Consider the following 461,373-nt stretch of genomic DNA (forward strand, 5'->3'; position numbering starts at 1 on the left):
GCGGGACGCGGTGGTGCTGATGATCGCAGCATTCATCTCCACCGCCGCCATCGCCGTTGCCGTCTACGCTGGAACATTCCGGTTTCTGGGGGCTTAATGGACCACCTGCACACCATTGCCCATGCCTGCGCCGATGCCCGCACAGTACTTATCGACGGCCGCTCCGGCTCTGGCAAAACCACGTTTGCTGCGGCACTTGCCAGGCTCACCGGCCATGAGGTTATCCATCTTGATGATTTCTATCCCGGTTGGTGGGGCTTGAACGATGCCATGAGTATGGTCGCCCACGATGTTCTTCATCCCACGCATCCCGGTTATCAGCGCTGGAACTGGGGGACCAACACACCTGGTGAGTGGGTATACCTGGATCCTGAGCGGCCGAGGATTGTAGAAGGGGTGGGTGCGGTCAGCGAGGCGTCGATACGCGCGGCGCAGAAACGCGGCAAGGTAGTGAGCATTCGGCTTCACCTGGATGCTCAGACGCGTAAACAACGTGCCTTGACGCGGGACCCAGCTTTCGCCGACTGGTGGGACGTGTGGGCGGCGCAGGAGGATGCACGTGGTGAGCAGCTGCCCGTGGACTATGAACTAGGGTGAAATACCATGACTGTCATACGGATAGCTGCGGTGGTTATTGAAAACCCACATGGGAAAATTCTGAGCGTTCGAAAATGTGGGACCACTGCATTGATGCTGCCCGGGGGTAAAATTGAGCCAGGGGAGGAGCCTATCCAGACAGCCGCGCGGGAGATTTTCGAGGAAATTGGGCTTGACCTGCCGCTGAGTGAACTCACGTATCTGGATACACTGACAGCGCCAGCAGCGAACGAACCAGGTGCCACCGTGTGTTGTGATGTGTTTATCTGGAGCGGGACTCTTGATCATTTGCCCAGTGTGCAGGCGGAAATTGATGAAGCATGCTGGTGTGATATCTCGTCAACAAGTCCAAAGTTAGCACCACTGAGTAGAGACGTCGTGTTTCCCCGATTGCGTGGGAAACGGGGTTAGTGTGGCGATTTCGATATAACGCACGTTTTAGCAGTTCACGGGACTGGTAGGGGGGAGCGGTGAACATATTTTTGTAACATGTATCAACCCTGTTTCTTTTTTTGATGTTCCTCACAGTTAAGATATCCAATAACGAAACCGGGTTGGCTCCTCGCTGCCCGCCTTGTCGTTCGCAGACACTGGAGGTCTTCATGACGCTTAAGAAAACAATCGCTGTACTCACAGCGGCAGCGCTCGCAGTCGGAATGGCTGCCTGCTCCTCTGGCTCGGGAGGCAGCGGCGGTGACGGGAACTATATCGTTGTCAACGGCAGCGAACCCCAGCATCCCCTTCTTCCGGGTGATACCAATGAAAACGGTGGTGGCCGCATCATCGAAATGATCAACTCCGGTCTGATGTACTACGATGCAGAGGGTAAAGCCAAGAACGACCTTGCCGAATCCGTCGAGCTTGAGGGCGAAAAAACCTACCGCATCACCCTCAAAGATGACATGTCCTTCTCCGACGGCACCCCCATCAAAGCTGATAACTTTGTCAAGGCATGGAACTATGTCGTGGAACATGATCAGCTTGGATCTTCCTACTTCGAATCCATTCAGGGATATGAATCCGGAAAGCCCATAGAAGGTTTGAAGGTTGTTGACGACAAAACATTTACCGTGGAGCTGAACCAGCCGGAAGCTGACTTCCCGAATCGCCTTGGTTACCAAGCCTTCTTCCCGCTTCCCGATTCCGCTTTCGATGACATGGACGCCTACGGCGAAAAGCCCGTGAGCAGCGGACCCTACAAGCTGCAAGAGTGGTCCCACAACGAAAGCGCCACCATCGTTCCCAATGACAGCTACAAGGGCGACCGCAAGGCCCAAAACGAGGGCGTGAAGTTCGTCTTCTATCCCCAGCTCGACCCCGCCTACGCCGACCTCCTCGCGGGCCAGCTCGACGTGCTGGATACGGTTCCGGACTCCGCCATGACGAGCTTCCAACAGGAACTGGGCGACCGTGCCGTCAACAAGTCCGTCGCCTATTTCCAAAGCTTCACCATTCCACAGAAGCTGGAGCACTTCAGCGGTGAGGAAGGAAAACTCCGCCGCCAGGCGATCTCGCTGGCCATCAACCGCGAGGAAGTGACCGAGAAGATCTTTAACAAAACTCGTGTTCCAGCAAAAGACTTCACCGCTCCTGTCGCGGAAGGCTACTCCGCCGACATCGCAGGCAACGATGTTCTTGCCTACAACCCCGAGAAGGCCAAAGAATTGTGGGCCAAGGCCGACGAAATGTCCCCCTTCACCGGTGAATTCAGCATCGCCTACAACGCCGACGGTGGACACCAGGGCTGGGTTGATGCTGTGACAAACTCCATCAAAAACACCCTGGGCATTGAGGCCGTGGGTTACCCCTACCCGGACTTCAAGTCCTTGCGTGACGACATCACCAACCGCACCATCAGCGGTGCCTTCCGGTCCGGATGGCAGGGTGACTACCCCGGTTTGGGTAACTTCCTCGCCCCGCTCTACGGCACAGGCGGCAGCAGCAACGATGGTGACTACTCCAACCCCGATTTCGATGCCAAGCTGAAGGAAGCCGCAAGCGCAAAAACTTCTGAGGAATCCAATGCCCTCTACAACCAGTCCCAGGAGACGCTGTTTAAGGATCTTCCGGCTGTTCCACTGTGGTACTCCAACGTAACTGGTGGATACTCCGAGAACGTGAGCAACGTGGAGTTCGGCTGGAATACCACCCCGCTCTACTACAAGATCACAAGGAAGTAACAGGATGTAACCCGTCCTTCGGCATGCCCCGAGGCCGCATGTGAGCGGACTCGGGGCGTTGCCACTTCACCAAAACTCGTGAAGGAAACCAACCATGTTGCGTTATGTTGGGCGCCGTTTGCTCCAGATGATTCCGGTCTTTTTCGGAGCGACCCTACTGATTTACGCCCTCGTCTTTCTTATGCCTGGTGATCCAGTCCAGGCACTCGGCGGTGACCGTGGCCTTTCAGCAGCAGCGGAAGCTCGCGTCCGAGCTGAATACAATCTGGATAAGCCATTTATCGTTCAGTACTTGCTGTACCTCAAAGGTGTGTTCTCCCTTGACTTTGGTACAACCTTCTCTGGACGGCCCGTCACTGAAGTGATGGCGCACGCGTTCCCTGTGACCATCAAACTCGCTGTGATGGCACTGGTTTTTGAGACCATCTTCGGTGTGGCCTTCGGCGTCATTGCTGGTATCCGCCGCGGCGGTATCTTTGACTCCACTGTTCTGGTCATGTCGCTGTTTGTCATTGCCGTTCCCTCGTTCGTGATCGGCTTTGTGCTGCAGTTTGTGGTGGGTGTGAAGTGGAAACTTCTGCCCGTAACAGTGGGTGCGAATGATAGCTTCCAAGCCTTACTCATGCCCGCGATTGTGCTGGGTGCGTTGTCGTTTGCCTATATTCTTCGGTTGACAAGACAATCCGTCAGTGAAAATCTCACCGCCGATTATGTTCGCACCGCGCGGGCGAAAGGCTTGAGCAACGGCGCTGTGATGGGGCGGCATGTGTTGCGTAATTCCCTGATCCCCGTGGTCACCTACATTGGCGCAGACCTTGGCGCACTCATGGCTGGTGCCATTGTCACGGAAGGCATCTTCGGTATCAACGGTGTTGGTGGAACCATGTACCAAGCGATCCTGAAAGGTGAGCCCACCACTGTTGTGTCTTTCACCATGGTGCTCATCATTGTCTATATTTTCGCCAATCTCCTCGTGGATTTGCTCTACGCCCTTCTCGACCCAAGGATTCGCTATGTCTAACTCAGTTACACCGCGCCGTGGTCAAGAGCGCTTCATTGCGGACACCGACGAAACCGGGCTAGGCGCTGTTGATGCCGTGGCTGACGAGTCGGCCCCCACCTCAGTGTGGAGTGAGGCATGGCGTTACCTGCGTCGCCGCCCCCTGTTCTGGATCGCCGCCACCCTGATCCTCATTGCGCTGCTCCTCGCACTTGTACCTCAGTGGTTTACCTCAGTGAAACCTGATGCGTGCGTGCTACAAGAGTCGCTGAGAGGCCCTCGCCCCGGCCACCCCTTTGGATTTAACCGTCAAGGCTGTGACATTTACTCGCGCACCGTCTATGGTGCTCGCGCCTCCGTGGCCGTTGGCGTGCTCACCACCTTGTTGGTGGTGATTATTGGTACGCTGATCGGTTCCCTCGCAGGCTACATTGGCGGTTTCCTTGATTCGGTGCTGTCCCGCATTACTGACATTTTCTTTGCCATTCCGCTTGTGCTGGCCGCCATCGTCGTGATGCAGATGTTCAAAGAACAACGCACCATCGTGACTGTGGTGCTTGTGCTGGGCATCTTCGGCTGGACCTCCATTGCCCGCATCACCCGCGGTGCCGTGATGAGCGTGAAAAACGATGAGTATGTGATTGCGGCGAAGGCTCTCGGGGCGTCGAAAAGCAGGATTTTGCTGCAACACATCCTGCCGAACGCTGCCGCGCCGATCATCGTGTACGCAACAGTGGCTTTGGGCACCTTCATCGTGGCGGAAGCAACGCTGTCCTTCCTGGGTATCGGCCTGCCGCCGACAATTGTGTCGTGGGGTGGGGATATTTCCAACGCACAGGCATCGCTCCGTACGCAGCCCATGGTGCTGTTCTACCCGGCCATGGCGCTAGCGCTGACGGTGCTCAGCTTCATCATGATGGGTGATGTTGTGCGTGACGCCCTTGACCCGAAGTCCCGGAAACGATGAGTGAGAAAGCGATGACTGACAACAACGACCAACCATTGCTTGAACTGAAGGATCTGAAAATCTCCTTCACCTCCTCCACGGGTGTGGTGGATGCTGTTCGCGGCGTCAACCTCACCATCTACCCGGGCCAGTCCGTGGCCATTGTGGGGGAGTCCGGTTCAGGCAAGTCCACCACGGCGATGGCGGTGATCGGGTTGCTTCCCGGTACGGGCAAAGTCACTGGCGGCACGATTTTGTTCAATGGTGAGGACATTACGGGGCTGAGCGACAAGGAGATGCAGCACTACCGCGGCTCCGACATCGGCCTGGTGCCGCAAGACCCGATGAGTAACCTCAACCCGGTATGGAGCATCGGCACCCAGGTGAAAGAATCCCTGCGCGCGAACAACGTGGTGGAAGGATCCGAAGCCAACAAACGCGTGGTGGAGCTGCTGCAAGAGGCAGGGCTTGACGACGCCGAGCGCCGCGCCAAGCAGTACCCTCACGAGTTTTCCGGTGGTATGCGCCAGCGTGCGCTCATTGGCATCGGACTGGCCGCACGCCCGAAGCTACTCATCGCCGACGAACCCACCTCCGCCCTTGATGTGACGGTGCAGCGTCGTATTCTGGATCATCTGGAAGGGCTGACGCATGAACTAGGCACGGCGGTGCTGTTTATTACCCACGATCTGGGCCTGGCAGCCGAACGCGCCTCGCACCTTGTTGTTATGCACCGTGGCCGCGTCGTGGAATCTGGCCCGAGTCTGGACATTCTGCGCGACCCGCAGCACCCCTACACGCAGCGCCTAGTCAAGGCAGCTCCCTCGCTGGCGTCCGCGCGTATCCAATCTGCGCAGGAACAGGGCATCGAATCCTCCGAGTTGCTGGCTGGGAAGGCAGAGGCCTCGGATGAGGAAGTCATTCGGGTGGAAAACCTGACCAAGGAGTTTGATATTCGCGGCGAAAAAGGCGCGAAGAAGAAACTGCTGGCGGTGGATGATGTGTCCTTTAGCCTCCGCAAAGGCAGCACCCTGGCGCTGGTGGGGGAGTCCGGGTCGGGCAAATCCACCGTGGCCAATATGGTGTTGAATCTGCTGGATCCAACCAGCGGAAAGGTGTTCTATAAGGGAACGGACCTTTCCACGCTGGGATCCCACGAATTGTTTGAGATGCGCAGGAAGCTGCAGGTGGTGTTCCAAAACCCCTACGGTTCCTTGGATCCCATGTATTCCATCTACCGGTGTATTGAAGAACCTTTGGTGGTGCACAAGACCGGAAACCGGAAGGAACGCGAGGCCCGCGTGGCCGAACTCCTAGACATGGTGGCCATGCCACGTTCAACCATGCGTCGCTACCCAAACGAGCTGTCGGGCGGTCAGCGCCAGCGCATCGCGGTGGCCCGAGCACTGGCGTTGAACCCAGAGGTGATTGTGCTGGATGAGGCCGTGTCCGCGCTGGACGTGTTGGTGCAGAACCAGATTCTGCAGTTGTTGGCCGGGCTGCAGGAAGAGCTGGACCTCAGCTACTTGTTCATCACCCATGACTTGGCGGTGGTCCGCCAGACCGCTGATGACGTGGCGGTTATGCGTCAAGGTAAACTCGTCGAGTCCGGCACGGTCGATGAGATTTTTGCCAATCCGACGGAATCCTACACGCGCGACCTCATTGATTCAGTGCCCGGTTTGGGGATTGAACTGGGGGTTGGCCAGTAGAAATACTGAAACCCCCTCTGCATGGGCTGGTTTGTCAGCTGATGCAGAGGGGGTTAGTGCCTTATGCTTCCGCTAGGGGCGCTACTGCTATGAGTGCGTAATCCTGAATGGCAGGGTGCTCAGCCAGGAATCAACGGCGGAGCTTCCTACAGCAGGCGCGAGGGAACGCGGTTGCACGGCAGGTGCCTGCAGAATGTCGGCACGGGGCGTAGGTTGACCAGCGGCTGCCGTCGCGGCCACTCCAGTCTGGCGGGTAATCCACTCGGTATGCTCAGCAACGGGGACGTACCAGCCAATGCTGCCGTTGACGTGGGGCAGCGCATTCTCGTTGGACATGCTGGCTACGCCCGCGATGGTATCGCCAATAAGCAGAGGACCGCCGGAATCGCCGGGCGTCAGGTGTCCACCGGTCACCCACACCTCAAGCAGGTCGGCCTCGCGGTTGTCGGGATCAATGTTGAACACACGCCGCTGCACCTCAAGGTCGCCTTGCTGCACCATCGGGAAGTAGTTCTGGGTGCCTCCGCCCCAGCCCACGGCGCGTGCATGAGTCCCGGGGGTCAGATGCTGGCCAGAAAGCTTTGCGACGGGCCCGTTACTCGGCTGGTCCAGTTTGATCACTGCAAGATCGGCCGTGGGGTGCATGACCACCTCCGCAGCGTGGCGCTGTTCGCCCTGGCGGTTTCCACCTAGGGAGACTAGAGAACGGTTGCCCTGGCCGACACAGTGCTTAGCGGTGATCAGCCACTCAGGGGAGATGCGGGTGGCACTGCAATCAGTATTGCCAAGGATGACGCGGGCAGACGCAGTGGCTGCCACGTCGCCATCAGCGTTGCGGCCGCCGCTGATCGCAGAAGCCGGGCTGATGGTGCCGAGCATGGCAGCTGCGGTGAGGGTTGCTGTGGCGAGTGCGAGGCTGGTGCGTCGTATAGCGTGATTCGGCATTACTTAATCCTAAAGAATTGTGGCGATAAGGTCAGTTGGTCGTGCGAGAATGGCCCCTTTTGGGGTGACAACTAAAGGACGTTCGATCAGTTCAGGGTGGGTAACCATAGCTGTGATGAGGTCGGCATCGGGGGTTTCGGTGCTTAATCCCAGGTGTGCGTAGGCGGTCTCGCCGGTACGGATAATATCGTGTGCCTTCAACCCAGCGGTGGCGAGAACAGCGGTCAGTTCCTCGACCGTGGGAGTGTCCGTCAAGTAGTGAATGATCGTAGGCGTGATGCCGCGTTGTTCGAGGTAGGCGAGTGCAGCGCGGGATTTTGAGCACTGCGGATTGTGGTACACGGTGGCTTCGGTGACACCAGTGGTTGGTTCTCCGAGAATCCCAGGATTGTCTGCTGTGGTCATGACGTTTAAGTTTAACGTAGTTCTAGGTGCTCATAGGTGAGGTGAGGGTCACATTATCTGCCCATGTGAGCGGATAACCTTGGGCGGCCAGCCATTCCAGGATATTGTCGCCGTGCCGCGTAATGCCATCCACGGCAGTCAATGTTGCCTCGATGGCACGTTCTGCCTCATCGGCGGTGATGATGCCCGCAGAGGTGGATGCCGCAAGCTCGTCAATATCTAGCACATCCACGGGTTCGCCCATAACGCAGCTGAGGTCTACGTAGAGATCACGGGTGTGCCATGTACTGGTGTCATTGGCGGTGTCTACGGCAATATCCACAATGTCCACGTAGTAGTCTGAACGTGTGGTGCCGGACGTTGAGCTGTCGGACTTGTCCTTGTCGCGGAAGTGGAAAATGCTCACCCGCAGGTTGAGTTCAGGTAGCAGCCAGCTTTCCAGGTAGCCAAAATCGGGGTGATCTGCGCCCCGCGCCATGTAGAGGCCAAAGTCAGTTTCCGTATAAGTATCAACGGCGCGTTTGAAGCCTTTGGGATCGATATTGATCCGCTCAGGCACCAAAAACGTCTCGCTTTTCACGGGGTGCAGATCAACCATGGTAGGGCTACCTTAATTTGTAATAATTCCGGCGGTGGGGGTGAAAGTGCAGTTGGCCACGGTCTCAGCACCTTCGGCGTTCTTTTCTTTGGTGTTGATAGTGCCGCTGAGCCACGCCACGATTGTTCCGCGGCCGGTTTCAGCGGTACCAGAGACGGTTGCGGGGCCTGAAGGATTGATTCCGTTGTATTTCAGCGGTGCCACTCCATGCTTCAGGGTGTTCATGTTGACCCACTGCACCGTCATCTCACCACGTTGTTGCTCCGCCAAAGCGCCAGTGCCCAGCGCGGTGAACACAAAGGCAGTGTGGTTTTCCGGCACCCCGGGCACGGGAAGCTTTGCCGGGCCGGATACCGCAAAGGCGGTGCCGGTGGCGTTTTGTGACCCACCAATGCACTCTCCGGCAAAAGCTGGCCAGCCGAACTGCGTGATAGCCGGGGCGTCGGACAGGGCGGGCATGTTCACTCCAGGTTCGCCTTCACCTTCGTAGTAGCTGACGGCGGAGCGGATCAGGTCGGCAATTTTCTTGTCCATGCCCGGCTGATCGGCCAAGGCGCGCATGCTGTTGAGGATTTCTGGCTTGGGCCGGCCAAGTTCATCAAGGGGTGACATGTCCTTCACAATGGCGTTGGCTGCGTCAACAGGGTTGTTGATTGGGCCTTTCGGGGCAGGGGAGGCGATAGGACGTGCCTTGTTCTTGTCGGCTTTATCCTTATCCGACTTATCTTTGTCAGCCTTGTCCTTGTCCGATGCCGCAGCAACGGGAACCACTGCGCTGGGGGCCATGGGAACAGTTCCGGCTGTGAACAATACGCCAGCCGTCATGACGGTGGCGATGGCGCGCCGGGTTGCCGCGGTGGTCCACCAGCCCGGTGTGGACAAAACCACTGCTGAGAGGAACTTTGTGGAAAAACGCACTGTAACCTGTGTCCTTTACTATATGGTCGCTCGCAATTTAGTCACAATATTAACTTCTTTCACAATAGTCACATTGGCCCCTCCTGTGAAGTCTTCCTGATTGAACAGGGTGGAGCTGGGGGTGTGAAGTGGGGGCCGTGTCCGACGGGTGTATGCCTGGCGGGTGCGAGGACTCATCAAACGCATAGATAAAGGACTACCTTAAAAGTCGAAGCTAATGTTCAGCTAACAAACAGAACACAACGTTACACCTAAGTTTTCGTTGAAAGTAATGAGAACGTTACACAGCAAAAGCAGAAGCGCACGTGCTATATCTTTCCTTGCTGCACCATCCCTTACGATCCTCTGTGGGTGCAAAACCAGGCCCACATTATGCCCATGCCCATCTCACACAAGCCCTCAAGGTGCGTTCATGCTGCTGCCGGAGTACTCTTATGCACCGATCGACAAACTTGAACGGCAGGAGAAAGCCAGCAGTGACCGCCCCAGTGACCAATACAGAGTTCCGAAACGTTGCCATCGTCGCGCACGTTGACCACGGAAAAACCACCCTTGTCGACGCCATGCTGCGCCAATCCGGTGCCTTTGATGCCCACGCTGAACTCGTCGACCGCGTCATGGACTCTGGTGACCTCGAGAAAGAAAAAGGCATCACCATTCTGGCAAAAAACACTGCTATCCGCCGCAAGGGGGTTGGCAAGGACGGTCAGGACCTGATCATCAACGTCATTGATACCCCCGGCCACGCAGACTTCGGTGGGGAAGTGGAACGTGCACTGTCCATGGTGGACGGTGTGGTGTTGCTTATCGACGCCTCGGAAGGCCCCCTGCCTCAGACTCGTTTCGTACTCGGTAAAGCACTGGCGGCCAAGATGCCTGTGATCATCGTGGTGAATAAAACCGACCGCCCCGATGCCCGCATCGACGAGGTGGTGGAAGAAGCGCATGATCTTCTGCTGGAGCTTGCTTCTACGCTGGAAGACCCAGAGGCTCAAGAAGCCGCCGAGACCCTTCTTGATCTTCCTGTCTTGTATGCATCCGGAAGGGAAGGCAAAGCCTCCACAACCAACCCTGGGAACGGCAATGTCCCTGATGCGGACAACCTTCAGGAACTGTTTGACGTGCTATACGACGTCCTGCCTGAACCGTCTGCCGACATTGACGGTGCCCTGCAAGCCCACGTGACCAATCTGGACTCCTCCTCGTTCCTGGGCCGCATTGGCCTGGTCCGTGTGCACGCGGGCATTCTACGCAAAGGCCAGCAAGTTGCTTGGATTCACTACGACTCGGACGGCAATCAGCACACCAAAACCGCCAAAATCTCGGAACTGCTGCGCACTGAGGGTGTGAATCGCGTGCCCGCCACCGAGGTCATTGCTGGGGACATTGCGGCGGTGTCTGGCATTGAGGAAATCATGATCGGTGATACTCTCGCGGACGTCGAGAATCCGGTGGCACTGCCGCGCATCACCGTTGATGAACCCGCCATTTCCATGACCATCGGCGTGAACACCTCCCCGCTGGCAGGCCGTGGCGGCGGGGATAAACTCACCGCACGTATGGTCAAGGCCCGCCTCGATCAGGAGCTGATCGGTAACGTTTCCATCCGCGTGCTTCCCACCGAACGCCCAGACGCATGGGAGGTGCAGGGTCGTGGTGAGATGGCGCTCTCAGTGCTGGTGGAGACCATGCGCCGCGAGGGTTTTGAACTCACCGTGGGTAAGCCTCAGGTGGTGCCCAAGACCATTGACGGTGTCCTGCACGAGCCGTATGAGCACATGGTGATTGATGTTCCTGCCGAACATCAGGGTGCGGTCACACAGCTGATGGCCGCACGTAAAGGCCAGATGGTGTCCATGGATAATACCGGGACGGACTGGGTGCGCATGGAGTTTAAGGTCCCTGCCCGTGGATTGATCGGATTCCGCACTACCTTCCTCACGGAAACGCGTGGTACAGGCATTGCCAACCACTATTCCGATGGCTACGAACCGTGGGCTGGCGAGATTAAAGACCGCGCTCAGGGGTCCCTCGTAGCGGATCGTTCTGGCCAGATCACTGCCTACGCGCTCCAACAGCTAGCCGACCGTGGTTCCTTCTTTGTGGAACCCGGCACGGAAGCCTACGAGGGCATGGTTGTGGGTTCCAATAACCGCGAGGAGGATATGGACATCAATATCACCCGCGAGAAAAAGCTTACGAACATGCGCTCCGCTACCTCGGAAGCGACGGTAACGCTGGCAAAGGCCCGCAACCTGTCTCTTGACGAGGCCATGGAGTTCTGTGGCCAGGACGAATGCGTGGAAGTTACCCCAGAAACGATTCGTGTTCGTAAGGTCATTTTGAACGCCACTGACCGTGCACGCGCTCGGTCTCGGGAAAAGCAGCGCAACAAGTAAACCGCAGAAGTAGCGCAGCCATACCTGGTAAAAATATAGGCGTGAAAAATCTGCCGTTTTTTGCGCCCCTCGTCGTGGCGTGTTGTTGTGTTGCCGCATGTTCGGCGAATCCGGGGCCACCGCCCGTGGAGGACCCACAGGAGCAGACCAGCACCACGTCCGCGCCACCGGCAGATAGTGCCAAGAACAAGGCGGATGTGATCGGCATTGGCATCGATCCGCTTACCCGCGGGCTGAACCCTCACCTCAGCGCCGACGATCATGCTTTTGTTCAGGCACTTGCGGCGCTGGTGTTGCCCAGCGCTTTTGTTCAGGGGGAAATGAATACAGATGTGCTGATCAGCGCCGAGGAGGTCGAGGCGTCGGAAAGTGGGGCGGTGCAGACGCTGCGTTACCAGATTCGTCAGGAGGCGCAGTGGAGTGATGGAACGCCCATCACCGGTGCCGATTTCCGGTATTTGTGGGCGGGCATGGTGAGCACTCCCGGTGCGATTGACCCGGCACCGTACCGCGCGATCAAACAGATCCGGGTGAGCAACGGGGGGAAAACAGTCGAGGTGGATTTGTCGGAACGCGTGGCGCAGTGGCAGGTGCTGTTTAATAATTTGCTGCCCAGTCACATGTTTAACACCGGAACTACCTTCGAGCAGGCGCTTGCTACCTCCATTCCGGCATCAGCTGGACGCTACATGGTTCGCTCGATTGACCGCCCCCGGGGAGTGGTCACGCTGGCCCGTAACGACCGTTTCTGGGGCGCGCATCCAGCCGCGACAGAGACCCTGCAATTCCGCGAGGTGCGGACCCCCACGCACGGGGCGGAAATGCTTCGCAGTGGGCAGATCAGCTTTGCAGACTTGACGCCCACGGAGACCTCACTGGAGTCGCTGGATTTGCTGCCTTACACGCAGGTCCGTACCCGCGACCGCGATTCCCGGCTGGAACTCACCATGTCCGTCAACTCCCGCATCCTCTCCGACCCGGAACTCCGGCACGCACTGACGCTGCTTATCGACGTCCCCCGGGTTGCGCGCCTCGCCGCCGGTCGCTCAACTAACCTGGCTACAGCGGATCCCCTGGAGCAACCCAGCGAGGAGGAACGAGCCGCCGCCCGAGACACCGTGGTGCAGGCAGTGAAAGCCAAAGGCCCGCTACGGTTGGCGGTGGACGCCACCGACCAGACCGCCTCAGCCGCAGCGATTACCATAGCTGACCTGCTGCGCGCTGAAGGAATTGATGTGGAGACCGTAATGGGCGATATGAAAGAGATCGCTGGGACGCAACTCCCGCGAGGTGATGCAGATGCTGTGATCAGCTGGAACAGAGTGGGGTCTACGCCGCAAGTCATGGCCAGCCGCTACGCCTGCCCCGTAGTTCCCACCACCGTGACAGCATCAGGCACCATTCAAGCCCCCAATAGCACAGGCGATGCCAACAACGCGGGCACTTTGATGTTTTCTGGAAACCTCTCCGGTCTGTGCCTGCCCGATGTGCAACGCAAAGTTACGGAAGCCATGGCAGGGACTGCCGCAGAAAGCGACTACACGCCCTTTTTCGAGGACATTGAGCATCGCGAACGCCTTCGGATTCCCCTCATGGCGGACCGTCGCCTTGACGTATTAGGCAAAAACATTATTGGACCGTCGGAGGATCTTGCGCAGTGGCCAACTGGTGGTCAGGCCGGTGCGTTTGTCACCGCACCTACATGGAAGTCCACCGGATCGATTAAAGCTGAGGATGAGTAAAGCATGATGCCATCACGTGATCTGGTGGGGGCGCGCATTGTCGCGGTCCATGCCCACCCCGACGATGAAGCAATCTGGACCGGCGGCCTACTCGCTGATGCCGCCGAGCGCGGTGCCGACGTAACCGTGGTGACCTGCACGCTTGGCGAACAAGGCGAAGTCATCGGAGAAACCTACCAGGGGCTTGTGGCGGACGCTGCGGATCAACTTGGGGGATTACGCATTGCGGAACTACGCGAATCCTTACGCTACCTGGGTGTTCGTGGCGAGTTTCTCGGCGGTGTTGGCCGATGGCGGGATTCCGGCATGGTGGGAGACCCCGCCAACAACCATCCCCGTGCCTTCATCAACTCGGGTGATACCGCCGTGGAGCAGCTTGTGCACGTTCTGAAGCGTCTTCGCCCGCACGTGGTGGTCACCTACGGTCCCGATGGCGGATATGGGCACCCTGACCATATCCGTGCCCACGAGATCACCCACGCGGCGATCCCTCGCCTCCCAGAGGAAGAACAACCTCAGCGGATTGTGTGGGCCGTTACGAGCCGTGAGGATGTGGATCACGGGCTTGCCGCCATCGCGACCATTCCCGAAGGATGGCGGTGGCCAGGGGAGGGGGATATCGCAGCTGTAGAGCACTCCGACTTTGTATTGCCCCTTAATGAGGTCGCCTATTCAGCTAAGCTTCGCGCGATGAAAGCTCACGCTACCCAGTTGTGGATCGCCGATGGGGAGGTCTCTCACACCAACCCGCATGCAGCCCGAGCAACTGTCACTGACACGACGGCTGCCCCCACTGTGTTCGCCTTGAGTAACTTGATCGCCCAGCCGCTACCAGCCAGAGAACACTACCAACTGGGATACGGGCTACCCTGTGGCGCGTCCGATACCAGCATCATGGCAGGATTGTCATGGTGAGCGAAACAACCAGTGAGGACACAACCAGCACTACACCCTACGTGTACACCGGTTTTTCCAAGTTAGAAGCAGCTTTTGGGCTGTTCTGGTTGTCGCTCGGGGCCATTGTGTCTCTGGTGCTGGAAGTCATCTACCTCACTGCGTGGTTGTCGCTGCCTGGCGGCGGGGCGGTTGTGTTCCCCCTTTCCATCCTCATCGCGTTCTTGTTCAACCAGGTGCTGTCCAAGACAGCGCTATTGTGGACAAAGAATAAAATTGTGGCAGCCATCCCCATCATGGTCTGGCTCGCAGGGTTCCTCGCGTTTGCCGTGAATGACGGTGTAAAAGGGGATATCCTAGTCGGGGCGGACGTGCGTGGACTTTTGCTCCTTGTCGCCGGGTTGGCTGGTGGCAGTTGGCCCCTTACCCTGAAAAAATGACAGAATAATATTCATTCACCTACTTGAGACTCTCTTCCTGGAGACTAAAAACTGAAATGACTTACGTAATCGCACAGCCCTGCGTTGACGTTATGGACCGAGCCTGCGTTGAAGAATGCCCCGTGGACTGCATCTACGAAGGCAAACGCTCCCTCTACATTCACCCTGATGAGTGTGTGGACTGTGGAGCCTGCGAGCCGGTGTGCCCAACCGAAGCCATCTTCTATGAAGACGACGTGCCGGACGAATGGGTTGATTACCTTGACGCCAACGCTGCCTTCTTTGACGACCTCGGCTCACCTGGTGGTGCCGCAAAAACCGGCCCCCAAGATTTCGACCCGCCGCTCGTTGCAGAGCTGCCCCCACAAGTGGAGGACTAATGACACCCCCGGCACGCACGCCGCTTGGCGCCCACCTTCCAGACTTTCCCTGGGATACTCTCGCTGAGGCCAAAGCCACCGCCGAACAACACCCCGACGGCATCGTCAACCTTTCGGTTGGCACCCCTGTCGACGAGGTGGCCCCGAGTATCCAACAGGCGCTCGCCGACGCGGCGGCGGAGCCGGGCTATCCCCAAACTGTGGGAACCCCTGAGCTTCGACGTGCCATCGTGGAATGGCTGGAGCGTCGATACGCGGTGACCGGGCTGGACGAGAGCAATGTGCTTCCCGTTATTGGCACCAAAGAAGCCATCGCACTCATGCCTACCCACCTCGGCGTGGGGCCAGGGCACACTGTGGTCATCCCCGAAGTTGCCTACCCTACGTACGAAGTTGCGGCATTGGTGTCAGGTGCGCGCCCGCAGCGTGCCGACTCTCTGATGCAACTCGGACCCGCGTCGCCGACCTTCATGTTCATCAACACCCCCTCCAACCCCACGGGAAAAATCCTGGGGCTCGGGCACCTGCGTAAAGTTGTTGACTGGGCGCACCAACGCGGCACCATCGTCGCCTCCGACGAATGCTACATCGGCCTGGGCTGGGAAGGGGAACCCCTCTCCATCCTCAACCCCGACGTAAACGACGGAAACATCACCGGTCTGCTGGCCATCCACTCTCTTTCCAAATCCTCCAACCTGGCGTCTTACCGCGCCGGTTTCATCGCAGGTGATGCCGCACTCATCGCCGAACTTCTTGAAGTCCGCAGGCACAACGGACTCATGGTGCCCCGACCCATCCAAGCAGCGATGATCGCCGCGCTTAACGACGACACACAGGAAGCCATCCAACGCACCCGCTATGCCGCACGACGCGCCAAACTCAAAGCGGCACTTGAAAGCGCTGGATTTACCATCGACAACTCCGAAGCCGGGCTGTACCTGTGGGCAACCCTCGGCGAACCTGCCCGCGACACCGTGGACCGTCTGGCGCGGCTCGGTATTCTTGTCGCACCTGGTGATTTTTATGGTCCACGTGGAAGTTCGCACATACGCATGGCACTGACAGGAACTGACGAGCGTATTGACGCCGCCGTGACCCGGCTGGCCACATTCGATCATTCCCGCAGCTAGCACGTGTGCGTATCAGTGTGAGATGTCATGCAGATGACCTGATACGAGACGCGTGAGGGTAAGATTAAGTTTTCTATTAATTGTTCATGATGGACCATCGGTAGTGGAAAGCCTGGGAGTGACGCGTGGAAAAATACCGCAATAGCATCAGACAATTCCTCAAATTTGGGATTGTCGGTGGCTCAGGCACCATCGTGAACCTCGTGATCACTGTCCTGGCCAAGAAAATTAGCTGGTGGACTGCTCAGATCAGCGAGCATGACGTGGCCATGAACCTGTTTGGTTCCCAGTTCAACATCCGGTGGTTCAATATTTTCGCCATCATTGCATTCCTGGTGGCCAACCTCTGGAACTTTCAGATCAACCGTATGTGGACGTTCAAAGCCCACGGTGGTGGCAGCTGGTTCAAGGAGTTTTTCTCATTTCTCCTCGCCGGAATCGGTGCACTATGCGTGACCCAGATTATGCTCGTTTTGCTGATGAACCCCACTTCGCCGTTGGCGCTTCCCTCCGGTATTTTTGATGATTCGACAGGGTTCCGCACTAAGTTTTACTGGGCTAGCGCGTTGTCCATCATCGTCGCCATGCCTGTGAATTTTATTATCAACAAGCTATGGACGTTCCGTGGCCATAAGGTCGTGGCCACGGAAGACCCCTCCTAATGGATGCCCTTTAGTTTGCGTGCAAGTCCGCGTTCAATTCCACGGCCTCAGACTTCCACGGCACCGCTTCCACCGTCCCGGTGAGAGAGTTCCTGCGGAACAACACATTGGAGGCACCAGACAGATCTAGCGCTTTCACTGCAGCACCGTCATCCACTCCAAGTGCTGCGGCAACAGAACCGACGGCTGTCACTTTGGTCCCTGCGGTGACGTACAGCCCTGCCTCAACAACACAGTCGTTTCCTAGGGAGATGCCCAGACCAGCGTTCGCACCAAGAAGGCAGCGTTCCCCAATAGAGATAACCTGCTTTCCACCGCCCGATAGGGTGCCCATGATGGACGCACCACCGCCAATATCGGAACCTTCGCCCACCACGACGCCGCCGGAAATACGGCCCTCCACCATGGAATGGCCCAGGGTGCCAGCGTTGAAGTTCACAAAACCCTCATGCATCACGGTTGTGCCTTCGGCAAGGTGGGCGCCCAGACGCACGCGGTCCGCATCACCAATGCGGACACCTGACGGCACTACATAGTCCACCATGCGTGGGAATTTGTCGATCGAATAGACAGTCACTGGTCCGCGCCTGGACAGCCGTGCCCTCGTGTGCTCGAAGTTCTGCACAGGGCAGGGGCCGAAGTTCGTCCATACCACGTTGGCGAGCAGCCCGAATACCCCATCCAGGTTCAACCCATGTGGCTGAACCGCACGGTGGGAGAGGAGGTGAAGCCGCAGGTAAGCATCGTGGGCGTCAATCGGGGCGTCGTCAAGTGAGGAAATCTCGGTGCGGATTGACTTTCGGGTGGTGCCGCGGTCCTCGTCTTCGCCGATGAGGGCGATAAGTTCGCCAGGAGTGTCATAGAGCGTGAGGTGGGTGGTGCCGGCGGTGGCATTATCAACAAATCTGAAGGAGGGGAACCAGCAATCTAGGACGGTTCCGTTCGCGTCATAAGTGGCCAGGCCAGTGGCAAGTACAGCAGTCATGGATTCTAAGCTACCTTACGTGGAATGAAGGAAAGGGCAACGAGGAAGGCGAAGACAATCGCAACGGAGGTCACCTGGCTGCGGGAACCCGCGTCGGACAGCATGAGCGCAATAAGCGCCAGAATGCTGATGATGGTCAGCCACGGCAACCACGGGTAGCCCCACATGCGAACCGACACGTTTCCTTCTTGCTCCAGTTCAGGGTGCAGTTTCAGGTAACTGAAACAGATCATCAACCACACCACCACCAAGCAGCCGCCCACCGCGTTGAGGAGGAAGTTCAGCAATCCCGGCGGGTTCCAGTACTGCAACCCCACAGAGACAAACGCAAAGAACATGGACAACAGCACGGCGTTGATCGGCACGCCCTGGGAGTTCGTGGTGGCAAACAGTCGTGGAGCATCCCCTCGTTGCGACAATGAGCGGCACAGTCGGGAAGTCGCGTAAATCTGCGCGTTAAATGCAGAGAGCAACGCCAGCACAATCACCGCTTCCATGAACCCCACAATTGCGGGCACATCCGCCATGCGCAAGATAATGGTGAATGGTGATTCTGCAGCAGACTCGGCACCATTGATCTGGTCGTAGGGAAGCAGGAAGCAAATCACAAGCACTGATCCCAAATAGAACAGCGAAATCCGCCAAATTACCGAGCGTACAGCAACGGCAATGGATGATGTTGGATTTTCAGATTCCGCGGCAGCAATAGTGATAATCTCGATTCCGCCAAAGGCGAATGCCACTGCTAGCAAACCAGCGGCAACACCAGGAATGCCATTGGGCATGAAGCCAGACTTGCCGATGAAATTATCAAGCCCTACGGCTGAATGCCCAGGAAGCAGTCCAAAAATAAGTAATACGCCCACAACCAGGAAAAATATAATCACGGCGACTTTGACAAAAGCGAACCAGAATTCAAACTCTCCGAAGCCGCCAACCTGAGCCAGATTGATCACTGCGAAAAGTACCACGCACACCAATGCCGGGATCCATGCCGGTATCCCAAACCAATGACCCATCAGTTCCGCAGCGCCGGTCATTTCCGCCCCCATCACCATGACCAGCAAAAACCAATACAACCATCCAGTGGAAAAACCAGCCCATCGACCGAACGCCATCTCACCATAGGTGGAGAATGACCCCGATGCCGGACGTGCTGCAGCCATTTCACCCAGCATTCGCATCACGCATACAACAATCGCCCCAGCGATTATGTAGGCCAGCAATACAGCCGGGCCTGCTGCTTTAATGCCAACACCAGTGCCCAGGAACAGGCCCGCGCCAATGGCCGACCCCAATCCCATCATGGTGAGATGCCGGGTTTTCAGGCCGGAACCTAACTGATTGTCGCCTGACTTTTCGGATGAATTCACGGAACTCATGCAAGCAGTCTATAGCCCATGCCACAAGAACACAGCAAAAAGGCCCAGAAACTGTAAGAGCGTTCTGGGCCGGTATACATACACGCCAGCAATCAGTATGCAGGCTAGCGCCTGGTGCGTTTTGTGGTCTTTCTTGCGCGTGTTTTCTTTGTACGGGGTTCCTTGGCTTCTGTGGTTGTAGGCTCAGCCTTCGCGCGGCGGCTACTGCGGCTGCCCTGGTTGCTTTGTCCGCTGCTACCTGTGCTGGTGGTATCGGCAACTTTGCGCGCTACCGGTTCCACGTTTCCTGGCTCATGGACGATGGACCAACCATCTTCACCAGCGATGGTGCTGGCGGGGGCGAGGCGGTCGTCGTCAGCAAAATACAGTGTTGTGTCGGGTTCGATGAGTAGATTCGGTCCGAGAAGGCAGTTGTCTCCGAGGGACAATTCCATGAGCGTTGAATTTACCCCCAAAACGGTGGACGCACCCACGTGTAGTGCTGGGCGGTCGCCGTTGGACAGTGCATTGGACACTACGGATGAGTCGTGCTGCAAAACGGCGCCTTCCCCGACCGTGACGCCCGAGTACAAGCATCCTTCCACGGTCGCGGGCCCCAGCGTGCCCGCGTTGAAGGAGACAAAACCTTCCCGCAGCACCTCTGTCCCCGAAGCAAGATAGGCTCCCAAGCGCACACGCTCAGCCTCCGCGATGCGAACACCCGTGGGAACCACATAATCCACCATGCGCGGCAGGTGGTCGATGCTATACACGTGTATCAGACCCCGAGACCGCAGCGAAGTGCGCACAAACTCAAAATTATCTGGCAGGCATGGCCCTTTGTTGGTCCACACCACGGTGGTGAGCTTCTGATACACCCCCTCCATGTTCAGCTCGTGCGGGCGTACCAGCCTGTGCGAAAGCAAGTGAAGCCGTAGATAAACATCATGCGCGTCAATGGGGGGCTGGGATAAATCGGCAATGGTGGTGCGTACGGCAACCTGCTCAACCATGCGGTCCTCATCAAGCCGCACCAAGGACAGCATGCGAGGAGATAAGTCGTGTGCTCCTAGCCGAACTGTGCCTGGTTCCCCGATGTCCCGCCACTGGTGCGCATCGTCTGTGGATAGTTCTGGATGTGGATACCAAGTATCAAGGACAGTCCCATCCATCGCGATGTTGGCGATACCAATTGCGCTGACTCCCGTGGTGTTCATGTCTCCCATGTTAGTTCCGCAAGGTGCTAAAAAATAAGTTCGGGTGTGCACATAAAAAGGTCTCCCCAGTAGTGTAGAGGTGGTGAACGACACTCATCTGGACCTAACCGGAGACCCTGTTTCCTTAACTGCAGCTCTTGTGGATATTCCGAGCCCTTCCCATCATGAGCGTGCCATTGCTGATGTGATTGAACAGGCGCTCACTGACCAAGCTGCCAGTGCAAGAGCAGGGGGTCCAGCTGCGGTTGAGGTTTTACGATTCCGCAACAATGTTTTGGCGCGAACCCGCCGGAATCTGCCGAGTCGCGTCATCCTCGCGGGTCATATTGACACCGTGCCGATCGCTGATAACGTGCCGGGGCACCGGGGCGTCGATACGCACGGTAAGGACACTCTGTTTGGGTGCGGGACGGTGGACATGAAGGGTGGCGACGCCGTGTTCCTTCATGCCTTCGCCGAGCTTGCGGCCTCACCGGACCTCACACGCGATATGACACTCATTTGCTATGAGGGTGAGGAAGTGGCCAGTGAGTTCAACGGCCTAGGCCATATCCACGCGGAACACCCCGACTGGTTGCGCGGCGACGTCGCTATCCTCGGCGAGCCGTCTGGTGCCGTCATTGAGGCCGGGTGCCAGGGAAGCATTCGCTTGCGCGTCACCGCCGCCGGGGTGCGGGCTCACAGCGCGCGTTCTTGGATGGGTGTCAACGCGATGCATCTGCTCGCTCCGGTGATCACGCGGATCGCTGACTATCAGCCCCGAACCGTGGACATTGATGGGTGTGAGTACCGCGAGGGACTCAACATTGTGCACTGCGAAGCCGGGGTAGCCACCAACACTATTCCCGACGAGGCATGGATGTTCGTGAACTTCCGCTTTGCACCCGACCGCAGCGTTGACGATGCTCTCACGTACATGCTGGATGTTCTTGCACTCCCGCAGGGTGTCACGTACACGGTTGACGACGCCGTGCCGGGAGCGCTTCCCGGTTTGTCCCAGCCAGCTGCATCGGAACTGGTGGCTGCCACTGGTGGGAATTTCCGCGCAAAATACGGCTGGACTGATGTGGCCAGGTTCTCCGAATTGGGCATACCAGCGGTCAATTTCGGCCCCGGCGACCCGGCGTATGCCCATAAGCGGGACGAACAGTGCCCTGTAGAGATGATTAGGTCCGTCTCTGAGACTGTAAAGAAATACTTGACTAGCTAACTAATAAAGGACTGCAGCGATGCCTCCCAGCAAAACCCCCTCCGAATTGAAGCAACGTCTGATGCGCGGCCCTGTGCTTGTGAGAAACAAAAACGACGAGGCGGGAACGACCTCGGATCAACGGCTGCTTGACCACAGTAATAACCTCGAATGGCTGCATACAGATCCGTGGCGGGTGTTACGTATCCAAAGTGAATTTGTCGACGGATTTGGTGCTTTGGCGGAGATGCCCTCGGCAGTAACTGTGTTTGGTTCCGCGCGCATAAAGCCTGACCATCGTTACTATGAAATGGGGTTGGAACTGGGCCGACAACTAGTAGAAGCGGGCTATGCAGTGATCACCGGCGGTGGTCCAGGGTTGATGGAGGCCCCGAACCGTGGTGCCTACGATGCTGACGGCTTGTCGGTTGGGTTGGGGATTGAACTTCCACATGAACAGCACCTGAATGATTGGGTGGACTTGGGCATGAACTTCCGATATTTCTTCGTGCGGAAAACAATGTTTTTGAAATACTCGCAGGCATTTGTGTGTCTACCCGGTGGTTTCGGGACATTAGATGAACTATTTGAAGCCCTTTGTATGGTGCAAACCGGAAAAATAACCAACTATCCTATTGTGTTGATTGGTACACAATTCTGGTCGGGTCTTGTTGATTGGATCAAAGAAAAACTCGTTGCGGAATCGATGGTGGCAGCATCGGATGTGGACCTTTTTATGGTGACCGACAGCGTTGACGAAGCTGTTGCACACATTGTGGCTGCACACGCCAACATGGGGTAGATGATGTTTACCTGGATCTTCTACGTCCTTGTCCTGAGCGCGCTAATTGTGCTGTTCAGCGTCATGTTCGGACACTTTTTCGGTGGCGATAATCTCATTCCGGCGGAAGCCGATGCTGGAATGGAGTCCGCCGCACGCATTGATGCTAACGCTGCGGCGGTGAGCGACAATCGTTTCGACAACATTTCTTTTGATGTTGTGCTTCGTGGGTATCGCCAGGATCAAGTTGATGCCGTTATTGAGAACATGCGACAACGAATTATTGCCCTGGAAAACCTTACAGGAACGAAAGAAAAGGGCTAGGCTGGATGGTGAAATCCCCCACGTCTAAGGAGCAGGGACAAGTGGCAGCAATGAAGCCCCGGACTGGCAGCGGTCCGATGGAAGCAGTGGAAGAAAGTCGAAAGATCGTGATGCGCATTCCCAGCGACGGCGGCGGTCGCCTGGTTATTGAACTCAACAAGGAAGAGGCGGCTGAGCTGGGGGCACTACTCACCAACGTGTCGGGGTAAGCGCGGGGCGTTCTACCCCTCGCGGTAATATGAATACCCTGCCAGTACGCAGGGCAGCAATGCAGCGATATCGAGGAGAACACACCTGTTGTGCTCAAAGACATTATTGACCTTTTAGCAGACCCTGTTGACGGAACCGACCTCCACGGTGCCGATGAGTTTACTCGTCTGGTTTCTGACTCGGGGCATAGTTACGACGTTGCTCGTCAGGGCTACGTCACCCTAGCCGGAGGTGCTGGTCTGCGCTACAGCGGTGACGATGCGACAATGATCAAGGATCGCGAGACCTTTCTGTCTCGCGGGCATTACGCGCCCTTTGTGGAGTCGGTGACGCACAACGTGGACCTCGCGCTTGATGATGCCGGGGTGGATGACGATGCCGCTGTGTCCATCTGCGAAATTGGCGCTGGCACCGGCTACTACTTGTCCCACACCCTTGACGCTATTCAGGGTGCCAGGGGCGTGGGGATTGACGTGTCAGTTCACGCCGCAAAGCATTTGGCTAAATGCCATCCCCGGGTTGGTGCGGTGGTGGCTGATGCCTGGGCACGGTTGCCGTTGCGTGACGACTCCATTGATGCCATCACCGTGATTTTTGCGCCCCGTAATGCTGCGGAGTTCGCGCGAGTGCTTAAAGCTGGTGGTCAGGTGATTGTGTTGACCGCTGATACTGGGCACCTCGCGGAGCTTCGGGAGCCCCTGGGCATCATTGATGTAGAAAAGGGCAAGGTGGAGCGCATGATCGAGCAGGCATCGGGGCATCTTCGCCCCGTGACTGAGCCTCAACTTGTGGAGTTTTCCATGACACTTGATCAGCCGTCCATTGCCGCGCAGATTGGCATGAGTCCGTCTGCTCGGCATATCCACCCGGATCTTTTGGCGCAACGCATTGCCGCGTTACCCATGCATATGACCGTGACGGCGCGAGCAAAGGTCACACGCCTCGCCCGGATTGAGGATTAGACGTCCTCACCGGCGACTTCAAAATACCTGAGTATCGACGCCCCGCCTTCCGCAGTGACATCGAACCCGCCGCAGATTCCCTCGAAATACACGCGGGAGGCCATGGCAATCACACCGCCGTCGGCAAATACTTCGACGGTGGATCCGTCAACAATGATGGTAAGGGAGTCGGTGTCGGCGGAAATGAGGTAGGCTTCTGCCGGGGAATCCCCCGCATGCAGGGGATTCATGGACCGGTCTAGTTGCAGGTGATGCCCGCTGTGGGTGATGGTTGCGGCGATACGTCCTGTGGCATTATCCAGAAGTGTGACGGTGACGCTGCCCTCCTGGGCGTCGATAAGTCCGCTCCACATGCGTGCATGTGCTGTGTGTGGGATTGCAGAAGTAAGCCCGGGGGTGGGGGTTTGAAATAGCAGGCCACCTTGGAGCGTGGTGAGACGGGGGAGCGACAGGCAGTTTGCCCAGCCCTCGGCGCGTAGGCTTTCGTGCGTGGCCGGGTTGTCAAGTCTGCCGACGCCGTTCATTAACCCGAAAATCAAGGCGGCATCATAGCGTTCGTTATTGCCGTAGGTCACGCCGCGTACCGTGTTGGTGTTGCGCGGGCGGGTGAAGTCATGGCCAAAGTCCATTTGCGTGAAGGGGGTTTTCACCCAAAAGTCACAACCACGGAGGGTGCCTACCAGGTAGCCGGAAAGATCTACACCATCTGCTTCAACAGTGACGATGAGGACGTCGTAGACGTGGCTGTCCACTTCGTCGCGGAGTCGGATAATCCTGGGGCTGACGAGGATCGGGTGATGCGCCAGACCGGAATCACCATGAAAAGCCAGGGGCCCGTCTAGCGTCCAGGATTGTTGGTCGTGCGATGACAACATCACCAATTCCGGGGCGGACATCGGCCCTGCGACGGCTAGCATGAGCCATCCACCGTGCCCCTCAGAACGGTCATCCTCATCGGCCCAACCTGGTACGACACAGGGAGAGCGAAAATCCTGGAGTTTATCGATCCCCAGCACAGGGGCGTCGACGACGCTTCCTTCGCGACGCACGTCTGATTGGGGCCCGGAAAGGTTGGTCAGGAGGGCGCGGTGAATACTCGGTCCCTCGTCCGTGACAGAGGTGAAAAACAATTCGGCCTCGTCGCCGCATCGTGGGGCGACAACAGACCCTGCCCGCACCTGAACCTCTGGGGCTTCGGCACTGAGTACGTCGTCGCGGTGCACCCAGTTGAACGGAGTGTCAGCTGACACCACATGGCCCCAGTTGTTTTTCTTCACGTCGGGCTGGGACCTGTACTGGTGAAACACATGCCACTGCTCGCCGGTAAATAATGCTCCTGCCGGGGCTTCGAGAACGCCGTGCTGTGCCGTGATATGCAGTTCGGGTCTGTGTGACGACATAAGTGTGGGCCTCAAGTTCAGTGCGCGTTAAAACGATGGACGTGGGGATAAAACCGAGGATAGCTACGTTCAGTGCGCCCCGCATTTGATGTACAGTAGCACCCCGCCGCGAGAAGCTACGACGGGGTGCTGACGTGATGGGGCTCAAGGATTGCTACGCTTTCGCGGAGACAATCGCGGCGTCGTCACCTGCGGTAATGCTGTGTGGTGCGGAGATGCTGTCAGTCAGCCGTACGCCGCCGAGTTTTTTGAAGTTCGCTACAACAACCGGTGTGGTCGTGTCGTAACCTGCGGCTTTGATAGCGTCAATGTCGAACTCACCGAGCACGTCGCCGCGCTTGACGGTGTCACCCTTGCTGACCTTCGGTGTGAAGCCTTCGCCCTTCATGTTGACCGTATCAAAGCCAACATGCATGAGGATTTCCACACCTTCCGCCGTGGTTATAGCGAATGCATGTCCAGTGGGGAATGCCACCTTGATGGTGCCGTCGGCTGGGGCGCGGAGTACACCCTCGCTGGGGACCACAGCAAAACCAGGACCCAGCTTTCCCTGGGCAAACATCTGATCGGACACTGTGCTCAGCTCCACCAGTTCACCAGTGAGCGGGGAAGCGAAGGTGAGCAGGTCAGCGCCAACAGCGGTGGCCACTGCGGTTGCCGTTCCTGCGCTAGCAGTCGCTGCCGGAGTTGCATCATTGGCTGCGGCAGCCGCCTGAGTGCCCACGGCCTTTTCCATTTCTGCTTCACCCGCGACCTGGCGACGCAGGTACATAGCGTAGGCATAGGAGCATGCGAAGGAAATAATGAACGCGGTGACTAGGCTGACAAAGAACATCGGCCAGTCGGTTGTCCTGATGGAGACAAAGCCGATAAAACCAGCGGCACCAAGAGACACGGCCTTCACGTTGAACAGGGCGATCATGGCGCCACCAATGGCTGCGGTGCCCATGCCGATGTAGAACGGCCAGCGTAGGCGTAGGTTCACACCGAAGATGGCCGGTTCGGTGATGCCGAAGCAGGCGGATACACCGGAGGCAGAAGCCAGAGCCCGAAGCTTCTCGTCACGAGTAGTGATTGCCACAGCCAAGGTGGCGGCACCCTGTGCGACGTTGGCTACGGATGCCGTGGCAAAGATGAAGGAGCCGCCAGTGGCAAAGAGCTGCAGCTCAACCGGCGGGAAGGACTGGTGAAGGCCAGTGATCACGATGGGGGAGTAGACCAAGCCGAAGAGGAAACCGCCAACGGGACCAGCGAAGTCGTAGATGTTCTGCAGGCCGCTCGCAATGGCATCGCCCAGCCAGCGCATGGCGGGACCCACGGCGATGAAGGTGAGGAAACCAGTGATCAGCAGTGTCAGCACAGGGGTGACTAGGAAGTCTACGGTGCCTTTGAGGTGCTTGTGGAAGAATTTTTCCACCATGCTCAAAATCCACGCGACCAGCAGGATCGGCAGCACGGTGCCCTGGTAACCAGCCTGGGCGACGTCGAAGCCGAACAGATCCCAGTAGGTCATGCCGCCTTTTTGGATGGTCTCTGCAACTTTGTAGCCATTGACTAGGTCTGGCATGACCATCGCCATGGCGATGCCGGCACCGAGGTATTCGTTACCGCCGAATCGCTTTGTCGCGGTAAAGCCCACCAGAATGGGCAAGAAAGCAAAGGGCGCAGAGGCCAGCAGATTGATCATCTGGGCCATGCCCTCAATTGCCGGGAATTGTACGACCAGCGAACGTGTGCCCTCACCAAAGAGGTTTTTCGAGGTCAACACGTTATTGAGCGCCATAAGCAAACCGCCGCCCACCAGGATGGGGATCAGCGGTACGAAAATATCGGCCAGTACCTTAATAGCACGGGTCAGGGCGTTGCCCTGCGCCTCGGCGGCTACCGACTTGAGCTCTTCGGTGGACACTTGGCGGTCGCCGGTGATTTTAGTGAACTCGTCGTAGACAATATCGACGTCACCAGGGCCGACGATGATTTGGAACATCCCGCCGGCCTCAAATGTTCCCTTGAGATCGGGGTCGTCATCAAGGGCTTGCTGGTTGATTTTCTCTTTGTCGTTGAGAACAAGCCGCATTCTTGTCGCACAGTGCGCGGCTGCCTTGATATTAGATTCCCCACCTAGTGCTTCGAGCATTCGGCGGGCTACTGCGGCATGATCCACAGCGACCTCCTTGAGGTATACCGGTTTGATACTAATCGGAAGTCCTCAAGCCCAACCAACATAAACGGGCACAAAGACAACACTGAGAGTGAGTCTAATAGATGTGATTTATGTCTGGTTAGTTTTGTTTATGTGAGGACGCGCACTATACACTCGTTAGGTTCGTGACGTGGAAAAATTCGACTTGCGAAACTTATCCTGCCCTCGTCAATAAATATCTCAATGCACGACGCATCAACCAGTACTCGCACATCAACTGCAGAGGTGACGCCCCGCAGATATGCGCGCCGAACATCGCCGCCCGCGTGGTACTGCTGATCCTGCCTATCGAGCTCAACCACGTTGCCATTGACACTCAACCGCGCCACGGCATCCCCCGCAGTATCAACCAGCACCAGCTCGGACCCAGGTGGCATCTCACCACTCCACTCGAACGATGCGCCAACCTCCAGGTCGCTATCCGCATTGTTGCTGCTTATCGACGCCCGTGGTACTTGGCGCAGCACACCATCGCTGAGGTGCAATTCGCGCGCCACGGTCAAGGTGTGTACCCACCCATCCTGTCGTGTCGGTTGATCGTCAAGGTCAGGCAGACCCATCCACCCCAGCATCAACGGAGGTTGGGAACCATGCACTACCTGCGGTGCATAAAACTCGTGCCCGTAATCGAGTTCTGTGAAACCACGGCTCACCGTGAATGTTGTGCCCTGAAGGTGACCGACCACATAGCCGCACTGGTGATTGTTCGCGTAATGATCGCCAACTTGCTCCAAGCCTTGCGGAAGGACAATCAACACGTCCATGTCTTCGCCGGTCACATCATCGCGAAGTGTCACCAGATTCGGACATTCCCACATGTAGCCTCCAGGGATCATGTCGGGAGCGCTACCAGGTACGGCGGAACTGGTGTCGAACTGGATTTCACCAGCATAATCCCATGCGCGGCGGTCCTCAGAGGTGTAGAGCACCACCGAGCCAGTTTCGTCATCGCGTTGTGCACCTAACACCATCAGCCAGTGGTCCTCACGCCACAGCACATGTGGATCGCGGTAGTGGTTGGTAAAGCCGGGTGCGGGGCCGTCGATAAGCGGGTTGCGATCGCTGCGGAGATACGTTCCACCATCAGCGCGGCGGCGACCTCCAACGTGCACAAGGTTTTGGGTAGCCCGCCTATGTCCGCCAGGCTTGGCATTGCCGGTGTAAAACAGCTCAAGCTCGCCGTTTACCAGCACCGCCGACCCCGAGTAGCACCCCTTGTCATCGTAATCGACTGCGGGGTAGAGGGCGTCGGGATGATGTGTCCACAGCTCGGGTTTATCAGAGAGAAGCGGCGTGGACGCGTGCCCCCAGCCGGTGCGCTTTTCAGCAGTGGGCCACTGTGGATCATGCTGGTAGTAGGCGTGAAGGACACCATCTTCAACATAGAGTCCGTTGGGGTCATTCAGTCGGCCACTCGGCGGTGCAAGGTGGAAACGTGGGCGGAAATACACGGACACAGGCGACCTACATTAAGGATTTGTAGACATCAATGGTCTGCTGAGCGATGGTTGCCCACGAGAAATCCTCAACAGCGCGCTTCCGACCTGCTTCGCCGTAGGCTTTAGCGCGTTCCTCGTCGGCTACCAGGGCGTTCACAGCATCGGCGATGCCCCGCTCAAAGCCTTCGGGGTCGTTTTCGTCGTAGTGGACCAAGGTACCCGTCGTACCGTCGACCACAACCTCGGGGATGCCGCCGACATCGGAAGCGACAACAGCTGTTCCACAAGCCATGGCCTCCAGATTCACAATGCCCAAAGGCTCATAGATGGACGGGCAGGCGAATACGTCAGCGGCCGTCAAAATTTCCTGCACCTTATCCTTAGGCAGCATCTCCTGAACCCAGAAGATGCCATCGCGCTGGGCTTGGAGCTTCTCAACCAGTGCTGTGGTTTCCTCGGCGATTTCCGGGGTATCAGGAGCACCTGCGCACAGAACCAACTGAACATCGGGGGAGAAGTATTGTGCGGCCTTGACTAAATGACCTACGCCTTTTTGGCGAGTAATACGACCAACAAATGCCACGATGGGGCGGTTGGGGTCAACGCCGAGTTCCGTAAGGATGGAGTTTTCTGCAGCATCGAAAATCGGGCGCGGCTGCCACAGTTGCGTATCAATGCCATTGAGTACCACGTGAACGCGGTCGGGTTCGATGCGAGGATATGCGTCCAGGATCGCGTCCTTCATGCGTGCTGACACGGCAATCACAGCATCCGCGTATTCCATAGCGTTCTTTTCAGACCAGCTGGACACCTCATAACCGCCGCCCAATTGTTCACGTTTCCACGGACGGTGAGGCTCCAGTGAGTGCGCAGTGACCACGTGCGGAATGCCGTACAACCGGCCCGCCAAGTGTCCACCAAGGCCTGCGTACCACGTGTGAGAATGGGCAACGTCCACATTGTTGGCCGCCGTTGCGATACGTAGGCCAGTAGACAGTGTTTTAATTGCCGGGTTGGCATCGTCCAATGCGGGGTCAACTCCATGGACAAATACGCCAGCCTCATCGCGAGGCGCGCCCATGCAATGGACATCTACCTCAACAAGTTCACGCATGTACCGGGTCAGTTCAGTGACGTGCACACCGGCACCGCCATAGATCTCTGGTGGGTACTCTCTGGTCATCATTGCTACTCGCATAACCACGACACTAGCCTGAAAAACCATGCTGCGCAGCACACACGCATAGTGATAAATGCCGCACGCGTCAGACAATGTGCTGCGGAAATGCTGCCCAAAAACGTTGAATGACTCACTTTGGAGGCGAAGATGCGAGTTAGGCTATAAGTTGGTCAGTGTGAGAATTCAACCACATGTACTAGCTATTGTCCTTGCCGGTGGTGAAGGAAAACGCCTGTTCCCGCTCACTGCGGACCGTGCGAAACCCGCCGTGCCCTTTGGGGGCACCTACCGGCTCATTGACTTCGTCTTGTCGAACCTGGTGAATGCCGGGTACATGCAGATTTGCGTGCTTACTCAGTACAAGTCCCATTCGCTTGACCGTCACATTTCGCAATCGTGGCAGCTTTCCGGTCTTGCAGGGCAGTACATCACCCCGGTTCCTGCTCAGCAACGGCTGGGTAAGCGGTGGTTTACTGGTTCTGCAGATGCCATTTTGCAGTCCCTTAACCTCATTTACGATGAAGACCCTGAGTACGTCATTGTTTTTGGCGCGGACCATGTCTACCGCATGGACCCCCAGCAGATGGTGGAAGAACATATTGCCTCTGGAAAAGCCGTCTCTGTTGCGGGCATTAGGATTCCACGTTCTGAGGCATCGGCCTTTGGCTGTATTGAGTCTGACGAAGACGGTAACATTACCAACTTTGTCGAAAAGCCAGCCGATCCGCCTGGAACCCCTGATGACCCTGAGATGACCTTTGCATCCATGGGTAACTACGTATTCACCGCCAAAGACCTGATTAAGGCGCTCAAGGATGACGAGGAAAACCCCGATTCCTCGCACGATATGGGCGGTGACATTATTCCGTACTTTGTGGAGAAGAATCAGGCACACGTCTATGATTTCTCCGGCAATAGCGTGCCTGGTGCTACCGAACGCGACGCAGGTTACTGGCGTGACGTCGGTACGATTGATGCGTTCTATGAGGCCCACATGGATCTCATTTCGGTTCACCCGATTTTTAACCTCTATAACAAGCAGTGGCCTATTCACAACACCGATGACGGCAATCTGCCTCCTGCGAAGTTTGTGCAGGGTGGTATTGCACAGTCCTCAATGGTCGCATCGGGGTCCATTATTTCCGCAGGCACGGTCCGTAACTCGGTGCTGTCCAACAACGTCATAGTTGAAGAGGGCGCAACGGTCGAGGGTTCAGTGTTGATGCCGGGTGTCCGCATTGGCAAGGGCGCTGTGGTGCGTCACGCTATTTTGGACAAAAACGTCGTGGTCAGTGAGGGCGAGTTCATTGGTGTGGATCACGATCGCGACGCAGCCCGATTCACTATCAGCCCAGGCGGCGTGGTGTGTGTGGGTAAAAACGAAGTGGTGTGACGATTTATTAGCACACATGCTCAGAAGGGCGCGGAGAAGTTACCTCTGCGCCCTTTTTGTTGCTATTCAGACTCTGAATCATCGTCTTTTTTGGTAATGAGTGTTAGCCCAGACCCGAGAGGAAGGCGACACACCACAGCCTGATCCATGCTGCGCACATATTCATCGGCTTCCCGCGCGCAGATGGTGTCCCGGTCTTTCCGGGTAGTGTCAGATAGCGTACCGTCAAGCAGCGAATTGGCCAGGATGAGTATGCCACCGCTACGCAGAAGTGGCCACGCGGCGTCTATAAACGCCCGGTAGTCAGACGGGCGAATATCACCGTAAACCACGTGGTAGGAATCAGCGGCGAGCCTGCTCATCACCTCAAGGGGGCGGGAGGGCAGGAACCTAAACTGGTTGGGTTTGTAGCCTGCTGCCATAAAATTGGTACGTGCTTGACGCTGGTGCTCAGTCTCCGGGTCAATGCACGTGAGCGTGCCCGTCAGCCCCAAGCCCCGGAGAAGATAAAGGCCCACTACGCCAGCAGCAGGGGTCACTGCGATGGCTCCGACGCCTGCCTCATCAATATACGACGCCGCTAATGCACTGAGCAGCGAACCTGCTGCGGCGTCGGGGGCGGCAAGACCGAATTCCTCGGCGTCTTGCTGAGCTGCGGCAAGGGCATTGTCAATCACCGTAGTATCAGTGATGTAAGAACGTAACGCGTCGAAAGCAGTGTCATTCACACTAGATAGTTTAGGTGGACGCGCTCCGAAATAACATCAGAACTAGCCTATTGATGATTGTTGGGTGCCACACTGTCCGGCCAGCGCGGGGATGAGGGACAACTTCCAGGCTGTAGCCTCACACGTCCAGGCTGTTGACAGGCTTTTTAATAGAAGTTCACAGTTTGTCGTCCCAGATGCATAAAATATTCAGTGACCTCTCAGCTAAAATAGCTGGTGTATGCTAAAGGGACAATGCACAATAATACTATGACTTCCACTCATCAGGCCGAGTTTACCGACCCGACGATTAATGCTGGGAGCGATGACACTGTCCCATTCGCCACGTTGAGTGGCACTGCGGCGTTTGACGCCGGACAGGGGGACATGCCCACATGGGCGGAATTGGTTGAGGAACACGCAGACAGTGTGTACCGCTTGGCGTACAGACTGTCTGGTAACCAATACGATGCGGAGGATCTAACGCAGGAGACATTCATGCGCGTGTTCCGTTCGCTGAAGAATTACCAGCCTGGCACGTTTGAAGGCTGGTTGCACCGCATTACCACCAACTTGTTCCTTGACATGGTGCGTCGACGCGCAAAGATCAGGATGGAAGCATTGCCAGAGGACTATGACCGGGTTCCTGGCAACGACCTCACCCCCGAGCAGGCGTTTACGGTGTCGAATCTTGACCCGGCCCTGCAAAAGGCACTCGATGAACTCAGCCCTGATTTCAGGGTTGCGGTGGTGCTCTGTGACGTCGTGGGAATGTCCTACGACGAGATTGCCGACACCCTCGGCGTGAAGATGGGAACGGTTCGTAGTCGTATCCACCGTGGCCGGAGCCAGCTTCGTGCCAGTTTGGAAGCTGCTGCGGAGTCGAGCGAGTCGGCCCAACTTTTGCTTCCTATGCGCTACTAAAAGCGTATCCTCGGTAACAAGACAGCATCATCACCATTGTTGAAGGAGGTCAGTGGTCCTATGGTTCGTGAATCCTTGCGTGGGAACACGGGGCATACGCGGCGTCGAAAAGCGCGAAAACCCCGCGAATTTGCCTCTGTTGAGCATCTCAGCCTTGAAGCTGTCGCTGCTTTTGTGGATGGTGAGTTGACACCACTGGCTATGCATCGCGCGCGCGTCCACCTTGTGCACTGTGAGGAATGCCGTGCTGAGGTTGCACAACAGCGCCGGGCCTCTGAATGCTTGAAAAACTGCGTAGACACTGAAACGATCCGTGTGTCCACTGAGCTGAAGGCGCGCCTGACCAGTATCGCGTTTTCCTGCCCTGCGGGTCCCGATGCGGAGGAAGCTACCACGAAGCACCCGGAAACGTTCCTGGGCAAGGTTGATTTGATCTATCGTGCAGTACGCCGCTCTGCTGGAAAATAAAGTAAAATAAGTTGAGTGTTCAGCGATGTTGGTTGGGGAGAGATATTCCTCCTCTTTGTTGTGGGCTTAGTGGTTATTGGACCGGAGCGGCTGCCCCGCGTTGTTCGGGATGTTAAAGCTGCGTTGACTGCGGCTCGTACCGCCATTGACAATGCTAAACAGGGGTTAGGCGATGAACTGGGGGCTGATTTTGAAGAAATCAGTAAGCCACTCAGCGAACTTGCCGCTTTGCAACGCTTGGGTCCACGCGCAGCGCTCACCAAAACATTGTTGGATGGGGATGGCAGTTTCCTCGATGCGCTTGATCCGAAGAAGATCATGGAGCATGAGCAGCCAAAACCCGCAAGCAGCGCCGCTGCATCCACACAACCTAAGCAGTCGCAGCCAGACTCCAAGCAATCAGTGGAAAAAGAGCAACAGACCCCCGGCAAGGAACCTGACGATGCTGCACGGGGGGATTTCTCCTGGGCGGATATTACATAGAAGGATCTAGGTGGGGTGCCCTAGCTCAGGGGCGGTGGGCACTTCCTATAATGCGGGTTTAATGAGGCACTACGCCCAGTCCAAGTGGACGACCCGCGAGGGATTCGCGCCGCATGGCCAATTTGTCGGCAATGGCGTTCAGGGCAGCGCCTGTGTGCGAGTCGGGGGCGGTGATGGCGATGGGATTGCCGTCGTCGGCACCAATCCGCAGCGCGGGATCAAGCGGAACTGAACCAAGCAGTTCTACCTTCGTCCCGGTCAGGGTACTCAGGCGATCTGCGACCATCTGACCACCGCCTGAGCCAAAAACATCTACAACTGATCCGTCAGGCATGACCATGGCGGACATGTTTTCAATCACCCCAGCGACCTTCTGGCGGGTTTGCTGGCTCATAGCACCGGCGCGCTCGGCAACCTCAGCAGCGGCGGCCTGCGGGGTGGTCACAATGAGAAGTTCAGCGCTCGGCACTAACTGTGCCACCGACAAGGCAATATCGCCGGTTCCTGGTGGCAGGTCAAGGAGCAAAATGTCCAGGTCACTCCAAAACACTTCGGAGAGGAATTGCTGGATGGCGCGGTGCAGCATTGGCCCACGCCAAATAACGGGGGTGTTTCCTTCGACGAAATGCCCGATGGAGATGATTTTTACCCCATGTGCAATGGGCGGCATGATCATGTCATCGACCTGGTGTGGACGGGCGTCAGAACCTAACATGTGGGGGATGGAATGTCCGTAAATATCGGCGTCCAGGATTCCGACGTTGAGCCCCCGCGCCGCCAAAGCTGTTGCAAGGTTAACGGTCATGGAGGATTTGCCGACGCCGCCCTTACCTGAGGCAACTGCAAAAACGCGGGTGGTTGAATTTGGCTGTGCGAAGGGGATGACCGGTTCTGAGTCTGTGCCGCGAAGTGCCTGGCGGAGGGTGCGGCGCTGCTCATCGCTCATCACGTCTGTGGTGACGGTGACAGTCCCCACGCCGTCAAGTTCCTCCACAGCCGCCTGGGTGTTGCGGATCAAGGTGTTTTTGAGCGGGCACCCGGCGATGGTGAGGTAAATTTCCACAGCAACATTATTGCCGTCAAGGGTCACCGATTTAACCATGCCAAGCTCGGTAATTGGCTTGCCAATTTCCGGGTCATCAACGCGGGATAGCGCAGTACGTACAGCGGATTCCGAAAGTGTAGACATCACCCGCCAAGTCTAGCGCGCATAGTGGGGTAGGGCTAAGCCAAGTCGCCCTGAGTAGGTTCGGCAAGCTCATGGGTTTCGCCATCGCCTCGGGCGATGCGAGCTGCTGCCTCGTCGTCAATTTTCGCCTCGATGCGTTCTAGGACGCTACGCAGGTCCTCCAGTTCATGCCGTAGGTAGTCGCGGGTAACCGTGTCACCGATAGCAATGCGCACGCCAGCGAGCTCCCGAGCCAAAAACTCAGTGTCGGCTTTTGTCTGCTCAGAGCGCCGACGGTCTTCGTTTAAGGCAATGCGGTCCCGATCTTCTTGGCGGTTTTGCGCCAGCAAAATCAGCGGTGCCGCGTAGGCAGCCTGAGTGGAAAAAGCCAGGTTGAGTAGGATAAATGGATAGGCATCCCAGTTCCACCAGTATCCGCCGACATTAAACGCAACCCAAATCAAAACAAAAATGGTTTGCCAAAACAGGTATTCGCCTGTGCCGAAGAAACGGGCGACTTTCTCGGCGAACGCACCGACAGAATCGCCGTCAAAGTTGAAAAACTTTCGGCGGTTTCCTGCGACTGGGGTGTCAAGGTCACTGCGATTAAAATCAGCCATGATCACTCTCCTTTACGCATGTGTCGTTGCTGGCCTGAGGCCAGTTTCGCGCCAGTCTTCAGGAAGCATGTGGTCAAGAAGGTCATCCACAGCGACGGCACCAAGGAGGTGATTGTCGCTGTCAAGCACTGGTCCACACACAAGGTTGTAGGTGGCGAAGTAACGGGCCGCTGTTTCCTGTGAATCATCAGCATAAAGCGGCGGAAGGTCAGGATCCAAAATACCGCCGATCAAGGAACTGGGGGGTTCACGCAGCAGCTTCTGCAAGTGTACGCACCCCAGATATTTGCCGGTGGGGGTTGCTGTCGGTGGGCGGACAACAAAAATGAGGGACGATAGCGATGTCGTTAAGTCAGGGTTGCGGGCCATTGCTAGGGCCTCAGCCACTGTCGTTTGCGGGGCGAGAATCAGCGGCTCAGGAGTCATGAGCGCGCCCACCGTGTCGGGGGAGAAGTCCATCAACCGTCGCACGGGTGCTGATTCCTCTGGATCCATGAGTTCCAGCAGCACGTCGGCTTTGTCGTCGGGGAGTTCGCCCAGCAAGTCGGCGGCATCGTCAGGGTCCATCTCTTCCAGCACCACGGCTGCGCGTTCAATGGCTAGGGCTTCAATGAGCTCGGCCTGCCGGTCATCGGGCAGCTCCTGGAGAATGTCAGCGAGGCGCTCGTCGTCAAGCTGTTCAGCTACGGTCTGGCGCTCTGCCGCCGGCATGGCACGCAGCAAGGACGCGATGTCGGCGGGGCGCATGTTATCAAACCGCGCGATAAGCTCAGCCACCTTATCTGACTGCCCTGCACCCGCCGCTGTAATACCGTGCACGTGGGACCACGGAACCACGTGCAGGCTTCCACGTCGACCGAATTTAGGCTTCTCTCCGAACACAGCCACGCGTGAGACAATCCAGTCTCTGGTACGGGTGCGTTCCAGCTCAATGTCTGCAATTTCAACAGGCCGACCATGGAGATTTTCCAGTTCCGGGTCGTCCACCTGCACCTTGGAGCCCACAAGGTCACCCACGATGGTCAACTCGCCGGTTCGGGGTTTGAATGCACGCAAGCTCACCGATCCAGATACCAACATGATTTCCTGCGGTTCAATCGATGCCACTCGAAGCATTGGCAGGAAAATACGGCGGTTATTGACTACCTCAACTACAAGCCCCAACGCTCGAGTGACGTGGCCGTTGGGCCGTACAATGACAACAACATCGCGGACTCGGCCGATCACCTCCGTGTCCGGTCCACGAACCACCATACCTGCGAGACGGCCTGCGTAGACTTTTGTAATTGGGCTCATAGTGACTAAGTGTACTAACACACCAGTGGGAACATGCAGCAGCTGCACAACGTTATTCCGGTGACACAACAATAACGATGAAGAGTCTTAAGGAATCAACCCCATGAGCACCCCACACGCTGGTAATGCTGGTAGCCGGGATCTTTCATTACGCCCCCGACCCGAAGGGTGGCCTGTGGGCAGTTTTGACAGTTACGCCGATGCCCAGGCCGCCGTGGATATGCTGAGTGACAAGTCTGATTTTCCCGTCGCTGAACTCACCATTGTTGGTGTTGACCTCATGGAAGTGGAACACGTTGTTGGGCGCCTGACCTGGGGTCGGGTCATCGCCGGCGGAGCCGCCTCCGGTGCGTGGATGGGTTTGTTCTTTGGCATGCTGCTGGGGATTTTCAGTGAGAACTTCATCTCCCCGATCTTCCTCGGCATAGTCATGGGTGTGGTGTTTGGCATTGTCGCATCTGCAGTACCGTACGCAGCAAGCCGGGGACGGCGAGACTTTACCACCCGTACCCAGATCGTCGCCGGGCGTTACGACGTCCTGTGCACACCTGCCCACGCCGCTGAGGCCAGGGACGCCATCGCCAGGTTTAGTTTTAGCAGCTCACACCGCAACGATAATTAATTGTGGTGAATCGAGGAGTTATTGAGGCATGTTGTATCACCTGTGGTGACCACGCCCGCGTACACTAAGGAGAAATATGCGGGAACGTAACATCCTAGGAGAACAACCACTCATGCAGCGTCGTAGGGTTTCCATGCGTCAGGGTTTAGGCTGCCGATCGGTCTTGGCCACCATGAGCGCAGGTGTCGGATTAGCCACCACCCTGACGGCATGTGCCCCAGAGCCTCAGGGGGTTCGGCATGAGTCGGCGTACCTCCCGGTTCAAGTCTCGGTTGACTCATCCTCAATGGAACAGCGTGTGTTGGGCGAACTGTATGTGCAGGCGTTCAACAACAGGGGGCGCATGGCATACATCAACCTTGATGTGGACAGCGATGAACAACGCCGTGTCCAACGCCTCAACGAACGCACCGCTGACGTGGTGGTGGGATGCACGGGCGAACTGCTGCAACAAATGAACCCGGCGCGTGCGAAGGAATTGTCGGAAAAATACGTGGCTGACAAGGAATCCGGGGATGTTGACCCGAACTCGGGGGAGTGGCGGGACCGTGTGTATAAAGAAATGGTGAAGTCCCTACCTGGCTCGATGATGGCCACTGACCCCTCAAATGCGACGGGTTGTGAGCAATATTCTGGACCGGAGTTGCCACAGAATATTGTCCCGATTTATCGCAAACCCATTTTGAATAGGAATGACCGGCAGGTGCTCAACAATGTTGATGGGTTGCTGACTACCTCTGACCTGTCGGAACTCAGTGCAGAAGCGGAGAAACAATCCTCCGTGTCTGCGGTGGTGATTCCCTTTATTGAGAAAAACGACTTATAGCCAGCCATATAAGCAACAGGAAAAGCTCCCCTGGCGGAATAACCAGGGGAGCTTGAGCGTGCGTGGGCTTAGTCGGCGAACGCAGCGTCGATAAGCTGGTCCTGCTCGAATTGGTGGACCTTAGCCACACCTGTCGAGGTGGAGGACTGTGCGCGGCGGGAGACGCGCTTCATGGGCAGCAACCCAGGGATTAACTCTGGAAGGTGCAGCCCCAGGAACGGCCAGGGGCCTTGGTTTGCGGGCTCGTCTTGGCAGAAGCGAATTTCCTCCGCGTTGGGGTAGAAGTCAAAGGCTTCCTTGAGACGGTTGAAGGGGATGGGGTGCAGCATTTCGATGCGCACGATGGCAATGTCGTCTCGATTGTCCTTGGCCCGGCGCTTTTCCAGCTCGTAGTAGAGCTTTCCGGAGACGAGGAGGATCTTCTTTACCTTGTTTACGTCCCCGATGACGTTGTTGTCGCGGTCTACAAGGCGGGGGTCGTTGATCACGGAGCGGAATTTCTTCACGTCGGTGAATTCGTCAACCGATGAGGATGCGGCTTTGAGGCGCAGCATCGACTTTGGTGTGAACACCACGAGCGGGCGCTTCAAGTTACCCAGTGCGTGGCGGCGCAGGAGGTGGAAGTAGTTCGCTGGCGTGGATGGTTGCGCAACGGTCATGGAACCTTCGGCACAAAGCTGCAGGTAGCGCTCAATGCGCGCGGAGGAGTGGTCAGGCCCCATGCCTTCGTAGCCGTGCGGCAGTAGGAGGATCACGTCGGAGGTTTGGCCCCACTTGGCTTCGCCAGAACTCACGTACTCATCAATGATGGTTTGGGCACCATTGGCAAAGTCGCCAAACTGTGCCTCCCAGGCCACCACGGCATCCGGGTTGCCCACAGAGTAGCCGTATTCAAATCCCATGCCGGCGTATTCGGTGAGTGCAGAGTTGTACACCAGGAACTTGCCAGGGCCTTGGGAGCGGGCCAGCACGTCAAGGGGGTTGTATTCCTCGGCGTTGCTGGGATTAATGAGCACGGCGTGACGCTGGGTGAAGGTGCCTCGACGGGAATCTTCACCCGCCAAGCGCACTACCTTGCCTTCCAACGCCAGAGAACCGAAGGCGATCAGTTCGCCCCAACCCCAATCGATGCCGCCGTCGCGGGCAGATTCGGCGCGCTTTTCTGCCACTGTGGCCACGCGCGGGTGAATAGTGAACCCTTCGGGCAGGTCCGCGTAGGACTGGCCGATTGCCGCGAGTTCTTCCCGCGTGATGGAGGTATCCAATCCGTGTGGTAGTGCCTGGGACATGGCGATGCCTTCTTGCGCTGTGGCTTTCGGCTTACCTGCCAGCCGCACTTCATTGAAGACTGTTTCCATCTGGTCGTGGAAGTCCCGGGCGACGGCCTCGGCGTCGCTTGCAGAGAGATCACCACGGCCGAGGAGGTCTTCGGTGTACTGTGCGCGGGTGCCTTCTTTGTCGTCGATGACGTGGTACATCTGCGGTTGAGTCATCGACGGGTCGTCGGCTTCGTTGTGGCCGCGGCGGCGGTAGCACACGAGGTCAATGAAGACGTCTTTGCCAAAGCGGCGTCGATACTCGGTGGCCAGTTTGCCCACCCAGACCACGGCTTCGGGGTCGTCGCCGTTGACGTGGAAGACGGGGCAGCCGTATGCCTTGGCAAGGTCGGTGGCGTAGTGGCTGGACCGGCCGGAATCAGGGGTGGTGGTGAAGCCGATCTGGTTGTTCACCACAATGTGGATCGTGCCGCCGACGGTGTAGCCGCGCAGCTGCGCCAAGTTGATGGTTTCCGGCACGATTCCCAGTCCTGCGAACGCGGCATCGCCGTGCAGCAGCAGCGGAACAACGGTGTAGCCGTCGTGGCCTTTGTCCAGCATGTCCTGCTTGGCGCGAACGATACCCTCCATGACGGGGTTAACGGCCTCCAAGTGAGAGGGGTTGGCCGTGAGCGAAATTTTGATTTCGCCGTCGCCGAACATCTGGATGTGCTGGCCTTCCGCACCCAGGTGGTATTTCACATCGCCGGAACCGCCGGCCTGTGCCGGGTCCATGTTGCCTTCAAACTCGTTGAACAGGACGTGGAGAGGCTTGCCCACAATGTTTGCCAGCACGTTCAGGCGGCCACGGTGCGGCATACCAATGACTACCTCATCAAGGCCCTGGCCTGCAGCAGTATCAATCACCGAGTCCATGAGCGGGATGAGGGATTCCGCGCCTTCGAGGGAGAAACGCTTTTGACCCACGTACTTGGTTTGCAGGAAGTTCTCAAAAGCCTCGGCGGCGTTAAGCTTCTGCAGAATGTATTTCTGCTGCGCTGGGGTGGGTTTATCCATGCCTGCTTCGAGGTGATCCTGCAGCCAGGTGCGCTCGTCGCGGTCGAGGATGTGGGTGTATTCGGAACCGACTTTCAGAGTGTAGGCACGGCGCAACGTGGAGAGTACATCGCGCAGCGTCATTGTTTCGCGGTTTGCGAAGCCACCGACATGGAATGTGCGGTCAAGGTCCCAGATGCTCAGGCCGTGGGTGGAAATATCCAGGTCACGGTGGTCTGGCACTGGCATTCCGCTCTGATGGTAGTGCAGCGGGTTAATGTCAGCGATGAGGTGACCACGGGAGCGGTATGCCTCGATGAGCTGCATGACACGGGTGTTTTTGTCGACACCGGTGTTGGGTAGGTCTTGTGCCCAACGCATGGGGGTGTAGGGCACGTTCATGCATTCGAAGATATGGTCCCAGAAGGCATCGTCCACGAGCAGTCGGCTCATGGTGCGCAGGAATTCACCGGATTCAGCACCTTGAATGATGCGGTGATCGTAGGTTGAGGTGATGGTCACCAGCTTGCCGACGCCCAGTTCCGCCAGGCGGTCTTCAGAAGCACCAGCAAATTCCGCTGGGTAATCCATGGATCCCACGCCGATGATCGCACCCTGGCCCTTGGTGAGGCGCGGCACGGAGTGGCGGGTACCGATACCACCAGGGTTGGTCAGCGTAATGGTCACGCCGCTGAAGTCTTTGCCGGTGAGTTTTCCTTGGCGGCCACGGTTGACAATATCTTCGTAGGCTTCGACAAATTCAGAGAAGGAAAGCGTCTCGCATTCGCGGATCGCGGCCACCACGAGGGCACGGGAACCGTCTTTCTGCGGCAGGTCAATGGCCAGACCTAGGTTAATGTGCTCCGGTACAACCAGTGTGGGTTTGCCGTCCACCACCTGGTACATGTTGTTCATGTCCGGGTGGGCCATGACGGCTTTCACCATGGCGTAGCCGATGATGTGAGTGAAGGAAATCTTGCCGCCGCGGGTGCGCTTGAGCTGCTCGTTCACCATACTGCGGTTTTCGAACATCAGCTTGGCGGGCATGTCGCGCACCGAGGTTGCGGTGGGCATTTCGAGGGAAATGTCCATGTTCTTGGCGATTGCCTTGGCAATGCCTTTCATCTCGGTGCTGCCCGCCGGGGGCATTTCCTTGGAATTGGCGTGTGTGAAAGGCGACGCAGCTTTTTTGCGCTCAGCAGCGGCTTTCTTTTCCGCAGCAAGCGAATCCGGGCCCGTGCTTTTTGCCCTGCGTTCGGCGCGCGCCTTTGGCGTCTCGGCTGCTGCCCGCGGAGCGGGGGGCTGTGTAGCTGCTGTCGCAGTGGAAGCTGCTGCTGCAGGGGTACTAGCAGGGGGAAGGGTGGGCGTAGGTTTCGCTGGTGCTGCGGGTGGGGTGGCGCCGTTGGGAGCGCCTTGGGTTTCGAACAGTTCACGCCATTCTGGATCTACTGACTGTGGATCCTCCTGGAACTGCTGGAACATCTCGTCTACCAGCCATTGGTTCTGGCCGAAAGTACTAGCGCTGCTCACGGCAGGTGCTCGCCTCATTTCCTTATTTTTGGGGGTAAGTTCTGTAACTCTCGTTATCCTTTACAGGCTAACGTGTCTTCACCCCAGATGTCGCATTTGCCTTTGCAAAAAGTTACATTTCGGGGGGTCTCAGTGGGCAGACCACAAGGCCGCATACCTGCCACCAGCAGCAATGAGCTGATCGTGGGTTCCGTCTTCGACGATGTTGCCGTGATGCATCACAAGAATGCGGTCTGCCTGCGCGGCGGTGGACAGGCGATGCGCGATCAAGATGGATGTACGTCCCCGCATCATGCTTGTCGACGCCTCCACGACTGCGGCCTCCGTCTCCAGGTCCAGGGTTGCTGTTGCCTCATCAAGTAACAACACGTGGGGGTCCACCAGTTCCGCGCGTGCTAGCGCCACCAGTTGGCGCTGGCCAGAGGATAAAGCACGCCCCCGTTCACCAACCTCCTGGTTGAAACCATGCGCTAGGCCCTCAATCACGGGCAGTGCACCCACCGCCCGTGCCGCCTCGACAATCTCCTCTGCCCGTGCCGACGGCCGCCCGTACCCGATGTTGTACGCTACGGTCCCTGTGAACAGGTGTGCCTCCTGGGGGACGTACCCAAGTGTGCCGCGCCATTGCGCGAGGGGGAATTCTCGAATATCAGTCCCATTGGCCGTCACGAGGCCGGAAAGTGGATCATAAAAGCGGGCAATAAGCTTTATCAGCGTTGACTTTCCGGCTCCTGTTGCTCCCACGATCGCTACTGTTGACCCTGGTTCGATGCGGAGGTTCAGCTGGCTGAGTATGTCTGCGTTCTCGGTGGATTGGTCAGTACGGTAGGTAAACGAGGTGTCAACAAGCGCAAGGGGTCCTTCGGCTGCCCCAGGTGCACCTGTTCGCGTGCCGGTATCAGGCACAGTAGGTTGCGTGGCCAGCAGATCCGCGATGCGGCGAAGTCCGATCGCAGCCTGCTGGTACGCATCGAATAGTTGGGAGAGGTCTTGCAGTGGGCCAAATAGCAGGCCGAGGTACATCAGGAACGCGATGAGAACACCGGGGGAGAGTTCACCACGCATCACCTGGTGCGCGCCGACTCCCAACACCGCCGCGTGCGTCAGCTCAGACACCGCGCTGATTCCGGGGAAATAGATAGCAACCCCGGTCTGAGCTTTGATCCGGGTACGCCGATACTGCTCCGCCATGTCTTGAAACTGCCGAAGCATGAACGATTCCGCGCGGTAAAGCTGCGTGGTGCGCAGCCCAGAGAATGCCTCATGAAACTGCGAGTTCACCGTACTGATCTCCTCGCGGGCACGTTGGTAGAGTCTGCGGGAAATACGCCGGAATATCAGTGTCGCCACAATGATCACTGGCACAGCGGCCAGTGCGGTCAGCGCAAGGGAAAAATCAGTGACCACAAGCATGATGGTGATGCCAACTAGAGTTCCACAGGCCACGATCACCTGTGCTACACCGGTCTGTAGAAATGAGCTCAGAGCGTCAATATCGGTGGTCATGCGCGTGATGATGCGTCCTGCCGTGGTGGATTCAAAATAGCTCATGCTGAGTCGTTGGAGGTGCGCGAAACTGCGTACCCGCAGGATCAAGAGCAAGCGTTCACCCACCCGTGCAGTCAGCAGTGTACGGGCCGCCGCAGCAGCCCCTGAGACCACAACAATCACTGCGCCGACGGCGGTGGCCAGCTGCAAGGTACCAACGTTATGTGTGAGCACACCCTGATCAACGGCCAGGCGCACAAGGCTGGGGAACGCCAAGTCTGCCAGCACCCCCACCATGAGTAAGGCCACGACCAGCATGATGTGCGTTTTTGCATGACCAAGCAAGCGGCGCAGGGAAAACGGATCCTGCTGTTCGGTCACTGCTGTGAAATGGTCAGATGGGGGATGTGGCTGAGGGGATACGTCGGGCCACAATGCATGAGTGTCGCGTTCATCCTCCGACTTGAATGGCGCATTTGGAAACTCCACAATGTGGTCAGCCACTCTCATCGTGGATGGGCGGTGCGCGATCGCGATAACCGTCACCTCGGGGTAGTTATCCCGCAGGGCATCGTAGATTGCTGCTTCGGTGATGGCATCAATGGCTGAGGTAGCGTCATCAAGCACCAGGATTTTCCGGCCCGCAAGTAGAGCCCGTGCCAGTGCCAGGCGTTGACGTTGGCCGCCGGACAAGGTTAATCCGCGCTCGCCAATGGTCTCCTGATAACCATGTGGCAGGGCAGAGATGAACTCATGAGCTTGAGCGGTTGTGGTGGCGGTAAGGATTTCCTCCTCCGAAAACTCACGGCCCATCGTCAGGTTGTCCATGATGGTGGAGGAATACAAGAAGGTGTCGTCCAGCACGCTTGTTAGCTGGGAGCGCACAGTATCAGGGTCGAGGTCCGCGTAGTCGGTGCGGTTACCTGCAGCATCGATCAATGCGAGCGACCCCGAGTCCGGCTGGTAAAAGCCACTCAGTAGCTGCACCATCATGCTTTTCCCAGACCCTGGAGGCCCAACAATACATAGTGTTTCACCAGGTTGGGCAGTGAAACTGATGCTGTCTAGTACACCGGCGACGGTGACCTTCTGGGCGTCGATACCCAGTGCGGTGGAGGTGTCGGGAAGTGATGTGGATGCCGTGGGGGCGTGCGGAGGCGCAAGATCCAGTATTTCGGTGATGCGGGCGAGTGAGCTAATGCCTGTTTGTACGCGAATGACCATGCCAGACAGCATTTTTGTCACCTGGCTGAGCGTAGTTACATACGTTGCAAATGCCACAAATGTGCCGATGCTGATGGTTCCCTGCAGCGCCAACCAACCACCAGCCAGGATGTTGGCCACCAGCGCGGCCAGCGGAAGCTGCTCCATCACTGGCTGAAACAACGCCGTGACCCGAGCAACTTGCAGCCTGCGCCGATACAACTCCTGGCTTTCTGTGTGAAGGCGTGCCACTTCTCGCTGCTGCTGCGAAAACGCCTTGACCACGCGGATACCTGTGACCGTCTCCTCAACCACGCCAGTGACAGTGGCGGCCTGATCCTGTGCTGCGCGAGTCGCCTCAAACAAGGGCGTTCGGGATCGGTATCCCAGCAGGTAAACCAGCGGCAATGTAGCGAACGCCAACAACGACAGCACAGGGGAAAGCCACACAATCACCCCGGCCGTGAGTACTAATTTGGTGGCATTGCCCACCGTCAACGGCAACACGGCACACAAACCCTGCACCGTGGAAATATCCGAGATGGAACGGCTCACCGCTTGACCTGTGTGCAGGGAATCCTGAGCAGGTCCACCCAGTTTCAGCACCGTATCCAGCATGGATACCCGCAGGCGGTGCTGCACATTAATGGACAAAATACCTGCGCTGAAACGCCTGGAAAATTGCAGGGCATACCGCGCGACCGTCGCAATGACCAGACACACCACAATGGCCCATAGCGGGGAAAGGCTCGGGAAGAGCGTGGTGGCGGTCGAAGATTCCCCAGCCCCAGCCTGCCCGGTTGCCACATCTACGGCATCCCGGGTGAGTAGAGGCAACAGCACCTCCACCACGGTCACGCCGATCGAGGTAGAGAACGCGCCGATGCTCGCGGCACGGTGCTGTCGAAGCACCCGAATAAGGGGAGCCAGGGGAGTGGACATCACGTCGTTGACGGTTAGTTGACCAGCGGGCCCAGTGATTCCTGGGCATTCGCGATCACACTTTTAGCCAGCTTGCGGTTTGCCACCGTGCCTATCACGGCACCAATACCCAGCGGCATTAACTTGCCCAACCAGGCGTTACGCACGCTCTTGCCCAGGCGCTTCGTAGCCAGAGACAACAGCCTGCCATTTAGCTCCTTCACCCGCGCCATGCCGAAACGCGAAAGGGCGGTTGCTGCCGTGGTTTTTTGCTGGGCTTGCGCGTACTGTTTGCCCAGATCGCCAATAGCTGCATCCACCAACGCCGTACCAGCGGAACCAATCAACGTGACCAGGATTAATGCGCGGCGGCGCTCGCTATCCCGAATATCGACGCCCCGAAGATGCGCCGATGCGATGGTATAGAACGCTGCAGCGTCTACAAACACCATCGACTCAGTACTCACGGCTGCAAGACCGGTCATCAAACCGATGCCAGGAAGCGCAGAGGTTAGGCCGACACTCGCGCCGGTACCAGTAGCCAGGTACATGAAATGGTTATCCAGCATGTGCTGAAGATCAGCGGTGCTGGCGTTGGGGTTCTTCTCGCGCAAATGGTCGATGTACTTTTCCACCACGGACGTTTGCATGGCCACTGCTTTATCCAATGCTGTGATGAGCATTCGACCGGTGGTGCCTGCCTGGTCATGTAGTGCTTTCGGGTCGGAACTGATGGCATCAAGCACGATGCGGTTATTCTTCATAATCCTGCCTTGAGAATCCTACCTGGAATAGTTGGTGAACCTTGTTGACTAGCCTTGTTGACTGTAACGCTCGGCGGCCTCAATAAGCTCATCGCTTGGTCGAACACCGGTGTACAGTTCAAACTGCTGTGCTGCCTGAAGTGCCACAATCTCACCACCGTTAATGGTGGGGATGCCGCGCTGCTGAGCGGCCTGAATCAACGGAGTGGAAACGGGAAACGCCACCACATCACATATGACGTCGGCTCGCCCTATTTCCTCATCACTAAACGACTGCACATTCTCATCAGTTCCGGCCATGCCTAACGGAGTCACGTTTACCAGCATCTTAGCGTCAGTGGGAACCTCGGGGCTATACGCCCAACCATACTGTTCCGCCAGTTCACTGCCTGTTTCAGCGTTCCGGGCAACCACTGTTCCGCCCATACCATAGTCGGTGATCGCAGCCACCACAGCCTTGGCCATGCCCCCGGAACCTCGCACAGCAACCCGCAGGTCAGTGTCCACAGCATGTGACGCTAATAACTCGGAAACCGCGCTGTAGTCAGTGTTATACCCAGTGAGCACCCCGCCATCATTGACGATGGTGTTCACTGCCTGAATGCGGGCCGCAGAGGGATCAACATGATCAATGAGCGGAATCACCGCAGCCTTATACGGCATGGACACACCAGCGCCACGAATATCCAGGCCACGTATCCCTGCCACAGCCTGCTCAATATCCGTTGGGGCGATAGCTTTGTAGAGAAAATTCAACCCCAATTCCGCATAGAGCCAATTGTGAAACCGGACACCATGGTTTGATGGACGTGCAGCAAGCGACACACAGAGGGTGGTATTTCTATCGACGTGGTTAACCATACTCACTACCGTAGATGACCATGGAGATAGTTGTACGGACCTCCCAAGGGTTGGTAGCCGGGCTGGTGGACAACGGGGTGAGAACATGGCGCGGTGTGCCCTTCGGTGCCGACACCAGCGGCAAACATCGCTGGCGTGCTCCACGAGCGGCTCACCAGTGGCGTGGGGTTCGTGACTGTACAGCCTACGGCCCCATCGCGCCGCAACCCATCTATTCCTGGACCGACCAAGTGCAGGGAAGCGAAGACTGTCTCAACCTCGATATCGTCCGGCCCGACTCCGACGACGAACTACCTGTAGTCGTCTATCTCCACGGCGGATCCTTTATTGTTGGTGCCTCACACCAAAGCGTCCTCCAGGGCCACACCTTCGTCAAAAATCTCGACGTGGTGTACGTCAGCATCAACTTCCGCCTCGGGGCGCTTGGTTACCTCAACATGCACAGCGTCGGTGAGGGTGACTGCGTCGCCAACCCCGCGATCCGGGACCAACTCCTTGCGCTCCAATGGGTGCACGAGAATATTGCTGCGTTCGGCGGTGACCCCACCAACGTCACACTCATGGGAGAATCCGCAGGTGGGGCAGCCGTGACAACCCTCATGTGCGTGCCCTCAGCACGTGGTCTTTTCCACCGTGCCATTGCACAATCTGCCCCCATTGCCGCAGTCCACTCCGCTGCGCAATCGGAATTCTGGGCCCGCGAACTCGCCTATCACATGGCCATGCCACGGCACTCCAGCATTACGGACCTCCGGCTCGAATCCGCCGACGATGTTGTTCGCGCCGGGCAGTCCATGATGTGGCGATCACGAGAGTTTCTTCAGCTCAATCCGTGTTATTGTCCCACGGTTGACGGTAGTTTTGTTCTGCAGCACCCAGTTGAGGCATTCAATCAAGGAAATCAGGTGCGGGTTCCGCTGCTCATTGGAACTAACCGCGATGAGACCTCTTTTTCCAAGTTGTTTTATCTGCGGCAATCAGCTCGGGGTAAAGCCGCGCAGCGGATGCTCAATGCCTTCGACCCCAGTAACACTGAACGAGTGCTCAGCGCGTATTGGGGTGCGGTGGAGCGGCAACATTTTTCCGAATTGCTGTGCGACGCCCTGTTTTGGGCCCCCTCGCTCAAAGTTGCCCAAGCGCATTCTCGAGTGGCACCCACCTGGATGTATCGCTTCGATTTTGCGCCGAAAGCCCTTAAAATGCTGGGCATCGGGGCCATGCACTCCCTGGAACTCCTCGCCGTGTTTGGCGACGCCGATGCCTCCCGCACCCGCAGCCTCGCCCGCTGGGGTGGTGATGGGGAACTAGAGGAAGTGACAGAATTCATCCAATACCTGTGGGGGAACTTCATCCATGTGGGTAGTCCAGGCTGGGAATGGCCGCGTTACCAGATGCCCACAGACACCCGTCCGGGTCGGGCAACCATGATTTTTAACACCGAAAGCGAACTGGTCTTTGACCCACGTGCGGGACGTCGTAAAGCCTGGTCGGGTTTCAACATGCTCGAATGGGACGGTGTAAGCCCACGGTAAAATTGGGGGTATGAAGCCCAACACTCCGGTGTGGAACCACATTGTTGCAGAACACCCGCGTTTTTCTACGGCCGTGTTCCCTGCGGAGAACAGTCGACGCATCAGTGTGGAGGAACTTGCATCCGTTGAGGTTCTCGACCGTGCCATTGCTGCCAGCGATGAGCTTTTCCCCATGGGAGTGCCTAAACATCAGGCCCAAGTATGGTGGTTTTCCCTGAATAACACGCTGCTTGGGCCAGCGCTCACAGCCATGGTGGAATGCCACGTCACACCATCCCTTGATGTGGCGCGTGGTGTGATGTTCATTCAGAATCCCGGCACGGAACACGGGCAGGGGTATTGGATGAGTTTTTTCACCGACGTTTTCACCGACGACTCCGAAGCCGCGTGGCGCGCGGCCGGTGCTGATTACGCACGGTCGATTGCGCCGGTTATTCAGGCGCTCGCTGAGGTCGCCGGGGCGTCGACACGCGCGTTGTGGGCCGTGAGTGTAGATGCTGTAGCAGGGGCAGCGGTGGGTGCTGGTAATGATGCCTTCGAACCGTATCGAGGAGTGCGGATTGCACAGGCGTTGCTCGCGGGCATGGCTGAGGGGGTTCCCGAAGGCGTGAGGTTACCGCAGCCGCATTTCAGAGACTTCTGTGACGGGCAATTTCAACCAACGGATGTTGCGGCGGCCCTGGCGGGGGAAGAGCGCGATGTGCACACTGTTCCCCAGCGGGTGTCCTGTTGCATGATTTATCGGTCGCCAGCAGCGGGAATGTGTTTATCGTGCCCGAAACAGACCCCGGAGGAACGTGACCGCCAGCTTATTGATTCTTTTACGTTCGATTTTTAACAAAGTTGCTGCGGGTGGCTACGGGCGCGGCTAGGCTGGTGTAGCGAGCTGCACTGGCCGGATTGAAAGGATTCGTTCGCCATGAGTTTTTTTGAAGATATCGCTGCTGCCCTGGATGTGGATGGCATTGAATCGCGGGTTCATGATGACACGATGTTTGTGCCCATCACCCCAGAGCTAGAAATCCAATTCGTGGAGATCGATCCGATCCTCCCGGCCGCTAACGTGTACATCGCCGCAGCAGACGTTGATGAAGACGACGATGATTTTGAAGCGGTGCTCGTGTCCGTGGTGTTCTCTGTGGATGATGCTTTGGATGCGGTAGCCCGGCATGTTGCCACTGACCAGGTGGTTACTGTTCTGCGCGATCTTCTGGAAGGCACTGACGAGCGCATCTCTGACCTGGAATTTTTCCAGGATCTCAATGACGCTAATCTTGTCCGCGCTGAGGTGGGACAGAACTCGGAGCTGCACGTGGTGGTTGAATCAGCGGGCGGAACCCCTACCGCAACGGTGATGTTTGTGGCTCTAGGCGAAAGCTACGATGAGCTGGTCAACCAGGCGATGGCTGAAATGTGGACCCCAGACTCTGACGAGCAGCCCTCGGAAGAAGAACGCTTGCGTGTGTTGTCTGAGCTTTCTTCCGATATTTCTCTGGTCACTGATGAGGTGCTTGACCTGGGGACTTTCACCGATTTCGACCGGCTTTTCGACGTCCTGTCGCTCGCCGCTGACCAGGCCGAAAACTGGGAGGAGCAACTGCTGCCCATTGATGAGGAAATGAACTATTCATAGCCAATTGGACAGCGGGGTTACGCTAACTAGGTGACCAACCCCAACGCTGCACGCGACGTAACTGAGACCGCACCTCCGCCAAAGATTCCTCGGGAAATTTGGGTGCTTGTTGCGGCCGCATTCATTATTGCCGCAGGGTTTGGGCTGGTATCGCCCATTATTCCGCAGTTTGCCAGGAGCTTTGATGTCTCCACCACGGCAGCCAGCGCCGTGGTATCTGTGTTCGCGGCTAGCCGATTATTATTTGCTCCTGCTTCGGGCAAGCTCATTGACCTGATTGGGTCCCGAAAGGTCTACATCACCGGACTATTGACCGTCGCGGTGACCACCGGAGCCGTCGCCTTCGCACAAGAATACTGGCATATCCTGGCTTTCCGCGCCATTGGCGGCATCGGTTCAACTATGTTCACTGTCTCCGCTGCGGGGTTGATTGTGCGAATTGCGCCGCCCAGTATTCGCGGACGTGCCTCGTCAACGTACGCTACCGCGTTTCTTCTGGGTAGCGTGATTGGCCCGGTGGCTGGTTCCGGCCTCGCCGTGTTGGGTATGCGCCCGCCGTTTTTGATCTACGGTGTGTCTCTGATTCTCGCGTCGGCGGTGGTGTGGAAGCTGCTGCGGCCCGAGGTAATTCACGATCTTGAATCTCACGACGAATCAACGCCAATGCTTGCGAGCGAGGCCGTGAAAAACCCAGCCTATCGAAGTGCTTTGATATCGGGATTTGCTAACGGCTGGGTGAACTTCGGAGTGCGGGTATCCACCGTTCCCTTGTTCGCAGCCATGCTGTTTCCTAAAGGTACCGCTGTGGCGGGCATGGTTCTGGCCGCCTTTGCGGTGGGTAATGCTGGGTGTTTGCAGTTTTCGGGCAGACTTGCAGATTCACTGGGAAGAAAGCCGCTGATCATCGCGGGATTAATCGTTAATGCAACGTTCACGGGTGTTCTTGGCTGGATGGATAATCTGTGGCTCATACTGCTGGTGTCGGTGATTGCTGGCATCGGCGGCGGTTTGCTCAACCCTGCGCAGCAGGCCACCGTTGCAGATGTCATCGGAAACAAACGCTCCGGCGGCAAGGTACTTGCGACCTTCCAGATGGCACAGGATTTCGGAGCAATCCTCGGCCCCATTGCGATCGGCATGCTTGTCGACGCCCAGGGTTACCATGTCGCTTTTACTGCCTGCGGTGCTATCGGGCTTGTTGCAGCTGGAGTGTGGCTGGTGCACGGAAAAGAAACCAGACCTCAGCCGACTGCTTGACGAACCGCTGCCAGCGCCTCCGCCCACATCGTCTGCATAGCAGAAGTGTGAAGGCAACGGATCAGGGTTCCGTGATAGGTGCCTTTCATGGTGTAGAACCTGGTGGGGACCCCAGCTTGTGTGAGGCGATGGGCGTAGGCGGCGTCCTCGTTGTAGAACAAATCAAGGTCTCCAACAGCGATGAACGCGGGCGGCAGGCCACGCAGATCAGCCCGGCGCGCAGGTACGGCGTAGTCGAGGGGTTCGGTGGCATCGCGAAGATAGGCGCGCCATCCTAGTATGTTGGTGATCATGCCCCAGCAAAGGACACCACGACCTGGTGACCGGGTGGTGGTGTTGTCCAGCATGGGTTCGAATAGCAGCTGGAAGGCGATGGGACCAGTGTGCGTATCGTGTGCCTTGTGGACTAGGCTGGCGGCGATTCCAGCACCCGCGCTTTGCCCGGAAACAACTAGGAGAGCGGGGTAGTCGGGGGAGTCGAGGGCAGCAGGGTAGGGGGCGATGCTGGAAAGCCGATAGTCGGGGTTGACCACCACGGCGTTGAGTTCGCGTGCCAGGAAGGCGCACACAATGTCGTCGTATTCGGGAACTCCGCTGACATAGCCTCCGCCGTGAATCCATAGGAGCGTCAGCGCGGGTGTAGTTGTGTCGCTGCGTTGGTAGGTGCGTACCCGTACCCCTGCCGCGTCGTGTTCGGACACATCAACATTTGCCAACCCACCAGAACTGTCGCGGGGCTGCGGATGCGTGGCCAGCCAACCGGGGCGGCTGAACCGCCAGACTTCCGGCAGGTTTTTCAGGTAATGCCTGCGCCACACCCCCTCACGTAGCTCTGGGTGCACGCGGCGGAGGTGCAGTTCATAGCTGCTCAGCAGGCCCACTGTGCCTGCGATGCAGGCCAGTAGGCCCAGGTTAGGGCGACGGGGCATGTAACGAACTTTCGGGCGGAAGCCAGGGCGTCGATACGCGGCAGGAATTATTCGATGCTGCGGGTGGTGGAGCCCCGACCCGTGAAAAAGTAGATAGCTGTCATGATAACAGTGAACCCGATCCCGGCGATGAGTGCTTCATGGTAGCTGGCTTGCCACACCATGATCCCGAACGTAAACAGGATGAATGCGATGGCGAAGTACTGTCCGTATGGCCAGAAGGGCACAGGGAATTTTAGTTCTTGAACCTGACTTGGGGACATCCTGCGGCGTGATGCTACGTGTGCGAGGAGGATCATGAGCCATACGAAGATCGTTGCGAATGTGGCGAGAGCTGCGATGATGGCAAAGACCTCCTCGGGGATGATGTAGTTAAGCCACACGCCAAGGGACAAGACGGCAATAAGAGCAGCGACGGTGACAACGGGTACGCCGTTGTATAGTTTGGCGCACACTCTGGGGGCGAGTTTCTCCTGCGCCATGCCCGTAATGATGCGTCCGGCACCGAAGATGTCCGAGTTGATGGCTGACAGTGCAGCAGTGATGAGCACAAAGTTCAGGACGCCGGCCACTCCAGTGGACCAGTCATGGTTTAAAGAAGAGAAGATCTGTGTGAAGGGTGATTCGTCGCCATTGACTGTGCGCCACGGATTAATGCAGAGGATGACAAAGATCGCCAGCACATAGAAGAGCAGGATGCGAACCGGCACCGTGTTGACGGCCTTGGGGATGGACTGTTCAGGATGATCAGCTTCCGCAGCTGTGACGCCGATAATTTCCGTGCCGCCAAAGGCAAAGAGAACCAGAATGAACGCTGAAATCATGCCGGTCGGGCCGTTGGGCATGAATCCGCCATCGTTCCACAGATTAGACACACCAACAGCGTGAGGTTGCTCACCAAAACCGAAGATGAGAATAGCGGCTCCGCCCACGATCATGGCGATCACGGCGGCGACCTTGATGAGGGTGAACCAGAACTCCAGCTCGCCAAACAGACGCACGCTTGTCAGGTTGACGGCCCCCACGATCAGCAGCGCTAGGGCGACCCATATCCAGCGGGGTACGCCGTCGTACCAGAAGTCCATGTAGATACCTACAGCAGTGAGGTCGGCGATGCACACAATGACCATTTCGAAGGCGTACATCCAGCCAGTGATAAAGCCTGCCCAGCCGCCGAGGTGAGTGCGTGCATACTCCGAAAAAGAACCCACGACCGGCATAGATACTGCCATTTCCCCCAGTGCTCGGAGCATGAAGTACACGACAATTCCGCCCAGAAGATACACCAGAAGTACCGACGGTCCTGCCGCTTGGATGGCCTTTGCTGAGCCGTAGAAAAGCCCCGTGCCGATGGCTGATCCCAGCGCGATGAAGTGAATATGGCGAGCTTTCAATCCTTGCCCAATCATATGGCTATCGCCTCCTCGTGTGCAGTGTTTAGTGCTATCAGTTGTGGAATCAATTATGCGCACAAGAGACTGTGATTCGCTACGGTTTTATGAACTAATTGTTTGGCAGGACACATGTAGCAGGTGCATGATTTTATTTTGCCAGGTGACATGTATTGTTTTCGCTGTGTGCTCGGTTCGCTTTGTGCGCTCTGATGACGTAACGTAGTGGGGCAATGAGCATTACCGATAGCGCCACCGGCGGCGTTGAAGAGCCGGATAGCGTCATTTCGTCGGATTCTCAGGAAACTTCGCAAGGTGTCGTAGCCGAACAGGCTGAAGCTGTGCATGCGTCAGAAGATGCGCCCGCAGCGGAAGCTGACAAAGCTGCGGAACAGGACACCAGGGATGCGGATACTTCTGAGGCGACCGACCCTATTGAAGGTTTCGAAAACCTTGGTCTTCCCTCGGAAGTACTGAAGGCAATCACCAAGGTTGGTTTTGAAACACCGTCCCCCATCCAAGCGCACACCATTCCTGTTTTAATGGACGGCCACGATGTTGTTGGCCTCGCGCAAACCGGCACCGGCAAAACAGCCGCATTTGCCCTCCCGATCCTGTCGCGCATCGACCCCTCGGTGCGTGCCCCCCAAGCACTGGTACTGGCTCCCACACGTGAGCTGGCACTCCAGGTTGCTGACTCTTTCCAAGCCTTCGCTGACCACCTGGGCAGCCTGAACGTGCTGCCCATTTACGGAGGTCAGGCTTACGGCATTCAGCTGTCTGGGCTTCGCCGCGGTGCACACATTGTTGTTGGTACCCCAGGTCGAGTGATTGACCACCTTGAAAAGGGGTCGCTGGACATTTCTGGTCTGCGTTTCCTTGTGTTGGATGAGGCAGATGAGATGCTCAACATGGGGTTCCAGGAAGATGTGGAACGAATCCTGGAAGACACCCCGGACGACAAGCAAGTGGCGTTGTTCTCCGCGACCATGCCATCTGCGATTCGCCGCATGTCCAAGCAGTACTTGAAGGATCCACGAGAGATCACCGTCAAGTCTGAAACCCGTACCAACACAAACATCACGCAGAAATTCCTCAACGTTGCGCACCGCAACAAGCTGGACGCGTTGACCCGCATTCTTGAGGTCACCGAATTTGCTGCGATGATCATGTTCGTGCGTACCAAGCACGAAACCGAGGAACTGGCGGAAAAGCTTCGTGCCCGCGGTTTCTCTGCTGCTGCCATCAACGGCGACATCGCACAGGCACAACGTGAACGCACGGTTGACCAGCTGAAAGATGGCCGCTTGGATATTTTGGTGGCAACCGACGTTGCTGCCCGTGGACTCGACGTGGAACGTATCAGCCACGTGTTGAACTACGACATCCCCCATGACACTGAGTCTTACGTGCACCGCATTGGACGCACCGGTCGCGCCGGGCGCAGCGGTGAGGCGATCCTTTTTGTGACGCCGCGCGAACGCCGCATGCTCCGCTCCATTGAGCGCGCCACCAACGCGACTCTGGTGGAGATGGAACTGCCGACCGTTGACGAGGTTAACGAATCCCGTAAGGAAAAGTTTGCAGACTCCATCACCGAGTCACTGGAAGACAACCAGATCAGCGTCTTCCGTAACCTCGTGAAGGCATATTCGGAGGAACACGACGTCCCGTTGGAGGACATCGCTGCAGCTCTGGCCACGCAGGCGCAAGCTGGTGACGAGTTCCTGATGAAGGAACCCCCGCCGGAGCGACGCCGTGACCGCTTCGAAAGGGGCGGGCGTGACCGTGGCGATCGCCGTGACCGCTTTGACCGGGGTGACCGCGACCGTGGTGGACGTGATCGTTACGATCGCGGGGATCGCAACATGGCCTTGTACCGCCTTGACGTGGGCAAACGTCACAACGTGCGCCCAGGTGCCGTGGTTGGTGCACTGGCCAATGAAGGCGGCCTGAACTCCAAGGACTTTGGGCGCATCCACATTGGCTTCGACCATACGCTGGTTGAACTGCCCAAGGATCTGCCACAAGAGGTTTTTGACAACCTCGCTGACACCCGCATATCTGGCCAGCCGATTCGGTTTGAACGCGACCCGGGTGCGCCAGGGCGTTCCTCCAACCGCCGTGACCGGGACCGTGGGGACTACCGTGACCGACGCGATAACGGTCGCAATTTCCGACGTCGCGATGACCGCGGTTACCGCGGAAACCGCCGTGACCGCGACCGCGGATTCCGTGGTGACCGGTAATAGTTGCTACTAAAAGCCGCAACGCGGCCCAGCTGGTCTTTATGCCAGCTGGGCCGCGTTTTTTGTTGCGGTGTCCCAGGTGGGATTACTCCCGAATCTAATATGATTTAGATCACCATAAGTACGGCGACGATGACCCACAGTGCAGAGAAGATGCCGCCAAACATTGAGAGCTGTGACACCGCCTTGTCCCAGTTTTCAATCGTTGCTGCGCCAGCGTGCTTCTCGCTAGGCACGTCATCGTCATCATCGGACAACCCCAACGCCGCCATCATCTTCTTCTGACGTGGGACGATCAGAAAAAACAGGATTCCCCACGCGATAACGCTGAGCAAAATCGATGCATGGAAGCGGCCTTCTCGCAGGTAGGACATGTTGCTTAAAAGCAGGCCCATACCCAGTAGTGGAACAATCAAGGAAATCAGGCCATAGGTGTTCGTAATTGTGAACAGCGTCCGTACAGAACCCCGTGCCAGATCGTTGCCATTGTGCGCCTCGCGTGCACGAACGTGGAAGGTAGACACAGCCACCGTCACCGGACCAAGAAGCAGCAGTGCGGCCACCACATGGAGAATCAGCATCAACGTAGTCACAGTAAGTGCAGTACCTTTCAGATAGGGGATGAATCAGATCCCACTAACCCTAAGCTATCCACGCAACAGATCGCGAACCCAACACTGTCGACGCATCACCGCCACATCCGCCGTGGTCAATGGCAACCCGTATGCCGAAGCAACATGCGCTAATCGACGCACGTACCAACACCGCGCCCCGATACCACTCGGTAACCATTCGCTAGGCAGGGAATCCGACTTGTCCTGATTCTCCTTTTTCGAGGTGGCCACAAGATTCATGGGGTCATTAGCAAAGGCTAGCCGCTTGGAGGCATCCCACGAATGCGCCCCCATATCCCATGCGGCGCGGAGGGGATACACATGGTCAATCTCAATGGGAGTCTCCCCAACCCGCAACTGCGACCCCGTATATGGGTCAGGGCCGACACCGGAGGTAGGTGTGCAGCGTGAGGAAAAAGCGACGTCGGCAAGCGACATAGCAATGATGGCATCCCTGGTGGTGCAGGAACCGCCGAGTTGCGGGGCGGCGGCCCAGCCTTGGCCGAAGTTGGTGCGCTCGTATCCGAGTACACTTGTGCGCTGCGCAACCGTCGATATGCGAGCAAGCGTGACTGAAAGCCGGGGTGGGTGGTCGGCAGCGTAGCCGGGATGCAGAGCCAGGCGGAGGTAGAACCCCAGAAAGACCAGTGTTAACAGGGTTAATACCGAAAAAACCCGGCGCGTCTGAGAACAAGGGGACATACCTTGTCAGACCGCCGGGATGTTGCGCAGGTTCCGTGACCTAGGCCACCAACTCGTCGGTGCGGGCCATGTGGGCAGCCCTGTCGAACTCGTCAAGAATCTCCTGTGCTGGCGGTTTAGTCAGCAGCGACACCGCCACCATGGCTAGGGTGCCGCACAGGAATCCCGGAACCATCTCATAAAGGCTGTCACCCAGGGAAGACATACCCCAGCCGAAGGAGACAACCGCTCCAACAATGATCCCAGCAAGCGCCCCGGGCGTATTCAAACGGCGCCAGTACAGGGAGGCCACCACCAGCGGGCCAAATGCGCTACCAAAACCAGCCCACGCGAACGCCACCAATCCGAGAATCGAATTTGACGGCTTAATTGACAGTAAAGCCGCAATGATGGCAACCCCCACCACAGCGGTACGGGACAGGTTAATAAGTAACTGGTCAGAAAGCTTGCGTTTAGTCACGATCATGTACAAGTCCTCAATCAATGCACTCGACGTGACCAGCAACTGCGACGAAATCGTCGACATGATGGCTGCCAACACCGCAGTAAGCACCAACCCAGCAACGAGCGGGTGGAACAAAATCCGCCCCATGTCCAGGAAGACCGTCTCATAATCTTTCTGGTCAGTGACCGTGTACTCTGCGTTCTGGCCGAAAAACGCCGTGCCAATCAGTGCTACCGCAACCGCGCCAAGAATGCAGATGAGCATCCACGACACCCCAATGCGGCGGCCCTGCTTAGCTTCCGACGGCTTACGCAGAGCCATAAACCGCACGATGATGTGTGGTTGTCCAAAATAGCCCAAGCCCCACGACAAATATCCCACAATGGCCGCGAACGACACTCCACTAATCAAGGAGAAATAGTGCGGATTCCCGCCGTTCGTGTAAGGACCGTAGTTATTGCTCGTAGCAAACGTCCAGATGCTCGACATGTCGTCCAGAGAAAATAAGGCCACCGCTGGAACCAGCACTAATGCTGCGAACATGATCATCCCCTGCACAGCATCCGTGTACGACACGGCCAAGAACCCACCAATAAACGTGTACGCCACCGTCACCGAAGCAACAATCAGCATGCCATCCACATATGAACCACCAAACGTGGATTCAAAATACTTGCCGCCGGACACCATGCCTGAGGACACATAAAACGTAAAGAACACCACGATAACCAGCGATGACACGATCCTTAGTACGTGCGAACTATCTCGCAGGCGATTTTCCAAAAACGACGGCAACGTCAACGAATCCCGCGATGCTTCCGTATAAGCGCGAAGGCGCGGTGCCACCCAATACCAGTTCGCCCAACAACCGACGAGCAGGCCAATGGCTATCCATAGCCCGGAAAAGCCGCTGACAAACAACGCGCCGGGCAAACCCATGAGCAGCCACCCCGACATGTCCGATGCTCCGGCGGATAGTGCCGCTACCATGGGGTTAAGGCCGCGGCCAGCCAGCATGTAGTCGTCGTATTGGCTTGTCTGGCGGTAACTCCAATAGCCGATAGCCAGCATGGCCAGCATGTACATAACAATGGCAACAATGAACCAAGTGTGCTCGCTCACATGTCCTCCAAAAGTAGTGTGGGCAGTTCTTATCCCAGGAGTGTGTGGTGCTGAGTAATGATGCTATGAATAGCAACTCTGTAAGCGTAGCCTGAATCACATGCAATGGGAAGAACTTTAGCATCATGTTGTTGAATAAGGGGGCACAACAGGGCATGAACACGCGTTCGCATGATTCGGGGATAAATGACAAGGATGTTGCAGGCAACTGGTAGAACGGTAATCATGACGACACACCTGCTCCATGGCCTATGGACTCCTGACCATGGGCTTGCGCTTTGGGTGGAGCAACTAGAGGGACACAAAATCGTCCTCCCTGAACAGGTCCCCGCAGGCACATTCCCTCCGATCATCGAGGCGGAACTCGCTGCAAAATCCTTCCGGCACCGCCTTCACGCCACCCTGCAAACCCCTCGCGGACGCATGGTGGAACTACCCATCCCCGTCGGAGTATTTACACCAGAACAGGCTGTGTCCTTCTTCGCCCGCGTCGCGTTTCTCGACGGCGCGTCACCCGCCGCCACCGAACAACAACGCACCGCCCTCGCACCGGACTTTATGTGGCTCCTGCGCATGTATCGCGGCTTGGAGCAATTCGTTCGTGCCGGGCGTGTGCTCTTGCGTTGCGCTTGGCGGGATAATGAGTGGTGGCCGCAGTGGCAGCTGGCTACTGGAATGGGGGAGAACGCGTGGGTAGCGGAGATGGTCGTGGCAACTCCTGGCGTTGTCAGTGCAAATGGAGGTTCACGCACCGCAGAATTGATGGCGGAGGAACTGCCGCATTGGATTGCTTCTTCGCTGCTTGAGGGTCTGCGCGATGCGCCCAGGCCAAGCCCATGGCATGAATTCAGTTCAAGCCTGTTGCATTCCCGTCCGCTGCGTCGCGGTGGTCCAGGCTTGGTGTCCAAATTGAACGATTGGAAGAATTCCGCCAGCACGATGGGCCTAGAGCTTGTGGTTATTGTTGAAGAACCGTTTGAACATTTGCCGCTCCACAATGTTTCCCCTGATTTGATAGAGGCAAGTGGCGGATTCGAGGTTCCTGGTGTTACCACCTGGGATGAGCCCGTCTGGCCTGTGCGTATCCGCGTGCGTCGCGGTGTGGATGCACCGTATCCCGTGCGCCTCGCGCAGTGGGATGAGGCCGCGCAAGAACAACTACGCAAAATACATGCGGCGCTGTTCAAACGCAGCCCGGTGATGCAGTCCAATGTGGGTGCGGTGCCCATTGTGATTGCCAATTATGATGACAACCTCGGTGACTGGGATCTTTTCTTCAGCACTGAGGAGATAGTGCAGTTTGTGTCTAAAGACGTGACGACGTTGAAGACCGCTGGATTCCAGGTCATGCTGCCCAAATCCTGGGGTTCCTACGAGCCCCACCTCACGGTAAACACGACTGAGAGTGGCGAGGTCAGCGCGGCAGGGTCGAAGCTTGGCTTAGAGCAACTTGTTGAGTACAACTGGCAGCTGAGCCTTGGCGATATCGAGCTGAGTGCCTCCGAAATGCAGGAACTGGTCAATTCCAAGGCTGGGCTGGTGAAACTGCGTGGGGAATGGATGATGGCCGATGCTGCGGCGCTGCGCCACATTTCTGACTACATGGCTGAGATTGCCAAGGCATCCGGAAGCCGTCTGCGCGCCGAGCTGGACAGCGCAAAACAACGCGCCGATCACGCCAAAGCACAGCAAGAACCCGGGTGGGAGGAACTTGTTCAGCAGGCGCAGAAGCTGCAGGAAGAGTTTGATAACCGCCACGTTGGTGTGGGACAGGTGACTCTGGCCGAGCTGCGTCAGATTGCCCTGGAAGCCCCGGCAAAAACTCCCGTGGAGTTCACTGGAAGCCAGTGGCATACCAGCCTGCTGGGAGGTGACATAGCTCCTGCGCCGGAACGCATTGATATTCCTGAGACGGTGCATGCGCAGCTTCGGGAGTATCAGCGCCGTGGTGTGGACTGGCTGTATTGGATGTCCCGTAACAATCTTGGCGCCGTGCTTGCGGATGACATGGGCTTGGGGAAGACCCTGCAACTGTTGGCGCTGGTTGCGGTGGAACGCGCCGCACGTGAGGATGCTGCAGAGGAGTCGGCAAAACCGACCCTGGTGGTGTGCCCGACGTCAGTGGTGGGTAACTGGGCTGCGGAGGCGAAGAAATTCGTGCCGTCCTTCAACGTTCTGGTTCAGTACGGTAGCCAACGCAAACACGATGAAGAGTTTGCTGCCGCGGCGAAAGAGGCGGATCTGGTGATCACGTCGTATGGTGTGGTTACCAGGGATTATGAGGCGTTTGGTTCCGTGGACTGGGAGCGTGTGGTGCTGGACGAGGCACAACAGATCAAAAACTCCACAACGCGAGCGTCGAAAGCCGTGCGCAGCATTCCTTCCCGGCATCGACTGGCCTTGACGGGTACGCCAGTGGAAAATCGTCTGGCGGAGCTGCGGTCTATCTTGGATTTCTGCAACCCAGGAATGCTGGGAAGCGCGTCGTTTTTTAGGAATCACTTTGCCACGGCGATTGAACGCCACCAGGATGAGGAGGTTGCGGAGAAGCTTCGTTCCCTAACTGCGCCGTTTATCCTGCGGCGGGTGAAAACCGACCCCTATATTATTGACGACCTCCCCGACAAGAACGAAGACATCGTCACCGTTCACATGACCACAGAGCAGGCGGCGCTGTACAAGGCACTGGTGGATGACATTCAGCAGCAGCTAGAAAATGCCGAGGGTATGGCCAAAAGGGGATTGGTGCTGGCGACCATCACAAAAATTAAACAGATCTGCAACCACCCAGCTCATTTTCTGGGGGACGGTTCCTCGATCACTCTCCAAGGCAAGCACCGATCCGGCAAGATGGAGGCGTTGGTTGGCATTGTCGATGGTGCCATTGAACGGCGGGAACGGGTGTTGGTGTTCACCCAGTACAAGGCGTTCGGTGATCTCATTCAGCCCTACTTGAGTGAACGTTACGGCGTGGATATTCCCTTCTTGCATGGAGGTATTTCTAAAACCGGACGGGATGCTATGGTGCAGAAGTTCCAGGCTGAGGACGGTCCGCCGACAATGATCTTGTCTCTCAAGGCGGGAGGTACGGGCCTGAATCTGACCGCGGCGTCGATAGTTGTGCACATGGATCGCTGGTGGAACCCTGCGGTGGAGAATCAGGCAACCGATCGTGCCTATCGCATTGGTCAGCGTAAGAACGTGCATGTGTACAAAATGGTGACGGAAGGAACAATGGAGGAGTCCATCCAGGACATTATCGACGGGAAACTTCAACTTGCCGGTGCCGTCATAGGCCAGGGTGAGGGCTGGATCACCGAACTTTCGCCGGAGCAGCTGGCGCAACTGATGAGCTATCGGGGAAAGGAGTAGGCCGTGGCGGATTCTGAGCGTTCCCGTCGTACGCACCCGAGCGTCGGCAATGTTATTTACGCCAATTTCGGCAACACCACGAAGGTCAGCACGCCGAAGCCAGCGGTTCAGAAGGAAACCCGCACCTGCCTCGCGTCTATGCTGCTTATCGACGCTGCGACGACCGCCACCGACTCCGAGCGCGTCAAGCGTGGTCGGGCCTATGCACGAAACGGAAACGTCGTGAACCTGGAGTTCACCAACGGACGCATCATTGCCGCCGTGGCCGGATCTCAAAATCAGCCCTTCAACGTCGATGTGGTGCTTCCACCGCGCAATGCGGACCAGCTGAACACCGTCACGCAGCTTCTACTTGAGCCGGGGAGTTTAGCTGAGGCGAAGAGGGGAAAGCTTAGCCAGCAGTTGGCAGAAACCCTGATATGTGCTTCGGATGAACAGGTGCGTTTCCTATGTGACTGCCCTGACTTCGCGGTGGTCTGCAAACACAGCATTGCAACCGTCTTTCGAGCCACCGAACGTATCGACGCTGACGCGCAGTTAGCGTTCGCTCTGCGTGGTCTTGACATGGATACCATAGAGAAATCCCTGCAGCGTGAGGCCCATGCCAAGGCTGATTCCGCAGCGCAGACCAACGACGGAAACTTCTGGGGCGATAAGACCGCCTTGCCGCAGCTACCGAACCCGAAAATAGCCTCTGCGCTGGACGATTCCGACCTTGACGCGCTCCATAAAGCCATGCGCTCAATTTCCTACACCGCCATCGATGAGCTGCGAGCCGTCGCCGACATTGAAGAGATGTACGATTTTCTTACCCAGAATCACTAGCGTCCAGGGATTTTATCTATGACATCAGATACGACTGTTCGTTTCCTGCACACGTCCGACTGGCAGCTCGGCATACGACGCTGGTTCCTGCACACCCACGACAATGCCGATGCGCAGGCGCGTTTCGATGCCGCCCGCCTCGCCGCCGTTCGCGCCCTCGGGCAGCTGGCCATCGCCCAGGATTGCTCTTTCATCGTGGTTGCTGGAGACGTGTTTGAACACAACAGCCTCGAACGACACACTATCGGGCGGGCACTGGAAGTGCTGAAACACCTGCCAGTTCCAGTTTTTCTTCTTCCTGGAAATCATGACCCCTTGACCGCTGACAGCATTTTTTATCGGACGCAGGATATCGACAACGTGACCGTGTTGACCAACACCGAACCCGTTGCTGTAGATACCCCGGCGGGCGTGGTGGAGATAGTTGGCGCACCGTGGCTGACAAAACACGCAACCCGCGACCTCGTCTCCGATGCCATCGCGCCGCTGGAACCTACAGATCGGGTGCGTATTGTTGTGGGCCATGGGCAAGTAGAAAACCGTAGTGGAGAGTTTGCCCCAGAACTCATTGACCTATCGGCTCTGGAACGCGCCGTGGCTGATCGCACTATTGACTATGTGGCGCTCGGTGATACGCATTCCGCTATGGCACTCGATTCCGCTGGCGCAGTGTGGTTCAGCGGAACCCCGGAGACCACAGACTTTCATGAGCGCGGGCTGCGGGGGCAGGATTCCCGAGGCGAAAATAACTCGGGTGTTGCGCTAACTGTCGCAGTGACCAAGCAGCCACACAGCCCAGAACCCAGCCGAGTTGAGGTGCACGAGCACCAAGTAGGGACGTGGACGTTCGACGCCGTGGAGTGGGACGTCAACGATGCCTCAGACGTAGAAGCATTCCTCGCCTTCCTTTCGGCGTACCCCAACAAAGCGGAAACCGTGGTCAAATACGCCTTGCAGGGAAGCGTGGATATGAGCACGATGCAGCAGCTAGACGCTGGACTTGCCGACCTTGCCCCAGTTTTTGGGGCGCTTTACGAACGACAGCGGCTCATGGATCTGAGCCTGGCACCCAGCGATGAGGACCTCGCGCAGTGTGAACTCGGCGGATATGCGGGTCACGCGCTGGCGGAATTATCCGAGCTAGCGGCGCAGCCTCCCGGTACATCTCGTACGCCTGAGCGGGATACGGCCCATGATGCCTTGCGTTTGCTCTTCCGTTTGGCTCAGAAGAGGTAGGACAGCCAGATGAAAATTCACCGAATTGCCCTGAGCAATGTGCGTGGTATCGAACACCTCGATCTTGATGAGATTCCAGATACTGGATTCATCCTCATCACCGGCCCCAATGAGCAGGGAAAATCGACCGTGATGGACGCTGTGTACACTGCGTTGTTCCACAAACACACGGCGAACAATCGTGACGTGAAAGCCCTACAACCTATAGGAAAAGATGTTGGTTCAACAATCATCGTGGATGCCACCATCGGCCCTTATACGCTGAGCGTGACCAAGACCTTTAACAAACAGCGGAGTGCGCATCTGGCTATTACGCGACCGAAAGTGGACAATTACACAGGTGCTGATGCAGAGCGAGTCCTCGCAGAGATTCTTGAACAACACCTTGACCGTTCCTTGTTCACGGCGCTTTTTGTCCGCCAGGGTGAGCTTTCGCATAGCCTGAAGGCAGCGGGAATACCTACCTTGAGCAGCGTCTTGAGCGGCACAGATGTCGCTGATTCTGCTGCACAGCCCACCGATAACACAGCACTTCTTGACCGCGTGGATGAGGAATACCGCCGGTACTACACGCTGGGTAAGGGGGCGGCGACGGGAGAGCTCAAAGCCGCGATGGACGATGTCGAGCAACTCACAGCCGAGATGCACACCGCTGAACAGCGGGTCCAAGATCTCGCCATTTATGTCGATAGGGTAGCCGCACTGGCTGAGCAAAAAGCTGCCGCCGAACAGCGCATACCCCAGATCAAAGACGAAATCGCCCAGCGTGAACTCGCCTTTACCGCAGCAGAAGCGGCACAGAACCGTGTGAAGCAGGCCTTGCAAGCCGCTGAGCTGGCCTCTGCCGCAGCGGAGAATGCTACACGCGACTGGGAACGCCGCCAAGACCGTATTACTGAAGTTACGCAGATATCCGCCGAGGTCACCGACCTCACAAAGCAGCTGGCGGACAAGCATTCCGAGCGTACTCACCGGGACAAGCAGCTTGCTCACCTGAAGGAGCGCGTTGAACTGGCCAAACAACAAGCTGCTACTGATGCCGCCAATCTCACGGCTGTCAATGAACAACTACACATCATTGTTGGCACGCAACGCCTGCAGGAACTTCGTCGGCTTATCGACGCCGTGACAAATCTCGATGCTGAAATCCACAAGCGCCGCCACAGTAACGCACACATTCCCGCCATCACCACAGACATGATTGATGCTGCCGCGCAAGCTGAGCATGCCGTCCTGCTTGCAACAGCCAAGCGCGACGCACACAGCGCCCAGCTTGAGCTTTCCGCTGCTGAAACACAGTCGGTGATGATCAATGGAGAAGAAGAGACCATTGGTGCACAGCCCCGTACCTATGAGATTGTGGACACTCTAGACATCAATGTTTCCGGCGTGCGGATTCGTGCACTCCCAGGACAAAGCCAGATTGATGCGCAGCAGGCAGTGGTGGATAGCAAAGAAGTCCTAGCGGAGATCCTTGATGGCACGCATTGTGCTGACGTGGCCGAACTGCGGTCGCGGTATGCCGAGCAACAATCAGCACAAGAAGCAGTAGCGGCCCTAGAGCGGGAGCGAAAAGCTACTCTCCAAGGGCGTGACCTTGATTCGTTGCAGTCCGAGGAAGCAACACTAGTCGAACAACTAGGGGAGGACCTTGGAGATCCCGAACAGCTCAGCGTGCTACGTGAACAACAGACTGAGCTCTCCGAACGGTACGACGTTTCGTTTGCTGCCGTTGATGCTGCTAAAGCCGAGCTGGACGCTGCTCGTGACCACACCATTGACGTAGATATTCGGGTTGTGGAGGCACAACTGAAGGCGGCCAGTCAGCGAGGTGACGCCGCTGGTGCACGCCTTGCAGACGAACGTTCTCACGATGCTGATAGTGAGATCGAACGCCGCGTACAGGTAACAAATGCGGCACTGATGGAGGCGCGACAGGCTGTTGACTATGCGCGCGAAACTGCAGAACAGCATGACTATCATGCCGCCTCGCGCCTGTTGGACGGGGCGCATAATGAACTTGCGGACGCGGAGCAGCAGGTCGTCGATACGCAGACGCATATTGCCGAAAATCGCGGAAGAATTGAACAGTCTGCTGGTGCCGAGGAACACCGTGACACCCTCAACGCGAGGCTATCCAGTGCGCACAGTGTGCTGGCGGCAACTCAGCGACGTGCGGCAGCAGTGAAACTTCTTCGAGAGACACTACACCGGCATAGGGATGCGGCACAGCGTCGCTATGCCGGTCCCTTTGCGGAAAAGTTAGGCCAGCTTGCGCGCCTTCTTTTTGGTGCCGGCGTCGGCTTCGAGCTCAATGAAGAGTTGCAAGTAACACGGCGGTCTGCGGGGAGTGAGGTCATGGACGTTTCCTGGTTGTCCGGCGGGGCACAGGAGCAACTTGCCATGTTGGTGCGACTGGCCATCGCGGAGCTGGTGGCTGAGGACGGCGACATGGAAGGGGTTCCGGTGTTTGTTGACGATGTCCTGGGGAACACCGATGACGAGCGGTTGAAGGCGATGGCAGCCGTGTTGAGCGAGGTCAGCGCAGACAAGCAGGTCTTCATGCTAAGTTGCCAGCCGCAGCGTTACACTCGAGTCGATATAAAAAGGAAATATGAAATAAATTTAATGAAAGGTATGCGGTAGATTGAATCGCCCGCCCTGGCCTGGGGGTATGAAACAATCATCACAGATTGGTCTCTGAATCGCTCAAAGTTCTCTGAATTGTAGATGCTTCAATTTCATTGAACTAATGGTTTAGTCTGGGGTAGCAAAATTGCTTTACGGGGGTAATTTCGGGTCCGCGCTGGGGGTGAAAATGGGGAATGTGGGGGTGGTGGGAGGTTGTTAAAGGATCGGTGAGATGTCCCCAAAATCCCACCTACCTTTACCTTAAGCGTTGTGATGGGGTTACCGTGTGTAGTCATCAGATGACCTGTGAGAAAGCTGTCCTTGGCATTATCAAGCGTAAAATAAAATATGCAGATAGGTATAAAGCTAGTATATTTAGCGGCAAAAAATGTAGGCACTTACAGATAGCTGCTATGCGAACAGGAGCCGTTGCGGCGGGGAAGAATTTTGAATGCAAATAAACCATTGCCCATGTGATGAAAAAAGAGTTATATGTGTTGCATTATTGATGTCGCAGATTTGTTATCTCATGTGCAGTGTCGCAGCTATGTGATATGCCTGTGGTCCTGCCCCCGCGGGGCAAGAGGATTGATTGATGAGAGTGTAGTCGATGCAGGATAGCGCCAGTCCTTAGTGAAAGTGACTGACAATCGGGGGTATGAATAAAATTCGGTGATGGCTGCTGATGCAATATATTTGCATGAGAATCGTGACGTGCGCAGAACATCGGGTGGGGGTGCAAAAGATGTAAATACCGTCCCGGTTTTATTTACTGGGCTTATTTGATTATTGTTGTGGTATGAATGAACCGCGCTGGCTTAGTGATGAAGAACAAGCGCTATGGCGCTTGTGTTTGGCGTCTGTGCGTAAAGCAAGTCGCTGCATAGATGAGACTTTGCAAAGAGGATATGAACTATCGACCCCAGAGTTTGCGGTTTTGGTTAGTTTGTCTGAAAGTCCACACCATGAAATTAGGCTTCGTGACCTGTGTAGCGACCTCAACTGGGATCGCAGCCGCACGTCACATCAAATCACCAGGATGGAGCGCAGGGGGCTTGTGCGCAAGCAAAAATGCGCCGGTGATGCCCGAGGTGTGGTTGTGGAACTGACGGATGAAGGGCAACGCAGATTAGAAAAAGCAGCTCCGGCTCATGTTGAGTCAGTACGACAGTTGCTCTTTGACCACCTCACTGAGGAAGAAGCACGAGCGCTCAAGGGCTTCATGGAGAAGGTGATCAACGTGAAGGGCATCCCTGGTGCGGAAACCTAAGCCGGATACCCTTAAATCAGGGAGAAATCAGGGAGAACCCTGATGCGATAGGTCCGTATCTCCAGGCACACTAAATGGTGAATCAGATTTTAACTACCCACCCGTGAAGGAGACTGATCACCATGTCGAACCTCCCGAAGCTGTCACGCAGGCTACACCGCAGCCGGACCAACCGTATGATTGCGGGTGTGCTGGGTGGCATCGCTGAAACCTATGGCTGGGACGCTAACGTACTGCGTCTGCTTTTTGTCTTGTCGTGGCTGCTTCCTGGCCCCCAGTTCATCCTGTACTTCGTTGCCTGGGTCCTGATGCCGGACGATAACTCTTTGGGCTTTTAGGGCTTGTAACAACGGCTAATCCCAGCCATCCCCTATGTGGGAGGCTGGGATTAGTGCTGTGGTGCCCCCGACACGATTCGAACGTGCGACCGCTGGTACCGGAAACCAGTGCTCTATCCCCTGAGCTACGGAGGCGAAACAACGTTGCTGATCTTAGCACCGTTGCAGGAAAAACATTAAACCCGCAGGATAGGTGTTCACTGCGGGTTTATGTCGGTGTCGTGCTTACGAGACGATAACCACGATGAGCGTACGGGGGCCGTGCACACCCTCCACGCGGTTGAGCTCAATATCCGACGTTGCGGATGGTCCAGAGATCATCGTGATGGGAAGCTTACGGTCGAGCCGCTCTACCATTTCCGGCACACCATAGACGATAGACGGTTGCCGCACGATACAAATGTGGCAGTCGGGAACCAGCGTCAGAGCACGGCGGCCATTGGTGGGATTACTCTCCAGGCAAATGGTGCCCGTTTGTGCGCTTGTGACGTGAGAATCAGTGACCACAACATCCACGGCATCAAGAAGACGGGGATCGGAGGAGCGGTCGTCAGGCGTGGCGCTGCCGCTGAATCCAGCGAACAGCTTGGGATCGAGTCCTTCGGCGAAGCGCACATCCTTCGCGCCACGTTCCTCCAGCAGTCCCACAATGGTGTCGCTCAGCTTAGCCTCGCTGGATTCCTTCACAATCGCCTTGTAGTCCAGAAGGCGATCAATCAGGATCTCACGAAGTTCGTCGTCGGAAAAGTCATACTCGCGGTGGTAGTTACGTACCACCGGGTAGGGTCCCTCGGGGGTGTGAGCGAGCCGATGCGCGTTGTGGATGCGCTTGAGAATTTCTTTCTTCGCTGCCTCATTGCGGGAAGCGCGAGCTTTGCTGACGCTGTCAGTGCTCTTAGAAGTGATGGTCATCTACTGTGCCTCCTCTTGACTCTCAGTCTTAGGGGTGGTGTGGGGAATCCCCTCAGCCCTAGATTTAGCTAGTAGATCCTTAGCCTCATCCGAGTTAAACCACTTACGGAAGGACTTCTTCGGCGGCACAGCAGTGTCGCGGATATCCGTCCAGCCGGCGAGGAAGCTGGGGAGATGAGTGATCTTGCCGTTGAATCCGCCGAGGACACGTCCCAGTGCAACCATCTTGGTGACGTTGCTCCAGATCATCTGGTTGCCAAAGGTCAGGCCCATGGCGCCCATGATGACGCCTTCAATCTTGGGCTTGTGGCTTTCGATCTTCTGGTGGCGTAGCTCCAGCAGTGCTGACGGAATATCAATCCGGACCGGGCACACTTCAAAGCATGCGCCACACAGCGAGGACGCGTACGGCAGTGACGCGTTCGGGTCATGTGCGGAGTCAATACCGGTCAGTTGCGGCGTGAGAATAGCGCCAATCGGACCTGGGTAGGTGGAGCCGTAGGCGTGACCACCAGCGCGTTCGTAAACTGGGCAGACGTTCAAGCACGCGGAACAACGGATGCACTTCAGTGCTTCGCGTCCGATTTCGTTGGATAGTGCTGCGGTACGTCCGTTATCCACGAGGACGATGTGGAAGTTCTTCGGGCCGTCGCCTTCCGTCACACCCGACCACAATGAGGTGTAGGGGTTCATGCGCTCACCAGTGGAGGAGCGGGGGAGGAGCTGTAGGAATACCTCAAAATCCTCGTACGTGGGGAGCAACTTCTCGATGCCCATCACTGAAATGAGGGTTTCAGGCAAGGTGAGGCACATACGGCCGTTACCCTCTGATTCGACGATGGCAACGGTCCCTGTCTCAGCAACACCAAAGTTTGCACCAGAGATAGCGACCTTTGCTTCCATGAACTGCTTACGCAGGAACAGGCGTGACGCTTCAGCTAGTTCGGCCGGTTCGGTCGATAGTGAGTCATCGGTATGCGGCATCTCCTTGATGAAGATGTCGCGAATCTCGGCGCGGTTTCGGTGAATGGCAGGAACCAGAATGTGGGAGGGACGGTCATGGCCCAGCTGCACAATCAGTTCCGCGAGGTCGGTTTCGCGGGCTGAGATGCCAGCGTCACGCAACTGGTCATTCAGGCCAATTTCCATCGTGGCCATTGACTTGATCTTGACTACATTGGTTTCGCCGGTTTCCTTCACCAGCTCGGTGACAATCTCGCCTGCTTCTTTGGCGTCACGCGCCCAGTGCACGTGACCGCCGCGGGCAGTGACGGCTGCCTCAAACTGCTCCAGTAGCTCAGGCATGCGGGCCATCACGTCTCGCTTAATGCCGGACCCTGCTTCGCGTAGATCCTCCCAGTCATCGATTTCTGAGATGACATTAGCGCGCTTTGCGCGAATGGTGTGGGTAGCTTTATGCAAGTTGCGGCGCTGCGTGGCGTTATAGAGGTCCACGTGTGCTGCTTTTTGGAAGGATCGATCACCTCGGAGGTGTCCAACGTCTTTAGGCGCGCGTGGCGGCATGGACGGGGTGCCAAGTAGGATGCTCATAGCATTGCCTCCTTTGAGTACACAGCGGAGGTGGGGGACCAGGGGTGTTCTTTGGTGGAGGCGAGGATCTCAGCCATGTGCACAGCACGTACACCACCGTGCTGGCGAGAAAGGGCACCACCGATGTTCATCAAGCAGGAAGCGTCACCGGCAGTGACATATTCGGCTTGTGTTGAACGGATATTGCGGGTTTTGTCGGTGACCATAGCCGCGGATGTTTCAGCGTTCTTCACAGAGAAGGTGCCGCCGAAGCCGCAGCATTCATCGGCATGGGGGAGTTCCACCAGGTCGATTCCCTCAACGTTGCGCAGTAGACGCAGCGGACGATCCCCGACTTTCAGGAAGCGCAGAGAGTGGCAGGTGGAGTGGTAGGTCACCCGGTGCGGGAAGAATGCACCGAGATTATCGACGCCCGCGACGTCGATAAGAAATTCGGACAGGTCAAGGGTTTTTGCGGCCGTGGTACGAGCGCCGTCGACAAGCGCGGCATCGCCGTAGCGCTTTGCTACGAACTCGTGTTGTTCGCGGACCGCTCCGGTGCAGGAGCCGGAGGGGGCGACCACGTAATCAATGGAGGGGTCAGAGAAAGCATCAACGTAGTTGCGGATCTGGGGGATCGCTTCACGTTGGTAGCCGGTGTTGACGTGCATCTGTCCACAGCAGGATTGTTCTGGCGGGAAAACCACGTCATAGCCGAGCCGTGACAAAATCACTGCAGTGGCTTTGACCACGTCGGGGAACATGGCATCACCAATACAGGTGGAGAAGAGAGCGACACGCACGGGTGCTCCTCACTTATCTGATCGGGCGGTTGGTTAGGGAGTAGCTATGCGGAAACATGCATGGGTGACAGCAGTGTTATCGCAGAGTGCTACTGACCTAGCTGGACATAACCTATCCTAGCTTTCCTTTGTGCTAACTTCCTCCCGATAAGGTAGCCCTAACCTGCGGTTTTTCTGAAACATTAATGTTTTGAAAATATGCTCATCCCAAGGTGGTTATGTCCTTGTTCGGGGTTGGTAACATTTACGGTGGGGCTAAAATGTGACACAAATCATAATGCTACCGTGACCTTGGGATAGCTCCCACTGGGTCGAAAGATTGAGGATGGTTCACGTCGTATCTGAACCATTTTGCTATTGATTTACGTCCCAATGGCTCACAATGAGGAAAAAGGGTGTTTGCTGCCTCTTGGGGAGCGTCACCCAAGGGCACTTTTATGTTGTGCCAAAATTTCATACTTCCTAGTGCCGTACCGCCACTCACTTTGCCAAAGTGAGACCCCTTCGATCCCACAAAGGAGCTTACGGTGGATTTTCTCCTCGCCGCTGCCCCACCGACGTTGGTGAACACTGCGCAGCATACACTTGCTGCGTCTGACACTTTTACATCAAACACCAAAGCAGTCGCGGATAGCTCAGCGCTCAGTGCCCTCGTCGGAATTGTGCCTTTGGCCACGTTCTTCGTGTTGTTGATGGTTGTGAAGCTTAAGGCTCACTGGTCAGCAATCGGCGCGATGGTCATGGCACTCATTGTCGCTATTGTGTTGTTTGCCATGCCCGCCAATCTTGCGGTTCTCACCATGACAGAGGGCATCGCGTTCGGTTTGTTCCCCATCGTATTCATCATCTGGATGGCGGTGTGGGTGTACGACCTCACGGTTAAGTCCAATCGTTTTGAAGATCTCCGACTGATCTTCTCCAAGATTGGCCGTGGGGATATGCGCGTACAGGCCCTACTTATTGGTTTTTCGTTTGGCGGCTTGTTGGAGGCCCTGGCCGGTTTCGGTGCGCCTGTGGCCATTGTGGCTGCCATGCTGCTGGCTATTGGCATGAAGCCTATGAAAGCCGTGTTGGTCACGCTGGTGGCCAACACCGCTCCCGTGGCATTCGGCGCAATGGCCATTCCTTTGACCACCGCTGGTGGACTCACTGGTATTAAGCCAGAAATCGTAGCCGCTATGGCTGGTCGTCAAGTCAGTGTTCTGGCTGTGATTGTGCCGTTTATCCTGTGCTTCATCATGGACGGTGTCCGCGGATTTAGGCAGGTATGGCCCATGGCGTTGGTGCTGGGTGTGGCGTTCGGTAGTGGACAGTTCCTCGCGTCCAACTACTTCCTCTATGACCTCACCGACGTGGTTGCCTGCCTGCTCTCCCTGACCGTCGGCGTCTTGTTCCTTATGGTGTGGGCTCCAAAAACCCCTGAGGAACAGGCTAGTCAGACCAGTGCAAGCAGCGGAAACGAACTCAACGTTCAGCGCACCAGCCTCGCGCTGTTCCCGTACCTACTGGTTATCGTGGTCTTTGCCGTGGCAAAGCTGTGGACCGTGGGCGTCAATATCCCGAAGGCCCTGACCTCCACTGATATTAAATTCCCATGGCCTGGCCTGGATGGTCATCTGGTTGACAGCACTGGTAAACCGTTGACCGCCACTGTGTTTAACTTCAACTGGCTGTCCAACCCGGGCACCCTACTCTTCCTGTCTGGCCTGATTACCGTCATTGTCTACATGCTCAACACCGAAGGTGGAAAGTACCCCATGTCCTTTAAACTGGGATTCGGGGAATTGTTCGGCGGTGCCTATCGCATGCGTTTGGCTGCGTTGACCATTGCAGCGGTTATGGGCTTGGCGTATGTGATGAACTTCTCTGGTCAAACTGGTGCTATTGGTGCGTTCTTGGCTGGTTCTGGTTCCTTCTTCCCATTCATTTCGCCGATCCTTGGGTGGGTTGGTACTGCAGTGACTGGTTCTGCAACTTCCGCCAACGCACTGTTCTCCAAGATGCAGGCCACCGCTGCCACTTCAGTGGGGGCGGAACCCGCTCTCATGGTGGGCGCAAATACCACTGGTGCTGTGATCGGCAAGATGCTGTCTCCACAGACCTTGACCATCGCGAGCGCTGCGGTCCAGATGGAAAACGGCGAAGCCAAGATTATGAAGAACATCATTGGCTTCTCCATCGGCTTGATATTGTTCGTCTGTGTGCTGGTGTTCCTGCAGTCCACCCCGATTCTCGGGTGGATGGTTGTGTCCTAGCACAAGTTAAGAGTTCAGGAGGTTAAACCAAGTTCGGGAAACACGTTGTGGTGCGATAGAATCGCTTTTCGTGACTCCTGCAGATTTAGCCTCACTGATTAAAACCACCGCAACCACCGTTCTCAGTGATAGGGAGCTAGATGCTAGCGTTCTTCCTGAGACGATGGTTGTTGAACGTCCACGTAACCCCGAACACGGGGATTATGCAACAAATGTGGCTTTGCAGGCGGCCAAGAAAGTGGGCGTGAGTCCCCGAGAGTTAGCAGCGTGGTTGGTAGATTCACTGGCTACCAATCCGGCAATTGAGTCTGCCGAGGTGGCTGGTCCCGGGTTTATCAACATTCGACTCGCTGCCGATGCCCAAGGGCAGATTGTGGCAGAGATCCTGCGCGCAGGGGAGAATTACGGGCATTCCGATGGGTATGCGGGTACTGTCGTCAACCTTGAGTTCGTTTCCGCGAATCCCACAGGCCCCATCCACCTTGGAGGCACGCGCTGGGCTGCAGTGGGAGATTCACTTGGGCGTATTTTGAGTGCCACAGGCGCGAACGTTACTCGCGAATACTATTTCAATGACCACGGAACCCAGATTGATAGGTTTGCGCGTTCGTTAGTTGCTGCCGCGAAAGGTGAGCCAACTCCGGAAGACGGCTACGGTGGGCAGTATATTGCGGACATTGCTCGGATGGTCGTCGATAAGCATCCTGGGGTGCTGGAGCAAAGTCCAGAGAACATGCAGGAGACGTTCCGTTCTGCGGGCGTGGAGCTGATGTTTAATCACATCAAGGAGTCGCTGCACGAGTTTGGCACCGACTTTGATGTGTATTTCCACGAAAATTCACTGTTCGAGTCGGGCGCGGTGGATCGCGCGATTGCTGTGTTGAAGGACAACGGCAACCTGTATGAGGCGGATGGTGCGTGGTGGCTGCGCAGCTCAGCGTTTGGCGATGACAAAGATCGTGTGGTGATCAAATCCGACGGTAATGCCGCGTATATTGCTGGTGACATTGCCTACGTGGCCGACAAGATTGGCCGCGGACACAACCTGTGCATTTACATGCTAGGCGCGGACCACCACGGCTATATCGCCAGGCTGAAGGCAGCTGCGGCTGCGCTGGGATACGATCCGGCGCAGGTGGAAGTGCTGATTGGACAGATGGTGAACCTGGTGAAAGACGGTGAGGCCATCCGTATGTCTAAACGCGCGGGGACGGTGATTACCCTCGATGACTTGGTGGAACTGATCGGTATCGACGCCGCGCGTTACGCCCTTATCCGTTCCTCGGTAGACTCTACGCTGGACATTGACATGGACCTGTGGGCATCGCAATCCTCAGACAATCCGGTCTACTACGTGCAGTACGGGCATGCGCGCTTGTGCTCCATCGCCCGGAAAGCCGCCGATGTTGGGTTGGAGCTTGCTGACACCGATAACGTGGATTACTCGTTGCTCACCCATGAACGCGAAGGCGACCTCATCCGTACGCTTGGTGAGTTTCCCGCTGTGGTCACGGCAGCCGCTGAACTCCGCGAACCCCACCGTATCGCGCGCTACGCAGAAGAACTTGCAGGTACGTTCCACAGGTTTTACGACAACTGCCAAATCCTGCCGAAAGCAGGTGAGGATGTACAGCCAATTCATAAGGCGAGGTTTGCGCTGGCCATGGCGACTCGCCAAGCCCTGGCGAACGCCTTGGGTCTTGTCGGTGTGACCGCCCCCGAGCGAATGTAGGAGTGCACTATGTCTGCTGATCACAACGCCAACAACCTTAGCCATAGTGACGAAGCCACTGGTTTTAACGGCTTACCCGCGCACGTGTGGCCCCTGAATGCACGCCGTCAAGAAGACGGCGTGGTGACCGTCGCGGGTGTGCCGCTCGGAGAGATTGCCGAGGAATATGGCACGCCTGTCATGGTGGTAGACGAGGCCGATTTCCGCTCTCGGTGTCGCGATATGGCTGCAGCCTTCGGTGGTGGTGACCGTGTGCATTATGCGTCAAAAGCCTTTCTCACCACGGCTATTGTGCGGTGGGTCGATGAGGAAGGGCTGTGCCTTGATGTGGCCTCGCTCGGGGAACTTACGGTGGCTTTGGCTGCGGGATTCCCGCCGTCGCGCATCGCGGCGCACGGCAACAACAAGTCATCCGATTTCCTGCGTGCTTGTGTAAAAAACGGCGTGGGCATTGTTGTTATTGATGCCAGCCAGGAGCTGGAGCTGCTGGACCTCATCGCTGCCAATGAAAACTGCACACAAAACGTGCTGGTGCGGGTGAAACCTGGTATCGAGGCCCACACACATGAATTCATCGCCACCAGCCACGAAGACCAAAAGTTCGGCTTTTCCCTGGCTTCCGGCTCGGCTTTCGACGCCGCCTGTGCTGCCGTTCGTGCCGAAAACCTGCGGTTGGTTGGTTTGCATTGCCACGTCGGCTCGCAGGTTTTTGACGCGGAAGGCTTCTCCCTAGCCGCTGAACGTGTGTTGGGGCTGGTGGATCAGCTTTTTGACGCCCTCGGCGAGGAGATTTCACACGACTTCAGCGTGCTGGACCTCGGCGGAGGATACGGCATCGCCTATGTGGAGGAACAGAAGGGCCTTGACGTTGCTGCTGTTGCCGCTGATCTGATCGGTCGTGTGAATCGGCACAGCAAGGAACTGGGGCTTCCAGAACTCATCGTGAAAGTAGAGCCTGGGCGCGCGATTGCAGGGCCGTCGACAGTGACTGTGTACGAAGTTGGAGTGATCAAAGACGTCCACGTTGCCTCGGATAGGGTTCGGCGTTACCTCGCGGTGAACGGTGGCATGAGCGACAATATTCGACCCAGCCTCTACCAGGCGGAATACGACGCCCGTGTGGTCAACCGCTTTGTTGATGGTGAGGAAGTAGATTCCCGCATTGTGGGTAGCCACTGTGAGGCTGGAGATATCCTGGTCTCTGATGCCACGTACCCCAACGATATTGCGACCGGCGACTACATCGCTTTGGCGGGGACCGGCGCATACTGCTATCCCATGAGCAGCCGCTACAACATGTTCACTCGGCCAGCTGTGGTGAGCGTGAAGGGCGGGAATACAACATTGATGGTCCGCCGCGAAACCATTGACGATATTTTGGCGCTTGAGGTGATGTAAGAACAAGTAGCACGCTGAACGGCAAAAAGGTCTATCCCTGAACTCAGAAAACAGTGATTTTTCCTGTTCAGGGATAGATCTTTTTGGTGCAACTCCCGGCTAAGTGCTAGCGGATGATGGGAGCGATGATGCGGTTCTGGACCAGGAAGTTGTACACGGCAACTGCGACAGCTACGTTGATGCCCACACCGATTACGGTGTTAACCGCGCTTGAACCAAGACCAGTGGAGGTTGCTAGGGCGGTATGAGAAAGTCTCTGCGCTTGCGCGGGGCGACGGCTAAAGACGTTGCCAGGCTCGCGGCGACCATGCTGGTGGCGATACGACGAGGCATTTTCATAATATTATCCTTAAGAAATAGGCGACAAGCACCATGAAATGCAGTGGTATTGCTACGTAAAAAATTTTCACAACAGCATTTCTTTGAAAAAATATAGCAGAAAATAATATTTTATTAATTTAAAATGAGGATAAGAATATATTTAGTACATTGGAGATATCTTTTCATCTAAGGTTGTGGCGTGTGGTGCGAGTGCGCCAAGGAGTATTTCAAGGATGGGGGTAGAGGGGCGCTGAAAGACAGCTTGGTCTACAATAACTGGGAATGCCCACGCTGGATAACTTTAGGGAGAACTGGGAGAACGATGTCTACAACCTCATCCACCTTCAACCCCGGTAAAGGTACTGGCGAGCCGGTTGGTATCGCCATTTTGGGCCACGGCACCGTGGGGAGTGAAGTGCTTCGGCTTCTGAACAAATACGAAGATGATTTAGTGCACCGCATCGGTGGCGCCTTTGAGCTCAAAGGCGTGGCAGTGGGGGACCTTGCCAAAGTCCGCCCCGGCGTGCCTAAGGAACTATTTACCGATGACGCTATGGAACTGATCAACCGCGATGATGTGGACATTGTGGTTGAGGTTATCGGCGGTATCGACTATCCCCGTGAGGTCGTGCTTGCCGCGCTCCGTGCCGGAAAATCAGTGGTTACGGCGAATAAAGCCCTCGTAGCTGCGCACTCGGCAGAGTTGGCAGAAGCGGCTGATGAAGCGGGCGTCGATTTGTACTTTGAAGCAGCTGTCGCCGCAGCAATCCCGGTGCTTGGCCCGCTACGCCGGTCTCTCGCTGGTGACCGCGTTCTGTCAGTCAAGGGCATTGTTAACGGCACCACCAACTTCATCCTGGACGCCATGGACTCTACTGGGGCCTCCTACGACGACATGTTCGCCGAAGCACAGCGTCTGGGGTATGTCGAAGCCGATCCCTCCGCCGACATTGATGGCCATGATGCGGCATCCAAGGCCGCCATCCTCGCATCTTTGGCGTTCCACACGCGCGTGACCTCCGATGATGTATATTGCGAAGGCATCTCCAACATTTCGGCAACTGACATCAAAGCTGCGCAGTCAGCTGGCTACACCATCAAACTTCTCGCCATTTGCGAACGACTCATTGATGACAACGGGCAGGAAACCGTTTCCGCTCGAGTACATCCCACCCTCGTCCCGCGCAGCCACCCCTTGGCCAGCGTGGATAAATCCTTCAACGCCATTTTTATTGAAGCAGAAGCAGCTGGTCGTCTCATGTTTTATGGAAACGGCGCCGGCGGAGCACCGACCGCATCTGCGGTTCTTGGCGACATTGTCGGCGCAGCACGCAATAAAGTCCATGGAGGCCGTGCGCCAGGTGAATCCACCTACGCCAGTCTGCCTATCGCCGACTTCGGCGATGTAGAAACCCGCTACCACATCGACATGGAGGTCGATGACCGCATCGGAGTCCTGGCCGAAACCGCTGCGGTGTTTAGCGACCGCGGAATTTCCCTGCGGACCGTACGCCAAGAGGAAGGCGGTGAGGATCATGCACGTCTTGTCATCGTCACACATAAGGCCAAGGAATCCGATCTCGCCGCCACGATTGAGTCGCTCAACAACCTGCCAGCAGTGAAGGCCGTCAACAGCGTGATTCGGTTGGAGGGCGAATAATCACATGGCAATTGAAGTGCCTGCTGGACAGAAAGTTACTGTCAAAGTACCTGCCTCATCGGCAAACCTCGGTCCAGGCTTTGACACCCTCGGGCTCGCGCTGGGGTTGTACGACACGGTGGATGTAGAGGTCATTCCCCAGGGGCTAGAGGTGGAGATTTTCGGCGAAGGCGAAGACGATCTTCCTCGAGACGGTTCGCACCTGGTGGTCAAGGCTATTCGCGCAGGACTAAAAGCCGCCGACGTGGATGTTCCTGGTTTGCGAGTGGTCTGCCACAACAATATTCCCCAATCTCGGGGGCTGGGATCCTCTGCCGCTGCCGCTGTTGCTGGTGTTGCTGCGGCGAATGGGCTTGCGGGTTTTCCTCTTGACGACGCCCAGGTGGTCCAGCTGTCCTCTGCCTTTGAGGGGCATCCTGACAACGCTGCTGCCTCTGTGCTCGGCAATGCGGTGGTGAGTTGGACGGAAATTCCTGTTGACGGACGTACTCACCCTCAATACAAAGCGGTGAGCATTCCCGTGCATCCCTCCATTCGTGCTTTTGCGCTGGTTCCGGCGTTCCACGCCTCCACAGAGGCGGTGCGTCGCGTACTGCCGTCGGATGTCACGCACGTTGACGCACGTTTCAACGTGTCGCGCTGTGCGGTGATGACCGTCGCATTGCAGCATCACCCAGAACTGCTGTGGGAAGGCACGAGGGATCGCCTACATCAGCCCTATCGTGCGGATGTACTGCCAGTGACAGCTGAATGGGTGAATCGCTTGCGCAATAAGGGTTACGCCGCCTATCTTTCCGGGGCTGGGCCCACGTGCATGGTATTGACTACAGGAGATGGTGTGGACGAGAAATCTCTTCAGGATGCCCGCGATGCTGGTCTCCGCGTCATGGAGTTGCCGGTTGCGGGACCGGTTGAGGTGACCGTGCACTAAGTGCATTTACTTTTCGCCAGGGCCACGCAACTTGATCACTTCAAAGTCACCGTCGGCGAGGTGTTTGCGCAGGTCCTTCTTGTCGAACTTGTCCACCGATGTCTTATCGATGCTGTCCACAAACGTCCAGTATTCAGGCAGCATCCAGCTGGGAAGCTTTTCTCGAAGGCCGTCGCGGAGGATTTCGGCGGTGTCGCGGTTCGGTTCAACATGAGCATGCAGCACTGTGACGGCAAGGGGACGTTCGCCCCATTTCTCGTCGCTGTAACCGATCACCGCAGCCTCGACCACCCTGCTCGATTCCATGATCAGGTTCTCCAACTGCACTGAGTAAATCCACTCTCCGCCGGAGCGGATCACATCGCGGGCGCGGTCCTCAATGGTGAGGAAGCCGTCTTTGGTCACGGATCCTACGTCGCCGGTGCGTAACCAACCGTCCGGCGTGAACTTTTCTAGGGCATCGTCAATGTTGTCTCCTCGGAAAGTGTGGGCGAGTCCGCCTTCCACGTCTGCTGGGGAGTGGTAGTACGATGCGGTGACCCAATTTCCGCGCACCTGAATTTCCCCCTGGTTGCGGTCGGTGCTGGCAACAACCTCGCCATCGTTCACCACGCGGTATTCCATGCTTGCAGGGAATCGCCCCTGGCTGATGCGGTAATTCCAGCGCGCTTCGCCGGACACGCCTGATGGCGGGCGGGCGACCGTGCCGATGGGGGAGGTTTCGGTCATTCCCCAGATGTGAATGACGTCTACACCGTAGCGTTCCTCCCATAGCTTGATCAGGATCGGCGGGACGGGGGAGCCGCCGGCGAAAATCTCGGTGAGGCTCATGCGCTCCGGTGGATTGTTGATGTAGTGCACCATGAGGGAAATCCACAGGGTGGGAACACCGGTGGCCACGCGCGGATGTGTGGTGGCGATGATGGCTGCGAGTGCCGGGGCGGATACATCGGATCCTGGAAAGACCAGCGGGGCACCGCACATAAACGCGGCAATGGGAATACCCCAGCTGAGCACGTGATAGATGGGAACGCAGCAGAGGAACGGAACACCGTGGGTGACTGCGAATGAATCCGTGGTGCATAGGTTCATGGAATGCAGATAGATGGAGCGGTGCGAATAAACAACACCTTTGGGGGCGCCGGTGGTTCCCGTTGAGTAACACAAGACGGCGGCTGTTTTTTCTGGCAGTACAGGCCATGAAAACGTTGAGGGGTGGCCGTCGATAAGCGCCTCATAGGAGTACCCAGCCACACCGTCTGGAAGGGTAGCGATGGCGGCATCCAAGGAACCGACGCCGATGAAGACGACGGCGCGCACCCTGGGGCAGTGCTCCAGGATCGCCGAAAGCTTATGCGCCAAGCGCGGATCAGCGATGATGACCTGGTCCTCAGCATGATTGATGATGTGCTGCAATTGGTCATCCATCAGCTGCTTGTTGAGCGGGTTGAACACCGCACCCATGCACGTGACGGCAAAGAAGGACTCCAGATGCTCGGCACAGTTGTACATGAATGTGCCTACGCGTTGATCGTCAGTCACATTAAGTTCAGAGCGCAACGCATGTGCTAACGCGGCGGCACGTGCTCCGATCTCAGCGAAGGTTGTGGTCTCTTTGCTTCCATTATCGCAGCTGGTCACGGTGGTATTTCCGTGAATTTGTGACCCGTAAGTGAGTATTCGTGCGATCGACAACGGAATGTCATGCATGGTGCTGAGCATGGACACTACTCTAGTAAATGACACAATTTCGTGTGAGTGCGCTACACTGTTGGTGAACCGGCGAATAGTCACTGATGAGCAACCCGTTTCAGCTGGTGCTCCACTGTAAAAGTCGGCTTAATCAAAATTCTTTGGAAACGCTTTTGCGTTGCTCAAAGATAATGCATTTGAGGCACTTCATCACCCACAGGTCCGTAAGGGCCACGGCTCATTGTGATGGGAACGTGAGTCTGCGGTGCTCAGAAGTGTAAATTCACAGCCGCTTTCCGGTCTCGCTCAGTATGCGGTGACCTGGTAAGCCATTGAAAGGAAATCTGTGACAGATACGGATATCACCGCCACCGATTCAACGAGCGGTGCACAGCAGCAGAACCTCAGCGCACTGCGGCTCCCAGAATTACGCCAAATCGCACAGCGCATGGGTATTCGGGGTACCTCTACGTTGCGTAAAGGAGCCCTCATTGAGGCGATTCAATCCAATGGGGCATCGTTAGCAAAGCCTGCGCGTGAGACTGCATCAGAGGCGGCAGAGGCCGTGGAGGCCGCCGGAACTACTGAGCCTACTAAGGCACCCACTCGACGCCGCGCCACCAAACGAGTCGCTGCGGCGAGTGACGACGCCGCGTCATCCTCCTCTGCGTCCGATGCAGCTGCCGCTGCCGATGAGGCTTCAACAAACGCACCCGCAGAGTCCAGCAACACAGGTGACGGCGAAGAGGTTCGCTACGAATCCCGGTCTGCGGCACGTCGTGCACGTCGCAATCGTGCCCGCATGAATCAGCGCGAACAGCGGGATAAGGAGCGCGGACAGCAGCGCAATGCCTCTGGCGCGCGTGATTCCCGCGATACTGATGACGCCGCGCCTGCGGCCGATACATCTGCTGACTCGGCTGGCAATACTGCAAACACGAGCGACGACAATGCTCGCCAAGACGGCAACCGCGACAATCAACAGGACCGCCGCCAGCAGCGCAATTACCGCGATGATGACGGGGATGATCGTCGTGGGCGCCGCAACAACCGCCGTGAACGGCCACGCCGTGGCCGGGACAACCGTAATGACGATGAGGTGCGGGAGGACGATGTTCTGCAGAACGTTGCCGGCATCCTGGACATTGTGGACAACAATGTCGCTTTCCTACGTACCTCTGGGTACCAGTCCGGCCCCGCCGATGTGTTTGTGACCCAGCAAATGATCCGCCGCCTGGGGCTGCGTCGTGGTGACGCCATCATTGGTCAGGTTAAGGCTCCGCGTGAGGGGCAGAACAACTACCAGGGTGGACGCAACCGTCAGAAGTACAACCCGTTAGTGCGGGTGGACACCATCAATGGCATGACCGTTGAGGAAGCGCGCCAGCGTCCTGAGTTTTCCAAGCTCACCCCGTTGTATCCGAATCAGCGCCTGCGCCTGGAGACGGACCCGAAGATCCTGACCACGCGCGTGATCGACTTGATCATGCCGATTGGCAAGGGGCAGCGCGCGTTGATTGTTTCCCCGCCAAAGGCCGGTAAGACCACCATTCTGCAGAACGTTGCCAACGCTATTGCCAAAAACAACCCTGAGTGTTACCTCATGGTTGTGTTGGTCGATGAGCGGCCCGAAGAGGTCACTGACATGCAGCGCAGTGTTCACGGCGAGGTGATCGCTTCCACCTTCGACCGTCCGCCAAGTGAGCACACCACTGTGGCGGAACTTGCCATTGAGCGCGCGAAGCGCCTTGTTGAGCAGGGGCAAGACGTGGTGGTTCTCCTGGATTCCATCACGCGTCTGGGTCGGGCATACAACAACAGCTCTCCGGCATCGGGGCGTATCCTCTCTGGTGGTGTGGATTCCAACGCCTTGTACCCGCCCAAGCGGTTCCTGGGTGCTGCCCGCAACATTGAAAACGGCGGTTCGTTGACGATTATTGCCACCGCTATGGTGGAGACTGGTTCTGCCGGTGACACCGTGATCTTCGAGGAGTTCAAGGGCACTGGCAATGCTGAGTTGAAGTTGGATCGTCGTATCTCCGAGCGGCGCGTATTCCCCGCCGTGGATGTGAACCCGTCCGGTACTCGCAAGGATGAGTTGCTGCTGGCCCCCGAAGAGGCCCGCATTATGCACAAGCTTCGCCGCATTCTGTCCAACTTGGATAATCAGCAAGCGATTGACCTGCTGATTAAGCAGTTGAAGAAGACGAAGTCCAACGGTGAATTCCTCATGCAGATCGCGTCGAGCGCACCTATGGCTGGTGATGTTGAGGAGGACTTCTCCTAAGATGGCCAACCAAGTTTCGGCTGTTGATGACATCCTCGCCGAGTACCAAGGCTTGGAAGCCCAGCTCAGTGACCCCGAGTTGCACAATGATCCTGTTCAGGCCCGCAAGGTAGGCAAACGCTATTCAGAGTTGCAGCCCATTATCAAGGTTCACGCCGAGCTCTCGCAGGTTCGGGAGGATTTAGAGGCTGCGCAGGAAATGGCCTACGAGGACGCCGAGTTCGCGGCGGAGGCAGAGCGCCTTGCCGAGGAATCCGTGCAGTTGGAAGAAAAGCTTGCTGATCTGCTGGCACCGCGCGACCCCCACGACAGTGATGACATTGTCATGGAGATCAAGTCGGGTGCTGGCGGGGAAGAGGCGGCACTGTTTGCCAGCGAACTTGCCCGCATGTATCAGCGGTATGCGGAAAAGCATGGCTTTGCCACGGAAATCCTTGGACTGTCTGAATCTGATTTGGGTGGAGTCAAGGATATGACCTTGTCTATCCGTTCCAAGCAGCCCTCACGTGATGGTGCTTGGAGTGTGTTCAAGTTCGAGGGTGGAGTGCATCGCGTGCAGCGTGTGCCCGTCACGGAATCTCAGGGTCGTATCCAAACCTCTGCGGCCGGTGTGCTGGTCTATCCAGAGCCGGACGAGGTGGAGGCCGTGGAAATTGACGATAAAGACATCCGCGTGGACGTCTACCGTTCCTCTGGTAAAGGCGGACAGGGCGTGAACACCACCGACTCCGCAGTGCGCATCACGCACCTGCCCACGGGCATTGTGGTGACGTGCCAAAAAGAGCGGTCGCAGATTCAGAACAAGGCCCGCGCCATGCAGGTGCTCGCCGCAAGGCTGCAGCAGATGGCGGAGGAAGCCGCTGATGCCGAAGCAGCCGAGGGGCGCGCCGCGCAGATCCGCACCATGGATCGCTCTGAACGCATCCGCACCTATAACTGGCCGGAAAACCGCATCAGCGATCATCGTATTGGTTATAAAGCCAACAACCTTGACACAGTGTTGAATGGCGAACTGGACGACCTGTTCACTGCCCTTCAAACCGCCGAGCGCGCCGCGCGTCTTGAGGCCGAGTGATCTCCCAGGACATCACTGCTGCTGCCGTCATCCTCGCAGATGCGGGGGTGGCGTCGCCGCTTTACGACGCCCAGCTCATTGCTGCTCACCTGCTGGGTTGCTCGCGCACTGACCTTTTCCTGCGTAGCGACGACTCAACTCCCGCAGGTTTTCACGATGCGGTTGCCCGCCGCGCACGCAGGGAACCACTTCAGCACATTCTGGGTGTCGCACCTATGGGGCCACTTGAACTGCGTGTAGGTCCAGGCGTTTTTATTCCGAGACCCGAGACGGAGCTGCTGGCAGAGTGGGGTGTTTCGGTAGTCGCGGGCGTCGATAAGCCCACAGTGGTGGACCTATGCACTGGATCGGGTGCGATTGCGGCATATGTGGCGACGGTGGTACCCGCAGCGCGTGTGACTGCTGTGGAGATTGACTCGGCGGCGGCTGAATGGGCGCAGGCAAACTTTGATGCGTTCGCTCCGCAGGTCGAGTTGGTGATGGGTGATGCTACGTATGACCAGGTATTGCCGCAGCTGCGTGGTGCGTGTGACCTGGTGTTATCGAACCCACCTTATGTTCCAGAAGCGGCTGAAGTGGAAACGGAAGTGCATTATGATCCGCCACAGGCTGTATTTGGCGGGGTTAGCGGTATGGACGTGATCACCCCCATGATTGATGTGATGCTTGATCTGCTGAAACCTAGGGGATACCTGGGCATTGAACACGACGATACGACCTCCGCAGAGGTCAAGGCCGTACTGGCTGCGACGGGACGCTGTGATGAGATTGTTGCGCGACGGGACCTCGCTGGTCGCGAGCGGTTTGTCACAGCGCGTAAGCTATAACCTTGGTAAGAAAACCCTTGTACTAGGAGAGACGACGTTGAGCAGAATCTATGACTGTGCCGACAGCGAAAGCCGCGAACTGGGGCTGAGGGCTGCGTTCAATGCGGTAAAAGGTGGACGGCTCGTGGTTCTGCCCACTGACACCCTGTACGGACTTGGCTGCGACGCGTTTGATAACGACGCAGTGAACAGGCTGCTGGCTGCGAAAAATCGCGGACCCAATATGCCTGTTCCTGTTCTCGTGGGCAGCTGGGACACCATTCAGGGGCTTGTCGCCGAATATAGCCCGCAAGCACGTGCTCTCGTTGAGGCATTATGGCCTGGCGGCTTGTCCATCGTGATTCGTCAGGCGCCTAGCCTTCCCTGGAACCTGGGGGACACCCGCGGCACTGTCATGCTACGCATGCCCTTGCACCCCGTAGCTATAGAGTTGTTGCGTGAGACCGGGCCTATGGCCGTATCCAGTGCAAACATCTCCGGTCAGCCACCAGCAACCACTGCTGAGGATGCGAAGAACCAACTGGGTTCCGCCGTCAATGTCTACCTGGACGGTGGAGAATGTGCTGTCGGCACGGCCAGTACCATCATTGACCTGTCCCACCGCGAGCCTAAGCTGTTACGTGAAGGTGCGGTGCCCGCCGAGAAAATCGCCGAAATTCTAGGCGTGGACGTGGAAAGCCTTCGCTAATGGGGTCGGGTGGAGCAGGCATTCCGCTGCGCGAGCTCGGTCTCGTCTTTCTTGTGGCATGCACAGTCACCTATCTTTGCACGGGTATCATCCGCTCGATTATGGTGCGTAGCGGCCGCATCGCCGCGATTCGCGACCGTGACGTACACACTCAGCCCAAGCCGCGACTTGGTGGTGCTGCCATGTTCACCGGATTCTTGGCTGCCGTGTTCATTGCACAACAACTTCCGGCTTTGACCAGGGGTTTCAAGCCCATCACGCCTGAAATGGGGGCTGTGGTGATGGCTGGCTTTGTCATTGTGATTGTGGGCATCATTGACGATATTTTTGAAATTGATGCCATCACCAAACTTATTGGCCAGATCCTTGGCGCGATGGTGATGAGTCTGATGGGACTATCGTGGACGCTGTTGTACCTGCCTTTCGGGGATGGGACGACCGTCCTGATAGATCAGTTTCAATCCACTGTTGTTACCGCATTATTCACTGTCACCCTCATTAACGCCATCAATTTTGTGGATGGTCTTGACGGTTTGGCTGCCGGGCTAGGCATGATCTCTGGGTGTGCGATTTTGGTGTTTGCTCTGACGATTCTTCATGACCAAGGCGGTACCGTTTCTGCTTACCCACCTGCTATTATTGCCGCTGCGCTGGTGGGCATATGCCTGGGATTTTTGCCCCATAATTTTGAACCTTCCCGCATTTTCATGGGGGACTCTGGTTCTATGCTGATCGGCTTGCTGCTCGCAGCGGCCGCAACCTCTGCCTCCGGCAAAATCAACATGAGCCTGTATGGTGCAGTGGACATGGTGGCGTTAATTTCCCCTTTCATCGTGGTCGTTGCCGCCGTGTTCGTCCCCCTGCTGGACCTAGTAATGGCGGTGGTCCGGCGCGTGTCAAAGGGACGTTCACCCTTCAGTGCAGACAAAATGCACCTGCATCACCGTCTCTTGGGCCTGGGGCATAGCCACCGTAGTGTTGTTCTTCTGTTGTACATGTGGGTGAGTGTGGTGGCTTTCGGCGCAGTGGCCTTTAGTGCTATCCCTGCGCCTTACGCGCTGGCGGGAATCCTGATATCGCTGGCAATGGCACTGGTGTACACATTTAGTCCTGTGTTCCGATCTGCGCGTACTGGCGAGGGGAATACGGGGGCACCGGAAGGGCATCGACAAGCGTCACTTCGAACCGCCACCGATGCAAGGTAAGATGCACCCTCGTGACTACTCAACCCACCTCCAATGTTTCTGAGTTTGACGACCACCGTCGGCCACTGCAGCGCGCCATTCGATTTGGATCGTTGGCACTGTTGACAGTGAGTGTCGTGTCTCTGTCTATCTGGGGCTGGGCAGCTGGGATCGCTGGAATCTGGGGAGTACTGATGGGAGCGGCAATCGGTGGGGGATTTGTGCTGCTCACAGCGATCAGCGTGCTTGTTACTGCCAATACCACTCCGTCAACCACAGGAGCGGTGGTGCTAGGGAGTTGGCTGCTGAAAATTGTGGTATTGCTGGGGGTTCTCATGGTCATTCGTGGAATGACGTTTTACGACCGCTGGGCCTTCGTCGTCACCACAACCCTTGTACTCATAGCTGTGCTTAGCGTGGAAGTGTGGAGTGTGATTACCTCGCGGGTGACCTATGTACAACCTTCCACTGAGTCCAGTGCGCGGTCCAGTGCGCGCACTAACGGTGATACTGATTCTTAAAAATTCACCTCATGCGCACAGCGTTTGTAGGAGGTGAGGGGTAAAACGGGGGGCGTTCTGGGGTGTGTAATTGGTGAAATGCCAGCGAGGATTGCCGCTTTGGTCGGACCAATAACAGACTATGGTGCAAGAAACTACCCCCGACAAGGGCGGGTTTTAGCAAGTGTGACTGACCTTACATGTGATGAAAACCGCCGCTTAGGCGGCATTTATTTCAGTGAACTGTGGGGGAGTTCAAATACCCCCCATCGTACTTCGTCGAAACGCAGAAACACCTGATAATCTATGCACCGGGTTTCCAACAAACTACTTGAGATGCGTTTGTGCGAGTCAAGATGTTTGCCGGTTTCCCCATGATCGCTGCGATGATGTGCGACGGAGTCCGCAGCGGTCAAGGAAGATTTCAGACGTCCATCGCACCGTGCGGTTTTATGCCCGTGCGGCCCGAACACGGGAGAGAACGCTGAGCGTTACAACACTGTCCATGAAGGGTGAATTCCATGCGCCCTCTCTGGAACACGAATTTTTCCCGGGAATCCTGTGGTTCGAACACGTAGCGAACGGCTGGTTTGCCATCGACCGTCTGATGTTCGTCCGCTTGCTTATGGCAGCGGTCGTTGCAGTGTTTTTTGTTATCGCCATGCGCAGCCCCAAGTTGGTTCCGTCTGGCGTGCAAAACGTGGCAGAAATTGCACTCGACTTTGTGCGGGTAAACATCGCTGAAGAAATTCTGGGTAAGAAAGAGGGGCGGCGCTTCTTGCCAGTGCTGGCCACCATGTTCTTCCTGATCTTTGCGATGAACCTTCCTTCGGTTATTCCGGGCCTTAACATCTCGCCCAATGCCCGTGTGGGTATGCCCCTTGTGCTCGCCATTGTTGGATACTTTGTTTTCATCTATGCAGGTGCAAAGCGGTACGGCTTTTTCAAATACGTCAAGTCCTCGATTGTTATCCCGAATTTGCCACCAGCGCTTCACATACTAGTGGTGCCGCTGGAATTCCTCTCCACGTTTATCCTGCGCCCGGCCACGTTGACTCTCCGTCTCATGGCCAACATGCTCGCAGGCCACATCATTTTGGTTCTGATGTTCTCTGCCACCAACTTCTTCTTCTTCCAGATGAATGGTTGGACAACAGTGTCTTTTGGAACCATCATTGCTGCGATTGCGTTCACACTCTTTGAGCTACTGGTGATTTTCCTGCAGGCTTATATTTTCAGCCTGCTGTCCGCCGTGTATATCGAATTGGCGTTGCACGCAGACGAGCACTGACCCGTTGGCCTGTACGCAGGTCGCGGACCACAGTCACACCGACACACATAAAGATATATTTCGCCCGGTGAAAGTCCGGGCAGCTAGAAAGGGAACGACACACTCATGAACGACGTCATCCTCGCACAGGCCGCTGAATCTGGCATCACGGGCAACATCGCCACCATCGGCTACGGCATTGCCACCATCGGCCCGGGCATTGGCATCGGCATCCTCGTTGGTAAAGCACTTGAGGGCATGGCACGTCAGCCCGAGATGGCTGGTCAGCTGCGCACCACCATGTTCCTGGGTATCGCCTTCGTTGAGGCTCTCGCCCTGATCGGCCTGGTTGCCGGCTTCATCTTCACCTAATCCGAACAGACAACGAAAGCCGACAGACACATGACGAACGTCATTTACTACTTGGCCGCATCAGAAGGCGGTGAGGGGCTTCCTCTAGAGAAGTCCGTTAACCCGCTTCTGCCTGCGTCATACGATGTCGTCTGGTCCGCAGTTTCGCTCATCGTCGTCCTGTTCCTCTTTTGGAAGTTTGTTCTTCCAAAGTTCCAGGAGGTCCTAACTGAGCGTGAGGACCGGATTAAGGGTGGCATCCAGCGTGCCGAAGCTGCACAGGCGGAAGCCAAGGCAGCCCTTGAAAAGTACAACGCACAGCTTGCTGAGGCTCGTGCCGAAGCTGCACAGATCCGCGAAGAAGCCCGCGAAAAGGGCAAGCAAATTGTCGCGGATATGAAGGCCCAGGCCACCGAAGAAAGCAACCGCATCATTGAGTCCGGTGAAAAGCAGCTCCAGGCCCAGCGTGAGCAGGTCGTCACAGAGCTGCGCCGTGAGATGGGACAGAACTCGATCAACCTGGCCGAACGCCTCCTCGGGGAGCAACTCTCCGACGATGTCAAACGCTCGGGAACGATCGATGCTTTCCTGTCCGATCTTGACACTGTGGCCCCAGCAGGAAAGTGAGCGACATGCACGCAGCGAGCCGCGAAGCACTTGCGAATGCAACTTTGAACCTAGACAACACCCTGTCTGGCATTGACAATGCAGTCGTAGTTGCCGCACAGACCGGTACCGAAATTTTCGACGTCGTTGATGTCCTCGACGGCGACCGCGGCCTGCGCGTCGCAGTGGCTGAGGCATCAGCTCCTGCGGAGCAGCGCTCTGGTCTGGTGAAGGAAGTTTTTGGTGGCAATGTGTCCGCAGTGACCCTTGCACTCCTCACCGATGCTGCGGCCCAGGTGTGGTCCACCCCGCGCGAAATGCGACAGGGTTTGGTTGCGTTGGGCCGCCGCGCTCTTCTCCGGTCCGCGGAACAGCAGGGGCAACTGGCCCAGGTGGAGGATGAACTCTTCCGCCTCAGCCGAATCCTGGAGGGCCAGACGCAGCTCACCCAGCTGCTGAGCGACAAGACAACAACTGTCGCTGCTAAACGTCAACTGCTTGCATCTGTGCTGTACGGAAAAGTCAGCGCCGTCACTGAGGCCCTGGCGCTGCAAGTGGTGGGACGCCCAGACAGCAATCTCATTGACGATATTGCGAATTTGTCCGCCCTCGCAGCTGAACTGCAGGGAAAGACTGTCGCACACGTCATCGCAGCTGTTGCGTTGAGCACACCACAAGAGCAAGCACTGGCCGCAAAACTGGGCCGAATTTATGGTCGTGAGATGAGCATCCACTCTGAGGTCGATACCAGCCTCCTCGGTGGAGTGGTCATCCGAGTCGGAGACGAAGTTATCGATGGCAGTACCGCAGGTAAACTCGAACGTCTGCGCGCAGGCATCGTCTAAGACACGACTAATTACTAGACAACAATGCTGGAAGAAACAACCGAGAGCAGGAAGAACATGGCGGAGCTGACGATCTCCTCCGATGAGATCCGTAGCGCGATTGCGAACTACACCTCGAGCTACTCCCCGGAGGCCTCCCGTGAGGAGGTCGGTGTGGTCATTTCGGCAGCTGACGGTATCGCCCAGGTTTCGGGCCTCCCGTCAGTCATGGCGAATGAGCTGCTTGAGTTCCCGCGCGGCGTCATTGGCGTCGCACAGAACCTTGACACTGACCGCATCGGTGTCGTGGTGCTGGGTAACTACGAGACTCTTAAAGAGGGCGACGAAGTAAAGCGGACCGGCGAGGTCCTTTCCATACCGGTCGGAGATGCATTCCTCGGCCGCGTCATTAACCCCCTGGGCCAGCCCATTGACGGCCTGGGTGCAATTGAAAAAGAAGAAGACCGTGTGCTGGAGTTGCAGGCACCGTCTGTGCTGCAGCGCCAACCCGTGGGTGAACCACTGCAGACCGGTATTAAGGCTATCGACGCCATGACCCCCATCGGTCGCGGTCAGCGTCAGCTGGTCATTGGCGACCGCAAGACTGGTAAGACTGCTGTCTGCTTGGACACCATTCTTAACCAGAAAGCCAACTGGGAATCTGGTGATCCCACCAAGCAGGTGCGGTGCATCTACGTAGCCATCGGCCAGAAAGGCTCGACCATCGCGGCGATTCGTCGTACCCTGGAAGAGCATGGCGCGCTGGAATACACCACTATCGTCGCAGCTCCGGCATCTGATTCCGCTGGCTTCAAATGGCTCGCACCTTTCGCTGGTGCTGCTCTCGGCCAGCACTGGATGTACCAGGGCAAGCATGTCTTGGTGATCTACGATGATCTGACCAAGCAGGCAGAAGCTTACCGTGCCATTTCACTGTTGCTGCGTCGTCCGCCGGGACGTGAAGCATATCCAGGTGACGTGTTCTACTTGCACTCCCGCTTGCTGGAACGTGCCGCTAAGTTGTCCGACGACATGGGCGCAGGCTCCATGACCGCTCTACCGATCATTGAGACTAAAGCTAACGACGTCTCCGCCTTCATTCCGACCAACGTGATTTCTATCACCGACGGACAGGTGTTCCTTGAGTCTGATCTGTTCAACCAGGGTGTTCGTCCCGCCATTAACGTTGGTGTGTCGGTGTCTCGTGTGGGTGGTGCAGCTCAGACCAAGGGTATGAAGAAAGTGTCTGGCTCTCTGCGTCTTGATCTTGCGGCCTACCGCGACTTGGAAGCATTCGCCGCATTCGCATCCGACCTTGATCCGGCTTCTAAAGCACAGCTTCAGCGTGGTCAGCGGCTGGTTGAACTGCTCAAGCAGTCTGAAAACAACCCCATGGCTGTGGAAGACCAGATGGTGTCCATCTGGTTGGCTGGCGAAGGCCACTTTGACACCGTTCCCGTCGAAGATGTCCGCCGCTTTGAAGTAGAACTGCACGAGTACCTGCACGCTAACATCCCGGCAGTGTACGAGCAGATCAAGGGCGGTGCTGCTTTCTCTGAAGAGTCTCTGACCGCGCTTGTTGAGGCTACTGATCAGTTCAAACGCACCTTCCAAACCACTGATGGCACTCCCGTGATTCACGACCCTGACGTTGATCCTTTGGCTGAAGGCGAACTGCAGAAGAACCAGATCACGGTGTCCCGTAAGACGGCTAAAAAGTAGGGCTGGTAGTAGAGCACTATGACCGTCCAAGGAAAAGAAGGGAGGCGATAATCCATGGCAAATCTTCGCGAATTACGTAACCGAATCAAGTCGGTGAACTCGACCAAGAAGATCACCAAAGCCCAGGAACTGATCGCCACCTCGCGAATCACCAAGGCCCAGGCACGGGTTGAGGCTTCGCTTCCGTACGCCAGAGAGATCCGCAATGTGGTGGAACGTCTGGCGTCCGCAAGTTCCCTCGATCACCCCATGCTCCGTGAGCGTGAGAACGGCAAGCGTGCCGCAATCTTGGTGGTCACGAGTGACCGTGGCATGGCAGGTGGCTACAACTACAACGTCTTCAAAAAAACTGCGGAACTGCGTGGACTTCTTGAAGATAAGGGCTACGAGGTTGTCTTGTATGTCGCTGGTAACAAAGGCATTGGCTACTACAAGTTCCGTGGCGAAGATATTGCAGGTGCATGGTCTGGTTTTTCCCAAGATCCGAAATACCAGGATACTCATGACCTGCGTCGTCACCTCGTAGATGCGTTTGTTGCCGGGTCTGTGGGCACTGCCAAGTGGCGTGAGGGCGTCAATGGCGAGGAAGGTACTCCTGTCCAAGGCTTTGATCAGCTTCACGTGGTGTATACCGAGTTTGAATCTATGTTGACTCAGACTGCACGCGCCCACCAACTGCTTCCCATGGAGCCTGTCATTGAAATTGACGAGGTTGACCTCGGTGATGATGGCATTTTGGGCAGTGGCGAGGATAAAGCCACCTCAGACTACGAGTTCGAACCTGATGCGGACACTCTTTTGGAGGCGTTGCTTCCGCAGTACGTCTCACGTGGTCTGTACGCCATGCTTTTGGAAGCTGCAGCATCGGAGTCGGCATCTCGCCGTAACGCCATGAAGTCTGCCACCGACAACGCCACAGCGTTGGTTAAAGATCTGTCCCGTGTGGCTAACCAAGCCCGCCAGGCACAGATTACCCAGGAAATCACAGAGATCGTCGGTGGCGCTGGTGCGCTCGCCGAAAGCGGAGAAAGTGACTAGATTATGACTACAGCTCTCAACGAGCAGAACGCACAGCAGGCGGCTACCGTCGGCCGTGTCGTGCGTGTCATTGGTCCGGTCGTCGACGTGGAATTCCCGCGCGGCGAGCTACCGGCCCTGTTTAACGCACTGACTGTCGAGGTCACCCTCGAAGCAGTCGCCAAAACCATTACCCTTGAGGTGGCACAGCACCTCGGCGATAACCTGGTTCGTGCTATTTCCATGGCACCAACCGACGGTCTTGTCCGTGGTGCCGAGGTTGTTGACAGCGGCAAACCTATTTCCGTCCCGGTTGGGGACGTTGTGAAGGGGCACGTGTTCAACGCACTGGGTGACTGCCTTGACGAGCCTGGTCTCGGCCGTGACGGTGAGCAGTGGGGCATCCACCGCGACCCGCCACCTTTTGACCAGCTTGAAGGTAAGACCGAGATTCTGGAAACCGGTATTAAGGTCATTGACCTGCTCACCCCGTACGTGAAGGGCGGAAAGATCGGCCTGTTCGGTGGCGCTGGTGTGGGCAAGACGGTGTTGATCCAGGAAATGATCACCCGTATCGCTCGCGAATTCTCCGGTACCTCGGTGTTTGCCGGTGTGGGCGAACGTACCCGTGAGGGTACGGACTTGTTCCTTGAGATGGAAGAAATGGGTGTTCTTCAGGACACCGCACTGGTCTTTGGTCAGATGGATGAGCCTCCAGGAGTCCGTATGCGTGTGGCTCTGTCGGGCTTGACCATGGCGGAGTACTTCCGCGATGTTCAGCACCAGGACGTGCTGTTGTTCATTGACAACATCTTCCGTTTCACGCAGGCAGGTTCCGAGGTGTCCACCCTGCTCGGCCGTATGCCGTCCGCTGTGGGTTACCAGCCCACCCTGGCTGATGAGATGGGTATCCTGCAGGAGCGAATCACCTCCACCAAGGGTAAGTCGATTACGTCACTGCAGGCCGTGTACGTGCCCGCCGACGACTACACCGACCCGGCCCCGGCCACGACCTTCGCTCACCTGGATGCCACCACCGAGCTTGACCGTGGCATTGCCTCGAAGGGTATCTACCCGGCTGTGAACCCGCTGACCTCCACGTCTCGTATTTTGGAGCCTGGCATTGTGGGCGAGCGCCACTACGCAGTGGCTCAGCGCGTGATCAATATCCTGCAGAAGAACAAAGAACTTCAGGACATCATCGCCATTCTTGGTATGGATGAGCTGTCTGAAGAAGACAAGATCACGGTTCAGCGTGCCCGCCGTCTGGAGCGTTTCCTTGGCCAGAACTTCTTCGTCGCAGAGAAGTTCACCGGTATCCCCGGCTCTTATGTGCCGCTAGAGGAGACGATCGAGGCATTCGAGCGTATCTGCAATGGTGACTTTGACCACTACCCAGAGCAGGCTTTCAATGGTTTGGGTGGATTGGAAGACGTCGAGGCCGCATACAAGAAGCTGACCGGAGAGTAGAGGGGCGTGTCACATGGCTGAAATCGCCGTTGAACTGGTTGCTGTTGAACGTATGCTGTGGTCCGGTCAGGCCAGCATCGTCACTGCGCAGACCACTGAGGGTGAGATTGGCGTGTTGCCCGGCCATGAACCTATGCTTGGCCAGCTGGTTGACAATGGTGTTGTGGTCATCCGTCCTGTAGATGGTGACAAGCTTGTCGCCGCTGTACAGGGTGGTTTTCTGTCGATCTCCGAGGACAAGGTAACTATCCTTGCTGAATTCGCCGTGTGGGTGGACGAGATTGATGTTGCTGAGGCTGAAGCTGCGGCGGCATCGGACGATGAGGAGACCAAGGCTCTTGGTGAAGCTAAACTGCGTGCGGTTCGGCGAAATCAGGAGTCATAACGACGGCCTAGAGCACACGCTCGTCGTGAGTGCGCGGTGTTGAGAAGCGTACTGCGCATGGTGACCTAAGGACCCTTCCCATCATGGGGGAGGGTCCTTTTTTGCGTTGACGGCATGTGACATGGTGATATGAAGGGAAGCGGCTTACACGTAGCCGTAGACATCTAAAACCGCAGTTCGACGGGGCTGGGTGCACTAAGCAACGCCCCAGTTTTTAATAAAACTCTAATAAAGTGTACTATGAGCTGTTAACAGCTTAAACGCCATCTAGGTTCACACACCTGGAGCAACTTTCAAGAGGGACACCGCTATGGAATATGTGTGGTTTGCGCTGATTCTGGCCGTCATTGTGATTACTCTGCTGGCCACATGGCGCTTTATCACGCTGCGTTCCAAGGGCACACCGGTGTTACTGCGTAAGATGCCAGCGCCGGGAGATCACGGTTGGAGGCACGGTGCGATCCGCTACGTAGGTGAAAAGATTGAGTATTACAAGCTTCGATCACTGTCACCACGAGCGGATCTTTTTGTTATGCGAGGGGATTTGAAGGTGCTGGCTCGCCGCGAGCCAACCTCGAACGAGGTGCTGTACATGCACCCGAACACTCGTATTTTGTTGATCGAGATTGCGGGCACGGAATATGAGTTGGCGTTTGAAAACCGTGGGGATACGGCGTTTATTGCCTGGTTGGAGTCAGCGCCAACGCGTCAGGTGATTCGGGTGAATCCGCGCCAGGCTATGCGTCATTTTGCAATACAGCAGGCCCGGGAATTGGGTGGCCGCTAGCACACACCGGATTGACCGGATTTTTGTTGGGTGTGGGATAAGGTAGGGGAATGCGTCTTGTCATTGCCCGTTGCTCCGTGGATTATGTTGGCCGGTTGGAAGCGCACCTTCCGATGGCGGATCGTTTGTTGATGGTCAAGGCCGATGGGTCTGTGTCCATTCACGCTGATGACCGTGCATATAAGCCATTGAACTGGATGACACCGCCATGCACCCTGGAGGAGCAGGAGATTACCGATGTAGACGGGCAGGATGTGGGCGTGCGCATGTGGATCGTGGAGAACAAGAAGGGGGAGCAGCTGCGCATCACGTTGGAGGCGGTGCATTCGGATTACTACTACGACCTCGGCGAGGATCCCGGGCTGGTTAAGGATGGGGTGGAGACGCATCTTCAGGAGCTGTTAGCCGATCACATCACCACATTGGGGGATGGGTATACGCTGATCCGCCGTGAATACCCGACGGCGATTGGCCCGGTGGATATTTTGTGCCGGGATAGCGACGGCGCAACGGTTGCTGTGGAGATTAAACGTCGCGGTGGTATTGATGGTGTAGAGCAGCTGTCACGGTATTTGGAGCTGCTGAACAGGGATGAGCTGTTGAAGCCGGTGCAGGGGGTCTTTGCGGCGCAGGAGATTAAGCCACAGGCTCGGACGCTGGCGGAGGATCGCGGAATCCGATGCGTGACGTTGGACTATCAGGCGTTGCGCGGCATTGAATCTGATGAGCTTCGGCTCTTCTAGAGGATCAGTGAGGAAAGCGGTGCAGCATGCCACGAAAAAATAGGCGGTTGAATACGACTCCGTCTCGTCAGCTGCCTCAGGATGGCGCTGCGTATTTTGGCACCCAGACGCAGGATGCGTTTGGGGAAATATATCTGGTGCGGCACATGGGATCGGCTGCGGCGAAGAAATACTACGTGTGCCCAGGATGCAATCAAAATATCCCGCCCGGCGTGGCACACATTGTTGCGTGGCCACGGGATTACGGGCGGGGTGCGGACGACCGTAGGCATTGGCACAAGCCGTGCTGGGAACGGCGTCGATAAGCGGTTGGTTAGGAGGCTGGTTCGGTGATTTCGAGAAGAACGCCGTTAGCGTCTTTCGGGTGAACGAAGTTGATGCGTGCTCCGCCGGTGCCGATTTTGGGTTCGGGGTACAGCAGGCGGGTTCCCTGTGCGCGCAGGTGCTCGCTCAGTGCGTCAATGTTGTTGGTGCGCACGCACATCTGCTGCAGGCCAGGGCCTTTTTTATCGATGAATTTGGCGATGGTGGAGTCCTCGTTCAGCGGAGCGAGGAGCTGCACCATGCCATCGGTGGCACCAAGGTTCTTCGGGCCGATCATGGCCTCCACGACACCCTGCTCCTCATTGGTTTCCTGGTGGTGGTTCACCCAGCCGAAGTTGGAGCGGTAGAACTCAACGGCGGCGTCAAGATCCGGCACGGCGATGCCTACGTGATCGAGGCAGATGACGTACTCGTGGGGAATATCAATGGAAGAAATATCATGAGTCATGCCTACAAGTGTAGTCCGATCGCTGACACAATGCGCCAAAAGTCACAATGAACCTCATCATGTGACTACCCTGTAACTCATGATTATTGCTTTCTCCGTCGCCCCCACCGAAACCCCCAATAACCAGGCCGAAATGTCAGAGGCGGTGTCCGCTGCCATCAAGATCGTCCGAGAATCCGGGCTGCCCAATGAGACAAACGCCATGTTCACCTTGGTGGAAGGGGAGTGGGATGAGGTCATGTCTGTGATCAAACGCGCCACCGACGCTGTGTTGGAGGTATCGCCACGCGTGTCGCTGGTGCTGAAGGCCGATATCCGGCCCGGGTACACGAATCAAATTACGGCTAAAGTTGAGTCGGTGGAACGCCACCTATCGCAATAAAGAAAGGACAAAAGAATGACGACGCCTGACCGTTTTGTTGCCGGAGCCATCGACCTTGGTGAGGTCAAAGCCCGCGCGGAGGCACGTGCCCAGGCTAGCCGCCAGCCTGCCGGTAGTGTGGCACCGACGTTAACCATTACGCAAGAGAATTTTGAGCATGATGTGGTGCGTCGCTCCTTACAGGTTCCAGTGATTGTGCTGGTAGGAACGTCCCGGAGTGAGCAATCCGAACAGCTTCGCGCTGACTTTACCACGCTAGCAACACAGGCCAACCTCGCCTGGATTTTCGCCTACCTTGATGCAGATGCCACGCCGGAATTAGCCCAGATGCTCGGCGTTACCGGGCTTCCCACTGTTATTGCGCTTGCCGACGGCCGCCCACTCGCTGATTTCCAGGGCGGTCAACCGTTGGAGGCACTTCAGCAGTGGACTACTGCCGTGGTCTCGGCCGTTGAGGGCAAGCTCGTCGGGTTGAGTGACGCAGCTGCTGAGGGATCGGATGATGAGGGTGCGCAGGGTGCTCCAGCGCAGAGCACCCCCGAGGATCCGCGCTTTGAGCCCGCTACAGAGGCACTGAATAACGGCGATTTTGATGCTGCAATTGCCGTCTATGATTCCATCCTCGCTCAAGAACCGGCCAATGCTGAGGCTAAAGCTGCCCGCGATAATGCCCGATTCCTTGCCCGTATTTCGGCCGCCATGGCTGATGGCGAGGCTGATCCCATTGCGTGTGCCGACGCCGCGCCGGGCGATGTCGATCTTGCTCTGACTGCCGCTGATGCCGAGATAGCCGCAGGTAAGGTGGAACAGGCATTTGATCGCCTGTTGGCAGTAATTATGAAAGATAAGGAGCGGGTGCGTACTCGCATGGTGGAGTTGTTTGCTCTGTTTGATGCGGGCGACCCGCGCGTGGCTGATGCTCGTGCGCGGATGGCGAATGCTCTTTTCTGAACCCGCGCACTGTGTGGCAGTGAAACAGCGTCTAGAAGCACCATGATGGATCTTCTAGACGCTGCGCGTTATGTCCGGAGGAAATTAATTACTTCTCTGGTTCCCAGCAGTACCACTGGCCGCTCATGGCGGGCACGTGAAGTTGCACGGAGAAGTCGTATCCATCCCAGGGGAAGGACACGGCCTCAACCTCAGTAGGAAGGTCGTTGTCGGCACCTTCGTAGATTCCGTCATCCGTGTTGAGGATGCGCACCCACTGGCCGCCTTCCGGCACGCCGAGTGTGTACCCCAGATGGGATGCTCCACCAAAGTTGAACACGCAGAGTAGCTTGGAGCCGTCAGTGCCGTGTCGGTGGAACGCCAGAACGTTGTGGCTTGCGTCGTCGGACTTGGCCCAACTGAACCCTTCATAGTTGTGGTCCTGCGAATACAGTGCGGGCAGTTCCTTGTACAGGCTGTTCAGGGTGCGGACCAAGGCATTGATGCCGCAGTGATATTCGCCTTCCCAGCCTTCCATGTCATACCAGTCAATAGAGCGGGCCTCGGACCATTCCTCTATCTGACCAAACTCCTGGCCTTGGAAAAGCAGGTTCTTGCCGGGGTGCGCCCACATATAGGCGAATAGGCTGCGGAGACCTGCTGCTTTGTTCCAGGCATCGCCGGGCATGCGGTTCCACAAGGAGCCTTTCCCGTGGACGACCTCATCGTGGGAGAACGGCAGGATGAACTTCTCCGAGTAGGCGTACACCATGGAGAAAGTGATCTCATTGTGGTGGTATTCGCGGTGCACGGGGTCCTTGGAGAAGTACTCCAGGGTGTCGTTCATCCAGCCCATGTTCCACTTCAAGGAGAAGCCAAGACCACCCTCTTCGGTGGGGGCGGTCACGCCAGGCCAAGAGGTTGATTCTTCGGCAACGGTGAGAACCCCAGGGAAGGCGCGGTGGACGGTGGCGTTGACTTCCTGCAGGAGTTGCACGGCGTCAAGATTTTCGCGGCCGCCGTATTGGTTGGGCAGCCATTCGCCGTCTTTGCGGGAATAATCGAGGTAGAGCATGGAGGCCACGGCGTCAACACGCAGGCCATCAATGTGGAACTCGTCGAGCCAGTAGAGGGCATTGGCCACTAGGAAGTTGCGGACCTCGGTGCGGCCGAAATCAAAAACGTAGGTGCCCCATTCTTTCTGCTCGCCGCGCCGCCAGTCAGGGTGCTCGTAGAGGGCTTCACCGTCGAAGCGGGCGAGGGCGAAATCGTCCTTGGGGAAGTGCCCCGGCACCCAGTCCACCAGCACACCGATGCCGTGTTGGTGGAAGGCATCAACAAGGGCACGGAATTCATCAGGGGTGCCCCAGCGGGAACTGGGTGCGAAGTAGCCGGACACCTGATATCCCCAGGAACCACCGAAGGGGTGTTCCGCGACGGGTAAGAACTCGACGTGGGTAAAGCCTTGCTCGACTACGTAATCCACCAGTTCTGTGGCGAGGTCGCTGTAGCTCAGTCCCTGCTTCCAGGACCCAAGGTGCACCTCATACACGCTGATGGGTGCGTCGATGTTGTTGATCGCTTCTCGACGCTCCATCCACTCACTGTCCTGCCATGTGTACTGGGAGGTAGTGACCACCGAACCCGTGCGCGGTGGGGTCTCCGAGAGCTTAGCCAATGGGTCGGCCTTGTCACGGCGGTGACCTTCACGTGTCTGGATGGCGTACTTGTACACGTCGCCGTCACCGACGTTCGGAATGAACAGTTCCCAGATCCCGGAACTTCCGAGGGAGCGCATGGGGTATTGGGATGAGTTCCATCCGCAAAAGTCGCCCACCACGGCAACACCGATGGCGTTGGGTGCCCAAACAGCGAAGGACGTGCCGTGGACCTCACCCATGACGGTGGTGTAGCTGCGCACAGTGGAACCAAGAACCTCCCAGAGACGTTCGTGACGGCCTTCGGAAATGAGGTAGATGTCCGTTTCGCCAAGTGTGGGTAGGAAATAGTAAGGATCGGCGGTGGTGATGGGATCCTGGTTGGGCCAGGTGATGCGCAGGCGATAGTCCTGCGGCTGGGCGTCGTCAAGCCAGATGGCGAAGATGTCGTCGCCAATGGGGTCCATGTCAACAGGACTGCGGCCGTTGATAAGCAGCTCAACGCGCTCCGCTCCTAGTTGGCGGGTGCGCACCACCGCACCTCCGTCAACGGCGTGCCAACCGTAGAAACCATGAGGATCGTGGTGTTGGCAGTGACGTAGGCGGTGCAGGTCTTCTTCGAAAATGAAGCGGGGATCGTGCTCAGGTGCGGGGGTCAATGGTAGTTCCTATCTTCAGAAGGGACATAGGGGGCGGGTTTTAGCCGCGATATTCGTCTACATGCAACCATGCCAGTTTTTCGCGCCTGTTGGCAGGAATCTCTGGAAGGACGAACACATGGGCGACGTTGTTCCACGGTTCCAGACGCACGAAATTGTGCGTTCCCCAGTGGTAGGTGGCACCGGTAATCTCGTCGTAGACCTCGAACGTGGAATCCATATCCAGGCCCAGTTCCGGTAGGTTCAGGTGGATGGTGCCTTCCTGGGCGTTATAGGGGTCCAAGTTCACAATCACCAGAATGCAGTTGCCTGTCAGCGCATCAACCTTGGAGTACGCAATCAGGTTGTCGTTATCAATCTGGTGGAAGTAGATGTTACGTAGCTGCTGCAACGCCGGGTTGTCCTTGCGGATGCGGTTCAGGGCGGTGATGAACGGCTCCAGCGAATCGTTGTTCTCCAACGCCGCGTCGAAATCGCGGGGGCGAAGCTCATATTTTTCGCTGTTCATGTATTCTTCGCTGCCAGGCTTCACCGCCTGGTTTTCATAGAGTTCGTAGCCCGAATAGACACCCCACAGTGGAGACAAGGTGGCAGCGAGAGCGGCGCGAATGGCGAACATTCCCCGACCGCCGTGCTGCAACGATGCGTGCAGAATATCCGGGGTGTTCACAAACAGATTCGGACGGCTGATGTCAGCCATACGGGAGATTTCCTCGCCAAACTGTGTGAGTTCGTATTTGTTGGTCTGCCAGGTGAAATACGTGTAGTTCTGGGAGAACCCAACCTTGGCCAAGCCATAGAGGCGTGGGCGGCGGGTGAACGCCTCGGCCAGGAAAATCACTTCAGGGTGGGTTTCATGCACAGTGGAAATCAACCATTCCCAGAAGTTTGCTGGCTTGGTGTGGGGGTTATCTACGCGGAATGTGCGCACACCATGTTTGATCCAGTACTGCACCACGCGGAGAATTTCCTTGTAGATGCCCTTTTGATCGTTGTCGAAGTTCAGGGGGTAAATGTCCTGGTATTTCTTCGGTGGGTTTTCTGCATAGGCAATCGTGCCGTCCGGCAACACGGTGAACCATTCGGGGTGCTCTGCGGCCCAGGGGTGATCAGGCGCGCACTGCAACGCCAAGTCCAGGGCCACCTCAAGACCCAGCTTCTTGGCCTTGGCCATCAGGGCGTCGAAATCCTTAATGGTGCCCAGTTGCGGGTGTACCGCATCGTGGCCACCGGCTTCTGAACCGATAGCCCACGGGGAGCCTACATCGTGTGGTTCGGGGTCAAGAGTGTTGTTGCGACCCTTGCGGTTGACCTCGCCGATCGGGTGGATCGGCGGGAAGTACACAGTGTCAAAGCCCATCCGTGCCACACGGTCCAGTTCTTCGGCGGCGGTGGCGAAGGTGCCGTGCACCGGGTTGCCGTTCTCGTCCCAGCCGCCCGTGGAGCGGGGGAAGAATTCGTACCAAGAGCTCACCAAGGCTTTACGACGCTCTACATTAACCTTGTGACCTTTGCCGCGCGTGAGTAGTTCACGCAGTGGATGAAGCTCAAGAATGTTTAAAGTTTCGCGGGACAATCCGGGTGCGACGCGAGCACGTAGGTCGCCATTGCCACGCAGCGATTGCGCCACGTCCTGAAGGTGCGGACGTTGCGCTTTGGGGACAGCTTTCGCGGCTTTTTCAAACAACCGGGCGCCATGCTCAAGATCATTGGCAAGTTCTTCAGCGGACTGTCCGGCCTCAATCTTTGCGGTCACAGCGTGCCGCCATGTGGCGAGCGGATCGGACCATACATCCACGCGGAAAGTCCAACGACCGGGTACATCGGGAACGAAAATGGCATTGACTTGGTCTGGGTCATCATCGCTGCGCTGCATGGGTATCCGCTTGGTGCGCGGGGCCACAGATGAATCATCGGGGCCTTTCACGTTGAGGGTCGCGGAGAGCGCGTCATGGCCTTCACGCCATACAAAAGCAAAAACAGGGATAAGTTCCCCCACAACAGCTTTAGATGGATAGGCTCCGCCTGACACAACGGGGCGGACGTCGTCTATTCCAAGTCGTCCGGTCACAGTTTATTACCTTCCGATTGCAGGGACCCAACGCTGATGCGCGGGTGATGGATGTGGTGTATTCGCATTCTTGAGGTCTGCTACAGGTAGTGCGGCGAGAAACTGCGTTACGTAAACGTTACGAAAACCTGGATGTCTGCCCGTGCGCACTGCCTGAGACCGACTCCCTAAAAGTCTAGATCAACAAAAGTAGCGGGACACGGCTGAAAATAGTGATTTTTCCTGCACTTTCCACCATGATGGAGAAGGTGAACGATTTTAATCCAGATTTGCTTATCGATTTTGACGACGTTTCTTTCATCCGAGGTGGCAGAAACCTTGTTGGTCCGCTGACGTGGAAAGTTGAATTAGATGAACGCTGGGTGGTTCTTGGGCCTAATGGTGCAGGCAAAACCACTCTTATGCGTTTGGCTGGGGCTGAGGAATTTCCGTCCAGCGGCATTGCGCACATCATGGGTGAACAACTGGGCAAGACAGATATGCGTGACCTGCGCACCATGATTGGTATGTCGTCTTCCGCTCTGGCTAACCGCATCCCGACGGAAGAGCAAGTCAGTGACCTGGTGGTTTCCGCAGGCTACGCCATTCTTGGGCGGTGGCGCGAGGAATACAATGACATGGATTTCGGCCACGCAGACGCTGTATTGGAGCAGGTAGGTGCTTCGCACTTGAAGGACCGCATGTGGGGAACGCTCAGCGAGGGGGAGAAAAAGCGCGTACTTATTGCCCGTGCGTTGATGACCAACCCAGAGCTGCTGTTGCTGGATGAACCCGGCGCGGGTTTGGACCTGGGTGGCCGTGAGGATTTGGTTGGCTACCTGGGGGAATTGGCCGTGGATCCGGACGCCCCGGCGATGGTGATGATCACCCACCATGTGGAGGAAATTCCTGCTGGATTCACCCATGCTATGTTGCTGGATTCGGGTGAGGTGGTTGCTCAGGGCTTGATTGATCAGGTGCTGACCAGCGACAATTTGTCTAAGACGTTCCACCAGCCGATTCAGATTGATAGGATCGACGGACGTTTCTTCGCCCGTAGGGTATGAGTTACACCCGGGACGAAGTCCGGTTTCTGATTGCGCATCAGGGGGATATTTCTGATGCGGAGCAGGGGCTGCAGATGAATAAAAACACCCTCATTGCGGACATGGGTGTGTTGCGTGGTCGTTTCGGTGACCACGCCCGCGCCGTTGGCGAACTGCTTCATGCCCGTCGCGCGGCTTCGGAAAAATTGCGTGACGACGCCCGCGCACGCTGGCTTTTCTGCTACGAATCGGCGCAGCAGGCCACACCGTCTGCGGTAGCGGATGTGCGTGCGGAAAAAATTCGTGACATTGCGGGGGAAGGCGCGCTTGTCGCTGATGTGACCTGTTCAGTGGGAACGGAGGGATTGGCGGTCTCCAGGGCTGGACTGCGATACGCAGGTTCCGATGTGGACCTGGCCCGACTTGACATGGCGCGCCACAATCTCGTGGGTACCAGCTCCTTGATCTACGCGGCAGATGCGCTTGTTCCCGCGATTCAGCTCAACGATGTGGGTTGTGTTATTGCTGATCCAGCACGCCGTGACGGTGGACGTCGCATCAGTGACCCTGCGCACCTTATTCCACCCCTGCCGGAGTTGATCGCGGCATGGCCTGATGTGCCGCTAGCCGTGAAGTGCGCGCCGGGCATCGATTACAGCCAGTGGTCCGGATTAGTCAGTGTAGTGAGTGTGGACGGCAAGGTGAAGGAAACCTGCTTGTACAGCCAGCATTTTGGGCGGGGCAGGGAAGCTGTGGTGTTGCGCGGCGGTGAGAACGGGGGCGTCGATAAGCAATCGGCGGATGTGTTGAACTCTGATATGAACGATCGCCCTGGTGAGGACCTGGCGGGCGCGCCGGGGCGTTTTATTATCGACCCGGATGGAGCGATTGTGCGGGCGGGGCTGGTGCGCCAGATGGCGGTGCGGGAGGGGCTGTGGATGCTGGATGAACGGATCGCATACCTCACAGGGGATCGAATACCGGCGGGCCACACGGGTGCTGAGTTTGTGGCGCAGCTGCCGCTGAAGAAAATGAAAGACGTGAAACGCCTGCTGCGGGAGCTGGATTGTGGGAGCCTGGAAATCCTGGTGCGTGGCGTGGATGTGAACCCGGATAAGCTGCGCAAACAGCTGAAACTGGGTGGAAAGCGCCCGCTGACCCTGGTGTGTACGCGCATCAGGGCTGCTGGTGTGGCCTTGGTGTGTGGTCCGCGAGTGGGGCCCGGCGCGGATAATCCGTCATCAAGTTAGTATGACCTGAGTTGTCTATGCATACCTAGACTGGTCAGACTAAACTAGCTGCGAGTTACATAATTGAGACATGACAATACGGAAAGGCGACTGCACTATGCCCACGATTGTGGTTCTGGTGAAAAACGTTCCTGATTCCTGGTCGGAGCATTCCTTAAACCCCGACTACACGCTAGACCGCGAGAGCGTTACCGAAGTTATTGATGAAATCAACGAGTACGCTGTGGAAAAAGCACTAGCGCTGCGGGACTCCAACGAGGGTTTCCGGGTTGTGACGCTCAGCGCCGGGCCGGAACGCGCTGAAGATGCGCTGCGCAAAGCACTCGCCATGGGTGCTGATGAAGCGGTGTTACTTGTCGACGATGCGCTGAAAGGCTCCGACGCCCTCGGTACCGCTTGGGCACTTCACAACGCCATCAACGCTATTGATGACGTCCAGTTAATTGTCACCGGAGTTGCCTCTTCCGACGGTGCGACGGGCGCGCTGCCAGGTATTATCGCCGAATATCGTCAGATTCCAGCGCTCACCAGCTTGCGCTCCTGTGACCTTGTTGACGGAAAACTCACCGGTATCCGCGAGGTCATGGAAGGTGAATACACCTTGGAGGCACCTTTGCCTGCGCTGGTGTCTGTAACGGAAAAATCCGACAAGCCGCGCTTTGCCAACTTCCAGGGCATCCGTGCTGCCAAAGCCGCCACTATCCGGCACCTCAGCCTTGCCGATATTGGGGTAGCCCCCGAACACGTTGGTTTGGCACATGCTGCAACAACGGTTCATAGTGCTGAAACTCGCCCAGAGCGCAGCCAAGGCCAGATTGTGGTGGACCACGGCGATGCCGCCACCGTCATTGCGGACTTCCTCGCCGCTGAAAAGTTCATCTGAGTGCCGTTCGTCTGATTTGGAGAAAACCCCATGTCCTTTGCCTACATTCTGGTCGAGCACTCTAACGGTGAACTTGACCCAGTAACCGCCGAACTCATCACCGCCGGACGCGCCTTTGGCGTGGTCAGCGCTGTTGTAGTGGGAACCCCCGGAACCGCCGCAGCCTTCACCCCACAACTTGCCGAATGGGGTGCCGCACAGATCGTTGCCGCCGAGACCCCCTCCGCAGACTCCCGCGTGGTCATCCCGGCTACCGACGCCCTGTCTATACTCGCCGGTGCCAACCCAGCGCCGCTGCTCATCGCTGCGGGCGTTACTGGGAATGAAATCGCAGGTCGCCTCGCCGCTCGTCTCGCCTCGGGTGCGCTCTACGACGTGGTTGGTGTGAACGCCGACGGCACTGCTGCCATGTCTATCTTTGGAGACACTGTTGCCGTCACCGCAGCCGCCAGCGGCAACAGTCCCATCTACACCCTGCGCCGCGGGGTGGTTGATGCTGCCCCCGAAGCTGCCGCAGGTGAACTCGTTGCGCTGGAACTTCCAGGGGCCAACGCCACAGAACCCGTGGTCACCGGATTTACGCCCGCCGAACGCGGTAACCGCCCCGACCTTGCCCAAGCCAAAGTGGTCGTCGCTGGCGGCCGCGGCGTCGGATCCGCTGAAGGTTTCACGGACATCGTGGAACCGCTTGCCGACGCCCTCGGCGGTGCCGTGGGTGTCACCCGCGACGTTGTGGACTCCGGCTACTACCCCGGACAATTCCAGATCGGGCAAACCGGCGTGACCGTCTCGCCTGACCTGTACATCGGCCTCGGTGTGTCTGGTGCCATCCAGCACAAATCCGGCATGCAGACTGCGAAGAAGATCATTGTGATCAACAACGATGAGGATGCGCCCCTGTTTGAGATCGCCGACCTCGGTGTTGTGGGCGACCTATTTGACATCACACCGAAGCTCATCGAAGAAATAAAGAAGCGGGGATAACAGGGACAATGCCGCCCGTCTACCTCGACCACGCAGCAACCACACCCATGCGCGACTGTGCGCGGGAAGCATGGTTGGAGGCATCAACGCTACTCAACCCGGGTGGGCAATACGCAACAGGGCGCCGCGCACGCGCCGCCCTGGAACAGGCACGGGAAGATATTGCCTTACTGCTGGACTGTGAACCCATCGAAGTTATCTTCACGGCATCAGGAACCGAAGCCGACAACATCGCCATCCAAGGGCTGTACCGGGCGAGTGATTCCCACCGCATCGTCAGCTCGCCCATTGAGCATCCAGCAGCATTAGAGACCGTACGCGGGCTTGCCGCAGGTGCTGAGGTCGAGGTGAGCTGGCTACCGGTCTCGCCTTCAGGGGTGGTTGGCGTCGGGGACACGTTGGACACCCCTGCTGCGTTGGCCAGCTGCATGTGGGCCAACAACGAAACTGGTGCCATCCAGCCCATCAGTGACGTTGTGTCGGCCGCCGCCACGCAGGCTACCCCGGTGCATATCGACGCCGTGCAAGCCGTAGGCCACATCCCCGTATCCTTCGCGCAATCCGGCGCTACAACCCTGGCCGCCAGCGCCCACAAATTCGGTGGCCCCCGGGGGACAGGACTGCTGCTTGCAGCGCGGTCCCCAGCCCCAACAGGAGTACTTTTCGGAGGCGGGCAGGAACGCGGCATTCGCCCAGGCACCGCCGATGTGGCGGGGGCAGTGGGTACTGCTGCGGCTTTGAAAGAAGCAATCAACGAGATGGATGCGGAGATGCAGCGGGTTGCCGCACTGCGGGATCAGCTGCGCGCCGGGATCCTTTCGCAGGTTGATGACGTTATTGTGCACACTCCAGCAGAGGCGTTGCCCGGTCACCTGCACCTTTCCTTCCCGGGTGCGGAGGGGGACAGCTTGATTATGCTGCTCGACTCCCTCGGCTTCGAGTGCTCCACAGGATCAGCCTGCTCCAGCGGAGTCAACCGCGCCAGCGAAGTGCTGTTGGCCATGGGGGTGTCTGAACATGATGCGCGCGGTGCGATCCGCTTTACGCTGGGGCGCACCACCACATCAGATGATGTAACGGCGTTGCTGGGGGTCATCGCGGACGTGGTGGCTAGAGCACGCATCGCAGGCATGGCGGGATGATCCGCGAAGCAGGGCGTCGATAAGCGAGCTGATCAGGCAGCGTAATGCGCGGGCCACGGTGGATAGTTACGAGGACATTCTGGTGGGGGCGGCGTTGGCAGTGCGTCAGGGGGTGGTTGAGGCGCGGCTGCCCGCGCTGGGGTTTCTGCATCTGAACACCAACGGGGGAGTGACAACGCCAGTGTTAGAGGGGCGCATTACCTACGTCGCTGGGGATGACGTGTAGGAAATGTAGGCGTATGCCGTCGGAATCGGTACATCCCGTACGTGTGTTGAGTAACACTTGTAATACAAGTATTACCGTCGTAGGGTTGGGGTTGGAAAGCAATCATGCGATGCAACCGAGGAGTTGTGATGAGTGCAATCGTGTGTCGCGATGTAACCCGGCGTTTCGGCGAACTTACTGCCGTGGATGGGGTGAGCTTCACTGTCGAAGATAACGAGATTTTTGGAATCATCGGACCAAATGGGGCGGGAAAGACTACGCTCCTCAGCTGTATTGAAGGGTTAGACGCCCCAGCATCCGGGACTATTGACGTCCTGGGAATGCACCCTATAAAAGACATGCATCAGCTGGTGCAACGAACCGGGATTCAGCTGCAACAAGCCGCGTTGTTGCCCAGGCTCAAAGTTGGCGAAGCGCTGCAACTATTTTCTTCTTTCTATGACAATCCTGTTCCGTGGCGGCCGTTGCTGGATCTGCTTGGTATTGGCGTGAAAGAGCGCTCTTTTGTTACTAAGTTGTCTGGCGGTGAACGCCAACGAGTATTTATCGCCCTTGCCCTTATCCATGATCCCGAGCTGCTTTTCCTCGATGAGCTGACTACTGCTCTTGATCCGCAGGCGCGACTTGCCATGTGGGACGTTGTGCGTGGCATCCGTGACCGTGGCAAAACTGTCGTTCTGACCACGCATTATATGGAAGAAGCTGAAGCACTCTGTGATCGCGTGGCCATCATAGACAGCGGAAAGCTCGTCGCGCTGGACACCGTGGCGGGGCTCATCCAGCGCTACGGTGGGGACTCCACGCTGCGGCTCAATCTCAACTCGCCCGCCCTCAATACCCCTGCGCTAGCGGAGCTGGCATCGGTACAAGGGGTGACTGGCGTGAACGGCGACGGTGACGCGGTCGTCGTTAAGGGGCGGGGAGCGTTTGCTCAAAATGTGTTGGCTTACCTCACCCAGGCCGGACTTGCTGTGCATGATATGAACACGACGACGCCGGGTCTGGAGGACGTTTTTCTTAATCTCACTGGACGCACACTGCGGAAGGAACACTGATGCGCGCGTACCGAACCCTGGTGATAACCCTTGCCAGATCCATGCTGCGTGAACCTGTCGGACTGTTTTTCACCCTCATTTTTCCACCGCTCTTGGTGGTGATACTTGGCACAATCTTTGGTAACGATCCAACACCACAGTTTGACGGTAAGGGCTTTGTGGACGCCACGCTTCCGGCGATGTCGTCGCTGATAGTGGCGATTATGGGAATCCTAATGCTGCCCGCAACGCAGCTGCAACTGCGTGAAAGCGGTGCCCTTGCGCGTCTTCGCGCCACACCGTTGAAGTCGTGGACGTACGTGGCGGCGGACGTGACCGTTCATTTCCTTGTGGGGATGACCGGTGTGGTTCTGGCCCTGATTGTTGGAATGCTGATGTTTGGCGTCCGGGCGCAGGGGAGTGTTCTGCTCGTGCTAGTCGCGGGGGCGTGTGGGCTTATTGCGTTCCTGGCGCTGGGATACACGCTGGCTGCGGTGTATCCGTCAGCGGCGGCGGCAACCGGTATTGGTAACGGCGTGATGATTGTATTGATGATCACGTCCGGCGCTTTCATTCCGATGGAGGCGTTGCCGAGCGGGGTGCGGCATGCCACGCAGTTTTCCCCACTGCGGCACCTGGTGGAATTGATGCAAGGGCTGTGGGCGGGTCACGCGTGGTCCGACTATGGCGTTGCGACGGCCGTGTTGCTCGGTATGATCGTTATCTTCGGCGCTCTCGGGGCACGGCTGTTTAAGTGGGGCTGAAACTGAGGAAATGACACTGCGAAGGTATGATCTTAGCAGTAGTGCTTATCCGGCGATGTGGTCCATAGTGTGTCGTAGATGTCGTGATATATAGTCGCTGGGTAGCACAGGTATTGATGTGATTTTGCGTTGTCGTGTCACTCTCTTGATGTGGCATAAATCTCAAAATATCGTCCGTTTTATAAGAATATTCTTAAAAAATGATAAAAGTTTATCAAAGTAGTAGCGGATGTGCTTAGAATTCTTTCTAATAGAAAACATGAGATTCACAACCCTATTAGGAACACGCATGCCTCACACTGGTCCGGGACGCATGCGTGTTGGCGTTGCCGCATTAACAACAGCGTGCACTCTCATTGGGATGCACGCCCCACTCGCTAGCAGCGCTGAGCCATCGTCTGAACACCCAGACACCGCGCTGATTATCGACGCCTCCGGCTCCATGTGGGCACCTGATGGCTCCGGTGAACTACGCACCAACACTGCCAACCGTGTGGCACACACCCTCCTCGGCGAACTGCCGGGTGACCAGCAACTTGCTCTGCTGACCTACGGTACTGGCACCGGAAACAGCGACGAAGAAAAAGAAGCTGGTTGTAAAGACGTCCAAACCCTGGTGCCTCTCGGCGGTTCGCGCGACGAAATTGCTGCCCAGATCGACGGCCTGGTTGCCAGCGGATACACCCCGATCGGCCCGGCACTCCTCGCGGCCGAAAAGACCCTGGACACAAAGAAGACAGAAAATAACAAGCGCCACATCGTGCTAGTTTCTGACGGCATTGACACCTGTGCACCGCCAGAGATGGCTGAGGTTGCCCGCGACATTCACAAGCGCAACAGCAATGTCACCATTGATGTTGTTGGCCTCAACGCCGACGAAACCGTCCGCGAACAGCTGAAAGAACTCGCAGCAGCAGGCGGCGGCACCTACGCTGATGCCACCGACGAAGCATCCGTCAGCACACTCGTCACCGCATTGTCTGCTCAAGGCGCAGCTGCAGCAAACGATGCAGGTAAAGGTGATAAGAAGGACGCGGATAAGAAAGACGCTGACAAGAAAGACAGCGGCGATCATGACGGGCACAAGCATGACGGTGATAAGGGTGGCAAGAAGGACACCCACAAGCACGATGGGCATAAGCATGACGGCGACAAGAGCGAGGACAAGTCTGTAGACAAGTCGGCCGAAAAGTCCGCTGAGAAGTCTTCCGAATCGAAGGCGAACGGCGAGCCAAGCAAGGCTGAAACGTCGAAGTCTGACGAAAAGTCTGCCGAAAAATCTGAGGAGCCCAAGGCGGAGGAATCCAAGGCAGAGACTCCCAGGTCTGACGAAAAGTCCGAGACGAAGACCGAAGACAAGAAGTCAACCGAAAATTCCACCACGGCTAAGGCCTCTGAAAGCTCTGAGGCTGCCTCTGCAACCCAGACCGCAGCTAAGGACATGAAGGGCACAAACAAGGCTGACGGTGCCCCCACGCTTGCTGTGGGTACGACCCGTGACGGGCGTATTCACCAGCAGCTGTTCACTGACTCACTTCCGGCTGTAAGTGGCGATTCGAAAGACCAGGAACGCCACTGGTCTGTGACGCTGAAGGAAGGTCAGCAACTCAACGTTGGATTCTTGATTCCGACTCCTGAGGGTAATGTGAGCGCCAAGGGCAAGGAGCTAACTGTCACCCCTGAACTCCTCAACCCCAAGGGGAAGGCCTGCGTCGCCACCTCAGAAAAAGTCAAGGTAGACGGCAACTTCACGGGTGCACAATCCGCCTCGCTACTTTCGAAAGAAATCAAGAAGGGTACCGACTGCCCGCCCGGTAAGTACGACCTCGTGCTTAAGCGCACAGGCGAACTCGCCGCTGACAAGGATCTGCCCATCCGTATTTCCACCTGGGCTGTTCCGCAGGTTGATGACGCCAAATTGCCTCAATCCTCCAGCAAACCAAAGATTGCTGACCTTCCGCTTGGCGACGTCGCTGGTGAACTTCCGACCAACACCAACGTTGCGGCCGCACCCAGCGTCAAGGCGGGAACGTACACCGCTGCTCTCAAACCGGGCGAAACTCAGTGGTTCAGGGTTCCCGTCAAAGACGGACAGCGCTTGCAGATGCACCTTGAGGCACAAGCTGCAGGCAAAAACGATCACAGCATCAGCTGGCAGGCTTTCAGCCCGCTGTACAATCACCTGTCCGCCACGACCGACGGCGGCGCAGACGGGACTGACCGCAGCGAAGGCAACGTGGTTTTGAACGCTGATGAGGCTACCTCGGCAACGTTTGCTACCGAGCCGATTCGGTGGGCCAACATGAAGAAGGCTGGCGCTGTTAACACCTCCTTCCTGGCGGGTGAGCAGCTTGTAGCTGTCCGCCACAATGCACCTGCCGATGCGGGTAGTGAACCCGTGAATGTCACACTCGCTGTCGCATCCACTGGTGAAGGCGAACATGGCCCCGATCTGGCCAAATACAGCGCAAGCAGCAACGGCAACGAACACTCATCTCAGTGGACAGGCGTCTGGTGGCTGTTCCTCCTGCTCTTTGTCATCGGAATCCTGGCAACCTGGCTGTCCCCACGCAGCAAGAAAGCAAAGGAAACCAGCGAAGAATAGACCGTAGGTCGTGCTGCCGCTAGAGCAGTAACCGAACACACAAGGCCGACAAGCTTGAATGTGAGCTTGTCGGCCTTTTATTCAATGAAATTAAAAGATTTCTGATGCCCGAGTTGGTGATACGATGAACTTCATGTTTATTGTATCGCTCACTTACGTCAAAAGACTATCTGATGTAGAAGCCCATCTTCCTGATCATGTGGCGTACCTTGAACGCTATTATGAGCAGGGAATATTTTTGATGTCTGGCCGTAAGGAACCTCGGGTTGGGGGCGTGATAGTGATGCAGGCAGACAGTAGGAAACAGGTTGAAGGAATAATCTCTGAAGATCCGTTTAATCAGGCAGGAATTGCTGATTATGAAATTATCGAGTTTATCCCAACTAAAACTGCTCCCGCGTTAGAGGGGTATCGTGAGAATATTTGATATTGTCACAGCTATGTGCTGCGGTATGTCAAATCTGATTGTCATATAGATTTTAATTACTGCCACTTACTCTAAGAGTGGGGCAACGGTAAAAGATGCTAGGTAATATTCAGTAACTATCTCCCCTCACGGTTCCTGTTTTCCAGTTCCTGCATCTTGAATGCTGCTTGTTCGAGGCGCTGGGCACGTTGTTTCTGCGCTAGTTCCTGGTATTTGTCGTAGGCGTCTTCCTCTGATTCATCGAAGCGCAAAAGTAGGCGTGCACCTGCGCCAATGGCGGGAACTGCTAGGAAGACAAGCCACGCGTAGGAGACGTTGAATACAAACATCAGCAGGAAGAATGCGGCCAGAGAGACAGTGCCGTTCAACCCATCAATGAGGTTGATGATCTTGCCTTTTTTCTTGAGTTTTTCCAGTTCTTTGGCCTCGGGATCTACATCTGCGACAAGTGAGTGGCTTTCGGCCTGTTCATAGGGGACAAGTGCGCCTGTGGTGTCGGCCGTGAATGGGAATCCTCCTGGGAGGTCAGCGAATTGTTCCCGCAGTTCGCCTTGGGTGGTTGCGGTGGTGATGATGTCGGAGCGGCGGTTGAACTCGGCGTCGTCAAGCCTGCCGTCGGCGTAGTGGCGGCTGAGGGCGTCAAGTGCGTGGATGCGCTCGGTATCACCGATCCGCAGATGATCATTGTTCTGAGTCATGCGTGCTTCCCAATGCGAAATGAGGTTAGTTCAGAACCTCAATCATACTGGGCGGAACGCGGTCGGCGAGCCATGTTTGATCATTGCCACAGTAGAACAGCACCCCCGGTTCTGCCTGTGTGTTTATTGCCAGGATCACAATGTCCTGCGCTTTTCGACGCCCCACTTTCGTTGCTGTTTCTACGTCCTCCGACATGTGCACATATTGGCGTGACATGGGAAGAATGCCCTGTTGGAGAATATTATCCAGATTCCGCCTGGCGGTACCGTGATAGAGCAACGTGGGAGGGGTGGTTGGTTCTTTAACGATCTTCATGGGGATGGAATGGCCGTAGAGCGCGCGGATGTGACCATCGCTGATTTCGAAACGCTTCTTATCTGAAACGCTCATGACCGTGTGGAAGTCCTCTTCGGTGATGCCCTCCCAGCGCTTATGTTTGCGCAGGGCATCGAGAAGTTTATCCACGTCCACCCAGCCTCCTTCGTCTAGTTCGATTCCGAAAGAATCGGGGTCATGCCGTAGTGCGACGGACATTGTTTTGCTGAGTCGCACGTAGCGATTGTTGTTACTCATTTTCTATCCTTTGATGCACAGTAGTGTGTCGAGTTTGGTCACAATTTCCACCAGGTCTACCTCGTGTGAGAGAACCTGGCTCAAGTCTTTGTAGGCACCGGGGATTTCATCAAGAACCCCGTAGTCTTTTCTGCATTCCACGCCACGGGTTTGCTCGATCAGGTCGTCAAGCGTGAATGCCTGCCTTGCTGCTCCACGACTCATTGTTCGGCCAGCACCGTGAGAGGCGGAACAATACGATGCTGTATTTCCCAGCCCGCGCACAATGTATGAGCCGGTTCCCATCGAACCCGGAATGATGCCCAATTCACCTGTTTGCGCGCTGATTGCCCCTTTACGGGTGATTACCAAGTCAAGACCGTCGTAGGTTTCCTCAGAGACGTAGTTGTGGTGACAGTTGATTTCCTGGGTAAAGGCAACCTGCGGAAGGATGTTCTGTAAGGCGGCTTTGATGGAGCCCATCATGATGCGTCGGTTGAGCAGGGCGTATTCCTGTGCCCAGTAGATGTCATGAAGGTAGTCGGCCCATTCCTTGTATTCTGTGCCGTCCTGGTCGCGGTGCAAGAATACAGCGAGGTTGCGGTCTGGAATATCGCTGTTCCATTCCAGGTGTTTCGCGCGATAGATGTGCCGCTCGGCGATTTCCTTACCGATATTGCGTGACCCGGAATGCAACATCAGCCACAGAATGCCGTGGTCGTCGCTGCACAACTCGATGAAGTGGTTGCCGCTGCCGAGCGTTCCGCATTGCCGGACCGCGTTGTTTTCCTTTGCGGAGACATCAACGCGGAGATTAGTGAAACGTGAGAAAAGCTTCTTGACATCGCGGCGCATAAAACCGTCTCGCCCCAGCAGTGCGGCATGGGTTTTATGCTTGGCAAAACCAACGGGAACAACGTTTTCCCAGGCGGCGCGGATGCCGGCTAGGTTATCGGGCAGATCGGAAAGTGTGGCGGTTGTTTTTACCGCCATCATTCCGCAACCAATATCCACGCCGACAGCGGCCGGTGAAACGGCACCGTGCATGGCGATGACGCTTCCAACAGTCACGCCAGCGCCTGCGTGAACATCGGGCATGACGGCGACGCCGTGAACCCACGGAAGGAGAGATGCGTTGCGGATTTGCTGTTGAGTGGTGTGGTCGACGTCGTAAAGCGGTGACCACATGCGAACTGGGGCTTTTGAGCCGGGAATAGTGATGGGGAACCCGTACGGGTTGGTAGACATGGTGACTCCACATGCAAAAAGGGAAAAGATGGCAACGATGAAATCCCGCTGGGTGCTTGTGCTCTTAAAGCAGTGGTCAGCGGTGCGGGAGGGGACGTTGCTATTACATGTGGAGAACTCCTTTTTAATCCGAACGCAACGTTAGCAGATAAGTGAATATGCTACAAGCTGTTCCGGCTGCGCAGAGCGCCACGGTGAGCCACCACAGGACAACGGATATCTGGCTTGTCCAGGCGATACCGCCGCCGTTGGCGATGAAGAACACTATGGCACAGTTGACACCGCAATCTAGTAGCGCGATCCCAGGGCGGCGTCGTCGGCGAAGTGAACGAGCTGCAATGAAGAGTATGAGGACGGTCAAAATCGTGCTGACAATGGCTGGATTCATCGTGGCAGTTCCATTCCGAGCTCATCAATAGCTACGTTGCTGTCATTGGCTACGAAACTGGCGTTGTGGTTCCGTGGGTCAATCACCAGCATGGATGCGAAGCCGCCGGTCATGCCGTTGTGCCAGGCCACGTCCTGCTCGCGTACCCAGGTGTAATTGGGGAGTCCTTGGGCTAGCAGATGCTTCATAAAGCGAGTCATGTCAGTGGCGTTTGACCGAATTCCGCCGGCCGGCCCGTACCCTTCGTCGTCCCATACGGCGGTGGGGTGTCCAGTAATGTCCAGCCCACGCGGTGCGTTTGCGGGTGTTGTTTCGGGAGTCATGACGTAGGTGTTGCTCATGCCAAGGGGAGTGAAGATGCGTTCTTGAGCAAGCTGCGCGTAGGTTGTACCTGCCCGTCGCGCCAGCAGATGCCCGAGCAGCGCCATTCCAAAATTGGAGTAGTTGTACGTGCCGCGGTCTGCGAGAGTTGCGGTGCGGGCTTCCTCCAGAATTCTCTGAGTGGTAAAGCCATCATATGGGTTCTGTTTTCGCTGCATACTGATCGCCACTGCGAAGGCCGATATACCAAGAATCCGCGGCAGCCCTGATGTGTGGGTGGCGAGTTCCTTCAGTGTGATGTCTGACGTGGACATATCGGCATCGTCCAGAATCTCGCCAACGGTGGTGTCTAAGGTGACCTCTCCACGCTCTACCGCCTGCCGAAGAAGCTCAGCCGTGAAGGTTTTACTCACAGACCCAATTTCAAACTCTGTATTCTCGTCCGCACCAAGCCCAGCGAACTTCACAGCACCATCACTATCGACGACCGCCGCGGCAAGGTTGTGCGCACCCTTCGGCGCGTGCTGCGCGAGGTGACCAGCGAGCTCGGGGTCGCCCGTTGCCGTCTGCGCTACTGTGATGTGTTTGGGGCCAAAAGTCAAGCCTGCTACAAGGATTGTAATGGCAATAAGGCTTGCGACTGTCCCGGCAGTCAGGTGTCGCGGCTTGATTTTCACGCGGTTACGCCTTTCTTGTTAGTGGTCTTCGCAGCACGCGAGGATGGTGAGCAAGGGGACGATCCTGCTGACTCGAATACTGAAGTCCCCGGTGGGTTTTTTGCTGATCCAACCAGCGGCCATGAGGGCGTTGAGGTGGTGATACGCCGTTCCGGTAGAGGTGACCACATTTTTTTCGGCAAGTTGTGCTGCGGTAGCCGGGGCGTCGAGAAGCGTGCGGAGGATGGTTCCCCGCACCGGATGTGCCAGCGCGGTAAGGCGTGTCATGGGATCGTCCCAGCTGCTGGTGAGGAAGAAGTCGGTGGGGCGAGTCCACTGGTACATGGCTTCTTGCTCGCTGGTGGTGACGTGACCTGCGAACATGACGGCACCGGTGTTGTCGGCAGTGTTGTTTCGCGATGACAGTTCGGTGAGTGCCCAGTAGGTATCGGCATCGTTGTCTACCTGCTTGGTTCCGGTTGGTGTGGTCGCCGTTTCTTTAGGTACGTGTTCTTCCAACGCGGCAAGCCGCGCCTCAATCGTGGTGAGCCTGCGGTCTAGTTCTTGCTCGCGTTGCGAGGGCAGTTGCGAAGGCGGCTGTTCGCTGGTCGGAGGTTTCATCGAGTCCATAGTTTTAAAATACTAAAATAATGGAATAGTGCAAGCAGGTGGTCGCGCAATGGCTACCGGCAGCCTGCTTTCAACTTGCCTTTTCCCACGTAACGGGCTTATTCTGTTAGGCCCATATGGCTCCAATGGGTAGGACCACAAGGCAATTCAGAAAGGATCACAGGTAGTGCGAGTTTTGGCGGCGATGAGCGGCGGCGTGGATTCCGCAGTGGCGGCGGCGCGCGCGGTGAAAGCCGGTCATGAGGTGGTGGGGGTGCATTTGGCGTTGTCGCGGGATCCGCAGGCCGTGCGTGAATCCTCGCGCGGATGCTGCTCGCTGGAAGATTCCGCCGATGCTCGCCGCGTGTGCGACAAACTGGGCATTCCCTTTTATGTCTGGGACTTTTCGGACCGGTTCAAGGAGGATGTGATTGATGATTTCATTGATTCCTATGCCATCGGCGAAACCCCCAACCCTTGCCTGCGCTGCAACGAGAAAATCAAGTTTCGAGCCTTGCTAGAACGGGGTGTGGCGCTGGGTTTCGACGCCGTGGCTACCGGGCACTACGCGCGGCTCACCCAACCCGTTGACGGTGGCGATGGGTACCTCCGCCGCGCCATTGATCCAGATAAAGACCAGTCCTACGTGCTCGGGGTGCTGGGCGCGGAGGAGATCAAGCGGTGCATGTTCCCAGTGGGCGACACCAAGAAGCCTCAGATCCGTGAAGAAGCCGCTGAGATGGGCTTTTCCGTGGCCAAGAAGCCGGATTCCTACGATATTTGCTTCATTCCCGATGGCAACACCCAGGCGTTTTTGGGTAAGCACATTGGCGTGCGTCCGGGACTGATCGTGGATCAGGAAGGAACACCCCTCCGGGAACATCAAGGCGTGCATGAGTTCACTATCGGCCAGCGAAAAGGGCTTGACCTGCGCAATCCCGCGGACGATGGGCGTCCCCGCTACGTCACCGATATCAACGCGCAGACGGGAGTGGTGACCGTTGGTCCGCGCGAAAACCTGGCCGTCACAACAATTCATGCTGATCGCCTCAAGTTCCTGCACCCGGCCATGGAGGGAGAGGTGGAATGCGAGGTGCAGGTCCGTGCCCATGGTAGCGTCGTTCCGTGTCACGCCCGCATCGACAAGGACAACGACCGCATGGAACTGTCCCTGCACACTCCGCTTCAGGGTGTGGCGCGTGGTCAAGCAGCTGTCCTGTATTTGCCCGATCCTGATGGAGATATTGTGCTGGGTTCCGGCACGATCTGCGGGACGGCCCACTCATGACCGTCAACTTTTACGGACTGGGCGAGCTGCCCGGGGCGTCGATAATCGCCGCCGCCGACATAGTTGCGGGTGAAACCGGTGACCTGCGGCAACTACCCATTCTTCCCGCTCGCGGGGTGGACGTGGTGGGGCTCACCACCGGGATACTGCCCGGAATTAACGTGGATGCGGGGCCGCGAAGTTGGGTGCTCAGCACTCGCCCGCAGCTGCGCACTCGCCGCATATGGGATCGGGTAGAGGCAGATCTAGACCAGTGCGAACAGGCATGGGGTACGCGTATCGACGCCGTGAAAGTCCAGGTCGCAGGCCCGTGGACGCTGTCAGCATCCATCGAACTGAGCAACGGACATCGCGCACTCACCGACACCGGTGCCCTGCGTGACCTCACGGAATCTCTGATCGCCGGAATCCAGGAGTACAGCGCCGATGTGCGAGCGCGCTTTGACACCGAGGTGTATGTGCAGCTAGACGAACCACTACTTGCGCAGGTTCGTGATGGTTCCCTGCCCGGAACATCTCAATTTGATGAGATTCCTTCCATCAACGATGCCGACCTGGGAGAACGGTTGGCTGGTGTCATCGAGCGTGCAGAGGTGCGCTACCTCAACCAAACCGGGTATCCGCCGCTGTGGAAAGTCGCGCAGGTCGCAGGCGTGGAGACCTGCCAGGTAACTCTGGACACAGTACGTGGCAGTGAACAGTACGACGGCATGGGGCACGCACTCGCCGCAGGCATGCGCGTTGGCCTGGGCATGACCCGCGCCGGGGACGATCATGACCCGCGCCACCTTGCGGTTGATGTCGCGCGCATGTGGGACGAACTGGGACTTGACCGCACGCTGCTCACCCATGCCGTTGATGTGCACCCCCGCGGTGGTTTGACCGACTGCACGCTTCTCGATGCTGCGGCAGCCCTCCGCACTGCCCGAACGGTCGCGGACATGCTGGACAAAGACGCTGGCGATTTGTGACTGTGGCGTGTGTGACTTTGCCGAGGAATTCGGTAGCGTTAGTACGCGTATGTTGTGTGCCAAAATAAGTGCACCGATCCAGCGAAAGGACAGCCATGGCTGAAACTCATCACCCCACCCTAGAGGAACAACAGGCCGCGATTGATGCGTTCTGGTCATGGTGGCGCGACGAAGGTGCCGAATTGCTCGACCGAGTTTTTACCGGACAGGAGCAAGTGGATGTCATGGGGCTGGTGCACCCGAAAATCGTTGCGATCGCCGAGCAGTTGCAGTGGGAATTCACCCCGGGTTTCGACGGCGCGCGACACGCCCTCACAGTGACTGCCGCTGGCGCTGAGTTGCGCGGCGTAGCGCGCCGCTGGTTCGAGGCTGCCCCCGATGCTGACGACGTGTGGGCGTTTTCCGAATTTCGCCGACCAGCACAGGACCTCGATGTAAAGATCAATTATGAAGGCGTTTACGTACAGTTGAGCGAGACGACTGTGCTGTACCAGCGGCGTAACTCGCTGGTGGACATTGCCGTGTACAACCCCGCGTTTAATGAGTTTGACGATGATTCCATCGTGACAAGGCTTGGATTCCTTCTGCTCGATAAAACCCTGGGCGAGTTGAATGTGGAAATGTGGATCGGGGCCATTGAGTTTGTGCGCGAAAACCCCGATGATGCCGTACCCATCTCCGAATTCACTGATGTGCTGCATGATTTAACATCCGAATTCCCGTTGATTGGTAACCGTAATTGGCAGGTCGCTGAGGCGATGGTGGACGACCACCCAATCATTATCCGCGTGCTTCCACCGCTGGTCACACTGGCCGCGCCACTGTTTGAAACCCATGTTGCAGTCGCGTTCGCCTATGATGCGCACGAAACTGGCTTGCCTCGTGATGAGGAAACAATGCAGGCGCTCGGTTCCATTGAAGACGCCCTGGATTCCGCCGTGGCCAACGATGGCCGGTGCGTGGCCATCGAAACCGGGCAAGGCCAGCGCCTCATGCACTTCTATGTCGACAGCAGCAGCGAAGTCATCCAGCGTATGGAGGAAGTCCTAGCACTGTGGGACCGTGGCAACGTTAACTTGGTACCGTCGTTCGACCCAGGCTGGGAGGAAGTCTCCCACCTGCGGTTCTAACGCTTCTCGGCAGCGGCGTACTAGCCGCGCATCGGCCAGGACGTGCTCACATCACTGGTGTCTCGTCCTTGGCCTTCTAAGTATTTGCGGAAGCTTGTCTGGCGCTCGTAGTACCACACCGCTTGCGCTTCCATGAGGCTATCCAAATCCATGGTTCCCAGGTCAGGCCACAGTTTCAGCTGCTTCCACGCGATGCGGGCGGCCGCCAGAGCGTCGGCCGTGGCCTCGTGGGCGTTATCCAAACGCACACCATAAAACTGGCTGAGGTCGCTGAGCGTTCGGGGGCCTTTGCGGTAAGGATCCTTGGCTCGGTCAACAACAAAAGGATCGTATACAGCGCCGGTGACTGTGAAATCACCCGTGAGTTGGCGCAAAACGGTGAGATCGTAAGGCGCGTTAAACACAATGAGCGTCAAACCATCGGCCCAGCCTTGACGAATACGCTCTACGGTTTCCGCCAACACTTTCTCATGCGGCTGACCGTGTTCACGCGCATGCTCGGTGGTGATGCCGTGGACCTTGCTGGCAGCCTCTGGGATTTCCACACCAGGATCCGCAAGCAGCTCAAGGGGTTCCACATCTTTGTTGTGGATACGGACCATGGCAGACGTAACGATCCGCGCCTCCAACGGGTTCGCCGAGGTTGTTTCGAGGTCGAAGGAGAGCATTGCGTTTACGTCAAAGTGCGTCATGGAACCTAGCGTAGACAAGGGGGTAAACATGGGGGCAAAAAGGGTATAACATCGCTGGTAAGGCTTGGTTTCTTATCATTGTGGCGGCGATGTGTGAACCGCGTTTATGTACCAGAGATGCTATGCGTGTCTGCCCCTTGTGCCATGATTGCGATGGTCAGAAAAACCAATGGACCCGACGACAAGGAGAGTGATGTCAACGATGTTTGATCCCAGTGATTTCTGGATCACCTCAGACCTGCATCTAGGGCATCCATTGGTGACCCACAACCGTGGATTCACCGAGACCTATCATCATGACAGCACTGTCATGGCCGCGTTGTCTGAACTCCCTGATAACGCAACATTGGTATGCCTTGGCGATATCTCTGTCCGCAAAGACCAGTATGCGCTGGATAAGCTTGCGGAACTGAAGTTTGCTAAAGACCTTAGTCTGATCCTTACCCCAGGTAATCACGACAAATGCCATCCCATGTTCGGCGTGGAATCCCAGCTGACGTGGTTGCCGCAGTATCAGGCTGTGTTCGACATTGTTGTTGAAAATTTCCAGCTCAATCACGACGGTCTTGATGTGCTGTTTACGCATATTCCCAGGACAGACGACCCATACCGCAAAGGTGCGCTTAACCGCTGGATCGCACGTGACGGTTTCGACTGTGTCGTGCATGGGCACACCCATTCTGACCAGCTGCTCGCTCCACATCATGTGAATGTGAGTTTGGAGGCGACAGATTTTCACCCTATTCATTCTTCGGAGCTGTGGGGCTATGTGAAGCAGGCTGTGAAGCCAACCCGCCGTGTCCGCCCGAAACGTTAGACTGGTGCACCGTGACCGATTTTGCTGATCTCCGCCGCGAATGGAACGACCTTGCGCAGGAGGTTCGTCAACACCGCGACCTCTACTACAACAAGCAACCCATCATTTCCGACGCCGAGTTCGATGAGCTTTTTGCAAAGCTACAGAAACTAGAGGCTGAGCACCCTGAGCTGGCTGTTCCTGATAGCCCAACCATGGAGGTGGGAGCACCTGTCGCGGTGTCGTCAAGCTTTGCCAACGTTGAGCACTTGGAACCCATGCGCAGCTTGGATAATGTGTTCGACCTGGACGAGTTGAGGAAATGGTTGGAACGTACGCCGTCGGAAAGCTACCTCACCGAGTTGAAAATCGACGGGCTGTCCATCAACCTCACCTATCGTGACGGTGAACTCGTGCAGGCGGCGACGCGTGGCGACGGCCGCGTGGGTGAAGATGTCACCGCAAATGCGCGGGTGATCAGCGATATTCCGCACGTGCTTAACGGCAGTGATGAATACCCTGTTCCTGCGGTGCTGGAAGTGCGCGGGGAAGTCTATATTTCCATCGATGATTTTCCAGAGGTCAACGCGCAACGCATCGCGGAAGGCGGAAAACCCTTCGCCAACCCTAGGAATGCGGCGGCTGGTTCCCTGCGGCAAAAAAATGTGGAAGACGTGCGCAAACGTAAGCTACGCATGATCTGCCACGGCATTGGCTACAGCGAAGGTTTCACACCCGCCACCTTGGACGAGGCATACCGCGCGTTGGAGGCGTGGGGGCTGCCAGTGTCTTCAAAAACCATGCTGGTGCACACAACCAAAGAGATTATTGAACGCGTTGACTACTGGGCGGATCCCGCAAACCGCGAGGACCTGCTTCATGAAATTGATGGTTTGGTGATTAAAGTCGATTCCATCGCTGAGCAGCGTGCGCTCGGATCCACCAGCCGTGCGCCGCGCTGGGCGATTGCTTACAAGTACCCGCCGGAGGAAGTTACGACAACCCTGTTGGATATTCAAGTGGGGGTGGGGCGAACCGGTCGTGTCACGCCCTTCGCCATTATGGAACCGGTATTTGTGGCCGGAACGACGGTATCCAAAGCGACCCTGCACAACCAGACCGAAATTAAGCGAAAAGGCGTGTTGCTCGGAGACACTGTGGTGATCCGCAAAGCAGGCGAGATCATTCCCGAAGTGTTAGGGCCGGTGGTGGAAAAACGTGACGGCACCGAACGGGAATATATTTTCCCCACATTCTGCCCGGCCTGCGGAACCAGGCTTGCGCCTGCCAAGGAAGAAGACGCAGACTGGCGGTGTCCGAACACGAGGAATTGCCCCAACCAGCTCGCCGAGCGACTGACCTACCTTGCTGGCCGCAAAGCTTTTGACATTGAGGTGCTGGGGGAGAAAGGCGCGTTTGACCTGATCCGAAGCGGCATTCTTACCGATGAGGCTGACCTTTTTGACCTTGATCGTGAGAAGCTATCAGCCTCTAAGGTGTACACGGCAAAAAGTGGCAAGATCAACAGCAACGGCGAAAAACTCCTGAACAACATTGCCGCCGCTAAAGAGGCACCTTTGTCGCGCGTGCTTGTTGGGCTGTCTATCCGCCATGTCGGCTCCACCGCGTCCCGGGCACTGGCTGCGCGCTACCGCTCCATGGATGCACTTCGAGCCGCAACGGTGGAGGATATTGCCGAAACTGAGGGCATCGGCAGCACCATCGCTCAGTCGTTCAAAGACTGGTTCGAGGTGGACTGGCACCGCAACATTGTGGATAAATGGGCAGCTGCCGGCGTGAATATGGAGGAGAACACCACCGAACAGTTACCGCAAACACTGGAAGGCATGACCGTGGTGGTCACTGGTTCGCTGGAAGGGTTCTCCCGCGACTCGGCGAAGGAAGCCATCGTCTCCCGTGGTGGTAAAGCCTCCGGGTCTGTATCCAAGAAAACCACCTACGTGGTGGTGGGGGAAAAGGCGGGTTCTAAAGAAACCAAAGCCCGCGACCTTGGACTCACCATTCTGGATGAAGAGCAGTTTGTTCGGCTGTTAGAAACCGGTTCGCCAGAGTAGTCCCTGGGGCATGCCCTAGGGGAATGGCACGGTTGGTGGTCACACCCCCAATGACCACCAATAGTGATCAGAACCCGTCAAGGATGTTTTCGCGCACCTCGAACCATTTCAAGGTGTCAGCGATGCCGTCTTTGATGTCGTGCTTAGGCACCCATCCCAGCAGCTCTTTGGCGCGAGAACTACGGGTATATGCACCGGCGGCATCGCCGGGGCGGGCGGGACCGGTGGTTGTGGCGAGTTTTTCGCCGGTGACGGCATCGAAGGCGTCGACAAGCTCAAACACGGTGGTGCCGGTGCCGGTGCCCAGGTTGATGGCTAGGTAGTCGTTGTCGCCTACCACGGAGTCGAACTTTTCAATAGCTGCGACGTGTGCTGCAGCGAGGTCCCAGACATGGATGTAGTCGCGGATGCCAGAGCCGTCGCGGGTGGGCCAGTCCACACCAGTGATGGTGAAGGGGGTTCCCGTGTTGCGTGCCTCAATGAGTTTGCCCAGCGCGTGTGATGGGAATTCGAGCTGCAGGCCGGTGCGCATGCTCGGGTCGGCACCGATGGGGTTGAAGTAGCGGAGGGAGATGATGTTGATGGGGGTGGCTGCGGCGATGTCGGCGAACACGCCCTCAAGCACGGCTTTTGTCCGAGCATAGGGACTCATGGGGGCGAAGGGGGAGTTTTCGTCCACGGTGAAGTCGTCGGTGACTGCGTAGATGGATGCCGAACCACTGAACAGGAAGCGGGTGCAGCCGTGGCTTTGCAGGAAGTCCAGCAACTCGATGGTCTTGGAGACGTTATTGCGGTAGTAGCCGATGGGGTTGGACACCGAGTCGGGCACCACGATCAGGGCTGCGCAGTGCATGACCGCATCAATATCTGGGTGATCGTTCCAGATTTGTTCGAGAAGTGCGCGGTCGGCGAAGTCGCCTTCGTAGAAGGTTCGTCCTTCGGCGAATTCGCGGCGTCCTGTGCTGAAATCGTCGAGGATGACGGCTTCGTGTCCATCATCAAGGAGTCGGGAGATAACTGTGGATCCAATGAATCCTGCTCCACCAGTGACTAGAACCTTCATGAAATGACCTTTCTTGTGTTGTCCTATGAAAGTGATCCTATACTTTGAGGATTGATCCGATAATGATGCCCATGTTGCCGAGGTGCTCGACTTCACTGGCCAAGAAGTCGGGGCCGCCGGGTCGGCCGACGATGAGGATCATGCCAGTGTCGCCGATGGGGGCGACGGCCAGGGCTGAGTCCAGCAGGGACCAGCTGCTGGGTATCCAATCTTCATGTTCCACGTCAAGTACGCGTGCTGATGTCACGGGGGGTACAGAGGGGGTGGTCGCGTCGTCTTCGGGGGCGGCCGGGTTAGCGGCGATGCGTCGGCTTGGCCCGGTGGTATCAAGAACTAGACACCACCCAGAGGTAATGGAGCGGGGAAGGACGTCGACGAGTTCTTCCATTGCGCGCGTCGTATTGTTTTTATGCTCGGCGATGGAGGCTAGCATGCGAATTTGCCCACGTCGGTCGATGGTTCCAGAGAAGGGGCGGATGGAATCTACCTCCACGCCATCTAATGCTTGGGCAGCGGTGATCAATGTGTCAGGTAGGGCGGTTTTGGGAAGAGATACCACGATGTCATCCATGGCTGTGCCGTCGGGAAATACTTGGACGACGTCTACGGATTGAATATTGGCATCTACCATTCCGAACGCGTCGGCGAGTTGCCCGAGACTGCCTGGAGTATCAGGAAGCAGGACGCGGATCAAGTAGGACATGGCAGGTGCCTTTCACAGGGGCTTTTATTGTGACGTGGACGTGGGTTCTACGAAGGAAACGAAAACTGATGGAGTTCGGTTCCCTCAAACAGTTATCCAACCTACCAATTTCTCAGTGGATGTTAAGTAGCTTGCGAGTAAATATTTTTCGTGTCAGCGATGGTAGAGAACTCTTGGACGCTGTATAACTTTCCTGGTATGGCCGTTATGGCCGGTCAGGGGGCCCGCATTGATTCTGCTAACGTATGGGTTGGAGTTAACTCACATGCATAGGCTTTTCGACGCCGCGGCACACCCTATACTGCGTTACTTCCGCATCACCCCTGCATATATTTGAGGAAGGGGCGGAAGTCGGGACGTCGATACGCGGGTGCAGTGGCAGCGGTAACCAGTCGGTAGCGTCTAAAATGAGTGCGTTAAGCTGATTGAATTGTAAAAACCCTGGGAGATAAGAAGGGGACACGCAACCGTGCCTGAAATTTCGCGCGACGAGGTCGCTCACCTCGCACGACTGGCCCGCCTCGCCCTAACTGAGGAAGAACTCGACCAATACGCAGGTCAGATTGATGACATTGTTGCCAATGTCAGTGCCGTTGGCCTGGTGGCTGCGGAAGGTGTAGAGCCGATGAGCCACCCGCATTCCATCCACACAACCATGCGTGAAGATGTCGTAGAAAAGACCCTCACCGCCGAGCAGGCCCTTGACCAGGCGCCGGCGGTGGAGGAGCAGCGTTTCGTCGTACCGCAGATTCTGGGGGAGTAAACCATGAGCGAAAACAAGTACTTGGTCGGCGCTGAAGGTGCGTCGGAACTCACCGCTATGACTGCGGCAGAGCTGGCGGAGAAGATTCACAGCCGCGAAGTGTCGTCTGTGGAGGTGACCCAGGCTCACCTCGATCGCATTGCCGACGTTGATGGTGATATTCACGCCTTCCTACACGTGGGTGCCGAGGAAGCGCTGGACGCCGCACGTGCAGTCGATGAGTCACTGGCTGCAGGAGAAGCTCCGGCCTCAGCGTTAGCTGGCGTGCCGTTGGCGCTGAAAGACGTGTTCACCACCACGGATGCGCCCACAACCTGCGGTTCGAAGATGCTCGAAGGCTACATGGCACCCTACGATGCCACCGTGACGCGTCGCATTCGCGAGGCCGGTATCCCGATTTTGGGTAAGACCAACATGGACGAGTTCGCCATGGGGTCATCTACCGAGAACTCCGCATACGGTCCCACCCACAACCCCTGGGACGTCACCCGCACCGCAGGTGGTTCGGGCGGTGGTTCCTCAGCAGCGCTTGCCGCTGGTGAAGCGCCACTGGCTATTGGCACGGATACGGGCGGTTCTATTCGCCAGCCCGCCGCGCTGACCAACACTGTGGGCGTTAAGCCTACCTACGGTACCGTGTCCCGATACGGCCTGGTTGCGTGTGCATCCTCCCTGGACCAAGGCGGACCCACGGCGCGCACTGTACTGGACACGGCGCTTCTTCATGAGGTTATCGCTGGCTCAGACCATTTCGACGCTACATCAGTGGATCGTCCCGTGGCCCCCGTTGTAGAGGCTGCCCGTGCTGGAATGACCGGTGACCTTTCCGGCGTGCGCATCGGAGTGGTCAAACAATTCGACCGGGACGGTTATCAGCAGGGCGTTCTGGAGCAATTCCATAAGGCTGTGTCCCAGCTTGAATCCCAAGGTGCCACGGTTGTTGAGGTGGATTGCCCGCACTTTGATTCCGCACTTGCGGCCTACTATCTGATTCTCCCGTGCGAAGTGTCGTCCAACCTGGCGCGTTTCGACGGTATGCGTTACGGCCTCCGCGTCGGTGACGACGGCACCCATTCTGCAGAAGAAGTGATGGCTATGACTCGCGCGGCAGGCTTTGGTCCCGAGGTGAAGCGTCGCATCATCCTGGGCACTTACGCCCTATCCGTGGGTTACTATGACGCTTACTATCTGCAGGCTCAACGCGTGCGCACCCTCATTGCCCAGGATTTTGCTGCGGCCTTTGAGACCTGTGACGTGCTGGTTTCTCCCACCACCCCCACCACCGCGTTCAAGCTGGGGGAGAAGGTCTCCGACCCGATGGCCATGTACAACTTCGACTTGTGCACTCTGCCGCTGAACCTCGCGGGCCTGTCTGGCATGTCAGTCCCCGCAGGACTGGCCAGCGACACCGGGCTTCCGGTCGGCCTGCAGATCATGGCTCCCGCGTTTGCCGACGACCGCCTATACAAGGTTGGCGCTGCCTTTGAGGCGGGCCAACACTAATTATGTTACGGGGTCAAGAACCTGACCGCGTTGAAAAATGCCTGGTTGGCCACCAGTAGTGAGTCGTAGCTCAGTACAGAGGGTGCGCTGCTCAGAAGGTGGTTGGCGCCGAACTGGATGGTGGCGGGATTTCCAAGCATCTGGATCCCGCGCATCGCCCAGTCGGCGGCCGAGTAGGGCCGACTTGAGTTCATTGGGTCCGCAGATGCCGGGGAAATGCCGCCAACAACCAATGCGGTTGCCGTTCCAGCTGCGACGATCTTCCTGGTAACATTCCGATTTTTCATGTTGCGTCTTCCTTTCCAGTTGTGCTGTCTGTGTGGGACGTCGTCCTCATGCATAACAATAGAACGATCTGCTCGGATATGTTTGGCTGCAAGAGTACAGCGGCATGCTGCGGGGTGGCATACGGTAAGCTGGTGCTTCTCATGCTTCTTTTATGTCGCAGTATTTTTGTTCATGGTGTATTTTTATAAATTACCTTATTTTCAAAAATGGAAATAATGCCCATTAAGCGGTATGGGTATTATGCACGTATGCTTGTTTGTCATGACCTTTACTGTCAAAGCACTTCAGAAATTCGGACCTGATAAACCTTTTGTGGTTACCAATCTTGAACGCCGCGACCCCGGCCCCAAAGATGTGGTCATTGACATCAAGGCCGCTGGCATTTGTCACAGCGACATTCACACCATCCGCAACGAGTGGGGAGAAGCCCACTTCCCGCTTGCAGTTGGGCATGAAATCGCTGGTGTGGTCTCTGCAGTGGGGTCTGAGGTGACCCGCTGGAAAATTGGCGATCGCGTGGGAGTGGGCTGCCTGGTCAATTCCTGCGGTGAATGTGAAGAATGCAAAGCCGACCAGGAGCAAAACTGCCGCAATGGCCTCGTGGGTACCTACAATTCCACTGACGTTGATGGCACCATTACTCAAGGTGGCTACAGCGAAAAGATCGTGGTGAATGAGCACTTTGTGTGTCGCATTCCCGACGGCTTAGATTTTGACGTCGCCGCACCACTTCTTTGCGCAGGAATTACCACCTATTCCCCAATTGTGAACTGGGATATTAAGCCCGGTGATAAAGTAGCCGTTCTGGGGCTTGGTGGTCTTGGTCACATGGGTGTGCAGATCGCTGCGGCGAAGGGTGCCGATGTCACCGTTCTCAGCCGGAGCCTGAAGAAAGCCGAGACCGCGAAGTCCCTCGGCGCCTCACGCACCCTGGCCACCTCTGAGGAGGGTTTCTTTGATAACCACAGGGGTGAGTTTGACTTCATTCTGAACACCATCAGCGCCGACATTGATGTTGATTCCTACATGCGGTTGCTGAAGCCCCGTGGTGTCATGGCTGTTGTCGGCTTGCCGCCGGAAGGACAGAATGTTCATTTCGCCTCCCTGATCATGGGTGGGAAGGTGCTCACTGGTTCCAACATCGGCGGACTGAAAGCAACCCAGGAGATGCTGGACTTCTGTGCCGAGCATGGTTTGGGTGCGCGCATCGAGAAGATTGGTGTCCAGGACGTAGATGCCGCCTACGACCGCGTTGTTGCTGGTGATGTGAAGTTCCGTTTTGTCATCGACACTTCTACGTTTGATGAGGTAGCGGCGGAAGTCACGAGCTAACTCGCTACAATATTCGCACGGTATGTACGTAAGGCCCGCGCTGAACACTACTAAGCGCGGGCCGTATCTATTAGCCCAACACGTTAGTGCCGGTGAAGTAGATGAAGAGCAGAACCAGGGACACCACGGTGTTGTTGGCAATGTGTAGGGCCACACTGGCCCAGAGGGATTGGTGCCACCGAATGAGTGCCGCTGCGCAGGTCCCTAAAAAGAAGGCAGTGATTATGGCCATGGGCACGCCATGCATCAGGGCAAACAGTACCGACGATATGAGCGTCGAGCAGATGATGGCGGTGCGTGCCTGCATCCGTGGGAGTAGTTTCTGCTCCAGGTAGCCCATAATGAAACGCCGGTAATAGATTTCCTCCATAATCGGGGCAACGATGGATATTGCAAAAATAGACAGGCTAAGGCCGATTGGCCCGAGCTTGAACGTATTAGCTATATCCTCTCGCCCGCCTGTGTTTGCCAGGGGAGTCATGAGCATGAGGGCTAGTAGAGTAAAGTTAGCAGCTACGATCGCTGGAACTTGCCAGAATAGGTACTTCCGGGTGTGTTGTATTGGGTGAAATCCCAGGTCCGATAACGTCCATTTTTGAAGCTTCAGTGTGGCTAACAAGGTCAGAGCAAACCCAGCTATACTAGCTGGAACGGCGGCATTGAAGCGTTCGTTATCAAGATTGTCCGTGATAAAGGCAGTGGCTATGTTCGTGGCTATGTTAGTGATAACTGCCAAAAACAATCCCCCAGATATGGGTAACACGATGAGGGCAAACAGTTCAATCCCCGTCACCGCTCGGCGCGAGGGTACAACATAGGACATGATGGGCCGTCGTTGCGTGGACTGTGGTGCAGGAGGGGTCGGCTGTGGTGGTGTAAAAGACATAGTAGGAAAAGAGGGGTTCCTTTCTGCCAGAGAGTAGGTATGTTGCACCGATGGTCGGTGCAGGTTTCGACACGTGTTAGTTCAACATGCCATTGAGATAAATGGATAGCCCGGCCAAACATACCATCGTGTTGTTGGCAATGTGTAGGGCCGCGCCGGCCCACAGTGATTGGTGCCATCGAATGAGTGCGGCTGCGCCGATTCCCAGGAAGAATGTGTAGATCATGATGGTGGGCACGCCGTGTGCCAGGGCAAAGAACAGCGATGACGCTAGTGTTGAGCAGATGATGGCGGTGCGTGCCTGCATCCGTGGGAGTAGTTTCTGATCCAGGTAGCCCATGATGAAGCGTCGGAAGCAGATTTCCTCAATGATCGGGCCGATAATAGATATGGCCAGAATCGACAACACCACAGCAACAAGTCCAAACTTGAACGTGTCAGCCATTTCTTGCGAGTCCGAGGTCTCTGGAGGCGTGACCAACACGGTCGCAGCTAGTGAAATCATGCCGCACACCGTAATAATCGCTGGAACTTGCCAGAGTAAGTGTGCCCACGTGCGTTTTATCGGGTGAAACCCCAGGTCTGACAATGACCACCGTTGTACCCGCAATGTGGTGAACAAGGTTATGCCGTACCCGGCGAGCGCCGCTGGGATGACGTAGACCTGTATGGTCTTAAGATCATCGAAAATGAGCATCATGGCGATGGTGCTGATAAGAATCGCAACCAAAGATGCTACGACGGGTAGCGCAAGTATCGCCAATAATTCGAGCCCCGTCACTGCCCGGCGCGACGGCACAACATAGGACATGATGGGGCGCTGCTGCGTCGGTTGCGGTACTGATGGGTACTGTGCGGTTGGGTACTGCGTGTTTGAGCGCTGCCCCGCCGGAGCGGGCGGGTAGTGCGATGATGGTTGCGGCTGCTGCGGCGGCGTAAAAGACATGGCGAAGAAAAGAGGGGTTTACTTTCTGTCAGAGAGTAGATGTGCCGCCCCGCTGGTCAGCGCAGTGACGGTGAGCACGGATGGCCAGGCACCGATTTTCTTGGCCAGTGGGTGGGATGCTCCAAAAGCGCCAATGTAGAGTGCGCTGAGTCCAGCAGTGACGAGTGGCCCGCCGTTTGCTAGCCAGCTCCTTCCTGCGTAAAGTCCAGCCGCGCCGAGGAATGCGCCGCCGATGGGGCGGATGCCGGTTTCGCGCGCTGTGAGCCAGCCGCCGATCAGGCCGGTGGCCACGACAGCTGCTGTGTTGACGTCTTCTGCGTTTTTAAATCCCATGGCAGCCCAGTGTAGCGTTTTGCCTCGCCAAGGGTTTGTAGCAGCAGGTTAGATGACATCTCGCCCCCAAGGATTCGCGTTTCGACGTCCCGAAATCAGCATTCCCGATATCCAGAGCTTGCGGGCTACAACGCTGTGTCCTCGAAACGCGCAGAGAAAACCACTGTCACGGTACCTGGAACAGAAACAACGTCCGGTTCCGTGCTGATCTCCAGGCTGGGTTCGGGCAGGGAGGACTTGCCTAGGGATGCAAATTCAGGAGCCCCGCGGCCACGCCTGACAGTTTGTGTGGAGGTCACCTGGGTAGGCGTGGAATCCACTTGCACAACTCCACTGATGGTCCCACCCAGTTCCGCGACAAGCATTTCTGCCTTCGCTTTCGCATTTTTGATAGCCAGAGCCTGCGCTGTAGCATTCAGTTCTGCCTGTTTGTCTGCAGATAAGGACCAGTTCGGACCGTCGATCACACAGTTTTCCAGGTTCGCCAGCCGCGCAATCACATCTCGTAGCTGGGCCTGCACCTCGGGGTTGTCCACGTCGACGGCAACAATCGTGCAGCGCCACGTGGAGTCGATGCGGTTTTTGTAGTCCGAGTATTCAGCGAGGTGCTCGCCCTGTCGCTGCAGAAGAGTCGCCTGGGCGAGCACCTGCTGCGCTTTACGCACCCCAATGTCGCGCCGGGTGAAGGTGGTTTTTTGATCCTTGTTGTTGCTGGTTACCTTGACTGTGACGGTGGCTTTGTCAGCGAGCGCCTCAACGGTGACGCTGTCAGTTACGGTGATGGTGGGGATGTGCTCGTCAGGCACAATGCGGATCTCATTGGTTGTCATGGCTTCCCATTGTAGGAGCGGCGCTGTAGAGTCTGACGTTTTCTTCGCCAACCTCCCGTATGCGTTCACGCAGTTCAACCGGTTCAAGCACTTCTGCAGCGCAGCCAAAGCCAGACAGTACGCCAACGGCGGGGGAGAGCGCTTTGGTGTTTCCGTGGATAAGGACGTCGCTGCTTCCCTCGATGGGTTCTTCGGTGGGTTCGGAGCCCAGGAGGCGGAGGCAAAACGCGACGTCGTTACGCACGGGGCTAGTTGCGCGGACGGTGATGGGGATACTGCCACCTTTTTTGTAGGTGCGGCGCGCGGATCGCCACAGGTCAGCGACGGATTCGCTGGGGTCGCGGGTGAAGCGCTGGTTGGTGCGGGTCACGGAGCTCATGCGGTCGGCGCGGTAGGTGCGGATCTCGCCGTCGGGAACCTTTCGAACCAGCACATACCAGTGTGTACCAGCGAAAATGAGGCCCAATGGCTCGCAGCGTCGCACCGCCGCGCGACCTTTACCGGGACTGTAGTCCACGTCAACGATGTAGTCGGCGGCGATGGCCAATAACAACTCCCGCAGCACCGGTGGGGTGTCCAGGGGCTCTCTCCACCCCGTGGGGACAATAAGCAGTCGATCCTGAAGTAAGCCCACCTTGCGGCTTTGGGTGGGGTTGAGGCGAGCGTCAATTTTGTGCTGTGCGCGGCGAAAATGCTGGGCCAGGCCCAGTTCCTGCGCTACGTACTCACCACCCGGCATCATGAACGCGAGCAGTTCGCTGTCGGTCAGCTGCTCCATCGGCGGCAACCAGCCCGGCAGGATGGATACCCCGCCATTTGCGCCGCATTCGGTCCTGATGGGCACGCCACGGCGCTGCAGCTCCTGCAAGTCCCGAAGAATGGTGCGACGCGACACCTGCAGGCGGTCCGCGAGTATCGATGCCGTGACCTGTGCATTTCCACGCAGCATGCGGACGATTTCAGCTAAACGGTGCTCCTTCACATCCCCATCTCCTCATATAACTGTGACAGGTCCTGACACCGTTGACGCATAGCCTTCAGGGTACGTGCAATCAACCACGAAGGAGAAGAGAAGATATGCGCGACCTACGGCAAGAACTTTTCGGTGCCCAGGACTGGGTGGCTGAGCTGATCAGCAACACAAAGCCCGAGCAGTACTCCCTGCCCACACCCTGCTCTGAGTTCACTGTGAAAGATCTGTTGGACCACTACATGTGTGTCTGCGACAAGATTGAAAGCTTCCCTGTGGATAGAACCCCCGCCGAGACGCGGACAGTGGATGACTACCTTCAAGAATGGAACGCCTCGTCACAACGCGCCCGCGCCGTGTGGACTGACGAAGCCATGCACAGGGACTACACCATGTCCTGGGGTGCAGTGCACAGTGGTCCTGAGACCGTTGGCCTATACCTGTTCGAAATGGTCTGTCACGGCTACGACCTTGCCTACGCTACGGGCCAGCCCCTCGAAGGCCCAGAGGCTGTGGCGCAAGCCGCACTCGAAGCAGCCATCGAAATCGTCTCAAACTATCCCCGTGAGGAGACACCTTATGACCCAGAAACTCGTGCCCCCGAAAATGCGGGTCCCACTGTTGCATTAGCTGCATTTCTGGGAAGAGACGTTTCTTAACCTACAAATGCTGCTAACGTAGTGAATATGCTAAGCGTATTGCTGTTGGATAGCGTTGACTGGTCTCGGCAAATCCATATGTATGGAAAGGCAACGGACACGCCAACGCATCTGCGGGCGCTTTTAGGAAACGACACCGAAGCAATACACAAAGCACTACAGCACCTCGATAGCGCACCGCTGCATCAAGGAACCGTCGCGCCTGCGGCGGTGACCTGCGCACAGTTCATTGTCACCGCGCTCAATGAAAAGGCGATATCACAGCAATGTGCTATCAATGGGGTGCTGGAATGGTTGGGGGAGCTGGGATCATCTATAGACTATGACGTCCCTGAAGAAAAGCCACGGGTGGATAACACGCTGCTTGAAGAACTTTTTCAGATGAACGATGACGAGATGGAAGAGTTTTTCGACTTTCTTGACGATAACGGCATGGAACTCATGGACAGCCTTTATGTTCAATCTCTTCAAGAACTTCATGCCTACGCGCCCAATGTCGTGGATACTTTGACCCGATTTGGTGCCACTCAGGAGGCGCGCGCCGGATGGGAAAAATACGCGCATTAACGGTCAGCAGTCGCAGTTGTGGCGTGGTAGGTATTTTACCTGTTGCTGTCTGCTAGGTTACACTCTAGCTAATAGGACAGTGAGTCGGCCAAGGGAATCTGGTGTGAATCCAGAACTGGCGCGCAGCGGTCAGGAGAGTACCGCCCGCAGGTAGAGATTAAGACCACTGGCGTGGATCGCGCTGGGAAGGTTTCTGTGGGATGGAATGATCCTCCGAGTCCGAAAACCTGTCGACTCAGCGGTTATCCTCCCGCGCTTCGCGTCCAAGCAGCGGGACTGGCAAGAAGTGCGTACATGGTAAAGAAGTTAGCTGCGCCCACATTGTGTGTGGTGCTGATGGCGCTGACAGCTGTGAGCTTTGTGGCGTCACTTACCTTCGGCTCGGTGGACTACAACAATGCTCAAGTGTGGGAGGTCGTTCAGGCTCACCTTCAAAGTGGCAAGGGGCCTAACCAGGCCGTGGATTCGATTGTGTGGGAGCTGCGTGCCCCGCGTGGTGTGTTGGCGTTGATTGTCGGTGCGGGCCTGTCGCTGGCGGGCGTCGCTATGCAAACCCTGGTACGGAACCCGCTGGCTGATCCGTATTTGCTAGGGGTGTCGTCCGGTGCGAGCGTGGGAGCCACCGCCGTCTTGACGTTTGGCCTTTTCAGCAGCCTTGGATTGTATGCCCTTTCGGGTGGTGCGCTTATCGGCGCGCTGGTCGCCACTGCCACCGTATACGCCATCACCATGGCGCAGGGTGGGCTGACCCCGTTGCGCCTGATCCTGTCGGGTGTGGTGCTGTCCTCGGCGTTTTCGGCGATGGCGAGTTTTTTGGTGTTCAAAGGTCCAGATGCGCGTGCGGCCCAGGGCGTGATGTTTTGGATGCTGGGTTCCGTGGCTGGCGGGCAGTGGAATAAGCTGCTGCTCCCAGCCGTCGTGGTAGCCATTGCTCTTGTAGTTCTTGTTGCGCTGAGTCGCCCGATGGATGCGCTGGCTGCGGGGCCGGATACTGCCGCTGCGCTGGGTGTTCGCGTGGGGTTGCTACGGCAGGTGCTGTTTTTCATTCAGGCGCTGCTGGTGGGGGCGATGGTGGCCATTGCGGGTGGTATTGGTTTTGTGGGCTTGGTGATTCCGCATCTTGCGCGAATGATGGTGGGGTCACTACACCTGCGACTACTGCCGATCGCCGCTGTGCTCGGCGCATTGTTTGTGCTGTGGGTGGACGTGATCGCGCGTATTTCGGCACCGCCGCAAGAAATTCCACTGGGTGTGGTCACAGGTGTGCTGGGTGCGCCGCTGTTTCTGCTGCTCATGGGGCGTAACCGCTACCGGTTTGGGGGTCAGAATTAATGTTTGTTGTTGATTCCGTAGCTGCGGGCATCGGCAAAAAGACGCTGCTCCGTGGAGTTTCCTTCACCGTCAAGCGCGGCACCATGACCGCCATCGTGGGTATCAACGGCGTGGGAAAATCAACTCTCCTGCGCGCCCTCGGGGGCATCGCGAAACCCCATGCTGGCCAGGTGCTTATCGACGCCGCGAATGTCCACACCATCAAGCCACGGCACCGCGCCACCCTGATGACGCTGGTGGGGCAGGAGGAAAGCCCGCCCGGCGACCTCACCGTCGCGGAAATGGTGGCGTTAGGGCGCCTGCCCTACCTGAAATCCTGGCAGCTGGGCAGCTCGAAGGAAAAGGACATTATTGCCCGTTCACTAGCTACCGTGGGTATTTCCGGCCTCGCCGACCGTCCATGCGACCAGCTCTCTGGTGGTCAGCGCCGCCGCGCATTGCTAGCCCGTGGCTTTGCCCAGGAAACAGACCTGGTGCTTCTGGATGAACCAACCAACCATTTGGATGTGCATCACCAGTTGCACCTATTGGGTGTGCTGCGGGATTCGGGCCGCACCATCATTGCCACCATTCATGACCTTGACCTGGCCATGTCCTATTTCGACCAGGTTGTTGTGCTGCACCAGGGCGGCATGTTGTGTGCCGGACATCCACAGGACGTGTTGATACCCGACAACCTGCGGAAAGTGTTTGATGTTCAGGCGCTTATCGCGCAACTTCCAGAGGCAACCAACCCCCACCTCATCATTGATTCACTGTAAGTGACAAGGAGACCAGCCATGAAAAAGTACATTGCGATACTCTGTGGTATCGGTATTCTCGCCGCAGGCTGCGGTACCACAGGAAACAACGAGGCATCGACAAGCGCGAACGGGGGAGTGACCCTAAAGAACTGCGGTGAAGAGGTGACCTACCAGCATCATGACAAGCTGTGGGTGCACGACGGAAGCATCATTTCCATTGCCCTCGGTGCTGGCGCAGGCGACAAGATTAACTGGGTCAGCTCGATGCAAAAAGACAAAGATATTCTCCGTGCGAAATATGGCGATATAGTCGATCGCCTCGACGAGGCGGCAGAGAAAACCCCGTCGCTGGAAGAAGTGGTGAGCAAAAAGCCGGACATTATGGTCGCGGGTTGGAATTACGGGTTCTCCGAATCCAATGACCTAAACCCAGAAAGGCTGAAATCCCAGGGGATTGACAGCTACATACTTACAGAATCCTGCCGCCAAGGGTCGACTGGTAAGCGTGGTGTGGTCGAACCCTGGCAAGCTGTGCGCGATGACGTGGGTAATCTCGGCAAAATTGCTGGTAGTGAGGCTACAGCAACTCAGGTTATTGACGATATGGATACCCGTCTTGACAACCTGAAGGCAGCCCCGCAGGCAGAGAAGAAACCCACCGTTTTCGTGTTTGATTCTGTGAAAGACGGCGGGATTTTTACCTCCGGCAAGTTCGGTGGGCCACAGGCCATCATCGAAGCCGCAGGTGGGAACAATGCTACCGCTGACATTGACGATACGTGGACGAATGTCGGTTGGGAGAAAATCGCTTCTTCCACGCCAGATGTGTTTGTGATGGTGGATTATCCAAACCAAAGCTTTGAGGACAAGGTGGAGGCATTGAGGAGCAATCCCGTCACTAAGGACTTGCCCGCAGTGAAAGAAAACCGTTTTATCAACCTGCCATACGCCATGTGGTGCTCTGGACCTTTGAACATTGATGCCGCCGAGCACGTGCGAAAAGGCATGGAGAAATTCAACGTTGTTCCGCAGACTGACATCCAACCCCAGTTGACCCTTCCAGCTTCTGTTCCAGGCCAGGAATACGTTCAATAAAGGAGACGAACCAGCCATGAAAAAGTACCTTGCAGTCCTTTGTGGCGTTGGCATTCTCGCCGCAGGCTGCGGCACCACAGGAAACAACGAGGCGTCGACAAGCGCAAACGGGGGAGTGACCCTGACAAACTGTGGTGAGGAGGTAACCTACAGCAAGACGGATTCGTTGTTTGTCAACGACGGCAATATCATCGCGACAGTGCTGTCTGCGGGTGGGAAAGACAAGATCAAAAATGTCAGCTCCCTGCAGCGTGACGTGGATATTCTGAAAGCCAAGTACGGTGCCGAGACAATCGACGGCCTAGACGCGGTGTCCAAAGAATACCCCTCGCTGGAAGAAGTGGTGAGCAAACAGCCGAACGTGTACGTCGCGGGCTGGGGCTATGGTCTGTCCGAATCGAAGAACATGACGCCGGAGACGCTGAAAGAGCAGGGGATTGGCACGTATGCCATCACCGAATCGTGCAAGCAGCAGGGCACCGATAAGCGCGGTACCATCGATCCGTGGACGGCAGTGAGCGAGGACCTGAAGAACATCGGCACCCTCGCTGGTGACGCTGACACCGCGCGCGAGGTTGTGGCTGATCAGGACGCACGCCTGACGACGCTGCGCTCCGCCGAACAACCAGAGAAAAAGCCCACCGCGTTTGTCTTCGACTCGGCCACTGACACCATTTTCACCTCCGGGAAGTTCGGGGCACCGCAGGCAATTATCGACGCCGCGGGTGCCCGCAACGCCAACGAAGACGTCGACGACACCTGGACCCAGGTGGGTTGGGAAAAGATCAGCGCTTCCGCGCCGGACGTGTTTGTGTTTGTTGACTATCCTGGCCAGGATTTTCAGCAGAAAGTAGACATTCTGAAGAGCAACCCCGCCACCAAGGATCTTCCCGCAGTGCAGGAAAATCGCTTTATCAACCTGCCATATGCCATGTGGTGTTCTGGACCTTTGAACATTGATGCCGCCGAGCACGTGCGTAAGGGAATGGAGAAGTTCAATCTTGTTCCCGCTTCAGACATTACGCCGAGCTTGACGCTGCCGGACAGTGTTGCTGGTCAAGAGTATTTCCACTGATAAATGGGGGAGAGGGACTAGCCAAGCATCAGAGGATGCAGAGTTAGCCCCTCTTATCCTTTATTGTGGGAAGATATGCATTCGCAGTTGACACTGTGTGATAGGGGTGGCTTGTGGGGGTGGACACATGTCCACGACCAGGTCGCTTCCATCACAATGAATGGATTTTTATCCGATTTTTGTTGACGAAATAATTTTGCGAATGGAAATAATGTAACTGGTAGCAGACAATATGACACCTGCCCATTAAGGAACGATAAAACACATGAGGACTGCGCATGAAAGCAACGGACGCTGAACCGCCAATGATGCCGGATCGGCAAGCTAGTGAGACGACGGGAACCGCTGGCTCAGCCAAACGATCAAGCGTGGCGTGGCTGTACCTAACATCCGCAGGCTTATCGCTGTTGGGCAATGGGGTCGCTACTGTTGTATGGCCGTGGCTGGTTTTGGAACGTACAGGAAACCCCGCCGCCGCTGGCTTGGTAGCCACGGCCATTGCTATTCCATCGCTGTTGTTTGCGATCTTGGGTGGACAGCTGATTGATACAGTTGGCCGCAAACCCATGAGTATTATCTCCGACATTGTCAGTGGGCTTTCCGTTATCGCCGTCATTGCGGTAGACGCATGGCTGGGGTTGAACCTCACCTGGTTCATCGTCATCGGCATTCTCGGTGCGGTGGGTGATATCCCAGGAATGGCAGCTCGTGCTGCGCTCGGTGGCGATGTCTCCTACACCTCCGGCAAGTCCATGGATTTTATTTCCGGCGTTGTGCAGTCTCTCGGTGGATTGGCGTTTCTTGTTGGCCCAGCGGCTGCGGGCATGCTCATGGCCACGCTGCCGATCCAAGAAGTTCTGTGGATCACCGCCATCTGCTCGTTGCTCGCTGCGGCGTTTACGGCACTCTTGCGGCTGCAGGTTAACCCCGACCAGGAAATCGAAGAGAACATCAAAGGTTGGCGCAGCTGGGGCAGGGCCTGGATGGTTGTGCTCCAGTCTCCTGTTGTTCAGCTTCTTGCATTTGTGGCCTTGGTGTCATCTACTCTCATTGCGCCCTACTTGATGCTTATCCTGCCTACGCACTTCCAAAATAGCCACAACCCGTCCATGCTCGGTTTTGCGTTGTCTGCATATGCGGTCGGCATGATCGCAGGCGGCGGCGTGATTGCGGCTGTTGGTTCCAACAAGCGGCGGCTCATCTGGGTGACCAGCATGGTGTTCTTCACCATTGGATTTGCGTGCATCGCGATGATGGCCCACTCCTGGATTCTGCTTGCCGGTATGTTCGTGGCCGGTATTGGTGGCGGCATCAGTACCCCGTTGCAAATGGTGTTGATTACTGAACAAATCCCAGAAAACCTACGCGGTCGGGCGTTCTCCGTGTTCAATGCCATTGGACAGTTTGCCGCCCCCATCGGCCTTAGTGTGGCCACAGTGTCTCTGACCCGTGTGTCCATTTATACGGTGGCCATTGCGGTGGCCGTCATCTGGACCGCTGCGGCAGTGTATTCCTCTCTTCGTGGCATCATGATCCTTCCCGATGCTGCCCAGTATGATAAGGAGAATGAGTCAGACGCCTCCGCATCCGCAGCACACAGCTGAGCTGCCCCTTTCCGACGCATGGCGCGCCCTCAGTGCGTTGTGTGTCGGGTTTTTTATGATCCTTCTGGATCAAACAATTGTTGCGGTGGCAACACCACACTTCCACAAAGATCTCGATGCCTCCCTGAACGACGTCATCTGGGTCACCTCTGTCTACCTCCTCACTTTTGCGGTACCGCTGCTGGTGACCGGGCGGCTGGGGGACCGCTTTGGTCAACGCACCATATACCTCATCGGCATGGTGGTGTTTACCCTCAGCTCGCTGGCCTGCGGATTAGCCTCCACGATTGAGCTGCTGATCATCGCCCGCGCCCTTCAAGGTTTTGGTGCATCGCTGATCGCACCCCAGACAATGAGCGTGATCAACCGCATCTTCCCGCGTGACAAACGCGGCGCTGCCATGGGAATGTGGGGTGCCGTGGCGGGATTCGCTTCCCTGATGGGCCCACTACTTGGCGGTGTCATAGTGGCCTACGTGGGGTGGCAGTGGATTTTCTTTATCAACGTGCCCATTGGCGTGGTGTCGCTGGTGCTGGTGGCGCGGTGGGTTCCAGTGCTTCCCAGGGCGTCGAGAAGCATTGATGCTCTCAGCGTTGTTGCCTCAGTAATCTCCGTGTTCGCTTTTGTGTTCACCCTACAAGAGGGGCCGCACCTGGGGTGGCCCCTGTGGCTGTGGGGTCTACTTGCTGCCGGTGTTGGTGCGTTCGCCTGGTTCGTGTGGCTACAATACACCGCTGCGCGCCGGGGTACTGAGCCTCTGGTTCCGTTGGTGATGTTCCGTAACCGCAACTTCGCGCTGGGGTCGTTTTCTATCTCCGCCATGGGTTTTGTGGTGGGTGGAACTATGGTCCCCATCATGCTATTTCTGCAGGATGTTCAGGGTATGAACGCTCAACAGGCAGCCTTCATGCTCATTCCTATGGCCGTGATTTCCGGTACACTCGCGCCGTTTGTAGGCAGGCTTGCGGACCGCATTCATCCCCGTGTCCTCTCCATGATTGGCTTTGGTTTTATGACAGCTGCCGCGCTTGCGTTGGCCGCCATCATGCGCGACGGTGTCGGGCGGTGGTGGATGCTGTTGCCTGCTGTGCTTCTGGGGTTTGGCAACGGATTTGTGTGGTCCCCAAACTCGGCGACGTCCATGCGTGATCTGCCAATTCAGTCCTTAGGTGCGGCATCTGGCGTGTACAACACCACACGGCAAATCGGATCGGTGTTGGGTTCAGCGGCGATTGGTGGCGTGATGCAGATGGGAGTGGCGAATAGTGGATACGCTAACTCAATGGGTAATTCGATGGTTCTGTGCGTAATCGTTTTAATTTTCGGATTGATAGCTGTATCACGCTTTACCGAACGCACGGACACTGCCGCAGCAGACTAGGATGGGCTGTATGCGAATTGCGACACTAACTTCTGGTGGTGACTGTCCCGGCCTCAACGCGGTTATCCGAGGAGTCGTCCGCACCGCCAGCACCGAATACGGTTCCACAGTTGTTGGTTACGAAGACGGATGGGTCGGTCTTATGGAAGACCGCAGAATTCAGCTCTATGATGACGAACACATTGACCGAATCTTGCTGCGCGGCGGAACGATCCTGGGTACCGGGCGTTTGCATCCCGACAAATTTAAAAATGGAATTGAAAAAATTAAAGAAAACCTCGCTGACGCGGAAATTGACGCGCTGATTCCCATCGGTGGTGAGGGAACGCTGAAAGGCGCGAAATGGCTCGCCGATAACGGGATTCCGGTTGTGGGGGTGCCCAAGACCATTGATAACGATGTGAACGGCACCGATTTTACCTTCGGTTTTGACACCGCAGTATCCGTGGCAACCGATGCCATTGACCGGTTGCACACTACTGCTGAATCCCACAACCGTGTGATGATCGTGGAGGTCATGGGTCGGCATGTTGGCTGGATTGCCCTGAACTCCGGCATGGCCGGTGGTGCCCATTACATTGTTGTCCCCGAAGCCCCATTTGATATTGCCGATATTTGTAAAGCCATGGAACGTCGCTTCCAGATGGGCGAGAAATACGGCATTATTGTGGTCGCCGAGGGGTCATTGCCCAAGGAAGGCACCATGGAATTCGCCGAGGGCGGTGTGGACCAGTTCGGCCACCGCACATTCAACGGCATTGGCCAGGTCATTGGTGATGAGATTCAGAAGCGCCTCGGTCACGATGTGCGCACCACTGTGCTGGGCCACATCCAGCGTGGTGGAACACCCACAGCGTTCGACCGTGTGCTGGCCACTCGTTTTGGCGTGCATGCCGCCCGCGCCTGCCACACTGGTTCCTTTGGCAAGTGCGTTGCCCTGCGCGGCGAGCACATTGACCTGATCGAACTGGAAGAAGCCGTGGGTACGCTGAAAACTGTTCCTCTTGGACGCTACCGCACCGCCCAAGCGCTGTTCGGTTAGCTCCAGGTTGACACTCTGTTTCCAATCAAAGCACTTAACGCCGTATATTCCTGAAGCCACTGGTCGCGCTGTTCGACCGTGGCTTCTTCCCACTTGTCGGCGCGGCGGTGAACCTCTTCGAGAAAATCACTAATGGAGCCTTCCCAGTCGGTGACTTTGGATTCCACTGTTTTGTTCACCGTCCACTCGCTGATTTTCACCACATGCCCACCGTCCGCAGTGCGAAAAGCAGTGATGTGAATGTTGTTGGGGCCGAGGGAAGAAAACGTCATCACATGCCCCGGCTCAAAGATTTCAGCCGTGCCGGAGACAATAGAATAGTTGGTCAGCTCGGCGTTGCCGGCAACAACAGCGCGACCGCTGACCTGGGATTCGCCACGGATGATGGCATCGCCATAGACACGAGCGCGATCATGAAGTTCAGCGCTGTCGCCGATCACGGCATTATCCCCAACAACCACTTTCCCCTGGATCACAGCGTTGCCGCTGATTTCCGCTTTCCCAGAGACCTGCGCCTGCCCAAACAGTTTGGTGTTGCCGTAGAGCCAGGCCCGGCCGTGGACAATGGCCTGGTCAAAGACCCAGGCATCCCCAAAAACTTGGGTTTGCCCCAGGATCTGTGAGAGCCCAGATACCCGAGCGTTGCCGTGGACGGTGGCGTTTTCCGCCACGATGGCATTGTCAAACACCCGAGCATGTCCGTGGACTTTCCCCTGGTCGAAGACCCAGCCGCTATCGTCAAGGTTGGATTCATGCTCGATCCACCCGCCAAGATCGCCCTTTTCCACTCCGATATTGTCAAGGTTGCGGGTTGCGCGGATGCGGTGGAGGGTCACACGGTTAAGGCGCTGAGTTTCCCCGGTGAATTCGAAATGCTTGCTCATCAGTGTGTCCCCGCCAGCACACCGGCCCACGCCTGGATGCGCGCGTGGATGAGATGGTCGAGCTCCTGATACTCATCAAGCCATTGTCGGCGCTGTGCATCGGAGCACTCCCAGCGGCGTGATTGCCTGTGGATTTCCTGCGTAAAGTCGTCCGCGTCGCCCTGCCAGGTGGTCGCCTTGCTGCTCCCAAGGGTGATTACGTGCCCGCCGCCCGCAGTTCGTAGAACGCTGACCAGAGAATTTGTGGGGCCGAATCCGGAAGCCACCATGATGTGGTGGGCGCCATGAAGCTCCACATGGTCGGCAATGTCCATGGAATCTCGAATATAGGTGTTGCCTTCAACGGAGGCATCACCGTGGACTTTGGCATTGCCGTACACCCAACTGCGCCCTGAAATGTGCGCGTTCCCGTAAACTTCAGCGGAGTCAAACACCCAGGAATGGTCGCTGACGTGCGCTTTCCCGTAGACTTCCGCACTGGCGAACACCTGCGCGTGCCCATAGATGCGGGCATGGTCAAACACTTCCGCCTCGCCGTAGATTTCGGCATTGCCGGAGATGCGTGCGTTGCCGTACACCCAGGCGTTGGCGGACAGCACCGCGCGCCCGAATACTCGGCCGTTGTCGCTGACTTCGGCCGACCCAGACACGTTGGCTTGGTCCCCAACTTGGGCGTTACCGCGAACGCGGGCGTCGTCAAGCACTCGGGCACTTCCGTACACTTTGGCCTGGTCATGCACCCATGCGTTGCCGCCGAGGTTATATTCCGACTCGATCCAACCGCCAAGTTCGCCCGCACGAACCCCATGCTTGTCGACGTCCCGCGTGGCCTGGATGCGTCGTAGGGTTACGCCCTCAAATCTCAGCGTTTCCCCGGTGAAGGCGAAATGCTTGTCGGCGTGGTGTTTGTTGATAGACACGCATCCTAGTTTAGGAACCCTGTTTTAGAGCGTGATCTGATTAACCAAAGAGGTTCCTAGGAAGGTGCTTTAGCGTCGCACACCAAATACTATGCTGACAACATAATCAAAGGCGCGATCGGGGAGGATTCGACGCAGAATTACCAGCGGTTTTCCCCCGAACCCGACCACGTAGCGGGTGCGTGGCTTGCGGGCTGTGACGATTTTTTTCACGGTGTCAGCGATGACACTGGGCGGGGACAGGCGCTTGGCGGTTGATTCGGAGCGCATCCAACCAGCCACGGCCTCGACCTGAGCAGCGTAGGCGCTGCCCTCGGCGGTTCCTTCCAGGTGATCTGCAGTAATCCCGGGCCATTCAGTGCGGATACCACCGGGTTGAATGACAACAACATCGATGCCGAAAGGCGCGGTTTCCATGCGGAGTGCGTCACTCAACGCCTCAACGGCGTGTTTGCTGGCGTGATACCAGCCACCCAGCGGATTGGTGAGTCGACCACCCACGGAGGAGATGTTGATGATGGTGCCGGATCGTTGGGCGCGCATGTAGGGGAGAACAAGTTGAATCAGGCGTGCTAGGCCAAAAACATTGACCTCGAACTGGTGACGAGCCTCGTCCATAGGTATGTCTTCGATGGCTCCGTAGGATCCGTAGCCGGCGTTGTTGATCAGGACGTCGATATGGCCCGTTTCGGTGATGATTTTCTCGATGCCGCTGGTTATGGATTCATCGTCGGTGACATCCATGGTTAAGGCATGGATTCCTGTAGTGGCGAGCTGTTCTAGTCGGTCGGTGCGGCGTGCGGCGGCGTAGACGGTGTAGCCGAGCTTGTGGAGTGTACGTGCGATCTCTTCGCCCATGCCGGACGATGCACCTGTGACGAGTGCTGTTTTTGGCATGATGGTATCTCCTCAATGATATATAATGTGAACAATGATTCATTTTATATTGTGAACCGTCATTCACTTTATTGCAACCTCTTTGTTCAGAGCAGATATAATGCACACAGAAGGGTCGGCCATGACACCGCCACGACAACATCGCGCTGACGCGGCGCGCAACCGCATCACCATCATGAACGTTGCGCGCCAACAAATCACCGAATACGGCCCTGATGTCAGTATGAGTCAGATAGCCGCAGCGGCGGGAGTGGCAGTAGGAACCCTTTACCGGCACTTTCCTACCAAAGCCGACCTCGTGGCTATGGTTGTTGCTGACAGCGTTGACGAACTTGCCCGCGCGGCCGATGCCGCATGGCAACGCGTACATACTGGGACAACGGAACCCGCAGACGAGCTGCTTGAGTTTATAAGTCACTTTCTTGACGTCACTGCTCACAACAAAGCGATCAAAGCCGCAGCCCGCGCCTTAGGTGCCACCCCTGACTACTCTGACGCGGAACGACAGGCAGTCGCCGCTTTGTCAAGCATTATCGATGCAGGAAAAAAGGCAAAAACCCTTCGCGCAGACCTCACTGTGAGAGATATTTACCTTCTTACATTCCATCTTCCCGCAGACATGTCAGCAGAGGACCGTCGCCGCTGGCTCGAACTTATACGGCCTGGGTTGCTCCGGGAGGAATAAGGCGGTAACCATGACGCGGCGTCGATAAGCGGCAGTCGAAGCGCACCCAGCGCCACCCAAACCCGACTGCACCCAGGGCAGACGGTATAGTGTGACGGTATGACTGCAGCCGTTTACGACCTCATGGATTACGACGACGTTCTGGAGAAATACGACCCCGTCATGGGCATGGAAGTGCACGTTGAGCTGGCGACAGAAACGAAAATGTTTTCCGCAAGCTCCGCGCACTTCGGGGCGGAACCCAACTCCAACGTCGATCCCGTGAGCCTCGGCCTCCCGGGGGCGCTACCCGTGGTCAACGCCAAAGGCGTCGAATGGGCCATTAAAATCGGGCTGGCTTTGAACTGCTCTATTGCGGAATCCTCACGCTTTGCCAGGAAGAACTACTTCTACCCGGACCAGCCGAAAAACTACCAAATCTCCCAGTACGACGAACCCATCGCCTACGACGGCTACCTTGACGTCGTGCTCGACGACGGCACGGAATGGCGCGTGGAAATTGAACGCGCCCACATGGAGGAAGACACCGGCAAGCTCACCCACCTCGGCGGTGCCGACGGACGCATCCACGGCGCAACAAGCTCGCTTGTGGACTGCAACCGCGCCGGTGTGCCCCTCATTGAGATTGTGACCAAACCCATCGAAGGCGCAGGGGAGCGCGCCCCTGAGGTTGCCCGCGCCTACGTCTCTGCGCTGCGTGACCTGGTGAAAGCCCTGGACGTGTCCGATGCGCGCATGGATCAGGGGTCTATGCGCGTGGATTCCAACGTCTCGCTCCGCCCGAAAGGCACCACTGAGTTTGGTACCCGCACGGAAACCAAAAATATCAACTCGCTGCGGTCTGTTGAACAGGCCGTGCGTTTTGAGATGCAGCGTCAGGCCCAGGTGCTGGAAGACGGTGGCGAGATCATCCAGGAAACCCGCCACTACCAGGAGACAGACGGTTCCACCAGCCCTGGACGGTTGAAGGAAACCGCCGAGGACTACCGTTACTTCAACGACCCCGACCTGCCCCCGGTCATTGCCCCGCGTGAATGGGTGGAAGAAATTCGTGCCACTCTGCCCGAGCTGCCGTGGGTACGTAAGGCCCGCATCCAGAAGGAATGGGGGCTTTCCGACGCCGAGATGCGTGACCTGATCAACGCTGGTGCGCTTGACCTGATCATTGACACCGTTGAGGCCGGTGCCACCTCTGGGGAGGCACGTTCCTGGTGGGTGTCTTACCTCGCCCAGAAAGCCAACGCCGCTGGTGTAGAGCTTGCGGATCTGGCCATCACCCCCGCCCAGGTCGCTGAGGTCGTGGGTTTGGTTAAGGAAGGCAAGCTCACCAACAAGCTCGCCCGCGCCGCCGTTGATGGTGTGCTCGATGGGGAAGGGACCGTCGCCGAGGTCATCAAGGCACGTGGGCTTGAGGTGGTGCGTGACGACGCCGCGATTGAAAAGGCCGTGGACGAAGCACTGGCCGCCAACCCTGACATTGTGGAAAAGATCCGTGGCGGGAACGCCAAGGCCGGCGGTGCCATTGTCGGCGCGGTGATGAAAGCCACACGTGGCAAGGCCGACCCCGCGCTGGTGAACAAACTCATCGCGGAGAAGACGAAGTAAGTAGAACAATAGAAAAATCGGGCCGTTCCTTATCAAGGGGAGGCCCGATTTTTCTGCGGGTTTACTTGTCCCGCTTGGCTGCCTGCTCTAGTAGGGCCTCAGCCGACATGATGCCCAGCTGGTTGGAGGCCAGGGGGCTGTCGCCGGTCAGCAGGTTGCGGTCGCGGTGGACAGCACCAGTCATATCCTGGTTGAGGATGGTGATGCCCTGCTTCTCCAGGGATTCACCCAAGTACCATTTCAATTCACCGGGGATGTATCCGATGTCGCGGTTGGCACCACGGTCAAGTACATCGGGGAAGACGCAGATGCTGTAGCCGTCGAAGCGTGAGGCGTCACGATTCAGGCCGGACGCCGCGAGGGCGGCGGGGCCGTGGCAGAGGGTGATGATGAGGCGGTCGTCGTCAAGCGCCCAATCCAGCACCTTCTGCATGACGGGGCTGTGCGGCAGGTCGTTCATCGCGCCGTGGCCACCAGGGATGAAAACTGCCAGGTAGTCGGAATCCTCTCCGAGGTTGGCGGCGATGTCCTGCAGGCTCAGGGGGTTCTTGAGCTTGGGCTTGAACTTTTCGTAGGTTTCAGCAATGGTCGGGTCGTCGCTGGGGAAGGCCCAGAGTTCCAGCTTGACGGGGTTGCCGCCCAGGGTAGCGATGTCCACGTCGAAACCTGCGGCGTGCATGTGGTGCAGTGGCAGCAGCATCTCTACCGGGTGGTTGCCGGTGGAGAAGAAGGTGCCGTTGCGCATCATCATGTAGCGTTCTTCTGTGCCGATCATCAGGATCTTCCAGCGTCCACCGGTGTACTCACCGGCGTGGCGAACGCCATCGAAGTCGGTGCGCGCGGGCACGTACTGCGAAAGGGAATATGGGGACGGGAAGAACGCGTTGTCCTCCGCCGGATCGGGTGTGGGCGTGCGGTCGTTTGTTGCGCCATTTGCAGTGGACATATAGAAAAACTCCCTCAATGGTGTTGGGATTGTTAGCTTTCACTGAATAGTGAATGCAGCCACGTTAACGTATAACCACTGAGGTAGCCAAGTTTGTATCAGTTAGTGCATGAGCAGCCGGAAAGCAATACCGATCATGACAAAGCCAATGACCACGTTGAGGCCCTGCCACACGCGGTGATTGGATAGTGGCTTGGATAGCTTTGCGGCACCGTAACCAATGAGGGGGAACCACACGGTACTTGCTGCTAACACACCAGCGGTGAAGTGCCAGCGCCCCGGGTCACCATACTGGTTGGCGATGCCACCGAGCATCACCAGCGTATCCACATAGGCGGCCGGGTTCAGCCAGGTAAACACTAGCGCTGCAATGACTGGCTTTACCCAATCTGGCTGAGTCTTCGCTGGTGCCGTGGTCCGCTGGGCGACCGCCACCCCACCTGCGCCATTATCGGTGCCGGAGGTGGAAACGAGTGTTTCGCCGTTGTCCGGTGTGCTGGGGGTGGACTCATCCACCGTCAGCGAGTGCGATTTCAGGGCGTCGCGGAAGCAAGTGTAGGCAAAGTAGAGAAGGTAGAAAAAGCCCAGCCATTTCAGTGCTACAAGGACAATCGGGGCTTTCTCCACAATCACGCCAACTCCGAGCGTGCCGCCGACAATAAGGAAAACATCACTGATCAGGCATACTGCAATGACATGGGTGACGGCCACGCGTTTGAGACCCTGGCGAAGCAGGAGTGCGTTTTGTGGGCCGATGGCAATGATCAGGGAGAGTCCCGTGATAAACCCGTTCAGTGCGATGCTCATGGCGTCCAGTAAACCAACGCTATGCTTTTAAGTAAAATTAATCTTATTTAAGTTGATTAAGGATTGCTTACGTGAACTCGAAACACATGGCCACGCTGCTGGCCGTCCTTGACCAAGGCAGCTTTGAGGCCGCCGCTGACCACCTAGGCATCACGCCTTCCGCAGTGAGTCAACGCATCAAGGCTCTGGAAAAAGAGGCGGGTCGAGTGTTGGTTCGGCGGTCCACGCCCGCCACCGCAACAGAGGCAGGGGAGGTGCTTGCGCAAACAGCCCGGCGTATGGCGCTGCTGCAGGCGGAAACCGACGCCATGATGCACGGTCGACTTGCCCGGGTGCCGCTGAGCGTGGCCATTAACGCCGACTCGCTAGCCACCTGGTTCCGCCCGGTGTTGGCTGAAGTGGCGCGATGGGACTCCGCCTCACTGCGTTTGCGGGTTGAGGACGAATCACAATCGTTGCATTTGCTCCGCAGCGGCGACTGCCTCGGCGCAGTGACTCGCGAATCAAAGGCCGTGTCAGGTTGTGAGGTGCATCCGCTGGGGGAGATGCACTACTTTTCCGTTGCTAGCCCCGAGTTCCGTGACCGCTTTATCCACGACGGCACGCTCGACTGGGCCGCGATGCCCGCACTGCGCTACGGTCCCAACGACAAGCTCCAAGACGAAGACTTGATCGGCCGGGTCGAGGAATTTCCGCGACATCGGCGCATCTCCCAAATTCCGTCGTCGGAGGGGTTTCTAGAGGCAGCACGCGTGGGCCTGGGTTGGGCTTTGGTCTCGCATCTGCAAGCCCGGCCCGCACTTGATTCCGGTGACCTGGTGCTTCTCGACGACCGCGTCTCCCGTGTTCCGCTCTATTGGCAGCACTGGCGGCTCGAATCACCGCTGCTCCAGCGCCTCAGCCAAGCGGTGATCAGTGCTGCGCGTGAGGCGCTAGTGTCCTCGCCTGCTTAGCTGCTCGCGATGATGCGGGGAGGCGAACTGGCTGGTGTCCGGGCCTTTCGGAACAATTCCGGTGGGGTTGATATCCCGGTGAACAATGTAATAGTGCTCTTTGATCTGCTGAAAATCCGTGGTGTCACCGAACCCGGGTGTTTGGTAGAGGTCGCGGAGGTAGCCCCAGAGATGAGGCATGTCGCTGATGCGGTTGCGGTTGCACTTGAAATGGTTGTGGTACACGGCGTCGAAACGCACCAGGGTGGGGAACAGGCGAACATCAGCCTCGGTGATGCGATCGCCCATGAGGTAACGGTTATCGGCCAAGCGCTCCTCAAGGGTGTCTAGTGCCCCAAACAGCTGGTCAAAAGCGTTGTTGTAGGCGTCCTGGGAGCCGGAGAAACCACAGCGGTACACGCCGTTATTGATGGTGGTGAACATCACGGCATTGAGTTCGTCAATCTCGGGGCGCAGGTCCTCGGGATACAGATCTGGGGCATCTGGCTTGTGGTACTGGTGCCACTCGGTAGAAAAATCTAGGGTCATAGAAGCGTAATCGTTGGTGACTACTGTTCCTGTGGGGACATCCACGATGGCGGGCACTGTGATGCCGCGGGGATAGTTAGGGAAGCGCTTGAAGTAGGCGTCCTGCAAACGCGAAATCCCCAGTACCGGGTCTACACCATCTGGGTCGAGGTCAAAGTTCCAAGACCGCACGTCATGGGTCGGGGCTGCGAGCCCCAGTGAGATGACCTTGTCCAGCCCCAGCAAGCTGCGCACAATCACCGTGCGGTGCGCCCACGGGCAGGCGCGGGCGGCGATCAGGCGATATCGGTTCGGTTCTACAGGCCAGTGGAACGTGCCGTCCAACTGAGCGGTTGGGATTCCGGGGTGTGCGCTGGCGACAATTCGGTCCGATATGTAGGTGGTATCGCGAATGAATTCGCCGCCTGTTGCCACATATTTTCCCTGGTCCTGTGAAATTAAAGTCATCACTCTTCTTTGGTTTTTTACTTGCTACTAGCAAACGTCGTATCTTAAGTGAGTCAAAGAATACGGCAAATAATTGCTTTTGTCGAAGCGTCAACAGCAGCACCCGCCCTGACTCACCTACCCTGGGAACCATGAGTGATAAGAACCAGAACTTTGACGATTTCGATGGCGCGGATGTGCCCACCTACCACGGTGACAAGAATTCGCCGCTGGCGTCCGATGCACCCACGACAATTTTCAGGCCGGCCGCGTCCAGTGGGGTCTCCGACTATGACCCCAGCGCCATGCCTGCCCACCCCTCGGCGCATACCCCGCGAGGCTACGCAGATCCTCCGCCCTATGAGGAGCAACCTACCGTTGCGTTAAGTTTCAGCCAGTCTGACCGCGCCGCTGCTGCGGCTGGCACAGATCCCAACGCCTACGCCCCGACCGAAGTCGCTCCGCCGGTAGAGCCCACAGCGCCTGTGGATTTATCTGGTGATCCCTATGCGGCTCCAGCGGATTCGTATCCCGCTCAGGTATATCCGCCAGCCGACGTTGCAGATGGCAGCCAAGTACCGCAGCAGGATATGCCAGCGGAACCGGTGGGAGATGCCCGCCGCGGAACCATGGATTTTGGTATTTTCCTGATCCGCGCGGTCGCCTCCCTATATCTCATCCTTGATTCGGTGAGTGTGTTCTTCCAACTTGGCGGAAACTCTGGTGTCCCTGGGTTGGAGCACAGTTACAGTGGGTACGCGTATCCCGGCATCCTTTCCATTGCCATTCCCTCGGCAGAACTCGCGGCGGGTGTGTTCTTGTTCCTGGGCTTGATCACGCCTGTATCTGCTGCGGTGGGCACCATTGTTGCGGCATTTACCTTCTTGCACACTATGCATGTGAGCACATCAGGGCTCAGTATCTTCGGGGCCGATAGCACCCTGAGACTCAGCGCCCTGATGCTTGTTGTGTTGGTTGGCTTGCAGTTCACCGGTCCCGGCAAAATCTCCTTTGACATGGGTCGAGGCTGGACGCAGCGTCCGCTAGCTAGCTCCTGGATCTTCGTTGTCTTGGGTCTTGGCGGCGCGGCCGCGTTGTGGTGGTTCGGGGCAGGGGTTAATCCACTGAGCTGAGTGCGGTCTTGTTGTGAAGAAATAAGGTGGATGCCCGGTTCGGGTACACCCACCATATTTATGTGCACAAAAATAAAGAACTCTATATGTTGGCATTAAGGATCATGACGACCGTGAAAAGTCTGTGTAATAAATTGTTATACGATCGCCAGCTAACAGCAATAGAGACGAACGCTATGCGCATAGCGTTCGTCTCTATTACTTTCCTTGTTTAAGCCTATTTCTGGAGCGTATTAGTCAAGTGCTTCTTCTGCAAGTGGGCCTAGGCAACCAGCCCCTGCGGCTTTCGCTGTTGGTACCCATCCTTCTGGACTTGTGGCGATACCAGCAATGGCGCCGAAGGCACACTTTCCGATAGTCTTTGATTGCTTAACTTGTTTTTCAGTCGGACCAGGATCAACTCCATCAGGGACGTTACTTGGGCCCCAGCTGTTGTTGAAATTAGGCTCGCTCCCGTGTTGTGTTGAGTCTCCATCATTAGTGTTGTATGTCTGCGCGACGGCCGAAGTCGGGGCCAGTGCGATTGCAGAACAGCCAATGACAGTTGCCGTAAGTGCTGTTATGGCACGATGCTTTAGGTTTCTCATGGGGTCCACGCTAAACATTGTGAGTATCTACTATCAATCATGTAGCGCATGTTATGTATTCTGCGTGGGGTGGCAAACTCTTTGTATATTACAGTTGTGAAATTACACTGCTGCAACTATTTATGCTGCGCACAAAAATAATAACGCTTCAATTTGGTAGGATATACCAGGGTTGTGCTTTAGTGATGTATGCAATAACTTTTGACTTAACTCACAAATTTTAGCGCAATCTTGACCACCCCCGTTTTGGGTGTGATAAGTGTTGTACGGGAAGGGCCCAGACGCGCAACATAGCACCACCAACCCTATGGCGTTCTTTGCCGCCTAGGATGAGCACGTTGCCCCAGCTCAACAACATAAGCTCAATCCGCTGAGTTAGCCCCTTCATCAGCGCTGCTAGGAACAGGGGTACGTCGCGCAGCCCACCACACCACACCGATGAAGAACATGGCGTACCAGGTGAAGTCCATGACCAGGAATTTTTTCCATACGGCGAAGGTGTATTCCACACCGAAGTAGTCGCCGAACCACCAGTGCGGGGGAGTGTACAAGGTGAGGGCTGCCAGAACCGCAGCGCCAACCAACAGAACAACAGGTCGGTCATTGGTGTGCCACCAGCGCCACACCAGCACCAGCGCCCAGAGGGGCATCCACACCCAGTGGTGGGACCAGGAGATGGGGGAAATCAGTAACATGAGCGCGGCGTTGACCATCACGGCGTCGACAAGCAAACCGTGTTGAAGTAAAGCGCGAATGGCCACATAAGCGGCGGCAATGGCAACCAGTGAGCACGCCAACCACAGAATGTTGATGAGCGTGCCGGCCTCTAGAGCGGCTTGTTTGCTCGGCCAGAAGCGGGTGATAGCGCCTTTAAAGGAGCCGTTGGTGGCGTAGCCAACGTCGCCGATGCGGTTGACGTCGTACAGCACGGAGGTGAAGTAAGCCCACGTGTCTTTCGGTCGGATCAGTGCCGCGAATGCTGTGGCACCCACTGCCGACACCGCCGCTGTGATGATGCTGCGCCAATCTTTGCGCACGAGGAACACCAGCAGCATGACGGCCGGGGTGAGTTTGATGGCGGCGGCGATGCCGATCAACCAGCCTTGGGGGATGCGCCGCTTGCGGGGCAGTAGGTCCAGCAGAATCAGCGTCATGATCAGCACGTTCACCTGCGTGTATACCGCATTTTTCCACAATGGTTCAGTGAGCATGGCCAGTGGCCAGATCGCGGTGGCGAGGGTGAAACCTAGAGCATTCGGGGCGTCGATAAGCGTGCCGAGGAGAGTTCGGGCGACCAGGAAAAGGCACAGAAGCATCAGCAATGATGAGAAGTAAATCATTGCCACTGAGGAGTCTTGGGAGTCCATGAAGTCAAACATGGACAGGGGAGTGAGGATCAGTGCGCCAAACGGTGGGTAAGTGAAGGGCAGCTGAATGTTTCCGGCTTGAAACCAGTGGTCGTACAGGGGGGTGTTATCCAGAATGGCTCGCCCGCCTGCGCGGTAGACTTCCATGTCAATGTGAAAATCCTTCATCGCGGCCTGAAACCTGGTGACAATCCACCCGGCGGCGAAACCAAGCAGCGACAAAATTGCTAGCACCGATGCTGGAATCTGCGCGGCAAACGACTTTTTCACAGGGCTCTCCTCATTTGTACCTACCGCAGATTCTCCCACATCCTGAGTGAGGGGGAGCGGCGTGCGCGCTTAGTGAGGGTGCGCGTCGTGGACACGTGCCTGCCGGAAGCGCAGCGCCACGAAAACAAACACGAACAATAGGTACGCGGCGATAGTGTAGTCGTTGACCACGATCTTCTTCCATACTTCCAGCTCCCACACGTTCACGCCGTCGCCAAACCACCATTTTGGCGGTTCAAACAGCACCAGCGCGCTGAGCGCCAGTGATGCTACAGCGAAGGCTCTCCGCGCGTACGCCGTCGTTGCGGTGCGCCAATGCCACAGCAACACAGCGATCCAGAGGGGAATCCACACCCAGTGATGCGACCACGACACCGGTGAGACCAGCAGCATGAGCGCCGAATTCAGCATCACCGCCTCCACGTTGTATCCGCGACGCACAAGTGCACGCATGAGGAAAAAAACAATAGCAATGGTGATCAGGCTGAGCGCCAGCCACCACAGGGTAATCGTGTGCTGGTGAGCCAGCATCCTGTCTTTAGAAGACCACCACCGTTCTAGAAACGCGTGGATGGAGCTATTGGAGGTGTATGACGAATTAACGCCGAAGTCCCCACCCGACCCCATCTGAAACAGCACCCGGGTGTAAAACTCCTGGGTACGGCTCCACGAAAACGCCGCACCAATGGCCGTCATGACCACCGCAGATGCGCCTGCTGAGGCGATGCCGCGCCACTCCTTACGCACCACGAAATACAGCAACATCACCAGGGGAGTTAGCTTGATCGCCGCCGCAACACCAATCAGCCAGCCCTGGGGAATACGACGCTGGCGCGGCATCAGATCCAACACCACCAGCGTCATCACGACCACGTTGATTTGCGCGAACTGCGAATTCAGCCAGACCGGCTCACTCAGCAGCGCCAGCGGCCACAACACCGCCGCAATTGTAAACGGCACCAACCGGTCACTGTTCATGCTTATCGACGTCCCGTTGGTCGCTGCTTCCTTCAACGCCGAGGCATCATGATTCAGCAGCGCCGATGCTACGAGGTACAAGCACAGCAACACCCCCAATGATGACAACATCACCACAAACGCTGCGGCGTCTTCATCCGTGATCCATTCAGGTTTGGCCAGTGGACCTAAAATCAATGCGCCAAAGGGCGGGTAAATAAACGGCAGCCCCAAATCGCCTGCTGAAAATGCCTGAAAGTATAAGGGGCGGTTCTCTAAAAACGCCTGTGCTCCGGCGCGGTAGATAATCATGTCCACATGAAAATCCGTTGCGCGGATCTGGATCTTCGTCATAATCAGCCCGGCGGCCGTGCCCACGAAAGCAATGAGTCGGAGGACGTCTTGGACGCCAAATGTGATGGTAGAGCTAGTGCTATTGGGGGAGTTCACGCGAGAAGTATATGCACACGTAATCAAAAAAGAAACCATAGATGCACTGGTTGCTTATGGGGCACCAGCTCTTTTGCGGCGATGGGACACCGAATATGGTGGGGTTTGCTACCCCCACCGAACGCTATTTCTAGTCCACCTGGCGCACAGCACCCTTATCGGCAGAGGTGGCCATTTTTGCGTAGGCTCGCAGCGCCTTGGTCACGTGGCGATCACGCCCGACAGGCTGCCAGGGTTTATCTGATGCTTCCATGCGGGTACGGCGCTCTGCCAACACATGATCAGGAACATCCACCGACAATTCGCGGGCATGCACATCAATGGTGATGATGTCGCCATCCTCCACTAGGCCAATCACCCCACCGTGGGCGGCCTCAGGGGAGACGTGTCCCACCGACAACCCGGACGAACCACCAGAGAAGCGGCCGTCGGTCACCAGCGCGCATTTTTTACCTAGGCCAGCACCCTTCAGAAACGCCGTAGGATGCAGCATCTCCTGCATACCGGGACCACCAGACGGGCCTTCGTAGCGCACCACCAGCACCTCACCCGGCTGTATCGTGCGGTTCAAAATCACCGACACGGCTTCCTCTTGGCTTTCCACCACCCGGGCGGGACCGCTGAAATGCCACAAGGATTCGTCCACGCCGGCGGCTTTGATGATCGCGCCGTCAACCGCGAGATTACCGCGCAGCACCGCGAGTCCACCGTCAGAGGTGTAGGCGTGCTCTACGTCGTGGATGCAACCATGCTCCGCGTCCGTGTCCAACGTGTCCCACCGGTTATCAGTGGAAAAAGGCTCAGTAGTGCGCACGCCACCCGGTGCGGCGTGGAAAAGCTCAATGGCCTCGTCGCTGGCTTTGCCGCTGCGAATATCCCATTCATCAATCCAGCTAGCCAAGCTATCTGAGTGAATGGAATGGACATCTGTGTGCAGAAGACCACCGCGGAAAAGCTCGCCTAGGATCGCGGGGATGCCACCAGCGCGGTGCACATCCTCCATGTGGTAGTCCGAGTTTGGAGCAACTTTAGAGAGGCAACCGACTCGCCGGGAAAGCGCATCAATATCATCAAGGTTAAAATCCACCTCGCCTTCCTGCGCAGCGGCAAGGATGTGAAGGACTGTGTTGGTGGAGCCGCCCATTGCCATGTCCAGTGCCATGGCGTTGTCAAAGGCATGCTGTGTGGCAATGCTGCGCGGCAATACTGATTCATCTTCTTCGCCGTAGTAGCGGCGGCACAGTTCCACGATGATTTCGCCAGCGCGGGTAAACAATGCCTTTCGGGCTTTATGCGTGGCCAGGGTTGAGCCGTTGCCGGGCAGGGACAAACCAAGGGCTTCAGTGAGGCAGTTCATGGAGTTGGCGGTGAACATGCCCGAGCAGGATCCACAGGTGGGGCAGGCGGAGCGCTCAACGGAGCTGAGTCCTTCGTCGCTCACGTCGTCGGACGCGGAGGCGGAGATGGCGGTAACCAGGTCAGTGGGGGCGTGTGCTACGCCGTCGACAACCACGGCTTTACCAGCTTCCATGGGGCCGCCGGAAACAAAAACCACAGGGATGTTGAGCCTCATAGCGGCGTTGAGCATGCCGGGCGTGATTTTATCGCAGTTGGAGATGCATACGAGGGCGTCGGCGGTATGGGCGTTGACCATGTACTCCACGGAGTCGGCAATAATTTCGCGGCTCGGTAGGGAGTACAGCATGCCGCCGTGCCCCATGGCGATGCCATCATCCACGGCGATGGTGTTGAATTCCTTGGCAACGCCGCCAGCGGCACGAACTGCGTCGGCGACGATCTCTCCGACGTCTTTCAGGTGGACATGCCCAGGGACGAACTGCGTGTAGGAGTTCGCGATGGCGACGATGGGTTTGCCGAAGTCGTTGTCTTTCATGCCAGTGGCACGCCACAGGGCACGGGCGCCTGCAGCGTTACGGCCAACGGTGGTGACTTTTGAGCGTAAGGGGATCATGGGGAGTCAGTTGTCCTCAACAAGATGGAAGGATCAGAGTGAGTAAGGAGCTGGGTGGAAAGCGCTAGCTAGCCTCATCGGTGTCATCAGCAACATCGGATTTGTCTGTGAGCACCTGGCGGCCATCCTGGTGAATGACCACAACTTTCTCGTCAGCGGCATGGTGGCCTGCTGTGAGTGCATCGGGAATTCGGCCTTGTGAAGCCTCAGTGAGTTCGGGCAAGGAGTTGAATGTTACTCCAGGCAAAGGGAATTTGTTATCGTCAGTGCCGCATGCGAATGCTCGGCTGGATCCAAAGAGAATTCCGTTGAAATTATCCCACGTCATCTTTTTGGGCCGGGAAAAAGCGTAACGTGCCTCAATGCCGTCCTCGGTAATGATGGTGCGTGCTGTGAGCACCCAATACGCAAAGACGGCCGGTAGGAGCGGAATCCAGAAGAGAAAAATGGGCGCCATGCCCACTGCAAGCAGGGACATCAAGCCCATCACACCAGCACCAATGAGGTGGGCGCGGTCCGGGCGAAAAACACCGGTTGCTGATTCCGCTTCTGAACTCATGGGGGCTATTGTATGCCAGCCCCGGTTTTTCGCACCCATCCCCTCATAGTTTGTGGTGTCTACTCCTGTCCAGTGGTGCCGCCACCCGTGTTTCCACTGTTTGAGTTGTCAGAATTACCGCTCTGTTGATCAGCATTGGATGTCTGGTCAGACTGTTGCTGCTGTTGCTGCTGCTGACGTTGGGGGCTGTAGCCACTGTTATCTTGTTGCTGCTGCTGATACTGGCTTTGGTTTTGATTCTGATTCTGGTTCTGCTGGTTGGTGCTTTGGCGTTCTGGGGTTGCCGGTTCGCTGGTCGGTGCTGCGCTTTCCGGAGTGCTGGTCTCAGCGGGAGACGAGCTTTCTGACGCATTGGTACTGGTTGGTGCAGTTGAATCGGAGGTAGTGCTGGGTTGGCGGGAGGATTCCGTTGATGGCGCAGGTGCCGGCGCCTGGGTTTCCTGTTCCATTTGCTGGGAGTTTTGGATCGCGTTGGCGTTGGTGGCCTCCGCGCCCACAGTCCAGGTCTTGGCAAACAAGAGAAGGAACAACAGCGTAAACAGCAGGGTTGTGGAGGGGCGTACACGGCCGCCCAAGGAGGCCATGCGTAGCCATATGTTGTCGTAGGTGGCTTGCCGGAAAATTTGGGTTGGCTCGTCGTCCTCAGTGGGGTCGTCCTCCATATCCACTGGGTTTTCTATGGAAAGGTCACTGCGGGAATGTTCGGAATCCTGCCGGGCAACATCGCGCGTGACTGCCGGTTGGGGTGCGGTGGGGGTGTTTTCCCGCGAGGCGGTGTCAGCCTGAGCGCTCTGGGCGTGCGTTGTGCCACCAGCGGTGCTGCGGGTTGCGGCATCGGGAAGGGCGACGTCGATAAGCGGCTGGGAGCTGAATGTGCGGTTGGCGATGGTGGGCTCGGCCTCTAGGGATTCGCGTACGGCACCGGAGACGGTGGTTGCGGAACCGTATTCGTCCCAGAATTCCTCAAGCACGGCGGTGCGGATTGCGCGCTCGACTGCCCACTGCCGAGCCGGGTTGACCTGCACCACAAAACGCATGTCCACCAACCATGGCATGCCCACCGTGGTGGGGGGCTGGATGTCCACAGCGGGGTGTACATCTAGATCGCCCGTGATGTCTCCACGCAGTTCGGGTGCGGCTAGGGAACGCCGGGTTGCCTTTTCGGACCGAGCGACCGCCTCGTGGATGGATTGGGAACCCAACAGCGGAATCGGGATGACCACCACGGCGCGCGCCCAGAAGTTTGAGTGGTTGACGCACACGCGCGCGGTGCTATTGGGTACGATCACGGTTTCGCCGCTGAGGGTGCGGATAGTGGTGGCGCGCATGGTGATCTGGATGACGTCACCTTGAAGATCCATATTTGAGCCGATGAACTGCACCCAGTCGCCCACACCGAACTGCTTTTCCGAGATGATGAAAAAGCCGGCAAGAAAGTCAGCGATGATGCTTTGTGCGCCCAAACCGAGGGCGGCGGAGATCACTGTTGCGGGAATAGCGGCGCTTGTGGGGGAGAACCCGAACTCCTGCAAGGCCAACACAACAAGGATGAAGTAGGCCACCATTTGGGCGATGTATACGCCTGCGCCAATGAGGGCTAGGCGGCTTTTATTGCTCTGGTCGTCGATGTTCTCTAGCCGCCGACTCAACACCCGCTTGGTAAAGCGCCCCACGCGGGGGACTAGAACGGCAATCACAAACAAAAGAGCCAGTGTAACGCCGTGATGAAGTATCCAGTTTTGTGCAGAATCAAGGAGGTATCCGACAGGCATGCCATCTAGGCTAGCGTGAGTTGCGGTGGGTGGTGGGTGGCTGTGATAGTGGTGTTCGCGCTCTACATCGTGGCGTTTAGATTATGCTCAGATTTTGCTTATCGCATGTGCGAATATCGGCGTTGTGTTGTGTGTGACTGTCTGAGTCAGACAAGGGTAGATCCTAGAGAAAAGGCCAATAATGGCGCGGTCACCCTGTGTTGCAAGTTCCATAATGTGAGATGTTTCTCCCAAACGGGGGGATTGTGAGTTTGGTCAGTGGCAATTTTCTTAAGTGTGTGTAGAATTTGCTCCCATGACCATTATTCGACTTGTACTCGTAAGCCCTCGGCGCTTGCCGTAACGGTTATACAAGTCGTTTCGTCAGCGCCCTCGGAAGCACCACACCACACGGTGCCTCGGGGGCTTTGATTTTTGTTGCTGCTCGTTGTTTACCCGCAATGGACACGGAAACCCCGTGGGCAGGAGGGTGGGAGGACGGTCAGTCGCCTTAGTATTTGTCAGTTGTGTATTCATAAGGAGCCAGACGTAGTGAACGTGGCAGCTCAACATCAGCCCACACCCGCCACCGTGGCACACCGCAACGCAGCACGCGCGGCGTCTAACGGTCGTGCGGCTGCACAGGACTCTACAACAAAAGAAACCGTAGCCTCTGAGCGGATGACCGGTGCCCAAGCCATTGTGCGATCTCTCGAAGAGCTCGGTGCGGACGTTGTGTTCGGCCTTCCCGGTGGGGCAGTGCTTCCCCTCTACGACCCCATTTATTCCTCCACGAAAATGCGCCACGTGCTTGTGCGTCACGAACAGGGCGCGGGGCATGCTGCTACCGGGTACGCCCAAGTCTCCGGCAAAGTCGGTGTGTGCATTGCTACCTCAGGACCCGGCGCGACCAACTTGGTCACACCCATTGCTGACGCCAATCTTGACTCCGTACCCATGGTGGCCATCACTGGCCAGGTGGGGCACACGCTGCTGGGAACCGACGCGTTCCAGGAGGCGGACATCCGCGGCATCACCCTGCCGGTGACCAAACACAATTTCATGGTCACTGACCCAAACGATATTCCTGCCGCTTTGGCAGAGGCATTTTACGTGGCATCGACGGGACGTCCAGGTGCTGTGTTGGTGGATGTGCCCAAGGATATTCAAAACGCGGAGATGGATTTTGTGTGGCCGCCAAAGATCAACCTGCCTGGCTACCGTCCGGTGACCACCCCACACACCCGCCAGATTGAGGAGGCCGTGCGGCTCATTTCCCAGGCCAAGCAGCCCGTGTTTTATATCGGCGGCGGTGTGATCAAGGCCAATGCTCACAAAGAGCTGAAGGAGTTTGCCGAGTACACAGGCATTCCCGTGGTGACCACTCTCATGGCGTTGGGATCATTCCCGGATTCCCACGAGCTGCACATGGGCATGCCCGGCATGCACGGCACGGTCCCGGCTGTTGCCGCTATGCAGCGCAGTGACCTGCTGATCACCATCGGGGCGCGTTTCGACGACCGCGTGACCGGTGATGTCGCGACGTTTGCCCCAGATGCAAAGGTAATTCACGCCGATATTGACCCGGCGGAGATCGGCAAGATTCGTGCCGTGGACGTCCCCATTGTGGGCGATGCTCGTGAGGTGCTGTCGGGGCTGTTGTCGGTGTACCAAAACAGCGGCCTTGCCGCGCCGTCGCTGAGCAACTGGCGCGACTACCTCAACGATTTGAAACAGCGTTTCCCCCGCGGCTGGGAGGACCAGAGTGACGGTTCGCTGTCCCCGCAGTTTGTGATCCAAGCGCTGTCGCAGGAGGCGGGACCGGACGCCATCTACTGCGCGGGTGTGGGGCAGCACCAAATGTGGGCAGCGCAGTTTGTTGACTACGAAAAGCCGCGCACTTGGCTGAACTCGGGCGGTTTGGGCACCATGGGGTATGCCATTCCCGCGGCCATGGGGGCTAAAGCCGCTCGTCCTGATGCAGAAGTGTGGGCCATTGACGGCGATGGTTGTTTCCAAATGACCAACCAGGAGCTGGTGACCTGTGCCATGGAAGGGTTCCCCATCAAGGTTGCGTTGATCAACAACGGCAACCTCGGCATGGTGCGCCAGTGGCAGGCATTGTTCTACGGCGAACGTTACTCCAACACGAGACTGCGGGAACAAGGCAACTACATGCCTGACTTTGTGAAACTATCGGAATCCATGGGATGCGTGGCCATCCGAGTGACCAAAGAAGAAGAAGTGCTTCCCGCCATCCGCAAGGCCCGAGAAATCAACGACCGGCCCGTGGTCATCGACTTTATTGTCGGCGAGGACGCCCAGGTGTGGCCGATGGTGTCCGCAGGATCGTCTAACTCGGACATCCAATACGCGCTTGGTCTGCGTCCACTGTTCGACGAAGATTCCGCCGCTGAAAGTCCCGCCCACATTGATGAGGTTGTGGATGCTAATGCCACCGCCGCTTCACACAAGGTCACCAAGGAGGACAACAACTGATGGCCGCCACCGACATCTCCCGCCACACCCTGAGCGTCCTCGTTGAAGATATTGACGGCATCATTTCCCGTGTCGCCGCCATGTTCACTCGCCGCGCGTTCACCATGGTGTCCATCACCTCGGCGACAACGGAAACTCCCGGTGTTAACCGCATCACCATTGTGGTGGACACCGATGAGGAAAAGATCGAGCAGATCACCAAGCAACTGAACAAGCTGGTGCCCGTACTGAAGGTGGTGCGCCTAGCCGAGGACCAGATGATTGCCCGTGCACTGCTCATGGTCAAAGTATCCGCCGATAACTCCAACCGCCCGCAGGTTGTCGACGCCGCGAAACTCTTCCGCGCCCGAGTTGTCGACGTCGCACAAGAATCGGTGGTCATTGAGGCCACTGGTAGTCATGACAAGCTGCGTGCATTGTTGGACGTGCTGGAGCCTTTTGGCATCCGCGAGTTGCTTGAATGTGGGCAGATCGCATTGAACCGCGGTCCGAAGATCATGATACCCAACAAACTATAAATCCCACTATATGAGATTACGTGCGTGGTGTGGCACGCGCAAACGCATGGAATTCCCATTCTGTGGTACAACTGATGATGTGCGTGTCGCCGCCAATCACATGGCGCGGCAGCAAAGAATAAAGACAAAGGAAAGGCGAGTTTATCTCCCATGGCTATTGAAGTGCTCTACGACGCCGACGCTGACCTATCCCTGATCCAGGGCCGCAAAGTGGCCATCATTGGCTACGGTTCCCAAGGCCACGCGCACGCACAGTGCCTGCGCGACTCAGGCGTTGAGGTTGTGATCGGACTGCGAGAAGGCTCCAAATCTGCCGAAAAGGCCAAAGAAGCAGGCTTCACCGTCAAGAGCAACGCCGAAGCCGCCGAATGGGCCGACCTGATCATGCTGCTGGCCCCCGACACCTCCCAGGCCAACATCTTTACCACAGACATCGAACCGCACCTCAAAGACGGCGATGCCATCTTCTTCGGCCACGGCCTGAACATCCACTTCGAACTGATCAAACCCGCTGCCAACATCACTGTTGGCATGGTCGCCCCCAAAGGCCCCGGCCACCTGGTTCGCCGCCAGTTCGTTGACGGCAAAGGCGTGCCCTGCCTTATCGCCGTCGCCCAGGACCCCACCAGCAACGGCAAAGAACTCGCACTGTCCTACGCCGCAGCCATCGGTGGTGCCCGCGCAGGCGTCATCCCCACCACCTTCCGTGAGGAGACCGAAACCGACCTCTTCGGCGAGCAAGCAGTGCTCTGTGGTGGTCTGGAATACCTGATGATGACCGGCTTTGAAGTACTCACCGAAGCCGGGTACTCCCCGGAAATGGCCTACTTTGAGGTCCTGCACGAAATGAAGCTGATCGTCGACCTCATCTGGGAAGGCGGCATCGGCAACATGAACTACTCCATCTCCGACACCGCTGAATTCGGTGGCTATATCGCAGGTCCCCAGATCATCGACGCGGGCACCAAAGAACGCATGAAGAAGGTCCTGGCCGACATCCAAGACGGCAGCTTCGTTAAGAAGCTCATTGCCAACGTCGAGGGCGGTAACAAGGAACTCGAAGCCATGCGCGCAAAGATTGGCGAGCACCCCATCGAAAAGACCGGTGAAAAACTGCGTGACCTCATGAGCTGGGTGAAAAACCCGCTCAACGAGACCGCCTAAAGTCTAAGGGGCGATTGTCCAGTCAAGGACGTCGCCACGCACACCATTGACCTGCACCACACACCCCTGAGTACCAGGGTAAAGGGTGCCGGTCGTTGTGTTTTTCACCGCGTGACGCTTGGTCAGCATCACCTGCGACTGTGGTTCAATCGTGGTGGTTTTGAGCTTAAATACTTTCGAGCGCATCGCCCCGTTCTTGCCGCGGAACTGCATGATGTAATCCACCACAACCTTGGCTGGGGTATCGCCGCTGTTGGTGAGCGCGACGTCGATAGTCAGCGTGTCGTCCAGCGGCACCACAGTGGGGGAGAGCGTGACAGCATCCACCGTCACATGGGGATTCGCGGACATACCCACAAGCTCCAGCGCGCCGGGGTCTCCAGCCTTGATGAGGGTGCGTAAACCGTGCTGCGTCACACACTCGTTGCCCCAATCCCGTGCAGTGCGAACAGCCAGTTCAGGGTGATCCTTGGAAATATCGTTGAGGTTGTTGGCCACGGATTTTCGCACGTACGGCGAAGGGTCGCTATGAAGATGCTGGATGACGTCAATCACTGCTTGCGGGTCGTCCACGTGGCGTTTCAGCGTGCGGCCCCACGGCAGGCGGGGACGAATACCTTCTGAGGACAACCTGCGCTCGTGCACATTATCCGACCTTGACCATCGCCGGACGTGGCTCATGGCCAGGTCATAGTGCTGCTCCAGGTAAGGGCGGATGGCAAACTCGCCGGTATGCATCCTGGTGATGGCACAAATCGCTTCTAGTGACTCGTCTGGGTAGTCCAGTCCGAACTCCTCGACAAAGCGGGCGACCGGCATGAACTGCCAGCCTTCATTGAACATGCCGTCGGTGTCGTCTAGCTCCTGTTTAAGGTGCCGCAGAATCTGGTCCAGCGCATCTGGGTAATGCTGCGGGAGGCGGTCTTTTATACCGCGTGCCAGCACCAGCACGCGGTCCTTCAGCTCCAGTGGGCCAACAGCTGCGTCAACCTCTGCGGCAAAGTCATCGACGGATCCGAGGTCAAAATAAGTAGCTAGTATCTGGGCGCACTCGCCGTCGTAATAATCCTTAAAAGCGGTTGCCACTACAGTTCTTTCTCTTTTAACCAGTCCGAGGCGATGCGTTCAGCGGGAAGCTTTTCATTCACGCTGCGGGCGTTTAACTCAATAAGGTCCACAGGAGTAAGCGTAGCGCTGACTTTGTTGATCACCTCTTCTGCTCCTGAATCCACATCGTTGCTGGCCAGGGGAACAACATTGGATGCCAAGAACAATCCATTCGGGTCCGCCAGAGATACTAGATTATTGCTTGCCACCGATGGGTCGGCGGTGTAGATAATGGCCAATTGGATGTCGTTGTCTTTCAGAGCACGTACCGTCAATGGGCCGCCACCATCTTCGATGGGGGAGAAGGCGGTTTTCACACCGTATGCTTTTTCAAGTCCTGCGGGGCCATAGGGTCGGCTTTCCGCCTCTGAGTTGGCGCCCAGCGTTAGTGAGTCGGTGACTTTCTTCAAATCGGAGATGTTCTTCACGCCCCACTTATCGGAAAACTCCTTGGTCACTGTGTAGGCGTCCTGGTCGGTGGCGGGGGATTGCTTCAATACCCGCAGCCCGTCGGGTGTAACGGTGGTGAGTTCCGCGTACACATCCTCCGGCAGCCTGGCGCTGGTGTCTTTTTTCCAGTATTGCAGTAACGGTCCCGTGTATTCGGGGAACAGGTCGATGGAACCGGATTCAATTTCAGGCAAATATGCTTCGCGCTGGCCGATCCGCAGTTCACGTTTCACCTTGTGGCCACTTTTTTCCAGTGCTTGAGCGTAAATCTCTGCGATAATCTCGTTGGAGTAGTAATCCTGCGAGCCAATGGTGATGGTATCGGGGTCATTAGCTGTGCCAAAGGGATCGTTATTCACGCATCCGGCCAACATCAAGGCACACACCGCTACGACGGTGCCAACTATCTTTTTCATATGTCATTCACCTTAATTCGCGTGGATCACTTCACATGGGTTACAGCACGAGTAGCGGCTCGCTGAACAGCGGCAAGGCAGGCCTCAAACAACAGCGCCAGGGCAATCACCAGGATTGCGCCGCCCAACAGCACTGCATAATCACGGGTTTTCAGGCCAATAAACAAGTAGCGGCCCAGTCCATAATCTGAGGTGTATGCAGCCAGAGTGGTCGTGGAGACCACCTGCAGCGTTGCCGCGCGAATCCCACCAATGATTACCGGCAGCGCCAACGGTAGCTCGACGCCGCGGATTACCTGACCAGGACTCATGCCGATGGCCTGCGCCGCGTCCACGGTCACCGAATCAACGGCCTGAATGCCCGCGTATGTGCCCGCCAATAGCGACGGTATGGCCAGCACGATTAACGCCAGCAAGGGGGCTTTCACACCGATGCCGAACGCCAGGCCGAAGAGCGTGAGCAAGCCCAACGTTGGGATGGCACGGGCCGCACCGGTTAAGCCAACAACAATGCCGGATCCCCGCTTGGAATGGCCGATAGCTATGCCGAGTGGAATGGCCACACACGACGCACACAGCACTGCCATGAGCGTGATCACCATATGCTGCGCCATACGCGTTGGGATTCCCGACGTTCCAGACCAGTGTGCTGTGTCGGTCAGCCAGGCTAATGCATCAAGAAGAAGATTCATCGGACCGTCCCCAAGCGTGAGTTAGCCTTTGATGCTTCGTCGTGTGCCCACGGTGCGATGACTCGGCCCAGCAGAATCAACGCGGCGTCGATAAGCAACGCCAGCACCACCGTGGCCACAATGCCTACCGTGACCTCGGCGGTGATGCCGCGTTGAAATCCGTCTGTGAGCAGCGTACCTATGTTGGACACTCCGACCAGTGCGCCGATGGTAGCGAGCCCGATAGTGGATACGGTGACCACGCGAACCCCAGAGAGCAGCACGGGTATCGACGCCGGTAACTCCACCCTCCAGAACAGGCTTCGGTTGGAAAAACCCATCGCAATAGCGGCATCCCGAAGGTGTGGATCTATTGCGGCGAAAGCATCTGCCGCTGTACGCACCAGCAGTGCAATGCCGTAGAGAATCAGCGCAATAACCACAGTCAAGGGGGAGCGTAATGGCAATCCAAAAAATGCGGGAATTAATGCCAAGAGGGGCAAAGCAGGAATGGCATACAACAATGTCGCAGCGCTCAGCAGAGGACCACCGATAACGGGACGTTTATAGGCGAAATAGGCAATAGGAACGGCAATGATCGTGGACACCACAATCGCAGGAATACTGAGCAGCAGGTGTGCCCACACAAGTTGGACAACCTGTTCACTATTTTCTGACAACCAACTCACGGCGTGACCACTCCTAGGGGTTTGCCGAAACTATCCACCACAATGACTCGATCGCCCTCATCGCGAAGTTGTAATTGGGTGTTGGCGTTGTCGGTGCCCACAAAACTGCGTACGAAATCATCCGTTGGATTCGCGACAATTTCAGCAGGGGTGCCGCGCTGCGCAATAGTTGCGCCTTCACGCAGGACTATCACCTCATCGCCGATCCGAAATGCCTCGGAAATATCGTGGGTCACAAACAAAATTGTCTTTCCCAGTTCGTTTTGCAGTTGCAGCAACTCATCCTGCAGTTCACGGCGGACAATAGGGTCCACCGCGCTAAAGGGTTCATCCATCAGCAAAATCTGGGGATCGGTTGCCAGTGCCCGTGCCACACCCACCCGCTGTTGTTGGCCGCCTGACAACTGCGAAGGATAACGCGATGCCAAGGCCGGGTCCAAGCCAACGCGTTCGAGTAGTTCTGTGGCCGCCTCACGGCATTCGGTTCGGGAGACGCCCGTCAACCGCAGAACCGTGGACACGTTGTCGCCGACCGTAAGGTGCGGAAACAACCCACCGCTTTGAATCACGTAGCCGATGGATCGGCGCAGGGCGACGGGGTCGGAATCCTTCACGTCCTTACCGTCAATGAGGATGCTTCCTGAGGTCGGTTCGACCATGCGGTTCACCATGCGTAGCAGTGTTGTTTTACCGCATCCTGACGACCCCACCAGGACCGTTGTGCTATTTGGCTGCGCGGTGAGTGAGAAATCTGACACCGCCTCAGTCCCATTCGGATAGCTTTTAAAAACGCTCCTGAATTCGATCATGTTTTCCATTGTATACCCGGTTATCTGGTATCACGACATGGGAAAACGGCGCGCCATCCTGGAGATTTGTTTCTTGGTGGCATGAAAGTGGGGTGTGTGCTGGGGCGGAGCTTTGTCCAGATGTGCTCAAAAATAGGAGCGTTAATTTTTCATCATCTGCCTTTTTCATTAAGCCTTCCATTATTGAAAAAATGCTGCTAGCATGTGTCGCATGAGCAGCCACGAGCACGACCATCATCACGGGCATAGCCACAACCACGCGCCTCAATCTCTTTCCGCCCTCGTGGGGGTACTGACGCTCACGTCCGTGGTGTTCCTCGCCGAACTTATCGCAGGCATCGTGTCTGGGTCGCTGGCGCTGCTTGCTGATGCCGCCCACATGCTCTCCGACTCGGCTGGATTGGTGGTGGCGCTGGCGGCGATGCTGGTGGGTCGGCGCGCGGCATCGTCACGCGCAACCTTTGGGTATCGCCGGACAGAAGTGCTGGCTGCGGCGCTGAATGCGGGTGCTGTCAGTGCCATTTCCGTGTGGATTGTGGTGGAGGCAGTGCAGCGCATTGGGCGCGCGGAACCCATTGACACCGGGGTGATGCTGCTTGTGGCTGTGATCGGCCTGATAGTCAATGCCGTCTCAGCGCTGGTTCTGATGCGCAGGCAGCATGACAACCTCAACATGCGGGGCGCCTACCTGCACGTACTGGCGGACATGTTTGGTTCCGTCGCCGTCATAATCGCAGGCATCGTGATTCGGTTCACGGGTTTTCAGGCGGCGGACACCATCGCTTCCGTCATCATCGCTGCCCTGATTCTGCCGCGCTCGGTGCAGCTTCTCATGGAAGCGCTGCGAGTGCTGCTGGAACAGGTGCCGGCAGGGGTGGACCTAGACGCTGTGCATGCTGCCCTCGTTGCTGTGCCTGGAGTTGAGGAAGTCCACGACCTGCACGTATGGAGCGTTGACGGTACCGACCTTCTCGCCAGCGCGCACATCGTGGTCAGCGAAACTCCCGCCGAACTTGCCGAATGTTCGCTTCTCGACGCCGCGACTGCCGCACTCGCCGACCATGGCATTAAGCACTCCACCATTCAGGTGGAAAGTTCCGCACACGCGGAACATGAGGAGATAAACCACTAAAGAGTTTTTGGTGAGTAAAGTCAGGTTTATGGGTTTCAGCACGCTAAGTTACGACTTGATTGACCTTTTCGCCAGAATTGATCGGGGGGATCTTCAACTTCCAGATTTTCAGCGGGATTACAGCTGGGATGTCGACCGAATACGGGCACTCATCGTGACGGTACTGCGTGGTTACCCCATGGGCTGCCTCATGGCACTGGACACTCGCAACGAGAAAATGCGGTTCCGGCCCCGCCCGCTCGAAGGCGCGCCCAACACGGGCAACAACCCAGGAATGCTGCTCTTGGACGGGCAACAACGCCTGACCACTCTCTACCACAGCTTGCAGGGCGACGGCATTGTGGACACCGTGGACTTCCGCAACAAACGAATCCGACGCAAGTTCTACGTGGACGTGAACAAGGCGCTCAGCGCCGACATCCTCCCGCTGGAGGCCGTGTTCTCCGTCAACGAAAAAGGCGTGGTGAAATCTCACTTCGGCCCCGACATTCCTGGCGGCGTGACCGACCGTGAGACCGCCCTCGCGGCGGGCGTGATCCCCGTGTCCGCGCTACTCTCCGATGAAGGCACCGACATGATCTTCGACCTCGCCGAGGGGCCTGACCTGGTTGGGGAGACGGCAACTGCGTTCACTGGCAGTGCGCGCGATCGCGCCAAGCACTTCCACAACACTGTGGCGAAACCCCTGATACGTTACTCGGTACCCATGATCCGGTTGGATCGCGAAACCGCCCAAGGCGGCGTGGGATCCATCTTTGCCCAAGCCAACTCTGCGGGCCTGCAAATGGACGTGTTTGACCTGCTCACCGCCGTGTTTGCCAACGAAGACCCCGACTTTAAGCTCCGCGACGACTGGGCCGACATTGAGACAACCCTGCGGCAGTACCCTGCCCTGGACAGTGTGGGGCGCACCGAATTCCTCACCGCTGTGGCGCTTTTTGTCACCGCGCAAGAGGGGTACGCTTCCGGCCAGCGCGAAGACATTTTGCGCCTTAACCTGCCGACCTACCGCGCCGCATCCGCTGCTATCCGTGCCGCATTTGTGGAAACTGCCGAGTTCCTTCGGCAGCGCTGCATTGTTGACCCCAGCCTAGTCCCGTACCCCGCCCAACTTGTGCCGCTTACTGCGATCCTTGCCCTCCTGGGCGGGTCCGCCGAACTCGGAGAAGACGACACCCATTCCGAGGCGTGGGATCGCCTCTACCGGTGGTTCTGGTGTGGCATCTTCGGCGAACTGTACGGCTCCGCCGCCATTGGCATCCGCGCCGCACGTGACATTGATGAGGTCACCCCGTGGATCCGTGACACCGAACAGTCTTCTGGGACACCAGCGCGGGAGCCAGCTACCGTCACAGATGCGCGCTTCGTGGAATCCAGGCTGCTCAGTGTGGACCCCGAATCCGCCGTCTACAAGGGAATCTATGCCCTGATCATGGCGCGTGGCGCGAAGGACTGGCGCACAGCCCAACCGTTCACCGGTGCCAACTTCACAGAGCTGGGCACACGCTTTAGCCGTATTTTCCCCGCACAATGGTGCGTCGACCATGATGTGGAATCCGTGCTGGTGGACAGCGTGCTTAACCACACACCTATGGGCAGGCGCACGGAACACCTCATTGAAAACTCCTCCCCGGCGCGCTACTTACCGCGCGTTCAGGCGAAATCCCTGATGGAGGATTCCGAATTCGACGCCGTACTGGCTGGTCACTTTCTGGACCCCGAACTACTGCACAAGGCGCAGGCCGAGGAATTCTTTGCGGATCGTCGCCAGCGGCTCATTGACATGGTGGAGTACGCCATGGGCAAACAGGCCACCCGTGACGTGGTCGAATCTGATCTGCATGGTGGCGAGGAAGGACCAAACGCTTTCCTCTAGCCATCGTCTGACCCTCCCAGCCAACACAAGGAGCAGCAATGAATAAAACCGTACAAGTGATGGCCATTTTCTGTTGCGTGGGGCTTCTCGCAGCAGCATGCAGCTCCTCAGAGTCGGGGCAATCCACCGGTAACGGCTCGGATTCTGGTTCCCAGCAGACTAGTAGTGCTCTCGGGGCGTCGAGAAGCGAGCCGCAGAAACCTCAGGTCATTGAGGATCTCGACTATTCCGGCATCGGTGCGTCTCAGCAGTTTTTCGACCATTCCGACACCGTCATTGTCACTGACATGAGCAGGGCGGCGCAGTTGCGCGGGGCGTCGATAGGCGTGACGGTGGGTGCGCCGGTGCTGATGGATGCCGGCACCAACGCCCGGCAGATCACCGATGAGGTGCGGCGGCTCGGTGCATCCACAGTGTTGCTGGTGCAGAACGCGCGTATCGACGCCCCCGACGGCGTCACCGTGGTGCGCGACCCCCTCACCTGGGATGGGCTGAAGCAGCTTACGGGCAAGGATATGGCGGACAAGCCGGTGGCCACCATTGATGAGGCGGTGGCGGGTGCTGCTGAGCTGAATGCCAATGCACCCGTTGATTTGATTCCCAGCTGGGAGCCGCCGCTGGCTGCGACTGAATCGAATCAGGTAGGTGAGCTGCCGAAAAGCCAACCGAAGGCGGGGGAGAACCCGCCTGTGGTGGTGGCGACGCGGGATTCCTCGATTTCGGCTGTGGCGACAGCCCGCGCCCACGGTGCCGAGGTCACCTACCTTGACGCGCCGGACCTGCGAACCAGCCCGGAACTCGTGAAGAAAGCTCGGGAGCGTGGATACGTCATTGCGCTGGGCAGGCAGTTTGGTAGTGCTGAGTACATTGATGGTGTGTTGTCCTTCACCAACACCACTTACCTGCCCAACAATCGCATGATCGCCCTCTACGGCAATCCCATCAGCCCAGGGCTTGGGGTGATGGGGGAAAAGCCCCCGGCGGAAAGCGCGGAACACGCCAAGAAACTTGCCAGTGACTACGCGCCGTTCAGTGAGCAGCCTGTGGTGCCCGCGTTTGAGATCATTGCGACCGTGGCGCATACCGACCCAGGCGAAGACGGCGACTATTCCTCCGAAACTGATCCTGCCGCCATCCGCCCCTACATTGACGCCATCACCCAGGCCGGCGGCTACGCGGTGATTGATCTGCAGCCGGGGCGCGGATCCTTCCTGGAACAGGCCAAAAAGTATCAGGAACTTTTGGAACTACCCAACGTTGGTTTGGCACTTGACCCGGAGTGGAAACTCGGCCCGAATGAGAAACCACTCTCGCGGGTGGGCAACACCACAGCCGCCGAGGTTAATGAAACCACCGAATGGCTTGCGGGACTGACACGAGAGAAAAACCTGCCCCAAAAAGTGCTGATCCTGCACCAATTCCAAGTGGGTATGATTCAAAACCGCGAACAGCTGAATATCAACCATCCTGAACTCGCTTTTGTTGTTCACATCGATGGCAATGGCACACCCGGGGAGAAGATGGAAACCTGGAACGCCATCCGTAACGGGTTGGACCCGCGCATATTTGTGGCGTGGAAGAACTTTATTGATGAAGACAAACCCATGTTTGACCCCAGAGCAGTGATGGACGTGGCCCCACAACCGTGGTTTGTCTCATACTAATAAAAGAGAATAGATACTCACGTGGACGGCGGTAACGGTCTAAACTGAACGGCAGTCGCACGCCAATGAGCCGGCGTGGACCTGCCTTGGTTGTCGACGCGGTCGTGCCGACCCAAGGCGGACATTCCTCATTTTCCAGGAGATACGCACGTGAGCCAGAATGACCGCCCGGTTGTCCTCATTGCAGATAAGCTCGCGCAGTCCACAGTGGACGCGCTCGGAAATGGTGTGGAGGTGCGCTGGGTAGACGGTCCAAACCGCCCCGAACTCCTCGCCGCCGTCGGGGAGGCCGATGCCCTCCTCGTACGATCCGCCACCACCGTTGACGCTGAAGTGCTGGCGGCAGCACCGAAACTGAAGATCGTTGGCCGCGCAGGCGTCGGCCTCGACAACGTTGACATTGACGCCGCCACCGAACGCGGAGTCATGGTGGCCAACGCACCCACCTCCAACATCCACTCCGCCTGCGAACACGCCATTTCCCTTCTTCTCTCCACTGCCCGGCAAATCCCCGCTGCGGACAAAACCCTCCGCGACGGCGAATGGAAACGCTCTTCCTTCAGCGGCGTGGAAATCTTCGGCAAGACCATCGGCATTGTTGGGTTTGGTCACATCGGCCAGCTGTTCGCGCAGCGCCTCGCGGCCTTCGAAACCACCATCATTGCCTACGACCCCTACGCCAACCCGGCCCGTGCGGCACAGCTTGGGGTGGAACTCGTGTCACTCGACGAACTCATGTCCCGCGCCGACTTTGTGACCATCCACCTGCCCAAAACCAAAGAAACCGCAGGCATGTTTGACGCAGACATGCTGGCTAAGGCAAAGAAAGGGCAGATCATCATCAACGCTGCCCGCGGCGGACTGGTGGACGAACAAGCCCTGGCTGATGCCATCGAATCCGGCCACATCCGTGGTGCGGGTTTCGATGTCTACGCTTCCGAACCCTGCACCGACTCTCCGCTGTTCGCACGACCCGAGGTGGTAGTCACCCCGCACCTTGGTGCCTCCACCGTTGAGGCCCAAGACCGTGCGGGTACCGACGTCGCGGACTCCGTGCTCAAAGCCCTCGCCGGTGAATTCGTCCCCGATGCCGTCAACGTTTCCGGTGGCCGCGTTGACGAAGAAGTGGCACTCTGGCTCGAACTCGCCCGCAAGCTCGGCCTGGTGGCGGGCCACCTGCTCGGCGGCGCACCCGTCACCCTCGAAGTGGAGGCACGCGGCGAACTATCCACCGAAGCCGTCGATATCCTGGGACTCTCCGCCATGCGCGGCGTATTCTCCGCGATTATTGACGAGCCGGTTACCTTTGTGAACGCGCCCCGTATCGCTGAAGAACGCGACGTGGAGCTGAAAGTCTCCACCGCACCCGAATCCGTGTCACACCGCTCCGTGCTGGAAGTCAAAGCCATTGCCGCCAACGGCACCGTCGCCTCCGTGGTCGGTGCACTCACTGGTCTGGAACGCGTAGACAAGATTGTGCGCATCAACGGCCGTGGCGTGGACATGCGTGCCGAAGGCCGTAACCTTTTCCTCCACTACGAAGATGCCCCCGGCGCCCTCGGCAAAGTGGGAACCAAGCTTGGCGCCGCAGGCATCAACATCATTGCCGCAGCCCTCTCTCAAGACACCGAAGGCACAGGTGCCATCCTGATCCTCCGCGTTGACGGGGAAGTACCCGAAGCGCTTGTTGATGAGATTGCTAGCGAGCTAGGAGCTTCCGCTATTCAGCTGGAGTTGGGGTAAGTAGTAAGCGAAATATGGGGTGCAGTAGTTGTTTGCGACTATTGTGCCTCATATGAGAAGTAAAATATTATAGAAAATAAAAAATTTTAATTACAAAATAGCTAATTTTGAGATGATATAATTATGCGTTTATCTTGGGGTTTATTTTTTTCGATGATTGCAATTTCTTTTGGAATTGTTTTTTGGTTTATTGGAGTCTATGAGATTTTTCCTGACCTTAAAGAGCCTCCCAGCCTTACTACTTTTTTGTCATCTTTAGCTGCGTACGTTGCTTTTGTTTCTTTCATTGATAATCGTATAAAAAGAAACAAAGAAATCATAAAAAATGATGCTATTAACATAAGTAGAAAAATAAAAAAGGATCGGGGGAATGTTATTGATATTATTCAAAACTATTATGAGGGAAAAGGAGTAGTAAATATGGACGCGATGATTTACATTATTATAGCCATCGTGCTTGCTCCTGGTATATTTTCTGTTGGTTTATTTTTTCATTGGGGCGCATTCGCGTTGTTCCGTAACGGTCATTTAGAAATTGCGATCGTGCTAATAATTTTTTTCTTGTCAGGATCGATTAGTAGTAGTTACATCAACGATATTAGGAGGATTCCTGAATATTCATATACCCATGCAAAGATTTTAAACAATAGTAGGTCTTTTGATGGGTTTAAAAGAAAATTAAAACTTAAATTTTTTAAAAATTATAAGATAGATAATCTTTCAAAGAATGAACTAGATAAAATTTTTAAGCCCACACCTTGTATAAAAGAGCGAGACTTTTTAAATTGCAGGTATTCAAATAAAATAGTTTTAAGTATTTTATTTCTGTTTAATATCATATCGATTCTTCTATTCCTATTTGTATGCGGTATTCTAAATGTTAACGACATGAAATTGTTTGTACTACTTATTGTTTTGGGGCTGGCCTTGCTTGCTGGATTAGTTTTTAAATTTAAAATATTATTTCACGCAATTGTGATCGCAGTAATCATTGTTGTATGTTTTATATTGATGGAGATGCGTTATTTTATTATTTTGCGTCAAGTTTCCTTTTTCTTAGGATTTGCTACTCTACTAACATTTTTAGATTTGATAGCTTCTAGAAGCTTTGTTTATTGGCATTTTATTAAAAATTTAAATAATTTTTTAAGGGCGTTTGCGTGTCTTGTTATTAAACTTTTTCCTTTATTTATAACTGTATACCCTATTCTTGTTAAAAATCTAGAGAATTCTGCAGTCTATTCGTTGTATGATTATTTGTGTCTGGCGTCTGGCATGTTCGTAGCTACTTTAATCGCCATAGGCATTTCTGGATACTTTCACTATAAAGAGCAAGCTAGATTGATGAATGAAGCCATATTTCTACAGTTGGGAAAGAATGTAGAAATAGGTGATAAGATAGATGAAATTTTTATTTATCCTCTATATCATTTTGTAGAAGTTCATCAAAAAGAGGAACAGAAAGTGCGGGATTTTGCTGAAGATCTTCAAGGTGAGGAATCTTATGAATGTAACGGAAGCTAAGTCAGGATTAAAAATTCTCAACGGGGTTCCCAACTAAGTTCATGATGTAGCAATGTTGCTATTTTTGCACTTCAAAGCAATCACGATAAAATATAGATTTGCGAGTTGTGGGGTCGCATAGTGTTTTAATGCCGAATTTTCTTTGTTTTAACGATCTTGATTTTAGCAATAATCTTCTTGTGTCAAACTATCTCTTTTATGTGAGGTTTAATTCTATATCCTGCATATTGATCTTGTGCAAAAATCTGTACGTCGGTGGATCACATGTTATCAAAAGAATGCTTTTTCGCAGCGTTGATATTTATTGTTCTGGGTTTGATCGGGACAATATATAAGTGGTCTGCTGTTGTGGTACAATAAGACTTTGGAATAACCGCCAAAGCGGGATTGTTTGCCAGAAACCTTCTGCTCATGTTGTAAACGGTGTTGCTGCTGGTAGTAATGTCGAACCTAGTAGCTATTATAGTGGTAGTAAACTAGCAATTTTATAGCCTAATATTTTCAAATCTGATGCCTGACAGTGTTTGGGTTTCATAGGTGACAGTATATTGATAGTTGCGGCTGTCGCAGATCAGGTGTTGGGTGTTTAGTCAACAGCAGATAGCATTGGCGATATCGTCCATCATATCGAGGTGGGCTGACATGTGGAAAAGGCTTCTTCTGCTTTGATATTGGTTTTGGTTAATTGCTAAATTAGCAGCTTAGTTCTTGCTTCTATGTGTGTTGACCTATTCTATTCCTCGGTAAGAAAACTTCTAAGTTGTGAGAATTCCTACGTTTTATAGTCTGCTAATTTAGCTATAGCATGTTTCGACTTACCCACGTCCGATAGGACGTGATGGACAGGGCGCTGAAGCTGCTGAGGATGCAGGCTACGGATGCGAAGGAGCCGATCGACCCGATAGAGAACGCCGAGCCGATGGATCCGATGCTCATAAAGGAGTTAACAGAGCAGATGCTCAGCATAGAGTTTTTAGATTTGATGGATAGGAATGAGTTTTTGTTGCTCACAAGTACAAGGGTATAGGAAACCGCCCCACGCGTTCGAGAGCCTGGGGCGGCTTTGTTGGAAATAGTTGCAGTAACTATTCCACGGTCACGGACTTGGCCAGGTTGCGGGGCTGGTCGACGTCGTAACCTTTGCATTCAGCGACGGTTGCCGCAAACAGCTGTAGTGGGACCGTGGCCAACAGGGGCTGCATGAGTGTCGGGGACTGCGGGACGCGGATGACGTGGTTGGCAAACTGCGTCACAGCCTCGTCGCCTTCCTCGGCGATCACAATGGTGATGGCGCCGCGGGCGCGGACTTCCTGGATGTTGGATACCACCTTGGAGTGCAGGGATTCCCGACCGGCGGGGGAGGGCACGATGATGAACACCGGCTGGCCTTCTTCAACCAGGGCGATGGGGCCGTGCTTGAGCTCACCGGCGGCGAAGCCTTCGGCGTGCAGGTAGGCGATTTCCTTGAGTTTCAGTGCGCCTTCCAAGGCCACCGGGTAGCCGACGTGACGGCCGAGGAACAGCACAGAGCTCGCTTCCTGCATGTCGCGGCCGAGCTGCTTGACTTGTTCTTCGTTGTCAATGACCTTTTGGATCTTGTCGGGAATCTTCCGAAGTTCCTCAAGTGTTGCATTGACTTCGTCGGCGAACATGTTGCCGCGAAGCTGTGCAAGGTACAGGCCGAGGAGGTATACGGCAGCGATCTGTGCCAAGAATGCCTTGGTGGATGCCACGGCGATTTCCGGGCCTGCGTGGGTGTACAAGGATGCGTCGGATTCGCGAGGAATGGAGGAGCCGTGGGTGTTGCAGATGGCAATCACCTTGGCGCCTTGTTCCCGGGCGTGGCGCACGGCCATGAGGGTGTCCATGGTTTCGCCGGACTGGGATAGTGCCACCACCAGTGTCTTCTCGTTCACGATGGGATCGCGGTAGCGGAATTCGTGCGCGAGTTCCACTTCGGTGGGGATGCGGCACCAGTGTTCGATGGCGTAGCGGGCGACCAGGCCGGCATAGGCGGCGGTGCCGCAGGCAATGACGATGATCTTGTCGATGCTGCGGAGGATGGACTCGTCGATGTGCAGCTCATCAAGGGTGAGCTTGCCGTTTTCGTCGAAACGGCCCATCAGGGTGTCACGTACAGCTGCGGGCTGGTCGTGGATTTCCTTCTCCATGAAGGAGTTGAAGCCACCCTTTTCGGCTGCTGCGGCGTCCCATTCCACCTTGAAGGGCTTGCCGGTTGCTTCGTTGCCGTTGAAGTCGATGATGGAGTAGTCGGTGGCGGTGATGGTAACGATCTGGTCGTTCGCCATCTCAACGGCGTTCTTGGTGTAGTCGATAAAGCCGGATACGTCGGAACCAAGGAAGTTTTCGCCCTCGCCCAGACCGATGACCAGCGGTGAGTTGCGGCGTGCGGCAACGATGCGGTCCGGGAAGTCTACGTGCAGGGCCAGGAGGGTGAAGGCACCTTCCAGGCGGTTGCAGGTCAGCCGCATCGATTCGGTGAGGTCGCCGTTGCCTTCACCGTTCATGATGTCGCCCAGCAGGGTAGCAGCAACTTCGGTGTCGGTTTCGGAGGCGAAAGTGTAGCCTTTCGCTGCGAGTTCGGTTTTCAGTTCAGCGAAGTTTTCGATAATGCCGTTGTGAACAACGGCGAGTTTTCCGCCGTCAACCACGTGCGGGTGAGCGTTGGCGTCGGTGGGTGCGCCGTGGGTTGCCCAGCGGGTGTGCCCGATGCCTACCACCGAATCGGGGAGGGGATCGCGCGCGATTTCCTCGTCCAGACCAGCTACTTTGCCTGCTTTCTTGCGGAAGTTAATCTTTCCGCCTTCCAGCATGGCTACGCCCGCAGAGTCGTAACCGCGGTATTCCAAACGGCGAAGTCCCTCAAGTACAACGTCTAGTGCGAAGTACTCCCGATTTGGGACGTTGTTAGTCCCTACATATCCAACAATTCCACACATAAAACTCGACTCTACCTTGATCTGTTAGTAATTTAAATAGGCTTACACCCACGTGTCATAACGTGCATTGTTTGTGCGCTTTGCTCACGAAAGTATCGCTGTTGATACGGTGGCAAAGTGGCAGTAACAATGCACGTTACGATAGGAGAAACATCTGATGTCTAGGACGCAAATGCTTCTGATAATGATGCAAACAAGGGGTGCTCCGGCGATATTCCAGTCAGCTCTGTGACCAGCACATCTGTCGCCTCACGGGAGCCACGTGCGGAAGCCAGCTTTTCCTGGAGTTCACTGGATTCGGGGTCCTCCGGGACGTCGAAACGCAGCGCCGCAGCAACGGTGTTCACCAGGGCAGAGGCATCGTGCCCGCGTTCGGTGAGCTCGGCGGCGGGGCCGATGAAGCGCTCGTTGCGGGAGATTTTACGCAGCGGCGCGCGGCCAACGCGCTGAACCGTGTCCGGAAGCGAGGGGTTGAGGAAACGTTGGATGATTTTGTCGATGTACGCCTGCTGCACCTCAGGGGCGAAGCCGAACTTTTCGACAACCAGCGTCTTGGTTTCTGCGAGGACCGCCTCGACATGCGCACGCACCTGGGGGTCCGCCAGGGCGTCGGCAATCTTGGTGATGCCCGCGTTGTAACCGAAGTAGGCGGTTGCGGCGTGCCCGGTGTTCACGGTGAACAGCTTGCGGGTGATGTAGGGAGCGAGGTCATCGACCCAGGTCACGCCAGGGATGTCTGGAACATTGTCGCCGAACGGTGTCGATTCGACGGCCCATTCAAAGTAGTTCTCCACAGTGACATCGAGGCCCTGGCCGGGTGCCTGGTCGGGAACGATGCGGTCCACGGCCGTGTTGGCAAAAATGGCAACCTCGTCCACCTCGGGGAACTCCTGGCGAATCGCCTCCGCGAGGCCGTCGGTGGCATTGATGGCATTTTCGCAGGCCATGACCGCAACCTTGCCCTTGGAGCCATCGGACGTGGCGGCGCGCTGGCGCAGACCTTCCGCGATGGTAGGGGCAATGATCTTCAATACGGTGGGTCCGACGGCGGTGGTGATCACGTCGGCGTCAGCAATGTGGGCGAGCAGTGCGTCTTTGTCCTCTGCCGAGTTCACACCGGAAAAACCAGTGATGGTGATGTCCTTGGGGTCTTGACCCACTTCATGAACGGTGTAGGAATCGTTCGAGTTGAGCGCGTCAATGAGCGGGGCCGCAACGTCGGCGAACACAAGCTCGTAGCCCGCGTTGTGCAGAATCACCCCCACGAACCCGCGGCCGATGTTTCCAGCGCCGAAATGGAGGGCTTTCATTCGGTCACCTTTCCGAAGATCTCCAGGATCTCCTCTTTGGTAGCTGCGTTCTTCAACTGTTCAACGGATTCGTTGCGGCCGAAGATCTTGGCGATCTTGGACAGTACCTTCAGGTGGGATCCATCGGCACCAGCGATACCGACCACAAAGTAGGTGGACTGCCCGCCCCAATCCACGGGTTCCTCGTAACGAATGAAGGAAATGGCAGAACCCTTGATGGCGTCCTTCGACTCGTTGGTGCCGTGCGGAATGGCCAGGCCATTGCCCATAAAGGTGGACACGGACTGCTCGCGCTCGTGCATGGCATCAATGTAGGATTCGTCAACCGCGCCGACCTTGACCAGCAGTTCACCGGCCTCATTAATGGCGGCGTAGCGGGTGGTTGCGGTTCCCGCGAGCACGATATTATCGGCCACCAGCAGCGGTTTCTTTTCCGACTTGTCTGCGGTAGGCGCGGCGTCGTCACCTTCGCTGCTTGTCGACGCCTCGGTGGTCGCCGTAGCTGCGGTAGCTTCGCGCTGGCTGCGGATCAGGTCCACAATCTCGTCGTAGCGCGGGGAAGCCATGAAGTTGTCGACGGTCACGTGTACAGCAGACGGTGTGGGTGCCTTCGCGCGGTCAAACAGGTCCTCATGGCAGACCAGCAGGTCGTAGGTGTCGGTGAGATTGTTGATCGCGGAGTTCACTACGCTCACATCATTGCCGTAGCCTGCGTCTTTGATCTTGTTGCGCAGCACCGAGGCACCCATGGCGGATGAACCCATGCCGGCATCACAGGCGAAAACAATCGTGGAAATGAGCGGGGTCTCAGTGGATTCACCAGTGAGGGCGGCTCCGATGGAGGACTTCTTGCCCTTCATTTCCTCCATGCGTGCGGTGGCTGCGGCGAGGTCATCGTCGGTGTGCTTGGAGAACTTCAAAATGGCCGAGGCGACAAGGAAGGAAACAATGGCTGCGCCAGTGACGCCGGCGATCACGCCAACATAGGAGTCGCTGGCTGTTGCGCCGAGGATGGCGATGATGGAGCCGGGGGCTGCGGGGGAGCGCAGGCCAGCGCCGCTGATGGTTTCAATAAGCACCCCGGTCATGCCGCCGCAGATCGGGGCCAGAATGAGGGCGGGCTTCATCAGCACGTACGGGAAGTAGATTTCGTGGATACCACCGAAGAAGTGGATGATCGATGCACCTGGTGCGGTGGCCCGTGCGCTGCCGCGACCAAAGAAAGTGTAGGCCAGAAGAACACCAAGACCAGGTCCGGGGTTGGCTTCCAGCAGGTAGAGGACCGATTTTCCGGTTTCCACTGCCTGGTCGGTGGCTAGCGGGGTGAGCACGCCGTGGTTGATGGCGTTGTTGAGGAACAAGACCTTAGCTGGTTCGATGAGAACCGAAGTCAGGAACAGGACATTGTTATTGACCAGGAATTCAACAGCGTTACCTGCGATGGTCATGAAGACATTCATGACCGGGGTGAGCAGGAACATGGAGCCGATGGCTCCCAAAGCTGCGAAAATGCCGGCGGAGAAGTTATCCGCCAGCATCTCGAAGCCGGGGCGGACCTTGCCTGCCCATAGCCCGTCAAGTTTCTTCATGCACCATGCTGCGAGGGGGCCGCAGATCATGGCGCCGAGGAACATAGGTGAGCCGGAGCCATCCTCGCCGATAAACACGGGGGAGGAGGTGCCCATGATGACACCCATGGTGGCAATAGCGCCGACAACGCCACCGCGAACCTCATAGACGAGGCGGCCGCCTGAGTAGGCGATAAGGATTGGCAGGAGGTACGTGACCATTGGGCTGACGAGTGTTCCAATGTACTCGTTGGGAGTCCAGCCCTCAGGAATGAAAAATGCTGTGATGATGCCCCAAGCGATGAACGCACCGATGTTGGGCATGATCATCGACGACAGGAATGTGCCCAGTTTCTGAACGGCGACGCGGATGCCGCCCTTCTTTTCGGGCGCAGTTGCAGTAGTCAAAATTCTGCTCTTTCTGCTGGTAAGTGGATGACACAAAAGCAGTGTGAGGTACAGGTCACTTTTTAGGGTGAATCTGTGCTACATCACGATTTGCTTTGTATACATTACCAGTTTTGGTGGGACCAAACGCAAGCCTTTTTTGGTGTGATGCAAACGATTGCATATTGGTGAAAGGGTTGGACGTGTTGGGGTGTCGTTGGCGGTGCCGGTTATTCCTCGACCTCGACGCTGAGGTGTGTCCACACCATGGGGTAGCCCATGAAGGTGGTTGCACTGTTGTAGTCGTTGATAATTTTCTGCCGAATACTGTTGATGTCTCCCTCATATATCTCGGGTTCGCCGTCTGGCCCGGATTCGTATCCGTCAAAGAAGGTGCAGGATTCGCGGTATTGGTGTGGTCCGATGTGTTCGAGGCAGAAGACGATTTCGGTGTCAGTGAAGAACGTTTCATTTTCCTTGTTGAAGGTCCAGTGGTAGAGGGGCCATTCTTCGGTGATGAGTCGTTCGAGGTCTTGTGGGGTTGGTGTGTCCATGAGTTTTGCATTTTAGCAACTGTGCTGTATGTGGTAGTGCCGTGATCTATCAAACTCGCGTTTTGGGCGGGTTTTCGTGCAGTTTGGTAGATCGCAACCTACCCCCTGCAAAGTATGCTTATGCCCAAGCGCAAAAACACCCCATTTTCAGACCTGGGCATAAGCATACTTTCCATGCAACTATGTGCACTAACGTTGTTTAAGGTCGTGACAGTGCCAGAATCACCCCTCCGTTCATTCCTGCAGTGCTACACTAACCACAACGTCCATGTGGTGAGAAAGGAATCCCGCAAAGTGAAACTCGCAGTGATTGGTGGCGACGGTATCGGCCCGGAAGTAACTGCAGAAGCCCTGAAGGTTCTGAACACGGTCCGCAACGACATTGAGACAACGGACTATGACCTGGGGGCGCGTCGTTACCTGAAAAACGGCGAGCTCCTCACCGACGCAGACCTTGCTTCCCTCCGCGAGCACGATGCCATCCTGCTGGGGGCCATCGGCGCGCCCGGCGATGTGCCGCCCGGCGTACTTGAGCGCGGTCTTTTGTTGAAAATGCGCTTTGCCCTGGATCATCACGTGAACCTGCGCCCCGCCAAGCTGTACCCCACCTCCACCTCACCGCTGGCCAATCCGGGCGAGATTGACTTTGTGGTGGTTCGCGAAGGCACGGAAGGCTTGTACTGCGGAAATGGCGGCACGCTGCGGGAAGGAACCCCCCACGAAGTCGCCTCGGAAGTGAGCCAGAACACCCGCTACGGCGTGGAGCGCGTGGTGCGTGACGCATTTGCCCGCGCGCAGGCCCGTCGTAAGCACCTCACCCTGGTGCACAAGACGAATGTGCTGGTCAACGCTGGTGGATTGTGGCAGCGCACCGTGGATGAGGTTGCCACAGAATTCCCTGAGGTGACCGTGGACTACAACCATATTGATGCGGCCACCATCTACATGGTCACTGACCCCGGCCGCTATGACGTGATTGTCACCGACAACCTTTTCGGTGACATTCTCACCGACCTTGCAGGTGCCGTCACTGGCGGCATCGGCCTCGCGGCCTCCGGGAACATTGACGCCACCAATCAGAATCCCTCCATGTTTGAGCCGGTGCACGGCTCGGCACCCGACATTGCTGGCCAGGGTATTGCGGACCCAACGGCCGCTATTCTTTCCGCCGCTATGCTCCTCCGCCACCTGGGGGACGTGGACAACGCCGAGCGCATTGAAGCCGCTGTTGCCCGCGACGTCGCAACGCGTGGCGACGCCCCGATCCGCACCGCAGAGGTCGGGGACAGGATCGCGGCAGCACTGGCCGGGTAGAAATACCCTAAAGTAGGGGAATGACCGTTGAACTTGACGAGGTCCGCGACTTCCTCGCCGCGTCCGACCCTTTCGCACAACTCCCAACCAACGAGCTGAGCGGGCTGCCCCGGCACATGTCCATGCGGTATGTGCGCCGCGGCGATACCATCATCAGCGCAGGCCAACCAAACGATATGCTCTTCATCATTCGCTCCGGGGCAGTGGATGTGCTGGACGGTGAGGGGACGCTGCTGGATCGTCGTGACGCAGGGCGATCCTTCGGGTTCTCCACCCTGATGGGGGACAACATCTGCCGCTATAGCATGATCGCCGTGGAAGACACGCTTCTGCTTACGATGCCGCGCGAACCCTTCGTTGAACTCGCCGAACGCAACCCCGAAATCGCGCGATTCTTCTCCGGGCAATCCGCACGCATGCGGGCAGCGGCGGCCCAGCTGAGGCAGGAAAGCTCCTCCGACGTGCTGCGCACACAACTCGGGGACTTCAAAATCCCCAACCCCGCCACCGTCACCCCGGACACCACCATTCAGGATGCCGCCCGCATCATGGAGAACAGAAACGTCTCCTCCCTCCTGGTCTCACGAGATGGGGGACTGGAAGGGATTGTCACCGACCGCGACATGCGCGGGCGCGTGGTAGCCAACAACATGGACGTGACCCTGCCGGTCACAGAGATCATGACTCCCAACCCCCGCGCCGTCACCTCCGATGCCCTCGCCTTTGAAGCGATGCTCATCATGGCGGACATGCGCATCCACCACCTGCCCGTGGTTGACGAGGGCGCTGTCACCGGCATCATCGCTTCCGCCGACATTATGCGACTCCTCCGTCACGACCCCATCTACCTCACCGCCGACCTGTCCCGGCGAACCACCCCTGAGGACATGCGCGAGGTCTACGAATCCGCAGCCGACGTCGCCGTGCGATTCATCGAACGCGGTGCCTCCGCAGAGGAAGTCACCGGCCTGCTCACTGTGGCCGCCGACTCCCTTGCCAGGCGCCTCATCACCCTCGCTGAAGAACAACTCGGCCCACCGCCCGTCCCATACGCATTTGTGGTGCTGGGCTCCCAAGGGCGGCGCGGCATGGGACTCGCATCTGACCAAGACAACGCCCTCATCCTGGACGATTCCTACGACCCCGACCTCCACTGTGACTACTTTAAAAACCTCGCCGACTATGTGTGCACCGGCCTCGACTCCGCAGGTCAGGTTCTCTGCCCAGGCGACATGATGGCCATGAACCCCGACTGGCGCATGACCGTTACGCAATGGACAAACACCTTTCACACATGGATCACCGCACCTGAGCCAGAGGCGCTGCTGCACGCCCAAACCTTCTTCGACATGCGCGCCATTCATGGGGCGTTGGAGCTAGCCGACAACGTCCACACCACGGCTGTCAACATGGCCACACACTCCGGGAGACTCCACGCCCACCTGGCCACGCTGGCGGCGCGCCGGGAACCGCCTCTGGGTTTCTTCCGGGGGTTCGTGGTGGACCGCAGCGGCGATTACGCCAACACTCTCGACGTGAAAAAAGGTGGCACGGCGGCGATTGTTCAGATGGCCAGGCTGTATGCGCTGTCGGCAGGTATCGACGCCGTGGGGACCCGACCCCGGCTGCAGGCGGCGGCATCGGCAGGCGTGGTGTCGGAACGCGGCGCTGAGGACCTGATTGATGCCTTCGACTTTCTCACCACCATTGCGTTGCGGCAGCACGCGGAGCAGCTGCGGCGTGGGCAGAAACCCAACTATCACATTGACCCGAAAGAACTGGGCAAACTCGACCGCGAACACCTGCGTGATGCATTCCAGATCATTAAGGGAATGCAAAGCGCGCTGTCTACGCAGTATCCAGTGCGGAGCATGTGATGTTTGGGTTGTCCAGAAGGGAACGCGCGCTCAAAAAGGCCACTGGTGCGTTGGCTGAGTTCTACCAGGTTCCGCACCCCGGCCCGCGCGCGTCACTGGCGGACCTGCCCATGCTGGCGGTGGACGTGGAAACCACTGGGCTTTCGCCGCGCGATGATCGGCTTCTGAGCATCGGGTGGGTACCCATAGACGGGGGTACCATTACGTTGGCCGGTGCGGGGCATGTGGTGCTTCAGCAACGGGACGGAACATCGGTGGGGGAGTCGGCCACAATCCACGGTCTCACCGATGATGCAGTACGCGCAGGCATGCCCGCCGCTGAGGCGGTAACGGGACTGCTGCGCGCGCTGCAAGGGCGCGTGATGGTGGTACACTACACCGCCATGGAGCAAGGTTTTCTCTCGGCTGCCTGCACTCAACATTTTGGCGCTGAGCTGCACGTTCCCATCGTGGATACTTTTGCTGTGGAACGTCGACACATGGAACGCATGGGCACCTATCCACGTGGTGAAGACCTGAGGCTTGCGCGTGTGCGCCAGCGCTACGGCTTGCCTCAGTACCGCAACCACAATGCACTCACTGATGCCCTTGCCTGCGCAGAATTGTATCTTGCCCTCGCTGCCGCATCGCGGGGTACAACACTGACATCAATGCAGCCTTAGCTAACCCTATGGCTGTGTAATGATCCCCACATTGTAGGATGTGCCCTATGCGTTTTGGACGAATTGCTACCCCTGAAGGAATGTGTTTCTGCGTCATCGAGGGTGATGGTGCAGACACTATGTGTAAAGAAATTGTTGGCCACCCCTTCGGGGATCCCGAGTACACGGGCAAACAATGGCCCCTGGCTGATGTTCGGCTGCTTGCGCCGATGCTGCCTTCCAAAATTGTGGCAATTGGTCGTAACTACGCGGACCACGTGGCAGAAGTGTTCAAGAAAAGCGCCGAGTCCCTGCCGCCCACCCTCTTTATCAAACCCCCCACAGCTGTCATTGGGCCCGGCGCTGCCATTAAAATCCCCGATTTTGCCACCAACGTGGAATTTGAGGGCGAACTCGCTTTGGTTATTGGGCGGGCTTGCAAAAACGTCAAGGCAGAGGACTGGAAAACCGTCGTGCGTGGCTACACCATCATCAATGATGTCTCCTCCCGCGACTTGCAATTCTCCGATGGGCAATGGGCCCGCGCTAAAGGCATGGACACCTTTGCGCCTTTGGGCCCCTGGATTGAAACCAACCTGGATGCCATTGACTTGGGCAATCTGCCCATCAAGGCGCACCTTACGCATGACGGCACCACCGAGACCAAGCAGGACTCCAACTCCACACAAATGATCATGAGCGTTGGCGAAATTATCGAATACATCACCGCCTCCATGACCCTGCTTCCCGGCGACATTGTGTCCACCGGCTCCCCGGCGGGTACCGCGCCCATGGTTCCCGGCGACTACATTGAGATTGAAATCCCCGGAATTGGCCGACTAGGAAACCCCGTTGAACGCGCATAACCACTCCGACGATCCCTATGTTGAATCGGAACAACTCTGGAGCGGCAACCCCAACGATGCCCTGATCAGGGAAGTTCAGAGCCTGGCCGTCGGCGATGCGCTGGATGTGGGAGCAGGGGAAGGTGCCGATGCCGTGTGGCTGGCTAAGCAAGGCTGGGTCACCACAGCCGTGGAACCCTCGGCCATTGCCTGCGGAAGGATTGCGGAGGCAGCCACGAAGGCAGCAGTGCAGGTCACTATCATGCAGGAAACACTTGCCAGTGTGGAGCTGGGAACCTATGACCTCGTGAGTGCCTTCTACATGCCGCTGACCCCCGACACTGTTCCTGTGCTGTGCGACGCCGTGGCACCCGGTGGCACTCTGCTGTTTGTGCACCACAAAGACATGCCTCACAAAGATATTCTTGCACCAGCCGACCTGGCTGAGGCGCTCCCCAGCGACTTCACCGTGGATAAACTCACCACCACCTCGCGATCAGTCACAGGCGGGGCTGGCGTAGAGCACACCGCCGACGTGGTGCTGCTGGCACGCCGATCACTGTAGGCCCAGCGCGCGCATGATGGTGCGCAGCTTGGCGGTGGTTTCCGCAAGCTCCTTGTCGGCAGAGGAACTTGCCACAATGCCGCCACCAGCCCAGGCGCGTGCCGACGCCCCGCCTGCTGCGATCTCCGCGCAGCGGATAGCAACCATATACTCACCGTCGCCATCGCTGGTGCACCAGCCGACCGCACCAGAATAGAAGCCGCGATCTGTTTCCACCGAGCTGATCAAATCCTCTGCCGCATGCAGGGGCGTGCCACACACAGCCGGAGTGGGGTGCAAATTCAGTGCCAGCTCCAACGCGGACATATTTTTATCCCGCAGGGTTCCTGTAATGGGGGTGGCCAGGTGCCACATCTCATTAGTGCGGGTCAATTCTGGGTGATTCGGAACATCCAGCGATGAGCACAATGGTTCCAACACATTTACCAAATGGTTGACGACGAAAGTGTGCTCATCAAGATCCTTGGCGTTGGTGCGCAATTGTTGACCGATAAAGCAATCCACATCGCGGTCTTCCACCCGGCCAGCCGAACCCGCCAATGGATACGCGCTCACTGTCGAGCCTTCGCGTTTAATCAACACTTCAGGCGAGGACCCCACGAGCGTTCGACCTTGATAACGTCCGCCTGCTGGACTCAAATCCACCACAAAACCATCCTTGTTGTGCGATTGATCAATGAGCCGGGCGGCAATTGCTAAAGGGTCAACCGGTGGATTGAACTGAATATCCACCGAGCGTGCCAACACAATCTTTTCCAGCACGCTGCGCTGAATGGTGGAAATAGCGGCGGTAATGCGATCCTCGTGTTCTTTGGGCGACGGATCGAAACCGACAATCGATGCGTTGATGGTGCTTCCAGAACCCAGACGATAATAGGAATGCGGTTCCAGCGGGCCGTCGTCACGCACAAAAGACTCGGGGACGGTGAGAGCGGCGGCGTCGTCAAGCGAAAACGGCAGGGCACCCACCACGATCTCGCACTCGCCAGCCTTCAGAGCTGCGGCTGCGGCCCACGGGTCCGTGAACGTAGCAGCCGAACCCTGGGCGCGCACCGAACCATGGACGCGGGACAGTAAAAAGTCAGGCGCGGTAGACGGGCGAGAGGGACACATGACTAATCAGCATAGTCTGCCCATGGTGGGTTTTAAGACTTCACCCGGCAGACCGGGGGAAGACGGGTGTGCACTAAACTAAATAGCCATGTCTGATGTTCGCGTCCGCTTCTGCCCGTCACCCACCGGCACTCCTCACGTAGGGATGGTCCGCACCGCGCTGTTCAACTGGGCGTATGCCCGGCATACGGGTGGAAAACTCATCTTCCGCATCGAAGATACCGATGCCGCGCGCGACTCCGAAGAGTCCTATCAGGCCATTATTGACTCCCTCACCTGGCTGGGTATGGACTGGGATGAGGGTGTAGTCACCGGAGGGCCCAACGAGCCCTACCGGCAGAGCCAGCGCATGGACATCTACCTAGACGTACTAGAAAAACTGAAGGACGCGGGGGAGGTGTACCCCTCCTACTCCACACCCGAGGAAGTCGAGGAACGCCACAAAGCCGCAGGCCGCGACCCTAAGCTAGGCTACGATAATTACGACCGCGAACTTACCGCCGACCAGATTGCGGCCTTCGAGGCCGAAGGGCGCAAACCCGTGTGGCGTCTGCGCATGCCCGACCACGATTGGGAATGGACCGACCTCGTGCGTGGCGACATCAGCTTCAAAGCCAGCACCCAGCCCGACTACGTGGTGGCGCGCTCCAACGGTGCACCTCTGTACACGCTGGTCAACCCTGTCGATGATGCCCTCATGGGCATCACCCATGTCCTGCGCGGTGAAGACCTGCTGCCCTCCACGCCCCGCCAGCTTGCGCTATACGACGCCCTGAAACGTATCGGGGTAGCCGCCCACACGCCGGAATTCGGGCACCTGCCGTTCGTGATGGGGGAAGGCAACAAAAAACTGTCCAAGCGCGACCCCCAGTCCAACCTGTTCAACCACCGCGATGCCGGAATCATCCCCGAAGGAATGCTCAACTACCTGGCGCTCCTGGGCTGGTCCCTCGACTCTGATCGCGACATTTTCAGCGTCTCCGAGCTGATCGATGCCTTTGATGTGGCCGACGTACTGAGCAACCCTGCGCGCTTTGACCAGAAAAAACTCGAAGCCATCAATGCCGACCACATCCGCCTGCTGCCTTTGGAGGATTTCTCCGCACGCCTGCGGACTTACCTGGAAGACTATAAAGGCTTCCCGGCATCCTACCCAGATGACAAGTTCAGGTTTGTGGCGGAACTGGTGCAGACCCGCATCAAAAAACTCGATGATGCCTGGGACCTGGTGCGATTCCTGATTGTGTCGGATGAAGAACTGGTGCTCGACGAGAAATCCGCACGCAAAAACCTGAAAGAAGACGCTGTTCAGCCGTTAGAGGTAGCCATATCCGTGCTATCCGACGTGCCGGACTGGGACACTGCAAGCATTGAATCGGCACTGCAGAAGGCACTGATTGAAGATCTTGGGTTGAAGCCCCGCAAAGCCTACGGCGCGCTGCGGGTTGGTATCTCAGGCCAGGCCATCTCGCCGCCGTTGTTTGAATCCATGGAATTGCTGGGGCGCGAGTCCACGCTGGCGCGGCTGCGTGCAGCACGGGAAGTAACACCGTACTCAGCCGAGTAAGAAGCGTGTTGACCTTTGGATTTGTGTGCCAAGGTCAACTGTGGTTATATTATTCCTCGTTGCACAGCATGGTTCAACAGCAATGTGCACAGTGGCCTATGGTGTAATTGGCAACACTACGGTTTCTGGTACCGTCATTCTTGGTTCGAGTCCAGGTAGGCCAGCAGCGAAGAAATTCGCGTCCTATAAGCCCCGTTCGTCTAGCGGCCTAGGACGCCGGCCTCTCACGCCGGTAACACGGGTTCAAATCCCGTACGGGGTACATCAACTAAAACCGCCTTGAAGTGTAGTGGCTTTAAGGCGGTTTTGCGTTTGCGTGCCTCAACATGGGAAAACTTCTACGTAGAGGCTCCCTCTACGGCGATGCTGCATGTCCCAGGGCCGGAATACGGGATGAGAACCAGGTGAGTTTTGTCGCTGGCGCTTGATAGTTCCTGGACAAGTCCCTGGTGAAGAGCACAGATAAGTTTGGAAGGGTGGGGGACTTTTTTGCTGACAAAGGGGCAGCTATTGAGGGTGATGCGTGAGGGGGAGTCGTTGTCATCGGTCTCCAGGGCCGGGTCAAATCCCATATCCCGGAGAGTAACAAGGGCGGGGGAGAGCGAGTCGTATGACTGCCCCCAACCAGTACCCACATTCATGTTGCGTGCCCATTTTCGGCCAAGCTGCTGCGCTTGCTTGAGTTCGTCATTGCTGGGATTGTCAGGATCACCTATTAGTTCGACCAGGGTGGACACCAGTGACGTGTATTCTTGCGCTATTGAGCTGTTATTGGGGATCCTGACGTGGAACACTAGTGAAGGTCGACCACGTCCCTGTTTACGGGCTGGTACCGCCTGTACCGCCTCACGTTTCATAAGCTCATCAAGATGGCCGCGAACCGTGTTGACGTGCATATTCAATTGGCTCGCGATGTCGGTGACACGTGCACCATTATCAAATTTTTGAAGAGTATCTAATACTTCACGCTGTTTGGGGCTGAGCCGCAGTGATTCCACGAACAGTTGTGTTACTGAACGTGGGGGTTGTACGCTGCTGCGACTCATCATGACTTCTTCTGTGCGTGAACGTTGTGAACGTTAATATTTAATGCTTTAACTACACATTCTACGGTTATTCCAACCTCTAGTCCCAGTGTAAGCGCAGAATTTGCCGTTATGGATGCCATAATGTGCATCTGGCCGATAGACACAGTTACTACAACATGTGAGGCTGCACTAATCCCATGATTAACGGCATCAATGCTGGTGACAGTGCCTTTCCATACGTTGCGTGCAGATTCATGATGTCCGTCTGCTTTGGCACTGACAGTTCGTAGCGTTACCGCATTGGGAAGGAATGTGACAGTGGTGGTGTCTCCTACCTGGGGTGCCACGTCAGAGAATAAAATTCCGACAATTGTGATGTCGCCAGATTGTACCGTCACAACGTTGTTTTCAACGGCGCTGACGTCACCCACAATCCGGTTGACAGACAAGAGTGTAGACACAAATGCTGTAGGTGGGTGCTGCACAATCTCTTCCGCTGCGCCATCGGCTACAACCACTCCATTGTCCATCACCACCACATGGTCAGCCATGCCTGAAAGGTCAATGGGGTCGTGTGTGACCATGATTGTTGTGCGGTCTCCGGCGGTGGCATGAAGAAGCTGACGCCAACGAAATGTCGACTCCACATCGACCGCGGCTAACGGTTCATCAAGGACGAGGACCGCTGGCCGCGCCCCCAATGCACGCACAAGCGCCACCTGAGCGGCCTGTCCACCGGATAGTGCAGGGATAGGGACCTGGGCTAGCTCGGTAAGACCCGCGGCGTCGAGAAGCTGCGCCGTGAGTGTCGCTGATCCGGTGGACATAGTGACGGCCTGCGATACTGTTGCAGTAGGCGGAAGCCCAGGAGCCTGCGTCAACAACACAATGCCCCGCTTAGGTGTGACTGTCGCGCCCCGCAACCGCCCCGTAAGCAGCCTGGTTAAGGTGGTTTTCCCAGACCCGTTGGGTCCAATGATCGCCGTGAGTTTATTGGCAGGGAAGCGCGTATCGACGCTCCCGTACCTCACCGTTACGTCCACGCCACCGCTGGTAGGGCTGGTGAGTTCGCGAAAGCGGTCTACGTCCAACGTTCCTATTGCACGCGGACACTGGCGAGGCTGGCGCGCCATGAACGTGGGCAATGCGGCTGCAATCAGCGACAATACCGCCAACATAATGAGGATTGCGGCCAACACATACGCGCGCTGCTGGTTGACCTCCCGCTCCACATAAATGCCAACCGGCATCGTTCGTGTAACCCCAGGCAGCGAACCAGCAAACGTGAGGGTCGTGCCAAACTCGCCCAACGAACGGGCAAAAGCCAAACTCGCCCCCGCAGCAATGGAAGGGGACAACGCTGGAAGCAAAATTTTCCATGTAATAGCCCACGGCGACATGCCCACCCCAGCTGCCGAAGCCATCACCTCGCGGTCTATCTGCCGCAGTGCCGAATCGACAGACGCCACTACAAACGGCAACCCAACAAACACATGAGCTAGCACCACACCAGGAAAAGCGAAAGCAAACTGAAGCCCCAGAGCGTTCAGCAGCGGGGCGGTAATACCACGACGCCCTAGGGCCGCAGTGAGGGCCAAACCTCCCACCACGGGGGGCATGGCCAACGGCAGAAACACCAACAGCCGTACCACCCCAGCACCGCGTTGCATCCCGCTTAGCCATACCGCCAAGGCGACACCCAACACAGTGGTAATTGCGGCAGCCCATGCCGCAGACGTGAGTGTTACTTTCACCATCGTGATGGTGTCTGCTTCACGGGCGATGGACCACACAGTTGACCACGGAATTCGTAAACCCAGGGCAACCAATGGTCCGACCACCAGAAGCAGTGCACCAATCGCAACAAAAGCAAACACCACCGGCACTCGCTGCGACACGGGACGCAGAGTGACGGTGGTGTTGGAATTACCAGATAGTTCAGGCATTACTGTACCGGTGTGAAACCGTGTTTCTCCCAGACAGCAGCCATTTCCTTGCTGGCCAGCAGATCCAGAAGCTGGGTAGCCTCAGCCTGGTGACCGGACGTGGTGGTGACAGCCGCTACAAGATCATTAGGGTGCTTATCAGCATGAGGAATCTCAATAACCTTCACTGCATCACCCGCCGCAGCGGCATCAGTACGGTACACCCAGCCGGCATCGGCTTCGCCGGAGGTGACTTTGCCGAGAACATCAGACACGGATTGCTCCAGGCTCACCGGATTGAGCTCAATATTGTTCTCTTTCATCAGAGTCTGAGAAATGTCTCCGCATGGCACCTGCGAGTCGCACAACACTACCTTCGCATTTTTCAGTGTGTCGTCTACTCCAGTGATGCCAGCAGGATTGTCGGCAGGAACCACCATCACCATAGAGTTTGTGGCCACCACCTTAGGATCCTTCGCGTTACCGGCCTCTACTGCCTTCTTCATGTTCTTCTGGTCCGCAGAAATAAACAAGTCACCAGGGGCACCGTCTGCAAGCTGCTGCACCAAACTAGACGAACCACCATTGACGTACTGCAAGGTTTGCGATGGAGTCAGATCAGCGGCCAGTTTCGACAAATCATCATTGACAACACGCGTGGAGGCTGCGCCCAATACCGTCAACTTCACAGATTCTGCTGTGGTACTGCTGCCGGGGGACGATGTGGTTGAACCAGAATTGGAGTTACCGCTGCAGGCAGCAGCAGTGATCATGATCGCCGCACCCAATGCAACAACAGTGGCGAGTAAACGAACAGGCTTCATAGATATCCCTTCAATAGGCAACGAGATTCAGGCACCGGACCATCGTGCTTCATTGTCCAGCTGTTTCTTATTAGAGCGGATGGGCTCCCACGCCGGGTTGTGACGCGCTGGGGTAGTGGTGATGTCGCGCGAACGATACACCACATACGGACGGGTCACGTATCCAACCGGTGCAGAGAATGCATGCACCAGTCGGGTAAACGGCCACACAGCCAGCAGGGTGAACCCCGCGATAATGTGCAGTTTAAACTGCCACGGAACATCGGCCATCAACTCTGGATTGGGGTTGAGGATGAACAGTTGGCGCAGCCACGGGGAGATTGTTTCACGGTAGTCATAACCATGGGCTCCACCAAACACCTGCAGCGATACCGTTGCGATACTGCCGGTGGCAATAGCTGCAGCCAGCAGCACATACATTACTTTATCTGAGGATGATGTTGACAGGAACACAGAGCGGTGTACCACGCGGCGGTAAATCAGCCCAATTAGCCCCAACACTACGGCGATGTCCGCGATGGTGCCGGGAATAGTGGCAATAAGGTGGTAGGCGTGGTCAGAAACGCCGACAGCACGGGTGAAGGCTTTCGGGATGGCCAAACCCATGATGTGGCCAATAATGACAAACATCATGCCCCAGTGGAATAACGGTGAGCTCAAGCGGAGCAGGCGGGATTCGTAAATCTGGGAGGAGTGGGTTGTCCAGCCAAACTGATCAGTGCGCCAGCGCCAGAAAACACCAATCACAAATGCGACGATGCTCAGCCAGGGAAAAGCCACCCAGAGAAACATTTCGATGTGAGACATATCGAGTCCTTCTAGGATTGGTCGGGGTTGGTTGTTGGGAATGGTAGCGGAGAACCAAGACCCACAAGTTCTGTAGGCGGCCCGCTTGTAATCAGATCAAGGTAGCGGTCGGCGGTTTCCTGATCAATGGGGGGAAGCGACATGCATACTGCCCTGATGAGATGAGCAAAAGGCGAATGCAGTCCCTCCAAGGCAGCGCGCAGTACTTCGAGACCGTCGCGATGTGCCGACAGTATTTCTGTTGCAGTGACGTGGGCTGCTCCACTAGACAGCGCCGCAGCCTCGAGAACAACACAAAGGTGGTCGGGGAGCTCATCGCGTACCTGCTCAAAACCCAGTGCCTCCAGCTGCTGACGGAACGCCACGATGGCCGCACCACGCTGCCGAGTATCACCGACAGCGTAGTAACTGAGAAACAAAGAACAGCGTCGACGCTGGTCAAATGTTTCGACATAGTGTTCCTCAATGCCGCGCGGGCCGAGAACCCGAACGGCGTCGAGAAACGCCGCAAGTTCCGCCTGGACTGGTAGCGACAACATATCGAGTTGTGACTCTACAGCAGCAATCTTTTCAGCAAGATGCTCGTCCGGGTAGTCAAGCAGTACTGATGCAGCCATGTACAGTACCTGCCGCTGCTGTTCAGTCATCTGCACAGCGGGAATACTGTCATCTGGTACTACACCAGTGTGGGTGCGTTTCATTGAGCACCCCGGTCAGGGAACATGCCTGCTGGGCGTTCGCCGTTAGACCACGACACCAGAGAAATCTTGGATGCCTGTGAATCGCCGCTGCCACATCCGCTCGAACATGCCTCTGGTGCGCCCATACCTAGATCGTCGAGCAGCTTTACCGGATTGGTTGGGTCCACGTCGCCAAACGGATCAAGTGAGGTGATGCCACGGGGCGATTCTGGGGAAGCGGTTGGAATGACATAGCGATCGTCGTACTTGGCAATGGCAAGCAAACGATACATGGCCTCAATTTCCTTGCCGGTCATGCCAACTGACTGTGCGATCTCCTCGTTGGGCTCATTGCCCAAATTGATATCGCGCATGTAGGAGCGCATTGCTGCAAGTCGACGAAGTGATTTTTCCACTGGTCGCGTGTCGCCAGCGGTGAACAAACCAGCCAAGTACTCCAGCGGAATGCGCATGGTGGACAGAGTTGTCAGCAGCACCTTGTGGTCCTCGCCATCCAAACCAGAGGCGGTCACCGAATCCACCACCGGAGAAAGCGGCGGCACGTACCACACCATGGGCAGCGTGCGGTACTCCGGGTGAAGCGGCAGAGCAAGGTCGTAGCGGAAAATCAGATCCCAAATCGGAGACTGCTGTGCAGCATCAATCCAAGAGTGCGGAATGCCTTCAGCAATTGCTGCCTCCACCACACGAGGATCGTGGGGATCGAGCAGAATGGAACGCTGTGCCTCGTAGAGATCCTGCGGATCTTTCGTTGCGGCTGCTTCAGGTACCCGGTCGGCGTCGTAAAACAGCACACCCAGGTAACGCAGGCGTCCGACGCACGTCTCAGAACATACCGTTGGCTGACCAACTTCAAGGCGTGGGTAGCACAACGTGCATTTTTCTGCCTTGCCCGACTTATGGTTGAAATACACCTTCTTGTACGGGCATCCCGATACGCACATGCGCCAGCCGCGGCACCGATCCTGGTCCACCAGCACAATGCCATCTTCGGTTCGCTTGTACATTGCGCCTGAAGGACATGAGGAGACACACGTGGGGTTCAGGCAATGCTCGCAGATACGGGGCAGATAGAACATGAAGGAGTCTTCGATCTCCTTGCGCACCGTGAGGTTCATCTGCTGCAAAACTGGGTCATTATCCAGCGTGGCTGTTGAGCCGCCGAGGTTATCGTCCCAGTTAGAAGACCACTCGATCTTATCTATTTCACGGCCATCCAGCTGTGAAATCGGGCGTGCAGTTGGCTGGGTAGCCTGTCCACGAGGCGCGGAAAGAAGACGATCATACTCGTAGGTCCACGGCTCGTAGTAATCATCAATAGTGGGCAGCTTTGGGTTGTGGAAGATGGTCATCAGCTTCTTCAACCGACCACCAGCGCGTGGCTTCAACCCACCGGAGCTGGTGCGAACCCAGCCGCCTTCCCACTTATCCTGGTCCTCCCAGCCACGCGGATAGCCCACGCCCGGCCTGGTTTCCACGTTGTTGAAGTAGATGTACTCAGTACCTTCGCGGTTGGTCCATGCCTGCTTACATGTGACGGAACACGTGTGGCAGCCGATGCACTTATCCAGGCTCATCACCATAGCGATTTGTGCCATTACTTTCATTAGAACTGCACCTCCTGGGAGCGGCGACGGATTCGGGTTACTTCATCACGGTTGTTTCCGGTGGGGCCGATGTAGTTGAACCCATAAGTGAGGTGTCCATAGCCGCCAGCCACGTGAATCGGCTTAATCATGATTCGAGTCAGAGAATTGTGGGTACCACCGCGGCGCCCCGTGTGCTCATTAACGGGGGTTCCAGCAGTGCGTTCCTGTGCGTGGTTCATAAACACCGTGCCCTCGGGGATACGGTGCGACACGATCGCGCGGGCAGAAACAATACCGTTTCTGTTGTATGCCTCAATCCAATCGTTGTCTTTGACTCCCAGTTTTTCTGCGTCTTTATTAGACATCCAGATCACCTGTCCGCCGCGAGAAATAGACAGCGTGTGCAGGTTGTCAAAGTACTGGGAGTGAATGGACCACTTGTTGTGCGTGGTGAGGTAACGCACCGTCACCTCAGTGTCGCCATATTGACTTGTGCCAACTTCGCCGGGTCCTACCTCACCGTTGATATGGATGTGGTCAAACGGTGGACGGAATATGGGGAAAGACTCGCCATAATCCATAAACCAGTCGTGATCCAGGTAGTAATGCATGCGGCCTGACAGCGTGTGCCACGGCTTGTCATACTCCAGGTTGATGGAAAACGCGGTATAACGCCGCCCATTCTTCTTCGACCCAGTCCACTCTGGGGAAGTGATCACTTCCGTGGGGCGCTCTTTAATATGGTCCCAGTTGATGCGCGTACCTTGCACATCAGAGACCAAGTCCATCATGTCCGCGCCCACACGCGCACCTTGATTCTTGAACCCTTCAGCAGCTACCTCACCATTGGTGACACCAGATAGATGCAGCACGGCCTGAATGGCTTTAACAGCACTGTCGAGTCGGGGGCGCTCACCGGCAGATGCAGTCTCGCTCACGCCGTTAATCAACTTGAGCTCTTCCACCTGCTTAGACACGTTATATGCCGTGCCATGCACACCGGTGCCAAGGTCACCCGTCAGGGGACCCAAATGAGTCCACTTCTCATACACCTTGGTGTAATCCCGGGTCACTGGAACCAACTTGGCCATGTTCTTACCTGGGCGGTATCCCTCCTGCTCAACATTCGGAACAACGCCACTTGGCATATTCAACTCATCTGGTGAATCGTGGCCCAAAGGCGCAGTAATCACATCCGTTTGAGTTCCCAGCCAGCGACCGGCCATCCGCGTGAATGCCGCCGACAGATCGCGGAACACCTCAAAATCTGTTCGCGCATCCCACGGTGGGCTAATTGCCGCGTTGAAGGAATGGACAAAGGGGTGCATGTCGGTCGTAGAGAGGTCATGCTTCTCGTACCACGTTGCCGCTGGCAAGACGATGTCCGACACCAATGTAGTTGAGGTACTACGGAAATCGGTGGTCAACATCAAGTCCAACTTGCCATCCGGTGCCTCATCCTGCCACGTTAGCGATGTAGGCCGCTCACCCAGCTTCAATTCCTCGGCGGTGGAATCAGAATCCACGCCCAGCATATGCTTCAGGAAAAACTCCGTGCCCTTTGCCGAGGAACCCATCAGGTTGGTTCGCCAGTTCAACAGAATACGGGGGAAGTTGACGGGGTTATCGGGGTCTTCCGCAGCAAACTTCAGCTCGCCAGAATTAAGCTGCTCAACGATGTAATCCTGAACCGACATGCCTTTTTCTTCAGCTTCAGGTGCAAGGAGCAATGGGTTGCGGTTGAACTGCGGATAGCTAGGCATCCACCCACGCTTCATTGCCTCAATCAGAGTGTCGGCCGTCATCTTGTCGCCCACGGTTCCACGATTTGCCAACGGTGATGCAAGACGTGATGCCTTGGTGTTGTCGTAACGCCACTGGCTGGTGGTCAAATAATAGAACCCAGTGGAAATCATCTGGCGTGGCGGGCGGTTCCAGTCCAGAGCAAACGCATACTGGGACCAGCCGTTCATCGGGCGGAGCTTCTCCTGGCCAACGTAGTGCGCCCAGCCTCCACCATTGACACCTTGGGTGCCACACATGGAGGTCAAGGCCAAGAATGTGCGGTAGATGGCATCAGCGTGGAAATAGTGGTTGACGCCAGCGCCCATGATGATCTGCGACCGGCCGCCGGAATCAACGGCATTTTGTGCGAACTCTCGGGCAATGCGGATTGCGCCTGCGGCAGGTACTCCGGTGAGTTCTTCCTGCCAGGCTGGGGTGCCAACGGAAGATGCGTCGTTGAAATCGACTGGCCACTGACCTGGCAGATGCAAGTCAGGGCGGTTAACACCGTAGTGTGCCAGCATGAGGTCGTACACGGTGGTGAACAATCGTCCACCAATCTCTCGTACCGGGACGCCACGATTCACAACACCTGCGCCTACTGGTCCTTCGGTATCGGCACCACTTGCAGGAAGGTCGAAACGGGGGAAGAGAACCTCGGCGGTACCAAAACCATTGGTTTCCGCGATAGACATCACCGGTTCTGCGGTGTCGAGACGCAAGTTCCATTTGCCGACGCCCTCGTCACCGTACCTGTCGGCGAGAGTTCCGCCTGGGTCCACGATGGTCCCGTCGGCTTCAATGGTGAGCAGACGGTGGGTGGCGTTGGGGGTGCCGGATAATGTGGGAGCGGCATCGCCAAGGTCAGCGGCGGTGACAAATTTACCAGGCGTGTAGGTCCCGTCCTCGCGCTTGTCTAGGTAGACAAGGAACGGCGAGTCGGTGTACTTACGCATGTAGTCCATGAAGAACGGAGTCTTTTGGCCAACATGGAACTCCGAAAGAATGACGTGACCCATGGCGAAGGCGAGAGCACCGTCAGTGCCAGGGGCGATGCGTAGCCATTCATCAGCAAACTTTGTGGAATCCGCGAAGTCTGGGGACACCACAACGACTTTTGTGCCCTTGTAGCGGGCTTCCACCATGAAGTGTGAGTCTGGGGTACGGGTGACTGGAATGTTAGAACCCCACATCATCAGGTAACTGGAATTAAACCAGTCGCCTGATTCGGGCACGTCCGTTTGATCTCCGAATGTTTGAGGAGACGCAGGCGGCAAGTCCGCGTACCAGTCGTAGAAGCTCAATGCTACGCCGCCAATGAGCTCCAGAAAACGCGTTCCCGCGCCATAGGAGATCTGCGACATGGCCGGAATGACGGTGAAGCCAGCGATGCGGTCAGGGCCGTGCTGACGGACGGTGTAGACATGTGCGGCGGCGGCAATCTCAATGGCTTCCTCGTAGGGGATGCGAATGAGTCCGCCTTTGCCGCGCTCTTTCACGTAGGCGCGCCGCTTGTCGGGATCTTCAACAATGCTGCGCCACGCCAGTACCGGGTCGCCGTGTTCCTTTTTTGCTTCCCGATACATGTCCACTAGCACGCCACGCGCGTAGGGGCTACGGATGCGTGTGGGGGAGTAGGTGTACCACGAAAACGACGCGCCGCGGGGGCAGCCGCGGGGTTCGTAGTCTGGCATTTCCGATCCAGTGGTGGGGTAGTCAACGGCCTGGGATTCCCAGGTGATCACGCCGTCTTTGACGTAGACCTTCCAGGAGCATGAACCAGTGCAGTTCACTCCGTGGGTCGAGCGCACTACCTTGTCGAATGCCCAACGGTCGCGATAAAACACATCCGCTTGACGGCCACCTTTCAAGAACAACTGTTGGCCGGCGGGGCCAGTTTCACCACGGCGAAGAAAACTGCCTAGGTTAAAAAGAGGATTGGGCGGGTTATGGGTATGAGCCATGTTGTCAGAGTTCCTATCAGGATGAGTGCAGCATCTGGGTAAGATCAGCCGGGGTACGGGGCATTGGGTCGAGCGTAGTAGACCCATATCAACACGTTGGTGATAACGAAGAAGATCACACAACCCCAGAAGAATGTTGATGCGGCCATCATGGAGAGCATGATGCCCACAATGAATGGTCCGAAAGCGCCAACTGCGCCGGTCCAACCAATGACACCACCAGCTTGGCGCTTGGGCAAAATCATGGGCATTTGCTTGAATGTCCCTGCGTTGCCAAGGCCCGTGAAGAAGAAGAACACGAGCATGGCGGTGAGGAACCAGGTGAATTCAGAGGGGTCTTTGGGATTCAAGTAGAGTGCGGCCCAGCCGAGGGAGACTGCCATGCCAACGCCGCCGATGAATGTCCAGATTGCACCACCGAATTTATCGCACAGCGGTCCCCACAATGCACGTACACCAGCACCGACAAGCGGCCCAAGGTAGGCATATGCCGCACCGGTGGGTAGGCTTGCCGCATCGTGAGTTTCGGCCAGGGAAGAGCTTGGACCATAGATCTGGTTGATCAGCAAGCCAAGTTGTGCGGCGAAGCCGGAGAACGCACCGAATGTCATGAGGTAAACGATGGTGAGTATCCAGGTGTTTTTGTTGCCAAAGATGTCGATTTGTTGGCGGAAATTTGCCTTGATAGGCACGTCTTTGAGAGCAAACCATGCGACGGCTGCTGCCACTAGTGCCCACGGCACCAAAACGATAGCAGCGTTGTGGACAAAGATTTCCTTACCTGCGTGGGTACGTTGTGGCGCGATAAAGGTGATGCCCAGCAACCCAAATCCCATAATCCATGGACCAAGGAATTGGATGAGGGAAATACCAAAGTTGCCAATGCCGGCTTGCAAGCCCAACGCCGTTCCAGACAGGCGCTTGGGGAAGAAGTACCCGGTAGAGGGCATGAAGCCAGAGAAGACGCCGCCGCCAATGCCGCAGATAAACGACAACGCGAGCAAGGCCCAGTATGGGGTGCTTGTGTTTTGGACGGCAAAGAACCATCCCACCATGGGGATGATGAACAGCAGCGAAGACATGGTCACGAGTTTGCGGGTACCCATGATGGGCGGAAGGAACGTGAAAATCAGGCGGAAGAATCCGCAAGCAAGTCCCGCAATTGCTGTCAACCAGTACAGTTGGCTCTTCGACAGAGAGAAACCTATGTCGTTAAGCAGGGGGGCGATTGCAGAGACGAGATACCACGTGCAAAAGCCAATAATGAGGGAAAACGTCGAGATCCACAGGGTGCGCCATGCGATGCCGGAATCCCAGTTCTTTTCATCTTCTGGGTCCCAGTTGTGCAGGACATGCCCTTTTGTTGGTCTCGCTTCAGAGTCGGGGGTAGTCATTTCGTTCACCTGTCCAGTGGAGGGTGGGAATGATGGTTTGTAGTATCTTCAAGTTATCAGGTCTGGCCTGCAGAGTTCCAGATAAACACGGAAAAAATCGTGTTAAATTAGGTAACGTTAGTGTTGCCGAAATCATCAATGCAGGTAAGAGCGTAACCTGACACCACAACTCCACCCATTTAGGTCCGAAAAAACAACATTAGGGAACATATCATGGCACCAAAAAACCCACCCGCTAACACCCCATCCAACGAGCGTTTGACCGCAGCTATCATCGTCATTTCAGATCGCGCATATAGCGGTGAACGTCCCGATGCTGCGGGCCCAGCCGCAGCTCAACTTTTTGAAAGCCACGACGTGGATGTGCGGGAATCCGTCGTTATCCCAGAAAACAAAGAAGCCATCACCAACGCACTGACCTCCGCACAAGAACAGGGACATGACATCATCCTGACCGCCGGTGGTACAGGACTGAAACCTAACAACGTCACCCCCGAGGCGACCCGTCCGTTCATTGATACTGAACTACCAGCGCTGGCGATGCATATCTTCTGTGAAGGAGTAAAAAATAGCCCACGAGCTGGCTTGACTCGCGGGCTTGTCGGTGTGACGAGCCGTGACGAGACCGCAGCACTGATTATCAATGCACCTGGATCCGTTGGCGGTGTCACTGACACCATCACTGTCATTGGTCCGCTTTTACCCAGCATTTTCGAGCAGCTGGGTAAGCATATCTAACGACGTACTATTATTAAGCACGGCAAAAACCAGTAAAAATTAGCCGCCAGCAAACGGTGGTAGCACATCCACACGGTCGACACCTGCAAGGGAGGCATCAGGCTGCACATGATGACCATCCGCAAGAAAAGAACACTGCACAAAAATCTCCGCCAGGGTCATACCAGCGGCTGTTGTCTCACTATGCTCAGCTGCTAGCTCTTCCAACAACTCACCCAATGTGTTGGGTACCAGTTCCCGAGATTCAACTGCCACTCCGGCTGCCGCACGCGCCGCAGCAAAATAATGTACTTGCATACCCCGCATTGTAGAGAGAAACCACCATGCTGACACCACAAGAGCACGCCGAGGCCATACTGAGGCGCCTCCCGCCGCGTGCGACAGTAACTCTGCCGCTACTCGACGCCGCCAACTACACCTTAGCTACGGACCTCACGGCGCCCTTTGACTCACCGCGATTTGATAACTCCCAGATGGATGGCTACGCGCTTTCGTCTGCTCAGCAACAACGCACGCCAGGAGTGTTCATAGTGGGGCCAACCGTGGCCGCAGGTGCGGACCCTGATGAGCTTTATCCAGAAGGTTTAGGCGACAGCGTCGCGCCCATCATGACAGGGGCGAAACTCCCACGCGGTACCACGACTATCGTCCCCGTCGAAGAGTGCCAACCCGACACCTTTACCGACGATGAGGTCCACATACCGTCAGTACCGCAGCAACAGTATGTCCGCAAAGCTGGATCAGATTCCGCCGCTGGTTCTCTTCTCCTTCGGGCAGGAACCCGACTTGATGCAGTGGCGATTGCTGCGTTAGCCAGCCAATCCATCACCACCGTCACTGTATGGCAACGGCCACGAGTGATTATTTGTACTGGTGGGGCTGAAATTTCTCACGGCGCCGGAAACGAAGGAGTGGCTTCAATACCCGATGCTAATGGCCCGATGCTTCACCAACTGTGCCGCAGCGCAGATATTGAGGTGGTTGACCATATCCGAACTGATGACAACGTGGAGCGGTTCGTGGAGGATGTGGCGCGGGGCGTTGATAAGCATCAACCGGATGCGGTGATTACGTCCGGTGGCATCAGCCACGGGCGTTACGAGGTGGTGCGGCTAGCTTTTGCCGAGCATGATGCATGGTTTGGGCATGTTGCCCAACAACCCGGTGGGCCGCAAGGGCTGGCAACGTTTCGTGGAACGCCGGTGATATGCCTGCCGGGAAATCCCATCTCAACGCTGGTGAGCTTCCGACTTTTTGTCGCGCCAACCCTGAACCGCTGCGATGTGGGGGCGTACACTGCGCGCTTGACTCACGCTGTGACTGGGTTGCCTGACCTGCGTGATCAGTTTCTGCGGGGTACCTACGCCGTTGATGCGGAGGGAGTGCTTCATGCAACCCCTATTGGTGGTGCCGGATCGCATTTATTGCAACAAGCGGTGGGTGCGACCTGTTTAATCCGCATCACTGCTCGCACGCACTATCACCCTGGTGCGGCAGTGCAGATCTATCCGTTGGGAGAACTACTATGAAATCCGCCCTTGTTGTCGTTGTATCGACGCGCGCAGCCCAAGGAATCTACGAAGACCAGACAGGACCGATTCTCGTGCAATGGCTGCGTAAACTAGGCTTTTCCACGCCTGAGGCACGTGTTGTCGCCGATGCGGACGTTGCGGATGAACTACGCACCGCCATTACCCCTGACCTCAATGTGCTCATCACCACTGGCGGTACCGGATTATCAGATGATGATCGCACCGTGGAGGCTGTTACCCCGTACCTGGACCGTGAACTGCCTGGAGTGGTCAACGCGTTCTGGCGTAAAGGCGAGGAGTCCACACCCCTCTCCGTTGTGTCCAGGGCCGTTGCGGGTGTGTCGGGGCGTACCTTTATCATGACGCTTCCCGGCTCGCGCGGTGCCGTCGCAGATGGAATTGCCGTGCTCACACCTATTATCATGCCCATTACCGACATGTTAGAAGGAACGCACACTCATGACTAACACCAACGACCCAGCCTACGTTTCCGATGACACAGGAGTTGTTCTTGGGACGCTGATCACCGACCAGCCCTTGGAATCGCTTGCTGCGGCTGCTTACGACGACGTAATGGTGGCATCGATGGGTGCGTGCGTTACTTTCAACGGCGTCGTCCGTAATCACGATGGAGGTCAGCGCGTTCGCAGTCTCAGCTACACGTCGCACCCCACGGCAGAGGCAATTATGGCGACAGTGGCAGATAAAGTCCTGGACAGGCACCCGGACGTGCGCATCTGGGCAGCGCATCGCATCGGCGGCATTGCAATCGGCGAGGCGGCATTCGTTGTGCACGTCGCATCGGCGCACCGGGATGCCGCCTTTCGGGCATGCTCGGACATGGCGGACACCGTCAAAGCCGAGGTGCCCATCTGGAAAGAACAACTCCTAGAATCTGGCGACACACAGTGGGTGGGGTTGACATAGATGCGCTACCAGCGTCAGACATCCCTTGCCGGTTTTGGCGAGGCCAAACAACAGCGGCTCCAGAACTCCCACGTGCTTATCGTCGGTGCGGGCGGACTCGGTTCACCCGCGATGCTGTACCTCGCAGGGGCCGGGGTTGGGCGCATCACCATTGTGGATGATGATGTTGTTTCGCTATCCAATCTGCATCGACAAGTCGTGCACACTACGGCCCACGTGGGAGAACAAAAAGTCCGTTCCGCCGCTGAGGCTCTTCATAGCCTGAACCCCTCAATCATCGTTCGCGATGTTGCCGAACGACTGAACTGGGACAATGCACTGCGCCTCATGGCGGACGTGGACGTGGTTATCGACGGCTCTGATAACTTTGCCACTCGACATATTGTGTCGGCCGCGTGTGCTCGGGCTGGGATACCTCATGTGTGGGCATCTGTGCTGGGTTTTGATGCTCAACTGTCTGTGTTCTGGGCAGGAAAGGGGCCTGTTTACGAAGACATTTTCCCCGAGCCTCCCGCGCCCGGTTCCATTCCCAATTGTGCTCAAGCTGGAGTGCTGGGCCCCCTTGTGGGCATCATCGGATCAGCCATGGCCATGGAGACTATAAAACTCCTCACCGACCTAGGCACGCCTCTGCTGGGGACCGTTGGCTACTACGACTCACTCGCCTCACGCTGGGACTATATTCCCCTCCACGCGGACCCGGCGGTCACCCAGCGCCTCCTCGCCGCCGGACCCGTGACAGCAGAACCCTGCGACACAACAACGTTATCTGACGGGGACCTAGTCATTGACGTTCGTACCCGCGAGGAACACGAAGAGCACGCAATCCCCGGTTCCTTCAACATCCCTGTAGAAGAATTCCAGCGCGGTGCTCTGCCATCCGCTATTATCGACGCCCTGGCTACCGATCGCCGCGTCGTTCTTTACTGCGCCAGCGGCATCCGATCCGCGCGGGCTGTCTCCATGCTTGACGCAGATGGGCATCATGGTGCCTACAGTCTTCGAGGGGGTATTACTGCGTGGCTGGAGGCGGGGGAGCAGGAAGCTCGACAGCACCCAGTTCGCTGAGCTCAGCCACTGTGTCGTAATCAACCTCCGCACCAGTGCCCGGCACCGGCACTACCGAACCAGCGATACGAAGCAATGCTTTGGCGGGTTTATCACGAGGGTCACCAAGCTGATCAAAAGCCGCTACTAACGATGCTGTACGCCAGACAACACACAACGGTTCCAGATGGCCCTGCGTTGACATAATCGCAGCGGCATCTGCGCCGGGATTGGTGGCGAGTGCATTCGTGAGCGCTTCGAGCAGGGTCCCTGATGCGGGAGCATCAACCGCCAAGACGGCTGTCATCTCGGTGGCGGGATTAAGTCCAGCACTTATGCCTGCGGCGGGGCCGCCAAAAGGAGGATCCTCGCACACACAGCGAATAGTCTGTGCGTGTGTTCCTAGCTCAATCGGATATGGCGTGACAATGCTGACGGAAACATGTGTGGGGAGGGTGGTAAGGAGGGCGTCGATAAGCCGTGTCCCATTCACGCGAACCTCGGCCTTGGACACACCACCTAAGCGCGAACCCACACCGCCGGCCAGAATGATGACGTGCATTATCGTGGCAGGTCGCGGGACCAGTCACCTGAACGGCCGCCCGACTTTGCAACGATGCCGCAGACCCCGATATATGCCGAACGATCCACACCTTTGACCATGTCAATAAGGGTCAGGGCAGCTACCGTTACTGCTGTCAGTGCTTCCATCTCAACACCCGTGCAGTCGGCGGTGCGCACTGTGGCCTCAATGGCGACGCGGTCGTCGTGGATAACCAGGTCCACTGAACATCCGTGCACGCCAATGGTGTGCGCGAGAGGAAGCAGATCAGGAACCTTTTTAGCTGCAGAAATGCCCGCAACACGAGCGACCGCCAACACATCACCCTTGGGGACCGTGCCATCTCGCAGTGCTGCCAGAATCTCCGGTGAGCAGATAATCTCTCCTTGCGCCGTTGCTGAACGCACCGTTGGCTGCTTATCTGTGACATCCACCATGTAGGCGGACCCGGCGTTATCGAGGTGAGTGAACTTCATCATGCCTTCTTCGGTAGGGGAGCTTACACAAACAGAACAGCCACGGATGTGGGATCGTGAGGTTCTGATTCCGCAGGTAAAACAGCTAAACCATGAACGCCTGCGAGAGTCGCGACCATATGCGAGCCAGTGCCCCCATGTGGCAGCGTTGCGGTTGCCCCGTGTTCACCCCAGGTTAACTGGACTGGAATAAAACGCGTACGGGGGCCAGGCTGCGGAAAATCATCCGAAACGAATGCAGACACATGAGGAAGGTCCCACACAGAATGAGGCGCGGGCATACCCGCGAGAGTGTGCAGCACGGGAACCACAAACAGAAAGAAACTCACGTAAGCCGCCACCGGGTTGCCAGGAAGACACATCACCGGCGTACCGTTCCACGTGCCCAAACCCTGTGGCTTCCCCGGTTGGATGTCAACTGGGCCAAACCACATATCGGCGGTCCCGCCTACGGCGCGTACAACATCGTAGGCACCGGCTGACACGCCACCAACCGTGACTACCAGGTCAAACTCGGATGCGGCGGTATCGATCGCGGCATGCACGGCTGCGGCGTCGTCACGCACATGACGGTGGGTTGGAATAGCACCGCTGGCGTGTGCTGCAGCAACCAGCATCGGACCGTTCGAGTTGGGAATGCCCCACGCGTTGCGAGCATCTCCCACTTCATCACCCGAGGTAATCACACACACTGTGGGGCGCGGATACAGCTCCACCTGTTCAACACCAGCGGAAATAAGCGTTGCTATCACTCCGGCGTCGATACGGGTACCTGCGTGCGTGACGACATCCCCCGGCTGGACGTGCTCACCACGGTACCGGATGTGCGCGCGGTGGGGGTTGTAGTCCTTCACTGTGACGGTTGTTGGCATCACGTCATTGCGTGCATCAGTGTTTTCAATGGGGATGACGTATAGTTCATCATCTTTGGTGTCGGGATCTTCGGGTACAGGCGCGCCGGTCATAATGCGTACGGCATGGCCCGCAGGTACTGGAACTGGGGGACTACCTGCCGGAATGTCACCGCTGACGGGGAATGTCCACGGTCCATCACCAGCAAGATCAGTACTGCGAACCAGAAAACCATCCATGGCTGAATTGGTAAATGGTGGAATGGCTGCAGCACTCATAACATCTCGGGCCACTACGATGCCATGATGATCATTCAAGTCTCTGGTGCTTACCTGAGCGGTGTGCTGAAGCGGTGCAACAAGTGCAAGAGCAGCCTGTAGATGTTCATCCATGGTGCGTCGATGCTGTTCACCCATGAGACCTCCGTGGTGTAAAAGAGATGTTGATGCTGTTGAGCATAGTTGGTGTTGAGCTTAGCCACCGATAGCTGACATGGGGCGGTGTGGCTGAACAAACGAAGGATCATCAATGCCGTGACCAGCGGGTTTGAGCCACATCGCTGCTGCCCATGCCTCGGCTATCTCATTGTCTGATCGGCCTTGGCGAAGAAGATCCCGCAACGAGGTTTCAGTTTGAGAAAACAAGCAGCTCCGCACAGCGCCGTCAGATGTAAGCCGCGTACGGTCGCACGCACCACAAAAAGGACGGGTCACCGAAGCGATGATGCCAATCTTGCCGTGCATGTCCCCATCAGAAATCCTCCACATGGTTGCGGGGGCTGCACTGTGAGCTGTCTCCTCTGTTGTGTCAGGGGTCAGGTCAAACTTGGTCGAGATGACGTCAATAATGTCCTGGGCTGTGACCATAGCCGAACGATCCCACTGGTCGCGCGGCCCCAGGGGCATCTGTTCAATGAAGCGCAGTTCCACATTTTCGTATAGCCCGAATTCTGCGAGCGGAAGAATGTCGTCTTCATTGACACCCGGCATGATCACGCTGTTGATCTTCACGGGGGAGAGGTCGGCGTTGATGGCAGCCTCAATACCTGCGATAACGTCCTTGAAACGATCCCGCCGAGTCAGAAGCGAAAAATGCTCAGGGTTGAGAGTGTCCAGGGAAATATTCACGCGATCAAGCCCAGCGTCTTTCAGCTGTGTTGCTTTGCGGTGTAGTCCAATGCCGTTGGTTGTCAGAGCGGTGCTTACCGGCTTGCCCTCGTCTGTATGAAGCTGCTTCACCGTATGGATCAGTTGGTCAAGCGACTTCTTGAGTAGCGGTTCGCCGCCAGTGAAACGAACCTGGCGGATGCCGAGCAGTTGGACCCCAATTGTTACAAGGCGAATGATCTCCTCGTCGGTGAGCAGTTGCTCAGAAGGGGTCCACTCCAACCCTTGTGCAGGCATGCAATATGTGCACCGAAGATTGCAGCGGTCCGTCAAAGAAACCCGCAGGTCTCGTGCTATGCGCCCATAGCGATCCTTCAGCAGGAGCAGCGGTGTGGCATGCGGCAAAGAATGTGTCGTAGCGCTCATCAGCTTCCATGATATATGTTACGGAATGGAGTGGTGAAGTGGGCATGCGGTGAGGCTGCTGGGTGTCACAGGGGCCAGGGTACTGGGTGCAGGTTACTAGGTGCAGAGTACTAAGCGGGGGCGGGATAACAGGTAGTGATCTGTTTCCTCTTATCTCTGATAGAAACCAGATCGTCTATTTTTATATATAATGGCGGATATGGGTAGGGTAAATAACCATATTGACTACGTAGAATTTCCAGCCAAAGATATTGGGGAATTAAAAAAGGTAAAAGAGTTTTTTGGCGAAGTATTTGACTGGTCATACACAATGTATGGCGACGACTATGCGGATACGTCAGACAGTGAAATGAGAAGCGGCATCAATGCCGAAAACCCAACGCCAACGCCTCTTACCGTTATTTATGTCTCAGACTTGCAGGAGGCGTATAATAAAGTGAAAATTGCTGGCGGTACGATCACAAAAGAGATTTTTGATTTTCAAGGCGGTAAGCGTTTTCATTTTCAAGATCCGGCTGGCAATAATCTTGCTGCCTGGTCGGAGTAATGTAGATATGTGTAAATAAATGGAAAGCCACCCCGATGTACGGCGAAATCGGGGTGGCTTTCTATCTGCAGATGCTTTTAGTTAGCGTGCGGCTGGAGGGAAAGTGTGGCAAAGTAAAGGGGTTCAAGTATGCCATGGTAAGCGGCCGCCAGAACGCTCAAGTAGAATTTACTAGGAGCTGATTCCCGCTCGATTGGATCATTGCTGGAAAGGCCATGAACACCCTGCATGAAGGCATCGGAGCTTGATGGTACGTTGCCAATCTTCTCGGGGGTCCCAATTTCTTGGGCGTTGGCGGTGCCGTTGGCTGCAATGACGGTGGCGGTTGCTAGGGCAATAGCTCCGGTGACGAATCTACGACGAATCATGAGAACTCCTTGTGTGATGAAAACGTGTGACGGTATATCCGAAGTCCTGCTGTGGGCGGGGCTTCTGAGCTGCACCGTAGCAGCAGCGCTTTGATAGGTAATATCATCACGTGTGCTGCTTTTCGTGGTGTATATGGCGAAAACGCTGGTGGAGCATGGTCGCGCCAAAGTATTATGAACTGAATAAAACGTTCAAGTAGGAATGGTGCAGGTGATTGAGCGGGCACCTGAACCGGCGCGGCGTCGATAAGGATATATTTTTTGTGTGACCCCCGCGGCGTTACATACAACCTCAACCAACAAAGGCTTAAAACCGCCATGTCTTCAACGAAAACCAGCGTGTCGCTCCTGGCTATCCTCGGTGCACTGATGGCTATGACCTCCATTGCTATCGATATTTACCTGCCTGCGATGCCTGTGATGGAGGAAAAACTTGGTGGCGACGCCGAATTGGCCATCACTGGTTTCCTGCTGGGGTTTGCTATTGCGCAGCTATTGTGGGGACCAATCAGTGACCGTGTCGGGCGGAAAATACCTCTTTTCATTGGCATGGTGCTGTTTATTATTGGTTCCATAAGTTGTGCGCTTTCGACAAACATGACAGAAGTGGTGTTGTGGCGTATTTTCCAGGCGATCGGGGCGTGCGTGGGGCCGATATTGTCGCGAGCAATGATTCGCGACATGTATGGCGCGACCAAAGCTGCGCAAACAATGTCCACACTGATGATGATTATGGCCGTTGCTCCCATTGCCGGACCTTTTGTTGGCGGGGGATTACTGGCCGTGGGAACATGGCAACTGATTTTCTGGGCCATGGCAATCGTCGGTGTCATGATGTTTGCAGCGTTGTTTTTCCTGCCGGAAACACTGCCAAAGGAAACCCGTGCACCGCAGTCCTTCCTTCACACATTCGGTAACTACGGTAACTTGCTGAAAAACGGGCGTTACATGCGGTACACGCTCTGTGTTACTGCTTTTTACGTTGCTGTCTACGCTTTTGTCAGTGGGTCTCCATCGGTCTACATCACGCATTTTGGGATTCCCGAACAGTACTTTGGACTATTTTTTGGCATCAATATCCTTGGCGTGACCATGGTCAGTGCTCTGAACCGTCGCCTGCTGCGCACATATACCCTTGACGTGCTTATTCGGAGGTCGCTAGCTGTGGCTGTCACGGCGGCTATTATCCTTGCAGCGTTGTCGTTTACGGGGATTGGTGGATTATGGGGTGTTGTTGCCCCCATGTTCTTCATTTTCAGCACAAACGGAATCATTGCAACATGCACTAATGCTGCCGCACTAAGTTCAGTCCCGACGCGCATGACGGGCGCTGCCGCTGCGCTCTTAGGGTCCCTGCAATACGGCAGCGGCGTTGTTTCCTCTGCGTTACTCGCCCTGCTTTCCGACGGCACGCCGCGCGCCATGTCAGGAATTATTGCGGTGGTCATTGTGCTCTCTGCACTGAGTATGATTGGTGCGCCGCATAAGCCGCATAAGCAGAATGTAGAGACATAATTGGAATACTGCTCTTTTGTATCGTTGGTGTGAATGCTGTAAATCGTGGCTGTATTGTCAATGGTGCCGCGAGGCGTCGATAAGCGATAGACGGTAAAAGTTACGGTGAGTTGCTAGGTATCGGCAGTGTGTGCAGTGCATGGCAGGTAGGCATGTATGGAACTCTTCGGGTAAAGTTCCTCAACAAAACAAATGCTGTTGCACAGTCCGAGCACGGCGCCGACGGGAGTGAACCATGCCGCTTAGCAAGCCCCTGACAGCAAAAATCATCATCATCTCTGACTATGTTATTGATGGTGTGCGCCCGGACGAAGTAGGTCCTGCAGCGGTCGAGCTGCTTGCCACTTTTGGCGTGGACGTTGGTGAACCCATAGCCATCCCCGAAAATAAAGAGGCCATTAGCGTGGCGCTTAAAACCACGATTGAGCAGGGTTACGACATTATTATTACCGCAGGCGGGGTCGGCTTGAAACCCAATAATCTTACTCCCGAAGCCACACGGCCTTTTCTCGATGCGGAACTGCCCGGCATTGCCACACAAGTTTTGCTTGAAGGCATAAAAAATGGTTCCCACGCGGGGCTTGCGCGCGGGCTGGTTGGTGTGACAGGAAGAAATGACACATCCGCACTGGTTGTTAATAGCGCGGGATGCGTTGACGGCATCACCGACACCATCACCGTGATTGGCCCGCTGCTATCTGATATTTTTCAGCAACTCGGGCGAAGCTGAAACAAATCAACGTGGCGTGTGTGGCAGTTTAGGCCGTGCGGGTGAACTTGATCCGCCACACATCAGGGCCTTCTTGCAGATACTCAAGGGCAAAAGTGTCATCGCGGGCCTCAACCTCGCGAAGTAATGGCAACGGATTATGCGGTGCAATGAGAATCAGCGCATCGCCAACGTCCCGTGTGCTCAATGCGCCATGAATCGCACCGTGGCGGATCGAATGGGGAATTTGAAGAACATCCAGTTCAGGGATGTCGCCGCCGTGTGCGAGGGGAAGGTTAGAGGCCATAACGTAGTCCTTTCAACAATATGTGCCGAATGGTGCCTGTGGGAGGCAAGTACAAAATCTCACTATACGGGGATTGGGACTGTTGCGTTGATTGTTGGGCGTGTTGGGTGTCGACGTCGCGTCTGTTGACGCGCTAGTACCGGCACCGTGGTAGTGGACTCGCGGTGTGAGCTTGTGGCGTCGGTGATCATCAACGATGGGGATAGTGCATGCGATTTTTAACTTCTGTAACTGTGCTGTAGTGTTATGTCGCGTTGCTACGCCCCGTTCGTCTAGCGGCCTAGGACGCCGGCCTCTCACGCCGGTAACACGGGTTCAAATCCCGTACGGGGTACCATGATACCGCCCAACCTGCGCATAGTGCGTGCGCTGGGCGGTTTTGCGTTGAGAAGTGGGTGCGTTGGCGGGGCACTAGGTGGGGTAAGTGGTGGGGTAGGTGTGATGCAATCTGAATTGAATCGTTACAGTAATATGGTCGTGTTTTTCTGAATCGAAATATGGGGAAGTTTTGAGGGTGCTTTATGTCACTGCGTGTAATAATTGTACGTGGTGGATTGATGATTCGGTAAAGGTTTCATTACTTTTGTGTGTGGAGGTTGTTGGCGTGGCTTGGACGCAAAATTATGCGCGCTAAAATACCTGTTGGATGTGCAGTAGGGTAGTGTGGTCCCGCTCTTGAAAGGGGTCTTATTTATGAGGAAGATATGGAAAATTCTTCTCATTATAGTCGCGATACTTGTCGTATGTTTAATTGGTTTCGTGGCAACGATGATGTATTTGAATAAAAGCACCACAGGTGATGATGGTGTTGCTGCTGGGTATGCTGAAAAAATTAGTTTCAGTGGTCAATTGGAGCAGCGTTATTCTAAACCCGGTCCGTATCAGGTGGTGGAAAGTACGCAGGATGGTGGCGGTGACCCTACCAAGGAATACCACATTTATCGACCCCAGAGTGCAGATAGTGCTGGGAAAACATTCCCACTGGTCTTGATGGCTAACGGTACGAGGACTCCCTCGACGACGTACGCGCCTATTCTGGAGCATCTAGCTAGTTGGGGATTTGTTGTTGTGGGGAATGAGGATCCGAATAGTGGATCTGGGGCGTCAACATCGGCCATGCTTGATGCGATGCTGCAGATGAATGGAACGGAAAGGAGTCCCCTACGCAATATCGTGAATACCAATAAAATTGGCGTTTCTGGTCATTCACAGGGTGGTGCGGGCGCGATTAATGCGGCGACTAACTATCCTAATAGTGGTCAGTATGCTGCGCTATACACTGCTAGCGCGATTGAGAATGGAAATGCAAAACGTCTCGGATGTTCTTATGATACTTCCTCATTGAAGGCGCAGTATTTCATGATGGCTGGTACGGAAGCAAGTGATAGCTTTACTATTAGTCCACTTAAGGATTTGACGCAGAACTTTGAAGCGCCAAATGCTGGTAAACCTGGCGTTATGGCGCGTCGAGAGGGAGCTGATCATAAAGACGTTCTCGAATTTGGTGATCCGTATATGACGGCCTGGTTCCTCTGGACGCTCAGCGATGATAAAGAAGCCGAAAAAGTGTTTGCGGGTCCTGATGCTGAGCTGGCTCACAATAGCGACTGGAAGGATGTGCAGACACGGAACATGCCTAAGTAAGCACGTTCTGGCTCTGCGTAGTGTTCATCTGGTATTGGTCCTCCCATATCGCCTGAGGTGATGGCGATATGGGAGGGCCAGCTGTCTTTAGCAACGCCTGCGAGCAGGGCGCAGGCTGCGATGAAGTGAAGAGCCTTTTTATTCGCACATGTTTAATATGGGGGAGGAAAACGTTTCAAAATAAACTACTAGAGTGCCATAAGGGTGTGTGCTGCCGTTTATCGACGCCGCGTTCGCCGCACATTTGCTATAGCGTGCGGTGTGGGGCAGACTCAGTTCAGGGCTGGGCAGTCTGGCCTGCAGGATCTGACTACTTCCGTGGGGCTGTTCCCTGCGTAGATATGTGCTGAGGCTGTGAACCGCATAGACTTCCCATATGAGCTTCATCCACTGAGAGGAGATGTTTGTGTCGTCCGCGCAATATCCGGCACGGATCCGCGCTGCCGCCTGGGCAGTGCACATTTTGACCATGTCGGGACTGGTGTGGGCCAGCCTGGCCATGCTGGCCACTATCCACCGAGAGTTCACCTGGATGTGGGTCTGGCTTCTCGTTGCCCTTGTCGTCGATGGTGTGGACGGCACCTTGGCTCGGCGCGCTAAAGTGTCCGAGGTTATTCCTTGGTTTGATGGCAGCATTGTGGACATTGTTGTCGACTATCTCACCTGGACCTTCATTCCGGCTGTCTTTATGTACGTGGGTCTGGATATGGGCCCCAAGCCGGTAGCTGGTCTGCTGATGGCGCTTATTCTGACCTCGTCAATGTTCTGCTATGCCAACAAGCAGTGGAAGTCCACCGACTATTATTTTGTGGGTTTCCCGGCAGCGTGGAACATCGTGGCGTTGATGTTCTACGTGCTGGGCACTCCAGCGATTGTCAATATCATCGTCACCCTTGTGCTTGCGGTGCTTACGTTGGTGCCCACGCATTACGTTCATCCGGCGCGTGTGAAGCGTTTCCGCACTCTCAATATCGCCGCAGTGGCCTTGTGGTTCCTGGCTACCTGTTGGCTGGTGGCTATCTACCCCGAGCGACCTCTGAGTACGGTTGCCGTCATTGTTGTCTGTGGTGGGTGGGTCTTGCTCGCAGGGTGTCTGCGTTCGATTCGTGGTGCAGAGTTGGTCACGGAACCCTCTACGACGCCAGACACAGAGCCAGCCAGCTCCGACGATTCCTAGCTGCCTGGCCGAAACCACTGCCGAATAGGCCGTTAAACATCTCAGTCCGAACAACACAGCACAATAAAGCGGCCACCGATCATAAAAGTCGGGTGGCCGCTCTATCTCTTATAGGGGTGCTAGCTCAACCTGTCCGTGGGGCATGCAGGCCCTGAGCGACGGCGACATCCCGCAGCCAGCGCCCGCCCTCAAGCAGAAATGTTGCAAGGATGAGGGCGATTACTACCATGATGACCCAGCCGGGGTACCTATTGCCGTTCCCATGGCTACCTGCGAAGAAGAAGTACACGTACGGCGCTATGAAGGTGATGAGGGTGACCAGCAGGCCGGTGAAGCGGGTGCGGCGTCGTTGGCCCGCCACCATCGCCATGATGCCCCAGGTGTAGGGCACAGCGGTAACAATGTCGATGGTCCACAGCACGAAGGGGTTGCCACGAAATCCTGGGGCGAAAGTCGCTGGCAGTGCCCGTAACGAGGAATAGATGAACACCACCGAGTAGGCAAGGAATTTCGGGTTGTGCAGAAGACGGACTACGTCGGCCCGAGGCACCAGGCTCACTCCGGCTTCACGTAGAGCGCTCAGGGTGTGTTGGGAGACCCGCAACGGGTCTGTACCTTCCAGAACGGTGCGTAGATAACCGATCTGCTCAGGGGTGCCGTCGGCCCACTCGTACAGGAGTTGCCGCGGGCTGACGGCGACCACAACAGTGTCGTTGTCCTCGCTATCGTGCACGGAAGCGATATGAACAAGTTCCTTGCCCAGGATCTCTCGCAGCTGGGCGAGCTGCTCGGGGGTCACTTCACTCAGCCACAGGTGTTGCCCGTGTTCTACGGCTAAGGACAGCGCGTGTCCCAGCGCCCAGCCATGCTCGTCGGGGGTCAGTAGTTCCTTGGAGTTGGAGACGTGGGCAAGTTCGGGGACATCGGCGACATTGAAACGTGTCAGGTCGCCAACCCTATCGACTTCCGCCACTGTCCGCAGGACCTCAGGGTCTAGGACGTGGCGTTGCACAATAGGTAGCTCGATGACGGAGCGCAGGGCTAGCAAGTTCATCATCGAGGAACGGAAAGTACGAGTGTTTTCAGGCATTGATTCGAGTTTAAAGGAGCAGGTTGAAGTTTGATGAATTCTGTACACCGACGCGGCTGATGGCTGTGTCGCTGCTTATCGACGTCGCGCCTACCGCACGTTTGCTGCAAAGTTGGCACGGGGATACCGTATAAGCATGTGTGCTACTTTTGAGCTTACTGGGGAAAGGAAAATCAATAAGCAGGGGGTCCGTCTTTATCGTATTCGGGCGACACGGGATATTGCTGCTCGTGGTGTTCGTGCGGGCGACCTTGGTGGATGGGTAAGTTCTACGCATACGACGACGGGGGAACTCCGCATTGCCAAGGATGCCTGGGTGTCGCATGAGGCTGAAATATTCGAAGATGCATGCGTTACTGATAGTGCGCGTGTGGGTGGGCACGCGCGGGTTTGCGGTCACACAATGATTTCTGGATATGCCAGAGTGTATGGCTGGTCGCGAGTGTATGGCCGCGCACACGTCTTTCAGACAGCGGTGGTGGATGGCAATGCGAGAGTGGGTGGTAACGCTCGCGTGTTGGGAGCGGCCCATATTCATGATCACGTCCAGGTACGAGGAGAAGCATGCGTGGCAGGAGAGGCTTCGCTTTATGACCGCGTATGTGTTGGCGATCAGGCGCGCATATCCGGGTCGGCTTACTTATGTGGGCGTGCTGTTATTGCGGGCAATGCCGCTATTGCTGAGGATGCACATTTCCAAGTATTTGAGACACTTGAGACCTTTGAAGATAGTGTCGAGCTTATCCGCACGGCTCTTCCCAATGGTGAGTATGGTACGCAGGTGCGAATTGGAACGTGGATAGGTGATATTGGTTCTGTTGTTGATCAACTGTTCTTGTGCTGGCAACGGCATCAGCATGCGCGGTGCTCACAATCAGAATGGATGGAACGTGCCCTTCAGATCCGATCAAGGTGTTAGAAAAGGTGATCTTGGTGGATGGGTGAGCTCGAAATATTTGAATGATGGCACCATTCGGATTAGTGGGGAAGCGTGGGTTGCGGGCGATGCCATAGTGAAAGAAAACGCGCGAGTTGAGGGTAATGCTTGCGTAAAAGACAATGCCGTTGTCGCTGGTAGTGTTCGTGTTTCGCGCTGTGCAGTGGTTGAAAAAGGCGCAATGATATGGGGGACTATAGAGGTAACAGATTGGGCACGCGTTGGCGGCAGCGCGCGGATTTGGCTGATTCTATGGTGAAAACCTGGAACGTATGGGCGGGCTAGTAAACGTGCTTATATCTCGGCATTCTGGTACCAGTGTCAACTATTATGGCGCTATGCCCCGTAGACGATTGTTAACAGCACTACCGGACATTACTCTCATTTGCTCTGTGCTGGTTGCGGTCGCTTTCGACGTATTCATTCCATTGGTGATCTTGTACTCTGCGATGTGGCTAAAGGTGCTGGCTTGTGGTGCGATCGCCGTGCTGATCGTCCTGGGTGTGGGCATATTACGGAATCTTCGGTCGGCGGGAGCGACAACCAATGCGGGTGATGCTCCTGGTGTTCTGATCACTACTGGGTATTATTCGCGTTCGCGGAACCCGTACTACCTGGTGTGCCTACTCCTGCTGGGTGCTGTGGCGTTTGCGCTGGGTAGCGTCAGTGCGTTTGTTGCTCCCATCATCTACTTCATAGTCATGAACGTTGTGGTCATCCCTGCAGAGGAACGCATTCTGCACCATAGGTTTGGCAGTGAGTATGACGATTACACGCATCGTACTCACCGCTGGTTGTCTATTTATTCTCGCTCATGAAGTCTTTGAAGTCTTGCTCGCGCTGGTAGTTGGGCATGGGGGCTGGCGTTTCCTCAATGAAGGAGCGGATAGCCTCAAATGCGCGGCTCGGTTTCCCAGCAGATGCTGTTTCGAGAACGTGGTGCCCTAAACCGGTGAAGTAGTGGACGCGTTCCATCGCCGGATAGGCTGTCTCAAAGGCTAGTTGGGTGCGGCGATTAACGTAGGTGCATTCTCCGATAAGCAACATTCCAGGCGTAGGGTTGTTACTAAAAGCGTTCATATCGAAATTATAATTTTTGTAATTATTTACCTGAACGTTTGCTTTCAAGTTCATGCGAAGCCCATCTTTTTCCGTTATCGGCGGTAGTGAATCCCGATCATCGGGGCATACGCTGCTTTGCGAATGCATATTAAGTTCCTTAGTGCCCATAAGGTTGGTTGCCTCTTCTTGGGTTATGAAGTTGTTTGCTGTCGGCATAAGGAAGAAGCCTAGTAAGACTCGCGGCCTTACCAGCAATGACATGTTGCTTTCTTGTTGTTTTTCACCGACGCTTTGCTTTATGGGATTGTCTTTCCCTGCTTGGGGAATGTGATCGTTCAGGTATTTTTCGCTTTGTTCAAGGTCAAGTGGCAATCCTCCCGGTTCAGCAAACACAGCTTTGGCAACGCGGGGTGAAATACGGGGATCCGCTAATGCTGAGGCTAAAAGCGTGCTGCCGTAGGATTGCCCGACCATAATCACCTTGTCGTTGGGGATCTTCTCTAGCACGGCGGCGAGATCGTCGATGTTGCGTTGATGGGAATATTGTTGGGCAGGGATGAAGTCGCTGCGGCCACTACCTACCTGGTCATAAAGGTAGGTGTCGTATCCGAGTGAGGTGAATTGGTTGAAGAAAGTCACGTCAGAGTGGGAAACAGAACCGCCAGGTCCGCCGTGAAGGAAGAGTAGTGCGGGTTTTTCTTTGGCGGCCTCACCGCCGTTGAGGTGGTAGTAGGCGATGTTACTTCCAGTGGGTAGGTTCCGGTGACGTGTGGGTGTTTCAGGAAAGTCTTCACTGGCTGCCACTGTTGTTGGCGCGCTCGGAATGCACAAGTATCCGCTGAACCCAATAGGAAGTAGTGCCATGACAATAAGGATGACGGTGCGAATGCTTTTTATGTCCCGTTTGCGCATGCCTAGCCATGCAATCGCTACTGTGGTCAGTAGTGCCACCACAAATCCTGCCCAGCCGTTCCAGAGCCCATTGCTGAGAAGAATTCCAACGTAGAATGCAAGGGGTGGGACGACCACAATATAGGGCCAGGGGCTGTATATAATTCTTTTTACAACTGCCACTATCTTATGCATCGCTATATCCTTATAATTTTTTGTTAAAAATTTTGATGCCTATGATATGTGCTTATGATATGTGCCTAATTGATTCTCCGCTAGAGGCTTATCTCCCCTTTTTGGAATAGAGCCTGCTCTACCCGCCGCGCTGTGCTTATGGCAATTCCATGTAACCACAGTATTTTATAGCGCGGCCCCAAGATTTTTCGCGGCGTCGATAAGCTCGGTCGCCCAGCGTGCACCAGGGTGGGGGCGGAGTCGTTCGGCGGGGCCGGATATGGAGAGTACGGCGACGATGCTCCCGGTGTGGTCAAAAACGGGGGCGGAAAGGCTAGCAAGCCCGGGTTCGCGTTCGCTGACGGATTCGGCGTAACCGGTGCTGCGAACACGTTGAAGGGTGGCAGGGGTGAATGCGGCGTCGGCAAGAATGGAGTCTCGAAGAGTGGGCGGTGCGTAAGCCATGAAGACGTGCGCGGAGGAACCTGCGGTGAGCGGCATGCGGGATCCGACGGGGACGGTGTTTTGCAGCCCGGACGGGGGTTCTTTGCTCGCGATGCAGGTACGGGACGTTCCGGTGAGGCGGTAGAGCTGCACGGACTCCCCGGTGCGCTGCATGAGTGCATTCATGATGGGGGTGGCGGCGTCGATGAGCGTGTCAGAGCTGCCAGATCCGAGTGAGGTGAGTGCGCTGCCAATGCTCCAGCGTCCGTCGGCGGTGCGGCTCAGCATGCGGTGCGTTTCCAAGGCTGTGGCCAGTCTGTGTGCGGTCGCGCGGGGCAGTTTGGTGGCCTGGCAGAGTTCGGCGAGGGAGCGTGGTTGGTCGGCGATGGTGGTGAGGATGAGCACTGCCCTATCGAGAACTTTGATGCCGCTTCCTGAGGCCGCGTCCGGTGCGTTATACTGTCCCATGACACGATACTAACATCTCATGGAATGAGAATTCTAGAATATTTCTAGAACAATTTTTGCTATTGAGATGGACTCACTTTTTAACCCAGATACCGAGGTGACTTCCCATGACCAGCCCCATGGATCATCTGACAATGGCCGAGAAGGTGTGGAACAACCACATTGTTCTCAAAGGAGACAACGGCGAACCGGATTTGATCTACATTGACCTGCAGCTTCTGCACGAAGTCACCTCGCCTCAGGCGTTTGACGGACTGCGGTTGGCAGGACGCGCTTTACGACGCCCCGACCTCACCCTGGCCACAGAAGACCACAACGTCCCCACTGAAGGTATCAAAACTGGTGCCATCACGGAGATTAATGACCTCATTTCCCGCACCCAAGTGGAAACCCTGCGCAAAAATGCTGAAGAATTTGGTGTCCGTATCCATCCCATGGGCGATGTTGAACAGGGTATTGTGCATGTTGTCGGCCCGCAGCTGGGGCTGACCCAGCCTGGTATGACCGTGGTCTGTGGCGATTCCCACACCGCCACACACGGCGCGTTCGGTGCCATCGCCTTCGGTATTGGCACCTCCGAGGTGGAGCATGTGATGGCCACCCAAACGCTGCCGCTGAAACCGTTCAAAACTATGGCCATCAACGTGTCCGGCGAGCTGCCTGACGGGGTCACAGCGAAGGATCTGATTTTGGCCATTATCGCCAAGATTGGTACCGGCGGCGGCCAGGGGCACATTATTGAGTACCGTGGCGAAGCCATTGAAAAACTGTCCATGGAAGCCCGCATGACCATCTGCAACATGTCCATTGAGGCGGGCGCCCGTGCTGGCATGATCGCCCCCGACGAGGTGACCTTCAACTACCTCAAAGACCGTCCGCACGCGCCGCAGGGTGCCGACTGGGATGCCGCAGTGGAGTATTGGAAGAGCCTGCGTACCGACGACGGCGCAGTATTCGACACTGTGGTAGACATTGACGGATCCGCCCTCACCCCGTTTGTTACCTGGGGAACTAACCCCGGCCAGGGTGTGCCGCTCGGCGCATCAGTACCGTACCCCGACGAGTTCGCCGAAGAATCCGCACGCGCCGCCGCAGAAAAAGCCCTGGACTACATGGGTCTCACACCGGGAACTCCCCTGCGGGAGATTCCGATTGACACCGTGTTTGTCGGTTCCTGTACCAACGGCCGCATCGAAGATATGCGCGCCGCTGCCGAAGTGCTCAAAGGCCGTACCATCGCCGATTCCGTACGGATGCTCGTGGTTCCTGGCTCCGCCCGCGTGCGCGAACAAGCAGAGTCTGAGGGGCTGGACGACATCTTCACCGCCGCAGGAGCAGAATGGCGCCAGCCTGGATGTTCCATGTGCCTGGGAATGAACCCGGACCAGCTGAAACCGGGGGAGCGCAGCGCCTCTACCTCCAACCGCAACTTTGAGGGCCGTCAAGGAAAAGGTGGGCGCACGCACCTGGTGTCACCGCACGTCGCGGCAGCCACCGCCGTTGTCGGACATCTGGCATCGCCTGCAGATCTTTAGAGTGGATTTTGAGAGTAAAGGACAAGCACTGATGGATAAGTTCACTACCCACGCGGGCGTTGGTGTGCCGCTGAAGCGCTCCAACGTGGACACTGACCAGATTATTCCCGCCGTCTACCTTAAGCGTGTGACCCGCACCGGCTTCGAGGATGGCCTATTCTCCGGCTGGCGCCAAGACCCCGATTTTGTGCTCAACCAAGACGCCTTCAAAAACGGCTCCATTTTGGTGGCGGGCCCCGACTTTGGTACCGGCTCCTCCCGCGAACACGCCGTCTGGGCACTCATGGACTACGGTTTCCGCGTGGTGTTCTCCTCACGGTTCGCCGACATTTTCCGAGGCAACTCCGGAAAGTCGGGACTGCTTGCGGCACTAATGGAGGCATCCGACATTGAGCTTCTGTGGAAGCTGATGGAGGAAACACCCGGCCTGGAACTCACGGTTGACCTGGAAAAGCGCACCGTCTCTGCGGGCGAGTACATCCTGCCTTTTGAAGTGGATGATTACACCCGCTGGCGCCTCATGGAGGGCTTGGACGATATTAGCCTCACCCTCCGCAACGAGGACGCCATCAAAGAATTTGAGGAGAAGCGCCCGAGCTTCATGCCCACCACCATGTAGGTACTACTTCACCGGCAGCGGGCTCTCCAGGTAGTCCGCGCCGATGAGTTCGCTTTTGCCAAAGGTCAGCACCCAGGTGGAGGCTTTCTTGCTGGGAAACGACGCCGCGTCATGCCCTGCGTCCTCAGCACCGGTCAGCAAGGCAAGCATCCCTGGAATGATGGTGCCCTGCGCAACGACAACTACGGTTTCACCGGGTTTCACCAGTTCCATCAGGGCCTCCCGCGCCGTGCGTGGCGAATCCACCCAGGCGGCATCCCCCAGCAGAGGGTTTACCTGAACGGTGACCCCCAGGGCGTCGGCAAGTGGCTGTGCCGTGGACCGGCAGCGGTCGGGAAGCGCCGAATATACCTTGTCTGGGTGATACGCGGCGAGCATTGGTGCCAGTGCCTCGGCCTGCTTGCGGCCCTTCTTATCCAGTGGACGAGTGTCATCAGCACCGGGTGCACCGGACCACGTGGCAGCGCTGTGGGCATGCGCGTGTCGAACGTACAGAATCCGTGCGGTTGGTTCAGTGGTGATTAGCTCCGCTGCCTGGGTCACCACGCCTCGATCCACATCATAAGTGAGTAGGCTTTTCGCCTCCTCGACGCTCACCCAGCGCAGCTCATCCACCTCCTCATTCGGGGTAAACGTGCCCTCTAGGACCTCGGCCGTCCAATAAAACACCACCTTGGTGCGATCTTTCACCGGGTAACTGACGTGCCCCAACAGCGCGCCCAATTGCGCCGAGTAGCCGGTTTCCTCCAGAATTTCCCGCGCCGCCGTCATCGGAAGCGACTCACCCGGATCCAGCTTGCCTTTCGGCAAAGACCAATCGTCATAAAACGGGCGGTGCGCCACAGCAATCTCATGGTGTTCACCTGACTTACGCCACAGCACCGCCCCCGCCGCGAACGTGGGGCGCACAAAACCCTCCAGAACCTCCCGCGTAATGGCCTGAGTATGCACCATGATGCGACCTTTCTCCTGCAACAACGAATTCCCTACATTCTAAGCCACCTGCCGCTTATCCACCGCATATCTGCTTATCGACGCCCCGTGATCAGTTGCGGTTGTGCGTTGGGTTCTGTGGGGATGCCGGTGCTCAGTGATCTTCCTTTTGGCATCCTGTTGCACATCGGAACCGTGGAACATGGCCCTATTGCCGGGATGGACCCGAGCTACTATCTGAATCTAGCGTTGAATCAATTTTATGCAGATTTTTTCGTTATCTCGATGGAAACTATATCGGTTTCAATAATGCGTATATCTTTTAAACTACCGAGGTTATTGTAGCTGATGTTATGGCATGTGTGCGCTGCGACGATAATGGCTATATCGCTGCGTATGCTCAACCTCTTGATAGCGGTGGCTGAGGTGTAATCCATAGGTCTGATATTCAAGTTTGCTCCGACGTGTAGTTGTACATAATTTTCTACCCCTATCCTTTGTTGGTGTGCGTTGATACCGTCCCTGCTGAGGGGGTGATGCCCACAAAGCACGACGAGGAAGGGTGAGTAGATAATGAGAATGCCGCTGGGAGTGGAACAGGGAAAAACACTACTAACAAGGGTAACGCTTGTGGTTGCTTCGGCTGCCGCTACCTTTGCTTTTATGCCGACATCGGCAGCAGCTCCGACAGGTCAAGGCGAGCAAAGGCAGGTAGCCGCAACGCAAGATTCCCATGAGACTGTCGATTTATACGGTAAGCAAGTAGACCGTGACGTCGCAGAAAACCTCAAAAAATATGCGCAAGAAAACAACCTGGACTTGGAGGCGGAGTTCAAGGAAAAGCCGGTAACACAAGACCCCAACGCTATCGAAGAAGATCGTGGAGGAGTCGAAGTACCTGATGGGTACGTGTACGATCCAAGCCGTGGAGCGCTCCACGACTATTGCACAAATTCTCCAGACCAGTTTCCGGCACCTGGGGTGAATGCGGACTTCTCTGGGGCCTGCGCTATTCATGACATGTGCTATGAGAAGGATTATGGAAATGCTGACGCTATGGTTGCTTGTGACACTGCGTTTCTGAAGAACCTCAGAACGGTTTGCAAAGCTGTATATACATCGGCTTTAGACCCGCGGCTTTCCGGTTGTTTAAACACAGCTGATACGTACTACAAGGCAGTAGTTGCTGTTCATCCAAAAAACTACTTCCGATGAAAAATATGGGAAGTGTTCAACCGAAGTAGGTAAATCCCTGGAAGGGAGTGAAAAGAATGTCTGTTGCTAAGCGCATGGGTATGTTCGGCCTGTTAGGCGTGATCGGCATTATTGTTGCCTTTGGTGGGGCTGCCTTGGCGCGCAATAATGGTCTTGATTTTGTATCGCCAATAATGCAAGTGCTCTTTATTGTCGCTCTTTCATCGGTATGTGCGGCACTGTGGACGCCTCTGTTGAGCAAAGTACCCAGTCGTATTTTTGTGCCACTTGCGGCACTAGCTGCTGTGGTATCGGTGATCTGCTTCTACATGATGAGGCAGGAAGCGAATGAGCCGGTAATCTTCTCCCCATGGCTTCTCGGCTATCCATTGTTGGGATTGTCGCTGTGCGCTATTGCACAGCGATTCAGCACAAGGACAGACAACAATACATAGGTAGCTACTATGTGAAGCAGCGTAACCCAACCCCACCAATCCGACCCGCACATTAGAGTGGGAGGTAAATGTTGCTACAAACGTGGGAGTGTCCATGGTTAAGGTTGCCGTGATGGGTGCGGGTTCGTGGGGAACCACCCTGGCCAAGGTTTTTGCGGACGCAGGCAATAGCGTTGTGCTGTGGGTGCGCAAGGAGGCCGTAGCCAGGAAGATTCAGATCAGCCGGGAGAATGAGAAGTATCTGCCGGGCCTGATTCTTCCTCGGGGGATTGCCGCCACGTCGGACCCGCTGGTGGCGTTGTCGGACGCGGATATTGTTGTGTTGGCAGTACCATCGCAGACGCTGCGTGAGAACCTGGCCCGCTGGAAGGACGACATTCCGGCGGATGCAACTTTGGTGAGTTTGGCCAAGGGCATTGAACGGGATACGCATTTACGCATGACGCAGGTGGTCGCAGAGGTTGCTCAGGTGGATCCGAGCCGTATCGCAGTGTTGTCTGGCCCGAACTTAGCCCGCGAGGTGGCGCTGGAGCAGCCCGCCGCGACGGTGATTGCGTGTACGGATGAGGAGCGCGCGAAGCAGGTGCAGGCTGCGGTTGCAGCCCCATATTTTAGGCCGTATACGAATGTGGATGTGATTGGCTGTGAGATTGGCGGCGCGTGTAAGAACGTGATTGCGCTGGCCTGCGGTATGGCGACGGGCAAGGGGCTCGGCGAGAATACGTTGGCATCGTTGATCACCCGCGGTTTGGTGGAGATTTCGCGCCTGGGTGAGGCGCTGGGGGCGGATGTGAGAACGTTTTCGGGTCTCGCCGGGATGGGTGACTTGGTGGCTACGTGTTCGTCGCCGCTGTCGCGTAATCGTAGTTTTGGTCAGCGGCTTGGCCGAGGTGATTCCTTGGATCAGGCTCGTCACGCTACCCATGGACAGGTGGCGGAGGGCGTGGTGTCGTCGCAGTCGATTTTTGATTTGGCAACTAAGACGGGCGTCGATATGCCGTTGACCCAGGCCGTGTACATGGTGTGCCACAAGGGGATGAGCGTGGATGACATGATTACGGCATTGATGGGGCGTTCCAAGAAAGCTGAGTAAGAAAGCCGAGTTAGGTAGGACAGGGTAGGATTTTTCTTCATGAGCACTACTGGTAGCCCCACTGATCGTATTCGCGTCGCCGTCATTTATGGCGGCCGGAGTTCTGAGCATTCTGTGTCGTGTGTGTCGGCTGGGGCGGTGATGGCGCACCTCGACACTAACAAGTACGAGGTCATCCCCGTCGGCATTTCGTTGGATGGTGCGTGGATGGTGGGGGAATCGGATCCAGAGAAGCTGACTATCGCTGATCGCACGTTGCCAAAGGTGGAGCCGCGTGATCAGGTTCGTCTATCCATCGATCCTTCTCATAGGGGTGAGTTCCGCTATATTTCTGGCCACCACACGGGTGAGTTGTATGCGACAGCTGATGTGGTGTTCCCGGTGCTGCATGGCCGTTTCGGTGAGGACGGCACCATTCAGGGCTTCTTCGAGCTGTCCAGTGTTCCGTTTGTCGGCGCGGGTGTGCTGGCCTCCGCCAATGCTGTTGATAAGGAGTTCACTAAGAAACTGCTGGCCGCCGAAGGTCTGCCGGTGGCACGCGAGGTGATTTTACGACGCCGCGCCGAACTCACCGAACAGGAGAAAGACCTGCTGGGTCTTCCCGTATTTGTCAAACCCGCCCGCGGTGGTTCCTCCATCGGTGTGTCTAAGGTGACCTCGTGGGATGATTTTCCCGCCGCCGCCGAGTTGGCGCTCCAACATGATGAGAAGGTGCTGGTGGAGTCTGAGGTTGTTGGCGCTGAGGTCGAGTGCGGTGTGCTGCAATACCCGGACGGCAGTGTGGTTGCTTCCGTTCCCGCGCAGCTCATGGGCACCGGTGACGGCGATGAGGGATTCTACGGTTTTGACACCAAGTACCTCGACGACATTGTCACTGCCCAGATACCCGCCCCGCTTGACGATGCCACCACGGAACTGATTTCTTCTCTTGCCATTGAGGCATTCCACGCACTTGATGGCGAGGGTCTGGCCCGCGTTGATTTCTTTGTCACTGACAATGGACCCGTGGTCAACGAGGTCAACACCATGCCCGGTTTCACCCCCATCTCCATGTACCCACAGGTGTTCGCGGCCTCTGGTGTGCCGTACGAAGACCTCCTGGATATCATGATTCAGCGTGCACTCAGCGACCAATGATTGCAGATGATCTTGCCGCGTTTCTGGCACGCAGGGAACCTATTTTTCACAACCCAGAGGTGATCTGGGACGAGGCTTCCTTCGATGCGGAAATCGCATCGGATTTTCGTGAAATTGGCGCCTCAGGTAGTTGCTACGAACGCCAGGCTATAAAAGACGTCGTCCTTGGCAGGCTGGCGGGCACACACGAGGATTCCCTTGCTGATGATTTCCGCATGCATGACGTTGAGGTTATCCAACTCAGACACAGGCTACTGGCAAGCAGTTTTCCACCAAGGAACAGTGGTAGCCGACTAAGCCCTCGGCAGGTGTTCACTAATCGCCGAACTAATCCCCACAATCACCGCATTGCCTGCAGATTGTGGCATGGAGACGGCTACCTCGGCCTCGCGGTCTAAGGCAAACCAGGTGCTGGAGGTGGTGCCGTTAGCGAGGGTGGTGTCCTCGAACCAGGGGATGTCGTTGACTTGCTGGAGTTGCGCGCCGGGCGCGTAGCCGGGGGCGGGGGCCACGCCGCAGCGCAACACCACGGGTTCCTGGCCCTCGGCTGTCCATGCAGCAGAGGCGGCGGGCAAACCTGAGGCGGTAACGCTCGCGGCTTCGAGACGAGTGAAATCCCCGAGGGTATTCGGGAGCGCCGAGAGCAAGGCGTCGCAACGGTCTTCAGTGCCCGCAGATTCCAGGGTGGCAAGCGGCGCGGGATGGGGGTTGACGGCAACGGTGCTCAGGTCAGACATGGACCCCCCGAGGTCATCAACAGGGTTGGCGTGACTGCCCAGAGCGGCGCGGGTGGTTGTGACTGCCACGGCAGGGTGGCGGTTCACGGAATACCAGGTTTCCAGGTTGGTGCCCGGGGTGGCGTCTACCACACGAAGCCAGGTACTCCCAGCGGCATCGGTGGTGTGAGAAAGAGTGGTGTACTGCAACGGCAGCGAGACCCCGCAGCGCAGAGTGATGCTTTCCGTCGAGTTGGAGGACCAAGCGGCGGCACCTGCGGGGGCGGGCTCGGCAATGTCGGTGCGGCGGTGGCCCAGCAGCGAACTGGGCAGACGGTCGATCAGGGTTGAGCATTCGGGGGAGGAGGCATCGGGGGAGTCGATCGCGCTCATGGCCACGGGCTGCCGCGCCACCCTGTCGTAGAACACGCGCGCACCAACAAGCACCGCAATGACCATCGTTAACGCCAATATCAGAGCAAGAACAAGCGGAGCACGGTTTAATGGTAAGAACTGGTCGGTACTCACATCAGTGTCCATGGTGCTGGTTCTATCGCCGGTCATATCGTTTAAGCCTACCCATCGCACGAAAGGGCGTTGCTACGTGACTGCGAAGCCGCTGCACTTTCCCAGCCGCTACACCGGCCCTACCGTCGCCGATGTCGGTGAACGCGCGGTCACCCTCGCCATTCAACGTATGGCACCCAGCTCACGCAACGGTGACGACGCCGCAGTGCTTGCCACACCAGCTCCCAACACACGCACTGTCGTCAGCACTGATGTGCTGGTGGAGGGGCGGCATTTTTCCCTGGACTGGTCCTCAGCGGAGGAAGTCGGGCGGAAAGCAATAGTTCAAAACTTCGCTGACATTGAAGCCATGGGCGCGCGCCCCGTCGCCGCGTTGCTCGGCCTGACCATGCCCGGCCACACCCCGCTCAACTTCGTCCAACGCCTTATCGCCGGAATGTGGGATAAAACTCTCCAGCACAATTCCGAACTCGTGGGTGGCGACCTCACGCGGGCGGAAACACTGATTGTGTCCATTACAGCCATCGGAATCCTCGGCGGTTCCAGTCCAGCACTCACCCTTGACCGTGCGCGTGCTGGTCAGCGCCTCGTGGCCAGCGGCCCTATCGGCTACTCCGCCGCCGGGCTCGCCCTCCTTCGCCACCACGGGCGCACCGGCATCCCCGCAGGTTTCGCTCCGCTTATCGACGCCCACTGTGCCCCCACCCTCATCCCGGGGCGAGGTGTCATCGCCAGGGCAACCGGTGCCACAGCCATGACCGACAACTCCGACGGCCTGATCGTGGACCTCACCACCATGGCGCGCCGCTCCAACGTGCGAATAGACCTTGACAGCGCCGCCATCACTCCCGACAGCCTCCTCCGCAAAGCAGGCGACCACTTAGGCATTGACCCCTGGTCATGGGTTCTCACCGGTGGGGAAGACCACACCCTTCTAGCCACCACCACCAGCGATGCCCCCTCGGGATTCCGCACCATCGGACGGGTCCATCGCACCCACGCCGCCGCACACGTGACCATGGACGGCTACCACCCCACATACACAGCGGGTTGGGAGAGCTTTTAGCCCAGCAGCACGCTAGTTTAGTAACAGAACTTTGTTGGCAAAAAGGAGCATAATCATGAACTCACGCCCACTCCCTGTAGAGGAAGGCTGGGCCACAGTCCTCGAACCGGTCGCAGACCGCATCCACAGCATGGGAGACTTCCTACGGGAAGAAAACGCCTCCGGCAGGGGATACCTCCCCGCAGGCAATGACGTCCTGCGCGCATTCACCTACCCATTCGACGAGGTCAAGGTCATTATCGTAGGGCAAGATCCGTATCCCACGCCCGGGCACGCCATGGGGCTATCGTTTTCCACCGCGCCGGGTGTGCGGCCACTGCCGCGCAGCTTGGTGAATATATTTAAAGAATATTCCAGCGATCTTGGCCTGCCCATGCCGGAAGACGGGGACCTCACCCCGTGGTCGGAACAAGGCGTGGCGCTGTTCAACCGCGTCCTAAGCGTGCAGCCAGGTAAGGCAGGTTCGCATCGTGGCAAAGGCTGGGAAGAGGTGACTGAACATGCCCTTCGCGCCCTCGCTGAGCGCGGGAAACCTTTGGTGGCAATTTTGTGGGGCCGTGACGCGCAGAACACGCAAAAGTTCTTGGGAGATACTGCGTGCATTTGCTCGCCGCACCCCTCACCATTGTCAGCGGCGCGGGGATTTTTCGGTTCCAAGCCGTTCAGCCACGCGAATGAACTTTTAGTGCAACAGGGTGCGGAGCCTGTGAACTGGCAGTTGTAAACTTGTTTGCTATGGCATATCCGACGCGTCTCGATGGTGCTGCCTTGCACAGCTGGGCTGGCAGGGCGGTGGCATGCCTATCCGCTAGGCGCGCCGAGCTCAACGCCCTGAATGTGTTTCCCGTGCCGGACGCGGACACGGGTTCCAATATGGCTCACACTATGGAATCCGCCTTGGCGGAAGCTGACAAATTGTTTGCCGCTTTCGAAGAATCCGGCTCCGAGGCTCCCAGTGTGCACAATGTTGCCGCAGCACTGGCCAGCGGCTCCGTGCGCGGTGCGCGCGGTAACTCCGGTGTGGTGCTTACCCAAGTGCTGCGCGGCATCGCTCAGGTCGCGGCACATGGAAACATCGACGGGACGGCGGTGCGCGATAGCCTGGCCATTGCGTTGGATATGGTGGATCGTGCCATTACGGACCCAGTAGAGGGGACCGTACTGACAGTGCTACGGGCGACGTCGGTAGCCGCGAATGAGGAAGACGATGATTCCCTGCATGCCGTGGTGAAAGCGGCAGTGGATGCAGCGCGCACGGCGTTGGCTAATACCCCATCCCAACTTGATGTGTTGCGCGATGCCGGTGTCGTTGATGCTGGTGGCCAAGGATTTGTGTTCCTGATGGAAACGCTGCTGGATGAAATCGAAGGACGCGGGGACGAGCGCATTCCCGAGCCACTGATGGCAGTGCCGCAGGGAGTGTCTGCGGGCATGTCAGGACTGCAAAGCGTGCAGCACATTGGTGCGAAGGCGTCGAATCACCCCGTTCCAGTGCTGCGTCCCACGTTTTTGGACACTCCGGGCACGCTGGCGGCGGCGCCGTCACATTCGCCGGGCAGGCATCGCAGGCAACCCGATCCGGTGCCCGAGCCACGGCACCCAATTGATCGCCCCAGTTCCCACGGCAGTAAGCAGGAACTGGAGGTGATGTTCTTCTTCCACGTCTCAGAACAGATGTACCTAGAACAGTTGGAGTCGCGCCTGTCTGAACTGGGAAACAGCCTGGCCATCGCTCGGGAGACCGAAACATTTGCGTTGGTGCATATTCACAGCGCCGAGGCCGGCAAGGTGATCGAAACGGCCTTTGCCCTCGGCGAGGTGACTGGGCTCCGGCTGGAGGTGCTGCCCGATCCCACCAAGGTCGACGCGCCCACACGCATTGTGTTGGCGGTGGCACCGGAAGGCACGTTGGCGCGCTTGTTCCAGGACGCCGGTGCCGTGGTGGTGACCACCAGCGCGGACGAGGACATGGATGAGGTGGAAATCGTCTCCCGCATCGTCGCCGCTGTGCGCAGGTATTCGGCATCCGAGGTGATTTTCCTGCCCAACGGCATGCTGTCCAAGCGGGAATTGGTATCTGCGGAACTCGCGAGCCATGCTTCCGAGCGATCCATGACCATCTTGTCCACATCAAAGCTTGTCAACGGCTTGGCGGCGTTGGCAGTGCATGACCCCACCCAGCCTGTCGCAGTGGACGCCTACGCCATGACGGAAGCGGCAAACAACATGCGCACCGCAGATATGCACCCGGCGACTCGGGCGGCGCTGACCCAAGCGGGGGCGTGTTCGAAAGGCGACATCCTCGTCGAGTCAGGTGGCCAAATTGTTCTGGTGGAGGAAAATATTCAAGACGCCGTTAATCGCACCTGTGACCTGCTCCTTCAATCCGGCGGCGAAATGGTGACCATCCTGGCCACCGACGATGCCCGTGCCGATATTGACTTAGATGTGCTACAACGGTTCCTAGAACCGTGGGGCGATGTGGATATTGCCATTTACCCTGCGGAAGGAATGAAGTACAGCGTGGAGATTGGGGTGGAGTAGAAACTGTGTTGGGGTGGGTAGATAACCGACCGCTCAGCGACCTGCTGCCTGACAAAGAAGCAAAGGCGTTGGCCAAAGCGTTCGGTTATCGGACTGTCCAGGATTTGCTGGAACATTACCCACGCACCTGGTCCCACCACGGCACAGGTGTGAACCTGGACACGGTGAATGAGGGGGATATTGTCACCTGCGTCGGGGAGATTGTGTGGGAACACACTAGCTTTACCTCCAGCGGAAAAATGATGCACAAGGTGGTCATTTCTGATGGCTCCGGCGGACAAATCGGTGCCACGTTTTTTCAGGCGAAACTTCCCGCCCGGCAGCTTGTCACAGGCGCGCGCGCCATGTTTTCCGGAAAATTGACCTTCTACCGGGGTAATCCGCAGCTGTCGCACCCCACCTATGTGCTGTTGAAGGGAGACAAGGGAAATCGCCCCCGCACCGGTGCAGGGAGCGGCGGTTTGCGTTCGCTGAGCGCCTATGGGGATGCCTCCTCCATGCAGGAACTGCTCTCCAGCATGGAGTTTCTTCCCGTCTATCCCGGCACCAAGGCGGTACCCTCGTGGCGTGTCCTGGGAGCGATCAATGAAGTGCTCAACCACACTGACCCCGTGCCCGAACCGCTGGATGTGGTGCCCGAGGGGCTGGTGTCGTTTGATGAGGCAGTACGAGGTATACACCGCCCGGATTCCCGCGGCGTTGAGCCTCTAATTGAACGGCTGAAATACAACGAAGCACTATCCTTGGCACTGGTCATGGCGCTGCGGAGGGCAGATGTGGCGGCGCGTGTGGCACCCACCTGCCCGCCGTTGGCGGAAGGATACCGAACCTCGCTGCTCTCCCGGCTGCCATTTGCACTTACCGATGGCCAGGTGGACGTGCTCTCTGAAATAGAAGCCGACCTCAGCACAGCAACCCCCATGAGCCGCCTCCTACAAGGCGAAGTGGGGTCGGGCAAAACCATCGTGTCGCTGTTGGCCATGCTGCAAGTGGTGGACGCAGGCAGGCAATGCGCGCTGCTTGCCCCCACCGAAGTGTTGGCCGTCCAACATGCCCGCGCCCTCACACAACTGCTGAGCGACGCCGCCGTCCCCGCCACCGTGGTTGTGCTCACCGGCTCCATGAGCCAATCCGCCAAGAAACGCGCGCTGCTGGACATCGTGTCAGGCCAAGCCGACATCGTGGTGGGCACCCACGCCCTCATCCAGGAAGGCGTCGAATTTTTCGACCTCGGCCTGGTAGTGGTGGATGAACAACATCGTTTCGGAGTGGAACAGCGCGACCACCTCCGCAACCAAGGCCGCAACGGCGTCACTCCACACCTCCTTGTTATGACGGCCACTCCAATTCCCCGCACCATCGCCATGACCACCTTCGGTGACCTCGCAGTATCCACCCTGACAGAGCTCCCCGGGGGACGCCGACCCATCAGCACAACCGTGGTCCCCGGCTGGAAACTCCCCTGGGTGATGCGTGCCTGGCAACGCATCAGGGAAGAAGCAGAAGCCGGGCGACAAGCCTACGTCGTCTGCCCCCGTATTGACGGGGACGGGGGAGTCATGGACATGTTCGACCAACTCAGCAGGCTGGAATACCCAGACCTCAACGTAGGGCTCCTACACGGACGGATGCGCGGCGAAGAAAAAGACCGCGTCATGTCGGACTTCGCGGCCGGGGGAATCGACATTCTCGTCTCCACCACCGTCATCGAAGTGGGCATTGACGTCCCCAACGCCACAGTTATGTACATCCGAGAAGCCGACAACTTTGGGGTCTCCCAACTCCACCAGTTGCGGGGACGCGTCGGGCGCGGCGGGTTCGACTCTGTGTGTCTCCTCCACACCGACCAATCCCAAGACACGCCTTCCTACCAACGGCTCGTCGCCATCGCCAAAACCACCGACGGATTCCAACTCGCCGACATTGACCTCCGCTCCCGGCAAGAAGGAGACGTCCTCGGAACAGCACAATCCGGTGCATACCGGCGAGTCAAATTCCTGAACTTCCTTGATGACGCCGCCATCATCGAACGCGCCACCGAAGACGCAGAAAAACTTGTCGCACGCAACAAACAACTCGCCGAACAGCTGGTCAGCGACGTCGCCTTAGAACGTCAAGAGTATTTGGACAAGTCTTAGCACCAAAAAGATTCGTGTCTGAGTTAAGCTGTCAACCATGAAAATCTGCGCACCCTTTGCTGGCATCGTGCACTACACCGTGCCAGAAGGCTCCACCGTAACCACAGGAGACGTGGTAGCCATCGTTGAGACGGTCAAACTTGAAGCCCCCGTGATCGCGCCGGGTCCGGGGGTCGTCGATAAGCATGCTCATGTCGACTACGCCGATGTCGTCGGCGGCGATGTGTTGTTGGAATTGGGGGAGGGCTAACCCGAGATGGGGCAAACCCGAATTATTGCAGGTGAGGCGCGCGGCAGGAAGATTACCGTGCCGCCGGAAGGTACTCGGCCCACCTCTGATCGGGCGCGGGAAGGGCTGTTTTCGTCTCTGCAGGTACGGTTTGGATTTACGGGTGCCCGTGTTCTTGATCTGTTTGCGGGTTCGGGCGCGCTGGGGTTGGAGGCGGCGTCGAGAGGCGCTGAAGCAGTGGTGCTGGTGGAGAACGACCCCGCCGCGGCAGAGGTGATTCGCCGCAACATTGAGGTGGTTAAGCATCCGAACGTGCGGGTGGAGGAGATGAAAGCCTCAACCTACCTCGCCCACGCCCCGCGCGAGTATTTCGACATGGTGCTGGCGGACCCTCCCTACGAACTCATCGATGAATCCGTTCGGGAAATGCTGGAGGCACTCATTCCCACGCTTGTCGACGGCGCGGCAGTCGTTGTGGAACGCAACGTCAACTCACCCGAAACCGACTGGCCTGAGTGCTTCATCCCCACAACGCAGAAGCTGAAGAAACGCACCTACGGCATCGCACGCATGGACATGGCCGTCTACCATGCTGATTTAGCAGGTGAGGAGGACTAGCATGCGCGTGGTTTGCCCAGGTTCCTTCGACCCCGTGACCATGGGGCACATTGACATTATTGAGCGTTCCGCACGGCAATTCGACCAGGTGACCGTGCTGGTCACGCACAACCCCAACAAAACCGGGCTGTTCAGCGTGGACGAGCGGGTGTCTTTGATTGAGCAGGCCACTGCGCACCTGACCAACGTGGATGTGGACACCTGGTCTGGGTTGTTGGTTGACTACACTACGCAGCACGGCATCACCGCCATGGTGAAAGGATTGCGCAGCAGCCTCGACTACGAATACGAGCTGCCCATGGCACAGATGAACCAGCACCTTTCCAAGGTGGACACATTCTTCCTGCTCACCGACCCCCGCTACGCCTACATTTCCTCCACATTATGCAAAGAAGTCGCCCGCTATGGGGGCGACGTTCAGGGCCTGTTGCCCGATGTGGTGGCACAGGCAATTCGCGCGAAATTCTAGAACCCTACAGGATGCTGGACAGGAATTCCTGAGTGCGGACGTGCTGCGGGTTATCAATAACCTGCTCGGGGGTCCCCGACTCCACCACTACGCCGCCGTCCATGAATACCACCTGGTCGGCGACTTCGCGTGCGAAGCCAATCTCGTGGGTGACCACCATCATGGTCATGCCATCCTCGGCGAGGGAACGCATAACCCCCAAAACCTCTCCGACGAGTTCCGGGTCAAGTGCGGAGGTGGGCTCGTCGAACAGCATGAGCTTAGGCTCCATGGCCACGGCGCGGGCGATGGCCACGCGCTGTTGCTGGCCACCGGACAGCTGGATGGGGTAAGCGTCGGCCTTGTGCGCCAAACCCACACGCTCTAGCAGCTCCATGGCGCGGGTTTCCGCCTCCTTGGCGGGGACCTTTTTCACCTGAGTCGGGGCTTCGATGATGTTCTGCAGCACCGTGCGGTGCGAAAACAGGTTAAATTGCTGGAACACCATGCCAATGTTGGCGCGCTGAAGTGCGGCCTCGTGTTCGGAAATTTCGTACAGTGTGCCGTTGCGCTCACGGTAGCCGATCAGATCACCGTCCACGTACAGCCGCCCGGCGGTGATTTTCTCCAGGTGGTTCACGCACCGCAGAAACGTGGACTTCCCAGAGCCAGACGGCCCGAGCAGGCAGGTGACATTTCCCTTGGGAACGTGCAGGTCAATACCTTTAAGTACCTGGAGCTGGCCGAAGTTTTTGCACACCTGCTGTGCGTCAATCATGATGTCTGACATGGCCTACTCCTGTGGGGGAACGGGGTGGACGGAGACGTTGCCGGGGAGTTTGCCCTCGGCGTCGGCAAGCGAGGCGAGCTGCCGGGAGGTGAGGTTGCGGGTGGCCCCGCGCTCATAGTATTTCTCCAGGTAGAACTGGCCGACCATCAGTATTGAGGTGATCACCAGGTACCAGGTGGCGGCGACCATCAGCAGTGGGATGGGTTCGAACAGGCTGTAGGAAATATCCATGGACCGCCCGAACAGCTCCAGCGAGTACGGCACGGCAACCACCAGCGATGTGGTTTTCAGCATGGAGATAAGCTCGTTGCCAGTCGGTGGAATAATAATGCGCATCGCTTGGGGGAGTACCGTGCGGCGCATGGTTTGCCACCAGCTCATGCCCAGGGCTTTCGATGCCTCAATCTGCCCCTCCGGGACGGCCTGAATGCCAGCGCGCACAATCTCAGCCATGTAGGCGGATTCGTTCAAGCCAAGGCCGACCACCGCGAGGAGGAACGCGTTTTTCAGGGTTTCTTCCAGGCTGATCTCTGTGAATCCGAGATTGATGCTGCGGTAAATGTGGCCGAGCAAACCCCAGAACACCAGCTGCACGTAGATGGGGGTCCCGCGGAAAATCCACAGATACACCCAGCTCACGCCACGTAGCACCGGATTAGGAGACATGCGCAGCACCGCCAGAATTGCTCCCAAAATGACGCCGATCAGCATAGCCAGCACTGTAAGTGCCAGCGTATGCAAGGCAGCCGTGGCAATGCGTGTATCAAACAGGTATGCACGATACGTGGGCCACCCGAATGCCTCATTGACGGCGGAAGAATAGATGAACAGCACAAACAAAGCCAGCAGGATGGTGGCGGAAACCCACCTACCTGGATGCTTCAGCGGTTTCGCCTGAATCGGCTTTGGTGCTGCTGCCTGTGATGCTGCTGAAAGATCAGACATAGTACTACCTTATGGTGTTGTCGGTGGTTCACCGTTGACGAGCGCTTGATCAGCCAGGCCCTCTTCGATACCCCACTGCTTCATAATGCGTTCATACTCGCCGTTGCGGATTAACGAATCCAGGGCCGCAACCAGTGCGGGGGTGAGTTCAGAGTTCTTGGGAACGGGCCAGCCGTAGGACGCGGCGTCGGCAAGCGGGCCAACCGTCTCGATCTTGCCGTCGGAGCGTGCAACGGCGTAGGCGGTGACAGGGGAGTCCGCAGACAACGCATCGGCGCGACCAAGAATGAGCGCGGTGGCGGCGGCATCGGAGGATTCAAACGCCAGCTTGGTGATTGGCGGTTTGCCCTGTGCGACACAATCCTCGGACCGCTTCACGACGTCGTCTGTGTCCGACACCGTGCCACGTTGCACCGCAACGGTCCTCCCGCACGCATCATCCGGGTTAATGAGATTATCTGGGCGGGCAGCCCACTGGATTCCGGCGGTCAGGTAATTGACGAACGTGAAGTTTTTGCGGCGTTCCTCATTATCCGTGAAGCCACTAGCCCCGAAATCAAGCGAACCGGCAGCCACAGCGGGAAGAATCAAATTGAAATCCATCTCCCGAACCTCAAGCTTCAACCCCAGGGTTTCCGCGACGGCGCGGGCTAGATCGATATCAAAACCAATCATGGTGCCTTGGGAATCCTTGAACTCGGCCGGAGCAAACGGTGGATTCGAGCCAATGATCAACGTCCCACGCTTGGCCACGCTTGGCGGAACCAAAGCCTGTGCCTCGGCATCAACTGACACCGAACTGGGCTCCCAACCGTCCGGTAAGCCAGCCTCGTCGTTGGTCACGCACGCTGCTGTGGTACACATAAGCGCCGCGCAACCAACGGTTGCCATGAGCCTAGTGAAGACAGTGGGGCTGCTGAGCTTGCTGAGTGCAGTGAGCCGGTTGAGTTCGCGGCGCGATGCCCAGCATTGATCAATTGCCATGCGTGGGATTCTAACGCATGGTCACACCCTCCGTTAAGTTGTTGGTACTTTCTTTAAAAGCTAATCGAGGGTGGTCGGGTGTTTTAGACGTCCCTGAGGTCATCCTTGAGGGCGCAGATATAGTCAAACAACTGCGCCGCCAACAGCTCCACATGCTCCCGCCGAACTGGAAAACACGTGGGGTAGGGGAGAGCGTTATCGCTATACGACGTCGTGACAAACCCAGGCAGCAGGAAGAACTCACTGTAAGCATCGAAAAACCGCTTGACCTTTACCGATGCGTCGGCAAGATCAAGCGGCAGGTTCGTCATATCGCAGAAGATTTCGCTATAGTCCGCGTCAATCTGGGCGATAGAAATGAACGGAAACATATTCCCACAGGCGTTGGCGTGGGCGGCGGCACTATCTTTGTGGGTGTTGTGTGTCTGAGTAATGAAGCGTGTAATCACACGTGATACTGTACGCGGCTATACAGGATTGATCCGACCGCCCGAGATGATATACACGATAAAAGCACCCATGAACATGGCGCACATCAAAAGATACGGGAAGAAAGCCGCCATACACGCGAGTACACCGCAACGAACACTTTTCCCCAGCCACGCCAGTATGAACGGGATTATTCCCAGAGGAATTGTGAAGATTATGTAGGGAACATACCCTTCAGGAAAAAACCGGAAAAGGTATTGGTCCACAAAGGGGAACACAATGATCAGCAGTGAGCACAGGATTGACGCGTACTCGTACCTGTTAAGCGGGGAAAGGCGAAAGCGTTGTGTGGGCATTAGGGATCAATTTTGCCGCAATCAATTTAATTGGGATTACAGCTAGGTGTGTACGCGGCAAAAGCTATAGCTATTGAAATAGCTGCCTGCTGCTCCTCTGGTCCCCTAAATTTTCCCAAATTTCGCGTGATTCCATTTATTAGATCTGAGTCACATGAGCATGCGTGATTTCCCTTTTGTCCATAGCATTTATCATGCTCTTGACACAGCCGATCAAGTGTGTCAATTGGTGCGCCAGGGCCGCTATGACTTGGGCCGCAATAATTTCCATGAACTTTGAACTCATCGGTCCCATTCCTGCTCTCGGAAATAGCATTGTATTTCCTGCCTGATTCCAGAATAAGGTCTGATGCGCCAGCGTCTTTGGCAGCTTGTTCATTAAACCTCTTTTGCCCATCCTTCTCTGTGACGAACCGTTGAAGGACAGTCGCCTGCTCATCAATATCACTACTTTTCTTGATGTCAGATGCCTGAGGTTTTTCCTGAGTGGTTGTGGCTTGGGTGGTGGTTTCAGTCTCTTTAGTCTGACCTCCGGGAACTGCCGTTGCCGTCATTGGGGCAAGGGCAAGAATGGCTGCTGCTCCAATGGATGCTGGAATAGACCGCGCGAATTTCATAGTGAACCCTCCTTGAAGTGTTTGATATGGCTGATGATGGATGTTTATTAAGCGTCTATCGACTGTGCTTTGCACGTTATCACTATGCTCCAAAAATGTATATAGAAAATTTTATCTTGATCGCGCAAGATGGTCCTCCCAGTATAGTAGGTTTGCTGTTATTGGTTGTGATAATTTTCTGACTAGAAATGCGTAGGCGACATTGGTTTTTCACACATTTTATAAAATTTTCTTTTATTGAATATGGGTTCATCTTAATGTGGGGTGAGGTGCTTATAATTATTGAAAAATGGCAGGTCAGACTAGTGGGGTGATAAGGGCTTGTTGGCGTATCTAAAATTTTGGGATTATTTCATAGTTGCTGATATTTGAAAGTTTATATAAATGGCAAAAATTTATTTATCAGAGAACGATGGGATGCTCGCATATTACAGTGGGTGGAGATGAAAATTTCGATGCGAAATCATTGGATTAATGTTTGCGCTCCGATTTGGCAAAAGTGCCAGCTTGGGCGGCGTTTTATGCAAAAGAAATGTCACGTCGGGCATTGAAAAATTTGCTGCAAAAGACCGCATGTAAGGTTTGTATATCGTCCGGTGCAACAACATCCCATTTTCGTACCGGAGCATATACAAACTTGACAGGACAATGATGTTGTCCTGTGGGCCACAACCAATCTGAAAACTTGAGACAGCGGCTGGTTGCTGGTGTGTTTCCTGGTGCAGTTATTGCAAGAGAGGCGGGGAGGGGGGTATCACACGCCTTCTCCAAAACCACCGGCCGAATCCCGCGCAACACTAAACAAAAATCCCCGCCCACCGCAAAAAATGCAGGTGGGCGGGGTGTTCTCAGCAGTGCCCCAGGTGAGACTCGAACTCACACTGGACGGGTTTTGAATCCGTTGCCTCTGCCAATTGGGCTACTGGGGCTTACCGGAAGAGATGTTAGCGCATCTAGCCACAAAAGGGGAAATCCGCGCTTGTACCCGCACGCCTGCCTTGCCCGCCCAGCGCAGCGAACCCGCAGCGCCTCACCAGGACCCCATCATGGTCATGTCGGGGTTTTTGAATAGTATTGGGTGCGTGACTTCCACAACATCTCCAGCAGCATCGCCAGCAACAACCCCTACCCGCACCCCAGATACTTCGCGTCGCCTGATGCTCATTGACGGGCATTCGATGGCTTTTCGCGCGTTTTATGCCCTGCCTGCGGAGAACTTCGCCACGACGGGAGGGCAGCACACGAACGCGGTGTATGGGTTTTTGTCGATGCTCACTAACCTCATCAAGGAGGAGCAGCCGACGCACGTGGCCGTGGCGTTTGACGTTGGGCGCCACACGTTCCGTTCGGAGATGTTTCCCGAGTATAAGGCTCAGCGTGATGCCACGCCCGAGGAGTTTAAGGGTCAGGTTGAGTTGATTAAGCAGGTGCTTGAGCCGCTGGGAATTACCACCTTGGAGAAGGAGAACTACGAGGCCGACGATATTATCGCCACGCTTTCGACAGCCGCTGAGCCCCTTGGGTTTGAAACCCTGATTGTCACGGGGGACCGCGACTCGTTTCAACTGGTGAATGGCACAACCACGGTGCTTTACCCTATGCGCGGTGTGAGCACCTTGCACCGGTTTACCCCGGATGCGGTGGAGGAGAAGTACGGTTTAACACCGCAGCAGTATCCGGATTTCGCCGCGCTGCGAGGTGATCCCTCGGATAACCTGCCGGGCATTCCCGGGGTGGGGGAGAAGACGGCACAGAAGTGGATTGTGCAGTACGGATCTCTGGCTAACTTGCTGGATCATGCTGATGAGGTGAAAGGCAAGGTGGGTAACAGCCTTCGCGAGCGCCTTGACCAGGTGAAGTTGAATCGTGATCTCACGGCGATGGTGAAGGATGTTTCTCTTCCTGTCACGCCGGATCAGCTGGAGCTGCAGCCTGCACAGGTGGCAGAGGTTGCCGCCAAGTTTGATGAACTTGAGTTTGGCACGAATTTGCGTGAGCGAGTGTTGTCGGTGGTTGAGGCGGACGGCGCGGCGCCGGACGTTGTGGAGGAAACGGCGCGTGAGGTGGTCGTCGATACGCAACCTCTGGGCGAGTGGTTAGCGGCCCGCGCGGGGCAGGGTTTGGCGCTTGCGGTTGCCGGGAATCCTCAGCCTGCTGACGGTGACGCGTGGTCGCTGGCGCTTCTCGACGCCCAGTCCCACGCCGTTGCTGTTGATCTTGCGGCGATCACGGAGGAAGAGGAGCGGGTGCTGGCGGAGTGGTTGGCTTCGGAAAACCCGAAGTACCTGCATCATGCGAAGGCTGCGTTTCATATGCTGGCTGGGCGTGGTTTCGAGCTGAATGGTATTGCACAGGACACTGCTATTGCCGCGTATTTGTTACGTCCAGGCCAGCGTACCTACGAATTGAAGGATGTGTATCAGCGGCATTTGCAGCGGCAACTGTCCGAGGAAGAAAACACTGGTCAATTGTCGCTTCTCGACGCCCCAGATGACTCCCGTCCCCTCATAGATCAGGCGTCTGCAATCTATGAACTTGCAGTGGAGTTGACCAAGGAATTACAGAAAATTAATGAGTTTGAGCTGTATCGAGATCTGGAAGTTCCACTGATTGGTGTTCTCGCGCGCATGGAGGCTGCGGGCATTGCTGTGGATGTGGCCACGTTGGAAGAACAACGCGACCAATTTGTGGATATGGTGGCAAATGAGGAAGCTGCCGCTCGCGAACTCGCAAACGATCCGAATTTGAACCTTTCTAGCCCCAAGCAGTTACAGGTTGTGTTGTTTGAAACGCTCAGCATGCCGAAGACCAAGAAAACAAAGACGGGCTATTCTACGGCGGCCAAGGAAATTGAGGCCCTGGCGGTAACTAACCCTCACCCGTTCCTGGATCATCTGCTCGCACACCGCGAATACCAGAAGATGAAAACAACCCTTGACGGGTTGATTAAAGCCGTTGGTGCCGACGGTCGCATTCACACCACATTCAACCAAACCGTCGCATCCACTGGGCGTTTATCCTCGACAGATCCGAATCTGCAGAATATTCCCGTCCGCACCCCGGCAGGGCGCAAAATTCGTTCCGCTTTTGTGGTGGGGTCCGGCTATGAGACCCTGCTGACCGCTGACTATTCCCAGATTGAAATGCGCGTGATGGCGCACCTTTCCGGTGACGCCGGCCTGATCGACGCCTACAAACGCGGCGAAGACTTGCACAACTATGTTGGTTCCCGCGTTTTCGACGTCCCGGTTGATCAGGTCACCCCTGAATTACGACGCCGCGTCAAAGCCATGTCCTACGGCCTTGTCTATGGTTTGTCTGCCTTTGGTCTTGCGCAGCAACTCGGTATCCCGCAAGGCGAGGCGAAACGCATCATGGAAAACTATTTTGAGCGTTTTGGTGGTGTGAAACGCTACCTCGATGACGTGGTTGTTGAAGCTCGTAACGAAGGCTACACCGCCACGCTTTTCGGACGACGCCGCTACCTGCCGGAACTTCTTTCCGATAACCGCGTTGCCCGCGAAAACGCCGAGCGTGCCGCCCTCAATGCACCCATTCAGGGCACCGCCGCTGACATTATCAAGGTGGCCATGCTGCGTGTCGACACCGCCCTCAAAAAGGCAGGTATTACATCTCGCGTGCTTCTGCAGGTCCACGACGAACTCGTTGTCGAAATCGCCCCCGGCGAACTTGAACAAGTTCAAGAGATCGTGGAACGTGAAATGGACAACGCTATCACTCTAACCGTGCCACTTGAAGTATCCGCAGGGCACGGACCAAACTGGGATGCGGCGGCGCACTAGAATTAACTACCCCCGTTTGCTGAGAATTTTGCATCGATTTAGTAGACGAGGGGTTTTCGGTAACAAAAATGCTATCTAAATATTTTTCATGATAAAATTGATACAGTAATGACTTGCTGCGGCTATTGAAAATGAAAACACTTTAGTTGCCAACACCCCTGCACGAGCAATCTGCTGTAACTATTTTTTCCGGGAAACATACTAACTAGATGTAAAGGAAAATTTGTTTCTCAGGAGGTCAAATTATGTGGAAGCCACGTTCATCGCTGAGGGCTGTGGTTGCTGGGCTAGTTGCTGTTGGAGCTTCGGTTGTGCTTGTCCCGCAAGCAGCCGCAAATAGCTTCACCGAAACGCTTGGGGACGCAACCGGTGAGACCATCACCGTGACATACAACGATGGTGATGATCAGTTCTGTGTCAACTATGCGCCCAGTAGAGTCAGGGGCTACTACACGGTTGAGTTGCGGCCAGACAATCCGCACCGCGGACCGTCACATACATTCGACGTTGTTCAAGGTAAAGGCACTAAGTGCGTTTCGCTAGCTCGGGCATATGAAGATACGCACTACTCCTACAAGCTTGTTAGCAATTGGTGGGACTACGGCGGAACACCCTTCTACTCATAGTTCCATATAGTGATTGGTCCGTCTGAATGTCCTGGGCGGGCCAATTACTATGCTGGAGAGAAAGGGACAATAAAGTCCTTGAACTTGCGACGCTGTTCTGCAAGATCACTGTCAAGACGATATATTCCAGATCCTCATGCGGCTATTCTTCGTCACGACTGATTATTAACGATGGAATCGCGCAGGATAACTAGAGTTTGTTCACCATAAGGAGCATAAGGCTAGCGTAACGCCGCTGGCGCGGGGAAGGGAATGGTGATTTCCTCGCCAACATCCTCTACAGCATCAGTAAGGGCGGTGGTCAGGACGATGCGATCGTCGTACACATGCTTGATGCGAACGGTTAATTCTTCGCTACCATCTGCCTGATACTGGAATCTGCCGGTAAGGCACCGCAACCCGATTGCGTCAATGGCGGCTTCGGCCTCATCCCAGGAGTCAACGAGTTCTAGGGGCTGGCCGAGTCGATTGTAGGGAAGTAGTTGGGGTGCGTGGGTGTCTAGATCCACCCACCCGATGAGTTCGCGGTCGTCGGAACGCCTGTGCTCGACCCAGTGCGCTGGAATCATGAGTTTTCCTCCAGGTGTGAAACAAAAATCGCCGTTCCGGGGAATAGTTTGCCACGTAGTGGCGACCATTGCCCCCATTCTTCGGTGAGGTGGTCGGGCCACTCGGGTTCAATCACGTCGTCGATAATGAAACCAGCGGCTATGAGCTCGCGAATACGGTCGCCGAGTGTGCGGTGATGCTCCACGTAGGTTGCTGTGCCGGTGTCTGGGTTGCGTTCAACATAGGGCGAGCGGTTGAAATAGCTGGTGAATACTGTGAGGCCGCCTTCGCCGGGGTTGTCGGGGAAGATCCATCGCATGGGGTGTGTGATGGAAAAGACAAAGCGTCCTCCTGGTCGCAGGACTCGTGCGACTTCCCGCATCAACCCGGCTGAATCAGCGACAAAGGGAATGGCGCCGAATGTGGAAAAGGCGATGTCAAAGGAAGAATCGCGGTACGGCATGTCCACGGCGTCGGCCTGAACAAGCGGCACTGTGGTCTCGCCTGCGTGGGCGATCATGTTGGCGGAAATGTCAAAGCCCGTCACAAACCCGGCGCCGTCAGCCGCGAGCCAGCGCGAGCAGGGTGCAGACCCGCAGCCTATCTCCAGCACTCGGGAGGTGCGGGCGTCGCCAAGTAGGCGAATATCGCGTTCGTGAAGCATCTCGGGGCACCAGTAGAATTCGCCGGTGGGGGAGGTGGAACCGAGATAATTGGGGTGCTCCTGATGGTAGTTGTTGGCATCATAGTCCCACCAGGAACGATTGGCTGCGGAGGACTCCTGGTTCGTCACGGCTTCGGATGCTCTCATGTGATGCGATTCTATTTGCTCTAGCAGGGAAAATGCGTTATGGTGTCTAGAGCGTGTCTGTGCTGGAGAGTGTGGTTACTTTAAATAGGAGAGTCGGTCGTGCTTTCTAGTGAGATCAAACCCCGCATCTACGTGGGGATTTGAAAGATTCGCATCCTGTCCGTTTTCTATTCCTATTTGTTATCGGAGCACTCTACATATGCCCACCAACAACACCCCTCAGGTTGCCGTCAATGACATTGGCTCCGCTGAGGACTTCCTCGCCGCAGTCGACGCAACCATCAAGTACTTCAACGATGGCGATATCGTGGAAGGTACCGTCGTTAAGGTTGACCGCGACGAGGTACTGCTCGACATCGGCTACAAAACCGAAGGTGTGATTCCTTCTCGCGAACTTTCCATCAAGCACGATGTCGATCCGGGCGAGGTCGTCCAGGTTGGCGACGAAATTGATGCACTGGTTCTGACCAAGGAGGACAAGGAAGGCCGCCTCATCCTCTCCAAGAAGCGCGCACAGTACGAGCGTGCCTGGGGTGCCATTGAGGAACTCAAGGAGAAGGACGAGCCGGTCACCGGTACTGTCATTGAGGTTGTCAAGGGCGGCCTCATTCTGGACATCGGCCTCCGCGGTTTCCTTCCCGCATCTCTTGTTGAGATGCGTCGCGTTCGTGACCTGGATCCTTACATCGGCCAGGAAATCGAAGCAAAGATCATCGAGCTGGACAAGAACCGCAACAATGTTGTGCTGTCCCGTCGTGCATGGCTTGAGCAGACCCAGTCTGAGGTTCGCTCTGAGTTCCTGCACCAGCTTCAGAAGGGCCAGGTCCGCAAGGGCGTCGTGTCCTCCATCGTCAACTTCGGCGCATTCGTCGATCTGGGCGGTGTGGACGGACTGGTTCACGTTTCCGAGCTGTCCTGGAAGCACATTGATCATCCTTCCGAGGTTGTCGCTGTTGGCGATGAAGTCACCGTCGAGGTCCTTGACGTTGATCTTGATCGCGAGCGCGTCTCCCTGTCCCTGAAGGCCACCATGGAAGATCCGTGGCGCGTCTTTGCTCGCACCCACGCTGTTGGCCAGATCGTTCCTGGTAAGGTCACCAAACTGGTTCCGTTCGGCGCGTTCGTCCGCGTCGAAGAGGGCATCGAGGGTCTGGTTCACATCTCCGAACTGGCAGAGCGCCACGTTGAGGTGCCGGACCAGGTTGTCGGCGTCAACGAAGAAGCAATGGTCAAGGTCATCGATATTGACCTTGAGCGTCGCCGCATCTCCCTGTCCCTGAAGCAGGCTGATGAGGACTACACCGAGGACTTTGACCCGTCGAAGTACGGCATGGCCGACTCCTACGACGAGCAGGGTAACTACATCTTCCCCGAGGGCTTCGACCCAGAGACCAACGAATGGCTCGAAGGTTTTGATGCCCAGCGTCAGGAATGGGAAGACCGTTACGCCGAGTCCGAGCGTCGCTTCCAGCTGCACACCGCTCAGATTGAGCGCCACCGCGCAGCTGCTGCCGCTAGCGCAGCTGAGGAAGGCTCCACTCCTTCCAACTACTCGTCTGACGATGCCGCTGCTGCCCCCGCAGCTCCTGCCGCTGACGCAGAGGCTGAGGTCAGTGGCTCCCTCGCTTCCGATGAGCAGCTTGCAGCCCTCCGTGAGAAGCTGGCCGGCAACTAACTAACCAGTTACCGCGCCGTTTGTCGCGTTCAGTATTAACCCCTGAGGTTCTTGTGACGTATCCGCGAGAATCCGGGGGTTTTCTGCTGTTTGTATGTGTTTTGCGTGCGGGAAAACGCCTCGTGCAAAGTATGCTTATGTTCGGGTGCAAAAATGCCTTGTTTTCGTGCTTGGGGATAAGCATACTTTCATGCAAATATTTGCACTAACGCTGTTCAATGGTTTTTGGCTCGCCATGATCTATCAAACTGCCATTTTTCCTGGTTTTTCTGGCAGTTTGGTAGAGCGTGAGTGGCAGTCTGGTTGTTGTGGTCTACGAAATGTGCGCTCAGCCTGTCCGGGGTGTGAGTTTGATAGACTCCAACATTCCCCTGATAACTAAGTCCACCCTCAAGCACGAAAACACCCCATTCCGATCCTAGCAATGGACCTACTCGGCATAAATACTGTTTAGGTTTTTGCATTGTCGGCATCACAGCAGGGATCATCGGGTGCCATTGTGGCTCACAGCAACCTATCGCAAATCATCGGGCGGCATTTTAGCAGAAGTCGCAGCAATAACCAACACAAACGGTATGGTGTGATTCTTCTTGCACGATAATGTATAAAAAGCACAGATTTTAGCAAAAGCGCTGCTGAGGCTTGCTTCCGGTGCGCCTCCTGCTGGATATGACATTATCTGGACATGTTGGAATGTTTTGCTTCAAACGCATAAGATTGTGGGGAATCACCGGAGAACCGGGCATAAGTGGGTGAACTCACAGGGATTTGCAGCTTGGTTTGTGGTAGAAGCGGGCTTTTGCGCGCTGTATCTCTCTTGGTGCTTGCAGTCCAGGAACCCCTGGGTCTGTAATATATACGAAAGGTTCGAACATGGCGTCAAAAGTTGCGACGGCATCGCAGTCGATTCTTGACAATGTGGGCGGGGCGGACAACATTGCCAGCCTGACTCACTGTGCGACGCGTTTGCGCTTTCAGCTTGTCGATCAGTCCAAGGCTGATCAGACCGCATTGGATGATATTCCTGAAGTCTTGGGCGTTGTTCCTCAGGGTTCAACCGGCCTTCAAGTGGTGATGGGCGGCGACGTTGCCAATTATTACCAGGAACTCGTCAAATTGCCGGGTGTGGATAAGAGCGGCGAGGAAAAGAAAGCAGCAAGCTCCGGCAAGAAAGAATACGGCGGTGTCCGAGGACGATTCGGGTGGGTTGATTACTGCTTTGAATTCCTCTCTGACACGTTCCGTCCGATTCTGTGGGCTCTACTGGGGGCCTCACTGATTATTACGATTCTGGTGCTGTGTGATACTGCCGGTATTCAGGATTTCCGTGCCGAGGTCCAGCCTCCAACGTTCCAGTTCATGCACGCCATGTGGCGCAGCGTTTTCTATTTCCTGCCGATTATGGTGGGTGCTACTGCTGCCAGGAAGTTGGGCGCTAACGAGTGGGTGGGTGCCGCTATTCCGGCAGCCCTGCTCACACCGGAATTTTTGGCCATGAAAGAGCTGCCAGACACTGTGGTGACACAAAACTCGGTGGGCGTCGACATTTACACTGTTGACGTCTGGGGCATTCCGATGGTGCTGAATGATTACGGTGGGCAGGTGTTCCCGCCGATGCTTGCTGCTATCGCGCTGTACTGGTTGGAAAAGGGCCTGAAGAGGATCATCCCGGCCGCAGTGCAGATGGTGTTTGTGCCGTTTATTTGTTTGCTGGTTCTTATTCCGGCAACAGCGTTCCTGCTCGGTCCCTTCGGTATCGGTGTAGGTAATGGCATTTCCAGCGCGCTGGAAGCTATCAATAATTTCTCCCCGTTCATTCTGGCTATTGTGATTCCGCTGCTGTACCCGTTCTTGGTGCCCTTGGGTCTGCACTGGCCACTGAACGCCATCATGATTCAGAACATCAACACCCTGGGTTACGACTTCATCCAGGGCCCCATGGGTGCCTGGAACTTTGCTTGCTTCGGTGTTGTCGCCGGCGTGCTTGTCGTTTCGTGGCGTGAGAAGAACCGTCAGATGCGCCAGGTTTCCTTTGGTAGCTTGATGGCCGGTTTGCTGGGCGGTATTTCTGAACCGTCCCTGTATGGTGTGCTGCTGCGTTTCCGTAAGACCTACATGCGTCTGCTTCCCGGCTGTTTCGCTGGCGGTGTTGTTATGGGTCTGTTCTCGGTGAAGGCATATGCGTTTGTGTTTACCTCCGCACTGACCACCGTCGCCATGAAACCAACCTTCGGCTACATCATTGGTATTACTGTCGCCTTTGTGACGTCCTTCCTGCTGGTGGTGTTCTTCGACTACCGCTCCGCCGATGAGAAGGCTGAGGTTCTGGCCCAGATCGCCGCTGAGGAAGGCAAGGAAGATTCGGACGATGCTGCGGGTGACGACGCCCCAGCTGCCGCAGCTTCTGCCGAGGCTGCTGCTCCTGTTGCTGCCGCAGCGACCGCAACGGCAACCGCGAGTGCCACAGCCACTGCAGTGGCGGAAGCACCTGCGAAGACGGCCCTCGAACCCGGCGCGGTAACCGAACTGACGGCACCCCTTGAAGGCAAGGCTCTCCCATTGTCGGAGGTTCCTGACCCGATTTTCGCTGGTGGTCGTCTCGGCGATGGCGTTGCCATCGAACCCAGCAACAACACGGTGGTTGCTCCTGCAGATGCCAAGGTACTCATGGTGCAGAAGAGCGGTCATGCCGTGGCGCTGCGCCTGGATAGTGGCGTGGAAGTTCTCATTCACGTGGGTCTTGATACAGTGCAGCTCGGTGGTGAGGGCTTTGATGTTCATGTCACCCGTAACCAGAAGGTGACCGCGGGTGAGCCGTTGATCACCTTTGACCCGCAGGTGGTCAAGGCGGCTGGCTATCCGCTGATCACCCCGGTTGTGGTGTCCAACACCAAGAAGTTTGAGAAGGTGGAGGGCCATCCAGCCGACCAGGTGACTGCCGACTCGGTGATCATCACCACCACGGCGAAATCTGAGAAGTCAGACTAGTCACATCACTCAACACAAGCCCCCGTCACCACGACGGGGGCTTGTCACATTGTTAGGCTGAAGTACATGTTACTCATTGGCCTGACAGGCGGGATCGGCAGCGGTAAATCAACCGTGGCGGCGATGCTCCGGGACCAAGGCATTCGCGTCGTCGATGCGGACCAGATTGCTCGTGAAGTGGTGGAACCTGGACAACCTGCCTTGGCTGAGCTTGTAGAGGTGTTTGGGCAGGATATTCTCAACGACGATGGCAGTCTCAACCGTCAAGAGCTGGCCAATCGTGCGTTCGCCACTGAGGAAGCCACCAATGCGCTGAATGCCATCACCCATCCACGAATCGAGCAGGAAACCCAGCGGCAGTTTGACCTTGCGGCCGCCGAGAAAGAGAACTTCCTAGTCTATGACATGCCATTGCTGGTGGAGCGGGGTCTGCACGAGGAGATGGATATGGTCATTGTTGTGCACACTGACATTGAGGAGCGCGTGCGGCGGTTGGTTGAGCATCGTGGATTAGATGAAGATGATGTTCGTCGTCGTATGTCGCACCAGGTTGATGATGTGACTCGACTCGCATCTGCGGATGTTTTGATCGACAATAATGGAAGCGTCGATCATCTCCGCAAGCAGGTTGATGACTTCCTCGCCACTTTGTGACGTGTTCGTTTCAGTAGATAGGTTTAGTGTCGCGTGCCAACAGGATTTTTCTCACCATTTACGTTCGTACCAGTGTTCATGTTTATCGTGCTGGTATTGGTAGTGTCCACCTTCATTTTTCAATTTGTTCAGCAGATTAAAGACCGCAACAAAGGCGAGCAGCAAGAAGAAATACGGATGATGGACGCACAGGCCGAAGCACGTCGCTGGATTGAGCGGTTGGGGTCGGAAGTGCTCACGACATCCGGTACAGACGAGGCGTCGACAAGCCTCATTGGGACAGCATCTGAGCGTTACAACTCTGCGCAAGCAAGTCTTGGCTCCGCTCAGACTCCGCGGCAGGCGGAACTTGCAGGCGAAATTGCGATTGAGGGGCTTCATTTTATGCGTGATGCCCGTCTCGCCATGGGTATGCCCGCAGGTCCAGACCTTCCTCAGTTGTCGCGTGGTGACAATTAACGTGTCACCACGTCGTCCTCTGTGACCACACCGTCATCGGCGGTGGCGGCCGCGACCTGCTCGGGCTTGAGAACCTCAACAACCTCTAGGCCGTCGTCGGCAACCGGATCCGGGTTGACATCGCCAGAGGCCAAGAGCGGAACGCCGAAGAGTTCACTAAGGTTGGTGCGCATTACCATCACGTTGTAGTTTGACCAGGTGGTGGCCACGAAATACAGGTTGTGGTCATTATTCGAGGGGAGGATGAAACCACCGTAGAGGTCGCCAATAGTGGCGGTATCCACCAGCATGCGTTTGCTGCTCCATGGTCCGGTGGGAGAATCGGCGGTCCGCAGCACCATGCCATTGCCGTCGATGTAGAGGGCAATGAATTTTCCGAGGTAGGGGTTCCACGCAACCGAGAGTTCGGAAACACTGCCGTCAATCACGGCTGCGGCTCGTGTTGGCGTGGCCGACCAGCCTGCACCGTCGAAAAACTCGAAAGCGTCTTCCTTGGGGAATTGTGCTTTAGGGGCGCGGGCCACAATTGCGCTGCCATCACGCCCCGATGGGGTGCTGAAACGGTAGATGTATCCACCGTGTTCTACAAACGCTGACATTTGAATGCGCTCGTTCCCGGCGCGGTACTGTCCGCCGCCGGGCATCGATGGGCCTTTGTTGGCACGCTGGGATCCCGGCACCACTGTCCAGTTTTCACCGTCAGTGGAGGAGACGGTTGCTGCGTAGTTGGTGAACCATTCGCCGGGGCGTCCCCAGCTACGTACAGACATGAAGTCAATGTACTGGACTCCGTTTACTGTGATACCTGCGGTGGGAATCACGGTGTGTTCAACACCTGGTTCTTTCAAGGAAGGGATAAACTCCCGGGCGCGTCCTTGTCGTGCATATCCGTGTTCTGTCAGTGCTTCCTCAACAGTTACGCCGTCGGTGTAGTTATTGTCGCTGGTGCGCATGATGGTATTGCTGCGCCATTCTCCAGCGGAGCCGTCGCAGGCCATGGTGTCGCCGAATACCAGCATGGTGTGCCCGGCAGCATCTTTGTACGCGATGCCGAGGTCGGTGCCCGCGATGTCGAAAAGGCGGTCGGTACGGGGGTTTGAGCCTGGGCCGGTCAGTGACTGGATCGCCTGGGTGTGGCCTTTCAGCACAGGAAGTTCGCCGGGGGAGCCGTTCAACCATGGCGGATTGGAGCTGCCAGCGCCGCTCGATAGGCCATTCGATCCAGAGGATAGCTGGCTTGACAGGGAAGGTCCTGCGGGAGCCGCACGACGGGAGCAGGGCTCGGCGGTGGCAGTCGGGGCGTCGATAAGCATCATGGACACAAGGCACGCTATTGTTGTGATAGCAAAAGTACTGTGGCGCTTACGCTGCGCGTTTAAAGAAATATGCACGAGGGTTAGAGTACTAAATCGCTGATCATTATGCTGGGGATCATGGCTTTCGCTGCTGAACACCCCGTGCTGTCCCATTCTGAACACCGACCTGTTGGCGACATTGAACGTGTCGCCAAAGAATTCGAGGTGGTGAGTGAGTATCAGCCTGCGGGTGACCAGCCATCAGCCATCGCCGAATTAGCTGACCGCATTAACCGTGGTGAGCGGGACATTGTGTTGATGGGTGCGACGGGTACCGGTAAATCTGCAACCGCAGCCTGGCTTATTGAAAAGGTGCAACGGCCGACCCTCGTCATGGCCCCGAATAAAACCCTCGCCGCGCAGCTGGCCAACGAACTCCGGCAGCTATTGCCCAATAATGCCGTTGAATATTTTGTCAGCTATTACGACTACTACCAGCCGGAAGCCTACATTGCGCAAACCGATACCTACATTGAAAAAGACTCCTCCATCAATGAAGACGTCGAACGCCTGCGCCACTCCGCCACGTCCAGCTTGCTTTCGCGTCGCGATGTCGTGGTAGTAAGCTCCGTGTCCTGCATTTACGGCCTGGGTACCCCGCAGTCCTACCTGGACCGGTCCGTGCTCCTGAAGGTGGGGGATGAGGTAGAGCGTGACCGCTTCCTCCGACTACTGGTGGACATTCAGTACGCGCGTAACGACGTCGCGTTTAGTCGAGGTACCTTCCGTGTTAAAGGCGACACGGTGGACATTATTCCCGCCTACGAAGAGCTTGCCGTGCGTGTGGAATTCTTCGGCGACGAAATTGACGCCCTGTATTACATTCACCCACTCACCGGTGATGTGATCAGCCAAGCCGATGAACTGCGTATTTTCCCCGCCACACACTATGTGGCCGGGCCGGAACGGATGGAAAAAGCAGTGGAGGCCATCAAAGCGGAACTGGCCGCGCGGTTGGAGGATTTGGAAAATCGCGGCAAACTTCTGGAAGCGCAGCGTCTGCGCATGCGCACCGAATACGATCTGGAAATGATCGAACAAGTAGGTTTCTGCTCTGGGATTGAGAATTACTCCCGCCACATCGACGGCCGCGATGCAGGGTCTGCACCCGCGACGCTCATTGACTACTTCCCCGAAGACTTCCTGTTGATCATCGACGAATCTCACGTCACCGTGCCCCAAATCGGTGGCATGTACGAAGGCGATGCCTCTCGCAAACGCAACCTCGTGGACTTCGGTTTCCGCCTGCCTTCTGCGCTGGATAACCGCCCGTTGACCTGGCAAGAATTCGACGACCGCCGGGGCCAGGCCGTTTTTATGTCCGCCACTCCCGGTACCTTTGAAATGGCCGCCAGCGGGGGAGAGTTCGTTGAACAGGTTATTAGGCCCACCGGGCTTGTTGATCCGAAAGTGGTGGTCAAACCTACTGATGGTCAAATCGATGACCTCATCCACGAAATTCGGCTGCGCGTGGAGAAAAAGGAACGTGTGCTGGTGACCACGCTGACCAAGAAGATGGCAGAAGATCTCACCGACTACTTGCTGGAAAACGGCGTGCGCGTGCGTTACCTCCACTCTGACATAGACACCCTGCAGCGCGTGGAACTGCTCCGCCAGCTCCGGCTCGGTGAATACGACGTCCTCGTGGGCATCAACCTCCTCCGCGAGGGTCTTGACCTGCCCGAAGTCTCCCTGGTTGCCATTTTGGATGCCGATAAAGAAGGTTTTCTCCGCTCCACAACGTCCCTTATCCAGACCATTGGTCGCGCGGCCCGCAATGTTTCCGGCGAAGTGCACATGTACGCCGACCGCATTACCGACTCCATGCAGAACGCCATTGAGGAGACGGAACGACGCCGCGAAAAACAAATCGCCTACAACACCGAACACGGCATTGACCCCCAGCCGCTGCGCAAAAAAATCGCCGATATTCTGGACGAAGTGTACGAAGACGGTGGCGAGCTTCCGGCCACCGAAGACGCCAGCGCCGATGCCGCCGTTGCCCGTGACACTGCGGACGTTTCCGGCATGCCACGTGAGCAAGTTCAAAAACTCATCGACGACCTTACCGCTCAAATGGGGGCAGCCGCCCGCGAGCTGAAATTTGAACTAGCAGGGCGTTTGCGTGATGAGATTGCTGATTTGAGGAAAGAACTTCGCGGAATGAAAGAAGCCGGCCTGTAAGGTAGATGCCGGTGCTACTCTGTTTGATAGGTTTAGAACCATACAAAACGTGAAAGGTCCCCGATGAGCGATTACAAGAAGATTGTTGTAGGCACAGACGGCTCCAAGTCCTCGATGCTCGCCGTTGAACGCGCAGCCGGAATCGCCGCCGCATTCAACGCAACCCTGATCATCGGATGCGCCTACTACGAGACCTCTGAAGATGCATCAAAAACCCTCCGCCAGGATTCCGTCACCGTACTTGGCGACGACCCCGCGTACAAGAACCTCGAATCAGCCTCAGCCGCAGCACGGGAAAAAGGTGCCACCAATATTGAAACCGTGGTGAAACCCGGCACTCCCGTCGAAGCCCTGATGTCGATTGTGAACGAAGCACAAGCTGACCTTTTAGTCGTGGGCAACCGTGGCATCAACACCCTGACTGGTCGCCTCTTGGGTTCTGTTCCCGCCGATGTGGCACGCCAATCTCAGTGCGACGTCATGATTGTTCACACTGTGAATTAGTACCTTAATTTTATTTTTCATCCCCTGGCCATGCATTGTGATGTCTGGCCGGGGGATTGATGATTTATGGGTTTTACGTGTCCATATGCCAGGCATCTAAACGCTCAAACAATAGTTTATCTGACTGGATTTTGGCTGCCCGGTTACCATCTACAGTCCCGCCAAGCATTGTTGGCCATATCCGTCCATATTCCTGATCAATATCCGTGGAGAAAAGGTGTCCGGCGCCCGGGTATATTACGCCTTCCAGATTTTTATTCCGCTCACTCAGCTCCTGTACCGCGGAGTCACTTTGCCACATAGCGTCTTGATCGCCAGCAAATAGTAATCCGTGGCCGGAAAATTTCTCGATGGGAATGCGGGCAGCATCTCGGTTGCTAGCCTCGGCGAGTGTTGCCTCGTAGGTTTTGCGGTACGACACAGGCAGGAACATCAAAAGCCTTACCATCGTCGAGGGAAAGGACCGCAGCCTTGCATATTCCACAGGTTCTCCGCGCCACGTAAAGCTTGGTGGCGAGGCGCTTTGCCGCCGAAAGTCAAGTCCTTGGTAGTTGTAGGCAGTCGGTGTGTACAAGACGATGTTGTTGATTTCGGGGTAATGAATAGCCAAGTTCGCCGCCAACTCGGCTCCCTTGGACACCCCCAATACCGTGATTGGTTCTTCAATGTTGCCGTGTTCTTTAATCCAGGCGAGTACCTCATCAAAAAACTCTAGGGGTACGTTGGACAAAAACCCCTGCTGACCTGTTTGACCGAAGAAGTAAAGGCCCACAACGTTGTAGCCGCGATCCCGGATCTGTCGAGCCATGTCGTCGTTATTGCCGCCCTCGGAGCCTTTGAACACAACGACTGTCCCAGGACGCGCGACACCATGAGCGGGGTAGTAGAAGCCGCGCATATAGTCGCCAGCCAACGGTTCTACGTCACCTTTGCGTGCGACTGCATCGGGATCGCGGGGATTATCACCGTGGGGTCGATAATGATGTCGATTGTAAGCAGCGATGCCCACTACAGTGAGGCATGCCGTAGCTACGGTACCCGCGATGCGGGGTAGCATTCTTCTTAATGACCACATAGTGCACAGGCTATGTCTTTGACGTAGCGTAAGGCAAGAGCTGAATCCTGATCGCGGAAATAGTGCCTTTTATAGCATGCATAAAACATCGGGAGCTGGGCCTCGTTTGTTGGGCACCTTGATACCAAGCCAAGCACTGTCTGATGCCGAGCCGCTTTCGGGAGATACTACAAGTGGAAAATCTGCGGCGAGAATAGTTACACGGCTCGCGTGACAGCGTTACAGCCGCCCAAATATTATGGAGGAAATGATGACTGAAATAAAACATATCCTCGTCATCCCAACGAATCGTGATGCAACGGCAGCTATATCTAGCGCAAGTTTGGAGGTTCAGGAAGCGCGGTCGCTTGGATACGACATTCCACTTGTGGTTATTGAAACCGATAACGGTGACCATGTAGAAAATAATGCCGCTGCCCTAAGGGAATGCCGTAATCGGGATGGAAAATTAGATACTATTCACCTTACTATCGAACGACAGAGTAAAATAATTCATCGTATTTTTACCAGTGAATCTGATCATCGTTGGCGGTCGCTCTTCCTTCAAGGCTCTAAAGACTACGGCACTGCCATGAACAAGTGTTTTTTATATTCTATTGCGCTAGGTGCTGACGTCGTGCATCGTCGTGATTCCGATACGGTGACTCTTGACCATAAGTTTCGTAACCAACAAGGTAGGTTGCCTATCGTAAAGGAACTGTCACTGTTGGGATCAGGGCATTCCGAACATTCCAGTTCTGCACACTCGGCAGATACGTACATTACGGTTGTTGGTGGCAATTATGTCGGCGAATGGAACCTTGACGTTAAGGATCTCGTTGTTGCCGCAGGGGACCGAACGATACTGCATAGGCTCTATGAAGTTCTTGGCTTCGATCCTGCAAGTATTCCAGACGTGATTGAAGAAGCATTTCCACAGGAGACTGTTGTCCCTGACCGTGATGTGATCACTCTTGTACGTTCCGTTAATGATGGCTTAAACCCAGACTGTGGAAATGTTGCCTTCATGGAGATACATAAATATCTTCCGGTGGTGCCGGGCCCAAATATTCTCGCGTCGGACTATTTTGCGTTTGATGCTGCAACTTCGTTGGGCATTCCGTCAATCCATCATTCGGATGCGGTATTTCATGAATATGACTCAACCAGGAAGAGTTCATCTTCACAATTATCGTACTGGGAAGGAATTGCCCGTTTTGTAGATTATTTTAACGCATATGCCAAGATTTATTCCGGAAACCTATCGTCCCTTTTGGGAATTGAACCTGGCACACTTCCCGTCGATTTAAGCTCCCGCGAAAAACTTACTTCTCTGGTGAGGGAGGCTGCCGCCGGCTCAGTTCCCGAGCGCATTAATCGCGTAGAATCTTTGGCGAATGATGTGTTAGTTCCTCGTGGTGGCGATTTTGCTGATATCGGTGGTGTTCTTCTCCGTAATGCGTCGCGCTATGTTGATGAATGTTCGGCATCGTACAACATGCACGCGGATCTGATTGAACTATGGCCAGAGCTAGTTGAAAGGTGCAGTCCTGCTTGTGGTGTGGTGTCAGCGTGAAATACGTGAGTAAGTTAAAGCTCAGTAGTTGGCATCTCCCCAACAATAGTGAGGCTTTGCGTAGCCCGCGTAAGTGCCACATATAGGTCCTGCCAGCCCTGGGGAGAATTGTTCACAATTTCCTGGGGTTCTACAAGCACTACGTGGTCATATTCCAATCCTTTGATTTCTGCCACGTTGTCGGCGTCAATGTGGGCGGTGAGTCGCTCGGGGTGCTCGGTGCGTAGGGCGTCGATAAGCGATGAAACCTCGGTGCCAGACGGCAGGAAACGCACGGGAATGCCGGTAGATCGGACCGCCTGGCTGGGGGTTTGCGTCGGTGCGATCATAGGCAGCAGTGTGTTGGCGACGTCCATGATGTCGGCGGGCGTGCGGTAGTTGACGGTCAGTTGGTGCCTGCGGAAGCGGTTCTTCACGTACGGTTCGAGGGTATCGGTCCAGCTATCGACGCCCGCCGGGGAACCCGTCTGCGCCGTGTCACCGACGAGCGTCATCCAGCGGGAAGGGCAGCGGCGCATAATCATGCGCCATTCCATGGGGGAGAGTTCCTGGGCTTCGTCAACAACAACGTGGCCGTAGGCCCAGAGCCGGTCGGCCTTGGCGCGTTCGGCGGTGGAGCGATTGTCGCGGATTTCCTGGCGCTGGGCGAGGGTTTCGGCATCAATCACGTCGTGTGCCATCAGGATCTCAGCATCGAACCCATCGTCGAGGTCTTGAGAAGCAGATCCAGTAAGAATGTCCAGAGCGTCCTGGGCTTCTTCAATTTGTTCTTGCCAGCGTTGTTCGGCGGCTTTGCGTTCCTGTTCGGGATCGTCGGTGCCCAGCAGTTGCGCGAGTTCGTCAAGCAGAGCGGCATCGGCAGCAGACCATGCGGCACCGTCCTCCCGATAGAGCGCGGACTGGGTTTCTTCGTCGTAGTCAGCAGCGGCGATGGAGATGCGTTCAGGGGATTCCAGCAGTTCTTCCAGCACGTTTTGCGGCGTCAACTCGGGCCACAGCTCATCCAGCGCGCTATCCACAACAAATTCGTCAGCGAGGTCTTCGTGCAGTTGGGCGATGTCGCCGGAAGACAGCAGGTTCGTGCCGCCAAGGGGGTCGGCACCGATCATGTCCGCCATGGCGTGCGCCAATAGGTCCAACGCCTGGTCCCAGAAAATCGCGCGGGCCTGGTTGTGGGGGAGCCCGCTGCGCCGGGCACGTCCTCGCGCCGTCGTGACCATGGCCGGGGTGAGGTGCAGGGTAAGACCATCAACAAACAATGGAATAGGTTCCGCTGGCACGGTCTGGTATGCCTGAACTGCGGCACGCAGGATGTGCACCATTTCCGCGCTGCCTTTGACTTCCCGGGCGAGCAGAGAGTCGGTTCCTACTGGCGTGACCCCGGGGTACATCTCGCCCACAGTGGTGAGCACCACGCCGGTTTCGCCGAGTTCGGGTAGCACGCGGGAAATATAGTCGAGGAACGCGCGATTGGGGCCAACGATCAGCACGCCGCTTCGCGCGAGAACGTCCCGCCATGTGTACAACAGGTAAGCAACGCGGTGCAGTGCCACGGCGGTTTTGCCGGTCCCCGGTCCGCCTTCCACCACCATCACGCCGCGCTCGGGGTCGCGAATAATGTCGTCTTGTTCGCGCTGGATGGTTTCAACAATGTTGCCCATGTGCGCTGTTCGTGCTGCATTCAGCGCACGAAGCAGGGCGGATTCGGAAACAACATCGGAAGCACTTTCGTCCGACGCCTCACCGACAAGTTGTTCGTCGTGAATATCCACCACGGTTCGGCCTGTGGTGCGAATATGCCTTCTCGTGGTCACGCCCTCGGGGTTGGCAGTGGTGGCAATGTAGAACGGCCGGGCCATGGGCGCACGCCAGTCTAAGAGGAGGGTGCGGTAGTGGTCTTCGGGTGCGTCAATACCGATGCGGCCGATGTAACGCACATCGTCATCACCCTGTTCACCATCAAGGGTGATCCGCCCGAACACCAGCCCCAGTTGTGCCACAGTGAGCGTGTCGAGTTTGTCGTTGAGTGCGTGGTATTCAACCTCGCGTTCGACTAACGCCTCGGGGTCGGGGGTGGCGCGGTCGACCCGAAGCATCACATCACGCAGGCGTGCGTTGGCTGCGATGACATCCGCGTCAATACGGGCAAATAGCTCATCAACATATGCCTGCTCAACGGCAATGTCCGCAGCATGTGCGGAGTGGCCAGCGTGATCTGTGTGTTCCGTTGATTCCACCACTCACCAACCGCGGGCACGCCACTCGTCTAGGTGGGGGCGTTCGGCACCGAGGGTGGTGTCGTTGCCGTGGCCGGGATGCACGATGGCGTCGTCAGGGAAGACCTCAAAAAGGCGTTCAGTTACGTCGGTGATCAGCTGTTCAAAGTCCTCTGGGTTGGTGGTTTTGCCCACGCCACCGGGGAAGAGGCTATCGCCAACAAAGAGGTGCTGTTGGCCGTCAATATCTGCAGAGATCGCGAGTCCTCCAGGTGTGTGCCCCCGCAAAATGGCAACCCCCAATTGGTGTCCATCAAAGTCAATAATGTCGCCGTGTTCAAGGGCGCGGTCTACGGGAGCGGGAAGGGCTTCGGCGTCGGGTGCTGGTGCAAGGTGCGTCGCGCCAGTCGCGGCTAAGACGTCACGGAGTGCGCGAACATGGTCGGCGTGCTGGTGGGTGGTCACCACAGTCTCAATGGAGACCCCAAGCCCGTCGGCGAGTGCTAGCAGTGCGGGGGCATCGTCTGCGGCGTCGATAAGCAAGCCCTTGTTTCCGGAAACCAGCAGGTAGCAGTTGTTATCCATCGTGGATACGGACAGTGAATGTAACGTGATCGGGGCAGTCATGGTATCCAGGTTAGCTAAAGTCGGGGTTCGTTGCTATGTTCGAAGTAGTATGTTTGGCTGAAGTATGGAGGGTGGCACGGTAGTGGCTGATCGTCTGGTGGTGCGCGGCGCGCGGGAGCATAACTTGAAGGGCGTGGATATTGACCTGCCCCGCGACACGATGGTCGTGTTCACCGGTCTTTCCGGCTCGGGTAAGTCGTCCCTTGCGTTTGACACTATTTTTGCGGAAGGTCAGCGGCGATATGTGGAGTCGTTGTCGTCGTACGCTCGCCAATTTTTGGGGCAAATGGATAAGCCTGACGTGGACTTCATTGAGGGTTTGTCACCCGCCGTGTCTATTGATCAGAAATCCACGAACCGTAACCCGCGTTCCACGGTGGGTACGATCACGGAAGTGCATGATTACCTGCGCCTTTTGTATGCGCGTGCGGGTACGGCACACTGCCCGAAGTGCGATGCGGTGATTGAGCGTCAAACTCCGCAACAGATTGTGGATCAGATCCTGGACATGGAGGAGGGGCTGAAGTTCCAGGTGCTGGCACCGGTGGTGCGTACTCGCAAGGGTGAGTTTGTGGATTTGTTTGCGGACCTGGCAGCGCAGGGCTACTCCAGGGTTCGAGTTGACGGTGAGGTTCATCAGCTCAGCAACCCGCCGAAACTAGAAAAGCAGATCAAACACGACATTGATGTAGTGGTGGATCGCCTGCAGGTTAAACCCACGCAGCGCCAGCGCCTCACTGACTCCGTGGAAACGGCGCTTCAGCTTGCCGACGGCGTGGTGGTCTTTGATTTCATCACCCTTGAGGACTCAGACCCTCACCGTACCCGCAGGTTCTCGGAGAAAATGGCTTGTCCCAATGGTCATGCGCTGGCGGTGGATGAGCTAGAACCTCGTTCTTTTTCCTTCAACTCCCCGTATGGTGCGTGTCCGGCGTGTGATGGCTTGGGCACCGCCTTGGAAGTGGACCTTGATCTGGTGATCCCGGACAGGGATGCGCCGTTGCTGCGTGCCATTCAGCCGTGGACCACAGGCTTTAATGTGTCGTACTTTGAAAAGCTGCTCACCGGGCTTGCCGTGGCCATGGATTTTGATCCCAATACGCCATTTAGTGAACTCACATCGGCGCAGCAAAAAGCCGTTCTTCATGGCTCCGAGCATCACGTGTCAGTGCGATACAAGAACCGCTACGGCAGGGTACGAAATTGGATCGCACCGTTTGAGGGTGTGTTGGCGTACCTGAAACGTAAGTTGGAGAACACCGACTCAGAGTCACAAAAAGACCGATTCCTTGCTTACATGCGCGAGGTTCCGTGTTCTTCCTGTAAAGGCGCGCGTCTGAAGCCAGAGATCCTGTCAGTGCGGCTTGATTCGGGTGCGCACGGTGAGCTGTCCATCGCCGGAGTGTCTGCGCTGTCCGTGGAAGGTGCCGCCGAGTTTTTGTCCACGTTGCAGCTGGGTAAGCGCGAGGAAATGATTGCCGGTGCCGTGCTGAAGGAAATCCAGGCACGTCTGAAGTTTCTTCTCGACGTCGGTTTGAACTATCTGTCGCTGGACCGCGCCGCAGGCACTCTTTCCGGCGGGGAAGCGCAGCGTATTCGCCTTGCCACCCAAATTGGATCCGGTTTGGCGGGGGTGTTGTACGTGCTGGATGAGCCGTCTATTGGCCTACATCAACGGGACAACCAGCGATTGATTGCCACCTTGGAGCATCTGCGTGACATCGGCAACACCCTCATTGTGGTCGAGCACGATGAGGACACCATCAAAGCCGCCGACTGGCTTGTGGACATCGGCCCCCGCGCGGGCGAATACGGTGGGGAAGTGGTTTACCAAGGCCCACCTGCAGGGATTGTGGACAGTGAAGAATCCGTCACCGGCGCGTATCTGTCCGGCCGCAAGACGCTGGGCGTGCCCGATTCGCGACGCCCCATTGACCCTGATCGTCAGCTCACTGTGGTCGGTGCGAAGGAAAACAACCTCAAGAACGTGGATGTCAGCATTCCATTGGGTGTGCTCACCTGCATTACCGGGGTTTCTGGGTCCGGGAAATCCACGCTGATTAACCAAATTCTGGCGAAAGTCCTGGCAAACCGGCTGAATAAGGCCCGCCAGGTTCCGGGTAAAGCCACCCGCGTTGATGGCCTCCAGCATTTGGACAAACTAGTGCAAGTGGATCAATCGCCCATCGGGCGTACCCCGCGTTCCAATCCCGCCACCTACACAGGCGTGTTTGACAAGATACGCACACTGTTTGCAGAAACCAGTGAGGCGAAGGTCCGTGGCTACAAGCCTGGTAGGTTCTCCTTCAACGTTAAGGGCGGGCGATGCGAAGCATGCCACGGCGATGGCACTCTCAAGATCGAAATGAACTTCCTGCCTGATGTGTACGTGCCCTGCGAAGTCTGCCAGGGCGCCCGCTACAACAGGGAGACCTTGGAAGTGAAATACAAGGGCAAGTCCATCTCTGAGGTTTTGGACATGCCGATTAGTGAAGCCGCAGAGTTCTTCGAACCCATTACCTCCATCAGTCGCTACCTGAACACGCTGGTTGAGGTGGGTTTGGGATACGTGCGGCTTGGCCAGGCGGCGACCACCCTATCCGGTGGTGAGGCGCAGCGCGTCAAACTGGCAGCCGAACTGCAAAAACGATCCAACGGCCGGACGATCTACATTCTGGATGAGCCCACAACCGGTCTGCACTTTGAGGATATTCGCAAGCTCATGCTGGTGATCCAGGGCTTGGTGGATAAGGGCAACAGCGTGCTGATTATTGAACACAATCTTGACGTCATCAAGGCTGCAGACTGGATTGTGGACATGGGGCCGGAAGGCGGTGCAGGCGGTGGTCAAGTAGTTGCCCAGGGAACCCCTGAGGATATCGCCGCAGTTGAGGCATCGCATACAGGGAAATTCCTCAAGGAACTACTAGCGCCCTAGTTATTGGTCCTCATCAGGTTTTTGCACTGGTCCGACTTGGGGATTGTGCGGATCCTGCGGCTTCTCGCGGTCATTCATGCTTGGCAGCGGTGTTTCACTCAGTGGTGGAACTTGGCCTGGTGCTGCAGGCTGAACGGACGTGACGTCGCTGGCTGGCGGGGCATCGTTATATGTTGCGTCAGGCGTGGGCGAGTTGGCCTGAGTGCTCACCCCCACGAGAGGCGCTGGATCCTCTGCAGCAGTGATGCTGGTTTTGTTGGAGCTCTGACGGTTTCGCAGCGCTGCGATGGCCAGCAGCACAACACCAGAAATGATGAATGCAGCGACGCGAGGCAGTCCATGGAGGTTGCCGAAGTCGAAGAACATGAGTTTGCCGATGGAGGCAAATGCTAGAACAAGCCCCACAATGAGGGATGCCTGCCTGCTGAGGAATCGTGCGCGGAGCAAGACGTAGCAGGCCAGGAGCATCCATAAGACGGATACCGTTGCGTGACCAACGAGGTAACCACCCTTCACGTTGCCTGATAGCCCGCCCAGGTAGGTGGCTATGGACACGATGGCCAGCATGGAAAGATGAAGGCTGACCAGCGCAAGCCCAGATTGAGTGGTGCCGGAAAGATGCGTTAGGCCGGAGCGGCGTCGTAAAGCAACCAGCAGCAGGATGATGATGGCGGCGGCTTGGGCAGTAGCCCAGAAAGTGCCAAGCCACAGGAAGGTGCCGCTAAGTACGCCGTCTGCGACCATGTAGGTGAGAATAAGTGCTGTTGCTGCCCAGCAGTACCAAACACCGCCGCGGAACTTTATGCCGGAGGTCATCCACCAGGTGACACCTACGGCTGTGAGGAGGAAAATGCACACCACCATTGGTTTATTCAGCAGTACATCAGCGCCGAGTGGCGCGGCCATAACATACACAGGCAGGAAGTTGAGGGCCAGGAAGACCGAACCGAATTGGATCAGTGCTTTATTGTGATTGACTATTGCGATGGTGATGTAGCAGATTGATCCCGCAATGAGAACCCAGCTCAGGGGGCGTGTGGAGACGTGGGTAGACAACGATGGCATGGTTTCGAGTCCGAGGGCACCGAGGCCAAACAGCACGGCAGGTGCGACGATGGTCAGTAGGGGATTCCACGGCATACGCTCGGTGTTAGCGCCCATTGCGACAAATATAACGGCGGTGATAACCACAACGGGAGTTGTGGGAAGGATCATGGTAGATGAATCGCTGGACAATACGTAGAAGAAGGCCGTAATCAGCGTAAAGATGACAGCAATATCAATACCCTTAGACCACTTCCGAATGTAGGCAGCGATGGCGAGGGTTGTGGGTGCGAGCGTGCTAGGAAGAGTCGAGAATTCGGCGTAGTTAACGCATGAGGCAAAATAGATGCTCCCTACTATCGACGCCCCGATACCCAAAGCAATTGCCACACCTTCCTCGTTCCACACAGTGGCTAGTGCTATGAAACCGACGGTAAGCGCGATGATTGTTGCTGTTCCAGCGGGTTCCGGCCACCATTCAAGTATGACCACAAGGCTAAATACCGTGGCCATCGCACTGAGCAGAGATGTGGTGCAAAAGGCGCCGACTGCCGCTTTATGTGCGTGACGCTTATGGGCTATGACACCGATTCCTCCCATCACGGCTGAGAAAGCGCTGGCTAGGATGACTCGGCCAAGGGGGCCGAGCAGGCCATTCTGGATGGCAAGGACCACTAGGAAGAACACACCGGCAATGGTGATCAGCGTGCCCAGCGTGGCAATGACCCTCACAACAATCTGTTCCGATGTCCACCATCTGGAACGCGTGGGAAGAACCTGGTCCGCTTGCGAACCTGGTTGCCCGGGTGGCTGAATATTTGCTTGTGCACTGTACACAGGCATTGGTTGAATTGGGGGTCTCGTGAGCGGCGTGGGTTGAACAGGTGGATTCGCAGCCCCAGGATTGATATGAGGTACGCCAGGATTGATGCGTGGCCCGGCTGGATTGACGATGCCGGACGGCTGTGGGGCTGGCGCAGAGGGGGCAGAAGGCGTGGCAGCCTGTTGTTCTGCAGCTTGTTGTTCTGTGGTGGACTGACCGACAGATTCCCCCGACTGTTCTGGCGCTGAGAGCTGTTGCCGCTGGAGAAGCAGCGTGTGCATGTCCATGCGGGCTTCGCCCAGTGCCCTTTCGGCCTGACTCAGCTTTTCCAGTGTCCTTTCGAAGAGAAGTTTTTCTGAATGCGAAATCTCCATGGTTTTGATCCTAAGGAACCCACAGCGTACGCAGCTAAAAAGTTATCAACTTGCAACGTTATGGGGTTAGTGATAGATTGATATGCGCTACCGCCTAGAAACTGTGCTGTGCATGGATTTTAGGCCGCAAGTGGAGATCCCTCCCACCAGAAGCCGCCACATCGTGGCAGGATAATGGTTATTGTGAAGTTCACCTCACTGCTACGCGCAGTGTAGATGCTTCTTGGCATGATGGATCTCCCGCTTTCATAGAATAATGGAAGCGGGTTTTTGTGTGTCATGTAGGGAAAACTAGTTGCGGTACGGTGCGTACATTATCTCTATCACTGCAACTTAGGAGTACACATCAGCGCTGAAGCTCGCATTAATGAGCGTATTCGAGTTCCCGAGGTCCGTCTTGTGGGCCCCAGTGGCGAACAGGTGGGCATCGTCCGCATTGAGGATGCTCGCAAGTTAGCGTATGAGGCTGATCTTGATTTGGTTGAGGTTGCCCCGAACGCTAAACCTCCGGTCTGCAAAATCATGGACTACGGCAAGTTCAAGTATGAAGCTGCACAGAAGGCACGCGAGGCTCGTAAGAACCAGCAGCAGACTGTTGTCAAGGAGCAGAAGCTTCGTCCCAAGATTGATGATCACGATTATGAGACGAAGAAAGGTAATGTGATCCGGTTCTTGGAGAAGGGTTCCAAGGTGAAGGTGACAATCATGTTCCGTGGTCGTGAGCAATCACGTCCCGAGCTTGGTTACCGTCTCTTGGACCGTTTGGCAGCCGACGTCGCCGATTACGGCGTTGTTGAAACCAAGGCAAAGCAGGATGGCCGCAATATGACCATGGTCATCGGCCCGGTGCGCAAGGGCAAGAAGTAAAGACACATTCTAGGGTTTTAAGGACTAAATCTCATGAAGCAAAAGACCCACAAGGGCACCGCAAAGCGTGTAAAGGTAACCGGTTCCGGCAAGCTCCGTCGCGAGCAGGCGAACCGCCGCCACCTCCTCGAAGGCAAGCCGTCCACCCGTACTCGTCGCCTGAAGGGCACGACGGAAGTGGCTAAAGCTGACACCAAGCGTGTTAAGCGGCTGCTCGGCCAGGCTTAATCGCCGCCTGTTCACCCCTCCACCAACTCTCAAAGATTTAAGGAAGTATTACTGTGGCACGTGTCAAGCGGTCAGTAAACGCCAAGAAGAAGCGTCGTACAATTCTGAAGTCCGCGAAGGGCTACCGCGGCCAGCGTTCTCGCCTGTACCGCAAGGCTAAGGAACAGTGGCTGCACTCCATGACTTACGCCTACCGCGACCGCCGTGCGCGTAAGCGTGAGTTCCGTCGTCTGTGGATCCAGCGCATCAATGCTGCCGCCCGCATGAACGGCATCACCTACAACCGTCTCATCCAGGGCCTGCGCCTTGCCGAGATTGAGGTGGACCGTAAGATTCTTGCGGAGCTAGCTGTCAACGATTTCGCTGCGTTCTCCGCAATTTGCGAGGCCGCCAAGGCTGCCCTGCCGGAGGACGTTAACGCCCCTAAGGCTGCGTAAGTAATATCGTGCCTTTTATGGCAAGAAGGTCCTGGTGTCATATCATTGCCACCAGGGCCTTCCGCTTGTATTGAGGATTTTCGGTAGCATGGGTATGTTTACAGAATTCTTAGTGTTCTACAAGCGTCTAGGCGGGAGATAAGGCATGACTTTTGATTTCGGTGGTCGGCAGTACGATAAAGACGGGCTGCCTATTGAAAAGACACCGCCACCAGCAGCAACGCCCCAGGTCAATCCATCACCGTCCTACCAGCAGCCGCAGCAGCAGGCACCATTCGCACAGCCCCAGCAGCAGACGCCTGGGTTTGCTACGCCAACGCCTCAGTCTCAGCCAGCCCCTTTTGCACAACCGCTGATGCAACAACCTGGGTATGGTGTGGCGGCCCCAGTTCCTGTGGGCTACCAGCAGAAGTCGTGGGTTGCATCCTTCCTGCTTGCCTTTTTCCTTGGGTCTTTTGGGGTCCACAACTTTTACCTCGGCTACTCCAGCCGTGCGAAGGTTCAGCTGCTACTGGGGGTCGGTGGTATCGTGACCTCACCTTTCATCATTGGGTTTCTTCCCTTGTTAGCTGTCGGTGTGTGGGCATTTATCGAGTTCATTATGATTCTGCTTTCGGTGGGCGAATTTGCACACGATGCCCAGGGAGTACCGCTTCAAAAGTAGGGCGGGGCTGCTGCTAGCCTTAGTCACATGGCTGTCGATTTCACCTCTCCTTTTACCGAACGCACCCCCAGGATTGTGCAGGCTGGAAAGCTGCATCGTGCGGCAGGGCGTCGTAAAGCGGGGCGGTTTCTGGTGGAAGGGGAAAACGCGGTTGATGCCGCGGTATCCACGGGGGCGGCAACAGATGTGTTTGTGACGGAGCAGGCGTACCAACGGTTTGGCGATATCGTCCAGGTCGCCGGCCATCTGGACGTATACGTGCATGCCATTACCGATAAAGCGGCGAAGGCGCTGTCGGATACGGTGCACTCCACTGGGATTTTTGCGGTATGTACGTCGGTGCTGTGGTCAGTGGATAAGGCGCTGCGTGGCAGGCCACGGCTGGTGAGCGTTCCGGTGCAGACTTCTGAGCCGGGTAACGCCGGGACAATGATTCGCGTGAGTGATGCGGTGGGGGCGGATTCGGTCATTTTTGCTGGTGAAGCGGTTGATCCGTTGGGCGGCAAGGTGGTGCGCGCGTCGGCGGGATCGCTGTTCCACATTCCTGTGGCGCGTGATGCTTCGGTGACTGGAACAATCAAAAGGGTCAAGGCTAAGGGCTTAACTATTCTCGCAGCCACCGCCGACGGTGAGATTGACCTAGATGATGCGGGGGATCTGCTGCGGGAGCCCACTGCCTGGTTGTTTGGCAATGAGGCGCACGGTTTGGGGGAGGAGGCGATCGCTGGTGCTGATCACCTTGTGCGCATTCCTATTCGTGGTCGCGCCGAGTCGCTGAACCTGGCGACAGCAGCGGCGATTTGTTTGTATGAGTCAGCAAAGGCTCAACACCAGGCTCAGCGTCAAGCGCAGCAGCATGCCGAGTAAGTCTCGCGTGCAGCGCGCTGACCCGCTATGATGGCTGGGTTAGTGTGTTTGACAAGCCATGAACCGCGAGAGATAAGAGAGAAGACAGGTGCCTGAGTCCGTGTCAGAGTCCCACATGCCTCAATTAACTGAAGCCAGTTTGAATTCCGCCGCTGAATCCGCTGTTCAGGCGTTTGAGGCGGCGGATAGTCTGGATTCGTTGGCGGATGCCCGCCGCATGCACCTGGGTGACGACGCCCCGCTGTCCCTCGCCCGCCGCGCATTGGGATCCCTGCCCAAGGACCAGCGTAAAGATGCCGGGCGACTGGTGAACATGGCGCGAGGGCGCGTCGAAAAGCGGTTTGCTCAGGTCAAGGAGGCACTGGAGGCAAAGCGCAATGCCGAGGTGCTGCGCCTAGAGCGTGTCGACGTTACGGTTCCCACGACGCGTAAACGCACCGGCGCGCTTCATCCCATTACTGCGTTGAGCGAGCAGATTGCCGATATTTTTGTGGGCATGGGCTGGGAAATCGCGGAAGGCCCCGAGGTTGAAGCCGAGTATTTCAACTTTGATTCCCTGAACTTCCTTCCCGACCACCCGGCGCGGACATTGCAGGACACGTTCCATATCGCGCCGGAGGGGTCACGTCAGGTGCTACGTACGCATACCTCACCTGTGCAGATGCGGACGCTGCTTGATCGTGAGTTGCCGGTGTATGTAGCGTGCCCGGGCCGGGTTTTCCGCACCGATGAGTTGGATGCAACGCACACCCCGGTGTTTCATCAGGTGGAAGGGTTGGCCGTCGATAAGGGCCTGACCATGGCGCATCTCCGGGGAACGTTGGATCATCTGGCCAAGACGTTGTTTGGCCCTGAGACACGGACTCGTATGCGCTCGAATTATTTTCCTTTCACGGAGCCATCGGCCGAGGTGGATGTGTGGTTCCCGAATAAGAAGGGTGGCGCAGGCTGGATTGAGTGGGGTGGCTGTGGCATGGTCAACCCAAATGTGCTGCGTGCGGCAGGTATTAACACAGACGTGTACACCGGGTTCGCATTTGGCATGGGTATTGAGCGCACGTTGCAGTTCCGTAATGGGCTGTCGGATATGCGCGACATGGTTGAGGGTGATGTTCGTTTCACTGTGCCGTTTGGTGTGCAGGCGTAGGTTGTAGGAGTTTGTGAGTCATGCTTGTTGCACAGAATTGGCTGTCGAGGCTGCTTCGTGGTGTTAATCCGTCGTGGGACGGTGTTTCTGCGGAGGAGATGGACGCGGCGTTCGTCCGCGTCGGGTTTGAGACTGAGGGTTTCGAACCCATCCCAGAAACCACTGGTCCGCTAGTGATCGGCCGGGTGGAGTCGATTGAGGAGCTGACTGGTTTTAAAAAGCCCATTCGCCATTGCATGATGAATGTAGGAAATGCTAATGGCACAGGTGAACTGCAGTCCATTATTTGTGGTGCCCGGAACTTCTCAGAGGGCGACATGGTTGTGGTGGCGCTTCCTGGCTGCGTGCTGCCTGGTGATTTCGCTATTTCGGCTCGGGAAACCTATGGCCGTATGTCTGCGGGCATGATTTGTTCCGCAGCGGAATTGGGGCTGACCCCGCAACAGAACAAAGGCATTATCACGCTTGATCCTCAGCTGCAGGTTGAGGTGGGCGCGGATGCCCGTCCGGTGATTGGACTTTCCGACACTGTTTTTGACGTCAATATCACCCCGGATCGTGGTTACGCCTTGTCGGCGCGGGGATTGTCCCGAGAGATCGCCTCGGCGCTGGACCTAGACTTTAGCGATGTGGCGGAGAATCCGCAGCTTGCGGGCCTGAGTGTTACTGTGCCGGATGTTTCTGGGGACTTGCTATCGGTTGAGCTGCGACCAGAGACGAAGGCTCTTCGTTTCGGTCTGCGTAAGGTCTCCGGCATTGACCCAACTGTGGAATCCCCCTGGTGGTTACAGCGTGAGTTGATGCTGTGCGGTCAACGCCCCGTCAACGCCGCCACTGACGTGACCAACTACCTGATGTTGTTGCTGGGCCAGCCGATGCACGCTTTCGATGTGGATCGCATTACTGGCGATTTGGTGGTACGCTGCGCCGCTGAGGGTGAAAAGATGACCACGCTTGATGATGTTCAGCGTGAGCTCCACGCCGAAGATGTGGTGATTTGCGACGATTCTGGTGTGCAGTCCCTGGCCGGTGTCATGGGTGGTTCCACCTCCGAAATTTCCGACACCACCACCGATGTCTACTTTGAGGCCGCCACCTGGGACCCCATTACCGTGGCTCGCACCTCGCGCCGCCACAAGCTCAGCTCGGAGGCTTCTCGACGTTTCGAGCGGGGCGTCGACCCCGCACTTGTTGAGGTTGCGCTGGACATGGCTGCATCGCTGCTGGTCAGTATCGCTGGCGGCACTATTTCTGCCGAACGCACCATCGTTGGCGACGTTCCTAGGCGCCCCAGCATTCTCATGGCGGCATCTTTGCCCGGTGACATCGCAGGTGTGGAGTACTCTCGCGATACGGTCATTGATCGACTGGAAGAAATCGGCTGCACGGTCGAGGTGTCTTCCTGTGGAGCGAAGTTAGAGGTCACACCACCAACATGGCGCACAGACCTCACCATGCCCGCCGACTTGGTAGAGGAGGTCTTGCGTCTAGAAGGGCTGGAAGACATTCCGTCCATTGTGCCCACCGCACCGGCAGGACGCGGACTTACTCCCGCCCAACGTCGACGCCGCGCCATCGGGCATGCGCTTGCCTACAACGGATACGCAGAAATCCTGCCCACACCCTTCATTGCTGATGATGTGTTTGACGTGTGGAATCTGCCTGCGGACGATCCGCGTCGTAACGTCGTGACCGTTCAAAACCCCCTAGAGGCATCCAACTCGTCGCTGGGAACAACGTTGCTTCCGTCCATGCTGGACGCAGTGAAGCGCAATATCTCCCGAGGTGAACCCAACGTGGCGTTGTTTGGTGTTGAGCAGGTAACTATAGCTCATGGTCATGGAGTGTCGCCCATGCCGTCTGTGGCAAATCGCCCCAGCGATGAGCAGATCGCCGACTTGCTGGACTCCCTCCCAGTGCAGCCCTTGCACGTGGCCACGGTGGGAACCGGACAGTGGGAGCTGACCGGGCCATGGGGCGATGGGCGCGCCTACAGCTACGCCGATGCCATCGAATCGGCCCAGGTGGTTGCCCGCGCCGCGGGTGTGGACCTCACCCTGGAGAATGCCGAGATGCTGCCTTGGCACCCCGGGCGCTGTGCTGCTCTGAAAGTGGGGGAGACCGTTGTTGGTTACGCCGGTGAATTGCATCCTCAGGTGCTGGAACGCGCCGGGCTTCCCGCACGTACGTGTGCCATGGAGTTGGACGTCTCGGCACTGCCGTTTGATCAGAAGCTTCCGGCACCAGTGCTGAGCTCGTTCCCTGCATTGCTGCAGGACGTGGCATTGGTTGTTGATGAAGCTGTCCCTGCCGAGTCGGTACGCGCTGTGGTAGAAGAAGGTGCCGGTACCAGCGGGCTGTTGGAAAGCGTGGAATTGTTTGACGTCTACCGTTCTGAAGCACTTGGTGAGGGCAAAAAGTCACTTGCGTTTTCCCTGCGCTTCCGTGCACCGGATCGCACCCTCACAGACGATGAGTGCTCCGAGGCTCGCCTGCAGGCGGTGGAGCGCGCGGGGCAGAGGTTTGGTGCGGAGCTTCGGGCATAAAACGCCATTAGTCTCTTACTGCTGAAAAATCGTTGTGCTACCTGCATGGAGCACAACGATTTTTGCGTTGCGGGACCTATACATACTTCCGCTAGTTCCACACGCTAGTTCCGCGAATGTCGTGCAAGTATCGTGGCAATCTATGCATAGTTTGCGTATTTATGTATAAATGCTAAGCTGGTCCGCATGACAATCAAGGTTGCAGTTGCAGGTGCCAGCGGGTATGCGGGCGGAGAAATTCTTCGCCTCCTTGTTGGGCATCCAGCTTATGCGGCTGGGGATCTGACTATCGGCGCGCTCACTGCGGCATCGTCGGCAGGCACCCCAGTGGGGGAACTGATGCCGCATTTGATGCCCCTCGCGGATCGAATTATTGAACCCACCTCGGTGGATGTGCTTGCTGGACACGATGTGGTGTTCTTGGGGCTGCCGCATGGGCATTCTGCCGAGATTGCGCAGCAGCTGGGTCCAGACGTACTGGTTGTGGATTGCGCTGCCGACTTTCGTCTGGTCTCTGCCGATGACTGGGAGACATTTTACGGCTCACCCCACGCAGGATCGTGGCCGTACGGCATTCCAGAAATGCCGGGGCATAGAGAGCAGTTAAGCGGCACCAAGCGGGTGGCTGTTCCTGGTTGTTTTCCCACAGGCGCGACTCTCTCCCTGCTTCCGGCAGTCGCTCACGGGCTGATCGATCCCAATATTTCCATTGTGTCCGTTACGGGCGTGTCGGGCGGAGGTAAGAAAGCCTCAGTGGGGTTGCTGGGATCAGAGACGATGGGCTCGCTGAAGGCATACAACACGGCTGGTAAGCACCGCCATAATCCGGAAATTATTCAGAACCTCAAGGAATACACCGACAAGGATGTGTCGGTGAGTTTTACCCCAGTGCTGGCACCGCTTCCACGTGGGATTTTGACCACCGCGACCGCTCCGCTCACCCCTGGTGTTTCTGCCGCCGACCTGCGCGCAACGTACGAGGATTTTTATGCGGATGAGCCTTTTGTCGCTGTGCTTCCAGAAGGGCAGCAGCCGCAGACGCAAAACGTCGTGGGATCTAACATGTGCCAGGTTCAGGTGGAGGTGGACGCCGCTGCAGGCACGATGCTGGCCACCTCTGCCATTGACAATTTGACCAAAGGTACCGCCGGGGCTGCTGTGCAGTGCATGAATCTCGCTCTGGGCTTCCCAGAGGACGCGGGGCTGCCACGCCTTGGCGTTGCCCCCTAACCACGTCACTGATTGACCCACCACTATTCCATTTATTTGCCTACGAAGGATAACCATGAGCATCACCACCCCCGCCGGGTTTAGCGCCGCTGCCACAACGGCAGGGATCAAAGCATCCGGGAAGAAAGACATGGCGCTTGTTGTCAATAACGGCCCGGATTACACAGCTGCGGGCGTATTTACCCGTAACCGCGTGGTTGCCGCTCCGGTGAAGCTTACCCGCCGCGCTGTTGCTGATGGCCAGCTCAGGGCCGTGGTGTACAACTCCGGTAACGCCAATGCCTGCAACGGTGCACAAGGTGATGCTGATGCTTACCACACTGCAGAACAGCTTGCGGCGCTTCTCGACGTCCCGGTGTCCGAGGTTGCAGTCTGCTCCACAGGCTTGATCGGCGAACCGTTGCCCATGCCCATTCTTCTCGAGGGACTGGCACCGCTGGTTGATGGGCTTGGATCTCAGCCCACTGATGGCACTGCTGCGGCCGAAGCCATCATGACCACAGATATGGTGGTTAAAGAAACCGTTGTCCATGGTGAGGGCTGGACTATCGGCGGCATGGGGAAAGGCGCTGGCATGATGGCGCCCTCGTTGGCCACCATGTTGGTATGCCTGACCACCGATGCTTCCATCACGCCAGACATGGCAGATGCCGCGCTTCGCGCCGCCACATCCGTGACCTTTGACACGCTCGATATTGACGGCTCCACCTCGACCAACGACACCGTAGTGCTCCTCGCATCTGGCGCATCGGGGGTAACGCCCAGCCAGGAAGAATTCGCCCAGGCTGTTCGTGCCGCATGCGATGACCTCGCATCACAGATGCAGGCAGATGCGGAAGGTGTGACAAAGCGGGTGAGCATCACGGTCGTCGGCACTAGCACCGATGAGCAAGCTCTCGCAGCAGCCCGAACCGTGGGGCGCGACAACCTGTTCAAATGCGCCATGTTCGGATCCGACCCCAACTGGGGGCGCGTGCTTGCGGCCGTCGGAATGGCCGACGCCGACATGGACCCAGAACACATTTCCGTCTATTTCAACGATCAAGCCGTATGCCTTGATTCCTGCGGTGCTCCCGGCGCGCGTGATGTCGATCTATCCGGCGCGGATATTGAGGTTCGCATTGACCTTGGCACTGGGGGCCCCGGACGCGCTACCGTAAAAACCACTGACCTCAGCCATGCCTATGTAGAAATCAACTCCGAATACTCAACCTAGGAGCCCAGTACATGACCAACCCCCAACAAAAACAACTCATGGCGGCGCTCACCCCAGAAATCCGGGCAAACGTGCTTGTTGAGGCATTGCCATGGCTGCAGCATTTTCGCGACAAAATCGTCGTGGTCAAATACGGTGGAAACGCCATGGTCGATGATGACCTCAAAGCTGCCTTCGCGGCGGACATGATCTTCCTCCGAACAGTCGGCGCTAAACCTGTGGTGGTGCATGGTGGTGGCCCTCAAATCTCGTCCATGCTCGCGCGCGTCGGCTTGGAGGGCGAATTCCTCGGCGGCTTCCGCGTCACTACACCGGAAGTCATGGAAATTGTTCGTATGGTGCTGTTTGGAAAAGTCGGCCGTGAACTCGTTGGGCTGATTAATTCTTACGGCCCCTACGCCGTGGGCACCTCCGGCGAAGACGCAGGTCTGTTCACGGCCACCAAACGCCTTATTGATGTTGATGGCGAACTCACCGATATTGGGCTGGTCGGCGACATTGTGCACGTTGATGCCACCCCGTTGGTTGACCTTATTGAGGCCGGGCGTATCCCGGTGGTGTCTACTATCGCGCCGGGTGAGGATGGCGAGGTATACAACATCAACGCTGATACCGCTGCGGCGTCGTTAGCAGTGGCTCTGGGGGCGGAGCGCCTGCTGATTCTCACCAACGTGGAAGGGTTGTATGCGGACTGGCCGGATAAATCCTCGCTGGTGTCAACAATCAGGACGAAGGATTTGGAAGCACTGTTTCCGAAGCTGGACACGGGGATGATTCCGAAGATGGAGGCGTGCCTTCATGCGGTGGAGCATGGTGTGAAGGCGGCGCACGTGATTGACGGTAGGGTTGCGCATTCGGTGCTGTTGGAGCTGTTGACCTCTGGTGGCATCGGCACGATGGTGCTTCCCAATAATTATGAGGACGATGATTATCCAGAAGGCCCTGCACAAGGCACTGTCTTTTGGGGAGGAGAACAATAGCCATGAGTGGTTCTTTGTCGGCACTTGAGCAGTGGCCGCACGTGATGATGAATACCTACGGCATACCCCAGGTGGAGCTGGTATCTGGCAGTGGTGCGCAGGTCACGGATTCCAGCGGCCGTACGTATATTGACATGCTCGCGGGCATTGCCGTGAATTCGTTGGGGCACGCGCACCCGGCGATTGTCTCTGCAGTGTCGTCGCAGGTTACGCGGCTGGGGCATGTGTCTAATTTGTTTGCCTCGGAACCTGTTGTGCACGTTGGGGAGGAGCTGATTCGCCGTTTCGCCCGCAACGATGGGGATCTTGCGGCCAGCACCAGAGTGTTTTTCTGCAACTCGGGTGCCGAGGCAAATGAGACCGCTTTTAAGATTGCACGCTTGACCGGGCGTACAAGGATTCTTGCCGCCGTCAATGGTTTTCACGGGCGCACTATGGGGGCGTTGGCGCTGACTGGCCAACCCGACAAGCAAGGGCCTTTTGAGCCGATGACACCAGGGGTGTCGTATTACCCATTCGGCGACATTGACTACCTCACCACGCTTGTGGAGATGAATCCGCAACAAACAGCGGCAATTTTCCTAGAACCGATTCAAGGCGAAACAGGTGTTATTCCCGCGCCGGAGGGTTTTCTGCGTGCAGTGCGTGACCTGTGCGATAAGCACGGAATCCTGATGATGGTCGATGAAGTCCAAACGGGTATCGGCCGTACCGGTGACTTCTTCGCTTTCCAACACGAGGGCGTCGTGCCGGATGTGGTCACGATGGCGAAGGGGCTTGGCGGCGGCCTACCCATCGGTGCCTGTCTGGCGCACGGGCATGCCGCTGAGCTGATGCAACCTGGCAAACACGGCACCACGTTTGGTGGTAACCCTGTTTCCTGTGCTGCGGCAGGTGCGGTGTTGCACGTTATCGACGACGATTTCTGCCGCGGCGTCGCCACCCGAGGTCAGCGTCTTGCAGAACTGATCACTGAACGCGTACCGGGTGTCGTTGAGGTGCGCGGTCGGGGTCTCATGGTGGGTGTGGTGCTGGAGCAACCGATTGCACAGGAGGTTGTCAAGGAAGCCCTGAATCATGGGCTGATCCTCAACGCTCCCAGCCCGAGCGTCCTACGGCTCACCCCACCGCTTGTTGTGACAGACGAGGACTGCGAGACCGCTGTGTCCCGCCTTGCAGCGACCATCACCCATGTGCGTGCCCTTGTCGACGCCGCGCAAGAATCAGACGGATAGGACTGCCAGCTGTTATGTCTTCACTCACCCATATACCAGTCCGGCATTTCCTCGCCGACGACGACCTTTCGCCCAGCGAGCAGGCCGACGTGCTCAACCTCGCCGCTGAGCTGAAAAAACAACCGTTCCTCATGCGGCCCCTGCAAGGACCGCTGAGCGTTGCGGTGCTGTTTGATAAAACATCCACGCGCACGCGATTCTCCTTTGATGCTGGCATTTCCCAGTTGGGCGGCAACCCTATTGTCGTGTCGGCGGGTGACAGCCAGCTAGGAAAAGGCGAAACCATTCAAGACACCGGTGCGGTGCTGTCACGCTTTGTCAGCATGATTGTGTGGCGTACCTTCGCGCAAAAAAATCTCACCGACATGGCGGAAACGGCCACCGTGCCCATCATCAACGCTTTGTCTGATGCATTCCACCCCTGCCAACTCCTCGCCGACCTGCAAACCTGCGTGGAACACCTTTGCCCAGAACAAGGGCCTGCGGGCCTGAAAGGCAAAAAAGCGGTGTACTTGGGGGACGGCAGTAACAACATGACGAACTCCTACATGATTGGTTTCGCCACCTCCGGGATGGACGTTTCCATCATCACCCCCAAGGAATTCCAGCCGCGTCAGGACTACGTCGAGCGTGCCCGCCGCCGCGCCGCAGAGACAGGCGCTACCGTCACCGTCACTGACAGCCTCGACGAGGTGGCTGGCGCCGACGTGGTGATCACCGACACGTGGGTATCCATGGGCATGGAACACGACGGCAAGGATCGCCGCACGCCCTTCCTGCCGTACCAGGTCAACGACGACCTCATGGCGAAAGCCAAAGACACCGCCATCTTTCTGCACTGCCTGCCTGCCTACCGGGGACAGGAGGTGACCGCGAGCGTCATTGACGGGCCCCAATCAGTCGTATTCGATGAGGCTGAAAACCGGTTACATGCCCAGAAGGCGCTCATGGCCTGGCTGTTGGAACAGAACAGGCATTACACACGACAGGGGAGCGACCATGCCGGGTAACACAACAACCGGCCCACACCCCGTGAGCCGAGCAACCCGTCAAGCCAAGATCCTTGATTTGCTGGATCAATATCGAATATCCAGCCAAGTGCAACTCTCCGAGCTGCTTCTCGATGAAAATATCGACGTCACCCAAGCAACCCTGTCCCGTGACCTCGACGAACTTGGCGCAAAGAAAATTCGAGTGGGCGTCGGACGAAGTTTCTACACCGTCAGCCCTGTGGAATCCACCGCGTTTGAAGCCCTGTCCGGCCCGCATGACAAATTGCGTCGAGTGCTCGGTGACCTTCTCGTCTCCGCCGATCACTCGGCAAACATGACGGTACTGCGCACACCCCCAGGTGCTGCCCAATATCTCGCCAGCTTCATTGATCGCGTGTCTATGCCAGAGGTAGTGGGTACCATCGCCGGTGACGACACCGTTTTTGTCCTTGCCCGCGAACCCATGACGGGCCAAGAGCTGGGGGAGCTGTTCAGCAAACTGGCATCAGAACGCTAAGGTAATTACTCGCTACATAATCTACGTAATCTAAGGAGAATTGTTATGACTGATCGCGTTGTACTCGCTTATTCCGGTGGTCTGGACACCTCCGTGGCTATCCCTTACCTGGCCAAAATGACCGGTGGGGAGGTTGTTGCCGTCTCCCTTGACCTAGGACAAGGTGGCGAAGACATGGAGTCCGTCCGGCAGCGCGCACTGGATTGCGGTGCGGTGGAATCCATCGTCGTGGACGCCAAGGATGAGTTCGCGGAAGAATATTGCCTACCCACCATCAAAGCCAACGGCATGTACATGAAGCAGTACCCGCTGGTATCCGCTATTTCCCGCCCCCTGATTGTCAAGCACCTTGTGGAGGCGGCGCGTGAACACGGCGGAACACATGTGGCACATGGCTGCACAGGTAAAGGCAATGACCAGGTGCGCTTCGAGGTAGGCTTTGCCAACACGCACCCAGACCTGAAAATTATCGCCCCCGCGCGCGATTACGCGTGGACCCGCGACAAGGCCATCGCCTTTGCGGAGGAAATTGACCTTCCCATTGAACAGTCGAAAAAATCACCGTTTTCCATCGACCAGAACGTGTGGGGACGCGCCGTCGAAACAGGTTTCCTTGAAGACCTGTGGAACCCGCCAACAAAAGACCTCTACGCCTACACCGAAGACCCGGCGCTGGGCAACGCGCCCGATGAGGTCATTATCTCCTTCAAAGGTGGCGCCCCGGTTGCCATTGACGGCCGCCCTGTCACCGTTCTCGAAGCCATCGAAGAACTCAATCGCCGTGGCGGCGCGCAGGGTGTCGGCCGCCTCGACATGGTGGAAGACCGACTAGTAGGCATTAAATCCCGCGAGGTATACGAAGCCCCCGGTGCCATGGTGCTGATCACCGCACACCAAGCACTCGAAGACGTCACTATGGAACGCGAACTCGCCCGCTACAAGCGGCTTATCGACGCCCGCTGGTCCGAGGAAGTCTACGACGGACTCTGGTTCGCACCCCTCAAACGTTCCCTCGACGCATTCATTAACTCCACCCAGGACAACGTCACCGGTGACATTCGCCTTGTCCTCCACGCTGGGCGCATCACCGTCAACGGTCGTCGCAGCGATGCCTCACTCTACGACTTCAACCTGGCCACCTACGACACCGGCGACACCTTCGACCAGACTCTGGCCAAGGGATTCGTGGAACTCCATGGCCTGTCCTCCAAGATTGCCTGCCGCCGCGACCGCGAGGCACAGTAAATGGACAGTCACGGAACAAACGAAGGTGCCCTGTGGGGCGGACGTTTCGCAGGCGGACCCGCCGATGCCATGTTTGCGCTCAGCGTGTCCACGCATTTCGACTGGGTGCTGGCACCCTACGACGTGCTGGCATCCAAAGCCCACGCCAAGGTACTGCATGCTGCTGGGCTGCTCTCTGACGCTGACCTTGACACCATGCTCGCGGGCCTTGACCAGCTGGGACGAGACGTAGCCTCCGGCGACTTCACGCCACTGCCCACAGATGAAGACGTCCACGGCGCTATGGAACGCGGCCTTATCGACCGCGTTGGCCCCGAGGTAGGCGGCCGGTTGCGCGCCGGGAGGTCCCGTAACGACCAGGTGGCCACGCTCTTTCGCATGTGGGTGCGTGATGCAATCCGCGACATTGCGATTGGCGTTACAGAGCTTATCGACGCCCTAGTGGCTCAGGCCGCAGCCCATCCTGACGCTATCATGCCTGGTAAAACGCATTTCCAAGCGGCGCAACCGGTTTTACTCGCCCACCAGCTATTGGCGCATGCGCAGCCGTTGCTTCGTGATGTCGATCGGATCCAGGATCTAGACAAACGTCTTGCGGTGTCACCCTACGGGTCCGGTGCGTTGGCCGGATCGTCGCTCACACTCAATCCCGAGGCGATTGCTGAGGAATTGGGGTTTGACTCCGCAGCCGATAATTCCATTGACGCAACCAGTTCCCGCGATTTCGCCTCAGAAACCGCTTTTGTGCTGGCACAGATCGCTATCGACATGTCACGCCTTGCTGAGGAAATTATTGCTTGGTGCACACCGGAATTCGGATATGTCACCCTCGCCGATGCTTGGTCTACCGGCAGTTCCATCATGCCTCAGAAGAAAAACCCCGATGTTGCGGAACTAACACGTGGTAAAACAGGTCGGCTTATCGGCAATCTCACCGGATTGATGGCCACCCTCAAGGCACAGCCCCTTGCTTACAACCGAGACTTGCAGGAAGATAAAGAACCCATCGTGGACTCGGTGGCTCAGTTGAATCTCCTGCTTCCCGCCATGACAGGGTTGGTGTCCACGCTGACGTTTCACCCTGATCGCATGCGGGAACTCGCACCGGCTGGGTTCACCCTGGCCACCGACCTTGCCGAATGGCTGGTCCGTGAAGGTGTGCCGTTCCGCGAAGCCCACGAGGCATCCGGCGCGTGCGTTCGCATTGCGGAGGCCAGGGGAGTGGGCCTTGTGGACCTCACGGATGAGGAGTTGCAGGGCGTCGATAAGCGCCTGACCCCAGAGGTGCGTGACGTGTTGACGGTCGATGGTGCCGTCGCATCGCGGTCCACCCGCGGCGGGACTGCGGGCGTGCGGGTGGCTGAGCAGCGTAACCGCGTGGCCGCAGCCAGTGCGGATTACCGCAACTGGGCGGAAACACCGGTGCGCTCCTGAGACGTCAGGTGGCTGCTATTCAGCGGTCAGCACAAACAACCGGGAATCAAAATCCCGGTTGGGGGTCACATTCTGGGGGACGTCGCCTGAGTTGCGGTCGCTGGTTATCAGACCAATATTGTGCAGCTCGCTGCCGGAACGTATAACATCGCGACCGTCCACAAGCTCATTACCCGTAATGCGGTAGCGTTTGGTGGTATCCAAACCCACCAAACGTACACGGTCAAACGGTGCGTTTACTGTGTTGAGTACCCGATACCAGCCCACAATGGCCTTGGTTTTCTGTTTGTTCACCACCATCCAGCACGTGACATTTGAATCAAAAGGGCTGCGCAGGCGGTAAAATGTTCCAAATTGAATGAGCTCACGATGCTCCTTCATGAATGCAACCTGAGCCTTGACCTCTGCAATCTCCTCATCGGAGAGTTTGTTCAAATCAAGTTCGTACCCAAACGCGCCGAAAAACGCCACATTCGCCCGAGTATGCAACGGTGTCACCCTATTGACTTGATGGTTCGGCGTTATCGACACATGTGCGCCATGGGAGACAATTGGGTAGGCAAAAGAGGATCCCCACTGGATTTTCAGCCGCTCCACCGCATCGGAATCATCACTGGCCCACGCCTGCGGGGCGTAAAAGAGCATGCCGGCATCAAAACGCGCTCCGCCCGATGCGCACGACTCAAACAAAATATGCGGGAAAGCAGTGGTCAAACGCTCAAGTAGAGCATAGACACCTAGCATGTGGCGATGTGCCACCTCACCCTGCTGATCTGTGGGCAGCGCCGAGGAAAACACTTCCGTCAAACTGCGGTTCATATCCCACTTCACATACGATATCTTCGCAGTGCTAAAAACGTCCGATAACTGGGTAAACACATGGTCCACCACCTCGGCGCGGGAATAATCCAACACTAATTGGAAACGCCCGACGGACCTGCGACGATTAGGCGTTTGAATCACCCAGTCCGGATGGGTGCGAAAAAGATTCGAATCCTCATTCACCATTTCCGGCTCTACCCACAGTCCAAAATCAATGCCGAGATCATTCACTTTCTCCGACAACCCCGCAATACCGTCAGGTAATAAATCAGTGTTCGGCGTCCAATCGCCGAGGCCCGCGCGTTCGCCGCGCCGTGCGCCAAACCAGCCATCGTCGAGCACAAATAGTTCCGCGCCGACGCCCTGCGCCGTGCGTGCAATATCAATGAGGGTGTCTTCGGTGAAATCAAAATAGGTGGCTTCCCAGTTATTGGTCACAATGGGACGCGGTCGGTCGCGCCACTGGCCGCGCATCAGGCGTTCACGGAACAAAGAATGCAGTGTTGCGCTGAGATCATTGAGGCCCTCTGTGGTATAGGCAAACACCACCTCTGGGGTTTGAAAGCTGCTTCCTGGGCGGAGTTTCCAGCGAAAACCTTGTGGATGGATTCCCACCAGCAGGCGAGTGGTGTCAAACGTATCCACCTCAGCCTGGATGAGGAAATTTCCGCTGTAGACAAAGGCGCAACCTATGGCTTCACCCTGAAGATCGTCTGTTCCTGGGCGGGCGAGAATAACAAAAGGATTCTGCTGTGCTGAAGAATTCCCACGGATTGACCCGATTGAGGTAATTCCCTGTTCCAATGTGCGGGTTTTCAGATGACGTTCACGCCCCCACGCTCCGGAAAACTGCCACCACTCGTACTTAGAGTCGGGAAGATCAAGGCAGGCGCTCATCGCTTGATCAAGAAAGACCTCAGCGTGGCCATCATTGATAAAACGCGCCGTACGCGTCAGCACTGGACGAGAGGAAAACAGTGTGTAACTCAGCTCAATCCGAACCGTGGTCAGCGGATCCACCAGCACAATGATGAGTGTTTCCGCCTCGGAATCATCCTCAACATACGTTGCCGGGAGACCATCAAGGCGGGATTTGCCAGCCTCAATGCGATGCGACTCATACTGGAATGTAGTGACTGTACTGCCGTCGGGTTGCGACATCACCACTGCAGGCTGACGATAATCACTGCCGCCATACTGCCCGTACTCCTGCTTCACATGTTCCAGCGAAAACACTGGGTTGTCATAGAACGGACATGCTGATGTTGGCCGTGCCGCAAATTCCAGCAGGTAGGAATAATCAACGTCAAGGGGGACAGCCGGACCTACATACAGTTGCCCCAGATAACCATTGGGCAAGATCTGCATGATGTAGCTCAGGGAATCGTTGCGGAGATGGAACAGGGTGTCTGTGACGTGGATAGTCATACGGCTCCGGTGCTGATCAAGCGGGTAGGAAAGTAAACAGAGCGAGGAATGATCGTCTCTATCACTACTTTTTACTAGTTTTGTCACAAAAGTTTTGTAGGACGCTGTAGGGCGGGCGCGTCGCGACGCCCGCCCACGTACTGTTTCCCGTGCAGTACACCGTCTCACAGACAACTGCGGTGTCAATGTGGGAAGAGGCAACTCACCCGGGTAAAATGCGGAACTTATGAGTATCGATCCCACGTTGTTGGAAGTGTTGGCGTGCCCGCAAGACAAGGGGCCGTTGGAGTATCTTTCGGAGGAGCAGGTGCTCTATAACCCCCGCCTGGGAGTCGCATATCGCATTGACAACGGAATTCCCGTGATGCTGATTGATGAGGCGATGCCTTGGCCTGCAGAACACGCCACCCAGACTGAACGTGACGATTGAGAAACACCATGACGAACAACATTATTGATGAGCTGCAATGGCGCGGATTGATTAACCAGTCCACCGATCTTGAACAGTTGCGCGAGGCGTGCGAACAACCCATTACCTTGTACTGTGGGTTCGACCCGACCGGCCCGTCTCTGCATGCCGGGCACCTGGTGCCGCTTCTGATGCTGCGTCGTTTCCAGCAAGCTGGGCATAACCCCATTGTGCTTGCAGGTGGCGCCACCGGCATGATCGGTGACCCCCGCGATGTTGGTGAACGCGCTATGTTGGCGGATGATCAAGTGGCGGAATGGGCCGATCGCATCATTAACCAGCTCTCGCGATTTGTTGATTTTGATGGCGAGCATGCCGCCCGCCTCGTGAACAATAACGACTGGACGAAGAACCTGTCGGTGACGCAGTTTTTGCGCGACGTCGGTAAGCACTTTTCGCTGAATACCATGCTCGCTCGCGACACGGTTAAGCGCCGCTTGGATAATGACGGCATCTCCTACACTGAGTTTTCCTACATGTTGCTTCAGGCCAACGACTACGTTCAGTTGCACAACACCTACGGCTGTTCGCTGCAGATCGGCGGCGGTGACCAGTGGGGAAACATTGTTTCTGGTGTAGATCTGAACCGTCGCATTAATGGCGCAACGGTGCACGCCCTGACGGTCCCGCTGGTTACCGATGCCGACGGCAATAAATTTGGCAAGTCTACGGGTGGAGGCAAGTTGTGGCTCGACCCGGAGATGACTAGTCCATACGCCTGGTACCAGTACTTCATCAATGCTGCTGATGCTGATGTTATCCGCTATCTGCGGTGGTTCACCTTCCTCACGCAAGAGGAGCTGGCGGAGCTGCAACAGGCCGTTGATGAGCGTCCCCATACCCGTGAGGCTCAACGGAGGCTCGCCCAGGAAATGACCAACCTTGTGCATGGCAAGGACGCGACTCACGCTGTGGAACTCGCAGCTCAGGCTCTTTTTGGGCGCGCGGAACTTACTGAATTGGACGAGGGGACCTTGGCTGGCGCATTGTCGGAAACGACGATCGCTGAGATCGGTGCCGACGACCCACGCACGATCGTCGATCTTCTCGTTGCCACTGGGTTGGTGGACTCCAAAAAAGCTGCGCGTCGAGCCGTCAACGAAGGTGGCGCGTATGTGAATAATCAGCGCATCACCAGTGACGAATGGCAGCCCACCAATGAAAATCTGCTGCACGGCCGCTGGTTAGTGCTCCGCCGCGGCAAGAAAAACTTCGCCGGCGTGCGGGTTGCGTAACTGTCACTCGCTTATCGACGCCCCGTCTTCCGGATGGGGCGTTCTTTACGTCCACAGGTGGGTGCCCCTGGCATGGGGCATTGGTTACCCCATAAAGACGTAACAAAGTGTAGACACATGGCTACCTGAGTTAGGGGGACCGATCGGGGGAGGCTCGGACCTAAATAGTGAACTATCTAACGTAACTATTTTGTAAAACTCTATTGTGACGGGGGTACAGGGTAGTACTCTGAACCTTGAGTTTCATGTCTTACGTGATTCAATCTTCAGTGCATCATCTGCACAGAAAGGAGCTCACATGAGTTCCCCGGCAACTATTGACCTCGCCGAGTACCCTTATGTGCGTCTGGCTAGCGGCGAATACTCAGTAGAAGTATCCACGTATGGTGGTGGACTGCGGGTGTGTGAATATGGGGGAAAGCCGCTTATAGAAAGCTACCCCCGGGGGCATGTACCACCATTAAGTTCCAATGCCATTTTGGCACCATGGACAAACCGAACAGAAGACGGTGCCTTTGATTTTGCCGGGCAGTCGCATCAGTTGGACATTAATGAGCCTGCACGCACTAACGCTATTCACGGCTTTGTGCGATCCGAGCGCTGGAGTATTCGTGAATCTACAGATGACCACGCCGTCCTTGAATGTGCCATCACGCCACGTAACGGATGGCCATGGAAACTGACACTCACGGTTGATTACCTTCTCACTCCACAGGGGCTTTGTGTCACCTACGAAGTCACTAACGTAGGTGATGATGCTGCCCCCTTTGCCTTGGGCGTGCACACATATCCAACTCTTTTCGGCGCACCTGTCGATGACTGTGTTGTCAGCGTTCCTGTTGATATGAAACTAGAACTTGATCCCACCCGGCTACTTCCAACGGGAGAGGAGACAAAGTTGGCAACCATCCCCGTGTTGGCAGACCTTCCAGAAGGTTTGGCTCTGGCCGGAGTGTTGCTGGATGACTGTTTCCACGCCCCTGACAAGGGAGACGATGATCGCGTTACTGTGCTGAGGCATCATGATGAGGGCGTCGAGAAACGTCGGGTGGTGATGTCCACGAGCGCTAACCTGCCGTGGTTCCAAATCTTCACTGCAGATCCTGCGGCTGGCCATGGGTATCCGGGCCGAGGACGTGCGTTGGCTGTTGAGCCGATGAGCGCTCCGCCGAATGCGCTGCGGTCAGGGCGGGATGTGGTGGTTCTCCAGCCTGGAGAAAAAACTCAATTCCACTGGGGGATCAAGATTGAGGAGTGACATGTAACCGATACTTGGGTTAACAACTTTTCACATTTTTCGATCGTTAAGGATTTTTCACATGAATGCCGCGGATACAGTCCTTAGGCTTAATGCAAGCTGGGTGGATTACAGCCTGGTTGCCCTTTACTTTGTGTTCGTTCTTGGTATTGGCTGGGCTGCAAAGTCTAAAGTGTCCAGCTCAATCGACTTCTTCCTCTCGGGCAGGGGACTACCCGCCTGGGTCACAGGTCTTGCCTTTATTTCGGCAAACTTGGGTGCTGTTGAAATTGTTGGTCACTCAGCAAACGGTGTCCAATATGGTTTCCAAACAATGCACTACTTCTGGATCGGTGCTGTACCCGCAATGGTCTTCCTGGGCATTGTGATGATGCCGTTCTACTACGGATCCAAAGTTCGTTCAGTTCCAGAATTCATGCTTCGCCGCTTTGGTTCGGCAGCTCACTTGGTGAATGCACTATCATTCGCCATTGCCCAGCTGCTCATTGCTGGAGTGAACCTCCTGCTTCTTGCCAAGGTTGTGAATTCACTGCTGGGCTGGCCAATGTGGCTGACGCTGCTTATCGCGGCAATCATTGTGCTGTCGTACATTACACTGGGTGGACTCTCCGCAGCTATCTACAATGAGGTTCTGCAGTTCTTCGTGATTGTGGCTGGCCTTTTGCCGTTGACCATTATTGGTCTGAACCGCGTTGGCGGCTGGAGTGGCTTGAAAGAGCGCGTAGCTACTGAGTCGCACTTCCACACGTGGCCTGGCACCGACATTTCTGGTTTTGCTAACCCAGCATGGTCTGTCATTGGCATTGTGTTTGGCCTGGGCTTCGTGCTGTCCTTCGGTTACTGGACCACTAACTTCGTGGAAGTTCAGCGTTCCATGGCAGCTGAATCAATGTCGGCCGCGCGTCGTACGCCCATCATCGGCGCATTCCCCAAGATGTTTATTCCGTTCATTGTGGTTATTCCGGGCATGGTTGCTGGAACACTGGTTACCCCGATTATGGATGGCAGTGCACAGCCGAACGACGCTGTTTTGTACTTGATGCGCGACCTCCTACCTAACGGTCTTTTGGGTATCGCCATTGCTGGTCTTCTAGCCGCATTCATGGCTGGTATGGCTGCAAACATTTCGTCCTTCAACACGGTGATGAGTTACGACATTTGGCAAACCTACATAGTCAAGGATCGTGACGACGATTACTACCTCAAGTTCGGTCGTATTGCCACCGTCATTGCTACATTCATCGCCGTATTCACCGCCATTATTGCCGCAAACTTTGGCAACGTGATGGATTACCTCCAGACACTATTTGGCTTCTTTAACGCGCCCCTGTTTGCAACATTTATCCTCGGCATGTTCTGGAAGCGCATGACTCCTACCGCAGGTTGGGTTGGTCTTGTGTCAGGTACGGCTGCGGCAATTGTCTTCTGGGCGTTGTCGCTAGGCGCTGATCCTGTGGTCAGCCTTCCGGGTCAGGGTGTTGCATTCCTTGCTGCGTCAATCGCCTTTGTCACCGATATTGTGGTCTCGCTGGTTGTCAGTACGTTCACTACGCCGAAGCCAGATGCAGAACTGGTCGGTTTTGTACACTCTGTGACACCGAAAGAACAACTGGTTGATGCACACGAAACCACATTGCCGTGGTACCGCCGTACAGTTCCCTTGGGCATCCTATGTCTTGCCATGGTGATCGCTCTCAATCTGATCTTCTTCTAAGGAAAAATCATGTCGCAGAATACGCAAAACACGTCGAAGCGCCGTAGCGCTGGTACGTTTGATATCCGCAACATCATTGCCTTGCTTCTTGGTATCTATGGCATTGTGCTGGTCCTGTGTAGTTTCTTCTTGGATCCTGGTGTTGACCCCGATACTGGTGGCCTCAAGGACTCCGCTGATAATCTGTGGACAGGTATCGGCCTTGTGGCTGTTGCTGCGTTCTTCTTCATCTGGGCGTGGCTAAATCCGATTGTGGTCCAAACTCCTACCGAAGAGACTGAGGTCAAGTAAATGCCTGAGCATAGCTTTCGCGTCACCCGAACAAAGCTTTCTGATGGCCGTGAGCTCCTCTACTTCGATGATTCCCCCGAGTACGTCTCGGGAGAGCGGACCCGGGAGCTACATGACAGCCGCGACCTGCCTCAGTCGCGTACCAATTCTGAGGTACGTATAGACCCGTTAACCGGTGAACCAGTGGTTTTTGCTGCGCATCGCATGGATAGAACCTTCCTTCCGCCTGCGCATGAAAACCCTTTGGCACCTACTCGTTCTGAGGATAATCCCACGGAAATTCCCGCAGACGATTATGACGTTGTGGTGTTTGAAAACCGTTTCCCATCATTTTCTCTCACCAGTGATCATGGTCCTGACTTTGATCATCACGTGGATGGGGAAGAGCTCTTTGAGCGGTCACCCGCTGTCGCGCGATGCGAAGTTGTGTGCTTTACCTCTGATCCTGACAGTTCATTCTCCGCACTGTCGCCGCAACGAGCCCGAACAGTTATTGAAGCATGGGCACACCGCACCGCAGAGCTTTCCCAACTCAAGGACATTCGCCTGGTTTACCCCTTTGAAAACAGGGGAGAAGAGATAGGCGTGACCTTGGGACACCCGCATGGCCAGATCTACTCGTACCCATATCTTCCTACTCGGGCACGCGCGATTGTGAATCGCGCGAAAGCGCATAAGGAGGCAACAGGACGGGACCTTTTTGATGATATCCTTGCTGCCGAGCGTCGGTCCGGGAACCGTATTGTCCACGAAGGAAAGTTTTTCACAGCTTTCGTTCCCGCTGCGGCCAAATGGCCAGTGGAAATTATGATCATGCCGCATCGTGCTGTTCGGGATTTTACTGAGCTGACGAATGCTGAAAAAGATGAGCTGGCGGTCATGTATCTGGATGTTTTGCAACGAATGGACCGGTTCTTCGACGGCGTTGATAAAACGCCTTATCTGGCCTCATGGAATCAAGCTCCTGTTGGTGAAGATCGCGATTATGGGCGTTTGCATCTCCAACTGTTTTCCACAATGCGTTCTCCACACCGTATGAAATTCCTGGCGAGTTCCGAATCAGGTGCTGGTGCCTGGATTTCAGACACCACGCCCGAACGGATCGCCCAACGTTTTCGTGAAATTGCATGAAGGAGCTAGGACATGAGTGTACATGTGCAATGGTCCACAACTCGGACGGAATCTGAGGCTGCTAGTGCTGCTGCAGCACTTTTTGAATCAGAGTTTCAAGCGCCGCCAGTTGGTGTGTGGGCCGCACCTGGCCGAGTGAATCTTATTGGCGAGCATGTCGACTATGCAGGTGGTGTCTGTTTACCATTTGCATTGACACAATGCGCATTTGTTGCGGCATCTCCACGTGATGACGGCACCATTTCGGTCGTGTCTAACGTGAAAGATAAAGACGGCACTGATGTAACACACCGTGCCACTATAAGTCTTTCAGAAGTAGGGCCGAATAACCCAGCCTCGTGGTTAGGCTATATTGCGGGAACAGTGTGGGCAATGGTTGACGACGGAATTTTGTCTCACAATTCCGGTTTCAACTTTGCCTTTGTTTCTGATGTTCCTCTAGGAGCAGGACTGTCAAGTTCGGCGGCGATTGAGTGTTCAACTGCTGTCGCGGCAGCAGAACTTTCGAACCTTACAGTCGATAATGCACTTCGTAAGAGGCTTGTTGGTTGCTGTATTCGTGCCGAGAATGAGGTAGTCGGAGCTTCCACCGGTGGCCTAGACCAAAAGATTTCATTATTTGGCCATCGCGATTCTGCTCTCGCTCTTGACTTCACGGATGCAACCGAAACCATTATTCCCTGCAATTTCAACAACCACGGCTTAGCGATTTTGGTTATCAATACAAATGCGCCGCACTCCTTAGCGGATGGGCAGTACGCTTCTCGACGCCGCGTCATTGATGGAGTTGCTGATGTTGCAGGTGCTTCAACGCTACGTGAGGTGAGCAACGTTGACGAGTCAACGCTTGCATGGGCTGAAGCTAACGTTCCACCTGATGTGTCACATGACGATTGGCTGGATACAGTTAAGCGCCGTGTGGGGCATGTGACAAGTGAAGTCGCTCGAACGCTGGAGGCCATTGAAAACCTCAAGGTCAACGATTTTGAAGCATTTGGCCAACGTATGTGTGAAAGTCATGTGTCACTGCGTGATGACTACGAAGTGTCATGCCAAGAACTAGACATCGCAGTGGATACAGCGATGGCGAATGGCGCTTTGGGTGCACGAATGACCGGTGGTGGTTTTGGTGGCAGTGCTATTGCACTGCTTGATGTGCAATCTGCTGAGTCTGTTGCTGCATCCATTGCGGAAGCATTTGCTGATGCTGGTTTACGTGCGCCTGAGTTTCTTATGGCAGTGCCGTCTGCTGGTGCGAGAAAAGTGCCCTGACCACCACACTTGTCACACCACACACCACTCTGTATATTAGAACAACGTCAGCGCAACAACACTGACACCAACAACCAGCACCCAACACAGAGTTGACAACCAACCCTGCAAGCCGGTAAGTTGGAAAAAGTCACTCCTCAACCCTTAAAACAACATAAAAATTAAGGGACACCTTGAGAAGCGCTGACAATACCTATTTTTTGTTGTGTGAGAACTCAATAGCGTACCAAGTACTACACACACCCACACTACTGTTGTTGTGTGGGTGTCGCACACCCCGACCCTGTGGTGGTGGGGGTGTGTTGCTCTTGTCAAGAGATACACGCTTGAAACACTTTTTTATTTTGTTTTTGTTTTGTTTTCGCAGCACGCGCTTTTGTGTGTGTTGTGGTTGGAGAGTTTGATCCTGGCTCAGGACGAACGCTGGCGGCGTGCTTAACACATGCAAGTCGAACGGAAAGGCCCAGCATCTTTGGTGGTGGGTACTCGAGTGGCGAACGGGTGAGTAACACGTGGGTGATCTGCCCCGCACTGTGGGATAAGCCTGGGAAACTGGGTCTAATACCACATACGACCATGGCGTAGGGGTCATGGTGGAAAGCCTTATTGCGGTGTGGGATGAGCCCGCGGCCTATCAGCTTGTTGGTGGGGTAATGGCCTACCAAGGCGGCGACGGGTAGCCGGCCTGAGAGGGTGGACGGCCACATTGGGACTGAGACACGGCCCAGACTCCTACGGGAGGCAGCAGTGGGGAATATTGCACAATGGGCGCAAGCCTGATGCAGCGACGCCGCGTGGGGGATGAAGGCCTTCGGGTTGTAAACTCCTTTCGCCCGGGACGAAGCCCACCTGGTGGGTGACGGTACCGTGGAGAAGAAGCACCGGCTAACTACGTGCCAGCAGCCGCGGTAATACGTAGGGTGCAAGCGTTGTCCGGATTTACTGGGCGTAAAGAGCTCGTAGGTGGTGTGTCGCGTCGTCTGTGAAATTCCGGGGCTTAACTCCGGGCGTGCAGGCGATACGGGCACGACTAGAGTGCTGTAGGGGTAACTGGAATTCCTGGTGTAGCGGTGAAATGCGCAGATATCAGGAGGAACACCGATGGCGAAGGCAGGTTACTGGGCAGTTACTGACGCTGAGGAGCGAAAGCATGGGGAGCGAACAGGATTAGATACCCTGGTAGTCCATGCTGTAAACGGTGGGCGCTAGGTGTGGGCTGTGTGTTTGCAGTCTGTGCCGTAGCTAACGCATTAAGCGCCCCGCCTGGGGAGTACGGCCGCAAGGCTAAAACTCAAAGGAATTGACGGGGGCCCGCACAAGCGGCGGAGCATGTGGATTAATTCGATGCAACGCGAAGAACCTTACCTGGGTTTGACATGCACCAGATCGGCGTAGAGATACGTCCTCCCTTGTGGTTGGTGCACAGGTGGTGCATGGTTGTCGTCAGCTCGTGTCGTGAGATGTTGGGTTAAGTCCCGCAACGAGCGCAACCCTTGTCTTATGTTGCCAGCACAACTTTGGTGGGGACTCATGAGAAACTGCCGGGGTCAACTCGGAGGAAGGTGGGGATGACGTCAAATCATCATGCCCTTTATACCCAGGGCTTCACACATGCTACAATGGTCGGTACAACGGGTTGCGACACTGTGAAGTGAAGCTAATCTCTGAAAGCCGGCCTCAGTTCGGATTGGGGTCTGCAACTCGACCCCATGAAGTCGGAGTCGCTAGTAATCGCAGATCAGCAACGCTGCGGTGAATACGTTCCCGGGCCTTGTACACACCGCCCGTCACGTCATGAAAGTTGGTAACACCCGAAGCCCATGGCCTAACCACCGTTTGTGGTGGGGGGAGTGGTCGAAGGTGGGATTGGCGATTGGGACGAAGTCGTAACAAGGTAGCCGTACCGGAAGGTGCGGCTGGATCACCTCCTTTCTAGGGAGAATATGTGGTGTGTATCCATGGGGGTGTGGTGCTTGGTGTGGCTGTTGGGTGTCCCACATAATAAATGTGTGGAATTTTACGTCCTTGTCTGCTGGTGATCATTATTGTGGTTGCTGGTGGTGGGGTGGTGTTGTGTGAGAACTGTATAGTGGACGCGAAATCATTTTTCTGTTTAATTTCTTTTGTGTTTTGTGTGTGTTTTTCGTGTGGCGCACCACCAGAGGGTGGTGTGTTTGTTGTAAGGGCGCACGGTGGATGCCTGGGCATGTCAAGCCGATGAAGGACGTGAAGGGCTGCGTTAAGCCTCGGGGAGTTGCCGATTAAGCGTTGATCCGAGGATGTCCGAATGGGGAAACCCGGCCGTGGTTGTGTGCGGTCACCTGCTGCTGAATGAAATAGGTGGTATGGGGGTTACGCGGGGAAGTGAAACATCTCAGTACCCGTAGGAGAAGAAAACAATATGTGATTCCGTTAGTAGTGGCGAGCGAAGGCGGAGATGATGGCTAAACTCTATGCGTGGATGATACTTGGTAGGGGTTGCGTGTAGGGGGTTGTGGGATGCGTGTGTCTGGCTGGCTACCACTGGCTGGCACCCTTGGATTGTGTGTTAGGGGAAGTGGTGTGGAATCGCCTGCCGTAGACGGTGACAGTCCGGTACCTGAAGACATGTGGTTGGGGTGTGTGCGTATTTTCCCGAGTAGCAGCGGGCTCGTGGAATCTGCTGTGAATCTGCCGGGACCACCCGGTAAGCCTGAATACTTGGCGTGACCGATAGTGCAGTTTAGTACCGTGAGGGAAAGGTGAAAAGTACCCCGGGAGGGGAGTGAAATAGTTCCTGAAACCGTGTGCTTACAATCCGTCATAGCCCCTTTGGTGGGGTGGTGGCGTGCCTTTTGAAGAATGAGCCTGCGAGTCAGCGGCATGTCGCGAGGTTAACCCGTGTGTGTGGGGTAGTCGTAGCGAAAGCGAATCCTAATGGGGTGTGTTAGTGGCATGTTCTGGACCCGAAGCGGGGTGATCTACCCATGGCCAGTGTGAAGCGGTGGTAAAACATTGTGGAGGCGCGAACCCACTTAGGTTGAAAACTGAGGGGATGAGCTGTGGGTAGGGGTGAAAGGCCAATCAAACTCCGTGATAGCTGGTTCTCCCCGAAATGCATTTAGGTGCAGCGTTGCGTGGTTGTTGTTGGTGGTAGAGCGACTGGTTGGTTGATGCGGGACGATCATCTTAGCGATGCCAGCTAAACTCCGAATGCCAATAATATGCGAGCGTGGCAGTGAGACGGCGGGGGATAAGCTCCGTGACGTCGAGAGGGAAACAGCCCAGATCGTCGGTTAAGGCCCCTAAGGGTGTGCTGAGTGGAAAAGGAGGTGTCATCGCGAAGACAGCCAGGAGGTTGGCTTAGAAGCAGCCATCCTTGAAAGAGTGCGTAATAGCTCACTGGTTAAGTGGTGATGCGCCGATAATGTAGTGGGGCTTTTAAAGTACACCGCCGAAACCGCGGCAACACACACGTCTTTGGTGTGTGTTGGGTAGGGGAGCGTCGTGCATGTGTGGAAGCTGTCATGGAAATGGTGGTGGAGTGTGTGCGAGTGAGAATGCAGGCATGAGTAGCGAAAAACATGTGGAAAACGTGTTCGCCGGATGACTAAGGGTTCCTGGGTGAAGCTAATCTTCCCAGGGTGAGTCGGGACCTAAGGCGAGGCCGACAGGCGTAGTCGATGGATAACGGGTTGATAGTCCCGTACCCGTGTATACGCGACCAGTGGTGACTCGGTTGTACTAACCACCCACTACCATTGATGGTCACACGTTGTGTGTTTGTTGGTGTGTGGTGCGTGGGATCTTGATCGTTGGTAGCCAAGCGATGGGGTGACACAGATTGGTAGTCAAGGCCACTGAGTGGATTGTGGTGTAAGCGTGTGGCCCGCAGGATAGGTAAATCCGTTCTGCATATAGGGTGAGGCGTGATGCGTACCCAGTTTGTTGGGGATGTTTGATGTGCCTGTGCTGTCGAGAAAAGCCTCTAGCGATGTGTGTGCACGGCCCGTACCGGAAACCGACACAGGTGGTCTGGTTGAGGATACTAAGGCGTTCGGGTGAACTATGGTTAAGGAACTCGGCAAAATGCCCCCGTAACTTCGGGAGAAGGGGGGCCATGTGCGGCAATCGCCCTTGTGCGGTGTGCGTTGTGTGTGGCCGCAGAGAAGTGAGGGAAGCGACTGTTTATTAAAAACACAGGTCCGTGCGAAGACGTTGCAAGTCGAGGTATACGGACTGACGCCTGCCCGGTGCTGGAAGGTTAAGAGGACTCGTGAGCACACCACGTGGTGTGTGAGGCGGGTAATTGAAGCCCCAGTAAACGGCGGTGGTAACTATAACCATCCTAAGGTAGCGAAATTCCTTGTCGGGTAAGTTCCGACCTGCACGAATGGCGTAACGACTTCCCTGCTGTCTCAACCATAGGCCCGGTGAAATTGCAGTACGAGTAAAGATGCTCGTTTCGCGCGGCAGGACGAAAAGACCCCGGGACCTTTACTATAGCTTGGTATTGGTGTGTGCTGCAGCTTGTGTAGGATAGGTGGGAGACTGTGAAGCGTTCACGCTAGTGGGTGTGGAGTCGATTGGTGAAATACCACTCTGGTTGTTGTGTGCATCTAACTGTGGGCCCTGATCGGGTTTTGGGACAGTGCCTGGTGGGTAGTTTAACTGGGGCGGTTGCCTCCTAAATGGTAACGGAGGCGCCCAAAGGTTCCCTCGGCTTGGTTGGTAATCAGGTTTTAGAGTGTAAGTGCAATAAGGGAGCTTGACTGTGACACTGACGGGTGGAGCAGGTGCGAAAGCAGGGACTAGTGATCCGGCATCAACGTGTGGGTGTGGTGTCGCTCAACGGATAAAAGGTACCCCGGGGATAACAGGCTGATCTTCCCCAAGAGTTCATATCGACGGGATGGTTTGGCACCTCGATGTCGGCTCGTCGCATCCTGGGGCTGGAGTAGGTCCCAAGGGTTGGGCTGTTCGCCCATTAAAGCGGCACGCGAGCTGGGTTTAGAACGTCGTGAGACAGTTCGGTCTCTATCCGCCGCGCGCGTGGAAACTTGAACAAGGCTGTCCCTAGTACGAGAGGACCGGGATGGACGTACCTCTAGTGTGCCAGTTGTCACGCCGGTGGCATGGCTGGTTGGCTATGTGCGGGAGGGATAACCGCTGAAAGCATCTAAGCGGGAAGCCTGTTGTGAGATGAGGTTTCTGTTGAGGTTCCCTGGAGATGAGGGGGTTGATAGGTCGGAGTTGGAAGCATCGTGAGGTGTTGTGAGATGACCGATACTAATATGACCGACACAAACACTATCGCCATAGATGATAGGTGGTGTGCCACAGGATTGTGGAAAACGCGTGCGTGTGATAACAACACGAAGGAATGATGAAAACAGGACGTCGCTGCTGTTGGTGGTGGTGTGGTTTCGTGGTCTGCTGTGCAGTGTCTGGCGCAACACCTGTTGTTGTGTTGGGTGTGTTGGTGGTGATAGTCGCAGGGTCACGCCCGGTTGTCCTTTTCGAACCCGGTTGCTAAGTCTGTGGGCGCTGATGGTACTGCACCTGGGAGGGTGTGGGAGAGTAGGTTACTGCCAGCATTAATAACTTGATGGTGGGTGGGGTGTCTGGTGTGCCTGTGTGGCGCATAGGGGCACCCCACCCACCCCTTTTTTTTGTTTTGCTACACAGGGGTTACAGAGGGGTTGTGTTGCAAAGGGGTTGTGTGTGGGGGTTATGTGGTGTCGTTGATGTATCTGATGAGTTCGTCTTAGTGATTAACAATCACTGCAGCTCATGTGCGCTTTCTTTGTGTGGCTTAGACGCTGTAGACTTGTTCGGGTATGTGAGTGAATTCTGTGGAAGGTCCGATACATGGCTGATTCTTATTCCCGCGGTAGGCGTTCTGATGGTCGACGCGATGACCATAGACGTGGCGGATCCCGCGACACTGGGGAGCGCCGTCGACACGATGATCGTCGTGAGTCTCGTCCTTATGGTGACCGGGATCGTGATCGTCGTCGCGGGCGTGACTATGATCGCCGTGATCGGGATGATCGTAGACGGGATGACCGGCGGGACTGGGATGATGACCGCCGTCAGTCCCGCAATGATCGTCATTCTCGTGATGATCGCGGTGATCGTAATTATCGGTCGCGTGACGATAGGTATTCGCGTAGTGAGCGTAGGTATTCCGATGGTGATGCGGGTGGGCGCACGCAGGGTAATCGGAATCGTCGTGATCGTGATGGGCAACGCGGAGATGGCCATCGGCAGCGCCGCCATTCACAGCGTGCAGGTAGTGGCCGTAATGAGGGGCAACGTCGTTCTGGTCCTTCGCGGCCTAATTTCCGTGAGGAACGCACAGCTAAACGTATGAAGGAACCCAGTCTTCCTCAGGACATCACGTCGCGTGATTTGGATCCGTCGATTTTGCAGGATTTGCGGTCGCTGTCAAAGGATAATGCTGAGCAGGTTGGTCGTCACATGGTGATGGCGGCGACGTTGATGCAGGATGATCCACAGTTAGCTTTGCAGCATGCCAGGGCTGCTAAGGAACGTGCTGGTCGTGTGGCTGTTGTCCGGGAGACGTGTGGTATTGCTGCGTATCACGCTGGGGAATGGAAGGAAGCTCTTGCTGAGTTGCGTGCTGCCCGCCGTATGAGTGGCGGCCCTGGTTTGATGGCCGTGATGGCTGACTGTGAGCGTGGACTTGGCCACCCTGAAAAAGCGATTGAAATAGCGAGGTCTGAGGAATTGTCACGGCTGGATGCTGCCTCCATGGTGGAGTTGGCTATTGTTGTGGCGGGAGCTCGCCAGGATATGGGCCAGTTTGATGCAGCTGTGGCTGAGTTGGAGCGGCAGGATTTGAATCCAAGTCGTCATGGTGTGAGTGCATCTCGGCTGTTTTACGCGTATGCGGATGCCTTGGCTGCTGCTGGTCGTACTGCTGAGGCTAGGCAGTGGTTTGAGCACGCTGCGGACGCTGATGAGGATGAGTTGTTAGATGCAGCTGATCGTCTTCATGAGCTTGAAGGCTAAGTTTCGCTGCGTGTGTGCCTCACTTTTAACCCTCGGTGCTGATTGCCGGGGGTTTCTGTTTTAGACTAGGTAACTATGGCTGTTGCTCAGGATTATGATGCTCTTCTGTTGGATCTGGATGGAACTATATGGGAGGGCGGTCGAGCAATTCCTGGTGCTGTTGAGGGGGTCATTGCCTCGGGCCTTCCTGCTATGTATGTGACCAATAATGCCTCGCGTGCGCCGGAGGCGGTGGCGGAGCAGCTTCGGTCTATTGGTCTGCCTGCGAAGGATTCCGATGTGTTGACATCGGCCCAGGCTGCGATTGAGATGGTGTCGGACCGTATTCCCGCAGGCTCTAAGGTTTTTGTCTTGGGGAGTTCTTCGTTTCGAGCATTGGCTGAGCAGGCTGGTTTTGTTGTGGTGGATTCCGCTGATGATGCCCCTATCGCTGTGCTCCAGGGGCATAGTCCAGAGACAGGGTGGGCGCAGTTGTCTGAGGCAGCCTTAGCTATTCAACGGGGTGCTGTGTATGTTGCGTCGAATTTGGATACGACGTTGCCGCAGGAACGTGGGCTGATGATTGGGAATGGTTCAATGGTTGCTGCGGTGGTGACTGCAACAGGTGTGGTGCCGGATTCTGCAGGGAAGCCGGGTCCGCCAATGTTTTTTTCGGCAGCGGCAAAGCTTGGCTCGTCACGCCCGTTAGCGGTGGGAGACCGTCTGAATACCGATATCGCGGGGGGCAATGCCGCCGGCATGGATACGTTTCAGGTGCTTACAGGGGTGAGTGGCTATCATGCTGTACTGCGCGCCATTCCTGAGGAACGTCCAACGATGTTTGCGGATTCGATGGGGGCATTGCTTGACGACGCCGCGGAACTCATCCCCGCCGCCCAAGGCGGCTTTCAGGCCAGGCTGGAGGGGTCAACACTAGTGCTGTCAGGTGGCACTTCAGAGTCCACTCCGATTCAGTCGTTGCGTACAGCGGCTGCGGTAGCATGGGGTACGGACACATCAGTGCAGGATGTCCGTGCTGAGGGGGAGTATGCGACGCGAGCTTTGGAGCAGTGGTCATAATTATGGATAGACCAATTCCCCATGATCCACGTGTGCCTGCGGTGACCCCAGCGGACGTCGAGAAGCGGTTAGCCGAGGTGCTTGGCCGCGAGGTGTCGTCGCTGGTTGAGGAGGCCGCTGTGCTAGAGGAAGCCCACGCCTTGTTGTCTGAGGCGTTGCAGTAATGGTGGCACGGCGGAGGCTGGATGCTGAGCTAGTGCGTCGTAAGATGGCGCGCTCGCGGGATCATGCGGTGGAGATGATTCGGGGAGGGCGTGTGTTTGTGGGGGGTATGCGCGCGGTGAAACCTGCGACGGTCGTGGATGGGGAGGAGTCGATACGTGTGATTGAAGGGGAGAGCGACGATTGGGCATCGCGTGGTGCTCATAAGTTGCTGGGTGCCGTGGAGGCGTTTGAGCCGTTCGGGTTAAGCATTGAGGGACGTCGAGTGCTGGATGCGGGGGCGTCGACAGGCGGTTTTACGGATGTGCTCTTGCGTCGTGGTGCACGTGAGGTTGTTGCCGTGGATGTGGGGTATGGCCAACTTGTGTGGCGCTTGCAAAATGATGACCGTGTGCTGGTGCTGGACCGCACGAATATTCGTCATCTGACGGTGGACATGACAGAGGGACCATGCGACATGATGGTAGGGGATTTGTCGTTTATTTCACTGAAGTTGACCCTCCCAGCGATTGCGCACTGCCTTACCGAGGGAGCCGACCTACTTCCGATGGTGAAACCTCAATTTGAGGTAGGCAAGGATCGATTAGGGGCTGGCGGTGTGGTGCGGAGTGCCCAGCTGCGTGAAGATGTTACGGTGGAGGTCGCGGAGTTCGCGGCTACCTTGGGGCTAAGCATGCAGGCGGTGGTGGCGTCACCGCTTCCAGGGCCGTCGGGCAACGTAGAGTACTTCCTGTGGTTGAAAAAAGACGGTGGCGCTTCGGCGGTGTCGGCTGAGGATATGCGCCACATGATTCATCGTGCTGTTGAGGAGGGTCCGCAGTGACTGGACGCGAAGTGTTGCTCGTCCCGCACACTGGTCGGAAATCTAATCTGGAGTCGTCTGCGCTTGCAGCTGAGCTTCTTGACGCCGCAGGTATTGGTGTGCGTGTTCTTGCCCCAGAAAACACTCCTGCACTGGCTAATCACCCAACATTGAGTCGGTTTTCGCGTTTTCCGCATAGCAAAGCCTCCGCTGATCACGTGGAATTGGTGTTAGTCCTAGGCGGTGACGGGACGTTCCTGCGCGCCGCCGACCTCGCCCACGCGGTGGATTTGCCTGTTCTAGGCATTAATTTGGGGCATGTTGGTTTCCTAGCGGAGTGGGAAAGCGACTCGCTAGAAGAGGCGATACGCCGGGTTATTAACCGCGATTACCACATTGAAGACCGCATGACATTAGACATTGTCGTGCGGGACCGCTCCTTGGACATCACTGGGCGCGGGTGGGCGTTGAACGAGTTGAGTGTTGAGAACTTGGATCGACGCGGAGTGCTGGATGCCACCTTGGAGGTTGATGGGCGACCTGTGAGCACCTTTGGCTGTGACGGTGTTTTGGTTTCCACTCCTACGGGTTCCACAGCCTACGCTTTTTCGGCTGGGGGGCCGGTGCTGTGGCCTGAGCTTGACGCGATTCTGGTGGTGCCGAATAATGCGCATGCCCTTTTTGCGAAGCCGCTGGTAGTGAGTCCTCGTTCTCAAGTCGCAGTGGAGTCTCATGTCACATCGTCTCCTGCTGTGGCGGTGATGGACGGGTTCCGATCCATCCAAATGCCCCCTGGATCCCGTGTGGAAGTGGTGCGTGGCGAACGGCCCGTGCGTTGGGTGCGCTTGGATCACTCGACGTTTACAGACCGTCTTGTCACTAAGTTCCGGCTCCCTGTCGCCGGATGGCGGGGTCCGGGAACATCGTCCGAGTCGAACTGATGTAGGGTATCTTTATGCTTGCTGAAATCAGCATTGAAAACCTTGGTGTCATTTCTGCATCCTCCGCCGAACTGAGCAGTGGGTTAACTGTATTAACGGGTGAAACCGGCGCTGGAAAGACCATGGTTGTCTCTGGTCTGCGCCTACTGTGTGGGGGGCGTGCCGACGCTTCCCGAGTTCGAACAGGTGCGCAACATGCGGTGGTGGAGGGGCGGTTTCTTCTCGACGCCCTGCCCGCTGATGCCGCACACACCATTCAGGATCTTGTTGAATCAGCCGGGGGCCGCGCCGATGAAAATGGTGAGTTCATTGCATCCCGACAGGTGAATTCTACGGGACGCTCCAAAGCTCATCTCGGGGGGCGGTCCGTCCCCGCCGCTACACTGCAGGATTTCACTGCGGAATTACTTACCATCCATGGCCAAAATGACCAGTTGCGCCTGTTGTCGCCAGAACGGCAGCTTGCCGCCCTGGACCGCTTTGATCCTGATGTTGCCGAACTCGTGGACAGCTATCGCACTGTATACGGTGCGTGGCGCACTCTTGCCAAAGACCTGAAAGAGCGCACGATGAAGCGCCGCGAACTTGCTCAAGAGGTGGATCGCCTGCAGTTTGCTATCAATGAGATTGACGAGGTCGCCCCAGAGCCGGGTGAAGATACAGTGCTGATTCAAGATATTCGGCGGTTGCAGGACATCGATACGCTGCGGGAACAAGCGACGTTAGCGTTAGTGGCGATTGACGGCGGAGGGGCACTATTTGGGTTTGATCAGGACGATGAGTCCGTGGCATCTGACTTGTTGGGGCGTGCGGAAAACGCCCTGAACTCCAGTGACGATGAGGAACTGAAAGCACTAGGAAACCGCCTCGGGGATCTCACCGCAACGCTATCCGATATTTCCGCAGAACTGGGTGCATTTTTGTCTGCACTTCCGGCAGACTCCCAGGCGCTTGAAAATATGTTGCTGCGACAGCAACAGCTTAAGCTTCTTACCAGGAAGTACGCGGCTGATATTGATGGCGTTTTGGCGTGGCGTGACAAAGCAGAGGCCAAATTATCCAGCATTGATGTCTCGTCCGAGGCGGTGGAAAAACTCAAGAAGGATACGGCGGCTGCCGAGAAAAAAATGCTGGCTGCGGCCAAGAAACTGACCAAAGCTCGCACTGCTGCCGCTGAAAAACTAGGTGTGCTAGTAACGGAGGAACTTCAGGGGCTGGCCATGGCGAAATCGCGGTTTGAGGTTGCGGTGCGCAGCATCGCACCTAGTAGTGACGGGGCAGACGAGGTGGAGTTTTTATTGGCACCCAACCGTGAAGCCGAGTCGCGACCGCTGGCCACGTCTGCGTCGGGTGGCGAATTGTCTCGCGTGATGTTGGCGCTGGAAGTGATCCTCGGCGCGGGTACCAAGGGAACGACCCTGGTGTTTGATGAAATCGACGCTGGTGTCGGTGGGCGTGCAGCTGTGGAGATTGGCCGCAGGCTGGCACGGCTCGCGGTGCATAACCAGGTGATCGTTGTTACGCACTTACCGCAGGTTGCGGCGTATGCAGATACACATCTTCACGTGGCAAAAGATGTTGGTGATTCCTCTGTTACCTCAGGGGTGGATACTCTCACAGGGGATCGGCGTGTGGAGGAACTTGCCCGGATGCTTGCCGGCTTGGAGGACACAGAAACGGGCCGCGCCCACGCCCAGGAATTGCTGCTCAAAGCCCAGGACGAACGCGCGGCCTTTTAAGGGAAAACTACTGGTCAGCGTCGAGCAGGTGCAGAGGACGTGCTGGGCGCGTTTTGGCCTTCCTTGATGATGACGGCATCTGAGAGTCGGCTGTTGTCAGAGAAAATGACATCAAGGGCAGGCTGTTTTGCGACATAGCTGTAGGCCAATTCGATCTGAAGAATGGTCGACAGGTCGCTGTTTGGAGGGATGTTACCCGTGCGGGGAGTTTTAGCGATCGTATTCACGATGTCCTTGGCTGTGATAGAGGACAGGTCGATCACCTGATCAGGAAGGCTTTCACTCGATGTGCTCACCTTCATTATGATCGCAGCATCGGGCTCTTTGAGGTTTGCCGCTCGAATGAGCGTTGCCTCGCACGTTTCGCCATTAGTGCACTGTTCAGTTTTGAAACTAACCTGCGCATTTGCAAAGGAAACTTTTTCAGCGTCGGACTGATTGGTTAGACGCATCTTTGTGATCTCATTGCCACCGTACTTTTTGGCTTCGTCTACGACCGCGCTGATGGCATCAACGGAGTTCCAGTTGTCGAACTCGGGCAAGGGATTGCCTGCGGTATCAAATGTTTTGGTCACGCCAGAGAGAAAGCCGGTACTGCACTGTACGTGTTGGATTAGTTCGCCAGTTGGAGTGGCTTCAGCAGCTGCGACGCGTTTGGCTTCTTCGCAGTCCGACATCTGGTCGAGCTTTTTGTTCAGTTGTTCTACATCAAACTTGTCGGGCGATGCTGAGTTGATAAAATTTTCGTGTTCTTCGTCCTCTTTGATGGTGTCGTCACCGTTACCCAGTCGAGCCGTCGTGTAGGAACCGTCCTTAAGATACGTTACCGACACTCCGGCAGCGTTGACGGTCACGCGGTTAATCGCGGTGATGTTCTGATCTTTAACAATTTTATCGAATTGGCCCTTGACAGAATCCGTTCCTCCGTCGATGGCTTGTTTAAGAATGGTGCCACAACCAGAAAGTAGCAGCAATGATATGATCGCTGGTGCAATCACCTTCGCTATTTTTTGCATAAAAGGAAGTATATTTGCGGAAGGTAATTATTTATAATCCGCTGAAGCTGAATTGTGGAATTCTACCCGCTTTGGGGTGGCTTCATCTGTGAAGCGGTGAAAAATTAATTTTTGCTCATTTGTTATCTTTGGGTCTTAATTTTTAAGAGAAATATCTCCACTTGTGGTTGGGTGACATTGAAAGTCAATTTTGGTGCTATGTCAACAATTTTGCCACTGCGAATACCTCATGCTGAGTGGTTTTCAGCGTGTCTCCACCACAGGTTGAGGGTTTGGTAGCACAATGAGCGCCATGAGTCTGTTCTCCCGAAATGCTGATCTTCCGGGTCTTCAGGGCGTTGTCCGTGACTGTTCCGCGACCGGTAAGGGCTTTAAGCGGCTTGCCCCTGGTGATATTGCGGTTGTGGATGCGCCTGATATTGATCGTTCACTCGCCCAGCGGTTGATTGATGCCAAGGTGGCGGTGGTAATCAACACATCACAGTTCACCACAGGTTCAGTGCCTAACTATGGGCCGCAGATGATGTTGGATGCCGGAATGTTGCTCATTGAGGGTGTGGGCTCGGATGTGTGGTCGTCCGTTAAAGACGGGAAGAAGGGGCGTGTCACGGATGAGGGCAAACTGTTTTTCGGTGAACGTCTTGTGGCCTCTGGAACGGTGCTTGAGCAGGAGTGGGCGGAGTCGGCGTTTTCGGATGCGCAGCAGTCGCTCATGGATGACATGGAGGCGTTCTTTGGCAACACGATTCAGTTCATTCACTCCGAGACTCCGCTGCTGATCGATGGGATTGGCATTCCGTCAACGGGCATTGATTTCAAAGATCGCAAGGTGTTGATTGTTGGCCCAGGTTATGAGCATCGTAAGCAGGTGAAGGAGCTTCGGAACTTTATCCGGGAGTACGATCCTGTCCTTGTCGGGGTGGATGAGGCTGCAGATACTTTGGTGGATCTAGGGTACAAGCCGGATTTGATTGTCGGGAACCCAGCAGGAATCGGCGCTGAGGCGCTGCGTAGCGGCGCAAAAGTGGTCTTGCCAGCCGATCCAGATGGTCATGCTATTGGTCTTGAGCGTATTCAGGATCTCGGCGTCGGCGCGATGACATTTCCAGCGGCAAGTGATTCAGCGACTGATCTAGCGCTGCTGCTGGCTGATTATCATGGTGCATCAATGATTGTGAATGCCGGTTCGCCGTTGGATTTGGGCATGATTTTTAATGAGGAACCGGAGGCCACCCCTTCGGCTTTGCTGACGCGGGCGAAAGTGGGTGCCAAGCTGGTCGATGCTCGGTCTGTGATAGAGCTTTACACTATTCGGTCAGCGGGTAATCTTGCCTGGTTGTGGGTGATTTTTGGGCTGTTGGTAGCGGTTGGGGTGATTGTCGCCATCGCGGGTACTGCGGGGGACGGCAGTTTTGCCGACAACCTTGTGAACACGTGGAATAACATGACCGGCACGGTTCGGGGCTGGTTCCGCTAACGTGCGGTAACTGCACAGATACGTATTAAGGGGATGTGTGATGGCTGCAAAAAAACGCCGCTATGGCGCTGTTATTGCTGGTTTGCTTTTTGGTGTTGCACTAGGGACCGCCTTTGATCACTTTGTGCTCACACCTAATATTCCTGGTGGAAACAACGAGGCAAACAATAAGACGGTTGCCGAACTGTCTAACACAAAACGGCAATCAGAGATTAATCAAGCAGAAGCACAGTCGGCGGACGCCTACGTCGCAAGCGTGGCAGAAACTGCAGTGCAGGGGAAACTGGCGGATAAAACAGTCGTCGTTATTCGTACTGCCGATGCCGATAAGGGTGACGTGGACAATGTGGAGTGGTTGTTGCAGAAGGCAGGTGCAACGAAGGCGGGGGAGGTGACGCTCAAGGAGCGTTTTCTCAGCCAGGATGGTGCCGACGCCGTCAAAAGCCTGGTGGTTAATACGCTTCCATCTGGCGCACAGTTGTCGTCAGATCGGCTGGATTCTGGAACCCACGCTGGTCAGGCGTTTGCGGCTGGTCTGATGGTGCCTCACACTGAAGGGGCGTCGGATGCGGATGAGCAAGAGCGGTCCGCGTTGCTTGATGCCTTCACAGAAGGTGGCTTCATCGATGCTGACTATGATGCTACTAGGGCTGCCGATGCAGCAGTGATCGTCACTGGTGATTCCGAAGGGATTGGCTCGGAATCCTTTGCAGCAACTAACCTTGCGGCGTTTGCGGAAGCCCTCAAAAGTAAAAGCAAAGGGGTTGTTGTTGCTGGGCGCATCCATACCGCCGCCCCCACCGGTGTGATTGGCCAGTTGCGCAAGTCGGATCGGGGCAAGTCGGTATCCACGATGGATTCGGTGAACCGCGCGTACGGCCGTCTTGGGACAGTGCTGGCGGTTCAGGAACAGCTTGATGGTGGTAAAGGCGCGTATGGTGCCGCTGCCAGCGCCGACGCTTCGACGCCGGGAGGCTAGGCTAGGAGTATGACTTCTTCACCTGGACAGCATCACTTTGACATTCTTGATTCCGAGGTGCTTCTCGACGCCCCGATTATTGCGGTTCGCCGCGACACGCTCCGCATGCCTGGAGGCGGCACCGGAAAACGCGAAATTGTGGAGCATTTCGGTGCCGTCGCAGTTGTCGCGTTTGATGGCGCCAACATTGCTCTTGTGCACCAGTATCGCCATAGTGTTCAACGGCGTTTGTGGGAACTGCCGGCTGGTATTTTGGACATTGCCGACGAGGATCCGCTCGTATGCGCTCAGCGGGAACTTACTGAGGAGGCTGGCCTTGCGGCGAAGCAATGGGGGCTTCTGACCGATCTGGTGTGTTCACCCGGATTCTGCGAGGAAGGTGTGCGCATCTTCCTCGCACAGGAATTGTCGGAGGTTCCCCAGCCCGATGCCGACGATGAGGAAGCTGATATGCAGCTTACGTGGGTTGCTTTGGAGGAGGCGAAGAACATGGTTCTCCGTGGGGAAATTGCGAATTCCATTGCCATCGCGGGGATTATGATTGCCGCCGACCTTGTGGCGCGGGGGCAAGGGCCGCGCCCTGTCACTGATCCCTTTGATCTCCGGCCGACTTCACTGCCTGAGCGTAGGAAGGCTGCGGGACTGGGCGCTGATATGAAACGAGTATGACGTCAGCAGCTGGTGTCGATAGCCTCATCGCCGCGTGGCTTGGGCACTTGTCGGTGGAAAAAGGCGTGTCGGCCAACACCTTGTCCAACTATCGACGTGATCTGAAGCGTTACCGTGACTGGCTTGTTTCTGCTGGGAAAACTGATCTTGCCGACGTGACGACTGCAGATGTGGAGGCGTACGTCGCTGACCTTAGACGTGGTGATCCTAGTGTTGGGCGAGCGCCACTCGCGGCGTCGTCAAGCGGCCGCGCCTTGGTGGTGGCTCGTGGGCTACATAAGTTTGGCGTGCTTGAGGGGATGTTGAGTGTTGATGTTGCTGCGGATGTGCACCCGCCCGCGACAGGTAGACGCCTGCCCGATACCTTAAGCATCAGCGATGTGACGGCGCTTATCGACGCCGTGCCCACAGGCGACACCGCCACACCCACCGACCTGCGCGATCGAGCTCTCATCGAGTTGCTGTATGGTACTGGTGCGCGTATTTCTGAGGTGCTGGGTTTGGCTGTTGATGACTTCACGGACTGTGAGGGGCTGATCATGTTGCATGGAAAGGGCGACAAGCAACGCATTGTCCCGGTCGGGAGTAAAGCTCTTGAGGTAGTGGAAGCGTATCTTGTGCGTGCTCGTCCTGTCTTGTCCAAGGGAAAAAGCCACGCATTGCTCTTAAACAAACGCGGTGGTGCGTTGTCTCGGCAGAGTGCGTGGGCAGTGTTGAAAGACACGGCAGCGAGGGCGGGAATCACGCACGATATATCACCGCATACCCTTCGTCATTCCTTTGCCACCCACCTGCTTGAGGGTGGTGCAGATGTGAGGGTGGTTCAGGAGCTGTTGGGGCATTCGTCAGTGACCACCACACAGATTTACACGCACGTGACGGCGGAGAACCTGCGCCAGGTGTGGGCAAGCTCGCACCCGCGTGCGTAATTGTGCTACCAGGCAAGGCTTGAGGCTTGATTGCGGCGGGTAGGGAGTGCCTAATCCAGTTTTGCAATGGTGGCATGTACTCTAGGTAAATCAGGAGCAAGGTTGCCAAAGAGTTTTTAGATAAAAGTCGTCACATGACATCACGGAAGAAAAGGGTTGGACTGTGAATAAAGCTGCTTCAGCGCATGCTGCTGCTTCGGCCGATAAACCGGAAATTCAGGTGGGCCTCACTGGTCGTCCTCTGCGTGAACTTCCTGAACCTGCGCCGCTTGACCGGCATGGCCCAGCGACAATCCTGGCGATGTGTAACCAAAAAGGCGGAGTAGGTAAAACAACCTCAACTATTAACCTTGGTGCGTGCTTAGCGGAGGCGGGGCGTCGAGTGTTGTTAGTGGATCTAGATCCACAGGGTGCGTTGTCTGCAGGCTTAGGGATTCCGCACGACGACCTTGACTTGACTATCTATAACCTTTTGGTAGATAACCGCACGACTATTTTGAATGCAATTCACCAGACTCCAGTACAGGGACTGGATTTGGTACCAGCTAATATCGATCTTTCTGCCGCCGAGATTCAGCTGGTCAATGAGGTGGGGAGGGAACAGACACTTGCCCGTGCACTGCGCCCAGTAATGAAGGATTATGATTACATCATTTTGGATTGTCAGCCGTCATTGGGTTTGCTGACAGTTAATGCGCTAGCCTGCGCGCAGGGCGTGGTTATTCCCATGGAGTGCGAGTATTTCTCTTTGCGTGGCCTCGCGTTACTGACTGACACCGTAGAAAAGGTTCGCGATCGCCTGAATTTCAACCTTGAAGTGGTGGGAATTTTGGTCACTATGTTTGACCGACGCACCTCCCACGCGCGCGAAGTGATGACTCGCGTGGTGGATGTTTTTGGCGAGCGGGTCTTTGACACTGTGATCACCCGAACCGTACGTTTCCCTGAAACTACCGTTGCGGGTGAACCGATCATTTCGTGGGCGCCGAGTTCTCAAGGCGCGCAGCAGTACCGGGATTTGGCCCGCGAAGTGATTGAGAGGACGACATAGCACCCCACAAAAGGGTTGTGGTGGATCTTGATGCCCCCGACACCCAGGATGACGCTAGCGATTCTGCTGGGTTCACTCTGGCGCTGTCCAACTTTGAGGGACCTTTTGATCTTTTGCTGCAGCTCATCAGTTCAAAGAAACTCGATGTCACTGAGGTAGCATTATCCAAAGTTACTGACGAGTTCATTGCCTACACCCGCATGCTGGGGGAGACCGCAGACCTTGACGAAACCACCGAGTTTCTGGTCGTTGCTGCAACACTACTGGACTTGAAGGCTGCCAGGCTGCTTCCCAGTGGGGAAGTTGATTCGGAGGAAGACCTTGCGCTTTTAGAGTCCCGAGATTTGCTGTTTGCCAGGCTGCTGCAGTACAAGGCATACAAACAAGTTGCCGAGCTGTTTGCGGACTGGCAGCGCACTGCACAGAAACGCTATCCTCGTGCGGCCTCGTTGGAGGATCGTTTTGTCAATCTTCTTCCGCCTGTGACACTGTCCCACAGCCCTGATTCTTTCGCCGAGATGGCGGCGACAGTGTTCCGTCCAAAGCCTCCCGACGTGGTGGGGACAGATCATCTCCACCAGGTGGCTGTATCGGTTCCCGAGCAAGCAGGAAAACTGCTTGATGTGCTGCGTATGTCTGGTGAGGGCACATGGCTTACGTTTGCGATTCTCACCAAAGACTGCCAGGTATCCATGGAGGTGGTGGGCAGGTTTTTGGCCATCTTGGAACTGTACAAAGCTCAGGCTGTCAGCGTGGAACAGGAGGAATCCTTGGGGGATTTGAAAATTGCGTGGACGGGCTTAAATGTTGATCCCGCTGTGGTCGCGGCCAGCAACTGGGCATAACCTATGTTTCAGCTTGTATCCTCGTTGTATGGCACAGGAAGCACGTACCCTAGGACGTAGTATTGTTTCTGTTGACTGGCTGCGTCAGCATATCGACGACCCCGATGTGGTTGTGTTGTGCGCGTCAATGGGCAATCCAATTCGGTCACACCAGGTTGCAATCCCGGGGGCAATTGTTGCCGATCTGGAGAGTGACTTTTCCGATGCCAGCAATTCATTACCGCATACTGCACCACAGAACGCGACTGCAGTCTTCGAAAATGTGGGGGTTTCCGATTCTTCGACCGTGGTGGTCTATGACCGTCACGGCATGATGTGTGCTGCTCGCGTGTGGTGGCTGGCTCGGCTTGCCGGGCTATCCAGCGTCGCCGTCCTGGATGGCGGGTTACCTGCGTGGGTTGCGGCGGGAGGGGAGACGTCGGCAAGCGTGCAGGCTCAGAGTAGGGGGAGGATCACAGCTTCAGAGAATCGGGACTTACTCACAGACATGCGCGGTGTAGAACGTGCAGCCGCACGGTCCTATGGTGTGATTGTGGATGCGCGGTCGGCTGGGCGATTTGCGGGCGTTGAGCCTGAACCGCGGGATGGACTTGTTGCCGGCCATATACCGGGAAGTGTGAACCTTCCGTACACGGATGTTGTGGATGACAACGGTCTGCTCAAAACGCCTGAAGAATTGCAGACGCTTGTGGAAAGCGTGGTGGGATCGGCGCGTGAACTAACCATGACCTGCGGTTCGGGCGTGAGTGCATGCCTAATTGCGCTGGCAGCGTGGGAGGCGGGCTACCGCGATGTGGTGGTTTATGACGGTTCATGGTCCGAGTGGGGGCGCCCGGACCTGGGCAAGCCCTGCGAGACCTAAAAAACTACACTATAAGGCGTGACATCAACGATGAATGCCCCCATATCTGCACTGCGATCCCAGTTGGAATCAATTCTTCTGGTAGTGGACTCGCCGGTTGCCGCCGAGGTGCTCGCACGCGTTGTGGAGGAGGAACCCGCAACGGTGGTGACTGTGTTGAAGCAGATCGCCGCCGAATTTGACGACCGCGGTAGCGGCATGGACCTACGAGAAACCCCGGAAGGGTGGCGGCTGTACACCCGCCCTGATAACGCACCCGTGGTGGAAAAACTTCTGCTTGATGGTACGCAAACGAAACTGACTCGCGCCGCGCTGGAAACCCTCGCTGTGGTGGCCTACCGGCAACCCGTCACCCGTGCGCAAGTATCCGCTGTGCGTGGTGTCAATGTGGACGGCGTGATGCGTACTTTGCAACTACGCGGGTTGATCAGGGAGGTTGAACCGGACGAAGGGACAGGCCTCGCGCACCGCTACATGACCACCGAATTATTTTTGGAGCAATTAGGCATTGATAGCGTGGATCGCTTGCCTAACCTCGCACCTCTCCTTCCAGACATCGAAACAATCGAAGAAGAACTTCCATGAGACTGTTTGCCGCGTTGCCGCTTCCTGACCATGTGCGCGACCATCTCGTCTCCGCACTTCTTCCCATTCGCACTGCTGCAGGACCGGCGCTACGGTGGTCCGACCCCGATCAATGGCACATCACCTGTGCGTTTTACGGTGAGCAGCCCGACGGTATAACCGATGACCTGCTCGCGCACATCGCTGCGGGGGTGGGGACTCCCTTTGACCTGTGTTTGAAAGGCGCTGGCAGCTTCCACGACCGTAACTTATGGATCGGCGTCGGTGGTGAGGTTTCAGCGCTTCACACGCTGATGGCTGCATGTGCGCTTGACGACGCCCCTGAACACCACCGCGCACACATGACCGTTGCGCGCGTCACCCGTACTGCAGCTCGTCCAAGGTTTTCCCCGTCCCTCACGGGGGAATTTGTTCATGCGTTAAGCGTGTACAGCGGACCCACATGGACGGTGGATGAGGTGCATCTTATCCAGTCCGAACTCGGGAAAGGACGATCCGGCGGGCCACTGCACACTGTTGTGGGAAACATTTTTTTGGTGTAGAAACAGCTATTTCATCCGAGCGCTGATTGCCGTTGTGCCAGCGCCGATGATCACGGCTGCAAGACCGCAACAGACAAAATAGGTAAACTCCGCTGAACCAGATTCGGGGTGGTAAAACCCAGACAGCGTTCCTGCGGTGGATGTTCCAATCGCCATTGTGAGAAAGTACAGCGCTGAAAAACGGGTGCGGTATGTACCCGGCGCGTGGGCCGTGGTGGCCGACATTCCCACTGGTCCTACAAGAAGTTCACCCAGCGACACAATCAGTACGCACAACGCCAAGGCCAGGAACGGAGTGCTGCTCTCGCCGCCACCCGTGAAGGGAAGAAGTACCAGCATGCCGGCACCTGTCAGCATCACGCCACAGCCCATCTTTACTGGCGCGCTCGGCGCGCGATCACCAATTTTTGCCCACGCCCACGCGATGGGAACGGACAAAGCCAAGATGAACAGCGGATTGAGCGACTGCGTCCAAGCGGCAGGAATGGTGAATGTCCCGATGGTGCGATCAAGGCGAATATCGGAGTACACGGCAAACACTCCGTAGGTTTGGTTGAGTATGGACCAGAACGTGCACGATGCGACAAAAATGGGGATGTATCGTAGCAATTGACGCCGTTCAGCTGCAGTAACCTGACGTGAGCGAAACATTGAAACGTACAGCACCACGGCGGCGCTGAGCGTGAGGACAAGGAGAATGGTGGCCAGGCTTGCCAGTGGAATTGTCCCAACGCGCACCAACACACCGAGTCCTACGATGCCCGCAATGACGATGCTGATGGTGATCGCGGCGCGGCCGAAGGGGATCGGGTTTGTCGGCGCGGTGAGGGCCGTGGCGGTGTCAGAGGACAGGGCGGTGAGGTAGCGGCGTCGCAAGGCAAGATACGTGATCAAGCCGATACCCATGAGTCCAGCGGCAGCGAGGAAGCCAGTGTGGAAGGTGTACTTGGTGGATAGCCAGCCGGTCAGGAGTGGGCCGAGGACGGCACCGATATTGATGCCCAGGTAGAAGAGTTGGAAGCCGGCATCGCGCTGGGGGTCGTCGGTGGGGTAGGCGTGGCCAAGGATGGTGATGGCTGCTGTTTTGACGAAGCCTGATCCGATGGCGATGAGCGCCAGTCCGAAGGTCGCGCCCGCTCCACCGCTAAGGGTGGATAAGGAAAGGTGGCCGACCATCAGGGCAATGCAACCGGTAAGGAGTGTTCTTTCGGTTCCGATAAGGCGGTCGCCGATCCAGCCTCCGGCGAGGGTGCACAGGTAGACGGAGGCGCCATAGGCACCAAGAAGTGTGGTGGCCTGGGCACGTTCGAGTCCGAGGCCGCCGTCGGTGGTTGCGTAGTAGAGGTAGTAGGCGAGGATGGCTTGCATGCCATAGAAGCTGAATCGTTCCCACATTTCGATGCTGACGGTAGCTGGCATGGCGAGTGGGTGTCGGGGGTTGGTTTCGGGGGTGGTTTGCGTACGTGAACGACGTTTAGTCATGGTCATGGTTGCCATTATGGCGCATAACGCCCCCATTCCTCTCTGAAATGGGGGTAAACTATGAACGATGTTCAATTCTGACAGTAATCCCGACAGCCTCTCCGCCCAGCTCATCGCCTATGACCAAGCACACATTTGGCACCCCTATAGCACTACACCCGCTCCTATGGATCCCATCCCGATCGCCAGTGCTACAGGGGTCTACCTCACCCTCCACGACGGCACCTGCATCATTGACGGAATGAGTTCGTGGTGGGCTGCCGCCCACGGCCACAGCCACCCAGCACTTGTCGAGGCTGCGCACACGCAAATCGACACCATGAGCCATGTCATGTTCGGCGGTCTCACCCACGAGCCAGCAGTGCGGTTAGCGGAAAAACTCATTAGCCTCACCGACGACCCCCTCACCACCATTTTCTTCGCGGACTCCGGCTCTGTCGCCGTCGAAGTAGCCATCAAAATGGCGCTGCAATACCAACGCGGTATTGGGCATCCAGAACGAAACCGGCTGCTCACCTGGCGATCCGGTTACCACGGCGACACGTTTGCCCCCATGAGCGTATGTGACCCCGACAATGGAATGCACTCGTTGTGGAAAGGAACCATTACCGAGCAACTTTTCGCTCCGCCGCCACCCACGCGCGGTGCTACCCCTGAACAGCGCGAGACCTACTTGCGCGACATGGAACGCCTCATCGACTCAACCGTGGCGGCCGTAATCATCGAACCCGTGGTTCAAGGTGCCGGCGGGATGCGATTCCACGATCCGGAACTTGTCGCCGGGGTACGCGCCCTCTGCGACCGTCACGGCATACTCCTCATCGCCGACGAAATCGCCACGGGATTTGGGCGCACAGGTTCGTTGTTTGCCACCAACGCCGCCGGAATCACCCCAGACATTCTCTGCCTCGGAAAGGCGCTCACCGGAGGTTTCATGACACTCTCCGCCGTACTTACCACCGATGCTGTACGTGATGGAATCGGCGGCCCCGTCATGCATGGGCCAACCTTCATGGCTAACCCTTTGGCCTGCGCCGTCGCCACCGCAGCTGTTGGCATCATCGAAACAGGTCACTGGCGCACACAGGTGCCTCGCATCGAACAGGAACTCACCACCCATCTCAGCCCGCTTATCGACGCTCCGCACGTCACCGACGTACGCGTCCTCGGTGCCATCGGCGTCATCGAAATGGACCAGCCCGTCAACATGAAAACCACCACTGCAGCCGCCGTCAGCCACGGAGTGTGGTTGCGTCCCTTCGGCAAGCTCATTTACTGCATGCCGCCCTACATTTCCACATCCAACGAAGTCCACCGCATTTGCACCGCCATGGCAGCTGCCGCGGCCACGGTGTAACGCATCACAAGGAGCAGACTCACCATGATCATCATCGTCACCGGAACCAATACTGACGTGGGCAAAACCATTGCCACCGCAGCGTTGGCGTGCCAGTACCGCGACGCAGGTTATGGCGTGGAGGTGGTCAAACCCGCACAAACCGGCGATGACAGCGATATTCACGACATCGAAAAGCTCAGCGGAGTAGTTGGAAGGGAATACGCGCACTACCCGGAACCCCTCGCGCCCAATATCGCGGCGCGCCGAGCGGGCATGCCGCAGCTAGAGCTACACACCACCGCAGAGCGGATCCGACACCTCGACGCAGAGGACACGGTTGTGCTTGTCGAAGGCGCCGGAGGTCTCCTTGTTCGTATGGCTGATACCTGGACCCTCGTGGACCTGGCCGTTGAACTCGCGGCACCCCTCATCGTGGTGACCTCCACCGGGCTTGGATCCCTCAATCTTGCCGAGCTCACCGTCATGGCGGCACGTGCTCGCGGAATTACCGTCCTCGGACTTATCGGTGGATCCCTGCCAACCAACCCAGACCTTGCCACCCGGCTCAACCTCACAGAATTTCCCGTCGTTACCGGTGTGCCACTTCTTGGCTGCCTCCCAGAAAACTGTGGGGATTGCCCGCCCGAACACTTTAAGCTGATAGCGCAGCAGATAACCCTCCCACGAAGTGGTCAATGACAACATCTATGGGCTAGGCTTGCAGGAACTTATACAATTTCACCAGATAGGACACACTTGTGACCCCACCCGCTCGCCGCGACGGCACACCGGACCAGAAAATCTACCTCTCCAAAGCAAAACCCGCTCGCAAACAACACGTGCAACAGCCCAACAGCGAGCACAATGATGGTGAAGGTATCCGCCTGCAGAAAGTCCTAGCGCAAGCAGGCGTGGCATCCCGCCGCATGTCCGAAAAACTCATCGACATGGGACGTGTCGAAGTCAACGGAAAAATCGTCACCACGCAGGGCATGCGTATCAACCCTGACACTGCAGTTGTCCGTGTTGACGGGGTACGTATCCGCGTCAATGACAACCTCCAATACTTTATTCTCAACAAGCCGTATGGCGTGCAGTCCACCATGCATGATGACCTGGGGCGCCCCTGCATCGGTGACATCATTGGCGAAAAGATCGATGCCGGACAGCGCCTGTTCCATGTCGGCCGACTCGACGCCGCCACCGAGGGCTTGCTGCTGCTCACTAACGATGGGGAACTGGCCAATCGCCTGACCCACCCCACGTACGAAATCGCAAAAACCTACCTGGCAACCGTCATTGGTGAGGCAAATCGTAGGCTCATCCGCACACTCAAAAACGGTATCGAGCTTGACGACGGCCCCGCACGCGCCGATTACGTGCAAATCGTCGACGTTCACGACGGTAAATCCCTCATTCGCGTGGAACTCCACGAAGGCCGTAAACACATCGTCCGCCGCATGCTCAAAGAAGTGGGTTATCCGGTCGAACGGCTAGTTCGCACCAGAATCCACACGGTGCAACTCGGTGACCAAACCCCTGGGACGATCCGCGCCCTCAATGATGCTGAATTGTCCAGCCTGTACAAGGCGGTGGGGATGTGATCCCACTGCTCATTGCCGTTGATGGCCCATCCGGGACTGGAAAATCAACCGCTTGCCGGGCGGTAGCCCATCGTCTTCACGCGCACTACCTGGACACTGGGGCGATGTATCGCGTGGCCACGCTCCAGGTTCTCCGCGCAGGCATTGATGCCACTGACGACGCAGCCGTCGCCAACGCTACGGCTGACCTGCCACTCGTGGTCAATAACGACCCGCATTCCACCTCCGTACTCCTCGGTGGTGAAGATGTGTCACAGGAGATTCGTGGCCCCGAGGTCACGCGCAGTGTTTCCGCTGTGTCCGCCAACCCCAAGGTACGCGCCAACCTGGTGTCACTGCAGCGTCGATTAGCACAGCAGGCCGGACGATGCGTTGTCGAAGGTCGCGACATCGGGACAGTTGTGTTGAGCGATGCACCGCTGAAAATCTTCCTAACGGCGGCACCAGAGGTACGCGCGCGGCGTCGATACGAACAAGACATCGCTGCAGGCCGCACCGTGATTTTTGAAGACATCCTCGCCGACGTACAGCGACGCGACCACCTGGACTCTACCCGGGCCACATCGCCACTGCGTCCGGCCGACGACGCAATAATCGTGGACACCTCTACCATGACCCTCGATGACGTCATCACCCACCTCGTCGAACTAGCAGAAGCCTGCGAAGAAAGGATGACCCGATGAGCGACAACCAGGAAACCCCTGAATACGTTGAAGAATTCGACACCTTTGATGAGTTCGACGAAGACGACTTTGGCGAACCTGACTACGGGGACGACTACGCAGCGGACGCTGACGATGTGGACTGGGAGGAACTAGAACGTGCCTATGGTGTCACCCCAGAGGGACACCTGGAAGAAGCGCTTCCCACAGTTGCCATCGTCGGACGACCCAACGTCGGCAAATCAACACTAGTGAACCGTTTTCTCGGACGCCGTGAGGCAGTGGTGGAAGACACCCCTGGCGTGACCCGCGACCGCATTTCCTACCTAGCTGACTGGAACGGACGCAGGTACTGGGTACAAGACACCGGTGGTTGGGATCCCAACGTGAAAGGCATCCACGGTGCTATCGCACGGCAGGCTGAAACCGCCATGGACACCGCCGACGTCATCGTGCTGGTCGTCGATAGCAAAGTTGGCATCACCGAAACGGACGAAATCATGGCCCGCAAACTGCAGCGATCCTCCGTCCCCGTGATCCTCGTGGCCAACAAGTTCGACTCAGACTCCCAATACGGCGATGTTGCAGAACTATGGGGACTGGGCCTCGGTGATCCCTTCCCCGTGTCCGCACAACATGGACGCGGCGGGGCCGACGTGCTCGACAAAATCGTCGAGTCCTTCCCAGAAACCCCACGCACCAGCACTATTGTGCATGGACCCCGGCGCGTGGCACTCGTTGGCAAACCAAACGTGGGTAAATCCTCGCTACTGAACAAGATCGCCGGTGAGGAACGTTCTGTGGTTGACGACGTCGCCGGAACCACCGTTGATCCTGTCGACTCCCTCGTCCAACTTGACGGGCAGTTGTGGAAGTTCATTGATACCGCCGGGCTACGCAAAAAAGTGAAAACCGCCAGCGGGCATGAATACTATGCTTCTTTACGCACCCGAGGTGCCATTGAGGCCGCTGAGGTATGTGTGTTTCTCATTGATTCCTCCGAACCCATCAGTGAGCAGGACCAGAAAATCCTCGGTTTGATCATCGACGCTGGCAAGGCTCTCGTCATCGCCTACAACAAGTGGGACCTGATGGACGAAGACCGCCGCGACCTCCTCGAACGCGAGATTGATTTGCAGCTTGCACACGTGCCCTGGGCGCGTCGGGTAAATATTTCCGCCAAAACTGGACGGGCGTTGAAGAAACTTGAACCGGCTATGGTGGAAGCCCTGGAGAGCTGGGACAAACGCATTCCAACTGGTCAACTGAATAACTGGCTGCGCCAAGTCATTGCGCAAAACCCGCCGCCTATGCGCGGGGGCCGGTTGCCGCGAGTGCTGTTTGCCACCCAAGCCTCCACGCGACCACCCGTGATCGTGCTGTTTACCACCGGTTTCCTGGAGGCCGGGTATCGGCGCTATCTGGAAAGAAAACTGCGGGAAACCTTTGGTTTCGAAGGGTCTCCAGTTCGGATCGCAGTGCGTATGCGTGAAAAACGAGGCAAGAAGAAATAGCCAAGAAGCACGAAGCCCCATGATCTACCGCGATACGGTGACAAGGAAAGAACTCATTGACGGCATCGAACTTCTCCGATCAGCCACGATGGAGGAATCGGAGGAGTCGGCGTTGTTAGAACGCCTTGAACGCGGGGTGTCGGACCCGGCTCTCAGCGACTACATATTGTGGTCCGACATGACAGCGACCGAGATTGTACGCATCGTGGAAGCCCACCAACCCATAGCGCTGAGCTGATGTTGGTGCAATCGAGCACGCTACTATGTAGCGATAGTAGCGTTTACCCTCTATAACCCAAGGAGTCCGGCCCAGCTATGACGATTCGTGAAGTTCGCTTGTTTGGCGACCCAGTGCTCAACACCCGCGCTGATGAGGTCACGCAGTTCGATGATGCGTTGAAGACGTTGGTGGAAGACATGTTGGACACCATGGACGAGTACGACGGGGTGGGCCTTGCTGCCAACCAAGTTGGGGTGACACGTCGAGTGTTTGTATTTGACTGCGCCCATGAGAACCCAGGAATGCGGGGGCACGTGATAAACCCAGTGTGGGAACCCGTTGGTGAGGAAAAGCAAGTGGGTAATGAGGGGTGCTTGTCCATTCCAGCAGTGGTGAAAGAGACGGAACGGTACAACTCCGTGAAGGTCACAGGGCAGGATGTGGACGGCAACCCGGTGGAGATTACAGCATCAGGACTGATGGCACGCTGTATTCAACACGAAACGGACCATCTTGACGGTGTGTTGTTTTTGAAGAGACTGTCGCCAGAACTTCGTAAAGAAGCAATGCGTGAGATCCGCGAATCCGACTGGTTTAACGCTTAAGGCAACCAAGGAAGGCCAAGAAAAGGAGCGTCTGTGCGCATAGTTTTTGCTGGTACCCCCGACCCCGCCGTGGTGGCGTTACAACATCTGATTGACTCCGGCCACGACGTTGTGGGCGTGATTACCCGACCCGATGCCAGGAAAGGCCGAGGGAGAACCATGCACCTATCACCGGTGGCGGCGCTCGCCGAGAAACATGCCATTCCCATGGTCAAGCCCACCTCCTTGAAACCTGGGACAGAAGACGGCGATGACGTGCGTGAACGCTTGCGGCAGTGGCAACCTGAGTGCATTCCGGTGGTGGCATATGGCAACCTCATCACGTCGGATCTTCTGGACGTAGCACCGCACGGCTGGGTTAATCTGCATTTTTCTCTTCTTCCAGCATGGCGCGGGGCGGCACCAGTGCAGGCAGCGATTTTGCATGGCGATGAGATCACAGGTGCCTCGACGTTTCGTATTGAGCAGGGCCTAGACACCGGCCCGGTATTGGGGTCGATCACCGAGCCTATTCACCCGACAGATACGTCCGATGACCTGCTCACGCGGCTGGCCTACAAAGGTGCGGAGCTTCTTGTCGCAACACTGGACGGTCTGGAAGCGGGCACAGTTGTTGCCCGCCCTCAGGATGGTACTGCAACCTACGCCCCGAAAATTGATAAACACGACGCGCGCATTGACTGGCAGCAGCCAGCACACATGATTGACCGGCAGATTCGTGCGCATACACCAGCCCCAGGTGCGTGGACGATGATGGGGGAGGACCGTGTGAAAGTCGGTCCGGTCACGCAGGCATCACCGGAAGGTTCGACTCCTGATCACCCTGGACATGTGGTGGTGACCAAGCGCGGCGTGTTTGTGGGCACTGGCACAGATCCTGTCCAGCTCGGCCAGATGCAGGTTCCGGGAAAGAAAATGATGTCCGCAAGTGACTGGGCACGTGGTGCGCAGGTGCATGGAGATGAAGGCGTGGTGTGGCAGTAATGGCTGGTGGCTTTAGGTCAAGATCAAAAAGTGGCGATAAACCCACCAGTACATCCATGTCGCGGCCGAAGGGCGCAAAGGATGGTGGGCGCAAACAGTCTCAACCACGCCAGCAGCGCCGCTCGCCACAGCAACGGGAGGTGCGAAGGTTTGTCGAGGCGGGCGTCGACAAGCCGCGTGCAGCTGCGTTTGACGTGCTCACCGACGTTCGCGTCAATGATGCTTACGCCAACTTGGTGCTGCCTGCGTTGCTGCGGGAGCGTCGAATCACCGGCAGGGATGCTGCCTTCGCTACGGAATTGACCTACGGTACGTTGCGCACGCAGGGGGTGCTGGATCGGGTGATTGCGGCGTCGTCGTCACGCTCCGTGACCCAGATTGATCCGACTCTTCTCGACGCCCTCCGGCTTGGCGTGTACCAGTTGCTGTATACGCGCGTGGAGCAGCATGCCGCAGTGGACACGACTGTGCGCATGGCTGAGGCGGTGGGGCAGCCAAAGGCCAAAGGGTTTGTGAATGCGGTGATGCGTACCACCTCTCGATCGACTCCAGAGCAGTGGATGGAGCAACTTACCCCTGAAGAAAGCCTGGCGGCCGTGGCTTTTCGGCACGCCCACCCCGAATGGATTGCTCGCAGTTTCGTGCGTGCCTTGGGGTCAGACGCAGAACTGGACGAGGCGCTTGAAGCCGACTCGCAACGTCCAACAGTGCATCTTGTTGCCCGTCCTGGGGAGCTGACCGCAGAGGAGTTGGCGCTGGTCACCGGTGGTGAACAGGGGCGTTACTCACCCTATGCCGTGTATTTGGACGGTGGTGACCCCGGCGAGCTGGAACCTGTCCGTGAGGGCATGGCAGCGGTCCAGGATGAAGGCAGCCAACTGATTGCTCGTGCTGTTGTGGAGGCCCCGCTTGAGGGGCCTGACCAGGGACGTTGGCTTGATTTGTGCGCAGGCCCCGGCGGCAAGGCTGCCTTGATGGGGGCGCTGGCCCAGATCGATGGTGCGCATGTGGATGCGGTGGAAAAAACACCGCACCGCGCCCGGTTGGTGGACAATAGCGTCCGCGGTCTTCCCGTGACGGTTCATGTGGTGGACGGGCGTTCCCCGCACATCGGCACAGGGTTTGATCGTGTGCTTGTTGATGCCCCCTGCTCAGGTCTCGGTGCGCTCCGTCGCCGCCCCGAAGCGCGCTGGCGCAAACGCGATTCAGACATTGCTGGACTGGCGAGCTTGCAGGGTGAGCTGCTGGAATCCGCCTGCTCGCTTGTTCGGCCAGGGGGAGTGGTGGTGTACTCCACCTGCTCACCCGACGTGAGGGAAACCCGCGAAATTGTTGATCGCGCTGTCAACGAATGGGGCATGCAGGAACTATCCGCCCACGAGTACGCACTGGGCATGGATAACGTGGGTGAACATAAGTCGGTGCAGATGTGGCCGCATCGTCATGGCACCGATGCTATGTTCTTCGCCGTGCTGCGGCGGCCAGTGTCATAACCTCCCGTGGTTGTCGCGCGGCAGTCTATGATGGGGCCATGACAAAGACGCCGATCATCGCCCCATCCATTTTGGCCGCCAACTTTGCCCACCTGGGTGACGACATCCAGAAAGTCAACAACGCAGACTGGATTCACGTCGACATCATGGATGGGCATTTTGTTCCTAATCTGTCCTTTGGCGCGGGGATCACCGCCGATGTGCATAAGGTCACCGATCAGCCGCTTGACGTGCACCTGATGATCGACAATCCCGAAAAATGGGTTGATGACTACATCGCCGCTGGGGCATCCTGCGTGATTTTCCACGTGGAAGCCACCGACGACCACGTCGCCCTTGCTGATCACATTCGCAGCAAAGGCATCCGCGCAGGTTTCTCACTCCGCCCCGGCACCCCCATTGAGCCCTACCTCAAAGACCTCGACCACTTCGATCTTGTGCTGGTTATGAGCGTCGAACCCGGGTTTGGTGGGCAGTCTTTCATGCCTGATCAACTGGACAAAGTACGCTACCTTCGCGCTGAAATAGACAGCCACAACCTCTCCACCCTCATCGAAATCGACGGCGGGATAGGCGAGAAAACCATCACAGACGCTGCCATCGCTGGGTGCGATGCCTTTGTTGCAGGCTCAGCCGTCTTTGGCACAGACGACCCCCACGCTGCTGTGGAGTCCCTACGGCGTCTTGCCACCGTGTAAACAGTCTCTATGGATAATCCGGACACTATCCCGCAGATCGTTATTGAAGCCCTGCAGCGCGCCATGGCGGCCGCCGAGGAGGTTCGTGGCACCACCAGCCCAAACCCGCCGGTTGGTGCCGCAATCCTGGACACTGCAGGGAATCTCGTTGGCGTTGGGGCGACCCAACCTCCAGGTGGCTCGCACGCCGAGATTATGGCGATCGCACAGGCGGGAACGAATACTCAAGGCGGCACCGCAGTGGTTACCCTTGAACCTTGCAATCACACAGGACGCACCGGTCCTTGCTCCCACGCGATCTTGGACGCCGGGATTACTACCGTCTACTACGTCCATTCCGATCCCAACCCTGTGGCCTGTGGTGGAGCCACCTGGCTTGCCGACCGTGGTGTACAGGTCATTCAGCTTCCCGGTCATGTTCCAGCCCTCCGCCCGTGGCTTATTGCCACCCGCATGCAGCGACCTCACCTGACCTGGAAAACCGCCAACACCATCGACGGCTTCACCGCCGCGTTGGACGGCACCAGCCAGTGGATTACCGGGGAAGATGCCCGACACCACGCACACCGCGACCGTAGCAAGCGCGATGCCATCATTGTTGGTACCGGCACCTACTTCGCCGACAACCCTCAGCTCACTGCCCGAACCTCTGAAGACACGCTCTACCCGCACCAACCGCGGCGGATAGTCGTTGGCCGCCGTGCGGTCAACGAACCCGGTTGGGAACACTACCCCGATAGTGACACCGCGCTTACCGAACTTTGGCGAACCGGAGCCCGCGACGTCCTCATTGAAGGCGGTGCCACCCTAGCCACCAGCCTCCTCAGCAGAGGGCTTATAGACGCCGTCCACGCCTACATTGCCCCAGCATTCCTCGGCCAAGGACTCGGCGTTGTTACAGAGGCATTGGGCACCACCATCACCGACATACGCCGCTTCACTCTCGACTCCGTCACCCGACTTGGTGACGATGTCCTCCTGGAACTCGCGCGGTAAACAGTCGAATGTGTTAATAATGAGGAGTGTTTACTGGAATCATCGAACAAGTTGGTACCATCTCCGCAGTTGAACCACTAGGGGATTCCGTTCGGCTCACTATCGACGCCCCCGCCATCCTTGACGGTGTTGCCCTTGGCGACTCCATCGCCGTCAACGGCGTATGCCTCACTGTTGCGGAGCACACCGCCACCACCTTCACTGCAGACTGTATGCAGGAAACACTGGACCGAAGCAACCTTGGTGAACTGCACGTCGGCAGTCCCGTCAATCTCGAACGCGCAGCTCTGGTGAACGCGCGACTCGACGGACACATCGTGCAGGGGCACGTGGATGCCACCACCACACTGACCAGCCGAAACTCCTCCGAGCACTGGGATGTTCTCCGGTTCGCACTACCACCCACACTGGCGCGCTACATCGTGGAAAAGGGCTCCATTGCCATCAACGGAACCTCTCTCACCGTATCCGCCCTGGGCGATGATTATTTTGAAGTGTCACTTATACCGATCACACTCCGCGACACCATCTTTGGAAAACTCGCAGTCGGAGGCACCGTCAATCTAGAAGTAGATGTGCTGGCAAAATATGTGGAACGGAATCTAACGTTCCGAACCTAACAACTTCCAACACCCAGATTTCATACACCACCAGGCGAAAAGGCAGAAAATTCCGTGACCGACCAGGCAGAGGTACGCCTCGACGACATCGAAGCAGCCATCAGAGATATTGCAGCAGGAAAAGCGGTTATTGTTGTCGACGATCATGACCGCGAGAACGAAGGCGACCTCATCTTCGCTGCAGAAAAAGCAACCCCCGAACTTGTTGCCTTCATGGTCCGCTACTCCTCGGGCTACATCTGTGCACCACTGACCGGTGAGAATTGCGACAGGCTGGATCTCCCCCCGATGACCACCTTCAACCAAGATATTCGCTCCACCGCCTACACCGTCACCGTGGATGCCGCTACCGGGACAACTGGAATCTCAGCCGCCGACCGCGCCGAAACACTGCGTCGATTAGCCAACCCAGACAGTACCCCTGGAGACTTCACCCGCCCAGGCCACGTTGTACCCCTCCGAGCCAAAGAAGGCGGCGTTCTTGTACGCGCTGGGCATACGGAAGCTGCCGTAGACCTCGCACGGCTCGCAGGTCTACGCCCTGCCGGCGTGCTCTGCGAAATAGTCAGTGAAGACGACCCCACTGACATGGCGCGCAGCCCAGAACTAAGGCGCTTTGCTGACACCCACGGTTTGCACATGGTCTCTATTGCTCAACTCATTGAATGGCGGCGTAAACACGAGACGCTTGTGGAGCGAGTTGTCGAAACGCGCCTACCCACCGACTTCGGACTCTTCACCGCCATTGGCTATCGCAGCACCGTCGACGGCATAGAACATGTCGCGCTTGTTGTCGGTGATCCGTCGGACAACAACGGAGAGAATGTCCTGGTAAGAGTGCATTCCGAATGTCTCACTGGTGACGTCTTCGGCTCCCGCCGCTGCGATTGTGGACAACAACTTCATGCCTCCATGAAAGCTGTCCAAGAAGAAGGTCGGGGAGTGGTGCTCTACATGCGCGGCCACGAAGGCCGGGGCATCGGTTTACTCGAAAAACTTAAGGCATACCGCATCCAAGACAGTGGAGTAGACACCGTTGACGCAAACCTAGCACTTGGACTGCCTACCGACGCCCGAGAATTTGGCACCGGAGCACAAATCCTCCGAGACCTTGGAATTCGCTCCCTCAACCTCCTCAGCAACAACCCCACCAAACGCAGTGGACTCATTGGGCATGGGATTACCATCGCCAAACGCACGCCCGTCAGCGTAGAAGTCAACGAAGACAACATCACCTACCTCAAAACCAAACGTGACCGCATGGGGCACGACCTCCCACAAGTAGCCGCATATGAGGAGGAGCACCGATGAGCACAGACGGACTGCCCACCATCAACGAGATCAACGCCACCGGTCTGCGCGTCGCCGTCGTCACCGCGATCTGGAACAGTGAGATTTGCGACCTCCTGCACGCCCGCGCCGTCGACATGGGCAACGCCTTAGGGGCAACCGTCACCGACTACCGCGTCGTCGGAGCACTCGAACTACCGGTTGTTGTTCAGGAACTTGCACCCCGCTACGATGCCGTCGTAGCGCTCGGCTGCGTCATCCGCGGCGGTACCCCACACTTTGACTACGTCTGCGACTCGGTGACACAAGGACTCACACGCATCGCCCTCGACACAGCCACCCCCATTGGTAACGGCGTCCTCACCACCAACACTTACGACCAAGCCAAAGAACGTGCAGGCGGCAGTAACGCCGTGGAAGACAAAGGCGCCGAAGCCATGATTGCGGCCCTCCACACCGCCAGCATCCTTGCAGCCATCCGCGCAGACCAGTCAGGGGTGTAGTCCACTACCATTCCCACATCCGCCTACCTCACGACTACAATATTCACGACACACCAAGACCCCGTGTAAGAAAGCGAACCGACTGTGGACAACATCCAACGCCTTGTGGCTGCCGACGCCGCCACAACCACCACCAAGCCGTGGGAACTGGAAGTAACGTCCCAGCGTCTGAAAATAGTGGCCGCCCTCGCCATCATCATCGTCATGGGCGTACACATCTTCATGGCCTCCGTCGTCGCCAGCGGCAACACAGGCGCCGCTGTCACCACCATCGATCAATGGGCCTTCGTCGGTATTGGCCTCATCATCTCCGCAGTCTGTCTCACTATCATGCGCCCCCGCGTCCGCGCCAACGAAGACGGCGTAGAAATCCGTAACTTCATCGGGACACGCTTCTACCCCTGGGACGTGATCTACGGGCTGTCTTTCCCCAAAGGCGAACGCTGGGCGCGCCTCGAACTGCCCGAATTTGAATTCGTCCCCATGTGGGCATTCCAATCCGCAGACGGCGCACGCGTCGTCACCGCCGTCGAACAATTCCGCACCCTTGAAGACAAATACATGCCGGAAGATTAATGGCTGACCCAGCAACCTACCGCCCAGCACCCAGCAGCATCCCCACTGACCCGGGAGTCTACAAATTCCGCGACGAACACGGCCGGGTCATCTACGTCGGTAAAGCCAAAAACCTACGAGCCCGCCTCGCCAACTACTTTCAGGACCTCATACAACTCCATCCACGCACCCGACACATGGTCACCACTGCCGCCAGCGTGGAATGGACAGTCGTCTCCAGCGAAGTTGAAGCGCTCCAGCTCGAATACACCTGGATCAAAAAATTTGATCCACGATTTAACGTCAAATACAAAGACGACAAAAGCTACCCCATGCTGGCTGTATCGGTCGGCGAACATTTCCCGCGTGCCTTCGTTTACCGGGGACCTCGACGCGCCGGGGTGAGGTATTTTGGCCCGTATTCTCATGCCTGGGCGATCAGGGAAACCTTGGATCTACTCACTCGGGTTTTCCCGATCCGAACGTGTTCCAAGGGCGTGTTTAATAGGCATCAGCAATTGGGACGTCCGTGTTTGTTGGGATACATCGATAAGTGTGCCGCTCCCTGCGTGGGGAGAGTCACGGCCGCCGAGCATAGGGAATTAGTGGATGGCTTCTGCCGCTTCATGGCTGGCCGTACGGATGAGGTCACGCGCGCGTTGACGGATCAGATGATGCACGCGGCAGAGGAACTTGATTTTGAAAATGCTGCTCGGTTGCGTGACGACTTGACTGCTGTGGAAAAGGTGATGGAAAAACAGACTGTGGTGTTGGGGGACGGCACAGATGCAGATGTCATTGCCTTTGCAGAGGATGATCTTGAGGTGGCTCTGCAGATTTTCTATATTCGCGCCGGACGCGTTCGTGGTCAGCGGGGATGGGTGGTGGAGAAACCAGAGACACCCGAAGGTGACGCGGGCGTCGATACGCAGTCGGGGACGCCATCGTCTGTGATGTCTGAGGTGCTGCGAAACTTCATGGTGCAGTTTTATGGCGATGCAGTGGAGCGGGAGCGTGAAGTGCAGGACGCGGACGGGGAGCAGCGGGAGTCCGTGGTGCCGCGCGAGGTGCTGGTTCAAGCCATGCCCGCTGAGGCTGATGACGTCATCGAATGGTTGAGTTCATTGCGGGGTGCTCAGGTGTCGTTGCGGGTCCCACAGCGTGGGGAAAAGAAGGCCCTGGCGGAGACGGTTGAGCGCAATGCACAGGAGGCGTTGAAGCAGCATAAGTTGAAGCGAACTGGGGATTTAACGGCGCGGTCGGCGGCATTGCAGGATATTCAGGAAGCGCTGTTTCTGGAGCAGGCACCGCTGCGGATTGAGTGTATTGATATTTCACATATTCAGGGCACGGATGTAGTGGCATCGCTGGTGGTGTTCGAGGACGGTATACCTAAAAAATCCGACTATCGGCGCTATAAAATTAAAGATGCGGCTGGTGATGGCCATTCAAACGATGTTGCGTCTATTGCGGAGGTGGTGCGGCGTCGTTTTGTGCGTCATAACCAGGACAAACGTGCCGTTCCCGACGAGGCCCAGGATGCCTCGACGTTTTCGGATGAGCAGGTGGAAGAGTTTTCCACTGATCAGGGCAGGCGGTTTGCTTACCCGCCGCAACTGTTCATCGTTGATGGTGGCGCGCCACAGGTTAATGCAGCCCAGGAAATATTTGATGAGCTTGGTGTTGTGGATGTGGCGCTTATCGGTCTGGCCAAACGCTTGGAGGAAGTATGGGTTCCAGGGGACCCGGATCCGGTGATTCTTCCGCGCACTTCGCAGGGGCTTTTCATGTTGCAGCATATTCGCGATGAGGCGCACCGCTTTGCCATTTCCTTCCATAGGCAGCAGCGGTCGAAGCGTTTGAGGGCGTCTGAACTCGACGGAATTAAGGGGCTTGGGCAACAGCGGCGTACTGACCTGGTGAAGCATTTCGGGTCGGTAAAGAAACTCAAAGAGGCAAGTGTTGAGGAGATTACGGAGGTGAAAGGTTTCGGCCCCAAGCTTGCTCAGGAGGTATATGCAAAACTCCACTCTGGTTAAACATGGTTATGATGAACACCATGACAGAGACACAACCCATCGAACGAATTGAAAAGGCCCCGGTGCTGATCACCGGCATGTCGGGGGCTGGTATTAACTCGGCGGCGCGCGTGCTGGAAGACCTCGGCTGGTACGTGTCGCACAACCTGCCGCCAGAGTTGATTTTTGCGTTGGTGGAGTTGTATCAGTCTGACGAGTCGCCAGTGGACAAACTCGCCGTGGTTACTGATGTCCGTGCCCGGGAATTTCGCGGAAACCTCTATGAGGTGGTGGACAAGCTGCGCTCTGAGGGGAAAAACCCCACGGTGCTATTCATGGAAGCGCGTGATGAGGTGCTGATTAAACGCTTCGATTCTGTGCGCCGCACTCACCCATTACAAGGGCGCGAGACGTTGAAAATGGGAATCGAGCGTGAACGCAAGGCGCTGGCGCGGATTAAAGAAGAAGCGGACATCGTTATTGACACCTCCGATCTCTCAGTACATGATCTGCGTCATGCTATTGAAAATAGTTTTGCCACGTTAGCGCACAACAGGCAACACATTACTGTCCAGTCTTTTGGTTTTAAGCACGGTGCCCCCGCTGATGCCGACTATGTGGTAGACGTGCGCTTCCTTCCCAACCCCTACTGGGTGCCGGAACTGCGTGCGTATCGGGGTGTTGATGCCCCTGTCTCCGATTATGTGTTGAGTCAGGAGGATGCTGAGCCTTTTATTAGCAACCTTGTCAATCTGATCACCAGCGTTACCCCGGCGTATCGGCGTGAGGGGAAGAACTTCATTACCGTCGCCGTCGGTTGCACCGGCGGACATCATCGTTCCGTTGCTGTCGCAGAGGAACTTGCCCGTCGTTTCGACGAGGTCGATGGGCTTGATGTGTCTGTCACGCACCGCGATATTAACCGGAGTTAGTGACCATGACTTTCCGTGATGCTCATGAAAACCTGCGTTCTATGGTGTGCCTCGGTGGCGGGCATGGACTCTTTCAAACTCTCCGCGCAGCCCGCACACTGGAGGTGCCCACTATTACTGCGGTGGTCACTGTTGCTGATGATGGCGGTTCCTCCGGCCGCATTCGGCGTGAATTGGGCCAGATTCCGCCGGGTGATCTCCGCATGGCGCTTGCGGCCCTAGCCCGCGATGATGATAACGGGCGCATGTGGGAGCACACCCTCCAGCACCGCTTCGGTGGGCATGGGGCGCTGGCGGGCCATGCGGTGGGTAATTTGCTGATCGCTGGGCTTGCCGACGTCCTGGGAAGCCACATCGCTGCCCTCGATACTGTTGCGCAACTTACTCAGTCCCACGGGCGGGTTGTTCCCATGTCGGAACAACCCCTAGACATTGAGGCTGAGGTAGCGGGGCTTGACGACGACCCGCGCGTCATTCGCCTCGTTCGCGGCCAGGTAGCCGTGGCCACCACGCCTGGATCGGTACGGCGCGTGCGATTGATACCGAGCCACCCGCCAGGCGGCCGTGACGCCCTCAACGCTATCGACTCCGCTGATGTTGTTACCCTCGGTCCTGGATCGTGGTTTAGCAGTGTAATCCCGCACCTGCTTGTTCCTGATATTGTGCATGCGCTTGCTGCTACTGATGCCCTTAAAGTTGTGGTTCTCAATTTGACTGCTGAACCTGGTGAAACAAGTGGGTTCTCCGCCGAACGGCACATCCACATGCTAAGCCAGCACGCACCCATGCTTCGTGTTGATCGCATTCTTGTTGACGCAACAACCGTCAACTCCTCTGTTGAGCTTGCCAACTTGGAACGTGCCGCGGCGAGCTTGGGAGCCATTCTTATTGCTGCTGACGTGCAGGAACATGACGAAAACGGGCGTCCCACGGAGCGCCACGATCCTGTAAAACTAGCCGCAGCGCTGAAAGACATATCCTTGACCCGTTAATATGAAACGCGTTGTTGATCAACGTGATCAACAACGTAGCAATCAAAAGATGGGTGGACATACGGTGACATTAACAACGCAAGTAAAAGAGGAATTGGCTCGCGTCACTGTGAGCAGGCCAAGTTCTAGGAGGGCGGAAGTCTCTGCCCTCGCGCGTTTTACTGCCACCATTCACACCGTTTCAGGGCAGGTTCTTGTTGAATTCGACGTGGATAGCGACAACATTGCGCGGAGACTTCAAACAGAAATTGACGATCTCTATCACCGTGAATCAACTATTCACACTACTGGCAGCGCAAGTGGACGAAAAGGCACACGCTACCTTGTCCGAGTTGTGGAACCAGGTTTTGATTTCGCGCGCAAAGTCGGCTTGGTTACTCGCGGAGGGCAATACATTCGGGGCCTATCTCCTACCATCGTTTCTGGCACGGTGTCAGATGCGGAGGCAGCATGGCGGGGTGCCTTTCTGGCTTGTGGAAGTCTCACTGAACCGGGACGTTCCAGCGCTTTAGAAGTGACATGTCCGTGTGCGGAGGCCGCGCTGGCGCTGGTCGGCTGCGCTCGTCGTTTGGGTATTTCTGCAAAAACAAAGGAAACCCGTGGCGCGGATCGAGTGAGCATTCGGGAAAACGAGTCGATTGGGGCGTTGCTGACGCGTATGGGGGCGCAACAGTCTCGCCTGGAATGGGAAGAGCAGCGGCAGCGCCGAGAGGTTCGTTCACCCGCTAGTCGGCTGGCCAATTTCGATGATGCTAACCTACGTCGGTCGGCCCGCGCTGCCGTAGCTGCGGCAGCGCGGGTGGAACGCGCTCTGGACATTCTGGGGGAGGATGTTCCTGACCATTTGGCGGAGGCGGGTCACTTGCGAGTGACGCATCGTCAGGCATCCTTGGAGGAATTAGGCCGCCTGGCTGATCCGCAAATGACCAAGGATGCTGTGGCCGGACGTATCCGCCGGCTTCTCACCATGGCCGATAAGCGAGCCAAAGAATTGGGGATTCCCGCGACTGATGCCGCTGTGACGGACGATTTGCTCGAAGACATGTAGCCCAGGCGTGGCTTTAGTTGGGTTTTCGTCCGATTGGTGTGGGTTTTGTGTCAAATTTGTGTCAATCAGTCGCCTTTCATCCAGCGATGTGGCTGTATATGTGGCCGCGATGAAAGAAAAACCCACATTGTGACTAGTAACACGGTAACGTGGTGTGGGGTGGGTTTTTCTGTTTTTCCACGCTGGTTTTTTGCGTAAATAACGCCCTAAAAGGGGGGTGAATTTGCGCATAATGAGGGCGATTCTGTGTGTAGTTTGTGAAAAGTTACTCCAATAAAACCTGTAATTCTGCCCCCCGATTGGGAGGTGGGCATGTCCGATCAAAAACTATGGGGCGGTGACGTAAGTCGCAAATGCAGGAGTTGCTGCTGCGCAACTCACAAAGGCTGGGTACAGTGGGCAGTACCGCGGATAAATAACCCCGACGGACAAGTTCCAACCACTGTAAGGAGTACATTGTGACGGTTCGTGTAGGTATCAACGGCTTTGGCCGCATTGGTCGCAACTTCTTCCGTGCCATCAAAGAGCGCGGTTCTGACATTGAGGTCGTGGCTGTCAACGACCTCACCGACAATCACACCCTCGCTCATCTGCTCAAGTACGACTCCGTGCTCGGTCGCCTCGGCGCTGATGTTGAGTACGACGACGAGTCCATCACCGTTGACGGCAAGAAGATCATCGTCACCGCTGAGCGTGATCCGAAGGACCTGAAGTGGGGCGAGCAGGACGTCGATATCGTCATTGAATCCACCGGTTTCTTCACTGATGCTGAAGCTGCCAAGGCTCACCTGGATGCTGGTGCTAAGAAGGTCATCATCTCCGCTCCAGCGAAGAATGAAGACGCAACCTTTGTCGTTGGCGTGAACCACACTGATTACGACCCAGCGAAGCACAACATTATTTCCAATGCTTCCTGTACTACCAACTGCCTCGCACCGCTGGCAAAGGCACTCAACGATGGCTTGGGCATTGAGAAGGGGCTCATGACCACCATTCACGCCTACACCGGCGACCAGCGCCTGCACGATGCTCCACACCGCGATCTGCGTCGCGCCCGTGCAGCTGCAGTTAACATCGTTCCGACCTCCACCGGTGCAGCCAAGGCAGTGTCCCTGGTTCTGCCGGAGCTGAAGGGCAAGCTGGACGGCTTTGCTATGCGCGTTCCGGTTATCACCGGCTCCGCCACTGACCTGACCTTCACCGCTCCTCGCGAGACCACCGTTGAAGAAGTCAACAAGATCGTCAAGGAAGCTGCTGCAGGCGAACTCAAGGGTGTGCTGAGCTACTCGGAGGAGCCGCTGGTCTCCACCGACATTGTCACCGATCCTCACCCCTCCATTTTCGACGCCGGCTTGACCAAGGTCATCGGCGACCAGGTCAAGGTTGTTTCCTGGTACGACAACGAGTGGGGCTACTCCAACCAGCTGGTGAACCTCACCGAATACGTGGGCGAGCGCCTCTAATAACTCTCTAACCCTGCGGCCCGGGGTGTGCCACCCGGCACACGACGGGCCGTTTGGCTTATATAGACCCCACAAAACACACAAGGAGTTGCAATGACCGTTAAAACCCTTCAAGATCTTCTCGCTGAAGGCGTGGAAGGCCGTTATGTTCTCGTCCGCTCTGACTTCAACGTCCCGTTGAATGACAAGCAGGAGATCACTGACTCAGGCCGTATCAAGGCATCACTTCCAACGTTGAAGGCCCTGTCTGAGGCAGGGGCCAAAGTCATCGTTATGGCCCACCTTGGCCGTCCTAAAGGGGAACCGAACCCCAAGTACTCCCTCGCTCCTGTAGCCGCAGCATTGTCCGACGAACTGGGACAATATGTTGCTTTGGCCAGCGATGTGGTGGGGGAAGACGCCCATGAGCGCGCCAATGGTCTGACAGACGGCGATGTCCTTTTGGTGGAGAACGTACGTTTTGATCCCCGCGAAACCTCAAAGGATGAGGCAGAACGTGGTGAGTTCGCCGATCAGCTGGTTGCCCTGACCGCTGAAGGCGGAGCATTCGTCTCCGACGGATTCGGCGTGGTTCACCGCGCACAGGCTTCTGTCTACGATGTTGCTAAGCGTCTTCCACACTATGCCGGCGGCCTGGTGGAGAAGGAAATTGACGTCCTGAAGAAGGTCGCGGAAGATCCGGCCAAGCCCTACGTTGTTGTGTTGGGCGGCTCCAAGGTCTCTGACAAGCTGGGCGTTATTGAAGCACTAGCACCGAAGACTGATGCACTGATTATTGGTGGGGGCATGTGCTACACCTTCCTGGCTGCTCAGGGTGTGAATGTTCAGAAGTCGCTGCTGCAGGAAGAGATGATCGATACCTGCAAGAGCCTGCTTGAGCGCTACGGTGACAAGATTGTCCTGCCAGTTGACCTCGTAGCTGCTACGGAGTTTGCTGCTGACGCAGAAAAGAAGATCGTTCCAGTCAACGAAATCCCCGAAGGCTGGATGAGCTTGGACGTTGGACCCGAAACCGTTAAAAAGTTTGCGGGTATCCTGGCCAGCGCGAAGACCGTTTTCTGGAACGGCCCGATGGGTGTGTTCGAGTTTGAAGCATTCTCCGACGGTACCCGTGGTGTTGCTCAGGCCATTATTGACTCCACCAAGAACGGTTGCTTCTCTGTGGTCGGTGGTGGCGATTCCGCAGCATCGGTTCGTCTGCTCGGCCTTGACGAAGACGGATTCTCGCACATCTCCACGGGTGGCGGTGCTTCCCTCGAATACCTCGAAGGCAAGGAACTGCCTGGTGTTGCTGTCCTGAATGACTAAGCCCACCGCAACTTTTGTTTCCCTCATGTAGTTCGGCGGCGTCGATACGCGTTGATGATGCCGCCGTGCACACCCTTGTTCGACACTGGAAAGGTCGTTGACTTATGGCACGCAAGCCACTTATCGCAGGTAACTGGAAGATGAACCTGAACCACCTAGAAGCAGTCGCCACTGTGCAGAAGCTTGCTTTCGCACTGCCGAAGGAATACTACGAGAAGGTAGACGTTGCAGTCACCGTCCCGTTCACTGATATCCGCTCTGTGCAGACCGTTGTTGAGGGTGACAAACTCAGCATCACCTACGGCGCCCAGGACGTTTCCCAGCATGAATCCGGTGCGTACACGGGCGAAGTGTCGGCGGAAATGCTCGCCAAACTGGGTTGTGCTTGGGTGGTTGTGGGGCACTCGGAGCGTCGTGAGTACCATGGCGAAACCGATGGGCAGGTTGCAGCCAAAGCTAAGGCAGCCCTTGGCCAAGGGGTTAGCCCGATCGTCTGTGTTGGCGAGCCGCTGGACATCCGCGAGGCAGGTACCCACGTGCAGTATGTCGTCGATCAGACCAAGGCATCCCTCGCTGGATTGGATAAAGGCCAACTGTCCAAGACCGTGATCGCGTACGAACCGGTGTGGGCGATTGGCACTGGTAAGGTCGCTTCTGCCGCTGATGCTCAGGAAGTGTGCGCAGCAATTCGAAATACCATCAAGGAACTCGCAGGTGACGACGTCGCGGCAGGTATCCGTATCCTGTACGGTGGCTCGGTGAAAGCCGATTCAGTGGCCGAAATCGTCGGTCAGCCTGATGTTGATGGTGGACTTGTTGGCGGCGCATCGCTTGACGGTGAGGCCTTTGCCAAGTTGTGTGCCAACGCCGCTGGCGGCCCCTTCTAAAACTTACCTTAATTGTCCAAAATGCCCACTGCATCCGTGGCAGCGTATCGCAGACGCCGGAAGCCGAGGGCATTTTTTCAGCCCGAATTCACAAAGGACTTCCCCGTGACCGAACAACTTCGCGAAGATATTCGACACCTTGGTCGTATCCTTGGTGAAGTCATCGAAGAGCAAGAAGGATCAGAAACCTACGACCTGGTTGAGCAATGCCGAAAGCTCGCATTCGACCTAGACAGTGACACTCATGATTTTTCAGGCTTCGTTGAACTTTTCCGCAACATTGAACCCGCAAAAACTATTCCTATCATTCGGGCTTTCAGCCACTTTGCGTTACTTGCTAACCTGGCGGAAGATCTCAATGACGAGGCGGAACTTGAAGCCAGGCTTGATGCCGGGGAGCCGCCTATGGATTCGACTTTGGACGCCACCTGGAGCAAACTCACAGAGGCGCACATAGAAGCCGCCGATATTGCTGAGGTATTGGACCGTGCACAGGTCGCCCCAGTTCTGACTGCGCACCCCACAGAAACGCGGCGTCGTACCGTGTTTGATGCGCAAAAGCACATTACTGAACTGATGTACCGCAGGCACGATATTCTTTCTCGGCCTGAGAATGCGCGCACCCAGGCGAAACTCGCCGATATTGACCGTGATATTCGGCGCCGGATCACTACACTGTGGCAAACGGCGTTGATTCGCGTTAATCGCCCGCGCATTGAGGATGAGGTTGAAGTGGGATTGAGGTACTACAATCTCAGCCTGTTAGAGCAAATACCCGCCATTAACTATGACGTGATCCATGAACTTCGTTCACGTTTCGGAGCTGACATTCCCGACGTCGCCGTGATTAAACCGGGTTCCTGGATCGGGGGCGACCATGACGGGAACCCCTATGTCACGGCCGAAACCTTGCGATACGCCACCACTCGCGCTGCCGAAGTCGTGTTGAAATACTACGCGCGCCAGCTGCATGCCTTGGAACACGAACTGAGTTTGTCGGACCGGCATTCTGAGGTGACCGTTGAGCTGGTGGAACTCGCCTCCAAGGGACATAACGATGTGCCAAGTCGCGCGGACGAACCATATCGACGCGCTGTTCACGGTATTCGCGGCCGCATCATGGCAACAATGGCTCAGCTCATAGGGCCTAACTCGGTGGAGGGAACATGGTTTAAGGTACATGAACCCTACAAGTCGCCAGAGGATTTCACGGCCGACCTCAATGTGATCGACGCTTCCTTGCGCGTCGCCAATGACCAGCTCATTGCCGACGATCGCCTCGCGCGAATCCGTGCCGCCGCAGCAAGCTTTGGTTTCCATCTTTATTCCATGGACCTGCGACAGAATTCCGACTCATACGAAGAAATACTCACAGAAGTATTCGCTGTAGCACACATCTGTGATGACTACTCGGCGCTCAGTGAAGAACAAAAACGCGAACTATTGCTCGCAGAACTTGCATCGCCACGACCCATTATTCCGGCACGGGGCTGTAATTTCTCCGAGGCTACGCAGCGTGAACTAGACATCATTGCTGAGGCCGCGCGGGCCATTGACCGCTTCGGGCATCGTATGATTCCACACAGCATTATTTCTATGGCGACGTCGGTGAGCGATATTCTGGAGCCCATGATTTTGCTGAAGGAATTCGGCATTATCCAAGCGGATGGTGATCATCCGCACGGCACTGTTGATATTATTCCGCTGTTTGAAACGATAGAAGATCTAGAAGCGGGGGAGTCGATCCTTCGTGATTTGTGGAATGTGCCTCTGTATCGTCATTACCTTGCGCAACGTGGTAATGTTCAGGAAGTCATGTTGGGGTATTCCGATTCCAATAAGGATGGTGGATATTTCGCTGCAAACTGGGCTTTGTACGATGCGGAACTTAATATTGTTCAGGCGTGCAAAGACAACGGCGTGAACCTGCGTTTGTTCCATGGTCGCGGTGGAACAGTTGGTCGTGGTGGCGGCCCTTCCTACGATGCGATCCTCGCGCAGCCTCAGGGCGCTGTCCAGGGGTCGGTGCGCATCACCGAACAAGGCGAGATTATTTCTGCCAAATACGGTCACCCATCCGCAGCTCGCCGTAATCTTGAAGCGTTGGTGTCGGCGACACTGGAGGCATCGCTTCTCGACGTCGACGAACTCACCGACCGCACGCGTGCTTACGCGATCATGCGCGATATTTCACGATTGAGCCAAGAAAAGTACGCGTCACTGATGCACAACGACCCCGGCTTTATCGAGTATTTCACCACCTCAACTCCCTTGCAGGAGATCGGTGCACTCAACATTGGGTCGCGGCCGTCGGCCAGGAAGCAAACTACTTCAATTTCCGACCTTCGGGCTATTCCGTGGGTGCTGGCGTGGTCACAATCTCGTGTGATGCTGCCCGGATGGTTTGGCGTGGGCACCGCGTTGAAGCAGTGGATCGGTGATAGCGAGGATAGCGAGGAACGCCTGGAAGAACTCCGCGAACTGAGCCGTACATGGCCATTTTTCGCGTCAATCCTTGACAACATGGCCCAGGTGATGAGTAAAGCGGACATGCAGTTGACCAAGCTGTATTCCACGTTGGTCGGCGACAAGGAGATAGCGGATCGCGTTTATAACGCCATCGCTGAGGAGTACACTCTAACACTGGAAATGTTCTTGAAAGTCACAGAGCAGGAGCATTTACTGGCGGAAAACCCCGCGCTGGAGCGATCGGTACGCAGTCGATTCCCCTATTTGGTGCCATTGAATATTATTCAGCTGGAATTGCTGCGCCGCTATCGTGCCGGTGATGAGCGGGAAGTGGTATCTAATGGTATTCGCTTGACAATGAATGGCTTGGCCACTGCACTGCGCAACTCGGGTTAGTGGTAATTCGGGTTCGCGGCCTTCATGTATACTGGCCGGTGGTGCCGCGCAGGCCGCGCAGGCATTTTAGACGTAAAGGATTTACATGGCTCTCACACTCCAGATCATTCTCGTTCTGTCCTGCCTGGTATTGACGATGTTCGTCCTACTCCACAAGGGCAAAGGCGGCGGTTTGTCCAGCCTGTTCGGTGGTGGTGTGCAGTCCAACCTGTCCGGTTCTACCGTGGTGGAAAAAAACCTTAACCGCGTCACCATCCTCACGGCGATTGTGTGGTTGGTGTGCATCATCGGATTGAACCTGATCCAGGCATACGCTTCGTAGTAGCACTACAGCACGAAGGGGCCGACCGGGTGTTTTTCACCTTTGTGTCGGCCCCTTAGCTTTTGCGCTTTTATGCACCTGCCCTTGCAGCGTCGTCAGCAAGGAATACCAGAGTTTCTTTCCGACCGTGGGCACCAGCGGCAGGCCAGTCTTCAGCGGGCGATTCAGCGATCACGTGTGCTGCGGCTTCAGCTTTCGCTGCTCCATCAATGAGCAACCATACGTGATCCGCCTGTGCCACTGCGGGGAGTGTCAGCGTTCCACGTTCAGCAGGTGGCTTCGGGGAGTCGGTGACCGCGAGGACAAGGCGTTCGGTTTCGCGCACAGCATCAGTATGGGGAAACAGGGAGTTCATGTGCCCTTCATGACCCATGCCTAGCAGGTGGAGGTCAAAACCTTTTGGGGCATACTGGGCGAGAACACCTTCGTAGGCGGTAACCCCGTCCTCCAGCGACAGCTCACCGAAACGCCACCCATGAATGTTATCCTCTGGAATGCCCACGTGGTCCAGCAGCGCTTCCCGGGCTTGGCCTTCGTTGGATTCTGGATCGTTGACGGCAACGTTGCGTTCGTCGCCGAAGAAGACGTGCACCCGGTTCCAGTCCACCACCGGAGTGGGAAAAGAATCGCTTTGGGCGAGAGCGGATTGGTGGAGTGCCAGAATATCCCTCAGCGTCCCGATACCTGCGCCACCGCCGGTCAGCACAATACGTGCGTAACCATCGCCGCGTCCTTGGGCGTCAATGATGAGATTCCACGTGCGAAGTGCCGCTTCGCGGGTGAGTTCCGCACGGTCAGCTACGGGAACAACAGTGGTGGGCACAGGTGACCGCCTTTCTTCAGTGTGTAGGATTCTTACTGCGCAACCGCATCAATATACTGCACGCGAGACAACCCACGAAGGGCTTTAGCGTAGCTACGGTCTGGGTCAAGGTGGCGTAATTCCTCGGCAAGGCAATCAGACCGGCTACGACGGTTCAATGCCACAAGTGCAGGTTCACGACCAGGAACCCGGACACGCAGGGTGTGTGCATCAAGAATGTCAATGGTGATGGTCGATGATTCCCGCGTGATGTCAATTTGGGTGACTTCAATGCATGGTTCGCCAGCCTCATCGACAGGGATTGTCGTCGTGTCGGTGGTTTCGCGGGTGATGGTTGTCCCTAGACGGTCGGCGAGCCACCCAGCAGCCAAGTCAACGCTGGGGCTGAGTGCCGGGCCAGTAACGCGGGCGTCGATAATCTCCTGGTGAGGTGGTTCATCAATGACGGAGGAGACGATGCCTCGCCATTGAGTGATGCGGGCCCATGACATATCGGAATCGCCGGGTGTGTAGTGGTCGCGGCGCAGGTAGATTGAATCTGGCGGCGGATCATGGAGTGCGTCGGTGATGCGACGTTGCGCGATGTGGCCGATTGGGTCTTGTGCTGGGTTGACGGGTGCTTTCGATGGCCACCACGCCACGATGGGGGTGTCGGGAAGCAACAGGGGAGTGACCACAGCCTCCATGTGCTTAGCCACCTCGCCATGTAACGCCATCAATATAATTTCGGATGCTCCAGCATCGCCGCCGAAGCGAATCTCCGCGTCGACGCGAGGCTCACCCTGAGGGTCACCGGCAACCATGATGAGCACGCGAGATGGGTGTTCACGGGAGGCATCATGGGTTGCTTTGATGATGGACTCAAGGTCGTCGTCTTCAGAGGCTACGACAATGAGGGTGAGCACACGCCCCGTGGTGACCTGCCCGCCGGAATCACGAACGCTCACAAGCTGCTTAGCGATCTCCCGGGTATTAGTGTCAGAGAGCTTAATGATCATAGTGACCTTTCGTATCTGTCAACTCTGTCAACAGTGTTAACTAGGGGCGTCGCCACGTACGGCCCTGGCGGCCCAGCATCTTGTCGGCACTGGCCGGACCCCAGGTACCCGCCTCGTAATCATCAGGGCGGCCATGGTCAGCCCAGTACTCCAGGATCGGGTCGAGAATCTTCCAGCTGAGCTCAACCTCTTCGTTGGTGGGGAACAGACTGGATTCCCCAAGTAACACGTCCAGAATGAGGCGTTCGTACGCTTCGGGTGATTCCTCGGTAAAAGCCTCAGAGTAGGAAAAGTCCATGTTGACATCGCGAACTTCCATGGTGGAACCAGGGACCTTCGAACCAAAACGCATGAGGACACCTTCGTCCGGCTGTACCCGAATAACCACAGCATTTTGCCCCAGCTCGGAAGCAACCGCGTCACCAAAAGGTTGGTGCGGGGCTCGTTTAAACACCAAGGCAATTTCCGTGACACGACGCCCAAGGCGTTTACCAGTGCGCAGGTAGAACGGCACTCCAGCCCAGCGGCGGGTGTTTACCTCCAGGGTGCACGCCGCGTACGTTTCGGTGTTGGATTCTGCATCGAAGCCCTCTTCCTCCCGCAGACCCTTGACGTATTCGCTCCCTTGCCAACCGGCGGTGTACTGCCCGCGAGCGGTGGTTTTAGAGAGGGGATACACCGGCGTAGTGGAACGCAACACCTTGACTTTTTCGGTCTGCAGCTCTTGCGGGTTGAAGGACACGGGTTCCTCCATAGCCACCAATGCCAGCAGTTGCAGCAGGTGGTTTTGGATCACGTCACGCGCAGCACCGATGCCATCGTAGTAGCCTGCCCGGCCGCCCAGGCCAATATCTTCTGACATGGTGATTTGGACGTGGTCAATGTAGTGCGCATTCCATAGTGGGTCAAACAGCTGGTTAGCAAAGCGCAGCGCCATGATGTTTTGCACTGTTTCTTTGCCCAGGTAGTGGTCAATACGGAACACAGCATCTTCTGGGAAGACCGAGTTGACCAGGCGGTTGAGTTCATGGGCTGAGTCGAGATCATGCCCAAAGGGTTTCTCAATGATCACGCGTCGCCAACTTCCCGGCCCAGGCTGTGCCATGCCGGAACGCTGCAGCTGGTGACACACATCGGCGAAGTAGTCCGGTGGAACCGACAAGTAGAAAGCCCAGTTTCCGCTGGTGCCGCGTTCCCTATCTAGGGATGTGAGAGTGTTTTCTAGCTGGTCAAACGCGGCATCATCGTCGAAGTTGCCGGTGACAAAGTGCATGCCCTCGGCCAAGCGCTTCCACACGTTTTCCCGAAACTCGGTTCGGGCACCAGCTTTGACGGCCTTGCAGACGTAGTCTTCAAAATCCTGCTTCGACCAGTCACGACGACCATAACCCACCAGGGCAAACCCTGCGGGCAGGAGGCCGCGATTGGCTAGGTCGTAGATAGCTGGTAACAGTTTTTTGCGTGCAAGATCACCGGTGACTCCGAAAATCACCATGCCCGACGGTCCGGCGATGCGGGGGAGTCGCTTGTCTTGGCCATCCCGAAGGGGATTGTGCCACTCTGCGTCGACGGGTGTGCCTGCGGGTGAGTTACTCACGAGAAAACTTCTTAGCCTTTCCGATGGGACAACGTGGGTTGGTGCGTATCAAGCCAGACGAGCATTCAAGGAATCAAGCAGCTCGGTCCAACTATCCACGAACTTTTCGACGCCCTCGCGCTCCAACACCTCAAACACGTCATCGAAGTCAATGCCGAGGGCTGTAAGCTGCGACCACTGTTTATCGGCAGCGGCGGGATCATTCAAGGTATTACCATGCAGGTTGCCTAGTTCCAACACGGCATCAATGGTGCCTTCCGGCATGGTGTTGACGGTATGCGGTCCGGCAAGCTCGCTCACGTACAACGTTGCAGGATAATCCGGGTTTTTCACGCCTGTCGACGCCCACAATGGGCGCTGTAGGTTGGCACCTTCAGGTAGCTTCGCGGCATCGAAAAGCTCTTGGAACGCACCATATGCACGTTGTGCATTAGCAACGCCAGCCTTTCCACGAGCGGCGCGTGCCTCGTCGGTTCCTATTGCGTCCAGGCGCTTATCTACCTCAGAGTCCAACCGGGAGACAAAGAACGAGGCAACGGAGTGAATCTTTGACACGTCAAGGCCGTTGTCTGCGGCGCGCTGGATGCCATCAACGTAGGCTGCAACGACCTCGCGGTAACGCTCGACAGAGAAGATCAGCGTGACGTTGACGCTAATGCCTTCGGCTAGCGCGTCAGTGATGGCAGGCAAGGAACCTGGGGTTGCTGGGATTTTGATCATCACGTTGGGGCGGCCGACGCGATTCCACAAGTCACGCGCCTGCTGGAGTGTTGCGGCGGTATCCTCGGAAATGCGGGGGTCAACCTCAATGGACACGCGACCATCAGCACCATTGGTTGCCTCGAAGATGGGGGCGAACAGGTCACAAGCGCGGCGTACATCCTCAATAGCCATGTCGTAGACAGCCGTGTCGGCAGTTGCACCTGCGGCCTTCAACTCAGCAAGCTGCGCGTCATAGGCAGAACCTTGCGACATGGCAGCGGCGAAAATAGCCGGGTTTGTGGTCACTCCAACAATGGACTTGGAGTTGATGATCTCGGCGAGGTTACCGCTGTCTAGGCGGTCGCGGGAGAGGTCATCAAGCCAAGTGGAGGTGCCCAGAGCGGCGAGGTCATCAATGTAGGTCATGGGTTGCAAGCTCCTTTAGCTAGCCAAAGAATCGTGTGCTGCCGCGACGGCGGCATCCGTGGTAATTCCGAACTCGTTGTACAGCTTCTGATAGTCGGCAGACGCGCCGAAATGTTCCAGCGATACTGCGCGACCGCGGGAACCGAGCCAGCGATACCACGGCATAGCAATACCGGCTTCAACGGACACTCGGGCAGTTACCTCCGACGGAAGAACCTTCTCCTGGTACTCCTTGTCTTGCTCCTCAAACCAATCCAGGCAGGGAACCGAAACAACACGTGCAGCAATGCCTTTGGATTCCAGCTGCTGAGCAGCCTCAACGGCAAGTTGTACTTCCGAGCCGGTGGCCATGAGAATCACATCGGGAGTTTCCTTGGAACCTTCTACTAGCACATATGCACCACGGCGAACACCTTCGTCGGCTTTCTCTTTCGTGCCTTCCAACACCGGAACATTTTGGCGGGTCAGCGCCAGACCCTTGGGTCCTTCCTTGTACAGCAACGCGGCTTTCCATGCGGCCGCAGTTTCGTTTGCATCGGCGGGGCGCAACACAGACATGCTGGGAATGGCGCGCAGGGAGGCTAATTGTTCAACTGGCTGGTGAGTGGGGCCGTCTTCGCCTAGGCCAATGGAGTCGTGAGTCCAGACGTAGTAGGCATCGGTGCCCATCAGGGCAGCTAGGCGGACGGCAGGGCGCATGTAATCAGAGAAAATCAAGAATGTGCCGCCGTAGGGGCGTGTGCCGCCGTGCAGAGAAATGCCGTTCATGATGGCACCCATGCCGTGCTCTCGAATGCCAAAGTGTAGGTTACGGCCGTATGGGTTGGTGCTCCAGGTTTCTGTGGTGATGTCCTCGGGGCCGAACGATGGCTCGCCCTTGATCACCGTGTTGTTGGAACCAGCCAGATCTGCTGATCCGCCCCACAGTTCTGGCAGCGTTGCACCCAATGCCTGCAGCGTTGCTTCTGATGCCTTGCGGGTGGCCACGCCCTTGGCATCCGGCTCCCACACGGGCAGATCATCAGCCCAGCCTTCGGGCAGTTCACGGCGGGACAGCCTCTCGAACAGCGCGTTGTGTTCGGGGTTAGCTGCAGCCCATGCGTCAAACTTCTTCTGCCATTCAGCGTGCTTCTCGGTACCACGTTCTGCAGCTTTGCGGGTGTGGTTGATCACATCATCGGCGATGAAGAAATTCACCTCAGGGTCAAATCCCAGCTCGCGTTTGGTGGCAGCAACTTCTTCCTCACCCAGTGCAGCACCGTGAACGGCACCCGTGTTCATCATAGTGGGAGCGGGGTAACCAATGATCGTTCGAACACGAATCAGCGTCGGCTGTGAGGTGTTGGCTTGTGCTTCCTTTACCGCGCGTTCGATGGCGGCAACGTCCTCGCCACCCTCAACCTCAAGGGTCTGCCAACCATACGCTTTGTACCGTGCCACCACATCTTCGGTAAACGCGATTTGGGTGTCTTCTTCGATGGAAATGTGGTTGTCGTCCCAGAACACAATGAGGTTGCCCAGCTGCTGTGTACCAGCCAGGGAACATGCCTCTGAGGTGACACCTTCTTCAATGTCACCATCTGAGCAAATGACGTAAATGTAGTGATCAAACGGGGACTCTCCCTGAGGAGTATTCGGGTCAAATAAGCCCCGTTCCCGGCGTGACGCCATGGCCATGCCTACCGCCGATGCTAAGCCCTGGCCGAGGGGACCGGTGGTGATTTCCACGCCGTCGGTGTGGCGGTATTCCGGGTGGCCCGGGGTTTTTGCGCCCCAGGTGCGTAGTGACTTGAGATCGTCCATTTCCAGGCCGAATCCGGCTAGGTATAGCTGGATGTACTGGGTAAGGGATGAGTGCCCACAGGAAAGGACAAAACGATCACGACCCGCCCAGTGAGGGTCGTTCGGGTCAACATTCATGATTCGCTGGTAGAGCGTGTAGGCCAAGGGCGCCAGGCTCATGGCCGTTCCGGGGTGGCCCGAGCCGACTTTTTGAACCGCATCAGCAGCGAGGACACGAACGGTATCAACCGCTTGAGTGTCTAGGTCGCTCCAATCCGAGGGGTAGTTGCGGGTGGTTAGTGCCAACAATTCTGGAGACAAGCTCACTATTATGTTCCTCGATTCACAAAATGTGCAGCTTCGTAGAGCCGCCGCGGATACGCATCGCTACATAGCTTAGTGGTTTTTTGAGTCACAGGTTGGTTGTACATGACGTATAGGTCAGATGAAGTTACTCAGCAGTTCTGCGACACCGGCGTGGTGAGGGTGAGGCATGATAGGGGGTGCATTTATGGCATTAGGCTGTGCACGGGATACCATGGTTCGGTCATGCTGCCCTGATGTATCTTTACTCGTGGATGGAACTTAACTGGGCGTGCATCCGACTATTTTTAGACACGTATGTGTCACGTACTTGGTATCGGCCAGGTGCTTGTTTGAGTGAAAGCTGTTGGAGGACGACCCTTGGAGACAATCAAGGCCTATTTTGCGCTGACAAAGCCGAGGGTTATTGAGCTACTCCTGGTTGCCACCATTCCAGCAATGCTGCAGGCGGACCGCGGTGAAAACCACATTGGTTTGATTCTGTTGACGGTTGTTGGTGGTTGGATGGGTGCTGCTGCGGCCAATACATTTAACATGGTCGCCGATTCTGACATTGACAAGGTGATGAAGCGCACCGAACGTCGGCCCTTGGCTAAGTCGGCCGTGAGTAACCGCAACGCCACTATTTTTGCGTGGACCTTGACGGTGGCGAGTTTCTTGTGGTTGTGGCTGCTGTGTGGCTCGTTAAGCGCAGCGTTGTTTGTCATGGCGACCATTGCCTTTTATATTTTCGTCTACACAAAGTGGCTGAAGCGCCGAACTCCGCAGAATATTGTGTGGGGTGGTGCTGCTGGTTGTATGCCCGTCATTGTGGGGTGGGCTGTGATCACGGATAACATGCCGTCTTATGTTCCGCATCAGTGGTGGCAGGCTATCGTGCTGTTTCTGATTGTGTTCTTCTGGACACCGCCGCACACCTGGGCTTTGGCCATGAAGTACAAGGATGATTATGAGGCCGCAGGTGTGCCCATGATGCCGGTGGTGAGGACCCCGATTCAGGTCACCCGGCAGATCATTGCCTATACCTGGGCGACGGTGATCACGACTCTGCTGCTTCTTCCCGCGACTGGCTGGTTATATGCAATCGTGGCTGCCGCTGCAGGGGCATGGTTCTTGGGCGTCGCCTACAGGCTGCATTCGGGAGTGAAAAAAGGTCTGGAAGTCAAGCCCCTGAGATTGTTTATCCTCTCTAATAACTATTTGGCGCTTGTGTTTGTCGCGCTGTCGGTAGACGCGATGCTGGGGCTGAGCACGCTGGGGGAGCAGTACGGCTGGGTGCCTCAGCTGTTTTAGGAAATCTGCAGCACCACTGAACCCGTCGTGACGCGGGCTTCAAGGTCGCGGTGGGCTGCAGCGGCGTCGGCAAGCGGGTAGACGGCGCCGACGCGTACATTCAGCTCGCCGGACGTCACCGCACGGGTGACGGCTTGCGCACGCATGGCGAATTCACCTTCGCGGGCGGTCCAGGCACCTATCGACGGCCGCGTCAAAAAGATGGAGCCATGCGTGTTCAACACTTGCGGGTCGATGGGGTCTACTGGCCCTGAGGCGGCACCGAAGAGGCACACGGTTCCTCGGGGTCGTACAGCCTCCAGTGATTCGTTGAATGTTGCTTTACCGACGCCGTCGTAGACCACGTCAACACCTACGCCACCGTTTCTACGCCGGACGTCTTCAGCCAGGTTGTCCGAATAGAAAAACACCTCAGTTGCTCCAGCTTCATAGGCCAACGCAACTTTTTCTTCTGAAGAAACGACGCTGTATACCGTTGCGCCTGCCGACGCCGCCATCTGCGTGGCCAGCAAACCGACACCACCTGCCCCGGCCGTAATGAGGCACGAATCGCCTTCTGAAAGGTCATAGACTCCATGGGTGAGGTAGTGTGCAGTAATGCCTTGGAGCAGCATTGAGGCAGCGACGTGTGGTTCTAAGGATTCTGGCACCGCAACCATGCGATCGCGGGGCACGCACACCTGTTCAGCGTAGGAGCCAAACGCATCGCACCATGCCACCACTGTTCCCTCAGCAATCTCGCCCTGTGGGTCGTAGATGACCCGGCCGGTTCCTTCAAATCCAGGAACAAACGGAGTGGGGGAATGGTAGATGCCTTCGCGGAAGTAGACATCAATAAAATTGACGCCCGCAATATCCACCTGAACAACAACCTCGTTGTCCTTGGGAGTTGGGGCGTCAATGTCGGTGTGGGTTAAAACGTCTGGTCCGCCCGTGTGGGTGATGTAGATAGCACGCATGCCTCTCAAGTGTACTGACGCACAAACGCTTGGGCGTAGACCAAACCAGTGAATCCCGTGACCACACCAGATAAAGCGACATGCACGGGAACAGTCCAGCGTGGGATGCCGAAGTTGTACTGAATAATGCCCACAGCAGCCTGGACTACGATCATTGCAATCAGCCACCAGCTGAACTTCAGTGCTCGTGAGGAAGCTTTCACCGTTACCAGCGCCGCAACCAAGCCGACAGTAAGCCCCAGGTAGAGATACATGAAGTGGGCGTGAATGTGGGCCATCTCTGCGATATCCACATTGAGGCGGCCCTCCATGCCCACACCGTCGTCACCCGAGTGAACACCAGCGCCAGTGACCATGGTGCCCGTCATGAGCACAACCGCCAACGCCACAGCAGAACCGACCGCCAAATAGCGCAGTGGGCTGGGAAAACCATGTGTTATTTCGCCATCATCCGGTTCGCTAATCCGCTGATACAAGATCGCACCCAGCCACACGAGCAGCATGGATGGCAAAAAGTGCAGGGCAACCGTCCACCAACGCAACTCCAGGTGCACTGAGATTCCGCCGATCACCGCCTGGAGAATCACCCCAAGACCCTGAATAAAAGCCAACACAACAATCTCGCGGCGGCGCTTAGCAGCGAGCATCATCAGGAACACAATGAGTGCAAGCACGGCCAAAATAACGGCCAGCATACGGTTGCCGAACTCAATGGCTTGATGGATAGCTGGTGCAGCACCAGAGATGGGCACCAGGGAGCCTTGCTGACAATCCGGCCAGGAGGTACACCCCAAGCCTGAACCTGTCACACGAACAATGGAGCCAGTGACCGTAATACCGCCTTGTGCGAACAGCAACAACAGCGCCCAGAAGCGTTGAATACGGACGCCGAAAGAAAAGCGGTCCAGCCAGCTGTTCTTCCCAGTTTCATGCTGATCTATGGGTGTGCTTGTACTCACCCGGTTAAGTGTAGTCTGAGCACACCAGCAGCCTAAAAATTACGAGGTGAACTTGAACAGTCGGGTTGCCGCAGCTGCGCCACCTGCACACCACACCACCAAAATCCCCAGGTTAAGCAGCGGTAGGTGGCCTAAAAACGCTTGCGACATGGCATCAGCAAGCGCAACAGAAGGAACGGCCAACAGCCAGTGGGGGATGGCATCACCGGAGCGAATGAGTGCGTAGCTGGCTGCCGCGACCATGATAAACCACAACAGGTTAGCCAACGCCAGCACAAGCTCGGAGTTAAGAGTTCCGCCCACCAGCAGGCCCAGTGTGGTAAACGCCGCAACGCCTATCACAAAGACAATGGCAGCGAGTCCGAAACCGATGAATGTGGGTCGCCAACCAAGTATGCCTGCAGTGATCCCCAGAATCAGCGCTTGGAAGCAACACACCGCGATGACAGCCACGACTTTGCCGAAGATGATGGTCCATGGCGGCACCCCTGATGCGCCGATGCGTTTGAGTGCGCCGTAGCGCCGGTCGAATGCCACGGAAATGGCCTGACCGGTGAACCCCGCACTCATGATGGATACCCCCAAAGTCAGAGGAAATACCAGGTTAACCGGGTTCTCACTATCCAGTAGTGGGAGAGTGGATAACCCAATGAGCATGCCCAGCGGGATCACAATGCTCAGTAGCTGCTGCTCGCCGTGCCGGAGAAACAGTCGAGATTCGATTGATGCTTGCGACAACACCATGCCCACAGCAGAGGCGCGGCGGGTATCGGGGGTAAATGTTCCAGCGGGGAATGTGTTGTGCATGAAACTAGATCCTCATTTCGCGGCCGGTGATGTCTAGGAACACGTCTTCGAGACTACGGTGGTCAACGCTCAAGTCTTTGATAAGCACGTTTTGCTCCTCCGCAGCACTAGCAATAGCTCGCAGCAACTGCGGTGTGACCGCAGCATCAATGCGATACACCAGCGGCCGATTGACGTGGGTACGCAACGCGGGTGCTGCGCTGACAGCGTTGTTGATCGCGGCGTCGAAAAGCGGCACATCAAGTGCGGAGGCAGTTTCAAAGTTGATACGGCCGCTATCGTAACCCCCTGCAGATGTCAGCTCGGTGGGAGTGCCGGAGGCAACAATGGTGCCCTTATCCATGATGTAGACATGGTTGGCCAGCGCCTCGGCTTCGTCAATGAAGTGAGTGGTCAGCACCACGCTGACACCGTCGTTTCGGAGGGCGCACATAAGATCCCACACCATGTGGCGTGATTGGGCATCCATGCCTGCCGTTGGTTCGTCAAGGAATACCAGCTCGGGGCGACCCACCAAGGCGCAAGCCAGTGATAATCGCTGTTGCTGACCACCGGATAGTCGTCGATAAGAGGTGCGGGAGTGCTTTGACAACCCGACCATATCCAGCAACCACTCAGTGTCCATGGGATTGGCACTGTACGAGGCCACCAAGTTCAACATTTCGCGCACTCGAATACCCGGGTACGCGCCACCGCCTTGAAGCATGATGCCGATACGTCGCCGGACGTCATCAGGCTGGGCCGTTGGGTCTGTGCCAAGAACACGGATGTTGCCAGATGTGGGGTGAATAAAACCCTCACACATTTCAATCGTAGTGGTTTTACCTGCACCGTTCGGGCCCAGCAACGCCACCACGTCGGCCTGTTCGACGCGTAAAGAAATATCGTTAACTGCAACCAGTTGCCCAAACACTTTCGTCACATTGGTGATCTCCAATGCGGGTGCCGTGGACGAATCGTCGGCGCGCGGTGCGGATGAAGCAGTAGTCACGAAAAGCTAGTTTAGGCCAACGATGCCACGTCGGCGCAGTAGGCTCCATCCAACGGCTAGGAGAATAATGAAACTTATGGCTGATGCAAGGTAAATAGACACCACCGTCGCCCCCGGTAACGCCAATCCGCGAGGAAGAACAAAAAAACTCATCAACGAGGAATACGCCACCGCCGAAATCCTAAATGCGGGCCTGTTCGCCCAGGCAGCCAGCGGAAGAATCGCCCACAACATGTACCACGGGTGCACCACAGGAAACAACACCACCAGCACAAACGTGGACACCCCCAACGCGCCTACCGGGTGAATGCGGCCCAAAAACGTGGCAAACAACATGCGAATCATCACAAACCCCGAAATGCTCACACCGACCGCGCGAGTAAGCATGATGGTGGCATCCGTGTGATCGCCCAAACCCAGCAGCATTCCCATAAACCCACCAAGTACACCAATGTCAGTGGTAATGGACATCCAACTGCGAATCGTGGCCGCACCACCCTGACCAGTGACCCACCCCAAATTAATCCCCGATAGCGCAGTCACCGCCGCGACAGTGGCCACAGCAATAGCCACTTGCACCGCGATTGCTACTGCAAGCGCACAAAGAGCGTGTCGATCCGTCAAACTTCGAGCACTATTGAGCACACCGAAGCGGGCGTCGTGGCTCCACCGCAAATACCAGTGCCGCGCCACATACATCCCCAGGAAACCCAGCGCCAGAAAGCCAGTGACCTTGACTAGACCCGCCATAGTGATCAGCACACCGCCCAGGGCAAAAAGACCCCACTTTTTGTACCCGCGGTAAGTAACAATCTGACCAGTCAGACTGTCGTGAGGGACATAACCGTCCAGAGCACGCAAACCCAGCTCCAAACCCACCAACGCACAGCCTAGAAGAATGGCCTCGTTATGAATCCCGCCAATCAAGTGCAAAATACTCAACGGATTCAGGATGGCCAGCCATAACGCAGCTTGCGGGGTGACCTTACAACGACGCGCCAAATTTGTCACAGCCCACGCGGTAGCAACCACGAAAACGATTGAGACGGCGCGATGAGCGTACACGCCCCACACAACACTATCGTTAGTGATCACACTAATCACCGCCGCAATACCCAACGCCACCGGCCCATAGGGCGACGGTGAATGAGCCCAAATAAACGGCACAGACCGCACCAACGGATGCTCAGGCCCCAACACATCAATAGGACCCGCACTATAAGGGTCCAAGCCGTGCGCGGCAATAGACCCTTGAGCGATATAAGAATAAATATCCTGTGTAAAAAGCGGCGCAGATAACGCAATCGGGGTCACCCACGCCGCAAAGGTACGGCGCAGCATCGACATGGGAACCCGCGCCGGGGTATTACGCCGAATAGTTATCGAGGCTCCCACAAACGGTGCCATCAGAACCCACGACAGCACCATAAAACCCACGCCCACCAGCACAACCACTGACGCAGTTTGCATCATCCGCGTCATCAAACTGCCGCCAGGAAAAAACGTGAACGGGTTTTCCAATACTGGTAGGGCGCCCGCGCCCAGCGCCCCAAATGCCAACATCAACGCGCCGAATGTGCCCATGAGGCGGAGCACGATGAACCTGCGCATTTCGTCATGCGTCAACTGGTGGCGCTTGACTTGCTTGCTCTTATCGACGTCCGTCGTGGTTGCCGTGGTGATGCCCGAGGCGGTGTCGTGCAAGTGCGCAGCGCGTGACCCGGCTGTCCCAAGATGAGGTAACTCTTGGACAAACGAGCGCCAAAGCTCCAACACTGGTTGTTTCCTGGGACGTTTCACGCACTCATTGTACGTGGGATGAAGTGCGGTCACGACAACTCCGTAGTACCGCAGATGGTACTGGTGTCCTTGTCATGCCACGCTCCACGAGTGGGGATTGATGCAGGGGGCTTAGCATTGGCCAGCGAATTAAATTAAAGAACACTAGTGTTGTGTAATATAGGTTGTCGGTTCACGGCATAGGAGCCTTGAGACGACATCTGCGTAAGGAGGTAAAACGCATGGCAGCACAGCCCGAAGCACGGTCTACCGACGGTGAAACTCGGCGACAGATCATGCTCCTCCTGCTCAAGCACAGTCCCCTCAGCGCCTCCGATATTGGTGACCACTTGGGCCTGTCTGCCGCAGGTGTGCGACGACACCTTGACAACCTGGTTGAAGACGAACTGGCGGAAATCATCCCCACACGCCCTCATCCAGGTGGTGGCCGTGGCCGCGGCAGACCAGCGAAATCCTTCCGGCTTACAGATAAAGGTCGTGCCCACTTTGGGCACGACTATGATTCGCTGGCCGCACTCGCCATCACCGCCCTTCGGGACGCTGGTGGCGACGAAGCGGTACGGCAATTTGCGCGCGATCGCATCGCCGCCATCCTTGAGGATGTTGTGCCTGCAGGAAGCACGGAAGAATCCATTGAGGCAACAGCCCGCGCCCTCATGGATGCGTTCAGCGCACATGGATACGCCACGACTGTCCACAATGCAGGTGGTGGTGTGCAAATCTGCCAGCATCATTGCCCAATCTCACACGTTGCTTCCGAATTTCCGGAACTGTGTGAGGCTGAACATGAAGCAATTGCGGAGCTATTGGGACAACATGTGCAGCCGCTCGCCACCATCATTGATGGACACGGCGTCTGCACCACCAACATCCCACCAAAAAATCTCACTTTGACCCCCATTAACCACACTCCTGATGAAAGGAGCGGTACATGACTCAGGCAAACCCTGCCGCACCCCAAACAGATGAAGAAATCATCCAGTCCATTGGTGCCTACAACTACGGCTGGCACGACTCTGATGACGCTGGTGCTTCAGCACGCCGCGGTCTCGACGAAGAAGTCGTCGCCGATATTTCCGCCAAGAAAAACGAGCCGGAATGGATGCTGGAAAACCGCCTCAAAGCGCTGAGCATTTTTGAGAAAAAACCCCTACCAACCTGGGGAGCGGACCTATCAGACATTGATTTCGATAACATCAAGTACTTTGTGCGGTCCACTGAGCAACAAGCAACCACCTGGGAGGACCTGCCCGAGGACATCAAAAACACCTACGACCGCCTCGGCATCCCTGAGGCCGAGAAACAGCGCCTCGTTGCAGGTGTTGCTGCCCAGTATGAATCCGAAGTCGTGTACCACCAGATCCGCCAAGACCTCGAAGAAAAAGGCGTGATCTTCCTTGACACCGACACGGCCCTGCGCGAACACGAAGAGCTGTTCCGCGAGTATTTTGGCACCGTCATTCCCGCCGGCGACAATAAATTCGCCGCCCTTAACACGGCGGTGTGGTCAGGTGGATCGTTCGTTTATGTTCCCAAAGGTGTGCATGTTGACATCCCGCTCCAGGCGTACTTCCGCATCAACACGGAAAACATGGGGCAGTTTGAACGCACCCTCATCATTGTGGATGAAGACGCTTACGTGCACTACGTCGAAGGCTGCACCGCACCTATCTACAAATCCGACTCGCTACATTCCGCGGTCGTCGAGATCATTGTCAAAAAGGGCGGTCGGTGCCGTTACACCACTATCCAAAACTGGTCGAACAACGTCTACAACCTGGTTACCAAACGCACCAAGTGCGAAGAAGGTGCCACCATGGAATGGGTTGATGGAAATATTGGCTCCAAAGTCACCATGAAATACCCTGCCGTATGGATGACTGGTCCCCACGCCAAAGGCGAAGTGCTTTCCGTTGCCTTTGCTGGTGAAGGCCAATTCCAAGACACCGGCGCAAAAATGGTACACATGGCGCCTTACACATCCTCCAATATTGTCTCCAAATCCGTCGCGCGCAGCGGCGGTCGCGCCGCCTACCGTGGACTCGTACAGATCAACAAAGATGCACACCACTCCACCTCCAATGTGGAATGCGATGCCCTCCTTGTTGACAACATCTCCAGGTCAGACACCTACCCTTACAACGACATCCGCAACGACCATGTTTCGCTTGGACACGAAGCAACCGTCTCCCAAGTCTCGGAAGACCAACTGTTCTACCTCATGAGCCGCGGCATTGCAGAAGATGAAGCCATGGCTATGATCGTCCGCGGATTCGTCGAGCCCATTGCCAAAGAGCTCCCCATGGAATACGCCCTTGAGCTGAACCGCCTCATCGAACTGCAAATGGAAGGATCGGTGGGTTAGTCCAATGACAACAGTCAAAAACGCCACGTACCACAACAACAAAGGCGACTTGTTCAGCTCTTTCGACGTCAATGACTTTGACATTCCCAAGGGCCGGGACGAAGTATGGCGGTTTGTCCCACTTCGACGCCTCCGGGGACTTCATGACGGTACTTTTGCTCCCGTCGAGGCACCCGACGTTCGCTTCGATATCCCTGAGACCGCCAACGGGGTCACCACCGAAGCGCTCACTGTTGGTGACCCACGCCTTGGCCGTGCAGGAGCACCCGTTGACCGTGTTTCCGCACAAGCATGGAGCGCCATGAAAGGCGGGCAACTACTCAAGTTTGCTAAAAACACCGTCAACACAGATGCCGTCACCGTCACAGTCACTGGTCGTGGCGATGACGTAACCACCTTTGGTGCTCTTGTCATCGAGGTGGAAGAAGGCGCTGAAGCTGTAGTCAACCTCCACTTTGTCGGCTCTGGTACGCATGCCGACAACCACGAATACCTGATTGGAGACAACGCTCGACTGACAGTTGTCATTCACGAAGACTGGAACGATGATGCCGTGCATCTGGCCAGCGAACGCGCTGTCCTGGGACGCGATTCAGTATTCCGCCACAATGTTGCCTGCTTCGGTGGCGGTGTCGTGCGACTCGTTCCACAGGTGAAATTCACCGCGCCAGGTGGTGATGCTGAACTGTTAGGTGTCTACTTCGCCGACACCGGGCAGTTTTTCGAACAGCGTCTTCTTGTGGACCATGCCGTTCCGAATTGTCGCTCCAATGTCCTGTACAAAGGCGCATTGCAGGGTGATGCTAGTTCCACACTGCCGGAAGCCCGCACCGCCTGGGTTGGCGATGTGTTGATTCGGTCCAACGCGCAAGGCACTGACACGTACGAAACCAACCGCAACCTTGTGCTCACGGATGGTGCCCGCGCCGATGCCGTGCCGAACCTGGAAATTGAGACAGGCGAAATCACCGGTGCAGGGCACGCGGCCACAGTGGGACGCTTTGATGACGAGCAGCTGTTTTATCTGTGCTCACGTGGTATCTCCGCAGAGCAGGCCCGCCGTTTGATTGTGCGTGGATTCTTCTCTGAGGTGATCAACCGTATTCCCATTCCGGCTGTGCGCGAGGAACTTGAACACCGCGTCGCCGCAGAACTTGAAGGCACTCAGCTGTAGCCTGCGTGCCGCATGTCTTACCCATATTCTTCAAAAGGAACACTATGAGCACTCTTGAAATTCGCAACCTTACCGCCCAGGTTCGCCCAACCGATGAGTCTACTGAGCCGAAAGAAATTCTCAAAGGCGTCAACCTGACCATTAACTCGGGTGAAACCCATGCCATCATGGGTCCCAATGGATCTGGCAAGTCAACCCTGTCTTACACGCTGGCAGGCCACCCGAAGTATGAAGTCACCGGCGGTGAAGTCCTGCTTGATGGTGAAAATCTGCTGGACATGGACGTTGATGAGCGCGCTAAAGCAGGTTTATTCCTGGCTATGCAGTACCCGATCGAAGTCCCTGGCGTATCCATGGCAAACTTCCTGCGTACTGCAGCGACTGCCGTCCGAGGCGAAGCCCCGAAGCTGCGCGAGTGGGTGAAGGAAGTCCGTGAAGCCCAGGATGAGTTGGTTATTGATAAGGCTTTTTCCGAGCGTTCTGTCAATGAAGGTTTCTCCGGTGGAGAGAAGAAACGCCACGAAATTCTGCAACTTGGTTTGCTAAAGCCAAAGTTCGCGGTGTTGGACGAGACCGACTCGGGCCTGGACGTTGATGCGTTGCGGGTTGTGTCCGCCGGTATTAATAACTACAAAGAGCGCAACGATGGTGGCGTGCTGATGATTACCCACTACAAGCGCATCTTGAACTATGTGAAGCCTGATTTTGTTCACGTGTTTGCTGACGGCAAGATCGTCACGTCGGGTGGTCCTGAGCTTGCCGACCAGCTGGAAGAGCACGGCTACGATCGTTTCCTGTGATGACCAACGCTAACTTTCTAGACGTTGATGCTGTGCGGGCGCAGTTTCCCATTCTCGCCCGCACAGTCCGCCATGGTAACCCGCTGGTATACCTGGACTCTGGTGCGACATCGCAACGCCCAGAAGTGGTCTGGCGCGCCGAGGAGAATTTTGTCCTGAGCACCAATGCACCTGTGCATCGTGGAGCTTATTCATTGGCCGAGGAAGCTACCGATGCCTACGAAAAGGCACGCGTGACCATCGCTGATTTTGTCGGCGCAGATTCGGACGAACTGGTGTTTACCAAAAATGCAACGGAGGCGCTCAACCTTGTTGCGTTTGTGCTTGGCGACGACCGCGCGGGTGCCCGCCGTGTTCAGGCTGGGGACACCGTCGTGGTTACGGAACTAGAGCACCACGCCAACTTGGTTCCATGGCAGGAATTGTGCCGTAGAACTGGCGCGACGTTGAAATGGTATGGGCTGACTAATGATGGCCGTATTGATCTGGATTCCTTGGAACTTGACGATACGGTTAAGGTTGTGGCGTTTACCCATCAGTCAAATGTGACTGGTGCTGTTGCTGATGTTGCAGAGATTGTGCGCCGAGCACGTAGCGTCAATGCTTTAACAGTGTTGGATGCTTGCCAGTCAGTTCCACACATGCCGGTGAATTTCCACGATTTAGGTGTAGATTTTGCTGCGTTTTCCGGGCACAAGATGTGTGGCCCCAGCGGCGTGGGCGTGCTTTACGCGCGTGATCCGCTGCTGAAAGAGCTTCCGCCGTTTTTGACAGGTGGCTCCATGATCGAAAAAGTGACCATGGAGGGGAGCACGTTTACCGAACCACCACAACGCTTTGAAGCTGGGACCCAAATGACCAGCCAGGTCGTTGGATTGGCGGCTGCAGCAGAGTTCCTTAATGGTGTAGGGATGGAGGCTGTTGCAGCGCATGAGCACGACCTCATTGTGTACGCCTTGGAACAACTGCAAGGCATTGACGGTCTCACCATTATTGGTCCCACCACAGCCGAACAGCGTGGAAGCGCAGTGAGCTTTGTCGTTAATGGTATTCACCCGCATGACCTGGGACAGGTGCTTGACGATTACGGTGTATCTATCCGCGTTGGCCATCATTGTGCGTGGCCCGTGCACCGTGCCGTAGGTGCTCAAGCCACCGCACGTGCATCCTTTTACCTGTACAACACGCGTGAGGAGATTGATGCACTCGTTCATGCGATCACCAAGGCTCAGGAATTTTTCGGAGTTGCGCGATGAAGTTAGAACAGATGTATCAAGAGGTCATTCTGGACCATTACAGGCATCCACAACATCGTGGGCTGCGCGACCCCTTCGATGCTGAAGTGCACCACGTCAATACGTCTTGTGGAGACGAACTGACGCTTCGAGTAAAACTGTCCGCAGACGGGACTGTGGTGGACGACGTGTCCTATGAGGCAGAGGGATGCTCAATCAGCCAGGCATCCACTTCGGTGATGGCCGAGGAAATTGTCGGCCGCCCAGTGGAGGAAGCGATGGACAAGCTTGCCGAATTTGAGCGCATGATTACCTCCCGTGGACAGGTGGACGGCGATGAAGAGATCATTGGAGATGGGGTGGCGTTTTCTGGGGTTTCCCAATACCCGGCGCGCGTGAAATGTGCATTGTTAGGATGGAAAGCTTTTCAGGCTGCAACAGCCGACGCTTTGGAGGATAAATGATTGAAGAACATGACCTGCCTGAGGACCGTAGCGACCAGCTGGAGGATAAAGTCAAGCCGGAGCAGTCCGACAAGGATCTTGCTCTAGCCGCAGATGTTGAAGAATACATGCGCGACGTGATTGACCCGGAACTGGGAATTAACGTTGTGGATCTGGGTTTGGTCTATGACATTTGGATTGAAAACGACACGGAAGCTGTCGTTGAGATGACGCTGACGTCGCCTGCCTGTCCGCTGACAGATGTGCTGGAAGACCAAGCACAGAATGCTGTGGTGATGAACGGTATCGCCTCTAAACTCACGCTGAAGTGGGTATGGATGCCACCGTGGGGTCCCCACATGATTACCGAAGATGGGCGCGAACAACTCCGCGCCCTGGGATTCTCGGTTTAGGCAATCATGCGCAGGCAGCGCCGCTTGAGCGCAGGGCTTGCGGCGCGGAACATTCTTATCATGGCGGCAACGCTTCCACGCCAGCATCCAAGCTGGAGGAAGCGTTGTTGCTGTGCGGAGGAAAGCTGAAAAAGCAGCTCAAGGAAGGTGCACTGTTCCGTTGCGGTAAGGCTCAGTAAGACTGTTTGCGCGCGGCGAAGCAGCCACTGATCGCATCGGAAGCCGATTGAATGCCAGGGGAGAGATCGGTGTGTGGAAAGCGCGTCCAGGGTGGCGTCGACAAGCCTCAAAGCAGTGCCAACACTGTACCCAGTCACTGGGTTAATAAAACCCGCTCGTGCGCCGAAGGGAATGGCGGGACCCCGGTATGGCGCACTACCCAATGAAAACAGGACGTGTTCGATCCGCCCGCAGGCAGTGACACCGCGGGCGCAAAGCCGTGATTCCAGCTCGCCCCAGGCAACAGGTGCTGCAGTGATGAGGATGGTTTCCTCGTGGAGCATTCCGTGTGGGGTGGGGACTGTGTAGAGGAATGTGGGTGGGTAATCCTCACTGATGGGACGCAGGTCCATCCAGGTGGCGTTGGTGGAGGGGGCATCGACAAACGTGCCGAGCGCCTGTTGCACTGGTAGGGACGGGTCGGGGAGAGGGCCGCGGGCGTCGATAACCCAGCGTGCTCGGTAGGTAGTGCCCTGTGTGGTGACGGTGTGGGCGTCGATAATGGTGGCGTCAGCGCAGAGGGTGGGGAAGGTGACAAGTGCCGCTCGCCAAGCTGCTGTATCAATGACGGCGTACCCCTGCCCGAGGTTATGCCTACTCAGTGCGTGTGCGGCGGGGGTGCTTCGGATGACTGGAAGGTGCGCAAGCCACGTGGGAATGTCGCTAACCCAGACGCCCAGCGTCTTATCCCAGCTAGTGGTTGGGTCGATGCCCAGAACGCGCCAGCCGTAGTGTGTGGCTGCACGATACGCGAGGGCTGCACCGGCGGGGCCAAGTCCGACGACGATAAGGTCAACATCCATAGGCGGGCCTCCTTAGCTACCGGGTTGTGCTACAGCATACGCTGCCTGCGAGCATGGTTCGGCTAAACTATCTGATCGTGATTGTGACCAATGATTGTGAAGTCCGCGTGGGTGCCCGTACTCTGCTTCATGCGCCTGGCCAGCATCTGCGGGTACAACCTGGTGACCGTATTGGGCTTGTTGGTCGCAACGGTGCAGGCAAAACCACAACAATGCGGATTTTGGCTGGTGAGTCTGAGCCGTATGGGGGGTCAGTGACGCGGTCTGGTCCGGTGGGGTACCTGCCGCAGGATTCCAGGGAAGGCAATCTGGAGCAATCGGCGCGTGACCGCGTCCTGTCGGCACGGGGTTTGGAGCAGATCATGGCATCCATGGAGCGTCAGCAGGAGGTTATGGAAACCACCACCGATGACCGCAAGCGCGATGCTGCGATCAGGAAGTACTCTCGGTTGGAGGAACAATACCACCAGCTTGGCGGGTACGAGGCATCCTCAGAAGCCGCCCGAATTTGCGACGCCCTGGGGCTGCCCGCACGCATTTTAGACCAGCAACTTTCCACGCTCTCAGGCGGCCAACGACGCCGTGTTGAACTGGCGCGAATCTTATTTTCCGCCTCCGGTGGCTCGGGTAAATCCACCACAACACTGCTTCTTGATGAACCCACCAACCACCTTGACGCCGATTCCATCACCTGGCTGCGCGATTTTCTATCCAAGCACGAGGGGGGTTTGATCATGATTTCCCACGACGTTGAACTTCTTGATGCCGTGTGCAACAAGGTCTGGTTCCTAGATGCCGTGCGCGGTGAAGCCGACGTGTACAACATGGGCTGGGCGCAGTACCAGGACGCTCGAGCGACAGACGAGGCGCGGCGCCGTCGGGAACGCGCCAACGCTGAAAAGAAGGCCAGTGCGTTACGCAAACAAGCGGCGAAGTTGGGGGCAAAGGCCACGAAGGCAGCCGCTGCGAAGCAAATGGTTGCGCGCGCCGACAAGCTCATGGGCGAACTGGAAGAGGTGCGGATTGCTGACCGAGTAGCGCATATTACTTTCCCCGAACCCTCGCCGTGCGGAAAAACCCCGTTGAACGCGACGGGACTGACTAAAATGTATGGTTCTCTGGAGGTATTTGCGGGCGTTGACTTAGCTATTGATCGTGGTTCCCGTGTTGTTGTGTTGGGCTTTAACGGTGCAGGTAAAACCACGTTATTGAAGCTCCTCGCCGGAGTAGAACGCACCGACGGCGAGGGTGGCATTGTGTCTGGGCATGGGCTCAAAATCGGATACTTTGCGCAGGAACACGACACGATTGACCCAGAGGCCTCAGTGTGGGAAAACACTATCCGCGCCTGCCCTGACGCTGGCGAACAGGACCTGCGCGGCCTGCTAGGTGCATTCATGTTCTCCGGAGAGCAGCTGCAGCAGCCTGCTGGCACACTATCCGGTGGTGAGAAAACTCGACTGGCCTTGGCAGCGTTAGTGTCGTCTCGAGCTAATGTCCTGCTTCTTGACGAACCAACCAACAACCTTGATCCCATCTCCCGTGAACAGGTTCTCGACGCCCTGCGTACCTATAAAGGTGCGATTGTCTTGGTCACCCATGACCCTGGTGCAGTGAAGGCGCTGAACCCAGAGCGCGTGATTATATTGCCAGATGGTGTAGAAGACCTGTGGAATGACGATTACATGGAGATTGTCGAGCTTGCGTAGCTTAACACTTGTTAGGAACTCACCCCTGTGACCTAAGCACTATCCTTTTTATCGCGAGGGATAAGTCATATAAGTACCCCTTTTGTGGTGTGCCTATCTAATTAAATTCAAAGTAGGAGATTGTTTACCTTACGAAATGGTAAAGGTGCTTTTATGTGTAGCACTACACTTTAACATTCCATTTCACGATGTAACTATATTGTGTGCTTCCTTTATAGTACTTTTGCTAATAAATGTCCGAGGGTAAAAGTAGCTATTATTCGACCTCATTTTTTTCATAAAAACGCTTGATGCTTTGTTCAAAACAGGTCACAATAAAAGAGCATCTACAGCAACATAAAGAAAACTGCGGCGCCGGTAAAGGATCGGGATTGTAGCACTATGTGGGGCTATAGGCCGGGGTTTTCGCTACCGACCATATTGGGGAGAAAGGATCTAAAGATGCCTAAGAAAATGCTTTATAAGGCCGCAGTGGTGGGTGCATCGGTTGCCGCAGCGACTGCACTCATGACGCCAGCTGTCTCTGCACAAACAAAGTTCCCTGTCGATCTCGGCGGAATCGTCACTGTGAATTACCGCGACGACCACAACCAGTTCTGTGTAACCACGCAGAACGGCGGCTCAGCAAAAGTCCACCTCTCACCACGTGTTCCAGGACAAGGACCGGTCAAGGAATTCGTTGTTGAACCATACTCCACCGGCTGCGCCTTCTTAGGTGAGGCCCGTGAGAACACCGAATACAGGTGGCATGTCGACGGCTACTACTGGGCTGACGGCAGCGGCACGTTCCTCACCTAACATCCTCGCCGCTGTCTCATACGCGGGTTCATACTGCTCCTTGTTAAGAAGTGAGCGCGAACCCGCGTTTTCTGTCATAGTGGGGGCTATGTCAGAACACAAGAAGGCAATAATCATCGGTGGTCATGGGCATGTGGCGCTTTTTCTCGCCCCGCTCTTGGTAAACCACGGCTTTGACGTGACCTCGGTGGTACGCAACCCAGACCATGTCGCAGAGGTTGAACAAACAGGGGCAACAGCTAAGGTCGCCGACATCGCAGTCTTGGATGCTGTTGCTTGGGACGAACTTCTTGCTGACACTGATGTGGTGGTCTGGTCCGCTGGCGCTGGCGGTAAGGGTGGGCCGGATGCTACGTATGCCATTGACCGCGATGCGGCTATAGCGTCTATCAACGCCGCGACACGCGCGAGCACCCCACCGCGCTACATCATGGTGAGCTTTGTGGGATCATTGACTGATTTCTTTGAACAAAAACACCCGCTGTACCACTACGCGCTGGCCAAGCGCGTAGCTGATGAGGCGCTACTTGATTCACCCCTGGAGAGCATCATCCTCGGGCCAACAACCCTCAACCACAACGCCGCAGGTGGAGTGAAGGTCTTTGACAGCACCAAGTCTTCTGGCGGTACGACTTCCCGTGAGTTAGTCGCCCAGGTCGCAGCAGCTGCTGCGACTGCCAAGCACGTGCCGCAGGGCGATGCCCGCGTACTGGAGTTTTGCGACGGCGACACCCCAGTCGCCGACCTGTTTAGCTAGCGCGCTGATACCGTGACCGGAAATTTTGGAGCAACAGATTATCCACTGTGAGGTCGGCGCGAAAAGCCTCGTCGGCGATGCGGTGGTACTCGCTGGGATCGTAATAGCCGTTGTCGCGATAAATACGTAGGCGCTGGGCAAATGTCTCCGGTTCTAGCTCTGGATGAAATTGCGTAACGTAGACATTGTTGTTGAGGCGGTACATCTGAATCGGACATGCCTGGCCACGCACCAGATGCACGGCACCATCGGGTACCGCATCGGCAGCCTCGACATGGCCAACCAGGGTGGAAAAGGAGTCAGGCATCCCCGCGAACAGTGGATCATCCTTTGCTTCGTCGGTAACGAAGACCGTGATACATGAGGGGGTTTCGTTATAGGTGCGGCTCAGCGGTGCATCAAGTGCTAACGCGACCAAACCAATGCCATAACACGTGGCAAACAGCGGAAAATCCTGGTCAATGATTCTGCGAATAAGCGCAATGAGCTCGGACTCCACGCGGCGTTGATTATCGGACTTATCCTCATCACTGGCGTTAAATGGGCCGCCCCCAAGAATCACTCCAGAATAGTCAGAAAAATCAATGTCAGGCAGTGATGTTTCGTTGACCCGGATCTGCACGAGCTCCTCGGGGGAGAGGTCCATAATAGTGCGGAAAGAGTGATATTCCGCAGTAACCGCCTCACGTTCTGGACGGGTGCTAAGGAGCAGGAATGGCAGCTGGGGTTGGGGTGTTGGCATGGTCAGGCGAGTCCGTCCTAGGTGATGTGATGCGGCCAAGCTCCTCGCAGTGGGCCACAAAGTTACGCAGTATCTGATGTGAGTAGCGGGTATCTACTGTTTTTATGCTGGCGACGATACTATCAAAATCCTCGGGGGAGAAGTAGCCATAGTCAAAATAAAAACGCATACGAGTTTCCAGCGCAGCCGCGTCCATTTCAGCATGAAACTGGGATGCCCATGTCGTGTCGTTGGCGCGATACAGCTGGATCGGGCAGTTGGGCCCGGTAGCAAGAAGCGTTGCTGACGATGGTAACGCCACAACGTTTTCCGTGTGACCAGTGAGTACTTCAAAGCGAGTGGGCAGGGATGCCATAAGTGGGTCAGCTATGGCCTCAGGGGTCAGTTCGACGATGGAGGCACTGGACTCTTCCGGGTGAGTGCGCCCAACCTTTCCACCTTTGAGATGTGCGACCAGGCTGGCACCGAAGCAGATGAACATTACGGGGATCGGGGCGTCGATGAGCGTGGCCAATTGTGCGTGAACGTGCTGTTGCTCGGTGGAGTAGTGTGCTGTGGTGACATTGAATGGGCTACCGCCCACAATGACCCCATCGAAGCCGGAAAGTGGTCCGATGGAGGCGGTTTCCGAATCCAGCATGCGGTGAGTAAGTTCCTGTGGTGTGAGGCCGGTTGCGTGAAGAAAATCCTGGTATTCGGCCGCAGCAACGTCCGCACCGTGTCGTGGAGACACCAAGAGAAGAGAAACCATACCGAGCAGTCTAGTCGGTATGGTATCAGCACTAGAAAATCGCAGCTAGCGGCGATTACTGCGGACCGAATCTTCCACAACATCCAGCACTTGAGTCAAGTTTTCCGTCGAGGCTCCTGAGGCCATGCGAGAGATGAAACCATCCATGACGGTTTCAAGGAACGTGTGTAAAACCTCAACGGGGACATCAGTGCGCATGCGGCCTGCATTAGCGTTGGATTGCAGGCGGCGGTGCACGGCATCGTCAAGAATGGCTTGATGTTCCTGCCAGCGGGCCTGGAAGACAGGATCGGTGCGCCGTAGTCGGGTGATTTCCAACCGGGTCAGCAACCAATCGTAGCGTTCCGGGTGGGCGAGCATGTCGCGCATCACTTCCACCAATCCTTCCCGAGCAACAACATCAGCCATGCGGCGGGAATCCTCGCGGGCTAGCGCGAGGAAAAGGTTTTCCTTATCGGCAAAATGATGGAAGATTGCGCCACGAGACTTGCCTGTGGCTTCCTCTAGGCGACGCACCGTCGCCCCCTCGTAACCATGCTCGGCAAAGCACCTACGCGCACCTTCAAGGATGTCTTTGCGGCGCTGCGTCAAGTCTGAACTGCTGACCTTAGGCACAACACGGTCCTCCTCTGGTGATGGTGCACAAAAACTGTGGGGGCTGAGGTAGCCAGCCCCCACGGGGATGCTTCGGCGGGGCTATGCCCAACTGGTTAAGCCGAGTTTAGCTTTTCGCCATGTTTCGAAGCACGAACTGCAAAATACCACCATTGCGGTAGTATTCGGCCTCGCCAGGCGTGTCGATGCGAACCACCGCATCGAACTCCACAACAGAACCGTTGTCCTTGGTGGCAGTGACTTTCACGGTCTTGGGGGTGACGCCGTTGTTGAGTTCTTCGATGCCTTCAATATCAAAGACCTCCGTGCCGTCCAGCCCCAGTGACTCGTGAGATTCACCGGCGGGGAACTGCAACGGGATAACGCCCATTCCGATCAGGTTGGAGCGGTGAATGCGCTCGAAGGATTCGGTGATCACCGCTTTGACACCCAGCAAGTTTGTGCCCTTGGCGGCCCAGTCGCGGGACGAACCCGTGCCGTATTCCTTGCCGCCGAGGACAACCAGTGGGATGCCGGCTTTTTTGTAGTTCTCGCAGGCATCGAAAATGAAGGATTGCGGCCCGCCGTCCTGGGTGAAGTCGCGCGTGTAGCCACCGGCGACATCCACCAGCTGGTTTTGAAGGCGAATGTTGGCAAAAGTACCACGCATCATTACTTCGTGGTTGCCACGACGGGATCCCAGGGAGTTGTAGTCGTTGCGGGCAACGCCGTTCTCATCCAGGTATTGCGCCGCAGGGGTACCGGGTTTGATGGAGGAGGCGGGGGAGATGTGGTCTGTGGTCACCGAGTCGCCCAATTTGGCCAGTACACGGGCACCCTTGATGTCCGTGACCGGTTCTGGTTCCATGGTCATGCCATCAAAGTACGGTGCCTTACGGATGTAGGTGGATTTCTCATCCCAATCGAAGGTTTTGCCCTCTGGGGTAGGCAGGTTCTGCCAAGTTTCATCACCCAAGAACACATCGGCGTAGTCTGCTTCGTAGAGTTCACGGGAAATTGCGGACTCGATGGTCGCCTCAATTTCCTCGGTGGATGGCCAAATGTCGGTCAGGAAGACGTCGTTTCCGTCCTGATCCTGGCCCAAAGGCTGGGTAGCAAAATCAAAGTCCATGGTGCCCGCAATGGCGTAGGCAATGACCATAATCGGGGAGGCCAAGTAGTTCATCTTCACATCGGGGGAGATGCGGCCCTCAAAGTTGCGGTTGCCTGACAGTACAGCCGTGGCGGTGAGGTCATACTCGTTGATGGCCTGGGAGACTTCCTCGGGGAGCGGACCAGAGTTACCAATACAGGTGGTGCATCCGAAGCCTGCGAGGTAGAAGCCCAAAGCCTCCAGATCCTTCCACAGGTCAGCGCGCTTGTAGTAGCCATCCACAACCTGGGAACCAGGGGCGCAAATGGTCTTGACCCACGGCTTTGCCTTCAGTCCTTTTTCGTTGGCCTTGCGTGCGATCAAGCCGGCACCAATCATCACCGAGGGGTTGGAGGTGTTGGTACATGAGGTGATGGAGGCGATGGCCACCATGCCGTGATCCAGCGTGTACTCGCCGCCGCGCGGGGAGTGAACAACCACCGGGCGGGAGGCACGGCCGTCGGCACCCTCTGCTGCGGATTCGCCGTGGCCTGCGCGGGAGGAATTGTAGTTAGGTTCGCCAGCCGGGCCCAGGTCTACCGGCTCAAATGTGCCGTCTTCGCCCAGGTAGTTCGGCAGGTCAGTGCGGAACTGCTGCTTGGCCTCCGAGAGCAAAATACGATCCTGGGGACGCTTCGGACCGGCGATGGAGGGTACCACCGTGGAAAGGTCCAGCTCAAGGTACTCGGAGTACGTCGCCTCAGGGGTGTTCTCATCCAGCCACATGCCCTGAGCCTTGGCGTAAGCTTCAACCAATGCAATCTGCTCTTCAGATCGACCGGTCAGGCGCATGTACTTGGTGGTCTGCTCGTCGATGGGGAACATGGCACACGTCGAGCCGAACTCAGGAGACATGTTGCCAATGGTGGCGCGGTTGGCCAGCGGCACAGCCTTCACACCAGAGCCATAGAATTCTACAAACTTCTGGACCACGCCGTGCTCGCGCAGCATTTCCGTAATGGTCAACACCACATCGGTGGCAGTAACGCCGGCTGGGATTTCACCAGTCAGTTTGAAGCCAACAACGCGGGGGATCAGCATGGACACCGGCTGACCCAGCATAGCGGCCTCTGCCTCAATGCCACCCACGCCCCAGCCGAGAATACCCAGACCGTTTTCCATGGTGGTGTGGGAGTCGGTACCAATGCACGTATCCGGGTAGGCGAGGCCATTATTGTCAAACACCACGCGGGCGAGGTTTTCAATATTCACTTGGTGCACAATGCCGGTTCCGGGCGGCACTACGCGGAAGTTGGAAAACGCCTTGGATCCCCACCGCAGGAACTGATAACGCTCTTCATTGCGTTCGTATTCAATGTCGACGTTGGTGGACAAAGCGTCAGAGTTGCCGAAAGCCTCAATGATCACCGAGTGGTCAATCACCATCTCTGCGGGGTTCAGCGGGTTCACCTTGTCGGGGTCACCGCCAAGAGTTTTCACCGCTTCACGCATGGTGGCAAGGTCAACCACACAAGGGACACCAGTAAAGTCCTGCATCAACACCCGGGCCGGGGTGAACTGGATCTCAATGCTTGGTTCTGCAGTGGGATCCCAGTTGGCAATAGCCTCAATATGCTCTGTGGTGATGTTCGCGCCGTCCTCGGTGCGCAGAAGATTCTCCCCGAGAACCTTCAACGAATAGGGCAGCTTCTCCATACCAGGCACAGCGCTCAGCGCGAAGTACTCATAAGACTTCTCGCCAACTTCCAGTGTGCTTTTGGCGTTGAAGGAGTTTTTGCTATCGGTCACAGTTAGCTCCACTTCCTTAAAAAAAACTAGGGTGAGTCACACACCAGCAAATCCTTGATGTGGCTGGAATCGGTGCGTGATCAGTGCGTAAACGGACACCCGCGAAGGGCATCATGGTGATTCCGCCTGAAGGAAACCCCAGGATGAATCCTCATGATCGTTTGCCATTATCTTAACAGTACAAGCGTTCTGTTGCGGAATTTTGCGGCTTACGCCCTTAAAAATACCCCCGATTAAGGGAAAGATGACCCCCATCAACAGCAGCAATCGTCAATCTTGCACCTCCGGCACCCACGCGCGCCAAGGCGTAACACGACACCGTGTCCCTCAATCGCCACGCTCACCCGGACCCCACTAAAATAGAACCGCCATGCGTCATGTGGCACATGGTGCCGCATGACGACGCCTCTACCCGAATGCATCCCCGGAAGGTTCCAGGTTGATCCCCGAACAATACAACATCGACGAACTCGCCGCCCAACTCAACGACGACTCCGTTGTGCTCGGGGCGTATGGACGAGAACATCCAGGAGCGGAACAGGATATCGCCACCATCCTGGCCAACGCGGAAAACCAAGGTCGGGGTTCTTTTGGCTTCGTTGCACTCGATGAAACTCCAGCTCAGACCGCCGACCTCAGGGACATTGCCCAAGAGCTGCTCGACACCACCAATATCAACACCATCATTGTGCGGGCGCCGGGAAGTGGGGCGATTGTAAGCGATCAGTACTCTCGTAAGACCGTTGAATTGGCGCAATGGGATCTGTTGGGGAATCCAGACTATGTCAGTGCCGTGGACAACTATGTGGCCAGTGTGAGTAGCGATTCCACCCCATGGGGGCTGGTCACTGTCGGCCTATGTCTGGTGATCGTTGCAGCAGTCGTGTGCACGTTTTTGAGCTTGACGTTGCGTGTACATACATCTGAAAAATCTGCACGTCTAAAGGGGCCCTTGGCTATGTGACAGACTTCATAGTCTGTGATTTTTTTGTTAACCGCGCAGGCCAGCACCATATCTACCATCCTCTGGATGGCATGGTGTTGGCCTTTACTTGTGTGACCAATGAGATTGAAGTGTTGTTTGTTGTGAAAGTGGACTATTGTTAAGAATGTCGGCTCACGGGGTTGGTTTGTGACGTCGATAACCACGCTAAACCGCACATCATGGTGTGCAGCGGGCACGTGGGGAAGCATGCCACGCACCACCAGACGTGAGGCAGCTGCTTATTCGACGCAGACAATCAACCTCGTGGGCGGGCTTTTATTTGGTTCACATAAAAGGAGTTTTCGTGGCACGCACGCGATTCACTCGGCGGCTGATTGCCATTGCACTGAGCAGCACAATACTGACCGCGACAATCGCATCACCTGAGGCAGGGTTGGCGCAGCCCGTCAATCCAGATGATTCGGAAATCGCCACGGCGGAAAGCAATGTGAACACAAACTCACGCAACGTCGCACAGTTGGCCAATACACTCAGCAACACCCAGAACGACATCAGTCGCCTGGAAAACGAAATGGGCGGATTGCGGGAAGCGGTCAACAAAGCCCTTGTTGACCTCCATGATGCTCAAGCATCCGCAGAGCAAGCCCGCCAAGCTGCCCGCGCCGCCCGCCAGGAACTCGACGATGTACAAAACCAGATGACCCAGGCGCAGCAGCGGCTCGACGAGTTTTCACGCTCTGCCTACCGCAAGGGTGCCTCCAATCCGGGCGTGTCAGGGGTCGCGGGGACCAAACACTCTAACGATGCCCTTGACCGACAAACCTACCTACGCACCAACATTGCCAAGCAACGCGCCATCATCGACCACCTCGATCACCTGCGCACTGACAAAGCCAACAAAGAATCACAGCTGCGAGAAGCCAGCAAGCTGGCAGAACAACGCGAGGCGCAAGCTGCTCAGGCCAAAGAAGCGGCACAGAATGCCATTAATGAAAATTCCCGCCTGATTGAGCAGCGCACCGCGTCTCTGAAGAACCTAATGGCGCAGCGCGATGACGCGCAGAAGAAGCTTGATGCCGCCAAGTCCACGTCCGACACGTTGAATAATCAGCGCAAGGAATATCAGGATTATCAGAAAGCCAAGGAAGAGCGGGAGCGTGCCGAAGCTGAGGCTGCAGCTGCGGAGAAAGCTCGCCACGATGCCGAACAAACCCAGGCTGATGCCCAGGCCCGTGCGGACGCCGAGGCGGACGCTGCAGCAACAGCAAACGACGCACATAAATCAGATGCTGAAGAGCGGGCGCGTACCGCCGCTGATGAGGCCGAACGTGCGCGCACTAATACACAAGAAAAGACAACCCAAGCTCAGCAAGCGCAACAGCACCACGATGCTGCAACGGCCGCCGCGGCTGATGCGGCAGCCAAGATTGCCGAGCTATCACCGGATCACACCAATCTGGACAGCCCGTACCCCACGGACTTGGATGCTGACGCTGCCACCATCGCAGCCTTGCAAGGCCCTCAACAGGACAACCAACAGGATGATGCGGCCACCGGTAGTAGCAGCTCCTCGCTGAGCACTCTCGACACCGTTACCAGCGATGCGTCTGCGAGCGTCAGCGGATCAAAGGAAGAGAAAATCGAGGCCGTCATTGCACGCGCACAGTCCCAGGTGGGGCTGCCATACGCTTGGGGCGGAGGTAACGCCAGTGGCCCGACTCAGGGTATCCGCGACGGCGGCGTTGCCGATTCCTTCGGCGATTACAATAAGGTCGGCTTCGACTGTTCTGGGCTAGTGCTGTATGCCTTCGCCGGTGTCGGCATTGCATTGCCACATTACACGGGTTATCAGTATGAACGTGGCACTAAAATCTCACCGAATGAGATACAGCGCGGTGACCTGATTTTCTACGGCCCCAATGCCGAGGACCACGTGGCCATTTATCTTGGTGACGGCCAGATGCTCGAAGCCCCACAGTCTGGCTCTCAGGTGCAGGTTTCTCCTGTGCGGTGGACCGGTATGAGCCCGTATGCAGTGCGTTTGATCTAACTAACCCAACACCGCCGTGCGTGGTTCTCACTTGAAGGTCGGTGTTGGGTATTGTGTTCCCTATGCCTCCAACTTTTGATGCATTGTTATTTTTATCTTTTGGTGGTCCCGAGGGTCATGAGGATGTGCGTCCATTTTTAGAAAACGTCACACGCGGGCGAGGAGTGCCCCCAGAACGTTTGGATGAAGTTGAAGTGCATTACCACCATTTTGGTGGAGTCAGTCCTCTGAACGAACTGAATCGCGAGATCATCGCCAACGTTCAAGCAGAGTTGAAAGCCCAAGGGCTTGATCTGCCAATGTACTTTGGCAACAGAAACTGGCACCCCCTCGCTGCAGATACCGCTGTCGAGATGGAAAAGGCAGGGGTGCGCCGCGCACTAGTGTTCGCCACCTCGGCGTGGGCAGGGTACTCAGGCTGCAGGCAGTACGACGAAGACATTGATGCCATGCGTCAGCATCTCAAGAATCAGGGGTTGAATGACATTGAGTTCACCAAGCTCCGTCAGTTCTATGACCACCCGCTCTATATCGAAGCAATGACGGAGGCCGTCCAAGAGGCTTTCGCCGATCTGCCAGACGACTTGTGCGACAACGCTAGGCTTATTTTCACCGCCCACTCCATTCCCATGTCTGCAGATCACACCTCGGGTATTGACGCCGACGGCGCACTGTACTCACGCCAGGTTCAGGAATCCGCAGCTCTGGTGGCTCAGCAGCTGGGAATCACAGAGTTCGATGTGGTCTGGCAATCCCGGTCCGGCCCCGAGCACGTGCCGTGGTTGGAACCGGACATCGTGGACCACGTCGCTGATCTTCACTCCTCTGGTTATCCAGCGGCCATCGTGTGTCCCATAGGGTTCATCTCTGACCACATTGAAGTGGTGTGGGATTTGGATTCGGAGCTTGCAGAGGAGGCGGAACAACTGGGCATGTACATTGAACGCACCCGAACCGCCGGACCAACTCCGCATTTCGCATCCATGGTGGTGGAGCTGGTCAAGGAACTTATCGACGCCGCCCCTCCACGCCGCCTCGGTACAGCACCGCTGAAAGGGTGCTCCGTTAACGGAGCACCCTGTGACACGCAGTGCTGTACTCCACCTCAGCGCTTGAGACGACCCCACTCGGCCACCGCGTAGTTTACAGCCGCGATGCGGGCGTGCCTGATCGGTCGGGTTAACGCCAATAACTCAGCATCAAGGCTGTGATCACCGCTGTAGCTGATCACAGCCTCAATGATGGCACTGATGTGGTCGGCTCGGGTAAGTAATTTTAGTGTTCGCTGTGGTGTGGCATCAGGCAAACCTGAAAGATCATAGGTGTCGCCCACCATGCCAACGATGAGTCGCGGATTAGCGAGAGTATCGCTGCGGTAGCCGCGGGCGTCGATAAGCGTGGCGGCACGGCGGATAGCCTCGCTGAGCTCTAGGTCTGCCTCACCCGGAGTGGGAATATGGGGGCTTGGCAGAGCATCAGTGAGATGAAACCAACGGGGATTATCCAGCGGTGGAGTAATCACGACCTGCTCATTGGGGACGGGTGAAGCAAACACCAATGCTCCGCTGTGCTGGGCAGCCAGCGCGGCGTCGCTACCTGCGGGAAGGTGTGGCGCATCACCCGGACCCGGGAACTCCAGCCGCACAATGGGTTCGCCAGTGGGATTGTCGTCCAGCAGGGGAGAGGCATGACGGCGAAGCGCAGTAAACATATCCAAGGACGGGGCCCCACCGAGATCAATAAGGGCTGTTTCGGTGTCATCGTAGGATTCCAGCCCATACAGCCACGCGGCTATCCAAATGGCAGCGTTGTGCAAAGGCGTGTACACGTGTGATCGGAAATTCATGGCCGCGCCAGTTTAGCCGATAGGGTAGGAAACCATGAGCATCAACGATCCGTACGGTGGTGACATTTTCGCCGGGCACGCACGCAACAAAACCCCCGACTATCCAACTGTTCCCGCCGAACCCGGCCTGGTGGTAGAAGTACGAGCCACCGGATACGTTGGTGCTGTAGTGGGGTTTGAACGCACCTATGACGGGGATTTTGTTCGCCTTGAGGATCGTCACGGCGCGCAACACCTGTTCAAACTCCGCACAGGTGCCTTCATGGTCGATGGGCAGATCGTGTCGCTCACGCGCTTTGTAGCCAAACAACAGCCCGCCCGCTCCAACTCCGGCTCCCGGAAAGTCGCCGGTGTGCAAGCGAAAGTCGCGGCACCATCTCGAATCTGGGTTGAAGGCATCCATGACGCAGCGATCGTGGAGAAAGTCTGGGGCCACGACCTGCGAGTAGAGGGCGTGGTTGTCGAATACTTGGAAGGCTTGGACAACCTTCCCGAACGATTAGCGGAATTCCAACCAGGCCCCGGGCGCAGGGTCGGCGTGCTTGCCGACCACCTAGTGACAGGCTCAAAAGAGACACGCCTGACCGAACAAGTCGGGCCACATGTAGCCGTCACCGGACACCCCTTCATTGATATTTGGGCCGCAGTGAAACCAGAGCGACTAGGCATGCGTGCCTGGCCCGACGTTCCCCGTAACGAAGACTGGAAAACCGGAATATGCCGCAGATTAGGCTGGGACGACACCCGGGAGGGGTGGAACCGGGTGTACGGGGCAGTGAATGGCTTCCGGGACCTCGATTCAACACTTATCGGCGCAGTAGAGCGCCTTATCGACTTTGTTACTATCCCAGAAGTCTCCAAGTCAGATCTTATGTAAGGCTATTTTTCCACGTATCCTTGAAAACGTGGGTGTATTTATTTGGTTAATTGCCGCATTGATACTAGCCTGTGGCGAACTAGCGATTGGCGATTTCACGCTACTCATGCTCGCCGGTGGCGCATTAGCCGCCGCTGGTGTCTCACTTGCTCATGTGCCGACATGGATTGAAGTTGTTGTGTTCGGCGTGACATCAATCGGCATGATTTTCTCCCTACGCCCAATGCTGAGAAAAAGGCTGCTGACGGCCCCCACGTTAGATACGTCGGTGCAGGCTTTAGTGGGTGCCACCGCACCCGTGATTGAAACGGTAGACCCCCACGGGGGACAGATCCGCCTTGACGGGTCGATTTGGTCTGCCCGCAGCCTCGACCCCTCTGAAACGTTTGCTGTGGGCGACACCGTCAATGTCATCAGCATTGACGGTGCCACCGCAGTTATATGGAAGGCACAGTAATGACATTTGGAACAGTTTTATTCGGCGTCTTAATTCTGCTGATTGTTGTGGTGGTAGCTCGCTCTGTCGCCCTCATTCCGCAAGGTGAAGCCGCCGTTATTGAACGCCTCGGCAGGTATACACGCACGGTGTCTGGTGGGCTGACTTTGCTCATCCCGTTTATTGACCGTATCCGTGCAAAAGTAGATACCCGCGAGCGCGTGTTTTCTTTCCCACCACAAGCGGTGATCACCCAAGACAACCTCACTGTGGCCATCGACACGGTAGTGACATTCCAGGTCAACGAACCGGAACGCGCCATCTACGGCGTGGACAACTACATCGTCGGCGTGGAACAGATCTCCACCGCAACGCTTCGCGACGTCGTGGGCGGCATGACGCTGGAAGAAACCCTCACCTCACGCGAGGTGATTAACCGCAGGCTACGCGGCGAACTAGATGCCGCCACCACCAAATGGGGCCTGCGCATCAGCCGCGTCGAACTCAAGGCCATTGATCCGCCACCATCCATCCAACAGTCCATGGAAATGCAGATGAAGGCGGACCGTGAAAAGCGCGCCATGATCCTTAACGCCGAAGGCCAGCGCGAGGCAGATATCAAAACCGCAGAAGGTGAAAAGCAAGCAAAGATCCTTGCCGCAGAAGGTGAAAAACACGCCGCCATCCTCGCCGCCGAGGCAGAGCGCCAAGCCGTGATCCTCCGTGCCGAAGGCGAACGCGCCGGGATGTTCCTCCGCGCACAAGGTGAAGCCCGGGCAATCCAGAAAGTCAACGCTGCCATCCGCGCAGCCCAAATTACCCCTGAAGTACTGGCCTACCAATATTTGGAGAAACTGCCGAAGATCGCCGAAGGCTCCGCCAACAAAGTCTGGGTGGTGCCCAGCCAATTTGGCGACTCCCTCGAACAATTCGCCAAGACACTGGCAAACAAAGACGACGACGGCATCTTCCGCTACGAACCCACCGAAGTGGACGCACGCACCCAAGAACTCGCGGACCAAGACGCAGACACCCAACACTGGTTCTCCACCGAATCCGACCCCGAAATCGCCGCCGCCGTTGCTGCAGCAAACGCAGTGGCCCAAAAATCGGTGGATTCCGAACCACCACAGGCACCCGTCATGCCATCACCGGAGCAACCCAACATCCCCGATGCCCAGTACGGGATAGAGAACTAACGCGCCGCTACAGTTCTTCGGCACGCTGCAACAGGTTCACCGCAAGGTGCCAACCCGCTGACTCAGCTTGCCACCCGGCCGCCTGGAGACGCTGCGACATCGCCTGCTTAGAGATGCCCAGCTCCTGGGCGGCTTCATTTTGGTTATACCCCGCCCGCATCAGCGAGGTTGCCTCCCGGCCCTCCAACGTGCGCTTAGACAACACATGCCCCAGCATGCAAAACACCCCAGAAATATCAGCAGTGTAGCGCGCAGGATCAGCACCACGGGCATCAATACGCGCCTTCACCACCCCAGCCTTACCGAGTTTACCCACCGCAGCAGTGGCCAGCTTTCGAACGCGTTCCACTGCTTCCACACTGTCAGAACCCAGATGTTCCCGCCGATGAGGTATAACACCGATCCCCACCGACCACTCCGCCGCAGACAACAACGCCATCGTGGCGTTAGTCACCGCCGCAGCACTGGACACATTGGCGCACATGTCCTCCACATCAAGAATGTGAAACGCCTCAACACCATCAGTGGCGGCAAGTGCAGTAGCAAACCGCTGAACATAGTCGGCGCGTTGGATCTCGCGGCCACGATACCGAGCGTGCAAAGCGAACATTGACGAGGAAAAACCTTAACTAAGCGCGAATTTTCACTGATAATTCCGTTTAGTCTACCGTCTGGGCTTGATCAAGGGAGGAAACACGCGAATGAGTGTCTCACGCAACATCGCGCCGAATTGGCAACCTGGAATCTACTGCAAGTCCCGACATGCCGAACACAAACAGCATAAGGCTGACCAGTAAAATCGCAGGATTTCCGGTGCCCGTCGCGGCGTCGCCAAGCAACACCGTCGCCATGGTTCCAGGGGCTGAGCCAAGAAGTGTTGCAATTGTAAACGCGCCCACCGGAACCGCGCTCAACGCCGCAGCGTAATTGAGCACACTAAATGGTACGGCAGCAATCATGCGCAACGACATGATGGCTAACCATCCCCGTGTGCGTAGTCGCTCGTTAATGCCAGACACGGCCGGGTGTGTCAACCGTGGCCGCATCCAATCGCCAAGCAAAAAACGCACAATTAACAGCGATAACGCCGCCGAAACAGTGGTAGCTCCTAGTGCGATAACAATTCCCACAACCGGCCCAAACAACAGCCCGCTGGAAAATGTCATGATGGTGCGGGGGAGCGGAAGCTGTGTGATCAGGACATACAAAACAAAAAAGACCACAGCAAACCACGGGCCTGCGGCCGCACTCCATGAACGCAGTAGATGGATGCTCGGAACATCTATGATAAACACCACCCCCACAAATGTGAGCAATACCGCAACAATCCCTAATTGCTTCACCCTTGAGAACCCTGAAAAACTCGCCCAAGCATCCCCACAAAGGGTAGCCAAAAAATCCCACAGCAACTGCAGTTTTGCTGAGCGGCCATGAGGCGTGGGTGTTGGTGAAGTACTCACCTGAATCAGGGTAGTCTCTGCGCTAGCTCATGGCGATATCGGCATATGTGATGGGGGTTTCTCGCACGAAGAGAAGGTTACGGGGGTTACACTGGTGAAAGATTGTGAGCACTCCGATGACGGGTGTGCTCATGATTTGACTATAACTGGAGGAATTTTCAAGGTTTAAGGGGAGTAGGTCCGCTGTGACTGATACACAGTCTGGTGCGCCGAACACTCTGCCCGAGGATTTCGATGCCAAGCAGCAAGCCTGGTACAAATCCGTCGCTGGAGTGTTTGCCCGCGTACAAAAAAAGGATGTCGCAGACATCCCACTTGATGTATGGAAAAAACTCATCAAGTCCACTTATGACGACATCGATATCAACCCGCTGTACACCCGTGCCGACGAACTAGACGAAGTCGCCGCCCCTGGCGTCTTCCCCTTCATTCGCGGCTCATACGTGTCCGATGCCTCGCGTGCCGGCTGGGGCGTCACCGAAACCTTCGGCACACACGGTACAGCCGCCGATGTCAACAAACTCATCCTGCACGCGTTGAACAACGGAACAACCAATGTCGTGCTCGACCTCACCGGTGATCTCAGCGCTGATGATCTGTCCACCGTGCTAGGTGATGTTTACCTCGACCTCGTGCCACTGCGTCTGCACGCCGGAACCGACACCCCAGCAGCTGCAACCGCACTCTATGCGCTTATCGACGCCGCCGGGGTCGCGGAATCCACCACCGTGGAACTCGGTGCTACCCCGCTGACCTCACGCGTCGACGGAAGTGACACAACAAGCCTCGACGATGCTATCGCCTTGGCCGTTGATGCTTCAGCCCGTCCAGGTGACGTACGCGCCATCATGATCGACGGTGTGGCGTTATCCAACCAAGGCGCCACCGATGCCCAAGAAGTCGGCATGGCACTCGCCGCCGGTGTGGATTACTTGCGTGCCCTCACCGCTGCAGGTCTCACCCCGGAGCAAGCACTCAAGCAGCTGTCCTTCCGCTTCGCCGCCACCGACGAGCAGTTCGAAGAAATTGCCAAGTTCCGTGCAGCACGCGGACTCTGGGCACGTATCGCTGAAGTCGTTGGTGCGCCCGAAGCAGGCTCCGCACCCCAGCACGCCATCACCGCACCTGTGATGTTCAGCCAGCGTGACCCCTGGGTCAACATGCTGCGCTGCACAGTCGCAGCATTCGGCGGAGGCGTCGGCGGAGCAAGCGACGTCGAGGTACTACCCTTCGACTACGTCGTTCCAGGCGGAATGCCCGGTACCTCACGCACTTTCGCATCCCGCATTGCCCGCAACACCAACCTGTTGCTTCTGGAAGAATCCCACCTCGGCTTCGTTGTCGACCCCGCCGGAGGCTCCTTCTTCGTTGAAGACCTCACCGACAAACTCGCCGACAAAGCCTGGGCAGTGTTCACAGAGATTGAATCCCACGGTGGCTTCACTGCAGCCGTGGCATCCGGTGCCATTGCTACCGCACTCGATGCCTCCCACGAGCGCACCCGCGCAGACATCGCACGTCGCGTGAAGAAACTCACTGGCATCAATGAATTCCCCAACCTCGGTGAACAACCCCTCAGCGACGACCGCCGAGTTGAACCGCGCGGTATCCGCCGCTGGGCCGCGGAGTTCGAAGCACTGCGCAACCGCTCAGACGTCTACCTAGCCGCCAAAGGCACACGCCCGCAAGCAGTACTCATCCCGCTCGGGCCACTGGCCAAGCACAACATCCGCACCGGGTTTGCCACCAACCTGCTCGCCTCCGGCGGCATCGAAGCTCTCAACCCTGGCCAAGTCGTACCAGGCACTCCTGAATTCGATACCGCTGCACAATCCGCGCCTATTGCCGTCATCTGCGGCACCGACGCAGAATATGGCGAGACTGGCGTCGAAGCCGTACAAGCACTACGTAAGGCAGGCGTCGAAACTGTACTACTTGCCGGATCACCCGCATCCTTTGAGGGGGCAGAGGCAGCACCCGACGACTACCTCAATCTCAAAATCGACGCCGCAGCTACTCTTGCAACACTGCTCGACAAGTTGGGAGCGTGAGAGGACACATGACCACCATCCCGAATTTCGCTGATATCCAGCGCACACCGGATACTGTCACCACAACCAGCGCCCCCAGCGCATCAGAACAGATCTGGTCCACCCCAGAAGGAATCGACGTCAAGCGTGTGTTTACCCGCGCTGACCGCGACGAAGCCGCCGCCGGAAACGACGAGCGTGCACCGCACCCCCTCGACTCCTTCCCAGGTATGCCGCCCTTCATGCGCGGACCATACCCAACCATGTACACCAACCAGCCCTGGACCATCCGCCAATACGCCGGATTTTCCACAGCAGCTGAATCAAACGCCTTCTACCGCCGCAACCTCGCCGCAGGTCAAAAGGGACTCTCCGTCGCCTTTGACCTAGCAACGCACCGCGGCTACGACTCCGACAACGAACGCGTTGTTGGTGACGTCGGCATGGCAGGCGTGGCCATTGACTCCATCCTGGACATGCGCCAACTTTTCGAAGGTATCGACCTCGGCAGCGTCTCCGTCTCCATGACCATGAACGGTGCCGTCCTCCCGGTCCTGGCGCTCTACATCGTCGCAGCTGAAGAACAAGGCGTACCCCCGGAAAAACTTGCCGGAACTATTCAGAATGACATTCTGAAAGAGTTCATGGTGCGTAACACCTACATCTACCCACCGAAGCCATCCATGCGCATCATCTCCAACATCTTCGAATACACCTCGATGATGATGCCGCGCTTCAACTCCATCTCCATCTCCGGTTACCACATCCAAGAAGCTGGAGCTACCGCAGACCTGGAGCTTGCCTACACCCTCGCCGACGGTATCGAATACATCCGTGCCGGCATGGACGTGGGCCTTGACGTAGATAAATTCGCACCGCGTCTTTCCTTCTTCTGGGGCATCTCCATGTACACCTTCATGGAAATCGCCAAGATGCGCGCAGGGCGTCTGCTGTGGAGCGAACTGGTGGCTAAGTTCGATCCCAAAAACCCGAAGTCCCAGTCGCTGCGTACTCACTCGCAGACCTCGGGTTGGTCGCTTACCGCGCAGGATGTGTACAACAACGTTCCCCGTACCTGCATTGAGGCAATGGCTGCCACCCAGGGACACACGCAGTCTCTGCACACCAATGCACTTGATGAGGCCCTGGCTTTGCCAACGGACTTCTCAGCCCGTATCGCCCGCAACACTCAGTTGCTTCTCCAGCAGGAATCCAACACGGTTCGCCCGGTCGACCCGTGGGCAGGTTCCTACTACATTGAGTGGTTGACCAATGAGCTAGCCAACCGTGCACGCGCCCACATCGAAGAAGTTGAGGCCGCAGGCGGCATGGCTCAAGCGACGATTGAGGGTATTCCGAAGCTGCGTATCGAGGAATCCGCCGCACGCACCCAGGCGCGCATTGACTCGGGCCGCCAGGCGCTGATCGGCGTGAACAAGTATGTCGTTGAGGAAGACGAGCAAATCGAAGTGCTGAAGGTGGACAACACCAAGGTGCGCGCTGAACAGCTTGAAAAGCTCGAACGCCTTCGTGCAGAGCGTGATGAGGAAGCCTGCCAGGCAGCTCTCGATGCTCTGACCGCTGCTGCTGCCCGCGAGGATAAGGAGGCTGGTGATCTTTCCCAGAACCTCCTGAAACTGTCGGTGGATGCAGCTCGCGCAAAGGCAACCGTCGGCGAAATTTCCTATGCGTTGGAGAAGGTTTTCGGCCGTCATGAGGCTGAGATCCGTACTCTGTCTGGCGTGTATAAGGAAGAGGTCGGAAAGGAAGGCACCGTGTCGAACGTGCAAAAAGCCATCGCCATGGCCGATGCCTTTGAAGCTGAGGAAGGTCGTCGCCCGCGTATCTTCATCGCCAAAATGGGGCAGGATGGCCACGATCGTGGACAGAAGGTTATTGCGTCCGCCTATGCCGACCTCGGCATGGACGTTGACGTCGGACCGCTGTTCCAGACTCCGGCCGAGGCTGCACGCTCCGCAGCAGATGCTGACGTCCACGTAGTGGGTGTGTCTTCCTTGGCAGCAGGTCACCTCACACTGGTGCCTGCGCTGAAGGAAGAGTTGGCCAAGCTGGGTCGCGAAGACATCATGATCGTCGTCGGTGGTGTGATCCCACCAGGAGACTTCCAAGAACTCTATGACGATGGTGCGGCCGCCATCTACCCGCCCGGCACGGTGATTGCCGATTCAGCTATTGACATGCTGACTAAACTATCCGCCAACCTAGGTTTTGACCTAGACGTAGATGCCTAGATTCTGATTGTGAGGGATGCCTGACATGGCTGTTGATAACGAATACCTTGAGCACCATTTGGGCTCTCTCATGACCACTGCGGGCACTGACCTCGGGGATGTCACTGCGGTGGCCCCCGAGGTGGTTAAGCGGGCTCGTCGGCGAATTGATGTTGATGAGCTTTTCGACGCCGTGCGAGCAGGCAATCGCACGCACATTTCCCGCGCCATCACGCTGCTGGAATCCAGTGCGCCAGCACATCGAGTGCTGGCGCAGGAGCTGCTGGTTCGCCTGTTGCCCTTCTCGGGGAATGCCCTCCGAGTAGGCATCACAGGCGTGCCTGGCGTTGGCAAATCTACGTTTATTGAGGCCCTGGGTATGAAGCTACTGGAGGAAGGACATAGAGTGGCTGTGTTGGCCATCGACCCGTCCTCTACGAAAACCCGTGGCTCTATTTTGGGTGATAAAACGCGCATGGCCAAGCTGTCAGCGCAGGATGACGCGTTTATTCGCCCGTCTCCATCTGCGGGGACGCTTGGTGGTGTAGCTAAAGCCACCAGGGAATCCATGGTGGTGTTTGAGGCCGCCGGATACGACGTGATTCTGGTAGAAACCGTCGGTGTGGGCCAGTCCGAGGTTGCTGTCTCCCAGATGGTGGATTGTTTCACGTTCTTGGCACTGGCCGGTGCCGGCGATCAATTGCAGGGCATTAAAAAGGGTGTCCTGGAGATGGCTGATCTTGTGGCCATTAACAAAGCTGACGGTCCGAACCTAAAAAACGCCAAACGCGCTGCCCGCGAGCTTGCGGCGGCGATGCGTATGGTGCGCAGTGAGGACGGTCTGTGGCACCCACCAACAATGACTATGTCTGCTGTTGAAGGTGACGGTGTTGATGAGTTCTGGGACACCGTACAGAAGCACCATGAGGTGATGCGAGAATCCGGGACATTTGAGACTGTTCGTCGTGATCAGCAAGTGGGGTGGATGTGGGCGATGGTGCATGAAACATTGCTGCAGCGCCTGAACACTGACCCTGAGGTGAAAGAAGTCCGCAGTCTGGTGGAGGCTCAGCTTCGCCAAGGTCAAATCACTCCGACACTCGCGGCGGAACGTATTCTGACAGCTTTTGACGCGGCGAAGTGATGCCTACAACGACTATTCTTGCTCGACTGAGTACATTTGTTGTTTTCGGAACAGTCGTTATGGGTGCAGTCGTGTGCGCCACGAATTCCTCAGCATCATGTCCGAATTGGCCTGGGTGTTATGACGGGCAATTCACGCCGGAGTTTCAGCTTAACCCGATCATTGAGTTTGTCCATCGCGTTTTCTCAATGACCTGTGCACCCTTCGTGCTCGTCATGGGGATTTTGCTGCGCAAACATCATGATCGCCGAGTGCGGTTGCTGCCATGGGTAGCTCTTGCTGGCGCACTTGGTGCTGGAATTTTTGGCATGTTTACCATTCTGACTGGATTATCACCAGTGGCCAGCATGATCGACTTGTGGTGCGCGCTTACTGCTTTGGTATGCATGGTGCTGACCACACGCCTGCTTGACGCAACACAGTTTGATGCTACACGCGCTCGCATTGCCGGATATGCGGTTGTGGGAGTGGCAGCGTTGTACGGAATGGGTGTCCTCGTGGCTGGTGATGGCTCTTTTACCCGCTGTATTGGTTGGCCATTGGGTTTTATTATCGACGCCGATCACGCGGCACCGCTGCAAATCCTGCGGGTAATTCTCGCTGTTGCCCTCATAGGTGTGTTCTTCTGGCTACGCTCGTTGCCAGTGCTGTTTGCGTTGGCAACTGAGCTTGTGCTGGGAATCGTCATTCGTACTTCCGGCCTGACGGATCTGCTGGGATCCTTGTATGGCGCTGTCGCGGTGTGCATTATTGCGCTTGCGGCGTGGCAGTGGGGCAATCACCAGTACGCGGCTGGGGCGTAGTCCTTAAGAAAACAGCCATACAGGTCTATCCCGTTTTCGCCGTCAACTATGGGTGGTAGACACGGGCGGCACCGTCGATAAGATCTAGTGGGGTGTGAAAGCCTTTGCGAGCAAAACGTTCTTTAGTCACATGTGGGCGTTCATCGGTGATCCAGCCGGTGTCAACAGCCGTCATGAGGGTCCTATCCTTGAACAGTTCTTCTGCGGATGTGCGGGTTAACATGTTGAGCGCTGCTTTGGCCATGTTTGTGTGTGGATGTCCTGGTCCCTTGTAGTCCCTGTGGAATATTCCTTCCATGGCGGAGACATTGACAATGTACTTCCGGCGAGCTGGGGAGGCTTCCAAAGCGGGCCGGAGCCGATTGATCAGTATGAACGGCGCAATGACATTGCAAAGATTGACTTCAAGCACCTCAATTGGGTCGATTTCACCCACCTTGGCTACCCACGAGTTATGGCCTACACGTTCAGGGAGTAATCCACCTGCATCAACAGTGATGTTGGCAAGGAGCTCTCGGCCAATGGTGGCTGGTTCGATGGCACTTGGAATGGAGGAATCCCCAAGAATGCGCATGTGAACATCCCTTTCGATGCCGCGTAGGGGCGTGCTCTCGGCGTCGACAAGGGCGGAATAGGCGCCGGGGGAGTGGCGAATGGTTTGAGCAGCGTTGTTGATCACTATGTCGAGTGGCTCTGTTGCGATGTCATCGGCGAGTGCTGCGACGTGAGCGGGGTTTCGAAGGTCAATACCCACAATGTGAAGTCGATCCAACCAGTCTGCCGAATCTGAAGTGGCACTGAAACGACGAACTGCGTCACGTGGAAAACGCGTGGTGATGGTGAGGTTCGCGCCGTCGCGAAGTAGTTTCAACGCAATATGCATGCCGATCTTGGCTCGTCCACCAGTCAGCAGTGCCCGCCGACCATGAAGATTGGTGCCTGCATGCCGGTGAAAGTGATTGGTTCGGGCGCAACTGGGGCAGAGGAGGTGATAAAAGGAATCCACCTGGGTGTAGCGCTTTTTGCAGACATAACATGACTGTGACCGGTGGAGGATGCCGACGCTGCTAGCTATTGCCTGTGGGAGTTCGGCGGCACCGTCGTCAATGCGATCAGGGTGACCGGTTACGGTGGCAGCGATGATAGCAGCATCGTCAGCGCGTCGTTGCGCGCGTGCTGCTTCGCCCGTGGCGATTGCCCTGGCTTTGCGCAGTTTTTTACCTGCCTTGAGTAATGCGTTGACGGTGTGGTCGTTGTTGGATTGTGGATCGTCAGCGACCATGCGTGTGGCCTGGTCAAGGACCTTGAGGCAGATTTCCAGTTCGTGGGGATCGATAAGCACATCTAATGATAATAATCTAATCTGCTACCTGGATAAAAGTATTGATGCGGGAATTACAATTTGATATTATCAATATAAATAATATTTCCTTATCAGAGGACTTTGCTATGACTACACTGCGCACGCTATCCGTTATTGCTGTTGCTGGACTTTTTCTCACGGGCTGTTCCTTAATCTGGGGTAATGGGGACTCGGAAACCACGACGGCAGCAAAAACAACTACAGCAAAAACAACTACAGCAAAAACAACTACAGCCGAAGTGACTACGTCAACCATCACGCAGACGGCAACCACAACAAGCTCGACCTCAACAAGCACAACAGCGACCACGTCGGAACCTGCCGGCAGCAGTGGATTCCATAACAGTGTCTTTGGGAAGATGCCCAAACAAATTAGTGACATGACGCAGAGGAAGTTGGAAGTGAACAATCCTGAGGAGGAGGCGTCCGTCTTCTACAGAAACGATACGGAAGAAATGCGCGTACACGAATTTCTTGCCACGGTTGATGAGGGTAAAAGAGAAATTAAAGATTCCGAGAAAGATGAAGCGCGGCATGACTTCGTGGATAGTTACACTGAAGGAAAATCATTCGCATCAACCCGACAAGAAGTTTCGGCATCTGGAATGGATTTCAGCTGCGCAGAGGGTAATAACACCGAAGAGAAATATTATGAGGCCGGTTGTTTTACGGTCTACAGAGGTCGCGTCATGAACTATCAACGGCATGATTCCACGCCTAGGTCACTTGAAGAGCAGAAGCATCGCACGGCATCCTTGGCTAAGGAAGTTGGAGAAGCCCTTGCATCACTCCCCAATTAATAGGCAAAAACCAGAAGCCATACGGCTTCTGGTTTTCATTTGTGTCCGGAGGGGGACTTGAACCCCCACGTCCGTTAATAGGACACTAGCACCTCAAGCTAGCGCGTCTGCCATTCCGCCACCCGGACCGGGCAACCATGTTGGTTGGGCACTGGAATACTGTATCCCGTTCGGTGCTATATTGCCAAATCTCCACGTCATGTGGCACTTCCTGCACCGATCCGTTAGGTTGGTGGAGTGAGTTTTACAGAACCCAAGAAACTGCGACGGATGCCAACGTGGTCTTGGTTCGCCCCCGTCACACCCCCTGAGGAACCAGATCTTATTCCTGTAGGATCCTGGCGTAGCAATAAACAAGCTGCGTGGGACCTCTTGTTTTCCTTTAAAAAAGTCAGCTGGTTGAGTATCGCCCTCATTATGGTCAATACGATCATTGGCTCGCTGATTTCTCGCATTATTGGTAATGCGACACAATGGGTTTTCGGTTCCGGCTCTTTTGGTGATGTTCTCTGGCCAATGACCCTCGTGACCGTGTTGCTTTTCGCCACCGCTGCGGGTGAAGCCACCGCTGATGCGTTGACCGAGCTTGGTTCTGCGCGGACAGTTCATCGTCTCCGCCTGGAACTTACTCGACGTTTGATGCGTGCACCGGCAGTGCGGGGCCTCACTCCAGGTGCCATTCTTAACACAGTGGATGAGGACTCTGACCAGCTCGCAAAACTCAAGGAAATTCTTAATTTTCCAGTGATGATGCTGGGCTTTCTCACCGGAACCATCCTTGTTCTCATACCGATATGGTGGCCGCTAGCTGTGCTCATGGTCATTGGCGGCGCCGCCACCATGTGGGCCTCGGCACTTACTGCACGGCCGATTGGACGAGTTTCTTCACGTCGCCGCGAGGCTGAGTCGCAAGCCGTGGCACTGGCCACCGACTTTGCCCAAGGTTCCCGCGTTGTCAAAGGGCTTGGGGCTGTATCCGCTAGTCAGGCACGTTTCGATGCTGCTGTGGACTGCTCCCTTGAGCTTATGCTTACCGACGCTCGCGTCAGCTCACTTATGACCTTCTACCGTCAGCTTGTCCCAGCTGTATTTTCCCTTATTGTTGTTGGTTATGCGGGATGGCTCACCAACGGTGGAACTATCAGCACAGGCGACTTCGTTACGGTTACGTTGTTGGCTCCACCTTCACTGACTGTGATGGGGCATTCCCTTGGTTTTCTCACCGACTCCTGGGCACGCGGTACCGCCTCTGCAGGCCGGGTCCGCACTCTTATTGATGTCACTGCGGACACTGACGATGGACCTGAACCCTGCTGCGTCGATACGCAGCAGGCTGGCCTGGTTGTGCTTTCTGCAACAACCTCTGCTGGGAGGGAAGCAGCACAACGCTATACTGCCAACCTCAACGCACTCCGACCGCCACATGCTGTCAACGTTTTTGAAGGCACTCTCGCCGATAACATCAACCCTTCCGGCGATATTCCTGACGATGTTGTTCGGTCGGCTCTTGATGCCGCAAGCTGCGATGATATTGTTCATCGTCTTGGCGGATATGGTGACGATGGCAGCCTGCCCACTGCGCTGATTGGTGAGGCTGGTTTGAACCTGTCTGGCGGGCAACGCCAACGGATAGCCCTTGCTCGTGCCTTAGCTCATGATGCACATGTCCTTATCCTTGATGAACCGACCACCGGTCTAGACACCGTCACCTTGGACAACGTTGCGCAGGCTGTGGCTGAGCTTCGCAGTGATCGCACCACCTTTGTGATCACCACCAGCAATGCGTGGAAATCTGTTGCTACTACCGTCCTCTCTGATGAGGAGCTACTCAACACATGAGCGCACCACTGACTCACGATGCTCTCCGCCCGACAACCTTGATGCAATCACTACGGTTTCTGCGGAGTTTGCCTTCGCGCCCGTCCTTAGGCTGGTGGATAATCTTCCTGGGAACACTGGGCGTAGGAAGTTTGTCTGTCACTATTTCTTCAAGTGTGCTTGGAAACGCTGTGGAAATTTTTCGTGGTGGAAGCCTTCCCATCATTGGTAGGGGATCGCAGGCCTTTGTCTCCGTCATCATCATTGTTGCCGTACTTCTCCTGACCGAAAACATTGGTCGCGTGTTCGCTTCCTATACTCTCGTATCAAAATCCCGCGTGATGAGCGTTGATCTCCGCCGTGCCTGCATGACCGCTACGCTGCGGGCACCAATTCCAGATATCATGGAGCTCGGAACAGGTAACGTCATCACCCGCCTGACCAAAGACGTAGATTCCGTCGTGCGCATCGTCAACTCGATCGGCGTTCGCGCTGGCACTACCATTGTGATGCTTTTGTTTACCACCATCACACTGATTATCACCGACTGGCATTACCTCATTATCATCGCGTTGATGGGCTTGCTGATGTACCCTTTCGTTCGCTCAACAGTGCGTGCCATGCCTGCCGCGACAAACCTTATGTCTACCGCAGAAGCGCGACGAAACAACCTCCTCCTTGACACTATCCGCGGTCTGGATACTATTCGCGCACTTCGTCTCCATGATTGGGCACATGGCAGGACACGGAAAGCATCGTGGAACGCAGTCCAGGCCAAGGCAGATTGCATTCCGTTGTTTAACCGGCTCATTTTCCAAGGAACCACCTGCTACGCCGTGCTTGTCGTTGGTGGTTTTGTTATGTCAGCGTGGTTAGCCAAACAGGGGAGCATCTCAGTTGGCTCGGCCGTTGCCGCTACGATTTTGATTAGCCGCTTGGAAATTCATATTTTCAACCTTCTGTTCTTTGCTGGTGACATTCAAGATGCCGTGACCAGCCTCGGCCGTGCTGTCGCACTCGCCGAACTCGGCGAACACATCACCACAACCGCCGAACCCGACGACCTTAACGACAACCCCGATGTCACCGTCACTAACCTCAGTTACGCCTATCCGGGTGGCGCCCCCATCATTGATAACCTCAGCCTCACCCTTAAAAGAGGAACAACAACCGCCCTTGTTGGTGCGTCAGGTGCTGGCAAATCAACACTCGCTGCGCTCATCGCAGGATTGCAGCGCCCACTATCAGGCAACATTGTGTTGGGCGGTGTTGATACGAACACCGTGCCAGACACGTGGACCGCCCGAAACGTTTCTCTGATCAGCCAGGAAGTTCACCTCTTTTCAGGGACACTACGCGAAGACCTTCGCATGGCGGCACCCAACGCGAGCGATGACGATCTACTCACCGCACTTGCGTCCGTGGGCCTTGAGGCCAGCAGCGCAGAATGGGATCGCTGGCTACCACAAGGACTCGACACACCCGTCGGCGCTGGTGCGCCAGGACTCAGCCCAGAAGTCCAGCAGCAAATTTCGCTTGCCCGCATCGTCCTACTCAACCCACCCGTACTCATCATGGATGAAGCCACCAGTGAAGCCGGAAGTGACAACGCCCGCGCTCTCGAACACGCAGCCAGCACAGTCGCCCGTGGGCGTACATCACTAGTGGTTGCCCACCGCCTCGACCAGGCAGTGGTTGCTGACCGCATTATTCTCATGGATCACGGCCGCATCATCGAAGATGGCACTCACGACGAACTTTTAGCACTGAACGGCCGCTACGCGGAGCTCTTCCACAGGTGGAGTAAATAAGGTAAAACGGACACCATGACACACTATGCAGACGACCCACGATTCCCAGGCCCAGACCCCTACGCGCCGTTGAAAGACCTTCCCAACTTCACCCTCACCTCCTCCGACTTCAGCAACGGCGACAAGATCTCTGAACTATACATCGGTGGGAGTGATATCTCCCCACAGCTTTCCTGGTCCGGCCTACCAGAAGGGACACAATCCCTTGCCGTTACCTGTTTCGACCCCGATGCGCCAACACTATCTGGATACTGGCACTGGGCAGTCTTCAACATCCCTGCTGATGTGACCGAACTGCCCACCGGCGCGGGATCTACCGCAAACGCTGGAATTGACGGTGCCATTACTCTCCGAAACGATGCTGGCATGACAGCCTATTTTGGCCCCCAGCCGCCGGCAGGCCATGCGCCACACCGCTACCTTTTCGCTGTCGATGCTGTCGACGTGGAAAAACTAGACATAGACCCCAATGCGAGCCCCACGGTGCTGAGCTTCAACCTGCACTTCCATTCACTAGGTCGAGCAATTCTCTGGGGCTGGTACGAAAACCCCTAGATACTAGCTAGGTACTAGGGTTCTGCCAATGCAGCCCACAGCCCACAGCCTCTGAAATCGAGGAAAAGCCGTGGTGCCTCAGTTGTGCGGCAATACCCAAGTGAATATCCCGAATCCAATCCAAGCCACCATAGATCATGCCCGTGTAGCCCTGCAGAAGACTAGCGCCGTTAGCGATGCGCTCCCACGCCTGTTCTGGTGTGCTTATTCCGCCGACGCTGACCAGCGCCAGTCGGCCACCAACCCGACTATATAGGCGTTTCAGCACTTCCAATGAGCGGGCAGCGACCGGTGTGCCAGAAATGCCGCCGGCACCCATGGCCTCCACCTCACGGGCATCCGTCACCAAACCATTCCGCGAAATCGTGGTGTTGGTGGCCACAATGCCTGCCAGTCCCAAGTCCACCGCCAAGTCTGCGACGGCATCCACATCCTCATCGGACAAGTCAGGGGCGATTTTCACCAGCACTGGCACGCGAGTGGATTCCTGCACCGCAACCAAAATCGGGCGCAGCGATTCCACTGCCTGAAGATCCCGGAGCCCCGGGGTGTTAGGGGAGGAAACATTCACCACCAAAAAATCAGCCAAGTCACCCAGCAGTGATGCCGATCTGCGGTAGTCCGAAACGGCCTGTTCAGCGGGGACGACCTTTGTTTTTCCAATGTTAATGCCAATAACATCGTGCGACCGCCTGCGTCGCAGATTGTCCGCCACCGCAGCGGCCCCCTCGTTGTTGAATCCCATACGATTCAAAATCGCCTTGTCACGTGGAAGGCGAAACAATCGGGGAGTGGGGTTACCAGGCTGGGGTGATGCTGTGACAGTTCCCAACTCTGAGTACCCAAACCCCACAGCAGTCCAGACGTCAGCGCAGGAGGCATTTTTATCAAAACCTGCAGCGAGACCCAGCGGACGGGGGAAAGTCACCCCAAAAACCTCTTGCGACAAGATGGGATCTTGCACCGCAAGCTTTTTTGAGAGAACACGATTAACCGGCGACGCGAGTTGCAGGGCACCCAACCCGTTTACCATCAGGTGATGGATACGTTCAGGGCTCAACATGAACATAACTTTCAACGCTGCAGCATAGGCTTTGGTGCGAAACGGGTGGTGCATGACCTTATCCTTCTGAAAGAGCCGCGCTCACCACGTCGGCTGGAATGATGGAGAGACCTTCTGACGCAGAAGCGGTGACCAGCGCGCCGTCGTTACGCGCGCTCATGGAGTTGATGTTGGCGGCGGAGGGAAGCGAGCCCTTTTTTACGGGGACTCCGGAACTAATATCGTAGGCAGCCAGGGTGTTCGTGCCTGTGGAGGACACCCACACCACCTTGTTCTTTTTGTCCCAGGCCAGCGCGTAGGGGCTCTGGTCAACTGGATGAAGTTGGTGAAGGCGAATAGCACCGCTTACCGTATACACCGCAAGTTGATCGCCAGTGGTGTCGGATGCGAACACAACATCGTCCTCGCCGGCGGCCAGACTACCTACCCCAAGACCGACCCGCAACGTCGGACCCGGCTTGTTGCTTGTCCAATCCACGCCATGAATGGTGGTGTCTTCCTTATTAATCAGTGCAACGCCATCGGGATTGCCGTTATGGGGAACACTGACAATCTTGGTTGTTTTATCGGACACGCGGAAGGTATCTACGGTGCCGGACGTCCGGAATACAGACACATCTCCAGAGGTGGATGACCCTGCCACGATTTCACCCGAAGTGGTCATTGCGGCCGTATCCATTGGTTTATCGGTTGTGCGCGCATTATCCAATGTGGGGTTGGCGGCATCAATGCTATAAATCGTGGTCCCACATGCCACGATAAATGTCGATCCTTGCGCACTTAGTTGCCCGCACTCGCTGGGTATAGAAAGCAATGGTGCTTCGCCTGCAGCAATGGTCTCCTGCGTTCCCACCAACAGACCATCTGAAGTGCGGACTGCAAGCACATCACCCGCCACAGACGTGTCCGTCGCGCTCGCGATACCTTCGACGTGGTAATCCTCAGACCCAGAGCGTGGAGATTCCGCAGGTGTGGCGTTTCCCATGACAATGGCTTCACCATCTGAATTTTTTTCTGGAGTCGAACAACTCGCCAGCATGATGGTCGCCACGGCTGACAGGGCACATGCTGCCACTTTGTGTCGCATAGTCACGAAGTAAAGATTATCAGAGCTGTCTAGCTCGAAATATCATCAAGCGCATCCAAAATAGCGCGTGGAAGCCGGACTTTTTCGCTGTCAATGATTTCGTTCCATTGCTCCGGGTGCCGTACCCCCACGATGGCTGCGGTCACCCCGGCGCGATCCCGTGCCCACACCAATGCTGTTGTTGCTGGAGAAATACCCAGCCCTTCGGCGGCGGTGCACAGGGCGTCGACAATGCTGAGGCTGCGTTCATCCAAGTAGCCCTGTACCTCCGCGTTGCGATGTCCGTTTGCCCCGCGCGAGGCTGAAGGAATATGCGACTGGTATTTCCCTGTGAGTACCCCCTGAGCGAGGGGAGCGCCCGCGAAGAAGCCCACGCCAAGGTGTTGGGTCGCAGGAAGCAGTTCCTCTTCGGCGCGGCGAACCAACAGATTATATTCGTTTTGTGCAGCGACAATGGGGCGTGCCGACGCTGCGGCATGGTTGGCGGCGGCGTGGGTGACGGCCAGCTGCCAGCCGGAATAGCCCCGCACACCTGTGTAGCGAACCCGACCAGTGCGAACGGCATAGTCCAAGGTGTCGGCCACCTCCTCAGGTGGTGTTTTGCCGTCCCAGAAGCCGACGCTCCACAGGTCTAAATAATCAGTGCCCAGGACGCTGAGCGTGTTGTCGAGGGAAGCGATCAGATGCCTGCGAGAGCAGTCCACGCGACGGCCCAGGGGTAGCGTAGGATCTACCCCGGCTGCGGAAGAGATCACAAGGTCTGTGCGAGATACCTCACGCGACAAAAGTGTTCCGAGGATTCCTTCAGCGCGGCCACCTGCGTAGGCCGGTGAGGCGTCGATAAGCGTGCCACCTGCGTCGATAAAGTTGCGCAGGATGGTGGCGGTGTCTTCTTCGGGGGTGTCGGCGCCCCAGGTGGATGTGCCGAGGCCCAACCGGGACACTCGCAAACCGCTCGCGCCTACCATTCGTTGTCTCACATCAATACAGACTAGTAGTACCGTGGTTCAGGTGAGTTATTTGAACACCCTCGCGGCGGCTGATGTTGCGTCAACGGACATGAGCTGGGCGCAAGTTATTGTTTTATCTATCGTTCAGGGGTTGACGGAGTTTCTACCCATTAGCTCCTCTGGCCACATTCGGATTATGTCCGAGTTGTTCTGGGGACATGACGCTGGGGCATCGTTTACTGCTGTGATCCAGCTGGGAACTGAGATCGCTGTGCTGGTCTTTTTTGCGCGCGATATTTTCAGTATTGCTGTGGACTGGGTGCGTGGCCTGTTCAATAAGGACGAGCGCAATTTCAACTACCGCATGGGGTGGATGGTTATTGTGGGCACCATTCCGGTGTCTGTGCTGGGTTTCCTGGGCAAAGACTACATTCGTGAAGCCCTGCGCAACCTATGGATCACCGCAACGGTTCTGATCCTGTTCTCCTTTGTATTTATTCTCGCTGAGCGCATAGGCTCGAAAAAACGCGGCTACGACGATTTGACCATGCGCGATGCCATTGTGATGGGTCTTGCACAGTGCCTGGCTCTCATCCCCGGCGTGTCACGCTCCGGCGGTACCATTTCCGCTGGCCTGTTCGTGGGACTCAACCGTGAAGTTGCCGCCAGGTTTAGCTTCCTGTTGGCCATTCCCGCTGTGTTTGCATCAGGTATTTTCTCTCTCCCTGACGCCTTTGCGCCTCAAGCAGGCCAGGCGGCATCTGGCGCGCAGCTGCTGATCGGTTCGGTCATTGCCTTTGCTGTGGGTTACGCCTCTATCGCGTGGTTCCTGAAGTTCGTGTCCTCCAACTCCTTCTCCTGGTTTGCGGTTTATCGTATTCCCGCAGGTCTCGTGGTGATGGCGCTGCTCGCTGCGGGTATCCTCGCCCCCTAACCAGCTTATCGACGCCCCGAACGCTAAAGTAGTGGGCATGCATTCTTGGCCCCAGCCTTCCGTGCCTTCTGTGGGAGGCACCCCTGTAGCATTGCAGCTTTTCGACACCGCTGATGCCGCACTAAAACCCGTGGCCGTCTATGACGGTGGAGCAGGTATGTACGTGTGTGGCATCACCCCTTATGATTCAACGCATCTGGGGCACGCTGCAACCTACCTCACTTTTGACTTAATCCACAGAATACTGCTGGATAATGGGGTGTCTGTGCGCTTTGTCCAAAACATCACCGACGTAGATGATCCGCTGTTTGAACGTGCAGCCCGTGACGGTGTGGACTGGCGTGAACTCGGGGAAAGCCAGATCAACCTGTTCCGCTCGGATATGGAAGACCTGCGAGTCATCCCACCCCACGACTACGTGAGCGTGACTGACTCTGTTGATGAGGTTATTGACATGGTGAGCGCTCTTCTTACAATCGGCGCAGCCTATGTGGTTGATGACCCCGACCATCCCGACATTTATGCCTCCATTGATGCTACGCCGCAGTTCGGATACGAATCCAACTACAGCCGCGATGTGATGGAACAACTCTTCGCCGAACGTGGTGGCGACCCCGACCGTCCTGGCAAACGCGACCCCCTTGACGCGTTGATCTGGCGTGCAGCCCGCGATGGCGAACCTGCTTGGGATGCACCATTCGGTGCGGGGCGTCCCGGCTGGCACATTGAATGCTCTGCCATCGCAAAAAACCGCATTGGCTCACTCTTTTCCATCCAAGGTGGTGGAAGCGACCTGATCTTCCCGCACCACGAATTTTCCGCAGCCCATTTCGAAGCAGCAGTTCCTGCCAAGCGCATGGCAGACCACTATGTGCATGCCGGGATGATTGCCCTTGATGGCGTAAAAATGAGTAAGTCCCTGGGGAATCTTGTCTTTGTGTCGCGATTGACTGCGGCTGGACATGACCCAGCTGCCATTCGACTCGGGGTCTACGCTGGACACTACCGCAGCGACAGGGACTGGTCCGACGTGGTGCTGCATGATGCTGAAGAACGCCTTGCGCGCTGGCGAGCTGCCGTTCATATTTCTTCTTCTGAGGAAGCTGCACAGGAGCTGGTGCGGACCGTACGCATGCACCTAGCCAATGATCTGGATACCCCCTCCGCCTTGGCAGCGGTTGATGGATGGGTAGACACACTTTCTGGCGACGGCGACGGTGGGGAAGTAGTGACTCGTGCCATTGATGCTTTGCTTGGGGTGAAGCTATGAGCAATTTTGCTGAGGATTTCATCGCCGACTTAGAAACCTATGCAACCGGTTCTTACCTACGCGATGATGAGAAGGAGCACTGGACGCAGCCTTATGATCCCTCAGTGTTGCCGCAGCTCAAGGCTTTGATCAGTGCATTTTCCAACAAGGTGGCGATGGATCCTGATGCTGCGGTGGTGGCGGCGGCTGACTTTATTCAAAAAGTCAATGACTTCAACCATGCCCACGGCTATGCAGTCATTGAGCATGAAGAGGAAAACGAATTACAGGGCTTCATCCGCTCCACACTCTATAGCGCTGGTGTAGAGGACGAAGCCCTGAAAACACTTCCAGAGTTTGAATAGATTTATCGTTTCAGCGGCATTCCTGCTGCGTCCTTGTCGTAGCCGCCGGCACCAATGATGATCATGATGAACTCCACGAATCCCCACAGGGCGACTGCTGCCACCACGAGACCTCCGATGACAATGATCGACGTGACGAGGCCAATGACCATCAAGCCTAGTTGGAGGACTCCCTTTTTGGTGTAGCCAAGGTAGAAGTTATGAGCACCAATGGCGCCAAGGAAGAATGCCAGGGCAAGGGCAACAATCCACGACTTTTCACCTGCTGGAGTCAGGCCAGCAAAAGGCTGAGCGGCTTTATCCAGGAAAGATGCATTAGGGTTAGGGGCAGTCACAATATCTCCTTGTAATGTGGACCAAACTATATCTTTTCCGTCTGATAACGATACCGAGTATCACGTCAGAAGCAAAACTAGAACATATCATCGATAGAGATTTTGCTGTATGTGGCTTGCCTTCTGTAGGTAAGCTGCGGTGAAGCTGCAGCTAGGGCTTATTTTTCTCGGTGTTACGTAATTTTCTAATCTACCCTAAAATGGGGGTGTCTCGTAATTCGGGTGGAGTGTTTCTGTGAATCTTTATCAACGTGTCAACGAAACTGACTGGTCGTAGCGCAGCTACGTGTACCAAAGTCTCCTTACCGCTCCTCTTTTTGGCCCGAACCATGCCAAACTCTTGCGGCTATGGCGGCGCGTCGCTGAATGAGGAGGGGCGAACTACCCCTAAACCCAAAAACGTACTAAGCTGTCTGGTCGATGATTACAAAAACTGGTTTCCTTGATGCCCTTTCCTCCCGTGTTTTGATTGGTGACGGCGCGATGGGTACGCAACTACAGTCGTTTGACCTGGACGTTGATAAGGATTTTCTAGGTCTTGAGGGCTGTAATGAAATTCTCAATGACACGCGACCTGACGTTTTGCGAAAGATTCACCGCGCGTATTTCGACGCGGGTGCCGATGTGGTGGAAACCAACACTTTTGGCTGTAATCTGCCGAACCTCGCGGACTACGGCATTGAGGATCGCTGCCGCGAACTCGCCTTGAAAGGCACGGCCCTTGCCAGGGAAGTGGCTGACGAGTACGAGGAGAAATTTGTGCTTGGCTCAATGGGGCCTGGGACGAAGCTTCCGTCACTGGGACACGCCCACTACGAGGATCTGAAGCGCTACTACAAGGAAGCCGCACTGGGCATGATTGAGGGAGGTGCTGACGGCATCCTCATTGAAACTGCCCAGGACTTGCTGCAGGTCAAAGCGGCAGTGTTGGGGTGTCACGAGGCGTTTGATGAGCTTCAGATAACCCTCCCCATTGTTTGTCACGTTACTGTTGAAACAACCGGAACGATGCTGTTGGGGTCGGAAATCGGTGCGGCACTCACGGCTCTGGAACCGCTGGGCATCAACATGATTGGTTTGAATTGCGCCACCGGCCCCCACGAGATGAGCGAGCATCTGCGCTATTTATCCCAACACGCCTCTATCCCGGTGTCCGTGATGCCGAACGCTGGCCTGCCGATTCTTGGTAAAAACGGCGCAGAATACCCACTGACCCCCAGTGAATTGGGCGACGCCCTGCGCACATTCGTCAAAGATTATGGTCTTGCGCTGGTGGGGGGCTGTTGTGGTACTACCCCTGAGCATATTAGGGCGGTGAGGGACGCGGTCGTCGATACGCAGCAAGCACAGCGTACGCCAGCTATGGAAGATAATGTGTCCTCGCTGTATGCGACGATGCCGTTGACACAGGATACGGGCATTACCATGATTGGTGAGCGCACCAACGCCAACGGTTCGAAGGCGTTCCGGGAAGCGATGCTGGCCGGGGACTGGGAGACATGCGTGGATATTGCCAAGCAGCAAACCCGCGACGGTGCCCACATGCTGGATTTGTGCGTGGACTATGTGGGGCGTGATGGACGCGCGGACATGGCGCAGCTCGCGGGCTTATTGTCCACCAGCTCCACCCTTCCCATCATGATTGACTCCACCGAACCTGCTGTCATTCAAACAGGCTTGGAGCACCTGGGCGGGCGGTGTGCAGTGAACTCCGTCAACTTCGAGGATGGCGACGGCCCCGACTCCCGTTACCAGCGCATTATGCGGCTAGTTAAGCAGCACGGGGCTGCTGTGGTGGCATTGACCATTGATGAGGAAGGCCAGGCGCGTACCGCCGACAAGAAAGTCGAGATTGCAACCCGTCTAATTGAAGACATTACTAAGACGTGGGGCCTTGACCATAACGACATTATTGTGGACTGCCTGACATTTCCCATTTCCACAGGTCAGGAAGAAACCCGGCGCGACGGCATTGAAACCATTAATGCCATTCGCATGCTGAAGGAAAAGTATCCCCGCGTGCACACAACACTAGGTCTTTCTAACATTTCCTTTGGGCTGAATCCTGCCGCACGGCAAGTGCTTAATTCGGTGTTTCTGAATGAGTGCATCGAAGCTGGCCTGGACACTGCCATTGCGCATTCTTCCAAGATCCTTCCCATGAATCGCATTGACGAGCAGCAGCGTGAAGTTGCGCTCGATATGGTGTATGACCGTCGTACTCCCGACTATGATCCGCTGCAGAAATTCATGGAACTCTTTGAAGGGGTTTCTGCAGCTGACGCTAAAGATGCGCGCGCCGAAGCCCTTGCCGCCATGCCCCTCTTTGAGAGGCTAGCACAGCGTATTGTTGACGGCGAAAAGAATGGTCTGGAAACCGACTTGGATGCCGGCATGGCTGAAAAATCACCCATTGAAATTATTAATCAAGACCTTTTGGGCGGCATGAAAACGGTTGGTGAACTATTCGGTTCCGGTCAAATGCAGCTGCCTTTCGTGCTCCAGTCGGCGGAAACAATGAAAACTGCTGTTGCCTATCTAGAAAACTTTATGGAGGCCACTGATAATTCCGGCGGTAAAGGTAAAATTGTCCTTGCTACAGTCAAGGGTGATGTGCATGATATTGGCAAAAATCTGGTCGATATTATTCTGTCCAATAACGGCTATGAGGTTGTGAATTTGGGAATTAAGCAGCCCATTTCCACCATTATTTCCGCCGTTCGCGACCATAATGCCGACGTGGTGGGCATGTCCGGTCTACTGGTGAAATCCACGGTGATCATGAAGGAAAACCTGGAGGAAATGAACACTGCGGGCGCATCGGACATTCCCGTGCTGCTGGGCGGCGCCGCGCTGACCCGTACCTATGTGGAAAACGACCTCACCGATGTGTATCAGGGTGATGTGCACTACGCCCGGGACGCGTTCGAGGGCCTCCGTCTGATGGACGACATCATGGCAACCAAACGCGGCGAACTAGTCATCGATCCTGCCGCTGAGGAAAAGAAGCTGCAGCGCAAGGCCCGGCATGAGCGATCCCGCAGGATTGCCGCTGAACGCAAAGCTGCCGCAACTCCTGTGGAGATTCCCGCGCGTAGCGACGTCGCGACCGACACTCCCGTGGCCACCCCACCGTTCTGGGGAACCAGGATTGTCAAGGGCCTCTCGCTGTCCGACTACCTGCCGTTTTTGGATGAACGGGCCCTGTTCATGGGGCAGTGGGGGCTGAGGGGCACCCGCGGTGCCGATGGCCCTTCCTACGACGACCTCGTGGAAACCGAAGGTCGCCCCCGTCTGCGCTATTGGGTCGATCGCCTGAAATCCGAAGGCATTCTCAACCACGCTGCAGTGGTGTACGGCTACTTCCCGGCAATCTCCGCAGGCGATGAGGTGCTGGTGCTAGAGTCGCCCACTCTCGATGCCCCGGTTCGCGCGCGTTTCCCCTTCCCGCGACAACAACGCGGACGCTTTCTTAACATTGCCGACTTCATTCATTCTGACACAGTTGACGTCTTGCCATTCCAGCTGGTCACCATGGGGCAGCCCATCGCTGATTTTGCTAACACGCTGTTTGCCAACAACGAGTACCGTGATTACCTGGAAGTTCACGGCATGGGGGTGCAGCTCACCGAAGCACTTGCCGAGTACTGGCATGCCCGCATCCGGTCAGAGCTTGTCCTTGATGACGGCACCGTAGGTGACCACGACGCCACCGACACAAAGCGCTTCTTTGACTTGGACTACCGTGGTGCGCGGTATTCCTTTGGTTATGGCTCCTGCCCCGACCTGGAATCACGCCGCACCATGGTGGATCTGCTGCAACCACAGCGCATTGGTGTCGAATTGTCTGAGGAACTGCAGCTGCATCCTGAGCAATCAACTGACGCGTTTGTTCTCTACCACCCTGAGGCGACGTACTTTAACGTCTGAGGTATGTCTTTGGGGTGTCGTAGGTGGTGTAGTTTTTCTGCGGGTATTTGGGCAAGTATTTCGGGTAGGTGACGGCGATAGCCTATGACCCATCGCCAGAATTCCCAGTTTTCATGACCGCGCCGCAACGCCCGCCAAGCGCAGAGCCATAAAGGAAAGTCAAGGACCACTACGGCGTCGGCACGCGCGACACGGGGAGCGAGATTGTCATAGGCACCTAGATCGCCGTCGATAACCCACTCCTCCCTAGAGACGATGCTTTCCCAGTCAAGAGGTTGGGGCGTGAGATCAGCGCCCCATAGCAACTTGTCCAGTTCGATGTGGGGTAGGCCCAGTTGTCTCGCGAGGGTGCTTTTGCCGGAACCCCCGCGACCAAGGATGGCTATCCGCATGGTTTACAACGGTAGCCGTCGCCGGTAGTCAACGCGAAATGTGGCGATGTGAGTGCCCCATTCCTCACAGTGCAACCACTGCCATGTTTCAAGGAAAAATTAGCATTCTTTTTCGATGTCTGGAATCAATAGGGACGCGATGGTGCAGAGGCGCTTTCGGTACACTAAAACCCATGCTAAAAGCGATACTATGGGACATGGACGGCACTCTCGTAGATTCAGAGCCACTGTGGGGGATTGCCGCCGATGAGATGAGCGAAAAAATGGGCAGGAAGCTCACCCCAGAACTTCACGAAAAAATAATCGGCGTTACATTCGAAGAAACCGTTACTATCTGCGCCAACCACGCAGGCATCACCCTCACCGATGACATCTTCCGGCACTACTACGACATCACCCTTGAACGGGTCGCTGAACTTTTCCAACAAAAACTTGCCCCCAATCCTGGTGTGCGTGAGCTGCTCACCGAACTGTCGCAACAAGGCATGCCCATGATGGTGGCCACCAACACCGTCAGGAAACTCGCCGACATGGCTATCAACGCCGTCGGCCGTGACTTCTTCACCGCCACCATCTGCGGTGATGAGGTCGAACACGGAAAACCAGCACCTGACATGTACCTGGCGGCAGCACGCATGCTTGGCGTCGAAGCAAAAGATTGCCTTGTCTTTGAAGACAGCATTGCAGGAATGAAGGCCGCCTACACAGCGGGATGCTCCGTCATCGGCCTGCCCGAAGCTGGAATCTACCCACCGGAAGGCATAACAACTCTCCAACAACTCCATGGATGCAACTCCTTCGATGGTGTTACCGCAACCGACGTGCATCAATGGTTTAACACCCAGCCCAGTAAGCATGTGGAAGAATGGCACAAGTGAAAAACTTTGACAGCCTTTACATCGAACTTTCGCAACGAGCCGCAGAGCGGCCCGACGGATCAGCCACCGTCGAAGCCCTCGATAAAGGCGTGCATGCAATAGGCAAAAAAATCATCGAAGAAGCAGGCGAAGTCTGGATCGCGGCTGAATACCAAACAGATGCCGAACTCGCCGAAGAAATATCCCAGCTTATGTACTGGACCCAAGTAATCATGCTTGCCCGCGGCATTACCCCCGACGACATCTACAAAAACCTCTAAGAAAGACACCCATGCTCAAAGTAGCCGTCCCCAACAAAGGCTCCCTTTCCGACACCGCTAGCGACATCCTCCGCGAAGCAGGCTACGCCAGTCGACGCGACTCCAAAGCGCTCACCATCATTGACCGTAAAAACGACGTCGAATTCTTCTTCCTCCGGCCCAAAGATATCGCCATCTATGTTGCGAATGGACACCTTGATCTTGGCATCACCGGCCGCGACCTGGCCGCCGACTCACTCGCCAACGTCACCGAAGTCCTTGCCTTAGGGTTTGGAAGCTCCACCTTCCGATACGCCGCCCCAACAGGCTGGACGATTGACCAACTCAATGGCGCACGCATCGCCACCTCATATCCCAACCTTGTACGCACCGACCTGAAAAAGCGGGGCATCACCGCAGACGTCATCCGCCTCGACGGTGCCGTGGAAATTTCCATTAAATTAGGTGTTGCCGATGTCATTGCCGACGTCGTGTCTACCGGCACCACCTTGCGCAAACAAGGACTCGAACCCTTCGGCGAACCACTATGCACCTCCGAAGCCGTCATCGTTGGGCGTGCCGACCGTGAAGTTACCCCTGAACAACGCGTCCTCCTCCGCCGCGTCGAAGGCATCCTCCATGCCCAGAATTACCTCATGCTCGATTACAACGTCCCACGCCACTTGCTTGACGACGCCACCCGCATCACCCCCGGCATCTCAGGCCCCACCGTCTCACCTCTCGCACTAGATGAGTGGGTAGCCGTCCGCGCCATGGTCCCGCGCAAAGACGCGAACTGGATCATGGACCAACTTGCGGCACTAGGAGCACAAGCAATACTCGCATCCGAAATTAGGATCGCGCGCATATAAATGGGGGTAGTCTTTCAAGTAGCCCCATAGGCGCAACGAAAGGCCCCACCAATGAGCAAAACCAAAAAAACAACCACCCCCACAGCACGCACCGGATACCGCCTAGAAGAAGACCTACTAGGCACCATGGAAGTACCCAACGACGCCTACTACGGCATCCACACCCTGCGCGCCATCGACAACTTCAACATTTCCCGAACCACCATTAACCACATTCCCGAATTCATCCGCGGCATGGTTCAAGTCAAAAAAGCAACGGCACTGGCCAACCGCCGACTGCACACCCTGCCCGCCAAAAAATGCGAGGCCATCGTCTGGGCCTGCGACCAAATCCTGGACAAAGGACGTTGCATGGATCAATTCCCCATTGACGTCTTCCAAGGCGGAGCCGGCACCAGCCTCAACATGAACACCAACGAGGTCATCGCTAACCTTGCACTCGAATACCTCGGCGAACCCAAAGGCAACTACAGCGTCATCAACCCCAACGACGACGTCAACATGAGCCAATCCACCAACGACGCCTATCCCACAGGTTTCCGTCTCGGGGTCTATGCTGCGCTCATTGAACTCATCAAACAAATCGACCAACTCCAATCAGCCTTCCACGCCAAAGGCACCGAATTCGTCGATATTCTCAAAATGGGACGCACCCAACTTCAAGACGCCGTGCCCATGACCCTCGGTGAGGAATTCCAAGCCTTCGCCCACAACCTCGCCGAAGAACAAGCTGTCCTCCGCATGGCCGCTGATCGACTCCTCGAAGTGAACCTGGGTGCTACAGCTATTGGAACCGGCGTCAACACCCCTGCAGGATACCGCCACCAAGTCGTCGCCTCGCTCTCCGAAGTCACCGGATTGGAGATCAAATCCGCCCGCGACCTCATCGAAGCAACATCCGACACTGGTGCCTATGTCCTCGCACACGGTGCCGTCAAACGCGCGGCCATGAAACTATCCAAGATCTGCAATGACCTCAGGCTGCTTTCCTCAGGCCCCCGCGCCGGGCTCAACGAAATCAACCTGCCTCCACGCCAGGCGGGATCATCCATCATGCCGGCCAAAGTGAACCCGGTGATCCCTGAAGTGGTCAACCAGGTCTGCCTGAAAGTGTTCGGTAACGATCTGACAGTAACCATGGCCGCCGAAGCGGGCCAGTTGCAGCTCAACGTCATGGAACCCGTCATTGGGGAAGCCCTGTTCCAATCCATTCGCATCCTCCGGAACGCAGTGACTGCGCTGCGTGAGAAGTGCGTCGTTGGCATCACCGCCAACGCCGACGTGTGCCGCGCTTACGTGGAAAACTCCATCGGCATTGTCACATACCTCAACCCTTTTATCGGTCACCATAACGGTGACATGATTGGCAAGGAGGCGGCCGCCACGGGAAAAACAGTACGCGAACTAGTCCTGGAGAAGGGACTGATGGATGAACAAACCCTCGACCAGGTTCTTTCTAAAGAAAACCTCATGCACCCTGTCTTTCGAGGAGCCCTCTACCTAGAAAACTAGTCCTTTTGGGGGAGGGCAGTAATTCGCCTGTACAGCCGATGTTTTTACGGTTGTCATGTCGCACACTTAAAGCATGACAACCATACTCGACGCTCGGGATATTTCGGTATCGTATGGGCGACAAGCAGTGCTTCACGGCGCGAACCTAACTGCCCAGCAGGGTGAGATCGTGGCACTGCTCGGCCCCAACGGCGCTGGAAAAACCACACTCATTAAAGCAGTTCTCGGACTTGTTGCATCGCGTGGCGGCATAGACATCACAGGAAATATTGGCATTCTGCTAGACGATGGGGGACTACTACCAGGACTAACCGGCCGACAGCACCTTCATGCCGTGGCGCTTTTTCACGGAAAAACCGGCGCCGATGAAGCGCTACAGCTCGTGGACATGGCCTACGCCGCCGACCAAAAAATCAGCACCTACTCACTAGGAATGAAGCGGCGCATCGCCCTCGCTGCAGCGCTCATCGCACAGCCAACCTTGCTGCTTCTCGACGAACCTGCCAACGGCCTCGACCCTGAAGGAATCCGCTGGCTCAACCACTTTCTGCGGGACTACGCGGCACAGGGCAATGCCGTGGTCCTGTGCACCCACCACCTCGCCGAAGCAGAGGCCATATCCACCATAACCACCATGATTCGCGCCGGGCGCACAATCTACCAAGGCCCCACCACAGACGACCTCGAACACCACTACTTCACCATGATGGGCAAGCCATGAAAACCGAACTCTACACAGCCATCCATTTACGTTCCATCCGCATCGCTGCCATGGCACTGCCCATTGCCGCAGCTTTTACCTCTATCCTTGCGTGGGTTCTGGGTATTGCAGCACCCGAAAAGCTGCCTCAATCCTTCGCGCCGGAAAGCTCCCAATTCCAACTTCAGGCACTCGACATCACCGGATCTGCACAATCAAGCGGCACCGCGGGTTCCTACATCGTGGCCAGCGTGCTGGGGGTACTCATGGTGGCCACCAACTACCGCCACGGGGCCGTCACCTGGAAAGTTCTCCACGGCAGGGGACGGTGGGGGCTCAACATTCTCGGGGCCGTGGGTGCTGTTACCGCAGGAGCAGCGGCGGTGAGCTGCGTAATTGCTGGAGTAATCACGGTCGTCGCAACGCAACTCAGCGGAACACCCTGGGAGGTGGCATTTAGTGACGTGCTGTTGATGTGGATACGTGGGATAGCGGCGCTCACCCTCCTAGCCGTCACCACAGCTGCGCTTACACTTGCCACCCGCAGCGGGCTTGTCAGCGGAGTCATACTCGGCGTGGCGTACACCATTGAAGCCATCATCGCGGCCATCGGAGCCGTCGCAGGCTGGAACCTTACAGCAATCGGCTGGCTGCCACTCCAATCCGCCCTCTCAGCAGTCGGAACCTCGACACTCGCGCCCTACAGCAGTGGTGCGGGACTCCTGCTATGTGCGGGGTGGACAGCACTGGTAGGAATCATCGGAATCAGCCGACTCAAAACCTACAATCTATAGACATGGCCACAGACAGGTTCATTGCGGGCATCATCCTTATCCCCGGGGTGATACACATCGCAGCGCTCTACGCAAAAGCAGGTGATCCACCCTTCAACGCACCCGCAGCACTATGGGTCGCAATCGCCCTCGGCATCATTTACACCATCGAATCAGCCACCGTACTCAGGCGCCGTACCCAACCGGTAAGAATGCTGTGGATCTGCATCATCCTAGAACTGATCAGGTTCATCGTTCTGATAGTGGGTGGCCCCCAGCCTGCAAGCAGCGGCCCCAGCTGCATAGCAGTGCTCGCCTACGCAGCCATACGCTACACACTCACCCCCTACAAACAACTTGCCGCCCAAAGCGTTGTATACACCATCACCAGCACGATCGCCTACATCTACATCCCCATCGCCATCGAAGGAATCGACGCACCACTCGTCCCACTCGTCCGCATCCTCATAGGCGCATTCAGTAGTATAGCCATGTTTGTCATCGGCATCATCTCCGGCTATATCGTCCTCAGCGACCACCGCCTTGCTGAGGCAAAACGCCAAACACTCCTCGCCAACGAACGCACCCGCATCGCCCGCGAACTCCACGACACCACCGCACACCACCTCAGCAGCATAGCCATCCAAACCACTGCTGCCCGCGCCGTCCTCCACGCCAACCCCCACGCCGCCGAACAACAACTCGAAGGCATCTCCACCAGCATCTCCAAAGCACTAGCCGATGTCCGCGCCACCGTCAACCACCTACGCACACCCACCGAAGCCGAAACCAACCGAACACCCCAACCCACCCTCGCCACCATCCCCGACCTCATCACCGAATGCCAACAACTAGGCATGAACATCCACGTCACCGGCCCCGGCCTCCGCGACACCCTCACCACCCCAGAACAACAATGCGCCTACCGCACCATCCAAGAAGCACTCACCAACGCACGCAAACACGCACCCGGCGCGCCCGTCACCATCCACATGGATAACCACGGACTCGCCATACAAACCCACGGACACTTCCAACCCAGCAGCACCCCCGGACGCGGCAGCATCGGCATGCAAGAACGCGCCGACAACTGCGGCGCAACACTCACAAACCAACCCAACACACAAGGATGGGAAGTCACACTCACATGGACATGATCCGCGTACTCCTCGCCGATGACGAACCACTCATCCGTGCAGGACTAGCAACCATCCTCCAAGCCTCCGGCAGCATCACCATCGTCGGCGAAGTCAGCACAGGAAAACAAGCCGTCGCCGAAGCACAACGATTACAGCCCGACGTCATTTGCATGGATATCCGTATGCCCGACGGCGATGGACTCGAAGCAACCCGACTCATCCAACAACTCGATCCGACCCCAGCCGTCATTGTCATCACCACCTTCGACCTTGATGAATACGTCTTCGGCGCACTCGAAGCCGGAGCCTGCGGAATCCTCCTCAAAGACAGCCCCATGGACGCACTCGTTGAAGGCGTCCAACGCGCCGCACTCGGCGAAGGGCTTGTCGACGCCGCCCTCACCCGACGCGTCATCACAGAATTCACCCGCCGAAAAATGACCATCACACCAGACACCAGCACCCTCACCCCACGCGAACTCGACTGCGTCGTACAACTCTGCCGCGGACTCAGCAACAACGATATCGCCAGCGAACTCTACCTCGAACCCTCCACCGTCAAAACACACCTATCTTCAGCCATGTCCAAAACCGGCGCAGAAAACCGCGTGCAACTCGTCATCTGGGCGTTCAAAAATAACATAGTTAGCTGACAAAACTGAGTAAACTGAGCATCATGAACCAGACGAGCCCGTTCACACCAACCTTCGGATCCTCACCCAGCGTCCCCGTCGGACGAACCGATATCGTCGAATCATTCACCCTCGCATTACGCAGCGGACCCGGCTCACCCAGCAGGGCACTACTCCTCTCAGGCACCAGAGGCGTCGGCAAAACAGTACTCCTCAACGAAGTCGAAGACGCCGCACGCGAACAAGGATGGGCCGTCATCACCGAAACAGCACTACCCGGGCTAGTCAACCGACTCGTCAACGAACACCTACCAGCACTCCTACAAATGGTCGACCCACGCTCCACCGTCCGACGAGTCACCGGAGTCACCGGCCCAGCCGGCCTCGGAGGATTCACCGGCACCGTCCACGAACGACACCCCATCGTCCCAGGACTACGCACACAACTCACCCAAGCCCTCAACCACCTACAAGAACACCACGTCGGACTACTCATCACCGTCGACGAAATAGGCCGAGGCACAACCGCCGAACTCGCAGAACTCGCCGCCGCAGTACAACACATCTTCCGAGAAAACCGCGACATCGCACTCGCCCTCGCCGGACTACCCGACGAAGTAAACGCTCTCCTCAAACACCGCGGAATCACCTTCATCCGCCGCGCTGACCACCGCGAACTAGGCGCAGTCACCAGAGAAGAAGCGCGCCGGGGCCTGGTGGAACCTGTAGAGGAAAACGGGTGGCACTGGGACGAAACCGCCTTGAATCGCGCACTAGAGGCAACTCGGGGATACCCGTTTATGATTCAGCTGATTGGTCACCATTCATGGTTGGCAGCGAAAAACCCCACGGTTATCGATGACCAGGCCGTCGAGCATGGAACCCAGCGAGCACTGAAAGACCTCAATACGTTGGTGCTTAAGCCTTTGGTGGCGGAACTGTCGGGCCTTGATTTGGCTTTTGTCAAGGCAATGGCGGAGGATCCCGGTCCCAGTAAAGTCAGTGACATCGCTGCCCGTATCGACCGATCGGCGGATACAGTTGCCCAGTATCGACGCCGCCTCATCGCTCGCCACATTGTTGTTCCGGTGTCCCATGGGGTCGTCGCCTTTACCATTCCAGGACTACGGGAATTCCTTCACATCGAAGAGGACCATGCCCCGATCCCATTCTGGTAGTTAGTCGGCGGTGCTCCCAGGCCATCCCGGATAGTCTGGCGGAGTACCACCAAAAGCTGGGCATAGTGCCTGATGCGGGCACCACCCACATAGTTTGGAGGTTTTGGGGCGGAATGTTCCGGCGCGGCCATCGCCCTCAATTTTGGCCCACAGGTCGCCGAGGTCGCGTTCAAAAAACTCCAGCTCCTCGGTGGAGGGGGTGAGGAACATGGAGTCGATGACCTTGAGGTACATGAGACGCAGTTGGGTGGGCACGACGTCGAAAAGCCGCCAGTACACTAGGGCGTAAAAGCGCATCTGAAACTGAGCCTGCTGACTCCATTGAGGTTTGGGCTTCTTTCCGGTTTTGTAGTCGACGACGCGAACCTGACCGGTGGGGGCGATGTCCACGCGGTCAATGAAGCCGCGGACGGGAACGCCATTAGGCAGGACGGTATCGACGTACATCTCGCATTCGTGGGCATCGAAACCTTGAGGGTTTTCCATCTCGAAGTAGCCCCGGAGAAGGGCGCGGCACTCGACGAGGAAGTCGTAGAGATCGGCGTCGGAAACCAGGTCAGTGAGTTCTGGGTCTGCCTGGCACATCGTTGTCCAGTTAGGTTTCAGACGCTTCACGGCAGCAGGGTAGAGGCGGTCCTGGCGAGGAAGCTTATGCATTTCCTCCAAAACCGCATGTACGAGGGTTCCCTTAACCTGTGCCACGGTTTTGGGTTCGGGGAGACGGTCAATAGCGCGGAAGCGGTACAACAGGGGGCATTGCTGGTAATCACCAGCGCGCGACGGTGACAAAGCGAGTGGGCGGGGGTGAGTCATAGGGGACTAGGTTACTCGCCCTGCCTTGAAGTGTCGTGCATTTTCGTAGGAGATGCAGAGCGTTGCCCGCGATTGTGCCCAAGTAATCTGTTGGTACTCTAATCTCTGTCTGCCGGGTAGTGGGGGTGAAAATAAAACCTTTGTCTACCTCCAGTTCCGGCGCTATGCAGGATAAATTTCCTGTTTAAAAGGTCGCATCAAGGGGGGAGGTTAGCGGAAACGATCCCCTAGTCGCAATTTTGCTATTATCGCAAGGTAGTATGCTGATGAAAAAATATTCATGAAAGGGTGTTCGCTATGGCTAATGCCTGGTTTTGGGGAGTGGAAGACAGAAAAACTGCATATTCACAACGTTGGCATAACGGTAGGTAATAATGAGTGTGGCATCACATATTTTTCCTGTAAAGCATGCTGATGACAGTATGGTTCCTGTTACAGCACAGGAATCCATTAGTTCGATCATGGGGGAGCGTGTTGTTGTTCGTCTCGTGCAAGAACCACTTGTGGAGGCAAATTCTTTCGTTCAGAAATATCTTGGACTAGAAATTTGCGACAGCTATAACGTGGGAATGGCGCCACCGCGTGCCGAGGGTTTTCCAGAATGGCCCATCATTATTGACCCTGATAATGCACACCATGCACTCAACCTTGTAAGTGACGTTGAATGGGCTAGACGCATGGTGGCCACTCAACCCAACAAGGTAAAACAGCGTATTGATGCCTTGGTGAAGACACTTCTTGTGTCCGTTCCGCATTTTGTCCCACCTCTACTGGAGGAAATAGCGCGCATTTTCGATAATGCTGGAAATAGTAAATATGCGGTTCAGTTCTTTGGAAAAGCAAGGGAGATTGACCGTACTTATGGCACGGATGGTGACACTGCACGCCATCGTCGTGTCATGGAAGAATTTGCGCGACGTGGGTGCGTCAGTGCCAAAGACATGACGCGGGAATCTGCGGATTGTGTCGCTATGTTCGGTGATGCTACTGAGGCATACCGGTACGTGCTTCACCTGAATGCTCAGCGATGTAGAGCTGGAATGCCTCCTTACTCTTCTATGGCGCGCGATCTTATAAAGATGGGCAAGGCTGCGGAGATAGATCCAGCCGATGTATGCAAAGATGTGCTAGAAAGTATCGAGGGGACTCGGGGGATGCGAACAGCGCCACTCGGATTTTATCAAGGGATGGCCAAGCATCTTTCTGGGGAATCGCTGAAACGACTATTTGCCACGTGCCCCAGCAGTGTATCTGGGGATGAATGGGCTGGGGCCGCTGACAAGGTGGGCTTGTTTAAGCTGTTAACAGAAGCTGAAATGCTGGAATGGCTATGTGATGCTATAAGGTCGAGTAATCGATACTCGGCTGAAAACCTGGTGCGGGTAGTTGAGAAGTATAAAGAAATATTGCATGGTCATGTATTGCGCGTAGCGTGCTCAAACTTGCACCTATCGTTGCTTATATCGCTGGAAAAAGCGGGTGTAATATGGGAATTTACCGACCCTGTCGGTACGGGAAATCGTCAGTTTTTGAGCTACCTTCGTGGAACGTATGATATTCTCGATATGGGTGTCATTTTCCGCAATCCTCACATATGCGAACGCTTGCTGCATGGAATTACGCTAAGTGAATTTGTGCGCGAGCATGATGTTGGCAGACTGCGGGAATTGGGTTTAGCGCCTGCGATAGATTACCTTGTCCGTTGTGATCTAGCGGTATTCCAAGGCGGAGATTTCCTGCTGCCTCAGGCGAAAAAAATGGTTGAGAATATGGATGTGCTCGCCAAGCTTGAGCTATCAAGGGAGGTTCTTGACGAGGCGATAAATTCACTTCATTATGATTTTGCGGCTATGTTGGCTCGCAATTTACAGGCAGGAGTGTTGACGGAATTATCATGGCCTGCGCTGGAAAAAGCTATGGCTGATTTTCAGAAACGACGCTTCTTTAAAAAAGATAAACCCATAAAGTTTTTTGAATCTTATCCTGGTGTTGTTGCGCTCATTGAGGATTCACTTGTTGCAGTTGAGGGGGAGTCAGTGGTGGCTACGTACATCCACCCTGATAGAGATTCCGTTATAAGGGCAGGTTATGTTGGGGATGCTCTTTATTGCATGAACGCCGAGGATGAGACGGTAAGTGGTGAATGGTCACATGGCCAAGCGATGATGGTAGAAAAACCAGAGAACTGGCAGTGGGGGACCATCACATCAACAGCTTCACTATTATGCCCAGCGGGTCGGCTTACTGGTGCTGGCATTATTACAGCCTACGCAACGAAAGCCCCTTATCCTGCGGGGAACGTATACGGGAGTACATCGGGAGATCTGTGGCGTCTTCAGCTTTCGGAGTATGAACATGGAAACTGCACTATCTATTCGGTGGATCCACACACGGGCGAGGACAAAGACGAAAGTTATCCTTCACAGTTCGATGCTGTGACGGCACCGAGCATCCGGCGCGAGGAGTGCGTGATGCTCCCAGCACCTGCAGGGCAGCATGTTGTACCCGTGCACGACGGTGAGTTTTTCAGCGTTTTTGCTAGGGATCGCGACAAGAATCTGCCCTACATGGTGATTACAGGCGATGGAAACATCGTGCGCAGTGGTGCGTATGCACCAGGTTTGGTGCAATTCGGTGGTGTGACATGGTTACGTGACGCAGATGGTAACGTGTATCTGCCTGGTCTTCCTGGCGATGAGGGGTTACTTGCAGAAACTCACGGTACCAAAGGAAAACACTGGCTTCATGACCTTCCATGGTCAGCATGGATCAACCTCCAGGTAAGGAACGAGGCTGCAAGCCAGCGGCTTAGGACTATCACTCCGTATCACGCCGCAGTGCTTCTCAATAGTGAAATGAGTGCTGCGCGTTTTCTGGGTACAAAGGATCCAGAGCTATGCGCCAGCGTTGACCACTGCGTCGAAGAGGTCCGAAAACTTGATAAGAAGTTGAAGCGACTGCGCTCTATTTTGCGCATGATCCGGGATAACGTTACTCCGCACAACACATCTAATGGTCCCCAAGTTGACAAGATTTTAGAGCATGCGCACAAATATCAGGCTGGGGTTGAAGCAGAGCAATTAGTAAGGCTAGTCCGCCAAGTACCAGTGGAAATATCTGGTACTTGGAAATGGTTGCTTTCTGTTGGTAATGAAAAATCTTTGGTGGCGTGGGCATCTGGACCACTGGCTAACCCACTAGTGGGGCAAGAAGTGGCTGCGATGTTTAGCGTGTTGGCCAACGCCGGTATCGGTGCTGAAACGTGGAATCAAGTGAGCTTGAATTGGACGAAGTTGGGTGCGGATCTTCCCCAATTGCATACTGGGCTTGTATTGCCTAACGCTGTTGTCGTGGGTAAACCTAAGCCGTACCAGTGGGGCGAATGGACGGACAGCAGCCTAAGCTACCGGGTGTTTGCCCAAGGAGAGCTGCCTTATACCGATACGGATGTTGTGGGCATTACTGCCCTAGGTGCGAAATATGGCATTGTTCCAGGTCTGACGTCGCAGCATATGGCTGAATGCGCACTGAGCTTCCCTGAACCTGGTGATATTGACCGTATGGTGCACGCCCTCAGCGATAATTGCGCCTTAACAGAAGCAGCAGCTACGGTGCTATTCAACGGGGGCTTCCACCCACTTCACCAAGGCTCACGGTTTCATGGCGACGACATTATGCAACAAGTCATTGATGCCGAAGATAAACCCAGATTGGAGGCAGCGAAGAAATCGCTGCGCATCTCTGCCAAGGTTTATGACAACGCAATTATTCAGTTGCGCGAGCTGGATCTGGAGCATGTTGAATTGCTACTGGCGGCAGCTTTTGACCGAAACTATGATGCCATCGCACGTATCGCGGCTGAGCTGCCACAAACGGTAGTTCCGCTTGATGACGATACGTTAGTGCAGCTCACTGGCTGGTACTCGCGGTGGGACGAAAAGATACCCAGGGTAGTGATGCAAGCAGCCCAGAAACTATCAGACGAAATGCTAGTTGATAGCTGTGATTATGGTCGACTTTTGGGCGCAGTGCTGTATTGGGCGACGCATGCGCCGTTGAATGACCCTTTACGTGGATTCTATGCAGATCAACTCGACATCCTGAAGACAATTGAGCCCGTGGATAACTCGAGAATGACAACACAATATCCGCTTCAAGGTTCTCTTGAGACCATCCCACCAATGCGTCCAGAGGACAGCGCAGACGCCCGCAGGGCACTACGCCAGGGCTATTTTGATGAGGTGATTGCTGGCCTACGGCGTGAAGTTAGCAGTGGTGGGTGTCCGCTTAACCCGGCGTTATCTGCATCAGATGTTGTGGATGAGGTGTGTGAGCACCTGGGCTTAGGAAAATTGGCGGCCATGTATTTTCTTCAGTTGTTGGCCATTGCGTACTGCCCGGATGTGAGCATCAGAACATGGAACAACTGGAAAAAGAAGGATTTAGACGCGGCCAGGGGAGAGCTTCTAGAAAAGCAGCTGGTTGTGCACGGCAAACGCACAAGGGCTGGCCGTTCGGTGTTTTTACCCTGCCCATGGTGGGAGGCAAGTTCCCCACACTATCCAATGGAGGAGTGGAAAGCCCAGTATTACCTGGTACGTTACGGAAACAAAGCGTGGAGTTTGGTTCCGTGGTGTCCGCCGCTACTGCCACTCGATACGTTATTCCGCCATGCTTGGGACCGCTATAAAGGTGGTGATGTACCTCGCATGGAGGAACTGACCACCACCCGCTATAAGGGAAAATCTAGGCGGTAAGCAATCCAGCTATTTTCCCCCGAAGCGGCGAGTATCGCGCAATTCAATAGGAGTATCGCCTGAAGAACCCACCACTTCCTCGAATTTTTGCAATGCGTTCCGGGAATGAAGCTGTTGGCGAGTGGTGGTGAGCTGCCAGCGGTTTCGGGATAAGACATTGAGTCCCCAGGATGCCGCCGCAGTGGCACGGTTGCGGAACCCAACGAGGAACATCATGTGTACCAGCAACCATGCCACCCAACCGATAAAGCCGGTGAATTCCACTTTTCCAAGTTTCACTACTGCGGAATAGCGGGACACGGTGGCCATGGAGCCTTTGTCGAAGTATTCAAAAGGCTCACGGGCGTTGGGGTCTCGGCCGTCGACTTCTGCGACGATGTTTTCTGCAGTGTATTCGCCACCCTGGATGGCTACCTGCGCCACGCCGGGGAGATTGTTGTAGTTCATCATGTCGCCGATGACAAAGACGTTGTTGTGGTCACCAACACTAAGATCGGGGTTAACCATAACGCGTCCGGCGCGGTCAATTTCTACGCCGGTTTGGTCAGCAATGAGTTTACCCAGCGGGGAGGCGGCGACGCCGGCGGACCAGATTTTACAAAAACAGGGGATAGTTTCTATCGTATCGTCCTGGGTGGACTTGTAGGTGACCGAGTCTTTGGTGATGTCAGTGACAATGGCATTCAGCTTGACGGTGACACCGAGTTTTTCCAGCTGACGCTGTGCGTTACGCCCGAGACGTTTACCGAACGGTGGAAGTACTTGGGGCGCGCCGTCGAGAAGCACGACTTTCGCTGAGTTGGTGTCGAAGTTGGAGTATTCATCGCGGAGCGTACGGTGTGCCATCTCGGCAACCTGTCCTGCGAGCTCCACACCAGTTGGCCCGGCACCGACGATGACAAAAGTGAGTAGGCGTTCGCGTTGCTCTGGGTCGGTGGCTAGTTCTGCGCGCTCGAAAGCGCCGATGATGCGGGCGCGGATTTCTAGGGCGTCGTCAATGGTTTTCATGCCTGGCGCGAATTCCGCGAAGTGATCGTTGCCGAAGTAGGATTGTCCGGCGCCTGCGGCGACAATGAGGTAGTCGTACTCATAGCGGCGGATAATGGCGCCGAGTTCGGTGGTCACGATCTGTTGCTCAATATTAATGTCAGTCACTTCGCCTTTGACCACGTGAACGTTTTCCTGGTCTTTGAAAATTTGTCGTGTGGATGGCGCGATTTCACCAGTGGAGAGCAGTCCAGTTGCTACTTGGTAGAGAAGTGGTTGGAAAAGATGGTGGTTGGTGCGGTCGATGATAGTGACATCAACATCGGTGTTGTTGAATTTTTGTGCGGCGAACAGGCCACCAAATCCTGAGCCAATGATGACGATGTGTGTGCGTCCGCCATCGGGACGGAAGGGCTTCTCCGACATGTATGTGCTCCTGAAAGCTAGGGAATCTTAGTACCGCATCGGTCTTTCGTTTGACTATCCTAACCCGTTGTCATGATTATCACACTTTTATGGGTGGTTTTAGCTGGGCTACTTCACTGATAGCGTGGGGAGTGGTTAGGATGAAACAGGCTTTAGCAGCACTTTTCCCTTAAGAGAATGTTAGTAATGACCTACCAAACCATGAATCCCGCGTACCCTGACCATTTGCAGCACGTGGACGCTTCCATGTGGCCAGGGGTGGTACATGTTCCTGAAGGCCGTGTAGCTCAGCGTCGTGCTCAGATTGTGGAGGCGCGTTTTGCTCTCGCTTGCGAGAAGGCAGGGTTGAACCTTGATCCACAGTCCAATGGCGGCCCGGATATTCGAGTGCATCATGATGAGCTGTTTTATCGGCTCGCTGAGTCGGGGTGGCTGGGGCTTGCGGAAAGCTACATGGCTGGTGAGTGGGATGCGGAGAATCTGCCTCGGGTGTTGGCGCAGCTGATTAAATCGGGCTTTAGCCCCCGCCGTAGGTGGTGGGGAACACCAACGCACATTGCGCGCGCAGATTATTCGGGTGAGGAGCTGTCAGCACAGCTGGTGCAACTGTTTTCCACTGACGGGTATTCGACGTTTGGTGGTATTTTTGCGTCCGGTGTGCCAACGACTGTACGCACCGCCGTTACAAGCCACGTGTCAGGTGCAGGGCGTCGTCATGAGCCTTCGTCGCATTTTGTGGACATTACGCACATCGATAAACCTGTGGCGGTGGAGCGTCAGGATCTGCGGCCCGCACAGGATCGTGCGGTGAAGGCACTTCTCGACGCCGCACGGGTCACCGAAGGCACTGACTTGCTGGAGTTTCCTCTAAGTGGTGGGACGTTGGCGCTGGCTGCGGCCCGGCGCGGCGCGAGCGTCGATACGCTGTCGGCTGATGCCGAGCATTGTGAGGTTGTGCGTGGTCGACTGGAGGATGAGGATGCGGCGTTTGCCGTGACGGTGCAGCACATCACCACGCCGATTCCGACGCGTCAGGAATGGCGTGGCCGGTATGACGCCATTGTGAGCATTGAGACTTTGGAGAAGGTGGGGAAGAACTATCGCAAGGCATATGCCTTGACTCTGGATCGTTTACTTACCACTGGGGGCTATGCGGCGCTGCAAAACGTGGTGGCCACGGAAAAGTTCGCGGAGCTTGATCCGCACATTATGGACGTGACACGAGCGTACATTTGGCCTGCGTTGGATTTTCCGACGATGGAAGATATTCACCGTCTGTTTGATCGCGAGACATCGTTGCGGGTGGTCGCAGAAAATCACACGCAGAATCACTATAAAGCGACGCTTCATTTACAGCGGGAGTTGTTTGAAAGCCACATGCGGGAGGCCGCTGCGGCGGGAATTGATCAGGTATATCGCCGATTGTGGCAGTATCACTTGGCACTCATGGAGGCGCTGTGTGATGTGGGTGCGTTGGACTGTGTGCAGCTTACACTGACAAGTCGGAACCGGGGCGGCTGGCGCTAGGTTCTTCAGGGGCGAGCTTGGTAGCAGTTTTCGCGGCTGTCCGTTTCGCTCGCCAGCGGCGGAACATCAACGTCAGTATTTTGATGGACATGGGGACGAAAACGGTTGCAAGACCAGCGATAATGAACCAGTGTATGAAGTCCTGAACAAAAGGAATCTCGCCTAGCAGGTACCCCACGAGTGGAAATCCAGTACCCCACAGGGTGCTACCTAGGACCGAATACAGCGTGAACTTCTTGTACGGCATGTGCGAAATGCCTGCCACCACGGGAGTAACCGTCCGCACGACACCAACAAAACGTGCCAGCATCACGGTGGCTGCGCCGAAGCGATCAAAATAATGGTTGGTTTTATCCACCGCTTCAGGACCGATCCAGCGCATGGCACGACTGTCCATCATCCGGGGGCCTGCGGTGCGTCCGATGAAGAATCCAAGTTGATCGCCAAGCCCCGCGGCAATGGGAATTCCTACGAGCAGTGTCCATAAAGGCGTGAACGGTGGGTTGGCGTGCGCCATGATTCCCGCCGTGAACAAGAGGGTATCGCCCGGAAAAATGAAGCCAATAAGCAACCCAGTTTCCATAAAGATGATGCCAAGAATCCCTATGAGTCCAAATGATGTGAGCAGCATATTGACATCGAACATGGATGTGATCCCTCAACTTTTCTTCACAGGGTGAGCACTACGACAACGATGATACGCGACCAGTTAGATCGCAGACACGTTGTGTGGGGATCAACAAACCAAAGTATGAAGATGCTTTGATAGCACGTTAACCTAATAGAGGAAATGTGTAGCTCATTTTCTAGATGTCGGTCATGTCAAAGTGTTTGGTTTCCTTCATCACCATGATGGCGATAAGGGATAACACTGACACGACAATCAGGTACATACCCACAGCCCCAACGCCGTACTTGCTGACCAACGCAGTAGCCACGAATGGTGCTATGGCTGCACCCAGGATGGAGGCAACGTTGTAGCTGATGCCAGATCCGGTGTATCGCACGTTGGTGGGGAAAAGCTCCGGCAGTACCGCTGACATGGGGCCGAAGATGAGGCCCATGATGAACATGCCAACGGTGAGGAAGATCAAGACGCTGTTTTCTGAGGCACTGCCAGGGGAGAGGAAATGGGTGAAAGTGAAGCCGAAGGCGATCATGACGAGAGATACGACGATCAGGGTGCTTTTGCGTCCACGGGTATCGGCGAGTCGGCCGGCCAAGGGGATGCTGATGATAAACGCAAAAATAGAAATGAGCTGCAGTTTCAGGAAATCCAGGTAGGGGATTGCCAGGCCATTTTTGGCAATGCCGTAGGACAACACCCAGGTGGTTACCAGGTAGAACAGCGTGTAGCAGGAAACCATGATGAATGTACCGAGGATCAGCGGACGCCACGAAGTGCGGAACACTTCGGTTAGAGGCATTTTTGCTTTCTTGCCCGACTCCACAGCTTTTTTGAACACTGGTGTTTCTTCCAGCCGGAAGCGGACATAAAGACCGACAATCACCATCACGGAGCTGAGAAGGAAAGGTATACGCCAGCCCCACGTCATGAACGCGCCTTCGATTTCACCATTGGTGTGGCCCAGGAAGGTGACCAAAATGAGGAAGAGGCCGTTAGCGGCAAGGAAGCCCAGGGGAGCGCCAAGCTGTGGCCACATGGCAGCCCAAGCACGTTTGCCTTTACTAGCGGTTTCGGTGGCAAGCAGGGCCGCGCCTGACCATTCACCGCCCAAGCCGAGACCCTGGCAGAAGCGCATCAGAGCGAGTAAAGCGGGTGCGACAATTCCTACCTGCGCGTAGGTGGGAAGCAGGCCGATGAGGAAGGTGGCGATGCCCATCGTGAGGAGCGAGCCGACTAGTGTGGCTTTGCGTCCGATTCGGTCGCCAAAATGCCCAAATATGATGGAACCCAAGGGACGTGCCGCGAATGCGAGACCGAAGGCCGCAAAGGAAGCAAGAAGACCGACGGTGGGGTCATTGTTCTTTGGGAAGAACAGGTAGGGGAATACGGCCACAGCGGCGGTGGCGTACACGTAGAAGTCGTAAAATTCGATGGTCGTGCCGACCATCGATGCAGTAATGATGCGGCGTCGCGTGGCGGCATCAACGGAAGCTTGTTGAGTTTCAGACATAGTACTGAGGTGGGTCGTGTTTGGTTATGTGGAACCTTGTGGGTTTTGCGGTTCTAAAGCTAGTTCATACGAAGCATGTGCGCAATGGCACGCGTGGGTAGGCACGTGCAGCTAACCTCGTATCTATGTGGTCAAACCTTGATGCACTTGATGCAACTGACTGGCTGAAGCGTATTACACAGGGCAATTCCGTCGAGTCTGGGATGCGTGCGTGTCTTGATAAAATTGAGCAAACTGATAAGCACATCAATGCCTTTCATCATGTGTTCGCTGGCAATGCGTTGGAACAAGCGCGGGTATGTGATGCAACACCTGCAGAAAAGCGGGGTCCGCTTCACGGTCTACCCATTGCTATCAAGGAGGAAAACGCCATTGCCGGGATTCCCACAGCGTTCGGTACCGCGGCAATGAGCACGCCTGCAACGGAGGATTCGGCGGTGGTCGCTGCGCTGAGATGCGCAGGGGCGATTATTGTTGGCACAACGCGGATGCCGGAGTTTGGCACCTGGCCTTTTACGGAGTCGCAGAACGGGGGAGTCACGCGTAACCCTTTGGACCTACGATTTTCTCCGGGTGGTTCCAGTGGCGGTTCGGCTGCTGCTGTTGCTGCCGGCATGATTCCGGTGGCCATTGGCGGCGATGGTGGCGGGTCGATCCGCATACCCGCAGCGCATTGCGGTCTTTATGGATTGAAGCCGCGTCGCGGCCGAGTCTCCACGGCACCGGCTGAGCATCTATGGTGGGACTTGGGAGCCATAGGTCCACTGGCAAAATCACCACGTGACCTGCGGCTTATCTACAGCGTTATTGGTCAGTTCCCGGCTGTTCCACTGCCAAAACAACTGCGCATTGCTGTGCACGTCAACCCAAAAATTGCCGGAGTGATGGTTCCTGCCCAGCTTACCGACGCCGCGCTCCAGGCTGCTGAGCAGTTGGCTAAAGGTATGAACGGGGTAATAGTAGATACGGACCTGCGATTGCCAACGCCAACAGATGCATTCATGCCGCAGTTTCTTGGCGGATTAGTAGCAGAAGTTAAGCAGCTTGATCAACCTGAAAAAATTGAAAAGCGCTCACGGCAACTGGTGCGCATTGGACAGTTCGTGGGGTCACGGCGGGCCGTGGATTGGGCGCGCAAACGTGGTGAGCGGTATGCGCGCGACGTCGATAAGCTGCTGGATCAGTATGACGTGATTGTAAGTCCGACGGTCGCGGCGCGGCCGCCGTTGGCTGGGATCCTGGATGGGTGTGGACCGATCCGTGCGCAACTGGCGAGTCTGCCGTATGTTGCGTTCACGGCGTTGTGGAATGTGACGGGGCATCCGGCGATTGCAGTGCCCGTAGGGGTTGGGAATGATGGCATGCCGTTGAGCGTGCAGCTAGCTGGTCGCGATGAGGACATGTTGTTGCGGCTGGCGGAAACGCTGGGGAAGCCCAATCTGACATAATGTACATTATCGGACAATAACGTCATGTAGTGCTTACGCATGCCTGACGTTGTTAAATGTCACCATGACGTTAATGCTGTTGACGGCGGGTCAATGTTTTTCCATTGCTAGTCGAATGTTCAACTCACCGTCTTCGTCCACCTTTGCGGCGACAAAATCGGGCGTCTCCACGCCGAAGTCTATGCGGTTAATAGGCACAGTCCCGGCGATGACAAGCCGATTGCCGGTTCGGAGAACGTCAAACTCGGCCGTGACTTCCTTCTCTATACCATGCAGGTTAAGCATGCCGGTCACCGTCACCGTTCCGGGTTCACCATTGTCGGGAACGCCCGTGATATCGACTGGCGTGTTCACGGTAAATGTTGCTGTTGGGTAATCGTCCGTGTGCAGGATGGTACGCCGAACGTTAATGTCACGTTTCTCCACATCGGTCTGTAGGCCATTAACGTCAACCGTGACGTTTCCTGCGGTTAATGTCCCACCGTCAACGGTGACCTCACCTGTAACATCGTGGGTTGTTCCAGATGTTGAGCGGGACTCACCGGGCAAAAGCTCATGGAAGGTGTAGCCTACGGACGTCGTGTTATCACCTGCGTTGGGGATAATCGTCCAGGTGCCATTGATATCGGTTGTTGCTGCACTGGCGTCGCCTGTGTGCAACCCACCAGTTTTGATACCTGGGTCTGTGAGCGCCTTATACACAATGGGTCCAACACTCGCCAATGCTAAGACGATGATGGCCACAACGGTCAGGGCGACAAACGGCTTCTTCATAGTGTGAATATTATCGAACCGTGTTACCGCAAGTGTTCAATACTCCGGGCAAGGCGCACAAGTTCCTGACATAACTCACTTAACTCGGCGGCTGATGCTCCTTCAGTGGCGGCGACTTCGATGTCTTCAGCTGCGCAGCGTAACTCAAACAAGGAATCTTTGAGCTCAGCGGCCCGTTCTGGGTTCATGATCACAGCATTTGCAGGAATAGATGTGCCAGACACATTGTTGCGCTGTTCGTAGGCTCGTTGCCTGCAGGATTGGCTACAGTACTTTTTGGTGCGGCCTCGTGCGTTGGTATCCATGGGGCGACCACACCACTGGCACTGGGCTTCTTTCTTGGAAGATCGAAGATCGCTCACTCTCATAACCCTAGCGGACATGACCCGGTGAATTCACTTCCGGTATAGTGGTGTACTTGACTACCCCACTGGGTGAGACGAAGAGACCGTAAGGATAAATATGGCAGATCGTGTACTCCGTGGCAGCCGTATGGGCGCCGTGAGTTATGAAACCGACCGTGATCATGATCTTGCACCACGCCAGATCGTTAAGTACAGGACCGAGGTCGGCGACGTGTTTGAGGTTCCCTTCGCCGACGACGCGGAAATCCCCGGGACGTGGATGTGCAAAAACGGCCAAATGGGCACCCTCATGGAGGGCGAGGGAATCGATGCCAAGCCAGCTAAGCCGCCACGCACCCACTGGGATATGCTGCGGGAGCGCCGCAGCATTGAAGAGCTCGACGTGTTGCTGGAAGAACGCATTGAGCAACTGCGCAAACGCCGCAGGAACGCCGCTCGTCTGCTAAAGCAGCAGCAGGAAGAGGCGGAGAAGAATGCCGCCGCCGAGAAGAGCAAGGCGTAAGGCAACAGCACAAAGCGCTCCCAATGGGGCGCTTTTCTTGTTGTTAGATGTTGTACTTTTTGCGCAGCTTCTTCACACTGTGCGCAACCAGTTTCTTGGTTTCTTTGGAGATTTCCCGTAGCTGCTCGCCGCGGTGTGCAGCACCCCATTTGGTGACCTCTAGCAGGGAATCTTTGACAAAGCTGCCATCGAGCTTGGATTCGCCGATTTCGCGTTCGGTGAAAGTGATGGGCACCTCGCGGACATCGAAACCTTCACGAACTGCTCGCCACGCCAAGTCGACCTGGAAGATATATCCAGCGTTGGAGAGTTCGTTGAGATCCAGCGCCTCAATGAGCGAGCGTCGATAGGCGCGATAGCCTGCGGTCATGTCAGACAGACCGGCCCCCAGCGCCACCGAGATGTAAATGTTGCCGCCCTTGGACAGCAGCCAGCGTTTCTTAGGCCAGTTCACCACTTTGCCGCCGGGAATGTAGCGGGAGCCAATCACGAGCTCAGCGCCGCGATCCACCTCAGCCAGAAGCAGGTGAAGCTGCTCAGGCGCATGCGAACCATCCGCATCCATTTCACACAGGACCTGGTAGTCGCGCTCCAGACCCCATTGGAAGCCCGCAACGTAGGCACCGCACAGACCGCCTTTCCCTTCGCGATGCAGCACAAAAATTTGCTCGTCGTTGCTGGCGAAGTCGTCAGCGAGATCGCCTGTGCCGTCTGGGCTGTTGTCGTCAACAATAAGAATGTCCACGTCGGGCGCTGCTGAGCGTACGCGCTGTGTGATCAGCGGAAGATTATCCCGCTCGTTATACGTGGGGATAATCACCAACGTACGGTCGCTGGGCTTGCTCATAGAAAGCTAGTCTCCTTGGGCTGAGCGGCGTTTCCACAATGCCGCGATGAGGAACAACACCCCCATAATACTCAACACATGCTCCACATACTTACCCGCACGTGCAGCAAAAGTGCTGGAATCCTTTAGCGGGAGGGTTTCCACCAGCGTGCCGTTGGTAAAAATTGAGGTTTTCTGGGTGACTTCACCTGAGGGAAGCACAATTGCTGACACTCCTGATGTTGCCGCTATCACCACTGCCCTATCCAATTCCAGGGCGCGCATACGACTCATGGCGAGCTGCTGGTAGGTCATGTCGGTGAAACCAAAGGTTGCGTTGTTGGTTGGTACCGTCAGGATCTGCGCGCCATTATGTACTGCATCACGCCCAGCTGCATCGAAAGCCACCTCGTAGCAGGTGGAAACGCCCACAGGAATCCCCTTCATGTGCACTACACCAGTGCCATCGCCGGGCTGGAAATTGCCCGCCATATCCACGTAGGAGGAAAACAGTCGGAAAAAGCTGCGGTAGGGCATGTACTCCCCGAAGGGCTGAAGGTACTTTTTGTGGTGGTACTCCCCTTGCCCTGTCTCTGGATCAAACACCACCATGGTGTTACGTGGTCCGACGTCATCTCGCGTCAGCGTCCCCACCAGGATCGGTGCATGTGCCGACTGCACCGCCTGATTAATCATGCTCATCGCCCCAGCATCTGCAAACGGGTTCACGTCCGACGCGTTCTCGGGCCACACCACTAAGTCAACCTGCTGGTTCAGAGCCTCGGTCTGCTTCACATGGTTACTCAGCACCGCTCGCCGCTGCTCGTTAAAATCCAGCCCCAGCCGCGGCACATTCCCTTGAATTGCCGCCACTGTTACCTGCCCTACTTCCCCACCGCCTCTGCTTATCGACGCCGCGCCGCCCAGCGCCAGCGGTACCACCAACAGTGCCGCCCCTAGGAGTCGTGGACGCAGGAGACAGAGGGCAAGCCCGGTGGCGCACGCGAGCGTCGCTACGCTGACTAACGCTGGGCCTCCATAGGGTGCGAGGTACTGGAGTGGGCCGCCGACCTGGCCCCATGCGATTCGTCCCCACGCGAAACCCCCAAATGGCCACGTGCTGCGCAACCATTCCACGGACACAAACCACAGCGGAAACGCCCAATGCATGCGGCGCTTCATCAACACAGCACCACCGGCGCCAACTGCGATGCTGTACAGTGCCTCAGTGACTGCGAGAGCGACGTATGGGAGGTTGCCCACGAACTCCCCAATCCACGGGAGAAGAAACAGATACAAACTCAACCCATGGACAAAACCCAATAGGGCACCCACACGCACCGACACCTGCGGAGCAAGGCACAGATAAAACAGCGCCATCCCCACGATTGCTGCTGGCCACCACCCTATCGGCGCGTACGACAGATACACACTGACACCAGAAAGCGCTGCGACGCCAAGCCGCAGCGCTAGGATTCGCTTACGCATCTTTTGAATTCGTTCCAAAATCTTCAGGGCGGACGTTATTGCTCCACCGCTGAATTTCCTGGTCCGTTGGTTGTCTGTCTTCCGGTTCTTGGTCTGAGACAAAGCTCCCATACGACGTCTGCTGGCGGAACTGGTTCACCGTGTCGAAGCTGCGGGCGCCCAAATTCTCAATACTCGTGCGAACCTTACGTGCCAGTATCCGCCGAGCAACCGAACGAGTTGGCGGAATGATCAGCAACAAACCAAGAATCGTGGTGACAAAGCCTGGCAGCGCCACGCACAGTGCGCCGGCCGCAAGCAAGCCATAATCGCCTGCGAGAGTCCCAGGCGTGGTTTTACCCTGTGATGCTCGCACCGCAATGCGTCGCATCTCTGTAGCGGCGAGGAATAGGCCACCGAAGAAAAAAAGGAACAACAGGATGAGTGCCCAGCCGACACCGAGCCACTGCGCCACGCCCCAAAACGCCAACGCTTCAATGAGGAAATATGGGATTGCAATCAATACAGGCACGGTGCCCACAATACTCAACTCCGCGCGTCGCTTCACCTGTGGCACTGATAACATACCTGCATGACAGGCACAATTAACTTTGATTACGACACTGAGTATGACCTTTATGTGAGTGACCCGGTTGCTGTTCCGCAGCTGGGTATCAGTAGTACGACATTCAGGTTTGAAAAAGAACTGGTGGATACAGCTGGATTGCCTCGTATTCGCACTGCTATTGATGCCCTTCGTTCCTCCACAACTGACCTCATAGCGCAAGCAACACCCTACGTGTATCAGCTGTACAAACTATATTTTGATATGGCAGACAAATATGATTGGGAACAGTACCTCCCCGACCTTCCCGAGGCTGAGGTGTGGAGCTTGGTCAATGAGGTAGGTAGCTGGTGCACTGTGGTCAGGGAAGATGACCATGTACTGATCGCAGTGGAATGTGATGTTGAGTGGGATGTCGAACACGGCATGATGATGGTCTATCAGGATGGTGCGACACTGGTGAAAGTTGGTTCGGCGGCAGAAGCATATACGAACGTGGACGGTAGCATTTTCAGTGAAGAGGGGTGAGGCCTCCTTATCTTAATGCCCCGCTTGTGCGTTTTGAGGACCAGGCAGTGTGGATTCATGATGTTTTGGCGCAGTTGGCCCCAGATGGTCCCCACATTGTTGGGTACTCTTTTGGGGGTGCGACAGCCACTGTGTACGCCCGTGAATACCCTGAGGATGTTCGTTCCCTCGCGGTGCTGGAACCTGTGTTTACGTTCAGCTAGCCATTGGAACGCAGCTTTGCCAACGCCTCGCCTGTTTGTCGAAGGAAGAAACGGAGCGTCTCAGAATGCCTGTCTATGCGGCAATAGCGAGTGACGATTCGCTGCCTATGCAGGCGGCAGAATCATTAGGTGAAAAACTAAATAACTTTTGGGCGAATAGTGAATAGGTAACACCTAAGAATCTTTGTCACCGTAGAAGTTCGGAATAGAGTTGAAAGTTGCTTTCATCAAAGCAGACGAAGATAACTTCTTTAATCGTGTTGCTTTGATACTCTTTAGTGGCGGATAGTGCAACGTGAGCTGCTAATTCCTTAGGAAAACGATATACGCCTGTTGATATATTGGGAAAAGCAATAGTTTCCGCGCCATGCTTATCAGCTAGCTTAAGACTATTAAGGTAAGCCGAGCGCAATGCCGCCTCCTCGCCGTGTGAGCCATCTACCCACGTTGGACCAACAGTATGTACAACGTGGCGTGCCGGAAGGTTGGCTCCCGAGGTGATCACCGCTTCCCCGACCGGGCATCCTCCCTGGCGAGCGCGGATTTCACGGCACTCTTCTAGTAGCGCGGGCCCTGCTTTTTGGTGGATGGCCCCATCAACGCCTCCGCCGCCGAGCAGCGATGTGTTTGCGGCGTTCACGATCACATCAACGTCGGCTTCGGTAATGTCGCCCAACACTGCGCTCAGTTTCATGTTCACCAATCCTACACCTCCGCCAAGTTACATAATTGTCTTTTTACAGCAAAAAACTAGGAAAAATTCACTCATAGAAACGGGGGTACGGGGGTTCGATCCCAAGATGAAAGTTTTATAATCTGCGAGCATTTTATATGCGTCGAAAACTAGTATTTTTAGTGGTTGAGTTTCCATCATCTGTAGGCGGAGTCGCCGCCTAGTCAATGAAAGGAGATGCAGGAAATGTCTGAGGTATCCATCCCGGGTGTTGGGCACTTCGCGTTCGAAGAAGTGTGGGACGAATATACAAGCGCAGATGTCGTCGTACCAGGCTTCGGCGGCTTGGAAGGACATTTCTACATGGCTGGCAACGTCCTGGATGCCGCGGGTCTTGATCGGATTGGGGCCGCCATCACAGCCTTCCTCTCCCCCCGTGTTGACTTCATTGCACACGCAACGCCGTATGTGTTCCAGCAGTACCAGGATTGGCGGACCATTGGCCAAGAGGAGGGCTGGGGTGAATATCTCCCCAGCTTGAGCCAGCCGGAGTTGGTGTGGGATCTTGTCCAGATAGGAAACGAATTCCAGATTGTCTGGGATGAAACCTTTGGCGGCGAGGTCTACATCAAAGTGGCCTGCAGCTGTGAATGGGACGTTGAAGACGGCCTCATTCTGGTGTTTAAAGGCGGAAGCTCACTCTGCACTGTGGGCTTTGGTGCTGACGCCCTCTTGAACAAGGACGGCAGCATCTATCAGCCGCTTTGAAAGCGTCAGGACGACTAGCGATCCTCCAACTCCCCTTCCATCTCTAGGTACGTGCTGCGCAGCAGTTCCATCGACTCGTCAGATGGTTTTTCCCACAGACCGCGTTCCGCAGCCTCCATCAGGCGCTCAGAAATGTCGCGTAGCGCCCACGGATTAGACTTTTCAAAAAACTCCCTGTTTACGGGGTCACCGACATAAGTGTCGGTAAGGGTTTCATACATCCAGTCATCCATGAGTCCCGTCGTGGCATCATAACCAAAAAGGTAATCAACGGTTGCGCTCATCTCAAAAGCGCCTTTGTAGCCATGCTTGCGCATCGCCTCAATCCAGCGCGGGTTGACCACCCTAGCGCGGAACACACGTCGAGATTCCTCATGCAGTGTGCGGGTTTTTACTGTTTCCTGCCGCGTGGAGTCACCGATAAAGGCATCAGGATCCTGACCAGTGAGGGCACGCACCGTCGCAACCATTCCCCCATGGAACTGGAAGTAATCATCAGAGTCGGCGATGTCATGTTCAGTGGAGTCAACATTTTTGGCTGCAACCTGAATGCGCTTGTAGGCGGTGCGCATATCGTCGGCAGCCTCTACCCCGTCAAGACCACGACCGTAGGCGTACCCGCCCCATGCGGTGTAGACCGCTGCAAGGTCATGGTCATCACGCCAGTTGCCTGATTCAATGAGCTGCAATAGCCCCGCGCCGTAGGTGCCGGGCTTGGAGCCAAAGATACGCCGTACGTGCTCAGCGCCATCATCCAACGCGTGCGCGCGAACATAGTTCTGGTCGAGCGGTTCGTCCAGGTTGGCGACCATCTGCACGGCGTCGTCAAGCAGACCCAGTACATGCGGAAATGCGTCACGGAAGAAGCCGGAGATGCGAACCGTTACGTCAATGCGAGGTCGCCCTAGTTCCTCCAACGGGATCACCTCAAGGTCAATAACCCGGCGCGATGCTTCGTCCCAGAGTGGGCGGACACCGAGAAGTGCGAAGACTTCGGCGATGTCGTCGCCGGAGGTGCGCATGGCTGAGGTGCCCCATGCGGAGATGCCGACGGATGTTGGGTAGTTGCCGTCGTGGTCGGCTTGGTAGCGTTCGATGAGTGAGTCAGCGAGGAGTTGGCCGGTTTCCCAGGCGAGGCGGGATGGGAGGGATTTGGGGTCGACGGAGTAGAAGTTGCGTCCGGTGGGTAGGACGTTGATGAGTCCGCGCATGGGCGAGCCGGAGGGGCCGGCTTCGATGAATCCCCCGTCGAGGGCGTGGAGGATGTGGGTGATTTCGCGGGGAGTTTGTTCGAGACGTGGGATGATTTCTTCGGCTGCGAACTGGAGGATGCGTGCGACGGTTGTGGGGTTGGCGGTGTCGGGGAGGTTGGTGGTGATGGTGGGGATGGTTGTGGGGTCCCAGTTGTTGGCGTCGAGGTTGGTGAGGAGGGTGCGGGCGTGTTGTTCGATGGTGTCGACGGTGTGGCGGGTTTCGTCGCCTTGTTCGGAGAGTCCGAGTGCTTCGCGGAGGCCGGGGGTGGCAGTTTCACCGCCCCAGAGTTGGCGGGCGCGAAGCATGGCGAGGACCAGGTCGATGCGGGTTTCGCTGGTGGGTTGTTCGCCGAGTGTGTGGAGTCCGCCGCGGATGGCGACGTCTTTGATTTCGCAGAGCCAGCCGTCGATGTGCATGAGCATGTCGTCGAAGACATCTTCGTCGGGTCGTTCGTCCCAGCCGAGGTCTTGGTCCATTTTGGCGGCGGTGAGGAGGGTCCAGATTTCTTGGCGAATGGCTGGAAGTTTGGCGGGGTCCATGGCGGCGATGTTGGCGTGCTCGTCAAGGAGTTGTTCGAGTCGGGTGATGTCGCCGTAGGTTTCTGCGCGTGCCATGGGTGGGATCATGTGGTCGATGAGGGTGGCGTGGGCGCGTCGTTTTGCTTGGGTTCCTTCGCCGGGGTCGTTGACGAGGAAGGGGTAGATGAGTGGGAGGTCTCCGATTGCTTGGTCTGGGTAGCATTCGGCGGAGAGTCCTGCGGTTTTGCCGGGGAGCCATTCCATGTTGCCGTGTTTGCCCATGTGGATGATGGCATCGGCGTTGAAGGTGTGGCGGATCCAGTGGTAGGTGCCCAGGTAGTGGTGGTTGGCTGGTAGGTCGGGGTCGTGGTAGATGCCGACGGGGTTATCGCCGAAGCCGCGTGGTGGTTGGACCATGACGACGATGTTGCCGAATTGGAGTCCTGCGATGTAGATGTCGCCGGTTTCTGGGTGTGTGTAGTGGGTTCCGGGGGCTTCGCCCCAGTGGGTGGTCATCTCTTCCTGGATGCTGGTGGGCAGGGTGTTGAAGAAGGTGAGGTAGGCGTCGCGTGGGAGTGTGAGGGGGTTGTTGGCGAGGACGTCGTCGGTGAGCCATTCGGGGTCGTGTCCGCCGGCGTCAATGATGGCGTGCATGAAGGCGTCGCCGTCCATGGTGTCGTAGCCGGGGATGGTGGTGGTGTCGCCGAGGTTGTAGCCTGCGTCGTGCAGGGCGTGGAGGACTTTGAGCGTGGATGCTGGGGTGTCTAGTCCGACTGCGTTGCCGATGCGGGCGTGTTTGGTGGGGTATGCGGAGAGCATGACGACGATTTTTTTGTCGCTGTTGTTGAGGTGGCGGAGTCGGGCGTGGTGGTAGGCGATGCCTGCGAGTCGGGTGCAGCGTTCGGGGTCGGGGACATAGGAGATGAGTCCGTCGGAGTCGTATTCTTTGAAGGAGAAGGGGACGGTGATGATGCGGCCGTCGAATTCGGGGACGGCGATTTGGGTTGCCACGTCAAGTGGGGTGAGGCCGTCGTCGTTGGCGGCCCAGTCGCTGCGGGGGCTGGTGAGTGCGAGTCCCTGGATGATGGGGATGTCGAGTGCTGCTAGTTGTGCGACGTCCCAGGCTTCGTCGTCGCCGCCTGCTTGGGCGGTGGCTGGTTTGGTGCCGCCTGCTGCGAGGACGGTGGTGATGGCGGCGTCCATGGTGGCGAGTTCGTCAAGGAGTTCGGTGGGTGCTTGGCGTAGCGACGCCGTGAAGATGGGGATGGCATGTGCGCCTTGGGCGTCAATGGCGTCGCACAGGGCGTGGATGTAGGCGGTGTTTCCGGCGAGGTGCTGGGCGCGGTAGTAAAGGACAGCGATGCGGGGTTGGCCTGGTGTTGTTTCTGTGGTGGGGCGTTCGAGGTGTCCCCAGAGCGGCATGTGGTGGGGTTCGTCGAATCCGTGGCCGGTGAGCAGGATGGTGTCCGACAGGAAACGGTAGAGGTGTTCGAGGTTTGTTGCGCCGCCTTCTGCGAGGTAGGTGTGGGCAGTGGTGACTACGCCTGCGGGGACGGTCGAAATGTCGGTGAGCTCGGCATCAACGGCGAGTTCGCCGGATACGACGATGGTGGGTGTGCCGGAGGCGAAGATGCGGCGGAGCCCGTCTTCCCAAGCGCGCTTGCCGCCGAGGAGGCGGACGATGATGATGTCAGCGGCGTCGATAATCTCGTCGAGAAGTGCGTCGGAGATGTGGGTGGGGTTGGCGTAACGGAAGTCCACCATGTCTGCGGTGTTGGCGTTTTTGGCGGAGAGGAGGTCGGTGTCGGAGGTGGACAGCAGCGCAATCATGGCGGTTGTGTTCCTTTCCGGGGTGTCGCGCCCCGTGAGTGTGGGATGGGTGGTGAGGGTCTGGCTGTACAGTGGCGCGTCCGCCCGGAGTTGCACCGGATTCCTCATCCTGATCGTCTGAAAAAGTGTATCGCACCGGCGATCAATGGTGAGGGGCCAGGCAGTTCCGCAGATGGTTAAATTTCACATTTTCGATAGTGTGATCGCTTCGGGGTTAGAATGAGCGCCATGACTGATTTCACCTCCTCACCTGTGTCTTTGTTAGCTGAGTCTTACCAACTTGGTGACCGTAATCGGGGCGATGGTTGCCCCGGTGCGCTGAAAATGCATGAGGCGAAGGACGGCGGTATTGGCCGCGTTCGGGTTGCCGGTGGCCAGATGTCGCCGGAGCGCTGGGAGGCGCTTGCGGATATGGCTGATCGGTTTGGGGATGGCAATATTCACGTGACGACGCGGGGCAATTTGCAGGTGCGGGGCATTCAGGACACGGCTGCATTTGCGGAGGCTGCGCAGGAGCATGGTTTTTTGCCGAGTCGTGCGCATGATCGGGTGCGCAATATTATTGCTTCACCGTTGGCGCCTGAGTTGTTGCCGCTGGTAGCGGAGTTGGATGCGGCGTTGTTGGCGGATGATGTGGTGACGGGGTTGTCGGGGCGGACGTTGTTTGGTCTTGATTCTGGGGTGGGTGATATTGTGTCGCGTCGCCCAGATTTTGGTGTGTTTGCGCACGATGGGGGTTTTCAGTTGGTGTTGGGTGGCGTGTTTGTGGCGCGCCGGGTAGAGCGTGGTGATGTTGCGGCTACGCTCGTGCAGGCTGCGCGACGGTGGCAGGAACTGCGGGGTTCTGCGTGGCGGGTAGCGGAGAAGCCTGAGGTGCATGGCGAGATTATTGCGTCGTTGGATGCTGCGGTGGAGGTTGCTGAGGTGCCGTTTGTTGGTGCGGTGCCTGGGCGTCCTGTGGGGTGGTTGCCGCAGTTGGATGGGTTGGTCAGTTTGGGTGCTGGGGTGCGTTTTGGGCAGTTGAGTAGTCAATTGGCGCGGATGATTGCGGTGACGGGTGCGCGGACGACGGTGACGCCGTGGCATTCGATTGTGCTGCATGATGTGGATGAGCATGCGGCGGAGCAGATTGTGCGGGTGTTGGCTCCGTTGGGGTTGATTTTTGACGCGAATTCGACGTGGCTGCGGGTGAGTGCATGTACAGGTATTGAGGGGTGTGAGAAGTCGTTGTCGGATACTCGCGGGGATGCGGCGCAGGCGGTTGCGTCGTTGGATATTCCGCAGGGTAAAGTGCATTTTTCTGGGTGTGAGCGGCGGTGTGGGCATCCGTTGGAGTCGTATACGGATTATTTGGCTACTGGTGATGGCGAGTATGAGGTGTCTGCTCGGTAGAGTATGTCGGTATGTATAGCTACGTCACGGATGGTAACGAGATTTATCGTCGTAGTTTTGCGATGATTCGCGAGGAATCTGACCTGGGGCGTTTTGATGCGGCTCAGGCTCAGGTTGCGGTGAGGATGATTCATGCGGCTGGGCAGACTGACTTGGCCTCGGATATTGAGTTTTCAGCTGGTGTGGTGCCTGCGGCGCGTGCTGCGTTGAGTGCGGGCCGTCCGATTTTGTGTGATGTGAACATGGTGGCGTCGGGGGTGACGCGACGTCGTTTACCTGCGGATAATCAGGTGTTGTGTCTGCTCAAAGATCCTCGGGTTCCTGAGTTGGCGGCACGTTTGGGTACGACCCGGACGGCGGCTGCGGTGGAGTTGTGGGCTGAGCATCTGGAGGGGTCTGTGGTTGCGGTGGGTAATGCTCCTACTGCGTTATTCCATCTGTTGAAGTGGCTTAGCGACGACCCCGCCCGCCCCCGTCCGGCTGCTGTGTTGGGCATTCCTGTGGGGTTTGTTGGTGCTGCCGAGTCTAAGGCGGCGTTGGCGTCGGATGCGCAGGCGTTGGGGATTGAATTTGTGACGGTGCATGGGCGTCGCGGTGGTTCGGCGATTACGTGTGCTGCTATTAATGCTTTGGCTACTGAGCAGGAGATTATGGAGTGAGCGCTCAACTTATTGGTGTTGGTGTGGGGCCTGGTGACCCGGAGCTTCTTACCTTGGCTGCTGTTGCGGCGATTGAGTCGGCTGATGTGGTGGCGTATCACGCCCGCCCGGGTGGGAGTTCGACTGCGAGGAGTATTGCTGAGCGGTTTTTCCGCGACGGGCAGATTCATGAGTTGTTGCATTACCCAGTGACCACGGGGATTACTGATCACCCAGGTGGGTATGCCGGGGCGATGGCTGAGTTTTATGTGGAGGCAGCAGCACGTCTGAGTGCACATTTGGATGCTGGGCGGACGGTGGCTGTGCTCGCGTTGGGTGATCCGATGCTGTACAGCTCCTACCAGCATCTTCACCGTATCCTTGAGGGCCGCTACCCTACCCGGGTCATTCCAGGTGTGCCGTCGGTAACCGCCGCCGCTGATGTGCTGGGTCAGCCACTCGCGGAAGATGAAGAAGTACTGACCATACTTCCAGGTACGTTACCTGAGTCTGAGTTGGTGGAGCACCTTCGTCGTACCGATACTGCCGTGATTATGAAGCTGGGCCGTACTTTCACCAAGGTGCGGCGTGCCCTGCAAGCTACTGGTGCTGTTGAGCGGGCGTATGTAGTTAGCCGTGTTGGAATGGACAACCAAGATACGGTTGCGGTCGCTGACGCAGACCCCGAAGCAATTCCCTACTTTTCCGTGATTGTTGTGCCCTCAACGTCTGTGGGGCGACGTGTTGCGGAGGAGCACAAGGGCGAAGTTGTGGTTGTGGGACTCGGTCCAGGTGCCGATAAATGGACCACGCCTGAAGTGGTGGAAGAACTGGCTCGGGCGACCGATATTGTGGGCTACTCCACCTACGTCAACCGCGTAGCAGAACGGGCTGGGCAACGCAGACACCTTTCGGATAACAAGGTGGAGGCTGAGCGGGCGGCCATGGCGTTGGATATGGCCAAACGCGGGCGTCGAGTAGCGGTGGTGTCCTCTGGGGATCCCGGTGTGTTTGCCATGGCTGCAGCGGTGCTGGAAGTCGCAGATGATCCGCAGTGGCGTGAGGTGCCGGTGCGTATCGTTCCGGGTATGACGGCGGCGCAGGCGGTGGCCAGTCGCGTAGGCGCTCCACTGGGGCATGATTTTGGCATGGTGTCGTTATCGGATCGATTGAAGCCCTGGGAGCAGGTGGAAAAGAGGATCCGGGCTTTGGCTGGTGCGGATATGGCGTTTGCTGTGTACAACCCTGCGTCGAAGGAACGTCGTTGGCAGGTGGCGGCGCTACGGGACATCGTGCTGGAGTACCAGTCCCCTGACACACCGGTAATCGTTGCCCGCGCCGTGGGATCAGACCAAGAAAGCGTGGCAGTAAAGACGCTGGCTGAGTTTGATCCAGAGGTTGTGGACATGCGAACCATGGTGATCGTTGGAGCCTCCACCACGGCTTCTTACGAGGGGCTGAACGGTGTGCGGGTGTTTACGTCACGTCGCTATGGCGAATAAACCCCTGTGATACCACTAAAAGATGTTATTCGTATGACGAAATAAGTGGCCGCTGTGATGCCGCCTGCAAAGCATCGTGTGGGCAACACGCAGCAATGAAGCCTGCTATATTATTCAGCTCTCACCTGGGATTTTTATTTTTTCGCAAAGGTTTCTTGATCGAAATGTGAGCATGAGATGACTCTGTGTGTATTATAAGTGGCAACCAGCTTAGTTTTATGTGAAGGAGTTTATACCACCAATGCGCACCCTTCCTCGACGCATGATAACCACCCTGACTGCTGGGATGCTGGCGACCGCTGTGTTCGCTGGCGCGGTGACCACCGCCCCAGAAGCTGACGCGCAGCGACGTGCCACCAGTTCCACGGACAACACACTTTCGTCCGATGTCGGGTCGTCGGAACTCCAGAGCTTCTACAACAAGTCCCCGGATTGGGGCCAGTTCCTCCTCATGCTGATCACCGGTGGAATGCTGCTGGAAGGCGTCGGCTACCTCATTGGCCCCGCTCGCCTACAGATCCAGCACCTCATCCCGAACGTGCATATCTAAAACCAAGAGCAAAATAAGCACACCGTCGCTAACCCTAGTTTTGAGGTGCGACGGTGTGCTTGCTTTTAACTCCCCTACCCCATCAGCCCATGCGCAGCAATGTAGGCGTCACTGGCGGCGTGCACTGCGGTGATGCGAGAACCGCCTGGTAGCGGCGGGCGCTGGACCATGATCACCGGAATACCAAGTTGGCGGGCCGCCACGATTTTGGCGTAGGTAAGGCTGCCGCCGGAATTTTTGGTGACCAGGGCGTCAATCTGGTTGTCGCGCATCAGTTGTTTCTCGTCTTGCACGCTAAACGGGCCGCGAGACAAGATGAGGCGGTGTCTCTTGGGAAGCGGCCCCTCCGGCGGATCAACGCTGCGGATGACGTACAGATTGTGCGAATCGTTGGCAAAAGGCGCAAGCTTCTGGCGGCCAATGGTGAGAAAAATATGATGGTAACGTTCGGCTATCCGGGCGGCCTCCTCCATGTCGTTGACATAGATCCACTCGTCGTAGTTTTCAGGAGTCCAGGCCGGTCGGTGCAGGGCGATGAGCGGAATACCAGTCGCCCGGGTTGCTTCGGCTGCGGATATGCTGATTTTTTCCGCAAATGGATGGGTGGCATCTACCACAAGATCAACTTCGTGATCCATGAGCCAGCGCGCCAAACCAGGTGGCCCGCCGAAACCGCCAATGCGGACTTCTCCGAGGGGGAGCTTCGGTTCCTTCACCCTCCCGGCCAGCGAACTGGTCACTCGCCAGCCGCTTTGCAGTAGTAATAATGCCAGTTCACGGGACTCTGCTGTTCCTCCAAGGATTAGTGCGCGCATGGGATGGTCCGTCCTTCCTCGTCACGAGGACGGTCATCTGAATAGAGGAAACTATCGGGGAATTCCCCGGCCGTAAGGACCTTTCCCACAATGATGATGGCGGTTCTCACGATTCCAGCAGCGGCTACTTTGCCCGCAATGTCCGCAAGCGTTCCGCGCACAATCTGCTCCTGCGGCCGCGACGCGTAAGCCACCACAGCCACCGGACAATCTGCACCGTAGTTGGGGACCAATTCCGCTACCACCCGTTCGATGTCGTGCGCTGCGAGGTGGATGCACAGTGTGCTTTTCGACGCCCCGAGGGTCGCCAAGTCCTCCCCCGCAGGCATCTGGCTCGCACGGCCATTAACCCTAGTGAGGATCACAGTCTGCCCAACTGTCGGTACCGTCAGCTCGTGGCCCAGCGCCGCCGCCGCTGCGGAAAAGGCAGGCACGCCAGGGATAATCTCATAGTCAATACCCAAGGCGGTCAGACGGCGTACCTGTTCCGCGACGGCGGAATATATTGACGGATCCCCTGACTGCAGACGTGCCACGTCTTTGCCCTGGGCATGAGCCTGGGCCATGATGTCAGTGATCTGATCCAAAGGCATTCGCGCCGTGTTGATGACACTCGCAGAATCCGGGCAGTTTTCCAACACCTCTGGAGGGACGATGCTTCCGGCGTATAAGCACACGGGGCACGACCGGATGAGACGGTCGGCCCGCACCGTCAATAAATCAGCGGCACCGGGACCGGCACCAATGAAGAAAACTGTCACTCGTTGGACCCTTCCTTGACTACCCGCCACTGGGTGACCGGAAGCGCTGCTTTCAGCGCTGTGAAACCACCGATGGCGTGTTCAGTTGAAATATCAAAACGACTTATTTGCCCGCCGAAACGTTGACGAAGCTGCCACAGCATCTGTTCGGATTCGATGGTCACAGCGTTAGCCACCAATCGGCCTCCAGGCTTTAACCCTGCCCATGCTGCATCAAAAACCCCCTCCGCTGTAAGACCGCCGCCAATGAATACGGCGTCGGGTGCCGGGGCGTCGATAAGCGACTCGGGAGCAGCACCGACCACCCTGAGATGTGGAACGCCTAACGCGTTGGCGTTTGCTGTGATCCGGGTGGCCCGAACCTCATCGGACTCGGCGCACCATGCGCGCGTGCGGGGGCTACTACGCAGCCACTCAATGGCAATAGACCCAGAACCTCCACCAATATCCCACAGCACTTCGCCAGGACGCGGTGCCAGGGAGCAGATTGTCAATGCTCGAATGTGTTGCTTGGTCAGTTGACCATCGGTGTCGTAGGAATCGTCGGAAAGCCCCGGAACGATACTGCGTGTTGGGCCGTCTGGCTGGATTGCAATAACATTCAAGGCGCTAATCGGCTGCGGATCGTCAGTGGCAGTAAAGCGATTATGTTGCTCATCACTGCTACCTATGTCACTCAACACATGCACTGTTGCCGCCGCATGACCCAAGTTCCTGAGCAACGTACATACTTCAGTGGGGGTGGTTTCATCGCGCCCCAACACCAAAAAAGGTTCCCCCTGATCCACCAGCGGAATGATAGAAGAAACCGGGTTACTGACCAGACTGACTACCGGTGTTCTATCCACTGCCCAACCGAGCCGCGCGCACGTCAACGACGCCGACGATGCCACTGGGATAACCCGGATGCGTTCTGGACCCAATAACCGGCACAACGTTGTGCCAATGCCGTGGAACATAGGATCACCCGATCCCAGCACCACAACACGCATACCTTCCAGGCTTTCAAAAAGCGGAACGATTCCTGGAAGCATGGGTGATGGCCATGGGCGTCGCTTGGCGGGAATATGATCCGGCAGCAAGCTCAGTTGCCGCCACGACCCCACAATCACCTCCGCGTCACGCACAACTTTCTGCGCAGCAGCCCCCATCCCGGTAAAACCGTCTGCCCCGATGCCCACAACAACAATCACCGATGAGTCCGGTGAGCTGAAATCATCAGCATCTGTGATAGGGCAAGACACACTCATAATTGACTATGGTAGACCACCGTTAATGGCCGCGTAGGTAACCCACGTCACTAGCGCGGCATTCTCCGCCACATCCTGCGCGGAATAAGCCGCATCAATGCAGCGAGAAGCTGTAGCTTTCCCGGAATCCAGACGGTCCTACTCCCCCGATCCTCCTGAATAATAGGCGCAAGTATGTCTGCGACCTCGGCCGATGTGACAGACATGGGTGCGGGCTTCATACCGTTGGTCATGGAACCAATGACAAAGCCTGGACGGGCGGTAATCACACGCACGGCAGTACCGTGAAGAGCGTCAGTCAATCCCTGGCAGAAAGCATCAAGCCCTGCTTTCGCCGAACCATAGACGTAGTTAGCGCGGCGTGGTCGCCACCCCGCAATGGAAGAAAAAGCCACAATCGTTGATCGAGTCGTTCGGGGGCGAAGCTCATCAGCAATAACGGTAAGCATGGCGATTTGGGCGGTGTAATCAATGGTTGCTATGTCCGCCGCATGGAACTCGTCGACTTCTGCCCGTTGCTGATCACCCAACACGCCAAACGCGACAAGAACCAGGTTGATCTCCCCCGCAAGCTGCTCGGCCTGTTGGAAAAGCGTCCGGTAGGCACGCAGGTCGGCGGCTTCAAAATAGAGAATGTGCACCTTCGTAGCCCCGGCATCATAGAAGGGCTGAAGGTCCGGTGCCCGGCGCGCCGCGAGAACCACCTGGCGACCGCGGCACAGTCGAACGCCGATTTCGCGGCCGATGTCGCTGGTACCCCCGATGATGAGGATTCCGTCGTTGCTGTTGGTCACTGAAGTGACCTCGGTTGGTTGTTGAGGGTTTTGCAGCCGGTTTCTGTCACCACCACGATGTCTTCAATTCGGGCACCGTATTGTCCTTCGATGTAGATGCCGGGTTCGATGGAAAAAGCCATGCCTGGTTCCAATGTCAAGTGATTGCCTTCCATAATGAATGGTTCCTCGTGGGTGGATAGGCCAATTCCGTGGCCGGTGCGGTGGATGAATTGCTCTCCGTAGCCTGCTTCGGTGATGATGTTGCGGGCAATACGGTCGATGCTTTCTGCGGTTACGCCGGGTTTCACTGCTGCTACTGCTGCGGCTTGGGCGCGTTCAAGTACGTTGTACATGGCGGCGATGTCGGGGTTGTGTTGTTCTTCGGGCCCGCCAACGATGAAGGTGCGGGTGCAGTCGGAGTGGTAATTGGGGCCGTAGGTGCCACCGATGTCAACGACAACAACGTCGCCTGCTTTCAGGATCCGGTCGGAATAAGAGTGGTGTGGGTTGGCGCCGTTGGCGGCCGAACCGACAATGATGAAGTCGACAGCGGCGTGCCCTTCTTTCAGGATGAGGTAGTTGAGGTCGCGAGCAACATCTTTTTCGCTGCGCCCTGGCTGGAGGAGTTTTGGGACTGCGGCGAAGACACGATCAATGGCTGCGGCGGCATTGCTAAGGGCAGTGATTTCCTCTTCTGCTTTGCGCATGAAAAGCTCTTTCAGCACAGTCGCGGCCAGAACAGTGCTGCCGCCAATGCGTTGTTGAAGTGGTAAGACATGGTCGGCGGTGAGCGAGGAGCCGAGTCCAATGGTGGGGTGCGCATCCGGTGCGAGATGGAGGGCTTTGACGGCAAGGTCGTGGGAGTTGTCGCCGTCGACCCAGCCGCACACTGCGACGGTGAGTTCAGGGATGGCAGACAATGCGAGGTCACCACGGTCCACGGCGGGGAGAATGAAGGTTGGTTCACTTCCATCGGTGGGAATGATCAAGGCAGTGAGGCGCTCGTGGGTACTGATCCAGGAGCCTGTGAGGTAGGCCAGTTCGGCACCGGTGCCAAAGATCAATCCATCAAGACCAGCGTTGCGGGCTGCTGTGGCGGCCTGCGTGAGGCGATGCTGATAGACGGATGCCGGGAATAGGTGTTCAGTGTGGTGTTCGCTCATGTGCCCCATCATATGGCACGGGTGTAATCCGCACGGGTAGTTTAGGCGCCTATGGCGACCACGCCGCGGCGTATGGCGTTGATGGCATCGCGGGCATTCCGGCGGATAGCATCAGTGTATCCGGTGGACCTCACTTGTTCCAGCACGTCCACTACTTGCCTGCACCACCGTACAAAATCGCCGGGTGTCAGTTCGGCGCCGGACTCCGCAGCGGCGGCCATGCAATACCCCAATGGTGCGCCTGCAGCCCACTGGTGAATGGCCAACGCAAACCCACCTTCGGGCACACGGGTGGGGGGAAGATTGTGGCGGCGTTCGTCATGAACGAGTTCGCGCCAGATTCGGTTGGTGGCATTCATGGCAGTTGCCATGGCATCGGTGGCTGCGTCGGGTTCTCCCCTGGTTTCTTTGCGGTTTTCAAAGGTGCACATGCTGACCACCCCGGCGAGTTCTGCTGGGTCAAGCTCGTCCCAGATTCCCCTGCGGAGGCACTGGGCAACCAGCAAGTCGGATTCGTTGTGGATGAGGGCAAGACGCTGCCCTTCCTCAGTGATGTGCGGAACATTATCCGGGTCGGAGAATTCCACGTAATCCATTTCTGCTAACAGATCCATGATGCGGTCGAACGTGCGGCCTAGGGTGTCTGTGGTGGCGCTGACACGGTTGCGTAGGCGTTCTACATCGCGTTGTTTGCGCAAGAGTTTTTCCGCGATGCGGGCAAGGTCTTCCCGGCCGGGCCAGTGGTGAGCAGGATGTGCGCGAAGTTGGGTGCGTAGCTCGGCCACCTCGGCGTTGTCGCGGTGGCGTGCCTCCATGCGCATTTTCTTGGGGCGGGGGTAATCGCGGCGTCGAAAAGCATTGACCACAAACTTGGTGTTGCGGTGTGGATGGTGGGTGATGTCTCGCGGCAGGCTCATGTGCCCCACCACGACGGGGACGTTGGCGAAGGAATCGGTGTCTATGCGCCCTGTCCAGCCTTGTTCCATGATGATCCGTGGGCGCGGATCGTCGGGGTCGGATGCTGGGGTGACGACCACCGCGAGTAACGGCTTCTTTTTTCCTGGCATGGCAACGACATCACCGACCTGCAGGTGACCCAACACTGCACGAACCTCCGCTTGACGCTGCTCGATCCCCTCTTTACGCGCGGCTTTTTCAGCGGTTTTCAGCTGGTAGCGCAGGTTAATGTAGCTGAGGAAGTCGGTGGCTGGGTCGTCACCGGGTGGGTTGGCGGCGTTGATGGCATCGGTGAAGCGTTGTTCGAGTTCGGCGGCGCGGCGTTCGGCGCGTTCCATTTCTCGTACTTCGTCAACAACGGAGCCATCGGCTTGGAACTGGGCGAAGGATTTTTCCAGTAGGCGGTGGGCTTGGTCGTAGCCGATGGTGGCCAGCAGGTTGACGCTCATGTTGTATCCGGGGGTGAAGGTGGAGATGAGCGGGTAGGTGCGTGTCGACGCCAAGCCGGCCACCGCTTGCGGTTCCATTGCGGGTGACCATTGCACCACTGCGTTGCCGATGGTGTCGATGCCGCGACGTCCTGCGCGGCCGGTGAGTTGGGTGTATTGGCCTGGGGTGAGTTCAGCGTGGGATTCGCCATTAAATTTGACGAGTTTTTCCAGCACAACTGTGCGTGCCGGCATGTTGATGCCGAGGGCTAGGGTTTCGGTAGCAAAGACGGCGCGGACGAGTCCTTTGACGAAGAGTTCTTCAACGATGTGCCGGAAAGCTGGGAGCATTCCCGCGTGGTGGGCGGCGAATCCGCGCATGAGAGCGGCGCGCCATTGTTTGAAACGGAGTATTTCTAGGTCTGCGGCGGGGATGTCGGCGACACCAGCATCGATGATGCTGGCGATGGTGTTGGCTTCGTCCTGGGTGGTGAGGGTGAGTCGGGAGCGAAGGCATTGCAGAAGGGCGGCGTCGCAGCCCGCGCGGGAAAAAATAAAGGTAATGGCGGGCAGCATGGAGTGTGCCTGCAGAATCTGGATGACCTCTGGCCTGCCGAGTGGGCGGAAACGGTCGGCCGGGCGGCTGATGCCGGAGCGGTGGGACCTGCCGGGTTGGTTACCGTTGCGACTGCGGGATCGGAAACGTGCCTGCTGGTTTTTGTCGTAGGACTGGGTACTGATGCTGCCGGATTCTAGCTTGTGGACTTTTGCTTCGAGTTTTTTGTTGACATGCTCGGTGCTTCCCGGTTGAAAAAGCGGGAGAAGGGTGCGGTTGACCAGCATCCATTGGTCAAGTGGAACGGGGCGTTGTTCTGAGACGATAACAGTGGTGTCGCCGCGGACGGTGGTCAGCCACGCTCCGAATTCTTCGGAATTACTGACGGTGGCGGACAAGCCGATGATGTTGACACTTTCGGCAAGGTTGAGGATGACTTCTTCCCACACGGGGCCGCGGGAAGCGTCGGCGAGGAAGTGGATCTCGTCCATGACGACATGGGTGAGGCGTTCCAGGGCCGGGGATTCTGCGTAGATCATGTTGCGCAGAACTTCCGTGGTCATGACAACAATATCTGCGGAACCGTTGATGGAAACATCGCCTGTGAGCAGGCCGACGGCATCGTCACCGTGAGCCTCGACGAGGTCGTGGTATTTCTGGTTGCTGAGTGCTTTGATCGGCGTGGTGTAGAAGCACTTTGTGCCGCGCGATAGTGCCAGGGAAACCGCGAATTCGCCGACAATGGTTTTTCCCGCGCCGGTGGGTGCGCACACGAGGACACCATAATCTGCTTCGACGGCTTGGCAGCCTTCGATTTGAAAGTCGTCGAGGGGAAAATCCAGGTGGTCGCAGAACTCAGCAAGATGTGTGCCGACGGGCGCGGTAAAACTCATGCCCCTAACGCTACCGCGTGTCGGGGCATTTGTTTAAGCAGCTTATAGCACGTCGTCAAAATCGGTGGGCGGGCGTTGTGTCAGGTCGGTGCGCTGTGGCGTGGGAGTCGGAGCAGTATCAACGGGGGTTGGCTCGATTGATGATGCTTCAATTGATGATGCCTTGTCATCGTCCACGTCCAACCATTCTGGGCGTTGACGGTTTTTGCGTTTGTCGTTGATGCGGGCGAATTGGATCGCGCATTCAACGAGTAGTGTCAATGCCGTGGCTAGCACCGCCATGGACACCGGGTCTTGGCCTGGTGTCATGAAAGCGGCGAAGACAAACAACAGGAAAATAATCAGACGGCGCTTTTCCTTCAGCTGCTGGTAACTAACCAGGCCGACTATGTTGAGCATGGCCAAGATCAGCGGCACCTCAAAACTCACGCCGAAAATGAGAAGCAGCGCGAGGAGGAACTTGTAGTACTGCGTACCGCTGAGTGCTGCGACTTGGGTTTCATCACCAATGGTGAGAAGAAACTCCAGGCCGTACGCCACCACAAAGTACGCCAAAATAGCACCGAAGACAAAAAGCATCACCGCAATGGCAACGAAAGAGAATGTCCAGCGTTGTTCATTCTTCTTTAACCCTGGAGTGATAAAAAACCAGACTTGCGCGAGCCACACAGGGGATGCAAACACGGAACCTGCCAAGGCACCGACTTTCAAACGCAGCATGAACATGTCGAAGGGCCCGGTGGCCAGCAGCTTGCACTCACCATCAGCAGAAAGGTCTGCCCGTGCGGTGTCTGGAAGGTTGCAGTAAGGGCCACGAAGAATGTCACCAAGGGTGGGTAGGCCAAACAGACTCTGCTGGTACCAGATAAACCCAACGATGGTGCCTACGGCCAATGCAGCAAGCGAAATGAGCAGGCGCAGGCGAAGCTCTTGAATGTGCTCCACCAGCGACATGCTGCCGTCGTCCGGTTTCTTTTCTCGCTTTACCCGGCCGAGGCGTTTTTTAGTCGTATCAGACGTACTCATCACACCAACATAGGCTAAGCAGAAGTATTGTGCTGGGTGTCAGTCTGAGCTTGGGGTGCTTGCTGGGGCTGGGACTGCTCAATCTGACGGGGTTCGGTGGCGGCTGTCACCTGGTCATCATTGTTTAGTTCTTTCACCTCAGACTTGAAGATGCGCATAGAACGGCCTATGGATCGAGCCGCATCTGGAAGTTTTTTCGAACCGAACAGCAAAATCAAAACAACAGCAATGATAATCAGCTCAGTAGGGCCAAGATTCGGCATGATGTCCTCTCAACAGACGGTGACGTTATTCACCACTCATACTACGTCGTTTAGAATACGCGCCCAACGCCGCCTCCGCTTGTGCAGCAATGGTGCGGGTGACCTCTTCGGGGGCAGTAACCCGAACTCTGCCCGCTTGTCCTATGGCGAAACGCACCACCCACGCGGGTGAACCCATCGGCATGGTGGCCGCAACCCACCCATCGGGGCCGGTCTCCCCCAGTTCCAAGGGCACATAATCCGCAAGCCACAGCACATCTGGGTGGATCTCTAAAGACACAGTGTCTGTTTCCTTACCGAAGGCGAACGGGTCGTCTTCATCAAACTTCATGTCCTCAGCGTGCGGAGTACTGGGGGTATCCAACACCTCAACATCACTCATGCGATCCACCTTGAAGGTGCGGTGGGCCTGCGCATCATCGTCCCAGGCTGCGAGGTACGTGTCTCCCTTGACGCTGAACACCCGCGCCGGGTGGACGGTGCGCTGGTTGGAGGAATCGCTGCGCGCCGAATAATAGGTAAACCTCAGCATCAGGCCGTGATCAAGACTGCGGCGAATTGCGTCCAAAAGCGGTGAAGTGTGCTCGACAACAGTGTCGGCGACGATAGAGTCCACCACGGCCGTAGTTTCATCCCCCATGATGCCGCGTAGCTTCGCAGCTGCGCTTTGCACGACTTCACGGTTGGTTAGTCCAGGAAGGTTCTCTAAAGACTCCAGCGCCAGCAGCAGCGCCCCAGCCTCTGTGTGGGTGAGACGCAAAGGCTTATCCATGCCTTGGGCATTGGTGACTTTCACCGACTTGTACGTATGATCCAGGTCCACGAGGTCGCCAGGAAAAAGCCCTGGTAGTCCGCAACACCACAGGCTGTTGAGGTCATCCATCAATTCCTTGGGGCTGCGGCCCAAATCTTTGGATGCCTCCATCAAGGATATGCCTGGATGTGCCTCAAAATACGGCAGCAGATTTAGCATGTGCACCACCTCGGCGAGGCGGTCGGCTTTAGCAGTCACGTGGGGTCACCTCCAGCAGGGAACGAAGTTGAGCAATCACATCATCGCGAACATCTGCAGGCTCCACCACCAGCGCATGCGGCGCATATGCCGCAGCTGTTCGCACCAGCCAGTCTCGATCCACGCCGGTGAGCACATACGTATCATGATCGCGGTGGCTCGCGCGGGAGGTGAGCTCGCCAGCGGTGCCTGGTTCGGCAGTAATCGTGGCGTCGATAAGCACTTTGCGGCTGCGCAGGGAATCCGCAACAAGCTCCTGTAATGGTGTGTGTTCCGGGGCGGGATGCATGGCACGACCAACAATATCGATATTGCTAACGCGGGTGATGCGGAAGGTTCGCGGAGCATCGCGTTCGATGTCAAAACCCACAAGGTACCAACGGTCCTGATGGTTAACAATGCCCCAAGGGTCCATCACCCGGCGCGTGGGTTCAGCGTTTTTGTGTGGCGTGTAGTCGAAGTGAATGCGGTGATGGTTGCGGTGGGCCTTGAGGATGGTATCTAGGGATTGCGCAGTAAGTACACCCAGGTCGGTGACGTTGTTGAACATCACCGGGGCGCTGTCTTGGGCTGTGACGGTTGAGGCGCCTGCTGCTGCGAGTTTTGTCCACCCGGACCGGGCGAACGCAGCGAGTTCGTGGTTGAGTCCTTTGTCGCCGGCGAGTGCGAGGACAGCTGCCTCGTCGGGAGTGAAGCTGACTTCGGGGAGGTAGTAGTTGTGTGGGTTGAGTCGGTAGCCGGGTGCGTCGTCAAGTGTGGCTCGTGCGATGGTTTCGATGGGGACGCCGACTTTAGCGAGAATGCTGCGGTCACGGGCGAACATGCGTTGGAAGGCTGCGTCAGTGCGGTCTTGGTAGCCTGCAACGTTGGTGCGGATCCATTCGGCAGTGATGTATCTGCGGCCTGTGGCGTTGGCGTGGAGGAAGGCGAACGTGAGGTTGATCAGGCGTTCGTGGAATTCATTTTTCGCCACTGTTGTGTCCTTTATGCATGTGGTTAATGAGTTCGTCGACACGGGTATCGACGGCCGCGAAGGGGTCGCCCAGTTCCACAAGCTGGGGTTCTGGCGCGGTGATTTTCAGGCGCATCCAGTCCACGAAAAAGGGAGTATTAGTCTCGTGTGCGGCGGTGATGAAGCGGCCGCGGAGGTGCGCTCGGGTGGTGTCCGGCGCGTGTTCCGTGGCGTGGGCGATAGCGTCGTCGGTGGTCCAGCGGTTGATCAGGCCCTTGGATTCGAGGATGGATGCTAGTCCCCTGCCCGGTCGGATGTCGTGGTACATCAGATCAATTTGGGAGAGTTTGGGGTGGTCAAGGTCGAATCCGTAGCGTTCTTGGTAGCGGCGAATCAGGGAGTGTTTGATCACCCAATCGATATCGCGATCAACGTGGGAAAAGTCTTGGGTGTCAATGGCATCAAGGGTGCGTGTCCAGAGGTCCACGACGCTGCTGAGGGTATCGGTGTTGGTGTCTGTGGGGCGTTGTTGCATCCATGTATGTGCTGCGTCGCAGTAGGCGCGCTGTATTTCGCCTGCGGTGATGGTGGTGCCGTTTCGGAGCTTGACCAGGCAGGTGCCGGTGGTGTCACGGGCGATATCGCGAATGGCGGTGGTCTCGTCGGCGAGTTCAAGGCTGGGCAGCGGCATGTCTGCTTCGATCATTTCCAGCACGAGGAGGGTTGCTCCGATTTTGAGGGCGAAGGTGGGTTCGGCCATGGAGGAATCCCCAACGATGATGTGTAGGCGACGGTAGTGGTGGGAGTCCGCGTGAGGTTCGTCGCGAGTGTTGATGATGGGACGGGATCGCGTGGTGGCTGAAGAAACGCCCTCCCAGACGTGGTCCGCGCGTTGTGACATGCAAAAACCTAGGCCGTAGTGCTCGCTGGGGCTTCCGGGGATGGGGTGGTAAATTTTGCCAGCGCCGCTGATGAGTTGGCGGGTAATCAAGAACGGCAGGAGATGGCGGCCTAGAGTTTTGACTACCGTTTGGCGTGTGACCAGGTAGTTTTCGTGGCAGCCGTAGGAGTTGCCGAAGGAATCCACGTTGTTTTTTAGTAGGTAGACGTGGCCGTCGGCGGCTGCGGCAGTGCCTTCAGTGGCCAGGGTTGTTTCGGCGTGTTGGGCGAGATTGTCCAGAATGCGGTCGCCTGCTTTGTCCATGGTGAGTAGTTGAATGAGGCTGTCGCATTCTGCGGTGGCGAACTCTGGGTGGGAGCCCACATCAAGGTAGAGGCGTGAGCCGTTGGAGGTGAAGATGTTGGAGCTGCCGTAGCGGTCCACCACTGAGCGAAAAAGGTAGCGGGCGATGTCATCGGGACTCAGTCGCCGTTGTCCGTCGGCGGTGTAGGTGATGCCGTACTCGGTTTCAATCCCGGTGATTCTGCGGGTGAGTACCCGGGGCGGGGTCATGGCGTTTATTGGCCGCCTTTCTGCACGTAGGAGCGGACGAATTCCTCTGCATTGTTTTCCAGCAGGCCGTCTATTTCGTCCAGGAGATCATCTGTGCCGTGCGTGTTGATGGAGACCTGCCCGACGGCGGAGTCGTCGTGGTTGTGGTCGTCCCCGCCGCCGCTGGCATGGCTGGTGTGTGAAGACGTGGTGCTCATCGTGGTGTCCTCATGGTCGTTGTGGGTTATCTCCCCTAACAGGGTAGCCCTTTAGAGGGATGGTGGGTGGGATTCCGGCATACTCTCCCCCGTCAACCCCCATTTTTGTGGGTTGAGTGTGTGAATCGGGCACAGTTCGCTCCTTATCAAATTGTATATCAAGGGTAGCCTAACCTAGATTAGTTTCTGACAACTTGTTGAGAATATGGCAACGTTTATCCGCTATTTCCTGAGTTAAAGATGAGAGATGTTTTTAGCTTTCTACGTGAGGGGCGGGTCAGTCGCAGTGTTCACCGCCCTGTGACCACGCCATATATGTACCCAAAGGACCATTTCAGTGACCACTAACCGCCGCTTGAGCATCCGAGTAAGCACCCTGACTGCCATGACTATCACGGCATCGCTACTCAACCCCGCCTTCACCCCACTTGCCACCGCAGATGTTCACAGCACTTTCGGTCTTGCGCCTCGCGACGGCGTGGCACAAACCGTCGCCGACAACACACCCGCCCTGGCCTGGGGCATCCGCGGATCCTTCTACCGCTACGTCGCCGGAGCCACCCACATTCTCGACGGCGCGAAGAAAGGTCCCGGTGACTACTTCCTGTGGCCCTACCAGAGCACAAAAGCAGAAGGCGACAGACTGATCATCCAGTACGGCGGCACCGTCAACTTCATGAAATACTGCGGTGCGAACAACGAGCTCGTACGCGGCAGATGCGACCTTGATTTCACCTTCGCTGATCCGAAGATCGACATTGACACCACCACCGGGCTCGGGCACATCTACGCCACTGTGCATACCAAGAGCTACCAGAAGGGCACATGGTCCGGCCCCACCGAAGTGCAAGTGGGCACCATTGACACCAACGCCGGGCGTTACAACACCGACAATGGCGTCACCACCTGGTCCGGAGTATCCACCAAGCTTACAGCGGACGGCAATAATGCCTTCAGTAACTTCTACGAACCAGAGTCCTTCCTTGACTCCCTCAACTTCTCCTACCCCACCGCCGGAGACATCAAAGAAACGCAACAGGGGTACAATCTGAGGAACCAGATTGCCACCGACACCGAGTACAACGGCGGCGGATACCTCTTCCCCCGCACCGATGGCAACCTTGTCCTTGTGACCGGTCAATGGGGCGGTAAAGGTACCGTCCGCGTCTTTGACAAAAACCTCAGCAAACTCAACCCGGGAACAGAAATTCCGCTGACTAGGCATGGCTCGTCCGGCTACGACACACTCACCAACACGCTCTACTGGTTAAACGAACAGGACGTATACGCCGCTACCGTCACCGCCACCGGCATTGATGCCCCCACGAAAATCGCCTCCGTACCTGGCCAAAACATTCTCGGTTTCGCATACTCCGACAGCACCAAGGAACTGGGCGTGATCAGCCTTACGCCTGGTACACCGGCACCGTCCTTTACTACCATCCCTGTCAGCGGAACCACCGCAGGAAACATCACCACCGTGCCCCTGCCGGCCCCCAGGGACCTCTACCCCAACCTTCAAGAAGAACGCGACGATGACATGTACGGTGCCGAATTCGGCGGAGACGTACAAGGGCTGCGAGCACTGCCCGACGGCAGCTTCATCACTATTCACGGGCATCTGCTCGACATGAAAGACGGAGGCAAACGCCAACGCAACCTTCCCATCCACATCACTCCTAAAGCCGAGACAAAAGCACGAGTCATCACCGAACTTGCCAGCGACTATCGCGACGACCTGCGCGGCATCACCATGAACAAATCTGGGCGCATGGTCATGTGGAGCAACCTGGGTACCTCCCCACTGATGACAGTGCAGTACAACGCCGAAACCCAGCGCTTCACCACACTGTTTACCAGCGACGGTCTGCCACAAACCCCATCCATCACTGGAGCAACCTTCAGTGAGGATGGCACGCTCGTTATCGCCAGCGAAAGCAAGAGCCAAGTAGCCTTTGTTGACCCCACCACCGGTGTTGTGAAAAGCACCGCTGCCCTGGGCCAACACATGAAAGACGCGAAAGATAATCTCCTCCAGGGCACCGTGTTTGGAAACGACGGATCACTCTACATTGTCGATCGCCCAGTCTTAGACTATAACGAATACTTTGGCATCCAGCGCCTGACGCTGCCCAGCGAAGGCGGACGGCGCGACAACTCAATCAAACCCTTCGACATGAGCGGCACCAACCGCCCCGACATCAACCGCGAAACCCAGGACACCACCCCACCGAAAGTGGGCCTCCCGCCGGTGAACGAATCGGAAAAGGACAAGACGGAAACACCTCAAACCGAGACGCCACAGCCAGGGCAGAAACCCGGTGATAAGGCGACATCAAGCTCGACTTCCAGCACCGTTATCGACGGCAGCTGGGCGCGCACCATCGAAACCAAACTGGTCAAAGCCGGCGTCCCGATGCTGCTGGCCAAACTAGTTTCCTCCCTCGGGTGGATCGGGCAGGTTATCACAGCACCGTTTGCCCTGCTGCTACGTCTAGCTAAGTAACAGGCTCGAACTCGGTGAGCCCTGCCGATCGCAGGGCAGCCACCAGATCATCGACAGTGGTGGCGGTATCACACATAGCCGCCACTTGCTGTTTAGTCAGACCACCCAGGTTGGTCATCAGAATACGAACGAGGCTGCCGTCTGCTAGTTCCACAACAATGCTGTCCCAGTTAGCGGCCGCAATCCTATCCCGGAATCGGGTCATCATGTGCCCCCGGAAAAAAGCACGCGAATCTGCCGGTGGATGCGCCGCAGCCTGGGCAATCTGCTCGGCAGACACCAAAGTGCGCATCCGGTTTTTGCGCACCAAGGCGTGATATAGGCTTTTTGCTGGATCGATGTCCGAATACTGCAAGTCAATCAACGCCATCTTGGGATCATCCCAGGACACGCCACGATTCGCGTATGAATTCAACAACGCATACTTAGCAGTCCAATCCAACAGGTGGCTGGTGGACAGCGGATCATCGGCCAGCAAATCCATCACCTCATCCCACAATCGCAGCACCTGCTCATCCACATCCGAGGATGCCGACACACGGTCGCGATAGGCGCGCAAGATATCAATGGCGGTGAGTTCGCGGCCGTCGACAAGCGTAAGCCGTGCGGTGCACTGAAGATCTCTGGAGACCCGGCGGACATCACCAACTGGATCGACAAGGCGGAGATCGGTGAAATTGGTGCCGGATTCGATGGAGTCAAGAACCAGCGACGTCATCCCAAGCTTCAGCACCATCGCCGTGTGAGACATGTTGGCGTCTCCAATAATCACATGCAAGCGCCCCCAACGCTCTGCATCCGTGTGCGGCTCATCGCGCGTATTAATGATGCCACGGTTCAGCGTGGTTTCTAGCGATATTTCCTGCTCGATGTAATCCGCACGCTGGCTTATCTGAAAACCTGGTGTTTGCCCCGCCGGACCAATACCCACCCGGCCTGCACCTGTTATCACCTGACGAGCCACAAAAAACGGAATTAACGCCTGAGCCAACACCTCAAAATCCGTGCCGCGGCTGTACATGTAGTTTTCATGCGCCCCATACGACGCACCCTTACCATCAACATTATTTTTATATATCTTCAACGGCGGGCACGGATCATGATCCTTCAGCACCGACCGCCCCGCCGCCGTCTGCGTAGCGACGGCCGCGACCGCCTGATTCAACACCACGTCACCCGCCGCGTCATACAGCATCGCATCAAACGCATTCGTCGTCTCTGGGGCGGAATATTCAGGGTGGGCGTGATCCACATAAAAACGTGAACCATTAGCGGTCATCACATTCGCCACGCCAAGCGCATCTGGGTCGATCGTCGGAACCGTGTGGTATCGACGCAGGTCAAAGCCCCGGGAATCCTTTAACGGAGATTCTGGGCCAAAATCCCACTGCGCCCTGCGATCCTTACCCGCAAACGCCACAACCGCATGCGTGGACGTAATAATAGGACTCAACATCGGATCAGTAGGTGTGGAAATACCGTACTCAGTCTCCGTCCCCATAAAACGCGGCATAACTACCTTCCTTGACTACCGTGCTTCATCCGTGGCCTGGGCGATCGCTTGAGCAATCACCCGAGCGCGAATAACCTTCTTTCCCGAATGACCACTAATACGCGTCCATTCATCCGGGTTAGCAGTATTAGGCAAATCCTCATTCTCCCGGTATTCCGCATCCACCGCCGACAATAGATGCTGAACAGTCAACCCCTTATCCGTACCGGCAAGAAAATCCTTAATCGCGTTCTTCTTCGCACGGTCCACGATATTGGCGATCATGGCACCAGACACAAAATCGCAATAATGCAACACCTCAACCGAACTATCCGCCAGCGTCAATTCCACAAAAGGACGAGGCTGATACGCATACTCCACTGCGGTGGCAATGAGCTCCGTGGCGGGCTGCGCCAACGGAAGATCATCAGTGATGTACCGTCTAAAAATATCCCGTGCACCTGACCTATTCGGCCTGGACACGCGAATCTTCACATCTAAACGACCCGGACGCACAAGAGCAGGATCAATCAAATCCTCCCGGTTCGTTGCGCCAATCACTATTACATTGCTCAAGCTCTCCACCCCATCCAACTCAGCCAGCAACTGCGGAACCACCGTTGTTTCCATATCGGAACTCACCCCCGACCCGCGCGTACGGAAAATCGACTCCATCTCATCAAAGAAAACAATCACCGGACGACCCTCGCCGGCCAACTCCCTGGCGCGCTCAAAAATAATCCGAATCTGGCGCTCCGTTTCTCCGACAAACTTATTCAACAACTCCGGGCCCTTGACATTAATAAAATACGACCGCGACCCATCACCAATACGCGTAGACAACGAATGCGCCACGGCCTTAGCAATCAACGTCTTCCCGCAGCCAGGCGGGCCATACAACAACACCCCCTTTGGTGGACGCAACGCAAAATCCCGATACAATTCAGGGTGAGTAAACGGCAACTCAACAGCGTCATGAATCTGCTCAATCTGCGCATCCAAACCACCAATATCGTGGTAGGACACATCCGGCACCTCCTCCAGTACCAGACGAGCAACTTCAGCCTTGGGGATAACCTCGAACGCGTAACCCGCGCGGGCGTCGATAAGCAGCGTGTCCCCCGGCCGTGGCGACTGTCCCTCTTGCAACAACGGAGCGGCAAGCTGCACCACATGTTCCTCGCCGCGCGTATCCACCACCAACGCGCGGGAATCCGCCAACACCTCCGTCAGCGTGGATAGCTCCCCCGAGGTTTCAAAACCACACACCTCCACCACCTGCGAGCCCTCCCCAATGCGCACTCGCGCGCCGGGAACCAATGCGGCGCGATCCACACTCGGCGAGACCACCAGCCGCATGCGTCGATTCGCGGTAAACACCTCGGCGCTGGCCCCGCCTGGATTGATGTCCAACAGCACCCCATACGTGCTTGGTGGGGCGGCCAGCGCCTCCAGCTCCTGGTGCAATACTGCGAGCTTGTCGCGGGAAGCCTTCAGCAACTCGGCAAGCTTCGCATTCCGCGCCCCCAGCTCACGGTTAGCGCGACGCAGTACCTGCAGATCAGCAGCATCCATATCCGACGATGTCATAGTGTTCAACCACCTCCACGTGGTGCCTAGGAACTTGGCTACCTTGCACCTTACCGCCGTGCTCGCCGCTGCGGGCGCGGCGCCACCGTGCCATCGGCAAGCCTACGCGCCCACACCAAAAACGCCGTATGCGCATTCATCCGGTGCTCCGGGCGGGTGGCCAAACCATCCACCTTCCACTCCCGCACCAACGATTCCCACGCCCGCGGCTCCGTAAAGCACTTCTGTTGACGAATCCCCTCCATCACCTTCATCAACTGCGGAACCGTAGCCACATACGTCATAAACACCCCGCCAGGCAGCAACAATTCACGCACCGTATCCAAACACTCCCACGGTTCCAACATGTCCAAAATAATCCGATCCACCGGCATGCCATCCAGATCATCAAGATGCACATCACGCAGATCCCCGAGCCGCAGCGACCAATTCTTCGGGTGCCCACCAAAAAACTCCGTGACATTATCCTCTGCATAATCCAGATGATCCTGACGAATTTCATAGGAAATCAACTGGCCATGCTCCCCAATGGCACGCAACAAACTCATTGACAACGCACCTGAACCGGCACCCGCCTCAAGCACGCGAGCGCCCGGAAAAATGTCACCCTCCACCATGATCTGCGCCGAATCCTTCGGATAAATCACCGCAGCGCCGCGCGGCATGGACAGCACATGGTCCACCATCAAATGCCGGAAACACAAATACTCCCCACCTTGGCTGGACAACACCACCGTGCCCTCATGCTGGCCAATAACGTCATCATGCGCAATGCTGCCCTTATGGGTGAAAAACTGCTCGCCGGGCTGCAACACAATCGTGAAATGCCTGCGCTTCGCATCCGTCAACTGCACACGATCACCCGGCTGAAAAGGGCCTGAATACGCCATGGGGGCCTTCCTGTTAAACCACGCTGACACTAGGAGGCAGGATGCCCCTAGTGAAGAACATATACTGCTTAAACTCTAGTCCCCGACGAAAAACGCCTCCAACGCCTGGGCAAACCACCCCATATCATGCGCACCACACAATTCCCGCGCCGAATGCATGGACAAAAGCGGAATCCCCACATCGACTGTGGGAATGCCTAACCGTGTTGCGGTAATCGGGCCGATCGTCGATCCGCACGGGCTATCATTATTCCCCACAAACACCTGGCTCGGAACACCCGCATCCCGGCATGCACGCTCCCACAGCGCCCACGTCACAGCATCACTCGCATACCGCTGATTCGCATTCATCTTCACCACAGGACCATGATTAACCAGCGGCTGCGTCACCGGATCATGCTTACCCACGTAATTCGGGTGCACAGAATGCGCAGCATCTGCTGACACACACCAGGATCGGGCAAACATTCGGTGCAGGTCCTCGGTGTCGGCCTCGAGTGTCTGGGCGGTGCGCACCAGCACATTCTCCAGCAACGGACCCGCTGCACCAGAAATTGTTGCGCTGCCAACCTCCTCATGGTCAAAAGCCGCCAACACCAAAACATCATTGCCAGCATCGCCCGACTGAAGTGCAGCGATGAACGCTTCTAGGCTTGCATACACACTGGACAAATTATCCAGCCGTCCCGCGGCAACTAGATCCATATTTGCGCCAAACATCTCACCACGCTGAGCATCACATGTTATGAGGTCATGCGCCACAATGTCATGCTTATCGACGCCCGCCGACGCAGCCACAACATCCAGCACGCTCGCCTCTGGATCCCCCACCCCCATCACCGGTTGCAGATGCACTTGGCGAGACAAAGTGCTCGCATCCTGGGCTTTGTCCCGTGACAAATGAATCGCCAGATTCGGAATGCGCAATAGTGGCCCTGTGGACACCATCTTTTCCGAGCCGTCACTGAGAATCACGCGCCCAGCTAGCACAAGTTCGCGATCGAACCAGGACGTTAGTATCGGACCACCATAAACTTCTACTGCAACCTGCTGCCAGCCTACAGTGGTGAAATCCGTGCCTGGCTTGACCTTAAAACCAGGTGAATCCGTGTGAGAACCCACGATGCGGAAGCCAGACTCCGGACTAGCATTTTCTGGAACCCACCACGCCATGATCGCCCCGCCACGTACGACATAGTGGCCACCAGGGCTGGCGTCCCACGGTTCTGCCTCATCCTGCTGGGCAAAACCAGCCTGATCAAGGCGACGGGCAACCTGGTGGGCAGCATGAAAAGAACTTGGAGACGAGGCTATAAAATCCAGGAAACTACGCATGCGTTTCAGCTTACGTTGTCCATACCGTCCACTGCGGTGAGCAAAAACCGACAATCATGTCCATGACATCACACAAAGCATCAGCATCAGCTGTTGCCTTAGCCGAATAACGATTGCTGCGAAGTTGCTTGAGCAAATCCAATGCCTCGGCATACACTTCTTGCTTGGACTTTCCGCTGTCACGGAGACCAGCCAAATGAATATATGTGGCGGTCTGATCCTGCTTGCGGGCACAGGCAAGAAGTCCCTCCTGCAGTGACGACATCATCAGTTGCGATCCTCCTTAACGAGGTTGAATAGAGCTAGTCATGCCAACCAAACCGTGTTTCTACGTCGTGCTGGCTGTAGTTATACGTGCGCTTATAACGTGACAGGCACACGCTGGACAGGGACGATGATTTCATCAACGGCGACAAATCATCATTGGCGATTTCCCTGCAGGAAAACGCCCACAAATTTTTCAATTTGCTGACAAACTCGCAGCTTGGTATCACCCCATCGAGATACAGTGATCCCAAATTTGGGCATTCCCCCAACACGTTGTAGTTCAGGCGTCGGGGCACGCCTTCCAAATCCACTGAACGAAGATAAGTACACTGCTGAAGCTCGCTTACATCGATAAGATTGCGAGCGGAATGCGCAGTGAAGTCCCTCAACCGTGATGCACACCGAACCCCATGTACATCGCTGCCTTTGTAGTAGGTCAGCTGGATAGTTGTCACATTGGGAAGCCCAGACAAAAAATCAAGCCTAGGTGCTCCCGCCACCTTCAACGAGGTAATTGTGGTACTGCTGAACATCACTCCAGGTTGGAAAAGACACTCAAGTCTTGTTAAACAGGGAAAACGGCTCAAATCTACTTCCTTAACCTGCCCACATATGTGCAGGCTACACAGCCGCGGAAGATGATAGAGCGGTGTGAGGTCTACGGAATCGGCCAAGCCGCAATCGAGTTGAAAACTCCTTACATACGGCATCTCTAGCAAAAAAGACAGATCGACATGATGCCGTGCTCGGGTGAAGTCATAGATACCGATGTGAGTGCAGCGATGCTCACGGGCGTAAGCAACACCTTTGGAAAGATGCTGAGGATCCAGCATGATATGGCCATTATTGACCCACACGCCATTGTCATCAAACGGATCGAACCTGATCACTATGAATCTTTGCTCCGATCTGTGTGCTGATGTCCGATCACTACGCAGCTCCTACTATCCGACTACTGATGCGCTGCTGTAAGGCGGCCTCAACACCATGGGTGCAGAAGATACGAAGCCTGTTGAGATCGTCGGGAAAATAAGGCTTCCGGTCAGGTGCTGTACCCATATGTGTGTGCCTATGACGCTGGAGCGCATGATCATCCGCCTTCAGCACTTCGTGAACTAGTGGGTCAGAAGCAAGTAGACCGTGCTTTTCTACAACAGCCACAGCAATTGCCGCCATAAGGCGATTGCACGGACAATGCGCTACGTGCCTCAAGACGCGAGGATCCATCTCAATGATGTCATTAGCGAGTGGTAAAGCATGCTGATCCACAAACTCCCAGATTTCAGAAAAAACACTATAAAATTGTTCAATCGAACTGGGTATCGGTATCAGGTTGCCTGATGCGACGGTGTTGATTGTTATGTCTGGGTCCCAGTGACGTGCGTCAGAAAAATGCGCAACGTACAGCTCTCCATATTGCGGCGCAACTGTGTGGCCGCATATCTGATTAAGTGCCTCCGCTAGCTGGTCACTCTTGACGGCAATCCGAATGTCCGCGCTCGCTTGATTGCGGTAGTTACTGTGAGAAAACGTCATGCGCACTTCAGATGGAAGTGGATGTCCATAGTGTTTTTTGTACTGCTCCCGCACATAACGCTCAGCCCCAACACAAAACTGTTGATTGTGGATATTTATCGGTCCGCCGTAAGTGGCGATCGCGCGTGGGTGAAGGGCGCAATACTCTCCAAAATCGCTGAAAAACCTAGCTTGGGCATGGTCCACATCCCCGTATACCCAGTGCAGCATGTTAGCCCAGCCCATTGCGTCATCCGTGAAGTTGTATTTGGCACGTACCCAGTCGGTGAACCGTCGGCCAACGAGCTCATCACCGAAACCATCATCACGTCCTGCTCCCCACATGCGACCAGTACGAAATGCCGTAAGGAACAACTTGATCTGGTGAACGTCATGACGTGTGACAAACAATCCCGGTTGTTCTTCCATTGCTGCAATGAGCTCCAGGATGTTCCGATATTGTTCTTGTGTTGCTTTAACCACAGCTCCCCCAGATACGTGTGATCATGGCAATGGTGTCAGTGTCAGTAGTGATGCTTAGCCCGAGGTATGTCTCGTTTTCTACAACAACCACTGAATCCTCCCCCAATTGATATTCGGCGAAAAAATAGTCCTGTGAACCGCCGACACCGCTCCACTGACGTATGCACTGTGCGCCCATATCCTGCAATAATGCTGTTAGGCGCACATATGCCTGTGCATCAAACTCAGGCGCAAGTATCAACGTTTCTGCCACTCTATCAGCAGTACCTGACATCTGCTACCCCCGGCAACTACCCCATCGCGCACGTGTGCTATT

The 461,373-nt window shown here is 56.5% G+C and carries 407 protein-coding genes, 6 tRNA genes, 3 rRNA genes, 2 pseudogenes and 1 riboswitch (1 of these 419 only partly in view); of the genes and pseudogenes, 257 read left to right on the top strand and 161 right to left on the bottom strand.

Annotated features, from left to right (window positions below):
- The 7 genes from CDUR_RS04675 to CDUR_RS04705 form a co-directional block, all read left to right on the top strand.
- Nucleotides 1-97, top strand: partial view of an energy-coupling factor transporter transmembrane component T family protein gene (locus CDUR_RS04675; RefSeq protein WP_179417326.1) — the 3' portion only. It extends 662 nt beyond the left edge of the window; 97 of the gene's 759 nt are visible here — the last part of the coding sequence; its start codon lies off the left edge, out of view; its stop codon occupies nt 95-97.
- Entirely contained in the window at nt 97-597 is a 501-nt protein-coding gene (locus CDUR_RS04680) for a nucleoside/nucleotide kinase family protein (RefSeq protein ID WP_179417327.1), read from the top strand. Before CDUR_RS04675 ends, CDUR_RS04680 begins: the two co-directional genes overlap by 1 nt.
- 6 nt (nt 598-603) lie before the next feature.
- A complete protein-coding gene (locus tag CDUR_RS04685; protein WP_179417328.1) occupies nt 604-1,008 on the top strand; it encodes an NUDIX hydrolase in 405 nt (134 codons plus the stop codon).
- A 191-nt stretch (nt 1,009-1,199) separates the two neighbouring features.
- A complete protein-coding gene (locus CDUR_RS04690) occupies nt 1,200-2,777 on the top strand; it encodes a peptide ABC transporter substrate-binding protein (protein WP_179417329.1) in 1,578 nt (525 codons plus the stop codon).
- 94 nt (nt 2,778-2,871) lie between these two features.
- The gene (locus tag CDUR_RS04695) at nt 2,872-3,798 is read left to right on the top strand and encodes an ABC transporter permease (protein ID WP_179417330.1); all 927 of its coding nucleotides are present in this window, start codon (nt 2,872-2,874) and stop codon (nt 3,796-3,798) included.
- Nucleotides 3,791-4,744 carry an ABC transporter permease gene (locus tag CDUR_RS04700; RefSeq protein ID WP_179417331.1) on the top strand — a complete coding sequence of 318 codons (954 nt, stop codon included), beginning with the start codon at nt 3,791-3,793 and terminating at the stop codon, nt 4,742-4,744. The genes CDUR_RS04695 and CDUR_RS04700 overlap by 8 nt, the downstream gene beginning before the upstream one ends.
- Nucleotides 4,745-4,755: 11 nt before the next feature.
- Complete coding sequence (locus tag CDUR_RS04705) at nt 4,756-6,435, top strand: dipeptide ABC transporter ATP-binding protein (RefSeq protein ID WP_179417332.1); 1,680 nt, start codon at nt 4,756-4,758, stop codon at nt 6,433-6,435.
- A gap of 87 nt (nt 6,436-6,522) precedes the next feature.
- Here CDUR_RS04705 and CDUR_RS04710 read toward each other — a convergent pair whose 3' ends face one another.
- The 4 genes from CDUR_RS04710 to CDUR_RS04725 are packed head-to-tail and all read right to left on the bottom strand — an operon-like array spanning nt 6,523 to nt 9,301.
- Nucleotides 6,523-7,380, bottom strand: coding sequence for a S1 family peptidase (locus CDUR_RS04710; protein WP_006061832.1), 858 nt, complete (start codon nt 7,378-7,380; stop codon nt 6,523-6,525).
- Nucleotides 7,381-7,389: 9 nt separating this feature from the next.
- Entirely contained in the window at nt 7,390-7,785 is a 396-nt protein-coding gene (gene arsC / locus CDUR_RS04715; RefSeq protein WP_179417333.1) for an arsenate reductase (glutaredoxin), read from the bottom strand.
- 22 nt (nt 7,786-7,807) lie between these two features.
- The gene (locus CDUR_RS04720) at nt 7,808-8,383 is read right to left on the bottom strand and encodes a ribonuclease FAU-1 family protein (RefSeq protein WP_179417334.1); all 576 of its coding nucleotides are present in this window, start codon (nt 8,381-8,383) and stop codon (nt 7,808-7,810) included.
- Between the two features lie 12 nt (nt 8,384-8,395).
- Nucleotides 8,396-9,301 (bottom strand): Rv1157c family protein, encoded by a 906-nt coding sequence (locus CDUR_RS04725; RefSeq protein ID WP_179417335.1) that lies wholly within the window; start codon nt 9,299-9,301, stop codon nt 8,396-8,398.
- Between the two features lie 488 nt (nt 9,302-9,789).
- Between CDUR_RS04725 and typA the strand changes: the two genes are divergently transcribed.
- The 7 genes from typA to CDUR_RS04760 all read left to right on the top strand — a co-directional run bounded on the left by typA (nt 9,790) and on the right by CDUR_RS04760 (nt 16,948).
- Nucleotides 9,790-11,700 carry a translational GTPase TypA gene (typA, locus tag CDUR_RS04730; RefSeq protein WP_040358662.1) on the top strand — a complete coding sequence of 637 codons (1,911 nt, stop codon included), beginning with the start codon at nt 9,790-9,792 and terminating at the stop codon, nt 11,698-11,700.
- A 41-nt stretch (nt 11,701-11,741) separates the two neighbouring features.
- Nucleotides 11,742-13,442 carry an ABC transporter family substrate-binding protein gene (locus tag CDUR_RS04735; RefSeq protein ID WP_290208069.1) on the top strand — a complete coding sequence of 567 codons (1,701 nt, stop codon included), beginning with the start codon at nt 11,742-11,744 and terminating at the stop codon, nt 13,440-13,442.
- 6 nt (nt 13,443-13,448) lie between these two features.
- Entirely contained in the window at nt 13,449-14,357 is a 909-nt protein-coding gene (mshB, locus tag CDUR_RS04740) for an N-acetyl-1-D-myo-inositol-2-amino-2-deoxy-alpha-D-glucopyranoside deacetylase (protein ID WP_179419023.1), read from the top strand.
- The gene (locus tag CDUR_RS04745; protein WP_179417336.1) at nt 14,351-14,776 is read left to right on the top strand and encodes a hypothetical protein; all 426 of its coding nucleotides are present in this window, start codon (nt 14,351-14,353) and stop codon (nt 14,774-14,776) included. The genes mshB and CDUR_RS04745 overlap by 7 nt, the downstream gene beginning before the upstream one ends.
- 56 nt (nt 14,777-14,832) lie before the next feature.
- Entirely contained in the window at nt 14,833-15,156 is a 324-nt protein-coding gene (gene fdxA, locus CDUR_RS04750) for a ferredoxin (protein ID WP_006061841.1), read from the top strand.
- On the top strand, nt 15,156-16,286 hold the full coding sequence (gene dapC / locus CDUR_RS04755; RefSeq protein WP_179417337.1) for a succinyldiaminopimelate transaminase: 1,131 nt from the start codon (nt 15,156-15,158) through the stop codon (nt 16,284-16,286). Before fdxA ends, dapC begins: the two co-directional genes overlap by 1 nt.
- A gap of 125 nt (nt 16,287-16,411) precedes the next feature.
- Nucleotides 16,412-16,948, top strand: a complete 537-nt coding sequence (locus CDUR_RS04760; RefSeq protein WP_006061843.1) for a GtrA family protein — start codon at nt 16,412-16,414, stop codon at nt 16,946-16,948.
- Nucleotides 16,949-16,958: 10 nt separating this feature from the next.
- Here CDUR_RS04760 and dapD read toward each other — a convergent pair whose 3' ends face one another.
- The 3 genes from dapD to CDUR_RS04775 form a co-directional block, all read right to left on the bottom strand.
- Nucleotides 16,959-17,933: a 2,3,4,5-tetrahydropyridine-2,6-dicarboxylate N-succinyltransferase gene (gene dapD / locus CDUR_RS04765; RefSeq protein ID WP_179417338.1), complete on the bottom strand. Its 975-nt coding sequence runs from the start codon at nt 17,931-17,933 to the stop codon at nt 16,959-16,961.
- 5 nt (nt 17,934-17,938) lie between these two features.
- Nucleotides 17,939-19,315 (bottom strand): amino acid permease, encoded by a 1,377-nt coding sequence (locus CDUR_RS04770; RefSeq protein WP_179417339.1) that lies wholly within the window; start codon nt 19,313-19,315, stop codon nt 17,939-17,941.
- Between the two features lie 104 nt (nt 19,316-19,419).
- Nucleotides 19,420-20,511 carry a 2,3,4,5-tetrahydropyridine-2,6-dicarboxylate N-succinyltransferase gene (locus CDUR_RS04775; RefSeq protein ID WP_233452906.1) on the bottom strand — a complete coding sequence of 364 codons (1,092 nt, stop codon included), beginning with the start codon at nt 20,509-20,511 and terminating at the stop codon, nt 19,420-19,422.
- An 82-nt stretch (nt 20,512-20,593) separates the two neighbouring features.
- On the opposite strand from CDUR_RS04775, the gene dapE reads away from it, so the two are divergent.
- From dapE to CDUR_RS04800, 5 genes are all read left to right on the top strand, one after another.
- Entirely contained in the window at nt 20,594-21,721 is a 1,128-nt protein-coding gene (gene dapE, locus CDUR_RS04780) for a succinyl-diaminopimelate desuccinylase (protein ID WP_273114759.1), read from the top strand.
- Between the two features lie 19 nt (nt 21,722-21,740).
- Entirely contained in the window at nt 21,741-22,502 is a 762-nt protein-coding gene (locus CDUR_RS04785; protein WP_179417342.1) for an LOG family protein, read from the top strand.
- A complete protein-coding gene (locus CDUR_RS04790) occupies nt 22,503-22,805 on the top strand; it encodes a DivIVA domain-containing protein (protein WP_006061849.1) in 303 nt (100 codons plus the stop codon).
- A 41-nt stretch (nt 22,806-22,846) separates the two neighbouring features.
- Nucleotides 22,847-23,014: a DUF3117 domain-containing protein gene (locus CDUR_RS04795; RefSeq protein WP_081598599.1), complete on the top strand. Its 168-nt coding sequence runs from the start codon at nt 22,847-22,849 to the stop codon at nt 23,012-23,014.
- 90 nt (nt 23,015-23,104) lie between these two features.
- Nucleotides 23,105-23,977 carry a methyltransferase domain-containing protein gene (locus tag CDUR_RS04800; RefSeq protein ID WP_179417343.1) on the top strand — a complete coding sequence of 291 codons (873 nt, stop codon included), beginning with the start codon at nt 23,105-23,107 and terminating at the stop codon, nt 23,975-23,977.
- On the opposite strand, the gene CDUR_RS04805 is transcribed toward CDUR_RS04800, so the two are convergent.
- The 4 genes from CDUR_RS04805 to glgA form a co-directional block, all read right to left on the bottom strand.
- The gene (locus CDUR_RS04805; RefSeq protein ID WP_179417344.1) at nt 23,974-25,377 is read right to left on the bottom strand and encodes a GH32 C-terminal domain-containing protein; all 1,404 of its coding nucleotides are present in this window, start codon (nt 25,375-25,377) and stop codon (nt 23,974-23,976) included. The genes CDUR_RS04800 and CDUR_RS04805 overlap by 4 nt on opposite strands.
- A 154-nt stretch (nt 25,378-25,531) precedes the next feature.
- Entirely contained in the window at nt 25,532-27,541 is a 2,010-nt protein-coding gene (locus tag CDUR_RS04810) for a sucrose-specific PTS transporter subunit IIBC (protein ID WP_179417345.1), read from the bottom strand.
- A 128-nt stretch (nt 27,542-27,669) separates the two neighbouring features.
- On the bottom strand, nt 27,670-29,037 hold the full coding sequence (locus CDUR_RS04815; RefSeq protein WP_290208070.1) for a glycoside hydrolase family 32 protein: 1,368 nt from the start codon (nt 29,035-29,037) through the stop codon (nt 27,670-27,672).
- Nucleotides 29,038-29,044: 7 nt separating this feature from the next.
- Nucleotides 29,045-30,217: a glycogen synthase gene (gene glgA, locus CDUR_RS04820; RefSeq protein WP_081598594.1), complete on the bottom strand. Its 1,173-nt coding sequence runs from the start codon at nt 30,215-30,217 to the stop codon at nt 29,045-29,047.
- Between the two features lie 157 nt (nt 30,218-30,374).
- On the opposite strand from glgA, the gene glgC reads away from it, so the two are divergent.
- A complete protein-coding gene (gene glgC, locus CDUR_RS04825; protein ID WP_040358596.1) occupies nt 30,375-31,592 on the top strand; it encodes a glucose-1-phosphate adenylyltransferase in 1,218 nt (405 codons plus the stop codon).
- Between the two features lie 62 nt (nt 31,593-31,654).
- Here the strand turns inward: glgC and CDUR_RS04830 are convergent, their stop codons facing one another.
- Nucleotides 31,655-32,320: an O-methyltransferase gene (locus CDUR_RS04830; RefSeq protein WP_006061857.1), complete on the bottom strand. Its 666-nt coding sequence runs from the start codon at nt 32,318-32,320 to the stop codon at nt 31,655-31,657.
- Nucleotides 32,321-32,569: 249 nt separating this feature from the next.
- Here CDUR_RS04830 and sigE point away from each other — a divergent pair, with 249 nt between their 5' ends.
- From sigE to tatB, 3 genes are read left to right on the top strand one after another with little or no spacing between them, the layout of a single operon-like run.
- On the top strand, nt 32,570-33,223 hold the full coding sequence (sigE, locus tag CDUR_RS04835; RefSeq protein WP_040358598.1) for an RNA polymerase sigma factor SigE: 654 nt from the start codon (nt 32,570-32,572) through the stop codon (nt 33,221-33,223).
- 60 nt (nt 33,224-33,283) lie between these two features.
- On the top strand, nt 33,284-33,691 hold the full coding sequence (locus CDUR_RS04840; protein ID WP_006061859.1) for an anti-sigma factor family protein: 408 nt from the start codon (nt 33,284-33,286) through the stop codon (nt 33,689-33,691).
- Between the two features lie 15 nt (nt 33,692-33,706).
- The gene (gene tatB, locus CDUR_RS04845) at nt 33,707-34,174 is read left to right on the top strand and encodes a Sec-independent protein translocase protein TatB (protein ID WP_179417347.1); all 468 of its coding nucleotides are present in this window, start codon (nt 33,707-33,709) and stop codon (nt 34,172-34,174) included.
- Nucleotides 34,175-34,232: 58 nt separating this feature from the next.
- On the opposite strand, the gene CDUR_RS04850 is transcribed toward tatB, so the two are convergent.
- From CDUR_RS04850 to CDUR_RS04860, 3 genes are read right to left on the bottom strand one after another with little or no spacing between them, the layout of a single operon-like run.
- Nucleotides 34,233-35,363, bottom strand: a complete 1,131-nt coding sequence (locus CDUR_RS04850; RefSeq protein WP_179417348.1) for an Mrp/NBP35 family ATP-binding protein — start codon at nt 35,361-35,363, stop codon at nt 34,233-34,235.
- 35 nt (nt 35,364-35,398) lie between these two features.
- Entirely contained in the window at nt 35,399-35,962 is a 564-nt protein-coding gene (locus CDUR_RS04855; RefSeq protein WP_006061862.1) for a DUF1003 domain-containing protein, read from the bottom strand.
- A gap of 12 nt (nt 35,963-35,974) precedes the next feature.
- Nucleotides 35,975-37,258 (bottom strand): magnesium transporter MgtE N-terminal domain-containing protein, encoded by a 1,284-nt coding sequence (locus CDUR_RS04860; RefSeq protein WP_006061863.1) that lies wholly within the window; start codon nt 37,256-37,258, stop codon nt 35,975-35,977.
- Between the two features lie 103 nt (nt 37,259-37,361).
- Between CDUR_RS04860 and CDUR_RS04865 the strand changes: the two genes are divergently transcribed.
- Entirely contained in the window at nt 37,362-37,880 is a 519-nt protein-coding gene (locus CDUR_RS04865; protein WP_179417349.1) for a YflT domain-containing protein, read from the top strand.
- A 76-nt stretch (nt 37,881-37,956) separates the two neighbouring features.
- Nucleotides 37,957-38,706, top strand: coding sequence for a hypothetical protein (locus CDUR_RS04870; protein ID WP_179417350.1), 750 nt, complete (start codon nt 37,957-37,959; stop codon nt 38,704-38,706).
- A 68-nt stretch (nt 38,707-38,774) separates the two neighbouring features.
- On the opposite strand, the gene CDUR_RS04875 is transcribed toward CDUR_RS04870, so the two are convergent.
- From CDUR_RS04875 to CDUR_RS04890, 4 genes and pseudogenes are all read right to left on the bottom strand, one after another.
- The gene (locus CDUR_RS04875; protein WP_179417351.1) at nt 38,775-42,548 is read right to left on the bottom strand and encodes a multifunctional oxoglutarate decarboxylase/oxoglutarate dehydrogenase thiamine pyrophosphate-binding subunit/dihydrolipoyllysine-residue succinyltransferase subunit; all 3,774 of its coding nucleotides are present in this window, start codon (nt 42,546-42,548) and stop codon (nt 38,775-38,777) included.
- Nucleotides 42,549-42,902: 354 nt separating this feature from the next.
- Nucleotides 42,903-46,181 (bottom strand): annotated as a pseudogene (locus CDUR_RS04880) (ABC transporter ATP-binding protein); the annotation flags it as partial.
- Between the two features lie 14 nt (nt 46,182-46,195).
- Nucleotides 46,196-46,924: a hypothetical protein gene (locus CDUR_RS04885; protein WP_179417352.1), complete on the bottom strand. Its 729-nt coding sequence runs from the start codon at nt 46,922-46,924 to the stop codon at nt 46,196-46,198.
- Between the two features lie 48 nt (nt 46,925-46,972).
- Nucleotides 46,973-47,785, bottom strand: a complete 813-nt coding sequence (locus CDUR_RS04890; RefSeq protein ID WP_179417353.1) for a shikimate 5-dehydrogenase — start codon at nt 47,783-47,785, stop codon at nt 46,973-46,975.
- 14 nt (nt 47,786-47,799) lie between these two features.
- On the opposite strand from CDUR_RS04890, the gene CDUR_RS04895 reads away from it, so the two are divergent.
- The 4 genes from CDUR_RS04895 (at nt 47,800) to CDUR_RS04910 (ending at nt 52,207) form a co-directional block, all read left to right on the top strand.
- A complete protein-coding gene (locus tag CDUR_RS04895; protein WP_006061870.1) occupies nt 47,800-49,317 on the top strand; it encodes a carboxylesterase/lipase family protein in 1,518 nt (505 codons plus the stop codon).
- Nucleotides 49,318-49,327: 10 nt separating this feature from the next.
- Complete coding sequence (locus CDUR_RS04900; RefSeq protein ID WP_179417354.1) at nt 49,328-50,155, top strand: (2Fe-2S)-binding protein; 828 nt, start codon at nt 49,328-49,330, stop codon at nt 50,153-50,155.
- An 81-nt stretch (nt 50,156-50,236) separates the two neighbouring features.
- Nucleotides 50,237-50,950 (top strand): hypothetical protein, encoded by a 714-nt coding sequence (locus tag CDUR_RS04905; RefSeq protein ID WP_179417355.1) that lies wholly within the window; start codon nt 50,237-50,239, stop codon nt 50,948-50,950.
- 30 nt (nt 50,951-50,980) lie between these two features.
- Nucleotides 50,981-52,207 (top strand): MFS transporter, encoded by a 1,227-nt coding sequence (locus tag CDUR_RS04910; RefSeq protein ID WP_040358605.1) that lies wholly within the window; start codon nt 50,981-50,983, stop codon nt 52,205-52,207.
- On the opposite strand, the gene CDUR_RS04915 is transcribed toward CDUR_RS04910, so the two are convergent.
- Entirely contained in the window at nt 52,192-53,136 is a 945-nt protein-coding gene (locus CDUR_RS04915) for an alpha/beta hydrolase (protein WP_179417356.1), read from the bottom strand. The genes CDUR_RS04910 and CDUR_RS04915 overlap by 16 nt on opposite strands.
- 47 nt (nt 53,137-53,183) lie before the next feature.
- Nucleotides 53,184-54,545 carry an amino acid permease gene (locus CDUR_RS04920; RefSeq protein WP_179417357.1) on the bottom strand — a complete coding sequence of 454 codons (1,362 nt, stop codon included), beginning with the start codon at nt 54,543-54,545 and terminating at the stop codon, nt 53,184-53,186.
- 215 nt (nt 54,546-54,760) lie between these two features.
- On the opposite strand from CDUR_RS04920, the gene CDUR_RS04925 reads away from it, so the two are divergent.
- Complete coding sequence (locus CDUR_RS04925) at nt 54,761-56,776, top strand: DEAD/DEAH box helicase (protein WP_179417358.1); 2,016 nt, start codon at nt 54,761-54,763, stop codon at nt 56,774-56,776.
- A 107-nt stretch (nt 56,777-56,883) separates the two neighbouring features.
- On the opposite strand, the gene CDUR_RS04930 is transcribed toward CDUR_RS04925, so the two are convergent.
- From CDUR_RS04930 to putP, 3 genes are read right to left on the bottom strand one after another with little or no spacing between them, the layout of a single operon-like run.
- Entirely contained in the window at nt 56,884-57,369 is a 486-nt protein-coding gene (locus CDUR_RS04930) for a DUF2269 domain-containing protein (RefSeq protein ID WP_179417359.1), read from the bottom strand.
- 54 nt (nt 57,370-57,423) lie between these two features.
- Complete coding sequence (locus CDUR_RS04935) at nt 57,424-58,092, bottom strand: HNH endonuclease family protein (RefSeq protein ID WP_179417360.1); 669 nt, start codon at nt 58,090-58,092, stop codon at nt 57,424-57,426.
- Nucleotides 58,093-58,132: 40 nt separating this feature from the next.
- Nucleotides 58,133-59,659: a sodium/proline symporter PutP gene (gene putP, locus CDUR_RS04940; RefSeq protein ID WP_179417361.1), complete on the bottom strand. Its 1,527-nt coding sequence runs from the start codon at nt 59,657-59,659 to the stop codon at nt 58,133-58,135.
- A 225-nt stretch (nt 59,660-59,884) separates the two neighbouring features.
- Here putP and CDUR_RS04945 point away from each other — a divergent pair, with 225 nt between their 5' ends.
- The 6 genes from CDUR_RS04945 (at nt 59,885) to CDUR_RS04970 (ending at nt 69,331) form a co-directional block, all read left to right on the top strand.
- Nucleotides 59,885-63,031 carry a DEAD/DEAH box helicase gene (locus CDUR_RS04945; protein WP_179417362.1) on the top strand — a complete coding sequence of 1,049 codons (3,147 nt, stop codon included), beginning with the start codon at nt 59,885-59,887 and terminating at the stop codon, nt 63,029-63,031.
- 3 nt (nt 63,032-63,034) lie between these two features.
- Nucleotides 63,035-63,856 carry an SWIM zinc finger family protein gene (locus CDUR_RS04950; RefSeq protein ID WP_179417363.1) on the top strand — a complete coding sequence of 274 codons (822 nt, stop codon included), beginning with the start codon at nt 63,035-63,037 and terminating at the stop codon, nt 63,854-63,856.
- 18 nt (nt 63,857-63,874) lie between these two features.
- The gene (locus CDUR_RS04955; protein WP_179417364.1) at nt 63,875-65,092 is read left to right on the top strand and encodes a metallophosphoesterase family protein; all 1,218 of its coding nucleotides are present in this window, start codon (nt 63,875-63,877) and stop codon (nt 65,090-65,092) included.
- Nucleotides 65,093-65,101: 9 nt separating this feature from the next.
- On the top strand, nt 65,102-67,738 hold the full coding sequence (locus tag CDUR_RS04960) for an AAA family ATPase (RefSeq protein ID WP_179417365.1): 2,637 nt from the start codon (nt 65,102-65,104) through the stop codon (nt 67,736-67,738).
- A 784-nt stretch (nt 67,739-68,522) separates the two neighbouring features.
- Nucleotides 68,523-68,993: a MarR family winged helix-turn-helix transcriptional regulator gene (locus CDUR_RS04965; protein WP_040358610.1), complete on the top strand. Its 471-nt coding sequence runs from the start codon at nt 68,523-68,525 to the stop codon at nt 68,991-68,993.
- Between the two features lie 122 nt (nt 68,994-69,115).
- Nucleotides 69,116-69,331 (top strand): PspC domain-containing protein, encoded by a 216-nt coding sequence (locus CDUR_RS04970; RefSeq protein WP_060996119.1) that lies wholly within the window; start codon nt 69,116-69,118, stop codon nt 69,329-69,331.
- A 59-nt stretch (nt 69,332-69,390) separates the two neighbouring features.
- Here the strand turns inward: CDUR_RS04970 and CDUR_RS04975 are convergent.
- The 4 genes from CDUR_RS04975 to CDUR_RS04990 all read right to left on the bottom strand — a co-directional run bounded on the left by CDUR_RS04975 (nt 69,391) and on the right by CDUR_RS04990 (nt 72,576).
- Nucleotides 69,391-69,466: transfer RNA gene (locus CDUR_RS04975), tRNA-Arg, on the bottom strand.
- A 90-nt stretch (nt 69,467-69,556) separates the two neighbouring features.
- A complete protein-coding gene (locus CDUR_RS04980; protein WP_218865401.1) occupies nt 69,557-70,243 on the bottom strand; it encodes a LutC/YkgG family protein in 687 nt (228 codons plus the stop codon).
- Nucleotides 70,244-71,794: a lactate utilization protein B gene (locus tag CDUR_RS04985; protein ID WP_006061890.1), complete on the bottom strand. Its 1,551-nt coding sequence runs from the start codon at nt 71,792-71,794 to the stop codon at nt 70,244-70,246.
- On the bottom strand, nt 71,791-72,576 hold the full coding sequence (locus tag CDUR_RS04990) for a (Fe-S)-binding protein (RefSeq protein ID WP_179417366.1): 786 nt from the start codon (nt 72,574-72,576) through the stop codon (nt 71,791-71,793). The genes CDUR_RS04985 and CDUR_RS04990 overlap by 4 nt, the downstream gene beginning before the upstream one ends.
- Before the next feature lie 563 nt (nt 72,577-73,139).
- Here CDUR_RS04990 and CDUR_RS04995 point away from each other — a divergent pair.
- The 5 genes from CDUR_RS04995 (at nt 73,140) to thrB (ending at nt 80,873) form a co-directional block, all read left to right on the top strand.
- On the top strand, nt 73,140-74,831 hold the full coding sequence (locus CDUR_RS04995; RefSeq protein ID WP_375379374.1) for an L-lactate permease: 1,692 nt from the start codon (nt 73,140-73,142) through the stop codon (nt 74,829-74,831).
- Nucleotides 74,832-74,901: 70 nt separating this feature from the next.
- Nucleotides 74,902-76,563 carry an arginine--tRNA ligase gene (gene argS, locus CDUR_RS05000; protein ID WP_179417367.1) on the top strand — a complete coding sequence of 554 codons (1,662 nt, stop codon included), beginning with the start codon at nt 74,902-74,904 and terminating at the stop codon, nt 76,561-76,563.
- Between the two features lie 9 nt (nt 76,564-76,572).
- The gene (lysA, locus tag CDUR_RS05005) at nt 76,573-77,961 is read left to right on the top strand and encodes a diaminopimelate decarboxylase (protein ID WP_179417368.1); all 1,389 of its coding nucleotides are present in this window, start codon (nt 76,573-76,575) and stop codon (nt 77,959-77,961) included.
- 643 nt (nt 77,962-78,604) lie between these two features.
- Entirely contained in the window at nt 78,605-79,942 is a 1,338-nt protein-coding gene (locus tag CDUR_RS05010) for a homoserine dehydrogenase (protein WP_179417369.1), read from the top strand.
- Between the two features lie 4 nt (nt 79,943-79,946).
- Complete coding sequence (thrB, locus tag CDUR_RS05015) at nt 79,947-80,873, top strand: homoserine kinase (RefSeq protein ID WP_179417370.1); 927 nt, start codon at nt 79,947-79,949, stop codon at nt 80,871-80,873.
- A 6-nt stretch (nt 80,874-80,879) separates the two neighbouring features.
- On the opposite strand, the gene CDUR_RS05020 is transcribed toward thrB, so the two are convergent.
- Nucleotides 80,880-82,595 carry a long-chain fatty-acid--CoA ligase gene (locus CDUR_RS05020; protein ID WP_179417371.1) on the bottom strand — a complete coding sequence of 572 codons (1,716 nt, stop codon included), beginning with the start codon at nt 82,593-82,595 and terminating at the stop codon, nt 80,880-80,882.
- A 316-nt stretch (nt 82,596-82,911) separates the two neighbouring features.
- Here CDUR_RS05020 and rho point away from each other — a divergent pair, with 316 nt between their 5' ends.
- The 17 genes from rho to CDUR_RS05105 all read left to right on the top strand — a co-directional run bounded on the left by rho (nt 82,912) and on the right by CDUR_RS05105 (nt 98,606).
- Complete coding sequence (gene rho / locus CDUR_RS05025) at nt 82,912-84,852, top strand: transcription termination factor Rho (RefSeq protein ID WP_411763058.1); 1,941 nt, start codon at nt 82,912-82,914, stop codon at nt 84,850-84,852.
- 1 nt (nt 84,853) lies between these two features.
- On the top strand, nt 84,854-85,927 hold the full coding sequence (gene prfA, locus CDUR_RS05030) for a peptide chain release factor 1 (RefSeq protein ID WP_006061900.1): 1,074 nt from the start codon (nt 84,854-84,856) through the stop codon (nt 85,925-85,927).
- Nucleotides 85,924-86,754 (top strand): peptide chain release factor N(5)-glutamine methyltransferase, encoded by an 831-nt coding sequence (prmC, locus tag CDUR_RS05035; RefSeq protein ID WP_179417372.1) that lies wholly within the window; start codon nt 85,924-85,926, stop codon nt 86,752-86,754. The genes prfA and prmC overlap by 4 nt, the downstream gene beginning before the upstream one ends.
- Before the next feature lie 37 nt (nt 86,755-86,791).
- On the top strand, nt 86,792-87,442 hold the full coding sequence (locus CDUR_RS05040) for an L-threonylcarbamoyladenylate synthase (protein WP_179417373.1): 651 nt from the start codon (nt 86,792-86,794) through the stop codon (nt 87,440-87,442).
- The gene (locus CDUR_RS05045) at nt 87,442-88,647 is read left to right on the top strand and encodes an MraY family glycosyltransferase (RefSeq protein ID WP_179417374.1); all 1,206 of its coding nucleotides are present in this window, start codon (nt 87,442-87,444) and stop codon (nt 88,645-88,647) included. The genes CDUR_RS05040 and CDUR_RS05045 overlap by 1 nt, the downstream gene beginning before the upstream one ends.
- 11 nt (nt 88,648-88,658) lie before the next feature.
- On the top strand, nt 88,659-89,147 hold the full coding sequence (locus CDUR_RS05050; RefSeq protein ID WP_179417375.1) for a Cg1360 family ATP-synthase-associated protein: 489 nt from the start codon (nt 88,659-88,661) through the stop codon (nt 89,145-89,147).
- Nucleotides 89,148-89,631: 484 nt separating this feature from the next.
- The gene (atpB, locus tag CDUR_RS05055; RefSeq protein WP_006061905.1) at nt 89,632-90,417 is read left to right on the top strand and encodes a F0F1 ATP synthase subunit A; all 786 of its coding nucleotides are present in this window, start codon (nt 89,632-89,634) and stop codon (nt 90,415-90,417) included.
- A gap of 105 nt (nt 90,418-90,522) precedes the next feature.
- Nucleotides 90,523-90,768 carry an ATP synthase F0 subunit C gene (locus CDUR_RS05060; protein ID WP_006061906.1) on the top strand — a complete coding sequence of 82 codons (246 nt, stop codon included), beginning with the start codon at nt 90,523-90,525 and terminating at the stop codon, nt 90,766-90,768.
- 30 nt (nt 90,769-90,798) lie between these two features.
- Nucleotides 90,799-91,374 carry a F0F1 ATP synthase subunit B gene (locus CDUR_RS05065; RefSeq protein ID WP_006061907.1) on the top strand — a complete coding sequence of 192 codons (576 nt, stop codon included), beginning with the start codon at nt 90,799-90,801 and terminating at the stop codon, nt 91,372-91,374.
- Between the two features lie 5 nt (nt 91,375-91,379).
- Nucleotides 91,380-92,198 carry a F0F1 ATP synthase subunit delta gene (locus CDUR_RS05070; protein WP_179419029.1) on the top strand — a complete coding sequence of 273 codons (819 nt, stop codon included), beginning with the start codon at nt 91,380-91,382 and terminating at the stop codon, nt 92,196-92,198.
- Between the two features lie 57 nt (nt 92,199-92,255).
- Complete coding sequence (atpA, locus tag CDUR_RS05075) at nt 92,256-93,899, top strand: F0F1 ATP synthase subunit alpha (RefSeq protein WP_040358615.1); 1,644 nt, start codon at nt 92,256-92,258, stop codon at nt 93,897-93,899.
- A 54-nt stretch (nt 93,900-93,953) separates the two neighbouring features.
- Complete coding sequence (locus CDUR_RS05080) at nt 93,954-94,937, top strand: F0F1 ATP synthase subunit gamma (protein ID WP_179417376.1); 984 nt, start codon at nt 93,954-93,956, stop codon at nt 94,935-94,937.
- 3 nt (nt 94,938-94,940) lie between these two features.
- Nucleotides 94,941-96,386, top strand: a complete 1,446-nt coding sequence (gene atpD, locus CDUR_RS05085; protein ID WP_006061911.1) for a F0F1 ATP synthase subunit beta — start codon at nt 94,941-94,943, stop codon at nt 96,384-96,386.
- Nucleotides 96,387-96,399: 13 nt separating this feature from the next.
- Nucleotides 96,400-96,771 carry a F0F1 ATP synthase subunit epsilon gene (locus CDUR_RS05090; protein WP_179417377.1) on the top strand — a complete coding sequence of 124 codons (372 nt, stop codon included), beginning with the start codon at nt 96,400-96,402 and terminating at the stop codon, nt 96,769-96,771.
- A gap of 310 nt (nt 96,772-97,081) precedes the next feature.
- Nucleotides 97,082-97,558: a DUF2550 domain-containing protein gene (locus tag CDUR_RS05095; protein WP_179417378.1), complete on the top strand. Its 477-nt coding sequence runs from the start codon at nt 97,082-97,084 to the stop codon at nt 97,556-97,558.
- Nucleotides 97,559-97,608: 50 nt separating this feature from the next.
- A complete protein-coding gene (nucS, locus tag CDUR_RS05100; RefSeq protein ID WP_179417379.1) occupies nt 97,609-98,301 on the top strand; it encodes an endonuclease NucS in 693 nt (230 codons plus the stop codon).
- A gap of 26 nt (nt 98,302-98,327) precedes the next feature.
- The gene (locus tag CDUR_RS05105; RefSeq protein WP_006061915.1) at nt 98,328-98,606 is read left to right on the top strand and encodes an Rv1322 family protein; all 279 of its coding nucleotides are present in this window, start codon (nt 98,328-98,330) and stop codon (nt 98,604-98,606) included.
- A gap of 8 nt (nt 98,607-98,614) precedes the next feature.
- Here the strand turns inward: CDUR_RS05105 and mce are convergent, their stop codons facing one another.
- Nucleotides 98,615-99,073: a methylmalonyl-CoA epimerase gene (gene mce, locus CDUR_RS05110; protein WP_006061916.1), complete on the bottom strand. Its 459-nt coding sequence runs from the start codon at nt 99,071-99,073 to the stop codon at nt 98,615-98,617.
- 79 nt (nt 99,074-99,152) lie between these two features.
- On the opposite strand from mce, the gene CDUR_RS05115 reads away from it, so the two are divergent.
- Nucleotides 99,153-99,455 (top strand): MTH1187 family thiamine-binding protein, encoded by a 303-nt coding sequence (locus CDUR_RS05115; protein ID WP_179417380.1) that lies wholly within the window; start codon nt 99,153-99,155, stop codon nt 99,453-99,455.
- A 15-nt stretch (nt 99,456-99,470) separates the two neighbouring features.
- On the top strand, nt 99,471-100,406 hold the full coding sequence (locus tag CDUR_RS05120; protein ID WP_179417381.1) for a tetratricopeptide repeat protein: 936 nt from the start codon (nt 99,471-99,473) through the stop codon (nt 100,404-100,406).
- An 88-nt stretch (nt 100,407-100,494) separates the two neighbouring features.
- Here the strand turns inward: CDUR_RS05120 and glgB are convergent, their stop codons facing one another.
- Both glgB and CDUR_RS05130 read right to left on the bottom strand, forming a co-directional pair.
- On the bottom strand, nt 100,495-102,702 hold the full coding sequence (gene glgB / locus CDUR_RS05125) for a 1,4-alpha-glucan branching protein GlgB (protein ID WP_179417382.1): 2,208 nt from the start codon (nt 102,700-102,702) through the stop codon (nt 100,495-100,497).
- Between the two features lie 40 nt (nt 102,703-102,742).
- Nucleotides 102,743-104,773: an alpha-1,4-glucan--maltose-1-phosphate maltosyltransferase gene (locus CDUR_RS05130; RefSeq protein WP_179417383.1), complete on the bottom strand. Its 2,031-nt coding sequence runs from the start codon at nt 104,771-104,773 to the stop codon at nt 102,743-102,745.
- A gap of 236 nt (nt 104,774-105,009) precedes the next feature.
- On the opposite strand from CDUR_RS05130, the gene CDUR_RS05135 reads away from it, so the two are divergent.
- The 10 genes from CDUR_RS05135 to CDUR_RS05180 all read left to right on the top strand — a co-directional run bounded on the left by CDUR_RS05135 (nt 105,010) and on the right by CDUR_RS05180 (nt 115,113).
- Nucleotides 105,010-105,819: an ABC transporter ATP-binding protein gene (locus CDUR_RS05135; RefSeq protein WP_006061921.1), complete on the top strand. Its 810-nt coding sequence runs from the start codon at nt 105,010-105,012 to the stop codon at nt 105,817-105,819.
- Nucleotides 105,816-107,048, top strand: a complete 1,233-nt coding sequence (locus tag CDUR_RS05140) for a THUMP-like domain-containing protein (protein ID WP_179417384.1) — start codon at nt 105,816-105,818, stop codon at nt 107,046-107,048. The genes CDUR_RS05135 and CDUR_RS05140 overlap by 4 nt, the downstream gene beginning before the upstream one ends.
- A gap of 97 nt (nt 107,049-107,145) precedes the next feature.
- On the top strand, nt 107,146-107,931 hold the full coding sequence (locus CDUR_RS05145) for an electron transfer flavoprotein subunit beta/FixA family protein (RefSeq protein WP_179419030.1): 786 nt from the start codon (nt 107,146-107,148) through the stop codon (nt 107,929-107,931).
- Between the two features lie 30 nt (nt 107,932-107,961).
- Nucleotides 107,962-108,915 carry an electron transfer flavoprotein subunit alpha/FixB family protein gene (locus CDUR_RS05150; protein WP_179417385.1) on the top strand — a complete coding sequence of 318 codons (954 nt, stop codon included), beginning with the start codon at nt 107,962-107,964 and terminating at the stop codon, nt 108,913-108,915.
- Nucleotides 108,916-108,923: 8 nt separating this feature from the next.
- Nucleotides 108,924-110,057 (top strand): cysteine desulfurase family protein, encoded by a 1,134-nt coding sequence (locus CDUR_RS05155; protein ID WP_179417386.1) that lies wholly within the window; start codon nt 108,924-108,926, stop codon nt 110,055-110,057.
- Between the two features lie 58 nt (nt 110,058-110,115).
- Nucleotides 110,116-110,283, top strand: coding sequence for a hypothetical protein (locus CDUR_RS05160; protein ID WP_179417387.1), 168 nt, complete (start codon nt 110,116-110,118; stop codon nt 110,281-110,283).
- A gap of 128 nt (nt 110,284-110,411) precedes the next feature.
- Complete coding sequence (locus tag CDUR_RS05165; RefSeq protein WP_179417388.1) at nt 110,412-111,338, top strand: ABC transporter ATP-binding protein; 927 nt, start codon at nt 110,412-110,414, stop codon at nt 111,336-111,338.
- Nucleotides 111,338-112,081 (top strand): ABC transporter permease, encoded by a 744-nt coding sequence (locus CDUR_RS05170; RefSeq protein WP_179417389.1) that lies wholly within the window; start codon nt 111,338-111,340, stop codon nt 112,079-112,081. The genes CDUR_RS05165 and CDUR_RS05170 overlap by 1 nt, the downstream gene beginning before the upstream one ends.
- 289 nt (nt 112,082-112,370) lie before the next feature.
- On the top strand, nt 112,371-114,686 hold the full coding sequence (locus CDUR_RS05175) for a vWA domain-containing protein (RefSeq protein ID WP_179417390.1): 2,316 nt from the start codon (nt 112,371-112,373) through the stop codon (nt 114,684-114,686).
- A gap of 133 nt (nt 114,687-114,819) precedes the next feature.
- Nucleotides 114,820-115,113 carry a YciI family protein gene (locus CDUR_RS05180; protein WP_179417391.1) on the top strand — a complete coding sequence of 98 codons (294 nt, stop codon included), beginning with the start codon at nt 114,820-114,822 and terminating at the stop codon, nt 115,111-115,113.
- A gap of 116 nt (nt 115,114-115,229) precedes the next feature.
- On the opposite strand, the gene CDUR_RS05185 is transcribed toward CDUR_RS05180, so the two are convergent.
- The 5 genes from CDUR_RS05185 to CDUR_RS05205 form a co-directional block, all read right to left on the bottom strand.
- Nucleotides 115,230-115,811: a DUF1707 SHOCT-like domain-containing protein gene (locus CDUR_RS05185; RefSeq protein WP_179417392.1), complete on the bottom strand. Its 582-nt coding sequence runs from the start codon at nt 115,809-115,811 to the stop codon at nt 115,230-115,232.
- A 25-nt stretch (nt 115,812-115,836) separates the two neighbouring features.
- Nucleotides 115,837-116,385: an RNA 2'-phosphotransferase gene (locus tag CDUR_RS05190; protein WP_179417393.1), complete on the bottom strand. Its 549-nt coding sequence runs from the start codon at nt 116,383-116,385 to the stop codon at nt 115,837-115,839.
- 3 nt (nt 116,386-116,388) lie between these two features.
- Nucleotides 116,389-117,612 carry an RtcB family protein gene (locus CDUR_RS05195; RefSeq protein ID WP_179417394.1) on the bottom strand — a complete coding sequence of 408 codons (1,224 nt, stop codon included), beginning with the start codon at nt 117,610-117,612 and terminating at the stop codon, nt 116,389-116,391.
- Nucleotides 117,613-117,996: 384 nt separating this feature from the next.
- Nucleotides 117,997-118,998 carry a serine hydrolase domain-containing protein gene (locus tag CDUR_RS05200; RefSeq protein ID WP_290208077.1) on the bottom strand — a complete coding sequence of 334 codons (1,002 nt, stop codon included), beginning with the start codon at nt 118,996-118,998 and terminating at the stop codon, nt 117,997-117,999.
- Nucleotides 118,999-119,016: 18 nt separating this feature from the next.
- A complete protein-coding gene (locus tag CDUR_RS05205; RefSeq protein ID WP_290208078.1) occupies nt 119,017-119,598 on the bottom strand; it encodes a winged helix-turn-helix domain-containing protein in 582 nt (193 codons plus the stop codon).
- A gap of 175 nt (nt 119,599-119,773) precedes the next feature.
- On the opposite strand from CDUR_RS05205, the gene mnmA reads away from it, so the two are divergent.
- The 3 genes from mnmA (at nt 119,774) to CDUR_RS05220 (ending at nt 122,975) form a co-directional block, all read left to right on the top strand.
- Nucleotides 119,774-120,874 (top strand): tRNA 2-thiouridine(34) synthase MnmA, encoded by a 1,101-nt coding sequence (gene mnmA, locus CDUR_RS05210; RefSeq protein WP_179417396.1) that lies wholly within the window; start codon nt 119,774-119,776, stop codon nt 120,872-120,874.
- Nucleotides 120,871-121,845, top strand: a complete 975-nt coding sequence (locus CDUR_RS05215; protein WP_179417397.1) for a uroporphyrinogen decarboxylase/cobalamine-independent methonine synthase family protein — start codon at nt 120,871-120,873, stop codon at nt 121,843-121,845. Before mnmA ends, CDUR_RS05215 begins: the two co-directional genes overlap by 4 nt.
- A gap of 95 nt (nt 121,846-121,940) precedes the next feature.
- Nucleotides 121,941-122,975 (top strand): DUF695 domain-containing protein, encoded by a 1,035-nt coding sequence (locus CDUR_RS05220; protein ID WP_179417398.1) that lies wholly within the window; start codon nt 121,941-121,943, stop codon nt 122,973-122,975.
- Between the two features lie 20 nt (nt 122,976-122,995).
- Here the strand turns inward: CDUR_RS05220 and CDUR_RS05225 are convergent, their stop codons facing one another.
- Nucleotides 122,996-123,667, bottom strand: coding sequence for a 3'-5' exonuclease (locus CDUR_RS05225; RefSeq protein ID WP_006061943.1), 672 nt, complete (start codon nt 123,665-123,667; stop codon nt 122,996-122,998).
- A gap of 193 nt (nt 123,668-123,860) precedes the next feature.
- Between CDUR_RS05225 and CDUR_RS05230 the strand changes: the two genes are divergently transcribed.
- Both CDUR_RS05230 and ligA read left to right on the top strand, forming a co-directional pair.
- The gene (locus CDUR_RS05230) at nt 123,861-124,484 is read left to right on the top strand and encodes a metallophosphoesterase (RefSeq protein WP_006061945.1); all 624 of its coding nucleotides are present in this window, start codon (nt 123,861-123,863) and stop codon (nt 124,482-124,484) included.
- Nucleotides 124,485-124,495: 11 nt separating this feature from the next.
- Complete coding sequence (ligA, locus tag CDUR_RS05235) at nt 124,496-126,538, top strand: NAD-dependent DNA ligase LigA (RefSeq protein ID WP_179417399.1); 2,043 nt, start codon at nt 124,496-124,498, stop codon at nt 126,536-126,538.
- A 67-nt stretch (nt 126,539-126,605) separates the two neighbouring features.
- Here ligA and galE read toward each other — a convergent pair whose 3' ends face one another.
- The gene (gene galE, locus CDUR_RS05240; protein WP_179417400.1) at nt 126,606-127,601 is read right to left on the bottom strand and encodes a UDP-glucose 4-epimerase GalE; all 996 of its coding nucleotides are present in this window, start codon (nt 127,599-127,601) and stop codon (nt 126,606-126,608) included.
- Between the two features lie 37 nt (nt 127,602-127,638).
- A complete protein-coding gene (locus tag CDUR_RS05245; protein ID WP_179417401.1) occupies nt 127,639-128,304 on the bottom strand; it encodes an ACT domain-containing protein in 666 nt (221 codons plus the stop codon).
- Between the two features lie 469 nt (nt 128,305-128,773).
- Here CDUR_RS05245 and gatC point away from each other — a divergent pair, with 469 nt between their 5' ends.
- Together gatC and gatA are read left to right on the top strand one after the other, a co-directional pair.
- Nucleotides 128,774-129,067 (top strand): Asp-tRNA(Asn)/Glu-tRNA(Gln) amidotransferase subunit GatC, encoded by a 294-nt coding sequence (gene gatC / locus CDUR_RS05250; protein WP_006061950.1) that lies wholly within the window; start codon nt 128,774-128,776, stop codon nt 129,065-129,067.
- A 3-nt stretch (nt 129,068-129,070) separates the two neighbouring features.
- Nucleotides 129,071-130,570, top strand: coding sequence for an Asp-tRNA(Asn)/Glu-tRNA(Gln) amidotransferase subunit GatA (gene gatA, locus CDUR_RS05255; RefSeq protein ID WP_179417402.1), 1,500 nt, complete (start codon nt 129,071-129,073; stop codon nt 130,568-130,570).
- A gap of 5 nt (nt 130,571-130,575) precedes the next feature.
- Here the strand turns inward: gatA and CDUR_RS05260 are convergent, their stop codons facing one another.
- Nucleotides 130,576-130,857, bottom strand: coding sequence for a hypothetical protein (locus CDUR_RS05260; protein WP_040358627.1), 282 nt, complete (start codon nt 130,855-130,857; stop codon nt 130,576-130,578).
- A gap of 262 nt (nt 130,858-131,119) precedes the next feature.
- On the opposite strand from CDUR_RS05260, the gene CDUR_RS05265 reads away from it, so the two are divergent.
- Nucleotides 131,120-132,190 carry an NAD(P)-dependent alcohol dehydrogenase gene (locus CDUR_RS05265; RefSeq protein WP_179417403.1) on the top strand — a complete coding sequence of 357 codons (1,071 nt, stop codon included), beginning with the start codon at nt 131,120-131,122 and terminating at the stop codon, nt 132,188-132,190.
- 70 nt (nt 132,191-132,260) lie between these two features.
- On the opposite strand, the gene CDUR_RS05270 is transcribed toward CDUR_RS05265, so the two are convergent.
- The 5 genes from CDUR_RS05270 to CDUR_RS05290 all read right to left on the bottom strand — a co-directional run bounded on the left by CDUR_RS05270 (nt 132,261) and on the right by CDUR_RS05290 (nt 136,167).
- The gene (locus CDUR_RS05270; RefSeq protein WP_233452907.1) at nt 132,261-132,671 is read right to left on the bottom strand and encodes a CPBP family intramembrane glutamic endopeptidase; all 411 of its coding nucleotides are present in this window, start codon (nt 132,669-132,671) and stop codon (nt 132,261-132,263) included.
- Nucleotides 132,672-133,152: 481 nt separating this feature from the next.
- Nucleotides 133,153-134,022 carry a CPBP family intramembrane glutamic endopeptidase gene (locus tag CDUR_RS05275; protein ID WP_233452908.1) on the bottom strand — a complete coding sequence of 290 codons (870 nt, stop codon included), beginning with the start codon at nt 134,020-134,022 and terminating at the stop codon, nt 133,153-133,155.
- A gap of 18 nt (nt 134,023-134,040) precedes the next feature.
- Nucleotides 134,041-134,355 (bottom strand): hypothetical protein, encoded by a 315-nt coding sequence (locus tag CDUR_RS05280; protein WP_179417405.1) that lies wholly within the window; start codon nt 134,353-134,355, stop codon nt 134,041-134,043.
- A 125-nt stretch (nt 134,356-134,480) separates the two neighbouring features.
- Nucleotides 134,481-135,185, bottom strand: a complete 705-nt coding sequence (locus CDUR_RS05285; protein WP_179417406.1) for an SIMPL domain-containing protein — start codon at nt 135,183-135,185, stop codon at nt 134,481-134,483.
- On the bottom strand, nt 135,172-136,167 hold the full coding sequence (locus CDUR_RS05290; RefSeq protein WP_179417407.1) for a helix-turn-helix transcriptional regulator: 996 nt from the start codon (nt 136,165-136,167) through the stop codon (nt 135,172-135,174). The genes CDUR_RS05285 and CDUR_RS05290 overlap by 14 nt, the downstream gene beginning before the upstream one ends.
- A gap of 95 nt (nt 136,168-136,262) precedes the next feature.
- On the opposite strand from CDUR_RS05290, the gene CDUR_RS05295 reads away from it, so the two are divergent.
- From CDUR_RS05295 to CDUR_RS05335, 9 genes are all read left to right on the top strand, one after another.
- Nucleotides 136,263-136,814 carry a TIGR03086 family metal-binding protein gene (locus CDUR_RS05295; RefSeq protein WP_179417408.1) on the top strand — a complete coding sequence of 184 codons (552 nt, stop codon included), beginning with the start codon at nt 136,263-136,265 and terminating at the stop codon, nt 136,812-136,814.
- Between the two features lie 27 nt (nt 136,815-136,841).
- Entirely contained in the window at nt 136,842-137,381 is a 540-nt protein-coding gene (locus CDUR_RS05300) for a hypothetical protein (protein ID WP_179417409.1), read from the top strand.
- A 68-nt stretch (nt 137,382-137,449) separates the two neighbouring features.
- A riboswitch (cobalamin riboswitch) is annotated at nt 137,450-137,630 on the top strand.
- Between the two features lie 45 nt (nt 137,631-137,675).
- The gene (locus CDUR_RS05305) at nt 137,676-138,713 is read left to right on the top strand and encodes a FecCD family ABC transporter permease (RefSeq protein ID WP_179417410.1); all 1,038 of its coding nucleotides are present in this window, start codon (nt 137,676-137,678) and stop codon (nt 138,711-138,713) included.
- Nucleotides 138,713-139,474 (top strand): ABC transporter ATP-binding protein, encoded by a 762-nt coding sequence (locus CDUR_RS05310; RefSeq protein WP_179417411.1) that lies wholly within the window; start codon nt 138,713-138,715, stop codon nt 139,472-139,474. The genes CDUR_RS05305 and CDUR_RS05310 overlap by 1 nt, the downstream gene beginning before the upstream one ends.
- Before the next feature lie 18 nt (nt 139,475-139,492).
- Entirely contained in the window at nt 139,493-140,551 is a 1,059-nt protein-coding gene (locus CDUR_RS05315; RefSeq protein WP_179417412.1) for an ABC transporter substrate-binding protein, read from the top strand.
- A 16-nt stretch (nt 140,552-140,567) separates the two neighbouring features.
- On the top strand, nt 140,568-141,626 hold the full coding sequence (locus tag CDUR_RS05320; RefSeq protein WP_179417413.1) for an ABC transporter substrate-binding protein: 1,059 nt from the start codon (nt 140,568-140,570) through the stop codon (nt 141,624-141,626).
- Between the two features lie 278 nt (nt 141,627-141,904).
- Nucleotides 141,905-143,230: an MFS transporter gene (locus CDUR_RS05325; protein ID WP_179417414.1), complete on the top strand. Its 1,326-nt coding sequence runs from the start codon at nt 141,905-141,907 to the stop codon at nt 143,228-143,230.
- Nucleotides 143,169-144,611, top strand: coding sequence for a DHA2 family efflux MFS transporter permease subunit (locus tag CDUR_RS05330; protein WP_375379405.1), 1,443 nt, complete (start codon nt 143,169-143,171; stop codon nt 144,609-144,611). The genes CDUR_RS05325 and CDUR_RS05330 overlap by 62 nt, the downstream gene beginning before the upstream one ends.
- A 10-nt stretch (nt 144,612-144,621) precedes the next feature.
- Nucleotides 144,622-145,653 (top strand): 6-phosphofructokinase, encoded by a 1,032-nt coding sequence (locus tag CDUR_RS05335; RefSeq protein ID WP_040358631.1) that lies wholly within the window; start codon nt 144,622-144,624, stop codon nt 145,651-145,653.
- Here the strand turns inward: CDUR_RS05335 and CDUR_RS05340 are convergent.
- The 3 genes from CDUR_RS05340 to CDUR_RS05350 all read right to left on the bottom strand — a co-directional run bounded on the left by CDUR_RS05340 (nt 145,650) and on the right by CDUR_RS05350 (nt 148,354).
- Nucleotides 145,650-146,537: an LbetaH domain-containing protein gene (locus tag CDUR_RS05340; RefSeq protein WP_179417416.1), complete on the bottom strand. Its 888-nt coding sequence runs from the start codon at nt 146,535-146,537 to the stop codon at nt 145,650-145,652. The two genes, CDUR_RS05335 and CDUR_RS05340, sit on opposite strands and share 4 nt — an antisense overlap.
- A complete protein-coding gene (locus CDUR_RS05345) occupies nt 146,537-147,457 on the bottom strand; it encodes an LbetaH domain-containing protein (RefSeq protein ID WP_179417417.1) in 921 nt (306 codons plus the stop codon). The genes CDUR_RS05340 and CDUR_RS05345 overlap by 1 nt, the downstream gene beginning before the upstream one ends.
- A gap of 69 nt (nt 147,458-147,526) precedes the next feature.
- Nucleotides 147,527-148,354: an oxidoreductase gene (locus CDUR_RS05350; protein ID WP_179417418.1), complete on the bottom strand. Its 828-nt coding sequence runs from the start codon at nt 148,352-148,354 to the stop codon at nt 147,527-147,529.
- Between the two features lie 121 nt (nt 148,355-148,475).
- Between CDUR_RS05350 and CDUR_RS05355 the strand changes: the two genes are divergently transcribed.
- Together CDUR_RS05355 and gatB are read left to right on the top strand one after the other, a co-directional pair.
- Complete coding sequence (locus CDUR_RS05355) at nt 148,476-149,039, top strand: TetR/AcrR family transcriptional regulator (protein WP_290208083.1); 564 nt, start codon at nt 148,476-148,478, stop codon at nt 149,037-149,039.
- A 99-nt stretch (nt 149,040-149,138) separates the two neighbouring features.
- Nucleotides 149,139-150,644 carry an Asp-tRNA(Asn)/Glu-tRNA(Gln) amidotransferase subunit GatB gene (gene gatB / locus CDUR_RS05360; RefSeq protein WP_179417420.1) on the top strand — a complete coding sequence of 502 codons (1,506 nt, stop codon included), beginning with the start codon at nt 149,139-149,141 and terminating at the stop codon, nt 150,642-150,644.
- Between the two features lie 61 nt (nt 150,645-150,705).
- Here the strand turns inward: gatB and hchA are convergent, their stop codons facing one another.
- Together hchA and CDUR_RS05370 are read right to left on the bottom strand one after the other, a co-directional pair.
- Nucleotides 150,706-151,590, bottom strand: a complete 885-nt coding sequence (hchA, locus tag CDUR_RS05365; protein WP_179417421.1) for a glyoxalase III HchA — start codon at nt 151,588-151,590, stop codon at nt 150,706-150,708.
- Nucleotides 151,591-151,692: 102 nt separating this feature from the next.
- Nucleotides 151,693-152,397 (bottom strand): LysE/ArgO family amino acid transporter, encoded by a 705-nt coding sequence (locus CDUR_RS05370; RefSeq protein WP_179417422.1) that lies wholly within the window; start codon nt 152,395-152,397, stop codon nt 151,693-151,695.
- A gap of 71 nt (nt 152,398-152,468) precedes the next feature.
- Between CDUR_RS05370 and CDUR_RS05375 the strand changes: the two genes are divergently transcribed.
- Complete coding sequence (locus CDUR_RS05375) at nt 152,469-153,350, top strand: LysR family transcriptional regulator ArgP (RefSeq protein ID WP_179417423.1); 882 nt, start codon at nt 152,469-152,471, stop codon at nt 153,348-153,350.
- Here CDUR_RS05375 and CDUR_RS05380 read toward each other — a convergent pair.
- Nucleotides 153,330-154,325 (bottom strand): glutathione S-transferase family protein, encoded by a 996-nt coding sequence (locus tag CDUR_RS05380; RefSeq protein WP_179417424.1) that lies wholly within the window; start codon nt 154,323-154,325, stop codon nt 153,330-153,332. The genes CDUR_RS05375 and CDUR_RS05380 overlap by 21 nt on opposite strands.
- A 131-nt stretch (nt 154,326-154,456) precedes the next feature.
- Here CDUR_RS05380 and CDUR_RS05385 point away from each other — a divergent pair, with 131 nt between their 5' ends.
- Nucleotides 154,457-155,437, top strand: a complete 981-nt coding sequence (locus tag CDUR_RS05385) for a DoxX family protein (protein ID WP_179417425.1) — start codon at nt 154,457-154,459, stop codon at nt 155,435-155,437.
- Between the two features lie 949 nt (nt 155,438-156,386).
- Here CDUR_RS05385 and CDUR_RS05390 read toward each other — a convergent pair.
- The 5 genes from CDUR_RS05390 to CDUR_RS05410 all read right to left on the bottom strand — a co-directional run bounded on the left by CDUR_RS05390 (nt 156,387) and on the right by CDUR_RS05410 (nt 163,371).
- Entirely contained in the window at nt 156,387-157,661 is a 1,275-nt protein-coding gene (locus tag CDUR_RS05390; RefSeq protein WP_179417426.1) for a glycosyltransferase 87 family protein, read from the bottom strand.
- Between the two features lie 69 nt (nt 157,662-157,730).
- Nucleotides 157,731-159,068: a glycosyltransferase 87 family protein gene (locus CDUR_RS05395; RefSeq protein ID WP_179417427.1), complete on the bottom strand. Its 1,338-nt coding sequence runs from the start codon at nt 159,066-159,068 to the stop codon at nt 157,731-157,733.
- 130 nt (nt 159,069-159,198) lie between these two features.
- Complete coding sequence (ilvD, locus tag CDUR_RS05400; RefSeq protein WP_179417428.1) at nt 159,199-161,040, bottom strand: dihydroxy-acid dehydratase; 1,842 nt, start codon at nt 161,038-161,040, stop codon at nt 159,199-159,201.
- A 64-nt stretch (nt 161,041-161,104) separates the two neighbouring features.
- A complete protein-coding gene (locus CDUR_RS05405; protein WP_060995233.1) occupies nt 161,105-161,599 on the bottom strand; it encodes a PH domain-containing protein in 495 nt (164 codons plus the stop codon).
- A 59-nt stretch (nt 161,600-161,658) separates the two neighbouring features.
- Entirely contained in the window at nt 161,659-163,371 is a 1,713-nt protein-coding gene (locus CDUR_RS05410) for a mechanosensitive ion channel family protein (RefSeq protein WP_179417430.1), read from the bottom strand.
- A 531-nt stretch (nt 163,372-163,902) separates the two neighbouring features.
- Here CDUR_RS05410 and CDUR_RS05415 point away from each other — a divergent pair.
- The 3 genes from CDUR_RS05415 (at nt 163,903) to ilvC (ending at nt 167,531) form a co-directional block, all read left to right on the top strand.
- Nucleotides 163,903-165,849 (top strand): acetolactate synthase large subunit, encoded by a 1,947-nt coding sequence (locus CDUR_RS05415; RefSeq protein WP_179417431.1) that lies wholly within the window; start codon nt 163,903-163,905, stop codon nt 165,847-165,849.
- Complete coding sequence (ilvN, locus tag CDUR_RS05420) at nt 165,849-166,367, top strand: acetolactate synthase small subunit (RefSeq protein WP_179417432.1); 519 nt, start codon at nt 165,849-165,851, stop codon at nt 166,365-166,367. Before CDUR_RS05415 ends, ilvN begins: the two co-directional genes overlap by 1 nt.
- Before the next feature lie 150 nt (nt 166,368-166,517).
- On the top strand, nt 166,518-167,531 hold the full coding sequence (gene ilvC, locus CDUR_RS05425) for a ketol-acid reductoisomerase (protein WP_006062102.1): 1,014 nt from the start codon (nt 166,518-166,520) through the stop codon (nt 167,529-167,531).
- Between the two features lie 3 nt (nt 167,532-167,534).
- On the opposite strand, the gene CDUR_RS05430 is transcribed toward ilvC, so the two are convergent.
- From CDUR_RS05430 to CDUR_RS05450, 5 genes are read right to left on the bottom strand one after another with little or no spacing between them, the layout of a single operon-like run.
- Nucleotides 167,535-168,617 carry a DNA alkylation repair protein gene (locus CDUR_RS05430; protein ID WP_179417433.1) on the bottom strand — a complete coding sequence of 361 codons (1,083 nt, stop codon included), beginning with the start codon at nt 168,615-168,617 and terminating at the stop codon, nt 167,535-167,537.
- Nucleotides 168,617-169,504: a glycine betaine ABC transporter substrate-binding protein gene (locus tag CDUR_RS05435; protein ID WP_179417434.1), complete on the bottom strand. Its 888-nt coding sequence runs from the start codon at nt 169,502-169,504 to the stop codon at nt 168,617-168,619. The genes CDUR_RS05430 and CDUR_RS05435 overlap by 1 nt, the downstream gene beginning before the upstream one ends.
- Before the next feature lie 26 nt (nt 169,505-169,530).
- Nucleotides 169,531-170,196 (bottom strand): ABC transporter permease, encoded by a 666-nt coding sequence (locus tag CDUR_RS05440; protein WP_179417435.1) that lies wholly within the window; start codon nt 170,194-170,196, stop codon nt 169,531-169,533.
- A complete protein-coding gene (locus CDUR_RS05445; protein WP_179417436.1) occupies nt 170,193-170,864 on the bottom strand; it encodes an ABC transporter permease in 672 nt (223 codons plus the stop codon). The genes CDUR_RS05440 and CDUR_RS05445 overlap by 4 nt, the downstream gene beginning before the upstream one ends.
- Nucleotides 170,861-171,673 carry an ABC transporter ATP-binding protein gene (locus tag CDUR_RS05450; RefSeq protein WP_179417437.1) on the bottom strand — a complete coding sequence of 271 codons (813 nt, stop codon included), beginning with the start codon at nt 171,671-171,673 and terminating at the stop codon, nt 170,861-170,863. The genes CDUR_RS05445 and CDUR_RS05450 overlap by 4 nt, the downstream gene beginning before the upstream one ends.
- Before the next feature lie 202 nt (nt 171,674-171,875).
- Between CDUR_RS05450 and CDUR_RS05455 the strand changes: the two genes are divergently transcribed.
- The 5 genes from CDUR_RS05455 to CDUR_RS05475 all read left to right on the top strand — a co-directional run bounded on the left by CDUR_RS05455 (nt 171,876) and on the right by CDUR_RS05475 (nt 179,612).
- Nucleotides 171,876-172,805 carry a cation diffusion facilitator family transporter gene (locus CDUR_RS05455; protein WP_179417438.1) on the top strand — a complete coding sequence of 310 codons (930 nt, stop codon included), beginning with the start codon at nt 171,876-171,878 and terminating at the stop codon, nt 172,803-172,805.
- 28 nt (nt 172,806-172,833) lie between these two features.
- A complete protein-coding gene (locus CDUR_RS05460) occupies nt 172,834-174,681 on the top strand; it encodes a DUF262 domain-containing protein (RefSeq protein WP_179417439.1) in 1,848 nt (615 codons plus the stop codon).
- Nucleotides 174,682-174,719: 38 nt separating this feature from the next.
- On the top strand, nt 174,720-176,345 hold the full coding sequence (locus CDUR_RS05465) for an MBL fold metallo-hydrolase (RefSeq protein ID WP_218865403.1): 1,626 nt from the start codon (nt 174,720-174,722) through the stop codon (nt 176,343-176,345).
- Nucleotides 176,346-176,495: 150 nt separating this feature from the next.
- Nucleotides 176,496-178,088 (top strand): phosphoglycerate dehydrogenase, encoded by a 1,593-nt coding sequence (gene serA, locus CDUR_RS05470; protein ID WP_179417440.1) that lies wholly within the window; start codon nt 176,496-176,498, stop codon nt 178,086-178,088.
- 123 nt (nt 178,089-178,211) lie between these two features.
- Complete coding sequence (locus CDUR_RS05475) at nt 178,212-179,612, top strand: hypothetical protein (RefSeq protein WP_179417441.1); 1,401 nt, start codon at nt 178,212-178,214, stop codon at nt 179,610-179,612.
- Between the two features lie 798 nt (nt 179,613-180,410).
- Here the strand turns inward: CDUR_RS05475 and CDUR_RS05480 are convergent.
- From CDUR_RS05480 to CDUR_RS05500, 5 genes are all read right to left on the bottom strand, one after another.
- On the bottom strand, nt 180,411-180,623 hold the full coding sequence (locus CDUR_RS05480; protein ID WP_179417442.1) for a hypothetical protein: 213 nt from the start codon (nt 180,621-180,623) through the stop codon (nt 180,411-180,413).
- A gap of 74 nt (nt 180,624-180,697) precedes the next feature.
- On the bottom strand, nt 180,698-182,572 hold the full coding sequence (gene glmS, locus CDUR_RS05485; protein WP_179417443.1) for a glutamine--fructose-6-phosphate transaminase (isomerizing): 1,875 nt from the start codon (nt 182,570-182,572) through the stop codon (nt 180,698-180,700).
- A 161-nt stretch (nt 182,573-182,733) separates the two neighbouring features.
- Nucleotides 182,734-183,882 (bottom strand): mannitol-1-phosphate 5-dehydrogenase, encoded by a 1,149-nt coding sequence (locus CDUR_RS05490; RefSeq protein WP_179417444.1) that lies wholly within the window; start codon nt 183,880-183,882, stop codon nt 182,734-182,736.
- A complete protein-coding gene (locus tag CDUR_RS05495; protein ID WP_179417445.1) occupies nt 183,879-185,858 on the bottom strand; it encodes a PTS mannitol transporter subunit IICBA in 1,980 nt (659 codons plus the stop codon). The genes CDUR_RS05490 and CDUR_RS05495 overlap by 4 nt, the downstream gene beginning before the upstream one ends.
- Nucleotides 185,859-186,067: 209 nt before the next feature.
- Complete coding sequence (locus CDUR_RS05500) at nt 186,068-186,391, bottom strand: hypothetical protein (RefSeq protein ID WP_179417446.1); 324 nt, start codon at nt 186,389-186,391, stop codon at nt 186,068-186,070.
- Nucleotides 186,392-186,685: 294 nt separating this feature from the next.
- Here CDUR_RS05500 and CDUR_RS05505 point away from each other — a divergent pair, with 294 nt between their 5' ends.
- Genes CDUR_RS05505 through CDUR_RS05525 form a run of 5 tightly spaced genes read left to right on the top strand, consistent with a single transcriptional unit; the run spans nt 186,686 to nt 191,633 of the window.
- Nucleotides 186,686-187,705, top strand: a complete 1,020-nt coding sequence (locus tag CDUR_RS05505) for a 3-isopropylmalate dehydrogenase (RefSeq protein WP_179419034.1) — start codon at nt 186,686-186,688, stop codon at nt 187,703-187,705.
- A gap of 20 nt (nt 187,706-187,725) precedes the next feature.
- Complete coding sequence (locus CDUR_RS05510; RefSeq protein ID WP_179417447.1) at nt 187,726-189,582, top strand: putative nucleotidyltransferase substrate binding domain-containing protein; 1,857 nt, start codon at nt 187,726-187,728, stop codon at nt 189,580-189,582.
- The gene (locus CDUR_RS05515) at nt 189,582-190,244 is read left to right on the top strand and encodes an exonuclease domain-containing protein (protein ID WP_179417448.1); all 663 of its coding nucleotides are present in this window, start codon (nt 189,582-189,584) and stop codon (nt 190,242-190,244) included. Before CDUR_RS05510 ends, CDUR_RS05515 begins: the two co-directional genes overlap by 1 nt.
- A 47-nt stretch (nt 190,245-190,291) precedes the next feature.
- A complete protein-coding gene (locus CDUR_RS05520; protein ID WP_040358769.1) occupies nt 190,292-191,089 on the top strand; it encodes a fumarylacetoacetate hydrolase family protein in 798 nt (265 codons plus the stop codon).
- Complete coding sequence (locus CDUR_RS05525; protein WP_179417449.1) at nt 191,076-191,633, top strand: class I SAM-dependent methyltransferase; 558 nt, start codon at nt 191,076-191,078, stop codon at nt 191,631-191,633. Before CDUR_RS05520 ends, CDUR_RS05525 begins: the two co-directional genes overlap by 14 nt.
- Here CDUR_RS05525 and CDUR_RS05530 read toward each other — a convergent pair.
- The gene (locus tag CDUR_RS05530; RefSeq protein ID WP_040358765.1) at nt 191,625-192,746 is read right to left on the bottom strand and encodes an isochorismate synthase; all 1,122 of its coding nucleotides are present in this window, start codon (nt 192,744-192,746) and stop codon (nt 191,625-191,627) included. The genes CDUR_RS05525 and CDUR_RS05530 overlap by 9 nt on opposite strands.
- 88 nt (nt 192,747-192,834) lie before the next feature.
- Here CDUR_RS05530 and gltX point away from each other — a divergent pair, with 88 nt between their 5' ends.
- The 3 genes from gltX (at nt 192,835) to CDUR_RS05545 (ending at nt 194,575) form a co-directional block, all read left to right on the top strand.
- Nucleotides 192,835-194,313, top strand: a complete 1,479-nt coding sequence (gene gltX, locus CDUR_RS05535; protein ID WP_179417450.1) for a glutamate--tRNA ligase — start codon at nt 192,835-192,837, stop codon at nt 194,311-194,313.
- A 92-nt stretch (nt 194,314-194,405) separates the two neighbouring features.
- Nucleotides 194,406-194,477: transfer RNA gene (locus CDUR_RS05540), tRNA-Gln, on the top strand.
- 25 nt (nt 194,478-194,502) lie between these two features.
- Nucleotides 194,503-194,575 (top strand) — tRNA-Glu (locus tag CDUR_RS05545).
- A gap of 76 nt (nt 194,576-194,651) precedes the next feature.
- On the opposite strand, the gene CDUR_RS05550 is transcribed toward CDUR_RS05545, so the two are convergent.
- From CDUR_RS05550 to CDUR_RS05585, 8 genes are read right to left on the bottom strand one after another with little or no spacing between them, the layout of a single operon-like run.
- Entirely contained in the window at nt 194,652-195,362 is a 711-nt protein-coding gene (locus CDUR_RS05550; protein WP_233452909.1) for a helix-turn-helix transcriptional regulator, read from the bottom strand.
- Nucleotides 195,359-197,287 carry an ATP-binding cassette domain-containing protein gene (locus tag CDUR_RS05555; RefSeq protein WP_179417451.1) on the bottom strand — a complete coding sequence of 643 codons (1,929 nt, stop codon included), beginning with the start codon at nt 197,285-197,287 and terminating at the stop codon, nt 195,359-195,361. The genes CDUR_RS05550 and CDUR_RS05555 overlap by 4 nt, the downstream gene beginning before the upstream one ends.
- Nucleotides 197,287-198,090 (bottom strand): molybdate ABC transporter substrate-binding protein, encoded by an 804-nt coding sequence (gene modA, locus CDUR_RS05560; protein WP_233452910.1) that lies wholly within the window; start codon nt 198,088-198,090, stop codon nt 197,287-197,289. Before modA ends, CDUR_RS05555 begins: the two co-directional genes overlap by 1 nt.
- A gap of 27 nt (nt 198,091-198,117) precedes the next feature.
- On the bottom strand, nt 198,118-198,897 hold the full coding sequence (narI, locus tag CDUR_RS05565) for a respiratory nitrate reductase subunit gamma (RefSeq protein ID WP_006062075.1): 780 nt from the start codon (nt 198,895-198,897) through the stop codon (nt 198,118-198,120).
- An 11-nt stretch (nt 198,898-198,908) separates the two neighbouring features.
- Nucleotides 198,909-199,598 (bottom strand): nitrate reductase molybdenum cofactor assembly chaperone, encoded by a 690-nt coding sequence (gene narJ, locus CDUR_RS05570; protein WP_179417452.1) that lies wholly within the window; start codon nt 199,596-199,598, stop codon nt 198,909-198,911.
- Nucleotides 199,595-201,205 carry a nitrate reductase subunit beta gene (gene narH / locus CDUR_RS05575; RefSeq protein ID WP_179417453.1) on the bottom strand — a complete coding sequence of 537 codons (1,611 nt, stop codon included), beginning with the start codon at nt 201,203-201,205 and terminating at the stop codon, nt 199,595-199,597. Before narH ends, narJ begins: the two co-directional genes overlap by 4 nt.
- Complete coding sequence (locus CDUR_RS05580) at nt 201,205-204,936, bottom strand: nitrate reductase subunit alpha (protein WP_179417454.1); 3,732 nt, start codon at nt 204,934-204,936, stop codon at nt 201,205-201,207. The genes narH and CDUR_RS05580 overlap by 1 nt, the downstream gene beginning before the upstream one ends.
- Nucleotides 204,937-204,980: 44 nt before the next feature.
- Nucleotides 204,981-206,330 carry a nitrate/nitrite transporter gene (locus CDUR_RS05585; RefSeq protein ID WP_179417455.1) on the bottom strand — a complete coding sequence of 450 codons (1,350 nt, stop codon included), beginning with the start codon at nt 206,328-206,330 and terminating at the stop codon, nt 204,981-204,983.
- Nucleotides 206,331-206,543: 213 nt separating this feature from the next.
- Between CDUR_RS05585 and CDUR_RS05590 the strand changes: the two genes are divergently transcribed.
- Nucleotides 206,544-207,068, top strand: coding sequence for a MogA/MoaB family molybdenum cofactor biosynthesis protein (locus CDUR_RS05590; protein WP_179417456.1), 525 nt, complete (start codon nt 206,544-206,546; stop codon nt 207,066-207,068).
- Nucleotides 207,069-207,107: 39 nt separating this feature from the next.
- On the opposite strand, the gene CDUR_RS05595 is transcribed toward CDUR_RS05590, so the two are convergent.
- Complete coding sequence (locus tag CDUR_RS05595; RefSeq protein WP_179417457.1) at nt 207,108-207,365, bottom strand: MoaD/ThiS family protein; 258 nt, start codon at nt 207,363-207,365, stop codon at nt 207,108-207,110.
- A 26-nt stretch (nt 207,366-207,391) separates the two neighbouring features.
- On the opposite strand from CDUR_RS05595, the gene CDUR_RS05600 reads away from it, so the two are divergent.
- The 4 genes from CDUR_RS05600 to CDUR_RS05615 are packed head-to-tail and all read left to right on the top strand — an operon-like array spanning nt 207,392 to nt 210,595.
- A complete protein-coding gene (locus tag CDUR_RS05600; protein WP_179417458.1) occupies nt 207,392-208,597 on the top strand; it encodes a molybdopterin molybdotransferase MoeA in 1,206 nt (401 codons plus the stop codon).
- Nucleotides 208,594-209,067: a MogA/MoaB family molybdenum cofactor biosynthesis protein gene (locus CDUR_RS05605; protein ID WP_006062066.1), complete on the top strand. Its 474-nt coding sequence runs from the start codon at nt 208,594-208,596 to the stop codon at nt 209,065-209,067. Before CDUR_RS05600 ends, CDUR_RS05605 begins: the two co-directional genes overlap by 4 nt.
- A complete protein-coding gene (locus tag CDUR_RS05610; RefSeq protein ID WP_006062065.1) occupies nt 209,060-209,527 on the top strand; it encodes a molybdenum cofactor biosynthesis protein MoaE in 468 nt (155 codons plus the stop codon). Before CDUR_RS05605 ends, CDUR_RS05610 begins: the two co-directional genes overlap by 8 nt.
- Entirely contained in the window at nt 209,528-210,595 is a 1,068-nt protein-coding gene (locus CDUR_RS05615; protein ID WP_179417459.1) for a ThiF family adenylyltransferase, read from the top strand.
- On the opposite strand, the gene mobA is transcribed toward CDUR_RS05615, so the two are convergent.
- The 4 genes from mobA to moaA are packed head-to-tail and all read right to left on the bottom strand — an operon-like array spanning nt 210,540 to nt 213,996.
- Nucleotides 210,540-211,136 carry a molybdenum cofactor guanylyltransferase gene (mobA, locus tag CDUR_RS05620; protein ID WP_179417460.1) on the bottom strand — a complete coding sequence of 199 codons (597 nt, stop codon included), beginning with the start codon at nt 211,134-211,136 and terminating at the stop codon, nt 210,540-210,542. The two genes, CDUR_RS05615 and mobA, sit on opposite strands and share 56 nt — an antisense overlap.
- Complete coding sequence (moaC, locus tag CDUR_RS05625) at nt 211,136-211,612, bottom strand: cyclic pyranopterin monophosphate synthase MoaC (RefSeq protein WP_179419037.1); 477 nt, start codon at nt 211,610-211,612, stop codon at nt 211,136-211,138. Before moaC ends, mobA begins: the two co-directional genes overlap by 1 nt.
- 23 nt (nt 211,613-211,635) lie before the next feature.
- A complete protein-coding gene (locus CDUR_RS05630) occupies nt 211,636-212,880 on the bottom strand; it encodes a molybdopterin molybdotransferase MoeA (RefSeq protein WP_179417461.1) in 1,245 nt (414 codons plus the stop codon).
- Between the two features lie 57 nt (nt 212,881-212,937).
- Nucleotides 212,938-213,996 carry a GTP 3',8-cyclase MoaA gene (moaA, locus tag CDUR_RS05635; RefSeq protein WP_179417462.1) on the bottom strand — a complete coding sequence of 353 codons (1,059 nt, stop codon included), beginning with the start codon at nt 213,994-213,996 and terminating at the stop codon, nt 212,938-212,940.
- 199 nt (nt 213,997-214,195) lie between these two features.
- On the opposite strand from moaA, the gene CDUR_RS05640 reads away from it, so the two are divergent.
- On the top strand, nt 214,196-214,543 hold the full coding sequence (locus CDUR_RS05640; RefSeq protein ID WP_233452911.1) for a VOC family protein: 348 nt from the start codon (nt 214,196-214,198) through the stop codon (nt 214,541-214,543).
- Nucleotides 214,544-214,620: 77 nt separating this feature from the next.
- On the opposite strand, the gene CDUR_RS05645 is transcribed toward CDUR_RS05640, so the two are convergent.
- A complete protein-coding gene (locus tag CDUR_RS05645; protein WP_179417464.1) occupies nt 214,621-214,911 on the bottom strand; it encodes a hypothetical protein in 291 nt (96 codons plus the stop codon).
- Between the two features lie 318 nt (nt 214,912-215,229).
- On the opposite strand from CDUR_RS05645, the gene CDUR_RS05650 reads away from it, so the two are divergent.
- Together CDUR_RS05650 and CDUR_RS05655 are read left to right on the top strand one after the other, a co-directional pair.
- Nucleotides 215,230-216,426: a multidrug effflux MFS transporter gene (locus tag CDUR_RS05650; protein ID WP_179417465.1), complete on the top strand. Its 1,197-nt coding sequence runs from the start codon at nt 215,230-215,232 to the stop codon at nt 216,424-216,426.
- Between the two features lie 235 nt (nt 216,427-216,661).
- Nucleotides 216,662-217,156 carry a MogA/MoaB family molybdenum cofactor biosynthesis protein gene (locus CDUR_RS05655; RefSeq protein WP_179417466.1) on the top strand — a complete coding sequence of 165 codons (495 nt, stop codon included), beginning with the start codon at nt 216,662-216,664 and terminating at the stop codon, nt 217,154-217,156.
- 28 nt (nt 217,157-217,184) lie between these two features.
- On the opposite strand, the gene CDUR_RS05660 is transcribed toward CDUR_RS05655, so the two are convergent.
- Nucleotides 217,185-217,442: a DUF2249 domain-containing protein gene (locus CDUR_RS05660; protein WP_179417467.1), complete on the bottom strand. Its 258-nt coding sequence runs from the start codon at nt 217,440-217,442 to the stop codon at nt 217,185-217,187.
- Between the two features lie 261 nt (nt 217,443-217,703).
- Here CDUR_RS05660 and CDUR_RS05665 point away from each other — a divergent pair.
- From CDUR_RS05665 to CDUR_RS05675, 3 genes are all read left to right on the top strand, one after another.
- A tRNA-Glu gene (locus CDUR_RS05665) sits at nt 217,704-217,779 on the top strand.
- A 431-nt stretch (nt 217,780-218,210) separates the two neighbouring features.
- A complete protein-coding gene (locus CDUR_RS05670) occupies nt 218,211-219,086 on the top strand; it encodes an alpha/beta hydrolase family protein (RefSeq protein WP_233453007.1) in 876 nt (291 codons plus the stop codon).
- Between the two features lie 400 nt (nt 219,087-219,486).
- A complete protein-coding gene (locus CDUR_RS05675; protein WP_218865405.1) occupies nt 219,487-220,263 on the top strand; it encodes a CDP-alcohol phosphatidyltransferase family protein in 777 nt (258 codons plus the stop codon).
- Between the two features lie 124 nt (nt 220,264-220,387).
- On the opposite strand, the gene CDUR_RS05680 is transcribed toward CDUR_RS05675, so the two are convergent.
- The gene (locus CDUR_RS05680; protein WP_179417470.1) at nt 220,388-221,353 is read right to left on the bottom strand and encodes a hypothetical protein; all 966 of its coding nucleotides are present in this window, start codon (nt 221,351-221,353) and stop codon (nt 220,388-220,390) included.
- Nucleotides 221,354-221,921: 568 nt separating this feature from the next.
- Between CDUR_RS05680 and CDUR_RS05685 the strand changes: the two genes are divergently transcribed.
- On the top strand, nt 221,922-222,272 hold the full coding sequence (locus tag CDUR_RS05685; RefSeq protein ID WP_179417471.1) for a hypothetical protein: 351 nt from the start codon (nt 221,922-221,924) through the stop codon (nt 222,270-222,272).
- A 356-nt stretch (nt 222,273-222,628) separates the two neighbouring features.
- The gene (locus CDUR_RS05690) at nt 222,629-223,108 is read left to right on the top strand and encodes a methyltransferase family protein (RefSeq protein ID WP_179417472.1); all 480 of its coding nucleotides are present in this window, start codon (nt 222,629-222,631) and stop codon (nt 223,106-223,108) included.
- Here the strand turns inward: CDUR_RS05690 and CDUR_RS05695 are convergent.
- Nucleotides 223,089-224,438 (bottom strand): alpha/beta fold hydrolase, encoded by a 1,350-nt coding sequence (locus CDUR_RS05695; RefSeq protein WP_179417473.1) that lies wholly within the window; start codon nt 224,436-224,438, stop codon nt 223,089-223,091. The two genes, CDUR_RS05690 and CDUR_RS05695, sit on opposite strands and share 20 nt — an antisense overlap.
- A 165-nt stretch (nt 224,439-224,603) precedes the next feature.
- Complete coding sequence (locus CDUR_RS05700) at nt 224,604-225,329, bottom strand: IclR family transcriptional regulator (protein ID WP_179417474.1); 726 nt, start codon at nt 225,327-225,329, stop codon at nt 224,604-224,606.
- A 107-nt stretch (nt 225,330-225,436) separates the two neighbouring features.
- Between CDUR_RS05700 and leuC the strand changes: the two genes are divergently transcribed.
- The gene (gene leuC / locus CDUR_RS05705; RefSeq protein WP_179417475.1) at nt 225,437-226,864 is read left to right on the top strand and encodes a 3-isopropylmalate dehydratase large subunit; all 1,428 of its coding nucleotides are present in this window, start codon (nt 225,437-225,439) and stop codon (nt 226,862-226,864) included.
- A gap of 31 nt (nt 226,865-226,895) precedes the next feature.
- Complete coding sequence (leuD, locus tag CDUR_RS05710) at nt 226,896-227,483, top strand: 3-isopropylmalate dehydratase small subunit (protein ID WP_179417476.1); 588 nt, start codon at nt 226,896-226,898, stop codon at nt 227,481-227,483.
- Between the two features lie 3 nt (nt 227,484-227,486).
- On the opposite strand, the gene CDUR_RS05715 is transcribed toward leuD, so the two are convergent.
- Nucleotides 227,487-228,437, bottom strand: a complete 951-nt coding sequence (locus tag CDUR_RS05715) for an NUDIX hydrolase (protein WP_179417477.1) — start codon at nt 228,435-228,437, stop codon at nt 227,487-227,489.
- A 552-nt stretch (nt 228,438-228,989) separates the two neighbouring features.
- Between CDUR_RS05715 and CDUR_RS05720 the strand changes: the two genes are divergently transcribed.
- From CDUR_RS05720 to CDUR_RS05735, 4 genes are all read left to right on the top strand, one after another.
- Nucleotides 228,990-229,631, top strand: a complete 642-nt coding sequence (locus CDUR_RS05720) for a phospholipase A2 family protein (protein WP_179417478.1) — start codon at nt 228,990-228,992, stop codon at nt 229,629-229,631.
- Nucleotides 229,632-229,687: 56 nt separating this feature from the next.
- Nucleotides 229,688-230,065: a hypothetical protein gene (locus CDUR_RS05725; protein WP_179417479.1), complete on the top strand. Its 378-nt coding sequence runs from the start codon at nt 229,688-229,690 to the stop codon at nt 230,063-230,065.
- A 94-nt stretch (nt 230,066-230,159) separates the two neighbouring features.
- Complete coding sequence (locus tag CDUR_RS05730; protein WP_179417480.1) at nt 230,160-231,158, top strand: NAD(P)H-dependent glycerol-3-phosphate dehydrogenase; 999 nt, start codon at nt 230,160-230,162, stop codon at nt 231,156-231,158.
- A 39-nt stretch (nt 231,159-231,197) separates the two neighbouring features.
- Entirely contained in the window at nt 231,198-232,295 is a 1,098-nt protein-coding gene (locus CDUR_RS05735; RefSeq protein ID WP_179417481.1) for a D-alanine--D-alanine ligase family protein, read from the top strand.
- Nucleotides 232,296-232,417: 122 nt separating this feature from the next.
- Here CDUR_RS05735 and CDUR_RS05740 read toward each other — a convergent pair whose 3' ends face one another.
- The gene (locus CDUR_RS05740) at nt 232,418-232,543 is read right to left on the bottom strand and encodes a hypothetical protein (protein ID WP_267903389.1); all 126 of its coding nucleotides are present in this window, start codon (nt 232,541-232,543) and stop codon (nt 232,418-232,420) included.
- A 45-nt stretch (nt 232,544-232,588) separates the two neighbouring features.
- Complete coding sequence (locus tag CDUR_RS05745) at nt 232,589-233,551, bottom strand: DUF3515 domain-containing protein (protein ID WP_179419038.1); 963 nt, start codon at nt 233,549-233,551, stop codon at nt 232,589-232,591.
- Here CDUR_RS05745 and CDUR_RS05750 point away from each other — a divergent pair.
- The 7 genes from CDUR_RS05750 to coaD are packed head-to-tail and all read left to right on the top strand — an operon-like array spanning nt 233,550 to nt 240,603.
- Entirely contained in the window at nt 233,550-234,605 is a 1,056-nt protein-coding gene (locus CDUR_RS05750; protein WP_267903390.1) for a thiamine-phosphate kinase, read from the top strand. The two genes, CDUR_RS05745 and CDUR_RS05750, sit on opposite strands and share 2 nt — an antisense overlap.
- A gap of 55 nt (nt 234,606-234,660) precedes the next feature.
- Nucleotides 234,661-235,329 (top strand): uracil-DNA glycosylase, encoded by a 669-nt coding sequence (locus tag CDUR_RS05755; RefSeq protein ID WP_179417483.1) that lies wholly within the window; start codon nt 234,661-234,663, stop codon nt 235,327-235,329.
- 11 nt (nt 235,330-235,340) lie between these two features.
- Complete coding sequence (locus CDUR_RS05760; protein ID WP_179417484.1) at nt 235,341-237,149, top strand: DAK2 domain-containing protein; 1,809 nt, start codon at nt 235,341-235,343, stop codon at nt 237,147-237,149.
- A gap of 5 nt (nt 237,150-237,154) precedes the next feature.
- Nucleotides 237,155-239,287, top strand: a complete 2,133-nt coding sequence (locus CDUR_RS05765; RefSeq protein WP_179417485.1) for an ATP-dependent DNA helicase RecG — start codon at nt 237,155-237,157, stop codon at nt 239,285-239,287.
- Nucleotides 239,288-239,324: 37 nt separating this feature from the next.
- Nucleotides 239,325-239,537, top strand: coding sequence for a biotin/lipoyl-containing protein (locus CDUR_RS05770; protein ID WP_179417486.1), 213 nt, complete (start codon nt 239,325-239,327; stop codon nt 239,535-239,537).
- A gap of 6 nt (nt 239,538-239,543) precedes the next feature.
- Nucleotides 239,544-240,134 (top strand): 16S rRNA (guanine(966)-N(2))-methyltransferase RsmD, encoded by a 591-nt coding sequence (gene rsmD, locus CDUR_RS05775; RefSeq protein WP_179417487.1) that lies wholly within the window; start codon nt 239,544-239,546, stop codon nt 240,132-240,134.
- A gap of 1 nt (nt 240,135) precedes the next feature.
- Nucleotides 240,136-240,603, top strand: coding sequence for a pantetheine-phosphate adenylyltransferase (coaD, locus tag CDUR_RS05780; RefSeq protein WP_040358727.1), 468 nt, complete (start codon nt 240,136-240,138; stop codon nt 240,601-240,603).
- A 4-nt stretch (nt 240,604-240,607) separates the two neighbouring features.
- Here the strand turns inward: coaD and CDUR_RS05785 are convergent, their stop codons facing one another.
- The 6 genes from CDUR_RS05785 to CDUR_RS05810 all read right to left on the bottom strand — a co-directional run bounded on the left by CDUR_RS05785 (nt 240,608) and on the right by CDUR_RS05810 (nt 245,632).
- Entirely contained in the window at nt 240,608-241,372 is a 765-nt protein-coding gene (locus CDUR_RS05785) for an amino acid ABC transporter ATP-binding protein (protein WP_006062025.1), read from the bottom strand.
- Between the two features lie 3 nt (nt 241,373-241,375).
- The gene (locus tag CDUR_RS05790; protein ID WP_179417488.1) at nt 241,376-242,317 is read right to left on the bottom strand and encodes an amino acid ABC transporter permease; all 942 of its coding nucleotides are present in this window, start codon (nt 242,315-242,317) and stop codon (nt 241,376-241,378) included.
- A gap of 9 nt (nt 242,318-242,326) precedes the next feature.
- Nucleotides 242,327-243,301 (bottom strand): ABC transporter substrate-binding protein, encoded by a 975-nt coding sequence (locus tag CDUR_RS05795; protein ID WP_179417489.1) that lies wholly within the window; start codon nt 243,299-243,301, stop codon nt 242,327-242,329.
- Nucleotides 243,302-243,384: 83 nt separating this feature from the next.
- Nucleotides 243,385-243,750, bottom strand: a complete 366-nt coding sequence (locus CDUR_RS05800; protein WP_179417490.1) for a hypothetical protein — start codon at nt 243,748-243,750, stop codon at nt 243,385-243,387.
- A gap of 362 nt (nt 243,751-244,112) precedes the next feature.
- The gene (locus CDUR_RS05805; protein WP_218865406.1) at nt 244,113-244,703 is read right to left on the bottom strand and encodes a phospholipase A2 family protein; all 591 of its coding nucleotides are present in this window, start codon (nt 244,701-244,703) and stop codon (nt 244,113-244,115) included.
- A gap of 855 nt (nt 244,704-245,558) precedes the next feature.
- A tRNA-Leu gene (locus tag CDUR_RS05810) sits at nt 245,559-245,632 on the bottom strand.
- 228 nt (nt 245,633-245,860) lie between these two features.
- On the opposite strand from CDUR_RS05810, the gene polA reads away from it, so the two are divergent.
- Both polA and CDUR_RS05820 read left to right on the top strand, forming a co-directional pair.
- Nucleotides 245,861-248,506 carry a DNA polymerase I gene (gene polA / locus CDUR_RS05815; RefSeq protein ID WP_179419041.1) on the top strand — a complete coding sequence of 882 codons (2,646 nt, stop codon included), beginning with the start codon at nt 245,861-245,863 and terminating at the stop codon, nt 248,504-248,506.
- A 245-nt stretch (nt 248,507-248,751) separates the two neighbouring features.
- Nucleotides 248,752-249,132: a hypothetical protein gene (locus tag CDUR_RS05820; RefSeq protein ID WP_179417491.1), complete on the top strand. Its 381-nt coding sequence runs from the start codon at nt 248,752-248,754 to the stop codon at nt 249,130-249,132.
- 221 nt (nt 249,133-249,353) lie between these two features.
- On the opposite strand, the gene CDUR_RS05825 is transcribed toward CDUR_RS05820, so the two are convergent.
- Nucleotides 249,354-249,701, bottom strand: coding sequence for a hypothetical protein (locus CDUR_RS05825; RefSeq protein WP_179417492.1), 348 nt, complete (start codon nt 249,699-249,701; stop codon nt 249,354-249,356).
- Nucleotides 249,698-250,492, bottom strand: coding sequence for a class I SAM-dependent methyltransferase (locus CDUR_RS05830; RefSeq protein ID WP_179417493.1), 795 nt, complete (start codon nt 250,490-250,492; stop codon nt 249,698-249,700). The genes CDUR_RS05825 and CDUR_RS05830 overlap by 4 nt, the downstream gene beginning before the upstream one ends.
- A gap of 199 nt (nt 250,493-250,691) precedes the next feature.
- On the opposite strand from CDUR_RS05830, the gene rpsA reads away from it, so the two are divergent.
- The 4 genes from rpsA to CDUR_RS05850 all read left to right on the top strand — a co-directional run bounded on the left by rpsA (nt 250,692) and on the right by CDUR_RS05850 (nt 256,268).
- Nucleotides 250,692-252,167, top strand: coding sequence for a 30S ribosomal protein S1 (rpsA, locus tag CDUR_RS05835; protein WP_179417494.1), 1,476 nt, complete (start codon nt 250,692-250,694; stop codon nt 252,165-252,167).
- An 873-nt stretch (nt 252,168-253,040) separates the two neighbouring features.
- On the top strand, nt 253,041-255,155 hold the full coding sequence (locus CDUR_RS05840) for a glucose PTS transporter subunit IIA (protein WP_179417495.1): 2,115 nt from the start codon (nt 253,041-253,043) through the stop codon (nt 255,153-255,155).
- 66 nt (nt 255,156-255,221) lie between these two features.
- Nucleotides 255,222-255,809 (top strand): dephospho-CoA kinase, encoded by a 588-nt coding sequence (gene coaE / locus CDUR_RS05845; RefSeq protein WP_006062005.1) that lies wholly within the window; start codon nt 255,222-255,224, stop codon nt 255,807-255,809.
- Nucleotides 255,810-255,911: 102 nt separating this feature from the next.
- Complete coding sequence (locus CDUR_RS05850) at nt 255,912-256,268, top strand: hypothetical protein (protein WP_290208087.1); 357 nt, start codon at nt 255,912-255,914, stop codon at nt 256,266-256,268.
- Here the strand turns inward: CDUR_RS05850 and CDUR_RS05855 are convergent.
- On the bottom strand, nt 256,265-257,659 hold the full coding sequence (locus tag CDUR_RS05855; protein ID WP_290208088.1) for a glycoside hydrolase family 183 protein: 1,395 nt from the start codon (nt 257,657-257,659) through the stop codon (nt 256,265-256,267). The two genes, CDUR_RS05850 and CDUR_RS05855, sit on opposite strands and share 4 nt — an antisense overlap.
- Nucleotides 257,660-257,701: 42 nt before the next feature.
- On the opposite strand from CDUR_RS05855, the gene uvrB reads away from it, so the two are divergent.
- Both uvrB and CDUR_RS05865 read left to right on the top strand, forming a co-directional pair.
- A complete protein-coding gene (uvrB, locus tag CDUR_RS05860) occupies nt 257,702-259,807 on the top strand; it encodes an excinuclease ABC subunit UvrB (protein WP_179417496.1) in 2,106 nt (701 codons plus the stop codon).
- A 63-nt stretch (nt 259,808-259,870) separates the two neighbouring features.
- Nucleotides 259,871-260,311 carry a universal stress protein gene (locus CDUR_RS05865; RefSeq protein ID WP_060996111.1) on the top strand — a complete coding sequence of 147 codons (441 nt, stop codon included), beginning with the start codon at nt 259,871-259,873 and terminating at the stop codon, nt 260,309-260,311.
- Nucleotides 260,312-260,384: 73 nt separating this feature from the next.
- On the opposite strand, the gene CDUR_RS05870 is transcribed toward CDUR_RS05865, so the two are convergent.
- Nucleotides 260,385-261,386 carry an alpha/beta fold hydrolase gene (locus CDUR_RS05870; protein ID WP_218865407.1) on the bottom strand — a complete coding sequence of 334 codons (1,002 nt, stop codon included), beginning with the start codon at nt 261,384-261,386 and terminating at the stop codon, nt 260,385-260,387.
- Between the two features lie 247 nt (nt 261,387-261,633).
- Between CDUR_RS05870 and CDUR_RS05875 the strand changes: the two genes are divergently transcribed.
- Nucleotides 261,634-262,941 carry a DUF6271 family protein gene (locus CDUR_RS05875; RefSeq protein WP_179417497.1) on the top strand — a complete coding sequence of 436 codons (1,308 nt, stop codon included), beginning with the start codon at nt 261,634-261,636 and terminating at the stop codon, nt 262,939-262,941.
- 14 nt (nt 262,942-262,955) lie between these two features.
- Here the strand turns inward: CDUR_RS05875 and CDUR_RS05880 are convergent, their stop codons facing one another.
- Together CDUR_RS05880 and CDUR_RS05885 are read right to left on the bottom strand one after the other, a co-directional pair.
- Nucleotides 262,956-265,181, bottom strand: coding sequence for a HelD family protein (locus CDUR_RS05880; protein ID WP_179417498.1), 2,226 nt, complete (start codon nt 265,179-265,181; stop codon nt 262,956-262,958).
- A complete protein-coding gene (locus CDUR_RS05885; protein ID WP_179417499.1) occupies nt 265,182-265,784 on the bottom strand; it encodes an MBL fold metallo-hydrolase in 603 nt (200 codons plus the stop codon). It abuts the gene before it with no gap.
- 82 nt (nt 265,785-265,866) lie between these two features.
- On the opposite strand from CDUR_RS05885, the gene uvrA reads away from it, so the two are divergent.
- Nucleotides 265,867-268,722 carry an excinuclease ABC subunit UvrA gene (uvrA, locus tag CDUR_RS05890; RefSeq protein WP_179417500.1) on the top strand — a complete coding sequence of 952 codons (2,856 nt, stop codon included), beginning with the start codon at nt 265,867-265,869 and terminating at the stop codon, nt 268,720-268,722.
- Here the strand turns inward: uvrA and CDUR_RS05895 are convergent, their stop codons facing one another.
- On the bottom strand, nt 268,723-270,963 hold the full coding sequence (locus CDUR_RS05895) for a DUF2339 domain-containing protein (RefSeq protein WP_179417501.1): 2,241 nt from the start codon (nt 270,961-270,963) through the stop codon (nt 268,723-268,725).
- Between the two features lie 345 nt (nt 270,964-271,308).
- Between CDUR_RS05895 and infC the strand changes: the two genes are divergently transcribed.
- The 15 genes from infC to argH all read left to right on the top strand — a co-directional run bounded on the left by infC (nt 271,309) and on the right by argH (nt 286,568).
- On the top strand, nt 271,309-271,830 hold the full coding sequence (gene infC / locus CDUR_RS05900) for a translation initiation factor IF-3 (protein WP_081598600.1): 522 nt from the start codon (nt 271,309-271,311) through the stop codon (nt 271,828-271,830).
- A 33-nt stretch (nt 271,831-271,863) separates the two neighbouring features.
- Complete coding sequence (rpmI, locus tag CDUR_RS05905) at nt 271,864-272,058, top strand: 50S ribosomal protein L35 (RefSeq protein WP_006061992.1); 195 nt, start codon at nt 271,864-271,866, stop codon at nt 272,056-272,058.
- 53 nt (nt 272,059-272,111) lie between these two features.
- Nucleotides 272,112-272,495 (top strand): 50S ribosomal protein L20, encoded by a 384-nt coding sequence (gene rplT / locus CDUR_RS05910; protein ID WP_006061991.1) that lies wholly within the window; start codon nt 272,112-272,114, stop codon nt 272,493-272,495.
- 145 nt (nt 272,496-272,640) lie between these two features.
- Nucleotides 272,641-273,159 carry a TM2 domain-containing protein gene (locus CDUR_RS05915; protein ID WP_006061990.1) on the top strand — a complete coding sequence of 173 codons (519 nt, stop codon included), beginning with the start codon at nt 272,641-272,643 and terminating at the stop codon, nt 273,157-273,159.
- Between the two features lie 27 nt (nt 273,160-273,186).
- Nucleotides 273,187-274,026 carry a TrmH family RNA methyltransferase gene (locus tag CDUR_RS05920; RefSeq protein ID WP_179417502.1) on the top strand — a complete coding sequence of 280 codons (840 nt, stop codon included), beginning with the start codon at nt 273,187-273,189 and terminating at the stop codon, nt 274,024-274,026.
- Between the two features lie 115 nt (nt 274,027-274,141).
- Entirely contained in the window at nt 274,142-275,173 is a 1,032-nt protein-coding gene (gene pheS, locus CDUR_RS05925; protein WP_179417503.1) for a phenylalanine--tRNA ligase subunit alpha, read from the top strand.
- Between the two features lie 20 nt (nt 275,174-275,193).
- On the top strand, nt 275,194-277,719 hold the full coding sequence (gene pheT, locus CDUR_RS05930) for a phenylalanine--tRNA ligase subunit beta (RefSeq protein WP_179417504.1): 2,526 nt from the start codon (nt 275,194-275,196) through the stop codon (nt 277,717-277,719).
- 186 nt (nt 277,720-277,905) lie between these two features.
- Nucleotides 277,906-278,949 (top strand): N-acetyl-gamma-glutamyl-phosphate reductase, encoded by a 1,044-nt coding sequence (gene argC / locus CDUR_RS05935; protein WP_179417505.1) that lies wholly within the window; start codon nt 277,906-277,908, stop codon nt 278,947-278,949.
- Nucleotides 278,950-279,004: 55 nt separating this feature from the next.
- On the top strand, nt 279,005-280,165 hold the full coding sequence (argJ, locus tag CDUR_RS05940) for a bifunctional glutamate N-acetyltransferase/amino-acid acetyltransferase ArgJ (RefSeq protein WP_179417506.1): 1,161 nt from the start codon (nt 279,005-279,007) through the stop codon (nt 280,163-280,165).
- 11 nt (nt 280,166-280,176) lie between these two features.
- The gene (gene argB, locus CDUR_RS05945) at nt 280,177-281,145 is read left to right on the top strand and encodes an acetylglutamate kinase (protein ID WP_375379377.1); all 969 of its coding nucleotides are present in this window, start codon (nt 280,177-280,179) and stop codon (nt 281,143-281,145) included.
- A 2-nt stretch (nt 281,146-281,147) separates the two neighbouring features.
- The gene (locus CDUR_RS05950; protein ID WP_179417507.1) at nt 281,148-282,380 is read left to right on the top strand and encodes an acetylornithine transaminase; all 1,233 of its coding nucleotides are present in this window, start codon (nt 281,148-281,150) and stop codon (nt 282,378-282,380) included.
- Nucleotides 282,381-282,394: 14 nt separating this feature from the next.
- Nucleotides 282,395-283,390, top strand: coding sequence for an ornithine carbamoyltransferase (gene argF / locus CDUR_RS05955; protein WP_179417508.1), 996 nt, complete (start codon nt 282,395-282,397; stop codon nt 283,388-283,390).
- Entirely contained in the window at nt 283,380-283,889 is a 510-nt protein-coding gene (locus CDUR_RS05960; protein WP_006061981.1) for an arginine repressor, read from the top strand. Before argF ends, CDUR_RS05960 begins: the two co-directional genes overlap by 11 nt.
- A 45-nt stretch (nt 283,890-283,934) precedes the next feature.
- Nucleotides 283,935-285,134 carry an argininosuccinate synthase gene (locus CDUR_RS05965; protein WP_006061980.1) on the top strand — a complete coding sequence of 400 codons (1,200 nt, stop codon included), beginning with the start codon at nt 283,935-283,937 and terminating at the stop codon, nt 285,132-285,134.
- Nucleotides 285,135-286,568, top strand: a complete 1,434-nt coding sequence (gene argH, locus CDUR_RS05970; RefSeq protein WP_179417509.1) for an argininosuccinate lyase — start codon at nt 285,135-285,137, stop codon at nt 286,566-286,568.
- Between the two features lie 15 nt (nt 286,569-286,583).
- Here argH and CDUR_RS05975 read toward each other — a convergent pair whose 3' ends face one another.
- Nucleotides 286,584-288,818 carry an alpha-galactosidase gene (locus CDUR_RS05975; RefSeq protein ID WP_179417510.1) on the bottom strand — a complete coding sequence of 745 codons (2,235 nt, stop codon included), beginning with the start codon at nt 288,816-288,818 and terminating at the stop codon, nt 286,584-286,586.
- A 226-nt stretch (nt 288,819-289,044) separates the two neighbouring features.
- Here CDUR_RS05975 and CDUR_RS05980 point away from each other — a divergent pair, with 226 nt between their 5' ends.
- From CDUR_RS05980 to recN, 16 genes are all read left to right on the top strand, one after another.
- Complete coding sequence (locus CDUR_RS05980) at nt 289,045-289,248, top strand: Trm112 family protein (protein ID WP_006061977.1); 204 nt, start codon at nt 289,045-289,047, stop codon at nt 289,246-289,248.
- Nucleotides 289,249-289,256: 8 nt separating this feature from the next.
- Nucleotides 289,257-290,522: a tyrosine--tRNA ligase gene (tyrS, locus tag CDUR_RS05985; protein ID WP_179417511.1), complete on the top strand. Its 1,266-nt coding sequence runs from the start codon at nt 289,257-289,259 to the stop codon at nt 290,520-290,522.
- Between the two features lie 298 nt (nt 290,523-290,820).
- Nucleotides 290,821-291,780, top strand: coding sequence for an aldose 1-epimerase family protein (locus tag CDUR_RS05990; RefSeq protein WP_179417512.1), 960 nt, complete (start codon nt 290,821-290,823; stop codon nt 291,778-291,780).
- A 61-nt stretch (nt 291,781-291,841) separates the two neighbouring features.
- Nucleotides 291,842-293,494, top strand: coding sequence for a sodium:solute symporter family protein (locus CDUR_RS05995; RefSeq protein ID WP_006061974.1), 1,653 nt, complete (start codon nt 291,842-291,844; stop codon nt 293,492-293,494).
- A gap of 9 nt (nt 293,495-293,503) precedes the next feature.
- On the top strand, nt 293,504-293,785 hold the full coding sequence (locus CDUR_RS06000; RefSeq protein WP_006061973.1) for a hypothetical protein: 282 nt from the start codon (nt 293,504-293,506) through the stop codon (nt 293,783-293,785).
- Complete coding sequence (gene galT, locus CDUR_RS06005; RefSeq protein ID WP_179417513.1) at nt 293,786-294,916, top strand: galactose-1-phosphate uridylyltransferase; 1,131 nt, start codon at nt 293,786-293,788, stop codon at nt 294,914-294,916. It begins immediately after the preceding gene.
- 12 nt (nt 294,917-294,928) lie between these two features.
- Nucleotides 294,929-296,188, top strand: a complete 1,260-nt coding sequence (gene galK / locus CDUR_RS06010; protein WP_179417514.1) for a galactokinase — start codon at nt 294,929-294,931, stop codon at nt 296,186-296,188.
- 388 nt (nt 296,189-296,576) lie between these two features.
- Nucleotides 296,577-298,120, top strand: a 16S ribosomal RNA gene (locus tag CDUR_RS06015).
- A 237-nt stretch (nt 298,121-298,357) separates the two neighbouring features.
- Nucleotides 298,358-301,481, top strand: a 23S ribosomal RNA gene (locus tag CDUR_RS06020).
- A 164-nt stretch (nt 301,482-301,645) separates the two neighbouring features.
- A 5S ribosomal RNA gene (gene rrf, locus CDUR_RS06025) occupies nt 301,646-301,764 on the top strand.
- Together the 16S, 23S and 5S rRNA genes form the textbook arrangement of a ribosomal RNA operon.
- Nucleotides 301,765-302,038: 274 nt before the next feature.
- Nucleotides 302,039-303,205: a tetratricopeptide repeat protein gene (locus CDUR_RS06030; protein WP_179417515.1), complete on the top strand. Its 1,167-nt coding sequence runs from the start codon at nt 302,039-302,041 to the stop codon at nt 303,203-303,205.
- Between the two features lie 75 nt (nt 303,206-303,280).
- Nucleotides 303,281-304,264: an HAD-IIA family hydrolase gene (locus CDUR_RS06035; protein WP_179417516.1), complete on the top strand. Its 984-nt coding sequence runs from the start codon at nt 303,281-303,283 to the stop codon at nt 304,262-304,264.
- 2 nt (nt 304,265-304,266) lie between these two features.
- Complete coding sequence (locus tag CDUR_RS06040) at nt 304,267-304,428, top strand: hypothetical protein (protein ID WP_179417517.1); 162 nt, start codon at nt 304,267-304,269, stop codon at nt 304,426-304,428.
- Entirely contained in the window at nt 304,428-305,249 is an 822-nt protein-coding gene (locus CDUR_RS06045; protein ID WP_179417518.1) for a TlyA family RNA methyltransferase, read from the top strand. Before CDUR_RS06040 ends, CDUR_RS06045 begins: the two co-directional genes overlap by 1 nt.
- Nucleotides 305,246-306,169: an NAD kinase gene (locus CDUR_RS06050; RefSeq protein ID WP_179417519.1), complete on the top strand. Its 924-nt coding sequence runs from the start codon at nt 305,246-305,248 to the stop codon at nt 306,167-306,169. Before CDUR_RS06045 ends, CDUR_RS06050 begins: the two co-directional genes overlap by 4 nt.
- Before the next feature lie 14 nt (nt 306,170-306,183).
- Nucleotides 306,184-307,908 (top strand): DNA repair protein RecN, encoded by a 1,725-nt coding sequence (gene recN / locus CDUR_RS06055; RefSeq protein ID WP_179417520.1) that lies wholly within the window; start codon nt 306,184-306,186, stop codon nt 307,906-307,908.
- A 14-nt stretch (nt 307,909-307,922) separates the two neighbouring features.
- Here the strand turns inward: recN and CDUR_RS06060 are convergent, their stop codons facing one another.
- On the bottom strand, nt 307,923-308,924 hold the full coding sequence (locus CDUR_RS06060; RefSeq protein ID WP_179417521.1) for a hypothetical protein: 1,002 nt from the start codon (nt 308,922-308,924) through the stop codon (nt 307,923-307,925).
- Between the two features lie 283 nt (nt 308,925-309,207).
- Between CDUR_RS06060 and steA the strand changes: the two genes are divergently transcribed.
- The 9 genes from steA (at nt 309,208) to thpR (ending at nt 316,863) form a co-directional block, all read left to right on the top strand.
- Complete coding sequence (gene steA / locus CDUR_RS06065) at nt 309,208-310,401, top strand: putative cytokinetic ring protein SteA (RefSeq protein ID WP_179417522.1); 1,194 nt, start codon at nt 309,208-309,210, stop codon at nt 310,399-310,401.
- A gap of 40 nt (nt 310,402-310,441) precedes the next feature.
- Entirely contained in the window at nt 310,442-311,380 is a 939-nt protein-coding gene (locus tag CDUR_RS06070) for a copper transporter (protein ID WP_179417523.1), read from the top strand.
- Nucleotides 311,381-311,389: 9 nt separating this feature from the next.
- Nucleotides 311,390-312,049 (top strand): NUDIX domain-containing protein, encoded by a 660-nt coding sequence (locus tag CDUR_RS06075; RefSeq protein ID WP_179417524.1) that lies wholly within the window; start codon nt 311,390-311,392, stop codon nt 312,047-312,049.
- Nucleotides 312,046-312,978, top strand: a complete 933-nt coding sequence (gene xerD / locus CDUR_RS06080; RefSeq protein WP_179417525.1) for a site-specific tyrosine recombinase XerD — start codon at nt 312,046-312,048, stop codon at nt 312,976-312,978. The genes CDUR_RS06075 and xerD overlap by 4 nt, the downstream gene beginning before the upstream one ends.
- 163 nt (nt 312,979-313,141) lie before the next feature.
- Nucleotides 313,142-314,029, top strand: coding sequence for a ParA family protein (locus CDUR_RS06085; protein ID WP_051033955.1), 888 nt, complete (start codon nt 313,142-313,144; stop codon nt 314,027-314,029).
- A gap of 17 nt (nt 314,030-314,046) precedes the next feature.
- Complete coding sequence (locus CDUR_RS06090) at nt 314,047-314,874, top strand: segregation and condensation protein A (protein WP_179417526.1); 828 nt, start codon at nt 314,047-314,049, stop codon at nt 314,872-314,874.
- Between the two features lie 28 nt (nt 314,875-314,902).
- Complete coding sequence (locus CDUR_RS06095) at nt 314,903-315,736, top strand: sulfurtransferase (RefSeq protein ID WP_179417527.1); 834 nt, start codon at nt 314,903-314,905, stop codon at nt 315,734-315,736.
- Between the two features lie 30 nt (nt 315,737-315,766).
- A complete protein-coding gene (gene scpB / locus CDUR_RS06100) occupies nt 315,767-316,321 on the top strand; it encodes an SMC-Scp complex subunit ScpB (protein ID WP_179419046.1) in 555 nt (184 codons plus the stop codon).
- On the top strand, nt 316,318-316,863 hold the full coding sequence (gene thpR / locus CDUR_RS06105; RefSeq protein WP_179417528.1) for an RNA 2',3'-cyclic phosphodiesterase: 546 nt from the start codon (nt 316,318-316,320) through the stop codon (nt 316,861-316,863). The genes scpB and thpR overlap by 4 nt, the downstream gene beginning before the upstream one ends.
- A 6-nt stretch (nt 316,864-316,869) precedes the next feature.
- Here the strand turns inward: thpR and CDUR_RS06110 are convergent, their stop codons facing one another.
- Nucleotides 316,870-318,351, bottom strand: a complete 1,482-nt coding sequence (locus tag CDUR_RS06110; RefSeq protein ID WP_411763059.1) for a peptide MFS transporter — start codon at nt 318,349-318,351, stop codon at nt 316,870-316,872.
- Nucleotides 318,352-318,412: 61 nt separating this feature from the next.
- On the opposite strand from CDUR_RS06110, the gene CDUR_RS06115 reads away from it, so the two are divergent.
- From CDUR_RS06115 to secG, 24 genes are all read left to right on the top strand, one after another.
- Nucleotides 318,413-319,702, top strand: coding sequence for an adenosylmethionine--8-amino-7-oxononanoate transaminase (locus CDUR_RS06115; protein WP_179417530.1), 1,290 nt, complete (start codon nt 318,413-318,415; stop codon nt 319,700-319,702).
- Nucleotides 319,703-319,726: 24 nt separating this feature from the next.
- A complete protein-coding gene (gene bioD, locus CDUR_RS06120; RefSeq protein ID WP_179417531.1) occupies nt 319,727-320,383 on the top strand; it encodes a dethiobiotin synthase in 657 nt (218 codons plus the stop codon).
- A 59-nt stretch (nt 320,384-320,442) separates the two neighbouring features.
- Nucleotides 320,443-321,288, top strand: coding sequence for a pseudouridine synthase (locus CDUR_RS06125; protein ID WP_006063299.1), 846 nt, complete (start codon nt 320,443-320,445; stop codon nt 321,286-321,288).
- Nucleotides 321,285-321,971, top strand: coding sequence for a (d)CMP kinase (cmk, locus tag CDUR_RS06130; protein WP_179417532.1), 687 nt, complete (start codon nt 321,285-321,287; stop codon nt 321,969-321,971). Before CDUR_RS06125 ends, cmk begins: the two co-directional genes overlap by 4 nt.
- Nucleotides 321,968-323,464 (top strand): ribosome biogenesis GTPase Der, encoded by a 1,497-nt coding sequence (gene der, locus CDUR_RS06135; protein WP_179417533.1) that lies wholly within the window; start codon nt 321,968-321,970, stop codon nt 323,462-323,464. The genes cmk and der overlap by 4 nt, the downstream gene beginning before the upstream one ends.
- A 19-nt stretch (nt 323,465-323,483) precedes the next feature.
- On the top strand, nt 323,484-323,702 hold the full coding sequence (locus CDUR_RS06140) for a hypothetical protein (protein WP_179417534.1): 219 nt from the start codon (nt 323,484-323,486) through the stop codon (nt 323,700-323,702).
- A gap of 77 nt (nt 323,703-323,779) precedes the next feature.
- Nucleotides 323,780-324,289 carry a peptide deformylase gene (def, locus tag CDUR_RS06145; RefSeq protein WP_006063303.1) on the top strand — a complete coding sequence of 170 codons (510 nt, stop codon included), beginning with the start codon at nt 323,780-323,782 and terminating at the stop codon, nt 324,287-324,289.
- Between the two features lie 33 nt (nt 324,290-324,322).
- Nucleotides 324,323-325,273, top strand: coding sequence for a methionyl-tRNA formyltransferase (fmt, locus tag CDUR_RS06150; protein ID WP_179417535.1), 951 nt, complete (start codon nt 324,323-324,325; stop codon nt 325,271-325,273).
- Nucleotides 325,273-326,766: an RsmB/NOP family class I SAM-dependent RNA methyltransferase gene (locus CDUR_RS06155; protein ID WP_179419047.1), complete on the top strand. Its 1,494-nt coding sequence runs from the start codon at nt 325,273-325,275 to the stop codon at nt 326,764-326,766. Before fmt ends, CDUR_RS06155 begins: the two co-directional genes overlap by 1 nt.
- Nucleotides 326,767-326,804: 38 nt before the next feature.
- The gene (rpe, locus tag CDUR_RS06160; RefSeq protein WP_179417536.1) at nt 326,805-327,464 is read left to right on the top strand and encodes a ribulose-phosphate 3-epimerase; all 660 of its coding nucleotides are present in this window, start codon (nt 326,805-326,807) and stop codon (nt 327,462-327,464) included.
- A 9-nt stretch (nt 327,465-327,473) separates the two neighbouring features.
- Nucleotides 327,474-328,460 (top strand): bifunctional diaminohydroxyphosphoribosylaminopyrimidine deaminase/5-amino-6-(5-phosphoribosylamino)uracil reductase RibD, encoded by a 987-nt coding sequence (gene ribD / locus CDUR_RS06165; RefSeq protein WP_179417537.1) that lies wholly within the window; start codon nt 327,474-327,476, stop codon nt 328,458-328,460.
- A 26-nt stretch (nt 328,461-328,486) separates the two neighbouring features.
- Nucleotides 328,487-329,080, top strand: a complete 594-nt coding sequence (locus CDUR_RS06170; RefSeq protein ID WP_179417538.1) for a riboflavin synthase — start codon at nt 328,487-328,489, stop codon at nt 329,078-329,080.
- Nucleotides 329,081-329,134: 54 nt separating this feature from the next.
- Complete coding sequence (locus tag CDUR_RS06175) at nt 329,135-330,391, top strand: bifunctional 3,4-dihydroxy-2-butanone-4-phosphate synthase/GTP cyclohydrolase II (RefSeq protein WP_179417539.1); 1,257 nt, start codon at nt 329,135-329,137, stop codon at nt 330,389-330,391.
- Nucleotides 330,388-330,873: a 6,7-dimethyl-8-ribityllumazine synthase gene (ribH, locus tag CDUR_RS06180; RefSeq protein WP_179417540.1), complete on the top strand. Its 486-nt coding sequence runs from the start codon at nt 330,388-330,390 to the stop codon at nt 330,871-330,873. Before CDUR_RS06175 ends, ribH begins: the two co-directional genes overlap by 4 nt.
- Nucleotides 330,874-330,957: 84 nt before the next feature.
- On the top strand, nt 330,958-331,449 hold the full coding sequence (locus tag CDUR_RS06185; RefSeq protein ID WP_006063311.1) for a PH domain-containing protein: 492 nt from the start codon (nt 330,958-330,960) through the stop codon (nt 331,447-331,449).
- Nucleotides 331,449-333,467, top strand: coding sequence for an excinuclease ABC subunit UvrC (gene uvrC / locus CDUR_RS06190; RefSeq protein ID WP_179417541.1), 2,019 nt, complete (start codon nt 331,449-331,451; stop codon nt 333,465-333,467). Before CDUR_RS06185 ends, uvrC begins: the two co-directional genes overlap by 1 nt.
- Before the next feature lie 11 nt (nt 333,468-333,478).
- Nucleotides 333,479-334,378, top strand: coding sequence for an RNase adapter RapZ (rapZ, locus tag CDUR_RS06195; protein ID WP_081598685.1), 900 nt, complete (start codon nt 333,479-333,481; stop codon nt 334,376-334,378).
- Nucleotides 334,379-334,383: 5 nt separating this feature from the next.
- The gene (locus tag CDUR_RS06200) at nt 334,384-335,370 is read left to right on the top strand and encodes a gluconeogenesis factor YvcK family protein (RefSeq protein WP_290208095.1); all 987 of its coding nucleotides are present in this window, start codon (nt 334,384-334,386) and stop codon (nt 335,368-335,370) included.
- A 64-nt stretch (nt 335,371-335,434) separates the two neighbouring features.
- Nucleotides 335,435-336,418, top strand: coding sequence for a DNA-binding protein WhiA (gene whiA, locus CDUR_RS06205; RefSeq protein WP_179419049.1), 984 nt, complete (start codon nt 335,435-335,437; stop codon nt 336,416-336,418).
- 458 nt (nt 336,419-336,876) lie between these two features.
- Nucleotides 336,877-337,881: a type I glyceraldehyde-3-phosphate dehydrogenase gene (gap, locus tag CDUR_RS06210; RefSeq protein WP_179417542.1), complete on the top strand. Its 1,005-nt coding sequence runs from the start codon at nt 336,877-336,879 to the stop codon at nt 337,879-337,881.
- Nucleotides 337,882-337,974: 93 nt separating this feature from the next.
- Nucleotides 337,975-339,189, top strand: a complete 1,215-nt coding sequence (pgk, locus tag CDUR_RS06215; RefSeq protein WP_006063319.1) for a phosphoglycerate kinase — start codon at nt 337,975-337,977, stop codon at nt 339,187-339,189.
- 104 nt (nt 339,190-339,293) lie between these two features.
- Nucleotides 339,294-340,076, top strand: coding sequence for a triose-phosphate isomerase (gene tpiA / locus CDUR_RS06220; protein WP_179417543.1), 783 nt, complete (start codon nt 339,294-339,296; stop codon nt 340,074-340,076).
- Nucleotides 340,077-340,181: 105 nt separating this feature from the next.
- Nucleotides 340,182-342,941: a phosphoenolpyruvate carboxylase gene (ppc, locus tag CDUR_RS06225; RefSeq protein WP_179417544.1), complete on the top strand. Its 2,760-nt coding sequence runs from the start codon at nt 340,182-340,184 to the stop codon at nt 342,939-342,941.
- A gap of 85 nt (nt 342,942-343,026) precedes the next feature.
- Nucleotides 343,027-343,263, top strand: coding sequence for a preprotein translocase subunit SecG (gene secG, locus CDUR_RS06230; RefSeq protein ID WP_006063322.1), 237 nt, complete (start codon nt 343,027-343,029; stop codon nt 343,261-343,263).
- A gap of 70 nt (nt 343,264-343,333) precedes the next feature.
- On the opposite strand, the gene pgl is transcribed toward secG, so the two are convergent.
- From pgl to tkt, 5 genes are read right to left on the bottom strand one after another with little or no spacing between them, the layout of a single operon-like run.
- Nucleotides 343,334-344,086, bottom strand: a complete 753-nt coding sequence (pgl, locus tag CDUR_RS06235) for a 6-phosphogluconolactonase (protein WP_179417545.1) — start codon at nt 344,084-344,086, stop codon at nt 343,334-343,336.
- Between the two features lie 32 nt (nt 344,087-344,118).
- Nucleotides 344,119-345,084, bottom strand: coding sequence for a glucose-6-phosphate dehydrogenase assembly protein OpcA (locus CDUR_RS06240; RefSeq protein ID WP_179417546.1), 966 nt, complete (start codon nt 345,082-345,084; stop codon nt 344,119-344,121).
- Between the two features lie 40 nt (nt 345,085-345,124).
- Entirely contained in the window at nt 345,125-346,681 is a 1,557-nt protein-coding gene (gene zwf / locus CDUR_RS06245) for a glucose-6-phosphate dehydrogenase (protein WP_179417547.1), read from the bottom strand.
- A gap of 48 nt (nt 346,682-346,729) precedes the next feature.
- Nucleotides 346,730-347,809 carry a transaldolase gene (gene tal / locus CDUR_RS06250; protein ID WP_179417548.1) on the bottom strand — a complete coding sequence of 360 codons (1,080 nt, stop codon included), beginning with the start codon at nt 347,807-347,809 and terminating at the stop codon, nt 346,730-346,732.
- Nucleotides 347,810-347,824: 15 nt separating this feature from the next.
- Nucleotides 347,825-349,918: a transketolase gene (gene tkt / locus CDUR_RS06255; RefSeq protein ID WP_179417549.1), complete on the bottom strand. Its 2,094-nt coding sequence runs from the start codon at nt 349,916-349,918 to the stop codon at nt 347,825-347,827.
- Nucleotides 349,919-350,275: 357 nt separating this feature from the next.
- Here tkt and CDUR_RS06260 point away from each other — a divergent pair, with 357 nt between their 5' ends.
- On the top strand, nt 350,276-351,208 hold the full coding sequence (locus CDUR_RS06260) for a heme o synthase (RefSeq protein ID WP_006063328.1): 933 nt from the start codon (nt 350,276-350,278) through the stop codon (nt 351,206-351,208).
- On the opposite strand, the gene CDUR_RS06265 is transcribed toward CDUR_RS06260, so the two are convergent.
- Genes CDUR_RS06265 through mptB form a run of 5 tightly spaced genes read right to left on the bottom strand, consistent with a single transcriptional unit; the run spans nt 351,205 to nt 356,724 of the window.
- Nucleotides 351,205-352,167 carry a quinone oxidoreductase family protein gene (locus tag CDUR_RS06265; RefSeq protein ID WP_179417550.1) on the bottom strand — a complete coding sequence of 321 codons (963 nt, stop codon included), beginning with the start codon at nt 352,165-352,167 and terminating at the stop codon, nt 351,205-351,207. The genes CDUR_RS06260 and CDUR_RS06265 overlap by 4 nt on opposite strands.
- Nucleotides 352,168-352,172: 5 nt before the next feature.
- A complete protein-coding gene (locus CDUR_RS06270; protein WP_411763064.1) occupies nt 352,173-353,108 on the bottom strand; it encodes a COX15/CtaA family protein in 936 nt (311 codons plus the stop codon).
- Between the two features lie 57 nt (nt 353,109-353,165).
- Nucleotides 353,166-353,933 carry an ABC transporter permease gene (locus tag CDUR_RS06275; RefSeq protein ID WP_179417552.1) on the bottom strand — a complete coding sequence of 256 codons (768 nt, stop codon included), beginning with the start codon at nt 353,931-353,933 and terminating at the stop codon, nt 353,166-353,168.
- Nucleotides 353,934-353,937: 4 nt separating this feature from the next.
- Nucleotides 353,938-354,924, bottom strand: coding sequence for an ABC transporter ATP-binding protein (locus CDUR_RS06280; RefSeq protein ID WP_290208096.1), 987 nt, complete (start codon nt 354,922-354,924; stop codon nt 353,938-353,940).
- A 6-nt stretch (nt 354,925-354,930) separates the two neighbouring features.
- Nucleotides 354,931-356,724, bottom strand: a complete 1,794-nt coding sequence (gene mptB, locus CDUR_RS06285; RefSeq protein WP_290208097.1) for a polyprenol phosphomannose-dependent alpha 1,6 mannosyltransferase MptB — start codon at nt 356,722-356,724, stop codon at nt 354,931-354,933.
- Nucleotides 356,725-356,945: 221 nt separating this feature from the next.
- Here mptB and CDUR_RS06290 point away from each other — a divergent pair, with 221 nt between their 5' ends.
- From CDUR_RS06290 to CDUR_RS06320, 7 genes are read left to right on the top strand one after another with little or no spacing between them, the layout of a single operon-like run.
- Nucleotides 356,946-357,659, top strand: coding sequence for a helix-turn-helix transcriptional regulator (locus CDUR_RS06290; RefSeq protein WP_006063334.1), 714 nt, complete (start codon nt 356,946-356,948; stop codon nt 357,657-357,659).
- Nucleotides 357,656-359,089, top strand: a complete 1,434-nt coding sequence (sufB, locus tag CDUR_RS06295) for a Fe-S cluster assembly protein SufB (protein ID WP_006063335.1) — start codon at nt 357,656-357,658, stop codon at nt 359,087-359,089. The genes CDUR_RS06290 and sufB overlap by 4 nt, the downstream gene beginning before the upstream one ends.
- Nucleotides 359,090-359,093: 4 nt before the next feature.
- Nucleotides 359,094-360,263 (top strand): Fe-S cluster assembly protein SufD, encoded by a 1,170-nt coding sequence (sufD, locus tag CDUR_RS06300; RefSeq protein ID WP_179417553.1) that lies wholly within the window; start codon nt 359,094-359,096, stop codon nt 360,261-360,263.
- A 44-nt stretch (nt 360,264-360,307) separates the two neighbouring features.
- Nucleotides 360,308-361,063: a Fe-S cluster assembly ATPase SufC gene (sufC, locus tag CDUR_RS06305; protein ID WP_179417554.1), complete on the top strand. Its 756-nt coding sequence runs from the start codon at nt 360,308-360,310 to the stop codon at nt 361,061-361,063.
- Nucleotides 361,063-362,319, top strand: coding sequence for a cysteine desulfurase (locus CDUR_RS06310; protein WP_179419052.1), 1,257 nt, complete (start codon nt 361,063-361,065; stop codon nt 362,317-362,319). The genes sufC and CDUR_RS06310 overlap by 1 nt, the downstream gene beginning before the upstream one ends.
- The gene (sufU, locus tag CDUR_RS06315) at nt 362,316-362,762 is read left to right on the top strand and encodes a Fe-S cluster assembly sulfur transfer protein SufU (protein ID WP_006063339.1); all 447 of its coding nucleotides are present in this window, start codon (nt 362,316-362,318) and stop codon (nt 362,760-362,762) included. Before CDUR_RS06310 ends, sufU begins: the two co-directional genes overlap by 4 nt.
- Nucleotides 362,759-363,154 carry a metal-sulfur cluster assembly factor gene (locus CDUR_RS06320; RefSeq protein WP_006063340.1) on the top strand — a complete coding sequence of 132 codons (396 nt, stop codon included), beginning with the start codon at nt 362,759-362,761 and terminating at the stop codon, nt 363,152-363,154. The genes sufU and CDUR_RS06320 overlap by 4 nt, the downstream gene beginning before the upstream one ends.
- On the opposite strand, the gene CDUR_RS06325 is transcribed toward CDUR_RS06320, so the two are convergent.
- A complete protein-coding gene (locus CDUR_RS06325; RefSeq protein WP_179417555.1) occupies nt 363,151-364,176 on the bottom strand; it encodes a lycopene cyclase family protein in 1,026 nt (341 codons plus the stop codon). The two genes, CDUR_RS06320 and CDUR_RS06325, sit on opposite strands and share 4 nt — an antisense overlap.
- 77 nt (nt 364,177-364,253) lie before the next feature.
- On the opposite strand from CDUR_RS06325, the gene CDUR_RS06330 reads away from it, so the two are divergent.
- The 3 genes from CDUR_RS06330 (at nt 364,254) to CDUR_RS06340 (ending at nt 367,440) form a co-directional block, all read left to right on the top strand.
- On the top strand, nt 364,254-365,885 hold the full coding sequence (locus CDUR_RS06330) for an ABC-F family ATP-binding cassette domain-containing protein (protein ID WP_179417556.1): 1,632 nt from the start codon (nt 364,254-364,256) through the stop codon (nt 365,883-365,885).
- 441 nt (nt 365,886-366,326) lie between these two features.
- Nucleotides 366,327-366,683 (top strand): hypothetical protein, encoded by a 357-nt coding sequence (locus CDUR_RS06335; RefSeq protein WP_179417557.1) that lies wholly within the window; start codon nt 366,327-366,329, stop codon nt 366,681-366,683.
- Nucleotides 366,684-366,771: 88 nt separating this feature from the next.
- The gene (locus tag CDUR_RS06340) at nt 366,772-367,440 is read left to right on the top strand and encodes an NAD(P)H-binding protein (protein ID WP_179417558.1); all 669 of its coding nucleotides are present in this window, start codon (nt 366,772-366,774) and stop codon (nt 367,438-367,440) included.
- Here the strand turns inward: CDUR_RS06340 and CDUR_RS06345 are convergent.
- The 4 genes from CDUR_RS06345 to acnA form a co-directional block, all read right to left on the bottom strand.
- Complete coding sequence (locus tag CDUR_RS06345; RefSeq protein ID WP_179417559.1) at nt 367,433-368,182, bottom strand: glutamine amidotransferase; 750 nt, start codon at nt 368,180-368,182, stop codon at nt 367,433-367,435. The two genes, CDUR_RS06340 and CDUR_RS06345, sit on opposite strands and share 8 nt — an antisense overlap.
- On the bottom strand, nt 368,142-368,933 hold the full coding sequence (locus CDUR_RS06350) for a glutamine amidotransferase (RefSeq protein ID WP_179417560.1): 792 nt from the start codon (nt 368,931-368,933) through the stop codon (nt 368,142-368,144). The genes CDUR_RS06345 and CDUR_RS06350 overlap by 41 nt, the downstream gene beginning before the upstream one ends.
- A 45-nt stretch (nt 368,934-368,978) precedes the next feature.
- Nucleotides 368,979-369,548, bottom strand: a complete 570-nt coding sequence (locus CDUR_RS06355; protein ID WP_179417561.1) for a TetR/AcrR family transcriptional regulator — start codon at nt 369,546-369,548, stop codon at nt 368,979-368,981.
- 106 nt (nt 369,549-369,654) lie between these two features.
- On the bottom strand, nt 369,655-372,429 hold the full coding sequence (gene acnA, locus CDUR_RS06360; RefSeq protein WP_179417562.1) for an aconitate hydratase AcnA: 2,775 nt from the start codon (nt 372,427-372,429) through the stop codon (nt 369,655-369,657).
- Nucleotides 372,430-372,868: 439 nt separating this feature from the next.
- Between acnA and CDUR_RS06365 the strand changes: the two genes are divergently transcribed.
- The 3 genes from CDUR_RS06365 to CDUR_RS06375 all read left to right on the top strand — a co-directional run bounded on the left by CDUR_RS06365 (nt 372,869) and on the right by CDUR_RS06375 (nt 376,567).
- Entirely contained in the window at nt 372,869-373,393 is a 525-nt protein-coding gene (locus CDUR_RS06365) for an Rv1476 family membrane protein (RefSeq protein ID WP_179417563.1), read from the top strand.
- Nucleotides 373,394-373,718: 325 nt separating this feature from the next.
- Nucleotides 373,719-375,425 carry a DIP1281 family NlpC/P60 protein gene (locus tag CDUR_RS06370; protein ID WP_290208098.1) on the top strand — a complete coding sequence of 569 codons (1,707 nt, stop codon included), beginning with the start codon at nt 373,719-373,721 and terminating at the stop codon, nt 375,423-375,425.
- Nucleotides 375,426-375,487: 62 nt separating this feature from the next.
- A complete protein-coding gene (locus CDUR_RS06375; RefSeq protein ID WP_179417565.1) occupies nt 375,488-376,567 on the top strand; it encodes a ferrochelatase in 1,080 nt (359 codons plus the stop codon).
- Here the strand turns inward: CDUR_RS06375 and CDUR_RS06380 are convergent.
- On the bottom strand, nt 376,531-377,271 hold the full coding sequence (locus tag CDUR_RS06380; RefSeq protein WP_179417566.1) for an Rv1486c family protein: 741 nt from the start codon (nt 377,269-377,271) through the stop codon (nt 376,531-376,533). The two genes, CDUR_RS06375 and CDUR_RS06380, sit on opposite strands and share 37 nt — an antisense overlap.
- Before the next feature lie 34 nt (nt 377,272-377,305).
- Between CDUR_RS06380 and CDUR_RS06385 the strand changes: the two genes are divergently transcribed.
- From CDUR_RS06385 to CDUR_RS06395, 3 genes are read left to right on the top strand one after another with little or no spacing between them, the layout of a single operon-like run.
- The gene (locus CDUR_RS06385; RefSeq protein WP_179417567.1) at nt 377,306-378,148 is read left to right on the top strand and encodes a DUF3097 domain-containing protein; all 843 of its coding nucleotides are present in this window, start codon (nt 377,306-377,308) and stop codon (nt 378,146-378,148) included.
- A 28-nt stretch (nt 378,149-378,176) separates the two neighbouring features.
- The gene (locus tag CDUR_RS06390; protein WP_179417568.1) at nt 378,177-378,605 is read left to right on the top strand and encodes an NfeD family protein; all 429 of its coding nucleotides are present in this window, start codon (nt 378,177-378,179) and stop codon (nt 378,603-378,605) included.
- Nucleotides 378,605-379,783: an SPFH domain-containing protein gene (locus CDUR_RS06395; RefSeq protein ID WP_006063357.1), complete on the top strand. Its 1,179-nt coding sequence runs from the start codon at nt 378,605-378,607 to the stop codon at nt 379,781-379,783. Before CDUR_RS06390 ends, CDUR_RS06395 begins: the two co-directional genes overlap by 1 nt.
- 7 nt (nt 379,784-379,790) lie before the next feature.
- Here the strand turns inward: CDUR_RS06395 and CDUR_RS06400 are convergent, their stop codons facing one another.
- Nucleotides 379,791-380,393: a MarR family transcriptional regulator gene (locus tag CDUR_RS06400; protein ID WP_179417569.1), complete on the bottom strand. Its 603-nt coding sequence runs from the start codon at nt 380,391-380,393 to the stop codon at nt 379,791-379,793.
- 100 nt (nt 380,394-380,493) lie between these two features.
- Nucleotides 380,494-381,126, bottom strand: coding sequence for a TVP38/TMEM64 family protein (locus tag CDUR_RS06405; RefSeq protein WP_179419053.1), 633 nt, complete (start codon nt 381,124-381,126; stop codon nt 380,494-380,496).
- A gap of 302 nt (nt 381,127-381,428) precedes the next feature.
- Between CDUR_RS06405 and CDUR_RS06410 the strand changes: the two genes are divergently transcribed.
- The 4 genes from CDUR_RS06410 to CDUR_RS06425 are packed head-to-tail and all read left to right on the top strand — an operon-like array spanning nt 381,429 to nt 387,451.
- The gene (locus CDUR_RS06410) at nt 381,429-383,294 is read left to right on the top strand and encodes a methylmalonyl-CoA mutase family protein (RefSeq protein ID WP_179417570.1); all 1,866 of its coding nucleotides are present in this window, start codon (nt 381,429-381,431) and stop codon (nt 383,292-383,294) included.
- 8 nt (nt 383,295-383,302) lie between these two features.
- A complete protein-coding gene (gene scpA, locus CDUR_RS06415) occupies nt 383,303-385,525 on the top strand; it encodes a methylmalonyl-CoA mutase (RefSeq protein ID WP_006063361.1) in 2,223 nt (740 codons plus the stop codon).
- Nucleotides 385,526-385,550: 25 nt separating this feature from the next.
- Nucleotides 385,551-386,648, top strand: a complete 1,098-nt coding sequence (gene meaB / locus CDUR_RS06420; RefSeq protein ID WP_179417571.1) for a methylmalonyl Co-A mutase-associated GTPase MeaB — start codon at nt 385,551-385,553, stop codon at nt 386,646-386,648.
- A complete protein-coding gene (locus CDUR_RS06425; protein ID WP_179417572.1) occupies nt 386,648-387,451 on the top strand; it encodes a COX15/CtaA family protein in 804 nt (267 codons plus the stop codon). Before meaB ends, CDUR_RS06425 begins: the two co-directional genes overlap by 1 nt.
- Here the strand turns inward: CDUR_RS06425 and CDUR_RS06430 are convergent.
- Nucleotides 387,427-388,733, bottom strand: a pseudogene (locus CDUR_RS06430) (SDR family NAD(P)-dependent oxidoreductase). The gene CDUR_RS06425 and the pseudogene CDUR_RS06430 sit on opposite strands and share 25 nt — an antisense overlap.
- Before the next feature lie 104 nt (nt 388,734-388,837).
- Here CDUR_RS06430 and CDUR_RS06435 point away from each other — a divergent pair.
- Nucleotides 388,838-389,614: a hypothetical protein gene (locus CDUR_RS06435; RefSeq protein WP_290208100.1), complete on the top strand. Its 777-nt coding sequence runs from the start codon at nt 388,838-388,840 to the stop codon at nt 389,612-389,614.
- A 42-nt stretch (nt 389,615-389,656) separates the two neighbouring features.
- On the opposite strand, the gene CDUR_RS06440 is transcribed toward CDUR_RS06435, so the two are convergent.
- Nucleotides 389,657-389,742, bottom strand: a tRNA-Leu gene (locus tag CDUR_RS06440).
- Between the two features lie 109 nt (nt 389,743-389,851).
- Here CDUR_RS06440 and CDUR_RS06445 point away from each other — a divergent pair.
- The 3 genes from CDUR_RS06445 to CDUR_RS06455 are packed head-to-tail and all read left to right on the top strand — an operon-like array spanning nt 389,852 to nt 393,798.
- Entirely contained in the window at nt 389,852-391,453 is a 1,602-nt protein-coding gene (locus tag CDUR_RS06445) for an ABC transporter transmembrane domain-containing protein (RefSeq protein ID WP_290208101.1), read from the top strand.
- Nucleotides 391,450-393,243 carry an ABC transporter ATP-binding protein gene (locus CDUR_RS06450; RefSeq protein ID WP_179417574.1) on the top strand — a complete coding sequence of 598 codons (1,794 nt, stop codon included), beginning with the start codon at nt 391,450-391,452 and terminating at the stop codon, nt 393,241-393,243. Before CDUR_RS06445 ends, CDUR_RS06450 begins: the two co-directional genes overlap by 4 nt.
- Nucleotides 393,244-393,258: 15 nt before the next feature.
- On the top strand, nt 393,259-393,798 hold the full coding sequence (locus CDUR_RS06455) for a YbhB/YbcL family Raf kinase inhibitor-like protein (protein ID WP_179417575.1): 540 nt from the start codon (nt 393,259-393,261) through the stop codon (nt 393,796-393,798).
- 7 nt (nt 393,799-393,805) lie between these two features.
- Here CDUR_RS06455 and CDUR_RS06460 read toward each other — a convergent pair whose 3' ends face one another.
- From CDUR_RS06460 to CDUR_RS06470, 3 genes are read right to left on the bottom strand one after another with little or no spacing between them, the layout of a single operon-like run.
- Nucleotides 393,806-394,915: a quinone-dependent dihydroorotate dehydrogenase gene (locus tag CDUR_RS06460; RefSeq protein WP_179417576.1), complete on the bottom strand. Its 1,110-nt coding sequence runs from the start codon at nt 394,913-394,915 to the stop codon at nt 393,806-393,808.
- 4 nt (nt 394,916-394,919) lie between these two features.
- Nucleotides 394,920-395,954 (bottom strand): YncE family protein, encoded by a 1,035-nt coding sequence (locus tag CDUR_RS06465; protein ID WP_179417577.1) that lies wholly within the window; start codon nt 395,952-395,954, stop codon nt 394,920-394,922.
- 23 nt (nt 395,955-395,977) lie between these two features.
- On the bottom strand, nt 395,978-396,916 hold the full coding sequence (locus tag CDUR_RS06470) for an aldo/keto reductase (protein WP_179419055.1): 939 nt from the start codon (nt 396,914-396,916) through the stop codon (nt 395,978-395,980).
- Between the two features lie 91 nt (nt 396,917-397,007).
- On the opposite strand from CDUR_RS06470, the gene CDUR_RS06475 reads away from it, so the two are divergent.
- The 3 genes from CDUR_RS06475 to CDUR_RS06485 are packed head-to-tail and all read left to right on the top strand — an operon-like array spanning nt 397,008 to nt 399,446.
- Nucleotides 397,008-397,832, top strand: a complete 825-nt coding sequence (locus tag CDUR_RS06475; RefSeq protein ID WP_233453014.1) for an undecaprenyl-diphosphate phosphatase — start codon at nt 397,008-397,010, stop codon at nt 397,830-397,832.
- 37 nt (nt 397,833-397,869) lie between these two features.
- The gene (gene mshC, locus CDUR_RS06480) at nt 397,870-399,102 is read left to right on the top strand and encodes a cysteine--1-D-myo-inosityl 2-amino-2-deoxy-alpha-D-glucopyranoside ligase (RefSeq protein ID WP_179417579.1); all 1,233 of its coding nucleotides are present in this window, start codon (nt 397,870-397,872) and stop codon (nt 399,100-399,102) included.
- On the top strand, nt 399,099-399,446 hold the full coding sequence (locus tag CDUR_RS06485; RefSeq protein ID WP_006063374.1) for a hypothetical protein: 348 nt from the start codon (nt 399,099-399,101) through the stop codon (nt 399,444-399,446). The genes mshC and CDUR_RS06485 overlap by 4 nt, the downstream gene beginning before the upstream one ends.
- A gap of 2 nt (nt 399,447-399,448) precedes the next feature.
- Here CDUR_RS06485 and CDUR_RS06490 read toward each other — a convergent pair whose 3' ends face one another.
- Nucleotides 399,449-399,781, bottom strand: coding sequence for a TM2 domain-containing protein (locus tag CDUR_RS06490; RefSeq protein WP_006063375.1), 333 nt, complete (start codon nt 399,779-399,781; stop codon nt 399,449-399,451).
- 420 nt (nt 399,782-400,201) lie between these two features.
- Between CDUR_RS06490 and metH the strand changes: the two genes are divergently transcribed.
- On the top strand, nt 400,202-403,711 hold the full coding sequence (metH, locus tag CDUR_RS06495) for a methionine synthase (protein ID WP_179417580.1): 3,510 nt from the start codon (nt 400,202-400,204) through the stop codon (nt 403,709-403,711).
- On the opposite strand, the gene CDUR_RS06500 is transcribed toward metH, so the two are convergent.
- Entirely contained in the window at nt 403,678-404,103 is a 426-nt protein-coding gene (locus CDUR_RS06500) for a P-loop NTPase family protein (RefSeq protein ID WP_179417581.1), read from the bottom strand. The two genes, metH and CDUR_RS06500, sit on opposite strands and share 34 nt — an antisense overlap.
- Before the next feature lie 173 nt (nt 404,104-404,276).
- On the opposite strand from CDUR_RS06500, the gene CDUR_RS06505 reads away from it, so the two are divergent.
- The 9 genes from CDUR_RS06505 (at nt 404,277) to CDUR_RS06545 (ending at nt 412,026) form a co-directional block, all read left to right on the top strand.
- A complete protein-coding gene (locus tag CDUR_RS06505; protein ID WP_179417582.1) occupies nt 404,277-404,981 on the top strand; it encodes an HAD family hydrolase in 705 nt (234 codons plus the stop codon).
- Nucleotides 404,969-405,241: a phosphoribosyl-ATP diphosphatase gene (locus CDUR_RS06510; protein ID WP_179417583.1), complete on the top strand. Its 273-nt coding sequence runs from the start codon at nt 404,969-404,971 to the stop codon at nt 405,239-405,241. Before CDUR_RS06505 ends, CDUR_RS06510 begins: the two co-directional genes overlap by 13 nt.
- An 11-nt stretch (nt 405,242-405,252) precedes the next feature.
- The gene (gene hisG, locus CDUR_RS06515) at nt 405,253-406,092 is read left to right on the top strand and encodes an ATP phosphoribosyltransferase (protein ID WP_179417584.1); all 840 of its coding nucleotides are present in this window, start codon (nt 405,253-405,255) and stop codon (nt 406,090-406,092) included.
- A gap of 51 nt (nt 406,093-406,143) precedes the next feature.
- Nucleotides 406,144-407,604 carry an aspartate ammonia-lyase gene (aspA, locus tag CDUR_RS06520; protein ID WP_179417585.1) on the top strand — a complete coding sequence of 487 codons (1,461 nt, stop codon included), beginning with the start codon at nt 406,144-406,146 and terminating at the stop codon, nt 407,602-407,604.
- Between the two features lie 73 nt (nt 407,605-407,677).
- Entirely contained in the window at nt 407,678-408,325 is a 648-nt protein-coding gene (locus CDUR_RS06525) for an ABC transporter ATP-binding protein (RefSeq protein ID WP_179417586.1), read from the top strand.
- Nucleotides 408,322-409,098, top strand: a complete 777-nt coding sequence (locus CDUR_RS06530; RefSeq protein WP_179417587.1) for a hypothetical protein — start codon at nt 408,322-408,324, stop codon at nt 409,096-409,098. Before CDUR_RS06525 ends, CDUR_RS06530 begins: the two co-directional genes overlap by 4 nt.
- A 2-nt stretch (nt 409,099-409,100) precedes the next feature.
- Nucleotides 409,101-410,234 (top strand): sensor histidine kinase, encoded by a 1,134-nt coding sequence (locus CDUR_RS06535; RefSeq protein ID WP_179417588.1) that lies wholly within the window; start codon nt 409,101-409,103, stop codon nt 410,232-410,234.
- Entirely contained in the window at nt 410,231-410,869 is a 639-nt protein-coding gene (locus tag CDUR_RS06540) for a response regulator transcription factor (protein ID WP_179417589.1), read from the top strand. Before CDUR_RS06535 ends, CDUR_RS06540 begins: the two co-directional genes overlap by 4 nt.
- 23 nt (nt 410,870-410,892) lie before the next feature.
- Entirely contained in the window at nt 410,893-412,026 is a 1,134-nt protein-coding gene (locus tag CDUR_RS06545; RefSeq protein ID WP_179417590.1) for an ATP-binding protein, read from the top strand.
- Here CDUR_RS06545 and CDUR_RS06550 read toward each other — a convergent pair whose 3' ends face one another.
- Nucleotides 412,027-412,839 (bottom strand): RecB family exonuclease, encoded by an 813-nt coding sequence (locus CDUR_RS06550; RefSeq protein ID WP_179417591.1) that lies wholly within the window; start codon nt 412,837-412,839, stop codon nt 412,027-412,029.
- A gap of 380 nt (nt 412,840-413,219) precedes the next feature.
- Between CDUR_RS06550 and CDUR_RS06555 the strand changes: the two genes are divergently transcribed.
- On the top strand, nt 413,220-417,596 hold the full coding sequence (locus CDUR_RS06555; protein ID WP_179417592.1) for a hypothetical protein: 4,377 nt from the start codon (nt 413,220-413,222) through the stop codon (nt 417,594-417,596).
- A 9-nt stretch (nt 417,597-417,605) separates the two neighbouring features.
- On the opposite strand, the gene CDUR_RS06560 is transcribed toward CDUR_RS06555, so the two are convergent.
- On the bottom strand, nt 417,606-419,009 hold the full coding sequence (locus tag CDUR_RS06560) for an NAD(P)/FAD-dependent oxidoreductase (RefSeq protein WP_179417593.1): 1,404 nt from the start codon (nt 419,007-419,009) through the stop codon (nt 417,606-417,608).
- 177 nt (nt 419,010-419,186) lie between these two features.
- Between CDUR_RS06560 and CDUR_RS06565 the strand changes: the two genes are divergently transcribed.
- Nucleotides 419,187-420,536: a class I SAM-dependent methyltransferase gene (locus CDUR_RS06565; protein WP_179417594.1), complete on the top strand. Its 1,350-nt coding sequence runs from the start codon at nt 419,187-419,189 to the stop codon at nt 420,534-420,536.
- On the opposite strand, the gene CDUR_RS06570 is transcribed toward CDUR_RS06565, so the two are convergent.
- Together CDUR_RS06570 and CDUR_RS06575 are read right to left on the bottom strand one after the other, a co-directional pair.
- A complete protein-coding gene (locus CDUR_RS06570) occupies nt 420,499-421,182 on the bottom strand; it encodes a DedA family protein (RefSeq protein ID WP_006063392.1) in 684 nt (227 codons plus the stop codon). The genes CDUR_RS06565 and CDUR_RS06570 overlap by 38 nt on opposite strands.
- Before the next feature lie 160 nt (nt 421,183-421,342).
- A complete protein-coding gene (locus CDUR_RS06575; protein ID WP_179417595.1) occupies nt 421,343-422,674 on the bottom strand; it encodes an MFS transporter in 1,332 nt (443 codons plus the stop codon).
- Nucleotides 422,675-422,799: 125 nt separating this feature from the next.
- Between CDUR_RS06575 and CDUR_RS06580 the strand changes: the two genes are divergently transcribed.
- Nucleotides 422,800-424,122 (top strand): amidase family protein, encoded by a 1,323-nt coding sequence (locus tag CDUR_RS06580; RefSeq protein ID WP_179417596.1) that lies wholly within the window; start codon nt 422,800-422,802, stop codon nt 424,120-424,122.
- 90 nt (nt 424,123-424,212) lie between these two features.
- Here the strand turns inward: CDUR_RS06580 and CDUR_RS06585 are convergent, their stop codons facing one another.
- Together CDUR_RS06585 and CDUR_RS06590 are read right to left on the bottom strand one after the other, a co-directional pair.
- Nucleotides 424,213-424,896, bottom strand: a complete 684-nt coding sequence (locus tag CDUR_RS06585; RefSeq protein ID WP_179417597.1) for a YceI family protein — start codon at nt 424,894-424,896, stop codon at nt 424,213-424,215.
- Nucleotides 424,897-424,919: 23 nt separating this feature from the next.
- Nucleotides 424,920-425,264, bottom strand: coding sequence for a hypothetical protein (locus tag CDUR_RS06590; RefSeq protein ID WP_179419056.1), 345 nt, complete (start codon nt 425,262-425,264; stop codon nt 424,920-424,922).
- A 94-nt stretch (nt 425,265-425,358) separates the two neighbouring features.
- Between CDUR_RS06590 and CDUR_RS06595 the strand changes: the two genes are divergently transcribed.
- Nucleotides 425,359-425,763 (top strand): RNA polymerase-binding protein RbpA, encoded by a 405-nt coding sequence (locus CDUR_RS06595; RefSeq protein ID WP_040359904.1) that lies wholly within the window; start codon nt 425,359-425,361, stop codon nt 425,761-425,763.
- Nucleotides 425,764-425,806: 43 nt separating this feature from the next.
- Here the strand turns inward: CDUR_RS06595 and CDUR_RS06600 are convergent, their stop codons facing one another.
- Genes CDUR_RS06600 through CDUR_RS06610 form a run of 3 tightly spaced genes read right to left on the bottom strand, consistent with a single transcriptional unit; the run spans nt 425,807 to nt 428,588 of the window.
- Nucleotides 425,807-426,610 (bottom strand): polyprenol monophosphomannose synthase, encoded by an 804-nt coding sequence (locus CDUR_RS06600; protein WP_179417598.1) that lies wholly within the window; start codon nt 426,608-426,610, stop codon nt 425,807-425,809.
- A gap of 6 nt (nt 426,611-426,616) precedes the next feature.
- A complete protein-coding gene (gene lnt, locus CDUR_RS06605) occupies nt 426,617-428,077 on the bottom strand; it encodes an apolipoprotein N-acyltransferase (protein ID WP_179417599.1) in 1,461 nt (486 codons plus the stop codon).
- Nucleotides 428,070-428,588: an FxsA family protein gene (locus CDUR_RS06610; protein WP_179417600.1), complete on the bottom strand. Its 519-nt coding sequence runs from the start codon at nt 428,586-428,588 to the stop codon at nt 428,070-428,072. Before CDUR_RS06610 ends, lnt begins: the two co-directional genes overlap by 8 nt.
- A gap of 60 nt (nt 428,589-428,648) precedes the next feature.
- Here CDUR_RS06610 and CDUR_RS06615 point away from each other — a divergent pair, with 60 nt between their 5' ends.
- Nucleotides 428,649-429,149 carry a DUF6985 domain-containing protein gene (locus tag CDUR_RS06615; RefSeq protein WP_179417601.1) on the top strand — a complete coding sequence of 167 codons (501 nt, stop codon included), beginning with the start codon at nt 428,649-428,651 and terminating at the stop codon, nt 429,147-429,149.
- Nucleotides 429,150-429,175: 26 nt separating this feature from the next.
- Nucleotides 429,176-429,352, top strand: a complete 177-nt coding sequence (locus CDUR_RS06620; RefSeq protein ID WP_290206919.1) for an alpha/beta fold hydrolase — start codon at nt 429,176-429,178, stop codon at nt 429,350-429,352.
- Nucleotides 429,353-429,539: 187 nt separating this feature from the next.
- Here the strand turns inward: CDUR_RS06620 and CDUR_RS06625 are convergent, their stop codons facing one another.
- Complete coding sequence (locus tag CDUR_RS06625) at nt 429,540-430,046, bottom strand: O-acetyl-ADP-ribose deacetylase (protein ID WP_179417602.1); 507 nt, start codon at nt 430,044-430,046, stop codon at nt 429,540-429,542.
- A gap of 225 nt (nt 430,047-430,271) precedes the next feature.
- On the opposite strand from CDUR_RS06625, the gene CDUR_RS06630 reads away from it, so the two are divergent.
- Complete coding sequence (locus tag CDUR_RS06630; protein WP_051033959.1) at nt 430,272-430,793, top strand: DUF6985 domain-containing protein; 522 nt, start codon at nt 430,272-430,274, stop codon at nt 430,791-430,793.
- 14 nt (nt 430,794-430,807) lie between these two features.
- Here CDUR_RS06630 and cobN read toward each other — a convergent pair whose 3' ends face one another.
- Nucleotides 430,808-434,395 carry a cobaltochelatase subunit CobN gene (gene cobN / locus CDUR_RS06635; protein WP_179419057.1) on the bottom strand — a complete coding sequence of 1,196 codons (3,588 nt, stop codon included), beginning with the start codon at nt 434,393-434,395 and terminating at the stop codon, nt 430,808-430,810.
- A 219-nt stretch (nt 434,396-434,614) separates the two neighbouring features.
- Between cobN and CDUR_RS06640 the strand changes: the two genes are divergently transcribed.
- The 4 genes from CDUR_RS06640 to CDUR_RS06655 all read left to right on the top strand — a co-directional run bounded on the left by CDUR_RS06640 (nt 434,615) and on the right by CDUR_RS06655 (nt 438,477).
- A complete protein-coding gene (locus CDUR_RS06640; protein WP_390886359.1) occupies nt 434,615-435,787 on the top strand; it encodes a ferredoxin-like domain-containing protein in 1,173 nt (390 codons plus the stop codon).
- Nucleotides 435,788-435,798: 11 nt separating this feature from the next.
- On the top strand, nt 435,799-436,446 hold the full coding sequence (locus tag CDUR_RS06645) for a precorrin-8X methylmutase (RefSeq protein WP_006063407.1): 648 nt from the start codon (nt 435,799-435,801) through the stop codon (nt 436,444-436,446).
- On the top strand, nt 436,443-437,927 hold the full coding sequence (gene cobJ / locus CDUR_RS06650) for a precorrin-3B C(17)-methyltransferase (RefSeq protein WP_006063408.1): 1,485 nt from the start codon (nt 436,443-436,445) through the stop codon (nt 437,925-437,927). Before CDUR_RS06645 ends, cobJ begins: the two co-directional genes overlap by 4 nt.
- Nucleotides 437,928-438,168: 241 nt before the next feature.
- Complete coding sequence (locus CDUR_RS06655) at nt 438,169-438,477, top strand: hypothetical protein (protein WP_040359907.1); 309 nt, start codon at nt 438,169-438,171, stop codon at nt 438,475-438,477.
- Nucleotides 438,478-438,551: 74 nt separating this feature from the next.
- Here CDUR_RS06655 and CDUR_RS06660 read toward each other — a convergent pair whose 3' ends face one another.
- From CDUR_RS06660 to CDUR_RS06715, 12 genes are read right to left on the bottom strand one after another with little or no spacing between them, the layout of a single operon-like run.
- Complete coding sequence (locus tag CDUR_RS06660) at nt 438,552-439,292, bottom strand: cobalt-precorrin-6A reductase (RefSeq protein WP_179417604.1); 741 nt, start codon at nt 439,290-439,292, stop codon at nt 438,552-438,554.
- Nucleotides 439,280-440,053 (bottom strand): precorrin-4 C(11)-methyltransferase, encoded by a 774-nt coding sequence (gene cobM, locus CDUR_RS06665; RefSeq protein ID WP_179417605.1) that lies wholly within the window; start codon nt 440,051-440,053, stop codon nt 439,280-439,282. The genes CDUR_RS06660 and cobM overlap by 13 nt, the downstream gene beginning before the upstream one ends.
- Complete coding sequence (gene cbiE / locus CDUR_RS06670; protein ID WP_179417606.1) at nt 440,050-441,303, bottom strand: precorrin-6y C5,15-methyltransferase (decarboxylating) subunit CbiE; 1,254 nt, start codon at nt 441,301-441,303, stop codon at nt 440,050-440,052. Before cbiE ends, cobM begins: the two co-directional genes overlap by 4 nt.
- A 50-nt stretch (nt 441,304-441,353) precedes the next feature.
- The gene (locus CDUR_RS06675; protein WP_179417607.1) at nt 441,354-442,097 is read right to left on the bottom strand and encodes an SDR family oxidoreductase; all 744 of its coding nucleotides are present in this window, start codon (nt 442,095-442,097) and stop codon (nt 441,354-441,356) included.
- Nucleotides 442,094-443,242, bottom strand: a complete 1,149-nt coding sequence (locus tag CDUR_RS06680; RefSeq protein ID WP_179417608.1) for a M24 family metallopeptidase — start codon at nt 443,240-443,242, stop codon at nt 442,094-442,096. Before CDUR_RS06680 ends, CDUR_RS06675 begins: the two co-directional genes overlap by 4 nt.
- Before the next feature lie 41 nt (nt 443,243-443,283).
- Nucleotides 443,284-446,076 carry a DEAD/DEAH box helicase gene (locus tag CDUR_RS06685; RefSeq protein ID WP_179417609.1) on the bottom strand — a complete coding sequence of 931 codons (2,793 nt, stop codon included), beginning with the start codon at nt 446,074-446,076 and terminating at the stop codon, nt 443,284-443,286.
- 42 nt (nt 446,077-446,118) lie between these two features.
- The gene (gene tatC, locus CDUR_RS06690; protein ID WP_179417610.1) at nt 446,119-447,102 is read right to left on the bottom strand and encodes a twin-arginine translocase subunit TatC; all 984 of its coding nucleotides are present in this window, start codon (nt 447,100-447,102) and stop codon (nt 446,119-446,121) included.
- 14 nt (nt 447,103-447,116) lie between these two features.
- Nucleotides 447,117-447,365, bottom strand: coding sequence for a Sec-independent protein translocase subunit TatA (tatA, locus tag CDUR_RS06695; RefSeq protein ID WP_179417611.1), 249 nt, complete (start codon nt 447,363-447,365; stop codon nt 447,117-447,119).
- Nucleotides 447,366-447,390: 25 nt separating this feature from the next.
- Nucleotides 447,391-448,377 (bottom strand): helix-turn-helix transcriptional regulator, encoded by a 987-nt coding sequence (locus CDUR_RS06700; RefSeq protein ID WP_179417612.1) that lies wholly within the window; start codon nt 448,375-448,377, stop codon nt 447,391-447,393.
- The gene (locus tag CDUR_RS06705; RefSeq protein WP_179417613.1) at nt 448,367-449,350 is read right to left on the bottom strand and encodes a helix-turn-helix transcriptional regulator; all 984 of its coding nucleotides are present in this window, start codon (nt 449,348-449,350) and stop codon (nt 448,367-448,369) included. Before CDUR_RS06705 ends, CDUR_RS06700 begins: the two co-directional genes overlap by 11 nt.
- A complete protein-coding gene (gene pafA / locus CDUR_RS06710) occupies nt 449,337-450,782 on the bottom strand; it encodes a Pup--protein ligase (protein ID WP_179417614.1) in 1,446 nt (481 codons plus the stop codon). The genes CDUR_RS06705 and pafA overlap by 14 nt, the downstream gene beginning before the upstream one ends.
- Nucleotides 450,783-450,787: 5 nt before the next feature.
- On the bottom strand, nt 450,788-450,979 hold the full coding sequence (locus CDUR_RS06715) for a ubiquitin-like protein Pup (protein WP_179417615.1): 192 nt from the start codon (nt 450,977-450,979) through the stop codon (nt 450,788-450,790).
- A 385-nt stretch (nt 450,980-451,364) separates the two neighbouring features.
- Here CDUR_RS06715 and CDUR_RS06720 point away from each other — a divergent pair, with 385 nt between their 5' ends.
- Nucleotides 451,365-453,485, top strand: coding sequence for an HtaA domain-containing protein (locus CDUR_RS06720; RefSeq protein WP_179417616.1), 2,121 nt, complete (start codon nt 451,365-451,367; stop codon nt 453,483-453,485).
- Here the strand turns inward: CDUR_RS06720 and dop are convergent.
- From dop to CDUR_RS06760, 8 genes are all read right to left on the bottom strand, one after another.
- Nucleotides 453,478-454,998, bottom strand: a complete 1,521-nt coding sequence (gene dop / locus CDUR_RS06725; protein ID WP_179417617.1) for a depupylase/deamidase Dop — start codon at nt 454,996-454,998, stop codon at nt 453,478-453,480. The genes CDUR_RS06720 and dop overlap by 8 nt on opposite strands.
- 15 nt (nt 454,999-455,013) lie before the next feature.
- Entirely contained in the window at nt 455,014-456,567 is a 1,554-nt protein-coding gene (gene arc / locus CDUR_RS06730) for a proteasome ATPase (RefSeq protein WP_233452912.1), read from the bottom strand.
- 50 nt (nt 456,568-456,617) lie between these two features.
- Nucleotides 456,618-457,457 carry a tRNA (adenine-N1)-methyltransferase gene (locus tag CDUR_RS06735; RefSeq protein ID WP_179417618.1) on the bottom strand — a complete coding sequence of 280 codons (840 nt, stop codon included), beginning with the start codon at nt 457,455-457,457 and terminating at the stop codon, nt 456,618-456,620.
- 75 nt (nt 457,458-457,532) lie between these two features.
- Nucleotides 457,533-458,792 carry a M18 family aminopeptidase gene (locus CDUR_RS06740; RefSeq protein ID WP_179417619.1) on the bottom strand — a complete coding sequence of 420 codons (1,260 nt, stop codon included), beginning with the start codon at nt 458,790-458,792 and terminating at the stop codon, nt 457,533-457,535.
- Between the two features lie 10 nt (nt 458,793-458,802).
- Nucleotides 458,803-459,060, bottom strand: coding sequence for a hypothetical protein (locus CDUR_RS06745; protein WP_006063427.1), 258 nt, complete (start codon nt 459,058-459,060; stop codon nt 458,803-458,805).
- A gap of 34 nt (nt 459,061-459,094) precedes the next feature.
- Nucleotides 459,095-459,949: a leucine-rich repeat domain-containing protein gene (locus CDUR_RS06750; protein WP_179417620.1), complete on the bottom strand. Its 855-nt coding sequence runs from the start codon at nt 459,947-459,949 to the stop codon at nt 459,095-459,097.
- A 40-nt stretch (nt 459,950-459,989) separates the two neighbouring features.
- On the bottom strand, nt 459,990-461,057 hold the full coding sequence (locus CDUR_RS06755; RefSeq protein WP_179417621.1) for a hypothetical protein: 1,068 nt from the start codon (nt 461,055-461,057) through the stop codon (nt 459,990-459,992).
- Nucleotides 461,050-461,310 carry a hypothetical protein gene (locus CDUR_RS06760; RefSeq protein WP_040359927.1) on the bottom strand — a complete coding sequence of 87 codons (261 nt, stop codon included), beginning with the start codon at nt 461,308-461,310 and terminating at the stop codon, nt 461,050-461,052. The genes CDUR_RS06755 and CDUR_RS06760 overlap by 8 nt, the downstream gene beginning before the upstream one ends.
- Nucleotides 461,311-461,373 lie beyond the last annotated feature (63 nt).

Origin of the sequence: Corynebacterium durum, assembly GCF_030408675.1 — a bacterium.
Classification (GTDB): Bacteria; Actinomycetota; Actinomycetes; order Mycobacteriales; family Mycobacteriaceae; genus Corynebacterium; species Corynebacterium durum.

What these genes read in the sequence shown, in the direction of transcription:
- CDUR_RS04680 (WP_179417327.1), top strand. Translation starts at nt 97, where the DNA reads ATGGACCACCTGCACACCATTGCCCATGCCTGCGCCGATGCCCGCACA.
- CDUR_RS04685 (WP_179417328.1), top strand. Translation starts at nt 604, where the DNA reads ATGACTGTCATACGGATAGCTGCGGTGGTTATTGAAAACCCACATGGG.
- CDUR_RS04690 (WP_179417329.1), top strand. Translation starts at nt 1,200, where the DNA reads ATGACGCTTAAGAAAACAATCGCTGTACTCACAGCGGCAGCGCTCGCA.
- CDUR_RS04695 (WP_179417330.1), top strand. Translation starts at nt 2,872, where the DNA reads ATGTTGCGTTATGTTGGGCGCCGTTTGCTCCAGATGATTCCGGTCTTT.
- CDUR_RS04700 (WP_179417331.1), top strand. Translation starts at nt 3,791, where the DNA reads ATGTCTAACTCAGTTACACCGCGCCGTGGTCAAGAGCGCTTCATTGCG.
- CDUR_RS04705 (WP_179417332.1), top strand. Translation starts at nt 4,756, where the DNA reads ATGACTGACAACAACGACCAACCATTGCTTGAACTGAAGGATCTGAAA.
- CDUR_RS04710 (WP_006061832.1), bottom strand. Translation starts at nt 7,380, where the DNA reads ATGCCGAATCACGCTATACGACGCACCAGCCTCGCACTCGCCACAGCA.
- arsC (WP_179417333.1), bottom strand. Translation starts at nt 7,785, where the DNA reads ATGACCACAGCAGACAATCCTGGGATTCTCGGAGAACCAACCACTGGT.
- CDUR_RS04720 (WP_179417334.1), bottom strand. Translation starts at nt 8,383, where the DNA reads ATGGTTGATCTGCACCCCGTGAAAAGCGAGACGTTTTTGGTGCCTGAG.
- mshB (WP_179419023.1), top strand. Translation starts at nt 13,449, where the DNA reads ATGCCATCACGTGATCTGGTGGGGGCGCGCATTGTCGCGGTCCATGCC.
- CDUR_RS04745 (WP_179417336.1), top strand. Translation starts at nt 14,351, where the DNA reads ATGGTGAGCGAAACAACCAGTGAGGACACAACCAGCACTACACCCTAC.
- fdxA (WP_006061841.1), top strand. Translation starts at nt 14,833, where the DNA reads ATGACTTACGTAATCGCACAGCCCTGCGTTGACGTTATGGACCGAGCC.
- dapC (WP_179417337.1), top strand. Translation starts at nt 15,156, where the DNA reads ATGACACCCCCGGCACGCACGCCGCTTGGCGCCCACCTTCCAGACTTT.
- dapD (WP_179417338.1), bottom strand. Translation starts at nt 17,933, where the DNA reads ATGACTGCTGTACTTGCCACTGGCCTGGCCACTTATGACGCGAACGGA.
- CDUR_RS04770 (WP_179417339.1), bottom strand. Translation starts at nt 19,315, where the DNA reads ATGAGTTCCGTGAATTCATCCGAAAAGTCAGGCGACAATCAGTTAGGT.
- CDUR_RS04775 (WP_233452906.1), bottom strand. Translation starts at nt 20,511, where the DNA reads ATGAACACCACGGGAGTCAGCGCAATTGGTATCGCCAACATCGCGATG.
- CDUR_RS04785 (WP_179417342.1), top strand. Translation starts at nt 21,741, where the DNA reads ATGCCTCCCAGCAAAACCCCCTCCGAATTGAAGCAACGTCTGATGCGC.
- CDUR_RS04790 (WP_006061849.1), top strand. Translation starts at nt 22,503, where the DNA reads ATGATGTTTACCTGGATCTTCTACGTCCTTGTCCTGAGCGCGCTAATT.
- CDUR_RS04805 (WP_179417344.1), bottom strand. Translation starts at nt 25,377, where the DNA reads ATGTCGTCACACAGACCCGAACTGCATATCACGGCACAGCACGGCGTT.
- glgA (WP_081598594.1), bottom strand. Translation starts at nt 30,217, where the DNA reads ATGCGAGTAGCAATGATGACCAGAGAGTACCCACCAGAGATCTATGGC.
- sigE (WP_040358598.1), top strand. Translation starts at nt 32,570, where the DNA reads ATGACTTCCACTCATCAGGCCGAGTTTACCGACCCGACGATTAATGCT.
- CDUR_RS04840 (WP_006061859.1), top strand. Translation starts at nt 33,284, where the DNA reads ATGGTTCGTGAATCCTTGCGTGGGAACACGGGGCATACGCGGCGTCGA.
- CDUR_RS04850 (WP_179417348.1), bottom strand. Translation starts at nt 35,363, where the DNA reads ATGTCTACACTTTCGGAATCCGCTGTACGTACTGCGCTATCCCGCGTT.
- CDUR_RS04855 (WP_006061862.1), bottom strand. Translation starts at nt 35,962, where the DNA reads ATGGCTGATTTTAATCGCAGTGACCTTGACACCCCAGTCGCAGGAAAC.
- CDUR_RS04860 (WP_006061863.1), bottom strand. Translation starts at nt 37,258, where the DNA reads ATGAGCCCAATTACAAAAGTCTACGCAGGCCGTCTCGCAGGTATGGTG.
- CDUR_RS04865 (WP_179417349.1), top strand. Translation starts at nt 37,362, where the DNA reads ATGAGCACCCCACACGCTGGTAATGCTGGTAGCCGGGATCTTTCATTA.
- CDUR_RS04870 (WP_179417350.1), top strand. Translation starts at nt 37,957, where the DNA reads ATGCGGGAACGTAACATCCTAGGAGAACAACCACTCATGCAGCGTCGT.
- CDUR_RS04885 (WP_179417352.1), bottom strand. Translation starts at nt 46,924, where the DNA reads ATGAAGAATAACCGCATCGTGCTTGATGCCATCAGTTCCGACCCGAAA.
- CDUR_RS04890 (WP_179417353.1), bottom strand. Translation starts at nt 47,785, where the DNA reads ATGGTTAACCACGTCGATAGAAATACCACCCTCTGTGTGTCGCTTGCT.
- CDUR_RS04895 (WP_006061870.1), top strand. Translation starts at nt 47,800, where the DNA reads ATGACCATGGAGATAGTTGTACGGACCTCCCAAGGGTTGGTAGCCGGG.
- CDUR_RS04900 (WP_179417354.1), top strand. Translation starts at nt 49,328, where the DNA reads ATGAAGCCCAACACTCCGGTGTGGAACCACATTGTTGCAGAACACCCG.
- CDUR_RS04905 (WP_179417355.1), top strand. Translation starts at nt 50,237, where the DNA reads ATGAGTTTTTTTGAAGATATCGCTGCTGCCCTGGATGTGGATGGCATT.
- CDUR_RS04915 (WP_179417356.1), bottom strand. Translation starts at nt 53,136, where the DNA reads ATGCCCCGTCGCCCTAACCTGGGCCTACTGGCCTGCATCGCAGGCACA.
- CDUR_RS04920 (WP_179417357.1), bottom strand. Translation starts at nt 54,545, where the DNA reads ATGATTGGGCAAGGATTGAAAGCTCGCCATATTCACTTCATCGCGCTG.
- CDUR_RS04925 (WP_179417358.1), top strand. Translation starts at nt 54,761, where the DNA reads ATGAGCATTACCGATAGCGCCACCGGCGGCGTTGAAGAGCCGGATAGC.
- CDUR_RS04935 (WP_179417360.1), bottom strand. Translation starts at nt 58,092, where the DNA reads ATGTCCCCTTGTTCTCAGACGCGCCGGGTTTTTTCGGTATTAACCCTG.
- CDUR_RS04945 (WP_179417362.1), top strand. Translation starts at nt 59,885, where the DNA reads ATGACGACACACCTGCTCCATGGCCTATGGACTCCTGACCATGGGCTT.
- CDUR_RS04955 (WP_179417364.1), top strand. Translation starts at nt 63,875, where the DNA reads ATGACATCAGATACGACTGTTCGTTTCCTGCACACGTCCGACTGGCAG.
- CDUR_RS04960 (WP_179417365.1), top strand. Translation starts at nt 65,102, where the DNA reads ATGAAAATTCACCGAATTGCCCTGAGCAATGTGCGTGGTATCGAACAC.
- CDUR_RS04965 (WP_040358610.1), top strand. Translation starts at nt 68,523, where the DNA reads ATGAATGAACCGCGCTGGCTTAGTGATGAAGAACAAGCGCTATGGCGC.
- CDUR_RS04970 (WP_060996119.1), top strand. Translation starts at nt 69,116, where the DNA reads ATGTCGAACCTCCCGAAGCTGTCACGCAGGCTACACCGCAGCCGGACC.
- CDUR_RS04980 (WP_218865401.1), bottom strand. Translation starts at nt 70,243, where the DNA reads ATGACCATCACTTCTAAGAGCACTGACAGCGTCAGCAAAGCTCGCGCT.
- CDUR_RS04985 (WP_006061890.1), bottom strand. Translation starts at nt 71,794, where the DNA reads ATGAGCATCCTACTTGGCACCCCGTCCATGCCGCCACGCGCGCCTAAA.
- lysA (WP_179417368.1), top strand. Translation starts at nt 76,573, where the DNA reads ATGTCTGCTGATCACAACGCCAACAACCTTAGCCATAGTGACGAAGCC.
- CDUR_RS05010 (WP_179417369.1), top strand. Translation starts at nt 78,605, where the DNA reads ATGTCTACAACCTCATCCACCTTCAACCCCGGTAAAGGTACTGGCGAG.
- thrB (WP_179417370.1), top strand. Translation starts at nt 79,947, where the DNA reads ATGGCAATTGAAGTGCCTGCTGGACAGAAAGTTACTGTCAAAGTACCT.
- CDUR_RS05020 (WP_179417371.1), bottom strand. Translation starts at nt 82,595, where the DNA reads ATGCTCAGCACCATGCATGACATTCCGTTGTCGATCGCACGAATACTC.
- prfA (WP_006061900.1), top strand. Translation starts at nt 84,854, where the DNA reads ATGGCCAACCAAGTTTCGGCTGTTGATGACATCCTCGCCGAGTACCAA.
- CDUR_RS05045 (WP_179417374.1), top strand. Translation starts at nt 87,442, where the DNA reads ATGGGGTCGGGTGGAGCAGGCATTCCGCTGCGCGAGCTCGGTCTCGTC.
- atpB (WP_006061905.1), top strand. Translation starts at nt 89,632, where the DNA reads ATGAAGGGTGAATTCCATGCGCCCTCTCTGGAACACGAATTTTTCCCG.
- CDUR_RS05060 (WP_006061906.1), top strand. Translation starts at nt 90,523, where the DNA reads ATGAACGACGTCATCCTCGCACAGGCCGCTGAATCTGGCATCACGGGC.
- CDUR_RS05065 (WP_006061907.1), top strand. Translation starts at nt 90,799, where the DNA reads ATGACGAACGTCATTTACTACTTGGCCGCATCAGAAGGCGGTGAGGGG.
- CDUR_RS05070 (WP_179419029.1), top strand. Translation starts at nt 91,380, where the DNA reads ATGCACGCAGCGAGCCGCGAAGCACTTGCGAATGCAACTTTGAACCTA.
- atpA (WP_040358615.1), top strand. Translation starts at nt 92,256, where the DNA reads ATGGCGGAGCTGACGATCTCCTCCGATGAGATCCGTAGCGCGATTGCG.
- CDUR_RS05080 (WP_179417376.1), top strand. Translation starts at nt 93,954, where the DNA reads ATGGCAAATCTTCGCGAATTACGTAACCGAATCAAGTCGGTGAACTCG.
- atpD (WP_006061911.1), top strand. Translation starts at nt 94,941, where the DNA reads ATGACTACAGCTCTCAACGAGCAGAACGCACAGCAGGCGGCTACCGTC.
- CDUR_RS05090 (WP_179417377.1), top strand. Translation starts at nt 96,400, where the DNA reads ATGGCTGAAATCGCCGTTGAACTGGTTGCTGTTGAACGTATGCTGTGG.
- CDUR_RS05095 (WP_179417378.1), top strand. Translation starts at nt 97,082, where the DNA reads ATGGAATATGTGTGGTTTGCGCTGATTCTGGCCGTCATTGTGATTACT.
- nucS (WP_179417379.1), top strand. Translation starts at nt 97,609, where the DNA reads ATGCGTCTTGTCATTGCCCGTTGCTCCGTGGATTATGTTGGCCGGTTG.
- CDUR_RS05105 (WP_006061915.1), top strand. Translation starts at nt 98,328, where the DNA reads ATGCCACGAAAAAATAGGCGGTTGAATACGACTCCGTCTCGTCAGCTG.
- mce (WP_006061916.1), bottom strand. Translation starts at nt 99,073, where the DNA reads ATGACTCATGATATTTCTTCCATTGATATTCCCCACGAGTACGTCATC.
- CDUR_RS05115 (WP_179417380.1), top strand. Translation starts at nt 99,153, where the DNA reads ATGATTATTGCTTTCTCCGTCGCCCCCACCGAAACCCCCAATAACCAG.
- CDUR_RS05120 (WP_179417381.1), top strand. Translation starts at nt 99,471, where the DNA reads ATGACGACGCCTGACCGTTTTGTTGCCGGAGCCATCGACCTTGGTGAG.
- CDUR_RS05135 (WP_006061921.1), top strand. Translation starts at nt 105,010, where the DNA reads ATGATGGAGAAGGTGAACGATTTTAATCCAGATTTGCTTATCGATTTT.
- CDUR_RS05140 (WP_179417384.1), top strand. Translation starts at nt 105,816, where the DNA reads ATGAGTTACACCCGGGACGAAGTCCGGTTTCTGATTGCGCATCAGGGG.
- CDUR_RS05145 (WP_179419030.1), top strand. Translation starts at nt 107,146, where the DNA reads ATGCCCACGATTGTGGTTCTGGTGAAAAACGTTCCTGATTCCTGGTCG.
- CDUR_RS05150 (WP_179417385.1), top strand. Translation starts at nt 107,962, where the DNA reads ATGTCCTTTGCCTACATTCTGGTCGAGCACTCTAACGGTGAACTTGAC.
- CDUR_RS05155 (WP_179417386.1), top strand. Translation starts at nt 108,924, where the DNA reads ATGCCGCCCGTCTACCTCGACCACGCAGCAACCACACCCATGCGCGAC.
- CDUR_RS05165 (WP_179417388.1), top strand. Translation starts at nt 110,412, where the DNA reads ATGAGTGCAATCGTGTGTCGCGATGTAACCCGGCGTTTCGGCGAACTT.
- CDUR_RS05170 (WP_179417389.1), top strand. Translation starts at nt 111,338, where the DNA reads ATGCGCGCGTACCGAACCCTGGTGATAACCCTTGCCAGATCCATGCTG.
- CDUR_RS05175 (WP_179417390.1), top strand. Translation starts at nt 112,371, where the DNA reads ATGCCTCACACTGGTCCGGGACGCATGCGTGTTGGCGTTGCCGCATTA.
- CDUR_RS05180 (WP_179417391.1), top strand. Translation starts at nt 114,820, where the DNA reads ATGTTTATTGTATCGCTCACTTACGTCAAAAGACTATCTGATGTAGAA.
- CDUR_RS05185 (WP_179417392.1), bottom strand. Translation starts at nt 115,811, where the DNA reads ATGACTCAGAACAATGATCATCTGCGGATCGGTGATACCGAGCGCATC.
- CDUR_RS05190 (WP_179417393.1), bottom strand. Translation starts at nt 116,385, where the DNA reads ATGAGTAACAACAATCGCTACGTGCGACTCAGCAAAACAATGTCCGTC.
- CDUR_RS05195 (WP_179417394.1), bottom strand. Translation starts at nt 117,612, where the DNA reads ATGTCTACCAACCCGTACGGGTTCCCCATCACTATTCCCGGCTCAAAA.
- CDUR_RS05205 (WP_290208078.1), bottom strand. Translation starts at nt 119,598, where the DNA reads ATGAAACCTCCGACCAGCGAACAGCCGCCTTCGCAACTGCCCTCGCAA.
- CDUR_RS05215 (WP_179417397.1), top strand. Translation starts at nt 120,871, where the DNA reads ATGACCGTCAACTTTTACGGACTGGGCGAGCTGCCCGGGGCGTCGATA.
- CDUR_RS05220 (WP_179417398.1), top strand. Translation starts at nt 121,941, where the DNA reads ATGGCTGAAACTCATCACCCCACCCTAGAGGAACAACAGGCCGCGATT.
- CDUR_RS05225 (WP_006061943.1), bottom strand. Translation starts at nt 123,667, where the DNA reads ATGACGCACTTTGACGTAAACGCAATGCTCTCCTTCGACCTCGAAACA.
- CDUR_RS05230 (WP_006061945.1), top strand. Translation starts at nt 123,861, where the DNA reads ATGTCAACGATGTTTGATCCCAGTGATTTCTGGATCACCTCAGACCTG.
- galE (WP_179417400.1), bottom strand. Translation starts at nt 127,601, where the DNA reads ATGAAGGTTCTAGTCACTGGTGGAGCAGGATTCATTGGATCCACAGTT.
- CDUR_RS05245 (WP_179417401.1), bottom strand. Translation starts at nt 128,304, where the DNA reads ATGTCCTACTTGATCCGCGTCCTGCTTCCTGATACTCCAGGCAGTCTC.
- gatA (WP_179417402.1), top strand. Translation starts at nt 129,071, where the DNA reads ATGAGCGAAAACAAGTACTTGGTCGGCGCTGAAGGTGCGTCGGAACTC.
- CDUR_RS05260 (WP_040358627.1), bottom strand. Translation starts at nt 130,857, where the DNA reads ATGAAAAATCGGAATGTTACCAGGAAGATCGTCGCAGCTGGAACGGCA.
- CDUR_RS05265 (WP_179417403.1), top strand. Translation starts at nt 131,120, where the DNA reads ATGACCTTTACTGTCAAAGCACTTCAGAAATTCGGACCTGATAAACCT.
- CDUR_RS05270 (WP_233452907.1), bottom strand. Translation starts at nt 132,671, where the DNA reads ATGACTCCCCTGGCAAACACAGGCGGGCGAGAGGATATAGCTAATACG.
- CDUR_RS05275 (WP_233452908.1), bottom strand. Translation starts at nt 134,022, where the DNA reads ATGTCTTTTACGCCGCCGCAGCAGCCGCAACCATCATCGCACTACCCG.
- CDUR_RS05280 (WP_179417405.1), bottom strand. Translation starts at nt 134,355, where the DNA reads ATGGGATTTAAAAACGCAGAAGACGTCAACACAGCAGCTGTCGTGGCC.
- CDUR_RS05285 (WP_179417406.1), bottom strand. Translation starts at nt 135,185, where the DNA reads ATGACAACCAATGAGATCCGCATTGTGCCTGACGAGCACATCCCCACC.
- CDUR_RS05295 (WP_179417408.1), top strand. Translation starts at nt 136,263, where the DNA reads ATGCGCGACCTACGGCAAGAACTTTTCGGTGCCCAGGACTGGGTGGCT.
- CDUR_RS05300 (WP_179417409.1), top strand. Translation starts at nt 136,842, where the DNA reads ATGCTAAGCGTATTGCTGTTGGATAGCGTTGACTGGTCTCGGCAAATC.
- CDUR_RS05305 (WP_179417410.1), top strand. Translation starts at nt 137,676, where the DNA reads ATGGTAAAGAAGTTAGCTGCGCCCACATTGTGTGTGGTGCTGATGGCG.
- CDUR_RS05310 (WP_179417411.1), top strand. Translation starts at nt 138,713, where the DNA reads ATGTTTGTTGTTGATTCCGTAGCTGCGGGCATCGGCAAAAAGACGCTG.
- CDUR_RS05315 (WP_179417412.1), top strand. Translation starts at nt 139,493, where the DNA reads ATGAAAAAGTACATTGCGATACTCTGTGGTATCGGTATTCTCGCCGCA.
- CDUR_RS05320 (WP_179417413.1), top strand. Translation starts at nt 140,568, where the DNA reads ATGAAAAAGTACCTTGCAGTCCTTTGTGGCGTTGGCATTCTCGCCGCA.
- CDUR_RS05325 (WP_179417414.1), top strand. Translation starts at nt 141,905, where the DNA reads ATGAAAGCAACGGACGCTGAACCGCCAATGATGCCGGATCGGCAAGCT.
- CDUR_RS05330 (WP_375379405.1), top strand. Translation starts at nt 143,169, where the DNA reads ATGCTGCCCAGTATGATAAGGAGAATGAGTCAGACGCCTCCGCATCCG.
- CDUR_RS05335 (WP_040358631.1), top strand. Translation starts at nt 144,622, where the DNA reads ATGCGAATTGCGACACTAACTTCTGGTGGTGACTGTCCCGGCCTCAAC.
- CDUR_RS05340 (WP_179417416.1), bottom strand. Translation starts at nt 146,537, where the DNA reads ATGAGCAAGCATTTCGAATTCACCGGGGAAACTCAGCGCCTTAACCGT.
- CDUR_RS05350 (WP_179417418.1), bottom strand. Translation starts at nt 148,354, where the DNA reads ATGCCAAAAACAGCACTCGTCACAGGTGCATCGTCCGGCATGGGCGAA.
- CDUR_RS05355 (WP_290208083.1), top strand. Translation starts at nt 148,476, where the DNA reads ATGACACCGCCACGACAACATCGCGCTGACGCGGCGCGCAACCGCATC.
- gatB (WP_179417420.1), top strand. Translation starts at nt 149,139, where the DNA reads ATGACTGCAGCCGTTTACGACCTCATGGATTACGACGACGTTCTGGAG.
- hchA (WP_179417421.1), bottom strand. Translation starts at nt 151,590, where the DNA reads ATGTCCACTGCAAATGGCGCAACAAACGACCGCACGCCCACACCCGAT.
- CDUR_RS05370 (WP_179417422.1), bottom strand. Translation starts at nt 152,397, where the DNA reads ATGAGCATCGCACTGAACGGGTTTATCACGGGACTCTCCCTGATCATT.
- CDUR_RS05380 (WP_179417424.1), bottom strand. Translation starts at nt 154,325, where the DNA reads ATGACTTTAATTTCACAGGACCAGGGAAAATATGTGGCAACAGGCGGC.
- CDUR_RS05385 (WP_179417425.1), top strand. Translation starts at nt 154,457, where the DNA reads ATGAGTGATAAGAACCAGAACTTTGACGATTTCGATGGCGCGGATGTG.
- ilvD (WP_179417428.1), bottom strand. Translation starts at nt 161,040, where the DNA reads ATGATCCCCTTACGCTCAAAAGTCACCACCGTTGGCCGTAACGCTGCA.
- CDUR_RS05405 (WP_060995233.1), bottom strand. Translation starts at nt 161,599, where the DNA reads ATGAGTTCAGAAGCGGAATCAGCAACCGGTGTTTTTCGCCCGGACCGC.
- CDUR_RS05410 (WP_179417430.1), bottom strand. Translation starts at nt 163,371, where the DNA reads ATGCCTGTCGGATACCTCCTTGATTCTGCACAAAACTGGATACTTCAT.
- ilvN (WP_179417432.1), top strand. Translation starts at nt 165,849, where the DNA reads ATGGCCGCCACCGACATCTCCCGCCACACCCTGAGCGTCCTCGTTGAA.
- ilvC (WP_006062102.1), top strand. Translation starts at nt 166,518, where the DNA reads ATGGCTATTGAAGTGCTCTACGACGCCGACGCTGACCTATCCCTGATC.
- CDUR_RS05435 (WP_179417434.1), bottom strand. Translation starts at nt 169,504, where the DNA reads ATGAAAAAGATAGTTGGCACCGTCGTAGCGGTGTGTGCCTTGATGTTG.
- CDUR_RS05440 (WP_179417435.1), bottom strand. Translation starts at nt 170,196, where the DNA reads ATGAATCTTCTTCTTGATGCATTAGCCTGGCTGACCGACACAGCACAC.
- CDUR_RS05450 (WP_179417437.1), bottom strand. Translation starts at nt 171,673, where the DNA reads ATGATCGAATTCAGGAGCGTTTTTAAAAGCTATCCGAATGGGACTGAG.
- CDUR_RS05455 (WP_179417438.1), top strand. Translation starts at nt 171,876, where the DNA reads ATGTGTCGCATGAGCAGCCACGAGCACGACCATCATCACGGGCATAGC.
- CDUR_RS05460 (WP_179417439.1), top strand. Translation starts at nt 172,834, where the DNA reads ATGGGTTTCAGCACGCTAAGTTACGACTTGATTGACCTTTTCGCCAGA.
- CDUR_RS05465 (WP_218865403.1), top strand. Translation starts at nt 174,720, where the DNA reads ATGAATAAAACCGTACAAGTGATGGCCATTTTCTGTTGCGTGGGGCTT.
- CDUR_RS05475 (WP_179417441.1), top strand. Translation starts at nt 178,212, where the DNA reads ATGCGTTTATCTTGGGGTTTATTTTTTTCGATGATTGCAATTTCTTTT.
- glmS (WP_179417443.1), bottom strand. Translation starts at nt 182,572, where the DNA reads ATGTGTGGAATTGTTGGATATGTAGGGACTAACAACGTCCCAAATCGG.
- CDUR_RS05490 (WP_179417444.1), bottom strand. Translation starts at nt 183,882, where the DNA reads ATGAAAGCCCTCCATTTCGGCGCTGGAAACATCGGCCGCGGGTTCGTG.
- CDUR_RS05500 (WP_179417446.1), bottom strand. Translation starts at nt 186,391, where the DNA reads ATGGACACACCAACCCCACAAGACCTCGAACGACTCATCACCGAAGAA.
- CDUR_RS05510 (WP_179417447.1), top strand. Translation starts at nt 187,726, where the DNA reads ATGACCGTTGAACTTGACGAGGTCCGCGACTTCCTCGCCGCGTCCGAC.
- CDUR_RS05515 (WP_179417448.1), top strand. Translation starts at nt 189,582, where the DNA reads ATGTTTGGGTTGTCCAGAAGGGAACGCGCGCTCAAAAAGGCCACTGGT.
- CDUR_RS05520 (WP_040358769.1), top strand. Translation starts at nt 190,292, where the DNA reads ATGCGTTTTGGACGAATTGCTACCCCTGAAGGAATGTGTTTCTGCGTC.
- CDUR_RS05530 (WP_040358765.1), bottom strand. Translation starts at nt 192,746, where the DNA reads ATGTGTCCCTCTCGCCCGTCTACCGCGCCTGACTTTTTACTGTCCCGC.
- gltX (WP_179417450.1), top strand. Translation starts at nt 192,835, where the DNA reads ATGTCTGATGTTCGCGTCCGCTTCTGCCCGTCACCCACCGGCACTCCT.
- CDUR_RS05550 (WP_233452909.1), bottom strand. Translation starts at nt 195,362, where the DNA reads ATGATGAGTCGCAGCAGCGTACAACCCCCACGTTCAGTAACACAACTG.
- CDUR_RS05555 (WP_179417451.1), bottom strand. Translation starts at nt 197,287, where the DNA reads ATGCCTGAACTATCTGGTAATTCCAACACCACCGTCACTCTGCGTCCC.
- modA (WP_233452910.1), bottom strand. Translation starts at nt 198,090, where the DNA reads ATGAAGCCTGTTCGTTTACTCGCCACTGTTGTTGCATTGGGTGCGGCG.
- narI (WP_006062075.1), bottom strand. Translation starts at nt 198,897, where the DNA reads ATGTCTCACATCGAAATGTTTCTCTGGGTGGCTTTTCCCTGGCTGAGC.
- narJ (WP_179417452.1), bottom strand. Translation starts at nt 199,598, where the DNA reads ATGAAACGCACCCACACTGGTGTAGTACCAGATGACAGTATTCCCGCT.
- narH (WP_179417453.1), bottom strand. Translation starts at nt 201,205, where the DNA reads ATGAAAGTAATGGCACAAATCGCTATGGTGATGAGCCTGGATAAGTGC.
- CDUR_RS05580 (WP_179417454.1), bottom strand. Translation starts at nt 204,936, where the DNA reads ATGGCTCATACCCATAACCCGCCCAATCCTCTTTTTAACCTAGGCAGT.
- CDUR_RS05585 (WP_179417455.1), bottom strand. Translation starts at nt 206,330, where the DNA reads ATGACTACCCCCGACTCTGAAGCGAGACCAACAAAAGGGCATGTCCTG.
- CDUR_RS05590 (WP_179417456.1), top strand. Translation starts at nt 206,544, where the DNA reads ATGGCACCAAAAAACCCACCCGCTAACACCCCATCCAACGAGCGTTTG.
- CDUR_RS05595 (WP_179417457.1), bottom strand. Translation starts at nt 207,365, where the DNA reads ATGCAAGTACATTATTTTGCTGCGGCGCGTGCGGCAGCCGGAGTGGCA.
- CDUR_RS05600 (WP_179417458.1), top strand. Translation starts at nt 207,392, where the DNA reads ATGCTGACACCACAAGAGCACGCCGAGGCCATACTGAGGCGCCTCCCG.
- CDUR_RS05605 (WP_006062066.1), top strand. Translation starts at nt 208,594, where the DNA reads ATGAAATCCGCCCTTGTTGTCGTTGTATCGACGCGCGCAGCCCAAGGA.
- CDUR_RS05610 (WP_006062065.1), top strand. Translation starts at nt 209,060, where the DNA reads ATGACTAACACCAACGACCCAGCCTACGTTTCCGATGACACAGGAGTT.
- CDUR_RS05615 (WP_179417459.1), top strand. Translation starts at nt 209,528, where the DNA reads ATGCGCTACCAGCGTCAGACATCCCTTGCCGGTTTTGGCGAGGCCAAA.
- mobA (WP_179417460.1), bottom strand. Translation starts at nt 211,136, where the DNA reads ATGCACGTCATCATTCTGGCCGGCGGTGTGGGTTCGCGCTTAGGTGGT.
- moaC (WP_179419037.1), bottom strand. Translation starts at nt 211,612, where the DNA reads ATGAAGTTCACTCACCTCGATAACGCCGGGTCCGCCTACATGGTGGAT.
- CDUR_RS05630 (WP_179417461.1), bottom strand. Translation starts at nt 212,880, where the DNA reads ATGGGTGAACAGCATCGACGCACCATGGATGAACATCTACAGGCTGCT.
- moaA (WP_179417462.1), bottom strand. Translation starts at nt 213,996, where the DNA reads ATGAGCGCTACGACACATTCTTTGCCGCATGCCACACCGCTGCTCCTG.
- CDUR_RS05640 (WP_233452911.1), top strand. Translation starts at nt 214,196, where the DNA reads ATGGGTAGGGTAAATAACCATATTGACTACGTAGAATTTCCAGCCAAA.
- CDUR_RS05645 (WP_179417464.1), bottom strand. Translation starts at nt 214,911, where the DNA reads ATGATTCGTCGTAGATTCGTCACCGGAGCTATTGCCCTAGCAACCGCC.
- CDUR_RS05650 (WP_179417465.1), top strand. Translation starts at nt 215,230, where the DNA reads ATGTCTTCAACGAAAACCAGCGTGTCGCTCCTGGCTATCCTCGGTGCA.
- CDUR_RS05655 (WP_179417466.1), top strand. Translation starts at nt 216,662, where the DNA reads ATGCCGCTTAGCAAGCCCCTGACAGCAAAAATCATCATCATCTCTGAC.
- CDUR_RS05660 (WP_179417467.1), bottom strand. Translation starts at nt 217,442, where the DNA reads ATGGCCTCTAACCTTCCCCTCGCACACGGCGGCGACATCCCTGAACTG.
- CDUR_RS05670 (WP_233453007.1), top strand. Translation starts at nt 218,211, where the DNA reads ATGATGTATTTGAATAAAAGCACCACAGGTGATGATGGTGTTGCTGCT.
- CDUR_RS05675 (WP_218865405.1), top strand. Translation starts at nt 219,487, where the DNA reads ATGTTTGTGTCGTCCGCGCAATATCCGGCACGGATCCGCGCTGCCGCC.
- CDUR_RS05680 (WP_179417470.1), bottom strand. Translation starts at nt 221,353, where the DNA reads ATGCCTGAAAACACTCGTACTTTCCGTTCCTCGATGATGAACTTGCTA.
- CDUR_RS05690 (WP_179417472.1), top strand. Translation starts at nt 222,629, where the DNA reads ATGCCCCGTAGACGATTGTTAACAGCACTACCGGACATTACTCTCATT.
- CDUR_RS05695 (WP_179417473.1), bottom strand. Translation starts at nt 224,438, where the DNA reads ATGCATAAGATAGTGGCAGTTGTAAAAAGAATTATATACAGCCCCTGG.
- CDUR_RS05700 (WP_179417474.1), bottom strand. Translation starts at nt 225,329, where the DNA reads ATGGGACAGTATAACGCACCGGACGCGGCCTCAGGAAGCGGCATCAAA.
- leuC (WP_179417475.1), top strand. Translation starts at nt 225,437, where the DNA reads ATGACCAGCCCCATGGATCATCTGACAATGGCCGAGAAGGTGTGGAAC.
- leuD (WP_179417476.1), top strand. Translation starts at nt 226,896, where the DNA reads ATGGATAAGTTCACTACCCACGCGGGCGTTGGTGTGCCGCTGAAGCGC.
- CDUR_RS05715 (WP_179417477.1), bottom strand. Translation starts at nt 228,437, where the DNA reads ATGGTGCATACTCAGGCCATTACGCGGGAGGTTCTGGAGGGTTTTGTG.
- CDUR_RS05720 (WP_179417478.1), top strand. Translation starts at nt 228,990, where the DNA reads ATGAGAATGCCGCTGGGAGTGGAACAGGGAAAAACACTACTAACAAGG.
- CDUR_RS05725 (WP_179417479.1), top strand. Translation starts at nt 229,688, where the DNA reads ATGTCTGTTGCTAAGCGCATGGGTATGTTCGGCCTGTTAGGCGTGATC.
- CDUR_RS05730 (WP_179417480.1), top strand. Translation starts at nt 230,160, where the DNA reads ATGGTTAAGGTTGCCGTGATGGGTGCGGGTTCGTGGGGAACCACCCTG.
- CDUR_RS05735 (WP_179417481.1), top strand. Translation starts at nt 231,198, where the DNA reads ATGAGCACTACTGGTAGCCCCACTGATCGTATTCGCGTCGCCGTCATT.
- CDUR_RS05750 (WP_267903390.1), top strand. Translation starts at nt 233,550, where the DNA reads ATGGTGCTGGTTCTATCGCCGGTCATATCGTTTAAGCCTACCCATCGC.
- CDUR_RS05745 (WP_179419038.1), bottom strand. Translation starts at nt 233,551, where the DNA reads ATGGACACTGATGTGAGTACCGACCAGTTCTTACCATTAAACCGTGCT.
- CDUR_RS05755 (WP_179417483.1), top strand. Translation starts at nt 234,661, where the DNA reads ATGAACTCACGCCCACTCCCTGTAGAGGAAGGCTGGGCCACAGTCCTC.
- CDUR_RS05760 (WP_179417484.1), top strand. Translation starts at nt 235,341, where the DNA reads ATGGCATATCCGACGCGTCTCGATGGTGCTGCCTTGCACAGCTGGGCT.
- CDUR_RS05770 (WP_179417486.1), top strand. Translation starts at nt 239,325, where the DNA reads ATGAAAATCTGCGCACCCTTTGCTGGCATCGTGCACTACACCGTGCCA.
- rsmD (WP_179417487.1), top strand. Translation starts at nt 239,544, where the DNA reads ATGGGGCAAACCCGAATTATTGCAGGTGAGGCGCGCGGCAGGAAGATT.
- coaD (WP_040358727.1), top strand. Translation starts at nt 240,136, where the DNA reads ATGCGCGTGGTTTGCCCAGGTTCCTTCGACCCCGTGACCATGGGGCAC.
- CDUR_RS05785 (WP_006062025.1), bottom strand. Translation starts at nt 241,372, where the DNA reads ATGTCAGACATCATGATTGACGCACAGCAGGTGTGCAAAAACTTCGGC.
- CDUR_RS05790 (WP_179417488.1), bottom strand. Translation starts at nt 242,317, where the DNA reads ATGTCTGATCTTTCAGCAGCATCACAGGCAGCAGCACCAAAGCCGATT.
- CDUR_RS05795 (WP_179417489.1), bottom strand. Translation starts at nt 243,301, where the DNA reads ATGGCAATTGATCAATGCTGGGCATCGCGCCGCGAACTCAACCGGCTC.
- CDUR_RS05805 (WP_218865406.1), bottom strand. Translation starts at nt 244,703, where the DNA reads ATGAAATTCGCGCGGTCTATTCCAGCATCCATTGGAGCAGCAGCCATT.
- polA (WP_179419041.1), top strand. Translation starts at nt 245,861, where the DNA reads ATGCTCATTGACGGGCATTCGATGGCTTTTCGCGCGTTTTATGCCCTG.
- CDUR_RS05820 (WP_179417491.1), top strand. Translation starts at nt 248,752, where the DNA reads ATGTGGAAGCCACGTTCATCGCTGAGGGCTGTGGTTGCTGGGCTAGTT.
- CDUR_RS05825 (WP_179417492.1), bottom strand. Translation starts at nt 249,701, where the DNA reads ATGATTCCAGCGCACTGGGTCGAGCACAGGCGTTCCGACGACCGCGAA.
- CDUR_RS05830 (WP_179417493.1), bottom strand. Translation starts at nt 250,492, where the DNA reads ATGAGAGCATCCGAAGCCGTGACGAACCAGGAGTCCTCCGCAGCCAAT.
- rpsA (WP_179417494.1), top strand. Translation starts at nt 250,692, where the DNA reads ATGCCCACCAACAACACCCCTCAGGTTGCCGTCAATGACATTGGCTCC.
- CDUR_RS05840 (WP_179417495.1), top strand. Translation starts at nt 253,041, where the DNA reads ATGGCGTCAAAAGTTGCGACGGCATCGCAGTCGATTCTTGACAATGTG.
- coaE (WP_006062005.1), top strand. Translation starts at nt 255,222, where the DNA reads ATGTTACTCATTGGCCTGACAGGCGGGATCGGCAGCGGTAAATCAACC.
- uvrB (WP_179417496.1), top strand. Translation starts at nt 257,702, where the DNA reads ATGGCTTTCGCTGCTGAACACCCCGTGCTGTCCCATTCTGAACACCGA.
- CDUR_RS05865 (WP_060996111.1), top strand. Translation starts at nt 259,871, where the DNA reads ATGAGCGATTACAAGAAGATTGTTGTAGGCACAGACGGCTCCAAGTCC.
- CDUR_RS05870 (WP_218865407.1), bottom strand. Translation starts at nt 261,386, where the DNA reads ATGTGGTCATTAAGAAGAATGCTACCCCGCATCGCGGGTACCGTAGCT.
- CDUR_RS05875 (WP_179417497.1), top strand. Translation starts at nt 261,634, where the DNA reads ATGATGACTGAAATAAAACATATCCTCGTCATCCCAACGAATCGTGAT.
- CDUR_RS05885 (WP_179417499.1), bottom strand. Translation starts at nt 265,784, where the DNA reads ATGACTGCCCCGATCACGTTACATTCACTGTCCGTATCCACGATGGAT.
- CDUR_RS05895 (WP_179417501.1), bottom strand. Translation starts at nt 270,963, where the DNA reads ATGGAGATTTCGCATTCAGAAAAACTTCTCTTCGAAAGGACACTGGAA.
- rpmI (WP_006061992.1), top strand. Translation starts at nt 271,864, where the DNA reads ATGAAGCAAAAGACCCACAAGGGCACCGCAAAGCGTGTAAAGGTAACC.
- CDUR_RS05915 (WP_006061990.1), top strand. Translation starts at nt 272,641, where the DNA reads ATGACTTTTGATTTCGGTGGTCGGCAGTACGATAAAGACGGGCTGCCT.
- CDUR_RS05920 (WP_179417502.1), top strand. Translation starts at nt 273,187, where the DNA reads ATGGCTGTCGATTTCACCTCTCCTTTTACCGAACGCACCCCCAGGATT.
- pheS (WP_179417503.1), top strand. Translation starts at nt 274,142, where the DNA reads ATGCCTCAATTAACTGAAGCCAGTTTGAATTCCGCCGCTGAATCCGCT.
- pheT (WP_179417504.1), top strand. Translation starts at nt 275,194, where the DNA reads ATGCTTGTTGCACAGAATTGGCTGTCGAGGCTGCTTCGTGGTGTTAAT.
- argC (WP_179417505.1), top strand. Translation starts at nt 277,906, where the DNA reads ATGACAATCAAGGTTGCAGTTGCAGGTGCCAGCGGGTATGCGGGCGGA.
- argJ (WP_179417506.1), top strand. Translation starts at nt 279,005, where the DNA reads ATGAGCATCACCACCCCCGCCGGGTTTAGCGCCGCTGCCACAACGGCA.
- argB (WP_375379377.1), top strand. Translation starts at nt 280,177, where the DNA reads ATGACCAACCCCCAACAAAAACAACTCATGGCGGCGCTCACCCCAGAA.
- CDUR_RS05950 (WP_179417507.1), top strand. Translation starts at nt 281,148, where the DNA reads ATGAGTGGTTCTTTGTCGGCACTTGAGCAGTGGCCGCACGTGATGATG.
- argF (WP_179417508.1), top strand. Translation starts at nt 282,395, where the DNA reads ATGTCTTCACTCACCCATATACCAGTCCGGCATTTCCTCGCCGACGAC.
- CDUR_RS05960 (WP_006061981.1), top strand. Translation starts at nt 283,380, where the DNA reads ATGCCGGGTAACACAACAACCGGCCCACACCCCGTGAGCCGAGCAACC.
- CDUR_RS05965 (WP_006061980.1), top strand. Translation starts at nt 283,935, where the DNA reads ATGACTGATCGCGTTGTACTCGCTTATTCCGGTGGTCTGGACACCTCC.
- argH (WP_179417509.1), top strand. Translation starts at nt 285,135, where the DNA reads ATGGACAGTCACGGAACAAACGAAGGTGCCCTGTGGGGCGGACGTTTC.
- CDUR_RS05975 (WP_179417510.1), bottom strand. Translation starts at nt 288,818, where the DNA reads ATGACTATCCACGTCACAGACACCCTGTTCCATCTCCGCAACGATTCC.
- CDUR_RS05980 (WP_006061977.1), top strand. Translation starts at nt 289,045, where the DNA reads ATGAGTATCGATCCCACGTTGTTGGAAGTGTTGGCGTGCCCGCAAGAC.
- tyrS (WP_179417511.1), top strand. Translation starts at nt 289,257, where the DNA reads ATGACGAACAACATTATTGATGAGCTGCAATGGCGCGGATTGATTAAC.
- CDUR_RS05990 (WP_179417512.1), top strand. Translation starts at nt 290,821, where the DNA reads ATGAGTTCCCCGGCAACTATTGACCTCGCCGAGTACCCTTATGTGCGT.
- CDUR_RS05995 (WP_006061974.1), top strand. Translation starts at nt 291,842, where the DNA reads ATGAATGCCGCGGATACAGTCCTTAGGCTTAATGCAAGCTGGGTGGAT.
- CDUR_RS06000 (WP_006061973.1), top strand. Translation starts at nt 293,504, where the DNA reads ATGTCGCAGAATACGCAAAACACGTCGAAGCGCCGTAGCGCTGGTACG.
- galT (WP_179417513.1), top strand. Translation starts at nt 293,786, where the DNA reads ATGCCTGAGCATAGCTTTCGCGTCACCCGAACAAAGCTTTCTGATGGC.
- galK (WP_179417514.1), top strand. Translation starts at nt 294,929, where the DNA reads ATGAGTGTACATGTGCAATGGTCCACAACTCGGACGGAATCTGAGGCT.
- CDUR_RS06030 (WP_179417515.1), top strand. Translation starts at nt 302,039, where the DNA reads ATGGCTGATTCTTATTCCCGCGGTAGGCGTTCTGATGGTCGACGCGAT.
- CDUR_RS06035 (WP_179417516.1), top strand. Translation starts at nt 303,281, where the DNA reads ATGGCTGTTGCTCAGGATTATGATGCTCTTCTGTTGGATCTGGATGGA.
- CDUR_RS06040 (WP_179417517.1), top strand. Translation starts at nt 304,267, where the DNA reads ATGGATAGACCAATTCCCCATGATCCACGTGTGCCTGCGGTGACCCCA.
- CDUR_RS06045 (WP_179417518.1), top strand. Translation starts at nt 304,428, where the DNA reads ATGGTGGCACGGCGGAGGCTGGATGCTGAGCTAGTGCGTCGTAAGATG.
- recN (WP_179417520.1), top strand. Translation starts at nt 306,184, where the DNA reads ATGCTTGCTGAAATCAGCATTGAAAACCTTGGTGTCATTTCTGCATCC.
- CDUR_RS06060 (WP_179417521.1), bottom strand. Translation starts at nt 308,924, where the DNA reads ATGCAAAAAATAGCGAAGGTGATTGCACCAGCGATCATATCATTGCTG.
- steA (WP_179417522.1), top strand. Translation starts at nt 309,208, where the DNA reads ATGAGCGCCATGAGTCTGTTCTCCCGAAATGCTGATCTTCCGGGTCTT.
- CDUR_RS06070 (WP_179417523.1), top strand. Translation starts at nt 310,442, where the DNA reads ATGGCTGCAAAAAAACGCCGCTATGGCGCTGTTATTGCTGGTTTGCTT.
- CDUR_RS06075 (WP_179417524.1), top strand. Translation starts at nt 311,390, where the DNA reads ATGACTTCTTCACCTGGACAGCATCACTTTGACATTCTTGATTCCGAG.
- xerD (WP_179417525.1), top strand. Translation starts at nt 312,046, where the DNA reads ATGACGTCAGCAGCTGGTGTCGATAGCCTCATCGCCGCGTGGCTTGGG.
- CDUR_RS06095 (WP_179417527.1), top strand. Translation starts at nt 314,903, where the DNA reads ATGGCACAGGAAGCACGTACCCTAGGACGTAGTATTGTTTCTGTTGAC.
- scpB (WP_179419046.1), top strand. Translation starts at nt 315,767, where the DNA reads ATGAATGCCCCCATATCTGCACTGCGATCCCAGTTGGAATCAATTCTT.
- thpR (WP_179417528.1), top strand. Translation starts at nt 316,318, where the DNA reads ATGAGACTGTTTGCCGCGTTGCCGCTTCCTGACCATGTGCGCGACCAT.
- CDUR_RS06110 (WP_411763059.1), bottom strand. Translation starts at nt 318,351, where the DNA reads ATGACCATGACTAAACGTCGTTCACGTACGCAAACCACCCCCGAAACC.
- CDUR_RS06115 (WP_179417530.1), top strand. Translation starts at nt 318,413, where the DNA reads ATGTTCAATTCTGACAGTAATCCCGACAGCCTCTCCGCCCAGCTCATC.
- bioD (WP_179417531.1), top strand. Translation starts at nt 319,727, where the DNA reads ATGATCATCATCGTCACCGGAACCAATACTGACGTGGGCAAAACCATT.
- der (WP_179417533.1), top strand. Translation starts at nt 321,968, where the DNA reads ATGAGCGACAACCAGGAAACCCCTGAATACGTTGAAGAATTCGACACC.
- CDUR_RS06140 (WP_179417534.1), top strand. Translation starts at nt 323,484, where the DNA reads ATGATCTACCGCGATACGGTGACAAGGAAAGAACTCATTGACGGCATC.
- def (WP_006063303.1), top strand. Translation starts at nt 323,780, where the DNA reads ATGACGATTCGTGAAGTTCGCTTGTTTGGCGACCCAGTGCTCAACACC.
- CDUR_RS06155 (WP_179419047.1), top strand. Translation starts at nt 325,273, where the DNA reads ATGGCTGGTGGCTTTAGGTCAAGATCAAAAAGTGGCGATAAACCCACC.
- rpe (WP_179417536.1), top strand. Translation starts at nt 326,805, where the DNA reads ATGACAAAGACGCCGATCATCGCCCCATCCATTTTGGCCGCCAACTTT.
- ribD (WP_179417537.1), top strand. Translation starts at nt 327,474, where the DNA reads ATGGATAATCCGGACACTATCCCGCAGATCGTTATTGAAGCCCTGCAG.
- ribH (WP_179417540.1), top strand. Translation starts at nt 330,388, where the DNA reads ATGAGCACAGACGGACTGCCCACCATCAACGAGATCAACGCCACCGGT.
- uvrC (WP_179417541.1), top strand. Translation starts at nt 331,449, where the DNA reads ATGGCTGACCCAGCAACCTACCGCCCAGCACCCAGCAGCATCCCCACT.
- rapZ (WP_081598685.1), top strand. Translation starts at nt 333,479, where the DNA reads ATGAACACCATGACAGAGACACAACCCATCGAACGAATTGAAAAGGCC.
- CDUR_RS06200 (WP_290208095.1), top strand. Translation starts at nt 334,384, where the DNA reads ATGACTTTCCGTGATGCTCATGAAAACCTGCGTTCTATGGTGTGCCTC.
- pgk (WP_006063319.1), top strand. Translation starts at nt 337,975, where the DNA reads ATGACCGTTAAAACCCTTCAAGATCTTCTCGCTGAAGGCGTGGAAGGC.
- tpiA (WP_179417543.1), top strand. Translation starts at nt 339,294, where the DNA reads ATGGCACGCAAGCCACTTATCGCAGGTAACTGGAAGATGAACCTGAAC.
- secG (WP_006063322.1), top strand. Translation starts at nt 343,027, where the DNA reads ATGGCTCTCACACTCCAGATCATTCTCGTTCTGTCCTGCCTGGTATTG.
- CDUR_RS06240 (WP_179417546.1), bottom strand. Translation starts at nt 345,084, where the DNA reads ATGATCATTAAGCTCTCTGACACTAATACCCGGGAGATCGCTAAGCAG.
- tal (WP_179417548.1), bottom strand. Translation starts at nt 347,809, where the DNA reads ATGACCTACATTGATGACCTCGCCGCTCTGGGCACCTCCACTTGGCTT.
- CDUR_RS06265 (WP_179417550.1), bottom strand. Translation starts at nt 352,167, where the DNA reads ATGCGTGCTATCTACATCACCCACACGGGCGGACCAGACGTTTTAACC.
- CDUR_RS06275 (WP_179417552.1), bottom strand. Translation starts at nt 353,933, where the DNA reads ATGCACAACACATTCCCCGCTGGAACATTTACCCCCGATACCCGCCGC.
- CDUR_RS06290 (WP_006063334.1), top strand. Translation starts at nt 356,946, where the DNA reads ATGGCAGCACAGCCCGAAGCACGGTCTACCGACGGTGAAACTCGGCGA.
- sufB (WP_006063335.1), top strand. Translation starts at nt 357,656, where the DNA reads ATGACTCAGGCAAACCCTGCCGCACCCCAAACAGATGAAGAAATCATC.
- sufD (WP_179417553.1), top strand. Translation starts at nt 359,094, where the DNA reads ATGACAACAGTCAAAAACGCCACGTACCACAACAACAAAGGCGACTTG.
- sufC (WP_179417554.1), top strand. Translation starts at nt 360,308, where the DNA reads ATGAGCACTCTTGAAATTCGCAACCTTACCGCCCAGGTTCGCCCAACC.
- CDUR_RS06310 (WP_179419052.1), top strand. Translation starts at nt 361,063, where the DNA reads ATGACCAACGCTAACTTTCTAGACGTTGATGCTGTGCGGGCGCAGTTT.
- sufU (WP_006063339.1), top strand. Translation starts at nt 362,316, where the DNA reads ATGAAGTTAGAACAGATGTATCAAGAGGTCATTCTGGACCATTACAGG.
- CDUR_RS06320 (WP_006063340.1), top strand. Translation starts at nt 362,759, where the DNA reads ATGATTGAAGAACATGACCTGCCTGAGGACCGTAGCGACCAGCTGGAG.
- CDUR_RS06325 (WP_179417555.1), bottom strand. Translation starts at nt 364,176, where the DNA reads ATGGATGTTGACCTTATCGTCGTCGGACTTGGCCCCGCCGGTGCAGCC.
- CDUR_RS06335 (WP_179417557.1), top strand. Translation starts at nt 366,327, where the DNA reads ATGCCTAAGAAAATGCTTTATAAGGCCGCAGTGGTGGGTGCATCGGTT.
- CDUR_RS06340 (WP_179417558.1), top strand. Translation starts at nt 366,772, where the DNA reads ATGTCAGAACACAAGAAGGCAATAATCATCGGTGGTCATGGGCATGTG.
- CDUR_RS06345 (WP_179417559.1), bottom strand. Translation starts at nt 368,182, where the DNA reads ATGCCAACACCCCAACCCCAGCTGCCATTCCTGCTCCTTAGCACCCGT.
- CDUR_RS06350 (WP_179417560.1), bottom strand. Translation starts at nt 368,933, where the DNA reads ATGGTTTCTCTTCTCTTGGTGTCTCCACGACACGGTGCGGACGTTGCT.
- CDUR_RS06375 (WP_179417565.1), top strand. Translation starts at nt 375,488, where the DNA reads ATGCCTCCAACTTTTGATGCATTGTTATTTTTATCTTTTGGTGGTCCC.
- CDUR_RS06380 (WP_179417566.1), bottom strand. Translation starts at nt 377,271, where the DNA reads ATGAATTTCCGATCACACGTGTACACGCCTTTGCACAACGCTGCCATT.
- CDUR_RS06385 (WP_179417567.1), top strand. Translation starts at nt 377,306, where the DNA reads ATGAGCATCAACGATCCGTACGGTGGTGACATTTTCGCCGGGCACGCA.
- CDUR_RS06395 (WP_006063357.1), top strand. Translation starts at nt 378,605, where the DNA reads ATGACATTTGGAACAGTTTTATTCGGCGTCTTAATTCTGCTGATTGTT.
- CDUR_RS06400 (WP_179417569.1), bottom strand. Translation starts at nt 380,393, where the DNA reads ATGTTCGCTTTGCACGCTCGGTATCGTGGCCGCGAGATCCAACGCGCC.
- scpA (WP_006063361.1), top strand. Translation starts at nt 383,303, where the DNA reads ATGACCACCATCCCGAATTTCGCTGATATCCAGCGCACACCGGATACT.
- meaB (WP_179417571.1), top strand. Translation starts at nt 385,551, where the DNA reads ATGGCTGTTGATAACGAATACCTTGAGCACCATTTGGGCTCTCTCATG.
- CDUR_RS06425 (WP_179417572.1), top strand. Translation starts at nt 386,648, where the DNA reads ATGCCTACAACGACTATTCTTGCTCGACTGAGTACATTTGTTGTTTTC.
- CDUR_RS06435 (WP_290208100.1), top strand. Translation starts at nt 388,838, where the DNA reads ATGCGGGAATTACAATTTGATATTATCAATATAAATAATATTTCCTTA.
- CDUR_RS06450 (WP_179417574.1), top strand. Translation starts at nt 391,450, where the DNA reads ATGAGCGCACCACTGACTCACGATGCTCTCCGCCCGACAACCTTGATG.
- CDUR_RS06455 (WP_179417575.1), top strand. Translation starts at nt 393,259, where the DNA reads ATGACACACTATGCAGACGACCCACGATTCCCAGGCCCAGACCCCTAC.
- CDUR_RS06460 (WP_179417576.1), bottom strand. Translation starts at nt 394,915, where the DNA reads ATGCACCACCCGTTTCGCACCAAAGCCTATGCTGCAGCGTTGAAAGTT.
- CDUR_RS06470 (WP_179419055.1), bottom strand. Translation starts at nt 396,916, where the DNA reads ATGGTAGGCGCGAGCGGTTTGCGAGTGTCCCGGTTGGGCCTCGGCACA.
- CDUR_RS06475 (WP_233453014.1), top strand. Translation starts at nt 397,008, where the DNA reads ATGAGCTGGGCGCAAGTTATTGTTTTATCTATCGTTCAGGGGTTGACG.
- mshC (WP_179417579.1), top strand. Translation starts at nt 397,870, where the DNA reads ATGCATTCTTGGCCCCAGCCTTCCGTGCCTTCTGTGGGAGGCACCCCT.
- CDUR_RS06485 (WP_006063374.1), top strand. Translation starts at nt 399,099, where the DNA reads ATGAGCAATTTTGCTGAGGATTTCATCGCCGACTTAGAAACCTATGCA.
- metH (WP_179417580.1), top strand. Translation starts at nt 400,202, where the DNA reads ATGATTACAAAAACTGGTTTCCTTGATGCCCTTTCCTCCCGTGTTTTG.
- CDUR_RS06500 (WP_179417581.1), bottom strand. Translation starts at nt 404,103, where the DNA reads ATGCGGATAGCCATCCTTGGTCGCGGGGGTTCCGGCAAAAGCACCCTC.
- CDUR_RS06505 (WP_179417582.1), top strand. Translation starts at nt 404,277, where the DNA reads ATGCTAAAAGCGATACTATGGGACATGGACGGCACTCTCGTAGATTCA.
- CDUR_RS06510 (WP_179417583.1), top strand. Translation starts at nt 404,969, where the DNA reads ATGGCACAAGTGAAAAACTTTGACAGCCTTTACATCGAACTTTCGCAA.
- hisG (WP_179417584.1), top strand. Translation starts at nt 405,253, where the DNA reads ATGCTCAAAGTAGCCGTCCCCAACAAAGGCTCCCTTTCCGACACCGCT.
- aspA (WP_179417585.1), top strand. Translation starts at nt 406,144, where the DNA reads ATGAGCAAAACCAAAAAAACAACCACCCCCACAGCACGCACCGGATAC.
- CDUR_RS06525 (WP_179417586.1), top strand. Translation starts at nt 407,678, where the DNA reads ATGACAACCATACTCGACGCTCGGGATATTTCGGTATCGTATGGGCGA.
- CDUR_RS06530 (WP_179417587.1), top strand. Translation starts at nt 408,322, where the DNA reads ATGAAAACCGAACTCTACACAGCCATCCATTTACGTTCCATCCGCATC.
- CDUR_RS06535 (WP_179417588.1), top strand. Translation starts at nt 409,101, where the DNA reads ATGGCCACAGACAGGTTCATTGCGGGCATCATCCTTATCCCCGGGGTG.
- CDUR_RS06540 (WP_179417589.1), top strand. Translation starts at nt 410,231, where the DNA reads ATGATCCGCGTACTCCTCGCCGATGACGAACCACTCATCCGTGCAGGA.
- CDUR_RS06545 (WP_179417590.1), top strand. Translation starts at nt 410,893, where the DNA reads ATGAACCAGACGAGCCCGTTCACACCAACCTTCGGATCCTCACCCAGC.
- CDUR_RS06550 (WP_179417591.1), bottom strand. Translation starts at nt 412,839, where the DNA reads ATGACTCACCCCCGCCCACTCGCTTTGTCACCGTCGCGCGCTGGTGAT.
- CDUR_RS06560 (WP_179417593.1), bottom strand. Translation starts at nt 419,009, where the DNA reads ATGTCGGAGAAGCCCTTCCGTCCCGATGGCGGACGCACACACATCGTC.
- CDUR_RS06565 (WP_179417594.1), top strand. Translation starts at nt 419,187, where the DNA reads ATGTTAGTAATGACCTACCAAACCATGAATCCCGCGTACCCTGACCAT.
- CDUR_RS06570 (WP_006063392.1), bottom strand. Translation starts at nt 421,182, where the DNA reads ATGTTCGATGTCAATATGCTGCTCACATCATTTGGACTCATAGGGATT.
- CDUR_RS06575 (WP_179417595.1), bottom strand. Translation starts at nt 422,674, where the DNA reads ATGTCTGAAACTCAACAAGCTTCCGTTGATGCCGCCACGCGACGCCGC.
- CDUR_RS06580 (WP_179417596.1), top strand. Translation starts at nt 422,800, where the DNA reads ATGTGGTCAAACCTTGATGCACTTGATGCAACTGACTGGCTGAAGCGT.
- CDUR_RS06585 (WP_179417597.1), bottom strand. Translation starts at nt 424,896, where the DNA reads ATGAAGAAGCCGTTTGTCGCCCTGACCGTTGTGGCCATCATCGTCTTA.
- CDUR_RS06590 (WP_179419056.1), bottom strand. Translation starts at nt 425,264, where the DNA reads ATGAGAGTGAGCGATCTTCGATCTTCCAAGAAAGAAGCCCAGTGCCAG.
- CDUR_RS06595 (WP_040359904.1), top strand. Translation starts at nt 425,359, where the DNA reads ATGGCAGATCGTGTACTCCGTGGCAGCCGTATGGGCGCCGTGAGTTAT.
- CDUR_RS06600 (WP_179417598.1), bottom strand. Translation starts at nt 426,610, where the DNA reads ATGAGCAAGCCCAGCGACCGTACGTTGGTGATTATCCCCACGTATAAC.
- lnt (WP_179417599.1), bottom strand. Translation starts at nt 428,077, where the DNA reads ATGCGTAAGCGAATCCTAGCGCTGCGGCTTGGCGTCGCAGCGCTTTCT.
- CDUR_RS06615 (WP_179417601.1), top strand. Translation starts at nt 428,649, where the DNA reads ATGACAGGCACAATTAACTTTGATTACGACACTGAGTATGACCTTTAT.
- CDUR_RS06625 (WP_179417602.1), bottom strand. Translation starts at nt 430,046, where the DNA reads ATGAAACTGAGCGCAGTGTTGGGCGACATTACCGAAGCCGACGTTGAT.
- CDUR_RS06630 (WP_051033959.1), top strand. Translation starts at nt 430,272, where the DNA reads ATGTCTGAGGTATCCATCCCGGGTGTTGGGCACTTCGCGTTCGAAGAA.
- cobN (WP_179419057.1), bottom strand. Translation starts at nt 434,395, where the DNA reads ATGATTGCGCTGCTGTCCACCTCCGACACCGACCTCCTCTCCGCCAAA.
- CDUR_RS06640 (WP_390886359.1), top strand. Translation starts at nt 434,615, where the DNA reads ATGAGCGCCATGACTGATTTCACCTCCTCACCTGTGTCTTTGTTAGCT.
- CDUR_RS06645 (WP_006063407.1), top strand. Translation starts at nt 435,799, where the DNA reads ATGTATAGCTACGTCACGGATGGTAACGAGATTTATCGTCGTAGTTTT.
- CDUR_RS06655 (WP_040359907.1), top strand. Translation starts at nt 438,169, where the DNA reads ATGCGCACCCTTCCTCGACGCATGATAACCACCCTGACTGCTGGGATG.
- CDUR_RS06660 (WP_179417604.1), bottom strand. Translation starts at nt 439,292, where the DNA reads ATGCGCGCACTAATCCTTGGAGGAACAGCAGAGTCCCGTGAACTGGCA.
- cbiE (WP_179417606.1), bottom strand. Translation starts at nt 441,303, where the DNA reads ATGAGTGTGTCTTGCCCTATCACAGATGCTGATGATTTCAGCTCACCG.
- CDUR_RS06680 (WP_179417608.1), bottom strand. Translation starts at nt 443,242, where the DNA reads ATGAGCGAACACCACACTGAACACCTATTCCCGGCATCCGTCTATCAG.
- CDUR_RS06685 (WP_179417609.1), bottom strand. Translation starts at nt 446,076, where the DNA reads ATGAGTTTTACCGCGCCCGTCGGCACACATCTTGCTGAGTTCTGCGAC.
- tatC (WP_179417610.1), bottom strand. Translation starts at nt 447,102, where the DNA reads ATGAGTACGTCTGATACGACTAAAAAACGCCTCGGCCGGGTAAAGCGA.
- tatA (WP_179417611.1), bottom strand. Translation starts at nt 447,365, where the DNA reads ATGCCGAATCTTGGCCCTACTGAGCTGATTATCATTGCTGTTGTTTTG.
- pafA (WP_179417614.1), bottom strand. Translation starts at nt 450,782, where the DNA reads ATGACCCCGCCCCGGGTACTCACCCGCAGAATCACCGGGATTGAAACC.
- CDUR_RS06715 (WP_179417615.1), bottom strand. Translation starts at nt 450,979, where the DNA reads ATGAGCACCACGTCTTCACACACCAGCCATGCCAGCGGCGGCGGGGAC.
- CDUR_RS06720 (WP_179417616.1), top strand. Translation starts at nt 451,365, where the DNA reads ATGACTATCACGGCATCGCTACTCAACCCCGCCTTCACCCCACTTGCC.
- dop (WP_179417617.1), bottom strand. Translation starts at nt 454,998, where the DNA reads ATGCCGCGTTTTATGGGGACGGAGACTGAGTACGGTATTTCCACACCT.
- arc (WP_233452912.1), bottom strand. Translation starts at nt 456,567, where the DNA reads ATGACATCGTCGGATATGGATGCTGCTGATCTGCAGGTACTGCGTCGC.
- CDUR_RS06735 (WP_179417618.1), bottom strand. Translation starts at nt 457,457, where the DNA reads ATGGCGTATTCAGGCCCTTTTCAGCCGGGTGATCGTGTGCAGTTGACG.
- CDUR_RS06740 (WP_179417619.1), bottom strand. Translation starts at nt 458,792, where the DNA reads ATGCGTAGTTTCCTGGATTTTATAGCCTCGTCTCCAAGTTCTTTTCAT.
- CDUR_RS06745 (WP_006063427.1), bottom strand. Translation starts at nt 459,060, where the DNA reads ATGATGTCGTCACTGCAGGAGGGACTTCTTGCCTGTGCCCGCAAGCAG.